Genomic DNA, 461373 nt, shown 5'->3' with positions numbered 1-461373 from the left:
GTGGTATAGGTTGTGTTTACCTGCAAAGCATTCGACTGCTGGCCATTACCAAGATCCCATCTTACCATAACCACGCTATCTGCCGAAGTAAAGCTTCCATTAAACTGCATGTTTGATTGTACGCAGATGCTGTTTGCTGCTGCGATGCTTGCAACAGGAACCTGGTGTACATCTACCTGTACAGGGATGGTAATGCTGTCGGTACAGCCTGCAGCGCTCGTTACATATAGCGTCACATTATAAGTGCCCGATGTAGTAAATACTACAGTTGGATGTTGTTGATTGCTAACGCTGCTGCCACCACCAAAGTTCCAGTTCCACGAAGTAATACCTGAGAAGGAACTGCTGGTATCAGAAAATGTAAGCGTGGTAGATCCGCAGCTGTTAGCGCTTGTGTAAGTAAATCCGGCATTAACTACATCCACTCTTATTTCTTCTGTTCCCGGTATAGTAACTGTACATCCGTTAGCAGAAGTAATAGTTACAAAAGGAAGGAATATTCCTGAACCATAGGTATGGCTAATGCTAGGGTTTGTAGTTGTAGCAGTGGTTCCATCACCAAAGTTCCATGTGAAGGTTTGTCCTGCACCAACTGTTGAATTGAACTGAATAGTTGTCTCACCACAGTAGTTACCACCTGCATATTGCAGAGCACCTGCAGGATAAGTGATGTTCACAGTAGCAGTATCAGTATACCTACAGCCACCTGGTGCAATGTTCGTCATCAGCACATTGTAAGTTCCAAATGCTGTATAAGCATGTACTACTGAGTCGCCTGTTGCTGTATTACCATCACCAAAGTTCCAGGTGGTTGTTCCACCTACACCTGTTGTATTTACAAATGTTACTGCAAAAGGCAGACACATACCCGCTGTATCAGATACAGTCATTTGTCCAGGTAAATGATCAGTGATAGCAATAGCTGCAGTTGTAGTATCAGAACAAGTAACACCTGTTGAATACTGGTGCATCGCGATCAATGTAGCTGTGAAGTTTCCAGCTGCACTGTATGCATAAGCTGGATTAGCCGCAGCAGATGAATTACCATCACCAAAGTTCCACTGGTACTGGTTTGCATTGGCAGATGTGTTGGTAAAGTAGATGCTGTCGCCTATACATGCAGCTGATGCAGCAGTGAACGAAGCAGCAGGCACCTGGTGAACATAAACATATTTGGTAAGTACTGAGTCACCACACTGATGTGCACCGGTAAGCTGAATAGCATATACACCAGGTTGGGTAAATGTGTGACGAATTGTATCAGTAGCTGATGTGGTCATTACTGTACCATCACCCAAGTTCCATGTATAAGACGCAGCACCTGTACTCTTTTTCACAATGGTAACAGTATGTGGTGCACAAGCTGCAGTATCACTAATGCTGAATTGCAGGCGTGTATCAGCAGCCAACAGTTGAACTGGTATTGCTATGGTATCTGCACCACACTCGTTAGATGCAATCAGCATTGGCAGCACCTGCGTAGTCGCAGTAGCAGTATATACGTGTGTAAATGAACCGCTGCCTGTAATGGTTGTATCGCTGCCATCGCCAAACACCACACTATAGTTGCTGTTGGTACCCACTACACTGGCGTTGAAGGTAACAGCCAATGGAGCACATCCGCTTACTGGTGTTGCAGTAAAAGATATCACTGGTTTACTTCTTACTACAATCTCTTGCGAAACGGTTATTGTATCGCAATGGTTGAATACAGTAAGTGTAGCTGTATATACAGTATCTGTAGTGGTAGCAGAAGGTTGATATACTACTGCTGCAGGCTGCGCTACAGAAGATGTTTGTCCGTTACCAAAGTTCCAAAGGTGCTGGTAGTTACCCGCATTAGGAGTTTGGTTGGTGAACTGTACAGTTACTGGTCCGCAAGCCATAGTATCTGATACAGTGAAAGCTGGCTGTGGTAAAGGAACTACATACAAAGTATGAATTGCAGTATCACTGGCACATCCGCTGTTGCTAAGTGTGATCAGAGAAATAATCACTGAATCTGCCGGGTGGCTTAATGTATAGCCAGGGAATGTAGAACCGCTTCCAATGAACTGGCCATTAGCATACCAGTTGTAGCTGCCATTAACTGTGCTGTTGATGGTAGGTTGTATAACTGTAGAGTCAATGTTGAATGGTGAACATCCAGTAGACTGCAAGACAGTGAATTCAGCAAAAGCAGGTCCGTTCATCACAATGGTCACTTCATTGCTTGTTACTTCGTTACAAGCACCAGAGATAACCAATCTTCTAAACATGGTTGTCTGCGACAATAAGCCTGGAGCAAAATCAACTGAATTGCTATTTGCAATATTGATCCATGTAGCTCCACCGTCAGTGCTTTGCTGCCACGTGTAGTTATAATGGTTGTTTCCACCCACTGGTACTGTACCAGTTATTGTGTCAGCAGTATCACCTAAACAATGAGCCTGGTTGCTTGCAATGATGTTGTTGCTGATGACAGCCTGAACTGTTATATGTGCTACATCAGACATTGCCTCGCATGGCCCTGATTGTATCCATCTCCTGATGAACATAGAAGTATCAGGAATGAAAGTATAAGTTGCCGAAGTTGCACCTGTTATAGTAGTCCAGTTAATGCTATCTACACTCATCTCCCAACGGATCACATTGTTACCATTGTTAGCAACAAGCTGTAGGCTTTGGATAGTCACCGGTGTTCCTGCGCAAACAGTGATGGATGTAGTATCAATTACATTGATAACAGGCTCGCCTATTGTTATCACTACTGTATCTCTACTGTCAGCACAGATGCCGTTGCTGATCGTCCAGGCGAAGCTGTAAATGCCAGGCACTAGAGCAGTGATGCTGGATGCCGGATCCTGGATCGATGAGAAGCTAACAGTGCTTGGTCCACTCACTTGTGACCATGTACCATTACCTGATGTTGGTGTGTTGGCTGCTAGTACTACTGTGTCTTGTAAACAAAGTACACGATCATCACCTGCCAGGGCTGGAGTTACCGCCTGGTAAACTGTAATGATGGCTGTATCACTTGCAAGCTCATTACATGCGCCGCTTTGCACAAGCGCACGGTACCATGTAGTGGTAGTAAGGTTAGTATAGTTATTGGTTGTTGTAGTGTTTGCAATAGCAGTCCATGTAGCTCCATTATCTGTGCTATACTCCCATCCATTGATGGTTCCGTTGTGGCCGCTAAGGGTTATAACACCACTATTTATACCAGCACATACAGTATCATTACCAGCAAGTGTTCCAGGTACAGTTAATGAACTTAGTTCTATCACTACTGTATCACGACTGTCAGCACAGATGCCGTTGCTCACTGCCCAAACGAAGCTGTAAGTGCCAGGCGTTAGGCCAGAGATGCTGGATGCAGGATTCTGGATAGATGAGAAGCTAACAGTTGATGGTCCGCTTAGTTGAGACCATGTGCCAGCACCACTTGTTGGTGTGTTGGCTGCAAGTACTACTCTGTCTTGTAAACATAACACTCTGTCATCACCCGCAAGTGCCGGTGTTACCGCCTGGTAAACAGTAATGATAGCTGTATCACTAGCCAGCTCATTACATGCACCGCTTTGTACCAGTGCACGGTACCATGTAGTGGTAGTAAGGTTGCTATAGTTGTTAGTAATGCTCGTGTTTGCAATAGCTGTCCATGTAGTACCATTGTCGTTAGAGTACTCCCATCCATTGATGGTTCCGTTGTGGCCGTTAAGGATGATAACACCACCGTTCATGCCAGCACATACTGTATCGTTACCAGCAAGAGTTCCAGGAACAGTTAATGAACTTAGTTCTATAACTACTGTATCACGGCTGTCAGCACAGATGCCGTTGGTCACTGTCCATACAAGTGAGTAGATACCAGGAACAAGGTTAGTTATGTTGGATGTTGGATGTTGGATCGATGAGAAGCTAACAGTACTTGGTCCGCTGATCTGGCTCCAGGTTCCGTTACCTGATGTTGGTGTGTTAGCAGCAAGTACTACTGTGTCTTGTAAACATAGTATACGATCATCACCAGCCAGTGCAGGTGTTACCGCCTGGTAAACAGTGATGATAGCTGTATCACTTGCCAGCTCAGCACATGCGCCGCTTTGTACCAGTGCACGGTACCAGGTGGTTGCTGTAAGGTTAGTATAGTTGTTAGTTGTGGTAGTGTTTGCGATAGCTGTCCATGTAGCACCATTATCAGTGCTATACTCCCATCCGTTGACGGTACCGTTGTGGCCGCTAAGGGTGATAACACCACCGTTCATACCAGCACATACTGTATCATTGCCAGCAAGTGTTCCAGGTACAGTAAGAGACGATAATTCTATCACTACTGTATCCCTGCTGTCAGCACAGATGCCGTTGGAGATGGTCCAGGCGAAGCTGTAAGCACCTGATTGCAGATTTGCGATTGCAGATTGCGGATTGGTGGCATCAGTAAAACTTACAGTTGATGGTCCGCTTAGTTGAGACCATGTTCCATTACCTGATGTTGGTGTATTAGCAGCAAGGTGTAAAGTATCCTGCAGACAAAGTACGCGATCATCACCTGCAAGAGCTGGTGTTACCGCCTGGTAAACAGTGATGATAGCTGTATCACTTGCCCGCTCATTACATGCGCCGCTTTGTACCAGTGCACGGTACCATGTAGTTGCTGTAAGGTTAGTGTAAGATTGAGTAGCAGTTGTATTGCTTACTGCTGTCCAGGTAGCACCATTGTCAGTCGAGTAATCCCAACCATTAATCGTTCCGTTGTGGCCGCTAAGGGTGATAACACCACCGTTCATACCAGCACATACTGTATCGTTACCAGCAAGAGTTCCAGGAACAGTTAGTGAACTTAGTTCTATCACTACCGTATCGCGACTGTCAGCACAGATACCGTTGGAGATGGTCCACGCGAAGCTGTAAGTGCCAGGGACAAGAACAGTGATGCTGGATGCCGGATCCTGGATCGATGAGAAGCTAACAGTTGATGGTCCGCTGATCTGGCTCCATGTTCCGTTACCACTTGTTGGTGTGTTGGCAGCAAGTACTACTGTGTCTTGTAAGCAAAGCACTCTGTCACCACCAGCCAGTGCCGGAGTTACCGCCTGGTAAACAGTGATGATAGCTGTATCACTTGCCCGCTCATTACATGCGCCGCTTTGTACCAGTGCACGGTACCATGTAGTTGCTGTAAGGTTAGTGTAAGATTGTGTAGCAGTTGTGTTGCTTACTGGTGTCCATGTAGCGCCATTATCTATGCTATACTCCCAGCCGTTGATGGTTCCGTTGTAGCCGCTAAGGGTGATAACACCACCATTCATGCCCGCACATACTGTATCGTTACCAGCAAGTGTACCAGGTACAGTTAGTGAACTTAGTTCTATTACTACTGTATCACGGCTGTCAGCACAGATGCCGTTGGAGATGGTCCAAGCAAAAGAGTAGATGCCAGGCGTTAGGCCAGAGATGCTGGATGCCGGATCCTGGATCGATGAGAAGCTAACAGTACTTGGTCCGCTTAGTTGTAACCATGCAACGTTACCTGAAGTCGGTGTATTGGCAGCAAGATGTACTGTGTCAGTCAAACATAGTACGCGATCGCTACCCGCCAGTGCCGGAGTTACCGCCTGGTAAACAGTGATGATAGCTGTATCGCTGGCAAGCTCATTACAGCTTCCACTTTGTACCAGTGCACGGTACCATGTAGTGGTAGTAAGGTTGCTGTAGTTATTAGTTGTTGTAGTGTTGCTGGTAGCAGTCCATGTAGCACCATTGTCAGTGCTATACTCCCATCCGTTGATCGTTCCGTTGTGACCGCTAAGGGTGATAACACCACCGTTCATGCCAGCACATACTGTATCGTTGCCAGCAAGGGTTCCTGGTACTGTTAATGAATTTAGTTCTATCACTACTGTATCACGGCTGTCAGCGCAGATGCCGTTGCTGATAGTCCATTCAAATGAATAAACCCCAGGTTGTAGATTGCTGATAGCTGATAGCTCACTGCTGACAGCTGCGAATACCACTGTTGATGGTCCACTCACTTGTGACCATGTTCCGTTACCGCTTGTTGGTGTGTTAGCAGCAAGTACTACTGTGTCTTGTAAACATAACACTCTGTCATCACCTGCAAGTGCAGGTGTTACCGCCTGGTAAACTGTGATGATGGCTGTATCACTAGCCAGCTCATTACAGCTTCCACTTTGTACCAATGCACGGTACCAGGTGGTAGTTGTTAGGTTGTTATAGTTGTTAGTTGTTGTAGTGTTAGATATAGCAGTCCATGTAGCTCCATTGTCTGTGCTATACTCCCATCCGTTGATGCTTCCGTTGTGGCCGCTAAGGGTGATAACACCACCGTTCATGCCAGCACATACTGTATCGTTGCCAGCAAGGGTTCCTGGTACTGTTAATGAACTTAGTTCTATCACTACTGTATCACGACTGTCAGCACAGATGCCGTTGCTCACTGTCCATACAAGTGAGTAGATGCCAGGAACAAGGTTAGTTATGTTGGATGTTGGATGTTGGATCGATGAGAAGCTAACAGTACTTGGTCCTGATAGTTGGCTCCAGGTTCCGTTACCTGATGTTGGTGTGTTAGCAGCAAGTACGACGGTGTCTTGTAAACAAAGTATTCTATCATCACCTGCAAGTGCAGGTGTTACCGCCTGGTAAACTGTGATGATGGCTGTATCACTAGCCATCTCATTACATGCGCCGCTTTGTACCAGTGCGCGGTACCAGGTAGTAGTTGTTAGGTTGTTATAGTTGTTAGTTGTTGTAGTGTTAGATATAGCAGTCCATGTAGCTCCATTGTCTGTGCTATACTCCCATCCGTTGATGCTTCCGTTGTGGCCGCTAAGGGTGATAACACCACCGTTCATGCCAGCACATACTGTATCGTTGCCAGCAAGGGTTCCTGGTACTGTTAATGAACTTAGTTCTATCACTACTGTATCACGACTGTCAGCACAGATGCCGTTGCTCACTGTCCATACAAGTGAGTAGATGCCAGGAACAAGGTTAGTTATGTTGGATGTTGGATGTTGGATCGATGAGAAGCTAACAGTACTTGGTCCTGATAGTTGGCTCCAGGTTCCGTTACCTGATGTTGGTGTGTTACCGTTTAGTACTACTGTATCCTGTAGACATAGTACACGATCGCTACCCGCAAGCGCCGGAGTTACCGCCTGGTAAACTGTGATGATAGCTGTATCACTTGCAAGTTCATTACATGCGCCGCTTTGTACCAGTGCGCGGTACCATGTTGTGGTAGTAAGGTTAGTGTAGTTATTAGTTGCTGTAGTGTTGTTTATAGCTGTCCATGTAGAACCATTATCAGTGCTATACTCCCATCCATTGATGGTTCCATTGTGGCCACTAAGGGTGATAGCTCCACCGTTCATGCCAGCACATACTGTATTGTTACCAGCAAGGGTACCAGGTACAGTTAATGAACTTAGTTCTATCACTACGGTATCTCTACTGTCAGCACAGATGCCGTTAGAGATGGTCCAGGCGAAGCTGTAGATTCCGGATTGCAGATTTGCGATTGTAGATTGCGGATTGGTGGCATCAGTAAATGCTACAGTGCTTGGTCCGCTGATCTGGCTCCAAGATCCGTTACCTGATGTTGGTGTGTTAGCAGCAAGATGAACTGTGTCTTGTAAACATAGTACACGATCACCACCAGCAAGTGCAGGTGTTACCGCCTGGTAAACAGTGATGATTGCTGTATCACTTGCTAGCTCATTACATGCGCCGCTTTGTACCAGTGCACGGTACCATGTGGTGGTAGTAAGGTTGCTATAGTTATTAGTTGTTGTAGTGTTTGCAATAGCTGTCCATGTAGCACCATTGTCAGTGCTATACTCCCATCCGTTGATCGTTCCGTTGTGACCGCTAAGGGTGATAACACCACCGTTCATGCCAGCACATACCGTATCGTTACCAGCAAGTGTTCCAGGGACAGTCAGTGAACTAAGTTCTATCACTACTGTATCACGGCTATCAGCACAGATGCCGTTGCTCACTGTCCATACAAGTGAGTAGATGCCAGGAACAAGGTTAGTTATGTTGGATGTTGGATGTTGGATGTTGGAGAATGCTAAAGTGCTTGGTCCGCTGATTTGTGACCATGTGCCGTTACCAGATGTTGGTGTGTTAGCAGCAAGGTGTACGGTGTCTTGTAAACAAAGTACGCGATCACTACCAGCAAGTGCTGGTGTTACCGCCTGGTAAACAGTGATGATAGCTGTATCACTTGCCAGCTCATTACATGCGCCGCTTTGTACCAGTGCGCGGTACCAGGTGGTTGCTGTAAGGTTAGTGTAAGATTGTGTAGCAGTTGTATTGCTTACTGCAGTCCATGTAGCACCATTGTCAGTGCTATACTCCCATCCATTGATGGTTCCGTTGTGGCCGCTAAGTGTGATCACACCGTTATTTATACAGCACATACTGTATCGTTATCAGCAAGTGTTCCAGGTACAGTTAATGAACTTAACTCTATCACTACTGTATCACGGCTGTCAGCACAGATGCCGTTGGAGATGGTCCACGCGAAGCTGTAAGTGCCAGGCACAAGATTATTGATGCTCGATGCCGGATCCTGGATTGATGAGAAGCTAACGGTTGATGGTCCACTTACTTGTGACCATGTACCAATACCTGATGTTGGAATGTTAGCAGCTAGTTGGTAAGTAGCAGGAAGACATACTATAGCATCAGGACCGGCGTTGGCTGGTGTAACAGCAGGAACAACAGTAATTATTGTTGTGTCAGAATACAATGCAGCGCAAACACCACTTTGTACTAGTGCTCTGTACCAGGTTGTGGTAGTAAGTCCTGAAAAGTTTGCTGTGGCAGTAGTGTTAGCAATATTGGTCCATGTAGCACCATTATCTGTGCTTGCTTCCCATCTTACTATACTTCCTACGTTTCCACTTAATGTAATTGTTCCACTGTTGGCAGTGGCACAAACGGTTGTATCAACATCTGTAGTTCCAGCTACAGTAAGAGAGTCTATGGTTATCAAAACAGTATCCTTGCTGTCTTCGCAGATGCCATTAGTGATCGTCCACTCGAAGCTGTATGTACCAGGAACAAGATTAGATATGTTAGATGTTGGATGTTGGATGTTAGAGAACACTACAGTTGAAGGTCCACTGATTTGTGACCATGTACCGCTTCCACTTGTTGGTGTGTTGGCAGCTAGTTGGTAAGTAGCAGGCAAACATACTGTAGCATCAGGACCGGCGTTGGCTGGTGTAACAGCAGGAACAACAGTAATTATTGTTGTGTCAGAATACAATGCAGCGCAAACACCACTTTGTACTAGTGCTCTGTACCAGGTTGTGGTGGTAAGGCCTGTAAAATTTTCTGTTGTAGTAGTGTTAGGAAAGTTCGTCCATGTAGCACCATTGTCAGTGCTCGCTTCCCATCTTACTATGCTTCCTACGTTTCCACTTAGTGTAATGATTCCGCTATTGGCAGTAGCACAAACAGTTGTATCAACACCTGTAGTACCAGCTACAGTAAGCGAGTCTATCGTTATTACAACTGTATCCCTGCTGTCTTCGCAGATGCCGTTAGCGATCGTCCACTCGAAAGAATAGACACCAGGCGTTAGGCCAGAGATGTTAGTTGTTGGTTGACCATTGTTAGCAAAAACCACTGTTGATGGTCCGCTTACTTGTGACCATGTACCAGCACCACTTGTTGGTGTATTGGCAGCTAATTGGTAAGTAGCAGGTAAACATATAGTAGCATCAGGACCGGCATTGGCAACAGTATTTTGCGGAACAACAGTTACTACAACATGATTAGAATACTCTGCAGCACAGGTAGCGTTTTGAACCAATGCACGATACCATGTAGTGGCGGTAATATTGTTGTATGGTTGTACAGCTGAAGTGTTGTTGATAACAGTCCATGTAGCACCATTATTTGTTGAACTTTCCCAATGAGTTATATCACCTGCATACCCGGTCAGCTCTACATTTCCTGTGTTAGCTCCATAACAAGCAGTAGCATCACCTTCAGCGATACCAGCTACAGTAGATTCGTTCAACTGGAAAATGACAGTATCTCTACTGTCCGGACAAACATCATTTGTAACCTGCCAAATGAACTGGTAAGTTCCAGCCTGCATACTTGACACAGCAGAATTGTGCTGGTAGTAATTTGCAAAATCAGCGGTTGTAGGTCCATCGTACTGGTACCATTGTGATGTACCGGAAGTGGTAGGCGTGGCATTTAGATGAACACTATCCTTTGCACATATTGATCTGTCTGCACCAGCAACTGCTGCACTTACCTGCGGGTAAACATTTACCAGGAACTCTGATGGCGGACCCGAACATTCATAAGCTGAAACAGCAGTAATACGATATCGCACAACTGCAGGAGCATTGGTAGTATTAATCAATACATCAGCAATGGTGGTAGCAGGCACAGGTGTATTCTGCTGAGAGAAACCTGATGCATTTCCACTGACCACCGAAGAAGACCATGTATAAGTTGATGTACCAATTGAATCAGCAACCGGCACATTCATAGCAGTGCCTGTACACAATGTAAGATCAGACACAGGAACAACTGGATTTGGCCTTACTCTTACAATAACTGTAAAAGGATTACCCACACAAGGACCATTGTAAGGAATGACAGTATACTGCACCACTGCATCTTCAAAAGAAGAATGATTGATGAGCACGTCATTAATACGATTTGTACCAGAATCAGAATTACCTGAAACATTACCTGATATCACTTGTGAGGTCCAGCTAAAAGTAGATCCTGAAGGTGTAGCAAATGGCATATAGTCAACAGGCGTATTAGAACACCTGGCTATAGAAGTATCTCGCCCTATTACAGTTGGTGTAATACGGACAATAAGAAAAGCTGAGTCATCTGCACTACAGTTTCCGTTGATGTTAGCATAAGCACGCATAGTAAGGCGTACCATTCCATTCAACCTGTCAGCTGCCGAGAATGTGTAAACGGGGTTGAGGATTGACGTGTTGTTGAAGGTTCCTGTACCCGTGGTTCTCCACACAATACTGTTGTATGGTCCAGCTACACTTCCCAACAAGTTTACTTGTGTAGCTTCCATACAAGTAATTGTAGTGTCGTTGTTTACCGGCTGAATAATCTCAGCATTGATAGCAACGCTTCTATACATCGTCATGGTAGCCCTACAAGTACCTGAAGGATTGGTAAATTCTACAGAGATAGTATAGATGTAGCCACTCTGGAAGTTGATGTTTGGAAACCTGCTATTCTTACCCGATCCTGCCTGGTAGCTGAACGGGCCTCCAGTAATTGTCCATGAATACCTATCTGAAGGATTATTAGAACTATAAACCGGCCTGTAGTTAGGGTTGTTGGCAGTTACAACTGTTGAGTTGTTACAATCCACCAGGTCTGGCGGGAAACTAACGTTACATCCGCAGTTAGGTGAAGCAGATTGAATATTGATGATCACCGTATCTGTGCTTGGAGGACAAACCCCGTTTGAGATTGTCCATACCAAAGTATAAGTACCATTCTTCAGGTTACCTAAAACAGATGTATCATTTTCTACAGTGAATGTGGCATTGCTTGGGCCGCTTACCATACTCCAGCTACCTGTACCAATAGCAGGCAAGTTGTTGTTTAGCTTAATGGTATCCTGCAAACAAGTTGTTCTATCAGGGCCTGCGTCTGCTATAGTTACTGGTTGAAAAGTATTGATAGCTACATGCGATGAATACAAAGAAGCACATGCTCCACTTCTAACCAATGCTCTATACCATGTAGTAGTGGTAAGATTGGTATAAGCCAAACTAGCGGTAGTGTTGGCAATGGCTGTCCATGTAGTTCCGTTGTTAGTGGACTGTTCCCACTGCACTACAGAACCTGTATGGTTATTCAATAATACATTTCCGCTGTTAGCACCAGCACATACATTGGCAGCACCCGATGTAGTGCCTGCTACTGTTGCAGCCGACATTGTTATTACTACAGTATCAGGAGTACCAGTACATGCACTATTTCCTATGCTCCAGGTAAAAGTATAAGTACCCGCTACCAAATTTGATACAGTAGAATTAGGCTGGTTAACATTAGCTATCACAGCTGTGTTCGGACCACTTATTTGTCTCCATGTACCTGTTCCTGCAGTAGGAGCATTTCCCGCCAGGTGAATAGTATCCTGCAAGCAAACCATTCTATCTGCGCCTGCATTGGCTGGCGTAAAATTATCAGGACACGTATAGATGCCCTGGCTGGCAAATACTACACGACCGCAAGCATCAGTAAGAGAAACAGAAATGATAGAATAACCTGAAGTAGGTAAGGATGTAAACACAACATTCTGCTGGTTGGCAGAAGGCGAAAAACTTCCCCCGTTAGAAGAAGTCCATTGAATGCTATATGCAGAAAGATCTACTGTTGATGGAACGGTGAAAGAAATATTATACGGCGTAGCAGGGTAAACAACTTGCGGTATATTATTTAGCTGAATATCAAAAGCCGCATTTTTATCAGCAGCACTAAAAAATGAGAAATTGAAAAATGCACGTTGCGCTGCTACTCTTTCTGCAATGGTACCGGTGTTGTTCAGGTTGTGACCTGCTTCATACATTACCCAGCCATTGTTGTTATTTCCAAAGCCTCTGCCAAATGCCAATGCTGCAGAAGGACCTGCAGACAAACCCGGAATATTTGTATGACTATTATTGAAAACACCCAATGTGGTAGTTGGTCTCCATGCGCCACCATTCTGTGGCAGGTAAACTTTTTCTGTACCGTTGTTCACCGCATTATCTAATGAGCGAACAAACTGCATTACCGGCTGGCCATGTGCACCATATTGAAAAGGTAATGTTCCATCCTGGTGCGAAGTAGCCGGCACCATACCAGTGGTAGTAAGAAAATTAAGTTGCGTTGTACCACCAGCATCAGTAATGTTTTCTAACTGGCTGGCTGCGTGGCAACCTGTCCAGATATTTCCTTTTGCTGTACTGTTCCATGTGCGAAGGTTGTTGTGCGTGTTCCAGCTTACATCAGCATGAGGCATTACAAAAATATCATCGCATGCTGTTAGCTGCGAAGGATCTTTCCAGCCAGTGGCACTAGAGCCACCATAAGCCGATGCAGGAATACCTGCATTATTGAAATAAGCAACAGCAAGTGATCCACTTGTTCTATCCAAAACCCATGTAGGTGCGTGGGTCAAGGTTTTATAAACAGGCAGCGACAGATCTGCCGAAGAAGTATTTCCTACCACACCTTGTGCTGCCCACGATGCCAGCACTGCATTTACTGCAGGTGTACGGTATTCAGCAGGTATAACAAAAGTACCTCCTGCGTATAGTGTACCATTATGAGAAAAGTCAACGCCATCCTTTCCTTTAGATGGATTGATAACCCATTTTACGGGTACATTATGATTCTTTAAAAGGTCGTATACAAGACCATACGGCTTTAGTCCATTACCTACCGTTTGAGGAACAACCCCCATATTCACCAGGTAAGATCCGGATCTTATCAATTCTATACCTGCATTGGCAGGCATAGCAAAGCTTACCAGTATCAACAGCCATATGAAAAGTAGAAATCTCCTCATGCGACTGCGATGTTTGTATTAGTTGTAGTGGTGGTAAAAGATGGCGAAAGCGTAGGAACATACTGCAAAGCAGTAGCTACAGTAAGATTATGCTGATATAAAGATGCGTTGGGTAATAGTTGGTGATCATGCTTTTGTTCTAGTAGTGTTTTGGTTCTCATAGGTATCAGCCTTTTCAGTTGGTTCTGCATAATTCTGGACTATAGGATGGCAGCTTATGCAGCCGTGAAAGTGTATAGCTATAAACGCACAATGACCATGAAATATTATCTGAGTACCCATGACGGACACAAAATAATTTTCAGTGATACTTAATAAGAGACTTAGCGCGTATTACCGGAGAAAACTTGCAGGTACTGATCTATATAAGCTTGCTTGTGTGGCAGCTTATATTGCATAATGAACCTAGGGTGAGGTACGGGGATTATTTTTTTGAAGAAAGAATGTTGCTTATTCAACGATGAAAAATACTTGAAGTTTTTGCCTTCGCCCAGGCAAAAAGCCACATCAGTATGCATGCCCCATGCCAGTTGTTTTTGCAAACACTCTACTGCAAATGGAGTAACGCTCTGCTGTAATTCTTTATTGTCGTAGTAGTTAATATTTTTTCCACCCTTTACAAACCCTAATGGGCTTATAGCAGATATATAAAAGGTCTTATTGAACTTTTCAAGCCCGCCAAAAGCTTCTATTACATCGTATATAAATACGGATGAAAGCTCCTGTCGCTTCGCCCAATTATTTTCTATTTTACAAACTTGTTGCAGCCTGATGGGATCAGTAAACGGCACACCAGTGATTCCGGCACCAAAGCGCCCCGGATTGATACCTATGATACAATACCGTGGTTGGTTGTCATTATAATATGTATTGTAAAACAGCGAGCAGACGCGTTTTGTCTCTTCATCATCAAATGGATGAAGCACACCAAAACCTTCGGGCAATGGACCGGGAAAATGCAGGTTAAACAGGAACGACAGTATCTGTTTACCTAAAGTCATTTTACTGAAGCAGGTTGTTGTTGCTAGTACAATCGGCACAAAGACCGGTAGCTATCACATCAATCACAGCAGGTTTAAAACCTTGCGGAAGTGTTATTTCAGGAGTTACCACATCGTCCATGCAGTAGGTCTTATTGCAGTTGTCGCACACAAAGTGTATATGGTTGTCGTGGTGATGGCCTTCACTGCACTCATCTTTGCACAGCGCATATAAAATAGAATTATCAGCAGTGGGAATGGTATGTATGATGCCTTTCTCTACAAAAGTTTGAAGGGTTCTGTATATGGTCACTCGGTCAAACTTCTCACCTGTTTGCCTTTCAATATCATTATGTGCCAATGCACCATCATTAGCCTGGAAGAGTTCAAGAATTTTCTTCCTGCTATCGGTAACGCTCAGTTGGTTACGCTTTAGGATATCTTTTATTGAAGAAGAATGCATGTTGTAAGGGTTGAAATTTACCTGGGTGAATTTCCGAAGATTCCATTTACAAACGATGACGGCCCTTGCTTTTCTTTTAATAGTTCTTCTATGGTAGTTGAAAGCTTTTGCATCTCATCAGCTTTGAGTGCGTCGAAAACACCGCCGCGCACATTGCCACTTTTATCTACCAGCGCAAAAAACTGTGTATGGATGAACTGATCTTCTAATTTTTCTACGCTGTTCTTTGGATCATCCAACAGGTAGCTTACACGAGCAGCATTATACAAACTGTCTTTGCGGCCGGTAACGAGGTTCCACTTCTTAGTATCAATCTTCATACTGTCGGCATAATAGCGTAAGCGCGGAATGCTATCAATTTCGGGCTGTACGGTATGAGCCAGTACCTGGAAAGCAGGTTCTTCTTTAAACTTATCGTAGATCTTGCTCATGCTGCTATGCATGCGTGGGCAAATACCTTTGCACGTTGTAAAAAAATATTCAACCACGGTCACCTTTCCCTGCAGGTCTTGCTCGGTGATGGTGCGCCCATCCTGGTTGATAAATGAAAAAGGTTTTACATAACTAACCGTAGGACTTTTGAACTTGTAATTATCGGTGCCGGCAAATACAAAATAGAAGAAAGCACCGGTGAGAATGATAAAGAAGATGCTATACCAGAGGATCTTTTTGGTCATGGGGGGTAAAACTTTCGGCAAAGTTACACCTGCTACTGTTAACACTTTTATATTACAAATGCTGCCATTGTAATTTTGCAACTTAGTTGCAGACCCATACCTTTGCCGTCCGCATGAATTTTAAGATCAATTGGGACGCAATAGGAATAGCTACATCACTGGCGTGTGCTATTCACTGTGCCTTATTACCATTGTTTCTCACAACACTGCCACTGTTTGGTATCAACCTGCTTCACAACCTGTACTTCGAAACGTTTATGGTGATGCTGGCATTTTGCATCGGCATCTATTCGCTTTACCACGGCTGGCGTAAGCACCACCACAGCCTGTGGCCAATGATCATCTTCTCCATTGGCTTCACCTTCCTGGTTCTCAAGCTTTTCTTCATCCACTACGAAAATTGGCTGCTGGCTCCTGCTATTATTGGTATAGTAGTAGGACATGTATCTAATTATCGCTCCTGCCGCCGTCATAACCATGCCCATGCCGAGGACTGCAACCACGAGGAATTGATAGGACATTGAGAATTTTAGATTTTAGATTGTTGATTTTATATTTAGGGATTTGGAGATTTTGGGATTTAATGGAAGCTAGATGATATCATAGTTCTCCTTTTAATTGTGCTTTTTCTTTTTGCCTTTTGACTTTTGACTTTTGCCTAACGCCTACCCCTCCTCCTCTACTTCTTTTTTCTCTCTGGATTAGCTGGCTATATTTGCACGACAAATTTTTTAAATGACTATTCACAAAGAGGGTTACAAATCAATTGGTATTGCAGCGCTGATTTTCGGCCTCATCAATATTGGGTCGTTCATCTTTATCAGCGGCAATTATCCTGTAACCGCTGCTATTATTTTTTCAGCTTCTGTTATTTTATTCCTGTTCATCGTTTCGTTTTTCCGCATTCCAAAGCGGCTGCTAACCGTACACGAAAAACAGATCATTTGCCCTGCAGATGGTAAAGTAGTAGTGATAGAAGAAGTAGTAGATGAAGAATATTTTAAAGACAAGAGATTGCAGGTGAGTGTATTTATGAGCCCTGCTAATGTGCACGTGAACCGCAACCCGCTAAGCGGCGAGGTTGTATACAGCCAATATCATAAAGGAAAATACCTGGTGGCCTGGCATCCAAAGTCGAGCACTGAGAACGAAAGATATAGCGTGGTAATAAAGAATGGCGGAACGGAAGTGCTGGTAAAACAAATAGCCGGCGCCTTGGCTAAACGTATTGTGAACTACCTGAAGGTGGGCCAACAGGTGGTACAGGGAGAAGAACTGGGCTTTATAAAGTTTGGTAGCCGCGTAGATCTTCTGTTGCCTGTAGGTACAGAAGTGAACGTCAAACTGAATGAAGTAGTAAAAGGCGGTGTTACCGTATTGGCAACCATAAAGGATTAACACATCCTTTAGCCAATCCTACAATTTCTGAAGCTGCAATTCGTTGATTACTGTACATTTAAAGCAGAAACCTTAAATAAGATCCATATGAAAAAGTTATTGATGATTGCTACTGTTGCCTTATTGTCAACTGGTGCTGCATTTGCCTGCGATGGCGACAAGAAAGCATGTTGCAAAAAAGAAGAAAAGAAAGAGTGTTGCAAGAAAGGTGACAAGAAAGAGTGTCACAAAAAAGAAGATAAAAAAGCCACTAAACCAGCAGCTTAATCTTCTTGCAAAAAACATTAAAGCTCCCACGCCGGGAGCTTTTTTATTTCTACAGTATCTGTTCCAGTTCTTTCAGATGGTGAATGATATATGTCGGCTTCAGGTCTGTTGGCTCTTGAATATGGTTGACAAAGACAGTATCCATACCTGCGTTGATGGCTCCCTGTATATCAGCATCCAGGTTGTCGCCCAACATCAGGCTTTCTTCGTAGCAGCACTTGGCGCGGTTGATAGCAAAATCAAAAATTGCTTTTTGTGGCTTCAGGCAGGAAGCGGATTCGGAAGTGATGACTTCGATGAAATATTTACCTATGCCCGAATTCTCCAGTTTTCGCCACTGCACTTTCTCAAAACCATTGGTTATAAGATGAAGTACATAACCCTTTTTTACCAGGTATTCCAGTATCTCGATCGTGTAGGGAAACAAACCTTTTTTGTTGGGCAAAATTTCCAGATATGCTTCGCTTAGTTTTTTAGAAAGTTTCTCATCGCCAATTTTATACTCCAGCAGTGTATGCCACATCCGCTTCCACTTCAGTTCTTCTTGTTTTATAAAACCATGGTGATACCTGTCCCACAGGCGTTTATTATGAAATGAATAGGTACGGTAAAATCCTTCAAAATCTTGTGTAACAGAATTGTATAGATCATACTCGCCAAATAGGTCGCGGAGCGTTTCTTTAGAATTAGTCTCAAAATCCCACAGCGTATGATCCAGATCGAAGAACAGGTGTTTGTAGGCCATGGCTGCAAGTTACTGGTAGCATGGCAAAAGCTTGACAAAGAAAGGTGAAAGCAGTGGCCGGTGTAGCGGCAAAAGGAGTTACTTCGCGTTTGGTGAGCGAAAACATTTACCAGTAACAATATATTATGAACATTGTAATAACCGGTGCCAGCAAGGGAATAGGAAAAGCAGTTGCAGAACGTTTTGCTAAAGAAGGTCATTCCATTATCATCTGTTCGCGAAGCAGGCAATCGCTGGATGCAGCTGTGGCAGATATAGCTAAAGTGAATACCGCTGCCACAGTTCATACTTATGAAGTAGACATGTCAATTCCTGCGCAAGTAAAAACTTTTGCTGCTCAGCTGATTGAAGCTGCACTTGTACCTGATGTACTGATAAATAATGCAGGCCAGTTTATTCCCGGCAGCATCTACAATGAAGAGGAAGGAACGCTGGAAAAGATGATAGAAGTAAACCTCTATAGTGCCTACCATTTTACCCGCGCTATGTTGCCAGCCATGATGGAGCGTAGGAGCGGACATATCTTCAACATCTGCTCAATTGCTTCGTTGCAGGCATATGCTAACGGAGGCTCGTACAGCATCAGCAAGTTTGCACTCCTGGGCTTTAGTAAAAATTTGAGGGAAGAAATGAAGCCGCATGGAATAAAAGTAACAGCCGTACTTCCAGGTGCTACCATGACGGACAGCTGGGCAGGTGCTGACATAGAACCTACACGCATAATGGAAGCCAACGATGTAGCTGAAATGATCTATGCAAGCAGTCAACTGTCGGCTATGGCTGTAGTAGAAGATATTGTGCTGCGTCCACAACTGGGCGATCTATAATAAGCAATAAAAGATGTTATCACTTTTGTAACTGTTTCACCTACTACCTTTGCACTGTATGAAAACGTGGAGAATATTTTTACTTACCATATTAATAGCAGCCGCTGCTAGTCTGCAGCCTGCAGCAGCACAGTGTTCTATATGTACCAAGACCAGTATGCAGCAAGGTGAAAAACCAGCTCGTGGTATGAACAGTGGTATCGTTTACCTGATGCTTACTCCTTTTGTTGTTATGGGATTTTTAGGCTACCGCTGGTATAAGAACCAGCAGGGGGAGTTTTAGGGAATGAGGCGTTAGGTGTTAGGTGTTAGGTGTTAGGCCTTAGATGTGAGAGGTAAGGTATGAGGCCTGAGGATGAACTTTATAGTTATTGGCAACATTGTAATTGTCATCCCGACGAAGGAGGGATACTCACATTTATATTTTTTGACTTTTAAATTTTGACTTAGCATGAGATGCCTCCTACCTCGGTATGACAGTAACTTTCTTTAGCTTTTGACTTTTGAATTTTTGAATTTTGACTTAGCACGGGATGCCTCCTACGTCGGCATGACAGCAAACAGGTTTTCGTTTTTGACTTTTGACTTTTTACTTTTTACTTTTTATTACCATCCACTCTTCCACAAACCGGTAAAGGTTGAATGCATTGCTGGCCGCAATGGCTTGCTGCAGTTCCTCTTTGCGTACGTTTTTCATGCGTTTTTGCTGAATGACCTGGTACGCCTTTTCTGCCAGTAGCCAGTGTTGTCTTGAAGAATCTTTTTGTAATTCATTGTGTGCAGTTACCTGTTGTACCAACTCATCCAGCCCCTGCTTTTGCGAAGCAATGGTTTTTACCACAGGTATATGCCACTGCTGCTTTTGTACGGCTGCATGTACCATCATTCGCAGGTTCTTTACAAACATATCAGCATCGGGGCGGTCGGCTTTATTTACCACGAAAATGTCTGCTATTTCCATCAACCCTGCTTTCATGGTTTGCACCTCATCACCTGCTTCGGGCACCACTACCACCACTGTAGTATCAGCCAGCGCAGCTATCTCTATTTCGCTCTGCCCCACCCCTACTGTTTCTATAATTATCATATCAAATGGAGCTGCTTTCATCACATCAGCTATCTCTATGATTTTCGGATGAAGCCCACCCAAACTTCCGCGTGTAGCCAGCGAACGGATGTAAACAGAAGGATTGTTGTACCATTCGCTCATTCTTATCCTGTCGCCAAGCAAGGCTCCAAAACTAAAAGGCGAAGAAGGATCAACACAGATAACACCAACACGTTTACCCTCTGCTACCAACTTACCAATCAGTGCATCGGTAAGGGTACTTTTACCTGCACCCGGCGGACCAGTTATACCTATAATAGAAGTAGCTGAAACAGGCAGCGACCGAAGAAAAGCATCATAGCCTTCTACTTCATTTTCAATAAGCGAAATGGCTCGAGCCAGGCTTTTAATATTTCCAGATGATATAGACGGCAGCAGCTTATCCCACATTAGCAATTGATGTTGAGCAGTTGTTGCAAACTTAGGCAAAGGAGGTTGGAAGTTTGAAGATTGAGGTTTGAGGTTGAAAGTTTAAAGTTTAAGGTTAAAAGTTGGAGAACCATTTTCAATCAAAATCTTGGAACCTCAACTACCCCCAACCAGGAACAAGAAACTAGGAACCTGCTTGGCAGCAAACATTCTAAAGCCTCATATCGTTACTTTTGCGCACCACCCGCGGTGCCTGCAATGCGGTGAAAAATCTTTGTAATGTATCATTTATTATACGGCATACTTTACCTGTTGTCGCTGCTACCGTGGCGGGTGCTGTATTCTATCAGCGATTTTGCCTTCTTCCTGCTTTTTCATGTATTTGGCTACAGGAAGCAGGTGGTGCACAGCAACCTGCTGCAGGCTTTTCCGGGTAAATCGCAGGCAGAAAGAGAAAATATAGCGCGTGAATTTTATAGTAGCCTTTGCGACAGTTTTGTAGAAACCCTGAAGATGCTTTCGATGTCGCGGACAGATTTTACAAAGCGGCTGACAGGGAACTTTGACCTACTTACTGAACTATATGCTACTGGCCAAAGTGTGCACCTGCACTGCGGTCACTTCTTCAACTGGGAGTATATGAGCTGGTCGATACCTGTGTATACGCCTTATAAAATGCTATCGGTGTATATGCCGGTTACCAACAAAGTGTTCGACCGACTGATGCTAAAGATCAGGAGCAGGTTTAATACCGTGATGCTGTCGGCCTTTACTTTCCGCTCTACTTTTCACCAATATAGTAGCGAACAATATGCGCTGGGTCTTGCTGCCGACCAGGCAGCTTTTCCTGCTACCGGCTATTGGCTGCCATTCTTTGGTAAGCTTGCACCTTTTGTTACAGGCCCTGAAAAAAGTGCGCGCCTAAATAATGCTGTGGTGGTGTTTACCAATTTTTACAGGCATGGCAAAAGAGGCTACTACCATGCTGAATTTTCGGTGATGACCACTACACCCCGCGACACAGCCCGCGGCGAAATCACCAAAAGTTTTGTTGCATTTGTAGAAGACACCATCCGTACAAGACCTGCAAACTACCTATGGACACACCGAAGGTGGAAGTGGGATTATAACGAAGCGTACAAGCGGAATTTGTTGAAATAGCCAACGCACAACTACGATTCCATACCGAGGGAAAAACGGTAGCTGTGCTTCAGGTAAGAGAAGAATGACAACAATTTTTTCTGTTTATAATGAAACACTAAGTTCCTGTTGTTTACAATAAACAGGAATAGAGGCATAGAAAATTTTTGAGATAAACTCTCCTCGAGCAAGACGGCAAATTTTACTGCGTATTGCCTGTGTCCTTCCGGAATATTTGGTGCTTCTGCAAAAGCCTTACAATGTTTGATGGCTTCCTTCTTATGGCGGATAACATTTTCTACCAATGAACGTTTGGTAAAATCAACAGAGATATTTTTTTCATGACCACGCTGCAATACCAGCACTTCCGGAACATACTGCAGCCCACCATTATAGGATGCTACCACACCAATCCACCAGTCGTACATTATACCTTCTTTAAAAGGCAATACAAGATCAAGAAACTCCCGCCTGATCATCAGCGCATGGCCACTAACTGTATTTCCCAGGAATATCTTCCGAGCGTCGGTGCCTTTGTATTTACGCAACCTCCTGTTTGGATGGATTTTTTTAGGAACTGCACCCCTAAACAAAATTGAATTGCAATAAATAGCAGGTTTCTCTGGCTTCCATGCTTTTAGCATCCGCTCTATCTTCTCCTTTATCCAAACATCGTCCTGGTCAGATACAGCTATCACATCACCTGTTGCAGCCTTGAAAGCGGTTTCAAAATTTTTGGTGAAACCAAGATTTGTTTCGTTCCTATGAAGCTTGGCAAAAGGATAATCTTGGATGGTTTCCTGAATTATCTCTACTGTATCATCTGTGGACATATCATCAAACACCAGCAGTTCGTGCAGCGGGTAAGTTTGATGTAGAATAGATGTCAGTTGCTCTTTTACGTACTTCGCCCCGTTGTGCGTACACATAATTACCGACACCTTAGTTCCTACCTGCTTCTCCTGGTTTGCCATGGACGCAAAATTATGGATTCACCTTCTACAACCGCTCATCACCTTTTTCAATAAAAGCCGTTTACCTATAGTACCGCACCACCCTGTTCAAAACACTTATATTCGCTGCAAAATAGCTTTTCAATAATGGGTTTGCGAACAATGCTCGGTTTAAAGAAGAAAAAATTCCTGCCAAAGAACAAGTCTCCGTACGAGTTCAAAGAACAGGAAATGGAGCAATTGAACCTGCTTGAATTTGGCTCATTTGGCAGTATTGAATTGTTTGGCAAACCTTTCAATTTCCATGAAGGGCGCTGCTACTACGACTCTTACAAAGAGATCATTTCTGATAAGATCTACCAGTTCAAAAGCAGCTCTTCTAAGCCGTACATCATAGACTGTGGCGCCAATATGGGCCTGAGTGTTTTGTTCTTTGCAAAACAATATCCCAATGCCACCATTATTGCATTTGAACCCGAAGCACCCATATTTGATGTGCTAAAAAAGAATGTTGAAACCTACCACCTTGGAAATGTACAGGTGCTGAAAAAAGCTGTTTGGAATGAGCAGACCACATTGAAATTTTATACCGATACCGGCATGGGTGGCAGTGTAGAAAATGTTTTCAGCCACCAGGAACCAAAGCTAATAGAAGCCGTGCGGTTAAAAGATTACCTGGATAAGAAAGTTGATTTTTTGAAACTGGACATAGAAGGTGCTGAGTATGCAGTACTGCAGGATTGTAAAGATGAACTGAAGAATGTAGAAAACCTGTTTGTTGAATATCATTCCTTCATCAAAAAAGAACAACACCTGGATGATATACTTGCCATGCTGAAAGAAGCAGGCTTCCGTTATCATTTAAGGCAGTCGTTTTCGCGGCAGCACCCGTTTGTAGATAAATTACTGGCCTGCGAAAACATGGATATGGCTATCAATATTTTCGCCTACCGCCACGATTAGCGTTTCTTAGTGTCTTAGCGCCTTAGCGGCCTACAAAAATTTACGCTTCTACATCACGCTCTCCTCTTGCCACCTTACGCAGTTCTACCAATTGGCTAAAAATATTCTTTCGCCAGAAGGTAAACAGCACGTGTTTATGTTGCCATAGAAACAAAAACAGTGGCCAGGAGAAATAACCTTTAGCTTTTGTCAGCCACAATTTGTGCAGCTTCTTCAAAAATTCTTTATGCTGCTCTTGTGGATTTTGCAGTAGCAATTCAAACCATTTTTTCTCATGCACAAAATCGGCATAGCGCCGCTGTAGATTGCGCGATGGCACCTTCTTGTTACCAATGGTTTTTGTAACCGTTTTAGGATGCTGCCTGTAAAGGCTCAGTACCTCGTGCAGGTAAACAATACCGCCAGCATTTGCTGCATGAACGGCTATCCACCAGTCGTGGTAGAATCCTTCAGGCAGCGGCAAAGCGGATTGCAAAAGATCACGTCTTACCATCATAGTATGCCCCGAGACAGCGTTAAACATAAAAAAGTTCCTGCTATCATTCGTACTCTTCAGGTCGCGTACATCCGAAAGTTTCTTACCAAGTTCCTTGCCCTGCTCATTTATTAACATACTATCGCTATACACCAACGAGTGGTTGCCAATCGTCTCCACCAGCCGCTGCATTTTATGTGGCAGAAAGATATCATCCTGGTCGGAGAATGCTACCAGCTCGCCTTTAGCCAAACGAACTGCAGATTCGAAATTCTTTACAAACCCGATGTTCCGCTGGTGGTATACCAGCTGCACATTGGCATGATGGCGGAAGGTTTCTAAAATGTTTTTAGTACCATCTGTTGAAGCATCATCCGAAATGATCAACTCCAGGTTGGGATATGTTTGCTGAAGAATAGAATCTATCTGCTCTCGTAAAAAACGTTCGCCATTGTATGTACATAAAACAACAGATACCAGGGGTGCATGCATGGTGTTTGGCCTTTTTATAGCTGCCTTATTACAGGCTTTGTATGGTGCTTGTTACTAACTTCGTCCATCGCAAAAAGTAAAGATAAAGGCGTTGGTTGCTTTCACCGGCATTGACCAATGTAAAAGGAAAATAAACTACGGTATGACCCCGCAACAAGCATCTACCTCCACTGCACCACTTGTTTCTATTGTGCTTACCACTTTCAATGGGCAGCAGTATTTACCTGCACAGTTAGATAGCTTGCTGGCTCAGACGTATCCAAACATCGAGATCATTGCAGTGGATGACAGGAGTACAGATGATACCGTTGCCATACTTCGTTCCTATGCGGCCAAACATGCCAACATGCAGGTGATTGTAAACGAAGAGAATCTTGGCTATAAAAGAAACTTTGACAAAGCATGCGGACTGGCAAGTGGTAAATGGATAGCGCTATGCGACCATGACGATGCATGGGACAAGGAGAAGATAGAGAAGCTGGTAAATATCATTGGCAACAGCCCGATGGCTTACTGCGACTCTTACATCTGCACTGCACAACTACAACAAACAGGCAAAAGAATATCTGATAATGTAAACAGCCAGCCATGGACCAACTGCCTGCAGCAGGCTGTGTTCTGCAGGATATATGGCAATACGATGTTGCTAACAAAAGAATTGTATAATGCAGCACACCCTTTCTTACTGGCCATACCACACGATTGGTGGCTTGCATTTGTTGCCACACTTCATGGAAGAATAGAATACCTGCACGAGCCATTGGTTTATTACAGGCAACATGCGCAGAATCTTATTGGTGCAGTTGGCGGGAAAAAAAGCGACAAAAGAAAAGAAAGCTTACAAAAAGAAGCAGAAGTAGAAAATATAAGAACAAGGATTAAGGCCTTCTACGAAATCTGTCCTGCACATTTAGAAGAAGAAAAAAAGATATTAAGTGAATTATCAAAAAGCTACCAGAGCTTTTCAATCACCAACAATTTCCACCGGATGAATTTATTCCTGCAATACAAGGATGAACTTTTAAAAGTCAAAAAACATTCAGCCCTGCATAGATATTTATTTAGTTTGAAAATGTTCTTTAAAATTAAATAGGCTACTGTTTAAGTATGAACTATAAATGATGTACTAAGAATTGTTTTGATCTACTTGTATAACCTGTTTTGCTTTTTAATTTTTATTTTTTGCTTTTGGCCTCTAACCTCCAACTTCTAACCTCCAACTTGGCAAAGGGACGCCTCCTTCGTCGGCATGACAGATTATAGAATGTCATCCCGAGGTACGAGGGAGCCCCGGCATACAATCTCATAAAGTTGATTTCTTCTATTTCCTCAGTATTACAGATCACTCTGTTTGAAATTCTAACCTCCAACTTCTTACCTCCAACTTGGCAATGGGATGCCTCCTTCGTCGGCATGACAGATCAAACCTTTTTTAATTTTGACTTTGACTTTTGACTTAGGTTAACTTCATCTCAACACTCCCTCATACACCTTCCAATATTCTTCCGCAGCATTGTCCCAGCTAAATTCATTTGACCTGTTGATCAATTGCTCGGACTTAGCATCTGAGTGAAAAGTTATTGCTTCATTTGCCATTGCACTTACATGATCTGCATCAAAATTTTGGAGGTATGTAGCAAGTTCACCACCAACTTCAGGAAGCGAGGTAGCTTGAGAAAGTAATACAGGTTTACCAAAGCGCATGGCTTCTATTACCGGCAAACCAAATCCTTCGGCCAGCGAAGGAAAAGCGAATAAAATGCAGTGCTGCAGCAGCCAATATTTTTCTTCCTCCGTAACCGGACCAATAAAATGAACACGATCGGCAACACCTATACGCTTAGCTTCATCAAATATCTTTTGCAAATATTCTTTGCTATGTACAACACCTGCAATCACAAGTTGTAGTTGGTTGTGCAACAATGCACCCGGCAAAACATGAAAATTCTTTTTATGTGCAATGGTTCCAATTGAAAAAATAAATGGAGCTTTTAATTCAATGGCAGGTTTGATTGGAATAATATTCTCCCGGATATTACAGCCGTTATAAATTACATGAACATTCTTTTTTTGCACCTGCAGGTGTTGCTGAATTTCCTTTTTTACAAATTGAGAAATAGCAACAATTGCATCTGCACGATCTGCTTTTTGCTGCAATAAATCCAGGTATTTTTTTCTTTTTTGTGCATCCTGTTTTTCGTACAGGAAATTAAGATCATGAATGGTAAGTAGAATTTTCCCTTTGCTCTTAAATGGAAAATAACTGGTGCTTTGGTTGGTGCAATGCCATAATTTAAAACCAGCTGCAAAACGCATCGACAGTTTATGCAAAGGCAACTGCCGGATGATGGGAGCTGTATTTTTAAAGCTATGCTGCACGTTTGGTGGCAGGTAGAAGCCAATCCTGTGCTGGTGATGCCGTTGCTGCTGCAGTAGTGCCGAACCCAGTTGTTGGCAATAGTGATAGATGCCCGTGTGCGGGTTCTTCATTCGCTCTGCATCAAATATTATATCTGGCTTCTCCATTGGCTATGCAAGAATGGTAAACATTCTAGCGTATGATCTTGTAGTTTTTAAATTGGAACAAACGCAGTCCGGTCAGCTTTTCCACCAGGTACAATAAGCGGTTCTTAAATGAAAACTTCTTTTGCTGTGGATCAAGTTGCAACTGCCAGTTTTGATTGTTTACACGCTGCTGCATCACCGCGGGATGGGTACCGTTAAAACGTGTTATCGAATCATATTCATTGAAGTTGAAGATATCGTTGGGCTGCAATGTACCCGCAACCTCTGGTGCACCCGGGTTCCACAGCCTGCCGGTTTCGCGCAGCTTCAGCATCATTTGTGCCGGGCTTTTTACCCAGCCATAGTGATAGATATAAGCATCCACCGGTTTTACCTTTAGCTTGGTTGTGCCTACTCTAAAGCCTTGCGCATCTTTATAAGCACTTATCTTTTTATCATTCCTGATGATGCGCACTTCATGATTGTACCACTTGCGGCTGTCGCCCACATAGTTGTACGTGCCGTAGAAGTGCAGGTACTTAAATAGCAGCCCCTGTACACGGTGGTCATCTTTATAACGCTTACATCCTTCAACAATGGCTGCATGATATTGCTCGTGTACCACCTCATCGGCTTGTATGTAAAATGCCCAATCAGAAGCAGGATCAATCAATTGAAAAGCTTTATTGGTTTCAATGGCCAGCACAGCGCCACCTTCACGTACATTCGGGTCCCACACCGAATGATGGATCTTGATCTTTGGATCAGCAATTGCTTCTACCAGTTGTACAGTTGTGTCTTTACTATCACCCACCAGCACTATCATCTCGTCTACCACCGGCAGTATAGAGCGAATAGCTTCCACCACCGGGTAATCATTTACCACCGCATTTTTGATAATTGTAAAGCCCGAAATCTTCATGAGTGCAAAGAACAGGAAAAATGTCGGATGTCTGATTTGGAGATGTCGGATATGTGAACTTCCGGGAAAACAATAGTAGCCTTATCATAGCCTGATCAACTACATCGATAACAACGGTGGCAGCAACCTTCCTAAACAAGATTTAGATTTACAGCAAAACCTACAACTTGAACGGCGGGAGGCAGAAGCTATTTTTCTTTCTATTTCTACTGATGCTCGTTGGCCTGATGGCATCACGTGCGCTACTTTCCATCGCTCCTGTTGCTATGGTACTGGTTCTTATTGTATTCATTCCAAGTGTAAAGGCCCTCTTTCGCCAGCCAATGGTAGCGTGGAGTTTTGTTCCGCTACTATTGTTCCTTACCGGCTGGTACCAGGCGCCCCTTCATTTAGAAACGTATGATTACCTGCTTACACTTTTGATGTATCCTATAGCTGCACTGGCAGGCTGTTGCTACATCAGTAAAAACGCAAAGATCTATCAATATGCCTGGCTGATAGTAGGTGGCCTTAGCTTATTGTATCCAGCATTTTGGTATATTAATCATGCTACCGAAGTGAATGCCGCTTATGGCCGTGGCCAATCATTACCCACCTTCATGAGCGGCGATCATATCCGCTACGGGTTGTTCTTGAATAGTATGCTGCTCATTGGCGCAACTATACCAACCAGGCGATACATTTTACGCAATGTGCTGCTGCTACTACTGGTAGCCATTATTGTCATCATGGCTGTACGCACTGCATGGATCAGCATGATCATCATTATCATGTTTGCAGCATTTGCTAAAACCATAGAAGCACGTCGTCTTTTTAAAGGGTTGCTTGCTGCGCTTATTCCCATAGCAATTGCAGCTTACCTGGTTGTACCCACTGTAAAGCAGAAGGTGAATTATGCACTGTACGATCACCAGCAGTACCAGCAACAGCAAGACATCAGCTATTCGGATGGTGTGCGTCGTAGCATCAACACTGCCGCCTGGAAATCCATCACAGAAGACAAGGCAGGTGGTGCTGGTTGGGCAGCAGTGCCTGCCAATATACAGCAGCGTTATACTAAAGTTTATGGCGCGCCACCACCCTTCAACTGGCCTTTTAACCAATGGCTGTTTTGGTGGATGGGTGGCGGACTTGTAGCAGTGATTTTATTTAGCTGTTGGCTCCTTTACCCTGTATGGTGGGGCTTCAAAAACAACAATGCAGCAGTCGCTTGCTGGACATTGGTAATAGCTGCAAGTTGCATGGTGGAAAGCACACTATCACTTCAGTATGGGGTGCTGGTTCATGTATGGCCACTGGCACTGCTGTGGAAGCATAAGCCTTCAATAAGCGAGACCAGCGAAGGAAAAAACTGCTGAACATATACCAGTTGCTGGTGTTTAAGAAATTCTCAATGGCACTATTTTTACACCCGCTTAAAGCTGAATAAACAGGCATGACGAACTTCATTCCCATATTTCCACTAGGTATTGTTGTATTTCCGGGTGAAGACCTGAACCTCCACATTTTTGAACCGCGCTATAAACAACTGGTAACAGAATGCTATGCTGAAAAGAAACCATTTGGCATTCCTACCGTTTTGAAAAGTGGACTTGCTGAAATAGGAACATTGGTAGAGATAACTGAAATAGCCGAAGTATATGAAGATGGAAAGCTGGACATTAAAACAAGAGGCCTAAAAGTTTTCCGCATTCTGGAAGTAGTGAAGAGCATACCAGACAAATTATATAGTGGCGCGATTGTAAACTATTTGGATAATGATGATAAACGCCACGTCATCAAAATGCGCAACCTTGTTAAGTCAATAAGAGAACTGCATGCCACACTTAAACTGGATAAGGATTTTAAAAAGCCTGACGACCAGTTGCTTTCGTACGACCTTGCACATCATGCAGCCTTATCGCTTGAAGAAGAGCATGAACTACTTGGCCTGATGCGCGAAGATCAACGGCTGGAATACCTGAAACGTCACATCAAAAAGATTCTTCCACTTGTGAATGAAATGGAGCAACTGAAAGAGCGGATAAAGCTTAATGGCCATTTCAAGGATTTGTCCAGCAACTTCAACCTGTAGCGTCTCATTGGCCTACATCCATAACAGGACTTTTAACAATTACACAAAATTTCTATTGATTAATTGCCATACTAAAACCCTCTATTTGCAGTTTATAAGCCAATGATTTTATGATGAGACACCTACTACTTCTTTGTTTGCTATTCCCGGTTTTTGCCTATGCGCAAACTTCTGACACCACCATAAACAAAGCAGAATTAGACAGCTTATACATCATAGAAATTGAGGAGATACACGAACCTGATAAAGTTTTACATGCAGAGCCTTTGTTCATTGACCTGATACGTGACCTTGGTGCACGCAAAGGAGAAAAGGAATGGAACGTAGGGCTTGGTTTAACTGACCAATTGAACTACGACAAGTATACTGCCTTGATTGAATACGAATGGGCCCCGGTAAATCGTCTTGGCCTGGAGGTGGAACTTCCGTTTACTTTTTACGCCAAACAACCTGTACCATCAAACCCTATAGACCTGCCGGGAGACAAATTGGATGGTATAAAAACCGCTATCCAATACACGTTTTATGTTTCTGCAAAAACCAATACTTCAATGGCATTGGGATACATAAACGAGGTGATGCTAAAGCCATTCAATAACATGAAATCAGGAAGAGTAGTAGAAGGAAACAGCTTCAATCCATTCTTCATCGCGGCCAAGCGCTGGGGCAACAATTTTCATACGCTGCTTTATACAGGGCCTGTTGTTGAAAGATTTTATGGCACCAAAGAAACACATTCACATTTCCAGGTGAATTCAAACTTTCACTACATGATAAGTGGTACGCGAAATTTTATTGGTGTAGAAGTAAACCAGGAAGTAGAACATGGAAAATGGAATACAGTGGTTCGTCCACAAATGCGCCTCGGCATTATGGATAATTTAATGGTGGGTATAGTAGCGGGTATACCTGTGAGCCGACAGAATGAAAGGCTGAGTTCTTTTGCAAGGCTTATATATGAACCAGGTCATCATACCACTCCTAAAAAATATAGGCACGCACGGCGAGTTCCCTTTCACTAATTTTTCATGAATAATATTTTGTGCCTGTGTAGCAAGTTTACCTGCTTATACAAAATGTAGCAGGTAACCTGCCAGTGCGCCACCAGCTACTATAAAAGCAGTATTTACTTTAGGAAAAGCAAATGCCATAACAAAGCCTGCTATAGCAATAACAATAGCTCTCCAATCCAGCAGGGCCGCACGGCTCATTTCAATCATGATGGACAGAATAATGGCTACCGAAGCTACATTCACTGTATCAAGAAATGCAGCCATAACTTTTGAGCGACGAAGTTTTGGAATGAGTGGATTAAGCAACGCCACAAACAAGAACGAAGGAAGGAAGATACCTATACTTGCTGCTACCGCACCGCCCATGCCACCAAGCTGCCAGCCAATAAAAGTAGCCGAAGAGAAAACTGGTCCCGGCGTAAATTGTCCTACCGCTATGGCATCTATTAATTGTTGCTTGCTGAGCAACCCGGTGGCCACCAATTCTGCATCCAGAAAAGCAAAAAGCACATAGCCGGTACCATATAAAATGGAACCAATTTTTAAGAAAGTAAGGAAGGTTTGAACAGGTGATAAAGAAAGATTGAACTGTTGCACCTGCAGTAAAACCAATGGAGCAATCAAGCGAGCACTATTAGCTCGCTGCTGCAGAAAAAATAATACAATACCTAAAACGCCTGCACCAAACAGCACTACGATCTCGTTCATTCCAGTTAGTACGGCTATAGCAGCCAGTACACCAATCACAGCAAGCTGTACAGATTTCAAAGCTTTTCTGCCGAGGTTGATCATACCTACTACAACCACAGCTATAATAGCCGGCTTTATGCCATAGATGAAAGGAGCAACTTGCGGCAAGTGCCCATACTGCTGATAAGCCCACGCAAACAGTGCAGTAATGATAACCGCTGGTGTAATGAAACAAGCGCCTGCAACTACCAGTCCTTTCCAGCCTGCACGCTCTTTACCAATGTGCATGGTCATCTCGGTAGAATTGGGACCGGGGATGAGGTTGGTAGCGCCAACAAGATCCAGGAAGTGCTGATGATCCATCCACTTGCGTTTGCGCACTACCTCTTCTTCGATCATAGCTATGTGCACGGCGGGACCACCGAAACCAATTACCCCCAGTTTCAGAAATAACTTTGCTACTTCTTTTAAATTCTTCTTTTGCTCCATTGCTTTTGTATACGATAATCAATAGACCAACGGCCGTTGGCTGGTGAATAGTAAATCGTCAATGGTCAATAGTGAATTGTACATAGTGAATAAGCCTTGGGTAAGAGTTGATAGCCATTTACTCCTTACTGGCGTGGAAATTTGTCAATTAAATTCAAACGTCCTATGCTCCCTACTGTTCCTATGTCACTATCTGTTCAAAAAGCGTAACTAGTACCCCCTCCGCAACATCTCTGCAAAGTCGTTTGGTAGCGGGCTGTCTTCAATGGCTTTCGCTGCTGTTTCTACATCATAATCAAATCGTACAAACTCTACCTGTATAGCGTCCTTATTGGCGATAGAAGAATCTGCATTAATTGTAAGCAATACATAACATCCCTGCGGGTTATTGTCCTTAGGCTTACCTACTGAGCCTATGTTGATGGCGTGTCGATAGTGCGCCTCACCAGCAGGCTCTGTCGGCAGAACACGATGATATGGCTTATGCGTATGACCAAAGCACATGATATCAGCATCTGCCTGTTCCATGATGCGCAGCAGGCTATTCTCATCCCTGTCCTCAAACAGGTACTCGTTTATCTTGCGCGGGCTGCCATGTACCAGCAGCAGGTTTAGCTTATCATTATTCAGTTGAAACTCCACACGAATATGTGCAGGCAGCGTCCGCAGGTAGCGACGCTCATCCGGCTTTACTATGCTATCTGTAAAAGCGATCGACTGCTGCCCCAGGTCCTTATCATGGTCCGTCTTATATGCACAACCACAGTCGCCATTCATCAGCCCAATCCCCTGGTCGTAGTTACCTGCAATGGTAGGTATGCGCCTTCTTCTTATCTCGTTAACCACCTCGTTGGGCCACACATTATATCCAACCAAATCACCCAGGCAATACACCGCATCCGGGTTATGTTCATCTATACTTTTCAGACATGCTTCCAGTGCCGGAAGGTTAGCATGTATATCGGAGAATAAAGCAATTTTCATATTAGTAGTTTTTGTTACCAGCTGTATCGTTCAATTAAGCATCGTTGCGTCGCACACTTGTGCTTTTGGAATGATGGCGACTTTCCCTGAACCACTAAGACACAAAGGACACAAAGAAACACGAAGTCTTAGTGCTACCTGGTGCTCTTAGTGCCTTAGTGGTTCATTCAATTCGAGCTAAGCGCGATGTGTTAGTATAGTACCTCCTCCTAAACCAGAAGGCAACATTTACCAATGCTATAAGCGCAGGCACCTCTACCAATGGGCCAATAACACCAGCAAAAGCCTGCCCGCTGTTGATGCCAAACACGCCGATTGCCACCGCTATCGCCAGCTCAAAATTATTACCCGCAGCAGTAAAAGCGATAGATGCATTAGTGGAATAATCAGCACCCATCTTTTTACCTATGATAAAACTAACAACGAACATCAGTGCGAAGTAAACAACAAGGGGTATAGCTATCCGCACTACATCCATCGGTATCTGTACGATCAGCTCACCCTTCAGGCTAAACATAACCACGATGGTGAACAACAGCGCAATGAGCGTGATAGGCGAGATGAACGGGATGAACTTCTTCTCATACCACTCGTTGCCTTTGGCCTTGCGCAGCAAGAGCCTGCTGAGGACGCCTGCCGCAAAAGGGATACCCAGGTAGATCGCTACACTCTCTGCAATTTCTCCAATAGTGATGTTCACCTCCGCACCAGTAATTCCAAATAGTGGCGGAAGCACTGTTACAAACAGGTAGGCATACACGCTGTACAGCAATACCTGGAAGACACTGTTGAGCGCCACCAACCCAGCCGCATATTCACGACTACCTTCCGCCAGTTCATTCCATACAATCACCATGGCTATACAACGCGCCAGCCCAATCAGTATCAGGCCTACCATATACTCAGGATAATCGTGAAGAAAAAGAATGGCGAGTATGAACATGAGTATTGGCCCAATGACCCAATTTAGAAACAACGACACGCCCAATACTTTTGTGTTCTTAAAAACCTCTCGCAGCTTATCGTATTTCACTTTGGCGAATGGCGGGTACATCATCAATATTAATCCAATAGCCAAAGGAATATTTGTAGCGCCTGAACTAAAGGATGTAATAAAGCCCGACGACGAAGGAATGAAGTGGCCAATGGCCACACCCAAAGCCATAGCTATAAATATCCAAAGGGTAAGATAGCGGTCTAAAAATCCTAGTTTCTTTCGCTGCGCTGCCGGAGCACAATCTGTTGCTGACATGAGTGAAGTTGATCAGTTGATAAGTTGATTAGTAAGACTCGTAGCAGCTAATAATTCTAGTTTAACTGTATGTAGGTCTTTCATCATGATGGTAGCACTGGCCGGGCATACATGGCTGAACTCTGATGACTGCTTCAGTACTGCCGGAACATGCGCTCTTTCCACATAACTGTAGCCTTTCTTTTCAAAATACTTCGCAGCTGTTTCTGTAAGCAGGTACATAATTGTAATGCCTGTATCTTTCGCTGAGGTTTCTAAATGTTCCACCAATGCGCCTGCCAATTGCTTGTTACGGTGATCGGGATGAACAACCATAGAGCGGAGCAAGCCGTATTGTGCGTATCGCTCCATACCTATAGCAGCAATGAGTTGCTCTTCTTCTTTTACAATGTAAAAATCATCAAGTACGGCAGGCAGGTCATGTGCGGGCAGTTTTTGCGATTGCAATAAAGCTATCAGTTCATCACGATCTTGCTTGTTTGCTGGTTGAATATTCATGACTATAGTTTTGAGTTAGTATCATTGAAGAAATAGATGGATGTGTCACAGGGAAAGCAGAGATCACTATCCAATACCTAGTATCGTACGCATCTGCCTTCTCTGTGGTAGAAAATTAATTACAACATCCCGGGGCGCAGCAAGCCTCCTTTACCACAGGCTTCTCTGCATACACAGTGATGCTTCTTATTCCTGTTCCCGATTGCCTGAAGGCAGCTATTTCCTCGGCGGATAGATAGTTACTCAAAATATCATCCGGGATGAAGATGGCTTTGTCTTTTTGGATAGTGATGTTGGTAAAACCATTGGCTTCGATCAGTTCCAGGTACACCTGCTTTTGTATAGCACCCGATACACAGCCTGCATACATTTCAGCGGCTTCACGAATTTGCTTTGGCAACTCTCCTTCTAGTACAATGTCTGAAATACTGAAATGACCGCCCGGCTTCAATACACGATAGATCTCTTTGAAAACACCATCTTTATTAGGTACCAGGTTCAGTACACAGTTACTTACGATCACATCAGCCACATTCGCAGTTACAGGCATATGCTCTATATCGCCCTGCCTGAACTCTACATTATGAACACCTCTAACTTCTGCATTTTGTCGGGCACGGTCAATCATAGCAGGCGTGAAGTCAATACCGATCACTTTGCCTGTCTCACCTGTTTCGTGGCGTGCAATGAAAGCATCGTTGCCTGCACCACTGCCAAGGTCAATCACTACATCACCCTTTTTGATTTTGGCAAATTGCGTAGGCAGGCCACAACCCAATCCCAGGTCAGCATCAGGATTATAACCTTCTAAAGCATTATAATCATCTGCCATAATGTTGTACACCTCGGTACTGCACCCACCGGCGCCGCAGCAGGATGCTGCATTTATCTCTTTATCCTGCAATGCTATCTCAGCATATTTCTGCCTTACCAGTTCTTTTGCTTGTTCTTGTGTTTGCATTTTATTAGATTTTTATTTTTTATATATTAGGGAACGCAGATTTTTAAGATGGTGATGATCAAATATGAATTTCTGAACCTTCCCAATCTCGCCTTTCATCAAGGTTCAAATCCTTATTAGGTAACGCAGGTTTTATAATGGTATGATTGAACTGGATGTTCATTAAGCAACTGCGCTCACCATAACAATCATAAAAATCAGCGTTCTACTAATCTATCAATCGTATTTTACCGATGAATTAGCTCAAAAAAAATCAGCAACATCCACTGCCACCCTTGTAGGCATCAAACAACTGGTTGAGCCATGATTGTGCAGCCTTCCATTCTTTCTCATCTATGCAGTAGCACACCTTCGCTCCTTCTATCTCTCCTTTGATCAATCCTGCTTCTTTCAGTTCTTTCAAATGCTGTGATACCGTGCTTTGCGACAGCGGCAGTTCATCAACGATATCTCCACACACACAAGTTTGCCTGCTGGCCAAAATGCGCAGTATGGCTACCCGAGCAGGATGACCTAATGCTTTGGCATACCTGGCTATCCGGTTTTCCCTTACACTAAACTCGTCTGATTTTGTTGCGCCCATATTGTATCGTAATATTACGATAGCTTTTCCACCTGCAACATTAAATTTTTGATGAATGACGATTTTCAGGCGCTGGAACAACTTTATCCGTTTTTTATTTCATTGTATGCATCTTTGCCACCATGACCACACTTTGCTTCGACTTTGGGAACACACGGCTAAAGTGCGCTGTATTCAATGATGAAAAATTTTCTGAGGTCATCGTATTGGCCGATGATACAGAAGAAACCATTGCGGGGGTTTTGGAAAAATATGAACCGAATAAAGCTATTCTCTCTTCGGTTATTGATCACAACCCGGCTATTGAAACACAACTGGCGGCAGCCACCAGTTTTCATAAACTATCGTACGAGAGCAAATTGCCGGTAACATCGCCGGTGGGCAAACCTCATACTATTGGCGCCGACAGGCTTGCAATGGTGGTAGCTGCAGTATCTCTTTTTCCCAACCAACACAACCTGGTAATCGGTTTAGGAAGTTGTATCACTTACAATTTTGTAAACAAGTACCACGAGTTTATTGGTGGAAGCATATCACCAGGAATGGAGATGCGTTTCAAGTCGCTGGAATATTATACAGCCAAACTACCACTGGTAGAAGCTGATTGGAACTTTCCTCTTTTAGGCTACGACACCAAGACAAACATCCAGAGCGGCGTACTGTTTGGGATGAAAAAAGAGATAGAAGGGATCATAGAAATGTACCACGAAAGGTACCTGAACTTTAACGTCCATTTAACCGGGGGTGATATAGGCTTTTTTGGCTCGCTGCTGAAAAACAAGATATTTGCAGACCCCAATTTAATCTACAAAGGCCTTTATGCTATTAGCGAGTATAATCAATAAACCAAAACTGAGCGTATTTCTTTCACTTCTTACAGTATCGCTTTACGGTTCAGCACAACAAAACTCACCCTTTTCAAGGTTTGGTTTAGGTGATGTACTTCCTGCAAGCAATATACTTAACAGGGGCATGGGCGGACTGACCGCAGCGCATGCTGATGCAGCAAGCATCAACTTTGCAAATCCTGCAAGCTATAGCCGGCTTAACAATGTAACGTTTGATCTTGGACTTAATATTGACAGCCGCACCCTTAAAAGTGCAGAACCTGTTTTAAAGTACAATAGCATCAACTTTACGCCTTCTTATGTTTTAATGGGTATTCCGCTTAGTACTGCAGAACAACGCAGGAAAAAGAACCATGTAGCTATGGTACTTGGTCTTCGGCCGGTTACTTCTATTAATTATTCTGTTGTAGAAGGAAGAAAAATACAGCCAAACAACACCGACAGCGTGATCTACCACTACGAAGGTAGCGGCGGATTGAACCAGGCAATCGTAGGTTTATCTAAAAAGTGGGGCAACTTTAGCATCGGTATCAATACCGGCTATACATTCGGAAGGAAACAAATTGCTACACGTACTATCATAGCTGATACTTCATTCTTACCAACCAATCGTTCCAATTCTTCTACCACTACATCTTTCGGCGGGTTATACCTTAATGGTGGCGCCATGTACGAAGGAAAACTCAGTGGCCGTACTTCGATAAGACTGGGTGTTGCAGGAAACCTGTCGCAGAACCTAAATGCTGAACAGGATATGACACGCAACACTTTCTTTTACAGTGGTGCAGGAAGTATGATACCTATTGACACTGTTTCTTCACAGGTTGGCACCAGCGGCCAGGTTACATTACCTTCTTCTATCAATGCAGGTATTGCTTTTACCCGCAAAACAGAACACAGGTCTGGTTATGCACTAGAAGACAGGATGATTGGTATAGAATACACCACCACCAATTGGGCAGATTACAGGTTCATGGGACAGAATGACAACCTGAACAATAGCTGGATGGTAAAAGTTGGAGGCCAATTGGTACCTCGTCCTTTCACTGAAAGCTTTTGGAATAACGTAGCTTATCGTGCTGGCTTCAATATCGGAAGAGATCATGTAGTGGCTATGGGTAAAAACTATTCTACCTATTCTATGACCGTAGGTGCAGGATTTCCCCTGAGAAGCTGGAGAACCTCGCAGTCTACACAGATCAATACTTCTTTGGAATTTGGAAAAAGAGGATCAAGGGAGAACAACATAACTGAAAACTTCCTTCGTTTTTCAGTTGGCTTCAACTTAAGCGATATTTGGTTTATCAAACGCAGGTATGACTAGTAGGTTCACTATATTCAAAAAAGCAGCAGCCACTATAATGGGCTGCTTTTTTATTTGGTCGTGCGAAAACGATATGCAGGAAGTAGCGCAACTTTCCAACAAGCGTATAGGCATAGAAGAGGGTAAAGACATCCAATCATTCTTGAGCCAGGAAGGAAAAGTAAAGGCAAGGCTGAGGGCACCAATTATGTTGCGCTACCAGGTAGATACACCTCGTGTAGAGTTCCCGAAAAACCTGATGGTGGAATTCTATGATGACAGCCTGCAGGTTGAGAGCAAACTTTTTTCACGCTATGGCGAATACAAAGAACACGAGAACAAAGTCTTCTTACGCGATAGCGTGATCGTTTATAACAGGGCAGGTGATACGCTGCGCACCAATGAGCTTTACTGGGACCAGAACAAAGCAGTTTTTTATACTGATAAAAACGTGATCATCCATAAGCCAGACCAAAAGATCTATGGTAAAGGAATGATTGCTGACCAAAGCTTTAAGTGGTTTACCATTCACAAACCCCACAACAGTTTTATTAATGTAGCCGACAGCAGTTTTCTTGCTCAATAGAAGCGCTTGTGAATTCCTCCTATTTTCCTTTCGGCTATTTGCAAATTCAATACTAATTTAGTTTTCATGAACGATGTTTATATCACCGTTTTCTGGATCATAATCACCTTACTGCTCATTGGCTTTTTTGCAGGCGTGGAAATAGCTTTTGTTACAGCCAACAGGCTTGGCATTGAGCTAAAGAAGAAACAAGGCAAGCTCAGCGGTATTATACTTTCAAAATTTGTGGCAGTGCCCGCCAAGTTTATTGGCACCTGCCTGATTGGTGTCAACTTCTTCCTGGTTATATATGGATTGCTGTTTAGCAGTATGCTTCATCCAATTTGGGAGTATTACGGCATCACCAATACTTACCTGAAGCTGGTAATAGATACTGTTTTTTCTACCCTCATCGTCCTCATCTTCGGCGAGTTTATACCCAAAGCCATATTCAGGGCTAAGAATGATTCATTACTGGCGTTTTTTGCACCCGCTACACGCTTCTTTTATGCCATCTTCTATCCTATCGCTTCCATATTGGTAAGTATAGCTGAATGGATACTGAAGTATCTTTTCAACGTTAGGGTGAACGATCGCAATGAAGCTTTTGGCAAAGGCGACCTGGAGCATTTTTTCCAACAAAACAGGGAGGCAGATGAAGACAACCAGGAACTGAATACTGAACTTTTTGAAAACGCATTGTCGCTGCCTACGGTAAAAATCAGGAGCTGCCTAGTACCGCGAACCGAAGTGGAAGGTTTCGACATTTCCACTCCGCTGGAAGAGGTTAAGCAGCACATGATCGATACTAAACTTAGTAAGCTGGTTGTTTACAAAGACAATATTGACAACATTGTTGGATATGTTCACCAGCTTGATATGTTCAGGAATGCGAAGGATATACAATCTATTTTACTACCTATTCCTGCGGTTCCCGAAAGCATGAGCGCCACTGATCTTATCAACAAATTTTCGAAAGAGCGCAAGAGCATTGCATGGGTAGTAGATGAATATGGTGGCACCGCCGGTATAGTAACCATGGAAGATGTACTGGAAGAGATCTTCGGAGAAATTCATGATGAATACGATGAAGAAGAATTTGTAGAAAAGCAAATTGCCGAAGATGAATACATTTTTAGCGGCAGGTTAGAGATTGACTACATCAACGAAAAATACGACCTGGAGCTAAGCGTAGAAGAGTCTGAAACGCTTTCCGGGTTTATCATTGCGCACCACGAAACCATTCCAAAACAAAAAGAAAGGATCATTATCGATCGTTTTGAATTTGAAGTATTGAGCGTAAGCGATACCAGGATTGAAATGGTGAAAATGAAGGTGCTGCGTTAATATTACGTTCATCCAATCCACCTTACAAAGAGGTACTGTATTTGCAACTGCTACAAATACGCTCACAACTACAATATGAAATTACACCGGTTCAGTATCCTTGCTCTTCCATTACTTACTCTTTGCTTTAGTAACTGCCAAAACTCCAGCCAGGTAAAAGCAGGCTCTACCGATTCATCGGCAGTGGCAACTACAGAAAATGCCACTTCGCAAGAGCAAAACCAGCCACAAGAAAATACACTAGATACTGCAAAGTATAATGCGCTAATGGCGCAAATCAGCAACAACGATACTACAGGTCTTTGGCCAGCTAAAACACCTTACCCGGTCGCCGGTGCTGTACTACCATTTAATCGTATAATAGCTTATTATGGCAACCTCTACTCTACCCGCATGGGCATATTAGGCGAGTTACCTAAACAACAGATGCTAAAAAAACTGCAGGGCGAAGTAGACAACTGGCAAAAAGCAGACTCTTCCATACCTGTTATACCGGCTCTTCATTATATAGCAGTAACTGCGCAAAGTGCACCGGGTAAAGATGGAAAATACAGGCTGCGTATGCCGTTTCACCAGGTAGACACCATTGTTAACTGGGCGAAAGAAATAGATGCCCTTGTTTTTGTAGATATACAAATTGGCTTAAGCAGCCTGCAAAATGAAGTACCGGAACTGGAGCAATACCTAAAAATGCCACAAGTGCATTTGGGAATAGATCCTGAATTTTCAATGAAAGGCGGCCAGACGCCGGGAAGAGTTATAGGCAGTTTCAATGCAGATGATATCAACTACGTAATCAACTATCTATCTGGAATAGTGCGTGACAACAACCTACCGCCTAAGATGTTGGTCATCCACCGTTTTACCCAAGGCATGGTAACCGGCTATGACAAGATAAAGCCTACACCAGAAGTGCAGGTGATAATGGACATGGACGGATGGGGTGATAAGATACTGAAGCGCTCAACCTGGCAACGCTACATCTACCGGGAGCCGGTGCAGTTTACAGGTTTCAAGATCTTCTATAAGAACGATACGAAGAACGGCTCTGGCCAGTTGTTCTCTCCACAGGAGTTGTTACAACTAACACCAAAGCCGCTCTACATACAGTATCAATAAATATTGAAAACAGCCTCACCTGGGGCTGTTTTGTTTTTAGCTCATCGCATTGAAGCCTTTTCTTACTCTGCGCTCTACCCTGCCAATATTCTCATTCATAGTATCATATGCATCTACGGCAGCATCTTCTATATAATCTGCTTCGTTTTTATCAGCTTCGGTAACAAAATATATAGCAACGGCTGCGGCAAGGCCTGCTATGCCTGCAAATATTAAAATGTTTCTCATGGTATATTATTTACCGCTACGGTTGCAATAGCTATACCATGACAGAAATGTTAAGCAGCAGAAAGTTGCTGACGCGATACAGCCACAGCATACATCCACGATAAAGCAATAGCAGTGATAAGGCCTAATGCTTCGTATGCCTTGTTCCATTCACCGCCAAGCTGGCAAACATTTACCTGCTCTTTGTATCGTAGCTCTACTGAAGATTGCTGTGGGTTGATCTTGTATGTTATCTTGTAATGATCTTCCAAGTAGATAGTGCCTTGCAATGGATTGATCACTGATTTTGAAACTGTACCTATTTCGCTTCCATACACGTTTAGCAGGGGAAACTTCCTGGCTGAAATACCTGCATCACCTAGCAGGTACACCCCCTGGTAGTTATTGAACTTCATCCTGATGCTCTGTTGCTGGGAATTGTATTTAAACATCAATTGGGTACCCTCAGAAGAATGCAACCTGTACTCTGGAATATGACCTGGAGATACTTCAAAATTCCAATTCATGATAGCAGCTTGTTTAGAAGTGAGAAGATTTTGTTTTCAAATTAGACCGTTCATTTCCAAACTAAAAATTATCTCCTGCCATTATATCAACACGATATCCACTCTTATGCTCCTCTTGATCAGTTGGTTAAATATCAAAAATCGCACCCACCTGTTGTTGAAGAACCTCCTATTGTTGGCTGTCTTCTTTCAAACAGGTTGTTGCTTCCTGTTACTTTTCCAGCTTTTTCTCCACTATTATTTTGCGTTTTTTCCAGCCTGCAATGGGTTCGGGTTCATAAAGGTGATTGCCTTTTTTATCGGCCAGTCCGGTGGACTTAAGCAGGGAGTTGCTGATCTCAGCGATCTTCTTTGCCTTAGCACCCTTGATAGAAGGTTTATAAAGTTTTTCATAAGCCTTTAAACCATTGTTGATGGTGCGCAATTCATCTTTATAAAACTTCAGCTTACGGTAAATGATCATTAGCCTGTTGTAAGCATGCTCATGTACCGGGTCTGCTTTTATTACCTGCTCGTATAATGTTATTGCCTGTTCATAATCGTCATCGGCCTCTGCTTGTTTAGCCTCAGCCAGCAACTTCGAAATAGGCCTCAATACTTCCATAGCGGTACGATTACCAGGTAAGCTTTTGAAAAACTATACCACCGACTGTACCGTTAGGTTTAACAATTAATCATTTGACCTGGTACAACAAAAAAGCCGGCTAAAGCCGGCTCTGTATTACTTAAATCAATCTGCTACTTCAATGTTTTCACTACGGCCTGGTTCACTTTCACCGGGTACTTTTTCTTTAATTCTGCCAGCCATCGCTCTTCCAGTACTTGCTGGTAATCGCTGATCACCATGCCACGTGCATCTTCAAAACTCCGCTGGTCAGCATCGCGATAGATCTTCACCAGCAAATTGAAGGATGTACTGCCATCTGACTGGTTGCTTAAAGGTGCAGTTATCAATCCTGCAGTAAAATTGGTACGGTCAGGAATTGGCAGCTGGCTCAGTTCGTAGCGACCGCTATCAGCAGTTACCTGTGTGCCATAAGCATCTGTAATTGTTCTCCAGTTGGCAAGATTGCCTTGTAGTTTTTGTGCTACTTCTTCGGCTATGGTGGCGCTGGTACAAGTAACTATAATAGCATCTGCACTTGGCGCCCATTTATATTTTGCCTTGTTCTGGCTGAAATAGGTTTTCAACCCGCTGGTATCTTCATTTGCCTTGCTCCACACCTGCTTGTCCATAATGCCAAACAGGAGATTCGCATCTTTGAATTCCTTTACCTGCCGGTCGAACTCCACGCTGTATTTTTCCAGGTTATCGCGGTAAAATTCATCAGCCGTTACACGCACGTAATCCTTCATCAGCGTTGGATAATCCTTTCCTGAAAACTCATTTGGTGTACTGTTTACGGCACGTACAAACTTCAGCCAATCACCCGCAAGAATGGCCTTAGGACCAAAAGAAAAAAGAACAGATTTTTCATTGATTGTTCTTACTGCTTTGCTGGTGGTTTTTTGCACATTACTATCAGTAAATGCAAAAAGATCAGCCTGGTTATAAGCAGCAGGCTTATACTTTAAAATAGAAAGTTGCTTATCCAGCATTTGCTTCCTCGCCTGTAGCAGCCTGCCATCTTTGCTCACCTTTTCCTGCAGTTGAGCCATAAAAATATCATCCTTGGTGTCGCTGGCAATCGGCTTAGCCTCCAGCAATTTCAAAATATGATAGCCGTACGTTGTGGCAAACGGCTGTGTAATATCGTTTGGATTGGTAAGCGCAAATGCCTGTTGCTCAAAAACAGGATTATACGTTCCTATGCCAAATTCAGGAAGCTGGCCAGCGCTGTAATTAGAGCTCATGTCATTGCTCACCTGCGCTACCAGGTCCTCAAACTTCTGTCCTTTGGCAATCAAATTGTAAACAGAATCAGCTTTACGTTTTGCTGCCGTCTTTTCAGCCTCTGAACCATTAGGAGGAAAAGCGATAAGTATCTGTGCTACACGACGTGTACCCAAAGGAGTACGCTCTGCTTTATTTTTAAAAATATGGTAGCCAAGACTAGTTCTTACCGGGGCAGAATATGTATTAGGCTTTATGTTGTAAGCAATATTCTCGAACTCGTAAGGCAATGTAAACACTGTGATGAAACCAAGGTCACCTTTCGATTGTATAGTTCCCGGATCGGAAGAATATTCTGCAGCCACTGCTTCAAATGATTTCCCCTGCTGCAGTGCCTTGTATGCTTCTTGTATCTTTTTATAGGCAGCGGCTGTATCGCCTTTTGCCGGCACTTCTACAAACACATGCGCCAGGTGAATATCCTTCTGGCTACGGATAAAAGCTTCTTTTACCAGCTCTTTCAGGTTAGCCTTTTCATTCAGAATATTCTCTGCAATCTGCCGGCGGAAATTCTGCAACTCGTACAACTGCGTCTGATCTTTATCAAGGCCTGCATCATACGCTGCCTGCACCTTCAACCTGAAGTTGATATACAGGTCAAGGTATTCCTTCAGCGCCTTCTGGCGGTCTGGAGTATTAACGGGATTCTTATCAAAAGCTCGGATGAATTCTGTTTTAGAAACGGAGTTCTTTCCGAAGGTAAATACTGGTTGAGCATTTACTGCGGCCACCGCCAGGCTACAAGCAAGGACAAGGGCTGATTTCTTCATCAATGGTTATTTTTTAGGAGCAGGGTTTTTTAATTTGGCTTGTAATACTTCATCAAATTGTTCAATAGAAAGCATTTTTCCAATGATGCGTTTCTCGCTGTCGAGCAAATATAGAGTTGGCGTTTTATACACATCGTACAATTGCCTGAAGTTGGCAACGCCACGTTTTGCCTCGTCTTCCTTCACACTCTTAGGCTGGTAAATATGCGCCCAATCGTTCAGCTTATGATCCTTTATGAATTTCTTCCAGCTATCATTCGCACCCTCGTCTACGTTCACACCTACTATTTTTACACCCAACGCTTTCCATTTTGCGCGATAAATTGAATCTACTCGTGGCACTGTTTCCTTACAATGACCGCAATGTGGATCCCAGAATGTAATGAAAGTATACGGCGCTTTTATGTTGTAAAGGCTCACATTTTTGCCGGCAGTATCCAGCATATTCAGTTCGGCTGCTACCTCGCCCAATTGGTTCGCCATCAGGCTGTAGGCACGATCAAAAATATACTTCCGCTGGCTTTGGCTCAGCCACGTGGTGTCGCCCTTGCTGAAATATTTATCGAACAGGAACAGGAAAACCTTCTCCTGCCCCATGTACTCAGGGTTGATGTATTTGTCAGTAAACTTGCCCAGCAGGTACTTGAACATCTCCCTGTTCTCGCGGCTCACCAGCAGCATGTAGTTTACTTCAGGAATGATGGAATCAGCCTCCGGGTGCACATAATACTTATAATATTCTTCCAGTTTAGGCTCGAAGAAAGGTGTACGAACGAGCGCTTCATTGCTGAAGTCAACGCCTTCCCACCAGTTTGCTTTTACAAAACGATAAGGATAAGAAGAGTCCGCTTTGCCATTGGCTGCCACAGGTATTGCCGGCACCTCAGGCCGCTTCATGGTATAGAAGAAGGACGCCAGCATAGAGTTAGGCTGCTGCTCCATAATGTTCTCGCGATAATCCTGCAGCTCTTTGTTTCCTCTTACGAGTGCTTCCCTAATAGTGGCAGAATCTGAAGCCGTAGTAGCCGCCGCCAGTTGCTGTTGCAGCTGGTTTAGCTTTGGCGCTTTCTGCGCCAGGAAACGGGTATAATCCTGGAAGAGCGTATTATCTTCTGAACCTGTGACAGTAGCATTTTGTAGCGCCGCAGTATCTGCTTTTATAGAAAAATTCTGCTTGTCGTCCATCAGCACTTCGAACAGCAGGTACTTATTAGGAGAAACGACAAAGTATATGCCTTTTGGAAACTTCTTATTGCCTTTAAAAACACCTTGCCCTTTATCATTTAGCCAGGCAGAGTCAGCCATGTTCTTGTACTTGCCAAAGTAAGAGCCGAGGTAAACGTAAGTATTCTTCAGCGGCGTAAGCGTAATGGGAATATTATAGCCGTTGCTGCCAGCTGTAGTAGCCGAAACTGGCTTGGATGTTTTTACAGGGGTCTTGGTTTGTGCCTCTGAATGTAGAGCAAGCAATAAACCAATAATAGGTATAACTAAACGCATAAGGTGGTATTACAATAGGGTAAAAATATTGGTAAATGCCTAAATGTGACTTTTCAAAATGTTAATAGCGCCTGCTGCTCTAAAGCAAGCTGCTGAAACACCTTCAAGCAACTGGTAACAACGTACAGGAATAGATATTATTGTTTTAGAACAGCACCTGCAAAAGCAGAAGCAGCACCTTTGGTTGGTGAACAAGGGAATCATGTACCCCTAATAGTTGCACCTAAACAAGTACATAGACAAAAGTCCAAGTCTACTATTAATCAACAAACTTCTTGCTCCAATTATACAATAAGCACAACGAAAGAAAGCAGGAATTGTATACACTAACGTAGACTAAAAAACTAGTGTCAGTGAAGCTGGTGGATAATGCCTGGAAACAAAGAAAAAAGAGCAGCGATATTCCAAAACATCCAACCACGGCAACTAAAAGTTTCTTTTGAAGAATAGATAATGATGTTTTTCCAAGCAGGTGAAACATTACAATAACTGCCAGCAGTACAGGAATAGAAAAAAGCACACTATACCCAAAAACGGGGACCAGGAGTATTAGGTTAGTATCCAAGTTTAAACTAAATATCTGTACTAGCAACGAAATCAGGATCAACAGGACAGGAGCAGCTGCAATAGTGGAAACCCAAACCTCAAAAGGATATTTGTTGTTTAGGATAGTCTTTTGGCTTGCTGACATCGACGGCTTGAGTAATATTAAGTCTCATACTTATTTCTTCATAAGATGTTCTTTACCGCACAACGGCCAACTTACACTTTATAACTCATTCACCTCTTGTTTAAGAGGAAGAATAATGGTAAAAGTGGCGCCTTGCTCTTCCACAGCATCGACTTTTATCAGCCCTTTGTGTATCTCGATGATCTTCTGCACGATTGATAAACCAATACCTGTTCCGCTGGAAGAAGTCTTTGGCTGCAGCCGCTGAAATATCTGGAAGATCTTCTCTGAATAAATAGGATTGAAGCCAACGCCATTATCGGTTACTACCAGCTTTACGTATTGTCCTTTATCGTCAGCCGGAGCATCAAAATCTAAGGAGCTTACGTATTGAGCCGTGATAGATATCTCAGGATTTCTTTCGGCAGAAGAATACAACAATGAATTAGAAAGCATGTTGTGAAACACCTGCCGCATTTGCTCTTCTGAAGAAATAATCACAGGAAGTTTATCCACTTGTAAAGCTGCATGCTTTTCATTTACCAAGTGCTCCAGGTCTTTCCATACAGCTTGCAAAACCTCGTTCAGATCAACCCGTTTCCATTCCAGCGATCCTGAAAGTGATGTATGCGTAAGAAGATCAATGATCAGGCTTTTCATTCTAATGGATGACTGTATGATCCGGTCAAGATACTCGCCTGCTTTTACATGATCACTTTGCAGGTAATGTTCTTTAATGATGTTTCCAAACACCTGTATCTTTCTAATTGGCTCCTGCAGGTCGTGGCTGGCAATGAACGCGTACTGCTTTAGTTCCTTATTGGTTCTTTCAAGTTCATTGTTCATGGTACGTAGCTGTTCTGTACGATCAGCTACTTTCTGCTCCAGTACCTGTTCCATCTGCTTGCGATCATCAATATTGGTACAAGTGCCAAACCACTTGATCACATTCTGTGAATTATCAAGCAGAGGCACACCCCTTATTAGAAACCAACAAAAGCTACCGTCTGTTTTTTTGAATCTTCCTTCCGTTGTAAAATTTTTTTTATCAGCTACAGCCTTTAGCCAGGTGGTTACTACATGTTCTTCATCAGCTGGATGCAATGCTTTAGACCATCCATCGTCCACGCTTTCTTGTGTGGTCAATCCCGTATAAGCAATCCACCTATCATTAAAGAAATCAGCTTTTCCATTTGCCTTGGCAGTCCAAACAAACGGAGGAATAAGATTGGCGACGAACTTGAATTCATTGATTGCATCTACCAGTTCCTTGTTCTTGGCCTGGAGCGAATATTCAACCAATATGTTCCTGAATTTTTCAACTATCGAAACTTCATCATCAGTCCATCGTACTGCAGTTTGTTTGATGGTTTCTTTCCAAACGGCAAATGAATTGCGCGGGTGGTAAACGGAAGAATTTGCTTCAAACTTAATTACCTCATCAGGGTTTCCACCCCACTTTACCTGCTGGATAGCTTCGGGCCTATATGCCAATATATAATTTCCTACTTCAGGATCTATAGGTAGTGCTAAAAGTCCACTGGCTAACGCTGCATATTTTTCTGCTTTGGCAAATGCCAATGACAGCGCAGGCATATGAAGCGTTTGCTTTACTTTTTTCTCCATCAGCCAATGCCTTAGCTGTTGCACCTCATCTTCTTCGGGCGTAAGTCCTGCACTCTCTATTTCACCATTCCAGCAAATAGAAACACCATCTGCACTTAATAAAGAGAGCAGCGTTTCTTTGTTGTACATAAACATCTTAAGCAGATCGTCAAAAAACTCCATCTGCCCTTTTATTACAAAAAGAGAAGCCTCTAGTGTAGATCTCCTGTCTAAAGATGTTTTATGAATGATAGAAGTGATCTTGGTAGAGATAACACTCGACAAAAGTTCGAATACCGACGTTTCTTCAAAAGAAAGATATTTCGGCTGCCGGTGATGACATGCAATAAGTCCCCACAGTTGTTCGCGATGAATGATACGTGTACTCATGGAAGCCACCACCCCCATATTACGCAGGTATTCCAGGTGAACAGGTGCTACGCTCCTGAGTTTGCAGGATGAGAGGTCAGTAAAAGTATTTGTAACAGGATTATTGTAAGGAGAAAGCGGAACAGGCACATAATCGCGGTTCGGTATCAGGCGATATGGATTAGAAAGATAAAGCTCCCTTGCCTGCTTAGGCACATCAGAAGCAGGAAACTTCAATCCAAAATATGAATCCATTCCTTGCTCCATTGCTTCGGCAACCACTGTTCCATTCCATCCTTCATCAAAAGAATAGATCATCACCTTATCAAATCCAGAAAGTTCTTTTATGACATTGGCAGCAACGATACAAACCTCATTTACTGTAGTTGCAGCTTCTATAGCAGATACTACTTGTTTTACCTGCTGAAAGATCTTTATGAAGGAAGCTTTGTCAACAAGCTTATCAGTAAATTCTACTTCAATAATCAGCAGGTCGTCTTTCTGGTGCAGATGTGCAAGGTATCCTTCCTCTTTTCCAGCTTTACTGAAATATAATGTGCTGGGCACTTTCGCATGCAGCGCTCCTGATGACACAGAAGAGTTTACCAGTTGTACACTATCATCATTCAATACATCAGCTAGTGAAAGTCCTACTACATCGTCTACAGCCATGCCAAGTAGTGCATCAATATTTTCACTCACCTGCACAATTTTGTGCGTGCCGCTTTCAGCCGCAATCAATGCCCCGTGCGACTGTATCAGGTTGGTGTTGTGCAGCGGTTGCTTCCCACAAAATATTGCATCGTAGTTAGTGTGGTTAGTTCCAGGCATATTCAGCTTTTAGTATCTGGTGGTTCATTTTAGTAAAAGTCTCTATAGCTGCTTTTTCGGCTAGTTCCTGTTCTTCATCAGTTTGTACAAGAAGATCAAGCGCCTGTTTAAATTGGTCCCACATCAGCTCATTTTGATCTTTATACCCATCAAAAAATTGTATAGCATGCTGGTGCTGTTGTAAAGCTGGATTCTGCTGCAACATCTTTACAATATACTGTCCGCCTAGAGTAGAACCTTCAAGCACATACAATGCTCCTGCTGCCTGCGCCGTAGAACTAATGATTGGTAGATCTTCTGCTAATATTGCTTCATGATATACTTGCAGAATTTGCAGATCGTGAAGTATAAATCTTGAACGCTGACGCGTCTTTATATCAGGCAATAACTCTGCAGAAATATATTGCTGAACTGCTTGTTCTATAGGTTGATAATAGCCATAAAAAAGAGAAAGTATTTTTCCATATTCACCCACTGTTGAAATAGCTTTTAGTTTCTTCAGCAATGTTCGCTCTGTATCTAAATGTGCTTGTTTAGAAGCTTCTTTCAGTAGACCTGCTACCCTATTATCATTTTTCATCTTTTGAAAGTTAAAGGTTGTTTGGAAAGAAGGCCTTGTTTTACCTAAATTTTTAACTCCAGCATTGAATAAACTGGTTTAGTGCAACTATAAAAAGTGCATAGATAATATGGCAATAGGTATGGCCAACAGTTGAAACATGCAAGGATTACTCCTATCAACCCTTTAAAGTTGGTGAAGGTAAAATCTAGTAATTAAGGAGCAATAATTGTTTTGGATGGAGATAACTAGTGCAGCAGGCAATATCCACTTCTTAAAATAAACGTGCCATAGAAAAAGAAATTAAAAATGGTAGCATCAGCTAATATTTGTTAATGTTTTGGCATATCATAGTAAGGATTATTTGAACGTACTAGTAAAATCAATTTGATTTTTCTGGGTGGCTTGCAAATGGTATTGGTAAAAATCTAAATGTAATAGTGGAGGTAATATTTTCGGTTCATACAGCCAGTGAATATTTACTTCCCCAATTGAAGTTTGGTATGAACAAAACAGAGATTTTAACCGTAACCGATTTTTATACTATCTCACTGCAGGAAGACTGGATCTATGTTGACTGGACTGGCTTTCAGTTAAAGAATTCAGTATATGCAGGATGCGAGAAGATGCTGGAGATATTAAAGCAAATGAAGTACTCAAAAATCCTGAACGATAATACGCATGTAAAAGGGCTATGGGAACATGCATGGGTGGCAAACGATTGGTTTCCGCGAATAGCTGAAGCTGGATTGAAGCATTTTGCCTGGGTACTATCACCCGAAGAATTGTCTGCATCACTTGCCGGGCAAACGGCAGCCATAACCCCTGCAGCCTCTTGCATTAAAATCTTCAAAGAAGTTGATGAAGCTAAATTGTGGCTTCGAAGCTTATAAAGATCATCACAGGTAGGCACTGCCATAAAAACAAAGCGGCCACCTGTTAGGGCAGCCGCAATATTTTCCAATTCAATAATTAAATAATTATTTACTCAGGTCCTCTTTCTTCTTCCTTGCATCATAAGCTTTCTTAGCACCATAACCCACTCCTGCCGCAATCAGCAGGGAGAGGCCGCCGTCGATGGGGGTGTCGATTGTGTCAACAGGAGGATTTGTTTGTGCATGTAAAATTACTGGTGCTGCAGTTAGCAGTAAAAATAGGATCACCAGGTTCAACATTCTTTTTGTGATATTCATGTTTATCGTTTTTAGGTTGAGAGTAAATTATTTTTTTAATAGTGATTGCGTGAACACCTGCCCTTCGCCAGTAACCTGTAGTTGGTACAGACCCTTTGGCACTTGCATGAGTTGCAATGTTTGAGCAGCTGCCCCTCCTCCGTGTAAGAACGTTTGATTGAGGACACGCTGACCAACACTATTGATCAGGCTTATTGTATAACTACCTTTTGGTAGTTGCACCTGGAGCGAAAGCTGGTCACCTGCTACAGGATTTGGAAAAATTGCTATAGTAGACGTGGTTTTTCCAACAACAACTTTTACCGTTTGACTGAGCGTCTTTTGGCCATTTCTGCTAATGCTTCTGATACGATAGTAGTTAGCACCATTTAACGGATTGGCATCTACCCAACCATAACTTCCAATACTTGTGGTATTACGCGCTGCAACACTTACTGCTTTGGTAAAGCTGCGGCCATCTGCTGATTTTTCAACTTCATACTGTGCCATATCAGTCTCACCAGCCACTGACCAGTCCACTTGTATGTTATTGTTCTGTTGGTAAGCTTTTACAGCAGTAATAGTCACCGGTAGTACAGCAGCAGTCTGGAATACCACCCTGAACCTGTCAGCAGCGGAAGAGGCCGCATTGGATGTAACCGTGAATGGCACTACTGTAGGACCATCAAGGCTAAGTGGAATGTTGATGCCCTGGAACTTATCCTCAAGGTATGCCTGCAAACCTGGTGCATTGAAACCTATGGCTTCAAATTGCAACTCATAAGCTTGCTGCTTCAATCTGGCAACCGACAAGAAGATTGTATCGTTGTTATCTATCAGTGGACGCTTTTCGATACTCAACATCTGGTTGCTCCTGCTGATGGCAATATCTTCATCCCAGTTAGCTATCTGTGGTGCGTCATTGGCATCTACTGCTTTGGTATAGGCATTGTCATACACGTTCACCACACCATCGGCAAGTATACGACCACTGGCATCGATGAAGTAAAGTGACGTTCGGAACATCTCCATACTACCTGTACGGAACACATCAATGTTGTTCTCGCTGCTTTTATCTGCTTCGGTGACGGTGAAAGTAGGTGAAACGGCACCACTGGTTGCTTTGACGAAAAATGCCTGGCCACTTTGTATCTGCCTGGTGGCAGCGCCTGCACTTACAACTCCCATTTTATCTACCGTCACATATCCTCCTCTTGTACCTTGGTTTGGATCCCATAAGGTATAGAAATCTTCAAAGGAAGGATTAGCCGCTGCTAATGATGCCCAATCAATAGGCGATGCATATGGATTCGATATAAGATTAAAGGCGCCATTACCCTCTAGACTACTGAAGACCTGTGTGCCGGTAAGCAGGCTTCCAGTAGCACGAAGCACTGTATTGGTGGCAGGAAGCGGATTGGCAGTAGAAAGCATATTGATGCTGCGGTCGCCCCTTACAAATAACAGGTAACCCTTTTTAGCATCTAACGTAGCTACATTAGTATTAGTTCCTGTCACCCATGTATCGGTTGCGGCATTGTAATAAAACAAGCTCGCATTGTTGGTAAGTGTTGGATCAAATCCATTAGCAGCGCCACCCGCACCGGTAATGTGAGTACCATACCCGGGAAGTAAATTGCTATTGCTGCTGGTACTTGCATTCGTTTGCCCTTCCTGCCAGTTTGCGTTAATGGAAGTAACAGTATTAACAGAAGGTGCAAGCATACGATAAGCACGATTGAGAGCAGTGGGATTCCCAAACTTACCAATGCCTGAGATATAGCGTTCAACAGTGACATTGGTAGCGTCAGCAAGTGTTCCAGTAACCTCACCTAAACGAGCAGTACCCGAAGCATTTGATTTGAATACTACAGGTCGGTTGTTGAAATCTGCAGTACCGGCAATTGTAAGTGATTTACCTGCACTAACCACCATAGAACCTGTACTAGCAATATTCAGTGAAGCTCCGGCAGCCACCACATGATCAACATCAACTAAAAGTTGATGACCATCCTGTATGAGAATACTGTTAGTGGCAGATGGTGCCGAAGTAGCATCTATAAAATCGGAACCCTGTTGGTTGAACTGCCATGTAGATAGCGATGATAGGTTACCATTTGCCTTAGTCCTGTATACTGTAGTAGCCGGGTCCTTGTGTGTAGTAACAGAAATAACATTAGAGTTACCGGATGTACTATTGGCACTGGCTGCACGTACACGGTAGTAATAGGTGGTGTTAGGGGTGAGGCCATTGATGACATTAGAGGTTGAAGCAAATAATAGGTTACTAAAACCAGGTATTGGACTTAAAGTTTGACCTGAAACAGAAATATCATCTAATCTCCATTGTGATGTAGTCGTAGAAGACTTTGTAAAGCGAATATATACCTCTGGATTTCCAGAATATGAGCTAAGATCAATGGTGTATTGATCATAACTACCAGCAGGAACATTGTTGTGATCAAAGGTTTCAATGGTTGAGAAGCCTGTAGTTGGACTTGATGTAGAAACCTCTACAGTCAAAGTTTTTGATGTAGTATTTACTGTTCTTCCAAGATAAAAACTTATTGAACTGGGATAAGCTATACTTGCAGTAGTTAATGATCCGTTGTTAGAATTGGCGATTGCTGCTGCTGAACCACTTTTTGTATCTGAAGCAGCTGTACTTCTTGACCAGCCGGTGGCTTGCCAACCTTGAGGAGGGAAGTTTATACCTTCAAAGCCTTCAGTCAAAATATTACCCATTGTTGGTTGTAGCAGGTCTAATTGATAACCTGTTGCACCTGTCACAGGATTCCAATTCGCGGTGAAAGAACTATGGCTTACCGAAGTGGCAGCAGCTATAACTGGTGCAGACAAATTAGAAGTTGTAAAACTTTCCTGATTGCCATAGCTGGTTCCACCGCTATTGGTTGCAAAAGCTTTGAAGTAATAAGTCGTGTTTGCTGCTAAACCACTTATTGATGAAGTAAAGCTTCCGCTGCTCAAATTAGATGAACTCACGGAAGTGCCTGATCCATTAGCGAAGCCATTGGTAGTACTATATTCTATTCCATACGCTGTAGTGGAAGAACATCCGGCAGAGGCTATGGTTCCTGCCAGTGTTACAGAAGTAGAAGTAATATTTGATGTGCCTCCTGTATTAACTGAAGGCGGGAGATTAATTCCACTTCCAGAAGCGGCTACATTGATGCTTGAAGAACCTCCTCCGCTAACAAGTATATCACCATCATACGATTGTATTACTGTTGGATTGAACTTCACGTAAATAGTAATATTGGCACCATTATATGCTGGTAGGGTCAGGGTTGATGTGTAAGTTCCACTTGAAGTAGTGGAGTAGGAAAATCCGGCAAGTCCACCGATAAGTACGTCACTACCGTCTAAACCTGAGCCAGATAATGTAAAGGAGTGAGGCCCTTCAATATTGTTTATACATACACTTCCAAAGGCTGCTAAAGTTCCAGCAGTTAAACTATGTGAGCCAATTAAAGTTGAAGTCGCTTGTACGGAAGAGTTTCCACTTGCAAATTCACCAACGGAATATTGAGATGCTGCTCTAATCCTATAGTAATAGCTTGTACCAGCTGAAAGGCCTGTGACAGATTTTGAGTTTGTTGATTGCCCTGGAACATACAGGTTATCGTAACCGGAGACCATAGTCGAAAATGTATTATCAGTTGCCACATCAAGTCTATATCCTGTCACTTCAGATACTGCTGACCAGTTCGCATTGAATGAGGATGAAGTTAAAGCAGTAGCAGTGGAAGCAGTTGGTGTGATCGGTAGAGGATCAAATAGAATATTATCTATGTCAATGGTCACTGTTCCATTATCAATAACAAATTTAAAATCTGTCAGGTCAACTGTGCTTGTAGTTGCTGGCTGATCATTAAATTCCTTTGTAGTACCTACCCAAACATCCCAAGTATCATTTGCAATAGACTCATTAGTTCCGTCTGGTGCTCTATAGTGTAAGGTTCCACCAGAATTGTTGATTGCCCAAGTTATTGTCTGAGATCCAGAAAATGTATTTAAGCCAGTTACACTTGTACCTATATTCCGCAGCGTAAATTGCCCGTCTGTAGAGGTGCAATTGATGCCAAGTCTGGAATGACTGTTTGCATTATTTTCTCTACTATTATTCGTTGAAAAACCAGAGCCTACTTGAAAACCTGCAAAATTGGTAGTAGCAGCTGAGTTCCCTGTAATTGCAACATCAAATTTGACTAACATTGCCGTCGGATTTGGAATGAAATCAGTCGTTCTAGACATGGCCCCTACATTGCCTCCACTTCTTGAAAATCTCAGTTTATTAGAAGTGATTGTAACAGTAGTACTTGCTCCCGAAGTTGTTAAACCATTAAATTGTCCGTTCGTAGGTGTGCTACTTACATAATGATTAATAGTAGAGGAGCTTTTGAAATCTTGTTCAAGCAACTGCCCCCACCCATCAATTTCCCACAAAATAAACAGGATACAAAGCACAGCCTTAAAAGGCGAAGTAAATTTCTGCTGCATACGTTTTATATTAGGTTTAGAATGAAACAGTAATGAACACCGGGAGTTATCAGTGGAGCCTAATTCTCGCAGCACAAGTCTATGGTAGCCACCAGTTGTGAAACACCAGGTTTAAAGAGGTATTGGATCATAGCCGTATTTTTCTAGCTTAACCTATATGCACACAATTCACCATCAATGGGGGTGTAGCAGAATTATTTAACTGTGCCATCCATGGGGGTGGATAAGGAGGAGGAAACAGCAGTAAACAAATTCTGAATTTGAATATATAAAGCTTTATATGAAAAGTAAAACTTCTACGAAAAAAAATTTTGAAAAGCCTGCTAACCTAATTTTCATCATTACTTTCTTGTGGGGCGTCTGGTGGTTCTCCATTGACCGCCTGTATGGGTTCAATCATTTTCCATGGCCATTGTGGGTAATGCTGGCTTGGGGGCTTGGTCTTGTTTTCCAATATTTTGATGCTTACAACAGTAGTGGCAGTTCGCTTACGCAAAAAGAATATGAAAAGCTGAAGCAGGAGCACGGGCAACTATAGGATTGGATAAGGAAACAGGTGGATTATAAGCTTGCAACAAGCTGTTGTTTTGCAGTTTGTTGCAACCGACTTATATTGCTGGAAGCTTCAAAATTTTTCCTATGACTTCAAAACGATTGTTTGACTGCCTCGCACACCAGTTATCTAAGTTTCCTAAAGACGATATGCTGGTTGCCAAAATAAATGGCACCTGGACACCCTACAGTACCCAACAGGTGCAGGATATTGTAAATCGTTTCAGTGCTGGTCTTTATAAACTAGGTGTTTCAGCCAATGATTTTTCTCCTGAAGGTTCCGATAAAATTGCCATCATTAGCAGCAACCGCCCTGAGTGGGTTTTTACTGACCTGGCTGTGCAGCAGGTAGGAGCAATACTTGTTCCTATTTACCCTACCACCAATCCACTTGAACTCGAATTCATACTTAAAGACGCTGCTGTTAAATACATTTTCGTAAGTAGTGAAGACCTGCTGGAAAAGGTGCGTAGTGTGCAAGATCGTGTACCTACGTTGCGCAATGTTTACACCTTTGATGAAATAGCTGGTGCAGATCATTGGACTAAAGTGCGTGATATGGCTGATGAGCAGGCACTGCGAAAAGTGGAGGAAATAAAGGCAACTATTTCGCCAGAACACCTGGCCACCATCATTTATACATCTGGTACTACCGGCACGCCAAAAGGTGTGATGCTGCGTCACCGGAATATATACAGCAATGTATATGCAGCAAAAGACAGCTTTAAGTTTCCTGATAGCCCGCATCTGAAGGTGCTGAGCTTTTTGCCGCTCAATCACATCTTCGAGAAGATGGTGACTTACATCTACCTGTACAGCGGTATAAGTATCTACTATGCAGAATCGCTTGAAACCATAGGTGACAACCTTAAAGAAGTAAAGCCTCATGGATTTACCACAGTGCCGCGATTACTGGAGAAAGTATTTGAGAAAATAATGGCTAAAGGCAATGAACTGACAGGGGTAAAGCGGAAGCTGTTTTATTGGGCAGTTGACCTTGCTGAAAAATACGATAACCTGAAGAGTGGCGGCGTGTTCTACAATGCACAACTTGCTATTGCTAATAAAATAATCTTCAGCAAATGGAGAGAAGCACTGGGTGGAAATATTGAATTTATAATAACCGGTGGCGCAGCCTGCCAGGAGAAGTTGCTGCGCATTTTCAATGCAGCTAAAATTCCTATTTACGAAGGGTATGGCCCAACGGAAAATAGCCCGGTAATTAGCGTAAATCGCCGCGACCCTTGGACAGATACAAAGTTTGGAACCGTAGGTCCTCCTATCAATGGAACACAGGTGAAGCTTGCCGAAGATGGAGAAATATTAGTAAGTGGTCCATCGGTGATGCAGGGTTATTATAAGCGTCCTGATCTTACCGAAGAGGTGTTGAAAGATGGATGGTTATTGACCGGTGATATAGGAGTGTGGGATGGAAAATTCCTGAAGATCACAGATCGCAAAAAGGAACTGTTTAAAACAAGTGGTGGTAAATATGTGGCGCCTCAGCCTATAGAGAACCGGCTAAAAGAAAGTCCTTACATAGAACAGGTGTTGGTGGTAGGGGCAGAAAAGAAATTTGTTGGTGCCTTGATCGTTCCATCGTACCCTATGCTGCGCGAATGGATGCGGGAAAACAACCTCACATTTACAAGTAATGAAGAGGCTATAAAACACCCGCAGGTTTTGCAACACTACCGCAGCCTTGTTGAGAACTTCAATAAATATTTCAACCAGGTAGAACAGATAAAAAAGTTTGAACTGCTGCCACGGGAATGGAGTATAGACAGTGGTGAAATGACTCCTAAAATGAGCCTTAAGCGAAAAGTGATAACGGAGAAATATAAAGATGCAGTAGAGCGGATCTATGTGTAGTGTTTAGTCACATTTAGGCGATAGGCTTTAGATACGAGGCTGTAGTGGGAAAGTACTTTACATGCCTTCGTTGATCAACTGGATGGTTGGTTATTATGTAAGGCACTTTAGGAAATTGCATTTTCTACAGTTAACAGATTTAAGCGCCTTTAATTAATCCTGCTTCATCGCCCGGTTTCCGTCATTCGTCAGGAAAGTTGAGTAAACTATTGTATGGCTGCAGGAGATTTGGGACATGTTAATCGTGTTGCAGATACTGTTGTTTTTATACCACCAGGTAACCACGCTGTTCGATCTGTTTCCTTTAAACAATGTTCGTGACTATTCGCTAAAAGAGCGACTAGAGGAATGCCTGGTGAATGGTTTGATAATGGCCATACCACCAGCCGGGTTGCTGCTAAATATTGAATGGATGATCAAAGCGGCATTGGTAATTTACCCACTTCTACTGTTGGGAGCATATTTAAGCTGGTGGCGTCCATATTTATTTGGACCGACACCGCAATGGAAGGAAATTTACGATCGCATCTATGAGACAACCATAAAAGTGTTACCACCTATTCGCAATCATCCAATTCCTAACCTGGAGCATAGTATATCACACATGCTTATGTTGTTGATTACTGTTGTTACTTATCTTCATTTTTTCAGCCGGTAATGTCAAACCCTCTTTATAAAAACCAGCACTTCATTATCCTTATTGCATCGGCAGGTATACTGCTGGTACTGGGGCAGGTGCTGTCATATATCAATACGGGCGACTTTGTATCCTTCGGCAATTGGAATAAGTTCTTCCAGGACGCATGGAGCGTTTTTCTGCAGGTAATTTCGTTCATTTACCTGGTGAATTTCAGCGTTCAGTACTTCAATAAGAAGTACGCTTTGCAGCCAAACAGTCTGCAGCGTTTCCTGCACGAATTATTGTTTATCTCGCTTGTTGGATTTTTGATACAGGAAGTTTTTCGCAATCTCTTCATCCGGTTTTCAGTTGTACCCGAAGATCCAAAAACCTTGACGCCAAAGCTTCGCCAACTGCAGATGATCAGCATGGTGTTCCTGTTGGTGATTTATGCCTTTTTTACTTCGCTGCGCATTTTCCGATACCTGCAGTTAAAGCAATTGGAGTTGATACGGTGGCAGCGGGAGTTTACACAAAACCAGTTGGAGGCTTTAAAGAACCAGTTGAACCCGCACTTTCTTTTCAATAGCCTGAGTGTGCTGACATCGCTTGTATATGTTGATGCAGATCTTGCAGAACGCTTTATTGAAAAGCTTTCTAAGACATACCGCTACCTGCTGGAGCAGAAGGATAAGGAGAAAGTGAGCCTGCAAAAAGAGCTGGAATTTTTGAATGCTTATTGCTTTTTGGTAGAGCAGCGGTTTGGTAAAAAACTACAGGTGCAAATGAACATTAATGGCGTTAATCAAGAACGCAGTTTGCCACCACACTCGCTGATGATAGCAATGGAATACATACTCGCCAATAATGCTATGTCAACTGCAAATCCGTTGAAAATTGAATACAAGTGCGAGAAAGATTCGGTGTTCATTCAATACAATCATCAACCAAAACAGCAGGTGGAAAGTAATAGCAGGCAGCAGATAAACGGCCTGCGTGAAAGGTATGCATATTTAAGCCCAAGCCGTGGTATGAAGGTGCATGAAGAGAGCGCAATTCACGTCATTGAATATCCTTTATTAGCAGCAGATGAACATTAGCTTACCATATCGTTCGGTCAGTACCATCAAGCCAACATTGATTGTGGTGATTGGTGTGAGCATCGTGTTCCCGTTGTTGTTCGCTTACATCAACGACGAGATGACAAGAGAGGTGCTGGTACGTGAACTGGTCCTAACGCCGCTGCGGCTGGTAGGTGTTGCAATAGTAGTTTTTGCTGTTGTTGAGTTGTTCAACCACCTGGTTAAAAAGACACGTGTTCAATGGTGGCGGTACCTGCTTGAATTTCCTGTTATCGCTGTAGTAGTATATCAATGGTTGATTTGGACACTGGTGCATGTAGAGGGGCCAATTCGCTGCGGTAATTGCCCGTTTGAAATCGCCAATATCAACCCATGGAACTTTCGCCAATACATCAGCCTATACATGGTCGGAACGTTGTTCACGTACATCTTTCAGTCAGGTGTGAACATTTACCAGCAGGCACAGCAAAAAGCGGCAGAGGCAGAGAAATATGAGAAAGACTGTGCAGTAGTTTGCCTGCAGGCGCTACGCAACCAGGTAAACCCGCATTTCCTTTTCAACAGCTTGAGCGTACTATCATCGCTGGTGCACGTAAGTCCTGAAACGTCAGAAAAATTCATTCACCAGTTGAGTAAAGCCTACCGTTATATCCTTGATCAGAAAGACCTGGAATGGGTGACGCTAAAGGCAGAACTTGATTTTTTAGATGCTTACTTCTTTTTGCTGCAGATACGTTTTGATAAAAAAGTGCGATTGGAAAAACAGGTAGACATTGATCAGCATATTTATACACTGCCGCCACTTACCCTGCAGTTGTTGGTGGAAAATGTGGTAAAGCACAACAAAATGTCGGTGCATGAACCATTGGTGATAAAGGTGTATAACGAAGGTGAACAACTGGTGGTGCAAAATAATATTAGCCGCCGCGACCAACACGAGAGCAGCACAGGTATCGGGCTTGCGAACATCAGGCAACGCTACGAGTATATCACAGACCAGAAAATTCAGATAGAAGATAATGAAACGGATTTTACCGTTCGCCTTCCTCTTATTCAACTTAAACCTTCAAGCATATGAAAGTAATCATCCTGGAAGATGAGCACCTGACAGCGCAAAGGCTGGAGAACATGCTCAAGAAATACGATGCCGGTATAGAAATCTTAGCTACCATTCCATCGGTGGCTGAAGCTATAGAATGGCTTAAAACTAATCCTGACCCGGATGTTATCTTCATGGATATTCACCTGGAAGATGGTCAGAGCTTTAGCATCTTCGAGCAGATAAACCTTGACGTGCCGGTAATATTTGCCACAGCTTACGATGAATACACCATACAAGCTTTCAAGGTGAATAGCGTCGATTACCTAATGAAGCCGATCAATTATGAAGAGCTGGTAGCCGCTATAGAAAAATACAAACGCATACACGAGCAAAAGCAAACACAGCCACTGCAGGCACTGCTAGAATCCATCAATAAAGACAAAGAACCTGAATACAAACAGCGCTTCCTGGTGTCTATTGGTTCACGTTTAAAAACGATTGAAGTGGATGATATCAACTACTTCTACAGCGCCGAAAAGATCACGTTTTTGGTGACCAAAGACAACCAGCGTTTCCCGATTGATTTCAGCCTCGACAAGCTGGCGCTCATGCTCGATCCGAAGCACTTCTTCCGCATCAACCGCCAGATGATGGTAAAACTCTACGCCATCGGCAACATCCACGTATTCAGCAAAGGACGCCTGAAGCTAGACCTGCAACCCGCATCCAAAGAAGAAGTATTTGTCAGCCTTGATAAGGTGACGGATTTTAAAGAGTGGCTGGGGAAATAGATTGTTGATTTCTGATTTTTGGGATGTATTATTTGGGGATGGCGGATGTGTGGAAGTTGAATTGATTTTAATGCTACAGGCAAAGCTTTTGCATAGCTATCGCTATTCATTACTAAAAATGCAAGGACAATGGATACCAACAATGATGACAACAACCTGACGGGCAACAGGCCTGACACACGCAGGTATGAAGTACAAGATAATTCAGGGCACCTGGAAGGTAGCCGCCAGCAAGGCAGCAGCAGTGAAGCTTCTGAAGCTGAGCGACTGAAGGACGAGAATGACCAGTCGGAGCTAAATAAGCTGGACGATAGAGGAACAGTTGGTGGCAACGAAGCGAGCTAACAAAAACTTCTTCTAAAAAAGAAAGCCACCCATTAAGGTGGCTTTACTTCTTTCTATTGCTTCTTACTTCCTGGCTGTAATATCAAGTCCAATGTTCACTTCTTTTCTAATGAACCAATCCTGTGGATTGTTAGGTCCTTTATAATTCATTCCCCACTCGGTACGATCTATTTGGAAATTTGCCTGTGCGGTTACAGTATTATCATTCACAGATACCTTTGCTGGAAACGTTACATTCTTTGTTTCATTTTTTAAAGTAAGGTTGCCACTTACAATGTGTGTAGCACCTTCCAGCTTGCTGGTAGTTTTGCTGCTATCGTAAGGCTCTACTTTAGTTATTTCAAAAGATGCTGTTGGATATTTTTCTACATCGAAGAAATCTGCACTCTTCAGGTGACCAACTAACTGGCCATTGGTTTCATCTTTCAAATCTTCATTTACAATAGAAGCTACATTGATAGTGAAAGTACCAGAAGAGATGGTGCCGTTAGATACGCCAATTGTTCCATTGCTCAGGGAGAATGTACCATTGTGCTGGCCATTAACTTTTGTACCTACCCAGGTTACTTTACTTGCTGCAGTGTCTATAGTATACACTGTGCCTTGTGGAGAACTTGCTTCCCGTTGCTCACTGGTTGCCGCTTTGTCAGCGTCTGGTGCCTGCGTACATGATACAGCTACCATAGCTACTAATGCCGCAGGGAAAAGTATTTTCTTCATGTGTATGATTGATTTTGGAGATGCAAAAGTAGGAAGAAAATTACATTCAAAGTTCAAACATCAATATTTGTTCTAATGTTAACAGCTGGATTATCAAAAAGTAATGTAGTAACAACTTTTAGCTGCTGTTGCTATTCAGCATATGTAATAAGGAGGAAAAAGATATGCTGCCTTAGAAAACCCTGTACTGCTGTCCTTCAGGTACTTTGAAAACTTTGCTGCGGGCAAAGGCCAGGTAAGCATCTAGCTCTTCTTTGTGAAACTGGCTCCATGTCTGGTAAGTACGCAGGTTTGCAGCGGGACCAAAAAGCCAGAAATTATAAGCTTCAAAAAGGCCTTCCTGCAGTAGCTGGCGTTGGTGCTCAAACAGCCTGAATGGATACTTATCGCCATGCTTTTCGTACCAGTCTAAGATGAAATGTGTACGTATAATGGTGAGCGTTTCAGGTGTGATGCCAAAAGATGTTTGCGACTGCTGCTGGGCCAGAACATCAGCTACAGCTTTGGTAAAATCATTTGCTTTTTTAGCATTATAAGAAGCAGCAGCATTGCTAGCCAGGTAAAACTTCTTGTATTGGTCGAGCAGCAGGTTCTTGGTTTCAGTGGCACGCGGCGTAAAGCTTTCCATGTTCAGGAACATTTCGCCATACAGCATACTCCACAAAATTTCTCCGCGCTGTGCATATTGCTTACTTACAAAATAGTAGTTGCTGCTATGGTTCGGGTCAATCTCAATTCCTTTTTCAAATAGCTTTAGTGCGCCTTCAGGATCTTTATCCATGATCATTTCGCCATACTCGCTGTACAAGATCCCTTCGTTTGGAAACATCTTTATTGCTCTCTTGTACAGCTTCTCCGCCTCTTTATTATCAGCTATTGATTTATATACCAGCCCCATCATATGAAAAGCAGGAACATCTACATTTGGCTTTTCCACCAGCGGCTTTCCTATTTCCAGCGCCTTTGCAAAATCGCGCTTCAGGTAATAAGAAAACAGAAGATCCTTTGTCATCTCCAAATTATTGGGATCCTGCTGCAGTGCGCGGTTCAGTACAAGTATTGAATTTTCGTAATCACCCTGCCGTAAAAAAGTCTTAGCTGTTTCGTGTAGTTCGGCAGGATTTTGTGCTTGAGCAACGGCCGTCGTGGTGACAGCCAACAATAACATTATTACGATCTTCTTCATACTTCTTTATTAAAATTGAAACAAGCAGCCCCTGTTCAGATTCATTTAGTAGATAAGGTGGGTCAAAAGACCATCCCTCAATTTTGGTTCGAACCAGGTACTCTTTGGCGGCATTACATTTCCACTGTCTGCTATATCAAATAATTGCTGGATGCTTACCGGGTACAGGCTGATGGCTAATGCCCATTCGCCGCTGTTCACCCTTTTCTCCAGCTCTCCTATTCCTCTTATACCACCCACAAAATCTATCCGCTTATCCGTACGCTGGTCCTTGATTCCTAACACCGGGTCCAATACCTTTTCTTGCAAAATGGTTATATCAAGTACACCAATTGGATCATCAGAATAACTTCCTTCTTTAGCTGTTAAAGTGTACCAGTTACCACCCATGTACAGTCCAAACTCATGTAGAGCTCCAGGTTTTACTGCTGCATCGGCCTTCTCTATGGCAAAATTCTTACCAATCTTTTCCAGCAATTCTTCTTCGGTTAATCCATTCAGGTCTTTAACCACCCTGTTATAGTCCATTATATGCAGCTGGTTAGCAGGGAAAAGCGTGGTTAAAAAATAATCCGCTTCAGGCTTGGCGTCGGCTCCCAATGCCTTGCGCACTTTGGCCGCAGAGGCTGCTCTATGATGCCCATCGGCTATATATGTATAAGGAACTTCTTCTTCAAAAAGTGAGGAGATATGGCTAATGGTGTCATCATTGTTTACCACCCATACCGTATGCTGAATGTCATCTTCTGCTACAAAATCATACACGGGCTCGTTATCCTTTTTCCATTGCTCTACCAGCACATTTACCGCTTCCACATCCCGGTAAGCAAGAAAAACATTGCCTGTTTGTGCACCGCTGGTTTTTATGTGATTGATCCTGTCCTGCTCTTTCTCAGGCCGTGTAAACTCATGCTTCTTGATGATATCATTCTCGTAATCATCTACTGAACTTCCGCACACAAGACCTGTTTGGCTGCGGCCATTCATGATCAACTGGTAAATGTAGTAGCAAGGCTTATCTTCCCTGAACAAGGTGCCATTGCTGATAAAGGCTTGTAGGTTCTCCTTTGCTTTTTCGTAAACTTCAGGTGTATGAATGTCAGCCAGGTCATCCAGGTCTATCTCGCTTTTGGTGATATGTAAAAAAGAATATGGATTACCTGCAGCTTCTGCTTTTGCTTCCTGGCTGTTAAGCACATCGTAAGGACGAGAAGCAACTTTTTCAGCCAATGCTACCTGTGGTCGTAACGCTTTGAAAGGAGAGATCTTTGCCATGTAGTTGTATTGTGGTGCGCAAGATAAGCGATTGCCAGAACAAGGATAGGTGCTAGTGGTAGTTGAATGGTAGAAGCAGGAAGCGTGGGTTCTTTATATTCGCATACATGAAAACAATTGACCTGCAACAACTGGCACCGGTAGAAAGGCAACAATGGCTACAGCATGCAATTGCTCCGCGTCCTATATGTTTTGCAAGCACAATAGACAGGGCAGGAAATGTGAACCTGAGCCCGTTCAGTTTCTTCAACCTGTTTTCTTCCAATCCTCCTGTTGTTATATTCAGTCCTGCACGCAGAGTACGTGACAATACAACCAAACATACGCTTGAAAATGTACTTGAGGTGCCTGAGGTAGTCATTAATATCTGCGACTATGATATGGTGCAGCAGGTAAGTCTTGCGAGTTGTGAGTTTCCAAAAGAAGTAAATGAATTTAATAAAGCTGGTTTTACAGCCATACCTGCTACTGTGTTAAAACCACCAATGGTGCAGGAAGCAAAGGTGAAGCTGGAATGCAAGGTGTTGGAAGTAAAAGCACTGGCAAGCGAAGGCGGAGCAGGTAATCTTGTAATTGCAGAGGTTCTAAGGATGCATGTAGATGAAAGCATATTGGGTGAAGATGGGAAGATAGACCAGCGCAAGTTTCACCTGGTGGCACGGCTTGGCGGCGACTGGTACTGCAAGGTGGATGAGACCAATCTTTTTAAAGTAGAAAAACCTAATGTAAAACTGGGAATTGGTATAGATGCTTTGCCGGCTAATATTCGCACCAGCCGCTATCTTACCGGCAATCATCTTGGTCAACTGGGAAATGTACATGATATGCCGACTGTAGATCCGGCCTATGAAGATGATAAGCTGAAGAACATTTTTCAATACTATTCTCTTACTCCTGACGATATGGAAAAGGAAGTGCACCTGTATGCTGCGCAGCTATTAGATGAAGGTAAAGTAACAGAAGCGTGGCAGGTACTGCTATCGACAGAAGTAGCGGTGTAGCTGATGTAGCTAAATGAATAAGTCAATAAAACTTAATGCTGCGTTTAGATTGAAATTTAATGTTACAGCCACAGCCAAACAGCTAAAAGAATGATGTCTTTTAAAGCGGATAATCAGAAGGTATTCAGATATATATTATCAAGCCTACGGGAACTATGTCTTATGGTTTTTTCGTATTGGTTGTTTAGGATTATTCTTTCTATTGGTGAATTTCCTATAATTTTTGCAGTCGGTGGTATCATTTATTTTATTATTAAATATGCTTGGGAGGATAAAATTAAACAGGTAGTTTTTGACCCGGATAAAAAAGAAGTTATTGTTTATTACACTCATTTTGGGGACAGAAAAGTAGATTCATTTTTGTTCGATGAAATAAAATTTAAAGCATACATTAAAGGAGCAAAATCATTCCGATTTTTAGCTGAGCCTGTTTCAGTATTTTTATTTAAGGGTGAAATAAAAAAGTTTGAATTAAATAAAACCAAAGATGGATTTCGTTTTGAAATTCTAAAAGAGTTAATTACAAAAGCTAGATCGCTGTCGGTGCCAGTAACAGAGGAATTTATATAAAGCTGCCTGGCCCTCCAAAGTCACCCATCTCGCACCTAACAACTACCACCTAACACCTCCCTCACATCCACGGCTCGTTCTTATCCTCCACCAGGTACAGAACTAGGTTAGCTAGTTGTTGTGCAGCTTCCAGTTTTATGAAAGGAAGATTTACGTCTCCTCCTGCAGTTTTAAATTGCACTGAAGCTAAACCATGCTTCCTCTGGTAGGGCGACTCCAAGAGTTTTACCTGCTGCACGTTGCGCCAGCAAAGCAGCGTATACCGCCTGCCCCACAGCCCGCTGTATAGTTGCAGTCCTTCATCATTTGCATACCATCTAAAGTTGCGATACCACTGGTAGTTTCTATAGCCAAAATAGAAGAACAACAGCCCCGCCCATAGCCCGTGCCAATCAAACACCAGGTAACCAATCAGCATTAACAGCAGGGTAACCGGTAATGCAATGAGCAACGTGCGGCGCTTCCAATAATCAGGCTCAATCATCAATCCTTCTCTTGGTACAAGCACCGGTGCCTGCTGGTATACATTAGCAAGACCAATGGCGGCATCTAAATTTGTTAAGGGGATCTTTACCTTTTGTTTTTCCTTCAAAGCAGATGTTCCAATTGTCTTTATATCGAGCATCCAAAAATTGATCTTGCAACGTAGCCAGTTGGTGTGCCAGCTGTACACCTGTATTTTATTGTGCGGTATGATGCGCTGCTGACGGTTCAGCAAGCCAAAGCTGATCTTCCATTTTTTGTGTTCGCTTTGCAGTGTAAAATTGAAGTACTTAATAACCGTTCTGAATGAAGAATAAGCAACAGAAACAAATGCAGCAAAAAGAAGTAGAACAGTCACTGCTACAGTCATATTGTTTTCCATTTCACCTCCTACTCTTTCCATCCACTGCCAGCCGTCTATTTCAAAAGCTTTCTTCAGGTCGTCGAGCAGGTTGAGACTAAGCGCAACAAGAATAAGAAAGGCTTCTAAATGATTGGCAGAAAGACTCAGCTTTAGCAGGTCTGCAGCTTCTAAACGATAAACAGGTGCTTGTACTACCTCCTGTTGTTCAACTGCTGTTGGTTCACCGGCAGCATGCGAAAGCAAAAGCTGTTTCAACTGTTCGGCTTTCTTCATTTGCAGCGCATCAATCTTTGCTTCCACTTTTTCTGAGCCTGCACTATCAAATGACACCCGGGCCACGCCAAATACCTGCTGCCATACATTCTGCTCCAGGTGCACAGCCTGCATGCTCTTCAGCGGAATGCTCATCGTCTTCTTTTTTATCCAGCCTGTCCTGATAACCAAATTATCGTTGTGCACATGAAAGTAGTAGAAGAAATAACGAATAAGAGCCACCCCCACAGTAAGCACACCCAAAGCACCAATCATAATTAGAAGTTTAGGCGCTTCACTTACCTTATTTGTCCTTACAAGTATTACGAGCAACGCAGGCCAGAATGTCTTCAGCATAACCAATGCTGCCCTAAGCATCATGATGATGATAGCGGCTGGCGACTGTCGTTGCGGAACAGCAAAATCGGGTTGATCAAAGGGTGTTGTCTCTTCCATGCATTTGGTTGGTGATCCAATCCTTTACTTGTACAGCAGTTTCGTTTGTGATTCCTTTTATAGTGAAATCGGCTTGTTCTGCACCTGCAGTATAAATAGAAACAGAAGCTAGCTTATACTTCCTTTCAATGGGCCCCGACTGCACACTTACGTGCTGCACACGATTAAGTGGTACAATACGGGTACGGCGAGTAAACCATCCGCTTCTATACAGTACATCCTGCTCCCTTATAGCATAGCCACTAAAAGAATAATTTAACCGGGTTGCGAGCCACCCAACAATGGTAATGATAACAAATAGTGCAGCAGCAGGAATAATGATCTCGTACTGCTGCAGATCATCAATAAAGAATATAGCTGCAGTAAGAGCCAGCAAAACAATGATGGTAGTAATGATATAAGTTATCCGCTGCACCTGCAGGTATTCTTTTTCCAGCGGCTGAAAATCTGCCGCTTCCACCTGCGGCAGTTCGTGCAGAGGTATCTGTACATTAGAAAAGTGCATGCGTAAAGATAGGAGCTATGGAGGATTAGCTGATAATGGATCCAAGACGCTTGATCCTTATTAGTTGATACCTGTTATTGGTTGTTGTTGAATGCTTAACAATCGTACTTCGTACCTAGTAATCTGTAGTCGAACATCACATTTCACACCTCATACCAGCATCAGGTATAATATTAGTCTTGTGTAAAACCAGGAAAACAGGAGCTTAACTAAAACAGGAGAAAGATGAAGATATTATTAGCAATACTACTGGTAGGTTTTCTAGGATGTAATTCAACAGCTCAAAATCAGCCACAACTTGAAGTAAAAAAGGAACTGGATAAATCGCTGAAAGAAATATCAGGATTGGTAGCTGTAGGCGATCATTTATGGGCAGTAAGTGATCAGCCAAAACAACCTGTAATGAAATTAGACAGATCAGGAAACATAGTACAGGAAGTGACTATAAAAGATGTAAAGTTTGAAGATGTGGAGGCAATCACTTCCGATAATGAATACCTATATGTAGCAGATGTAGGTGATAATGATGGGCAGCGTGATGTACGGAAAATTTATAGAATAGCCCTTACTTCTATTGGTGATAAAAAGAAAACAGAAGTAACTGCAGAACTCATTTCTTTTTCTTTCCAGGGACATACAGAGGTGGAAAAAAAGAAACACAATGAACATGATTGTGAAGCGGTCATTCATCATAATGGGGCGCTGTACCTGTTTACTAAACGACGCACAGACAAAGACACAGAAGTTTTTAAACTATCTAAAGAACCGGGGCAGCATGTGGCTATTTCACTAGGTGTATATTCTACTGACGGAATGATAACCGGAGCAAGTATCAATTCAGCTGGTAACGAGCTAGCCCTAACAGGCTACCACAGCGGACATACATTTCCTTTTATTCTGATACTGAAAAACTTTAGCGGAGACACTTTCTTTAGCGGCGAAAAAGAACGGATAGAACTTGCAGATAAGAAGATTGACTGGCAGGTAGAAAGCATTGCCTACACAAGGGATAATATGATCTACTTTGCCTGCGAAAAAACCAAAGATGTGGAGGCTACTTTATATGGCCTTAAGAGGGAAAATCTGCACACGATAAACAAGAAGAAGTAGCAGCCTGCAAGTATGTGAGCAGGCTACTACTTCTAAAGATGAATTGTTATCTATTTAAATTTTGGCAGTACGTGTTCACCAAAATCTTTGATGAACTCCTCCTGGTTTTTGCCTACGTTGTGCAGAATGATCTTTTCAAATCCCAGGTCAACATATTCTTGAATCCACTTGATGTGCTGCTGTGGATCGGATGATATTTTGACTAGCTCTTTCACCTTTTCGCGTGTTACCATTTCACCCAAAGCATCATATTGCTTTACCTGCCACAGGTCGTCCAGCACTTCGCTCGAAAGAACATTTGTACGCCACTGATCATACGCCTCTTCCAGTGCCCGCTCTTCATTCCTGGCATAGGATAGCTGCGCCTTCAGGTATAGCGGCTTTCCTTTTCCGCCACCTTCACGAAAAGCTTCTACTACTTTTTTCAATTGCTCCAGCGGATGATTGATTGTGATAAGTCCATCCGCCCACGAACCAAGCCACCTGGCTGTTACATCAGTTACAGCAGCACCTATAAGCAGCGGCGGCACTTTAGGTAATGAATAAAGCTTTGCCTGCTGTACAGTTACCAACCCATAATGAGTTACCATTTCGCCGGCAAATAATCGGCGCATGATATCTACGCATTCTTTTAGTCGCTCATTTCGCTGCGCTTTCATGATCCACTTATCACCGGTAATGTTTTCATTTAAAGCTTCACCACTTCCTACAGACATCCAGAACCGCTCAGGAAACATTTCGGATAAGGTAGCAGCAGCCTGTGCTACAATGGCTACATGATTACGCTGCCCCGGTGCACATACTACACCATGCGGCAAAGAAGTAGAGGCCATAGAAGCTCCTAACCAGGAAAATGAATAGCCACTATGTCCCTGCCTTTCGCTCCACGGATGAAAGTGATCGGATGAATTAATAGCACCGAAACCAGCCTGCTCAGCCATAACTGCTAAACGCAGAAGTTCAGAAGGTGCAAACTGTTCGTGCGAAGCATGATATCCTATAATTGCCATGTTTGTTGCTTTAAAGATTTATCTAGGAACACTTATGATTTTCTATTCCTTTACTAAAGCGTCCTCGTTATTTACATTTCGTTCTGCCTTACTTCTTTTCTTTCTCTATAAAACGGCACCAGTTTCCGCCACCATTTCAGTTTCTCTTCTTTATCCAGGTCGGGCAGCATTGTTCTGAAAAATTGAAGCGTTTGATCCATTTCCATATCGACTGCTGATATAGCCAACCGTGATTCTTTTATTAATATCATGCTAGCAAGGAATAGCAATGCCACGCCAACTATACCCAGCAGGAAAGGCAACCACGTGTAACTTGTTTGGGTAAGAATAACTACACCTATACTAATGCAGGTTGCAATAAAGAAGAACAGGGTAAGATAAAGAATGGTCATGGCCATTTGTAACAAGCGGGCCCTGCGGGTTGCCATTTTCAACTGCGCAAACAATGCTGCTAATTCACCTTCCGGCTTTATTTGTACTGTGCTTTCTTTTATCATATCCCGCATTTGATCACTTAATGTGCGGGTTCTTTCTATAGAACGACTAAGCCGCTGCGAGGTGGTAAGTATGAGCGAACCACTTGCCATGATAAGCACCACGGGTGAGATCATAGCAGACAGAACGGCGATAGTTTGAGATAAAGAATTCAATGTATAGTGATGATTTTGTTTACGATGTAAGTGCACTGCAGGTAATGATTTCTTGTCCAACTTTCTGATGCTAAGTGAAACAACAGGCCTGGCTGGTTCATTCATTAACAGGCATTCTTTAGGTTCATTGCACCAAAATCATACTAGCATGACAGCAGAATAATTGCTACCTCGATAGCAGACAAAACTGCTTTGTCATCCCGAGGTTCGAGGGATCTCCCCTTCAAAAAACTACAGACACCAAACAAGAAACCAGGGGATGCCTCCTTCGTCGGCATGACATAAAGTTTACCAGCAACAAGCTACTAGAAAACCGGAAGTAGTAAAAGTTGGACAGGCTTAAAAAGCAATAGTTGATTTGATGATTAAAAATTCACCTGCTGCAGCAGCGGTACAAGCCCTTGCAGTGTCTACTTGCAAAAAGATAGGACATGAAAAAGTTAATCATACTTGTAGACTACTTATACATGTGGATCCTGGAGTTAAGGAGAAAAAATGTACCTGAGCAAACCTCTATCACACATATACTATAGCGGTGATATGCTAAAAACTGAGGTGGAAATTTATTATGATATATAAGATGCTGGCTTAAAAAGCTGCACTGCGTTTTCAATTTCAAGTTATTCACATTCCGGGTGCAGAAGGAAAAACTTAACACAGAAGAACAAAAGAGCGCTTTACATTTGCCCTCCCCATAATAACCCCCGGGGAACTAAAACACATGGAAGCCAATACATTAGCTGCACCAGCAACTTCAGAAATGGTTACACCAAAGGAATTGATATGGAGACACATCAAAGATCCTAACCACCGTATCACTGAAGAAGAATTCAGCAAACTTGTTGTAGGTCTAAATCTGAAAGAAACCGAAAAGCACAAGCAAAACTAGTTTTGCCGATAAATAAGGGTGCAAAAGCATGAGCCAAAACCAAAGTAGTGGCTTAGCATTTTAAAGCTCATTATCCAATAGAAGGGCTAAAGAAAGTAGCATGTACAAAACATGCTACTTTTTTTTATCCAAGTACATCATAGGGATTGGGAATTCTTCCAGTACCACTATCATTATCATCATCGTCTTCACTTTCCCTTGCTGCTTTCGTCTCAAATTCTGTAGGAGGAATAAGTGTGGTATTATCAATTTCGTATAAACTCTTGTCTTCGCCAACACTACCTGTTAGTTCAAGCTGCGCGTTGCGCATTTCTTCATCGGTAGTTGAGTGATTGGGATCGAATAAATGACGCTTCGCCAGTTCACTTATAGTTAAAGGCTTCTTATCAGAAGTGATCTGATTGATTCCATTAGGATTTTGTTCCTGTTTCATCGCGAAAGTTTTCATGTGATAGATTATTCTACTAACGGTGTACCAACTTTTGCAGTTTGTAATGTGCCATCACATTCTACAGCTGCAGCAGCCTATCGGTAACAATAAATTAATATTAGGACCCTCATGTCAGTTGGGTGCGCGAACAAGATTTGTGGATACAGAATGAGATTGTTTACATTTGCATTTACCCATCTCTCCTATAAATTAAACAGACCCGCCCGGACCATATGTTTAATCAGAAAGATAAAGACCATGAAGAACTGCGTTTGGTACCTATTGGAAGATGATCCTGATGATGTACAATTAATAAGCGAAGCATTAAAAACTTCACAACTACCGGTAGAGCTTGTTCACTATACTTCGGATGATGAACTAATAAACGACTTGGCTATCAAAGATTTGCCTCATGTCGTTATTCTTGATATTAATCTTCCTACAACCAATGGACTGGAGGTTTTAGAAAAGCTGAAACAAAGGGACAGGCTTACAAGCTTATTGGTGGTCATGTTTACTTCGTCGGACCTGGAAAGATACCAGGAGCAGAGCAAAGAACTCGGAGCCGTAGCCTATTTTACCAAGCCGTACCAGTTCGACCACTATTTTACCGTAGTAAAAGATATATTCAATCTATGTTCGCTGCATCCAGCCTGATCAGCATCTGGTAACTACTAGATAATACAATGAATGTTGGAAATACCTATGGTATACCTGCATCCATTGCTGCAGTACATTTGCGTCTATGAAGCCTTTACTTATTTATTGCTACGATGCTTATTGTGGTTGGTGCTATGGATTTTCTGGAACAATTAAAGAATTGGTAGAAGAGTACGCAGACCAACTGGAAGCAGATGTACTATCGGGAGGCATGATACTGCCTGAAAAACCAGTACACATAAGCGCAACTGCAGGCTATATAAAAAATGCTTACACAACTGTGGAAGAATATTCAGGTGTGCAGTTTGGGCAAGATTACCTGTGGCATATCAATAATCCTGAAGAGAGTGACTGGTATCCTAATTCAGAAAAGCCGGCTATTGCCATGTGCATTTTCAAAGAGTATTATCCTGAACGCGCTGTTGAATTTGCACACGACCTGCAGTACAGTTTGCATTACGAAGGACGCGATCTTACAGACAATGAAGCATACCGGCACCTGCTGGAGAAATACAGCATTCAACCGGAAAGATTTTACGAAAAACTACAAAGCGACACGTACAAGGAGAAGGCTTATTATGAATTTGCTCTTTGCAAACAATTGCAGGTTACAGGATATCCAACCGTTTTTTTACAAACCGGCGAATTGAAATTTCATATGATAGCACGTGGCTATACAGATGCGCAAAGCCTGAAGGAGCGGGTGGATGCTGTTTTAGCTACATTATAAAATGCAAATGGCAGCTACGATAGCTGCCATTTATGAGTATAAGTAACCTTGATATTTACACCCTGTAGCAGATCGCGTTGATATTCATACCTGCACCTACCGATGCAAACATGATGATATCGCCTGGCTCCAGTGCATGATTTTCTTCCTTTCCTTTTACCACCAGGTCGTATAATGTGGGCACTGTTGCAACCGAACTATTACCCAACCAGTGGATACACATAGGCATAATTTCAGCAGGGCTGATATCTTTTATTCCGTATAGCTTATACAAGCCTTTGATAATGCCTTCATCCATTTTTTCATTCGCCTGGTGAATGAAGATCTTCTTTACATCTTTTATATCTACCCCACTAACTTCTAAACATTCTTTCATTGCTTCAGGCACATGCTTCATAGCGTACTCGTACACTTTGCGGCCTTTCATTTTTATGTACCTAACAGAAGGATCACATTCAGGATAATATGAATGGCCCATGTTGATGAAGTAGGCTTCATCAAACGAATGGGTGACAGCACAGCTGCCTAAGAAACCACTACCATTTTCTTCCACTTCTTTGTATTCCAAAACGGTAGCACCGGCGCCATCGCTGAATATCATGCTGTCACGATCGTATTCATCCAGGACACGGCTCAGCGTTTCACTTCCTATAATAAGTGCACGTTTAGCAATACCAGCTTTAAAAAATGCATCGGCTTGTATCATACCCTGCACCCATCCCGGGCACCCAAATAGCACATCGTAAGCCACACATTTTGGATTCCTGATCTTCAGGTTATTTTTTACCCGGCTTGCCAGCGACGGCACTGCATCTGTTTGTATGGTTTTGTTTACTACGTTTCCGAAGTTGTGAGCTACAATAAGTTGGTCTATTGTTTCAGGATCAATGCCACTATCTTCTATAGCATTCTGAGCGGCTATAGTGGCTATATCAGAACAATTAAGATCTTCAGAAATATATCTTCTTTCAGCTATGCCCGTTATCTGTCTTAGTTTTTCTGCCACCTCCAAACTGGGAGTTTCTATGGGGCTTTTATCTTCAGCATAAAACTTATGGACTGCAAAGCTATTGTTGGTTCTAACTACGGTAGGTATATAACATCCAGAGCCAGTGATCACTGATCTTTTCATTGGAAATAGGAGTTTGTATTTATGTTCACCACTTAAAAAGGGAGATTGAAGTTAACACCTGCAATTGTAATACCGATGATAATAATCATGCTGGTGGCATAACATTGGTGGGACACTACAAAAAATGAGAAACATGATAGATAATAATAATGAAGAAAACAGGGAGCAATCATCTTCTAATCCTGTAGAAGGAGAAAATAGCAGCCGTAACCGCCGTGCAGAAGAAAGCGAAGCTGATGCCGATGGCGTTTATCTTACCGCTGATTCAAAACTACAGTCGCCCGAAGAATATGAACTGGATAAAAACCGCGACAATACTGATGACCGTATAACAGCAAGTAGTACAGACGACCACGAAACCAATAGTGGCGGAGTGGCAGGAACAGACAGGGCAGGAACCGCAGAAAGAAAGGATTATGGCGAAACCAAACTTAACCAGGGAATAGAAGAACAAGGTGGGCAAAAGACCTATGACCTTGATTAGAAGAAGAATTTATATTGAAAAAGGAACTGCCCCGGCTGTTCCTTTTTTTATGCACCTAAAAAAAGAAAAGCTGGATTAGTTACACGATGAACACGGTTGAGATGCAAGAGCACACTTTTGTAGTTGGCTGATGTTCCACCTTAGAAGTAAGCACTTTACTTAGTTTGAGGCTGAACTTCTGCTAACTGTAGATAATTCTTTCGTCCTGCTGTTATGTAGTAGGTAAGGAAAAACAAAGGAAGCATAGCTACTATAGCCAGGTTTGAAAGCAAGAACGTATCCAGTACAAAATAAGCTAGAACAATAAGAAGTATTGCCGCTGGTAATAGCCAGTTGCCATATTTAAAACCACCTACTTTGAAGATCTTTGTTTCACCTTCTGTGATATGGAAGGTTTGGATTGGGCTGCTGCACCAGTCAATCTTTGTGACAAGAGAATGTTGACCAGGTGTTACATCATAATTCATTGTTTGCCCGTTAGCAATTGTACCAATTTTTTTACCATCCAGGTACACACCATAATTTCTGAAGTAGTTCAAATATTCGTTTGTCCTAATGATGGTTATCGTAGCCATTGGAAGTCAGTATTATGTTTTTTCCTTACGCTATAAAATTACAACGAAACAAACATGTACAAGTTGCCAGCTGCATCCACTGGTGCAGCTGGGAATAGTCTTTGCAAATACATTCGAAATCCTATGATATGAAACAAGCAATGATCGTGCTGTTACTTACAGCAACTACACTGGCAGCATCTGCCCAATCTCAAAGAACAAAGAAGCAGAAGGTAAAACAAGAGACCGTTGAAGTAGGCGCACAAGGAAATAATGCATCTGCTACAGGCGTGGTACGTAGTACCAACAAAGGTGCTAATGGTAAAAAGTTAGGCCACTATAAAAATGGCAAAGCAACTGGTACCCGCTGGGAAACCCGCACGAATGCAAATGGTAAAAAAATCCGTGTACGTGTAGATTAACCAATCAATGTGCAGATACGTAAACGATTACCACAAGCGTAACTGCACATTATTCTTATTCTTCCTTGGAGGCTTTGCATCGCCAAAAACAGTTTTGCCGCCATACATCCAGCTTTCGTTTCTTTCTTTTTCCAACAGCTGATCAAAATTATTATTAGGAGTAAAATCCTTTTCAGCGCGGGCTGCAATGGTGTGCAAAGCCTTTATCGCATCCTGCTTCTCTGAAAAATCCAACTTAGCTTTTTGAACAGCATTTTCCAGGTTGCTGATGGTTTCATCATACACCATAGTAGGAACAGGGAAAGGATGACCATCTTTACCACCATGTGCAAAAGAAAAACGTGCAGGATCTTTAAATCGCGAAGGCGTACCATGTATCACTTCGCTGACCAACGCAAGTGATTGTACCGTACGCGGACCAACGCCTTCCATTAGAAGCAATTCTTCAAAATTTGACACCTGGTTTTCCTGCGCCAGCCAAAGTGTTGTCCCCAGCCTCTTGAGGTCTACATTCTCTGCCCGAACATCGTGATGCCGAGGCATTATCAACTGCTGGATCTCCTGCATCATCAGTTCCGGCTTTTCCAATGTCAGTTGCAGCATCCCCTGCCGCGAATCTTTAGCTTCAGCAGCTGTAAGATTTAGAATTGCTCCCTGGTTGATGCCACAGACACCGGTATGCGGTTCTTCTACAAAAGATTGCAGATTGCTCGAATGCCAGTGATACCTCCTTGCTGTTTTATCTTCTGTACGCATGCCTTGCTGTACCACTGTCCAATCGCCATTGGCAGTAAGAATGAAGTTGTGCATGTACAACTGGAAACCATCCTGAACAGCTGTATTATCTACTTTAGCACTTAGCTTACTGCAGCGGACCAGCTCCATTCCATCAAGTCCCGTAGCTGAAGCGATCTTCATCAACTCAGCAGGCGTTTCTTTAGAATGTTTTCCCTTACCACCGGTTATGTAAATACCCAGCTCTTTCGACCGTGGATTGATGGCTCTTTTAAGCGCTCCCATTACTGATGTAGTAATGCCCGAGGAATGCCAGTCCATACCCAGCACAGCACCAAAGCTTTGAAACCAAAAAGGATCGCTTAGCCTGCGCAGAATTTCCTGCTGGCCATATTCCACTAATATAGATTCAGTAATAGCAAGACCCAGCTTCGCCATGCGGTCAGCCAACCACTTTGGTACTTGCCCATAATGTAAAGGGAGATCTGCTGAGCCGGAACGTTTCATTACCTGCAAAAGTACCGCAGCTAGAGGGTTGAAGCTGATATTGTTTTGTTAGAAGAAGAAACAGTTACTTCTTCTTAGGAACACAATCAGGTACTTGTTTTCCATTATTTTTCTTGGTGCCTTTTTGCTCGTAGTTCTTCCAGCAAGGATCTTTCTTGGTGGAAGATTTTTTGTTTGAGTTTGCCATAACACATGTTTTATCTACAGGGTACAAATTCTATGCATTTAGCTATTTAAAAGCTGTGTTTATACATGCCATTTTCGTGTTTATGCAGCCTCTAAACAAGTGTGTAACCGCTGTATAAAATGTTGGACGCAACCTGCATTCTTTCCCCATAAAAGCCGCTACTGGTAAGGGTTTCGGTAAATATTCGCCTTGATTATTAGAACCACTAGGTGTTGCAAATCCCGTTTGCAATGAGAAAAGATGACGTATGGTTTTTGAATACTTATACATAAATGAGGAATATGAAAACACTAATTATAGGCATATGCATGGCCATGGGAATATGGGCGCAGGGGCAGGTGGCTAATACACATCCTTTACCTAAAAAAGGCAAAGACAACTACCCGCAAAACAGCCGGCAGCATACATCACCAGTTAAGACTTCCAGCAGGCATTCACCTTCTGTAAGGGGCAATCCTAATTCGCCTTCTGTAGCGCCTACACCTAACGACAGGCCAACTGAGATAAACAGGAGCAACGCCAGCAATACCAATATCAACAGGCAGGGTGCTTCAAACGCACAGCCTAATAGTCCTTTTGTACAAGGTGTATATGCAGCGCCAAATGCTGCCCGCACTTTTGATACCATTGTGACGCAAGGTCCTGCTGCCCGTGCTACTGTAGGTACCGTAGTACCAGGTGGAAACGATACAACTTTTAATGTGAATACAATAACAACTACTGAAGGCGTAACAACTACATCAGGAGCTGTAGATAGATCGGGACAAGCGCAGTTTGGACAAACCAATTGGGGTGATGGTGTAAGAAACACGGTAGGTGAAAGCCAGTGGACAATACCACCACCTATCACTGCTTCTTTTAACAGGGAATTTCCGGCAAGTAACAATGCTGCATGGACACGCAACCAGGTAGATACCAATCAATATACGGTTAGGTATAAAGCAGGCACATCGTGGGTTACATCTACGTACGATGCATCAGGAACGCGCATCAATATGCGAACTGATATTCCATTGGTTCAGCCTCCGGCGCCGGTGTCTGTTTTTATTGCAAAACAGCCTGCTACTTTCCAGGTGGCAAGCATTAGCCGGGTGCAGGTGCAGGGACGGCCAGAAGTGTATGAGCTAAGATTGGCAAATGGTAAGACAACGTATGTAAATACAGACGGAATGGAAGTAAGGTTCTAACTACAGTAACTGGTGGTAGAATAACCTCCACCAGTTACTCTACATCTTTTAGTTCATTCCAACGGGAGGTATATTTTGGTGTCAGCAAGGCCTGCCGCATTTTCCATTCCCTATTGGTGCCAGAGGAGGCGAACTTCACCTTCTCGTTGCGCATGCTGAAGTTGATGTTATCTATCTTTTCCATCAAGGCTTTAGAAACCTTTGTTCCTTCAGAAGGCGTAAATATATTTTGCTGAACAGAATCATCCGGAACAAGGTTGCTAAAGATGACGCCTGCTTTTTCGTACACCACACCTGGCTGGTACAATTCCTCTAACAGTTGTAATGCAGGTTTAATAAGCTCATTGGTATTAGAGGTGGCAACAGGCAACACCATCACTTTATTGATTGGCTCGTTTGGCTTGTAAACATCTCCTTTATCCAGTGCTTTTTCAATGACAAAAACAGTCATTTTTTTGGCTGCACTATTTTGCCTGCGCAGTTTTTCTGCTGCACGACTTACATACATGGCAACGGCTTCTTTCATTGGCTCCACCTGTTGCAGTGGATGCCCAAAACGACGTGTACACGATACCATTTTTTTAGTAGCTAACTGTTCATCTAAACCAATAGCATGAACACCATTTAGTTCTTTTATCAGCCGCACGCCTACCACACCACCTAAGTGCGTTCGTGCCCAATCTTCCGGCACCTGTTTTAGATCGAAAGCTGTATTGTAGCCTAGCTTTTCAATTTTAGCAGCGTATTGTTTACCCACTCCCCATATCTCGTCTACAGGTGTTCTTTTAAGTGCTGCATCCACTTTTCCTGCAGTATCAAGCACCAGCATGCAATGACTTTTAGCCTTGTTGTCTTTAGCTAGTCGATTAGCAATTTTAGCCAGCGTTTTTGTAGGTGCCACACCTATGCTAACCGGAATACCTGTCCAATGCATGATGCGCTCCTTCATCTCTTTTACCACCTCGTTTAGCTTATTCAGTGGCACTTCACTAAGATCAACAAAAGCTTCGTCAACTGAATAAACCTCTACACAATGAGCAGGCAACATGCTTTGCATAGTTTCCATAACACGCTTGCTTAAGTCGCCGTATAAGTTGTAGTTGCTGCTAAAAGCGGTGATACCATTCTGCTGAAGTTGGGGCTTGCTAAGGAAGTATGGCTGCGCCATTTTTATACCCAATGTTTTAGCTTCATCACTTCTTGAAATAATGCATCCATCGTTGTTGCTAAGTACCACAACAGGTTTCCCGTTCAAATGAGGCTTGAATAACCTTTCGCACGAGCAATAAAAATTATTGCAATCAACTATCGCTTTCATTCCTGTTTTGCTTTGCCGACAGGCTGCATGAAGAGTTGAGCCTGTAAAACAGGTGCAAGGTAGTTTTTCCTTGATCTCGTTCTCCGTTACTGGCAGCTTTTTGCTAAAATTTTTAGCTCTTTCTCAATCTTGTTTAAGAGCTACAACAGCCACTGCATAGGATACTAGACAATCTTCATGTGAAGGAAGATGTTGGTGTATGGGTCACGTGGTAGTTGTAATGCTTTGTGCTGCTAAAGCAAACTTTGTTTTCTTTGCAGTTCATTTATCTATATGAAAGGAAAAATCATAGTAATTACTGCACCTTCTGGCGCTGGCAAAACAAGTATTACGCGCTACCTGCTGCAAAAATATGATCAACTGGCATTCTCCATTTCTGCAGCTACTCGCCTGCCACGTGGTAAAGAAAAAAATGGTGTTGATTACTATTTTATGACCGTGGAAGAGTTCCAGGAGCGGATACACAGGAATGAGTTTATGGAATGGGAAATGGTGTATGAAGGCAAGTACTATGGTACGTTGAAAACGGAGATGGAGAGACTATGGTCGCAGGGGAAGGCTGTAATACTTGACATAGATGTAAAAGGGGCTATTCACATTCAGAAGCAGTACCCGGAAAATACTATTTCGCTTTTTATAGAGCCGCCTTCTATAGATGAACTGCGCAATCGCCTGGAAGGTCGTGGAGTAGATGATGAGGAAACTATAAAAACACGCTTGAATAAGGCAAGCTATGAGCTGTCATTCAAGCATTCTTTCGACAGGGTGATCACAAACCACAACCTTGAAACAGCCTGTAAGGAAGCAGAAGAAATAATAATCGAATTTCTAAATAAGTAAGCACATGGTGAAGGTATACGGCATCCCCAATTGCAGTTCAGTAAAAAAAGCGCTTGATTGGTTGAAGCAGCATGATATAGAATTTGAATTTCATGATTACAAGAAGGTGGGTATAGATAAAAAGAAATTGAAAGAATGGAGTGACCGGTTTGGCTGGGAGAAAGTGCTGAACAAAAAAGGTACGACCTGGAGGAAGCTGTCACCTGAAGAGCAGGAAAAAGTGACAAGTGAAAAGGCTGCACTAACTGTAATGGCTGCCAATCCTTCTATGATAAAAAGACCAGTAGTAGAAAAAAACAATGACTTGCTAATTGGCTTTGATGAGAATGAGTATACGGTGATACTGGATCCTAAATCAACCAACCAGTTGTAAGAGATGTGTTGAAACAAATTGTTCAGCACCTGTAGTAACGGGTTATATTACATGTTCAAAGCAACAATATGTCTTTCCAAAACAAAACTGTTTTTATTACAGGCGCCAGCCGCGGAATAGGCAAGGCCATTGCGCTTCGCCTTGCTGCAGAAGGAGCCAATATAGTTGTAGCTGCTAAAAGTGTAGAAGAGAACCCAAAACTCGGCGGCACCATCTATTCGGCTGCGGAGGAGATAGAACGTGCAGGAGGCAAGGCTTTTCCTATTCAACTTGATATAAGAAATGAAGAGCAGGTAGAGCAGGCTGTACAAAAAGCAGCAGACACTTTTGGAGGTATCGATATCCTGGTGAACAATGCTTCAGCCATTTCGCTTACACCTGTAGAGCAAACCGAGCCTAAGCGTTTCGACCTGATGCACGACATCAATGTCCGCGGCACTTTCTTTATGAGCAAAGCATGTATTCCTTATTTGAAGAAAGGCACCAATGCCCATATTCTCAACCTCTCGCCTCCCGTGAATATGGATATGAAGTGGTTTAAAAGCCATGTTGCGTATACCATGAGCAAGTACAACATGACCATGATTGCGCTGGGGCTGGCTGGTGAATTGAAAAAATACAATATAGCTGCCAATACACTTTGGCCTCAAACCACCATTGCCACTGCTGCTGTACAAAATCTATTAGGCGGCGATGCATTAATAAAAATGAGCCGAAAGCCTGAAATCATTGCAGATGCTGCTTATTATATTTTGCAAAAACCTGCCACTGAGTGTACGGGAAATACATTTATAGATGAGCAAGTATTGGCGCAGGAAGGCATTACAGACCTGGAGCATTATGCGGTTGTTCCCGGTGCTACTTTGTATACCGACCTGTTCTTGTAACTACTTCCAATCAAGAAATTTTTCTTGCTGTACTTGCTGCAGCCGCGGATGCTTTTTGTTTAGCTTACCACCATTCATTACTACCTGGTATTTTTCAAGGTAAGCTTCAGCCATTTTTTTACTGTTGAAAACATCGGCTGTGTACTCATGACACAGCCTTCTGCTAAAGGCATCAGCACCTTCTACTGCCTGCGCCAACGCTGTACTGTTGTTAGAAAGAAATCCAACGTCATTGTGAACCAGTTCAGGCAAGGATCCATAAGGTGTACCAAATATAGGGCAGCCCATGTACAGGCTTTCGGTTATTGCCAGCCCAAACGGCTCATTCCACCGCACAGGAAATATTAAACCTTTAGAGCCTTGAAGTAGATTAGTTTTCTCTGCACCACCCACCATACCAGCAAAACTTACCCGCGGCGACAGGGTGAGGCGGAAGCCCATCCTAAAGTTGATGCGATGACCTCCCAGCACTTTCAGCCGCTCTTGTTTGGTTTTTGTAATCACATCTATTGCTCCTTTGACATTTTTTACCCGCCACGAAGCATCGCCTAAAAAATGAAAATAGCTCCTGGGGTTATCAAGCAGTGGCTTGGGGTATTCATTCCAGTCAAGGCCGTTGTGCACATAAGAGGCAGAGCCAAAACGAGCCGCATGATTGCGTGAAACAAAAACAGTATTTAGGTCAAGATCTGCCTGGTGGTTGATGTTGCCATGAAAAGTAACGATGTATGGCTTTGGCATTTCTCCATCGGGCAATACATTCAGATGAACCACATCAACATCAGGCGGCACCTGCTCAGCCAGCTTCCTTGTTTCATCAATAATAAGCACCTTAGCAAAATCACAATGCGAGCCCGCTTTCACCAGGAAGGTCACCTTGTGCCCCATCTGCACCAGCTCCTTTGCCAGGCTCCAGATCACTCTTTCAGTTCCGCCGTATTTTTTTACAGGAATAGTGCTTTGATCAACTATAAGTATATGCATGCATCACAGGTTGTGCGGCCACAAAAGTAGGCATCGCGAGTTGCAACAGGTAAAGAAGCTACATCTATGCTGCGAAATAGTTTGTAGGGCTTATATTGTATCCAAGTCAACCATTACTAATGCATAACATCTTTCTCTTCTTACTTCATTTTGCCTTACTGCAACAAGAGCCATCCAAAGGTTTAGAACAACTTGTTGGCACATGGAAAATGGAAACCTCCAAAGGCGCTCTCTATGAACAGTGGGTAAAGCTGAATGCACAAGAATTCTCTGGTAAGAGCTACAGGATTAGCGGGAGTGATACGATTATAATGGAGACAGTACAACTAATGAAGGAGAAAGAAGACCTTGTGTACAGGGTAAGTGTGCCGGATCAAAACGAGCAACCGGTAAGCTTCAGGCTTATTAGTCAAAGCAATAACAAGTGGATCTTTGAGAATAAAATGCATGACTTCCCGCAGCGGATCATCTACAAGTTTGTTGGAACAGACAGTATAGCAGCCCGTATAGAAGGATTGGTTGGAGGTACAGAAAAATCATCTGACTTCAACTACAAGCGGGTACAATAAAGGGGCTTTGCAGCCCCTTCTATTATTTTGTTTCTTCTTCTTTTTGTTCACCCAGGTCTTCCAGTTTCTCTGGCCGCATCTGCGGAAACAGCAACACATCTTGAATGCTTGGTTGGTTGGTGAGTACCATACACCACCTGTCGATACCGAAGCCGATACCACTAGTTGGCGGCATACCATATTCTAGAGCACGTAAGAAGTCATAGTCAATGAACATTGCTTCGTCATCACCGCGCTCCATTAGTTTCACCTGCTCTTCAAAACGTTCACGCTGCTCAATTGGGTCGTTCAACTCACTATAAGCGTTTGCTAATTCTTTACCATTTACCATCAGTTCAAAACGCTCTACCAGCCCAGGTTTGCTGCGGTGTTTCTTGGTAAGGGGACTCATCTCAACAGGGTAATCGATAATGAACGTTGGCTGAATGTATTTGCCTTCGCACTTCTCGCCAAAGATCTCATCAATGAGTTTGCCCTTGCCCATACTTGCTTCAACATGGATGTGCAGCTGGTGGCAAACATCGCGAAGCTGCGCCTCATCCATTTCGCTTACGTCAATACCTGTATTTTCTTTAATAGCATCGTATATGCTGATCCTGCGGTACGGTGCTTTGAAATCAATCTCCACATCGCCCACCATTGCTTTGGTAGTACCATTAACGGCAATGGCAACGCGCTCCATCAACTGCTCGGTTGTTTCCATCATCCACTCGTAGTCTTTGTACGCCGTGTAAAACTCCAGTACTGTAAACTCCGGGTTGTGTGTTCTATCCATGCCTTCGTTGCGGAAGTTGCGACTGAATTCATACACCCAGTCGAAGCCACCAACGATCAGGCGTTTCAGGTATAGCTCGTTGGCGATACGCATGTAAAAAGGAACATCCAGCGCATTGTGATGTGTAACAAAAGGCCTGGCAGCTGCACCACCCGGAATAGCCTGCAGAACAGGTGTATCTACTTCTAATGCTCCTTGTTCATTCAGAAACTCGCGAATTGAATTAACCAGCTTGCTGCGCTTTACAAATACCTCTTTTACGTGCGGGTTAATTACCAGATCAGCATACCGCTGGCGATAGCGAAATTCAGGATCGGTAACAGCGTCGAAAGTTTGTCCTTCTGCTTCTTTTACTACCGGGAGTGGTTTCAGTGATTTAGTAAGCAGCGTAAACTCGGTTACATGTACCGATATCTCTCCCATTTTGGTTGTGAAAACATAACCTTTTACGCCCACTATATCTCCCATGTCAACCAGTTTCTTCCAAACCTGGTCATACATTGTTTTGTCGTCGCCAGGGCAAATATCATCGCGGCGTATATACACCTGGATCTTTCCTACACCATCTTGTAAAACAGCAAATGAAGCCTTACCCATGTCACGCACACTCATAATACGTCCAGCCAGGCATACATCAGCAAAATCTGCTTTATTCTCTTCACCCTTATAATGCTCTTTTATAAAAACAGAGGTAGTATTTACAGGATATAATGGCGCCGGGTACGGATCAATCCCCAGCCTTTGCAGTTCAGCAAGTTTCTCTCTACGGATCAGCTCCTGCTCACTCAGGTGTTGTTGCATAATTTCTTTTTAAACAGTGCGCAAAATTAGCGGAAGGAGGTGAAAGTAAAGAGGGAAGATTGGGAAGAGAAGTATCAACGCAAGAAGAAAGATGGAGCAGGTAGTTGCTATAGTGTTCTTGCTGGTCTTATTAATTTTGTTCCTACGGGTCGTGAACTAGTACTAGCTTTATGAAGCAGTTGTAGATTGTAAGCTATACCAAAGATGTATCTTAGTCTCTGGTATTTGATGTCCGTCACTTCAATATTTATCCCAAGAGGGACTTTAGGAAATGGAAAGGTCGAAATGCCGAAAGCATAATCGTAGCCTGTCCATTCACCAATAAGATTAGTAGAAGGAAGAATGGGAGTAGCTAGTGAGAAAAATGGGTTCATTTTACCACCCCTGGTAATATCATGCTTGGCATCCTGAACATAAAAACCATTGCCGGCCCCTGCTGATATTGATAGATAGCTAAAGGGAGAAGAGTATGATTTTTTCGAGAGCTTCAGCAGGTAATTAGCAGCAACATAGTAGCTGCGCTGGTAGGTGATGTAGTTGATAAATGAAGGATGTATTCCCCACAAAACCAGGTTTTGAACACCTGCATCCACCATTAATTTCTGTTTGAAGAAAAACCTGTTTATATGAAGATCCAGGCCGCCGCTACCTAAATTTTCAGGTTCACCTTTGGAATTGGATAGTCCATAAATATTAACAGTTGCTCCTGCACCTATGTATTTTATTGGGTCACCAAGGCCGAGATATGCTCCTGCATGCCCATCCATCTTTGTTCCTAATCTTGTTTTTTCGTGAAAGGTAGCGCCTACAATCAAAGTTCCCAATGAACCTCCTCCCGAAGGATTGTTCATAGAGGTAGCGGGCCAAATAGAGGATGTTGGGTTTTGCTGACCTGCACTATCTTGAGCGAACAAATTGAATGAAATGGCAAAAGCTAGCAGGGGGAGCAGCAGTTTCATAAGTTAGTTAGGGGTAAACCAAGGTAAAATAAGGGTCGAAATAAAGATGCTACAACCATGGAAATAGCTGCATATCAATGAGTAAACAACTACTGCAACAAAAACTATAATAAACTCTCGCTATTGCATAAGAATATTTATATCTGAAAAATATTGATGGAGAAAGCGGATGAACTGCAGTATTGAGGCTAGCTCATCTCATAGGCACTGCATTGATATATTCTATGGAGGATACTATATAGTCCTTGTTGGTCTCACCAGTTTAGTACCTATTGGACGCTTGGTGGTGTTTTTGTCCACACTCTTTAACTGGAAGTTGTATAACAACCCCAGAATGAAGCGAGGCTGACCATACTTTATATCTGTTACTTCAAAATTAAATCCTAAAGGAAACTCAAAAGGAAAACTGGATGCGCCAATAGCGATGTCAAATCCAGTCCATTCGGCTATGAGATTTGTGGAATGAAAAATAGGAGTTGCTAAACTTAAAAATGGATTCAATTTACCCTGCTCTCCAGGTAAATAGTCTTTATCCTGCTGGTAATAGCCATTTCCTCCACCTACAGTAATGGCCACATAACTAAAAGGTTCATCATACGAATCAGAACTGATTTGATGTATATAGTTGGCACTGATATACAAACTTTTCTGGAAGGTGACATAGTTCCTGAAAGCTTCATCACCACCCCAGGTAACGAGGTTGGTTATCCCTGCATCAAGAAGTACTTTTTGCTTGAACAGGAAGGTGTTTATATGCAGATCAAGGCCACCATGGCCAATGTTTATTCTTCTGCCGGCAGTATGGGTAAACCCGTAGGTATTGATTGTTGCTCCAGCCCCTAAAAAGTTCACCGGATCACCTAAACCAAAATATGCTGCAGCATTTCCATCCAAAACATTACCTAACCTGTTTTTACTTTGAAAAGAGAAACCAGGAATAATTGTTCCCAGCATACCGCTACCGGAAGGATTTTCCAAAGTCATAGCAGGCCATACAGGCATTGGAACTTTTTCTTCCTTTTCTACTTTATCCTGGGCTGAAGCATGTAAGCAAAAAAACAACGACATCAAAAGGATCCACGTTTTCATAAGCATGACTTTAACTGTTTACAGAAAACGGATGTTGGATCTTATTAGCAGGAAGCAGTTGATATACTATTACTGCTGAATAACTTTCTTATACAAAGAAACATATTGTTCAGCTACTACCTTTACATTATATCGAAGCGCATTTTTATATCCTTTCTCAACCAGGCTTTCCCTGAAGCTATCATCGTTTATAACCTTCAGAACACCTTCACGTATTGAAGCTACATCATAAGGATCTACTAAACAAGCAGCATCATTTGCCACTTCTGGCATGGATGAAATATTGCTCGTTACTACTACCCTACCTACTGTATTTGCTTCAATAATAGGCATTCCAAAACCTTCAAGGGTAGATGCAAAGAGTAGCAGATCACATTCTACGTACTTCTCAAACATTTCATTATCCGAAAGATGAGAAGACACCGAAAAATCAATATTACATTCCTTTAGAACATCAAGATACTCCACACCTGGCTGTCCTACAATACTAAGTTTACAATTTATTCCTTCTAAGGCTCTTGCCATACGAATGCAGTTTTTATTGGCCACCGTACCTATTTGTAAGATAACAGGCTTCTCTTTATTAAACTGCTTCTTTACTCTTGTAAAATGATTACCAATACAAGTAGGCACCACCACCACTTTCGCTGGGTCGCACTTAGTATTTTCTATAATAGCCTGGCGTGTAGTTTCACTAACAGCGGTTACTATTCCTGATCTTTTTACCGGCCACTTTACCCAAAAAATTTCAAGGACTTTACGAACGAGTGGAGAAGGGTGATCTAAAAATCCAATATCGTGAATGGTTAGAATGGTTTTTCTTTTCTGCATCATCAATGCAAGAAAGTGAACATCACCTGTAATATGATTTACCTCCCCTTGCCTGAAAGCTGCTTCAAAGACATTATACAGTCGCTTGAAAAAGCCATTACTATAATACTTTGATTCAGCTACAATAGGCTTAATACCTGGCGGCAGATGCTGCCTTACGTTTTCAAAATAAGCCTCAATACTTACATACTTATAGGGGTTTCTGCGGTGGAAATAAACAACTTTCATCTCTGTAAAAAGTAGAAACGCTAGGACTACTTCTGGAATTCAGCAGTAACAAATTGGCCCCAGTAGCGCGACCAGTTATACTTACCTGCATCAAATTCCCGACGAGCTGGCTCTAACGATGGAGTCGAAGACTCTGCCTGTTGTAAATAGGATGATTTTTTAAACCATTGATCAAATGGAAAGGTAAAGCCCATCTTTGGACGCTTCCAAACTTCCTCAGGCAACTCTTGCTGGAATGCCTTTATAAGCAAATGCTTTTTTTGGTGTTCATTGAATTTAACTGAAGGTGCAATAGAATGTGCAGCCTTTATCACATCTACATCAAGGAAAGGCACCCTCAACTCAATGCTGTGCCACATACTGTATATGTCGCTGTCGCGCAGCAGCATGTTTTGCATATATACATTTTGTTCCAACATGCTTACCCTATTCCCTGCATCCAGGTTTTGATAAGTGCCTAATGTATCATTATAAATAACTTCTTTCACTTTACTAACTGGCAGATCAACCATTCGGCCAACATCTGACGGAACAAAGACTCCCCTGTTGAAAAGGTACTCTTCAAGAGGATCATTATTGCGCATATACTGGAGCTTCTTTGCAGGATAATTACCCATAAAGGCTCCAGCTACTTTAGCTGCCATCCTCATCTTCTTAAGCTTACTATACCGGCTATTGTTAAACGCCTGGTACCCGCCAAACAGTTCATCAGCACCCAAACCGCTAAGCACCACCTTTAAACCATAGTGGAGAGCATAGCGGGTAATAAAATAAGTATTAATGCCATCAATGGATGGTTGATCCATGGCTCGGAAAATGTCAGGCAAACTATCTTCAAAATCTTGTTGAGTAACTAAAAATGATTGATGAGATACACCGGTTTTTTGAATAACCAGGTCCTGGTAATACTTCTCTGAATATTTTTCGTCATCAAAGTAAATGGAAAGTGTCTTGATCTGCTCCTTGTTGTATTTGCGGCATGCAAAAGTGAGAATGCTGGAGTCTACACCTCCGCTAAGAAAAATTCCTACCGGAACATCGGCAACCAGGTGCCTTTCAACTGAATCAAGAACTGCAGACCTTGTTAATGATACGGCATCATCAAGATTGGTTATATCAGAAGTAAATGGAAAGGAAATAAAAGTTTCGATTGTATATGAACCGGCCTCCAGGTCATAAAGCATGTAACTGCCCTTCGGCAGATGAAAAACGCCCTCTAAAGTGCTGTATGGTTCTGGTATAAAGCCAAAAGTGAGAAACCTGATAGGCCAGTTTGGATCTTCTTTCCAATTTGGCACTGCCGCTTCCAGTCCACGCACTTCTGAACTGAAATACATATCGCCGTCGTGAGTGCCGTAATAAAGAGGCTTGATACCTGCATGATCTCGTGCAGCTAAAAGTTGCTTTTTATTATTATCAAGAAGCAAAAAAGCAAACATACCTTTCAACCTGGGCAGCATAGCTGGCCCCCATGCATGGTACCCTTTTAGAAGAACTTCTGTGTCTGAATGGGATTTAAAGGAATATCCCATCTGTATAAGCTCAGCGCGTAATTCCTTATAATTATATATTTCGCCATTGAAGCTTATCTGGAAACCTATAGTAGGGTCCTCCATAGGCTGATGACCTAAAGGCGAAAGATCTATAATAGATAAACGTCTGTGCCCTAATGCTACATGAAGATTGTTATCAAAATATATTCCATTATCATCCGGACCACCATGAGCCATTGCACCTGTCATTCGAAGCAGCCGCTCCTGCACATTTTCTTTTTTACTAATAAGTCCGGCTATTCTACACATACACGATTTGCTTAATTGGCTGAATTTAGAACAACAATATGATGAAATATCTTTTCCTCAAGTTGTCGATTAAAATAAAAAAATCCGCTTCCGCGGATCTTTAATTACATATATTGAAAAACTTTTCGCAGTGGTTTGAGAACCATTGTATACCAATGCGGACTACCGCCATTTATCCGCCAAGCCTTGTAATCTTCCAGGTGAGCTTTTAGCCTATTGGAGAAACTTCTGTTACTCACCCCACCAGCTCTCATGTGCACCAATACTCTTGGAAGATACTCCGCCTTCACTTTGTTCACATACAAAAATCTTAATATCAGCTCGTAATCTGCTGCACTTTTCAAGCCTGTATTAAACAACCCGTATTTTTCATAAACTTCCCTCTTCACAAAGAAAGTAGGGTGAGGTGGCATCCAGCCGAAGTTAAACTTTTCGTACCTATACTGACCGGAGCGCCATTTACGGACGATCTTTTTAGGTTTTGACATGTTGATGAAGTCAAGGTCAGCATAGACAGCATCACAATCCTGTTCTATTAGATGCTTTACAACATCAGTGATCACATTTTCATCGGGATAAAAGTCGTCAGAATTTAAAATCCCCACTACGTCTCCTGTAGCCATCTTGATGCCTTTATTCATTGCATCATACAGCCCATTATCATTTTCAGATACAAGTGTACCCGTGAAACTGCTGTTTTTAATGATGTCTAATGTTCCATCAGTTGAAACTCCATCAATAATAATGTGTTCAATATCAGGATATTTTTGCTTACTAACAGACCTGATGGTGTCTGCAATTGTTGCCGCGCTGTTATAACATACTGTAATGATCGATACTCTCATAACCTGTTTCTATGTAAACTTTTGATTTACGATTAAGGTCTTTGAGAATATTGGAGATTGAAGCTTTCATAAATATTGTTATTACTAATTCCAGAAAAACTACCCAGGATGAGTAGAAAAATCTTCTGGCAATTTTCATAGAGTAGATGCTTCTACTATAAGACAATTTACATGGAGTATAGGTTGCATTTACCTGATTATTCTGGACTTGACAGCAACAGCCGGAATGCCCTGGTAGATTGTGTAATCATTCAGGTTTTTTGTAGCCACCGACTGAACAGTAAGAATAGAATGACTTTTACAAGTTACCCCTGGACAAACGGTAGACCTGGCTCCTATCCAAACCCCATCCTCCAGGGTTATAGGCTTAACTATAAGATCGAAACCAACTGTAGTAAAATCATGATTACCACAAAGAATATATGCTCCTTGGGATATACAAACGTTTCTTCCTATAACAACTTGAGCAACATTATCTATCCAAACGTTTTCACCAATCCAGCAGTGATCACCAATGCTTAGCATCCATGGATACTTTATGTTCACTGAAGGTTTGATAACCACACCTTTGCCCACTGATGCACCGAATAGCCTTAACAAGGCCACCTTTAATGGAGAAAAAACAGCAAACTTGTTATTAAAGAACACAATGTTTATAATAAACCATATTGCTCTTTTGATGGTACCACCTGGCTTGTACCAGGAATTATCATAAAGAGAGAATTCAACGGTTGCCCTAATAGGTGTTTGTACAACTGTCTGCTGCATTATAAATCAGTTTAGTTCAAGTTCCTTCTTTTTTTTCAATTCTTTCGCCGCCGCCATGCGTGCTTCATAAATTTTTGCATCAACCAAAAATCTGAACCAGAAACCTTGTAAGACGTGGAAGATCAAGCCTGGTTTCCCATCTCTAAACCCGCCCTTCAATATAAATCTATAAAAGAAATATACAAAGACGCGAAGAAAAATAGGATAGCTATAATACTTCATCCTCTGGTACCTTCTACGCTCCATTAGGTTACCTTTTTTATTGGGTTTAATGCGTTTATCTGCATCAACCATTAATTGCATTACATCACGGGCTTCAAGTGTCGCCCATTTATTGTGTCTAAAGGTAAACGTGTCTATTGAGTCTGTAATTATGTCAACAATGTCTCCATTTAATTTTTCAGTCTCACCATTAATGAGAAAGTGTTGGTCATACAGTTTGTCTTCACATTGGCCAAACCCCTTCTTAAAAACCACTCCATGATAAACCGGGTAATTACCTCCGTGACGTATGTAGCCATTCATAAACAAACCGATTCTCGATGCCATGAAACCTACGATTCCTGGTCTTATACCTGCTCTGAACTTGCCTGCTAATTCCGATTTGAACTCTTTTGTTAGCCTGTGATCAGCATCAATGTTCATTATCCAATCATACTTCAGATCTACATTATCAATGGCCCAGTTGCGTTGCTTTGAGTAGTTTTCAAAAGGATGGTGATAGATGTTGGATGTATAGCGTTCAACAAGCATTAGTGTATCATCTGTAGAGCCAGAATCCACTACTATTATATCATCGGTAAAATCTTTTACACTCTCAAGGCAATCAACAATGTTCTTTTCCTCGTTAAAAGTTAATATAATAACTGATACGGGTGTATGATAGGGTAAGCTATTGTTCACTTCCTGATTGAATTCGTTCTTCATAAAATCGTAAATATTTAGAAAGCAAGGCTCCTTTAGAAAAATCTCTTTCTATTGCTTTGGGAGCCTCTTCTCCTATTCGCCTGCGTGATTCCACATCTCTATAGATCAACTGGATCTTCGTCCTAATATCAACTGGATCTTGATCGCACAACCAGCCAAAGTTTTTAGCTACAACATAATCAGACAAACCAATATTAGCTGTCAGAAGCACTGGCGTACCTACAGAAAGGGTTTCTATAACTACATTAGCAAAGTTCTCTTCATAGGAAGGCAAAACCATCAAATCATAGTTTGCCAGTAACTGAAACTTCTGCGAACCATAAAAAGGTCCTTTGAAGTAAACTTTATCTTTTGCTGCTTCCGGCACCACCTTTTTTACTTCTTCCACATAACCTGGTTCACCCTCACCGTATATATCAAGTGTATATTTAAAATCTAAGTGTTCCAGCGCAGCAAGTAAAAACTCAAGCCCCTTCTTTTGTTCAATTCGCGAAAAGAAGATCAACTTAAACTCATCAGACGTATTTATCAGTCTTATGGTTTCACCAGGTTTAGGTAATTCTATAAAATTTGGTATTACATGCGTCTTTGCTTTGGGGAACAGACGTAAAATATCCTGCTCTTCTTTTTTCGAACTTACCTGGAAAATCGCCCGCTTCAACAGCCATTTACCCACCAGTTGATGAAACAGGCGCTTTGGCAGCGAGGTTCTATTAAAAAATGAGTAATTGCTAAGCGTTCCTCGTGGTGATAGAATAAATGTTCTCCTTTTCAACTTGCAAACAAAAGCAGCTCCGACCGAAACAAAATTCCACCACGCATGGATATGTACCAACTGATAATTCTTCAATTCATTATAAAGATGCTTATATAGAGCTGGTGTAAAATGCGAATGATCTTTTGTAAGCCGGTGGAAGTATATGACGTTCACAGAATTAACGTCCACTTTCTTCCCATTACTAACATCAAGATTACTTTCACCGTTTGCATTTGTTGTAACTACATCTAATGCAACTCCTGCTTCAGACAAATGTTCACACAATGTAGAAACAGATATAGTCGGTCCACCGTAAACATAAGCGGGTTTATAAGAGGCGTTAATCTGGAGTAATTTCATTTACGGGAACAAGAATTTGCATTCGTTTTAAAACATAATGAAGAAGTAGTACAAGGATAAAACCCCAGAAGATATTCGGGATCATAAACTCAAAGTTGTTTCCTCGCCACAAAGTGTGAAAGATACCATTGAAGACGACTACGCATCCAAACTTGTAGCCTCCAAATAAAAGCTCACTTTGATTATTTAGCCACTGACAAATAGCTCCAAGTATCAAGAAAAAGAAGGCGACACCAAAAGTTCCCAAGCTTAAATAAGCATCTACCACAGGACGGGTTTTAGCGGAAACCGCAGATGTTTCGTCAACCACTTCTGCTTTTAGAACCCGCTCCATTGACACTTCTTCCATATTTGGTTTTCCAGGCCAAAATGCCCTTGGTATTATTGCTAATACTGACTGCTGAACAATTTCTAAACCATAGTATCCAATGTTTTCAGGAGTTTTCTTAACAAATTGAGTGAACATTCCAATTTCCGAAAGTCGATCTGTCAAGAATTCCCAATTAGTTTCAGCTACTTTATCCCCTTCTAATATTTGCTGTATAGCAAGATCCCTCGCCTCCGCAGCTGATAAATTACCCGACCAGTTGCTTTCTCGCATTACAGTAGCATATGTTGGAAGCACATAGAATAACAGCACAAATAAAGGAACAGCAATTATGTTTATTAACCGCTTATAATATGGATAAGCTATACAACCTAATATGATGAAACAATTAAGAATGTTTTCTTTATAACCTGAAAGAGTGGCAGCAATGAAGAATAGGAAAAACAATCCTCCCCCAATAGAAGAAGTTCTTGTATCGCGACTTACTATGCCATCAATCAAAAGTGCAGCGGACAGAATAAGAGCCATCATTGTGAGACCAATTGAAAACTGATTGATGGCAGGAACAAATTTAGTGGCAATGGATGCCACATATATTCCGATACATAACTTGATTATCAAATTAGAGGGATCTCTTTTAACATTGAAATCGTCCTTGATCTTATCTTCAATCTTGTTATCTACCAATAATAAAATACCAACTACTAAGGCTATATGAGCCAACAGCGACAATCGTTGACACTTAGCTATGAGGAAAGTTTCAGAGTTGGGCTTGAATCCTTTTACTAATTGTTCAAAGTTGTAATACCCGCAATGATCTAGAAAATAAAAGATCGAAGTAAGGCACATGAAAGCCGCAAAAATGAAATGCAATAAAAAAATAGGACGCATCACTCTTTCAATTGATGAAACGCTGCCACTAAACTTTTCTTTTTCATGAACCCAACAAATCCAAAAGACATAGATGGAACCTAACCACGCAATGTAGTAAGATAATATAGCGTCCATTGAAAGTAACTCAGCTATGAGCCACGGAGCAATGAGCTTGAGTATAACAAAAATTTTATTCATGGTCTATTACACACGCTTCAATGGCCTCAACCTGTTTCTCAAAAGACCAATTTCTGATTAGTTCCTTTCCACGAACTTTCATTTTCATAAGCTTGATTCTATCTGCACATAGCTTCTCCATATTATCCTGAAGATCTGAAACAGAAGTTGGATCAAAGACATAACCATTTCCACCTTCTTCCACCAAATCTACTGCGCATCCAATTGTGCGGGACGCTAAAATAGCATTGCCGGCGGCCATAGCTTCATTCACTGCTAAACCCCATGTTTCATGTAGGGATGGCAGGCAAAATATATCAGCAGCCTGGTATATAACTGGAAGGTAGCTCTGGTTCTGAAATTCCAGAAAGTGAACATTGTGCCGGTTATTGCTGGTCTTTTTCAGTTCTTCCTCTAGTTCTCCATTTCCAACCAAAAGTAAATGACAACCAGCCACATTAGCTTTAATAAAGGCCTCAAGTAATATTGAAACATTCTTTATCTGCTGAAATTTACCTGCAAAAAGTATCACTATGGCTTCTTCCTCAATACCCAATTTCGATCTTAAAATTTTGGCTTCCTCTTCCCTTGGTGCCCCAAATCGGTTATTATCTGTAGAATGTGGAGCAAATACTAACCTTTGCTCATCTAGACCACAATATTTGAAGTATCTCTTATTCTGGCTGCCGACATACAAAGCGGTAGTTATGGAGCTGTACACCCACGAAAGAAAGCGCTGACGAAGAAAGCGTTTGATAGTGCTACCTCCTTCAAGTAAATTAGAATCACCTCTAAACATCAGGTGGCATTTACACCTAAAGTGTCTCATGATCTTTAGGTGACTGTGGTATGCCCAACCATATACTAATATTGCATCCGGAGAATACGTTTCTATAGCATCAATAATCTTTGGGTTTTTAATACCAAAAAAGCTATGAGATCCTGGATCTTTAGATGAATTGGCAACGAATTCATACTTATACCCATCCAGAAGTGGGATATCCCAATCTACAGCGCGCTTAAAGTCTGGATCAAATTTGGCTTTGGCTCCCTCCCCCCATGTATAAAAGACCTTTATATCTATCAAACCACGCTCGGCAAGTAACTGAAACACCGGCGCATAATACTGGATCGGGTGCGTAACAATAATAGCAAGCTTCTTCTTCATTATCTTGCTCCTCCTTCTGCTACTTTCTCCAACGCTTCAACCAGGATCCTGGTAACATTTCTTGCAGAAAATTCATCAAAGGCTTGAAGGTCTACCTGAGCGGAATCAAATGTCTTTATCAGCTCCAGGTATTGGCTAAGCTTGCTTGCAAACTGACTTCCGATGGTTGCAAGGTCATTTTCACCGGCGAAAGTTAATGCCAATCCTGAATTAGTTGCCTCTATAACTTTAGAAGCTGTACTATCCTGGTGAAGGACAGCCAATATTGGCTTTCCACTTAGAACTGATTGATAAACCTTGGAAGGAGTGTAATGAGCCTCTGTGCTGCCTAAAATGAACGCCCCATCGGCAGCTTCAAGATGTGCCAGCACATCCAGGTAAGGAATACGCTTTGGATATTCAAAGACCAAATCACCAAAAAGGCCAAACTTTTCTGCTATCGGCTTGATATTATAACCATTAGGATCATTAGGACTTTTGCCTGTACCAATAAAGTGAAATCTTACATTAGAGAAATCAGCTTGATGCAGCTTTAGTTGTTCAAGCACCTGCTCTAATGGACCGAACGCTTTGGGCAACATGGCTCCAGCATAAACCAAATCAATCTTACTACTCGATTTCTCAAAAAGATAAGGCTTTATCTTCTTCTCTTTTATATAAGCATGATCAGACCTTTCGCCCCCATAAGGCATGGCGGCTGTAACGCTTTGCTGCTTAAGATGTGGGTTTCTATCCAGAACCGCAGAATAATATCCAGGTGCAACTCCAGTAATAAGTGAAGCATTCTTTACAGCTATCGGCTCAAGCCAATCCGCCATTTTCATACTCCACCAATGCTTACTATACTTTATTTCAGTACCAGGCCATGTATTCACCCAAGGGTCAATATAATCAATGCCATATGGAACTTTTGTTCGGGCATAAACAAGACGACCTAAGAGCGCTGCAAAATGTGAAGGAATGGGTATATAGAGAAATTCGATTTGCTCTTTCTTGATGATTGAGACTATACGTTTGTACATCTGGTAAAAACCTCTTATTCCAATGTCACCTACCAAACGAACAGGTTTTACAGGTAATGCACCAACTTTCTCAACACGAAGATTGGTTGGTAAAGTCTCTGCCAAATAAGGATCTTTTTCTTCCTCGTAAAAGTCTGGATCAACAGTAACAATAATAGGCTCCCATCCAAATTGAGGTAGATGCTGTGCAAAAAGCCTACTTCTATGCACGGCTGCAAGGTTAGATGGAGGGAAATGTGGAGCTACAATAATAATTTTCTTCAAAGCCAATTTGGGTTGATATTATGCGCCTAGCACAGATGGCAATATCTGGGTTTCATAAATCGTAGTTTCTAACTCCCAGTTTAATTCATTTTGCCCCAGTGAGTAAGCATTTTTACGATGCGTAGATAAGATGCTTTTATCATGGCAATAGGTTGCGAGTGCATCTATAATTCCAGCTTTATCACCCCTCTTGTAGATAAACCCTAAATTAGGATGCTGATGGAGAAATAGCTGTTGAGCTTTCGTATCACTGGCAAGAATAGCTAACCCGCCTTGGATATACGTGAAGATCTTGTTAGTCAGGCAAAGGTCCCTGTTCAATGGAAATCCAGTTTCCGCGGCCAGCCCAACGTGGAAGTTTGTTGAAAACGGAAGTACCTCATCAGGCGAGATAGGAGGATAATAATGTATTCTTTCCCGCACCTTTTCAACAGCTAACCTATTGAAATAAGTTTCATCTTCAGAGCTAAGCGCTCCTAGAAGATGCATCTCAATATTTTTATCATGAAGTTCATTTAATGCCCCAATAACTTCTTCGAGTCCACGACCAGGACCAATGGTTTGACTGAACCAGAACAACTTCAATGGTTCTTCAGGACTGATTTCAGCAGGTGTAAATTCTAACCGGGGGAAAACATTAAGTACAGTGTCAATCTTGTTCTTGCGATACTGCTGGTAGTTATCAGCAATAAGAGGACTAGCTGCAATCATGTAAGTAAGTTCTGGAAGCAGGGCCTCTTCTACAGATTTTTTCAATACTACATCTGGATGAGTAGAGTCATTTGAAACCTCATGAGTGTGCAAATCTTCTGCATCAAACCCACATTTTGCACGATTGACCTTGGCGGCGGCAACTGCAACTGGCAAGGCGCCTAAGTTGTGCGCTATATATAAATCAGCTTTTACTTTGCTAGCCTGCTGTTTCTGCCAATGATAATTGCGGTTCAGTGACACAAAATGAGCAGAGCCTACTGTCCCTCTTTTTACAACTACTGCTTTAAATGCAATTTTCTGAAGCAAACCAGAAGCAAGTCTTCTTATACCAGAAGTTTTGGTTTTACCAGTCCAATCCAGAACAGAATAACTGAACCTATTGGCCTTTATGATCTTCTCATCCTCCTTTTGCAAGTACTCCAGGTATTGTGTAAAAACAAGGTGTACATGATACCCTTGTTGCTGAAAGTATTCAGCTTCCTTCACTAGCCTTGGATTGGATGAAATATGACCCGGCGTGATCAGGCAGATCTTCTTCATTATGCAGGTACCGCCGTTTTATGTTTGACTTCAGCAATTAGTCGTTTTCTGAAATCAAGCCATGAATAGGATGCTGCTTTATCGTAAGCAGCTTTACCCATTTCCAATAGTTTGTGCTTGTTTGACACACACCACTTAAGAGACTGGATGATAGCTTCTTTATCATTGTGATTAATCAGCAGGCCTTCTTTTTCATGTTCTATTATGTCTGGTCCACCAGAATTATAAGTTGTGATTACCGGCACTCCTCTAGACATCGCTTCAGAAATCACCATACCAAAACCATCCGCTAATGTTGGAAGAATGAATACATGTGCCTGTTTGTATTTATCCATTAATTCCACCCTTGGTATGTTCGGAAAGAACTTGATACTTTCAGGAAGACCTGCTTTTACAGAATTGGGTAAGCTATTCGAGCCAATCATCCATAACTCAGCTTCTGTACCTGGAATGTTAGCTTCCTGCCATGCCTGGTAAAGAATATGAATTCCCTTTCGCAGGTTCTGGGTACCTGCATTCATAAAAATAAGTTTCTCCACAGGTTTAGAAAAGTCAACAGTTGTGTCAACCTGTGGAAATCCGTAAGGTACAGTAACTATCTTTTCGGCTGAAACACCTGCACTTACAAGAGATCTTTTTGTAAAAGATGAATTGCAAATCACATAATCTGCCAGTTGTAATTCCTGGTCTCTTCGCTCGTTTCGCCTGTTCGCATTATCATCAAAAAGTAGAGTGGTAGCCTCGGACGCCAGTTCAGGATAAAGCCTTATCTGCTCATTAACAATATCGGTGAACATCTGGTGATGTTGACTTGGCTGTTCGTAAAGCGAAGTAATAGCTAGCTGTTTGGCGCGTTCCAAAATAGCAAGACCAGCATGTTCATATACGTGAACCAGATCAATATCAGCAGGCAGATTACGTGCAACCCACCTATCAAAAGAAAGCTCGCTCCATTCCCAAACTTTATCTGTAAGCACTGGATTTAATTTTCTTGCTGACACAACACGCATTAACTCCCTCAATGGTTTTGAGCGGATAAATTCTATTGGTAGTTCTGCTATAGATCTTCTACCAAATTCCCTTTTCAACTGGGGGAAGACACCACCTAATGTCCTGGTAAGAGGATTTTGCGGATGGTCGAAGAATGTTGTATAAAAAGCACGGAGCATATCATGATCGTGATATGCAAGAACGCTTTCTTTTATATAAGCAGCTATATTAGGATTGGCAACAAGACATTTCATAATAACTGTATTAACTCTGATAGACGGATAGATAAGCGTCTGTGATAATTTTTGACGAAAATCTTTTTTCGGCATCTTCCCTTACAGAGCTTCGGGAAATATTTTTTACTTGTGATACGGCATGAACCATGTCATCAATAGAAGAACAACGATAACCATTAACTCCATCTAAAACCACCTCGGGAACAGATCCTCTGCTAAATCCAATAACAGGAGTACCGCATGCAAGGGCTTCAGCCATTACAATACCGAATGGTTCATTCCATAATATTGGCATAAGGAATGCGGATGCCTTACCAAGCATTCTGTTTTTCTGCTCATCATTAACAGGACCTATGTAAGTGATTTGCTTGTCATCGATGTGCGGCTGAACTTGTTCATTAAAATAATGCTGGGCCTCTGGTGGAATATTACCGGCAATTACTAACTTTTTTCCTGCCTTCTTTGCCACCTCAATGGCTATATGTGCGCCTTTGATTTGCTCAAGGCGACCAAGAAATACTAACGGAGCATCGTTGGCAACCTCGTAAATGGGAGTATAAAAATCTGTATCAACGAAATTATGTACACAATAGCTGGGCGCAAAAGGTCTTATCTGCTTTGCTATGTAATCGCTACATCCTGTAAATAATAAACTGTGTTTACGAGAAAGCTTTGTAGCAAGTTTTATTTGCGAAATTGTGGGCTCCCTCTGATAGCTCATCACTTTCCTTACTCTCGTGGGCAAAACCATAGAAAGATAAGCAAGCCTTCCAAAGCTATGCACCACATCATACTTTTCTTTAAAAACGTATCTGGTTATTAAAACCCCATTTTTCAGTACCGCACTTTTTGACTGGTCTGTACCTGTGTACTTCACCAACCTACATGGAACATTAGATTCTCGATGAGCAAATAATGTTACCTCATGACCCAGTGTTACTAACTCTTTACACAGTTGGTGTATGATGCGTTCTATACCTCCATATAATTTTGGTGGAACAGGGATTTCAGGATCGGCAGTTATAGCAATCTTCATCTAAGCTTCTTGTAACAGTTTTTGATATAAGGCTGTCATTTCTTTTCCGATTTCATTAGAAGAACGCACTTGGTAATTTTCCATAAAAGATGAAATCTCCTGGACACTACCTGCAGCATCTTTAAGTGTAGCAACCAATGATTCAACATTTGGCTGAAAGAGAAACCCACTTTTACCATGCTGTACCAATTCTTTAATACCTCCAAGATCGGTTCCTATAACAGGTAGTTGGTTTGCTAATGCCTCGTAAACCACAAATGGTCCAGTTTCTAGCCAAAGCGATGGAACAACCAGGTAAGTAAGGGACTGGTAAAATGCAGGTAGTTTCTCAGCGGGTAAACTTTCTACCCAAGTTGATCCTGGAAAACTCTTGACCTTATTTTTTAATTTATTATAATAATCTTCGTGCTCACCAAGCTGTGGTATAGCTGCCACATGCAGCTCAATGTTTTTATGATCCAGCTGTTCAATTGCCTCTACAAGCAGATCTAAACCTTTGATAGGCTCAATTCTACCTACAAATCCTAGCTTCAATGTATTTGTGGAACCCGCTCTTTTCAACCCTATGGGTAACTCAGCCCCTTGCCTGCAAACAACCAACTTTTCCTTCTTAAAGCCATTGTTTAAAAACATTCTTTCCTGCCATTTGGAAACAGGAACTACAGCATGTGCATATTTATTAAATACAGAAAATTCCTGTAACCTGATTTTGACACTACTTGAAGGATGAAGTATGTTATATGCAGCATGCTTTAAAAAATCTATTTTCCCTGCAGATTTCTTACCTGCAAGGCAGGTACCGCATTTAACCATATTTACATACCCATCACACATTCTCTTCCCTCTATACAGCAAGTCGCCCCGAAGGCAAATATGACTTGGAATATGTGTTGTAAAGACTACTTTATAACCAGCCTTCCGAGCCCATTGTATATGGAAAAGATTGATGTTAGATGTTAGAGTATGAAAATGAACAACTGAAGGATTAAACTGCTTTAAACGTTCAAGGAAAACTTCTTTATTGTCAGGTGGCACCCTGCCTTTAAAAACATTCTTATCTGTACCCTGGTATTCTTTGATGTAGGTAATATTGATACCATTGTAGCTTCCTGCTTCTTTTTCATTATCTATAGAAAGCACCTGTACCTCCCAACCTGCAGTTAATAAATAAGACGCAAGTAAATAAACATATTTCTCTGTTCCTCCCTTTGATTTGGGATAGAAATAATCAGTTACAAGAGTTACTTTCATCTATTCAATCTCCTCTTTAACCGAGCGAAATGTTCAGCTTTTTTATATCCTACTGTTTTAGATAAGATACGTAAGGGGCCGCTCGTATGGGGAACATACTTCGGCTGTATCTTTAGTAAGACATCAATAGCCTCAGAAAATTTTTTGTAATCGAGAAGAGAAAACTCTGTAATGCAGAAACGAATTGCATCGACTACCGCAGCTAATTTTTTCTTATCATCTTTCCAAATCTTACTCATATCAACTGCATTCAGAAAACTACAGTTTATAAACTGCAACCTGCTCCTCTGCGATAGCGATTGCGCCTGGTTTACGCGATATAATGCTACAACCTTTGAGACACCAAAAAACTTACCTCCTACCAGGTAAGCGTCCAAAAGGAATCTTGCATCTTCCACTACGGGCAACCATGTTTTGAATCCGCCTACTTTTTCTACTATTCGTTTAGAATACAAAAGTGCAGCAGGAGGACACCAAAAATTGGATTTGAAGATATCTATTTCAGGTTCTTTGGAAAGTTGGGGCTTACTTGTGGCTACAATTTTTAGATCACCTCCTACTTCTTCAAAACGATCGAAAAAACCATAAGCAACGTCCGCATTATTAGCTTCCAAAAGAGATACTTGTTCCTCTATTTTTCCCTTGCAAAGAAGATCATCGCTATCAAGAAACTGTATATATTTTCCCGTCGCTACCTCTATACCTGTATTTCTTGCATTACTTACCCCACCATTTGGAATCTGTATTACAGTATAGTCGCTATATCTCCTTAAAACGTCTGCGGTATTATCTGTAGAGCCATCATTTACTATAATGACCTCAATATCCTTTTGCGGATAGGTTTGTGCTTCTACGGAAGCAAGCGTCTTCTCTATAAACTCCGCGCAGTTATAAGCCGGTATGATAACTGAAACTTTTGGCATTATCCTCTGTTAAGAAGTTTATTAATTTGGTGAAAGGCATACAAGCCTCTAAACCCTTTCAGGTAATAAATAAACCAGTAGATAGGAGTTCGCAGAAACCCATTCTGGTTTTTAATGGCCTTCCAGTTCACAGGGTGGAAATTATTTCGAACTGTTGCTTTATCAACTCCTTTGCGTAGCGCCAAATGATTGTATGCTACCAGCTCCCGGTCAATCACAAGTTCAACCTCGTTATTCAGCATTCCGTTTTCTTGCAGTTGCTGTTTGCACTGTAAAAGAAATAAAGCTGTATTTACAGGATTAAAATGATCGTATTTTATTGTAATCCGTTCGGCACTAACATGCTGACGGATACTTGTTACTATTGGTCCAATAAATTTAACTCGTGCCCCTGTTCGGATGATGTCAAAGAAGAATTTGGTGACTTCCCAAACCTTCATCTTTTCATCCCATTGTTTTTCAATTTGGCTCCTTCTTATCAGAACGGTTGATATAGTAGGCTTATACTTGAAGAAAGCTGTTAGCGGGTGAAGAGAAGTATCATAACTGACTTCACTTATTATGTTGTCTCTTTGGTTTAAAAAGTTGCTCCACCCTCCAAAGACCATATCACAATTCACAGCCTCTTTTACAAGAAGTGTAATAACTCCCGGCAATAAAATATCATCTGCATCCAGGAAGATTACAAAATCACCTTTGCAGTTTTTTAAAGCTGTATTACGAGCAGCAGAGGCTCCAGCGTTTTGTTGCTTTACTAAAAGAATACCATCTGAAACAAATCCTGCGGCAATTGAGGAGCTATTGTCGCTGGAACCATCATCCACAAGAATGATTTCTACATATGGATAATCTTGTTTAATAACACTCTCTATAGCTTCGCTTAAGTAAGCGGCGCTATTGTAAAAAGGTATAATTACTGAAACAAGGGATTTATCAGGCATCAATTTCTGCTGTAGAAGGTTTAGCTGGCTTCGTTTGCTTTCTGTTCTTGATTCGTTTGAATACTTCAAGATATTTATGCCCGGTGAGAATGTCTGGCTCAAGATAATTTCCCTCTGCCCATTCATTCCACGACTTGATGAAAATGAGATTTTCTTTCTGTTTTGTTTTTTCGAGAAAATCAATGCTCTTTTCTACCTGGGTTGCCAGGAGTTCAGGAGATGAATGAGTCAGCACAACACCTCTTTTTCCACTACGTGGTGTGTTATCCCAATTAGGTACTACTACTGGGTAAGTGTCACCTGTCGACTGCACATAATCCATGTGTTCTACAAGTTCGCGATGATCTACTACCTTGAGCCCTGTATGCAGATCTTTTTTGAAGTACTTCAGTAGCCGGGCTTTCACTTTTTTAATAAAACTGTTATAGTACTTGAGGTATACCAACGACTTATTAAAAGCATGTGACACTTTACCATCAAATCCATTGGCAGCTACATCCCAATTATCATCCGTAAGGTTTGAAGCCATCAGGTATACTCCAGGCAATCCAGCAGCAATTGCGGCTGCTTTTATCTCCTTCGAAAATTGTTTAGGATCGGGTAAACCTGTAACGTCATATACCATAAACAGCGGCTTACCATCAACAGTAATGTACCTGGGATCTCTAAAAGCTTTAATAAGGTATTCAAAGTGAGCTGCAGTATCTTCTTTACCAGGATATTCCTGCTTCATCAAAATTTGATCAGCTGCACCAAACCATATACCAGACCACGTTTGATTAGCCCAGCATAAGCAGAAAGGGAAATCAGGTTCTCCTAAATCAAGTATCTCATCAAGAGGACGTTCTAGTAAACGCTTACCGTTTCCAAACCAGTAGTGATAATATACAAAACCATCAACACCATTTTCTTTAGCAAGCTCTGCTTGCGCTGCACGAGACTCTGCCAGTCTCAGATCGTAAAATCCAAGATCTGCCGGAACTCTTGGTTGAACGTGATTTTTGAAGAGTGGTTTAGCTTTCGCCACGTTTGTCCATTCAGTAAAACCTTTACCCCACCACTTATCATTCTCCGGTATCGGGTGATATTGGGGGAGGTAAAATGCGAGAGTTCTTATATTGTTTCCTGACATGCGTCTTCCTTTTTAGGTGCCATGCTATGCTGGCCATTCATGAGGTTAAGCAAAAACTTGCTTAACTTTTTTTCTCCGATAATGATGTCATATTGGCTTACTTCTTTCTGTGCTAGCACTCCTTTTTCTTTCGCGTTTGCTCGATCATTCATCACTTCAAGTAGAGTAGCAGCAGCACGATTAACATCTAAATATGGAACAACCCATCCATTATTTTCATTAACAAATTCAATCATTCCACCTGCTTTATCAAAGCACATAATGGGTAACCCTAATGCCGCTGCCTCAAGACAAACAAGTGGGAATGGATCCTCACGTGACGTCAGAAAAAACAAATCGCAAGAGCGGATATAATCATGTGGATTAGTACAGGTCTCTATTAATTCAAATACGTCCGTTAGCCCCATTCTTTCCAGGTCAAATTTTGCACGCTCATATTCAATGGTCCCTTTTTCTCCTCCTATCCACAAAAACTTGAAAGAAGTGTTTGCTTTGTGTTTAAGAACTAAGGCAACCTGCATCATGATATCTATTCCTTTTCTCCAATCTAAGGTGCCGGAGCCACACACGGTAAAGACGTCATGTTTTGGTGCAATAGCTGCATCAGCGGGAACTGGTATGTACTCGTAATGTACTGTTACTTTGGAGGCTGGTATTTTGTAATTCTTAACCAGGTTGTCTTTTACAGCATATGACGCAGCTAAAAAATGGTCGATGTAAGGGATAGCATCCCGAAACCTTTCCTGCCCAACAAAATGCTTAATGGCATATTCTAATTCATGGACATGACATACAGTTTTGGCTCCTTGCAACAGCTTCATCTCTTTCAGGAAACTGCATGTAACCGCAGTGTTTCCAAACGCTAGCTGGTATCGTTTCGTGAGTTTTTCAACTGCCTTCTGTTCACCAGATATTGTCTTCAGAAACTTGTTCCGGATTCTCTCTACAACTCCAGGAACTTCCAATTTGTAAGTAGCAGACAAGCCTTCAAACTCGGATCTTAAAGCTCCATCCCGCAGCAAAAAGCAGTCAAAGTCAAAGTAGCCATTCATCCTGAACTGCTTTAAGTGATGCAACAGGACGATAGGCGCACCCGTACGTGCAGCATCATGAGAAATCATTAGTAACCTCACTAATATATTTTTAAAGTCTAAGATCAGTTTTTAATGCCTCGTAGCGATTATAAATAGGAATTCTATGTATGTTTTTGTTCCTCATCAGCTTTCTCAAGATATTTCTTATTACCTTAAGTTGAAGTAGTTGCAATAGAACTACATTGCTCATTATAAAAAATAAGAATTTAAAAGTGCTGCCACCATTGGCCCAGTACAGGAACGTATGATCTCGAAGAAAATCAGAAACAACTAAATGTATATTTGCTTCTCGCGAATTAACCACATAACGAACTACCTCTTTGGGAGGTAAATGATAATATGGATGTACTTCTTGTATTTTTTTAAAAAGGTTTCTCCTATCGCTTTCATTTCTGATTTGCAGCACCAAGTCTGATACGCCTTTGTTCAGGTTAACAATATTCCAATGGCTACCTGTAGTCGGCGCTTGATAATGGACAATGCTATTGTTACTATAAACTATTTCTGCATTTTCATTTCCTGTTAAATAATCAAATAAAATTGCTAAATGCGGGGCAATGGTAGTAGAGAAATAATATCCAGCTTTTATGCTACTTTTTAGTTCACTTGCCTTATATATCGATGTAGATATTAGAAGTAAATTTGAAAAGCTACGCAAGCTGCTGACAAGTTGTGAGATGCCAACACAAGTTTCATATCTATTTGGAAAGGGTTCGGAACGGCTCAACTCAGAAAAGAAATTGATAAAAACTGCCTTATTATTAGCTTGTATGGTGTCAAGAATAATTTCTACAGCATTATCCAGCGGAATGTCATCATCACTTAATATCCATAGCCAGTCCGTTTCACAGTATTCAAAACAGCGTAAAAAGTTTCCGCTAAGTCCAACATTGACGCTGCTAGTAAAGATTTCGAGACTATCAAAACCTTTGACGTTCTCAGCAACTGGAGGGGCAGATGCATTATCAAAGATTTTGACACAGACATTATCTCCTATCTGACTTTGAAGTTTACTAAGTGCCCTTTTAACTTTATCAAGCCGATTATAAGTTGGTATTGCTATAGTAAGAGTAGGTTTCAATTAATTGTTTGATGATTTTTGTGACCTTCGCTGCAGTTAATCTTATTTTAAGTGTCCTTCAAAATAGAACTCGTCAGTATTAGCCCTTGATAATTTTTCATATTTTAGCTAATATAAAAGTTTCATTTACATTTCAAAAAGTTCAAGACTTTCAAAGTTAATTTTCCCCCATTGTGACATCCACAAAGGAATCATCTCTTGTCGTTCTCGATCCCTAAATGCAACTTCGAAGTACAAAGGCTTATGTATATGATCGAAATCACGAATCCCGCTAGAGTCATTACCTATCCCTAAAGAAAAATCAATATAATACTGCCCTTTAGCAAGCTGATGATTGTTCAACTGTAACAGCACCTCTTTTGTTTCACCTGATCGAATATTTAATATATCTTCGGAGAATACGCAGCCGACGCAAGTATCATCAGTTGAATAAACACCCATTGCAGCTCTGAAAGAATTCACTTCCTTATGACCTTTCATAGTAACTTTAACTTTGATAGGATCATATTTCGAGATACAGTTGCCTCTTTGCATGAATAATAGCTCTACGGCTATAAATTCAACATCCTTAGAATGATCATGTATACGGTGACTAGCATCTATGATAACTTTATTAATAGTATTAAAACCTTTGAAATTATCAAGATAAAATTCCACAACATGATCAATAGAGCCGTGTGAAACTATACTTCCATTTTTCAACAGGATGCCTGTATTACAAAGATTTTTTATTGAAGCCATATTATGACTCACAAACAAAACAGTGCGCCCTTCTCCTTTACTAACTTCATTCATCTTTCCAAGACATTTTTTTTGAAAATCCGCATCGCCAACTGCTAGTACTTCATCCACTATTAAAATTTCAGATTCAAGATGTGCTGCTACTGCAAATGCAAGGCGTACATACATACCAGAGGAATAGCGTTTTACCGGAGTATCAATATATCTCTCTACACCAGAAAAATCAACGATCTCGTCGAATTTCCGTTGTATCTCTTTTTTGCGCATTCCAAGAATAGCTCCATTCAGGTAGATATTTTCCCGACCGGTAAGTTCCGGATGAAAACCGGTACCGACTTCTAGTAAGCTAGCTATTCTACCTCGTCCTGAAATTTTTCCGGTGGTTGGACTTGTGACACGACTAAGCAATTTTAGCAATGTACTTTTACCTGCACCATTTCTTCCAATGATACCCACTGCATCACCTTGCTCAATTTCAAAATTGATGTCTTTCAAGCTCCATACAATATTGCTGGTGCCTTTTGTAGTTCTATCATTCGCCTCCCCAAGTTTTAGAAATGGGTCTTCTTTACCTCTCAGTTTTGCTACCCAGCGCTCAAGGTCTCTTGATAAAGTACCAGTACCAATTTCTCCAAGCTGGTAAGCCTTTGAAATGTTCTCAGCTTTGATTGCTATTTTACTCATTCTATTAAACTGTATCTACAAACGACTTTTCAACTTTATTAAATATAACAGTACCTGCAATTAAGAAAACAAGCGTAGCTAGTGTAGTATAGCCAAGAGATGCAGCACTAAAAGTTCCTTCACCCAAAAAACCATAACGAAAAGTTTCTATCACCGCAGTCATTGGGTTTGCCTCAATTATCCAGGCAAGATCAGGATGTTTCAACTTCACTTCAGACAGTGGATATATAACCGTGGTTGCATACATCAATAGTTGCACGCCAAAAGTTAAAAGAAATGCGAGATCTCTATATTTTGTGGTCATGGCAGAGATGATCATGCCTAAGCCCAAACCTTGTGCCGCCATTAATAATACAACTATTGGAAAAAGTGCAACAACCCATGTAACTTGAAATTCTACTCCCTGTATTTTGTAGTACAACATGATTACCAGGAACAGGAGGAATTGGACTCCAAACCTTACCAGGTTGCTTACAACTATACTTAAAGGCATTATTAACCTCGGAAAATAAACCTTGCCAAAGATGTTTGCATTGTCTTTAAACACCGTGGAGGTTTTTGTGAGGCAATCAGCAAAATAATTCCAGGCTGTAATGCCTGCAAGATAAAAAAGTGGCTTAGGTAAACCGTCTGTTGATATACCAGCAAGATTACCAAAAACCAGTGTGAACATCAATGTTGTAAGCAGAGGCTGAACAAAGAACCAAACAGGTCCTAAAATCGTCTGCTTGTAAAAGGACACGAAATCTCTTCTTACCAATAACCAAAGCAGATCTCTATAATCCCAAACATCCTTTAACTTAAGATCAAATAAGCTATTGGCGGAAGTTATTTCCCAATCGTGCTCAACTGCTTGTACGTTGTTTTTGATATTCATAATTAATTACTGCAGTAACCTTGCGTCAAAATGTGAAGGAACAAATAGGTAGTCATTACCATCAAAGCTGTCGTCAGACCACTTTTTCAACTTAACTTCTTCAAGTAAGGAATATTCAACAACCTGTTTACTATGATGATCTATTTTATAAATGGAATAACTTAAACTATGTACTAGAGCAACTAATTCATTTGCCCTGGCCTGGAGAACACTAGCACTTTCTTCAGAATTATAATCTAGTATTTCGCACAGTATAACCGGCTGGTCAGCTTGAATTCTTTGCACCATTCCTTTGATAACTTCAAGCTCTGCACCCTCAACATCTATTTTTAAAAATGATACCTTTTTTATGTCTGTCGTATCTAATTGATCAAAAGCAAAAACGGGTACATATTTTTTTTCTTTTGCTTTATACCAACCAGGTCTTAAATCGCTTACAATGGTAGCACACGAATCACTTTCATTATCACTATAAAAACCTACTATTCCATTATGAGAAGACAATCCTACCGGGAATATTGTAACGTGCTCGAACTGGTTGAGCTTCTTTAAATTATCCAGGTAATGCAAACAATTAGGATTTGGTTCAAAACCCCAATATCTATTAGGCAAAATACTTTTGAAGTGAAGTAGTGATTGACCAACATTAACACCTACATCGATAATATCAGTATCAGGATCCAGGTTTAATTTCTTTATGATCTGAAGAAACCAATCATCTTTCAGATACAAATTGCTAAATCCTATATCTTCAATAAGTGGGATTTTAAAATTATGCCCATTTATATTTATATTAAAGTTGACTGAAGCCTTCTGCATCAACTTATTATACTTATATGCCAGTGTCTTTAGTTGCATGGATGCAATAGAATTTAAAGGATTAATTTTTTGCAAAGGATTGGAAAAAAATCTAGAAGCTAAACAAGTGTCCGAAGCAATGACTATTCTTTCATTAGATTAGTTGTATCTCGTAAACAAAATCAAAAACCTACTGTATTTTTCATTTTCTGCCACATATTCCTTTTAGGTTCTGCACCATACGCATATCCATAGCCGTAAGTCCCTCGATTATAGCCATAATAAGAACTTGCACCAGAAGATTTTACGTCATTCACCAACACACACAAATTTTTGAAAACTTTATCCTGGTATATCTCATTAACCAACCTTATTGATTTTTTATGTGTTGTTCTTTGCCTTACTACATAGATAGCAACATCAACATGATCTGCAACGATTTTTGCATCACTTACCAACCCAATAGGAGCCGAGTCAATTATTACAAAATCAAATTTTTCCTCCAGGTATCCTAGCATTTCTCCAATCCTTTCATCTACTAATATCTCAGAAGGATTTGGTGGAATGGCACCAGCGGAAACTATGAATAAATTAGGTAAATCATTATACGGAATAGGTAATTCTTTAAGTGAAGCTTGACCAGCAATATAATGTGTTATCCCAGGCAAGGAACTTGGTATACCTAAAGACTCTGCAACTTTCGGCTTCCGTAGATCCATTTCTACTAAAACGGTTTTTTTACCCGCCACTGCTAAAGCAGCAGCCAAATTTAATGAGCAGAAAGTTTTTCCTTCACCAGCATTAGAAGAAGTAAATAAGATGATCTTTTTATCGTTTCCTCTAACAAGGAATGGAATATTTGTTCTAAGCATCCTGAACTGTTCGGCAAGTACTGTCCGATCATCATATCCTACAACAATTTTGCGTACAGAATTATCAGGATTATTCATTATCTCACCTATTATAGGTGCAGCCGTTACAGAAGAAATATCTTTTTGTGTGATTACTTTATCATTAAGTAGTTCTTTAAGATAAATCAGACCAATAGGTATTAATATTCCTATGATAATTGCCATTCTATAGGTTTTCGATTTATCTGGACTTATTGGAGCCCAGGACGCTACCGCAGGATCTAAAGGTGCAGAAGCTTCTGTAACAGAAGCCCTGGTGATGGCAGCTTCTTCTCTTTTTTGTAAGAGGAACTTAAACAAATTTTCTTTAACACTTGCTTGCCTGTTGATCTCTAGTAATTGCCTCTCCTGCCTTGGTACTGCTCTTAAGCGGGACCTGTACATGTCATATTCCGATCGAAGCCTGTTTCGTTGTTGACTTGTAGAGTTCTTAATATTATTTAGGTTCTCAAGGATTCCACCCCTTAGCTTTTCAATTTGTCCTTCTGCTGATCTTACTGCAGGGTTCGCAGCAGGCATAGTCTTTAGAAGTTCTTCTCGCTGTACTTGTAAGCCATTGTATTGTTGAACCATACTCAGTAGAGTAGGATCATTAATACCTAATGTAGGGGCAGTGCTAAAACTCCTGGAAGGATTTCCTACACTTTCCCTTACCATATCAATCACTTGCAATTTTACATCAGCATCCTGCAGCTGGTTAAATGTTTGAGACACCTCGCTGATGCCAGCTGAACTTTGCTTATCTACATCAGTGATTTCATTGGCCTGACGGTATTGTTGTAGCCCACTTTCTACCTTTCCCAATTCACCACTTAATAATGATAACCTTTCATCAATAAAATCTAATGTGTTATCAATTACCCTGTTCTTCTTTTCTAAATTTGATGCATTATACTCAGGTACTAGTTGGTTTAATATATCAACACCTTTTTGAGGATCTTCTGTAGCAATGGAAATTTGGAGAATATTTGCATCCCTGATTGGCTGATGAATATTTAATGAACCTGCATAATGAGCTGCAACATTGATAATAGGTTGCCAATTGATCCCATAAATGTTATTTTCCGTTAGATCATCAATGTTTGCATAAACCTTATAAGTAACATTACCTGCTTGTACGGGCCTGGATAAATCAACAGGTTTTCTCTTTTCTCCTTCAATTGTAAATAATTTTTGTCCCTGCCTTACAAACTGAATATCACTTCCGGCACTACTATCCTTTACTGAAAGTACTTCAGCCCTTATAGGTGATGACTTATACAGCTCAGTTTTTTTAACCTGGCCAATTCTGTAATACTGTAGGTTCAGGTCAAGCTTTTTTACCACCCGGCTCATTAAGGTCTTTGTCTTCAATAGCTCAATCTCCCCTGCGAGGCTCAGTTTCTTCTTTAGGGTTATAACGTCATCTAAAGTTCCTTCTACATCTCTACCACCTTTATTAGATACATCGGTGAATAGTACTGAAATGGATGAAGAAAACATTGGTACCTGGTACCGTATGTATATATAGGCAGTGCTGAATGATAAACCCAGTATGATAATAAATAGTGGATAATAACTCAGGTACTTCAAAACAACGTCTTTCACAGTAGAGCTTCCTCCACTTTTAGAGCCTGGATTACTGGCTGAACTCATATTAGTTTCTTATTAAATTTAAGACAAGGAGAGTCAATGTACTTAATATGGCGAGTACAGATGTTACTGTTGTGAACCTTCTCGCAGAAATTTGATCATCTACAGTAGGTTTTCTTTCATCGGCCTGCACATACACTATATCATTTTGCTGTAGACGATAATAAGGAGAAGAGAAAATAGAATTTGAAAGAAGGTTAACATAACCGAACTCTCGTCTACCATTCGTTTCTCTCACCACCGTAACAGGGAAACGTTTCCCATAAATGGTTAAATCTCCTGATCTGGCAATTGCTTCAAGGATATTGATCTTTCCATCAGGCACGTTAATAACACCTTGAGCATTTACCTCCCCGAGAACAGTAACTTTAAAATTTACGAAGTCTACTGTTACCACAGGCTCTGTTAAATAGGTTCTTAACCTAGATACCATAAGATCTCTCACCTGGCTCCTGGTTAAACCGGCAACACGCAAAAGTCCTAATTGCGGATAAACAATTCTTCCGTCCTGCTCTACTGTAATTCCTTTATTTCCTAAGGGAAGATTATAGGGAGTAGCAGAAGTAGGATTCAAGGCCGAAACGGTTATGGCCAACACGTCTCCAACTTGTATTGGCACTTCAAAACTTTGATGTATATAGGTATGACTACTATCAATACCATAGGAACTAAAATAGTTTTGATGCCTGGCCGGTGTACATGAAAACAAGGATATAGCTATGCACCAGATTATTACGTAAGGAAAGCATTTCTTGAACATTTATTTTCTTTTTATTTTATCCCGATTGACACAGCTTCGCCACCTTAGTCCCAAACAATCAACGCGATACATATAAAAAAGAGGAAACAGCAGAATGCATATTTCCTCTTAAGAAGTAAAATTATTTTTCACAGAAGTCTCTTGCCCACACATTACAATATATCGCATAAATCTAGGGTTGCCTCACAGGGTGAGTGGCAAATATAATGTTTTGCAGCACCCATTACACCAAGTAGACATATGTTCAACTTCCGTTAGCTGATCATAGCAATATTGGCTGGCGTCCACAAATAGTACAGGAGTAAGAGGTTTTTGAATAAATATTGGTTGCAAATGAGGATTCATAAAAAATATTCTATCGCTCTTGCATCTTCAAAATTACCCTTATCGTCAGAAATAAGAATTATAAAACATTGAAATTAAGGATGATATAATAAATCCTATTAATTTCGTGAGCCCATTCCCCCTAATCCCATTCTTCTCTGAATACCATCTAATCCTACTCTGGGAGAGCTTTAAACACTTAAAACAATTTGTATGAAACAGATGGTTGCCTTCGCATGGGCACTTCTTTTATTCACAACACTGGTGTCTGCCCAGGAACATGGGCTGCACTTTAAAGGTAGAGGAGATAATACTCCTAATGATTTTGTTACCACCAATACTGCAGAAGCATTCAAAGGCTATTCCAATAACTTCACGATGGAGTTATGGGTTTTTCCAAAGGCAGAAAGAACAATTACAACAACAACAGAAGCTTCCTCTGGAAGTGGTTATGAGTGGGGGCAACAATATGCCATTTTCCCTGCACAATATGAAGGTGATCATGCAGGGGCAGGTTTGTCTATTGGTACTAATGGAGTTACAGTATACGAGCATTGTGGAGGTGGTTATTTCCCCGCTGTACTTATTTACAATGCTCCAATATTAGGATGGCACCACATTGCTGTGGTATATGAGAACAGGGTTCCAAAGTTATATATAGATGGCGTCTACAAGCATACTGGAATTGCCGGATCTAAATCTAATGTGCACCCAAGTGCAACATTTAGTGACCCGCTATATTATAAAGGAGCTTATGTTGGTTACATAGATGAGGCTCGTATTTGGAGTTCCGCAAGAACAGAAGCAGAAATCTCAACTTATCGTAATACTAATGTCGCGGCTAGTGAACTAGGTTTGATCTCCTACTTTCAATTTAACCAAGGCAGCGCTTATGGTAACAATAACAGTGTGAATACGTTGATAAATGCAGTTGACCCAGCTTTCAATGGCACTTTACACAATTTTAAACTAGAAACCATATATTCTAATTGGACCTTAGGATATAACGCTCCAATTCCAGCCAATCATTCGGTAAAAAATCAAAGAACGAATAAGGAGTTTTATAATATACAAGATGCAATAGATCTTGCTGAACCTGGCGATAAACTACTAATAAGTGCAGGAACATTCGTTGAAAATTTGAATGTCTGGAAAACCATAGAGCTCCACGGCAACAATTACCTGATCCCAGCTTCGGGTTTAAGGAACGCAGAAACAATTATAGACGGTAGCAGTTCAGCCGAAAAAAGGTGTATAACCATCAATACTAACGATACAAAAGTTTCCGTTTTAGGAATAAAATTCATCAATGGCCACCCGCTTCATGATGGTAATGAAAAATGGGAAAGTGCAGAATTCATCTTCCAAAACAATGTAGTTGAGAATGCTTTGTCGATTTTCGGTAAATTTATCTGGAAGAAAATTTATATAGACAACAACAGCTTCACCAACATCACCGGACCTGCTATTCAAATAGCAGGAGGAAATGATATAACCATCACCAGGAACACCATAACAACAGCAAATGCTGGTATGCTTATCAACGGTAGTGCAAACAGAATTGAACAGGTTCTACTTTCACAGAATAAAGTATTCAAAACTAATGAAGATGGTATACAACTAGCTGGAATGATCAATAATGCTGCGGTAACGCTTAATGAAATTACTGAAGCAAATATTTCTCCTGGTGAATATGGTGGTATACATCTTTTTGAACTAGATGCACTCGGCAAAGTTGTTATAGAATTCAATAAGGTTGTGAACTCCCATGTTGGTATTAATCTAAAGAGTAATTCAGATATCTCTAACATGGACATCTGTGCGAGGTACAACGACCTCGGCCTTACCAACGATTTCCCAATCTGCAACGCCGGCGAAGGAACTTTATGCGCCACCTGTAATTGGTTTGGTACGACACCTAAACATTATTCTGGCACTAAAGAAGAAATGCCTTCTTATGCTAAAAAAGGTTATATAGTTGGCAAAGCCAATTTCACGCCATGGCTTATAGATGGCACAGATGGTAGTACGGAAACTGGTTTCCAGGCTAACCAGTCAGCTTGTGTTGGTGTGCCGTTTTCATTCACAGCTACAGGTACAGATATAAAATGTGCAGGCCAGGCTGATGGTACTATAACCATCGTTGCTTCTGGTGGTACTGCACCTTATCACTATACCATATCAGGCTTTGTTAGCGGACCAATTATAGGTAGTTTCTCAGGAACAGAAATAACTATTCCTGGCTTTGGACCGTGGTCAAATTACAAAGTAGAGCTGGTTGATGCTAATGACCTAATTGCTTTGCCACAACACGTCTGCATAAAGCAAACTGTAACTCCACTTGATGCTTCAACATCTTTATTAACACCTGCAGACTGTATTACAGGTGTAGGGGGATCATTCAAATTAACCATTACAGGGGGTACAGCTCCTTATAAAGTAAATGGTGTAGGTATAGACGGAAACGAAATGACTTTCAGTAATCTAACAGTGAAACAACACACGTATGTAGTTTCTGATAAGTTTGGCTGTACTGATATTGTTCATTTGCAGATCAACAAAAATTGCGAGGAACAATGCTTCGAAAGTCCAACTAAGGCTGCAATAGTAAATGCTAAATCCATTTGGTTCGAAGATCCAATAAACAGCAACTACATCATTGTAAGAGCAACTTTGGCAAACACCTTTGTTGACAATTCTTATGGAACGAACGCAATTGGTTGGCCAGGTAACAATCACACATTCAACCACCTTGTTCAATCAGATCAATTACAATTTGCACTATTTGATAAAGCAGGAGTTAGAAAACTTGAATTTAAAATGGACTACATATCTAAGTCTGGCAGCAAGTATATTTCTCTCGGTGCAACTGGTGGTGATGGAGCTATGATCTTCCCAACCCGATTGGCCAATGCTGATGATCTTAAAGACTTCAACAGCTCACTTGCTGTCAATTTGGGGCAGTCATTCGGCAGCCAGTACCTGGTGAATTCACCTGGATTGACTGATCCTAATCGTTCTGATTGGATCTATGACGTGTGGTACGAATTCAAGGTTAAAAAATCAGTATTTGGTACTGTTGGATTTGGTTATCCTATGATAACTGGCTTACACGCAAGTCCTAGTAAAACCGGACAGGATTCTGAAGTAATTGTTCCTTCTGATTGCCCTGGAGAATTAACAATTGGAGATAAGGTTTGGAATGATGCAGATGGAGATGGAATATTAAACAATGAAAATGGGATAGGCGGCCTGACAGTTAAGTTATATCGCGACAATAATGTTGTAGCTACAACAACTACTGCCGCTGATGGATCATATGCCTTCAACAATCGTCAACCTGGATTTTATGTTGTAGGGGTTACTCTTCCAGCTAATCACTTTGCTAGTACTACGCATTTTACCGATGTGAACAATGGAGTTGATAATGACAACAATGGATTACAATTCTCTCCTACCGAAGTGAGAACAGGAACAATCAACCTTACCCAGAATAACCACACGATCGACATTGGTCTGAAGGTAGAAATACCTGCATGTACCAATCCTGATATCGCAGCTGAGACCTTCCCTAACAGTGTCAACATAAACCTTGAAAAGGGAAAGAATTATACTTTAACTGGATCTTCCGGAGTATCGTCAAAAACCTGGACATTATCAGCCAATTCGTTTGGTATAGTTGCTAGTAATAACTCACATGGTGGATCTACCAATGCACTTATACTTGAAGTTTTGAAAACCGACAATAAGAGCACAGCATCTGCAACTGCTTTGTCACCAGCTAATAATATTTCAGGTACATGTTGCCCAGCTAAGACAATAATGAACTTCAAAATCTGGAAGAGAACAGCAACTTCTGGTGATGTAAAATCAAACTTGAAGCTGGAATTCTCTGGCAATGATGGTAGCAGCTGGACACAGGTAGCAAGTGTTTCACCGGCAGATGTAGTGAATGCAAGTGGTAAAGAATATAGTATAACCATTCCAACTGGTTTACAGACCAATAAGTTTAAGTACAGGTTTACCATGTCCATGCAAAAGGGTGGCACTACCACATTTGGTGTGAGTATAGATGACATAACCATTACCTCACCAAACAGTTGTGAAACTAGCCGTTCAACAAGTGAGGCATTTACAATTAGTGAAGATGCAATTACTACTGTAGCACAGGCAGCAGAAGAACAATCCAGTCAAGTAACTCAAGGTGACCAAAAGCTTGCAGTAAAAGTGCTGAATAATCCAACAAGAACAGCGTTTCAACTGCAGGTGCTTACAATTGCACCTGGAGCAGCTAGTTTAAGAGTTATAGATATGGCTGGTAGAAAGATCCAGGAACTGAATGTAGTTCCAAATAAAATCATCTCAATTGGGAATGCATATAAGAAAGGAACTTATTTTGTCGAGGTTGTTCAAGGTGAAGAACGTAAAGTTCTAAAGCTTATCAAGCTGTAACAGAATATCGAATGGCTTAGAATCATAAGACAAGTTTAGATTAACCGACTGCCTATGGCAGTCGGTTTTTTTATGTAAAAATATTAGGCATAGGAAATATCACCACGTGTGGAATGGGTCACTGAATTATATGGCTTCTTGATCCCAGAAGAAGCCTTTCTTTTACAAGTAACAACATTCCAAAAACACTTCAACACTTGATCATCCATTTCATCAATGCACTTAAAGATCTCAATCTGGTGGTACATCCATGACAAGAATAACCACACATGGATATTGCTTACACTCCATGAAGGGTTATTCAGTGCCTTAATATTTTTTGCCTGATCTTTTTTATTGAAATGGAATGCGAGGAGTATAAAACAGCTTTCTGTTCCTTCTCAGGTACCACTCTGATCCCACTCCTACCCAACTACAATCCGACTCTTTGAGTTAGTTAGATTCGCATTAACCATAAGGAATTAGCAACTGTTAATGCTGACAGCGAGGGAGTTGTTGTAGTTCTACCTTAATCAAATTCCTGCAAGACTTCTAAAAGCAAGCTGCTCTTAGAACCACAAGAAGCCACTATTCCTGCGTTTCCATGGGCGCTGTATGTAATTCATACAACTACAGTTAACGGAGGTCTACGGGCTTGATTGATTATTTAAAAAAACTTCGGGCACCTCATCCTTTTGCCTGCGACACCGCCACCACCTTGGTTCAATCTAAAAGAGAAAGAAACAGTTGAAAAATAATACCTGTCGTTCAAGTCTGATCCTCCTCTTGGTGTGCCTGCTGCAGGATAATCTGCATGCGGGTTTACTTCGTTTCCTCTAAAAGCAAGGTCTACTGCTTGTTGGCCGCGGTGGAAGAATAGGTACTCTTCATCAACGAATGTAGTGCTCACATCATCGAGGTAATCGGTGAAGGTTTTGCGGGCGCTTATTTCCAGTCCTACCCGTAGGTTGTCTGATACCTGCATGCGAATACCTGCACCATAAGGTATTGCCACCTGGTAAAGCTTGTATGGATCGCGGCCGGGGATTATCCCTTGCCCTTCGGTTCCTAAGGGCTGCAGGTATACTTTATTTCCCGCACGATCATAAGTATATGGGTTGAAGTGAAAAAAGGAAACACCTGTAAATAAGTATGGCTGAAGGTTATATCGCTGCGGGTTGAGCAAATAATATTGAGCCCCAAGTGTCAAATCCCAAAGTGATGTGGCGAAACTTAAATTTCGTGCAGGATCAATGCCTGTCTTTTTATCATCAGCACCAATTTTCCCATACATAAAGGTGCCGCGTAGGCTTACCTTCTCCAGCAGTTCGTACTCTATACCAAGACCTACCGCTAGCTTAGCATTCTGAAGGTCGTACTCGGGAAGTTTGCTTTTCTTGTAGAACAACTCACCTGAATAATTTGCAGTGCCAACGTGAAGGCTGTAGTGAGTTCTTTGACTGTAAGCAGATGAAAAAAATACGGATATGGATAAAAGCAGTAGCAAGTTTTTCATAAACTCAATCTTGCAAAACCGCTGCCACACAAGGCTTTTAAAGCCTTTTTGCCGGCTAATCCATGCCAGGGTTGAAAACTTCGTGGAAGTCTACAGGTTTATCAACATGCTATAAGCAAGTACATCCATTAAGAAATTATGAAGGGAACATAAGGCTTTACAGGCAACTCTTTAAACTTCTGTCACTTATGCTTTAAAACAAAATGAAGAACCTTCTCTACCGGAACATTGCCTCGGCCTTTTCTACATTCTCAGGCTTCCCAACATCAATAAAGCGGCTGTCGGAGTCATCAAAAGACTTGATGGTATTACTCCCCATCAGATCCATGTACAGATCAATAATTGAGAATTTTCCTGAACGATTTGTTAGTTTGAAGATGGAAGGCTCAATAATATGAACACCACTAAATGCTTTTGCTTGAACACCTGGCTTATTATGTAAACCGAGATTAGCTTCTGATCCCGCTAACTCCTCTCCTGTTTTTGTATTGTACCAACCGCACAGGTTATTGCCTTCGTCAAACAACAGGTAACGGCTGGTGGCCCTGGTGCTTGTAGCAAGTGTGGCTAGTGGTTTTTTCTCCAGGTGATAATTCATCATGGATGCGAGATTCAGATCCGTAAGGATATCTACATTGAGAACAACAAAAGGCTCATCTCCATCTAAGTATGTAGCAGCATTCAATATACCTCCACCTGTTTCAAGAACAGCATCACTTTCATCACTTACCGTCACCTTACTCCCCCATCCATTATTCGCATCAATTGCTTCTTTAACCATATCAGCAAAATGATGAACATTCACTACTACCTCGTTGATGCCGTATTGCTGCAGGTATTCTATGTTTCGCTGAAGCAGCGTTTTACCATTTACTATAGCCAGTGCTTTAGGATTATTGTCCGTCCATGGCTTTAGCCTGGTACCAAGACCGGCAGCCAATATCATCGCTTTACTAATACCTTTCGATTGGCGTGAAGTATGTTCTGTCACCAGTGTTCCAGTGTTCTCATTCATAGCTTAACTCTTAGTTCATTTATTACAAAATTCTGACCACCTGCAGCACCAGCTGTTATGGTTGGCTGGTAAAGATGAATTATGTATTGCACCAATTCTTAGCTTCCTGTACCACATGACATAGCTTCACTTTTACCCCGTATTTATTTTTTAAATGTCGAGCCATGGCATCGGCAGCATATACACTCCGGTGTTGCCCGCCGGTACATCCAAAGCTTATGGAAAGATTTTCAAAACCGCGTTGTATATAATCCTCAATGGTGATGTCAACCACAGAAAAAACATTGCTCAGAAATTCCGGCATCCTTGTTTTTTGCTCCAAGAAATCTATTACCGGCTTGTCACGACCAGTAAGTGTTTTATACTCATGGAACCGGCCTGGATTTAGTATACCCCGCATGTCGAACATATACCCACCTCCATTACCGCTATCATCTACCGGGCAGCCTTTCTTATACGAGAAACTGCAAATATTTACAACCAGTGGCGTCTCCTCAGTTGCACGAACTACTTCGAATCTTTCTATCACTGCTGGCTGTACTATCTCTTGCAGTATCTGCCAACAAGCCTCAATATTTATATCCACTTTTTTATTGAGTAGGAAAAACTGGAGATTACGAAGTGCTAAGGGGATGCTAGTTAAAAAATGAGCTTTCCTCTCAAATAATCCCCTGAACCCATAAGCACCTAGCACCTGCAACAGTCGTATCAATACATAACCATTATACTGGCTGATGAATTCTTCTCGATCGATTTCTTCACCTAATAATTTTTCTACTTCATCTATATAATCATCCAGCAGCTTATTCTTCCATTCCTCTGAAAGGTTCGCTTTTGCCTGCCAAAGCATAGAAGCCACATCATATTGTAAAGCTCCTTTCATTCCACCCTGGTAGTCTATAAAACAAACTTCATCATTCTTAACCATTATGTTCCTGCTCTGGAAATCACGGTACATAAAATAATTATACTTATTGTTGGTTAAGTACGATGCCAGCGCATCAAAATCATCTAACAGTGCCTGCTTATCGTATGGCAGTTTTAGCGTGTCAAGAAAATAATATTTGAAATACAGCAGGTCACTCATTATTGCCTGCTTGCCAAATTCTTTTGCTGTAAGACACCAGTCATAGTTAAAACCTTCATGCCCTTCAATTTGGATATGCGCCAGGGTTCTCAGGCTTTTTTCAAATAACTTGTATGTGTGTTCATTATGCCCTTCTCTTTCCAGAACATCCAGTAAAGAGTGGCTTCCAAGGTCTTGTTGTAAATAAATTGTTTTGTCATCATTCACTATCAAAACCTGCGGCATTGGCAATCCTGCCTTCCTGAAATGGTCAGTGAAGGAGAGGAAAGTTTCATTCTCCTTGATGTTCTGGTTATAGGTAGCTATATAACTTTCACCACTGTCACTAAATATTCTAAAATAAACCCGGTCGCTTCCTGACTGCGGCAGCTTTTCAATTTTTCCTGCAGGTTGTTTTTTGTATTGTTCAAAAAGCTGTGAAACGGCAGCAATGATTTTTTCCATCGTTGTTTTTATAGGCCGGTAAAAGTATAATTAATTGAAAGATTGCAGAGGCTGATGTTATTCATTGTTGATTTCAGGCAGTTGTTTTAGCCACCTATGGGCACAAAAAAAGGAGCAGGTACTTCAGTCCTACTCCTTCTATAAAAATCTTTCTATGTTTTAGTATCTGCCTTCTTTCTTGTCTTTAGAACGGCCGATAACGTAACCACCTACGCCACCTACAACACCACCAATTACAGCACCGGCAGCTTTATTTTTACTTACTACCGCACCTACTACTGCACCTGAACCGGCACCAATAGCAGTTCCTTTAGCTGCATGGCTCCATCCTTTCTTCTTTTGTGTTTGTGCTGGTGCACTTGCTACTGTACCACTAGAAGAACGTGATGCACTGGAAGAACGTGTAGTTGTACGTGGCGCTGGCCTGTCCCTGTAGATCACTCTTTCACGAACTACTTCGCGTGGAGGCGCAGCTTGTGCTTCTACATTTTGCAGGTTTTGCTGTTCGTTCAAACCATTATACATCCTGCTTTGCTCCAGGAATTCCTGTTGTTGTTTCCACTCTTTAAATTGGGCTAAACCTGCAGTATCTGCTTGTTGTGTAGCCGTTGATTGTTCAGCTGTTTTTGTGTTGCTGTTACATGCGGCAAATATTGCGGCAAAGGCAACAACGGAAAATATCTTTTTCATGATCTCGTGTTTTTCTTCGGTTACTAAATTTTAAGTTCCTAATTCAGCAGGATAATTTCTGTCTTAAGACGAAAACTATGCCAGAGTTAAACTTATCCTGCCAGCTCTATTATAGATTTACTAAAAGGCTAAAGGTTTAAAGCTTCTAATCTGCACAGGCATCTGCTTCCCTTACCACCTGCCGTTTCTTCGTTTTTCTGGCTGGCGCAGTGGCATGATTTATAAATGGATACGTAAAAAGTGCAAACCATGCCGGGTAAAACAAAAGCCACTACTTCCAATACTTTTCCAACCGATATAAAACCGATGCTTGCAACGCTGGTAGATGTACCAATAGAGGAAGAGGGATGGCTGTACGAGGTAAAATGGGATGGCTACAGGGCTCTTGGATATATGAACAATGGAACGGTCGAGATCAGGTCAAGAAACAACAAGACCTTTGATGAGAAGTTTTACCCTGTGTACGAGGCGCTGCAGCAGTGGAAGATAAATGCCATAGTAGACGGCGAAATAGTAGTGGTAAATGAAAAAGGTGTTCCTGACTTCAGCGACCTGCAAGGCTGGCGCAGCGAGGCAGATGGTCACCTGGCATTCTATCTTTTTGACCTGCTGTGGCTGGACGGAAAAGACCTGATGAATGAGCCACTGCACAAGCGAAAAGAATTGCTCAGGCAAGTGGTTCCTGCAGAAAACAGAACCATCAAATTCAGCGAAAACTTTGAAGCAACAGGTAAAGAATTCTTTGCACTTGCAGACAAGATGGGTTTGGAAGGAATAATGGCCAAAAAAGCTGATAGTAAATATGTGCCTGATCTGCGCTCCAAGGAATGGTTGAAAATAAAGACAGAGAAGCGACAGGAAGCGATCATTGGCGGCTACACAAAGAATGAAGGGACCAGCAAGAAATTTAGCGCACTGTTACTAGGCATTTTTGAAAATGGCCAGTTCCACCACATCACCCCGGTGGGCACCGGCTTTAGCAACAAGCTACAAGAAGCAATACTCCAAAAGCTGAAACCGCTTGAAACGCCTAAGTGCCCATTTGTTGTCATGCCTGAATTTAATAAACCTTCACGCTTCAGGCCCAACCCGCCTAAAGCCGACGTGACATGGGTAAAGCCTGAGGTAGTATGCGAGATCAGCTACCGCCAAAGAACCAAAGACGGAGCCATAAGGCATCCATCTTTCAAAGGCTTGCGTGAAGATAAAAGTGCAAGCGAAGTGGTGATGGAAGTACCTGCTCATACCAACGATGTTGTGCCAGAAGCATTGGTAGAAAAGAAGATGATCAAGTCGCCGGGGAAGAAGGAACGAAATACATTGCTTAATCCAAAGGAAGAAACACAAGTACGCAGCATAAACGGCCACGACATAAAGTTTGGCAACCTTAGCAAATTGTACTGGCCTAAAGAAGGCGTTACCAAACGCGACATGCTGAACTACTATTACCAGGTGGCTCCTATCATGTTGCCTTACATTAAAGACAAACCGCAAACACTTAACCGTTTTCCAAATGGCATAGAAGGAAAAACTTTTTATCAAAAGGATGTAAAAGGCAAAGCACCTGAATGGCTGGAAACGTTTCCTTACTTCAGCTTTATGGATAACAGGGATAAAGAATTTTCTGTTATAACTGATGAGGCAAGTCTACTATACATAGCAGCATTGGGTTGTATTGAAATAAACCCGTGGAGTAGCAAACGACAAACACCTGATAATCCTGATTGGTGCATCATAGATCTTGATCCCGACAAAAACACTTTTGAACAAGTGATAGAAGCAGCTTGTGTAACCAAAAAAATCCTGGATGCTATTGGTGTTGTCTCTTATCCTAAAACTTCAGGAAGTACAGGCATTCATATATACATACCGCTTGGAGCAAAATACGATTATGAACAGTCGAAGGAGTTTGGTAGAGTAATAGCTAAGCTGGTACATGCAGAAATTCCTTCGTTCACCAGCATAGAAAGGAAGACAAAAGACCGCGGTGGCAAAATGTACATCGACTTTTTGCAGAACAGGCCACAGGCTACTGTTGCTGGTCCTTATTCTTTGCGTCCCAAACCGGGTGCACCTGTAAGTATGCCACTGCATTGGGAGGAAGTAAAGAAGGGTTTGCAGATCCGCAACTTCACCATCTTTAACGCGGTGGACAGGATAAAAGATGTGGGAGATATTTTCAAAGGAGTATTAGGAAAAGGAATAGATATGCAAAAGGTGCTTAGCAAGGCGGAGAAGGTATTTAAGTGATGGATGTTTTTTAGGTAAGTAGCATCCATCAATTAAACGATAATTAGTAAACGTAAAAAAGGAGGAACAACCAATAAGCATCAAGCTTTTTGTGCTCCTCCTAATCCATTGTCAAATCCCTTTTGATCGCGGTTCTACTACTCTCCAGCATCGAACCTGTCCAGCTTCTTCCTGTTGCGGGGTGGTGTATCATCCATCTTTACAATCTTTGGTGTAAACGTACCAACAGTATCTACCAATTGCTTCTGTGCATTCATCACCTGGTGAATGTCTTTATAAGCAAAAGGCGCTTCATCCAGTCCGCCGCCGATGAGCTTTACTCCCTGCTTCGCTAGTTCTTCCTTTAGCATTTTAGCAGTGATATTGTTCATTGCTGATGTACGGCTCATCAACCTGCCTGCACCGTGCGATGCAGAATTGATGGAAGCTGTTTCACCTTTACCTTTTACTATAAATCCCGGCGCTGTCATACTACCCGGTATGATGCCCAGAACATCTTTACCTGCAGGTGTTGCACCTTTCCTATGGACGATCACCTCCTTGCCTTCATATAATTCCTTCCATGCAAAGTTGTGGTGGTTCTCTACCATCTTCATCGGCTCATGTCCCAGTTGCTTTGCAATCTTTTCATGTATCACGTGGTGACACGCACTGGCATAATCACCCGCAAGGTTCATTGCCATGAAGTATTCAATTCCTTCTTCTTCATCCAGTGTAAACCATGCAAGATTAGCAGCATCAGGCGGCAGCTTGCGCTTCTCTTTTGCAAGCTTTGTATAGTGATTGGCTACATTGGCCCCTATAGCTCTTGAACCGCTGTGCGACAGCAGTCCGAGGTATTTGCCAGCAGGCACACCCAGCACCGCATCTGCTTCGGGTATTTCAACAATCCCAAACTCAACAAAGTGGTTTCCTCCACCACTTGAGCCTAATTGCGAAGCAGCTTTATCCTTTAGTTGCCGCAAGATTCCAATCTCGTGGAATTCAGGCCTGTACAGTACATCATGATCGCTCCTTTTCTTGAACTCTCTTCCGCTTCCAAACAAGGTTGCTTCGTTCAGTTCACGAGTGAAGTAATCAGCCCGAAACTCCAGTTCCTTTGGATCGATATCAAAAATGCTCAGGCACATCCTGCAGCCAATATCAACACCAACTCCATACGGAATGACTGCATTTTGCGTTGCCAGCACACCTCCAATCGGTAGTCCATATCCGTGATGTGCATCGGGCATCAATGCACCCGCAACAGATATAGGAAGCCGCGCAGCACTATTCATTTGTGATAATGCACCTTCTTCAATGAACTCTGCACCGAAAATGTTGTAAGGCACTCCTTCTGAAGAAAGATCTACAGCTGATGCTGCCTTTGCTTCTTCTTTTGCTCTCATTTCTAACAGCTCATTCGCGATTTTACCAAGCACTTCATCTTCTTTGTAGGCTTCTGGGTCTTGAAAAATTTTCTCAAGTATTCCAAGCACATGATGCGTTCCGTTTCTTTTATAATGCTTCTCCATTACCTGCATAGCAATGCTGATGACAGGCGCTTCAGGATAACCAATATCCCGCAGTTGTTTTCCTCTTAGTTTTAGTTTTCCCATTTCTAAAGTTTTCGAACCACCAAGACACTAAGAGCACTAAGGAACACGAAGCTTGGTGCACCTTCGTGGGCTTGGTGTCTTTGTGGCTCATCCATAAATTAAGGCAAGATGTATGCCCGCTAATTCATCTCCATTGCTCTTGCAAAACCGATGATAGTAGGAGCCTTCTCTTCTTCCACTACCTGTACTTCTGCTTTGCAAACAGCCAGTTCATCTAGTAATTGCATCGCCCAGTCGTAATGCTTGCTGGTGTACAGTACTTCTACATAGCCATTACCTATTTCGATCATCCGCTTTGCAGTTAATTCAAGTATGGTAATGGTGAAGTAATTTTTTGCTTCATCGTAGTCGTACATATTCACCTGGTGTACATCAACGATATCTGCACCCAGCTTGTCTTTTAATAAAGCATAAGCTGCAGTAGCATCAATTTGAGTGATAACACCCAGGCTTGCTACTTCACCAAACTTGCTTACGAACAGCATTTTGCCATCAACATAGTTGTTGACAAATAAACCTGCAACAGCCTTTATTTTTCTTTTAGTTAATCTCCAGCCGGTCCTATCTACCTGCCCGATGATCCAGGCCACCAGTCTTACGATTACGTAAACCATTGCTATAAATAACCACATCATGATCTTACATTTTTGACTTTTAAATTTTGACTTTTGACTTCCTACTGCACCACCTTATTCGCACAGCTTGAGCTTGCAAAGGCATGTGGCTTGGCTTTGAATGCAAACCCCATCCCCATAATATAACCCATGGCTTCTTTCAAAGCATCGTTGCTCTTGAAGTTTGGGTTGGTATTGATGTCTACGTGTACTTCCATTGCAACATTGAATGCAGTAAACAGGTCGCAGAAGCTGTATGCAACTTCAATACTCCGTGCTACTTCTTCCAGCATCCGCTGCTTGATGGGCATGCCGCGCTTCACCTGTTCGTTGGTGATGTACATGAAGCCGCCTTTGTTCTTCCGCAGAAAAACAATTACAGTGGCAAACTCAATTACCCGGCCTTTCACCTGGCTATCGGTACCAATGAACACCCGCATAGCATTGCCTGCCTCATGTTCGCGCATGAGCACTTGCCGTACTTCATCTTCGATGGGAATGGTGATCCGCTGACCACTCAACTTCCTCCATTGCTGTTGTTTCATGATCTTCTGATTTTTAAGTGGAACGCAGATTTTTATGATTATTATGATTGGTTAAGATGTTATGGGCTATCAGCGGTCATCATGATCAACCATAATCATCTGCGTTCTAACATTGAGAACGCTGATCATCATGACTATGATGATAGACTATGATCAATACATTATTAATCTGCGTATACCATGACCATCATAAAAATCTGCGTTATATGTACAAGCTGCCGGGCCTGGGCTCGAACCAGGAACATCACAGTCAAAGTGTGATATGTTAGCCAATTACACTACCCGGCAGGGTATTGAAGAAGGAACGCTGATTATCATGATTGTTATGATGAATTATGATAACAGTGACTTTCATCTCGTAAATCATGACCATCATAATCATCTGCGTTCTAGAACTGAGAATGCTGATCATCATGATCATGCTGATGGGTATGACTAGAACATTATTTATCTGCGTAAATCATGACCATCATAAAAATCTGCGTTCTATCATCCAACAGTTGGCCCGGTGCGGATCGAACGCACAACCCGCCGGTTAAGAGCCGGCTACTCTGCCAATTGAGCTACGAGCCAATAATTATTTTGTTGTTGATAATGAGCAACAGCACCTGAATATGAAACTGAAGATGAATAGCGCACCAACTGTACAAGTGTGCGACGCAACAGGAGTTGAAGAGAGGATAAATGCTTGCTACATCATTACAACATACCACAGTAGCAAGCTTGAAGAAAGGTTGAGGCGGATCCTTACCTCAACCTGTTACTTGCCACTGAAGATCTGTCGTAGCTGGTCGATCAGCACACCGTTTCCACTCACACTAATGCTATTGATCTTTTCAGCGATCTTCTCTACGTATTCCATCTCCTTCAGCTTCCACAACATCTGGTTGTCTTCCATCAGCTTGGCTGTGTTTAGCAAGCTGCGGGTGCTGGCGGTTTCTTCGCGACGCATGATGGTGTTGGCTTGCGCCTTCTTTTCGGCGATCAACACCTGGTTCATGATGTCCTTCACTTCGCCCGGCAGTATGATATCCTTGATACCAAAGCCGGTGACCTGCACACCCAGTGCTGCGGCATTGGCTGCTACGTTCTGCAAGATGACTGGCGCAATTGCTTCCTTCTTTTCAAGCAACTCATCCAAAGTCATGGTGCCGATGTATTCGCGCAATGCCAACTGGAACACTACGTATAACTGGCGATCGTATTCCTTGTTTTCCAACAAAGCCTTTTCGATGTCAGTAACCACGTACTGAGCAAAGGCGTTCACACGCAGGCCGGCCTTGTCCCTGGTCAGGATCTCCTGTCCATTGATCTCGGCTTGCTGCTGGCGGGTATCCACCTTACCTACAGTAATGGGGATACTGTTTCTCCACCACAGGTAGATACCGCTCGGCAGTTGCTGCGCATACTTTCCGTCTACAAACAGCACCGCCTTTTCGTAGCTTTCTACAGTGTAGGCACGCACATGCGGGCTTACTACCTTGCTCAGCAAAGTCGCACGGTCAATGTCTTCGGTGATCTCGATCTTGCTGATGTCAGCATATACAAACCTGTAATCGATCACACCCTTCCAGAATGCGTAGCGACCTGCAGTCAACACTTGCTTCAGCAAACCATTCACGTATTGCAATACAATTTGCTGTTCGGTTACGTCTACTACGATCAGCTGTTCAGCCAATGCAGGGTCCTGCAGCAAAATGTTTAGCTCTACGGTTGGGATGAAAGGCAGTGCACGATCATAGATCTCTACACGCTCATCGCCCCAAAACCAGTACTTACCCTCGGTAAGCATCTTCTCGTACACGCCGTTTCTAAACACCAGTCCTACCTGGTAGGCGTTGATTCTAATCCACTTCATATCTGTCGTTTTTGTTCGTTTACTAATAAAGCTTGTACGGCTCACCACCGGTGGCATTCGCGGAGGCGGGGCTCAACCACTGCTGCCCGTAACAGTTGCACAGGCATTGTACTTGCTGCTGCAAGCCTTCATGCAAGTGCAAGTGATGCGTCAGCCGGTGATGTATACACCCGTCTACTGGCGTGCTACCGGTTGCTGGTGATCAGTAGTGATTAGCAGCCGGTGAGGCGTACCTGCTTTGCTGCCATTTTTAGGGAAGCGGCATACTTCCGTGTTTCAAGCATTAAGAGTGCTTTGCATTTGGCCACTATGCTACATGTACCGAAGTACATGGCAGGATTCGAACCTGCGTTTGTTGTGTTACTCTACCACTGAGTTATCCCGTTAGGGAAGAGGAGTCGAACCTCTGACAGACACAGTCATGGAGGGCACTGCACATTGTTGCAACAGCATACAACTGATGATCATCGCTGCACTGCGGGGCTATATCGAAACCCTCGCCTGGTTTGCAGTCAACTGCCTGTACCCTTCTTCCCGTTAAGGAAGCTTTTGTGTTGATGGGGTGCATCAACGATTATTTTTAGTGGAACGCAGATTATCATGATTGATATGATGGGTTATGATAATCTGTGTTAATCACAATACTCACAATCATCTGCGTTCTATGTTTTTAAAACAAAAAGCCCGGTCATTTCTGGTGACCGGGCTTTCCTCTTCATGCTGAAGCATTACTGCTCCCGCCAATGAATATCTCCCGGTCGTATATTATCAAACTCACTATTGCGTAGTTCCAGCGCATACCTATTCCTGCCAAAGCTTTGTCCGCCTTGTTTACGCATCATGCTGCACCAGTTGTTGCTTGTGATTGATTTGTTTGCTGTCATATGTTCTATTCCTTTTTCTCCTTGTTTATTTGCTTAGCTAATAGCAATAAAAAACCTCGCTTTTTGAGCGAGGTAAATTTTATTCAGTCAGTTTTGGTTGTACTTAACTCTTAAAATGCCTCGCTAAAAAGATATAATCCATAAGTGGACTAAATCCTTTTATTGTTTCGGTATGTAAATTCCAGCGTTGCATTTCTACGTAATTATTTTGATGATGCAAACATACATGCTTCTGCTCCTCATTAACAAAATTTTGACAAATTATATTTTTTAAACATTGTTGCTATTTCTGCTGAAACTCAATGATAGCGCGTGTTTCAACAGATTGGGATGATAACTTTATTTTCATAAACATCTGTATCCTAAACATCCTTCATGCAAAAATTTTCATCTAATGGAATGATTTTTAAACAACTAAAGAATTAGCCAAACGATATTTGTGATCTATCTGCTAACTTTAAAAAAACTACTGAATGCGTACTGTACAAAATATCCTGGATATAAAAGATAAAGAAGACAATGTGATAGAACCTTCAACCATGGTAATTGATGCATTGAGGAAATTGATAGATGTAAACCTGAGTTACCTGGTAGTAATGGAAAATGGAGAATTCAAAGGTCTTTTTAGCGAACGCGATTATACGCGCAAGCTTGTGTTGCAGGATCGCTCCAGCAGGAACACCGCAGTACAGGATGTAATGACAGTTGATCTGCCTGAAGTAACACCAGACAATACAGTAGAAGAATGCATGTACCAAATGAACATTCGCGGCGCACGTTATCTTGCAGTGTATAATGAAGCAGACTTCTTAGGCATCATCACCATCCATGATCTGCTAAGGCAGGTACTGGCAAATAAGCACCAGGTCTTTGATGATACACTTACCACATCGTTATTGAACAACGATGCCAGCAGCAAGATTTTATAAGTGGATCAGCTATAAGAAATCATCTGATTGCAAAAAATAAAGCGGAGCTAAACACTCCGCTTTATTACGTTATAGGCTTGTATTGTTTTTAAGCTCTTGTTATCACACCCACACTCCTTCCATTCGAATAAATATTTCCTCTCCTGTCTACCTGCAACTGAAGCCGATCATCGTAGATAATGTACGGGTATTGTACGCTATTCGTACCCGCTATTTTAGCTACTGTTTGGATTCGGTTGCCATGTAAAACCACCACATTATTTTGAGAGGTGATAAAATACTGCTGGCGCATATTTCCATTAAACTGCAGGCGATAAACAAGGCTTTGAGTTGCTTGTCGCTGCGGATATGTAACTACACCACCACGCTGTGGATATTGGCCTCGTTGGTTACCAGTTGTAGGATAGCCGCTACCTCCTCTTTGAGGATAATTACGTTCATTACCCATGGTTCCACCTCTACCTGTTGGATATCCTCTTCTATCTTCTGATGGATATCTACCTGTGTTTGTTGATGGTTGATTTCTTCTATCACCTGCAGGAGGATAATCTATCGCCACATCATTATGATCATTTTTACGCACCTGAGTTCCATTCCAGCCTTTTGCAATAGCATTCAGCCTTTCGTTCTTTCCCGGATGCGATGCACTTCCCTGTGGTGAACTGATGAGTGCCATAGCCAGTTGCGCCTGCTGCAAGCTTGCACCCATTCTACGCAATACCAATCCTGAAAATTCATCTGAAGCTAACTCTTTAGGATGCTGGCTGCCACGGCCATCAAGCGTGTGTCCCAGCAGGTGGTGCCCAATTTCGTGAGCAAGTACACTTATAGCAGCCCATCTATCATTTGCTGCATTGTTCAGGTTATTAATGAAGCGCGGGTTATACAGTATATAACGTTTGCCGTTGTAGAACATAGCAGCAGCATTATCAACCTGCGAGGTAGAAACAACTTCAAAATTCTGCTGCTGGTCCACCACATCCATGATGTCGCCAATGATGGTCCTTGCTTCGCTGACCGAAGAAAAGCCCATGGCTAGCGAAGAAGGTTTAGCCGCAAGTACTGCAGCCATATTTATATGCTTATGCTCATGAAAGCCACCATGCGTCTGAGCTTGTACGGTTGCCGAAAACAGTAGAAGTATAAAACTGAAAAAAGTAAAAATTCTATTCATCTTCAAAAGGGTTTTAAGATGGTTAAGACTTAACGATAGCCGTTGAGTTCAACCGGCGCAACCACTTTAACAGCTTCTTTATTTTGCTCTTTCTTCTCCTTACCAGCAAGTGCCATGTTCCAATGAGCTAAAATTTAATTCCTTCTTTTGCTAAATATATTAGCATTATTATGCTAATTTTATTGTCCAATACAAAGAAGCATGAATAAAGGATTAGTAACAACTGCACCAGGAGCAAGCTGGACTCAGAACGGGCTACATGAGTACTTACTGGCAGTACAGCCGGGAGCTGATATTCATCAAAAAGTACTGACAGAAAAGGAATTACTGTATCAACTTTTTCATCATAAACCTGCAGCAGACAAGCCACATATACCGCTGGCCAGCTTCCATGCACGCGAAGACATGGAAGCCACCATTATACGTTATATGCATCGTATTTGCAGTAACCAGCAGGGTTTCCAGGTGGCGCTTAACAATTACAGCGGCATTCCACCACATACCATCTACCTGCGCGTTCAAAACCACAGCCCTTTTCAGAAATTAGCCAATGAGCTAAAATCTGTAAGCAGCTACATCAGCTCGTGCGCCTGCCCGCCAATACAACTGCATGGAACGCCTCATTTAACCATTGCCAAAAAACTACCTGCAAGTCTTTTTGAAAAAGCATTGATGGAGTATGCACAGAAAACATTTCATGAAACATTTACCGTTAACGAATTGGTGCTGCTTCGTCGGCAGAACCAGTACGACCCTTACAAGCCGGTAAACATTTTCAAACTGCAACCGGCAACCAGCGAGTTGTACAATTAGTATCAGCAACCTATGAACAACGATTTATCTAACCTGCCTGGCTATCGCTTGTGCGACTACATATTGGCAATACAACCGCACGAGGAGCTGTGGAATACGATTATCCAGGTGAAGAAGGAATTTGCTGCAACGTACGAAGCGCCATCGGCAGAATGTGGTAAGCCACAGGTCACGTTGCTCCGTTTCTCGCAGTTGCAAATGATGGAAGATAGAATCATCAGCCGGTTGAAATCCATAGCTATGGCCCTGCCTGCATTTAAAATAGAACTAAAAGATTTTGGCAGCCAGCCATCGCACACCATCTATTTAAATGTGGAAAGCAAGATACCGTTGCAAATGGCTATCAAGCACCTAAAGACGGCGCAATCGCTGCTGAAAACAAAGGAGCAAAAGCCGCACTTCATGGAGGATTTTTACATAACCATTGCGCGGCAACTACTACCATGGCAATACGAAAAGGGATGGCTTGAGTACAGCCACAAACATTTCACCGGCAGGTTTATAGCCAACAACATGCTACTGCTACGCAAAGCTGAAGGCGAAAAAAATTTCCAAACAGTGGAAAGTTTCGAGTTCCTGAATATGCCCGTGGTAACTACGCAAGGGCAACTGTTTTAGAACCATGATTGAAAAGATGCGAGAAGGATTAGGAGGAATTAGGGAGCAAGCAGTTGATCGCTGATCATCATCGTTGTGTCACTCACTTTTACTGGTGATAATTCCTTCAACTGCCCGCCTAAGCACGAAGAATAAAGAGTATCGATGTAAATAATACTTAATGCCCCTTATTGTCCTTTGTGCCTTCGTGGCACAAAAAACACTTAGCGCCTTAGCGGCCCAAAAACATACGTGATGCAAGAACAAGTGAATGAATATAAAAAAGGTCGCGGCGCCCAGTTCAACACGCACAACAAGTTCCTGAAGAACCAGCGCGTACAGGAGCATGTAGAGGGTATAGATGATTGGACTGAAAAGAACGAAGCCACACAATATTTAGAAGACAATGCAAAGAGCATTGTCAATAAGGTAGAAAGTGCTGATGTTGGTATGTACTACAGTATGAACCCGTACCAGGGCTGCGAACATGGATGCATTTACTGCTATGCCCGCAACTCCTTTGAGTACTGGGGCTACAGTGCAGGTATTGACTTCGAGCGAAAGATCATTGTAAAGAAAAATGCGCCGGAGCTGCTGCGCAAGTTCCTGATGCACCCTAAGTGGGAATGTGTACCGATCAGCATCAGCGGGAATACAGATTGTTATCAGCCGGCCGAACAGAAGTTCAGGCTTACAAGGCAGTGCCTGGAAGTATGCAATGAGTTCAACCAGCCAGTAGGTATGATTACTAAGAACGCAGGCATGCTGCGCGACAAAGACCTGCTGCAGGAGATGGGAAAGAAAAACCTGGTATCGGTGCTGGTGTCAATTACCACCTTCAACGAAGACCTGCGAAGAGTAATGGAACCGCGAACTACCACAGGCAAACAAAGAATACGATTAATAGAAGAAATGAGCAAAGCAGGTGTACGTATGGGTGTAATGCTGGGACCAATGATACCCGGGCTGAACGAACACGAGATGCACGATATCATAAAAGCAGCAAGTGATGCAGGCGCCACGTTTTCTGCTTACACATTCATCCGGTTGAATGGCGCGATCAAGTTTTTGTTTCACGACTGGCTGCACAAGAACTTTCCTGACAGAGCAGACAAAGTATGGCATATGATACAAGACAGCCACGGCGGCAAAGTAAACGACAGTGACTGGGGCCGTCGAATGCGCGGCAGCGGGAATATAGCCGACATGGTAGCCATGCAATACCGTAAGTACACCAACAAGTATGGATTAAATCATGAACGACTGGAACTTGACTGTTCGCAGTTTAGAAGACCGGGGGAACAGGGGAGGTTGTTTTAAGGTGGAAATGCAGAAGAACATTCCTGCTGCTGAACTACCGCCGCCACATGCCCTACAGATGAAGTGATTGCGACGCAACGATGACGCTATAAAAACCGTAAGCTGGTATCTAAAAAATAAAATAACCAACAACCTGCAACAGTTGTTTTTTTGGCACAATTTTGCTAAAATATTTAGCATATAAAAGAACTCATTATATGGAACGGGAAGTATATAACAGCAGCTATAAAGGCACCAAAGAATTTACACAGCACGATGTGCATAGGGCCGACGCCACCGGATTTAGCACGCCTGCCGATGAATACATGGAACGGGGGATTGACCTGAATGAACAACTGATCCGCAATAAGCCCGCTACTTTTTTCTTTCGCATGAACGGCGATGCCATGACAGGCGCCGGCATCTTTAGCGGCGATGCACTGATCGTAGATCGCAGCATTACCAATGTAAATGGCAAAGTAGTAATAGCCGTGCTGAACGGCGAGATGCTGGTGCGCAGGCTGGAAAAGAGTTTCAACAAAATAAGGCTGGTGCCGGAGACAAATAAACTAGCGCCCATAGAGGTTGATCCTTTTGCAGAATTTAGCGTGTGGGGCGTAGTGACGTATGTGATACATGAGGTTTAAGTTCCTCCTCATGTTGTTACTACTCCTAATGAAGTATGGAAAATGGTTGCCTTACAGATGCATGTATAAAAGCAAACAGCTTTTGATAATCAAAAGCTGTTTGCTACTTATTCAATGAGGTTGTGTTAAACCGGGCAATGTTCGTGGTAATTTTCCAGCACGATCTCCTGGCGTTCTACATTAAAACCGCTGTAGGTTGTTAGCACATCGTCAAGAACAGCTTCTATTTCTTCTACTGTTTTAAGCGTAACCAGCTTGTTGCGATACTCTTTTATGTTAGGCAAGCCCTTTAAATAATTTGAATAATGGCGGCGCATTTCATTTATACCAACGATTGGGCCTTTCCATTCTACTGATTTGCGCAGGTGATTTTTACTAACTGCCACCCTCTCTTCTACCGTTGGTGGCGCCAGCAGTTCGCCTGTCTGCTCGTAATGATGTATCTCGCGGAAGATCCATGGATAACCAATGGCAGCACGGCCGATCATGATGCCGTCTACGCCATACCTGTTCTTGTATTCCACGGCTTTCTGAGGGCTGTCGATGTCGCCATTACCAAAGATGGGGATCTTGATGCGCGGGTTGTTCTTCACCTTACCAATCAGTGTCCAGTCGGCTACGCCTTTGTACATCTGGCAGCGGGTACGGCCGTGGATAGCAAGCGCTTTAATTCCTACATCCTGCAGGCGCTCAGCCACTTCTTCTATATTAAGGCTGCTATCGTCCCAGCCAAGACGGGTCTTTACCGTTACCGGCAGACTGGTAGAGCGTACCACCGCATCTGTTAGGCGAACCATCAGGTCGATATCTTTCAGTACACCTGCGCCGGCACCTTTACAGGCCACCTTTTTTACAGGACAACCAAAATTGATATCAAGCAGGTCGGGATTGGTAACATCAACAATTTTAGCAGCCATGGCCAGGCTGTCTTCATCGCCTCCAAAGATCTGGATGCCTATAGGCTTTTCGTAATCAAAAATGTCGAGCTTTCGACGACTTTTGATGGCGTCACGGATCAAGCCCTCGCTGCTGATGAATTCAGTATACATCAGGTCAGCGCCATTCTCTTTGCATACTGCACGAAAAGGCGGATCGCTCACATCTTCCATTGGCGCCAAAAGAAGCGGAAAAGCCGGTAATTGAATGTTTCCAATTGTAGTCATAAATAATTTGCTGCTACCACCGGGCGGTGCATGCTTGCGGTCTTTCGTCCTTATATTGCACCCCGGTAAAAGCGTCGGCAAAGCTACGCTGTTACAGTATTACCTAATATGAATACTTACTTAAAATATCAACCGCCTGGTGTACAGTTCTTTGCTTTCCTAGGCCTGGCGGGTGGTTTTATCGTTCTCAATAGCTTGTTGACGCACTTTTTCTTCAGTGATCTAACGGCGGTTCTGCTGGATAAAACTGCAACTATAAAACCTGAAATGGTGGTACAGTTTAAAGCTGCGCAGGCTATGAGTGCCATCATTTCGTTCCTGTTGCCAGCGCTGTTGCTTGGTTACTTCTCATCGCCAAAGGCCCTGCCTTATATAGGAGTTCAACCGCGAATAAATGTATTGCTGGTACTGGTAAGCCTGCTTTTCCTGGTGGCGGTACAGCCATTTGTAGGTTGGATAGGATCGCTGAACAGTAAGATAAACTTTGGCAGCCTGCAGCAGACCATGCAGGAAACAGAAGCTACTTATAATCGCGCTTTACAGGCATTTTTAAAAATGCGCGGAGTGGGCGATGTTTTGATCAACCTGGTGATAATGGCTTTGCTACCGGCTATTGCAGAAGAAGCGTTTTTCAGAGGCGCTTTTCAAAAAGTACTACTTCGGCTTACAAAAATGCCGGTTGTTGCCATTGTTTTTTCGGCGTCCATTTTTGCTTTACTGCATGGAACCATCTTCAAGTTCCTGCCAATTTTCACCTTAGGTCTTATGCTGGGCGTCATCTACCACGTAACACGCAACCTGTGGTATACCATCATTATTCATTTTATGAACAATGGATTGGCTGTGCTTACAGTATATTTTTCACCTAAGTATCCTATGCTGGAAAAACTGGCAAATGACGAGGTAACCGTGCAATGGTATACAGCACTGCTAAGCCTGGCTGTAGCCATAGGCTTCATCTTGTTTATGTACAACAAAAGCCTGGAAGTTTTGCCCGCCAGCACTACTGAAGAAGACATTGATTATATTGCCTGATGCATAAATGGAGCCTGTTATATAGTGCGCGCACTTTGCCTGAAGCAACCATAGTACAAGGTATGCTGGAGGAAAACAATGTGCCAGTGATGGTTATGAACAAGCAGGACAGCAGTTATCTTAACTTTGGCTACATAGAAGTTTATGTCCCGTTTCACCTGATGGATGTGGCAAAACAGCTGATGGATAAGGGGCTGGCAAATTAACTCTAGAACAACACCAACTGCTTCATGGCATTTAACCTACAAACTTTTAAGACCCGTGCACTTACTGCTATCGTTTTTGTGGTGGTAATGCTGTTGGGGCTTCTTTGGAACCATTGGTCTTTTTTGATCCTGTTTTTGATCATTCATGTGGGTTGCTGGATAGAATATCAAAAGCTCATAGCAAAAATCGACACCTCCTATAACGACATCTCCTCTTTTCATAAGTACAGTAGTATACTGGCAGGCGTTGCTCTTATGCTGTGGGTAACGAATGCTTCGTTTCATTTTGCTACAGTCACGCTGCACGAGATAGGATTTTGGCTATTGCTAGTACTAGCCTTTGTGCTTCCCATTATAGAAGTATTGTTTAGCCGAAATATCAATGCAAAACATATTGGCTATTCGTTTCTTGGATTGTTGTACATCTCGCTTAGCTGGTCACTGATGATGGACCTGCGGCAAGACAACATGCAGTTATCAGGTTCAACTATAGTGGAAGACAAAGGATGGATACTGCCCATGTTCCTGCTTGCTTCTATATGGATCAATGATACGATGGCCTACCTGGTTGGATCGTTCATTGGCAAAACATCTTTGTCGCCTATCTCTCCTAAAAAAACATGGGAAGGAACCATTGGCGGTGCCATACTTTGTATAGGCGTGGTATGGCTGGTAGCACATCAATGGTTGCCGGAGATGGAGTATCAACTGGTAACGGTGGCAGCCATTGCTGCAGTTATAGGTACTATAGGCGACCTGGTAGAAAGTAAAATGAAACGTATGGCCGGCGTAAAAGACAGCGGTCACATCATGCCCGGGCATGGCGGCTTCCTGGATAGATTTGACAGTCTGCTACTAGCAACACCTTTTGTGTGGCTGGCACTGAGGATGCTTTTTTAGGGATCAGCTATGAGCTATCAGTTATCAGCTGGCATCATCTCTCGCCTCACGTGTCCTGCCTAACGACTTACTAAAACCAATTATCGGCTATGAACCATGAACTAACAGCAATCAGTTATCATCAAGAACTCATAATTCATAACTTATAATTCAACACATCCTCCCCATCATCACCATCCGCGTTATCAGCGTTCCCTGCCTGAAAACTATAACTCATCACCACCATCCGCGGCATCAGCGTTCCCTTAGCTATCTACAGGAACGAGTACGAGATGTTTCCATCCTTCTCATCTTTTAATGCTATACCCAGTTGCAGCAATTGGTTGCGGATGCTATCTGATGTAGCATAATCCTTTTTTGCTTTGGCCTGCTTGCGAAGCTCTATCAGCACCTGGATCACACCATCAAGTTTTGACTGGTCGCCTTCCAGTTCGGAGCGAAGTCCGAAGATATCTTCTACGAAAACCTTTAGCTTATGCTGTAGCAGAGTAAGCGTTTCTTTAGAAAGAGAAGCTGCTTCTATATGTTTATCTTTTATAGAATTAATGACCGGCACTATTTCAAACATACTGGCAAGAACCTTGGCAGTGTTGAAGTCGTCGTTCATGAATTCATCCAACTCATCAAGGCGCTCCAGTACATTTTCTTCCAATTCCTGGTTGATCTTACTGAAATCAAACTCCACTTCGCCCAGCTTCATTTTTTGCAAAGCTTCATAAGCTTCCCACAACCGCTTCAATCCTTTTTCAGCAGCTTGCAAAGCCTCATTGCTAAAGTCGAGTGCGCTGCGGTAATGGGTTTGCAAAATGGAAAAACGTATGGTCATAGGGCTATAAGCCTGCTGCAGTATAGGGTGCGACCCGCTGAACATTTCGGTCAGCTTGATTACGTTGTTGTAGCTTTTTCCCATCTTCTTACCGTTGATGGTGATCATGTTGTTATGCAGCCAGTACTTTACGGGCGTTACATGATTGCATACGGTGCTTTGTGCTATTTCGCATTCGTGGTGCGGAAACTGCAGATCCATACCTCCGCCATGTATATCAAACTGCTCTCCCAGGTATTTTGAACTCATTGCAGAGCACTCAATATGCCAACCGGGAAAACCTTCACCCCATGGGCTCTTCCACCGCATAATGTGTTCAGGAGGGGCATTTTTCCAAAGCGCAAAATCTGAACGATTGCGCTTTTCATCCTGGTTATCCAGTTCCCGTACGCTGTCTATCTGCTCATCCAATATGCGGCCGCTAAGCATGCCATAAGGCAATCCCTTTTTAGAAAAATCTAAATGGTATTTATCTACATCAAAATATACACTGCCATTGGCTACATAAGCATATCCATCTTCAATGATCTTTTCGATCATCACAATTTGCTCTACAATATGGCCTGTAGCGGTAGGCTCTATAGTTGGTTCCAAATTGTTGAACTGGCGCATGGCCCAATGAAAAAGATTGGTATACTTCTGCACCAGTTCCATCGGTTCCAACTTCTCCAGCACAGCCTTTTTACTGATCTTATCTTCAGCCTCTCTGCCTTCCTCTTCAAAATGTCCTGCATCAGTTACATTGCGCACATAGCGTACTTTATAACCCAGGTATTGCAGGTACCTGTATATTACATCAAAAGTTATATAAGGACGAGCATGCCCAAGGTGACTTTCGCCACTTACGGTTGGACCGCACACATACATGCCCACATGACCGGGAATTATTGGTTCAAAAACTTCTTTCTGTCGGCTCAGCGAATTATAAACTTTCAGTTGGCTCATAAGTGGAAAATGGCTACAAATGTAAGTTGGAAATCAGAAGGCAGAATTCAAAAACTAAAAAGCCGAACGAAAAAGGTAAAATGGAGAATGTCAAAGCAAAATGTAAGGCCAATTATGTGAAGCTACTAAAACCACCTAATTCCTTTCCATCGAATGATTTTGAGTTCGGCATAGCCCAAATCAAATAAAGTGTTGGATGATTATGTCAGGTTTGGGCTACGCCCAAAAAATGTATTAAACATGTTCATTTTCTACAAACGGAGTTAGGCGCTGCCCAACTGTTGGTCTGCCTGGTTTAAAGATCCAGCATCCCGTATAAACCCTCCAGCATCGGTCTCTCTATCACCTAACATCTAACGCCTCTCGCTTCTCAATCATCCATCCAGCATCAGCATCCAGCATGACCTTCCCCTACTGCTTCAAACTTACGTCTGTCACCAGCATAAGATGATCGCTCAATCCTTCATCCATCATATCAAACTGGTGGATATTAAAGTTCTTGTCTGGAAGAATATAATCAATACGAAGAGTGGGCGCAAGTGCAAGGTAGGTGCGGCCAATACCAAGCGATGATGCAAGAAATACATCCTGCCAGTCGCCGCGGATATGAAAATAAGTATAACTATTAGGCACGTCATTGAAGTCGCCAGTAATGATGGAAGGGTGCGGTGAATTATCCAATGCATCTCGAACTATACGAGCCTGTTCGCCGCGTATAGTAAAGGCCGTTTTCATTTTTTGAAAAATGGTTTTCGACGCCGCCGGATCTTCATTTTTTGCCACCTTCTTCATGCCTTCATAATCTTCTCTTTTAAAACGAAATGATTGAAGGTGGGTAGTGAACACTCTTAGAATTTTACCCGCTTTTAAAACATCTGCATATATGAGGCTTTCGCCCTGTTCACCCGGGTATCTTACTTTTCCAGAATCAACAATAGGGTATTTAGAAAAGATAATACTACCTGCCTTATAACCTTGTGGTGAGGACCGCGTAAAATCCTTAGAAAAAAAATAATAGGGAAATTTAGCAGCTATGGGCGCAATATTATCCTGGATAGAAGAAGTATTGAACTCCTGCAGGCAAACGATATCTGCATTCTGATCAATGATAACAGAAGGTATAGTGGCCCGATCGATCTTCTTAATGTCGGCTTTGTTGCTCAGCCCCTCCAGGCTCCTGATGTTCCAGTTGATCACCCTGATGCGTGCACTATCTTTTTTGTCGCTAAAGGTTTCATGTTTATTTACGGCAAACAATACGCTCAACTGCTTATAGCCTATAAGAAGTGTAACTAGAGGTATCCAAAAATATTTAGGCCTAACTACTAACCAGAAAAAGATGAAGAATAGCAGGATAATGGCAAGGTAAGGCAGCATTAACCCGAAGAACCCCATGAACCACCATGTAGCAGGATTAAGATAAGGTACAAGACATCCAACAAGAAACAGCAAAGCAACCACGCTGTTGATAACGATAATAAGATTGCGGATGATCTTCCTTAATGCCCTTGCTGCCATGTTGTAAATATATTGATTTCGTTAGCAGTAGCTTTTTCACGCCTTCACCTTAACGTTTCCACTTAAGATCAGCGAAATGCGGGTAATGATCAGAAAGCGAAAGCCTTTGTTGTTTATAGTACATGATATCAATTTCCTTATTTACCAGTATATGATCTATACGCAATGTTTTAGGCATACTATCCATACTGCCACCCAAGCCCCATGATTTTGATAAGAAAGCATCACGCATATTACCCCGCGTTTTATGGTAAGCATAAGATGCAGGCACAGAATTCATATCGGCTGCAAATACCACAGGATAAGGGCTGGCTTCTATATATTTTCTTGTAGCCGCAGCTTGTTCTGCATGATCCTGCTGTATCACTTTCAGCTTTTGAAAATTGGAGGAATTATTTATAAAGCCGGTATCATTATGAAACGGCACAGGCGGATCATGTTTCTTTTTTGCAAATAAATGAAACGACCTAAAGTGAGTGGTGATCAATCGGACTGGTTTACCCTCAAATTGTATATCTGCATAAAGTATCTTCTGCGGGTACGAAGGATCGTTCAAAACCATGCTGCCGGTATCGATCAATGGGTATTTTGAAAAAATAGCATTGCCTTGCTGCAGTGTTCCATAGGGATGCACATTATCTATCTCTTTGGGCTTGTAATAATATTTATAACCAAGTTGGCGCAGGGTTATATTATTTGACAAAAAAGATGGTCCAACGTATTCAGTCATTTCCTGCAGTAGCAATACATCGGCATTTACCTGCTGAATATACCTGAACATTCTACGGCGTACAGAATTAGCAGAATCAGCATGGTTGGCAGGATTATCAAAATTGCGAACATTCCATGCAAGCACCCGTAATGTCGCTTCTCTTCCAGGTGCTTCTGTCGAAAATATATTGAACCCAATGGTTGAGGTAATATTACTAAAGCCAAGCAGCAACAGGATAAGAAGATACAGCGCCACTTTCTTTTTTACCAACAACCAAAGAATAATATACACCAAGACAGCCAGCGCCAGGTATGGAAAACCCAAAGCAAGAAAAGCCAGCGGCCAGAGTTGCACAGGAGAAATGTAGGGAGTAAGACAACTTACAAAATATACTATGGCGAGTAGCCCTGTAGTAGCTACAAGTAGTAAGTAAAAGAATTTCCGCATCAGCTATAGTTCCTCTTTTGCCGCTTTCTTCAAAAAATCTTTCTCTTCGTCTGTTAAAGAAAAATACCCTTTCTGGTGGATCTTATCAAGCAGCTCATCAACCCGCTGCTGGGTTATATGTGGTGTTCTCTCAAAAGGTTTCTGGTCTGCTTTGTAAAACAGTTGGTGCTTCATTGTTTTTGGCGAATGCTTTTTCTCGGGGTTGAAAAGATCGTTGAGCCAGTTCACGAAATCGCTCATCCATTGCCCCCAGTCATTGCCCTGCTTTAGCTGTTGAACAAAAACAAAACCCATTGCCCCGGCAGCCACGTAAGCAGCGGCAGCACCAATACCTGCACCAATGGTAGCAAGATGTATTGCCACAAAAATGGCAGTAAAAATCCAAAGCGGAATTCCGCCATTGATCATTGGAAATATCTTGTAGCGGGGAGAAAAAGTAGTGGTGCCAATAGCTATGGCCATCAATGCCGGACCTGCACCCAGCAGCGTTGACTTTACCTGCACACTTTCGCGTAGTGCAGGAATAAGATTAATAGTAAGAATGAAAACAACAGAACCAACCAGGCCTCCGTATAGAAACAGCGGGACTACTTTTTTAGATCCAGCCAAATCGTTCAAAATAAATCCAAAGCCCCACAGCCACAGCATATTGCTTATGAAATGCCATAGGCTAACGTGGCTAAACATGTAACTGATCAGCGTCCACGGACGAGATGCAAATACATCGGCGGCAGCCGGAACTGCTATCCATGAAACGATCTCCTTCAAGAAGTCGGCCTCAGCCCTATCGTTTAGCAGGTACAATACTTTGACAAAACCAACAGCCACAAAGATTATAGCATTGAAGATGAGCAGCATTGTCAATGCATTTCCATCTTCTCCCAGCAGCGTCTTTCTCCGGCTATCTTGCTCCAGTACACTCATTGCATCCTGTTTTAGTATCCTTCTAATTTAGTAAAATTTCCGCCTGTTCTTCTTGTTCCAGGTAAGCACCAATAAAAATCCTACCAATCCACCTCCTATATGCGCCCACCGTGCTATGTTATCGCCTTCCTGGTTCATAATGGCGAGCACCAGTTCGCGGCCAAAATAGAAAAGTCCGAACCATTTTACTTTTATTGGAAACAGGAAGTATAGGTATAGGTATGTGTTGGGAAACAAAAATAGAAAGGCAGCCATCACACCCGATACAGCGCCGCTAGCTCCTACTGTAGGCACACTAAGGCGCGCATAGGTATATTCATTTACATACGATACCGCAGACTGCAGGTAAAGCGGGTTCGAAGGATTGGAAACATAATTACTCAATACTTCTCTACTTCCAGAGAAACGGAAAAGATTGTAGTCGTTAAAAAACGCGCTGATCTTACCCGGGCTTGGGTTTTCTTTTATCCGCATGTACTGGTTTAGCAGCTCATTAAAGTCGAACCACAAGAAGGTAAGGTGCAACAAGCCTGCACCAATGCCACAGATAAAATAGAATGTAAGAAAACGTTTCGGTCCCCACAGGTTTTCCAGCACCGACCCAAACATCCAAAGCATGAACATATTCCAAAACAGGTGGAAGAAGTCCGCATGCATGAAAATATGCGTAACGATCTGCCATGGCTGAAACAGCGGCGATTTCACATGATGCAAAGCCAGCACATCCACCATATTGAAGAGGTCGCTACTGCCAATGCTATTTTTTGCCAGGAAAAAAAGTAAGTTGATGATAAGCAGGTTCTTGATAACGATAGGCAATATCTCGAACCGGCTGGGTCTGAATTCGGTCATAATTATTTCAGTAACAAATGTACGCCTCCAAAAGTTAGCGAAGTTTTAGTTGCACCACGTTCTCAATGTGCAGGGTATGCGGAAACATATCTACAGGCTGCACCTTCGTAACCACATATTTCTCATCGAGTAACGCAAGGTCGCGTGCCTGCGTAGCAGGGTTACAACTCACATAAACTATGGTTGGCGCTGCTATTTCCAGCAACTTCTTTACCAGCTTTTCGTGCATACCAGCCCGAGGCGGGTCAGTGATAACCACATCTGGTTTGCCGTGCGCTTCAAAGAAGGCTTCATCCACTATGTCAATAACATCACCTGCAAAAAAAGATGCATCTGTTAGCTCGTTCAAAGCAGCATTTTCTTTAGCATCGGCAATGGCATCTTCTATCACTTCTACACCTACTATTTTTTTAGCCTGCTTACTTACAAAAATTCCAATGCTGCCTGTACCGCAGTATAGGTCGTACACCACCTGGCTGCCATCTAGTTCAGCATATTCGCGGGTAACCTGGTACAGTTTCTCCCCTTGCCGTGTATTGGTTTGAAAAAATGATTTAGGTGATATTTTAAAAGAATAATCTTCCAGCTTTTCGATAATGAAACCTTTGCCGGTGTATACCTGTGGCTCCAGGTCGTACAGGCTATCGTTCTTTTTGGGGTTAATGGTATACAACAAAGTCGTGATCTCGGGGAACCCATTCTTGATCCATTCGAGCAGCGGGAATAAAGCCTCATCCTCGTAACCTACCACAAGGTTCACCATCAGTTCGCCTGTGGTAGCCAGGCGCACCTGCAGGTTGCGCAGAAATCCGTGGTGCTGGCGAATGTCGTAATGTGTAAGTCCATGTTCTTTGGCATATTCAGCAATACCATTGCGCAGCCTGTTGGTAGGTTCGCTTTGTAAGTGGCATTGAACAATAGGAACTACTTTATCAAAAAATCCACGTGCATGAAAACCAGCCACATTCTCATCACCTGATATGGAAGCATCATTTAGCTCACCAGGTAATAAGTAACGCTTATTAGCAAAAGTGTATTCCATCTTATTGCGATATTCACGTGTTTCATGCGCACCAATGATAGGTTGTATTTCAGGAAGCTGAATGCGTGCAATGCGCTGCAGGTTGTCTACTACCTGCTGCTGTTTGTATTCCAGTTGCTTTGCATACGGCAGCATTTGCCATTGGCAGCCACCACATACGCCAAAGTGTTGGCAAAACGGCTTCACCCGCAGGTCGCTGTATTTATGAAATTGAAGGGCAACACCTTCACCCCAATCCTTCTTATTCTTTTTTAGTAGTACATCCACCTCGTCACCGGGAATAGTGTTCTCAACAAAGATTACCTTACCATCTACCCGCGCCAACGACTGCCCTTCTGCAGCATATTTTTCCAGCACTACATTCTGCAGTACCACCTTTTTTCGTCTCATGCGGCAAAAGTAGGTAATGGGCAGGTTTTGAATTGTGAAAAGAGAAAGTGCGGTTTTCCTAAAAAAAGAAAGAGCGGCAGATGATAATTGCCGCTCTTAATGTTGATGATTCAATGTTATAAAGCCTTAATGGCTTTCGCAACACTTATGCATTGTAGGTCCTTCAGCATGTTCATGCCAGTTGAAGAAGGTTGCTGTCCTGCTATTTTCCCACCAGAACTTTGGACGTGGCTTGTTTGCATTTCCAATCTCATTCATGGTTTCAGCATCGTACAGTCTTCCATTCACCATCACTTGGCTGATGCTTTCAGTATTCAGCAGGTTTTCCAATGGGTTCTTGTCCATCACTATAAGATCTGCAAATTTGCCTGCTTCCAAAGATCCGATCCAATTGTCGAGACCAAGGCTTTCTGCGCTACTCAATGTTGCTGAACGCAGTGCCTGGTGGTTGCTCATTCCGCCTTGTCCTAGCATCCATGTTTCCCAATGTGCTCCCAGTCCTTGCAGCTGACCATGTGCTCCCATGTTTACTTTCACGCCTTCATCTGCCAAACGCTTTGCGCTCTGCGAAATCAGGATGTGGCCGTTCTGGTATTCTTCATCTGGAACCATGGTGCGGTGGCGGCTACGGGTGTCGATAACACTACGTGGTGTAAAACGCAGAAGTCTTTCTTTCTCCCAAACATTGGTTTTCTGGTACCAGTAATATTCGCCGTTCAACCCACCATAGTTCACAATGAGGGTTGGCGTATACCCTGTTTTGGAATTTTTCCAAAGGTTGATAACATCAGCATACAACGGCGCCACCGGGATATTGTGCTCAATGGTAGTATGACCATCCAGGATCATGCTCATGTTGTGAAAGAAGAATGAACCACCTTCAGGCACTACTTCCATCCCCAATTCACGCGCTGCTTTTATGATCATTTGGCGCTGATCGCGGCGAGGCTGGTTGTAGCTTTTCACACTAAATGCACCGTAAGCACGAGACCTGCGTAATGCACTTCGTGCGTCATCCAATGTATTGATAACTGCTTTAAAATCTCCTTCTGCACCATACAATATAGTACCTGTAGAGAATACTCTTGGTCCTACTACTTCACCTGCTTTTATCAGCTCACTTTGCGCAAAAACCATTTCGCTGTTTGCTGATGGATCGTGCATAGTGGTAACACCATAAGCAAGGTTGGCATAGTAAGGCCAGTGTTGTTTTGGTGTAAGTCCATAGCGGAAATGTGCACCATGCGCATGCGCATCTACCATACCCGGCATGATGGTCTTGCCGGCTGCGTCAATGATTTTTGCGCCAGCAGGAATAGTTACATTCTTTCCAATTGCTTTTATCAGGTTGCCTTCTACTACCACTGTTCCTCCTTCTATAACTTCATTGCCTTTCATGGTAATGATACGGGCATTGGTGAAGGCGATGGTGCCAGTTGGTTTATCGGTTTTTACTGAAAGACCAACAGTTACCCCTTTTTCAGGAATAACAAATGCGCTGTCCGGACGACCTGCAATGAATTCAAAACGATCTTCAAGATTGATGGTGTAGTACTGGTTTCCGAGGGTGTAATACAACTTCTTGCTATCGCCGCTCCAGTGCAGGTTGATGCCGGCATCTTTACTTACCAGCTTAACAGGAAAATCAGCTGTGCTGCTGCCGAGGTCGATGGTTCTACCTGTTTGCGGGAAAGCTGCAACGTATACCTGGTGCAGGTCAACAAAAGCTACCCACTGCTCATTTGGCGAAAGGATAAACCTGCTGCCATAGGTGCTCTTGATATGTGTACGTTCTTCATTACCGTTCAGGTTGTAACTGCCAAGGTTTTTAACAGGACCGCCAAACAACAAACCACCGGTGCGGTAGTAAATGCGGTCGCCTTTAGCATTGAACGTTGGATATTCTCCTTTGGAGTTCACAAATGTTGCTTTACCACCGTTTGCAGGAATCGTGTATACACCAGGTTGGGTAGTAAAAGAATGCCCCATATCTTCATTGCCATTCTCCCGGTTGAAAACAATAAGATTACCATCGGGCGAGAAAGACGGCGCACGATAAATGCCTTTGTCTGTTGTCAGGCGAATAGGATTGCCGCGGTTTGGATCAACTTTATAAATAGCACCCGTTTCATCATCATTCCATGAAACATACACCAGCCATTTTCCATCTGCAGAAAAAGAGGGTTCAAACTCAAAGTGGTTGCTTTTGGTGATACGTTGCGGTGTGCCATTTGGCAGTTGCTTTTTCCATAAATAACCAACAGCATTAAACACCAGCATCTTTCCATCAGGTGATGTGATAGCATGGCGAAGCACGTTAGGACTAAAAGTATCTGGATTTAGATCCTGCTTTGTGCGTACCGCATCATAAATTCGGTGAGTAGCATTTACAGTAAAAGGAATAACAGTGGCTTGCTTTGGCTGCTTTACATCCACGCGGTTGATCTTACCATTAGCCCAGATAATGATCGATTGATTATCGGGTGCCCATGCATAGCCGGGATAGCTGCCGAAGATGGTCCAAGCTTCCTGCTGGTCTTTTGATAAGCTGTCGTAGATCGGCCACTCTTCACCTGTCTGCACATCGCGCAGGTATAGCACCGACTTGGTGCGTACGCGTTTAACAAAAGCCAGCAGCTTACCATCTCTTGAAAGTCGTGGAGTAGCAGCGCCGCCTGGTCCGCCTGTTACTGTTTCTATTGTTCCTTTTTCTCTATCAAAGCGGCGTACAGCGAATATCTGGTTGTTAGGGTCTTTATTATATTGAAAATTGCCACCGGGATACATGTCTTCGCTATAGTAAACATAGCGGCCATCGGGTGAAACGATAGGTTCATTTACATCCTGCTGGTCGTTCTTTTTTTGCGTTAGCTGCAAACCACCACCACCACTGGTGTGATACATCCAGATTTCGCCGGCACCTAACGAGCGGGTGGAAGTAAAGTGCTTACGAGCTACAATGTATTGTCCATCGGGTGTCCATGCAGCATTGTTCAGCAGTCGGAAAGTTTCCTTTGTCACCTGCTTTGCATTGCTGCCATCGCGGTTCATGATCCAGATGTTATCACCGCCTCCGGCATCACTTGTAAATAATATCTTGCTTCCATCAGGACTGTACCTTGGCTGAACTTCAAAAGGAACACCGGTACGCAAAGGACGAGCTGTGCCTCCAGCTACAGGCATGGTATAAATATCACCCAGCAGATCGAAAACGATATCTTTTCCGTCAGGAGATACATCAAGGTTCATCCATGTTCCTTCATCAAGCGTGAAGGAAACTTCTTTAAAAGTACCGTCGGGGTTGGCAACATCCCACTTCTTCTTATCATCTTTTTTTTCTTGCGCTACAGCAAACAAAGCAATAATGCTCGCAGGCAGCAATAACAACCATTTCTTCATATGTTTTAGTTGAATGAGGGAAGATAAAGATTAGTTAGTTACTCGAAATAAAGGAGCAGGAAGAGCAAGTTTCGCTTATGTATAAATGTGTCTGCTCCAGTTTACAAATAAATAAGGCACTCTTTCAAGTGCCTCATTATTTCAAGATTTTTTTTCCAGTGCCATCCTAATGCAGAAAATAGCGAGGAGAAATGTCATTGGTGTAAAAATGATTGCCTCAATCTTATTTTCAGCGAAGATATTTCCAATGGTATTCAGAGTGAACAAGCCAACCATCAGCCAAAGCAAAATATTAATGATGCGCTCGTTCATTTGCTTGATAAGCCATCCTGCTTTGGTGGCCACAATTGAAATCATCACCAGGTTGATGAGGATGGAAGTTGTTTCAAACTGCACCATCTGTTGGTGGTTAGTTAGCCTTCCTCCCCACACAATGCCAAACGGTATAACACCTGTAATTACCAGGATGTGGAATAAAATGATAAGAGATAAGATGGTCACTGTACTGTAGACAGCAGTTCTGAAGCTTAGGAGTTGTTTCATAATGTGCAAAAGTAAATACATGTATAGATCGGCAGCACCAACTGCTTTTCCGTTCATACAATAGCTGCTATTAAAACTTAGCTAATGCTGCTGCAACTACTTCTTGTTGACATTTGCCCATCTATCCATTTTTCTTTCCAGTACGTCCAGTGGCATTACACCATCTTTGAGTAATTCATCATGATAAGCTGAAAGATTGAACTTCTGACCCAGTTGCTGTTGATACTTATTTCTTAAATCCCAAATCTTCAATGAACCTATTTTATAACTAATTGCCTGTGCAGGTATAGCCATATATCTTTCTATTTCTGCTGTTGCGCCCTGTTCACTGATGGCTTCATTGTCCATCATGTATTTGATGGCTTGCTCTCTTGTCCAGCCTTTGGTGTGTAAGCCTACGTCCACCACCAGTCTTATTGCCCGGTGTATTTCATCGCCCAGAGCACCCATGTACTGGTAAGGGTCGGTATATAAACCCAATTCTTTTCCTAAGCTTTCGGTGTAGAGCGCCCAGCCTTCGCCGTAGGCGCCATACCAGGCAAAGCGCCTGAACTTAGGCAGGCTCTCGTTTTCCTGCTGCAGCGATATCTGGTAGTGATGCCCGGGAATAGCTTCATGTAAAAAGAGGCTCTCCATGCCGCTGGTGGTGTTGTAAGTTTTAGCATCTACTATGGGCACATAGAAAATGCCGGGGCGGCTTCCATCAGGAGATCCCTGGTTATATTCAGCACTTGCACTGGCAGCTCTGAACGCCTCAGTCTGCCTGATCTCAAAAGGTGTTTTAGGTGTGCGTCCAAACATCTTCTGCAGGTTAGGATCAATGCGGGTTTGAATGGCACGAAAAGCACTCAGAACCTCTTCCGCATTATTATAAGGCATGAACTGTTTGTCGGTACGCATGTACTCAAAAAAAGCATTCAGATCTCCTTTGAAACCAACTGCATTCTTCACGCTATCCATCTGCTGCCTGATACGCTGCACTTCTGCAAGGCCGGTGTTATAAATTTCATCAGGGGTTTTGTTGGTGGTGGTCCAGTAGCGGATCAGGTAGTTGTAGTATTCCTTTCCTCCGGGCAAAGCAGAGATGCCACTAGTAGTTCTTGCTTTTGGCAAATATTCATTTTGCAGAAAATCAGCCAGCCTGGTATATGCTGGCACCAACTGCTGTGATATAAGCTGGCGATATGCGCTATCCAACCTATCCTTATCTGCACCGGTGATGCTTGCAGGCAACTTCCTGATAGGTCCATAGAATAAACTGGCGGTGTCGTTGATGGTTATCATCGACCGCATCTGCGGGATCATTTTTACCACTAGTGATTTCGGTAGTACAAATCCTTCTGCTATACCTTTCCTGAAATAGACGATGGCACTGTCGGCCCATGCTGGAAACTTACTTGCTCTTTGCAGCCAGTTGTCATAGTCTTGTATGGTTTTGAATGGCTGGTTGCCATCGCCGCTGCCTAGCTGGCCCATGGTGAGTGGCAGTCCCCAAAACTGCTGGAATGGGATGCGGTTATCAGGTTGCTGCAGGCCTTCCAGGCTCATCTCCATCTCGCGTTTGAAAATGTCGTAGCTCAGTTGGTCGTTGTTGTTAAGCTCCTCCCGGTTGAATTTGGTAACCTCCTGGAGGTAGCTGTTGTAAAAGTTGCGGAGCGTGTCGCGGAAGCTTTGGGTAAAATCAATGTTCAGTCGGTTGTTGTAGCGGTTGTCGCCATTTTGAGTGGCTTCCAAAGGAAATAGTTTCAGCCGTTCCTGGTAGTAACGTTCAAGGAGCGCTGGTAGTTCGTTTCCTGCCGATGATTGATTATTGGTGTTGCTGCACGCCATTGCAGTGGCAATGCATACGAGGATTAGCAAGTATTTCATTTAATAAAAATAGAGAATAGGAGGAAAAGTATTGGGTGATGCGAAGGAATGGTTTAGCAAGTCAATCTAATTTGAGATGCCCATTAACAGGCTTGGGCTATGCCCAAGGAACATTTGCACATTCTACCTGCTACAAACGGTGTTGGGCCATGCCCAACTTTTTCCGCAACACAATAATTGGTTTCATTTTGAAACTCTCCAAATGCGCATAGCGCATACCCGTTTGTAGAAAGAGCATATGAAGTGTTATTGTTGGGCGTAGCCCAACCCTTGATGAATTAAAATTTACAGGCTTGGGCTCCGCCCAAGAAACATTTGCACATTCTATCTGCTACAAACGGTGTTGGGCCATGCCCAACTTTTTCCGCAACACAATAATTGGTTTCATTTTGAAACTCTCCAAATGCGCATAGCGCATACCCATTTGTAGAATGGTTTTGGCGGGATTTAATATTGGCGTAGCCCAACCCTTTTTTCATACTCATCTTTACCTGAAAGGATTGGGCTACGCCCAATCATGGTTCCGTTTGCCTGCGTATATCTACAAACGGTGTTGGGCGCTGCCCAACAATTTCCTTCCAAAAGTCTACCAAACACTATACAAGATTTGGTGTTGATCAATCAAATGCGCATCGCGCATTCCTACTTGTAGAATGGTGTTGGCGGGATTAACTGTTGGGCGTAGCCCAACCCTTTTTTAGTTGTTTTTCCTGAAAGCATTGGGCGCTGCTCAACGTATACCGCAATCCACCACTATAAAAAGATCAACAAATATTTTATCTTATTGCTCTCAACCTTTTCTTATGCCAAATACTTATACGCAGCTTTATATTCAACTGGTCTTTGCTGTTCAAGGAAGGCAAAATCTAATTGCTAAACAACACAGGCAAACGATACACAAATATGTAACACAGGTTGTACAGGCGGATGGTAACAAGATGCTAGCAGTGTACTGCATGCCGGATCACCTGCACATGCTGGTAGGACTTAATCCTGAAGTTTCAATCTCTAACCTTGTTTTGGATGTAAAGCGGGCAACGACAAACTTCATCAATAGAGATCACATTATTGGCAACCATTTTCACTGGCAGAAAGGTTATGGAGCTTTTAGTTACTCTCGTTCTTCAATCAATTCTGTTGTTCAGTACATACTGAACCAGGAACAACATCATCAAAAAATTACATTTCATGAAGAATACATCCAGTTTCTAAAAAAGTATAACGTACAGTATGATGAAAAGTACTTGTTTGAGTTTTATGATGAGGCTTCAATCACCGATCTATAAAAGTATCCAACCACCCCGCCCCTTCACCAATAGCCGAAACTACCTTCAGCCGTACAAGTGTGCGACGCAACAAATGTTGAAGAGGGAACCTCTGCCGGCTACCAAAAAACAATCCGCATTGGCACGGTTTTGCTGGCTGGGCAAGGGTTTGATAATATTGGCGGCAGTAGTAAATCGTTTCCTACATTTGCCATTCAACTTTTTTAGATGGAATATAATACGCAGCGCAACCATTTGACGATGAAGGAATATGGTCGTCATATTCAGCGAATGGTAGAACACGTGCTGACAATAGAAGATAGGCAAAAGCGCCAGCAACAGGCGCAGGTTGTCATTGAACTGATGGGTACGCTTAATCCTCACCTGAAGAATGTGGAGGATTTCAGGCATATGTTATGGGATCACCTGTTTTTTGTAAGTGATTTTAAACTGGATGTGGATAGCCCATATCCTAAGCCTACCAAAGAAACTTATAAGGTAAAACCGGACCCGCTTCCTTATCCTAAGCGCAAGCCGCGTTACAGTCACCTGGGTAAGAACCTGGAACTGGTAATTGACAAAGCACTGAAAGAAGAGAATTCGGAAAAGCGCGCTGGCTTTGCTAACTCCATAGCTTACTACATGAAGCTGGCTTACAGCAATTGGCATAAAGAACTGGTTCATGATGATGGAATTCGTGCAGAACTGAACATCATCACCAATGGTCAGCTTGAGTTTGACAGCACTCCATTTGTGAAACATTACCGAACTGTAGAAGGCCGCGACAACCGTGGCGGTGGCTATGGCGATAACCGCTTTAAACGCAACAACAATGGCGGTGGCCAGTTTCAGCGCAACAACCGCGGCGGTGGTGGCGGAAATGCCGGAGGCGGCGGAAGAGACAACCGTGGCGGTGGTGGAAATGCAGGCGGTGGCGGTAATAGAGATAATCGCAACAACAAATTTGGCGGCAATAAAAAACGTTTTTAGTGGCGAAGTTTGAAGTAACCGGCGGAAGAAAATTATCAGGCACTATTGTGCCGCAAGGGGCAAAGAACGAAGCACTTCAAATAATTGCAGCAGTACTGCTTACCCCTGAACAAGTAACAATTACCAACATTCCCGACATCATAGATGTAAACCTGCTGATAGAGATATTGCAGGAGATGAATGTGAAGGTGGAAAGACCTACGCGTGATACTTGTATTTTCAAGGCTGACGAAGTAGATGTGGATTATCTTGGCTCTGATGCTTTTCATAAGAAGAGCGGCAAGCTGAGAGGATCTGTAATGTTTGCCGGTCCTATGTTGGCGCGCTATCGAAAAGCTTTCTTACCTAAACCAGGTGGCGATAAAATTGGTCGCCGCAGGTTGGATACACATATACTTGGCTTTGAAAAAATGGGTGCACAATTTGACCTGACGGACAAACATGGCGCCTATACACTTACTGCACCAAACGGCCTCACCGGAACTTATATGTTGCTGGATGAGCCTTCCGTAACAGGAACTGCCAACCTGGTGATGGCTGCTGTAATGGCCAAAGGAACTACTACCATATACAATGCAGCATGCGAACCTTACCTGCAGCAACTGTGCAGGATGATGGTAAGGATGGGCGCTAAGATCAGTGGCATTGGCAGCAATATGCTGATAATAGAAGGTGTAGAATACCTTACAGGCACCACGCATCGTATGCTGCCCGACATGATAGAAGTAGGCAGCTTTATAGGTCTTGCTGCGATGACACAAAGCGAGATCACCATAAAGGATGCAGGCGTAGAGCACCTGGGTGTTATTCCTGAAAAGTTTCAGCAACTGGGCATTAAGCTCGAAATACGTGGCGATGATATCTATATTCCTTCGCAGGAGAGTTATGAAATAGCCACCTTTCTAGACGGCTCTGTTCTTACCATTTACGATCATCCATGGCCTGGTTTCACTCCTGACCTGTTGAGTATCGTTTTGGTAGTTGCTACACAGGCAAAAGGTAGTGTGCTTATTCATCAGAAAATGTTTGAGAGCCGCTTGTTCTTTGTAGATAAACTGATGGAAATGGGTGCGCAAATCATTCTTTGCGATCCGCACCGTGCTACCGTGATAGGCTTAGGGCGTAAGCACCCGCTACGCGGCATTAGCATGACCAGTCCTGATATACGTGCAGGTGTTGCTCTTTTAATAGCAGCGCTGAGTGCCGATGGAAAAAGTATTATTCAGAACATTAACCAGATAGACCGCGGCTACCAGTACATAGATGAGCGACTGAATGCGCTGGGCGCGGAGATAAAGCGAGTATAAAATTTCATCTACCGTAGTCAATATTAGTACGGTAGATTTTTTACATTAAGCTTTACTACTCTCAGTTTCACCAGGCTCATCAACCTTTTCTTCCTGTGCTTCTTTCACCTTCTCCGGATCGTATTTATAAGCATGTGATCCCGCTTCTATTGGCTCTTCTATATGCAGTGCATATTGCCTGGTAAAACAGGCGCCAAAGTATAAGATGAATGAGGAGTAAAAAACAAACAGCAGCAGTAGCACAATAGATGCTGATGTACCGAAGATGGAAGACAATTCTCCAAACGGAAGCATACGTGGTATAACCGCTTTTCCTATTGTAAATAAGATACCTGTTACAAAACCACCCGTGATCACAACACGCCATGTTGGGTTAGCATCTGGTAGTAGCTTCAGCAGGATGCTGAACCAAATGGTTACAATCACCACCGAGATGATCTTATTCAATATCCTGTTTACCAGCGATCCTGCGCCAGGTGATACTTCGTTCAGGTAATCTCCCAGTAAGCTTTGTACGCCTTCGGCCATGGTATTAGTAATGAAAAGTATTCCTGCTAAAAGAATGATGACCATAGAAACGCCACGCTTTGCAAGATTGGCTTTCATTTTTCCTTTGGTATCCATCCTGATATTCCACAATTGATTAAGTGAATCTTTGATCACTTTAAAAAGTGTAGTAGCCACAAACATCAGGAAAACAAACCCGCCAATGGTGATCCACCAGTTTTGTGCTTTGGATTTAAAACCCAGGAAAGTCCGTTTGATCTGGCCACTGCTTTCTGTGCCCAACACACCGGCAATTCTTTCAAAAAACCGGTCCCCCAGGTGCTCCATATTGAAGATGAGGCCAAATACCTGTACCATTATAATAAGAATAGGAGGAAGCGCAAAAGTGGTAAAGAAAGCCGTAGCAGCTGCCATCCGCAAAGGGTCATTTTCTTTAAGAACACCAAGCGCTTCTTTTGATAATGAAATCCACGTCTTTACTTTCTGCTTTCTTTTTCCCATGTATATTTTGCTGCGGCCAAAACTAAGGCAGTATTCATTGAGATAAAAATCCTTCACATATTCAGCCTATTATACCTCATGCTGCAGAAGAAGTAGGTATAGTTTTTATGCTCCTGAAGAGCAGCCTTCAACGCACATCCCTGCTCCACATTTCATTCTGTTGCGCTTTTTTAAAAGCAGAATGTATAGGCTGATCTGAATCCTGGACAACCAAACATTTTCACTTAAAAAATTTTTGACAGCTATGGAAAAAAAAGACAAAAAACAGGTTACTCCACCAGACACTTCCTCTATCCCTTTCAATGAAAACACCAAAGACATCCAGCTGGAACATTTTCGTGAAGAAGGTGCTGGACAATTTATGACCTCTGACCAGGGTGTGCGGCTAAACGATGTTGATAATTCGCTAACCGCTGGCGATCGTGGGCCAACCCTGATGGAGGATTTCCTGTTTCGCGAAAGGATGACTCACCTGGACCATGAATCAATACCTGAAAGAGTGGTGCATGCTCGTGGCTCTGGTGCTCATGGCTATTTCCAGCCTTATGAGTCTATGGCAGAATTTACCAAAGCTAAATTCCTGCAAGATCCAAATGTGAGGACACCTGTGTTTGTTCGTTTTTCTACCGTGGTAGGCTCAAGAGGTTCGGCAGATACTGTACGTGACGTGAGGGGTTTTGCAACGAAATTCTATACAGAAGATGGAAATTTCGACTTGGTAGGAAACAACATGGCGCCTTTCTTCATACAGGATGGTATCAAGTTTCCCGATCTCGTGCATGCCATTAAACCCATGCCGGATAATGAAATACCGCAGGCTTCAGCGGCGCATGATACATTTTGGGATTTCGCCTCACTTATGCCTGAAACTGCGCATATGCTGATGTGGGTGCTTAGTGATCGTGCCCTGCCTCGCAGCTTTAGAATGATGGAAGGTTTTGGTGTACACACCTTCAAGTGGATCAATAAAGCCGGCAAAGCATTTTTTGTAAAGTACCACTGGCGGCCCCTGCTGGGCGTGCATTCGCTGGTATTCGACGAGGCGCTGAAACTGGCAGGTAAAGATCCTGACTGGTTACGCAGGGACCTATGGGAGGCCATAGAAATGGGCAATTATCCAGAGTACGAACTATGTGTGCAACTGGTAGATGAAAAGGATGAGCACAAATTTGATTTTGACTTGCTGGATGCTACCAAGATTATACCTGAAGAACTGGTGCCGCTGCGCAAAGTAGGTAAGATGGTACTGAACCGAAACCCGGATAACTTTTTCGCAGAAACGGAGCAGGTGGCATTTCACCCGGGCCACGTGGTGGCAGGCATTGATGTAACAAACGACCCGCTGCTACAGGCGCGCCTCTTCTCTTACCTGGATACGCAGATCAATAGGTTCAACAGCTCGAACTTTAATGAAGTGCCGATCAACAGGCCGGTATGCCCCGTTCATAATTTCAATGGTGCCGGCTTTATGAAGCAAACCATCAACAAAGGAAAGGTGAACTACTTCCCTAACTCCATCAACAACGGCCATCCCAAAATGGCATCTGAGGAAGAGAATGGTTATATACACCACCAGGAAAAAGTAGACGGACATAAGATACGCAAGCGCAGCAAAAGTTTTGAAGATCACTTTAGCCAGGCAAAACTGTTCTGGAACAGTATGAGCAAAGTAGAGCAAAAGCATATTGTGGAAGCCTTGCACTTTGAACTTGGAAAAGTGGAGCGGAAAGAGATAAGGCAGCGGATGGTGAATGATATTTTGAACAACATTAGCCACGAGCTGGCTACGCTGGTGGCAAAAGGAATAGGAGTAAGTGCACCAGATGGAGCTATCATGGGTTCGGTAAAAGATCTGACTGAATCAACTAAAGACAAAGTGGTAAATGCTGTTACACCAGGCACTACTATCCAGGATTCGCCGGCACTTAGCCAGGAACGAAATAAGAAACCAAATGGTATAAAGACGCGCCAGGTGGCTATACTGATAGATGAAGGATACGATTATGACCAGGTGATGGCTTTAAAAGATGTGCTGAAGCAGCAGGGAGCGCAGACGAAGATTGTTTCCATGTTTTTGGGTATGCTAAAAAGCGCCGATGGCAGGGAAATGGAAGTTGATAAAAGCCATATCACAACAGCCTCTGTTATGTACGATGCCATTTACATACCCGGCGGTGAAAAGAGCGTGAAGGCAATGAAGGAACAGGGAGATGTAAAACATTTTATCAATGAGGCCTTTAAGCATGCAAAGCCAATAGCAGCAGCGGCAGAAGCTATAGAGCTGTTGGAGATGAGTGAAATGAAGGGGGTTGATTTCTCTAAAGATGAATCTGTAAAAGAGTCAATGGGAGTGGTAACATTGAGTAAAGGTGACTGGAGCAGCCTCGCAACGGAATTTGTAGCCGCTATAGCGCAGCACCGCTTTTGGGAACGCGAAGCAGGCAAGGCAGAAGTTGCAGCCTAGTTTATGCTATAAGTTTAATGCAAAGAAGCGGCTTTATGGCCGCTTCTTTTTTATTCAAGGTTTTCAATATAATACTGTGCATCGGGAACTACTTAACTAGCGTCAAGAGACTCATCTATAACACATAGAGACATAGGAACATTAGGTAGCATAGAAAATCTCTGCAACCGGGTTGCCTACTTCAAGACTTGACTATGAATGATAAGCAATAAAGAGGCAAAGGAGTAGACATAGGTACTTGTTGTCAGGATTACAAGGTGATGTAGATAATTAGAATAATTACAAGCTACCCTACTCGTACTTCGTACTTCATATTTTGTAATTCGTATCTCCAACCTCTTATTTACACCGACCTGTCTTTGGTGTTATTCAGTAATCCTACACCTGTGAAAAAGAAGATGCCGCCAAGAATACCGAGTGTAGCAACCAGCCGAACATTGGTAGAACCCGATTTACTGGTAACAAAAGAATATGCAGCCGCAATTAAGCCTGCTATGCCCAGCACGGTTAGTATAATCCCAAACATCTTTTTCTCCATGTGAAATGTTTTGTTACCTGTTGCAAACCTTGCGCCGTGAAAAAGTCCAGATCCTATCTTCCACTTTACCCGGCCGCTCATGCACGTTTTTATTAAAAAACGCGTTGTATTTACACAACAATTATTTTGTGTACTCAATCAACCCATAACTGATGCCTTTTTCAATAGCTATTTCAAGCTACCGTACTCCCTTCGCAAAGAATATCTGGATCAAATTGTTCATGCTCCTGTTTGGTGCTGTATGGGCCAACTCGCTGGTAGGAAGCACAGACTATGCAAACTGGATACTTGAGAATATCCTTGTTTTTCTTTTCCTGGCTTTCGTATGCGGCACTTACCGAAAGTTCCAGTTCAGCGATCTTACTTACCTGCTTATTTGCATTTACCTGTGCCTGCATGTATATGGTTCAAAATATACTTATGCAGAAAATCCCTTTGGCTTTTACCTGCAGGATGTATTCAATATGTCGCGCAATCACTATGACCGGATTGTTCACTTTAGCTTTGGTTTTTTGCTGGCCTACCCAATGCGTGAGATGTTTTTGAAATGGCTGAAGTTTCCACGGTGGGTTGCATGGATGTTGCCGATTGAGATCACGCTTTCCATCAGTGGATTTTATGAACTGATAGAATGGGCTGTTGCTGATGTATTTTTCAAAGCACAGGGAGATGCATACCTGGGTACGCAAGGCGACATTTGGGATGCACAAAAAGATATAGCACTTGCTTTTGCAGGCGCCATACTTGCCACCACTATTGTATCGCTTATTAAGAAGGTGTTCAACATAAAAGAACAAGGCGAAACCATTGCCTAATAAGCTACTTATTTACAAGCGCCGCTAGTTCCATTTGCTCCAGCACCGTACGTTGATGGATGTTGTTCTCGCAACTCCATTTGATGAGCCTGATGCTACCTTCGGCAATCTCAATACCTGTGATGCTGCCATCTTCAAAACAGCAACAGCCTGTGTTGAAATAAGAAGGCTTATGATCGGCAAAGTCCGGCACCGTTTCACCTTCGCTTCTACGCAATGCAATCTCGCCGCGCAGTTTTGCAATCAGAGCTTCGTCATGGGTAAGAATTGCTTGTCCCAGGTGTTTATACAGTCGCTCAAGGTGCGTGAGCGACTCAAATACAGGCTGGTGCGTATGACCGGTAATGAGCAGGATGTTCTTTATATTGGCTACCCATTCGTACATCAGCTTATTATGCTCGCTCTTTAGTGCACCATCATATGCCGGTGTATTTGGATTTGTACCCAAGTATGCCTGCAATGGCGCCCACACATAATAGATAAATGCTTTGCTAAACCAGTTGCCATCACTCATGGAGTCACCCTGGTGCCCGTGGGTAAGAAAGATATTTAGTTGCTCATCATTAACAGTGGTTTGTAAAATCAATCCCTCATATACCTTTAGCTTTTTGCCGTACATCTGTTCAAGGTAAAGTGGTGCAAACGGATCATTATCCCATAACAGATCGTGGTTACCAAAAACTTTGGTGAAACGATCAGCATGTACAAACAATCCTTCTTTGGTGAACGAAGGAACATTGTGCTTTTTCACCGAAAGAAATAGGTTTTCCCATAGCTCTTCTACATCACCCAGTGCTACCAAATGATAACCCCGTTCATAATAATGATCAAGCGCTGCCAGGTAAGTAGGTTCTGCTTTTGCAAAATCATCCGCTCCGTTTTTAGCTCCTTTATGATGATCAGAAAAAATTATGAAAGCATCAGAAGCAGGATCAAAATCTATTACAGGTCCTCGCTTTCCAGGATGGTGAAGGAGTTGATGGTACAGTTCTTTTAGCGCTTCGTGCACCCTTTCCTTTACAGGACGTGAAGCATGTTGATGTGCCCATCGCATTACCGGTCTTCTCAACCACGCCTGCAGCCATTTCCGCATCTGATGTATTTGTACTAAAGGTAAAAGATGATGAAATAAAGCTGTCATGATCTTCAGAATGTGACTGACATTCCTAAATCTTACTTTTGCGGCCATGCGGATAGCGGTCAATGCTCGTTTTTTGGTGGCGGGCGAACTAGAAGGTTATGGCTATTTTACTAAGGAAGTTTTTTACCGGGTTGCTCAGCAGCACCCTGAGCATGAGTTCCTGTTTTTATTTGACCGCGAAATTCCCACAAACCTTGCACTTCCTGCTAATGTAACGCCGCTTGTCATCAAACCTGCCGCACGTCATGCATTTAGCTTTCGCTGGTGGTTCGATGTAAAGGTGCCGCTGGCACTACTAAAGCATAAAGCAGATGTTTTTGTTAGCCCCGACGGATTTTGCAGCCTTACTACATTCAAGCCGCAGGTACTGGTAGTGCACGATCTTGCTTTTCTACATTTCCCGCGGTTCATCCCTAAGCATCATCTTTTCTTTTATAAAACCCACACCGGGAAGTTTTTACGTAAAGCAAAAGTGGTGGCCACTGTTTCTGAATTTTCTAAAGCAGACATCATCAAGAGGTATAAAACACCTGCAGAAAAAATTATAAATGTAGGTAGTGCGGCAAAAGCTGTTTTTAAACCTGTGGATTGGGAGCAACGTGAAGAAGTAAAAGAGAAATACGCGCAAGGGTTTGAATACTTCTTATTTGTTGGTGGTATTCATCCACGCAAAAACCTGCTGAACCTGCTAAAGGCTTTCTCCAATTTCAAAAAATGGCAGCGAACCAACATGAAGCTTTTGGTTGCCGGTAAAAAAGGTTGGATGTACGACGATACCCTTGGAAAATTAAAGACCTACAAATACCGCGATGAAGTGATATTGCTGGATTACCTGCCGGAAGAAGCACTGGCACAGGTGGTAGCGTCGGCGTATGCTGTAGTGTACCCAAGCTTTTTTGAAGGTTTTGGTGTACCAATAGTAGAAGCCATGCAGTGCGAAGTGCCGGTGCTCACATCAAACAGCAGTAGTATGCCTGAGGTAGGTGGCGATGCTGCCTTGTATGCAGATGCTGATAATCCCCAAGCCATTGCCGACAACATGCAGCGCATTTTTAAAGATGAAAAATTGCGCAGCAGCCTTATTGAAAAGGGAAAGGAGCAAGCAAGAAAATTTACATGGGATGCCACTGCTGACCTGATGTGGAATGCCATTGAAAAAGCTGTTTCAAAATAACTCTCCTATTTTTGCGGCGGTACAAAAATTGCCCAGTCAACAACATTTAAATTTTTATTTATAACTACCATACAATGTCGAAAAGTACAATCACCATAGATGTTCATTTAGATAGAGAAAAAGTGCCTGAAGGAATTACCTGGAGCGCATCGGACAGTACAGCGGAACAAGCACAAAAAGCCAAAGCAATGATGCTGGCATTTTGGGACGGCGCAGACAAAACTGCTTTGCGCGTAGATCTTTGGACCAAAGAAATGATGGTGGATGAAATGGCAGATTTTTTCTACCAGACTTTTGTAACCATGGCTGATACTTTTAATCGTGCTACACAACAAGCTGAACTTACAGCTGATATCAAGAATTTTGCAAAAGAATTCTACACCAAATTCCGCGACTCGCAGCTGCAGTCAAATAAACTGAGCTAGCCTTGAATGCCTGCTCTAACCGAATAGGTAATTGATCAAACATAATAATACCCTCTAAACATCCCATATATATGAACCTGGAACAAAAGGTAATGGCTGAAATGAAAGACGCCATGAAAGCAAAAGATGAAGCAGCATTAAGAAGTTTGCGTGCAGTAAAAGCAGCAATCATTTTAGCTAAAACATCGGAAGGCGCTGGTGGCGAACTTAAAGAAGAGGATGAAACCAAGCTGCTTCAAAAACTAGTAAAGCAGCGCCGCGACAGCCTTGACATTTACAAACAACAGAACCGCGAAGACCTTGCACAGAAAGAGCAGGAAGAAATAGCTGTTATAGAAAAATTTTTACCAGCACAACTAACTGAAGAAGAACTGAAAGCTGAAGTGCAGGCAGTGATAGCTGAAACCGGTGCAAGTTCGCCAGCAGATATGGGCAAGGTGATGGGTGCTGCTACTAAGAAATTAGCTGGTCGTGCTGATGGCAAAGCCATTTCTGCTGCAGTAAAAGAATTGTTGAGTAAGTAATACTAATAAAGGTTCGGGCGCTGGTTCAGTTCCCGGATCTATCTATTTATGATAATTGACATCATCTTCCTGTTCCTGGTGGTATTTGCCATCTTCAAAGGTTTTAGCCGGGGGCTTATTGTAGCTGTGTTTTCTTTTTTTGCCTTGATGATAGGTTTGGCAGCAGCGCTAAAGCTATCCGCTACGGTAGCTGCATCTCTGCAGGCAGATGCAGGTATCACCGGCAAGTGGTTGCCTATTTTGTCCTTCTTCCTGGTTTTTATTGGTGTGATGTTTTTAGTAAGAATAGGTGCAAGGATGGTGAAGAAAGCAGTAAGCATTGTGATGTTGGGCTGGGCAGATACACTTGGTGGTATCATCCTGTACGGAATGATCTACCTGCTGATCTATAGTGTTATTCTTTTTTATGCAGCCAATATTGGTCTTATTTCAGAAGAAACACAACAAGCATCTTCTACTTTTTCCATCATAGCGCCTTTTGGGCCAGCGGTAGTAGATGGCATTGGCTTGGTGTTACCTTTCTTCCGGGATATGTTTGCGCAGCTATCGGAATTCTTTGAAAATGTAAACGCCAAAGGGAGTGGCAAGTAGTAAAACAGCTATTTTAGCACAAATTCAACTATTTTAGCGTGAAGCAGTTAACACAGCAAACCTTGTAAAGCTGTTGAGAAAAGATGGCATTGATATTATTTACTTTATTTGTAGAACTAAGAATTCTTTAGAACCAGACAGCAGATGCAGTACGAGATTAAACAACAGGATAAATTTAAATATATAGAAAAGGGGCAAGGTGAGCCTCTTGTATTGCTTCATGGCCTGTTTGGCGCCCTAAGTAATTTTAAAGACCTGATAGAACATTTTAGCCAAAACTACAAGGTGGTAGTACCTATGCTCCCACTGTTTGAATTGGATATTTTTCATACTACCGTGGGCGGACTTGAAAAGTTTGTCCACAAATTCATAGAAGCACGCGATTATAAAAACATTCACCTGCTTGGTAACTCACTTGGTGGACACGTAGCGCTGGTTCATATACTTAAGCATCCTGAAAGAATAAAAACTCTTACGCTCACAGGTAGTTCAGGTTTATTTGAAAACGGGATGGGCGATAGCTATCCTAAGCGTGGCGATAAAGAATATATCCGTAAAAAGACTGAGCTTACTTTTTACGACCCGGCAATGGCTACCGAAGAACTGGTAAATGAAGTTTTTGAAATAACCAACAACCGGTTAAAAGTCATCAAGATTATTTCATTAGCGAAAAGCGCTATACGTAACAACCTGGGCGAAGAGCTGAGCCAGGTAAAACAACCTACTTGCCTTATCTGGGGTAACAACGATACCATCACTCCGCCATTTGTTGCTAAAGAATTCAACAGGCTAATTCCAAACAGCGAACTTCATTTTATTGATAAATGTGGCCACGCTCCTATGATGGAAGTACCCGGTGAATTCAATGTTATACTAGATCAATTCCTGGCGAAACATGCAGAACCCGCGGCAACGTTGGCGTAGTAATTGTTGTCTCCATAAGAATATAAAAAAGAAGGGAATTACATGCTGATCAGCCAACTTATCACCAATCATTATCCTACAGTAGAGCCAGAAGATAAAGTTTCCCTTGCCCTTCAGTTGATGGATGACTTCGATATTATTCACCTTCCCATAGTAGAAGACAAGAAGTTCATAGGATTGGTTTGCAAAGATGACCTGCTGGATGTAGAGGAAGATGGTGTACTTCAATATTTACGGAACGATTTCATTATTCGCTCAGTTAAGTCTACTGAACATTTTCTCAGTGCCTTAAAGCTTGCTTCTACCAACCAGCTTTCGTTGGTACCAGTTGTAAATGATGAGATGGAATGGGTTGGCGCCATCACCTGCCAGGAATTATTAAAAACAGCCACACAGTTTACCGGGGCCGAGGAAATAGGGGCTATCATTGTGCTGGAAATGGAACGTAAGAGTTATTCCTTTGGAGAAATAAGCAGGTTAGTAGAAACCAATGATGCTCATATAACTCAATTTAACACCTACACCGAAACCGAAACCGGGCTTTTAGTCGTAACTATAAAAATCAATAAACAAGAGGTTTCTGATATTATAGCTACATTTCAGCGCTATGAGTACAGTATTCGCTACTTTATTGGTGAAGAACATTATGAGAACGAACTTAGGTACAACTACAATCACCTGATGTCGTACCTCAAGATTTGATTGTTTCTATCAATATTCCCAAAACTACACTAGTACCTTTTGTCAACTGCATTTAGCTATACTACATGCACGGCTATCAATAAGATTTTTCATGATTAAAAAACCAGCATAGTCTTCAAATGTTTTTTACCTGCAGGTGCTTTTTGCTGGTTTACTTATCCTTTATCTGCGTTGTACAAAATCTATATGCGCAGCAAGACTCAACATCAATAGAAAAAACTGCATCCATTCTTCCGGCTGCAGAAGCAGATAGCCTCGGCAGCCTGGTGATGGTTGGTAATATCACTATCCTGGGCTACAAGAAGACAAAAGAATATATCATACAGCGGGAAATTCCTTTCAAGCAAGGCGACTACATGCTAAAATCCACGCTAAAGGAAAAACTGGAGCTGGCAAGGCAGCAGCTTATGAACACCACCTTGTTTGTAGATGTAGAGGTTACCGCCAAGTATGCAGAAGAAGTAGCATTTGTACAAGTAGTGGTAAAAGAAAGATGGTACCTCTTCCCTCTTCCTTATTTCAAAATAGTAGGTAGAAACTTTAATGACTGGTGGGTAGAGCATAACCGCAGCCTGCAACGGGTGAACTACGGTATCAAATTCATGCAAAACAATGTAAGTGGCCGAAACGACCACCTGAACTTTGCATTGGTTGCCGGTTATACACAGCAGGTTTATATACGGTATGAAAACCCATTCATTGAGAAGTCATTGAAACACGGGATGTCAATAGGTGTAAGCTATAACCGCAACCGCGAAGTGAATTATGCTGATAGCATGAATAAACAATTGTTTGTACGCAACCCTGATGCTTTCCTTAATAGGAGCTTTCATATTGATGTTGGTTACTCTTACCGACCGGCTATTAAAACCCGCCACCACTTTAGGGTGCAATACAATGATGTAGAAATTGATGATACTATATTGGAAAAAAATCCAGCCTATCACCCAGAGGGTAGGAAAAGGATAAAGTACAGCGGCTTTTCATACAGCATCCAGCATTTTGATGTGGACTACATCCCCTACCCTACACGCGGCTTCATGGGCGATGCATATGCTTCCACCCGTTTCAGTAAAGATTTTTTAGGGCAAATAGGATTTAGAGGAACGTTTACTAAAGAGGTGTTTACAACTTCTTACCTACAGTTCCAGGCTGCAGGTTTGCTAAAAATGCCATTCAACCAGGCCTATTATAGTCTTGGAATGTTTGGCAGTGCAGATTTTTATATGCGTGGTTTAGAACCGTACGTTATACAAGGTGTATTTGGTGGAGTTGCCCGTGCCACCGCCATTAAAAAAGTTCTTGCTTTCAACATAAAGAACCCGATCAATACTAAGACACACGATAAAATTCCTTTCCGTTTTATGCTGAAAGCCTATGGTGATGTAGGTTATGCTCACTTGCCTAACCGCTATGTTGGCAATAGCATGCTCAACAATAAGATACTACGTACATGGGGCGCTGGTGTCGATATTCTCTCCATCTACGACATGGTTTTGAAAATAGAATACAGCTTCAACCAATTAGGAGAACGTGGCTTCTTCATACATACAGCTGCAGATTTCTAAGTAGCAGCTGTTAATATTTTTCCTTTTTTTTAAATATTCCCCTTCAATAGGATAACATTAGTAATTTCATCAGCCAAGCCTAATATTTCTGAATGAAAGTAGCGATATATAGCCGAGGAATAGAAGCCGAGCAGGAAGTTCAACTGCTTACCTTACTGGAAGAACTCAAAAGATATCATGTAAAGGTTTGCCTTCATAAATCTTTGGCCGGTCCTCGATCTGCAGTACACATGCTACCGACAGATTTCTCCATTTTTAGCAAACACGAAGACCTTGATGATAGTTTTGACTGTGTGATAAGCCTGGGTGGCGATGGCACTATGCTGGACACTGCAACGCTGGTAAGAAATAAAAACATCCCTATTCTTGGTATCAACTTCGGCCGACTTGGCTTCCTCGCAAGTTTGGGTAAAGAAGATGTAAGCGCTGCCGTAGAAGCGCTTATCAATGGCACATATGGCACTGAAAAAAGAACGCTCCTTCACCTTGATGCCAGCATACCCTTGTTTGGCGATACACCTTTTGGACTAAATGAATTCGCCATTCACAAAAGGGAGTTTTCACCAATGATAAAAATACACACCTACCTGAATGGTGAATTTTTGAATAGCTATTGGGCGGATGGATTGATCGTATCTACACCTACCGGTTCTACAGGATATAATATGAGTTGTAATGGCCCGATCGTTTTTCCTGATAGCGGAAGCTTTGTTATTACCCCGGTGGCACCGCACAATTTAAATGTTCGCTCCATCATAGTTCCTGATGATAATATTGTGAGTTTTGAAGTGGAGGGTAGAACGGATGACTTCATTTGTATGATGGATGCGCGCAGGGAGATTGTAGAGAAAGACGTTCAATTAGCAGTTAAAAAAGAAGATTTCACCGTGAAGCTGGTAGCGTTAAATGAAAACAGTTTCCTTGGTACGCTACGCGAAAAACTCACCTGGGGTCTTGATAAAAGGAATTAATTCTTCCAGCAATCATATTTTTCAGCGGATTACAATATATTTTCAATTTTTTTGCGTTACCTAACATAGTATTTTGCACACCTAATTATGAAAAAGATCGTTATTGTATTGCTGGCATGTGTTGTTTCCCTCAGCACCCGCGCCCAGATCATGAACAGTTATGTACAGGAAGGTGAATTTGGACTAGCTGTCGGTCTCGGTCATTATTTTGGAGATCTGAACACACGAGCCGCCCTTAATCGTCCTAAGTTTAGTGCAGGTGCATTTTTCCGCAAGCAGTTTAGCAACTACATTGGCGTGAAGGTAGCAGCAAACTATGCGCGTCTTGGTTATTCTGATGTATACAGTGGTAACGAAGTACAAAAGCGTCGCAATCTTAGCTTCAATACCAATATCTGGGAATTGTCGCTTAGTGGTGATTTCAATTTCTTCAAATTCTTCCCGGGTGTAGAAGGTTTCACCTATACCCCGTACGTATCATTAGGTGTTGGTGTATTCTCTTATGATCCTTTTGCATACCTCAACAATGAGAAACATTTTCTTCGTCCTATAGGTACTGAAGGACAGGGAAGCCCGGCTTATCCTGATCGCACACCATATGGATCTATGGGAGTATGTTTTCCACTTGCAGTTGGTTTTAAATACAGCGTGACAGAGAAGATAAACATGTTTGCAGAAGTAGGTTATCGTTTTACAAATACGGATTACATAGACGATGTAAGTACTACTTATGCGCCTGATGCATTTCAGCCACTACCAAACGGCCAGCCTTCTATAGGCATGCTGCTTGCTGACCGTAGCTACGAGACCGGTACACCAATAGGAATCAAAGGACGCCAGCGTGGTAACAGTGCCCAAAAAGATGCTTATGTATTGGCGCAGGTAGGTGTTTCTTTCAACATCTCTTCTTACCGTTGTCCAACTCCACGTAGCTGGTAACTAAAGAATTGATCTTTATTTTCACCCAAGAGCCGGGGCAGAAACTGCAGCTGGTGGAACAGGTCAAATCTTATTAATGATATGTTCCATCTTACTGGTTATGTTTGCTACCTTTGCCACCCCTGAAAAAAGGGAATAAAATGTCGGACCTTAAACAACAAATTGATCTTACACGATTGCCTAAGCATATAGCCATCATTATGGATGGTAATGGCAGGTGGGCAAAAGAAAAAGGTGAAGATCGGCTCTTTGGACACTTTCATGGCGTAGAAAGCGTACGCAACATAGTAGAAGGCTGCGCTGAATTGGGAGTAGAATATCTTACACTTTACGCCTTTAGCACAGAAAACTGGGATCGCCCTGAGAACGAGGTGAACGGACTAATGGCGCTACTGGTTGATACCATTCGCAAAGAAGTAGAAACTCTTAATAAGAACAACATTAAACTGCATGTAATAGGCGACATGAAAATGTTGCCGCAATATGCAGTAGAAGAACTGCAGGAAGCACTGGAAATGACCAGCAAAAACACCGGCCTGAACCTGGTAATGGCGCTAAGCTATAGCAGCAGGTGGGAGCTTCTGAATGCAGTAAAAAATATAGCGATTGAGGTAAAAAGCGGAACGCTTGATCCCGACACCATTTCTTACGACACACTTCAGCGGTTTCTAACCACCAGCAATTTTCCCGATCCTGAACTAATGATCAGGACAAGTGGCGAGTATCGTATCAGCAACTTTTTATTGTACCAACTGGCTTATGCCGAGTTGTATTTTACCAATACAAGATGGCCCGACTTCCGCAAGCATAACCTGTACGAAGCTATCCTCGACTTCCAGGCGAGAGAGCGAAGATTTGGAAAAACAAGTGAACAACTTGCATAAGAAAAAAGTGAGGAATACCAAGTGTTTGAGCCTAATTTACAGCGTTCTATTTAACAAACACTTTTGTTTATTCCCCTTAATTTGCCCACCAAATTTGATCATTCAAAAATATACCGCAAGCTGCTACAGCCCGGCCAACAAACCTACCAAATCACGATTTTGATGCAGAACGTTTACAAATTCATGTTGTTATTTTTAGCAACATCATTCCTCCAATACAATGCATCCGCACAAGTTACTCCCCCAATTGATACAAGTTACCAGGCAACATCCATCGATGTAGATCTTGAAAACCTTTTTTCGCAAAGAGTACCTCAGCGTTACAAGGTGGCTAACATCATTGTTACCGGAAACAAATTTTTTGATGCGGCACTACTTCTTTCTATTGCCAACATCAACATTGGTGATGAAGTGGTGATACCTGGAGGTGACCAGTTTTCTAGAGCCATCAACAACTTGTGGAAGCAGAACTACTTTAGCGATGTTGAGATCTACATCACCCGTTTGGAAGGTAAAAATATTTACCTGGAGATTGCGGTTACTGAAAGACCTCGTTTGTCTACCTTCTCTTTTAGAAACGTAAGAAAAACTGAGTCTGAAGAATTGAACAGCAAAGTGGGTTTGATCAAAGGCCGTATCATCACTGAAAACATTCGCAGGTCGGCAATTGAAGCTATTCAAAAATATTATTCTGATAAAGGCTTCAGGGCAGTTGCTGTGAGAATAGAAGAAACGCCAGATCCTAAAATCGAAAATACACTTGCACTTACTTTCCATGTTACCAAAGGAAATAAGGTAAAGATAAACGAGGTGAATTTTGTAGGTAACACTGTAGCCGACGCAAGGCTGGAAAAGCAACTGAAAGGAACTAAGGAGAAATCACGTTTCACACTTTACCCACCTGTAGACTCTGGTGGATATGCTGCTCCTAGCCGCCTTACCTTCAATGATTACCTGAAACAGACTGGTTTCTTATCATTCTCAAAAACCAAAGAACTACTGGATCCTTATGTACGTTTCAAATTTTTTACTTCTGCCAAGTACAATGAAACCAAATACGCAGAGGACAAAGAAAGGATCATTGAATACTACAACTCGTTGGGATATCGCGATGCTGTGATTGAAGCAGATACTCAATACTACAATTCAAAGGGTCATATGAACATTGACCTGAAGATCAACGAGGGTCATAAATACTATTTTGGAAATATCACCTGGCGTGGAAATACCAAGTACTCTGATAGCTTATTGACAGCTATTCTTGGTATTGAAAAAGGAGATGTTTACAACCTTGAAACGCTGAATAAAAAACTGGGTAAACAACTTTCTCCGGAAGGTGGTGATATCAGTGGTTTGTACATGGACGATGGTTACCTGTTCTTTAGAACCGAAGCAGTAGAAACAGGTGTTTACAACGATACCATAGACCATGAGATAAGGCTGGTGGAAGGTCCGCAGGCTACCATCAAGAATGTCAGGATCTCTGGTAATGATAAAACCAAAGAACACGTTATTCGCAGGGAACTACGTACCATTCCAGGTGAAAAATTCAGCAGGTCTGACTTGATCCGTTCTCAGCGTGAAATTGCCCAGCTAAACTTCTTCAACCAGGAAAAGATCGGCATCAACCCGGTTCCAAATCCTGATGACGGTACTGTAGATATCAACTATACCCTTGAAGAAAAATCGAGCGACCAGTTGGAATTGAGTGCCGGCTGGGGTGGTGGTATCGGACTTACAGGTACACTGGGTGTGTCTTTCAATAACTTCTCTATTAACAACATCTGGAAGAAATCAGCTTGGGATCCGTTACCGACCGGTGATGGCCAAAGGCTAAGTCTTCGTGTTCAGAGTAATGGTCGTGCATTCCGCTCTTACAACTTCTCTTTTACTGAACCTTGGTTAGGTGGTAAAAAAAGAAATTCATTTACTGTAAGTGTGTACGATACTAAGTTCAGAACAGGTGCTTACGATCCGTTCACAGGTAGGTTTAATTATACCCAGAACGACTCTTACATCCAAACTACAGGTATGGGTATAAGTCTTGGTAAGCAATTGAAATGGCCTGATGATTATTTCAGCTTGATCACTTCATTTAACTATACACGTTACAAACTAAAAGACTACCAGATATTCCAGGGCTTTAGCAATGGTGTGTCAAACAACTTCAACATGAAGTTTGCTTTACAGCGTTCATCTGCAGGTCCTAGTCCTATCTTCCCAAGCAGTGGTTCCAACTTTTTGCTTAGCACGCAGCTTACGCCACCATGGTCGCTGTTCGATCCTAAGCGCGTAAATACAGCCAATCCTTACCAGTTGGTAGAATATCATAAGTGGAGATTCAATGGTGAGTGGTTCACTCCTATTGGTAAGCCACACGGTGCAGAAAGAAATAAGCAGTTTGTACTTCGTACTGCTGTTAAGTATGGCTACATTGGTCGTTACAACAAAGACCTCCAGATATCTCCGTTCGAACGTTTCCAGGTTGGTGATGCAGGTTTGAGTAACAACTTCGCGTTGTTAGGTTACGACATCATTGCACACCGTGGTTACCCTGTTTACGAAACAAGTGATCCAAAGGTGAATCCTGACCAGCAGAGCGCTTCCCGCTTCTTTACCATCTTCAACAAGTACACGATGGAGATGCGTTACCCAATCAGCCTGAACCCTAGCAGCACCATCTTCGCCCTTGGCTTTTTTGAAGCCGCTAACGGATGGTACGACATGAAGGAGTACAACCCTTTCAAATTGCGTCGTTCTGTGGGTGTTGGTATGCGTTTCTTCCTTCCAATGTTTGGATTGCTTGGCTTCGACTACGGAATTGGACTTGACAGGTACAACCCACAAGGCAGCCTGAAAGATGCGGCAAGGTTTACCTTCATGCTAGGATTTGAACCTGAATAATCTTTATAAACTTCAAAAACGCTTGTATGAAAAAACTATTCTTCGTTGCAGTAAGCTTCCTATTGGCTACAGCTACTGTACAGGCACAGCGCTATGCCATCATCGATACCAGGTATATTTTGAGTAAAGTACCGGAATACAATGATGCAGATAAAAAGCTTGCACAGGTAAGCGACCAGTGGCAAAAAGAGATAGATGCAAAGCAAGGGCAGTTGAATACGATGTACCGCAATTTTGAAGCAGAACAATTCATGCTTACCGATGAATTGAAGAAGAAAAGAGAAGATCAACTGTTCAATTTAGAAAAAGAGATACGCGATCTGCAAAAGAAAAGGTTCGGTTTTGAAGGCGATCTTTTTAAAGAAAGACAACGCCTGGTAAAGCCGGTACAGGACAAAGTTTACAACGCTATTCAAAAGATGGCAGTGAACCGCGGATACGATTTTGTGCTTGACAAAAGTGAGGGAATTACGGTTATATTTGCCGACCCCAAACTGGAAAAGAGCGAAGATGTATTGAAAGAGTTGGGCTTGAAATAGTAGTTAATTAACCAAATTATAAATCCTTAAAAAGTGTATGACATCAATAGTAATAGATATTGCAGCACAATTCGACCACTATTGATCACTCTGTAACTACAGAACCTAAAAAGAAAAAAATGAAAAAAGTTCTATTTGTGATGTTGGCTTTTGCAGGTACTATGTTTGCCGCCAACAATGCTGGTGCGCAAACAGCCAAGATCGGTGTTTTTGATGTTGACATGATGGTACAGGTAATGCCTGGATACCGTGCTGTAGACAGTTTAGTTAGCTTGTATGAGCAAGACTCACTTCGTGGAGATTACGATTTCGCGGTAAGAGAATATAACCGTACTGATAGTACATACAAAGCTGACTCAGCTGCTGGTAAACCAGCAAGTGTACTTAACTACATCAAAGATCAACGTACACAATTTGCTACCACGCTTATCTACTGGCAGCAGATAGCACAACAACGCTCTGAAGGTAAGCGCCAGGAACTGGCTGCGCCTATGTACGAGAAAGTGCTTACAGCTTACGATAAAGTGCTTAAAGCAAACAATTACCTTGTTGTTCTAAAGCCAGGTGCTTACGAAATGGGTTCTAAAGTAGAAAACGTATTTGAGAAAGTAGCAAGGGAACTGAAAGTGAACCTGCCTGAGCAACTACGTAGTCCTGGAGCAGCTGATGAACCAGCTCCTGCTGCAAGTGGTGCTACAAGGCCAGCAACCGGTGGTGCTCGACCAGCCCAGAGAAAGCAATAATTTGTTATTGATATAATTACAGGAACCACGCCCATCAGCGTGGTTCTTTTATTTTTGTACAATGGCAGACAAAGGACCAATAGGCGTTTTCGACAGTGGCTATGGAGGATTGACAGTACTAAAAGAAATAGTTGCGCAACTTCCAGCGTACGACTATATATACCTGGGAGATAATGCGCGTGCTCCTTATGGAACCCGTTCTTTTGAAACGGTTTACCAGTACACGCTTCAATGCGTCGAGTGGTTCTTCAGGCAAGGCTGCCACCTGGTGATACTTGCTTGCAATACAGCTTCGGCTAAAGCACTGCGCAGCATTCAACAAAACGACCTGCAGCAACTTGCGCCGGGTAAACGGGTGCTGGGAGTTATTCGTCCCACTTCGGAGCGGATTGGCGAGTATACAAGATCTGGCTCTGTAGGTGTGCTAGGAACAAAAGGAACTGTTCAATCAGGCTCGTATGTGATAGAGATAGAAAAATTTCACCCGGCAGTGAAGGTATACCAGGAAGCCTGCCCTATGTGGGTGCCATTGGTAGAGAACAATGAATATGAAACGGAAGGAGCAGATTACTTTATTCAGAAGCACTTACAAAATCTTTTTGCTCAATCTGAAGAGATAGATACAGTGTTGCTTGCATGCACACACTACCCGCTGCTAAGGTCGAAGATTGAAGCTCACCTGCCACAAGGCAAACAATTGCTTTCGCAAGGAGAGATAGTAGCAGCGAGCCTGCAGGATTACCTGCAGCGACACCCCGAAATCGAGAGCAACTGCACCAAAGGCGGCAAAGCATCTTTTTATACAACCGATTCTACTGAAGATTTTGACAACCACGCCAGCAGGTTCTATGGCAAACAGGTGCGGTCGGAGCATGTAAACCTGTAGGAAAAACAGGAAATAACAATTGTAGAAGTGTTGGAATGGTAGCTGGGATAAAAGCAGCAGAAGGTAAAGGAGTAACAATCAAAATTATCCCGCAACCGTACTGCTGCACAACGATATGGGGATGAACGTACTGCGACGCAACGACTGTTAAATCTGTGTTTATGCTGCCGGGAACAAAAAAATATTCCTGCTGCAACTGCTCTTCATATGTTGTTTTACCCTACTTTTGCCGTCCTTTCACCATAGCAGTACTTATGGGACGTACCGCTGATGTATGAAAAACAAAATTTCGGGCTAGTAAAACTCTAAAAAAATGAAACGTACATTCCAACCACATACACGCCGTCGTAAATCAGTTCATGGTTTTCGTGAACGTATGGCATCTGCCAACGGCCGTAAAGTATTAGCTCGTCGCCGTGCAAAAGGTCGTAAAAAGCTGACCGTGTCTGACGAAAGAAGTTTGAAGTAATACCTTAGTGGTCAAAACATATTTAGCCTCGCCTATATTACAGGCGGGGCTTTTACTTTTGTAAAAATAACTGCCATTAAATCGCCACATTCATACGGTAAAAAGGAGAAACTGAAGAGCCGCAAACAGATCGGCCAGTTGTTTTCTGCAGGTAAAACCATTGTGGCTTTCCCGCTAAAAGCCATTTATGCATGGCAACAAGATGCGGAAGAAACGGTACAGGCTGGGGTTACCACGAGCAGCAGGCAGTTTAAAAAAGCTGTGGATCGTAACCGTGTAAAGCGAATTTTACGGGAAGCTTACCGGCTGAATAAGCCAGTTCTTATAGAATCTTTACAACAAAAGGAAAAAAAACTCATCATCTTCTTTATTTTTTTGGGTAAGGAACTTCCCGTGTTTGAAGAAGTAAATGATAAGATGAAGTATGTACTTGGCAAATTGGTAAAAGAAGTTGTAAAAATATCGGCCGATGAAACCACTGCTACAGGTACTTAGTTACCCATTTATATTGCTCATCCGGTTTTACCAGGTGGTAATTTCTCCATGGCTGGGTCCAAAGTGCAGGTATACACCTACTTGCAGCCATTATGCTATTGAAGCTTTACAAAAATATGGTGTATTCAAAGGTAGTTGGCTGACTATAAAACGTATTGGCCGCTGTCATCCATGGGGTGGTCATGGCCACGACCCGGTTCCATAAACACACCTCCTTCACCATTTTGAAGTCATACGGGGTAAAAACAACCGAGAATTTACCCTACGCCTGTCGCAGCAGCACAGGGTGGCTTTTAAGATCAACCAGGTGAAAATGAGGATAGAAATTTTCCAAATAGGCGGGCATTATCCAAACGAAAAGAACTGATAGTAGAACTAATGACATAAAAAAAGTGGCTGTCTTTTTTTAAGGCAGCCACTTTATTTGTAATGTCTCATATTCCTTAGTCCACTGTTTTCCTTCCACCAATTAATGACAATAGGAACAATACGATGAAAATAAAGAATAGAACTTTAGCAATACCTGCAGCACCTGCAGCGATTCCTCCAAATCCAAATATCGCAGCTATGATTGCAACGACAAGGAATATAACTGTCCAACGTAACATAAAAAATCTTTTTAGTTTTAAAATAAGTTTCTAAACATCTAAAAAATTCCGTGCCATTAATCCTTTTTGTGTACGGGAATAACTTCTACAATCCTTTCTGCATCTGCATTTGCTCATATTCAAAAAAAAATTGGTACAGTGTTTTCTTTAGTAGCAGCAGAAAAGGAAATCTATGAAAGCATCGGGGAAATTATTGAAGAATGCACTGGAGTACATGACGCAATGCGTATTGTTGCCAGGTGTGGAATTGAATATTGAGGAAGTAGTAACATTCTACAAAAGAAATCTTGGACAGATAGGAAAACGTTTTAAAACATTTTCTGCCAGAACAAAAGGTTACTAAATTAATAGCTACACTACCTATCCATCTGCGGTACGGGAAGGTATACATTGAAAGTAGCTCCTGCACCTTGATCACCAGTAGCGGTTATGTAACCATTATGATTAATTACTACTCTTTTACAGATTGCCAGGCCTATGCCCTTGCCCGGGTACATGGCATTGTGCGTGTGTAGCCTCTGGAAGATGATGAATAGTTTATGCGCATACTCCTTCATGAAGCCAACACCATTGTCGCTAACCGTTATTCGGTAATATGCATGCGACACCTCCTGTCCTACTTCCGCGGTTGTTTCTTCAGCTGATTTATCAATACAAGATATACTTACAACAGGCGCTATGCTTTGGCGGGTAAATTTCAAGCTATTGTCGAGCAGGTTGAAGAAAAGCAGGTAAACTTGGTTGTATTGCCCCTGTACAACTGGCAAAGGTCCAAGATTAATGATGGCTCCTTTTGCCCTGATCTTGTCAGCAAGATTCTTCATCACATCTTGCATACAGTCTTCCAGGTTAATTGGTTCATTTTCTCCATCAGTTTGTAAAATACTTGAGTAGTTTACCAGGTCTGCCATCAGCCCCTGCAGCCTGCCGGAAGCAATATTTATTTTCTGCAGCATTTGTTGCCCTTCCTCATCCAGACTATCAGAATGCTTTTTTAGCAGCCTGTCGCTGAAGGTCCTGATCTTGCGAAGCGGCTCTTGCAGGTCGTGCGAAGCCACAAAGGCCATTTGTTCTAATTCGGAGTTAGTGATATTCAAGTCCTTTATTTTTTCCTCCAGCTGGTCTTGGTAGCTATGTCTTTTCCTGAATTCTTTTAGCAAGAAGGCAAATGATAAAACCTGGAAGATGCAAGTAAGCCCAAGCACCATGTACAGGTAAGTAGGTGTGGCCTGTTCGTATTTTTGTTTTTGCGTGAATGCCTGCTCAAGTTGCCGCCTCTCGTATTGCTCCATTTTAGTAGCCCTTTTCCTAAAGTCTACCATGGCTTCACGTCCTTTGATGAAGTAGCGCTCAAAGTTGATGTTGGTGCCATTTTGCTCAGCTTTACGCCACACATCTTCTAGCGCAGTAAGTCGATTAGATACTGCGTCCTTCATCTTTACAAAATTGGCATATTGCTCTTTATCGTTTACAATACGTTGCCCTATAACTTCTACCAGGTTATTGATGCGGCTTTGAACTTCCAATTCAGGTTCCAGGATGGATGTATCCTTTCGTACCAGGTAATCCAATTGATTGTTCTCTACATTCACCAGCTCCAGTTTCAGGTTTTCTATTAAACCTATCATCTGGTTGGTGTCATCTATTTCGGCAGAATAATTGGTGAGTGTTTTAAACTGGACATAGAATAACGAGCTGATTACAACGATGATAATGATGGATAAAGCGTAGAGGAAATATATAAGCCTGAGGTCTCTTTTCAATTATATCCGGTTTTTACAAACTTCAAATTTTTTCTGTAAAGGTCGTGGGGAAACTTTTCTACAGTAGCTCGTAAACATCAAAGCTTTAAGCACGTTAGCATTATACATTTAGTTTAACACAATATGTAATGTGCTGAGAACTGTTCTTTTATTAATTATTTGTTGCCAATCGAAAGTTTGGTGCTGAACTTGAACAATATATAGTGAACATTTAAAACCCAGACTATCAATATGCTTAGTCAGATACAAACACAGAAACAGCAGTTGAAAATTCTGCCTCAGCAAATACAAATGCTGAATATCTTCCACCTGAATGTTCTGGAGCTCGATCAGAGAATTCAAGATGAATTAGACGAAAATCCTTTACTGGAGTCGGCCGAGGAGGAAGAAACCGTTGCCATAGACAAATTTGCTAAAGAAAGTGTGCAGGACTTTGAAAGTTGGGAAGAGCATGGTTATGATGATATTCCCGACTACAAAATGGAGTACGAAAATTACTTCAATAGCGAGTCGATGCCGAATGTGCCTATCAAATCATTTAGCGATTACAGGCAGCACCTGAAAGAGCAGATCCGCTACGAAGGCCTTTCGGACAAACAACTGCAGCTGGCTGATTATATTATCGACTGCCTGGATTGTCATGGCTTTCTACAGCAAGACCTGGAGGACATGGCTGATGATCTTTCATTTAAGCAAGGCGTTATAGTAGAACAAGAAGAACTGGAGGAAGTTGTCAGGTACATCCAGGAATTAGATCCTGTAGGAGTAGGTGCTAAAAATACACGTGAATGCCTGTTGATCCAGCTTCGCCACCTTGGTAAGAAAGGTCCGGATGTAAAGAAAGCTATTCAACTACTGGAGCATCATTATACCGATCTTTCGCACCGTAATATGGAAAAGATCATGTCTGCATTGCATGTAGACGAGGAAGAATTAAAGATCATCCTGCGCCTGTTGGCTTCGCTAAAATTGAAGCCTGTACTAGAAGAAGTAGATGGAGGCACAGTAAACAACAACATCATCCCCGATTTTATTTTGAATGTAAATGATGAAGGAGAGATTGTTGTAAACCTATATCGTTCCCGCTCCTCTTCTTTGTACATCAACCAATCGTTGATGGAGACAGTACACCATTCAGCCAACAGCAAAGACAAGTCGGCCACACAATACCTGAAGAGCAAATTGAGCAGCGCACAGTGGTTTGTAAATGCCATTAAGCAGCGCGAATCAACCATGATGCAGATCATGAAAGCAATCGTTGAACTGCAACATGACTACTTTATAACAGGTGAAGTAAGTTTGCTTAAACCAATGATTCTTAAGAATATTGCAGATAAAGTTGGCGTAGATATCTCTACCGTTTCAAGGGTAACTTCTAACAAATACGTGGATACTCCTTTTGGAATTATCCTGCTGAAAAACCTGTTTACTGAAGGTATCATAAACAAAGAAGGAGAAGTGATTAGTAACCGTGTGATACAATCAGCTATAGAAGGGGTAATAGAAACTGAAGACAAACTTAATCCGTACACCGACCAACAACTGGTAGCTATTTTAGCAAACAAAGGCATCAATGTAGCTCGACGCACTATTGCAAAATACCGTGAGCAGCTACAAATTCCAGTAGCCCAGTTACGTCGCATGTGGGCTTAATCATTTACTTAAAGATTAAATTCAAAATTATTTTATATTCTATACATGAGTAAAATTCTGGTAATTGACGATGACGTGGATATGTGCCTTTTATTAAAAAGGTTCCTTACCAAAAACAGCTACGAAGTGTCGTTGGCTCACAATGGGAAAAAAGCATTGGAAGAGCTGGATAATGCTGAACCAGATCTGGTACTATGCGACTTCAGGCTGGAGGATATAGACGGTAAAGAACTGCTGATAAAAATAAAGGAGCGTTACCCGCGTACACCAGTGATCATTGTGACTGGCTACAGCGACATTAAAGTAGCTGTAGACGTAATGAAACTAGGTGCTTATGATTATGTTACCAAGCCATTATTCCCCGACGAAATTTTATTAAGCATAAAAAAGGCACTGGAGAAAAAAGCAGATGAGCCATATTCTTCCGCTACACCAACTATAACTGAAGAAGACGATAGCAAGCCGATGTTCAGGCCTGCAAAAACAATCTCATCAGGTCAATATATTTTTAGTGACAGTGCTGAATTCAAAAGCATTTTAAAGCAGGTAGACTTAGTAGCACCAACCAACTACAGCATCATCATTTATGGTGAAAGTGGTAGTGGTAAGGAAGCTATAGCCCAGGAAGTGCACAAGCGTAGCCGCAGAAAGGATATGCCTTTTGTAGCTATAGATTGTGGTGCACTTTCTAAAGAACTGGCAGGTAGTGAACTCTTCGGTCATGAGAAAGGTTCATTCACCGGTGCATTAAACCAAAAGATCGGAAGCTTTGAAATAGCCAACGGTGGTACAATTTTCCTTGATGAAGTAGCCAATCTATCCTACGATGTACAGGTGGCGCTGCTGCGCGTGGTACAAGAGCGGAAGATGCGCCGCATTGGTGGCAATAAAGACATAGATCTTGATGTGCGCATCATCATAGCAAGTAACGAAAGATTAATGGATGCTGCCCGCAAAGGAAAGTTCCGTGAAGATCTTTATCATCGTTTCAATGAGTTTAGCATAGAGGTGCCACCGCTAAGAGAGCGGAAATATGATATCATGGTATTTGCCCGCCACTTCCTGAAGCTAACCAATGATGAACTTCATAAGAACATCAAAGGCTTTTCACCTGAAGTGGAGTCGGTTTTTAAAAGTTATGTGTGGCCAGGTAACCTGCGTGAGCTGAAGAACGTTGTAAAACGTGCTACGCTTCTATCAGATACCGATTACATCATGCCGACGGTGCTTCCTTTTGAAATAACCAATTTCACCAAGCTACAGTTCAACGAACCATCTGAAGAGGCATCAACCAATATGGCTACGCGCCAGTACGAGACTGTGGCCCCAGCGGCACCTGCAAGTGTACAAAGCACACCTGAGCCTGTGTATACACGACAGGTAGAAATAAATGAACATAGCCTGAAAGGAGCAAGTATAGATGCTGAATATGAACTGATAGTAGAAGCTCTCCGTAAAGCAAACTATAACAAAAGCAAGGCTGCCAAAATACTTAATGTGGATAGGAAGACGTTGTACAACAAAATGAAACAGTACAAACAATTCAATAGCGAGTTGTGAACGTAAAAAAATTTTTTAGATAAAAGGGTAATGAACTATTACCCTTTTTTGGTATACACTCCTTTGATAATAATTTTTTTCAGAAAATAAATATGGAAACGCAGACTTTAGTAGGGGTACCCACCCGCATTTTAATAGTTGATGACGACGAGGATGATTTTTTCATCACCTCTGATTACATCAGGAATATTCCTACAAAAAACTTTGTCGTAGACTGGTCTTACAACTACAACGATGCTTTGGGCAAGTTGACCTCTAACCAGTACGACATTTACTTTGTAGACTACAGGCTTGGAATAAAAACAGGTATGGACTTGTTGACCGATGCAATAGCTTCTGGATGTGAAGCTCCAATCATTCTTCTTACAGGTAAAGGCACACAGGAGATTGATATAAAAGCAATGGAGAGTGGCGCTTACGATTACCTGATCAAATCTGAACTGAACACAGAGAAGCTGGAACGTTGTATCCGCTATTCCCTGGAAAGAGCATCTTCAATTCATGCGCTTAAAGCAAATGAAAGGAAGTATCGCAGCATGTTCGAGAAATCAAAAGATGTGGTATTCATTGCCACTAAAGATTTCAAAATTGTAGACATCAACTATGCTGCAACTGAGCTATTGGAGTATGAGCTGGAGGAGTTCCTTGATAAGGAGATTGTAAGCTTATTCAACAATGAACGCGACAGGGAAATCTTTTATTCTAAACTCAATGAAACTGGTGAGCTGAATGATTTTGAAGTAGACATTAAAGCAAAGAATGATGAAGTGAAAAATTGTATCATTTCAGCATCGGTAGAAATGAATAATAATGGTGAGAAATACATCCAGGGGATTATTCATGACAACACCAGCCGCAAACGTGCTGAAAAAACAGCATTACAGGCCGAAAAACTGGCTGCAACCGGCAGATTGGTACGAACACTTGCCCATGAGGTTAGAAACCCGTTAAACAACATTAATCTGTCGCTGGAGCAATTGCAACCGCACCTGGCTGATGATGATTCAAAACTCTACCTGGAGATCATACAACGAAACAGTAAGCGTATTGGTGATCTTATAACTGAACTATTGAATTCATCGCGTTTATCGTCACAAGTAAGCCTGGAAAGAGTATCGCTGCAAAATGTAGTAGACAAGGCAATTGCGGCGGCTATTGACAGGATGACGTTGAAACGAATAGAGCTTCAAGTTTCTTACCCTGAGAAAGAAGCTTATGCAATGGTGGATGTAGAAAAAGTACAGCTGGCATTTTTGAATATCATCATCAATGCTATAGAAGCTATGGAGGAAGCGGAAGGTGTACTAAGAATTTCTATACACATCACCGATACTGAGTACTTGGTTGAATTCAAGGACAACGGGTGTGGCATTAGCGAAGAGAACCTGCAGCGCCTGTTCGAGCCATATTTTACTTCAAAGCGAAATGGTATGGGACTGGGGCTGGCTTCTACTTTAAACATTCTGCAATCACACAATGCACATATTGATGTAAAATCAGTAGTGGGTGCAGGTACAACATTTATTATTGGTTTTAAGAAGTTGGCCTGATAGCAATGCTTCTATAAACTGAGCAAATTGATTAAAACAAGAAGAGGCTACCAAAAGGAAGCCTCTTTTTTGTTAACCCTAAATCAACCCTATTTAAAACCCAAAACCTATATAAAAAGATAGTACGCTGTTCTTTGCATTATTGGTCAGATCACTTGCTCTTCCTTCTTTTCCTACTTCACGTAATCCGTAGTTGTAACGAGCACCAAGTGTAACATTTTCTATATCGAAACCGATACCACCTACTGCACCATAATCAATGCTATTGAAGTTATTCTTGTTCAACTCTGTCACACCATTCACGTTCCCGCTCTCATCTACATTTTTCACTTTAGCTGATACAAGAAACCCCGCATAAGGACCAACATGGATATTGAAATTCCTTGCAACATTGAATACAGCTAAAATGGGTGTTTCAACATAATTCAGGTTGTAACGATACTTACCACTTCCAAACAAAACATTGTTGTAATTGATCTGCGCTCCTTTCATGCTATAGTTAACCTCTGGCTGAATAGATACGCCACGCGCTATAGGAAGCTTTGCAAAAAGTCCTGCATTAACGCCAGGTTTTACATTATCATCACCAACCTCTTGCACGTATAAGTTCGATAAATTCAATCCGCCTCTTATACCAAGCTTTGGTGTTCTGCTAAATTCGTTTGATGTTCTCTGCTCTTGTGCGGTTACTGCTGTTGCAATACTTGCTGCAACTACTAATGCTGTTAATCTTCTCATCATCTTCATCTGTGTCATTTCCTCTTCTAAAAAAACAATTGTGCCGAAACTTCTTCTATTGATTATCAGCAGCTGCTTCATGTAGAATATACACTTCCTTGTGGAATTGCTACCTCACCCCGCAAGCTAAAACCCATAATTGACGCGGCTTCCAGCCGAAAAATTGTATTGTCTTTCCATTGGCTGTGCCCAATGTAAAAAGGTAAGAACAGATGCTTTAAGGCGCTGAAACATGTTTTGCCTGCGAGCAGCAAGATCACAAAATTCCACCTGGCGGATCTTCACTTTTATAAGCAGTTGAGTACACAATGCATTGCTTACTTCTTCCGAAGAAAGTTTGATCTCTTCTGTTATTTCTTCAGCATTGGTTAGCATGCGTGCAGTACCAAAAATTTGAAGTGTGTACGACTTACCTTTTTTGAAATAATTAAGACTAACCGGGAACTCCTGGTCAAATTCACTAATCAGCTGTTGCGGGCGAGCTACAAAAAAATAAATGTGTCCTTCGTCATCCACCTTCAGGGTTTTTATAACCGTGTTAGGTACACGAAGAATGCTGTTGGTAAGACAATGAAATAAAGCAACCTCTGTATCGAGTATTTTACTGGCGATAAATTGTAGATTTTTATTTGCTGACATAGGCTATTGTTTTTTATATTTTATCCACTTCTAAAAGTATACCGCTGAAGAAGTGATACTATAACCAATTAAAAGCAAATAATATGTACAAAAAAAGCCGCAGGATATCGCTATCTACGGCTTCGGCAGTTGGCTAAACCAATATCAGGAATTGATGTGCAGATGACCTACATCACCATCCTGGTGTCTTTCTCCTTTCAATAATGCTTTTGCTATCTGGAAAAACAGGACAAACTTACTCGTTGCACTATCCCAATAACTTGCTTCCTGTGTTTTTACCTTCATCAGGCAAAGGTTTGGATCATCTTTTCCTTTAGGAAACCATGCCTGCACAAACGACGACCATAGCTCATCTATCTTCTGTTGATCTTCTACAATGGTAGACGTTCCCTTTACATGCAGGTATGTATGCCTGCCAGGGTGCGCGTACATCAGGTAGATGGTGCTATCTTCTTCTACGTCCTCTACCTTTTCGGAATCTTTACTTGTAAAGAACCAAATATTTCCTTCCGCATCAACTTCCATTGAGTGCATGGGACGGCTATACAATTCACCATCATGTATGGTAGCCATCATAGCTACCTTAATTTCTTCCACGATGTTTTTAAGCTTCTCTATAGCCTCTTTATTATTTAAATGTTGATGTTCCATTGTAAGTGATATTTATTTTAAAAGTTGATTTATTTCTTCGCTCGTTCCTGTTCATGCTCTTTCACAATTTGCTCTCCCCGCTCAGGATGTAAGTTGATTTCTTTTGCTTCTCTTTTTATGATGAACACGGCAGTATCATTAGGTGTAATTCCACCTCCAAATTCTAAAGCATATATTTTAGTAAACTCTGCGCCAAAGTATAAGATGATGGAAGTGTAGTATACCCACGATAAAAGAATGATCATAGATGCAGCAGCACCATAAGTAACACCAAGCGTAGAGTTACCTAGGTAATAACCTATACCAGCTTTACCTATGATAAATAAGATGGCTGTGAAAGAAGCACCTATCATAGCATCTTTCCATTTTATTTTCCCATCTGGCAAAACTTTAAAAATGATGGCAAATAATAGGGTGATAACAACAAAGACAAGTGCAAAGTTTAAAATGAATAACAGCACTACTGTAGTATCAGGAAAGAGACGTGTGAGACGATCGTTCAGCAAAGCCATTAATGCACTAACCACCAACGAAACCAGCAGCAGGAATCCTATGCTGATGATAAGCGAAAAAGACAGCAGCCTGTTGATGAGGAGTTTTACTAAACCACGCTTAGGTTTAGCTTTCAGCGACCAGATGTAGTTGATGGAATCCTGTATCTCTGTAAAAACTCCCGTTGCACCTATAAACAAGATTACTGCTCCTATGATAGTTCCCAGCAGCGAACTATCTGTTTGTTGAACATTCTGAATGACCTGCTGTACATAGGTTGCTGCCTCTGGCCCCAGCAGTCCGCCAAGCTCGTCGTTTATTTTTCCTTGTACTGCTTCTTCTCCATAGAACCAGCCGGAGAGATTAATTATAATCAGCAGCAATGGACCAATAGCAAAAATGGTATAATAAGAAACTGATGCTGCAAGCTTCACGCAGTTGTCTTCTATAAATGCTCCACCGGCATCTTTCAAAACCTGGAAGTACTTTTTTATAAATGTCATGTTGTGATCTGTATTTCTTTCACTCACTATAGCAAGTTCATGCCATTGGTACTTCACCTGCTTCTCAATCATAATGAGGGACTTGGGGATTTTTTTTCTCGGCAAAAAATCCATTTCATAGCTGCGACTGTCAAGTGGCAAGGTTTTTAAATGTTTTACAGTAACAAAATCATTTAGTCATGAGAAGTATACTATACATAATCGCAGTTATCCTTGTTATAGGTTGGCTGCTTGGCGTATTCGTTTACAGCGCGCAAGGTTTGATACACGTGCTGATCGTATTGGCAGTTATTGCTTTATTGCTGGGTCTGATAAGAAGAGCATGATGTAAGAAAATTTAAACTTATCGGAGTAATCATCGGCTACAGGCAATAAAGCTTGTAGCCTTTTTAGTGCAACAAAACAGGTGAATGAAGAAAGCTAGCATTAGGATTAATAAGAAATATCTGATCGTAATTAGCATCTGCTTTATACTAGCAGGTGCTTTTATATTTTACCAGTCTGTTAAGTACCCGTTCATTAACAACAAAGTGAACGAGGTAGTGAAAAAAGAATCGAACGGTGTGTACGATGTAGCATATGAATCTATTACGGTTGATGAAATAAATGGCAATCTTATTCTTACTAATGTGAGGCTAATTGCAGACACGCTACGGCAACAACAACTGATTGCAGCAGGCGATACGACAGCATCAAAAATGCTACTGGATGTATTTGTACCACGGATAGAAGTGCTGGGTTTTAAAACAGCCCGCGCATTGCTGTCGCAAAAATTAGATTGTAACACCATTCGCATTACCGACCCAAAGGCTATGGTTTATCTTTTTCCAAACCAGGAAAAACAAAAGGCGAAAGAGCAACCTAAACCTGAACTGTACAAACAGATATTGGGCAATATGAAGATGATCTATGCAGACACTGTAGCCATTGTAAATGCCGAAGTAGAAGCTATAGATTTTGCTAATAAGAAAACCCAATTTCATACATACAACACCAACATCAACCTGCACCAGGTAAGAATTGATAGTGCCTATTACCACGACACAACACGTACATTGTTCAGCAAGTTTATTCGCGTATCAACCAGCAGAGTTTTGCTGGGAAGTAAAGGCAAGGAAGCAGAGATAAAAGATCTTGCTTTCGATACAGACAGTAAGAAGCTGCAATTATCTTCTTTTGAATACGATGCTTATAAAGTAAACAGCAACTTCAAAGCATTAGCACAGAATATAACTTTGGAAGACCTGGAATGGAAAGGCGCTGCTGAATATTCTGACCTTTTGATAGGAAACGTGGTGGTGCAAAAAGCGGAGCTGGAGCAAACCAATGGAGAAAATAAAAAAGAACAGCAGCCAGATAATAAAAGGATCCTCACCGGATGGATAAAAACATTTGGGCTAGGCCGCTTGCAGGTGAAATCGTTTAGCCTGAAAAATAAATACACTGACCCAGATAAGCGGGACATAACAGTGGCAAACAGCTCTTTCAATATTCAAAATATTCACATCGATTCTACTGCAGTGATGAATGAAACTTTATTTGAAAAAATAAAGAAGCTGGAGTTGACAAATAAAATGCTTGAGTTTATAAGCGAGGATAAAAAATATGTTTACAGGCTTACCGATCTGCACCTGAACACCAGCGAAAAAAAGTTCACGATAGGCCAGGTAAAGATCATTCCACAATTAAGTGAAGCAGCATTTGCAAAAGCATCAAAGATTCAAAAAGACAGGTTTGAACTAGTAAGTAAAAACATAATCTGCACAGGAATAAATATTGGAAAGCTTGCGAAGATTGAGCTATTCATGAAAGAGGTTACATCTTCGCATAACACACTTACCGTTTCCCGTGATCTCCACCAGCCTCCTGACAATTCTTCCAAAATAGGAAAGTTCCCACACCAGCTGCTGATGAAGATAAAAGTTCCCGTAAAGGTTGATAAAGTAGTGTGCAATGACGTGCATGTCTTCTACAGGGAAAATAGTGCTATAGGCGATAGCATAGGTGTGGTATCATTTACCAATGGAAAACTAACAATTGAAAATGTAAGAAATGGTGAAGGAGGTAGTGGCATAGCTACAGCTCGTTTCACTACATCGTTTTTGGAACAGATACCATTATCAGGCACCTTCACTTTTTACCTGGATAAATGGAAGAACGGCGACTTCCGTGTACAGGTAGCTACTGGTAAACCTTTCGATGGAACTGTACTTAACAAGATCAGTATTCCGCTTTCGTTAAACAGGATTGAAAAAGGACGCTTCAACTCCATTAGCTGCGATATAATGGGCAATAACAACCGCGCTACAGGTACAGTAACTATGACTTATGAGAACCTGAAAATCTCGTTGCTAAAGCGTAAAGAAGATGAGATAAACAGGAAGACCGTATTATCGCTACTGGCAAACCTGCTGGTAAAAAACAATAACAGGCGTGCGAATATGCGCGTTGCAAAAGTTGACGTGGACCGTGATCCTACCCAGGGATTTTTTAAATATACATGGACTGCTATATTCTCGGGAGGAAGAGAAATTTTAGGATTGAAGCCATAAAAAAAGCACCACTAGTGGTGCTTTACTTCATGACCTTCTTTATTAGTTTTCTTGTGTATTGATTCCACTTGTTTGAAAAACGTTGAAACCCGCTCATCGGCATAAGCCCCGTATGCATCTACCAATGTGCCTTTTAAACCGTCAGCTGTTTCTATTACATACATGATCGTATTATCATTAGGATCTGACTGACCTTCATACCTGAAGAAATTAACAACATTTACCTGTTCAGGCTCATACTTCTTCTCGGTTTTTAAAGAAGTTAATTTGCCGTCTTCCAGTACTTTGAAGTCATCTTCGTATCCATCCAATACCATACGGTTAAGGCAAAGCGCCAACGATTTCATATGTGGTATCTGGTCGTTGTTTTCCATATAGTTTGTTTTCTCTTCCATATAAGTTGGTTTAGTATTACTAATGAAAATTCCTTGCCAGAATAAAAAAAGCCGGCAGTTAAACTACCGGCTCTAATTAATAAACGCTCCGTTCACCTAACTAACCTTTTCGTGCATATCACGGTATTTCTTGATCATATCGTGCGATGTTTTCAATTCGCTTTTCTGCGAACTGATCATCTGCCTGATCTCGGTACTCATGTATGCATCCGATTCCAATGCAGCTTCGTATGCACGTTGTGCTACATCTTCACCATATTCACACGATCCCAGTATACTTTCTCTATCCTTACCGGAAATAGCTGCTTTCAGGTCCATCCATACACGGTAAATTTTACCAGATACAGTAGTGTCTGAAGCAGGATCTCCACCTAAACGACCAACTTCCTGGGTAAGTTCTGTAACATACCTGCGGCTCTGGTCAGCCATTTCATTGAAGATGGCTTTCATGTCAAGATCTGAATCCTTCGATTCGTTTGAAGCTCTTTGATAACCTTCAATACGATCGTTATTAATACGGATCAGGTCATTTAAGACAGCAACAAGTTCTTCTTGCCTTTCCATAATTTGAACATTAAATTGATTAATACAATATTGTTCTATTGTATATAAAAAGACCATTCCAATATTTGGCTTATAAAAGCGCGACAAATTGGATGTTTAATAAAAGCATGTGACCTTCTATTTTTAACCAAACAGCTGCTGCAGAAGAACAACATTCATTGGCATAAATTTTTTAACAACTGCTGCTAAAAGATTGACTATGAAAAAGATATTTGTACTAAGCCTGGTTTGTTTTTTAGCAGTTGCAAATGCGGATGCACAAAGTATGGGCACATCTTATAGAACAGCACTTGGTGTAAAGGTTTGGGATGGCGCAGGTGTATCGTTTAAGCATTTTGTAAACAACCGTGATGCATTTGAATTTATTGGTTATTTCTGGAACAGGGGTACCCGCATAACAGGCTTGTACGAGATACATGGAAACATCAATGGCGCACCTGGCCTGCGCTGGTATATTGGTCCTGGTGCACACGTTGGCTTTTATAACACTGGCAACAATCGCAACCATCCAAACAACACGCAAACTGTAGCAGGTGTAGACGGTGTGCTTGGTCTCGATTATAAAATCAATCGTGCACCTATCAACCTTTCCATCGACTGGCAACCATCTTTTGAGTTTGGCGAAAACAGGGGCTTTATTGGCAACTGGGGTGGTCTAGGAATCAGGTATACTTTCTAAAATTTTAAAAACATTTTTATAAAACACGACCGGCTCATCTAACTGATGAGCCGGCCTTTTTATTTCTATTTAGGCTACAAAAAAGAAAAGCCGCCTTTTTAAAGACGGCCTCCTATTGTAACTAAACATCTATTAGAACCAGCTTTCAATCCATGTTTTATCGGCTTTCACTTTTAAGCGCCTGTACCTGCGTTTCACTTCCCTTCTATGCCTGATAACAGAAACAATGATAAGAGGAATGAACAACAGCGTAAGTGGCGGTATGCCCATGAAGCTTATCCATTTGCCACCATAGTGCCTGCGCATCGGTCGGCGCAATCTTTCTGAAATTAGGTACATAGCAGGTACCAAAATCAACGTCATAAAGAATGCGAAGGTCAATCCAAAGATGATGGTCCATGCCAGCGGCTTCCAAAACGATGCACTATCTCCACCAAAGAAAATGTGCGGGTTCAGCTGGCTGAACATCGTAATGAAATTAATGTTGAATCCTATAGCCAACGGCACCAAAGCCAATATGGTAGCAAGCGCGGTAAGCAACACCGGGATGATACGTGTTTTACCTGCCTCTATCACGGCGTTTCTTGTTTTTAAACCACGGGCACGCAGCTCATCAGCAAACTCAATAACAAGGATACCATTCTTAACCACTATACCTGCAAGACCCACTATACCTATACCTGTCATTACAACTGATATCTCCATTCCTGTAAGCGCAAAGCCTAACAGCACACCGATGATGCTGAAGAAAATCTCGGTAAGAATGATGATAGGTTTACTGATAGAGTTGAACTGCAATACCAATATCAGCAATATCAGCATTAGCGAAACGATCAGTGCATTGAATAAGAACTGACCAGTTTCTGCCTGCTGCTTACCCTCACCTGTTTGGCTGATGGTAACATCAGGATAAACATTATTGAAATCATCAATCGCAGACTTCAATTCAGCATTAACATCCGTTGGTGTTTTACCGCCTGTTACGTTCGAATAGATCGTGATAACCCGCTTCACGTTCTTACGCTTGATGCTTCCGTAGGTGCTGGTATAGTCTACGTTCATCACGCTGCTTATAGGCACTTGTTTCACCTGTCCTGTAGCCATATCGCGGAAAGTTAGCCGCATGTTCAGCAGGTCGCTAAGGCTGTTCCTGCGCACTTCGTTGTTGCGGAGCTGTATCTTGTATTCATCTTCTCCACTTTTTATTTTAGATACCTCGCGACCAAATAAAGCCGTACGTATGGCAGAGCCAATTTGTGCTGTAGAAATACCTTCTGTTAACGCCCGTTCCCTATTGATGGTAAGCGTTACTTCAGGGTTTGTTAGGTCCACATCCAGCTTCAGCTCCTCCACTCCTTCTACCTGCTTATTATCTAGGTAGTTCTTCAGGTCTACTGCTGTCTTGGTAAGATGATCAAGATCTTCACTGCTCACTTCAATATTAATAGGCGATTCAGTAGGCGGACCACTCGCTTCCTTATCTACAGATATTTGTGCTCCCGGCATTCCTTTCATGGCAACACGCATTGCTTCAAGGTATGGAGCTGTTGCCTTACCATGACGCTTTTCGTATTCTACAAAAGATACTTGTATACGACCCAGTTCCGGGCGTGTACTTCTATCGCCGCTGCGCGGGTCAGATGCACCAATAGCCACATTTGAAATAACACTTTCTACAATCGGGTTCTCTTTACCGTTCTCCATATCCAGCACCTTGTACACACGCTGCTCAAGCACCTTAGTGATAGAGTCCGTATAATCAACACTGGTTCCTACCGGCAGCTTCAGGTATACATATACCTGGTTGGGATCGCCTGAAGGAAAGAAAACAACCGGTGGCTTGGTGATGGCAACCAGAAAAATGGAAACGAAAAAAAGCGCTACAGTTCCCAGCAACAACCACACAGGGCGGGTGCCGATAAGCGTCCAACGCAGCAGCACCTCGTAGCGCTCCATCAGCCGCGGCAATACATTATTTTGAAACTTATGAATAGCTGATTTGAATACATATGCGTTCAGGATCATCACCAGCGCGAAGAACAACAATAGGTTGCCAGTGAAAAATAATGCTTCATTTCCGCCTAATATAAATCCTAGTATATCGAAGAAGATTCCGGCAACAACCAATATTATAAACAACCTGTTCCTGAAGATGTACTTAGGAGAACGTTTTCCATCGAACTCTTCATGGCTCATAAAATCTACAGCAAATACCGGGTTCATGATGAAAGCCACAATAAGCGAAGCTGCCAGCGTGAATATGAGCATCGTTGGCAGGAACACCATGAACTTACCAATGATGCCCGGCCAGAAAAGCAGCGGGAAAAATGGAGCCAGTGTAGTAAGTGTACCAGCCAGTACAGGAATAAAGACTTCACCTGCAGCCATACGAGCTGCAACAGATGCCCCCAGTTTACCACGACCTTCCACAAATATGCGGTGCGTGTTTTCAATTACCACAATGGCATCGTCTACTATAATACCTAATCCAAAAAGCAGGGCAAATAGAACGATGAAATTGAGGGTAACATGCGAGCCGGTAATGATATCGGCCAAAGGCAGAAACAGGAATGCTACGAACATACTCAGCGGCACCGATAGCGCCACAAAAAATGCATTGGTAACACCCATGAAGAACATGAGAATAAGCAGTACCAGTACAAACCCGATTACTATCGAATTCACCAGGTCGTTGAAAGATGTACGTGTAGCAATACTCTGGTCACCTGTTATCACCACCTTCAGGTTCTTTGGAAGCTCTGTCGCCTTCATCTCCTCCACTATCCGTTGTACATCTGCAGAGGTTTCCAAAAGGTTTTCTCCTGCTCTCTTAATGATGTTGAGCGTAACAACAGATTTTCCATTTAGCCGCGCATAACTTTCATTCTCTTTTACCGTGTCTTTTATCTCTGCTATATCGCGCAAATATATAGGGGCGCCAGCAGTATTGCGTATGATGATCTGCTGTATGTCGTAAACGTTCTTGAACTGTCCCTTCACCTGTAGTGTCCGCTTCATATTACCTACCTCAAGAAGACCGCCCGACATGTCCATGTTCTCACGTGCAATAGCATTGGCTATATCATCGTAACTGATGTTGGAGCTTTGCATCTTCAGGTTGTCCACATTTACCTGGAACTCTCTTTCAGGAGCACCTACTATATCTACCCTTGTAATCTGCGGCAGCTCTTCCAGTTTATCCTTTATATCATCTGCATATTCTTTCAGCTTTACGCGGTCAAAGTCTCCGCTCACGTTCACAAACATGATCGGCATTTCGCTAAAGCTTACCTCCTGCACATTCGGCTCCTGTGTAAGATCAGTAGGAAGATCTTTCTTAGCCTTGTCTACTGCATCCTTTGTTTTTTGCAGCGCCACATCTGTTTTTACATCCGTACTATATTCTACTATGATAGCAGAAAAATCTTGCAGCGATGTACTGGTGATCTTATTGATCTTGGCTCCTGTTATACCTTTCAGCTGTTTCTCAATTGGCCTTGTTACCAGGTTCTCTATATCAGCCGGCGAGTTACCTACATTAATTGTTTGAATGTAGATGGTAGGGATAACTATATCGGGAAACTGCTCCTTTGGAAGTGTTACAAACTGGAACACACCCATTAGTGAGATAATGATGATGAGCAGGTAAACAGAGGTCTTATTGCGGATAGACCAGGTTGTTGGTCCAAACTCTTTGAACTTTTGTTTTATGTTTTCTAAAGCACTCATTGTGGGGTTTTTGTTGGTGCAGTACTATGGCTGTACACTACAGTAAGCAGTGATGTGAAACAGCTATGCAGTACTTGTATATTATTAAGATTTAACAGCAGCAACTGTAAGCGCTTGTCCGTCGTACAGGCTTTGATAACCTTCACTCACAATCACATCACCGGCTTTCAATCCATTCCTGATCTCCAGGTTATTGTTGTATAATTCGCCTACATCAACATAGCGCTTGCGTGCAATTAGCTTTTTTCCTTCGTTGGCCGCTACCATTATAAACTTGCCTTTCTCATCATTCTGCAGCGTGTTCACAGGTGCTACTATTGCATTCTCTACATTGTAATCCTGGATCTTTACATTGGCTATAAGGTTCGGCTTCAGGTCTTTATCTGCAGGTATACTTATCTCTGCAATAAAGCCACGTGTAGCTGCACTTATGCTTTGGCTGATAACAGTAATGTTGGCGTTGTAAGTTTTACCTATATCAGGTATGGTAACTACTACAGGCGTTCCTTTTGCAACTCTTGCTATATAGTTCTCAGGAATGTCCACCACTACTTTCAGGCGGCTGTTGTTCACTATCTTGATGCCTTGCATAGGCGAGCCCGTAAAGGTTTCACCTACATGAATATTTACTTCGTCGGCTACACCATCCACATTGCTTACTACATTGGTAGTGTTCAGTTGCTCTACAGCAGCTTTTACATTCTCTTCCTGTGTACGCAGGTTTGCCTGCAGTGCTTCCATATTGGTTTTTGCCTGCATCACCTGTACTTCAGTTCCTATGTTCTGATCCCACAGGTTCTTCTGGCGCTCGTACAAGCTACGTGCAAGTGCCAGTTGTGTTTTGGTAGCTTCCATGCCCTGGCGAGCTGCCACCACATTCTGCCTTACCACTGCATCATCAAGCTTTAGCAGTAGCTGACCTTTGCGCACCCTGTCTCCTTTCTTTACATACACCGCTCTTACCTGGCCGCCCATACCACGTGGTGTTATGTACGATATATTCTCTGCATCTACCTTTCCCTGCAGGTCGATATAGTGGGTAAATGATATAGGCTGAATAGTGTCCAGCATCACCAGCTTTGCCCTGTCTTCGGCAACTGTTGGATCAAGCTTGGCTATTTCAGTTTCCAGTGATTTTATTTCTGCCGCTAGCTCAGATTGCTCTTTTTTTAGCTTCTCCAGCTTGGTCTTTTTTTGTTCCAGGACCTTTTTCTCATTGGTGGTGCAAGCCATTACTAAAACAGCCAGCGTAGCTACCAACGAAATTTTCATGTACGACTGCATATGATTATGTTTCGGGGTTTGTATGATTGAAGCAGCAAATGGTCTTTGCTTGCTTTTAGTTTCTGAATTGATAGAGTACTCCTTTCGGCTTATTCTAATTTTCCTAAAGAAGATTGATAACCTATACGTGCTACAATAGCATTGTATAAAGCAGTGAAATAATTGGATTGAGCATTCTGCAGTTCTGTATCTGCCTGCAGTACCTCGAAGCTGGAGCTAAGACCTTGTTCAAATTTTTTCTTGGTGGTAGCGTAAACACTTTCAGCCAGCTTCATATTCCTGTCTTGCGCATCCAGGTTTAGCAGCGCATTGGTGAGGCTTTTCTGGGTTACTACCTGCTGCAGGTCTATTGCCTGCTTTACATTGCCAATTGTATTTTCCAGCTTCTGAAGATTAAGCCTTGACTGCTCTACTCGTTGCTTACGCTGAAAACCATCAAATATGGGAACGTTCACATTCAAGCCAACAAACGCACTGTTGATCCACGAGGTGCTGCTGTTGGTGAAGAATTTCTGACCTAGACCATTTACTGTATAGTTACCGCTAGCAGCCACCGTTGGTATATAACCCAGCTTATGCCGCTTCAGGTCTAGCTCCTGCAGTTCTTTTGTCTTCTCCAGCATTTGTATCTCTACCCTGTCATCGTACTTAAAGTTGTTGTCGAGCAGGTTTGCCTTTACAGTTTCAATGCTTAGTTCTTCTTTTAAAATAACAGAGTCAGATTGAGGAACACCAATTGCAAATTTCAGTGCCGCATGCGACAGCTCCACAGCATTAGCTAGTACACTTTGCGTGGTTTTAAGATTGGTTAGCTGCACCTGCACCCTGTCAACATCCAGCTTTTCCACAAAGCCATTCTGATACATGATGGTATTATCCCGGTGAAGCTTTTCCAGCCGGGTTACGCTTTCATTTATAAAATGTAATTGCTTCTGCGTGATCAGTATGGCGTAGTAGCGACGATAAGCGGAGTCTTTTATTTTCTCCTTTTGCTGCTCAAGCAAAGTTCCCTGGTATTCTATGGATGCCTTTCTTGCCTGTAGGCCTACAAATACATCCGGCTGAAACAGCAGCTGTGTAAGTGTAACACCTGCCTGCAGGTTCCATGGTTGCTGAAAACTTACACGCTGAAGCACCGGCGCAGGAACAGCAGTGCCGTTTGGCAACAGGCCTTCTTTTAATAAAACACTGTAAATGCCAGCCTGCGATGCATCGGGAAAAAGTATGGCCGGCAGTTTAAAATAATGACTGGCTGCAGCATTACCAGCTACTTGTGGAAGCGCTTGTCCTGTAATCTCCTTATTCCTCGCCTGCTGCAAACGCACGTCTATCTCGGCGTTCTTTATGTCAGCTAAGTTTTTAAACGCCAACTCCACTGCCTGCTTTATCGTGAGCTCGTGTGTTTGCTGTGCGTTTGCCTGCATACCTACCACACTTAGCAATGCGGCAAGAACAGGTAACATCATCCTTCTCATTGTATATCTTGCTTTAACCGTTGTTGTTTGTATTTCTGAATCATCTTATGTGCTTTGGCAGTAGCCACGCCATATAAAAAAAGTTCAATTGTTGTTTTTTCTACATCCAGTATGCTGTACTTGCTAACCGGGAAAATGATTGGATTAAAAGGAAGGAACATCGTCTCCAACCTGATTTTAGTAGCAACATCCACATCCACATCCTCGCGGTATAAACCATCCTGTATTCCCCACTCAATGTTATTCTTTACAACCTGGTAAAGGAAGTCGTGCCTGTGCCTGGTAAGTTTTGCGAAGGTTTTTGGATGGTATTTTTCAAGGTCATAGAATACCGCCGGGTTCATATTGGCAAGCAGCTCCTGCAGCATATCCATGGTAAGAAAAATCTCATGTATTGCATTCTTTGCCTGCAGCCTATCACGCTCACAGCGCGACCTGCTACTGTTCAGGTGTTGCTCCAGTGTGGCATCTACCAGTTCATCCTTATCGGCAAAAGACAGGTAGATTGTTTTTTTACTAATACCTAACTGGCTGGCAATCTCATCCATCGTTACGCTTCTAATTCCATATCTATGAAATAGTTCGTGCGCTTTTCCTAGTATTCTTTCCCTCATTTCCATTTCGCCGGCAAAACTATGGAAACTATAATGGTAGCCAAAGTTTCCAATATTAATTTTGATTATTTTTTGATGAACGGAATTTTTCGGCAGCAAAAGCCCAATGAATACTGGCAGTGGCTAATAATAAATGCCGGAAGAATGGTTGCCTTTTTTTGACTTATTTTGATCTATGGATCTAAAACCGTTACCACCGCCCCTTCAGTGGAGTTGGAAAAAATTGTTCAACTATTTCTTGCAAGGCATCATTCTGCTTGCCCCAATCATTATCACCAGTTGGGCAGTGCTATCGCTATTTACTTATGTCGATAATATTCTTCCAAACTTTATCAATAACCTGTTTCCGGGCACATGGCCGGTGGATGAGGAAGGCCTGCCTAATAAAGTACCAGGAGTTGGTTTTGTACTGGTGATAACAGTGGTGGTAGTGGTTGGATGGGTATCATCCAGCTTTGTAGTATCACGCATGGTATCGCTGCTCGATCATATCCTGGAGCGTACACCAGGAATACGTTTCATTTATAGTTCTGTAAAAGATTTCCTGGAGGCGTTTGCAGGTAATAAAAGAAAATTTGATAAGCCGGTGCTGGTATGTGTTGATTCTCCAAATGTGTGGCGAATGGGTTTTATGACGCAAAAGGATTGTCACAAGTTCGAGATGCCGGATCATGTGGCAGTTTATGTGCCGCACTCGTATGCTTTAAGCGGTATTGTTTATATTGTACCAAAAGAAAATGTAAAGGTGCTTGATCATACTTCGCCGGCCGATGCAATGAAGTTTGCTGTAAGTGGCGGCGTATCTGACGTGGCTGAATAAACTACTATCATGAAAAAAATCATCATCCTGCTGCTATTGGTTTGCATAGGTACACGCTGCTTCTGCTGGGGCTTTTACGGCCACCAAAGGATCAATTATTTTTCAGTGTTTCTGTTGCCGCCCGAAATGATGGTACTTTTCAAGCCTAACATCCAGTTCCTTAGCGATCATTCGGTGGACCCGGATAAGCGCCGTTATGCTATACCACAGGAAGCACCTCGCCATTACATAGATATTGATGTGTATGGCAAATATCCGTACACCGAACTTCCACGCAAGTACAACGATGCCGTAGCAAAATTTTCCGAAGACACAATACAAGCTTATGGCATTGTGCCATGGTGGGTGCAGACAATGCAGCAAAGGCTCACCAATGCTTTTAAAGAAAAGAACCAGGCAAAGATCTTAAAGCTGTCTGCAGAAATAGGACATTATATAGCCGATGCACATGTACCGCTGCATGCTACACATAACCACGATGGCCAGCATACAGGTCAAAAAGGTATTCATGGTTTTTGGGAAAGTCGTGTACCTGAATTGCTTGCAGAAAAACAATTTGATTTCCTGATAGGAAAAGCGACCTATATAATAGATGTAGAAAGTTTTATTTGGGCAAGGGTACTGGAAAGTGGTGCAGCAGCAGATACTGTGCTGCGCGCTGAAGCAGAGCTGAGCAAGCAATTTCCCGGCGATCGTAAATATGCTTTTGAAGAAAGAAATGGGAAGGTCATCAGGCAGTACTCGTCTGCGTTCACTATTGCATACGATAAAATGCTGAACGGAATGGTAGAACGTAGGATGCGTCAAAGCATTTATGCTATTGCCAGCTTCTGGTACACCGCATGGGTAAATGCAGGACAGCCTGACCTGAAAAACCTGCAGGTAAAAGCATTTACTGAAGAAGACCTGAAAGAATTTGAAGAACTGAATTCCGCCTGGAAAAACAATACGCAGAAAGGAAGAGAACATGATTGAGAATTTTAGATTTTAGATTGAAGATTTCAGATTGAGGCTATGTTCACCTGCTGAATATTTCTTCGACTTTCTGTTCTGACTTTTGAAGTTTGACTTTTGAATTTTGACTTTTCAATACCTTTCCGCTGTTATAAAACAACAGCTTAACCATGGTTCATAATTTCAATGCTGGCCCAAGCATTTTACCACAAGAAGTACTTCAGCAGGCAAGCGAGGCTATCCTTAATTTCAATAACAGTGGTCTTTCTATTTTAGAAATTGGCCACCGTACACCGCTTTTCCAGGATGTACTGGATGAAGCGCGGAGCCTGGTAAAGGAAATAATGGCTTTAAATGATACACACGAAGTCTTGTTTCTGCATGGCGGAGCGAGTACACAGTTTATGCAGGTGCCCTACAACTTGCTAAATGATGGTGCTACTGCAGCATATGTTGATACAGGAATCTGGGGAGTGAAAGCTGTGAAAGAAGCAAAGCTTTTTGGCAATGTTGAAGTGGTAGCTTCTTCAAAAGACCAGAACTACAATTACATACCTAAAGGTTTTGAAGTACCTAAGGATGCTGCTTACATCCACATCACTACCAACAATACTGTAGAAGGAACGCAGTACCAGCAGTTTCCTGGTTGGGATGTACCACTGGTAGCAGATATGAGCAGTGACATCTTTAGCCGTCAACTCAACTTCAACCAGTTTGACCTGATATATGCTGGTGCTCAAAAAAACATGGGACCTGCCGGCGTGAACCTGTTGGTGGTGAATACAGAGATACTTGGAAAAACTAACCAACAAATTCCAACTCTACTGGATTACAGAAACCACATCAAAGAAGGAAGCATGCTAAATACACCACCTGTATTTGCTATCCTGGTAAGTATGCTTACGCTACGCTGGATAAAAAAGATGGGGGGACTTGCAGCCATGGAAGCATTGAATGATCAAAAGGCGGAGCTGTTTTATAATACCCTGGATGCATTACCAATCTTCAATCCTGTTGTTGCTAAAGAAGATCGCAGCAAGATGAATGCAACATTTAATATCTATAATGCTGAAAAGGAAAAGCTGTTCCTTGATGTATGTAAAGCTGAAGGTTTATACGGTGTGAAGGGGCATCGCAGCGTAGGTGGCTTCAGGGTATCTATGTACAATGCACTTCCCGTTTCAAGTGTAGAAGTGCTTTGCGCGGTAATGCGCGATTTTGCTGAGAAGCACGGATAATTCGTGCTTCATTGTAAGCAAAATACAAGTCATACATAAGGAACGCATTCCTACTGGATCCAAATGCAAATTAAAAGTCGCATCACCTTATCTTTTGGAGTTACCTAAAGTTCTTTTGACTTTTGACTTTTTGATTTTTTTCAACCTTCGCAATTATTTGCATGTTCCACCACCCGGCTGTACATTCATTGTTTAACCACCTCCCCTTTTATGAACCAACAGCTGTTTACCCACCTGCATCACGAAGGGTATATTTCTGATGCTGAACTGCAACAGGTACTTGATCATAAACACAAACCCACATCAATTTATTGGGACGTAAAAACGCTGCTGTACCTGGGGGTGCTGATGCTAACTACAGGATTGGGTATAGTAATCTATAAGAACATTGATACCATTGGACACCTGGCCATTGTTATTTTTATTGCGCTTGCTACCATTAGTTGCTTTTTGTATTGCACCTTTAAAACTGCAGGCTATTCCAATAAAGAGGTACAACCGCCTAACCTGCTGTACGAGTACATCCTGCTGGCAGGTAGCTTATTATTGCTCATATTCATTGGTTACATCCAGTACCAGTACCAGGTGTTTGGTCACCGATGGGGCATGGCCACATTTGTACCCATGGTTATATTGTTCTTTTCAGCTTATTATTTTGATAGTCTTGCTGTGCTAAGCCTGGCTATTATCAACCTGGCTGCATGGTTAGGCATCAGTGTCACGCCGCTTCACCTGCTGCAGCAAAATGATTTCAGCAGCGAAAGGTTGATCTATACCGGCATCATGTTGGGCATACTGCTCATGGTTCTGTCTTTCTTTTCACTCAGAATGAATATCAAGCGACACTTCTCGTTTACTTATAAAAACCTGGGGACACATGTGTTGTTTGTTGCTACACTTTCTGCCATGTTTCATTTCAGCAACTACTGGATGTATTTACTTTTACTTGTAGCTATTTCAGCTTTCCACTTTTGGCAAGCCTTGCGTGAAAGCTCATTTTATTTTTGGGTACTGGCTACCATCTACTGCTACATAGGGTTGAGTTATACTTTTACTGAACTGGTAACCAGCATGGGATCAAGATCAACTTTGCCGTTCTACCTCATATTCTTCTACTTCATCTTATCTTCTATCGGTCTGGTTTTCTTCCTCATTCATTACAACAGAATCATCAAAAAAAATGACAGCTTATAACCGTACCGACCTGTACAATCTTACTGTACAGGAAGAAGCCAGGAAAGCATTTAAAAGGAATTGCATCAGCAAAAGCAGCTATGAGCAACTATTGCAGCAGCATCCTGTTGATCTTTATACGCCTAATCCATTTGTACGAATAGGCCTTGCTATTCTTACCACGCTTGTCATCCTTGCATCTATAGGGCTTTTCTTTCTCATGTTCCAAACCGGCGGGTCATACGGCGGTATACTCATTCTTGTTTCTGTTAGTTGCTATGCAGTATTGGAAGTATTGACACAGCAAAGAAAGCATTACAACTCTGGCGTAGATAACACATTGATGTTGGGTGCAGCGTTGTTATTATTAGGTGGAATAGCCGCTGAAACTCATAATGCTGACCGCTTATTATCGCTGTTGTCCTTCATCGTTTTCACCCTGCTTACCTTTCGCTTTGCAAATAGTGTAATGGCTTTATGTGCTGCCGGAAGTTTGGTAATGCTTGTATTCAATGTATACACCCAACTTGGAGAGTTTACCATTAGTACATTTCCTTATGTACTTATAATGACTGCCGCGGCTATATATGTAGTAGCAAAAAATTTGATGACACGACGCAGTCAACTCATTTACATTCACTGCTGGCAATTGCTGGAAGTGGCGAGCCTTGTAGCATTGTACTGCTTCGGCAACTACTTCATAGTAGATGCGATAACTGATGACACTTACCTGCTAACGGCAGACTCTCCATTAAGAATGAGCTGGTTCTTTTGGGCGTGGACGGTAGGTTTACCTGTAGCCTACCTGGTGCGGGGACTTAAGACCAAAAACCTGCTATTGTGCAGGCTAGGACTAATTGGAATAGCTGCTGCAGTATTAACCTACAGGTATTACTATTCAATTCTACCTGCAGAAATAGCACTTATCATTGCCGGAGCTCTTGTACTTGCTGTTAGTTTATGGCTCATGAAGTATCTTCAGCAACCAAAACATGGATTTGTTTTTGGAACAGATGAGCCTGCAGACAAAGCAGCTGATGTGGAAGCATACCTTGTAGGTGAAGGTTATGCAGAGCAACCTGTAGTTGAAGAAGCGCGAATTGGTGGAGGCTCATTTGGTGGCGCAGGCGCAGGCAGCAGCTATTGATTAACACTTAAATGAATGCTTATGGCTTTTGAGGCTATTGTAGAATACCAGGATGACATTCCTGTTGTAAAACTTAAAGACCAAACCACAGGCACTTATGCAGAAGTTTATGCTTTTGGTGCGTTGCTCAACAAGTTTTGCATTCACCATCAAGAGCAGGAGTTTAATGTAGTTGATGGTTTCAGAAATGTAGAACATGCACTTGCTACACTTACTCCTTTTTTCAAAGGCGCCAAACTTTCTCCCTTTGTTTGCAGGGTAAAAAATCACAAGTATCATTTTGGCGAAACAAGTCACCTGCTTTCTAAATACGCGTTAGGCAACCATGCTATTCATGGATTGATATACGATGCTACATTTTCTGTAATAGAAACAATTGGCACTGAAGAGCTGGCTTGTGTAAGGCTTCAGCATGTATACGACCGGCAGGATGAAGGCTTTCCATTTGCCTATCGCTGCGAAGTAGAATATGCGCTGCGAAAAGATAACCAGCTGACGGTAAAAACCACCGTTACCAATGTAGATGAACAGCTACTGCCAATTACAGATGGATGGCATCCTTACTTCACCCTGCATGATCCTGTTGATGAATGCCAGCTGGAGTTTCAAAGTAAAGAGATGCTGGAGTTTGATGATGAACTGATACCAACAGGAAAGCTGGTACCATACCAGGAATTTGGCTCTCTCCAAAAACTTGAAAAAGCCAGTTTCGACAATTGCTTTACAATGAATTTTGCTGAGTGCCAGCCTTTGTGTGTGTTTCGAAATCCGCAAAGGAAAATCCAGCTAGAGATATACCCTTCGCATGAATATCCATACCTGCAGATCTATACGCCTGACCATAGAAAAAGTATAGCGCTTGAGAACCTAAGTGCTGCCCCAGATGCATTCAATAATGGTCTTGGCTTGAAAGTTTTAGAACCTCATGAAAGTGCTACTTTCATCACCAAATTTGTCATCAAACAATTATGAGTACATATTCCACCGCAATTCTCGATTCCTTCAAAGCAAGATTTACTACCACACCACGTTTATTCTTTTCTCCGGGCAGGATAAACCTGATTGGCGAACACGTGGATTATAATGATGGCTACGTAATGCCTGCGGCCATTGACAAAGGCATCTGGTTTGCCCTGGCTGCAAATAATTCTGACCAGATAAATATGTACAGCCACGATCTGCAGGAAGAATATTCCGTTAGCCGGTTCGATATAAAACCACATAAAGGTTGGCAGAACTACTTGTTGGGCGTCATCAACCAGGTAGTAGAAAAGAAGCTTCCACTTTCAGGATTTGATTGTGTGTTTGGTGGCAACCTTATGGTAGGCGCAGGACTTTCCTCATCTGCCGCGGTTGAATGTGGTTTGATATATGGTCTTAACTCGATCTTCCATTTGACTTTATCTACATTGGATATGGCACTGCTTGCGCAGAAAGCTGAGCACACATATCCTGGTGTAAAATGTGGAATTATGGACCAGTACGCCAGCTTGTTTGGCAAGCTCGACAAAGTGATCTTATTAAATTGCCGCACACTGGAGCATGAGTACTATCCGTTGATCTTGCGCGATTATTCTTTGGTGCTCATCAACAGCAAAGTGCAACATTCATTGGCCTCCGGAGAATACAACATACGCAGGCAACAGTGCGAGGAAGGCATGAAGATCATCCGCTCACACTTTAGCGATGTCACGTCTTTCCAGGAAGTAACACCAGCACAGGTAGAGCAACTAAAAGATAAAATGGATGAAAAGGTTTATGACCGTTGCTTGTTTGTAACACAGGAAATAGAACGCACACAGCGTGCAGCACAACACCTGCAAAATAACGAACTGGAAGCTTTCGGTAAACTGATGTATGAGACACACCATGGCCTACAACATTTGTACGAGGTCACTTGTCCTGAAACAGATTTCCTGGTGGAAAGAGCAAAGCTGGAGGAGACTATTGTTGGTAGCAGGCAGATGGGTGGAGGTTTTGGTGGCTGTACCATCAATCTTATTCATAAAAATGATTGGGCTGGTGTGGTACAAAGAATAACTGCGGCATATAAAGCACATTTCAAGATAGAACCAGAAGTATACGAAGTAGCAACCAGCGATGGCACCTACGAAGCCGTAGAAGGATAAAACAAAGAGTTCTCACAAGTAGCCGTTTCAGCTATGAACTGGCTATTTGTGAGAACTTAAATTATCATCTACTCAACTCTCCAATTGACTTCAGCCTACGGCGTAATTACTAATGCCTAACCACTAAAGCCTTCCCCTTACCCCATCACTGCCACTACGCTTATCTCAACATTCACACCTTTAGGCAAACCTTTTACAGCAACCGTTTCACGGGCTGGATAATCTGTAGCGAAATAAGATCCGTAAACTTCATTCACTTGTGCAAACAAGCTCATATCGCTCAGGAAGATGGTGGTTTTAACGATATGCTGAAAATTGATTCCTGCTTCTGTAAGTATGGCATCAAGATTTCGCATTACCTGGTGTGTTTCAGTAGCTATATCTCCTTGCGCCAGTTCGCCTGTTGAAGGTATCAATGCTATTTGCCCGCTAACGAAAAGAAAACCATTTGCAACAACAGCCTGGTTGTATGGCCCTATAGGTGCAGGTGCATTGGCAGTAGTAATGATAGATTTATTCATAAAATGTTTTGCGATAAAATTCAAGTATTTCTAATCAAACAACAAACCTAATTTTGCCTGAAACCAACGCACATGGAGATAGTTGTAATAGCTGAAGGACTTAAGCAAAATGAATTTCACGACAAAGGAATAGCTGAAGGAGTAAAGGTGCAGTTTGTTACTTCACTGGAAAGTGCACATACATCTGCCGATGCATACTTCTACATCATGGCAGAAGAAACCATACAGGAGAATAAAGATGCGATTCAACAATTGAACGGCATAGTATTCATCAATGCTGTAACCACTACACTTGACCAGCTTCCATCCAACTGTGTTCGCATCAATGCATGGCCAGGATTTATACTTTCTAAATCGATAGAAATAGTTGCCGGTGATAATAATAAAGAAGCGGCTTCCAAAGTTCTTGATACCATGAAGTGGGAGCACAATTTTGTTCCTGATGTGCCGGGAATGATCACTCCGCGTACCATAGCCATGATAGTAAACGAAGCGTATTTTGCTTTAGGTGAAGACGTAAGTTCAAAAGAAGACATTGATACAGCTATGAAGCTGGGCACCGGTTATCCTTTCGGACCTTTTGAATGGAGTGAAAGGATCGGCTTAAAACTTATTCACCAGTTGCTTGAACATTTAGCAAGCCAGGATGCACGTTACCAACCAGCTCCTTCTCTCACAAAAGAAACTGATCAATAATTGCCTCTCATTTTAAACATAGATACAGCTACTGATGTAGCATCTGTTTGTATTTCCAAAGATGGTGAAACGCTGTCGCTGTTGGATAGCCACAACCAAAAAGAACATGCATCCTTCATTCATGTGGCTATTCAAAAAATAATGGCAGATGCAGGTTACTCAATGAACCATTTAGATGCTGTATCCGTAACTATAGGACCAGGAAGTTATACTGGGCTTCGCGTTGGACTGGCTACCGCAAAAGGAATTTGCTATGCATTGCAAAAGCCGTTGATAACCGAAAGCACTTTGAAAGTGATGGCTGTGGCAGGCACAAATCACATCCTTCAAAATGATTTGCAGGTAGAACATCTGTGCCCAATGATAGATGCAAGACGGATGGAAGTTTTCACAGCCGTGTACGATATGGAACTGAAGGAGATTTTACAACCACAAGCTTTGGTACTTGAACCGCACTTTTTTGAAGAATACATGAAGAAAAGCATGTTAATGTTCTTTGGAAATGGCTGTAGTAAATATTCTACAGAGGTTCACAATGCTAATGCTGTTTTCGAGGAAGTACAACACAATGCTTCACATCTTGCAACCCTTGCTGAACAAGCATTTAAGGAAAAAAAGTTCGCCGATTTAGCATATTCAGAACCTGCTTATTTGAAGGAGTTTTATACCCCTGCTAAGAGCAGCAAATATTAAAATTGGTGTAAAATTCTTTTTTCTAATATCTAAATACTGAACCGATACATTATTCGTTTTTATATTTACTGCTGATTGATTTATTAACACCCCCAATGATTGATTATGATTACATCAACCCAAAGCATCACTATCTCTAATAAAGAGAATAGTAATGCAATTAAGCTCGACTTTTTACATTTGAAAAAAGCGGCTTTAGTGCTACGCGCAATGAACCACAAGCTTCGTCAACAAATGATCAAGTTGCTTGATGAGAATGAAAGGATGACCGTTACTGAGATTTATGTGAAATTAAGATTGGAGCAATCTGTAGCATCTCAGCATTTAGCAATCCTGCGTCGTGCGGGTATTGTTATCACCCAACGCGACGGAAAATTCATTTACTATGCAGTCAACTACGCAAGAGTTGCAGAAGTGAACAAATTTGTGGAAGAACTTGTTGCCTAGTCTATAGCTCAAAAGTGAGCAGTAAGAGAAAGGATGTTCTAGCGAGCATCCTTTCTCATTTTATACCTGGTCTACATCTTACCATTACCGGCTTTCCAGAATTAGGAAATAGCCTTTGTACAGTCGGCTTATCTTTGCAAAAACGTTTTTACATGTTCATCAAACAATTATACACCAACTGCCTGAGCGAGGCTGCATATTATATAGAAAGTGAAGGAGAAGCAGCGGTAATAGATCCATTGCGTGATATAGATGCATATGTAGAACTTGCTAAAGAAAGAGGAGCTTCAATCAAGTATATTTTTGAAACGCACTTTCATGCAGACTTTGTAAGCGGACACCTGGATCTTGCTAAAGCTACCGGTGCACCTATTGTTTATGGACCTGACACAGACACACGTCTGCCTGTTACACTTGCAAAAGATGGACAGCAATTCAACATTGGTAAGCTTACTATAAAAGTTTTGCATACTCCAGGTCATACATTGGAAAGTACGTGCTACCTGCTACAGGATGAAACTGGAAAAGATCATGCAGTATTTACAGGCGATACTTTGTTTGTAGGCGATGTTGGTCGTCCGGACCTGGCGCAAAAGGCAAATGAAATAACAATGGAAGACCTTGCAGGCATGCTGTACGAAAGCCTGCAGAACAAAATCGTTCCCCTTGCTGATGATGTGATTGTTTATCCTGCACATGGACCCGGCAGTAGTTGTGGTAAGAACCTTGGACCCAACACTACCAGCACTATAGGCGAACAAAAGGCGACTAACTATGCATTGCAACAATCATCTAAAGAAGATTTTATTAAAGCCGTTACAGAAGGCCTTTCTGAACCTCCAAGTTATTTCCCAATCAACGCCCGGATAAACAGGGAAGGATACGATAGCCTTGATGAAGTGATGGAAAGAGGATTATCGGCATTGAATGTAGAGCAATTCAAGGAAAAGATGGAGCAAGATGCTATTATCCTGGATACAAGAAATTCTTCTGTATTTACCAGCGGCTTTGTACCTGGTTCTATCAGCATTGGACTAGATGGACGCTTCGCTGAATGGGCAGGCAGCATTTTACCTTTTGATAAAGACATTATACTTGTAACTGAACAGGGCAAAGAAAAAGAGTCGCTGATCAGGCTTGCGCGAGTTGGTTTTTCTAAAATACAAGGATACCTGGATGGCGGCTTCGAAGCATGGCAATCAGCAGGCGAAACAGCTGATCTTATAATAGATATAGAAGTTGATGAACTGGCTATGGATATTCCGTTTGATAACCACCTGGTGGTAGTGGATGTAAGGAAAGAAGTAGAATATGCAGACGGGCATGTAAAAGGTGCTATTAATATTCCTCTGAATGAACTAACAGATCCCGGCACCATGGCTGATTTTGAAGAGAAGCATAACCTGTACATCCATTGCGCCGGCGGGTACAGGAGCGTGATAGCTGCTTCTTTATTAAAAAGACAAGGCATACACAACCTTCGTAACATCCTGGGTGGTTATGCTAAGATCAGCCAACAGGAAGGTATAACTACAGAGAAAGACACTGCGGTTTTGAACTAATTGAAACTGGTTGAATAAAAAAAAGCTCATCAAACCGATGAGCATTTTTTTTATGAGTAAAGCATGAAATGTTACTTCAACACCTCAGCTAATTTTGCTTCCAGCTGCTGTCCATGCAAGCCACTTGCAATGATCTTTCCATTTGGATCGAGTAATACATTGAAAGGAATGCCATTGAACTTATAAGTACTAACAGCCTCACTATCCCAATATTTCAAATCGCTCATGTGGCTCCATGTGAGGTTATCTGCCTGTACAGCTTTTTGCCACGCTGCCTTATCCTTATCTAAAGACACGCCCAAAATTGTAAAGTTTTTGTCTTTAAACTTATTAAATGCTGCAACCACTGTTGGATTTTCTTGACGGCATGGCCCACACCAGCTCGCCCAAAAATCTACTAATACATATTTTCCTTTGAAGCTGCTAATGCTAAGCTGTGAACCATTGAGTGCAGGCATGGTAAGGTCTGGTGCCTGTTGGTTCATCAATGGATAACCTCCTGCTCCACCACGTGGTGCCGACTGAACAGCTACCAGGCTTTTTACTCTAGCTATCCCGGTATGCTCAGGGAATTTTTGCGAAGAAGCTTCTACCAAAGGACGCAGCTCATCTGGCGACATTGTTCTGCTTGCTATACCCATCGCATAAAATCTGGCCGCAGGACTTTCTGATTCTTCAATGAAAGTTTTCACTGTATTGTTCATATCCTTCAACTCTGTATCGCGCCTGGCGCGTAAAACATTTAGTATACTATCATTTCCAGGTTTCTGACTTAGCGTATCGATTTGCCTGAACGTACTAATGAGCGTAGAGTCCTTTACCCTGTAATCTTCAAAAAAATCGCGCAAACTTTTAGAGGCAGGAGAACCATCTACTTCGTATGCCAGGTAGTTGTTTACATCCAACTTCAGCCTGATGCTTTTGTTATCGTTTATAAGAATAACATCTGGTCCGTTCTCCAGCACAAGGCGGTAAATATTTTCTTCATCCGCCCGGCCACGAAGTGTGAAAGAGCCATTCTCCTTTAATGTAGTGGAGTCAAGCACTACCGGTTGAGCAGAAGAATATGGGATCTCCATGAGCAACACTTTTTTTCCGGGGGCATTTTCAATTACACCTGTAACTACAAAAGCTCCATGCTTCTTTTCAGCACATGCACCTAACAGCAGGATTAATATAACGGCAACTAAAAACCTGCTTTTAAAAATATTCTTCATTCTGTTGTTCTTATTTTGAAAGTCTTTCTTCTAATAATTGTGTGGTCATTTTGGGATCAGCTTTTCCTTTGCTCAGTTTTTTTACCTCCCCCATAAACAACCCGATCAAACCTTTTTTTCCTCTTTTATATTCAGCTACTTTATCTGGCATCTTTTCCATGACCTGTTGTACCCACGCCTCTATTTCCGATGTGTCAGACACCTGTATCAGGTTCAGGTTTATTGCGAGTTCTGCAGGATCGACCGATGGATTTTGCAGCATTTGAGGTAACAACCTTGATGCCGCGATTGAAAAACTAAGTTTACCTGCTTCTATCATTCCAATAACTGTCGCAAGTGCCGCAGGTCTCACCTTGCTCTGCTCGAAGGAAGCACCTTCTTCATTCAGCATTTGCCTAAGCGGCCCCGTCATCCAGTTCACGACAGCCTTCGCATTGTTCGTATGCAAAAGAACCTCTTCAAAATAACTGGCGGTAGCTTTATCATCTGTCAATTGGCTGGCATCATACTCGCTCAGTTCCATCTGCAGGTATTTTTGATAAAGTGCTTCGGGCAGTGCTGGTAGCGCATGCTTGATGCCATTAATAAATTCCTCTGTTAGCTTAAAAGGGGTAAGATCAGGCTCAGGAAAATAGCGGTAATCATTTGCCTCTTCCTTATCACGCAAGGCAAAAGTGGTGTCAGTATCTGCATCAAAACTCCTGGTTTGCTGCACGATCGTTTCTCCCTTTTCTGCCATATGCACCATTCGCTCTATCTCGTATTCTATAGCCTTCTTAACGTTGCGAATGGAATTAAGGTTTTTCACCTCCACTTTAGTTCCCAGTGTTTTTTCTCCCTTTAACCTGATAGAGACATTCGCATCACAACGCAGGCTTCCTTCTTCCATATTTCCATCGCATACACCCAGCCAGCGAACCAGCTTACGCACCTCCGTTACATATAGAAAAGCTTCCTCTGCAGAATGAATGCATGGCTCAGTTACAATTTCTATCAAAGGTACACCTGCACGATTCAGGTCTATACATGTATAATCATCATCCAGGTCGTGAATGCTTTTTCCGGCGTCTTCTTCCAGGTGAATGCGGTTTAGCTGGACATCTATTTTTCCTGCTGCAGTTTTTATACTTACATAGCCACCTTTACAAATCGGTGTAGTGTGTTGCGATACCTGGTAGCCTTTGGGAAGATCAGGGTAGAAATAGTTTTTACGGGCGAAATAATTGAACCGCTCAATCTCGCAATGGCAGGCTAATCCCATTTTGATGACGTATTCCACCGCTTTCTTATTAGTTCGTGGTAACGTACCAGGATGCGCCAAAGAAATGGCACTCACTTGAGTATTTGGCTCACTGCCAAAAGCAGTGCTGTCGCCACTAAATAACTTGCTGCGGGTTTGAAGTTGCGCATGCACTTCCAATCCTATTACCGCTTCGTATTTACCTGTATTTTCCATTAGTCCTGCCCTTGTAAAAGGCGTGTAAAGGTATTGAAACCAAAGCTGGATGAGCTCTTAAATTATACTAACTCTCGTAGCAGTTATACCAGGAAAATCAAAAGCGGGTAAACTTTTATAATGCCAGGATAGCTTTCAGATCTTTCTCATTTACCGTAAGCAAGCCAACTGGTGGCAGCCGTCGTGTCAGCTCTTTCCAGTTTTTGTCCTGGTTAAATAATTTCTTCAGCATAGGAAGCGCCTTGGTTACCTGCTTATTATTGGCCAGTGTTATAGCTGTCCAATACTGCATTTCTAAATTGCCGGGAAACATTTTCATGGCTGCATTGTATTCCTTCATTGCTAGTTGCATGTCATTCTTCTCCACCGCCAGGTCTCCATTATTCATATGCTCGTATGCTCGATGAACATTGTACAGCCTGCGTAACTCCGCCAGCGGCTTTGCATGATCATCTACACGTAGGTCAACAGTTCTATCGTTCCATGGCTGTGAGGAAGCTTTACCCGGCACTACCAAAATAGCTGCTGCCTGCATGCCTCGTATATCTCCGCCTGCCTTTTCTGCTGCTTCTAAAGTAAGCAGTACCCGCTCAGCCAGCGGTTTACCTTTAGAAGCTACATAAGCATTGCGCATACCTTCATTTACTTGGCTGCCAAGCATCATATTGCTCTGTACGCTAAAGTTTTCTCCTTGATATGCGATGCATACTGGATGCATTTAGCACCGGTATGTGTTGCCACGTTTCCCGCATTGTCTATAAAAGCTACCTGCCTTACCTCTCTGCCTTCGTCTGCACGTACCAGGGAATCTAAGGCTTGCTGTGCATTCAATCCCTGCTGCATTAGCTGCAGCCCTTTTATTCCATACGATTTATCTACAAAAGATTGCGTAGCCACCACACCTACACCTGCCTGCGCCCATGGCACTGCCGTTCCTACGCTAAACCAATGGCTTTGAACGCCAATAGCCATTTCACCTGTAGCCTCGTCGCGTGCTACTATAGAATAAGTATGCGCCATCGGGTTGGCCTTATCAAACATTCTTTGTCCCATAGCGGTACAAGTTATGGCCATACACCCTATCAATAATAACTGCTTCATCAGGTAGTGCTTTTTGCTAAAGATAAGTACCCGCACAAAAAAGCCGCAACTGTTGTTGCGGCTAAAAATTGTAAAGCATCTCCTGTTACAGGTCTGCTACTTTTAATCTCTTCGGGATCTTTACTTCCGCTGTTTGCTTGCTGCCACTGCGGTTAAAGCTCATTTTCAGTACATCACCCTCTTTTATATCTTTTATCTGGTCGCGCATTACGTCTACACCTGCTATGGCTTTACCGTTAACTTCAGTTATTACATCACCTTCTTTAAAACCTGCTTTTGCAGCCGGCGATTCAGGATCAACTTCTCTCACCTTTACACCTGTTCCTTCCTCTACGTCCTGGATTTGCATACCTATACGTGGCTTGCGGCTTCCAAATCCAAATGCCTCCGGAAAAGGAACATTAGGGATAGCCATGTTACCATCAAAATTGTAAGAAAGTGAACGTGTTTTATTTTCTCCTAATGTGGCTGTAGCCTTGGCTTCCTTTCCACCTCTTTTATAGGTGATGTCTACTTTATCATTCGGCTTATGTGTACCAATAGCAGCTATCAGGTCGTTTGAGGATTCAATTTTCTTGTCGCCTACTTTGGTAATCACATCATCCTTTTTCAGACCGGCTTTATCTGCACCGCTTTCAGGTGTTACTGAAGTTATTTTAGCTCCATCATCGGCTTTCTCTGTCACCACACCCAAAATAGCACGATTGCCACGGGTAGCTACGGTACCATTCATAATTTCTCTTGCTCTACCACCATTGATGTGTGGGTTACTAAAAGCACGTGCACCAGGCGCAAACGCACCAAGGTCTGTACCCTGCAACACGGTGATATCTGAATCTTTCCACTCCTCTAGTGGCTTACCATTAATGGTCACATTATCGCCATCTACTACAATGGTCATTTTCTCATTCTTGTCACCATCCTTCTGAATGATGATCTGCTCTTTCTTTTTCTTTTCAGTTCCGGATTTTGTTTGTGCAAAACCAGCAGTACCGGCAACTGCCAGTGCCAATGTACATGCAGCTATCTTCTTCCAAGTGATCATGATATTAGTTTTAGTCATTTACGAAGTATTTAGTAGATCAAATCTACGAAAGAAAATGAAATACGAAACTTTTCGGAAATGTTAATTTGTGGGGCTGGCGATTGTGCTACTATGGTGCATCGTTGTGTCACTCACTTCAGCAGAATCATCATTATTGAACAAAAAAAAGAGACAGCAGGTTTTGCTATCTCTTCCTAATTATTAAGTTTAAGCTCCAGCTTACATAAATAATGCTTTCACCTTCTCTATAACCTGTGGCAGGTTGCTGGCATCTTGTCCACCGGCAGTAGCCAATGTTTTTTGGCCGCCACCGCCACCTTTTATCAGTGGTGCTATATGTTGTTTGATAATGGCAGGTGCATCTACACCTTTAGCAGCAATCACTGCGTCATCCAGCAGCACCGCCACCTGAGCTTTACCTTCTATATTAGCTACCAGTACTATCACCGCTTGTTGCAGCTCTGTCTTCAGGTCCAGCGCAAGTTTGCGTAAACCGTCAGCACTGCCTACTTCCACTATAGTACCAATAAACTGGAAATCGCCCACCTGCTCTACCTGCTGCAGTAATGCAGGTTTCATAGCCGATAGTTGCTTCGCTTCCAGCTTTTCTATTTTCTTCTTCAGTTCAGAATTCTCTGCCTGCAGTTGCTCAGCCGCTTTCTTCAGGTCTTTAGGATTTTTGAATTGCTCCTTGATTTCCTGCAGCGTCTTCAGTTGTTCATTAATGTATTGTTCTGCCGCTTCGCCGCTTACTGCTTCTATTCTTCTTACACCAGCGGCCACCGCAGCTTCCGATCTTATTTTAAAGAAACCTACCTCGCCTGTATTACCTACGTGCGTACCTCCACATAGCTCGACGCTATAATCAGGATCCATTACCACCACCCGTACTACATCCCCATACTTCTCACCAAACAATGCCATTGCTCCCATTTCTATAGCCTCTTCTTTAGCCATCTCTTTTATCACCACCGGTACATTCTCACGTATCTTCTGGTTTACCAGCGCCTCAATTTTGGCTATTTCTTCATCGGTTACTTTGGCAAAGTGCGAAAAGTCGAACCGCAGGTACTCGTTGTTTACAAGGCTACCTTTTTGCGCCACATGCGTTCCCAGCACACTGCGCAGTGCAGCATGCATAAGGTGAGTGGCACTGTGGTTGGATTGTGTACCTGCACGCAGCGAACGGTTAACCCTTGCCAGTACCTCCCCTTCTATGGCAGCAGGTAGTTTATCGGTAAAATGTATAACCAAGTTGTTTTCCTTCTTTGTGTCCAGCACATCTACCTGCTGTTCACCAAAAATTAGTACACCTTTATCGCCTACCTGTCCTCCACTTTCTGCATAGAAAGGCGTTGCCTCCAGTACCAGCTGGTAACCTTCTTTTCCTTTGGCTTTTACCTTTCTATATTTTATCACCCGGCTCTTTATCTCCAGGCTGTCATATCCTACAAACTCAGTCATTGATTTTTCGTCCAGCACTACCCAATCTTCTGTATCAATGGCTGTGGCAGCACGGCTACGGTCTTTTTGCTTTTTCATTTCTGCTTCAAAACCCTGCTCGTTTACCTGCAGGTTGTTTTCAGAAGCGATCAACCTTGTAAGGTCAATTGGAAATCCGTATGTGTCAAAAAGTTCAAAAGCTGCTTTTCCATCTATTGTACCAGACGAAGTGCGTATCATCTCGTCAATCTTCTTCAGGCCTTTTTCCAAGGTCCTCAAGAAAGCCTCTTCCTCTTCACGCACCACCTTTACCACAAATTCTACCTGCGTATACAATTCCGGAAATACAAACTGGAATTGCTTTGCCAGCACCGGCATCAGTTGGTACAGCAAAGGCTGCTTATAGTCCAGGTATGAGTAATAGTACCGAACAGCACGACGAAGAATACGCCTGATAACATAACCGGCACCCGTGTTAGATGGCAGCTGCCCATCGGAAATAGTGAAAGCAATGGCACGTATATGATCGGCTATTACCCTAAATGCAACATCTTTTTTACTATCGGAGTTGGTGTATTGCTGCCCCGTCAGTTGCTCGGTTTCCCTAATTGTACCACTAAAAATATCAGTATCGTAGTTGCTCTGCTTCTGCTGAATTACACGCACAATACGCTCAAGGCCCATGCCGGTATCTACGTGGCGTGAAGGCAGTGGCTGCAGGCTGCCATCTTTCAACCTGTTGAACTGGATGAATACATTATTCCAAATCTCAATCACCTGCGGATGATCTGCATTCACCAGCGTTTTACCTTCTACTGCTTTTCGTTCTTCATCGCTACGGCAGTCTACGTGTATTTCAGTACATGGTCCGCAAGGGCCTGTATCGCCCATTTCCCAAAAGTTATCCTTCTTGTTTCCTAATAGTATCCGATCCTCGCTGATAACCTTCTTCCATTCATTATAAGCTTCTTCGTCTTTAGGCAATCCTTCAGCTTCGTTTCCTTCAAAAATGGTTACGTACAGCCTATCCTTGTCCAGCTTGTAAACTTCTGTCAACAGTTCCCAACTCCAGGCTATCGCTTCTGCTTTAAAATAGTCGCCAAAACTCCAGTTGCCCAACATTTCGAACATGGTGTGGTGGTAGGTGTCTACGCCCACTTCTTCAAGGTCGTTGTGCTTTCCACTAACACGCAGGCATTTTTGCGTATCTGCAATGCGTGGGTTTTCCGGAACCTTGTAGCCAAGAAAATAATCCTTGAACTGGTTCATTCCTGCATTGGTAAAAAGTAAAGTAGGATCGTTTTTAACAACTATAGGTGCAGATGGTACTATCTGGTGTTTCTTAGTAGCAAAAAAATCAAGAAAATGGTTTCTGATATCAGCGCTGGTCATCATATGAGCTAAAAGATTGGCGAAAAGTTTAGGTATGTACAAATTATATTTGCTGCCGCGCAAAGGTAGGGAATGAAAGGGTTTGCGCTGTTTGATATGTTGCTGAAGCAGCGCCACAGAATAAACACCAGCGGTTGAAGAAAATAAAATATTACTATAACACCCATACGCTTCGCTACGAAAAGCTTGAAGTGCCCCTGAGAGTAAAGCTTTTGCGGGTATTTGGTTTTATAGCTACTGCCCTTGTTTCTGCTGCAATCATCGTTTGGATCGGTTTTCGGTATATTGGTTCGCCTAATGAAAGGCTGCTGCGCCAGGAGCTGGAAGATTACGAGGTGAGTTACGAGCTAATGGACAAGCGCATTACTGAATTGCAGCAACAGATTTCAGAATTAGAGAAGCGGGATAACGAAGTATACCGCGCCATTTTTGAAGCTGACCCAATACCTGATAGTGCCCGCGCTAAAGAAATAGAAAAAGATAAAGAGATAAGGCTGGTAGAGCGGTTGTCAGAAAATCAACTGGTTACTGGTATGGCTTCACAGCTGAATAATCTTTCTGCAAGGGTATCGTTCCAACAAGAGAGTTTCAAGGACATCAACGTGATGATCCAAAACAAGGAGAAACTGCTGGCAGCCATTCCTGCTATTCAACCTATTAGCAACAAAGACCTTAATAGAATAGCTTCTGGTTTTGGAACGCGTATCGATCCTGTGTACAAGGTCACAAAATTCCACGCAGGATTAGATTTTACTGCCCCTCAAGGCACTCCTATCTATGCCACAGCTGATGGAAGAATAAAAGAAGTGAACCACAACGAAGGCGGCTATGGCAATCATGTAATTATTAATCACGGGTTTGGTTACGAAACATTATATGGCCACATGGTGCGCATAAAAGCAAGATCTGGCCAAACAGTAAAACGAGGCGAAATCATAGGCTGGGTAGGAAACACAGGTAAAAGCACCGGCCCTCACTGCCACTACGAAGTACATAAAAATGGTAAACCAATTGATCCTGTTTACTTTTTCTACAACGACCTTACACCCGAACAATTTGACCGCCTACTGAAACTGGCGAAATCGAGCAACCAGAGTTTTGATTAAAGAGGCAGGTAATGGTTTCTTGTTCCTTGTTTCTTGTTCCTTGTTCCTGGTTACCAATCTCTAGTCTCTAATCACTGGTTACTGAAACCTCACTCCCACTCACATATTCCTTTCACTTATCCACCGGCTGTTTTATAACATTTACCAAGCATTTGCATTCTGTATTTTTACAACATGCGACAACTGGACCTTTTTGCAGATGTGTTCTCGCCTGAACCCAAGGCGGATGCATTACCCTCTGAAGAAGCCAGGTCTACTCCTGCCCATAAACAACCACCAGTTGATGAAAATATTCTTGCTGTAGATGATATCACTGCTCCTCACCCTGCTGAAGCAGACGAGCTGGAAGAGGATACCATTCCCGTAGATGAACCAGGTTTTGCTGATGATGAAGTATTTTCTGAAGAAGAACTGGAAGACAATTCTGCAGTAGAAGCTACAGCTAAAAGTATAACAGCAGAAATTACAGGAGTAGAAGAACCAATAGAAGTGGAGGCTGTGAGTTCTATCGTTTACAGCGATGGAAAGATTGCAGTGAAGATAAAAGCAAAGACACCTGTTAATCCCGCTCCTGCTCCTGAGCCGGATAAAGCAGTAAAACTATTGCAGAAGCGTGGCCGCAAATCTTTCAAAGAAATAACTGCCGACGCCGACCTTATAGAAGTGCCCGATGATGAAGAGTTGTTTCAAAAACAATATTATACCATTAGCGAAGTAGCCAGGTGGTTTAAAGTAAACGTATCCCTGCTGCGCTTTTGGTGCAACGAGTTTGATGTACTAAAGCCGAGGAAGAACCGTAAAGGTGATCGCCTCTTTAGGCCAGAGGATGTAAAGAACCTGCAACTCATTTACCAGCTACTCAGGGTAAGGAAGTTTAGCATGGAAGGAGCAAAAGATTTCATTAAAGCAAATAAAAGTAAAGCTGATACACAGCTTCAATTAACCCAAACATTACTAAAGTTCAGGAGTTTCCTGCTAGAGATAAAAGCCAATTTATAATCATGAGACGAGTATTAGCAGCAGTTGCAATTGTTAGTTTATTATCAGCCTGTGCCACACAGCGCCAGGCTAAAAGCAATTATGAAGTAATTCCCGACGACGAGGGAAAAATATTGAGAGGCCCTATCAGCCGTGCTATTTTACAGAACGACACTACTTACAAATGGCTGGCTGAAAATATGAAATATGGTACTGCCGATGCAAGCGCAGTGGAGGCATTTCGTAACAATGCCAACAATTTCAGCATGGTAGTGTTCGGAGGTACCTGGTGCGAAGACACCCGCAACTTGCTGCCGGTGTTTTATCGACTGGTTGAGAAAAGCGGTTACCCGGATAATAAAATCACGTTGATAGGTGTAGACAGGGAAAAAACAGCACCGCAAGATTTGCACAAGAAATACAACGTCACCCTTGTTCCAACCTTCATCGTAATGCGCGACGGCAAAGAAATAGGCCGTGTAGTAGAGTATGGAAAAGAAGGGGCCATAGATAAAGAACTAGGACAAATAGTGGCTACTGGTACAGCCAAATAATCGATCTCTTACTTTTTGCGCCGTTGTTTTTGTTGGTTGAATTTGATATTCAAAAACAGGAACAGCGGCTTTTTATTTTGGTAGAAGTGTAGGTGAAACATCAACTCTGTAGCGCCTTAACTCATGAACCAAAAGAGCATTGCAGACACAAAAAAGGGCTGCCTTTTACAGCAGCCCCATCTCAAGCAGAATTATTTATTTATTGCACCAGCAGTTTCTCGTTGCTTGTTCCTTTGTCAGATGTAATGTTTACAGTATACATTCCTTTTGCAAAACCTTTCACAGGCAACTCAATCACTTCACCAGCTTTGACTACACCAGGCAATTTTAGAAGTACCAGCTTGCCCAATGCATCGGTAATGCGTACGCTCACTTCTTTCATATCTGATGTAGCACGCACACTACTTACTTCTACAGCAGGATTAGGATAAAGCACCCATAGCGCCTGCTTTGTTTCCATTACCACTCGCACCACTTTGGTATAAGTAAACTTACCGTCTTTATCCACCTGCTTCAGTCGGTAGTAATTAGCGCCGCTAAATGGCTTCATATCGTTGAAGAGGTATTGATTGGTAGTAGCAGGATTGTTTCCTGCAGCAATGGTACCAATGACGTGGAAGCTGTTTCCATCGTGGGTCCTCTCTACTTCATAATGACTGTTGTTCATCTCGCTGGCGGTTTGCCACATCACTGTTACTGTATTACCTGCAGCTTTTTGAGCACTGAAGGTTAACCAATTTACAGGCAATGGAGTTGCATAAAACGTGCATATACGAAGGCCCCATGAATTCAAAACACCACCGTCATCAGCAAATCCATCGGTAACAGAAAGCCTCCATGTACCATTTGGATTTTGGTTATTGAATGCAGAAAGCGGTTGCGTAGGTCTTCTTACCTGTCCATTGATTGGAGGACAATTGTATGGACCTGCAGGACCTGCATCATTAAAATGAAGATCAAAATTATCCTGGCTACCACATTGGCCTGCCATTAGTGCTACGGTTGTTCCCATAGGGCTGGTGATGGAGAAGCTAAGATCAGCCATGTAGGTATGTAAACCACGAACACCTACCACATCTACATCTGCAATTGTACCAGCAGAATTGATTTGTAATGTCGACTGAACGGTACCTGTAGTTATTGCACTTATTACTTTAGGCACATCAGCACTATACGCTGTATCGGTAGGACATTCAGTAAGCCCGGTCTTAAACAATGTAGTAGAAGAAAAAGGACCATTACCACAGGTATTGCTACCTGCTACTCTCCAGTAGTAAATAGTGTTTTGTGCCAGAGGAGCAGTAAGTGTATAAGATGCAGAATTAATGTTGTTGATGTTATGGATCAAACCAGATGTGAAGGTATTTTCTGTAGCTACCTGCAGGTTATATGTTGTTACACCTGGCACTGCACTCCATGTAAATGTTGGAGTAACTGCTATACCTGTAGAGTTATTAGGAGGTGTGTTAGACATAGAAGCTCCTGACGGCGGCCCTACAATAAACATGATAGTTCTTGTTTTTATAACTGAACCGGCAGTACCTGTAACCTGTACATGGTAAGTTCCATTGGCTAAAGTGCCTTGTAAAGAAACAGTAACGGGACTACCTGGTGCAACAGGGTTTGAACTAAATGCAACAGTTGTTCCTGCAGGATTACCTGATGCGCTTAATGTAACCGGCGTAGAAAATCCATTCACTGCATTTGTTAGTAAAGTAGAAGATAGATTACTACCCGCACAACTTTGAACCGGTGCAGGTTCATTGAATATAAATTCGCTGCTTGGATTTTGTGATATAGTAAAATTGGCATTAGAGATATCAAAGAAGATATTTCCAACAGCTCTTACTCTTACACGTGCAGTAGTTGTATTGATGTTGGGTATCACCACTTCATGTGAGCCATCATTTGGAGTAGAAGCAACCAAGGTGGTGGGATAGGTAAAGCCGCCATCCGTACTTAATTCAATTACTACATCTGAAGTATTAATAGGCGCAACATTTGTTCCTGCCACATCCCAACGAACATTATAAAAGCTGCCGCCCTGCACATTCATAGCTGCATTAGGTGCAGTAACTACAAAAGGACCTGCAGTACCATCAACCGTTACCATACTTTCATCGGAGCAAACACCACCACCACCAGAACGATTATCCCTTACGGTCAACCTGAAGTTGATGTTTCGTGCATAAGAAGGAAGTATCTCTCCAATGGTCGTAGCATTCGTTACTATGTCACCTATTTTAGGGAATGTGCGTGTAGGAGAAGTAACGGGTAAGAAAGAACGGAATAGAGGTGCATTACCTGTTGGATTATTCCAATCACCGGCAGGACCCACATCTATCTGCTCCCAGCAATAAGTCAATGCATCGCCATTAGGATCGCTGCCACTGCCTGTAAGCATAAATGGTGTTGACTTAGGAATGATATAATCAGCTCCTGCATTTGCTGTAGGAGGATTATTACCAGTAGTTATTTGCCCTGCACAGCTATTACCAGTACCATCAATGCTGAAAGCGGTCATTTCATTAAAACTGATCGCATGAAACATAGCATCGCTATTAAGCTGCAGGTTGTTTGTACCACAAATACCCGCATACGCTTGTATAGTACTACCACTGCCTGGCTCTACTGCTGTAGTTGAGTTTCGGTTGCCACCGCTACAGCTGCCGGTAGTAGCATTGAAAGTATGATTACCGCCAAACTGGTGTCCTATCTCATGAGCTACATAATCGATGTCGTAAGGATCACCCAGTGGAACAGCACTACCTGTAATTCCTCTTGCTTTTTGAGTATCGTTACATACACATCTCAATGAAGCCAGTCCACCACCACCGGTGCTAAACGTGTGACCGATATCGTAGTTAGCAGGTAAAATATTGGCAGTGATAACAGTCTGGCTTTCCTGTATCAGGATAGAAGCATTGGAGTTACCGGTGAAAGGATCTGTCAATGGATCAGTGTAAACAATCTGGTCGTTGTTGCCCACCAGCGTCAGGCGAATGGATAGTTCTTTTTCATAAACACCATTTACACGATTAGCCGTGATAACAATAGCAGAAAGAGCCTGTGCCACTGTAACAGAAGCACCGCCTACTGCACGTGCATATTCTCCTGTACATGCAATTGCCATCCTGTAGGTACGCAATGTTCCGCCAATGCAGCGGCCTTCTGTACGATGTACAGGAGGTGCATCACCGCTAAAACCAGTGATCTCTTCCGGTTCTATCAAACCTTGTCTTGGCGCTATATCTTTTTTGTAATAAGAAATATAGAAACTGTTGTTGTTGAAAGCATACGGATCAATGTAAACCGATCCACCTACTGGTGACAATATCATTCCGTGGAAACCGAGCGGTGTCCAATCCAGTTTGATAGTAGCATATGGATCGTCAATACCCTGTCCGCCGTATGTGCGTATGTTAGGATATTTGGCAGCAAGCGCGGGCTCCATGATAGAGGCTTCGGCAAGCGTAAAGCGTTGGCTGGTTCCATCAGGCATTGGAATGCTAATGATGTTACCATGTACAGCTGGTGTAAATTCTTGTGGCGCCCGTGCTAGAAAACTCTTTAAGGCTGTGGTATCCAGCTGAATGGTGCGGTACTGTTGCGGAATGATCTTCCGGTCTTGTGCCGCAACCGATATCCTGGACTCAGCCACATCGTTGAAGAAATTGTTTTGTGCAAAAAGCGTGGGGCCTAAGCATGTTGCCAGCAACAACAAGCTTACATGTTGTAGAAATTTTCTCATAGCAGTGTTTTTTAAAGCAATCTCAAACCGAACATTTAACCGAGGATGCAGTTAGCCTGGATATATTTGCAGCAGAAGGAGATTGGCAGACAAAATACATTATTATTCCACTTTCTCCTGTAGATGCACTTTAAATTTTAAGAATGAAAGAAGAAATAAGGCTGACGGAGTTTTCGCATGGTGCCGGGTGCGGTTGCAAAATTGCGCCGCAGGTTTTAGAAGATATCCTGAAAAGTGAATCCGCTATTCCGTCATTCAGCAATTTGTTGGTTGGAAACGAAAGCCGTGATGATGCCGCAGTGTATGATCTTGGAAATGGTACTGCAGTTATCAGCACCACCGACTTCTTCATGCCTATAGTAGATGATGCTTTTGATTTTGGAAGAATAGCATCGGCCAATGCCATCAGCGATGTGTATGCAATGGGTGGCACTCCCCTTATGGCTGTAGCACTGCTTGGGTGGCCGGTAAATGATCTGCCTCCATCGCTGGCTCAGCAAGTACTGGAAGGTGCAAGAGCTATCTGTGCACAGGCCGGCATCCCACTTGCCGGTGGACATAGCATTGATACCAAAGAACCTATGTTTGGGCTTGCTGTAACGGGTACAGTAAAGCTGGAACAGTTAAAGAAAAACAATACAGCACAGGAAGGTGACGTGCTTTTTCTTACCAAGGCTTTGGGAGTGGGCGTATTAAGTACGGCGCAAAAAAGAAAAGTTCTTCAACCGGAACACCAGCCACAGATGATTGAACAACTGGCTGCACTTAATAAAATAGGTGAAGCACTTGGGAAAATACCAGGAGTACACGCCATGACAGATGTTACTGGTTTTGGCCTTGCTGGTCACCTGGTAGAACTGGCGGGGGGAAGCAATCTAAGCGCTGATTTGTACTATGGCAAGATCAAACAATTGGAAGGTGTAGCAGGCTACATAAGCCACCGCGTGGTGCCTGACTCTACTTTTAGAAACTGGAACAGCTATAGCAGTAAGATAGGTTTTGGCAAAGGCGTTAATGTTATGGAAGCCTTCAGCCTGTTGCCTGACCCTCAAACTAATGGTGGTTTACTGGTGGCCGTTTCGCCAGGAAGCGCAGGTGAAGTAGCTGAGTTATTGAAAAGCAGTGGTCTTGAAGCATTTGCCGAACCTATAGGTGTATTAACTGCTGCAGGCGAAAAAGTAATAACTGTAAAAGCATAATCATGGCCTGGTTCATACTTATAATAGCAGGACTTTTTGAAGTAGGATTTACCACTTGCCTGGGTAAAGCAAAAGAAACTACTGGCCTCACATCCAATCTTTGGATGTGTGGCTTTTTGGTGAGCTTAACGCTCAGCATGGTGTTGTTGTACAAGGCTACCCGCGTTTTACCACTAGGTACATCTTATGCTGTTTGGACAGGTATTGGAGCTGTAGGAACCGTGTTGGTGGGCATCTTCTTTTTCAACGAGCCGACCAACTTTTGGCGGTTGTTCTTTATAACAACACTTATTGCATCTATTGTAGGACTGAAGTTTGTGGCTGGCAGTTAAAGCAGCTTATCTATTTGCGCAGCCAGCTGATGATCTTTTTCTGTTACCACTCCACCTGCATCATGTGTGCTTAGCCAAATCTCAACTTTGTTGTAAACGTTTGTCCATAGCGGGTGATGGTTAGCTTTCTCTGCCTCTATGGCCACACGTGTCATAAAAGCAAATGCTTCGCTGAAGTCTTTAAAGGTAAACTGCCGGTAAAGCTGGTTGTTATTTTCTGTCCACATGATGAAGTAAAAACTTTTTTCGGTGAGACCATATGTACAAGTCGTCAATGGTGATCAAATACAGGGTTGCCGTACCTTATACCTCACCACTTAAAAAACCAGGTGCTGCTTATTCTTGATTAATTCGTTATTCAGCTCGGCAACCATTTGCACGCTTGATAAAGATTTTAATGAATTGATAAGCTGTTGCAGATCTTCATAATTCACTTCATCGCCTTTTATCAACCACAGGTAATCCATGTGCTTAAACTCTGGCAGCAATGATTCACCATCGCAATGATTGTGATAGAGGTAGTAACTAAGGAATGTATTTTCTACGTGCTGGTAAACAGAAAAGAAATACTGCCTTTCCTTCCGGCGAAGTTGTTTATCAATATCTGTATTTAACCGAAACTGGAAACCAAGATGATTATTTAGCTGCCATGCAAAGAGGTAATTGCGGATAGGCGCCATAATACCAAGCAAATGTGTATCAGCAAAAAAGTCGTCCGTTAAAGCTTTATTATCTAGTTGCAGTTTCATGGCTGGTCAAAGTTAGAACTCCACGGCGAACTCTTTCTCTTCTTTACCTCTTTTTATTCTTAGGGTTGTTTTATCACCGTTCTTAAAACCGGCCAGCGCCTGCATATACGTTTGAATATCATCTATTTTATATGCTCCTAAATAAGTGAGTACGTCTCCCGCCTGCAGGCCCAGTTTTGAAGCCAGCTTCTTCGGGCTAACGCCATCTATCTTCAATCCGCCTTGTGCGTAGCTATAATCAGGAATAACACCAAGGCTTACTGAATATTTTATAGCAGCCACCTGTGGTTCTGCAGTCTTTTGAAAAGCCAATTGTCCTTTAGCCTGCGATGCTTCTACCAGTTTGTGAATGTAACGAACGACCTTAGCCTGGCCGTCGTAGTTCACTTTATCCGCATCGTCTGATGACCTGTGATAGTCGGTATGGGTGCCGGTAAAGAAAAACAAGACAGGGATATTTTTTCTATAAAATGCCGCGTGATCACTAGGACCGCTGCCGGTACTGTCGAATTTAATAGCTAGAGTATTATCAGCAATGCCAGCCAGTAGCTCACTCCATGCAGGAGAAGTACCCACGCCTCCGATAGATAGTTTCTTATCGCTGTCGTACCTGCCAACCATGTCCAGGTTTACCATGTAATTAATAGGCGTGTTGATGGTGCGGTTATCCAGCCAGTATTTACTTCCTATCAATCCCAGTTCTTCACCACTAAAAGCAATGAACAGGTAGTTATTGGCTTTAAGTTTTGACTGTGCCAGCAGCCTTGCGATCTCTATCATTGCAGCTGTGCCACTTGCATTGTCGTCGGCGCCATTGTGCACTATTCTTCCTGTATCCAAACCACCACCATCTTCGCCCCAGCCAAGGTGGTCGTAATGTGCACCAATGACAACTGTAGATGGTGCACTGTTATCAATATAACCTAGTACGTTGTGGCCTTTTCTGTCTCTCTGGTTGAAGGCAACCTGCATTTCTATATCAAGCATAGCCGACGGATCCTTCAGGTATTTCTTATATCCATCTGCAGTAATGTATACAATAGGAATGGTAGCAGCTGCCGCATTTTCTTTTCCATTGAAACGGATATTGTCTACCGCATTTCCGGAATTATACACGAACAATGCAGTGGCACCTTTGGCAGCAAACTTTGCTGCTTCAGTGCGTATAGCTTCATCAATATTGTAATGCGGATTGTTCTTATTTGCCTCCAGCCATGACTTCACATCTAAAAACCAGGGCACTCCTCTTTCGCGCAGTGCTATAGATGGCATACCAGATACAGCCGTGGTGGCAGAATAAGCGAGGGGTATATATTCTTTATTTAACTGCAGCAGGTTATCATTGATAGATAAACGTGTTGCTGCATCTACTTTCTTTCCCTCTTCTACTACAAAAGCTTGAACATAACCCTGCGTTCCTTTTGGCTGCAATCCAATGCTCTTAAACTGGTTGCTGATGTACTCCATTGCCAATCGCTCACCTTCTGATCCTGTAGACCTGCCTTCCAATTTATCGTCGGATAGAAACGCCACATGAGCACGTAACTGTAGTAGCAACAACTGCTGCGCACGTTGCTCTGCTTCAATAGCTGCCTTTCTTTGTTTCTTAGATTGAGCATCAGAAGAATTAATACACCCAATAAGGACCAGTAAAAACAGGAGTTTCTTCATACAGGGAAATTGTGGTGGAGGATGGAGCAAAAGTAATGCCGCTGCAACAGGAACAATGGAAGGCTTATTAAAATTTTTTACAATAAAAAAGCCAGCCCGAAGTGCCAGCGCATATAAGAGATGAAAAATAAGCCCTATGGGTTGTACCTGCTAAAGTTAATGTTAGCTAAAAAGGTTGTAAGCCAGCCAGCTGGTGAGGTAAGCCAACACAGTCATATAAAGCAACTGGATGATAGGCCATTTCCAGGTGCGTGTTTCTCTTTTTACCACAGCTAATGTACTCATACATTGCATGGCCAAAACATAAAATACCATCAGGCTAATACCTGTGGCGAGAGTATAAACCTTGCTGCCGTCGGTACGGGTGGCGGATTGCATCTTTTCGCGAAGCGGCGTGCTATCGTCACTTTCTTCTACAGAATAAATGGTAGCCATTGTACCCACAAAAACTTCCCTTGCAGCAAAAGAGCTAATAAGGGCGATACCAATCTTCCAATCAAAACCAAGCGGAGTGATGGCTGGCTCAATGCTTCTGCCTAATAAGCCGGCGTAACTATGTTCAAGCTTTTCGCTTTTGTAGGCACGCTCCACTTCTTCAGCACTGATGCCCGGCTGCTTCTCCAGTTGTTCATATTTCACCGCCAGCTCATGCATTTTTTCGCCAGGACCGTAGCTGCTCAAAAACCATAGCAGCAGGCTTATCACCATGATGATCTTTCCTGCATCGCGAACGAAGATCTTGGCCTTCTCTACCATGGTTACACCTACGTTCTTCCAACGAGGCTCACGGTAGGTAGGCAGCTCAAGAATAAAGAAGCTGCGCTCTTTAATGTTTACAAGCCATTTTAGTACGTATGCTACCAACAGCGCCATCACCGTTCCCAGCAGGTATAGCGCCATCATTACCAAACCTTGTAAGCTTAGGAAGCCCAGGTAAAATTTATTGGGAATAACAAGACTGATAAGAATAGTAAATACGGGTAAACGTGCACTGCAACTCATGAGCGGTGTTACCAGTATGGTAAGCAGCCGTTCCTTCCTGTTTTCAATGCTTCGTGCACTCATGATGGCGGGAACCGCGCAGGCAAAACCACTTATCATAGGCATCACGCTCTTGCCGTTCAAACCGGCTTTGCGCATGATCCTATCCGTAAGAAAACTGATACGCGCCATATAACCCGAATCCTCCAGTACAGTGATCAGTCCAAAGAGTATCATGATCTGCGGAATGAATACAAGAATGCCACTAAGCCCTGCGAGCACACCATTTATCAACAGGTCGCTGAACCATGACTCACTCATGCTTTCACCCAACCATCCGCTGGTGGTAGCAAAGAGCCATTCTATGGCATACATAGGATATTGCGCCAGCCAAAATATGCTTTGGAAAAGAAGGAATAAAACTGCAAATAGTATAACATAACCCCACACACGGTGCAGAAGCAGGTTATCAAGCTTTTCGGTAAAGATCTTTTTTTGAAGCGGGTCTTCCTCTACTACACTTTGCTGCATGATCTGCCTGATGCGACCATAACGCTGCATGATCTCTTCGGCTTGCAGGCGGGTTGGACTAAACTTGTGTTTAGCTTCTACGCTTTCTATCTTTTCCTGCAATTGATTTGGCAACGGGAACTGTTCGTGGTTGATGAGGTAGTGAACAGCCGCATAATCGCTCAGCCCCGGAACCAACTTTTGTACATCGGTGATGGCATGTTCTGCCAGTTTCTTAATTCCAATAAAATCGCGGGAAGGAGCTTTATATTGCTGACGCGCAGTTTGCACTAACGCTTTCTTCAGCTCTTTTATTCCTTTATTTTTTCGCGGGTTTATAGAAACAACAGGCACACCAAGTTCACGCTCTAACTCCTGCAGGTCTATCTGAATGCCTTTCTTATTTGCCAGGTCCACCATGGTGAGCGCTACCACTACCGGTATCTTCAGGTCGATCATCTGGCTGCAAAAAAGCAGGTTACGCTTCAGGTTGCTGGCGTCTGCTACCAGCACCACCATATCAGGAGCCTTTCCTCCGTCAGCATTCATCAAAACTTTGTACGATACCCATTCGTCTGCACGACGCGGATATAAGCTATAACTGCCGGGAAGATCTATGATTTGCGCGGTGAAGCCTGGTTCAAGAATGGCTGTTCCTGTTTTTTTATCAACAGTAACACCCGGAAAATTTCCAACCTTTTGATTAAGCCCGGTAAGGGAGTTAAAGAGGGATGATTTTCCGCTATTAGGGTTGCCTACTAGTGCTATGTTATACTCGGAATGCCGCATTTTGAACGAGGTGCAAAAGTAGTTGCACGCAGTTCACTTCAATTACGATATCGGGAGATTTAACAATAAGTGATTTCTGAAGTATAATGCTGAATGAAGGGACAAAACTGGTTCTTTGGGTTTAAAATAATTGCGGCCTTACTCGACACTGTAAATTGAAAAAGCTACTACTACTTTATTTTTTGGCTAACAACTAAAGCCTAACAACTAACACCTCCTAAGACCTCACCTCCTGCTCTACCACCAGGTCAATCTCTTTCTTGCTTATACGCTCCATGCGATTAAGCATGTAGATAGAAATAACCAGCCATACCAATCCAAGAGAGAAGCCTGCAACCACATCGCTGGCATAATGAACATTCAGGTAAATGCGACTGATACCGATCATGAAGATGGTTATTAAAAGTAAAACCACCAGTGTTATACGGAGCCATGGCGTTTTCACATTCTCCCAAATGATATAGATGATAAGACCATAAAACGCCATACTCATCATTGCATGCCCGCTGGGAAAACTTAAACCCTTAGCTTCCTTCATCAATGGTGCTAACGGACGTTGCCTACCAAAAAGATTTTTAAGGATACTCATTATCAGCAAGCTTCCTATTGAAATAACAGGAACTTTGATTGAATACCATTTATGCCTTCTGATAAATAGAAAATAAACAATAAGCAACAGGTTAGCAGGAATAAGAAAATCATGATTTCCAAATACAGTGAAGAACTGCATTACATCGGTAGTTGAGTCGCTAATTAGCGAATTGAAATAAGCAGATATACGATTATCAAAGCCATCTTTCTCCTTCCAGAATATCATACGGGCTATGAAAACAAAAGCAAATAATGAAACAAAAAAAGCAATAAGAATAACAATGATCTCAACCGACATCAATGTCACCTTTGCCCATGCCCTGCTTATACCGGAACGTACTGTATGTCTTACTTTCTTAATCAATTTTCTATTGATGTTTTTTTATATTCTCAAGCTAGCTGAACAGCAAAGAATCCAGATACTGTAGCTAATAAACTACACGTGCAAATGATAAAAACATGCCAGCCCGGCGACACATTTTCTGAAGCTATGTTTAAGAAAAAAAATGTTAATGATATTATTTTGGCACGGTTGTGGCTTTTCCGCTAACAAAATTGTAACAAAATGAAGAAGATAATATTTGCCCTTCCGCTTTGCGCACTCTTTACTTACTGCAGCAGTTCACGTAAAGCAACTCTACCACCAGCCGGCCCCGGCATCTCCAATGTAAATGTTATTACAGGTTCTGATACAGTAAGAGGCGCCGCCATTGCTGTAACACCAGACAATCGCGATTGGGCTTATCGTGCTACACGCGAAACAACTCTTGAAGGAACATGGCGTCTTCACGGTATGGCATCTGAAGATGGACAGTGGACCACTACCGACCAATGGTACAAAGACACTACCGCTACAACTACTGAAGCCACTTTCAATCCTGATGGAACTGAAGTATCAGTAAACAACGAAGCCGCTACACAAACTTTCCATTCTGGTAGCGCTACCATGCAGCAGAATAAGACTAAGACAAAGTCTACCGCAAAAAATAAATCTTCTAAAAACGCATTAAGAGCCACTTCATCATTACAGAAGTACGATTCATTAATGGCTAATACGGTTGTTTATACCGACTCTGCTCTTAATGCAGGTATTAAACCATTTGAATATTGGAAACGCATACCAACTGTAACACTTAATCCTACTTCACTGGTATTTACAGGCAGTACAGGTTGTAACAGCATGAGTGGAAGTTTCAACTTTTCAGGTAATGATATTAAGTTCAACAGGAATATCACAACCTCTAAAATGGCTTGTAATGAATACAACGAAAGCAACTTTTTAAGCATGCTTCGCAAAGCTGATAACTATGTTTTAAACAATGAAGGCATGCTGGAACTACGCCAGGGAAATAACGTGCTGATGGTTTTCAGCAAGCAGCAGATGTAAGAAAGACACCTATATATATCCGTACCCGGTCAGCTTAGTTTGACCGGGTTTTTTATTGGTAAAACTTCTTCATCCAGCTAACATCATCCTGTTTATAATGAAGGAAGAACTGAATCAAGTATTTGAACCAGCGCCACGATTGGATTTTTAGTATCTAGTTTTCCAACATCTTCTATTCTATATCCATACATCACCAGCCACAAAGTCATCATCCTTAATGTAAATATTACCTAATCATTCTTCCTCCTCCATACATCATCCTTTACAAGAACCTCTAAAAAATTGTTATTCCACTTACCAAAATAAAAAGCCGAACCCTTTGCAGGATCCGGCTTTTAGTGGAGTTTCTATTGAAACAATATTAGTCTCTGCTAGCCAATTTGCTAAGCAAACGAAGAATTTCTATGTACAACCAGATGATGGTTACCAGTAATCCAAATGCGCAATACCACTCCATATGTTTAGGAGCACCCATTGCTGCACCTTGTTCTATCATATCAAAATCAATGATAAGATTTAGTGCAGCTATCGCAATAACGAACAGGCTAAAGCCAATGCCCAGCGCACTTCCCTCATGCAGAAATGGAATGTCGATATTGAACATACGCAATACCAAAGCGATCAGGTAGAATATAGCAATACCAGCAGTAGCTGTAAAAATGATAGACTTGAAACGCTCAGTTGCTTTGATAACACCAAAATTGTACAACAGGAACATAGCGATGGCTGTACCAAAGGTTAGTCCTACCGCTTGCATGATAATGCCAGGATAACTTTCGATGAAAGCTTCATTGATCATGGCAGAAATAGCACCTATAAAAAGACCTTTTACTAAAGCGTACAATGGCGCCAGGTAAGCAGACCAGCTTCTTTTAAAAGCAATGATCAATGCCAAAGCAAGACCACCAAAAATACCAGCCATCATATAACCTTGAACATTCTGTCCCTGGTAGTATGCATGCCATGTGTATGCAGCAGACGACATCGTCATCAGGAACAGGAAGCCAAATTTGTTTATTGTGCCACGCACTGTCATCAATTCTTCCTGCGTGGTGCTGAGCGAATTTGTAAAAATCTTCTCCGAAAGAGTTGGGTTTCCTGATTTAAATAGGTTCATTTCTTTATTTGTTTTAGTTGATTTTCTGAAAGGTAATTTACAAATATATATAAGCCGTTTATGCGGCTGTTAAAAAATCTGGTTCAAAACCAGGCAAAAGCCTTTGCAAAACAATGGTTTCACCGGCCGTTATATAAACTTTAAAGAATTATCTGCAGGCAGTTGTGCTACCTTCGTATATAAAATAGGCCTTTAATTCAAGATATGAGTACTACAGAAGAACTACTCCAGGATGTAGTTATAAAATTTGCCGGCGACAGTGGAGATGGAATGCAGCTGACCGGTAGCCAATTCACCAATAGCACAGCTCTTTTAGGAATAGACCTGGCAACTTTCCCTGACTTCCCTGCAGAAATACGTGCTCCAATAGGAACGCTTCCGGGCGTTAGTGGTTTCCAGCTTCGTTTTAGCAGCGACCGCGTTTTCACTCCGGGCGATGAATGCGATGTATTGGTAGCTATGAATGCTGCTGCACTAAAAGTGAACCTGAAAAGCCTGAAGAAAGGCGGAAGGATAATAGCCAATACAGATGGCTTTGATGCTAAGAACCTGCGTCTTGCAAACTACCCGGATGGTGTTAATCCTTTAGAAGACAATAGCCTTACCAACTACGACCTAATCAAGATCGATGTAACCAAACTTACACGCGAAGCGCTGAAAGACTTCGAAATGGGTACAAAGGAAAAGGACCGTGCAAAGAATATGTTTGTACTCGGCTTCCTGTATTGGATGTATGGCCGCAATATGGACAACACCATCGATTTCCTGAGAGAGAAGTTTGGCAAAAAAGACACAATACTTCAAAGTAACATACGGGCGCTGCAAGCGGGCTTCAACTATGCTGACACTACTGAAACCTTTACCACCCGCTACCGTGTAGAAAAGGCAAGGATGCCAGCAGGTACTTACCGCAGCATTATGGGAAACCAGGCGCTGAGCTATGGTTTGATAGCCGCTGCTAAAAAAAGCGGGCTGCAAATGTTCCTTGGCACTTATCCTATTACGCCGGCTTCTGATATACTGCACGAACTAAGCAAGCATAAATCATTCGGTATAAAAACTTTCCAGGCTGAAGACGAGATAGCAGCTATAACCTCTGCTATTGGTGCCAGCTATGGTGGTTTATTGGGTGTTACCACTACATCCGGCCCTGGTATGGCGCTAAAAACTGAAGCAATGGGCCTGGCAGTAATGCTTGAAATCCCGCTGATCATCATCAACATTCAGCGTGGCGGACCATCTACAGGACTTCCTACCAAAACCGAACAGAGCGACCTGCTGCAGGCGTACTATGGCCGCAATGGAGAATGCCCGATGCCAGTGATTGCTGCTTCTACACCTAGTGATTGTTTTGAAGCCATCTATGAAGCTGTGCGTGTTTCTGTTCAGCACATGACGCCAATAATTTTCTTAAGCGATGGATATATTGCCAATGGGGCCGAACCGTGGAAGTTTCCTTCTGCTGATGAACTGCAAGAGATAGCGGTTTCATTTAAAACTGAATTGGGAGCATACGAGGAGAAGTTTATGCCTTACTGGCGCGATGAAAAACTTGTTCGTCCTTGGGCAGTACCAGGCACACCTGGTTTAGAGCACAGGGTGGGTGGTTTAGAAAAACAAAACATTACCGGCAACATTAGCTACGACCCGGACAACCACCAGCTGATGGTAAAGATCAGGGAAGAGAAAGTAGATAAGATTGCGAATTATATTCCAGAGCAGAAGCTTGATAGCGGTCCTGAAAAAGGTAAAGTGCTGGTGCTTGGCTGGGGAAGTACATTCGGTGCTATTAAAAGTGCTGTAGCTGAACTGCAGGAGCAGGGAGTGGAAGTATCGCATGCGCACCTGCGTTATCTTCGGCCTTTTCCACGCAACCTTGGCGAGATCATCAGGAACTTTGACCATGTATTGATACCAGAGATCAATAACGGTCAACTGATAAAGATCATCCGTGATAAATACCTGGTAGATGCTAAAGGCTACAATAAGATCATGGGTATACCGATTACAAAAGGTGAACTGGTAGAAGCCATTAAGAAAATAGCTAAAGACGAGTTGTAAAATACTTGCAAGACATAAAAGGTTGTTTACCTTCTGAACCTAAAGCAGCTGCTTTACAAGTACGGGATGTAAACAACCTTCTTTTTTTATTCTAATCTTCCAGCTTAAGTTCATCTGCCAACTTTTTGACATTGACGGCAGATGTATGTATCAGGTTAAACTGGTGCGCCAGTGACTTCAGCTCGTAAAATGCAACTCTAGTTGGCGTTTCTATCATTCCGTTATCCACCTCCGATTGCCTTTGACGGTGTAGCTGATTACTATGATCGTTTAGTTTTTGCAGCCATTTCCCTTCTTCATTCTCCACCACTTCACCGTTTAAGCGGTTTATAATATTTTCCATTAGCTGTTGTATCTCTTTTGCTGCAGCAACCACTATTTGCGTGGCATCATGCTGCTGGCTTGAGCGGATATAATATCCCAGTGTAGCTATATAGGATACCAGCATGTGTAACAGCATGACAAACCGCTGTAGCTCTTCGGTTTGCTTTTGCCTGTACTTTGGCTCATTTAGCATGCGGTTAAAAGTATCCGACACATTGGCCAGTGCAATGAAAGCATCTTTTCGTGCAAGGCGCTGCTGTGTAGTAGTTACCTCCCCTGATATTCCGCTAGTGATGGTAGCAAAATAATCCTTCACCTTTTCCATAGCCTTCACCATCAGCGGCTTTATTTTATCTTTTTCCCATGTAGGAAATAATAAAAAGCTTACTGCAAATGCAATCACCGAACCTATAGTTGTATCTATTACTCTATCCGATAAAAGTGTTCTGAAATTCTCTGGCTGCAGGAAGTAGAAAAAGATAAGGAGGTAGGGCGTCATCAGCAGTACACTAATAAAATAGTTGGTGCGCATAAAGCTGAAGTTGGCCGCCATCAGCAGCACCATTATCACCAATAGTGCAGGTGTTGTTTTTACCAATTGCAATATCAATAGCCCTAGCAGCACACCTAATACGGTACCTATCAGCCTGTCGCGGTTTCTTTTCTTGGTTAAACTATACGCAGGCTTTAAGATCACCAGGATGGTAAGAAGTATCCAATAACCATGACCAATGGAGAATGTTTCAGCCAGTATAAAACCCGCTACCAGTGCTACGGTTAAACGAATTGTATGTCGGAAAATATCTGAATCCAAAGTCAGGTTATCCAGCAGTGTTTGCCATTTGATTGGCTGGCGGTCTACAAACTTCTCCAGGTTCTTTATCCCTGGCAATTGCGCCAGCTCCTTCGGCTGTATACCGTTCTGCAGGTTATGCTGAATATTCTCCAGCTGCTTCACAATATCCTCTCCATTCTGGATAGTTCTACGCAGGCTAAGAAATAACTCCAGGTTGCCGGGTTGCATTTCTTTGGCTTCCAGCTTTTCCTCCTCTTCTTTTATCCACTGTACCAGCTCGAACAACTGCGTATTGAAACCCGTTACTTCTCCCCTTTTAATGGCTAATCCTATCTCCTCCAGCTGATCAGCCATTTGCTTTATGAGCTCGTACAGATGATCCAGGATGGGTGTATCATCAAACTGGCGGTGCATCTCTGAATAGCGTGAGTAAGAGGTAATGATCTTTTCAAACAGGTCGGATACGTTTACAAACGTCATCAGCAATAGCCGGCTGGTGGGTGTAGACTCTTTTATTATTTGCCGGGCTTTTAGCAGCAGTTCGCGCAAAACAGCTTGTTTTTCCTGCACCGCCCCCTGCTGTTGCAGCAGTTGACTAAAGATGGATTGGTAGTTTACATCTTTCTTATACAGCAGCGCCCGTGTTTGCAGGTAAGTTGCTACAGTTTGTACCCATTCGCCCAGCGTTTGCTGTGCCATCCGGTATGGCCGGAAAGAGTACAACAATAAACTAAAACAGGTATACCATGCGCCACCTGCGGTTATTAAGGCTGCCTGCTGCAACAACGGCATTTGCACCTGCACAGACTCATCCATATGCAGTAGTACCACAACAAGCGCAGATACTCCTACAGCTCCGGGCCTGGCACCATACACCCCCAGCATGGAAAAGAACAACGAGGAAAGCGTGAGTAATAAACCAACGAGTATTGGTGAAAAATTAGCCGCATTGGTAAGCAAACTCATGATGAAAATGGCACCGGTAGTAGCCACCATACCGTTACGCCGGTGATGCACCGGGCCCGGGCTATCGGTGATGCTCACACACAGAGCACCCAAACTCATTACTATTCCAACCTGCAGCAGATCAAATAGGTTCATCACAAAAGCTGGGATGAGTATACCTGCAGTCATCCGCAGCCCTTCAGAAAAATAGTGGCTGTTGACAAAATTCCTGTATTGCTTTACAAAATCCATTGATGCGGCAGATATATAAAAGATTGTTCCGTGGCTGTTCCTAAAAGCAAACTTACCAACTGCTGAGGAAGGTAAACTTCTAATTGAGAAAATAGAAGCACAGTATCACCTGCTCATAAATTACCAGCTTATCTTTCATCCTGGATTCATGCTTAAATTCAGAATGTTATTTTAGCCACACATAATCCATGAAGTACAGGCTTATTATCTTATTGGTTTTGCTGGTCCCAATGGGAGTGGTGGCAGCTATGACAGTGAATTATGCAGTAGACTGCCATCTTCATCCAAACATCTGCATGTATCATTTCAAAGCAGCGCCAACCAATTTTATCTATCAATCTTTTTACAGCATTAATGCTTCTACAGGCGATCATCCTGAGCCAACTTTTTTCAATCTAATTTTTACAGCCCTATTAGGAGCTATGACAGCTGTAGTGGTAGCTGCAAAGCTGAACAATTACATGGAGAATAAGAAGATGGCTAGATGATGACACGTCAATGAGTTAATTTCTCCTGTACTTATAACTTCTGAGAATATGACTAAAAAAGAAAAGGAGAAGATCGCTCCTCTCCTTTAAAAAATTTTATCTCCTGCTTTGCCTGCCCAACGTAATGGCGAGCTTCAGCGAAAAGGTCATATATGAGTCTTTGCTGTTCGGATTACCCCTGTTTTTTCCCGCTACAGGGTCACCTTCACGCATCAGGTCGTAAACAGCATTTGCCTGTGCTGCCTGCATCGGCGGTAAGTTCTGGCTAAACAGGTTGCGGTCAATATAGGTCCCGCTAACATCATCCAGGTAATCTGTAAAAAGAAAGCGGTGCAGCGCCTCTACCCTTACCGAAAACATCTCGTTGAGGTCATATTTTACACCAAGACCCACCGGCACACTTGCCTGCTTAAGATTGTAAATGTCCCTGTCCTTATACTGCGGGAAACCTTGTCCTTCGGTACGAAGTGGCCTGGCATCTACATACCTGCCATCAATATTTACCTGCGGGTTGAAACGGAAATAACCTAGACCTGCCACCACGTATGGAGAAACAGGAGGCTGATCAATGAACAATGTCAATGGGTGGAACTCTGCCAGCAACGATACTTCGTTGATGCTGGTTCTGAAGTTCAGGTTGCGGTTGTACCTACGCTGCACATTCTCATCCGATGTGCCTTTTAAAACGCTGTCAGCCCCTTCCAGCGATCCCCAGGTAGCCATCAACCTTACTGCTACCAGCTGGCGGTACATTATGCCAAAAAATATGTTCCCGGAAAGTTTAGTCTGGCTTAGGTTGATGTCGTTGATATACATGCCGCCTTTGCTTTTCGAACCACCGATGTCGGTTATGCTGTTCATACCGCCTACTCCACCACCTAATTCAAAAAGCAGGTCACGGTCGTAGTATCTATCATTGTAATAATAGTATTGGCTAAAAGAAGAAATGCTACTGAACACAAGAAGGGCCAGCAACAGAGGTTTCAAAATTCTCATAAGTCAGGTTAATGGCGGTCAAATTACTAAAACAACTTACACTGCAGCCGATTTTTTAGTAGCTGCCTTTTGCGTAGCCTGGTAAAACTTACATGCAGGCTTCAGCCCGCACTCATGACACTTTGGATTTCGCGCTACACATATATACCTGCCGTGCAGTATCAGCCAGTGGTGAGCTATGTAAATAAGGTCTTGAGGAAGATGTTTTACCAGTTGCTTTTCAGTAGCTAGTGGTGTGGTGGCATTGGTAGTTAAACCTATCCTGGCCGAAACCCTGAAGACGTGTGTATCTACGGCCATGTGCGGCTGGTTATCAACTACCGAAGTAATCACATGAGCCGTTTTTCTTCCTACACCGGGTAGTTCTACCAGCTCCTCCACGGTCAGTGGCACTTCACCATTGTGTTTGTCGACCAGGATGCGCGCCATACCCAGTAGGTGGCGGGTTTTATTGCCGGGAAAAGAAATGCTTTTGATGATATCAAACAGATCATCGTATTGTGCATCGGCTAGTTTGAAGGCATTAGGATATTTCCTGAAGAGGTCGGGTGTGGTCATGTTCACCCGCTTGTCGGTACATTGGGCAGATAAAATAACTGCTACCAGCAGTTGATAAGGATTTTCAAAATTCAGCTCCGTCTCTGCATCCGGCGAATGTTGTTGAAAGTATTCAATAACAAACCGGTATCTATCGCGCTTCATCATAGTAGAAAAAGCCGAAGATACCGGTTTTGAACATTTTTTAGCAAGTGCCTCAGCTATACAACTTCCGCAGAAGCGCGGGCATAATCGAGTATAGCCATCACTGATTGGGTACGGGGACTTTCAACAGCACTATCCAGTTTTTTCAGGTAGTTTGTCAAAACATCATATTTCTCCTTAAGGGCCCAATCTGTCTGCATCTGCTTCTCAATATCCGCCTTTTGATTTTGTGAGGTCTCCCTGTACAGGTACTGCAGCAGGTCCTCGGTGGTGAAATTTGGCATAAGTAATTAAGAAGTTTAGTTGATCCTTCAATCCTATTACCAAATAAACGAGGTTGTTTAATTATTATTGTTTTGTTACCTCAGAATTTTCCACTTCCGGCTTTACAACTATAAACACCTGCTCCTCAGGCCTCTTCAGGTAAAAATTCTCCCTGGCAAACTTCTCTAATGCTGCGGGATTGTTCTGCAGCTCTGCCAGTTCCTTTTCTGTAGAAATGATTTCGGCTTCGTAATAAGCCTTGCTTGTTTCCAGTTTCTCCAGTTCGTTCTTACGCTCCCATTGTGTAAATAGATCGTTCCGATCGAAAAAACTGATCCATACCACGAACACCAACACCGATAGCAGGTATTTATTTTTGATCATGGAGAAAACGAATGAAAGCTTTTGCATGGGCACAAAAAAATCGGTGATCATAAAAGTAGCAGCATTATGATCACCGATGATGTAAGGTGGAAAACTATCTTACTTGCTAAAGCGGATCCTGCCTTTTGGGTATATCGCAGACTCAGCCAGCATTTCTTCTATTCTTATTAGTTGGTTGTACTTAGCTACACGATCTGTACGGCTGGCACTACCTGTTTTAATCTGGCCGCAATTCAAAGCAACAGCCAGGTCAGCAATGGTAGTATCTTCTGTTTCGCCGCTGCGATGGCTCATAATGGTAGTATAGCCATTTTGCTGCGCCAGTTGTACCGCATTGATGGTTTCTGTAAGTGTTCCTATCTGGTTCACCTTTATCAGGATACTGTTTGCTACTCCTTCGTCTATACCGCGCTGAAGGATCTTTGTGTTTGTAACAAATAGATCGTCACCTACCAGCTGTACTTTTTTACCAAGCGCATCAGTAAGCAGCTTCCATCCTTTCCAGTCTTCTTCGGCCATACCATCTTCTATACTGATGATAGGGTATTTGTTAGCCCACTCTACCCAGTATTCCACCATCTGCTCTACGCTCAGCTTTTTGCCATCGCTCTTATGGAAATGGTAAACATTCTCGTCGCCTTTCCACATTTCGCTCGATGCTGCATCCAGTGCAATACCTATTTGTGAACCTGCTTTGTAACCTGCTGCTTCTATAGCTTCCAGCACGGTTTCAATAGCTTCTTCATTGCTCTGGATGTTTGGAGCAAAACCTCCTTCGTCACCTACGTTGGTGCTGTATCCTTTTTTCTTTAGTACAGTCTTCAGGTGGTGGAATATTTCAACGCCCCACTGTAGGCCTTCACTAAAAGTAGTAGCGCCTACAGGTACGATCATAAACTCCTGGTAATCTATTTTGTTATCAGCATGTGCACCACCATTCAGGATGTTCATTAGTGGCATTGGCAGCAAGGTGCTGTTTACACCACCCAGGTACCTAAACAGCGGAAGGCCACTTTCCTGTGCAGCAGCTTTGGCTACAGCCATACTTACTGCCAGGGTAGCATTAGCACCCAGTTTGCTTTTATTTTCTGTGCCATCCAGCTCCAGCAGTTGTGCATCTATTCCGGTCTGGTCGTTTACCGGCCAGCCAAGCAGTGGATCAGCAATTATTTCATTTACATTTTTTACAGCCTGCAGTACACCTTTACCCATGTATACGCCTTTATCATTGTCGCGTAGTTCTACCGCCTCGTGTATACCTGTGCTGGCGCCACTTGGAACAGCTGCACGTCCTATAGTACCATTATCTGTTATTACATCTACTTCTACAGTTGGATTACCGCGGCTGTCAAGTATCTGCCGGGCATGAATTTCTGAAATGTAGCTCATGGAAATGTTGGTTTTATTTTATTATCGACTGGGCGCAAAGCTAAACTAACCTGCTGGTGTAGCCAAAGTAAGATGTCATGTAATTGGCCGGGCAACATCAGCTTTTCCGGCACATGTAGATGATGATCATCAGCGTTTAAAACTCAAGATTTTTCTATAGTGGGTGGTTAACATTATGTATCAATACATCCTTATTGATTGAGATGATTTAAACCTGAAACAGTCTTAGCACCACTCCCGCTTGCTTTGCCCTCTTCACTTCCACCGCATGACGGTTTCATGACATCAATCATAAAACGCATTGAGCATCGTCATCCTGCTCCCTTACCACCGTTTCTACTTTTGATACCTGAATAATAAATCATGAGTGTCATATTCCTTTTATTAATAGCAAGTATAACCGTAGCAGGACTGTTCCTGCTGGCGTTTTTATGGAGCGTAAAAAAAGGTCAGTTTGATGATGAACAAAGCCCGCCGGTAAGAATGTTGTTTGACGATCCTCCTTCTCAACCCTAACCCCTCTGCAGGACGAACAACAACGGGCTTTCATCAAACTTTCAATCAAGTAAATCCAGGAAACACATAAAAAAAATGCAAGTAGAAAAATTTTATTATGACAATCGCATCGTAAAGATGTTTGCCTATGCTACCATATTATGGGGTGCCGTAGGTATGCTGGTAGGTTTACTGGCATCGGTGCAAATGTTTTTACCGGCGGCCAATTTCAATTTTGCCCCAACCACCTTTGGACGCGTAAGACCATTGCATACCAATGCAGTGATTTTTGCTTTTGTAGGTAATGGAATTTTCATGGGCGTGTACTATTCGCTGCAGCGCCTGTGTAAAGCGCGCATGTTTAGCGATGCACTTAGTAAAATACATTTCTGGGGATGGCAGCTGATCATAGTCGCTGCAGCCATCACCTTACTGGCAGGGTATTCTACCGGTAAAGAATATGCTGAATTAGAATGGCCGATTGATGTTGCTATCACACTTATCTGGGTATTGTTTGGTATCAATATGTTTGGCACCATCATCAAGCGCAGGGAAAGTCATTTATATGTAGCTATATGGTTTTATATAGCCACCTGGGTTACGGTAGCTATGCTGCACATTGTAAACTCTTTTGAGATTCCTGTTACATTCTTCAAAAGCTATAGCTGGTATGCAGGTGTACAGGATGCGCTGGTACAGTGGTGGTACGGGCACAATGCAGTAGCATTTTTCCTTACTACTCCTTACCTGGGCCTGATGTATTACTTCCTTCCTAAGGCAGCCAATCGCCCGGTATACAGCTACCGTCTTTCTATCATTCACTTCTGGGCGCTCATCTTTATTTATATATGGGCAGGTCCTCACCACCTGTTGTACACTGCACTACCTGATTGGGCACAAAGCCTTGGAGTGGTATTCAGTGTTATGCTGATTGCTCCATCATGGGGAGGTATGCTGAATGGTTTATTTACCCTACGTGGCGCATGGGATAAAGTGCGTGAGGATGCAGTATTGAAGTTCATGGTAGTAGCCGTTACCTGTTATGGTATGGCCACCTTTGAAGGCCCGATGCTGAGCCTGAAAAATGTGAACGGTATAGCTCATTACACTGACTGGATAGTAGCACACGTACACGTAGGTGCACTAGGCTGGAACGGCTTTCTCACCTTTGGTGTTCTTTACTGGATCATCCCTAAAATTTTCAAAACAAGCCTATACTCTAAGAAGCTGGCCAATGCGCACTTCTGGGTAGGTACTATTGGTATTGTACTGTATGCAGTGCCATTGTATTGGGCTGGTTTCACACAAAGTATGATGTGGAAGACCTTCACTGAAGAAGGTCAGCTGAAGTTCCAGTTCCTTGAAACTGTAACACACATTCTGCCTATGTATATGACACGTAGCGTAGGTGGATTGCTTTACCTGGTAGGTGTGTTTATAATGATATACAACATTTATAAAACCGTAGCTGCAGGCAAACTGGTAGCCAACGAAGCTGCAGAAGCGCCACCATTACCTAAAGTAATAGAAGTACATGGTAAGCAACACTGGCATCGCTGGATAGAAAGACGCCCTGTACAAATGTTGGTGTATAGTCTCATAGCAGTAGCGATAGGTGGTGTCCTGGAGATCGTTCCTACATTCCTTATCAAGAGCAATGTACCTACTATTTCATCTGTACAACCTTACACTCCGCTTGAGCTGCATGGCCGCGACCTGTATGTGCAGGAAGGATGTTATACCTGTCACTCGCAAATGATACGCCCTTTCCGCGACGAGGTAGCACGCTATGGCGAGTATAGCAAAGCAGGCGAGTTCATTTACGATCATCCTTTCCAGTGGGGAAGCAAGCGCACCGGTCCGGACCTTGCCCGTATAGGTGGCAAGTATCCTGATAGCTGGCACTACAACCACATGCTGGAGCCGCAGAGCATGTCGCCGGGTTCTATCATGCCTTCTTACCCATGGATGATGGATAAAAAAGTTGACACCAGTATCATACCTGCCAAAATACGTGCTATGCAAACGCTCGGTGTTCCTTACGAAGCAGGTTACGATAAAGTAGCTACTAAAGATTACATGGAGCAGGCCAACAAAATAAAAGAGAGCCTGAAGAAGGATAAGCTGGAAGCTAGCAGCACCAGCGAAATAGTAGCCTTGATAGCTTACCTGCAGCGCGTAGGCACCGATATAAAAGCAGAACCTAAACAAGTAGCAGATCTTAAGTAGATGTAGGTATGTGTTGAACCAGCTTCAGTACATATAGCAACATCGTTGTGTCACTCACTTGTACAGCAGAATAAACAGGAGCAGGTAACACGCTCTATAAATCATAAACAAGTTTGGAGTTTCATCACATGAAACTCAAAACTCAAAATCACAGATCGTGAAATTCATAAACTACCTAGAGAAAATAACAGGAGTAGATGTATTCGGCATGAGTTCATTTCTCATCTTCTTCACCTTTTTTATCATCATGGCGCTGTGGGCGCTACGTGCCGATAAAAAACTGATAGAAGTGCTAAGCAACATCCCGCTGGATGGCGATGACAAAAAATAAAAAACAGAAAACCTTTAGAACATGAAATTTCCTGGTAAAAGAATAGGGTTGAAAGGGGCTGCATTATTTGGATGCTCTTTATTTGCAACCGCAACTGCATTTGCTGCAGGCCCACCGCAGCCATCCGTACTAAGCAATTCATTAGCTGTTATATTACTCGTAGTTATAGTAGCATTATTACTAGCGATAGCATTATTAGCTAATGTGGTGATTGGTGCGGCACAAGTAAACGTAGATCGTCATAAAGAAAAATTACAGGCAACAGGCAATGCCACTAAAGTGCTATCGGTTTTAGCTATGCTTGTTATTTCTACAGCAGCTTTTGCACAGGATGCGGCAGAAGCTACATCAGCTGTTCAGCCTGCTACTTACGGAGGCTTGTATGCTACTACATTTTTCATCCTGATTTCTATTATAGCACTTGAGCTACTGGTGCTGGTAGTATTGGTAGCACAGCTAAGAACACTACTGGCAAAAGACAAACCTGAAGTGATAGCGGAAGCTGCAGAAGCAAAAATTCCAACATGGAAAGTATGGTGGGAAAAAGCCAACAGCTTTAAGCCGGCACACGAAGAAAAGAAGATCGTCTTGGGTCACGAGTACGATGGCATACGCGAGTTAGACAATGATCTTCCTAAGTGGTGGCTATACGGATTTTATGCCTGCATCATTTTCTCGTTTGTTTATATCTACCGTTTTCATGTATCAGGTACAGGTCCATCAAGCGAGCAGGAGTATGCAATTGCAATGGCTAAGGCTGAAGCCGCACAGGAAGAATATTTGAAAAAAGCAGCTAATAAAGTAGATGAGAATACGGTAACACTTATAACAGACGCAGGTGCACTAGCTGAAGGCAAAAAACTCTTTGGAGCATCATGTGCTGCTTGTCATGGACCAGAAGGTGGTGGTATAGTAGGACCAAACCTAACAGATGACTACTGGCTGCACAAAGGAAGTGTGAAGGATGTTTTTAAAGTGATAAAATACGGTGTACCCGAAAAAGGAATGAAGAGCTGGAAGGATGATTTTTCACCTGTACAGATTGCGAATATCTCCAGTTATATCAAGTCACTGCATGGCACCAAACCAGCTAATCCAAAAGAACCTCAAGGCGAATTGTATACCGAAGAAACACAACCAACTGCTGATAGTACTAAAGCACCCGATAATAAGTTAGCAGCTAACAGATAATGATAACAGCAAAGGAACATATAGAAAAGATCAGTGTGGAAAGTTTCAGGGACAGGATAGCAACTGTAGATGAAACAGGAAAAAGAAAATGGGTCTTTGCACAAAAACCTAAAGGAAAATTCTATAAGTGGCGCACCAGGTTAAGCTGGATCTATTTCACCTTATTTTTTGGTACACCCTTCTTACATATTGATGGACGGCCGCTTTTTCTTTTCAATATCACAGAAGCTAAGTTCATCTTGTTTACAAAAGTTTTCTGGCCGCAGGACTTCTTCATTTTTGGCTTGGGAATGATCGCATTTATCTTTTTCATCATTCTCTTCACCGCTGCATTTGGAAGATTATTCTGCGGCTGGGCTTGCCCTCAAACCAACTTCATGGAAATGATGTTCAGAAAGTTGGAATACCTGGTAGAGGGCGACAGGAACCGGCAAAAGATGCTGGACAGAGCACCCTGGACAGGTAAGAAGATCTTTAAAAAATCAGTAAAGCATATCCTGTTTTTTGCCCTGGCGTTCATCATCTCTAACTTTTTCCTATCCTATGTCATTGGCATCAAACAACTGGGTGAGATCATATCAGAACCGGTATCAGAGCATGTGGTAGGTTTTTCTGCCATCATTCTTTTTAGCATCGTGTTCTATGCAGTTTATGCTTATTTCCGCGAGTATGCCTGCACAGTAGTTTGTCCTTACGGCAGGCTGCAGGGCGTATTGCTCGACAAGAATTCAATGGTGGTGGCTTACGATTATAAACGTGGTGAGCCAAGAGGACTTGCTAAAAAATTTGAAGCAAATGATTTTGGCGATTGCATTGATTGCTTCCAGTGTGTGAATGTTTGTCCTACCGGAATTGATATACGCAATGGTGTACAAATGGAATGCGTCGGTTGTACAGCATGTATTGATGCCTGCGATAATGTAATGGAGAAGATAGGCAAGCCTAAGGGTTTGATCCGTTACGCAAGTGAAAATAGTATAGAGACGGGTCAGCCGCTTCACTATACATCGCGCATGAAAATGTATACACTGCTTTGCGGCATTGTGGTGCTTATTCTAGCAGCTATATTATTTACCCGAAAAGATGTAGATGCCACCGTAATGCGTACACCTGGCATGCTCTACCAGGAAAGAGGAACAGATAGCATTTCAAACCTTTACAACATAAAGCTGGCTAATAAAACTACCGAACCCATAAACCTGACGGTAAAGCTGGAAGATGCCACAGGCAAGATAGAAGTGATAGGAAAACCATTCATTGAAATAGCGCAAGAAGGACAAGGCAGCGGATCTTTCTTTGTTGTGCTGCCAAGGCAAACGGTAAAAGAAAGAAAGACCAAACTGAGCGTTGGATTATATAATGGCGAAGAAAAATTGGCAACAGTATCAACAAATTTCTTAGGCCCTGTGGCCGATTAAAGATTTAAAATTATAAACTATGAGTTGGGGTAATAGATTAGTGGCAGTATTTGTAGCCTTTGCCGCATTAATGGGCACGCTGGTATACCTATGTATGAAGCAAAACATAGAACTGGTTTCAAAAGATTATTATGCAGATGAGCTGCGCTACCAGGACAAGATCGATGGCATGAACAACGCCAATAAGATAACAGATGTTGTTATTACTGGCAGCGACAACCAGGTGATCATTACCATGCCTAAAGAGCAGCAAGGGCTGGTGCTTACCGGCGAAGCATGGTTCTACTGCGCCACCAATGCCTCCAGCGATAGGAAGCTTCCGTTGCAGGTAAATGAGCAAGGGCAGTTTGTAATAGAGAAGAGCAGGCTGGCCAGGGCCAATTATACGCTTAAACTTAGCTGGCAGGCAGGCGACGATCATTTTCACACTGAAAAGTTCATCGAGGTAAACTAATGTCAGTAACTGTTATTATATCTGCTTTTGCTTTAGGGTTGGTTAGCAGCTTTCACTGTGTAGGCATGTGTGGTGCTATTGCATTTTCGCTACCTACGCAGCATTTGAATGGTGCAAAAAAAGCAGCTGGCATTTTGCTGTACAATGCTGGCCGCATTACCACTTACAGCATCATTGGTGTGCTGTTTGGCTTATTGGGCCGCCAGATCCATATAGCAGGCTTCCAGCAATGGTTTTCGATTATAGCAGGTATCACCATTCTTATCATCGTTATTCAAGGTGCAGCAGGTAAACCACTCTTTCACTTACCAGGATATGGTAAAGTGCAGCTGTTTGTACAATCACTAGTTTCAATATTCCTTACCTCTCCTTCAGTGGCGAGTATGTATTTGTTGGGTATGGCAAATGGCCTGCTTCCTTGTGGGTTGGTTTATATGGCAGTAACCGGTGCCCTGGCTACCGGCAGTATAGGAGGTGCGGCAGGATTTATGGCAAGTTTTGGAGCGGGCACTTTCCCGGCGCTGTTCCTGCTATCTTATTTTGGCTACATCATCAACCTTAGCACCCGCAACACCATCAAAAGAATGGTTCCGTATGTAGTGGCTACCATGGCTGTGCTCCTCATTCTTCGTGGTCTAAACCTGAACATCCCTTACCTGAGTCCATTGCTAGCTTCTGAAACTAATAATATCAGCTGCCACTAGAGCATTAACATTTCTTTCACAACTTTTATTCATTTTGGCCTAGTGCTTGTTTATATATAAGTACAGAAGTTCTTAAAACAGTTTCAGGTTCCAGCCGACTGCATTAAGTGAATTTTAAAATTCGTTTTACAAGCTCTTAACAGCAGGAACTAGGTGGAAGTTGTAACTTTGATTTTTCAAATACAGGTCGAAGGACCTTCAAAATATTAAGACTGGAAACAGTCGACGATTCTCATAAGCAGTTAGTTTTGGTTGCGGCCCCGATTTCTATCGGGGCCTATTTTTTTGTATACAACCCAACTAAACCATGCTCCTGTTGCGCAGCCTAATGCGTCGAAAAGTATATCTACCTCATCAAAAGAACGGTTGGCCACAAGATACTTTTGAACAAATTCCATAGCTATACCAAAAGCCAATGCATAAAGTGCAATAGCAAGTATGTAGGCTTTCACTTCTGCCGCAGTTTTAGAAACTTTGATATAAGGATAAGAAAACAAAAAGGTCATGAGTGCAAACATTCCCAGATGAACAATCTTATCGAAGAAGGGAATTTTGATATTAGTGGAAGGCAGTTCGTTTCCAGGTATAACTAAAAGCACCGTGCAAATCAACCACCATGTAATACCGGGAATAAAATATAGAAATCGTTTCAACTGCCTCTCTTTATTTGAGGCTGCAAAATAAGTGATAGTAGGAAGAACCTAAGTTTAACTTTATACGAATTCATCATGCATTGCAAATGCTTTCAATTATTATGGAGAAAAACAAATAAAAAAGGGAGGCTAAAAATAGCCCCCCATCCATCTGTACAACCATACTGAACTAGCTATTTGGCATAACTACTGTGTCAATAACGTGAATTACTCCATTGCTCTGGTTAACGTCTTTTATTGTCACTTTGCTTTTATTACCTTTTGCATCTTTCAAAAAGATATTGTTGCCTTTTTGCATAAAAGTTATTTCATCTCCTTCTACAGTTTTAGCAGAAAAAGTACCGCCATTTTGTTTTATCATCTTTACCAGGTCAGCACTGCTAATTCTTCCTGGTACTACATGATAAGTAAGAATAGATGTAAGCGTGCTTTTGTTCTCTGGCTTCACAAGTGTTTCCACTGTTCCTTTAGGTAGTTTATCAAATGCAGCGTTGGTAGGCGCGAATACAGTGAACGGACCTGCACCTTGTAATGTTTCTACTAATCCTGCTGCTTTAACAGCTGCTACCAGCGTAGTATGATCTTTACTATTAACTGCATTCTGTACAATGTTTTTAGAAGGATACATAGCAGCACCACCTACCATTACAGTCTTCTCCTGTGCATTAATTGCTGTAGATATAAACGCAGCAAAACCTAGTGCAAAAATTACTTTTTTCATGTTCTTGTTTTTTGATTTTTAATTGTTGTGTGATTTGCTTCATCTACGCACCGCTTGTCATGTTGGATTTATCTTCCTTTAATTTTTTTATTGAATAATTAAAATGGCCTAAATAAAAAAACCCTCTTCAAATAAATGAAGAGGGTAATTAGTGGTTGGGTTAGTAAGTACTATTTAGCAATAGTCAATTCATCTACAATATGCTTTGCGCCACCTAATTTTTCTATACACCATAGAACATAGCGTATATCTACATTGATGGTACGATTAAGGTCTTCATCAAATTTTAGCTTGTGGCTAAGCGCTTCATAGTTACCATCGAAAGCAAGACCAATCAATTCTCCACGAGCATTTATAACCGGTGAACCAGAATTACCACCTGTAATGTCATTTGTAGTAATGAAGCCAACCACAACATCATTCTCACGTGGATCAGCATAACGACCAAAGTCTTTTGCTTTATATAATTCAACAAAACGCTGAGGCAGGTCGAACTCGTAATCACCAGGTACATATTTAGCCATTGCACCACTCATAGTAGTTACATAATCATAATGAACAGCATCGCGCGGAGCATAGCTTTTTACATTGCCATAGCTAACACGCATAGTGAAGTTTGCATCAGGATACATTTGCTTTGCACGCTTAGGATCCATTTGCATTATGCCTTTCAGATATAACCTACCTAATTCATTGTTCTGCGCAGTGAACGTTGCATAGCGAGGTGCTATGGTATTGTTGTAGTTTTTGATAAACGCTTCTACAATTTGAAAAGCAGGATCTGCCTGTAAAGTTTGCAATGTTGGATTTGCTTTAAAAGCATCCCACTTGCCGTTATCAACCAGCATGCTGTTGCCATAAACATTAGATGCAAAAGCACGGTAAGGACTTGCTTCAATGCTGCTGTACTTGCGGAAAAGATCTTCGTAAAAACCTTTTGGTTGTTGGTTCTTATCCACGTCGTTGTAGAACATCATAACTGCAGCTGCCAGTATATTTTCATCAGCTTTGAAGTTGGTATTCTCGTGGTAGTTCTGCCTTGCTCTTTCTGCAGCTGCAATTGCGGCTTGAATATCTGCAGGCTTAGCATCTTGCCTTTTTAGCTGCGCTTCCAGGTTTTGAAGGCTGGCAGCAGCTTGAACTATTTTAGCAGCTCCTACACCTTCTAAAATATATTGGCGGTGCAATGCATAAGGCTGCCATTCTTTATAAGCTTTGTTCACATCATTGAAGATGTTCTCATACTCTGCTTTGCCTCTTGCCCAATTAATAAATTCCTGCTCTGCTTTTTGCTTCTGACCGTAAACATCATACTTCTGAAGTTGCTTTGTTTCACCATCAAAAAACTTCCAGTAGTTAGCAACAGAAGCATACTCAGATGCAAGCTGAAGTTTGGTAGCAGGGCTTTTTACCATTTCCTGCATCATGTACTTCAGGCGCATATCCCGCAGCTTTACAAGTGTAGGATTGTTGATAGATGTAGCCAGTTCTATACCTGCAGAAGTTTCGTACCTGTTGGTACCACCAGGGTATCCAAAGATCATTGCATAATCGCCATCTTTTACTCCCTTAATAGAAACAGGAAGGTGATGCTTAGGCTTGTAAGGCACGTTGTTCACACTGTAGTTGGCTGGCTTACCATCAGCACTCATGTACACACGAAACACAGAGAAGTCGCCTGTATGACGTGGCCACTCCCAGTTGTCTGTATCGCCACCAAACTTACCAATGCTCTCCGGAGGCGTACCTACCAAACGAACATCTTTAAATACATCGTATTCGTATAAGAAGAATTGGTTGCCTTTGAACATGCTTGCTACTACAGCAGTTTTGAATTCATTATCGCCGGCAATCTCTCTTGCTATGTTAGCTTGTACGCGGCTCAAACGAGATGCACGCTCTGCACCTGCCAATGAACCAAGGCTATCATTCACCCTGCGAGTTACATCACTGATGCTGCTAAGAAAGCGAACAGTAAGACCTTTATTAGGTATTTCTTTTGTTTTGTCTGCAGCCCAGAAACCATCGCGCAGGTAGTTGTTCTCTACAGTACTTGCTGCTGCAATCTGGCCATAGCCACAGTGGTGGTTAGTAAACAACAAACCCTGGCTGCTTACTATCTCACCCGTACATCCGTTACCAAAAATTACAATAGCGTCTTTAAGCGATGATTTGTTGGCGCTATACAGTTGATCAGCTTTAAGCTTAAGACCTTTTCTAACCATGTCGCTGTACACTTGCTCGCCCAGCAACAAAGGAAGCCACATGCCTTCCGTAGCTCTTGAGGTGCATACGGTTAACAGCAATGCAATCGAAACGAAAAATTTCTTCATTTAAATTAAAATTTGCGCTAAGCTATGCAACAATGCTGCACCACAGCCTGATGTTCGTCTAGATTTTATTTTTAATAATGTAACTGCTGGAGTAGCTACAAATAAAACCAGTTAAATGATTTTTAGAAGAAGAAAAGTGGTGCAAAAACTAATGATCAACTTGAACTTCCATGCTGCAATTCCATTGAAGTACTTCTTGTTTGCAGCTGCATTAAATGTTGTGCAATAGCAACAGGGTCAACAGTTGAAAATGCTATTTTATCAACCAGGCTTTCCAGGTTTTCACGGTTGTGCAAACCTTTGTTGTATTGCTTATCGTAATACGACAGAAGCACGCGAAAACTTTCTATGAAATTATCTTCAAGAAGAAAACCTATAGCGGTTTTTGTTTCTAATCCGCCTAAACGTTTTTGTATACGAATAATAGCATTTACCAGTTGCTCTTTCTGACCACTACCATATCCTGATACAATATGCTTCAGCCGTTCTTCAAAAGGTATATCAAGAAAATAAATTGGTGATATCCGCAATTGCGTCCAGAAAGACATTGGAATATTTACTGAACCTATTCTTTGGCTTTCATCTTCCACCCATATACCATCTTCGCCTGCATGTTGTTCCAGTTTTTGCAACTCAACAGAAAGCAGGTTCTCAAACATTTCCTGGCTTGGCTGAGCAGGCATATTGATAGCACCAAAGGCACTACCCTTGTGGCAGGCCAGGCTTTCAAGATCTAGCACTGCTTTGCCTGCACGATCCATTTGCTGCAAAACATATGTTTTACCACTACCTGTATATCCACCTAACACATTTAGTCTATACGGCTTTTCATACTGCTGAATAACCCAATTCCTAAAGCGTTTATATCCGCCTTCAAGTAGATATATTTCAAAGCCATACAAGTTAAGCAGCCACGCCACAGCAGAACTTCGCATGCCGCCACGCCAGCAGTGTACTAACAGATTTTTAGTATCACCATATTGACTGCTGATAGCTTCAGCCTGCTCTACCATTGCAACCATGTTAGGACCAAAATAATTGAGGCCGATCTTGATGGCTTTTTCGCGGCTCTCCTGCTTGTAGCAGGTGCCAATTACTTTTCGCTCTTCATCAGTAAACAAAGGAAGTGAAACAGCACCTGGTATATGTGCATGTTTATATTCACCAGGTGATCGTACATCAAGCACCGGCAGTTCATTTCTCAGTTCTAATAATCTCTCTACATCTATCTTATGAATAGCCATACACCTTGCGTAAATATGTGGTTCAATGAAATCAAGTTACTGTATTTGTAAATGTAAGCCACTGCGGTTTCTCTTACTACTGATTGTGGTAGCTTAGCTGAAATAAGCGGCATGCGAAGAACCATAGTCATAGCACTTATTGCACTGGCAGTAAGTTGTAAAAATAAACCGGCTACAGAGCCTAAGGCTGATACAGCAACTGCAGCGACAAATATTTACCAGGAAGACAGCACGCTGATAGTGTCTGCAGGCATAAATGACTGGATGCAGCAAACACTTAAAGCAGCAGATCTACCGGCTAAAATGAAGCTGGAAGAATTTTGGAAAGATGACAGCCTGATGGTTTCTCCATTTACACCATCCAATGAATTTTATTCTGATTATGCTCCGGTACTCCGCTGGTCAGCAGACAGTAATTACATAATAGACATTGGTTCGTATGGTACTGTTGTAACCAAAAATGCACAAGGAAAAACACAGCTTGAAGCAGGCTCACCAGACTCGGAACTGGCACTAATAGAACCAAAAAAACAAGAACGTACAAGGCTCATGTTTGTAGGACCTTCCAGCGAAATAATTAATGCTAAATGGATTGACAGCAGGCAAGCATTAGTGATTGGAACCTTTGATAAAACAGGCAACGACAACCACGACACACTACTTTGGATGATAGATGTAAAAGACAAATTCTTCAGGTTGTACAATATAAAAAGCCACCGCTAGGGTGGCTTTATTGAAAGAATAATTTATTCTACTAATGTTGCTGCGTAGTATCCGCTGCATGTGCTCCTGAACGTACAGTATCAACTACCTGGTCTTCAGATTTAGTCCCATCTGCAGGTGGCTTCACAAAATGCTCTTCGGCTTCCTTGTGTGCATTCTTGAAAGAATTAGCGTAACCAGGATCCTGTTCGGCTATGGTAGATGAATTAGGGTTGCTACAGCTTGCAAAAACAATAACTGCCGCAGCCAATGTGATAATTCCTTTTTTCATATAAAATGTTAGTTTAAGAATTGGAACAATTAAGAGTTTACCAAGAGAAGGATTAACCATTCATACTTGCCAGGAACTCGTTGTTATCTTTTGTACCACGCATACGTTTCAGCAGCTCATTCATAGCTTCTTCTGTATTCATATCGTTGATGTACAAACGAAGAATATTCATACGCTGCAGTGTTTCCTTATCAAGTAAAAGATCGTCGCGGCGGGTAGATGAAGAAACAAGATCGATAGCAGGAAAAATACGGCGGTTAGCAAGCCTGCGATCCAACTGCAATTCCATGTTACCAGTTCCTTTGAATTCTTCAAAAATCACCTCATCCATTTTACTACCTGTTTCAATAAGTGCAGTTGCAAGAATGGTTAAAGATCCGCCATGTTCTATTTTACGTGCAGCTCCAAAAAATTGCTTTGGCTTCTGCATGGCATTTGCTTCCACACCACCACTTAATACTTTACCACTTGAAGGCGCTACTGTATTATGAGCTCTTGCCAAACGGGTGATACTATCCAGCAATATCACTACATCGTGACCGCACTCCACCAGGCGTTTTGCCTTTTGCAATGCAATACTGCTCACTTTTACGTGCTTCTCTGCAGGCTCGTCAAAAGTAGAAGCGATCACTTCTGCCTTTACACTACGCTCCATATCGGTTACCTCTTCCGGGCGTTCGTCTATCAGCACTACCATCAGGTAGCATTCAGGATGATTGGCAGCAATGGCATTGGCCACTTCTTTAAGTAAAACTGTTTTACCCACTTTTGGCTGGGCTACTATCAGTCCACGCTGGCCTTTACCTATTGGCGCAAAAAGATCAATTATTCTTGTGCTATAATTGTTAGATGTAGTAAAAAGGTTCAGCTTTTCGTAAGGGAAAAGTGGCGTCAGGTAATCGAAAGGTACACGGTCTCTTACTTCTTCAGGTCCTTTACCATTGATTGTTTCAACCTTTAGAAGAGCGAAATACTTCTCACCTTCTTTAGGAGGACGAACTGATCCGAAAACAGTGTCACCCGTTTTCAAGCCGAACAATTTTATCTGCGAAGGAGAAACATACACATCATCAGGAGAAGAAAGATAATTGTAATCTGAAGAGCGAAGGAAGCCATAGCCGTCAGGCATCATTTCCAATACACCTTCGCCTTGTATTACACCGTCAAATTCAATATTGAAAGAGGGTTCACGACGCTGGTGCTGGTGGCGCTGCTGTTGATGCTGTGGGCGCTCTTGCTGCACTTCTTCTGTTGCAGTATTTGTACCTACACCGGTAGTAGTATTTTCTTCAGATGCCTCCACTGCAGGCTCTTGTTCTGAAGATGCCTGGTTGCTCTCAGCTGCTATAGCATCTTCTATGCTCGCCTGAACCGGTTCCTTAGTTTTAGGCTTACGGCCACGTCTGCCGCCTTTATTATCTTTCTGGTCGTTGTTATTTTGATTGGTCTCTTCCTCTCCACTCATCACCTCTGCTTCTTCTGTGGTATTGGCTGTGTTAGCTTTTACCACTCTTTTGCGGCGGCCACCTTTTTCTGCAGATGGTTCTTTGGTTTCAGATGCGGACACAGCTTGCTGATCTAATATTTTATAGATCATCTCTTGTTTATCCAGTTTTTTAGCATTCGGTATTTTAAGTTGGTCAGCAATATCCAATAGTTCTGGAACAAGCATGTCGTTCAATTGCAAAATGTCGTACATAAACGTTGTTGATAATTAATCTCAAAAAAGAGGATACAATCGTAAAAAAGGAAATTATTTGAAATGAAAAGTGGATTGAAAAACTGAAAAGTAAAAGAGTGGTTGTTCCTGTTCAGCCTAATTCCGGTTGCAATTTTACGCTAGTATTTTACAAATTCAAAAATTTTCACCACTTTTCGGCCTCCACAGCCTGTTTGCATCTAAAAACGTGCTGTAACAGAGGCTATTTCTCACTTTCAGCGTTGTTAGCCTGGTTCAGTAATGGGTCGTTTGTACTGCTGATAAGCTGTGAAACACCGGAATTTCCCTGTTTTTCAGCTTTCTCTGCCTGCACAAATAACTTCTGAGTGGGGTATGCAATTTCTATTCCGAGTTGCCTGAACTGCTGTAAAACCCGCATGATCGTTGCCTGGTTCACATCAGCAAAAACACCATATTCCGCAGAATTGATAAAATAAACCGTTTCAAAATTGATGCTGAACTCGCCCAGGCCCTGCATGTGAGAACGATCAACCACTGTATCTCCACTGGCAAGTATGGCTTCGGAAATGATGCCGGGTATCTGTTGTAACAGCTCTATTGGCGTATCGTAGGCAACACCAACTTTAAAAATCCCCCTCCGCCTTTCCATTCTTTTAAAATTGTGAATGGTTGACTTTACAAGGTCGGCATTGGGCATTACCAGTTGTTCGCCCGACAGGCTGCGGACATGGGAAGTTTTAATACCTATGCGCTCTACTGTTCCCATTTTATCTCCCACCACTATAAAATCACCTATCTCAAAAGGCTTGTCAAAGAATATTACAAAGTAGCTGAAAAGGTCGCCGAGGATGTTTTGTGCTGCCAGCGCAATGGCAATACCACCGACTCCCAAACCTGCAACTACAGTAGTTACATCATAACCTACATTGTCTAAAAAGAACAGGATGCCTAACGCCCATACGATCACTTTCACTACCATCAAAATGCCACTCAACTGCCTCATGCGTGCAGGGCCCTCGTCACGCTTTTCCATATATGTTTTCAGGCTGAAGTGGAGCGTGTGATTGATGAGCCTTGCAGCAAATATGACAGTGATGATGGTAAGGGCAACATCAAGTATCCTGTCTAGCCGAGGCGGCAGCACCAGGTGCCTGATAATATTAAAGTTGACAACGAGGTATATGTAAGGAATGGCAAATTTTTCTACCAGCACTACCATTACGTCATCGTATTTACTGCTGGTTTTACCGGTGTAATTTTTTACCAATTGCAGCAGCCAGCGCTTCACCATTTGCAATACAAGAAATGCTATCACGATAGCAGCTAATGCTACCAGGTATTGCTGTACAGAATTACCAAAGAACTTTTGTTGCAAGTCTATTTGCATGAATATGATTTGAAGAAGTAGATGATTGAGTTGAAAAACATGTGGACCATTAATAAGTATGGCAGTAGCTATGAGCAAAAATAACAGCTTCACAAAAAATACGCCATCCATTTTATAGGCAGATCAGCCGGTAGAGTATCAAAAACTGCAAGTGGCGTAACTCCTTATCTTTGCCGCACTTTTAAAAAACGCAATATGTTTAACAACAGGGTGAAGGTAAAAGACCTGCTACAATCGGAGCAAACAGGCCATGAAGTAACGGTAATGGGATGGGTAAGAACATTTAGGAATAACCAGTTTGTGGCTTTGAACGATGGCAGTACCAATAACAACCTGCAAGTAGTAATAGAGCTGGGAATGCTGGATGAGGCCACATTAAAAAGAATTACAACCGGTGCTTCGCTGAAAGTAACCGGCCATGTGGTGGCATCGTTGGGTAAAGGACAAAAGGTAGAGATAAAAGCAAGTGCTGTAGAAATACTTGGTGATAGCGATGCTGAGAAATATCCTTTGCAACCGAAGAAGCACAGCCTGGAATTTTTGCGTGAGAAAGCACACCTGCGTTTCCGCACCAATACATTCGGATCTGTATTTCGTGTACGCCATGCACTGGCATTTGCTATTCATAAATTCTTCAACGAAAAAGGATTTATCTACCTGCATACGCCTATCATCACATCAAGCGATGCAGAAGGTGCTGGTGAGATGTTCAGGGTTACAACACTTCCACATGATAACCCTCCACGTAAAGAAGACGGAACTATTAATTACGAAGAAGACTTCTTTGGCAAAAGCACCAACCTTACGGTAAGTGGTCAATTAGAAGGCGAACTGGGTGCTATGGCTTTTAGTGAAATCTATACATTCGGACCAACTTTTAGAGCAGAGAACAGTAATACAACACGCCACCTTGCAGAGTTTTGGATGGTAGAACCTGAGATGGCTTTCTGCGACATAGAAGACAATATGAACCTGGCGGAAGAATTCATGCAATACCTGATACGCTACGCCATGGATAACAACCGCGATGATATAGAATTCCTAGACCAGCGTTTGGCTGAAGAAGAAAAACAAAAGCCACAGAACGAAAGGCAAGAATTTGGGCTGATAGAAAAGCTGGAGTTTGTATTGAACAACAAGTTCGAACGCATCACCTATACAGAGGCGATCAACATCTTATTGGAAAGTCCTGCTTATAAAAAGAAGAAGTTTAAGTACGAAGTAAAATGGGGTATAGACCTGCAAAGTGAGCATGAGCGTTACCTGGTAGAAAAGCATTTTAAAAAACCTGTTATTGTTACTGGTTACCCTAAGGATATAAAGTCCTTCTACATGCGCCTGAACGACGATGGCAAAACAGTTGCGGCCATGGATATACTTGCTCCTGGCATTGGTGAGATTGTTGGTGGATCGCAAAGGGAAGAACGCCTGGAAAAACTTGAAGAGCGCATGCGCGAAATGCATATTCCTGCAGATGAAATGAGCTGGTACCTGGATACCCGCCGATTTGGAACAGTACCACATGCAGGCTTTGGCCTCGGCTTCGAAAGAATGGTTCAGTTTGTAACTGGCATGGGCAACATCAGGGATGTAATACCTTTTGCAAGAACTCCAAAGAATTGTGAGTTCTAAAAATGTTACCAAACAATCATTTATAATAAGGTGGCTTTAGTGGCCGCCTTTTTTATTGGCTTTATGACGGAGAACATTAATTATGTGGATGAATGCCGAAGCTTGAAACTAAGAATTCAGATGATTAGTCATGATAATTAACAGCAATGCGAGGTGCTTTTTCCTTCTAAATAAGCAATTGCTCGTTACGCAATCGTTGCCGGCATCGATACCGAAGATTTAATGCATGATAAATAATTCAATTATCTAGTTTCAGTTCTCACAAACACTTGTCGTATGAAATCTATTCTACCCAAACTCATGGGTATACTGATCTGCATCAGCATATCTGCTCTGCCCGCATTTTCACAAACTGTTCTATTCAACACAGCCTTCAACACCAACTCGCTTCCTGCAGGTATTACTACCAATGGAGCACTTAGTCCAACCAAGGCACAAGATGGTATATGTAGCCAGGGAATGGTGCAGGTAAATGCCGGCCAGTTTATGCAGGTGGAACTTTCCAGCTGTAGCATGCTTATGGTGAACATGAAATCAACTTCTTCATCGGCACGCACTGTAACTATTCGCTATAAAAAAGATGGTGATACTGATTTTTCAGTGGCCACTACCACTCTATCAGTATCCACTGCACAATCATTCAATCTTACTACGCTTTACCCTGTGCTACAGAGTACAGTTCCCATAACTGTACGTATAGAACCGGTAAGTGGTAATATTCAAATCCATGACTTGGTAGCACATGCATCTACTACTCTTAGTACAGAAGCTAACATCACATCATTTAAATTACCTGGTCAAATAGGTAATGAAGTGATCAACGCTGCAGCTGGTACAGTAGCCATCAATGTACCACTGGGCACACCGCTTACTTCAGTAGTACCACAAAGCATTGGTGTCTCTTCCCAGGCTACCATCTCTCCTTCTGCTACCACTGCAAGAAATTTTACCAGCCCTGTTGCTTACACAGTAACTGCACAGGATGGTACTACTACTAAAACATGGACGGTAACTGTATCTGAAGTAGCATCGTCTGCTAAAGAGATAACAGCATTCAAACTTTCTCCTGATCAACTAGGTTCTGCCTCTATCAATTCTGCTTCCGGAACCATTAGTGTGCAAATGCCGCATACGGCTGCACTTACCAGTATAGCACCTTCTATTTTCACCTTGTCGGCTAATGCTACCGTTTCGCCATCTGCCACTGCAGCGCAAAATTTTTCTGCACCTGTAGTGTATACCGTTACCGCACAAGACAATTCTACAAAAACATGGACAGTGAATGTAACAAAGGTTAATCCTGATACAGTTTTCACTACCTATGAAGCAGAACATGCAGAATTTACTGGTGCTATCAACAGCAACCACACTGGCTTCACCGGAACAGGTTTCATCAACTTTTTAAGTACCGGCGATAACTATATCACCTTCTCTGTGTGCCAACGCCAGGCAAGTACACAAACAGCAAAATTTGTTTACGCGCTTGCTACGGATACAACCCGCAAAGGAAAATTGTTCTTAAACGACAACTATGTAGGCTTGTTGAATTTTGCTCCTACTACTGCTTTCAATGATTGGAAGGAAGAGGTTGTAACGCTTAGCCTGGTTGCCGGCATCAATAACATCAAGATCACCTGGGATAGTACCGATGGCCCTAATTTGGATAAGCTCCTGCTTTCTGGTGCAGCATGTAATAGTTATACATTAAACGTTACTGCTACCAATGGCGGATCGGTAACAGTGAGCCCTGAAAGAGCCAGCAAAAAATATTTTGAAACAGAAAATGTTACGCTACTGGCTAATAGTTCTCCGTCTTTACGTTTCACCCACTGGAGCGGCGATCTTACCGGCACTACCAACCCTATTATTATCACTGTTCCAAATGATAAAAACATAGTTGCAAATTTTGAAGTAGTACCTACATACAAGTTGAATGTAACAGTGAATGGCATAGGTCAAGTACAACTAAATCCTCCTGGTGGAGAATATGCTGAGAATACAGTTGTAACTGCTACAGCAGTTCCGGTATTGGGCTCTACATTCACTGGCTGGTCTGGCGATGCTACTGGCAACAGTACCTCCACTACCATTACTATGAATGCAGCAAAGAACCTTACTGCATCATTCACCTCTACCTATACTTTCGATTTCGACAAAGTGGTAGGTTTTGCTGCTACTTCAGGTGATAATTTCACTGGACCAACAAGTGGTGGCCAATGTGCAGCTGATACCGTTACTATTAATGGACCAGCAGAATTCAACAAGCTGTGCGAGGCATTGTACTACCGCCAGCAGGCTTATAGAAATAACACTACAGTAAACGGCATGAAGAAAGCACCGCTGGTGATCATGCTGAAGCAGGGAATTTATGATGGTACGCAAACCCTAAGCACCAATGGCGCTAAAGTTTTCGGTAACTCTATGCTTGATATTCCTGAGCAAGGTGATCTTACTTTCATGGGCGAATCGAATGTTACTTTCAAGATCGGTATCAACGTGAAGCGTTCATGGAACCTGATCATCCGCAACATTAGCTTCCAGGATTATTATGATGATGGTATCAATATAGGTGGCACTGCTACGCACCACGTGTGGGTTGACCATTGCACCTTTGGACATCCTACTACAAGACCTGTAAATACAGAACATCCTGACGGAGGTTGCGATGTAAAAGATGGTGCAAGCTTTGTTACCATTTCATGGTGTGTATTCCGCAACAGTTGGAAGACCAGCCTTGTTGGTCACTCTGATAATAACGGCGGTACCGACGCCGGCAGATTGAAGGTTACCTATATCAACAACCACTTCCTGAACACCAACTCGCGTAATCCACGTGTACGTTTTGGTGAAGTGCACGTACTGAACAACCTGGCTGAAAATGTAGGATTGTACGGTATCGTGGCAGCCAATAGCGCTAATGTTTTTGCAGAAAATAATTTCTTCCTCAACACACGCTGGGCAATGTATGCTGACAGAACAGTAACTGATTTCAAAGCTGTGTTTGGAAATAATTCTGATGGCGTATTCACTTCTAAAACGGGTAATTATCCAGCGTTTGGTTTAAAGCAGGTTGGAAATGCATACGATGATAGTGGACTTCCTGTTATCACTGCGCAAATCAATCCTGCTATGCTAAATCCTGGTGGGAGATCAGTAAAGTTTGACGAATTAAATGCTGCTGCAGTATTTAATCCATCTTCTTATTATACCTATACTCCACTAACAGCAGAAGAGGTTAGGGTGATTGTTCCTATGTATGCAGGTGCCGACAAAGTGAATTTCACAAAAACTTGTAATAGTACTTTACCAGCCAGTATTCTTGCTTTTGATGTGAAACTATCTGAGGGTGCAACCAAAGAAGCTAAAGCTTCATGGACCACAACCAATGAAATAAACACGCAACGTTTCGAAGTAGAAAGAAGTGCTAACGGAAGAGCATTTACTGCAATAGGTAATGCAGCTGCTGCAAATACAATCGGTGTAAACAACTATTCATTTGCTGATCGTGCACCATTGCAAGGCATTTCATATTACCGCCTGAAAGTGGTGGATAAAGATGGCAAGTTCAACTACAGCAAAACGATATCAATTAACAATAAGAGCAGCTTCTCTTTAGCTGTATATCCTAATCCTGCCGCTAACAACCTGGTGGTAACACATGCTAAAGCCACTTCTGGCGCTACACTGCGCATAGTAACAGCCGATGGCAGAACAGTTACATCTCTCCAGGTGCAGCAAGGTGCAACCATTACCAATGCCGATATAACCAGGCTGGCTCCAGGTAACTACCTGTTGATATTGGAAAATGGCGACAACAGGACCACAACGAAATTCATGAAGCAATAAGCAAGCAATCATGGTTCAATGGAAGCACCTCAATTTGGGTGCTTTCCTGTTTTATAAACTTTCTGTTTCCGCCCATCAATGTGGTGGTATGGCATGATGGTTTTGTATTGTAGCTTTGCCGCTTTAATAAAATTTTTAATGAACCTACATTTCGACCTGGAAAAACCTATAGCAATCGGCGCCGATCATGCAGGCTACGAATACAAAGAGGCCTTAAAAGCTTACCTGCAGGAAAAGAATCTACAGGTAACAGATTTTGGAACCCATTCTCCTGATTCTGTAGATTATCCTGATTTTGCACATCCTACAGCCAGCAGTGTAGAAAGTGAAGAAACAGGCTTCGGCATCCTGGTTTGCGGCAGTGCCAATGGTGTAGCCATTACAGCCAATAAACATGCAAAAATTCGTGCTGCTATCTGTTGGAAGATCGAAATAGCGCAGCTCGCACGCCAACACAACAACGCCAACATTCTTTGTATACCAGCTCGCTTTGTAAGCCTGGATGAAGCAAAACAGATGGTTGACCATTTTATAGAAACACGTTTTGAAGGTGGCAGACACCAGGGACGGGTTGACAAAATTTCTTGCTAAACAAAACGCACCAATGAAACTTCTTTTACCAGTTGTATCCTTACTTATTTCAGCGCAGGTTTTTTCACAAACTGCCACTCGTTACGAAACACATATCTCGCCTGCAGGCCTGCGGGAGAAACTTAATTATATAGCCGGCCCTGAAACACAAGGCAGGGAATCAGGTACGCACGGTCAGCGTTTGGCAGCAGCATACATTGAAAACAACTTCAAAAGTGCCGGCCTGCTTCCCGGAACACCTGGTGGTTACCAGATGGTGTTCCCGCTGCATGTAGATACACTGCTTGATGTTTCTTTCACCGTAAACAAACAAAAGCTGGCAAGGCAGGCTGATTATTCTTTCAATTTCAACTCGCTGCCTACCATGTATATGGATGCGCGTGAAATTGTTTTTGCCGGTTATGGCCTCAACGATAGTTCCAGGAACGACTACCAGGGATTGGATGTAAAGGACAAATGGGTAATGGTGCTGGAAGGAAGTCCTGCACGCAGTAGCCAGCTTACGCCGCGCCAGCAGGCTATGCAGTTCCAGTCTAAAGCTGTGAATGCACGCAACAATGGTGCACGTGGTTTATTTGTCGTTTCAAAAGCATTTCCGTTTGTTGCACCTGCGCAAACTGCAGGAGGACCATACCTGAAAAAACGCGCAGCCTCACTTCCGCTGCTATACATTTCTCCAGCGGTTGCAGGGTCTATTCTTCAGAGAAAAGTAGATTCTATACCAGACCTGCAGACGGTAATTCCCGGCACTTACAAAACCAATATGGAGCTTAACGTGGTGAAGTTCACGAAGCGTCTTCCTTCTACCAATGTTATTGGACTATTACCTGGTACAGACAAACCTGATGAATATGTAGTGGTGACAGCGCACTACGATCATGTTGGTATGGAAGGCGGAGTGATTCACCCGGGTGCTGACGACGATGGTTCGGGGACTGTTTCCATCATGCAAATAGCAGAAGCATTTGCCCAGGCCAAGGCTGAAGGCCGCGGGCCGCGCCGCAGCATGGTATTTATGGCAGTTTCAGGTGAAGAAATGGGTTTGTTAGGTTCTGAATTTTATGGCGACCACCCAATTTTTCCTTTGGATAAAACGACAGTAAACCTGAACATCGACATGATAGGCAGGATAACGCCCAACTACAAAGGCGACTCTGCGAATTATGTTTACCTGATAGGCGATGACAGGCTGAGCACTGAACTGGCACCACTATCTGACTCTGCTAATCGTTTTGTAGGGCTGCAACTTGATCGTGCTTTCAATGGAAACGATCCGCAGCGTTTCTATGAGCGCAGCGACCATTACAATTTTGCCAAACATGGCGTGCCGATCATTTTCTACTTCAACGGTGTTCATGCTGATTACCATCGCCCTACTGACACCATTGATAAGATAAACTTTGACCTGATGAGCAAGCGCGCAAGGCTGGTGTTTCATACTGCATGGCTTATGGCCAATAAGGATGAGATGCTAAAACGCGATCTGCCATTGAGGCCAGGCAGCAGGTAACACCTGTTCCATTGAAAAACAACAAGTTCTCATCTGCAGAAGAAGCTTTGGTGAAATATTTGCATTGACATTGTCAAGTGCAATTACCTATGGCTAATCTTCAACATTCAGTACTTACAGCTGCCGTAAAATGGCAACCATTGCCTGCTGCTAAAAAACGTTTGGCTTTACCTGTTATCTGTTTCCATTGCCTTCGGGTAAATGGCGTTCATCATAATTTTTGCACAGGCTGCGGGTACCCGGTACAGTGCTACCAGGAGCACCTGCAGCTTTTTAACAACCGCCGCAAGGAAAGAATGCGCATGCTGCGTGGTTGCTACAGCAAAGTATTGAGCGCAAGAAACGTGCTTTATGTTAGTGCCACCTTTTGCGCATTTTCAGCTCTGTTCTATGCTACTGAAGCTTCTCCAGGGATGATCCGCTGCATGGTGCTGCTGGTAATGTCGCTGCTGTTTGTTGGCTTAGGCACGTGGAGCTTATTCAAGCCTTTCACTTCGCTACTCATCAGCTTCCTGATCATGATCACTTTGATAGCCATTAATACGTGGGCAGAAGCTGCACGTTTATTCAGCAGCACTTCTGGCTGGTATACAATTGTCGCACAACTTGCATTGTTGTACTATATTACAAGAGGAGTAAAAGCTGCTTACAAAGCAGACGTACTGCAAGACTAAGAATGGAAGAAGAGCTGACCATACCACACACATGCGAAGAATGCCAGCATTCGGTGCAGGACGGTGACCACTATTGCTATAACTGTGGTGCTCACCTGAACGAGCAAGTGGTAACGGTAAACATCTTCAATAACTTTTCGCTGCGGCAGGTATTCCTGTTCTACTTCATTTACCTGTTTATCTGCCTGCTGGTAAAGCACACCCGCTGGTTTGATAGCTACGACAGGCTATTCTGGATAGAAATTGCGCTTGCCGCTGTTACGCTTCATTTTGCATGGAGAAACAGGAAATCCTTGTTTCCTATTCTCAGGTTCAACAACTTCAAGTGGCAGGTCTTCCTGGGCGTGATCATATTTGCAGCAGCAGCATCGTGTATAGTAAATGTGACGATGCGGCAGGTAAATGTTTCTTTTTTTGGAGCCGATGTGAACTATTTTAACGCGTACAAGCTGTACTTTTTCCCCGTGGCTACTATGATCTACAGCATAGCAGTTATACCAGCCATTTTTGAAGAAGTAGCTTTCCGCGGCATTATGTACAACTATTGCGAAAACTTTTTAGATGAAAGGCTGGTGGTGGCGGTCACTGCGTTTCTTTTTGCCATTATGCACCTAAGCCTTTTGTCGCTGGTGTGGCTGGTGCCATTCGGCTTCTTTATTGGTCATCTCAGGCGCAGGTACAATACGTTGTGGTATGGCATCTTTTTTCATTTTGCCTTCAACCTGACTGCAGTAGTAATTGACCTGTACAAAGGTGGGCAGCTGTAAAGACTTTACTGCATACAGCTTCGGGCATGAATAGCCTCTGCCAGTGCTTCTGCAACTTCCCAATCAGCAGGCGTATCAATATTTACATGATAAGGCGATGTCGACTCCAACATGGCTATGTTGTGTCCATACATATTGTGGCTGTGACGCAGGCTATCCGCTTTAAAAACATATACGCTGCCATCGCGTACAAAGGCATCTGGCAGTTGCTGCCGCGAAGGGATGATCTTTTCTTCGCCTGTGGCAATTTTCAGAAACCCATTTAAATTTGGCTCGAACACCCAGTGCGGGTTGTACTGGTGCGGCACCTTTTGCACCGAAACAAGGCTATCTGCCCCGGTAGCCACAAAATGCTCTATACAACGATCAACAAATCCCATTTCCCTGAAAGGGCAAGTGGGCTGCAGCAATACCACGTTGTCATACATTTCGCCAAGGCAGTCGAAAAACTGGATAGCATGTTTAATAACATGAAAGGTAGGTGTATTGTCCTGTGCAAGATTAGCCGGGCGAATAAATGGCACCTTTACACCTGTACCTTTTACCATAGCTGCAATCTTCTCGCTGTCGGTGCTGATGATGGTATTGTCGAGCAGGGAAGATGACAGTGCAGCCTCAATAGTATAATGAATGAGCGGCCTGCCATTCAGCAGCTTTATGTTCTTACCGGGTACTCCTTTAGACCCCGACCGCGCCGGAATAATGCACAGGTTCTTCATCGTGGTAATGTAATTTTTTTGAGTGGCGAAGTGGAACGGTTGCCAGCACTTCTGCCATTTTTGTTCCTGAGTTGCCATCGCCGTATACAAAAGATCTTTCCGGCCTGCCATCAATCATCCATTGTTGTACGGCAGCAACTATTTCATCTTTATCATGGTTTACATCCACCACATTCATTCCTCTTTCTCTACCTCCCTGGCGGGTACCAATATTTATTACTGGCACTCCTAGAAAAGAACATTCGCGGATGCCCATGCTCGAGTTGCCGATCAAACATTCAGCATTCATAACCAACCGCAGGAAATCTGCAGGAACCATATTGTTGAAAAAGTGAACATGTGGAATTGAGTAAGTGCTGCGAAAATCGCGGATGGTTTCTGATACAGCATCTGTTCCTGCATCAGCATTGGGAGCAAACCAAAAAGTTGGTCTTCCCAGTTCTTTCACTGCCTGCAGCGTCTCCTCTACCTGCATCCGGCTTTCTCCATATTCGGTAGTTACAGGGTGCTGCATTACTACCAGGTAGCCATTAGAATAGTCGGGCCTGCCACCTGCACCGCCATATTTTTTATAAGGATCAAAATCTAATTGAGGGTTCTCGTACACCTCAGCAGCCAGGTCTAAGGAAGGACAGCCGGTATCAAAAACAAAGGCCGGATCTTCACCCAGTTTCATCACGATCTTACGTGCCTTAGGGCTGCACACCAGGTGGATATCAGCAAACTTGGTATTTGCATGGCGTACCTTTTCATCTATACTACCTGTTATCTCTCCGCCTTGTATATGCACCAGCGGAATATTTTGATAAGCAGCAGCTATAGAAACAGAAATGGTTTCAAACCTGTCAGCAATCACCACCACCATATGTGGCTTCAGCTTGAAGAAGACGTTTGACAGTTCTACCACACCTATACCTACAGTTTTAGCCATTGAGGTAAGGTTTTCGCAATCCAGCATGGTATACACACGCTCTGTCACCTCCAGTCCTTCATCGTGCAGAATGTTTTCGATGTTGCCGTACTTGTTAAGCAAAGCAGGACCAGCCAGCACTACCTGCAGTTGCAGCTTAGGATGCTTCTGGATAGCTTTAAGAGCAGCTTTTATCCTGCTATAACTAGGACGGGCTGTGATGACCACGCATACTTTCCTTTTTTTACTCATAGCTAATGTCTTCGTGTTGTAAAAACGACCATTGTGTCTTTGCCTGTTTCAGTTGTCTTCCTATTATACTTTTATAATGAGCGGGTTCTATTCCTTTACCTGCCGGCTTTTTAGCTTCCAGGTCTTCAAATGAGACAATGTGTCCTTCTGGTAGCGGTTTATTTACCGACAGCGATTTTCCAAAAAGCTGCTTCAGGTCTTTTAGTCCCTCAGCCTGTGCGTTTTTTTCTATACCTGCGCTAAGCGAATCCCTTACCTGCTTTACTCCTTCCACCAGCCGTTTTATGTCATCTATTTCAATGGATGCTTTGGCATCAGGACCAAACATGCGTTTATCAAACACAGCATGAAATTCCAATATCTCGGCTCCCAGTGCTGTCGCAGCTATGCACGCATAGATGTCGCCGCTATGATCTGAGAAGCCGACAGGTATGTTATAACGATTTTTTAATGTGTTTATTATTTGCAGCCCCCACTGGTGCGGTTGAGTAGGATAAGCTGTAGTGCATTGAAGAACAGCTACACTAGCAGCAGATCGGAGCATATCAATAGCAGCATCAAGATCTTCGAGGGTACTCATGCCGCTGGATAAAATAACAGGCTTGCCTGTAGCAGCAATCTTCTGCAGCAGCAAGTGATTGGTTACTTCGCCACTGCCAATCTTATATGTAGAAACACCTGCTTCTTCCAGTACATCTACGGCTTTGCAGGAAAATGGTGAGGAAATGAACTTTAGGCCTACGGAATCACAATGAGATTTTACTTCCTTCCATTGCGCTACCGTTAGCTCCATACGGTTCCAATAGTCGAAGCGAGTTTTGTCAACATAGCTAAATGGAATGCGGAAGGTTTCGAATTCGCTGCTCTCCGCTTCGGCTATATGTGTCTGGAATTTAACTGCATCTACACCCGTTGCAGCCAATGCATCTATGTATGAATGCAAGATGCCAATGCTGCCATCGTGTGCCTGCGCTATTTCTGCAATGATCATGGTACGGTTAAACAACCATTAACGTCCAGAAATGGGAAATATTGCAGAAGCTCTGGTAGCAGAAAAGAAAGGACAAGCCTTCACCAATGTGGTATAGCTAGATCTTCTTTTTGGCAAGGATAGAGAAGTCACTTTCTTCAGCAACCATGGTATTGGAAAGTACACCTAAACCATCTATCTCCAGCTCTACCACGTCGCCTTCTTGAAGCCATTGCTCCTGGTAAGCTGGATCATTCAATTTACCTGTACCATTCAATTCAAGGAAACAACCGGTGCCTACTGTACCGCTGCCAATCACATCGCCAGGAAAGATATTTGCGCCATAAGAACAACGCTCAATGATCTCTGCAAATGTCCAGTCCATATCGCCAAGGTTGCCTTTGCTAATTTGCTGTCCATTTACGCGACACGTCATTTTCAGGTTCCAGCTTTTCCCTACATGACCTTCTTTGGCAGGTATTTCAAATTGCTCCAATTCGTCGAGCGTTACCAGCCATGGACCAATAACGGTAGCAAAATCTTTTCCTTTTGCAGGCCCGAGGTTTAGCAGCATTTCTTCCATTTGCAGGCGGCGTGCGCTCAGGTCGTTCATGATCATTAGGCCCCCGATATAGCTGTCTGCTTCTTCAGCAGGTACATTGCGGCCGTGCTTACAAATGACGATCGCCGCCTCCAGTTCAAAGTCTAGTTTTTCAAAATGGTCAGGCATGCACTGTACATCGCCGGGGCCTTGTATGCTATGGTGGTTGGTGAAGTAAAAGATTGGGTACTGGTCAAACTCCGGGATCATATCAACCTTTCTATTGCGGCGTGCGGCAGCAACGTGCTGGCGGAAAGCATATCCATCGCGGCAACTGGTAGGAAAAGGTATAGGCGCCAACAACTGAAGCTCTTCTACTGGTATACCGCGCTCCTTACCTATGCGTCCATCATGAATGGCTTTTTCTGCCCGTTGTGCCAGCTCCAGCATATCGTCCCAATAATGCAGGAAAACGCTCATGCTGTTGGGTAGATCCGGGTGCAGCACATCAAGATCGTAAATATATCCATCTACATAACAAGCCAGTTGTTCATTTCCGTCGCGGAGGTAAGTAACCAGTTTCATAGGCGCTTATAGTTTGGGCTCAAAAGTAAGTGATTATCAGGTGCTGGCATAGCAGCTAAGGTATACGCTCTACCATTTTTCATCATCAGGAATCTCCCTGTTGTCCTTGTACTTCTTCCTCGTTTCTATTTTTTGCAATTGCCTGTTGATGATCATTTGAGCAATGGTAGCTGCGGCAGCTTCACCTTTATTTTGCTGCAGGTAGTAGCGCAGTTGTTCTTCGGGTACATCCAGGCGGTAAAGAAGCAAAATGAGCCGCTGAAAATCGTGTACAACAAGGTGATTGATGAAAGCAGTAAGATTTGCAAGCAACTCTTCAAAAGAAACGGTTGGCTGCAATGCTACACCAAGCTTCTCCAGTTCCTGGCTTACCTGCTGTGCCTCGTTATTCATTTGGTTTCTTTTTAAACAACTGCCTAACCTTTTTCCAGTTAAAAACGATCGTCATCCAAAAAGCCATCCATGTGGCATAGAACAGCAGGTTAAAAAGTGTAAGCGGTTCATCCTTGTCAGGCCACACCCACTTATAAAGCCACCACGCCAGCATCCAGTATAACCATTGCAGCAGGAAGTTTACCAGTAGCTTGCGGCGGTCGCTTAGGCTGTTGTACTTATCTCTCCAGTTGCTCATGATGGATAATGTTTAGGTGTTAGTTATAGCTGGTACAATTGGTAAAGTAGGGTGTCAGAACTTTTCTACCACACCCAGGCCAAATAGAGCAAAATCGTATTTCACCGGGTCATTCTTATCCAGCTTCTTTAGGTAGTTGGTAAGTTCTAAAGCGGCCTGCCAATCGAGCTGGCGCCTGTTCAGCAGGTTGAAACGATAAGCTACACGGGCTACGTGTACATCTATTGGGCAGATCAATTGCGAAGGCTTTATCTTTTTCCAGATGCCAAAATCTACACCATGATTGTCGCTGCGCACCATCCAACGCAGGTACATGCTCAGCCTCTTGCAGGTGCTGTTTTTCTCCGGGCTGGCAATATGCTTTTGTGTACGTGCGGGTGCATCTTCCAACGAGAAGAAGTAGTTGAAGAAACCATTCATACCCTTCTCCACCGTCCGGTCCTCTTTTGTCATGTGTTGTGCAAAAGCATCTTCCAAAGATTTGTGCTGCCGGTAGTGGTGGTTCAGAAAATGAACAAAGTACAGCAAGTCAGTATCGTTGAAAGTGCGGTGCTTGAAACCAAGCAAGTTCTTCAGATCCGTTTGCTTATGATCTTTTACAAAATCATAAGGCGCATTGTCCATGCGCTGAAGCAGGTCCTTAGTTTTATTGATGATGATGGTGCGGTTGCCCCACGCAAAAATGGCAGCAAACAAACCGGCTATTTCTATGTCTTGTTTTCTATTAAACTGGTGTGGTATGCTTATAGGATCATCCTTGATGAAAGAAGGTTGGTTGTACTCTTTTACCTTGTTGTCGAAGAATGTTATTAGATCGCCTGGCACGGCTGCAAATGTAAGGATGATACCGCACGTGCAGCTGAGCATAACAAAAGAAGCGTGATAGTTTAAAAATGATACTGCTTATAACACTAATCAAAAAACAAAAGGCCCCGCAATAGCAGGACCCTTTGAAATCAACCGTCACCCAAACCAACAACTGTACTGTTGTTGAAGATCTTAGCGCCTTCTTACTTTTCCACTACCACTGATAGATGTTTCTATTTGGGCAGGATTGCCCCAGTAGTAAATGTCGCCAGAACCAGCAATATTCGCCACCAGCTTCTGAACACATAGCAGGTTGATGGTGCCCGAGCCACTGATGGTTGCTGAAGCATTTTGCGCTTGTATATTTTGTGCGTGGATGGTACCAGATCCATTCACCTTGTAGTGTGCATCGTTATAAATGCTGTTCTCAGTATACACATCACCTGAACCATTGATGTCCACATTGAGCGTAGTACCAATTAGGCCTTTCAACCATATCCTGCCACTTCCATTGATGCTTGCTCCTGAAACGGTAGGAATTGTAATAGCTACATCTATATTGCTGTTGCGAATGTTTATGTAGTCGTTACTAAACTTCAGGATCAGAGTACCATTTACAACACGCGTTTCATAGATTGGCACCAGGTTTTGATAGCCGCTTACTATCACTTCTTGTGTTGCTCCCTGGGTGATAGTTGCCTTACCACTACCCTCTACACGCACATTGGTAAAGGCAGGTAAAACCCTGGTTTCAGTTATGGTAGGACCACTTCCTCGTATTGATTCCTTACCACAGCTTTGCAGTACAATTGCTGCTGTGAGCAGCAGAATGATCGTTCTCATCTTATCGTTGTTTTTTTATGTTTTTAAAAGAGAAGAAAGCAAGTTCAATCTGCTCTTGCTTCTATATTGCAAAGCTGGTTCAATCAAATAGTTCATTTGATACGATACAGGACGAAAGGCTGATATCTTGGTGTGAATGAACCTTTTAAGCTGATAAACGCACCAGCAAAAACTGGGAAATATGCCCAAACCACATGAATGTGTGAGTGAAGAAAAACGATAAAGCTGCTAGAAAAACACAGGCATTTTTATACCTGTGATTGTGTGTGATTTCCTCTTTTGATACGCAGTAAAATGAGATTTTTTCTGCCAAAAACAAAAAGCTAAAACATAAAAAAGCCCCGGAGCAAATTGCAACGGGGCTTTCGAAAAATTTAAATAGGTATTAGCCAATTGCCTGGTTCAGATCTTCAATCAAATCATCCACATCTTCTATACCTACGCTAAGGCGAATAAGTGAATCCAATAGGCCGTTCTTGATCCTTTCTTCACGAGGTATGGAAGCATGCGTCATAGAAGCAGGATGATTGATCAACGACTCTACACCACCAAGACTCTCTGCCAATGCAAATACTTTGGTAGAAGAAAGCAGTTTGTTAGCTGCTTCCGTGCTGTCATCTTTCAATGTAAAGCTCATCATACCGCCGAAGCCACGCATTTGTTTGCTGGCTACTGCGTAACCTGGATGATCTTCAAAACCACACCAGTAAACCTTACCAACTTTAGGATGATTGCGCAGGAAGTGAGCGATCTTCTCACCGTTCTCGCAATGGCGCTGCATACGCACATGCAGTGTCTTTATACCACGCAGCATCAGGAAACAATCCTGTGGTCCAGGCACAGCACCACAGCTCTTCTGGATGAAGTATAGCTGGTCTTTTAAGTTGTCGTCGTTCATGATCAAACAACCATGAATAACATCGCTATGACCACCGAGGTATTTCGTAGCCGAATGCATCACGATATCAGCACCCAAGTCCAGCGGGTTTTGCAGGTAAGGCGTCGCGAATGTATTATCCACCACCAGCAGCAGCTTATGCTCTTTAGCAATAGCAGAAAGTGCTGCTATATCTGTGATATTCATCAGCGGGTTGGTAGGAGTCTCTGTCCAGATCAGCTTGGTGTTCTCGTTGATGAGTGGACGGATGTTCTCAGCATTGCCCATATCTACATAATGAAACTTGATGCCGAACTTCTCAAACACTTTAGTGAATAAGCGGTAAGTGCCGCCATACATATCACTTGCTGCAATCACTTCATCACCCGGTGCAAGAAGTTTAATAACTGCATCCGTTGCTGCCACACCACTGCTAAAGCTAAGGCCGTACTTTCCATTTTCTATTACGGCAAGTGCATCTTCAAGTGCTTTCCTTGTAGGATTTTGAGAACGTGCATATTCATATCCTTTGTGCTGGCCAGGCGCCGCCTGCACATAGGTAGATGTTTGATAGATAGGCGTCATAATAGCGCCTGTGGAAGGATCGGGTTCTACACCCGCATGTATAAATTTCGTTGCAAGCTTCATGTTTCTATAGTTGATTAAATGAATGTTTGCAAAGATGAAGGGAATTTTCCTAATACAGCTACAGCTTCTGTTAAGGCTTATTGCATGGAGCAACAACTATGGCAGTAATGCAGTGGCCGCAGAAAGATAACGCCAATCAAAATTACCCGCATCGTGGGCGGCATGTGCACGGATGGGTTCATGCAGTACACGTTTATCAAGCACTCCCTGCTGTACCAGTTTTTCGCGGCTTTGCATAATTATATCTACTACAGGTTGTTGTTGCATCCATTGTTGCTGTGGTGGCTCATAACCTACTTTATCCTTACGCCATACAATAGGCTGCGGCAAAACAGTATCCATCACCAACCGCAGCAAGTATTTGGTAAAGCCTTTGTTGATCTTCATTGAAGATGGAGCAGAGAATACAAACTGCACCAGCTCGTGGTTAAGGAAAGGCAGCCTCACTTCACGTGAATGCGCCATAGAATTACGATCAGCATACCGCAGCAGTTCCTCCAGCCCTTGCTGCATTGTATTGAAGTAAAGTATATCATTCAGCTTCTCAACTACCGGCTTTTGAACAGAACTTTTATCTCGATATTGTTCAATGAAATCCTGGTGCATAAACTCCAGGCTGGCTTGTTGTGCATTCGCTTTTTTCTCCAGTTGCCGCGCAGTTAAAGTGGGCATATATGCAGCCACGTAATTCTTCCACGACCATTCTGCACGCACTCCATTATTGGCTGCTGCTTTTTGTTCATGCTTCGCTTTTTTCCAGTCTTCCTTCCGTACCAGCTCCTGCCAATACCAATGATAATATTTGTTGTAACCAGCTAGTATTTCATCTGCACCCTGGCCATCCAGTATCACCGTTACATCATGTTGCTTTGCCAGTTCGTACACTTTGTACTGCGCGTAAATACTGGATGACTGAAAAGGTTCATCCTGGTGATGCACCAGCTTTTGAAAATCATCAGCAAAACCTAAAGCCGTTGGAGTAACAGTGTAATTATCCACCTTGAACTGCTGCACTACCTTGTTGATGTAAAGGCTTTCATCTTTTTCAAAACCTGGAAATACTGCAGAAAAAGTTTTTTGCCTGGTAGCATCACCAATGATATTATTGATGACAGCTACAATAGACGAACTATCGAGGCCGCCACTTAAACTTGATCCTATAGCAACATCACTTCGCAGCCGCCGCTGAATAGATGTTTCAAATAGTTGTGCAAACCGGTCGATATATTCTTCTTCTTTTAGTTCCAGTTGCGCCTCCTTATCTATATCCCAATATTGCCATTGATGTATGTGCAACTGCTGTTGCTTTACGTCAATCTCCATGCAATGCGCTGCGGGCAGTTTTTTTATATCATTAAAAAAAGTAGCAGAGGGATCAGAAGGATCGCTGGTAAAGCCGATGGTAAGATAGTTGAGCAACATGCTATTGTTGATGGCTTTTCCAATACCGGCTGCATGCAAAGCTTTTATTTCGCTGGCAAAAACTAGTTGTGTTTGATCGGTAAAAAGATAAAAAGGCTTTTCGCCAAAACGATCACGAGCACAGAAAAGTTTTTGTTCCAATTCGTCCCAAATGGCAAAGGCAAACATGCCATCAAAATGCTGCAGGCAGTTTTTACCGTAGCAAGCATATGCTGCGAGTATCACTTCTGTATCGCAAGAAGATTTGAAATGATAGCCTTGCTTTTCCAGCGCTTGTTTTACCTCCAGGTAATTATATATTTCTCCATTGTAGGTAATGGTATAGCGCTCCATGTAATGCATGGGTTGTGCACCTGCTTCAGAAAGATCTATGATGGAAAGACGCCTGTGACCAAAGCCTACCCTACCGTTGCTGCTTATCCAAAAACCTTCACCTTCAGGGCCACGATGAGCAATAGCATCTGTCATTTGCTGCAGCCTTTGCTTGTTCACAAGGCTGTTATCCAATGATACTATTCCGGCAATTCCACACATAATGAAAAGAAGAAAAGATAGCAGTTATTGATTTACCTGCACAAAAAAACCCGGCAATATTGCCGGGCGAACTTATTATTAAAACTAACTAGAAAGTTACCGGAACCGCAACCTTCAGGTCATCCCAAAGAATTACCATGCTGCTGTTTCCTGCATTTTCAAAGTACATCGTTAATGCTTCTACTACTTCAGTATTGCGCTGAACCGGTACGTCTACACGCAATGCATCCCTGTCTGCACGATACATAAAACCACCCCAGTTATAGTTGTCTTTGTTGAAGATAATGGTCCACTTATTTTCGGTAGGTATGCAGAACATACTATACCTGCCCTTGCTGATCTTTTTACCTGCAACGGTAGCATTCTTAAAAAATTCTATCTCTGTTGCCTCGTTAGCACCCATGCGCCACACCTCGTTATACTTCACTTCTTCACCAAAAATTGAACGTCCTTTTTTCTGCGGACGGCTGTACAAAATTCTTGCAGAAGGATCGCCTGCAACCTGTCCTCGCATTTTTAAAATAGGGTAATTAGCAGGATAATAACTAACATCTAACGGGCTTTTATCAAGCTCTGTAGGCTTTTGCTGAGCCATTGCATATTGTCCAAACATCACAACCGAAAGGAGTAACAGGAGTTTTTTCATATCCTTTGAATTTGCGGCAAATATAAGCTGCCGCTGTTTTACAACAGCTGAAACTCCTTTGCTGCATATGCTTTAAGATGAGGAAAGAAGGCTTTATAACATTTCTGTAACTGCACATAGTGCTTTTGAAACAGGTCGAAAACTACCGCCGCCGAATCCAGGTACCTGGCCCTGCGCACTACGCCACCAAAGCTTTGCTCGGTACCCCATGCGGTTCTGTAGTTGTACAACCAGTTCTGCGACTTCATATGAGGCAACATTACCTTGAACCGATCTGGCAATACGTGCTCATGATTTTCCAGCACAGCATAAGTAGATGCAGCATGCTCCTGCAACAGATCATCGGTGAATTCTAATTCATCATTTGCCAAGAAATGATCGTAAGCCACATCTACAAAAGCGCCTGCATACAAGCCTACAGCGGGTTTCAGAAACTGTTTGGCTTCTTTGGTTGCAGGGTGTTCATCGGTAAAATTATCAATGGCACGATGCAGTGTTATACCTTTTTGTACGCCAACGGGAAAATCATAACGCGCTTTACCTTTCACAAAATCACTGATCATATTACCCACCAACACTTCGTGATGATCGAATGACAAGTACGAGTGTGCGAGGTAATTCATGTGATGTTTGTTGTTTAGGTTTCACTACGGCAAATAATGCACCCCGGCTCCAGGCCCTATTGGCAAGCCTGTATAATACCAGATTATAAAGAAGATGATCCAGCCAATAAGGAAGATGATACTGTACGGAAGCATCAGCGAGATCATTGTACCTAATCCTGCTTTCTTATCATAACGCTGAATGAATGCCACGATCAAAGCGAAGTACGACATCATAGGCGACACGATATTGGTTACGCTATCGCCAATGCGGTAAGCAAGCTGTGTTAACTCTGGCGAAACTCCCGGGTTTAACAGCATGAACATTGGAATGAATACAGGCGCCATAATAGCCCATTTGGCTGAAGCGCTACCCATAAAAAGATTGATACAAGCTGTAAGCAATATGAACAGGATCATGAGCGGCACAGTACCTACGTTGGCTGCTTTCAAAGCATTCGCACCATTGATGGCTAACACCAATCCAAGGTTGGTCCAGTTGAAAAAGGCTACAAATTGCGCAGCAAAAAACACCAGCACAATATATGATCCCAACGTAGCCATCGACTTCGACATGCCTTTTACAACATCACGATCACTCTTGATTGTACCTGCACCTATACCATATGCAATACCTGCAAGCGCTGCTGTAAGAAAGATGATTGCAACTATTCCTGACATGAATGGCGAGTGAAGTATCTCACCTGTTTTAGCATCCCGTAAAAAACCATTTTCAGGCACCAGTCCCCAAAGAATAAGACCAGTAATAACCAGCAATGTTAGCATAGCATACAAAAGCCCTTTTCGTTCTTCATGGGTAAGCCTCCTGATCTCTTCAGGCTTTTCGTCACCTGTATATTTACCCAGGCGAGGAATGACAAACTTTTCAGTTATCAGTGTTCCTAATAAAGTAATCAGGAAGGTAGACGCAGCCATGAAATAATAATTACATGCAGGGTTCACCAGGTACTTAGGATCTATGATATGCGCTGCCTCCTGCGATAAACCAGCCAGCAACGGATCTACGGTACCCAAAAGAAGATTAGCTGAATATCCACCACTCACGCCTGCAAATGCAGCTGCAAGTCCTGCTATAGGATGGCGGCCATAAGCCAGGAAAATGATAGCAGCCAAGGGCACCAAAAGAACGTATCCTACTTCACTTGCTGTATTAGAAATAACACCTGCAAAAACCACCACAAAGGTTATCAGCTTTTCAGGAGCGCTTAGTACCAGCTTGCGCATCACTGTACCAATCAAACCTGAACCTTCGGCTATACCAATACCAAGCAAGGCTACGAGTACTGTACCCAATGGAGCAAAGCCTGTGAAGTTCTTCACAAGGTTGGTGAGCATATAATCCAGCCCTTCTTTCGACAGCAAGTTTTTGACCGCCACTGCCTCGCCTGTGCCAGGGTGATTTACAGACACACCGGCCATACTAACCATCCAGGAAATGATCATTATAAGCACTGCAAACAACAGGAATAAAGTAGCGGGGTCTGGCAAAGCATTACCAACCTTTTCTATAAAAACCAAAGAGCGGTCAGTGAATGACCTGCGTATGCGGGGGCTGCGTGGAAGTTCGCTCATACAAAAAATTAAAGGGCTGAAAGTAACGATTTCATTTTACCAAGAATGAAGACTGAATGTATAAGCTATTGCTCCTGATTTTATTTACCTAATCTCTTAGCTTTACCTATTGTAAATTTTCTCAGCAAGCATGAAGGAGTTCAACACTACATCGGCACAGGTAGACACAATAGAACAAAGGAAACATCCAAAACAATTGTACTTGTTGTTCTTTACGGAGATGTGGGAACGGTTTTCCTTCTACGGCATGAAGGCGCTACTGCTAGCTTATATGGTGTCGCAGCTAAAATTTGATGAGCCTAAAGGTTATTCCATTCTTGGTGCCTATGCAGCACTTGTATATACCACTCCTATGATCGGTGGCTATTTTGCCGACAAATTTCTTGGCTATAGACGAGCGGTTATGTTTGGTGGCGTGCTGATGGTAATCGGTCACCTGGTACTGGCTATACCACAAGGCTGGAGTTTCTTCTATGGCATGGCGTTCATCATTTGTGGCAATGGCTTTTTCAAGCCCAACATATCGAGCCTTGTGGGTACACTGTACGAGCACAACGACCCGCGGAAAGACAGTGCTTTCTCGTTGTTTTACATGGGTATAAATATTGGCGCTGCTATGGGTGGTTTTCTTTGCGGCTATGTAGGCCAAACGTATAACTGGCATTATGGATTTGGATTAGCAGGCTTGTTTATGATACTTGGGCTAGTGGTATTTGCTATAGGCAAAAAATCGTTGGGACAAAGAGGACTGCCGCCAAATGAAGAAGCACTGCGTACACCACGCTTTCTATTTTTTACCAATGAACACCTGATATACATAGGAACCTTTCTTGTTGTTCCGGCAGTGGTTGCACTGTTTCATGAGTACGAGGTAATGGACTACATCATGTTTGGACTTGGAGGCATCTGCCTTACGTATATATTGTTTGTTGCTTTCAACCTGCAGAAAGTGGAAAGGGAAAAGCTTTTTGCAGGGATCTTTATGATCATCTTCTCTACCTTGTTCTGGGCATTTTACGAACAAAATGCAGGATCGCTCAACCTGTTTGCAATGCGCAATGTAGACATGAATGTTGGAGGTATTCAACTGCCTGGACTAGCCATAAACAACTTTCTGCCACCGGGTTGGGTAGTGGTGCTCAGCTTCTTCTTTGCCTGGTTATGGCCTTACCTCAATAAGAGAAAAATAGAACCTTCCACTCCATTGAAATTTGCTTTTTCATTTATACTGATGGGAATTGGTTTTTACGTCTTTTACCTGGGTTGTAAAAACAATACGGATACAGGTCTTATCTCTCTCTTCAACTTTGTAATGGGCTATTTCTTTATCATCTGTGGAGAGATGTGTTTATCACCTATTGGTTTGTCAATGGTTACCAAACTTTCTCCCATACGCATGGTTTCTATGGTAATGGGAATATGGTTTTTTGCAAGTGCCATTGGTGAATTTCTTGCTGCCAAAATAGGTTCGCTGATGAGTGTGCCACGGGAAATAGCCGAAGCCAACAAACCGGAGTTATCGCTACCTTATTATGCAAGCATACTAAGCAATATAGGCTTAGCCTCCATTGGTGTGGGTGTGCTTATGATCGTACTGGTACCACTGGTGCGTAAGTGGATGCATGATGTGAGATAGGCTTGCGGATTAGTGATTTTGAGATATTGGTTATTGATATTTTTCTGTCCTAAACTTCATCATGAAAAAGAACTTATTTGATAATAATGCGAAGGATGAGATAGTGGAGCGTATACAGCAGCTTCAACCATCTTCAAAAGCCCGATGGGGTACAATGAATGCTGCAGAAATGATCCTGCACTTAAGGGAGTCTCTCAAGCTTATTATTCATGCTACACCTTCTAATAAAACATCCAATCTTAAACAGGTCATAACGCGCTATTTGTTTTTACATATTGCACCTCGTTTTCCTAAAGAAGCGGGCACGCCACGACAGCTTGATGTAAAGAAAAGTAAGATGCAGGTGAGTGACCTTGCAATAGAAAAACAACAACTTTTACAACTGCTGGATGTGTTTGTAATGCAGGAGAATATTTACGCCATACATCCCTACTTTGGAAAGCTTACCAGGAAAGACTGGGGCATCTTTACCTGGATGCACTTCGATCATCACCTGAGGCAGTTTGGAGTATAGGCTGTGATAAGTTGGAAATCAAAGTCAAAAATCAAAAGTCAAAATTCAAAAATCGGCATCTGATCATATTCCTGAGACACATCGTCGCATTTAAATGCTGGCTCTACTTCAACCTAAAAGGTATAACCAGTGTACCCTCGCAGGCAACGGGTTGACCACGATGCATAGCAGGTATCCACTTGTCGCTGTTCATTACCACCTTAATGGCTTCTTTTTCAAAACCATAAGTACCTGCCACCGTTAAATGGCGGGCTTCTGTAATTTTTCCTGTTTTATCTACAACCACCTTCACCGTTATTTCTGTCTCTACTTCTTCCCACCACGCTTTCTTGGGATACTTCAGGTTCTTTTTTACGTAGACCTTCCAGGCAGAATCACCGCCGGGATAAGAAGCAAAAACTTCTGGCTTGGTATAAATGGTATCATACGCCACCGTCTCCGTTTGCGCATTACTGTTGATATAAAAGGCCATACATATTATAACCAGGAAAAACTTCATAATGTTGAATGAGGAGTTTGAAGTTAATAACGCAAAACAATCACCGCCAATTGTAGAAACCATTTGTTTACCTGCAAATCATGTGAAGAAACAGCACGAGGAAAATGACAAAATTTTTAGCAAACGGCGTTATCTTTATCCTATGATCGAAAGAAGCATCTACCTGGAGAAGTACAACGACATTTACAACCGCCTCAACGACCAGCAAAAACTGGCTGTAGATACAATTGAAGGCCCTGTGATGGTGATAGCCGGACCTGGTACAGGAAAAACCCAGATACTTAGTGCGCGTATTGGTAAAATTTTGCTGGACACCGATGCCAGCCCAGACAATATTCTTTGCCTTACTTATACAGATGCCGGTGTGGTTGCTATGCGCAAAAGGCTGCTAAGCTTTATCGGTCCCGAAGCCTATAAAGTAAATGTGTACACTTTCCATGCTTTCTGCAACGACATTATCCAGGACAACCTTTCGCTGTTCGAGAAAACATCCATGGATCCTATTTCCGACCTGGAAAAGATCGAGCTGTTCAAGCACCTGATAGATACGTTTCCAAAGGACCACCCGCTAAAGCGCTACCGCGGCGATGTTTACTACGAGATCAACAACCTGCAGTCGCTATTTAGCACCATGAAGCGCGAAGGCTGGAGCCCTGCTTTTCTTAATGAAAAAATAGACGAATACATAAAGGGCCTGGATGACCGCGACGAGTTCATCTGTAAAAGAGCATCAGGTAAATGGAAAAAAGGTGACAAGCGAACCGACAAGATAGCTGAGGCTTGTGAGAAGGTAGAGAAACTGCGCGCTGCGGTAAATGAATTTGAACGTTTCCAAAACCTGATGCGTAGCCGCAACCGCTACGACTTTGATGATATGATCAATTGGGTGATCAAAGCATTTGAAGAAAACCCTGCCTTACTTGCTAACTACCAGGAAAAGTTTCTTTACATATTGGTGGATGAATACCAGGACACAAGTGGTACTCAAAATAAACTGGTGCAACTGCTCATAAATTATTGGGAGCGGCCAAACGTGTTTGTGGTAGGCGACGACGATCAAAGTATTTATCGCTTCCAGGGAGCCAACATAGAGAACATGCAGGCTTTTGCCGACAGTTATAAGCAGCACCTGCTGACAGTGGTACTTACCAATAACTACCGGTCTGTTCAGCCTATTCTTAATGTTTCGAAATCACTCATTGACCGAAACATTGAACGGCTGATTGGCAAAATGGACGGCCTTACCAAGGAACTATTGTGCTGCAACGACAAGTGGAAACAGATAAGCGATGCTGACTGCTGCCCGAAGATCAGGGAGTACGAATCGCAGCGGCAGGAAATGATTCACCTAACCATGCAGGTAGAAGAGCTGGTAAAGCAAGGTGTTCAGCCGTCGCAGATTGGTATCATTTACAAGGAAAACAAGTATGGCGAAGAGCTGACTCACTACTTCAAAATGCGCAACATTCCGGTATACAGCAAGCGCAAGCTCAACATACTGGAGATACCGATTGCCAAAAAAGTCATTTTACTTCTGAACTACCTTGCCGCCGAACACGATGCACCATACGGTGGCGACGAAATGCTGTTCGAGATACTGCACTTCGACTTCTTTCAAATAAAACCTATAGAAATTGCAAGGCTATCTGTAGAGGTAGCGGAGAAAAATTGGACTCCAAATAAAACTTCACTCAGAAGATTACTGGCTGAGAAAGCCAGCAGGCCACCTGCCGATCTTTTTGATAAAGGCTTTGACCCGGCAATGAGCAGGGCCAGCAGCATCATTGAAAAATTGGTAGCAGAAGTGCCGAACGTAACGCTGCAGGTACTGGTTGAAAAAGTGATCCGCAACACAGGCATCTTATCAGCTGTTTTAAAAAGCCCTGAGAAGCTTTGGCTGATGCAGGTGCTTACAGGCTTATTCGAATTTGTAAAAGAGGAAACACGCCGCAATCCATCCCTTACCTTACAAGGACTGGTAAACATATTTGACCTGATGCGCAGCGAAGGACTCAGCCTGCCGCTGGTGCAGGTAAGTGGCAGCGACAAGGGCATCAACCTGCTTACCGCGCATGGCAGTAAAGGCCTGGAGTACCAATATGTATTTTTAGCGGGTGCCAATTCCGGTAACTGGGAAAAGAAACGCAAGCCAGGTGGAGGATATGCTTTTCCTGATACAATGTTTACTTCGGTTTCTAAAGCAAAAGAAGAGGAAGAATTGCGCAGGCTCTTTTATGTCGCGCTAACCCGCGCCGAAAAGCACCTGTACATTTCGTACAGCAAGTTTAAGAACGACGGCCGCGAACTGGAGCCTTCCATGTTCATCGCCGAGATACAGGAAAAGAACCTGCTGCCGGTAGAGAAGATTTTCATTGATGAGGATGTACAGGCCGAATTTGCTGCACTTCATTTCCAGGAAGACCTGCAGCCTGAGATAGATAAAGCCGAAGAAGATTTTGTAAGCCGCATGCTCGACAAGTTTGTAATGAACGTGACCGCGCTAAACAACTACCTGAGTTGTCCGCTCAATTTCTACTATAACAATCTTGTGCGGGTGCCTTCCGGAAAATCGGAGGCTACCGAGTTTGGTTCTGCCATTCACCACGCACTGCAGCGCCTGTTCGAAAAAATGCAGCAGAACAGGGATAATAAATTTCCTGCTAAAGAAGATTTTATTGCCGACTTCTTGTGGTACATGCGCCGCCACAGGGAATGTTTCACCAAAGAACAGTTTGACAGACGGATGGAGTACGGCTACGAAGTGCTTTCCAACTACTACGACCAGTACATTGACAAATTCAACAAGATAGTGGTGGTAGAAAGAAACCTGAAGAACGTGGTGGTAAATGGCGTACCTCTAAAAGGGAAGTTGGATAAGCTGGAGTTTGATGGAAAGCATGTGAACGTGGTGGATTATAAAACGGGCGATATAGATAAGGCACTTCCAAAACTACAGCCGCCGAACGGTAAAGACCCGCAAGGTGGTAGCTACTGGCGCCAGGCTGTTTTTTACAAAATACTGGTGGACCATGTAGAGAACAAAGACTGGCGTGTGGTAAGTACAGAGTTTGACTTCATTGAGCCTGATAAGAAAAAGAATTACCGCCGCGAAAAGGTGGTTATCAGCCCGCAGGATATTGACATTGTAACCCAACAGATAACAGAGGTTTGGGAAAAGATACAAGCAAGAGAATTCTATACCGGCTGCGGTAAAGAAGAATGCCGCTGGTGCAATTTTGTAAAAACAAATGACCTTGCTGTAGCACTGCACGATCCGAATGAAGAGGAGGAAGTATGGGAAATAGGCGGTGAAGATGTATTAACAACCGAATTGTAATTGGCTGTGGCAGAGGAGGAAACTGCAATTTCTTCTTAAAAAGAATGGCTACTTTCTCTGCCAACCTTATTCGCTTTATGTTTGCAGGCAACACCACCGGTTAATGAACAGATCCATCTCTTTGTTTTCTTTTTTTGCAGGCATAGTCTGCTTTATGGTAATTATTGGAAGTATCGGATGTGCCAATATACTTCCGCCTGGTGGTGGTCCACGCGATACTATACCACCGGTGCTGGTAAATGCTGTTCCAAGAGACTCTGCTACCAATACCACACCCAACCGCGTTACACTTTACTTCAATGAATTTGTAGAGATACAAAATGCAATGGAGAATGTGGTGATATCGCCGCTGCCCAACAACCTGCCAAACATCGATTTCAGGCTGCGTACCGTTACCATACGACTGCGTGACACACTCGAAAGCAACACCACCTACTCTATCAACTTTGGCGATGCCATCAGGGACGTGAATGAAGGAAACGTGATGAAGAACTTTGTTTATGTCTTTTCCACTGGCAGCACCATCGATAGCAATTCACTTTCTGGTAAAGTAGTATTAGCCGAAACAGGAAAATTAGATACTACAATGATCGTTGTCCTGCATAGGAATTTGGATGATAGTGCTGTTGCCAAAGAAAAGCCGAGGTATATGGCCAGGCTCAATGGCCAAGGTAATTTTCTCTTCCAAAACTTACCTGCAGGCACATTCGCTTTGTACGCCATCACCAACGACTATGGCCGCCGGTACGATGATACTACCAAGCTTTTTGCATTTGCCGGCGAACCGATCAACACGGGTGAAACGAACAACCCGGTGATCTTATACGCATATAATTATCCGAAAGCAGCCACACCTCAAAGAGCTGCCAGCAATGCACGGCCTGGTCCTCCCAATGCTGCAGCACAGGATAAGAACCTACGCTATACCACCAGCCTGGAAGCAGGAGGCATTCATGATGTGCTAAAGCCTACGGTGGATATAAACTTCAACCGGCACGTTGTGCGATTTGATACGGCAAGTGCTATTCTTACTGATAAAGATTTTACTGCGCTTAATGGTTTTACAATTGTTGCAGATACCAACCGCACTACGTTTCATGTAAATTATCCATGGGCTACAGGACAAGAATATAGGCTGTTGTTAAGCCAGGGTGCGTTCTCAGATTCATCCGGAAATACGTTGGCAAAAAATGATACGATCAAGATCAGCACCAAGAAAAATGAGGATTATGGAAGTGTGAAGCTCCGTTTCACTAACCTGAACCTCGACCGCAATCCTGTATTGCAACTTGTACAATCAGACAAGGTAGTATTATCCAGCCCACTCACCGGTCGCGATTGGTCAAGAAAGCTTTTCCCGCCCGGCGACTACGAAATCCGCATTTTGTACGATACCAATAAAAATGGCCAGTGGGATCCTGGCAGTTTCTTCTGGACCAGGCGCCAACCCGAAATTGTTACCGACCTCAAGATCAAATTAACTATTCGCGGAAATTGGGACAACGAAAAAGAGATAACGCTATAGCTTGTACAGTTTGATGAACAGCTGGCTGGCTTCCGTTGCTAAACATTAAACCTGTAGTTAAACCACACTTCTTCTTTAGCCGGAAGAACAACGTTTAACAACCCGCTCCACTTCTATTATTTACTTTTGCCGCTTTATAGTACGCCATGCAGCTCCCGTCTTCCTTATTAGAAAATGCAGTGAATGAATTTGCCAAACTTCCGGGTATTGGAAAGAAGACTGCGCTCAGGCTTGTGCTGCATTTGTTAAAACAAGAGCCTGAAACGGTACAGCAGTTTGGCGACAGCATTAGCCGCATGCGGCAGGAGATAAAATTCTGCCAGCGCTGCGCCAACATCAGCGACGGCGATATCTGTTCTATCTGCGCCAACAGCATGCGCAACCAGCAGATCATTTGCGTGGTTGAAAACATTAGGGATGTGATAGCCATAGAAAGCACCCAACAATTCAATGGCACTTACCATGTACTAGGCGGTGTTATCTCACCGCTTGATGGTATTGGCCCCGACCAGCTGAACATTGATACGCTGGTTCAACGGATACAAACAGAGGAAGTGAAGGAGTTGGTGTTTGCACTTAACCCAAACATACAAGGCGATACTACCATCTACTATATTCAGAAAAAACTACAGCACACCACCTGCACCATTACAACTATAGCCCGTGGTATAGCCTTTGGTGGCGAGCTGGAATACGCCGATGAGATGACACTTGCCCGCAGCATTACCAACCGCTTGCCGGTTGGGCAATATGTAAAATAGCAGGTTGTGCCACTTCTTCACTCCTACTCAAAACTCATCTATATATTCTCCTACTACCACCAATCTTCCACTTCAGCTACTGTTTTTCCCTGTTCAGTTGATTGATTTAGGTTCTTGATGAACCGGAGCAGTAACTTGCTCCTATAATTCTTCTTCAATGAGAAAAAAAGGAAAAATAGCAGTAGTTGTAATTGTGACCTTATTAATTGCAGGTTCGGCTGTTGCATATTTCATGTGGAATAAACCACGCCGCAACATTGAGAACGAAAAAGGAATAGCAGTTACTGCCACACAACTGGTAAAAGATTTCCAGGAAAATGAAACAGCAGCCAACGAAAAATATTTAGACAAGGCTATAGAGGTAACAGGAACGGTAACAGAGGTAAGCCAAAACCAGGATGGCAACACCACCATCATGCTGGCGTCAGGTGATGATTTTGCGGGAGTTTACACCACATTGAAAGAACCTGCAACGAATGTTTCGATTGGAAATAATGTCACCATCAAAGGCAAGTGCAACGGGATGCTGAGCGATGTGCGGCTTAGCGAAGCAGTACTGGTAACCAAATAAACAGCAGCTTATGAAAAAGACCTGTTTTATATTATTTGCAGTAGCTGCCATTTGGGCTTGTAAGCATACAGTAGAAACCCCTGCTGATGGTTCTCAAACCGGCAATACAGGAGGAGGCAATACCGGCGGCACCCCAGGCAGCAATGTTGTTTGTTTTGAAACAGAAGTACTTCCCATCTTCAAGAGTAGCTGTGCCAAGAGCGGCTGCCACGATGTACAATCAAGAAGAGAAGGATACGTTCTTGATTCGTATGATAACATCATTAAAAAAGGAATAAAAGCCGGCGATGCCAACGATAGCAAGATCTACAAAGTATTGGTAGACGATGATGAAGATGACAGGATGCCGCAACGACCAAATCCTAGACTTACAACAGCACAGATCAACATCATAAAAAAATGGATCAACGAAGGAGCTAAGAATACCACCAACTGCGGCACTACATGCGATACAACCATCTTTAGTTATTCGCAAGGAGTAAAACCAATTTTAGAAACCAACTGCTATGGCTGTCACAACGGTGCTACTACAAGTGCAGGAATAAACCTTACTTTATATTCCGGTGTACGAACAGTAGCCATCAACAACAGGTTACTGGGAGCAATCACACATAGTGCAGGTTATACGCCAATGCCTATGGGCAGCAACAAGTTGAATGATTGCCAAATCACTAAGATCAGGAAGTGGATACAAGCAGGTGCACCAGAAAATTAAGTATCACATGAAAAAGATCATTCTATTATTCATCACGGCATTCTCAGTAGCGCTTATTACTGGTTGCTTTTACGATAAAGAAGAACTCGTTTACCCCACTACCGGCACTGGCAGTAATTGCGATACGGCCAATATGCGGTACAGTGTAGACATCACCAATATCCTTTCTGCCAGTTGCTATTCCTGCCATAGCGGAACTGCTGCCAGCGGCGGAGGCATCAGGCTGGATACATATAATGGTGTAAAAAACATGGTGAACAACGGCCAGCTGATGAGAGCGATCACGCACAGCGGAGGTGCATCACCAATGCCAAAAGGCGGAAGCAAACTACCTGCCTGTACCATTGCTAAAATAAAAGCCTGGATAGATAGAGGAGCGCCACAGAACTAATTCATTTTAAAAAAACAAACTATGAAATACATATTCATTTTGCTGGCAGCAATAGGATTGACTGCTACAACAGTAAACGCACAAAAAGTATACAGCACCAAAAACGGTAAGATTTCCTTCTACTCTAAAGCACCGCTTGAAGACATAGAAGCACAAAACAGCGAAGTGGAAAGCAAACTAGCTGCTGCTACAGGTCAGGTTGTTTTTACGCTTTTGATCAAAGGTTTCCAGTTCGAGAACCAGTTGATGGAAGATCACTTCAACGAGAACTACCTTGAAAGTTCGAAATATCCTAAGAGCAATTTTAAAGGCTATGTTACCAATATCAAAAGCATCGACTTGAATAAAGATGGCTCATACCCAGCAAAAGTAAAAGGTGAGCTTACTATTCATGGTGTTACCAAACCTTTGGAAACTGATGGCACCCTGGAAGTAAAAGGTGGTAAGGTAACAGCCAAAGCACGTTTTCCTGTGAAACTGAAAGACCATAATATAGGCGGCTCAATGGTAGGAAAGAAAATAGCAGAAACCATAGTTGTAGATGTAAATTGTCAGTACGATTAACCAGGTGGATCAAATCATTTGCTGAAATCTTCAGTAGACAGAACCCATTTCAACCATTGCTTTATGCTACAAAAAATCACCCTGCTGCTGGCCGCCTTCTTTTTCTCTGCCACTGTTTTCTCGCAGGAAGAAGACCTGTTTAAAATGCTGGATGAAGACTCAAAAAAACAGGAAGCTGACAGAACCGATTATACCACCGCCACATTCAAAACTTCAAGGCTTATCAATGGCCATACGATAGAAACAACAGGCAAACGAGTTCTTGATTTCAAGATCTCGCATCGCTTCGGCACGGTTAACAGCGGCATCGAGGACTTTTTTGGATTGGATAATGCAACTATGCGAATGGGTTTAGACTATGGGATCACCGATCACTTTACAGTTGGTCTTGGCAGAAGTACATTTCAAAAACAAGTGGATGGATTTCTGAAGTACAGGCTGCTGAGGCAGTCTACAGGTAAAAGAGTGATGCCGGTAACAGTTACAGCAGTTGCTTCAGCCATGATACGTACACAAAAAGATGTAGATCAAACCATCAAGCGAAACTTTAGCGACAGGCTGTATTATGCGTTTCAATTGCTGGTAGCACGCAAGTTCTCCGAAGGCACTTCTATTCAACTTGCGCCTACCATTGTACATCATAATATTGTACCTTTTGCTACCAACCCCAACGACATCTTTGCATTGGGAATTGGCGGCAGGCAAAAAATTTCCAAACGTGTAAGCATCAATGGCGAGTACTACCTGGTGAACCCGCAACACAAGCTGCCCAATACTACCAATTCTTTGTCACTGGGTGTAGATATAGAAACGGGTGGCCACGTTTTCCAGTTGCACTTTACCAATTCGCGAGGCATGACAGAGCGTACATTTATCACTGAAACCCAGGGCGAATGGGGCAACGGTGACATCTACTTCGGCTTCAATATTTCGCGTGTATTTGTTATCGGTAAAAAGAAAAAGCCCAAGGATATTTGATGCAATAAACCCAAAAACTTGAAGCAGGCATTACTTACCATATTGATCTTCCTCCTACCGCTTTCCTTCCTTGCAGCCCAGGGAGGAAAAGTATTTATCACCAATTCTGGTAAAATAGCTTTTCAATCGGATGCGCCTTACGAATTGATAAAAGCCTCCAGCAACAACTTAAGCGGAGCATTGGATGTAGCAAAAAAAGAATTCGCTTTCAAAGTTCGTGTTGAAACTTTTGAAGGTTTCAATAGCGCACTGCAGCGGGAGCACTTCAATGAGAATTACATGGAAAGCAACAAGTTTCCCGAAGCGCGCTTTGCAGGAAAAATCATAGAAGATGTAAACCTTTTACAGGATGGCCATTTTTCTGTGCGAGCAAAAGGTATACTTACTGTTCATGGGGTACCGCAAGAGCGGATCATAAAAAGCGATCTTACTATCAAGGACGGCAAGGCGCATATCAAGTCAGAGTTCACCGTTTTATTATCTGATCATAACATTCCTATTCCTAAAGTTGTAAAAGACAAACTGGCGTCGGAGATAAAAGTAGAAGTAAACTGCCAGCTGCAACCCCGCCAGTAAATGAAGCCATCCCTGAAGCATATAACAGTTGTTATACTTTTACTTGCTGCTCTCCATTCCATTGCACAACCTTTTTCTTTTAAGCCATTTGTAGTTACCGACGATGGTAATGCACCACGCATACATGCCTTACATTATTCTGCTAAAGGCTATATGCTGGTTGGCACATCGATGGGCCTGTTCCGGTTCGATGGTCAGAATTTCCATGCAATTCCTTTTGCAGATTCTATTGTTTCTACTGCAGTTACTGCTATCAGCGAAGACAAAGCAGGTACCGTATGGTTAGGCTTGCAAAACGGCATGATCGCTTACAGCAACATGAAACAAGTCTCTCTTTTAAAAGCAGAGGAAGGGCATCCGCAGGTAAGCATTACATCTATAGTAACCGATAGTTCCACGATATATTTTGCTACAGCAGGAGAAGGCATCTATTATTACCGCAACAAAAGGTTTTACAACATCAACACCGATGACGGCCTGAGTGACAATTATGTTTACCAATTGCTGCTTCATCCAGATGGCATCCTTGCTGCTACCGACAGAGGCATCAATACCATCCGGCTTAGCAACAACCAAAAAGTAATTAAGCCATTTACATCTGCCAATGGTTTACCCGATAATATTGTTCGCAGCTTATATACCACCAGCGGCGACTGCTGGCTTGGGATGCAGGATAAAGGCATTGGCAGGTTCAGGCCCAGGGAGCATGATTTCTTTTCTCCCGACTTGCTTCTGCCATGGAAGTACGGGCAAGTAAACAGCATACTTGCACAGCAGGAACAAATATGGGTTGCCACAGAAGACGAGGGTATTGCTGCTATTCATTTTGCAGATACATTTCTCACAAAGGTTGTTCATGTGCAGGCTTCTGCAGGCTTCGGTAAAGCCGGCAACCTACTGCAGGATATTGAAGGAAACATCTGGTTCACCAGCAACAGCCAACTGGTGCGAACCCCAGGTACGCAATTGCAGTTAATTGCACCTTTAACCGAACAGGAATTTACAGAAGCACATACCATCTACAGCGACAGCAAACAAAACATCTGGATAAACAACAATAGAGGCTTGAAGCGGTATAGCTTGGACTCTGCTACCGGCACTTGGAAATGGAAGAATTTTCCAATTGCAGCCATTTCTGCTACCACTGACATCACTGCTATTTATGAAGATATGTACGGCCACATCTGGATGGGCACGATGGGCAAAGGAGTTTTCATCATCGATCCGATGAGTGGCCAAAGCAGGAACTTAACAGAAGACCACCTGCTTGTTGATGGCAGTGTACTTTCCATCAATGGCAAAGGCAACCAGGTTTGGATTAGCAGCCTTGGTGGCGCCGTTCTTTGCCGGTTAACGGAAAAGAACCTGGATATAAAACAGCCCTACCAATTTGAAAACTACAACCGCCTTAGCGGCATTGGCAGCAACTATATCTACAGCATAATGGTAGATAGTAAAAACAGGGTGTGGTTTGCAACAGATGGTAAAGGTGTAACGGTAATGAACAATGGCAGGTACGAGAACTTTGGTGAGAAGCAAGGCATCAAACACCTGGTCGCTTACAGCCTTTGCGAAGATTTGTTAGGCAACATATGGTTCAGCACCCTTGGCGGCGGATTGTATGTATTTGATGGACATTCCTTCAAAAATATCTCTGTAGAACAAGGACTAAATGATGCCACCATCAATGCTCTTTCTCTTGATAAAAAAGGCAATCTTGTAGCCATCAGTCGCAAAGGAATAAACCTGGTAGATGTGAACACGCATGCCGTTTCTTATATTGATGACAACCAGGGACTGCAGGAGTTGAATACTGACCTCAACTGCATCAGCAGTTACAATGGCAATGTGTATTTCATCAGCAAGCAAGGCATCATCTCTTATACCGCCAGCTACCAAACATTACAGCCGCGTGTTTCACTGGCACGTGTCACACTTTTTGAAAAAGACATAGATATAGCCACTGAAAATGTTTTTGCGCACGATGAGAATAACATCAGCTTTTACTTCTCCGGCATCTCCTTTTCTCATCCTGACAAAGTGCGTTACCAGTTAAAGCTCGAAGGCTATTCCACCGACTGGATCAATACCAAAGAGAACTACATCAACTTTCCGCGACTGCCCGCCGGCACCTATACCTTTAAAGTAAGAGCATCGCTTAACCAGCAGTTCCACGAGCAGAACGAAGCCAGCTATACATTCACAATAAAGAAACCGCTCTGGCTACAGCCGTGGTTCATTATCCTGGTGCTCCTGCTCATTAGCGGCGGCCTTTACTGGTTTATTAAAAACCGGGAGCAACGCCTGAAGCGCTGGGAGCGGCTTGAAAAAGAAAAGATCCAGTCGCAGTTCGAAACGCTCAAAAGCCAGGTAAACCCGCACTTCCTGTTCAATAGTTTCAATACGCTTATTTCTGTTATTGAAGAAAATCCTGGCAGTGCCGTTACTTACGTGGAGCACCTGAGCGACCTGTACCGGAAGATCGTTACCTATCGTGATAAGGATACCATTTCACTGGAAGAAGAACTACAGCTGATCAAAGATTACTTCTTTATTCAACAAAAACGTTTTGGAAACAACCTGCAGCTGCAGGTAAATATTCCACCACAGCTACAGAAAGTATATGCAATTGCGCCCCTCACCCTTCAGTTGTTATGCGAAAATGCGGTGAAGCATAATGCCATCACACCTGCCTCGCCGCTTGTCATCACCATTTCAGTAGTGGAAGAAAAGCTGCTGGTGCATAACAACATCAACCCAAAATACAACCAGGAAAAAGGTGCAGGCATGGGATTGCAAAACATTCAGAAGCGGTACGCACTGCTAAGCCGCAAGGAGATAAAAATTGAACACACCGATCAACATTTTCTTGTCCATATACCTTTACTTTTAGCCTGACATGAAAAACATCCTGCTTTTAGAAGACGAAGAAGCCGCTGTGCGAAGGATCAGCAAAATGGTGCTGGAACTTCTTCCCGACGCCAAGATCCTGGCTGCACTAGCTAGCATCGCTGAAGGCATACAATGGCTGAGTTCAAATCCTTCACCCGATCTGATTTTATCCGACATCCATTTGGCAGACGGCCAAAGCTTCGAGATCTTCAGGCGGGTCACGGTTACCACTCCCATCATTTTCATCACTGCTTACGATCAATATGCGCTGGAGGCATTCAAGGTAAACAGCATCGATTATATACTGAAGCCGGTAAAAAAAGAAGAACTACAGCGGGCTTTGCAGAAGTTCAACAACCTCTCCGTCCAGTCGCCTTCAGTCAACATCGAGAAGCTGTTACTAAGCCTGCAAAAACCTGCACCCACTTACAAAGAGCGCTTTGCTGTTCGTTATGGCGAACACATCAAAACCATAGAAACCACTGATATCGCCTACTTCTACACCGAGAACAAAGTGACTTTCCTTGTTACCAAAGACAACAAACGTTACGTGGTCGATCATCACCTCGACCAGCTGGAGACGCTACTCAACCCGAAGAACTTCTTCCGCATCAACCGTCAGTTCATCATCTGTTTCAATGCCATCACCGAAATGTTCTCGTACAGCAAATCTCGGGTCCTCATCAAGCTCAACCCGCCTTGCAAGCACGAAACCATCGTAAGTGCCGAACGCTCTGCGCATTTCAAAACCTGGATCGACGGCTAATTGTAAAATTTGCTGTAACCGAATTCTGGCCTACATTTGCTCCACTTCAGCAGGCGGATTTGTTTATTGTTCAACCTGCTGATTTTATCCGGCCCGCATTGAACTAATAAACGACACCACGCTGTGCACCTTCCCCAGTTTGTTTTCGTCTATTGTTCAATGATTTTTTTTTATGAAGTCGGCTTTAGTAACTGCTTTCAACAGCCGTTGCGTCGCACACTTGTACAGCTGTATAGTATTCAGCCAACAAGCCGGCCGCGAAATCAACCACCGTCCGCAGTGTCACGCAGTGCCGCCGTGCCGCTGTGGTTCAAAAAATACTTAGCGCCACTTCGTGCCTTCGCGCCTTAGTGGCTGAAAAAACATAACATGGACATACGTAAACTTCTCGAACAACGCATCCTAATCATCGATGGCGCCATGGGCACCATGATACAGCGCCACAAGCTGACTGAGGCAGACTACCGCGGCGACCGGTTCAAAGACTGGCACACCGATGTGAAAGGAAACAACGACCTACTCAGCATCACCCAGCCTGATATCATTACCGGTATTCACAAACAGTACCTCGACGCCGGCGCCGATATCATCGAGACCAACACCTTCAGCAGCACCACCATTGCGCAGGCCGACTACGACTTGCAGTCACTCGCCTACGAGCTCAATGTGGCCTCTGCCCGATGTGCCCGCGCCGCCGCTGATGAATACACAGCCAACGATCCGGGTAAACCGCGCTTTGTTGCCGGCGCCATCGGCCCGCTCAATAAAACACTCAGCTTGTCACCCGACGTTAATAATCCCGGCTACCGCGCCGTCACTTTCGACGAAGTGGTAGAAGCGTACACCGAACAGATAAAAGGACTGACAGACGGCGGTGTGGATATCATCCTGATCGAAACCATCTTCGACACCCTCAATGCCAAAGCGGCCATTTTCGCCTGTAAACAATATTTCCGTAAGGTTGGCAAAGAATGGCCGATCATGATCAGCGGCACCATCACCGACGCCTCCGGCAGAACACTGAGCGGACAAACATTGGAAGCATTCTATAACAGCGTCCGCCATGCCCGCCCGTTGAGCATTGGTCTCAACTGTGCCCTCGGTGCCTCGGAAATGCGTCCGCACATCGAAGAGCTGAGCCAGATAGCAGAGTGTTTTACTTCAGCCTATCCCAACGCCGGCCTGCCCAACGCCTTCGGCGAATACGACGAGCAGCCACATGAAACTGCACACATCATCGAAGAGTGGGCGAAGGAAGGATATGTCAACATCGTCGGCGGCTGCTGCGGCACCACACCGGATCATATAAAGCATATTGCGGAAGAAGTGGCAAAGTTTCAGCCAAGGCAATTGCCGGTGGTTGAGGCGAGTGTTTAATATGATGAGATATTGAACCACTAAGGCACCAAGAACACAAAGAAGCACTAAGAATGTATCAATCATTATCAGTAAGGGAAGAAAGTTTAGGTAAGCAAATAGTAGATGTTGCTTACACTATTCATAAATTTCTTGGGCCTGGCTTGCTTGAAAGTGTGTACGAAAAGTGTTTTTGCCATGAGTTATCTAATCGTGACATTCCATACTTAAGACAAAAAGAGGTGGCTATAATCTACAATAGCCTAAAAATAGACGATGGCTTGCGGTTAGATATTCTTGTAGATGATTTGGTTATCATTGAACTTAAAGCCCAGGAAAACTTCCACCCTGTCTGGGAGGCACAAATGATTAGCTATCTTAAGCTTTCACAGAAAAGGTTAGGCTTCCTAATAAATTTCCATGTTCCACTTATCAAAGAGGGCATCAAACGAATAGTACTATAAACTTTGTGACCCTTAGTGCCCTTAGTGCCTTTGTGGTTCAAAAAAAATAAAAATGGTTATCAAACCCTACTTACGCTTAGCCGGCCTCGAGCCACTCACCATCCGTCCGGAGACGAACTTCGTTAACGTAGGTGAGCGCACCAATGTGACCGGTTCAAAGAAATTTGCCCGCCTCATCCGCGAGGGCAACTACGAAGAAGCCCTCTCCGTAGCACGCCAGCAGGTAGAAAGCGGCGCACAGATCCTCGACGTCAACATGGACGACGCCCTTCTCGACGGCGTCAGCGCCATGACCACCTTCCTCAACCTGCTGCAGGCCGAGCCCGATATCGCCAAAATCCCCATCATGATCGACAGCTCCAAGTTCGAGATCATCGAAGCCGGCCTGAAGTGTGTGCAGGGCAAGTGCATCGTCAACTCCATCAGCATGAAGGAAGGCGAGGAGAAGTTCATCGAGCAGGCATTTATCTGCCAGGCTTACGGCGCCTCTGTCATTGTCATGGCTTTCGATGAAGTAGGTCAGGCCGATACCAAAGACCGCAAGGTGGAGATCTGCGAACGCGCATATAAGATATTAACCGAACAGGTAGGCTTCGAGCCGCAGGATATCATCTTCGACCCGAACATTTTTGCGGTAGCAACAGGTATTGAAGAGCATAATAACTATGCAGTAGATTTCATAGAAGCAACACGTGTCATAAAACAAAGAATGCCGCTGGCGAAAGTGAGCGGCGGTGTCAGCAACGTATCCTTCTCCTTCCGCGGCAATGATCACGTACGCGAAGCCATTCACGCTGTATTTCTTTATCATGCCATACAGGCAGGCATGGACATGGGTATTGTAAATGCTGGTCAGCTGCAGGTGTACAGCGAGATAGAACCCAAACTGCGCGACCTGTGCGAAGATGTGATCCTCAACCGCAACAACGACAACAACCAGGCAACAGAAGCACTGATCAATTTTGCCGAAACAGTAAAAGCAAAAGGAAAAGTAACCGTAAGAGATGAAGCATGGCGCAATGAGCCGGTAGAGAAACGACTGGCGCATTCACTGGTAAATGGAATAACCGATTACGTAGAACTGGATACAGAAGAAGCTCGTCAGAAATATCCCAAACCACTTGATGTAATTGAAGGTCCGCTGATGGACGGGATGAATATTGTGGGTGACCTGTTTGGCAGTGGTAAAATGTTCCTGCCGCAGGTAGTAAAGAGTGCAAGGGTTATGAAAAAAGCTGTAGCGGTGCTGACGCCTTTTATTGAGCAGGAAAAAGAAGACCGCAAGCAGGCGCACCTTGCTGCCGGCACTACCAATGAAGAGCTGGCAGGTGCCGCTAAAATTCTTCTCGCAACCGTAAAAGGTGATGTACACGACATCGGGAAAAATATAGTGGGTGTGGTACTGGGATGTAACGGCTACGACATTATCGACCTTGGTGTAATGGTATCTGCAGATAAAATTCTGGAAACGGCGCAGAAAGAAAATGTAGATGTGATCGGCCTGAGTGGTCTCATTACTCCATCACTAGATGAGATGGTGCACATAGCACACGAAATGAAGCGCCGCAATATGACGCAGCCATTGCTGATAGGCGGTGCCACCACCAGCCGGATGCATACCGCCGTAAAAATTGCGCCTGAATATGAAAATGGCGTGGTGCACGTACTCGATGCCAGCCGCAGCGTAACCGTTACAGGCAGCCTGCTCAGCAAAGAGCAGAAGGATGATTTTCTTTCTGGCATCTACAAAGAATACGACAAGCTGCGTGAAGACTTTGGCAATAAACGATCAGCTAAATCATTACTGTCATTTGAGGAAGCGCAGGCCAATAAAATGAAGATTGACTGGAATGCTTTTGAACCGGCAGCGCCTTCTTTTACAGGTGTGCGTGTGTTCAACGATTATAACCTGGCTGAAATTGCACCTTACATAGACTGGCATCCGTTCTTCATTGCATGGGAAATGCATGGCAAGTACCCGCAGATACTGAGCGATGAAGTAATTGGTAAAGAAGCGACCAAACTGCACAACGACGCAAAAGCGTTGCTGCAAAAGATTATTGATGAGAAGTGGCTGACGGCAAAAGGAGTGGTTGGTTTCTGGCAGGCCAATGCGACTGCAGCTGATACAGTTACGGTGGCTGAAACAAAAGAACAAGGAGATACACAACAAGTAGCACTTCAGTTCCTGCGCCAGCAAAGCAAGAAAGCGGCAGGACAACCGAACTTGTCACTGGCTGATTTCATCGCTCCGGTTGAGACTAACAAGCAAGATCATATTGGTGCTTTCGCTGTATCCATTCATGGCATTGAAGAACACATCAAACGCTTTGAATCGCAGCACGATGATTACAACAAGATCATGCTACAGGCGCTGGCCGACCGGCTGGCAGAAGCCTTTGCTGAACTTCTGCATGCTAAAACAAGAAAAGAACTATGGGCCTACGTACCAGGCGAGGACCTAACCAACGAACAACTGGTGAAAGAAGAATACCAGGGTATTCGTCCTGCACCAGGCTATCCTGCCTGCCCTGATCATACAGAAAAGCACAAGCTGTTTGCATTGTTGAATGCTACAGAAAATGCAGGAATCGAATTGACAGAAAGCCTGGCAATGTATCCTGCAGCAAGTGTATGCGGTTGGTATTTTGCCCATCCGCAAAGCAAATATTTTGGCTTAGGCAAGATCAATAAAGACCAGGTAGAGGACTATGCAAAGCGGAAGAACATGCCGGTGGAAGAGGTAGAACGCTGGTTGCGTCCGGTGCTGGATTATGCATAGGATGTTTTAGCAGCAAAGTCGCGAAGGCACGAAGAGGCGCTAAGGAAGAAAGGCGTAAAGGAACACTAAGAGATTGATTTTTGTTAGCGTTTTCTTTACGCCTTTGCTTTTTGCAGCTTTCTGTCGCAGGAGCAATATTTGTATATTTGAGATAAAAGGGGCAGCTATGCGAATGGCAACATCAGACCGGATTTTTAGCGTGGACGAGTACATCAGGCATGAACTATCTGCCGCCACACGTCATGAATTCCTTAACGGTCAACTTTTTGAAATGCCGGGAGAAAAAGATATCAATAATGAGATTGCCCTTGCAATTGCTTTTCTTTTTATGCAAGTCCTAAAGTCCCGCGGCTACCAGGTTTACGCACACGATGTAAAAGTCAAGATCCACGGTGAAAACAAGTATTATTATCCTGATGTGTTTGTAACCAAAGAAGAAAAGACTGAAGACAATATATACATCAAGAAAGAGCCTGTGCTGATAGTAGAAGTAGTATCAGAAAGTACTCAGGTAAACGATTATGTAGATAAATATATCGACTATACAAAGATCCCTTCGCTTAAGTATTACCTAATAGTAGAACCTGAGACCATGTTGCTCACCATGTACAAACGCAGCGAAGGTGGTGAGTGGACAACTTTCAAATTCACCAAAGCGGAAGAAGATGTGAAGCTGGATGACCTTGATGTATCGTTTAAACTTCAGCAGGTATATCCTTAATGATCTACTTCCCCGTACAAAAAAATAGAACACTACTTCAGTCCAAGCGCATGTATCACTTGTTTACTTAATGGTGAAACACCTGCACCAAAATAATGCGTCAGTATACCTTGCTCATTCACCAGGTACTTGGTAAAGTTCCAACCTGGCTCCTTGTCGTTCCAGCCATTCTTCTCTTTCTGTGTCAGCCACTGAAACACTTCATGCTGTCCTTCTCCTTTACGAACCCGGCTCTTCTTCACCAGCGGAAACTGGATGCCGTAGGTGCCGATGCAGAAGGTGGCTATCTGTTCATCTGTTCCCTTTTCTTGTTCTTTAAAATCATTGGACGGAAAGCCAATGATCTCCAGCTTGCCCCTGTACAATTCCTGCAGCTTCTTTAGCTCACTTAGCTGTGGAGTATAGCCGCACTGCGAGGCTGTATTTACCACCATTACTTTCTTGCCCCTGTATTGAGAAAAGTTAATGGGTGTGCCATTGTTAGCTAAAGCTTTTAATTCGTGAAAAGAAGCGTCTGGCGCCACATCTTCTATATTGATCCCGCTGCTGGTATTCATACCAAACACTTTACCTGCTTTTAGCAGTACGGGGTAGATCGTCCTGAATATTCGTCTTTTGATGCGGATGGTTTTTTGTTGTGTCATACAATAGCTTTTTCAATTGTGGCAGCAGTAGGTATACAATAGTCGTGATCTCTGTGCAGTTATAGTTCTAACACTTCAACATGCTTTAAGGTTAAAGAATTGAACCCTTGGCTCAACCCGGGGGTTGCCGATGAACGGACTGCGTCCCCGCAATAAGCGGGGCAGGCGCAACGATGTTCAACCGGAGTTACAACTGCCGGAGCCATCCTTTTTTACACCACCGTTGGCTCCTTCACCTTGCTTGATTGCTTTTCAAGGAAGCCCCAGAATGGTTTTGGCCTCTTGGTGATTTTGTAGTTGCCGGTGATGTAGGTGCGGATGTGTTGCATCGCCTCATCGTAATCGTCTGTCAGCAGCACCAGCTTCAGGTCGTCTTCACTTATTGTTTGCTCTTTGGCCAGGAAGTGCATGTAGTCCATCAGCGGCTGGTAATATTCTTTGCCGTACAGCACTATTGGGAACTGCGTGATGGTTTTGGTTTGCACCAGTGTCAGCGTTTCAAAAAATTCGTCCATGGTACCAAAGCCACCTGGCATGATGATGAACGAGTACGAATATTTGACGAGCAGTGTTTTGCGCACAAAAAAATGTTTGAACGTAAACCACTTGTGCATGTAAGGGTTGTGCGCCTGCTCAAACGGCAGGTAGATATTGCAGCCAACGGAGTAGCCGCCGTTCTCGAAAGCGCCGCGGTTGGCCGCTTCCATGATACCTGGTCCGCCGCCAGTGAGCGTGGTGAAACCTATTTCGGCAATGCGTTTGCCGAATTCACGAGCAGCCTCGTAATAACGATGTCCTTCCTTGAAACGTGCGGAGCCGAAGACGGTAATGCATGGACCTATGTAGTGCAACGTACGAATGCCGCGTATCATTTGCCAAAATACATGCACCGCAAACTTAAACTCCTTCCACCGGCTCTTCGGCCCTTCCAAATATTCCTCAAGGCGGTTGTTGATAATTCTTTTGTCTTTGCTCATGCTATAAAGTTCTCCATTTACAATCAGTTGTGTGTGCAAGCGATTAATTTGCACCACTATCAAGAGTATAAAAACTATTCCTATGCGCATCATCACTTACAATGTCAACGGTATCCGCAGCGCGGTGAAGAAGGGATTTTACGAGTGGCTGGCAACTGACCCCGCCGATATTGTATGCCTGCAGGAGGTGAAGGCGCAGCGTTCTGATATTGATATTGCTTCCATTGAAACGATGGGCTACCACACCCAGTGGTTTTGTGCGCAGAAAAAAGGCTACAGCGGCGTGGGCATACTTAGCAAGATAAAACCTGACAACGTGGTGGAGGGATGCCAGATAGAACAGAGTGACCTGGAGGGACGTGTTATAAGAGCCGACTTCGGCGACATCACCATCATCAATGCATATTTCCCTTCAGGTACAATGGGCGATGTGCGACAGGCTTACAAGTATGTATGGCTGGATGAATTTCTTGATTGGTTGCTGGAGCTGCGTAAGACGCGTTCCCAGCTGATCGTGTGCGGCGACTACAACATTGCTCATAGAGAAATTGACCTGCACAGCCCAAAGACCAACAAGAAGACCACGGGTTTTCTGCCTGAAGAGCGTGCATGGTTTGATAAGTTCCTAGCAAATGGATTTGTAGATGGCTTGCGCGAAATAACTCAGGAGCCTGCACAATATACGTGGTGGAACCAGCTACGACCCAGCATCCGCGAAGAGAACAAAGGCTGGCGCATTGACTACATCAATGTGACAGAAAACCTCCGCCACCGCATCAAAGACGCAAAGGTGCTCCCGCACATTAAGCACAGCGATCACGGGCCAATGTACCTGGAACTGGAATAGGATTCATTACTTAAAGAACCATTTCAGGAACTTCAACTTTCCTTTATAAGGCGGGTATTTTACTGAAGGATCGATCCAGGTAGCTGTTTCTAATACACTCTTAGGCCGGGTAAAAGTGTCGAAGCTAAACTTGCCATGATATGAACCTACACCACTATTGCCTACACCTCCAAAGGGTAGTTCGGCGTTGGCAAGATGCACCAGCGTGTTATTGATACAGCCTCCACCAAAGGATACTTCATCCAGGAATTTTACCTGGTTCTCTTTCTTGTTACCAAAATAGTAGAGTGACAATGGGTTTGGATTTTGCTTGATTATCTGAAGCGCTTCATCATGGTGCTGAAATGATAGTACCGGTAATAAAGGGCCGAAAATTTCTTCCTTCATGATTGGTTGATCAAGGGAAACATTTTCAATCAATGTTGGCGATATGTACAAGTCTTCCTTATCAGTTTTACCACCTTCAATGATTTTTCCTTGCTGTAGAAAATCTGTCAGCGTAATCCATCTTCTTTCGTTTACAATGCGTCCATAATCACTTGACTGCTGCGGATTGCTGCCATAGAAATTATGTATTGCCTGCTGCATATGCTTTACCAATTCAGCCTTGCGATCTTTGTGTACAAGCACATAATCAGGAGCCACACATGTTTGCCCCGCATTGGTGAATTTGCCCCAGGTGATCCGTTTGGCTGCCACAGCCAGGTCAGCATCGGCATCTACAATGCAGGGAGATTTACCACCCAACTCTAGTGTTACCGGCACTAGTTGTGGAGCCGCCAGTTTATTGATCTCTTTTCCTACAGCTATACTACCGGTGAAAAAAACATTATCAAACCGGTAGTTATTCATAAGGCCAGGCACTACCTGTGCTCCATCACCTTCTATTACTTTTATAAAGTTTGGATCAAAGGTTTCTTGAATGATTTTGGAAATGATGGCGGAAGTATGCGGCGTAAGTTCAGATGGTTTTAGTACAGCACAATTGCCGCCGGCTATGGCACCAACCAGCGGCGCCATCATCAACTGGAAAGGATAATTCCATGGTGCAATGATGAGAACCACACCCAGTGAAGCAGGAATGATCTTACTGCTGCTGGGGAAGAGTACTACAGGTGTTTTAACCGTTGTGGGCTGCATCCATTGCCGCAAGTGTTTTAATGCATGAGATATTTCAGCATACATAAAACCTATCTCTGTGGTATATGCCTCCTCTTTTGACTTTCTTAAATCTTGAAACAATGCGGCTGATATAGCTTCCTCATTTTCTTTTATTGCCACCTTTAGGCGCTCCAGCTGCAGCTTCCTGAACTGATAGGTGCGGGTGGTACCAGAAGCGTAAAAATCTCTCATCCCTTTCCAGCCACTTTCCGTCAGCATAGCTTCCATATTGTGCATTTAATTACAAAGTAATCAATATAAGGTTCTGCAGCTGCATTGCCAGCATTAGTACTTTTACAACATGATTGAGTACAACGATGAACATTATATGCGGCAGGCACTGCGCGAAGCACAGGAAGCATACCTGGAAGGTGAAATTCCTATAGGTGCTGTTGTTGTTATTAATAATAAAATTATTGCCCGCGATCATAACCGGGTGGAGCGTTTAAATGATCCTACTGCACATGCGGAAGTACTGGCTATAACGGGAGCATGTAATTCGCTAGGTGCAAAATATTTACCGGATGCCACTATCTATGTTACCATTGAACCTTGCCATATGTGTGCGGGTGCCTTGTACTGGAGCAAAGTGAAGCGAATAGTATTTGGAGCATTTGATGAAAAGCAAGGCTACCATAATTTCTGTGCAGAGAAAAATCCTTTTCACCCAAAAGCTGAGGTGGTGAAAGGTATACTTGCTGATGAATGTGGCAAGCTGATGAAAGATTTTTTCAAAGAAAGAAGATAAGACCGTAGCCCCGGCAGGAAATATGCAGAACTCCAATTCTAACAGATTCTAAAGTTCTATAGAAACATGAGTTCTTTTTAAAGATGCATCTTCTTGCGATTTCAGAAACATTTCATTCTGTTCTGCTCTGTTCAACAGATAGCATTTAAATTTGCTGCTCATTACATTTATCTTCAAACAATTAAAATCAATACACATGGCATTTACACTTCCAAATCTCCCTTATGCACACGAAGCATTGGAACCACATATTGATGCGCAAACCATGCAGATACACCATGGTAAACATCACCAGGCATATGTAGACAACCTGAATAAAGCAATAGCAGGCACTGAACACGAGGGTAAATCATTGGAAGAGCTTGTAGCTTCTGCAGGAAGCATCAGCCCGGCAGTACGCAACAATGGCGGCGGTCACTGGAACCACAGTTTCTTCTGGGAGATCCTTTCACCAAATGGTGGTACTCCATCTGGTGAGTTGTCAGATGCTATCAATAGCACCTTTGGCTCATTAGAAGAACTAAAAGCTAAAGTAAATGCAGCTGGTGCTACACGCTTTGGCAGCGGCTGGGCATGGATCATCGTAAAAGATGGCAAGCTGGAAGTTACTTCAACTCCTAACCAGGACAATCCACTGATGGATGTAGCAGAAGTAAAAGGCACTCCTATTTTGGGTATGGATGTTTGGGAGCATGCTTATTATTTGAAATATCAGAACAAGCGCCCTGACTACCTGACCGCTATCTGGAATGTGATTAACTGGGATAAAGTAGCAGAACATTTTAAGGCTGCACAATAAGTGCAATAACTGTTTTAATTTTCAGCCCCGGCGATGTTGCCGGGGTTTTTCTTTTTAAATATCTAAACATGAAAAGAGTCTTCTTATCTGCACTATGCACACTTACAATTATTGCATCGTGTAATACTCCTACCAAAAAGAAAGTATTGGTAATGGGCAAAGGCACATTAACAGCAAGAGAAAATTCCGTTACACTTAAACAAGGATCAGGATACGCTGAAGCAACAGTTCAACTTACTGATGATAAAGAAAGCCAGTTGAGCGTAGATGTAGATGGTAGTAAAAAAGATGTAGCTGTTCCGGCAGGTGAAGGTTTTTACATGTTGAACCTAAGAACGGATACAATTGTAGGAGCTAAGCAAAACATAGGCACTGACCTAAGCTCCGGAAAAGTTATGACACAGGAAGAGCTGAAACTGAAGATTGATAGTCTTGTACAACTTACTACCGGTGCTAATGTGAAGCAAGGTGGCACCAACTTCATTATCGCACCTAACCAGGTTGTAAAAATTTCTGGCAACGTTAATGCACGTGTTTATGGTCCTTTTACCAAAATACCGGGCGCTATAGATGCAGATCCTGATGGAAAAGAAGTGGAACTGTATAAATTTTATACAAACCAGGAAATGCGCGACTTGATTGAAAAACTTAGGAAGCAGACATACTAGTCTCTCTACTTTTGATATAAAAAAGCTATCGATATCGATAGCTTTTTTTGTTGGCACAAAGTGCCGGTATTATTTTTTAAAGAATATTAGCCATTGCTTTCACGCTTAGCTTCTTCTACCATTTTCTCGTTGGCGTAAATGGCAAATTCCACTCTCCTGTTCTTAGCCCTGTTTGCTTCAGAGTCATTAGGATACTTTGGCTGTGTTAAACCATACCATGCAGTTTTAAGCCTTGATGAAGCTATGTTCTGGCTTCTTAAGTAATCAGCTACAGATTTTGCTCTTCTTTCGCTCAAGGTCATGTTGTGGCTGGCAGAACCAGTATTATCTGTATGACCTTCTATCAGTACATAAGTATCAGGATACTTATTAAGCACCTCTGCCAGCTGACGAATATTTCCCTGTGCAGTGGCATTAAGAGAAGATTGATTGACACCGAACAGCACACCTGATTCAAATGTTACGTTTATACCTTCTTCCACCCTTTTTACTTCAGCTCCGGGTATCTTAGCCATTTCTTCAGCCTGCTTGTCCATTTTTCTACCAATTACACCACCGGTAACGCCACCAACAGTAGCACCAATGATAGCTCCCAGTGCAGTGTTGCCTGCCGCTTTTCCTACACCTGCGCCTACTGCACCACCAGCACCTGCACCTATAAGTACACCTTTCTGTTGCTTATTCATGGTTTTACAACCTACACCCATAGTGCCGGCAATACATAGAACAAGTAATGAGTTTTTAATAGTCCTTATCATCATAAATATTCATTTTGTTCCGGGTGAGAAGCACAAAGTGGTTCTTTATTCCGGATAGTGAAAACTAAATCTTAAAGAGCTTGTTATCCCGGTGTTACAACCCGAAGTTCACGCCTAAATTCAGCCCGAGGTTCCTGTTTTTATGCTGAACATTTGTGTTGTTGTTGTCAACAATATCTCTTAAGCCATGGTAGTATGTTACATCAGCTACCAACCATGTACTTTGAACCAGCCTATAGTGAATTCCACCCGCACCCTGCAAGCCAATATCAAAGCTGTTCCATACATCTTTAGAACGTGCTGAAGAAATAGGTGAAACAACGCCTGACTGGTTGCGAACGGAGTAAGTAGTTTTACCACCCATTAAAAATCCAAGTGATGGGCCTGCTGATAATTTTGGTCTTAATCGATGTCCTGGTTTACCAAAAAAGTAGATGGCTTTAATTGGAACGCGTAAATAATCCAGGCTGATCTCGTGAATGCCTACTGAGTTATTTGGCAGAGCATTATCTGTTCTTCCGCCTTCAAACGAATATTTGACATCGGTGCCAATTCCAAAATTTGGATGTGCACTAAAAACCATTGAGAGCCCCACATTTCCATGGGTTTTAAATTTCTTGTTTTGCACATTGTCGATCCAGGTGCTACCTACACCGGCGTTCGGACCCAATGAAAATCTTGACCTGGACTGTGCATTTGCTGTTACCGCACATACCCCTAATACAGCAGCTAATAAGTACTTCTTCATGTATAAAATCTGTTTGAGCAGAGGACGGCAATTTCCTTGCCACCAGCAGATTCTTTACCTTCAGGCAAGGGTTGCTATCCTACCCCAAAAGCCCTCAAAGCCCCGTCGGCTATAACTATTCTTTGTACAAATGAAATTTTCTTTAAATTCCTCCGTTATTTGTGAAATTGTTTCTACAGAAGCCGGCAAAAAAACTTGCTGACAATGTAAAAGACAGTGGCAATATTTTTTAACCGCTTTGCGCATGGATAAGAAGAAAGTATTAATTATTGATGATGAGGTAGATTTCTGTTTACTGATGCAATTCTATTTATCCAAGAAAAATTGCGAGGTAAGTATTTCTCATACTCTTCAAGATGGGCTGGGCCTTTTAAAAAACAACGAACCTGATATTGTCATTCTAGATAATAATTTACCTGACGGTCTTGGATGGCCTGCAGCTAAAAATATATTGGACGCTGTTCCCGATGTTCATCTTTTTTTGATAAGCGCTAACAAGCCAATGCACAAACCGGATATCACAGATTCGCAGTGCCAGGTGGTTGAAAAGCCCATTTCCATATCCCAAATAGATAACTTTCTTAAATAATAGACGCACAAAGATCTTCAGCTTATAGTTGCTGGTCTTTGTGCGCATTCTTCTATCCATTTTACTCCTTAATCGAACAATTAGTCTTTCCGATTACTGATTTGTATTCCTGCTTCTAGCTTTGTTATCCACTTTATGTTGTGGCGCAATGGTATAGTTTTTACTACTAATACAGCATAAACTAAAGATTATGGAAGACACACAGGGACTTAATAATCAGAATGTTGATAATCCTCCTAAAATAAAAGAAGGCGGAGCTACAAGCTCTGACACTAAAACAGCGAATGATTCCGGGGAATCGGCTGTACAGGAAGGAGATGAGATAGTAACAAACCAGGATGAGCAAACACAGGTGGTAAATGAAGAATCCCCTGAAGAATTCCTGGATAATGTAAATGTAGAAACTACTCCTAAAGATCAAGGAAGGCTGTCAAGTCATTTCTCTCTGAACGAAGAAGAAGATGATGATGAGGATGACGACGACGATGATGACGGAGTAGCAATAGGTAACGACCCGGATGAAACGAGTAAGAAGTTACCAGTTATGTAGTGTAAAGCATATAAATGACCTGCAGGTAATGAGCCCGCAGGTCTTTTCTTTTTAAAAAGGTTTTCCATGGGTAGATCGGATAAGCTGCCTTGACAATGGCGGCAACATATTCATCATCCTGAGGAAAATGCCTGTAGTAGCAGGATCTCCAAAAAAGCGTTGAACCAATCTTCCCCAGTATAGCCTGCTGGCAAATTGCTGTTTCCAAAGGCGGCTGTATTCTCTTTCCATCTCCTTCCGGCCAATACGCTTTTGCATAAAATCGTTTACTACTTGAAAGCATATCTTGCTTCCGTGGATGGCCATACTCATACCGTTTCCACAAAGAGGAGTTATTAATCCTGCTGCATCACCAACCAGCAAAACATGGTTTTGTACATTTACTTTGGGCTGAAAGCTTATTTGCGAAATGGCCAGTGGCTCATCATACAAAAATTCAGCGGTAGAAAAAATGCGCTTTAGCTGCGGGTTCTTTGCCAGCAGTGTTTGCTCCATTTTGTCAATTGATCCGCCAGCAGCTTTCAGTTCTTTAGCTGTGGTAAGGTAGCATAAGCAGCACTTTTCATCCTCAATTTTCGAGATGCCACAATAGCCATTTTTGAAATTATGCAGCGCTATCTGGTTGGCCTGTTGCGGATACCTTACGTGGTATTTTACACCAATATAATTTTCACCACTAGTTTTCTTTTCAGTGAAAGAGCGTTTCCATTTTACATCCAGGTTGCTTCTTTTGCCAAAACTACCTACTACAACAGCTGCAGTACATGGATGAAGCTGGCTTTCTATAACAAACTGCTCCCCTTCCAGCCTTACATCATTTACTTTTTCATGAACAAAAGCGACTCCTTTATGTACCGCAATCTGATATAGAGCATAATCGAGGCTGTAGCGGCTGATACCAAAACCACCCAGCGGCAATCTAAAATTATAACCCTTACCCGCCACATCGCTTACATACAGTTGATTGATATAAGGAACACCAAAAGCAGCCGGATTGAAACCGAGCCGCTGGAGAAATGCATGGCTTTCCATGCTGATGTATTCGCCACAAACTTTATGAAACGGGTACTGCTCTTTTTCAAAAACTATAGTAGTATAACCTTGTGTAGCACATTGGATAGCCATACAAAGGCCGGCCAAACCACCACCCACAATAGCTACCTGGTATGACTGATTATGCTGCATGTTTATACCACAAAAGATACCTGAAGGCCCAACGCCATTTTAAATGAACTGGTAACGTTTGGGCATTTTTGCACAACCGCAGTAGCTCATTCTTTTTAAAGCCCCGAAGCACACTCAAGGGTGCGTCGTGTTTTACAAGGTAAGATGACGAGAATAGTGCAGTTAAACCCTTGATACTATAATAAGCCAATGGATGCCGCTGCAGGTCGTTCACAAAAAAACCAAGGCGACTGTTCTTGCTCATCCATGCAAACTGCTCCTGCAACTCACCTTCATTGAAGTGGTGACAGAACAAGCTTGAAAAAATGATGTCTGGCTTTTCTTGAAAATTCACTGATCTGTAATCTGAAACAAACAACTCCGCAGAAGCAGGAAGTCGTCCACTGGTACGGGCATAAGCAATACATTCTTCTTTCAAGTCAATCCCGATCAAGTTTACATTCACTCCTTTTTTAAGTGCATAATTTTGAATAGCTATAAGGTTGTCACCGCCGCCACACCCAATCTCGCAAACAGAAACCTGTTTTTTACCTGCTGCCAACTTTTTAAACCCGCTGATCGTAATGCTATGCCCGCCTAAATAAGTGTTGATGAAATTGAGCTCTTTCATGTTTTGCTTGATGTCAGCAAAGGGAATATTATCTGCGTCTAAAAGCTCTTTTAGTGGCGACCTGCTGCTAAAACTCATGCTCTGCCTGCTATAAAAGTTTCCATTGTTAGGCCCGGGCCAAAGGCTAAACCAAACATGTTCATTTCACCTGTGGGATTACTTTCCAAAATTTCTTTGAGCACAAAAAGTATGGTGGGTGAAGACATGTTACCGTATTCCGACAGCACCTTCCTTGAGTAATACAGGTCCTCATTCTTCAGGTTTAGCTGGTCTTGTATCACGTCCAATATCTTTTTTCCGCCAGGGTGTATACACCAGTGCGTGATATCGTCGTTGCAGAGGTTGTTCTTCTTCAGGGCATTTTGTACAAGCAGGGCTATATCTTCCTGTATAAGTTGCGGGATAAATGCACTTAGAGTCATCAGGAAGCCGTGCCTGCCCAACTCCCATGTCATATCACATTTACCCTTGTAAGCCACTTCAGAAAAGAAGTGCTTCAGCTGCAAAGGGTTTTCCTTTTCGATACAATTTGAAATAAGCACAGCTGCACATCCATCTGCAAACAGCAGGCTGCTGGCGGCATTGTCGAGCGTATAATTCTGCTGAAAATGAATGGTGCACAATTCAGTGCACACAATTAAAACATTTGCATTGGGTGTTGTGTCACAAATCATCTTAGCCATCTTCAGCGCGTGAATGGCAGCATAACAGCCCATAAAATTCACGGATGTACGAAATATGTTTGGCGATAGCTGCATTGCTTCTGTAAGCTGAAGATCTAACCCGGGCGCACTCATACCCGTACAACTTACCGAAATAAGGTGCGTTAACTCCTGAGGCTCCACGTAACCATCAATGCATTTATTAGCCGCTTCAATAGAAAGTGGCAGCGCATGCTTAGCATACAGTTGCATGCGCTCCTCCAGCGATGGAGGCTCCTGGTGACTTGCAGAAACAAATGCGCCTTCGCCATCTGTATCTCCAAAATCTTCCAAAACTGAATGACGTTGAGCGATATCGCTGTGCCTGTATAGATACGCCAGCTTCCGCGACTCCACAGCATCCAGCTGAAACGCCTTTTGCATGAACTGCATAATATTCCCCTGGTGGTGACAATGTGCAGGAACAGCTGTTTGTATTGAAATGATATTAGCCACGATGCTGTAAAAAGATAATTGTGATAAATGCAAGGCTGGTACATGTGCTGGCCAGCCAGTTCATATTCATTGTTTTTTTAAAAGAGGCGTTTTCGGGTTGCTTCCACACCTGCATCATCCACCATAGAAAGTAAATAATGACCGGCAGAAAAAAGAGGTTCATCACCAGGAACATGTTCATCATTTCGTGCTGCCTGAAGTACAGGAACAAAATGAAAAATGCTACCAGGTACATTGCTCCGCAAAAAATGAATGTTCCTGGTTTGCCTAGTTTCATACTGATTGTTATCACTCCATCTTTTGCATCTGCTTCATGCTGGTATACCTGTGTTATGGGGTAAAAACCTCCTATTAAAAAGGAAGCTGCTACCAATCCTTGCCAGGGAATACTTGCAGTAACTTCCGGCTGTACTCCATGCCACACAAGCCAAAACACAAGTGCACCCTGGTTGGCAATAACTGTTAAATATCCTATTACAGGATATTGCTTCAGACGCACTCCCCTGTAACTATACAACCTAGAGCAGGTGATATAAAAAATTACACCAATTGCAAAGTATAAGGAGACAAAGCATGATAGCAGCACCGCCAGCACATCCATACTAATGGTAACAACAAACAACTGCCGCGTTGGTTGCAATGGATTTGCTAATCCTCCAATACTCGTCTCATCTTTATCCATGTAGCTGTTGTACCCATTGCTGGACGGGTATAGCAGCAAGTGAAGAATGATGAATACAAGGATGGCTTTCCAGATATTGATGCTACCAGCAAAACTTAAAGCAAACCAGTAAACTGGCATCAGGAAATAAGAAAATGGAATACGCAGTAGTTGTATGGTGGAACGGGATAACAAATAGTATTGGGTTAATTATCAGGAGCGTTATTAATAAAAATAACCATAACATCTTATAAACTGTTATGATTATTTTTTCTACTGGTTACTAAACCAGAGATAGATATGGTTACATGATCTCGCCAGCGCTATGACCGCCACCTGCTCCTAGTCCACCACTACCGGTATCCAGTCTATCGGATGCTTCGTTTGAACGGGTAGTAGAGCTGCGGTTTCTATCAGCATAACGCAGTGCGGATGTCCTTCTTTCTTCGCCAGCAGCATGACGAGCTGCATTAGCCTGTGCCGCATCTGATTTTCCTTCATCAGAATCATCCTGGTTTGCGTTGTTGCCTTCGCTACTACTTTGCTGTTGCTGATCCATTTCTGTTTGACCCAGGTCTTCATTTACACCTTGGTTCTCTTCATTTATATCTGCCATAGCATTTTGTTTTTATAGTTTATAATGATATATAAGGTAAAAAAACATGCCACCAATTAGGCAAATGTGCGTATCGAAAGAAATGGTCTGTTAATCTGCGGGAAGAAAGATATTAAATGTAGCTCCTATACCAGGCTCACCGACTGCCGAAATGAAACCATTGTGATTTTGCATGGTTTTTCTGCAAATGGCCAGCCCTATTCCCGTACCAGAATATTCGTGCTTTCCGTGCAGCCGCTGGAAAACTTCAAATATCTTTTCTGCATATTCTTGCTCGAAGCCAATGCCGTTATCTTTTACTGAAATACAGAAGAAAGAATTATTGTTTTGATAATGAGCTAGTGGAACCGCGGAAGCAGGCACTTCTTTATAAGAAATTGCAATCTGTGGTTGTTCACCTGCCTTGCGGTACTTAATAGAGTTGAGCAGCAGGTTTTCAAGCATTTGTTTAAACTGTACGCGGATAATTTTGGCCTGTGGAAGAGCTTCTGATGTGATGATGGTTCCTGTTTCTTCAATAAGCTCTTTCAGGTTTGCCTGTACATCTTTCAGTACAAGGTTAAGATCGTGGAGCTCAAAATCTTTGGGAGAAGTATTGGTTCTCGAAAGCGTAAGCAGATCGTGTATCAGGTTTTGCATGCGCCTGCTTGCGCCCTCCATCCGCATCAGGTAGTCTTTGCCGCTGTCAGACAAGTTGTTCATCTCCTTTTCCATGAGCCTTTCGCTAAAAGTGCGGATCTTTCGCAGGGGCTCTTGCAGGTCGTGGCTGGCTACATAGCTAAACGACACAAGTTCGTTATTCGACTTTTCCAGCTCCTGGTTCTTCTCTTCCAGCGATTTATTAAGCATATCCAGCTTTTCAGCTACCTGCTTCAGTTCTGTGATATCATGCGTGATAGAAAGAACAGCGAATGTTTCATGATTATCGTCCTGCAGTGGTAGCAGGTAACTTTGGTAGTGGCTGTTGGTGGCTGCTGAGTATTGGTTGTGATAACGGAAGGACTTCCCCTTTAGCGCCTCAAGCAGGTCGTTGTACCTATGATCATCTTTTAAATAAGGGAACACTTCCAGCACATGCTTCCCCAGTACATCCTCTTTCATTTTCTTGAAACGCTGTTCACTGGTTTTGTTCCAGGCTACAATATGCATTTGCTTATCGTATGCCGCTATAGCGTCCACACTGGTATCAATAAGCGTTTCAGTAAATGATGATCTTTCCTGCAGCTCACGGTTTAGCTGCTCCATAGTATGAGCAGCTTTTTTTATCTCTGTAAGATCATGCGTTATAACAAGTACACCGTACAGCATGTTATCTTGCTTCAACGGTGTGATATAACTTTCAAAATAGCCTTCTATATTATTGTACTTACGATCTTTCAGGTGGGTACTTTCGCCTTTCAACGCCATCTCTAAAGAAGCTTCTATCTCTGTTCCTTTTACGTAGGGAAATACCTCAGTAACTTTTTTACCTAACACCTGTTTCCGCGGAAGATTATACTTTAGCTCACATTGCTTGTTCCACCAAATAAACTGAAGCTCTGTATCGTAAGCAGCTATCATGTCTATGTTGTTCTCACTGATACACTCCGATAGCAGCGTTCTTTCTTTTAGTTGCTGAAGTACATTTTGTTCGTCGGTAATATCCCGCACAGTACCAATTAGTATATCATCACCTTTACTATTGGTAATCTTATGGTGCCTGCTGTTGATATACCTTGTTTTACCATTTGGCAGCAGTATCCTGTAATTACTGGTGAGGATAGTTCCTGTAGCTCTCCTGGCATTTATTTGATCCTGGATAAACTGGCGATCGCCAGGATGTACCACTCCTAAAAAGAACTCAAGTGAAGGTTCAATCTCGCCGGGATTTACTCCAAGTATCCGGTATAGATTGTCCGAATACTTCATTTGGTTGGTGTGGAAATTCCACTCATAACTACCTGTGTTAGCAATAACCTCAGCGTGCTCACTTATTTCAGCTTTTATCTTCAGCTCTTCATTGGCTGCCTGCAGTTCTAGCTCCAATATGCGCTGCCGTGTTACATCCTGGAAGCTTCCCCTTTTCACTGGGTGACCATCTTCATCAATCAGGTTTGTGCACCAGGCGTGCAAGCATTTCTTTTCTTTAGCAGGAGTATAGATACTAAAATCAAATTCAACAGTTTCCTGGAAGGTGCCATCTTGTAAATACTGATGAACCCGCTGCTTATCTACCGGGTCTACCATTTCCAGCGCATCCGCCAGCGAGATCTTATTATTTTCTGTTACAGCAAGACCATGCACCATGAACATGGCATCAGTCCATAGTAACTCATGCGAAAGAAGGTCGAGTTCAAAACTACCAACCAGCGTTACAGTTTGCGAAGTTTGAAGGAGGTGTAACTTTTTTGCTAATGGCTTTTGACTGGCTTGCTTTTGAAGCATACGGAACTATTATGATACAAAATTCAAATTTGTGAATTATATAAATATCACTCACCGCATCCTTTACAACAAATAAACTTAGGGAGTTAAGCTGGCACATTCAGTCCAAAAGCGTCCCAGCTTGCCTATCGTATTGTGCCATTCAGTAGCAGTTTGTGGCTTGGTAATAAAACAATTTGCCCCAAGCTCGTAAGCAAGTTTGATATCGCCAGCAGCTTTAGAAGTGGTAAAAATGACAACCGGGATAGACCTAAGATCCTCATCTGCTTTCAACTCCTTTAATGTCTCAAATCCGTTTTTCCGTGGCATGTTGATATCCATTATGATCAGGTGCGGTTTCAGCTTTGCTTTGTTATTTGAAGTTGTGCTTCGAAGAGTTTCCAGCAATGCCTGGCCGTTATCCACCTCATTCACATCGGCTTTTACCTGGTTCTCCAGGAGAGATTCTTTTACTAGTTGCACATCTTCTACATCATCGTCGGCAACAAGTATCCGCAGGTATTTAAAGGTTGTTGTCATGATAGCAAGGGTTCTTAGGTTATTTGCAAGATATTAGAAAAAGTGCATTAGTGAAAGCAAAGGCAAAGGGTATTTCAAATGTTTTTTAGCAACGGTAGTAAAAAGCATCATTTAAAATGGATTACCTGGAAAAGGTGGATAAAAAAAGATGCTCCTCTCGAGAAGGAGCATCAACGGCAAATACTTTTAACCCCCATTAAAAATTTGCCGAACGAGTTTTGGTTGCTGAACGACTTGTTGTGAAAACAAAGGTAGGGTGACCTGTAGCAACTAATGGTAGCACTCTTACGCAATCTGCTGCGTGATTTTCCGCAATTTTTTGTCGCTTATTACGCACAACATCGCGAAATATCCCGCTGGTTTAGTTCGATAACTCCACTTAATATTGCAGACTAACTGCCCAACCTTATGCCCGCTATGCCCCACCTTATTCCTTTTGAACAAGCTATTGCCATGACTCAAACGTACAGGCAGCAAAAGGATAATATTTTACAAGAGCAATACAGGAAAGAAGCTTTACTTCCGCTATGCGAAACATTTGATAAGAAATCAGTGGAAGCCCTATTGTCGCAAGCAGGCTGTGAGAGCCTGCGTATCTATTATGGCATGCAGCAGGATCTGTCAGTACATGCCATTTTAGTAGGTGTAGATGCTGATGGTAACGACATGCTTCCGGCAGCTGTTTTACAAGGTGGCGATGCTGAAAATAATGGTGAACTGCTGGAAGATGCACAAAGATGCCCGATCAATTGTCCATCACCTTCACCTTTAAATAGGTAAGCCTAATCGCAAATGCTACAGCTCTTACACCATGCAAGCTGGATGTCGTCTTTTTTGCCGGCTATAGCGGCTGTTTTTCATTTTAAAAAAACGCATCCTTCGTTTTATCCATTCCTTGTTGTATTGTGGCTTGGTATATTCAACGAATTGCTGACCCTGGTTTTTGTAAAATTTACTGGCAACAATGGATTGAACGGAAATGTATATGTGCTACTGGAAGGACTGCTGATATTGTGGCTGTTTAAAAACTGGGGTAGGCTGCAGGGTAAGATCATAAATTTTCAAACCTTATTACTTGTCTTTATCGGCACATGGGTAACCGACAACTTCCTACTCAGCAACATTTATACATCCAATAGCATTTACAGGTTTGCTTATTCTTTTATCATTGTATTTCTTTCTCTACACCAAATGAATTTTGTTATTGTGCGCGAAAGAAGCACCATTTTAAAAAATGCTTCCTTCTTAATCTGCCTTTCTTTTGTCATCTTCTTCACCTACAAAGCAATCATAGAAGTCTTCTTTGTCTCTGATGCTGGTCTTAGTAAAACCTTTTATGGGCGGCTCTTTCACATTCTGCAATTTGTGAACTTACTATGTAATATTCTTTATACTATTGCGGTTCTATGGATCCAAAAGAGGCTAAAATTTATCTTACCCTATTGATTGCTGCAGTCATTGTTGGCGTCATAATCAGCTTCTTCATCATCTCCCTGATCAGGCACCAAAGGCGCAACCTGCAGTTGCATAAAGAAAAGATACAAGCAGAAATTATTACTCTTGAGCGCGAACGGAAACGTATGGCTTCAGACCTACACGATGAACTGGGGCCGGTGCTTTCTGCAGTTAAAATGCAGATAAACAGCGTGGATGTTTCTGACGAAGATGAAGAACTAATAGAAAAAGCTAGTAAACATCTTGATAATTCTCTTCAGCGAATAAGGGAGATCTCTAACAACCTGATGCCCGTAGCACTGGTGCGAAAAGGTTTTGTAACTGCATTGAATGAATACGTTGATAATATAAACCGGACTGGTAAACTTTCTATCCAGTACAACAGTTCAACTGGTGATCTCTTGATAGATAAAGACAAAGAGATTCACCTGTACAGGATAGCGCAGGAGATCATTCATAATGCTATCAAGCATTCTGGTGGATCAACCATGAAAATACAAATAGCGAAGAAGCAGGACATGGTGATCCTGGAGATATCTGATAATGGAAAAGGTTTTGACCAGGTAAGTGTTTCTAAAGGAAGTGTGGGCCATGGACTGGGCAACATATTGAGCAGAGTAGAGATTTTGCAAGGTGATGTGTATGTAGATACAGCAGCAGGAAAAGGCGTAAAATACAATATTGAAATTCCGGCATAATGGAGGCAGAGAAAATAAGATTGCTGATAGCAGACGACCACGAGGTTTATAGAGATGGCTTGAAACTCCTTTTGCGCAAAGCAAAAGAAATAGAAGTGGTGGGTGAAGCGGAAGACGGAATAGAACTGATTTCCATGGCGGGAAAGCTGCAACCGGATGTGATACTTACAGATATCAAGATGCCTCGTATGGACGGGGTAACGGCTACTAAAAACCTGCTGGACAACGGCAATAAAGCTGCAGTAGTAGCCTTATCTATGTTTGATGAAGACAGCCTGATAGTAGATATGATAGAGGCTGGCGCTAAAGGTTACCTGCTTAAAAATGCCGATAAAAAAGAGATCATTGAAGCAATAAAAACGGTTCACACAGGCGAACCCTATTATTGTAAAGATGCTAACCTTCGCCTGAGTAAGTTGGTGCTTAAATTAAAAAGTAAACAAGAGCCACCACCAGTGGTGGAATTTACTGAAAAGGAAATGGAAGTTATTGCGCTCATTTGCCAGGAAAAAAACAATAAAGAAATAGGTGACATCCTGTTTGTGAGCCATCGCACAGTGGAGCGCTACAAGCTAACACTGATGGAAAAAATGAATGTAAAATCATTAGGAGGGATAATCATTTACGCGATAAAAAATGGCTTGTACCACATTGATTCTTAATATAGGCGTCTCTCTTTTATAATCTTCCAAGGCATCATTATTGCACGTTGCTTTAGCGTTAAATAATTGAGCATGAAAGCAATATGGAATAATGAAGTGATTGCAGAAAGCGACAACACCGTTGTGGTAGAGAATAATCACTACTTCCCTAAATCATCTATCAATACAGATCTTGTAAGAGCTTCTATTACTAAAACTACCTGCCCCTGGAAAGGCGAAGCATCTTATTACGATATCATCGTAGGTACTGAAGAAAATAAAGATGCTGCATGGTACTACCCACACCCTAAACCTGCAGCTGAGAATATAAAAGATCGTGTTGCTTTTTGGAAAGGAGTGCAGGTTGTTCCTTAGCCAATTATATACCCTCATGCAATTGCAAACAACCTTTTGCTTAAACAAATGTTGTAAGTGATGTACCACATCAAACAGCTTTTCAAAAATCAAAAGTATCAATGACGCTCGTTGAAAGATACCAGGATGTAAGGCAGCGAACGGAAGCTATTTGCAAACCTCTGCAAACAGAGGATTACGTAGTACAACCTGTTGTTGATGTCAGTCCTCCTAAATGGCATATAGGCCATACCACGTGGTTTTTTGAATCTTTTATTTTACAGCCTTATGCTCCTAATTACAAAGTTTTTGACCCGGCTTACAATTATGTATTCAATAGCTATTACGAAACGGTAGGTGCAAGAGTGATACGTACGGACAGGGGTAATCTAAGCCGACCAACTGTAGCTGATATTTTTTCGTATAGAAAATATGTAGATGCCGCTATGATGGCTTTTCTCTCCCATAACTACACATCCAACCTGCAGGAACTGGTAGAACTTGGGCTGAACCATGAAGAGCAACACCAGGAACTATTGCATACAGATATCAAATACATTCTTGGCCACAATCCATTGTTTCCAGCTTATAAAACAGGTGATGAAAACCCGGTTCTTGCTGGTTCACAAGATGAATGGATAACAATGAACGAAGGAATATATGACATAGGCTATGAAGGTGAAAGTTTCTGTTTTGATAATGAGCTGGGCAGGCATAAAGTATACCTGCAACCATATTCGATAGCCACTTCTTTGGTATCTAATGGTGCTTATATAGAATTTATATCAGCAGGAGGATATACTGATTTTCGACATTGGCATTCGGAAGGTTGGGAGTGGGTGAAATCAAACAATATTAGCAGCCCCATGTATTGGCACCAAATAGATGGTACTTGGCATCATTATACAATGCAGGGACTTCAACCTGTAAAGGAAGATGAGATACTAAACCATATCAGCTTTTACGAAGCATCGGCATATGCCGCGTGGAAAGGCATGCGCCTGCCAACAGAATTTGAATGGGAAGCTGCATCAGGTAAATTAGATTGGGGACAGAGATGGGAATGGACAGAGAGCGCTTATTTGCCTTACCCGGGATTTAGTAAAGCACCCGGAGCTATTGGAGAATACAATGGCAAGTTTATGGTAAACCAAAAGGTACTACGAGGCGCTTCACAGGTTACTTCTCCGGGACATAGCCGGCATACCTATAGAAACTTTTTTCACCCACACCTGCGGTGGCAACACACCGGTATCCGGCTGGCTAAATAATGAGCATGGACCAATTTCTTCAAGAAGTTATTAAAGGGCTTTCGTCTTCACCAAAGCAGCTTGATTCAAAATATTTTTATGATGCTACAGGTGATCAGATTTTCCAGCAGATAATGCATAGCGAAGAGTATTACCTGACGCGCTGCGAAATGGAAATATTCCAAGAGCAATCAATCAAAATCGCATCTGCACTTACAGCCATTTCACCAACATTTGATATTGTAGAACTAGGTGCAGGAGATGCTACTAAGTCTGTGCACCTGCTGAAACAGCTATCAAACATGGGCATTAGCTACAGTTACATGCCTATTGATATTTCCAACAATGTAATTCAACAACTGGAGAAACAACTACCGCTACAGGTGCCAGGCATCAACATCCAGGGTTTGAACGGCGAGTACTTCAGCATGCTCGAGAAGGTGAAAACTTTATCCAACAACATAAAGGTCATCCTGTTTTTAGGTTCCAACATAGGCAACATTCCAATTGAAGAAAGCCAACACTTCTTAACCGAACTTCGGTCGCATCTCAATCCACGTGATCTTGTATTTATTGGCTTTGATCTGCAGAAAGATCCACAGGTTATCCTGGATGCTTATAATGATAAGGCCGGGCTTACACGCGATTTCAACTTCAACTTACTGCGCAGGATTAACAGCGAACTTAGTGGCAATTTCCAGCTTCAACATTTCAAACATTTCCCAACCTATGATCCCGGTACCGGTGCATGTAAAAGCTACCTTGTAAGCATGCAGGATCAGCAGGTAGAGATAGCTGATCATACTTTTCATTTTAAACAATACGAGGCTGTATTTATGGAAGTATCGCAGAAATATCTGCCACAACAGGTTGACGATCTTGCCAGCCAAAGTGGCTTTAAGTCGCTGCAAAAGTTCTACGATAACAAACATTGGTTTGTGGATGTACTATGGCAGGTCTCAAACCAGTAAAGGCAAACTTCTGAGGCATTTCTTTTGATGAACCTATGATGTACCATCAATAGATACTTATGCTGCGCGATATGGAAAGCTTTCCATCATGGAAACAAAAGGAAGTGGTTGACCAGGTGAGGCAGATTGCACATCCGCTGCAGACAGCACAAGACCTGGATCCGCTACTGAAAAGAATAGGTGATGCACGTATTGTAATGCTTGGCGAAGCATCGCATGGTACACATGAGTATTATACGTGGCGCGCACAGATCACCAGGCGACTTATCCAAGAAAAGAACTTCAACTTTATAGCCGTCGAAGGAGATTGGCCAGACTGTTATTCTATTAACAGGTACATCAAGCAATACACTACACATCAATCTGCTAAAGAAGTATTGAACAACTTCAACCGCTGGCCTACGTGGATGTGGGCGAATTGGGAAATAGCGGCTCTTACAGATTGGCTGTACAAACACAATGAACCTTTACCCAAAGAGAAGAAAGTAGGTTTTTATGGGCTGGATGTTTACAGTCTTTGGGATTCAATGCAAGCCATTAAAGAATACTTGCAAAAAGTAGATCCGGCTGCATTGCAGGTTGCCGAAGAAGCTTTTAGCTGTTTTGATCCTTATAAAAAAGATGATGGTCAGTCGTATGCTTATGCCAGCAGGCTGGTTCCGGAGCTGTGCGAGTCGGAAGTGGTGGCACTGCTGAAAGAGATACAGCGAAAAATGCCACTTCACGATTCTGATCATGAGATGGCTTTTAGTACTGAGCAGAATGCTTTGGTAGCCGTGAACGCAGAAAAATATTACCGGGCAATGATGCAAGGCGGCGCCAGCAGTTGGAATGTTCGAGACAGTCATATGTTTGAAACACTACAGCGCCTGCTTGATTTTCATGGACCAGACAGCAAGGTGATAGTGTGGGAACATAACACTCATATTGGCGACAGTCGCTATACAGATATGGCTGATGATGGCATGTACAATATTGGTGAGTTGGTGCGTGATCATTATAATAAAGAGGACGTGGTACTCGTGGGGTTCGGCTCTTATTTTGGAACTGTGATAGCTGCCAACAAATGGGGATCTACCATGCGCAAGATGAAGGTTCCTAAAGGCAGGCATGGAAGCTGGGAAGACCTGCTGCAACAGGCAGGTGAAGAAAATAAGTTGCTGTTACTCGATGAACTAACGCACCATGCAATGTATGAAGAGAGGATCGCGCACCGTGCTATAGGTGTGGTTTACAATCCTGAATATGAAATGTATGGCAACTATGTACCGAGCATCATCCCGCTTCGATACGATGCTTTTCTTTACCTGCACCAGACTACTGCACTGCATCCACTACACATAGAAGCAAAGGGCGGCGAGATGCCGGACACGTATCCTTTTGGTATGTAAATGCTAATGCCTCAAAAGCTGGTTACTGATAGAAGAGAATACACTTTGGCTTCCAGGAACAAGCCTGTCTTCCAGTGCAAAAGTTGAAGTCTCAATTTTCAATTCAGTCGCTTTGTTGGCAGCTAAACTTTCCAATGCTTCTCTAGGAACGCGTATTCTATAACTAAATTCCTTGCCAGCTCTTAATGAAGATGCAACCCCTGCATAAGGTAAAGCCACTACTTGCTTCGTTTCTAGTCGAATAAAAGCTGAATGTAATTGGCTAACATTTCCAGGCACTGCAGGTTTGAATTGGAGAATGAAATAATAGTTGGTATCTGCTCCACTACTAACAGCTTCGCCTCTTACTGTTGCATTTACAATATTAGAGACAGTATGTATTATATGATTGGAAGTGACCATTGTTCCTGGGCCGGAAGGTGTCAGTTTCCTGGCAGTCTTATTTAGCAGGCTACCGAACTTATAGTTGATTTGTAAGCTTGTATAATGGATAAGGTCGCTTCTACCTCTATGTTTTATACCATCCAAATGATCCGAGAATGCTACCGTAAGCCTGCGCTCCAGGCCTAGTTCAATTTTTTCATTCAGCGAAAAACCAAATCCCAAACCTGCATTGATCCCATAATAAAACTGGATCTTCTTTCTTTCGTGGTACGGCATGTTCTTATAATATGCCACTCTATCAAACCTGCCGTCCATCAATTGCTTCAATTGCTGGCGTACATCTTTTCTAGATGCATTGAAATTAATACCAGCGTAATTGTATGGTTGTTCATTAGCTGTTGCTGCATCAATAGATACGTCGGCGGAAAGTAAAGAATAACCTAGCATTCCATAAGTGTTCAGCTTATAAGCAGTTCTTGGTACGTGCCAGTTAAATATAGATGCAACTGCACTAGCAGATAGTCGGTGAATAGCTGCACGATAATTCGCTACAAATAGCCTGTTGTTTGGGTACAGATAATGCCAGGGATCATTAACTGAATTATCATTTATCCCTTCAGCCGTTCTTGGTGTCACATCCAATCCTTTATTGATTGAGCCTGTATAATCAGCACGAATAGCAAAAACGTTGTTGATGTTTCTTTGTAAAGAAAATCCACCACCCACACCGGTACGTGCTTTCACATCTCCAGATATTGATGATAATCCTCCATGCAACGAAGCTTGCCATTTGCTTTGCAACTGCGATGTACCAGCTGATGGGAGTAATAAAAAGAAGAATAGGACAATCATTGCAACAACTGCGTGTAAAATTTTTGCTAGCATTTCTATATCATATTTAATTCCCCAAACAATGGGAACATGTAACACGCTCAAAGAAGGATGCCATAGAACTTGCATGACATTTTTTAAGAATATGAAAGTAAAAGATTTTGCTGGAATAAATGTTCGTGCATATAGAATTAGAACCTGCCGCAACTCCATCGTACCGTTTTATCATACGTGAAAATGAACTCCTCACGCTGCCTTATAAGCCGCAACCACAGCAAAGTCAAATGGCATATTTGGTTACTCATAATATGGCAGCTGCATGTTCTTTTTACGAGGAATAATTTTTTAAGAACCATACACCAATTAAAATATCAGATAAATGGGCTTCATAATCGAACTTTTATTGAACGCATTGGTATTGCTTATTCTTTCAAACGTGATGAAAACGGTTCATGTACGCAGCTATAGCACTGCGCTCGGTGTAATAGTAGTAGTTGCTTTGTTAAACGCTACTGTTGGCGCACTGCTTCGTTTGCCACTGAACCTGGTGACATTGTTTTTACTCAGTTTTATTGTTCGTGTGATTGTAACTGCTGTTATGATAAAACTTGCCGACGTATTCTTCAAAGGATTTAAAGTAGATGGCTTCAAACCTGCACTCATCATTGCCATAGTGTTGGCACTGGTAGGCGCAGCGTTCTCTTTTATATGGTAGTGTTTAAATAAATGTTCAATCATGCAAGTAGATTTTATACCAAATGATAAAGGCGCTTTCGCTATTGACGAAAATGGAGAACGCATTGCAGAAATGATTGTTGGCATTTCCGGTGGTGAGATGTCCATATATCATACTGGTGTGGTGGAACGCATGCAGGGAAAAGGCATCGGTAAACAACTGGTTACTGCCATGGCGGATCATGCAAGACAGCATAACCTGAAGGTGATGATCTATTGTCCTTTCGTGAAGTCAATCTTTAAATTAAAGGCTGAAGAATATGCTGATATATGGGACCAGGATAAAGGAACGGCTATGCAGGGCATGAAGTAATTTATGCTGGACGTTTTGCCCATATCCGGTAAAGAAAATTCAGGAGAAGGTTGTAGTTGAATTTTATCCTTTTTGAATAGTTTTATCAGGGGGTATATCTACAACTGGATTGGCGGCGATGTTTCGTCCACCAATAAATGTATTTTTGAGGTTAAGCCCAAAGCTTCATAAGAATGAGGTGACGAAAAGGATTTACTCCTTTTAATTCCACCATCTTGATGAAGACCTTGATGCCTTAAATCAATTAGCATGCATGGAAAAGATATAAAAACCGCAGGCAAGAAAATAAGCGAAGCAAAAAAGGCTTTGATAATGATCCATGGCCGTGGCGGATCTGCACAAGATATCTTATCACTTGCAGGTTATTTCAACGTGGCAAACTTCGCCATACTAGCTCCTCAGGCTCGAAACAGTGCATGGTACCCGCTGCCTTTTCTTGCCCCTCCGGCAAAGAATGAACCCGGCCTATCATCTGCATTGCAATTATTTAAGGATATAGTGGAGGACATAAAATCACAGGGAATAAGCGAAGAAAACATTTACTTCTTAGGTTTTTCACAAGGTGCCTGTCTCTCATTAGAATTTGCTGCACGCAATGCTACACGCTATGGCGGAATAGTAGCTTTAACCGGCGGACTGATAGGCGATAAATTGTACACCCAGAACTATAGCGGCGATCTTGCTGGCACGCCTGTTTTCATTGCTTCCAGCGATCCGGATCCGTTTGTACCAATAGAGCGTGTGTATGCTACCACCACTATCCTAAAATCAATGAATGCCGTAGTAACCGAAAAGATCTACCCGGGCATGGGACATACCATTAACCAGGATGAAATAGAACAGGCGAATAAGCTCATCTTTAGCCAATAAATCAGATTAATTTAAGGTTGGAAATCATCATCCTGGGCAAGTAACGAGGACATTAAATAAGATTTAGTTTTAACCGAAATGCAGCACCAACAGGCATCCTCCAAAAACGTTAGCACAATTTGCTAAAATAATTAGTGTGCATAACTTAATTACTATACCTTTACCCAATATCTAATTTTACTGAAAAAATAACCCAAATGAGCAACGTAGAAAAGCTGAAAGCCCTTAAGCTTACCATTGATAAAATAGATAAAGATTTTGGAAAGGGCAGTGTGATGATGATGAATGAAAGGGCTAACAACGAGATCGAAGTGGTATCAACCGGTTCGATTGGATTGGACGTAGCACTGGGTATTGGCGGATTACCAAAAGGAAGAATAATAGAAATATATGGCCCAGAAAGTAGTGGTAAAACAACCATTGCAACACATGTGATTGCTGAAGCACAAAAGAAAGGCGGCATGTGCGCTATCATAGATGCGGAGCATGCTTTTGATAGCAACTATGCGCAAAAGCTTGGAGTGGATGTAGACAATCTTTTGATCTCTCAACCTGATTATGGCGAACAAGCTCTTGAAATCGCTGATCGCTTGATCCTGTCAGGTGCACTGGATGTGGTTGTGATTGACTCTGTAGCAGCACTGGTACCAAAAGGTGAATTAGAAGGTGAAATGGGCGACAGCAAAATGGGGCTGCAAGCTCGATTGATGAGCCAGGCACTTCGTAAACTAACTGCTACCATCAACAAAACAAATACCATCTGTATTTTCATCAACCAGCTTCGCGAAAAGATTGGTGTTATGTTCGGAAATCCTGAAACAACTACCGGTGGTAATGCATTGAAGTTCTATGCTTCAGTTCGTTTAGATATTCGCCGCCAGGCACAGATAAAAGACGGTGATGAAGCTATAGGAAACCGCGTAAAAGTGAAGGTGGTTAAAAACAAAGTTGCTCCTCCATTCCGCGCTGCTGAGTTCGATATCATCTTTGGTGAAGGTATCAGCAAGTTGGGTGAGATCATTGATATGGGCGTAGAATTGGGCATCATTCAAAAGAGTGGTAGCTGGTTTAGCTACGATGGAAATAAATTAGGTCAGGGGCGTGATGCAGTGAAAGGATTGATAAATGATAATCCTGAATTGATGGCTGAATTAGAACGCAGGATAAGAGCTAAAATAGCAGAAGCTGCAGTTGTAGCATAATGCTTTTCATAAAAAGATAAAAGAACCCAACAGCGATGTTGGGTTCTTTTTTTTAGATAAATGTTGGACGTCTGCACTATCTCATCTATTAAGCATTTGTGTAATTCCACATCCAGCTGTTGTTCCTTTTTTCTGCTCTGCCAAGTCCGGGAAAATCAAAATGGAATGCATTCACCAGCATATCTTCTTTATGCGCCAGGTCAAGCAGCTTTATGCGTGTTGCTTTTGCTTTAGCGTGATCAAGATCATAATTGGTTTGCCAGTCGAGCCGCTCAATATGCAATGGATGAAGAAAAGCATCTGATATGTACAGCAAGTGATCCTTTTGCGAATGCATGATAATGGCTATTTGTCTTGGAGTATGGCCGTCTGCTTTCACCGCAGTTAATCCGGGTAAAATCTCTGTGAAATCTCCTTTTATAAGATTTAAGTTGCCATCCTTAAGCGGGCTGATGTTTTTCTCAATTATGTACTTGAAAACAGGCGATTGATTATCTGCTTTCGAAGAATGCCAATAACTCCATTCATCTTCATGCATATGAAACCGTGCATTCGGAAAAAGTAATTGATTCGCTTCCGAATATATCCCACCAATATGATCTGGATGAAAATGAGTGATGATAACATCATTGATGTCAGCAGCATTAAATTTTTGACTTGCCATCAATTTGTGCAAGCGACCTTTAAATTTGATAGCATTTCCATTTACTACCAGAGGGTTTTCTAAATAACCCATTCCTGTATCTATCAAAATCTTCTTATTGCCATACTGCAAAAGCATAGCAATAAAAGGCGAAGGGATTTTATCGGGCGTTATCTTGTATTTCTCCAGAGCCGGTTTCAGTTCCTGCGCATCAGCGTTAGAAAAATAACGACTTGCAGTATAGGTATGGACATGGTCACGGAAAATGGTGCACTTGATTTTACCCACCATTATCTCTACAACCTCTTCATTATTATTATCAAAAGTGGCGGCAAAATCATTCAAACCTATCGAATTTAGTATGGGTGCTCCGCAAGCAATTATGGAGCTATTCTTAATGAAGCTGCGTCTGTGCATTGGAAGAGCTTTTAATGCTAACAATCTAAAAAATTAGCAGTAAAATTCATAGCCAGCACAGGCTCATCATTAGAATAGAATATTTGAATTAGAACTTATTAATCAATGATGATGAGGATAAGTTCCAGCATTTATTTTACCACGATTATCCATATGTTAATGCGCTTCCAACCAATTCTCTCCCACTCCTATTTCTGCACTGGCAGGTACTTCGTTAGGTAATGGCAGCGCCGATTGCATACAATCTATGATCAGTGGTCGTAGCATGTCTACTTCATCTCTGTGTGCATCAAACACCAATTCATCGTGCACCTGCAGGATCATCTTGCTTTTTAGATTACGTTGCTTAAACTCCTTATGAATTTTTATCATTGCCAGCTTGATCATATCGGCAGCCGTACCTTGAATAGGCATATTGATGGCATTACGCTCCGCAAAACCACGCACCGTAAAGTTGCCGCTATTGATGTCTTTCAGCCAGCGCTTACGACCCAACATGGTTTCTACATAACCATGTTCTTGCGCAAACTTTACCTGGTTGTCCATGTACTGCTGTATGTTGGGGAACTGCTTCTTGTAATTCTCAATGATCTCTTTCGCTTCGTTACGACTGATCTTTAAATTTTCAGACAAACCAAAAGCGCCCTGCCCGTAGATGATGCCAAAATTTACACTCTTGGCTTTGTAACGCATTTCCTTTGTGACATCTTCTTCGGCTATACCATACACTTTGGCCGCTGTAGCAGTATGAATATCTTTTCCTTGTTTGAACGCATCTACCATGTTTGGATCTCCACTGATGGCAGCAACAATGCGCAGCTCAATCTGCGAATAATCAGCGCTGATCAGTACATGCTCTTCATTTCGTGGTACAAAGGCTTTTCTTATCTCACGTCCACGCTCTGTACGTACCGGTATATTTTGCAGGTTTGGGTTGTTGCTGCTCAACCTTCCGGTTACAGCCACAGCCTGGTTGTAGCAGGTATGTATCCTTCCCGTTTTTCTATGCACCATGGTTGGCAGAGCATCTATGTAGGTGCTCTTTAGTTTCGTCAGTTCACGAAACCCAAGTATATCTTCTACTATCTTATGTTCAGCCGCCAGCTTCATCAGCACATCTTCGCCGGTAGCGTATTGACCAGTTTTCGTCTTCTTTGCTTTTGGATCGAGTTTTAGTTTTTCAAATAGCACCTCTCCCAGCTGCTTTGGCGAGGCAAGGTTGAAACGCACTTCTGCTACACGGTACACATTCTCTTCGCAGCACGATGCTTCATGCTCCAGTTGTTTTGAATATTCAGCAAGGAATTCTTTGTCTATGCGAACGCCCTCCATTTCCATATCCAGCAGTACTTCCATCAGCGGTGTTTCCACCTCTTCAAATACCTTTTCTACTTTTCGCTTGGATATCAGCGGAGCAAATGAATTCTTTAACTGGAACGTGATGTCAGCATCTTCTACTGCATAATCCTTTACTTTCTCCACCTCTACATCGCGCATGGTGAGTTGCTTCTTTCCTTTGCCGATCAGGTCTTCTATTGGAATAGGTTCGTAGCGCAGGTATTGAGCACTCAGGTAATCCATATTGCGGCGACCTTCGGGATCGATCAGGTAGTGCGCCAGCATAGTGTCAAAAAACTTTCCGCTTAAGGTTACGCCATACCACTTGATCACCGTCAGGTCGTACTTTAGGTTGTGGCCCACCCACTTTTTTGAAGCATCCTTCCACAGGGGTTGCAAAAGCTCCAGCACCTGCAGAATACCATCATGATCCTTTGGCATTGGCAGGTAGTAACCTTCTCCTTTCTTATACGAAAAACTTAACCCCACCAGCTCCACATCGTGCGCATAAGTGCCGGTAGTTTCAGTGTCGAAACTTACCTCTTCCACAGGCAGCAGTTCGTTCACCAGTTCTTTTATTTTCTCCTCACCCTCTACCAGTATGTAATTATGTGGTGTGGTAGAAAGATTTTGATCTGCTACCAGCCCCACCTGCTCCTCAGGCTCTTTTTGAATGGTGGCCACTTGCACTCCTGTGGTAACACCTTCTTCTACCGTTACGAAAAGGTCCATCTGTCCACCACCAGGCAGGGTAGCTACTTTTTCAAACATGTTGAACTCTTCGCCTAGTATTCGTTTTCCCAGCGCCTTGAACTCCAGTTCCGTGAACAGCTCACGCAGCTCTGCCGTATTCCATTCTTTCAATCGATAGTCCTCTTCATGAAATTCTACGGGAACATTGGTAATGATGGTTGCCAGCTTCTTGCTCATGATAGCTGCATCTTTACCATTCCTTATTTTCTCACCTAGTGCTCCTTTGATTTTATCAGCATTCTCCAGCACATTTTCCAGTGTACCATATTCCTGCAAAAGTTTGCAAGCTGTCTTTTCACCCACACCTGGTATACCCGGAATATTATCTACCGCATCGCCCATGAGTCCAAGCATGTCTATCACCTGGTCTACCCGCTCAATGCACCATTTTTCGGTAATGCGTTTTGCATCCAGTATTTCTTCTTTATTGCCCATGTACGGTGGCTTGTAAATGAAGACCCTTTCGCGGTTTAGCAGCTGGCCATAATCTTTATCAGGCGTTACCATGTAGACATCGTATCCTTTATCCGCAGCCTGCCATGCAATGGTTCCAATCACATCGTCTGCTTCATAACCATCCAGTTCCACCACCGGGATATTGAAAGCCTTGATGATTTTTTTGATATCAGGAATAGAGGCTGAAAGATCTTCCGGTGCTTGCTGGCGATTGGCCTTGTAGTCAGTAAAATCAGTATGTCTTTCGGTTACTGCATCGGTATCAAAACACACAGCCAGGTGTGTAGGCTTTTCTTTGTTTATCAGGTCGTATAAAGTGGAAGTGAAACCAAATTGAGCGTTTGTATTTCGCCCCCTGCTTGTGATGCGAGGGCTTCTGATGAGTGCATAATAAGCCCGGTAAATTAGGGCCATAGCATCGAGCAGGAAAAGCTTTTTAGACATGGCCGCAAGATAAGTAATAGCAGCTGTCACGGCTGATATACAGGGTCTCAAAAAGGTACTACTCGAGTTTTGGAACGCTTTTTGCAAAAATTCCGTTAAAAATTAGCCCTATGTTTAAAACGATACTTGCTCTCACACTTTTAGTGTGCTTACAAGCTAGTGCCCAAAAGCCAGCCTTCATTCCGCCAGGTGTAACTGTTGCTCCTGGCATTCTTAAAAAAGCAAACAACCGCACAGATTCAATGGTCATGATTCTCACGTACCATTCTCCTGAAGATGCGGCTGCAGCAAGAAAAGAATTAGCTAATAGAAAAGTGCGCTTTGTAGGACCTGAATTCCAGCACCTGCCTATCCAGGGTATTAAAACAGCCATGAACGACCTGGATTGGCTGGTAAAGATCAAAGGTGCCTATGGCATCTGGGACAACCCAAAGCTAAAGGGTGACCTGCACCAGGCTATTGTAGTTTCCAGGGTAAAAAATGTACGGGAAGATGCTGCCTTTACAGCACTTAACAACGGACTACCTGTTACAGGTCGTGGCGTTGGTGTACTTATAAACGATTCTGGCTTTGATGGTGATAGCACCGATATCCAAGAAGGTGATGGCCCTCGCGGCCCCAGGAGGATTGTACAGAATGTAAAAGGACTGGCAGTGGCATGGGATGAAGACCATGCATCGGACAATGGTGTAAAACGCGATTCAGACGAGGGTGGTGGTCATGGTTCGCATTGTATGGGAATAGTAGGTGGCGATGGCCGCTATTCTAACGGAAGAATAACCGGTGTAGCGCCAGGTTCTTACCTGATAGGCTATGGTTCTGGTGCAGGATTGAACATCCTGGATGTAGCCGGTGGTTTTGAATATGTTTTAAAACATGGAAGAGATTATAACATCCGCGTGATGTCTAATTCTTACGGCAGCACCGCTGATACCACTTTCATGTCGTACCAGCCTTCTAATTCTACTAATATTGCTACGAAGATGCTGGCTGACCGCGGGGTGCAGGTAGTTTTTTCTGCAGGTAATTCTGGCCCTTCCCGTGGTACAATCACCGGTAACTATAAAGTTGCTCCATGGATCGTTTGTGTGGGTAATGGTCAAAAAGATGGAACCCTTGCGTCTTCATCTTCACGTGGTCGTTTTAGGAACAGCCCATCAGATGATGAAGCACAACAAGCAACCATAACTGTTGATGGCAAAAACTACTTGTGGGAGAATCGCCCAACTGTAACTGCACCTGGTACTGATATATTTTCTGTAAGAGCTACTACGGGCACTACACAAGTCATCGGCCTTTCTACACCTGATGAACTGGAACAATTATCTCCCGAAGAAGTTCCATTCTACTCAATACTTTCCGGAACATCAATGGCGTGTCCGCATGTGGCAGGCATAGTAGCGTTGATGATGGAAGCCAATCCAAAGCTTGAATGGAGAGCCATCAAAGCCATATTGCAACGAACTGCTGTACCAATGGCCAATAAAAAATGGGAAGCAGGCACAGGTTATGTAAATGCACACGCTGCAGTAGCCGCCGCTTATTTTGGCTTGCTTGCTACTGGCACAGATTACAACAGCAAATATGGTTTGCCGGCAGATGGCAGCTTCGGCTTCGATACTGATCCATGGAAAACCGGAACACTTCATCCTGAAGTTGCTTCAAGAATGAGCACTACTTTCCCAAGCATTGCAGCCGTACAAAGTGAGTGTGGTGCAGGTGTACCAGTGATTAAAGACTCTATAGGCGCAGCAGATCTAAATCCAAATCCTCCGGCTCCGCAGTATGATATTGATGTTGTCCATTTTGCAAATGAAACCGCTACTTCATTTGATATAACAATGAAGGTAGCAGGAGGCTTAGCAGCAGTTCCTCCGGGTGTTACTGGTGTAGAGCAGCGCTACTTTGATGTTCATTTCACTTTAGATAAAATAGTAGGAGAAATGGAGGCGCCAACACCTAACATCGCTTATATCGTATCCTCATTTGATGAGGTGGGTGTAAAGCGCTTTAAGCTTACGGTAAGAAGTAATGACGGCACTACCAGGCCAACTACCAATGCTTTCCACTACGAAGACATAACCGGCAATTGGAATACAGTTACAAATACGATTACCTGGACAGTTCCTAAAGATAAGCTGAATGTATCGAGCCCTCCGGCTTCTACCAGCACCGCAGGCACCAGGTTAAGCAGGCCGGCAAAAGCAGGTGACAGGCTTAAGAGTTGGAACGCGTATACCTATGAAAGAGTGGGAACACTTACACCTGACGGACCAGGCGTATATAGCGACAAGGCTACCGGCCAATGTTTCAAAGTTCTCGCACAATAATCAATGCCATCACCGAAAAAATTTAATTAATATGAAACTTTTTATAGCGAGCCTTCTTCTGTTAGCATCTACGGTTTGTACTGCACAAACCTCTACCTCAGATGTATGGCTAAATGAATTTCACTACGATCACCTGACCACGAGGGGCAACAGCGATACTGCCGAATTTATTGAATTAGCCATGAAATCCACCATTGCCAGCAACCCGGTAGAGCTGGCAAAATACAAGGTGATCTTATACACTGGCGGAGCTTTGGATGAAACAGCTTTATTGCTCGGCCGCGGGTTACCATACAATGTTTCTTCCAGCTGGTATAGCGAAGCAGAAACCGTGCATGCACTTACGGAATTTCAACAATGCCCTGTTGCTAATTCTACCATCACTTTGCTATTCAAGAAGCTACCCATTTTGCAAGATGTACCCGCAGCAATAGCTATCATCTATAATAACACTAATGTGGTACAGCTTCTATCGTATGAAAAGGCTTTTAAAATAGAATCAGCAGCACGCGGTGGCGGACCAGCAGCAGGAATGATGACTGATCTTATCACAACACAATTGGGTTTACCTGCAATGGAAACAGCAAGAACCAGCCCTAATCATTCCATCAGTTTGCTTGGAACCGGCATGTCGTACAGCGACTTCTTTTGGACTGATGATCCGCTGGTGATGGCTACACCTTGCGAAAGAAACAGCAACACACTTACTACGCAAGACTTCTCAGGAACCTTGCCGGTACGCTGGTTATCCTTTGGTGCACGAGGACAGAAACAAACCATTTTTACTGAATGGAAAGTAGCTACTGAAACTGGTGTATCTAAATATGTAGTGGAGTTAGCAGATGTGAATAGCAGCTTCTCTACCACTGTAGAAGTACCTTTTAGCAGCAGTGCAAATGGCAATTATAAGGCAGCTATTCCTAACCTGAAAAATGGCAGCTACAGGGTAAGAGTTAAGTCGATGATGATGGATGGCAAAGTAGAATTTTCAGAAACAAGGCTCGTACGCCTTTCGGATAATGCTGGCCAGTTTGTATCGGTATTTCCAAACCCGGTGAAAGGTGGCGCTGCAACTGTTACCATCATACCTACAGAGAAAACTTCTTATACCATAGAAATAGTAGACATGAATGGTAAAAGAGTTAGCTCATTAAAAACTGCCGTATTCAATGCAAATACTTTAAACCGTATTGAAGTACCAGTAAATGTTGCCCCGGGAGTTTACCAGCTCAAAGTGGTGAGCCAGCACGAACAACAAACAATTAAGATAGTGGTGATGTAGATCGCCCTTGTGATTAACAAAAAGAGGTCCTTCTACTGGGACCTCTTTCTATTTGTACAATACCTGTTCTTCCGTGTAGTGGGTGCGCCTGCCGCTTACTTCTTCCACCAATATTGGAAAGCCGGTAGGACTTTCAGTTTTCTTCTTGTGATGAATATCAAGATAATCTTTTACCTCACCGGTTATCAATCCCGGGTGCGACTTCATGATCTTTTTAGTAGCTGTTGTCAGCACCTTCCGAATGATCTTAGGCAGCTCTTTTAGCTTATCGTCAGGTATGGCATTGGCTGTAGAAAAAGGAGAAATTTTTGCCTGCCAAAGTATCTCATCAGAATAGCCATTGCCTATGCCGCGGATGATGTTTTGATCCAGCAAAATACTCTTCACAGTACACTTCTTTTGAAACACTGCTTTTAAATATTCAAAGTTCAGCTCCTTAGCCAGTGCATCTACACCATCTTTATCTACCGGGTTCAGTTTGATGTTTGCATTCTTCATCCTGTCTGTCAGCGCTAGTCCTGTTCCATCTGAGAAATACAGTTCAACGATCGTGAACTTGTTTTCATTCTGCCCTTGAAAAGGAAAGATATCACCAGTGAGCATCAGGTGCATACCGAGCAGCGTGTTACCAGAAAACTTCCACCGCAGTTCTTTACCTGATCGAAACACATTTTCCAATGTTTTGCCTTCTAAAGCTGACGCTAGTTCTTCGGGCTCGTCCTTCAGCCGCTTTGTTACAAGCACGTTTACTTTCTTCAGTTTCTTACCTGCAAACCGCGCTTTCAGGTTATGCGCAAAAACTTCTATGTCGGGTAGTTCAGGCATGACAGGCTATTTCAAAGAATAAGTTACTGGAATAAAAAATACGGTAGTCTTTAAGACTACCGTATTGTGAGAATTAAAATAAACTACTTCAAATTATACTTGTACTTGTACCGCTCGTACAACTGCTTGTGCTTATCCGTCAGGTTCAATTCACGACCCTGGATGAAAGCATGGCTAACATTGCTGCTGCGCATATCAAGAATATCACCATCTGCTATAACCAGGTTAGCATCTTTACCTGTTTCTATAGAACCAGTTCGATCTGCTATACCCAACACTTTTGCTGCGTTCAATGTTATAGCACTTAGCGCCTGCTCTTTGGTAAGCCCGTAAGCCACTGCAGTACCTGCATTGTACGAAAGGTTGCGGCCGCGTGTTTGCCCATCTTCATCATTAATGGCAAATAAAACACCCGCCTTCTGCAATACCGCTGGTGTTTTGAAAGGCTGGTCTACATCATCATCTGGTGAAGTAGGCAGGCTGTGCATCTGGTTCAGAATAACAGCTACATTGTTCTGCTTCAGCAGTTCAGGTATCTGGTAGCTTTCGCTGCCGCCCACAATCACCAGGTCAAAATCATTTTCCTTGGCAATATCTATGGCAACCAGCATTTCCTTTACCGTGTTGCAATGCACGTACAACTTCTGCGATTTGTCGAATAATCCTTTAACTGCCTGCAGCTTCAGGTTGTTGCTAGCATAGTTGCTTCCTTTGTACGATGCTCTTGCTTCGCTAAAGAAAGCCTTCATCTTATCTACCTGCTCCAGCGCACGCTTCACAGGGTCTACCTGTGCTTGTGGCGAAATCGCCTGCGCGAAACGTGCAGGACGATTGATCATATTCGGCATGTGAAAGTGAATACCGTTGTCCATTTTGTAAGCTGCATCTTCCCAGTTCCATGCATCCAGGTTTACCACTGAAGAGGAGCCGCTGATAAGGCCACCATCAGGAACGATGTTCGCAAAAAGGATCCCGCTGCTTCTCAGCGTGCCTATCACTTTTGAATCAGAATTGTATGCTACAAGGGAACGCACATTAGGGTTAAGCTCCCCCAGTTCACGCTGGTCGCTGGTAGCACGTACACTGTTCACTTCCACCAATCCAAGATTGGAATTGGAAAGTATAAGACCAGGGTAAACATGTTTACCCGCAGCGTTGATGACTTTGCCATCAGAACCGGCAGTTACCGAACTACCTACTGCTTCTATCTTGTTGTCTTTTATTTTTATGGTACCATTCTGTATCACCTGCCCGTTACCCGCATGAATGGTAGCATTGGTGATATAAATGACGCCTTTGTTTTCTTTGGCAGGATAAACATTTTCCTGGCTTCTTCCTACAATGGATGATAAGAAGAGAGCACTATAAATAATCAGTCTTTTCATTGTTTAAGCTTTAGTTGTTGTACAGTGCAGCCTCCTCTGCATCTACTACCAATAATCCGTGGCTGTGTGCGTGATCGCTACAAGTATGCATGTATTCCATACTTGCTACAGCAGGTGGTTGTGTGTTACCCGCACCAGGTTTCTTTTCGCCAATAAACTTCTTGATGAGCCTGTTGCGCTCCGCTGCCACTTGCTTGCGCAGCTCTGCATCTTTTGCACGATCAAAATAAACAGCACCATCTACAATGGTAGTTTCTGCCTTGGCATAAATGCTCAGTGGATGATCGCTCCATACTACTACGTCTGCATCTTTACCGGCCTTCAAACTTCCTACACGATCAGCAACGTGCATCATTATAGCAGGGTTAAGCGTTACCATTTTCAGGGCATCTTCTTCGCTCATGCCACCATACTTCACGCTCTTGGCAGCCTCCTGGTTCAGGCGACGCGCCATTTCAGCATCATCACTGTTGATGGCTACATTCACACCTACCCTGTTCATCAGGGTTGCATTATAAGGAATAGCATCTACCACCTCCATTTTGTACTGCCACCAGTCGCTGAAAGTAGAAGCATGCGCACCATGTGCTTTCATTTTATCAGCTACTTTATAACCTTCCAAAATGTGGGTGAAAGTGTTGAAGGGGAAACCATATTTCTCACCAATCTTCATGGCCGAGTTAATCTCGCTCTGCACGTAAGAGTGACAGGTGATGAAACGCTTTTTATTCAATATCTCTACCAGCGCGTCCAACTCAAGATCACGTCTTACATTTTTAGCATCTTTTCCTTTCAGCGCTCTTTCGTAATCTCTAGCACGTGCAAATGCATCGTCCAGCACCTGCTCTACACCCATACGGGTATCAGGAAAACGATTGTTGCTGTTAGAAGAAGTACGCTTAACGTTTTCACCCAAAGCGAACTTGATGAAAGGATCTGCATTAGCGAACTTCAACCCTTCGTCGTTGGCACCCCAACGCAGCTTTATCAGCTGTGTTTGTCCACCAATGGTATTGGCAGAACCGTGAAGAATATGAGAAGTAGTAACACCACCGCTCAACTGGCGATAGATATTGATGTCTTCAGGATTAAGGTTATCTCCTACACGCACTTCAGAAGTTACACTTTGCGCACCTTCGTTTATAGAAGCTGCAGCAATATGTGAGTGTTCATCAATGATACCAGGTGTAACGTGTTTACCTGTACCATCTATCACTCGTGCACCAGGCTCAGCCAAACCTTTACCTACACGCGCTATTTTACCATTGCGGATCAGTACATCTGCACCCTGTAGCACTCCATCTTTTTCATTTGTCCATACAGTAGCGTTGCGAATAAGAATGGTCTCCTGCTTTGGCAGTTCTTTCAAACCGAAACCAGTAAAAGGATAAACAACATCACCCATAGTTTGAGCCATGCGCCTGTCTTTAGCGCTGTCACCTTTTACAGTTTGCTCAGAGGCTAAAGCAGCGGTCCACCAAACAGGATTACCTGCTGTATCCACACCTGTTCCTTGCCATTGGTCACCGGTTCTAAAACCACTTAACCTAATGTTGGTACGCACATTTTTTTCAGGAGCAAAATTGAAACGCACCGCATTGCCATCGAAGCTGAACTTGCCGGCGATGGTATCCTTAGCTATCAGGCTGGCAGTAGAACTTCCACGCACATCTACTTTGTATTGTTGTGGTGCACCTGTAGCAGAGTTAACAGTGAAGTTGTAAGTACCAACAATATTCTTCCAGTTGTCTTCCTTCACGCTGTACTTGGCGCCTTGCACCCAGTTGCTCAGGATGTTGGTCCTTTCGGCAAACACAGGTCCGGAAGTGATGATGAAGTTGGCAATTTTACCGGCATCCAAACTTCCCACTGTATTGTATACACCAAGCATAGTAGCCGGGGCTTTGGTAAGTGCATCTAACGCTTTTGTCTCCGACAGCCCGTAGTTGATGGCTTTACGAAGATTTACAAGAAACGTCTTTTGATCACGCAGGTCAGCAGCTGTGATGGCAAAAGGAATATTTGCCTTTTCAAAAGCTGCAGGATTAGATGGAGCCATCTCCCAATGCTTCATATCTGTAAGACTTACAAAACGAGCATCGTTTGGATCTTCAAGATCCTGTGGTTGAGGGAAATCGAGCGAAAGAATGAAAGGAGCTTTGGTGGCTGCCATTTCATTGATACGCTGGTATTCATTTCCCCCAGCTTTGATGATGTACTGAACACCAAACTCATCGCCTATTCTATCTGCACGAGCCGCCTGCCATTTATCGTTTGCATCAAATATCTGTGGCAGTGCCTGCTGGTCGTTCCACGCCTGCAGCGAAATGTTCAATCCTTCTTTTGCAGGTTTGTTTTTATACCACTGCGCATCCAGGTACGACTGGCGCAGCAGCGCTATAGTACCCATTAGGCTGCTTGGATAGCTCTGGGTGCTTGACCCTTTGCTGAAAGAATAATGCGCAGACGCACGGTCTTTTAGAATTACCAGGTTCTCAGCATTTGACTGAAGCGTAGCCAACACACCGGTACCACGCGCTATACCATCCTTCTGATGCGTAAGCACTGTACCAAAACCCACATCACGTAGTTGCTTGGCCTTTGCTTCGTCTACCGAGAAAAGTTTTACGGCATCCACATCCGTTTTAATTGCCTGGTTCCAGCTGTACGCCCCTTTTTGATTGGATGTAAGTTGCGCAGGTGCATTATAGTTAAAGGCTCCTGCAGGACGCTGTGGTGCGGGTACACCATAGTCGCTAAAAATGTCAATAAAAGAAGGATAGATGAATTTGTCTTTGCAATCTACCACTACGGCATCTGCAGGTATTGAAACGCCGGTTCCAACAGAAACGATCTTACCATCTCGGATCACCAGTGTAGCATTTCGCAAAGTTGTCTGAGGATCTTTTACAATGGTGGCATTGGTAAAGGCGTAAGCACCTTCTCGTCGGTCGGCCACGCCATTTACAGGATAAGTTTCCTGGGCAATGGCGGCAGTAGAAAGCCATAGTCCTGCCAATCCCCACAGGAGTTTTTTCATGATCATAGTTATAGTTTAATGGAAATTTAAATGCGCTTAAAGCTACAATTTATGATGTTTTAACAATGAAATGGTTTGTGAAGAAACCAATCTGGAAAAAAGCTATATGTTCATCTTTGATAATCTTCTGCAACAGGTGCAGCTTGCGCCGTAGCTATTCGTATTTTGGTAAAAAATAGCCTATGAAAAAGCTTAGCCTCCTGTTATTGATATGTTTTCTGCAGTTCAGCAGCCATGCTCAATCAAAAGATGAACAGGCAATCAGGAATATTTTAGCGGAACAAACCACTGCCTGGAATGCGGGCGATATAGAAGGTTTTATGAAAGGCTACTGGAAAAACGATAGCCTGTTATTCATTGGAAAAAGCGGCCCGAAGTATGGCTTTGATGCCACGCTCCAGAACTACCGCAAAAGTTATCCTGATGCTGCTACTATGGGTAAACTAACCTTTGATATACTTCAGGTAAAAAGGCTATCTGCCATTTATTTTTCTGTTGTAGGCAAATGGCACCTGCAGCGAACAATAGGTGATGCCCAGGGACATTTTACGCTGCTGGTAAAAAAGATAGGTAAAGAATGGCGCATCGTGCAGGATCATAGCAGCTGAGCTGCATGATGATAAATTCATTCACCTGCATTTCCTTTCCACGTTTTGGCTTTTGAATTTTTACTTTTTGGTTTTTCCGCCATATTTGTCGCTGTACCTGTAGCTAATGGCAAAAAGAAAACGAAAGAAAAAGAAGCAGCGGAAGTTATGGTGGCTGGTAATACCGGTACTACTGCTGGTGGTGGCTGCCATTGGTTATGTATGGTATAGAAGCCAGCGTATAGAAACAGCCAAGTTTATTCGCTATCCTGCCTTTGGTATCGACATTCCTGAAAACTACGAGATACACGGCATAGACGTAAGCAAGTACCAGAGCTATATAGACTGGAAGAGCGTAAAGCAAATGGAGGTAAAGGATGTGAAGATCGGCTTTGCCTTTATGAAAGCAACAGAAGGATTGGGCAATGTAGATAAGCAGTTTCGCCGCAACTGGAAAAAAGCCGGTGAAGCAAAAATGACACGTGGCGCCTACCATTTCTTTATAGCCAGCAAGAGCGGAAAGGCGCAGGCGCGAAACTTTATCAGCACAGTAAAACTGCAGCCGGGTGACCTGCCACCAGTTCTGGATATAGAACATCTTTATGGGGTAAAGCCAGAAAAGATGAAACAAGAAATTAGAGAATGGCTGCGCATTGTGGAAGATCATTATGGCGTCAGGCCTATTATCTATACTTATGTGAGCTTTTACTCCAGCTACCTAGCTGGTGAATTTGACAGCTACCCGCTATGGGTGGCGCATTACCTCGAAAAGAACAAACCGCGCATAAAGCAGCCGTGGATAATATGGCAGCATAGCGAGAAAGGGCGGGTAAATGGAATAGCACACGCTGTAGATTTCAATGTTTTTAATGGCGATAGCAGCGACTTTAAAGACCTGCTGATAAAGTGATTGAATAACTTGTTACCAAAACAACATTCACCTGACCGTGCTGATAACAATCATCCTCTACACCTGCAGCTGTACATTCAGCTTGCTAAAAAACATTCTACCTTTACCAGCTAAATAAGTTGCATGGACCCGGAGGTGAGGGAATTCTTTAAACGCATTGGCTATAGCATTGGCATCAGCTTTCTTTGGCTGGCTATTATATGTATAGCAGCCATAAAAGGTGACAATGCTTTCATTGAACAGCGAGTAACATTGGGCAATATCTTTTTCTACTCGTGGTGTGTAATCAGCGTTTTCCTGCTCATTTATTTTCTTCGTAAACTATGGCGTAAGCAGCAAGAGTTTTAGCTGGCTTTGCTTAAGTCATTTACACTGCCAAAGTCTTACAAACCAACCAGGTGCTGCATTTGCCTACTTGTGCAGGTTTATTTTTTACAGCAGTTTGCAACTGCGGGCTTAATTTCGCGCCATGCCTTATTTCAATTGGAACGACACGATGAACCTGCTCAGCAAAGCCACACCCCGCCGTGCATGGAACGCGGCTAAAGTTTGGGCTAGCTATCGTTTAAGCAGGCTCACCGGCCGCCCAATCCAGTGGGGCTACCCAATTTCTATTTCCTTCGAACCTACTACTTCGTGTAACCTTCGTTGCCCCGAGTGCCCCAGTGGCTTGAGAGCATTTACCCGTCCAACAGGTATGCTGCAGAAAGATTTCTTCCGCCGCACCATCGATGATATTTACAAAGAGCTTACATACCTCATCTTTTACTTCCAGGGCGAGCCTTACCTGAACCCAGACTTTTTAGAGATGGTAAAGTATGCTTCGGACAAAGGCATTTACACTGCCACCAGCACCAATGCCCACTACCTGACCGATGCCAATGCAAAGAAAACAGTGGAGAGTGGTTTGGACAGGTTGATCATCTCCATTGACGGCACCACCAATGATGTGTACCGCCAGTACCGCGTAGGTGGCAACCTGGATAAAGTACTGGAGGGAGCAAAGAATATTGTAAAGTGGAAGAAGGAACTAAAAAGCAGGACGCCATTTGTGTTCTTCCAGTTTTTGGTAGTAAAACACAATGAGCACCAGATAGAAGAGATAAAGCAGATAGCCAAAGAAATTGGCGTGGACCAGGTACGTTTCAAAACCGCCCAGGTATACGATTATGAGAACGATCCAAATAATCTGATTCCTACTATTGAAAAATACAGCCGCTACCGCCGTGGCAAAGACGGTAAGATGAAGAGCAAGAGCGGCATGGGCAACCACTGCTGGAAATTGTGGCAAGGAAACGTGATCTCATGGGATGGACTGGTAGTTCCTTGTTGTTTTGATAAAGACGCGATGCACCGCCTTGGCAACCTGAAAATGGAATCATTCAAGGATGTGTGGCAAAATGATAACTACCGGCAGTTTCGCAAAGAGATCATGACCAGCAGGAAGAATATTGACATCTGCGCCAACTGCAGCGAAGGGCTGAAGGTGTGGGAGGATTAGTGACTCTGGAATCAAAATCTCTCCAACATTTCGGGTTCCAATCTACCAACTAACAACTTCCAACTAACAACTAACGACCTGCCTCACTTATCACAATCCCCTATTTTTGTAAAAACGCCGGAATGGGATTAGAACAGGAAATTCAGCAGGCCATTTTTAGAAACGACCACCATAAAGCAATGGTGAACGTGATCTATACCAGCAACTGGCTACTGGAAAAGTTGAAAGAACTACTTGAAAAAGAAGATATAACCCACCAGCAATACAATATCCTGCGCATTTTGCGTGGCAGCACCAGCCCTTTATCAACCCTGCAGATACGTGAACGAATGCTTGATAAGATGAGTGACACCAGCCGTATTGTAGAGAGACTGTTAAAGAAAGGATTAGCAGACAAGAAAGTCTGTCCCACTGATAAACGTTTAGTAGATGTAACTATCACACCCGAGGGCCTGCAACTGCTGGATCGGCTGGATAGCCAGAATGCATTGATAGATGAACTTACATCGAACCTTGATGCTAATGAAGCGGATCAATTGAACCGCTTGCTCGATAAGCTTCGCGACCGCCCTTAACCACTGCTTTTACCGTACACCTTTAGACTTATTATTTACAATGAGGAAAATCATTATTGCTTTTTTATTGGCTTTTGGATCATTAGCACAGGCTCAAAGTCCGCATCACGAGTTCAGGGGTGCGTGGATAGCTACGGTAGAGAATATTGACTGGCCCAGTAAACGCGGCTTACCAACAGAAACACAAAAAGCAGAATTTATTCGCATGCTTGATATGCACCACCGAAATGGATTGAATGCGGTAGTAGTACAGGTGCGACCTGTTACAGATGCTTTTTACCCATCGCCGCACGAGCCGTGGAGTGAGTACCTTACCGGCAAGCAGGGCCAGGCACCATCACCTTATTACGACCCGCTACAGTTTATGATAGAAGAATGTCATAAGCGTGGAATGGAGTTTCATGCGTGGTTCAATCCATACCGGGCTGTGTTCAATGTCAATCGTAGTTCAGTAGCCGCTAACCATGTTACGCGGCAGCATCCTAGCTGGTTTGTTACCTATGGCAATACCAAATATTTTGACCCCGGTGTACCGCAGGCAAGGGAGCATGTAAACAAGATCATCCGCGATGTAGTGGACCGTTATGATGTAGATGCCATTCACTTCGATGATTATTTCTACCCGTACAAGATACCAGGTAAAGAATTTCCTGATGAAGCAAGCTTTGCCCGTTACGGCAATGGCATGAACCGCGATGAGTGGCGCAGGAGCAATGTGGATACCATCATCAAGCAATTGGGCAGAACGATCAAGTCAATTAATCCCAGGGTGAAGTTTGGCATCAGCCCATTTGGCGTTTGGAGAAACAGCAACAAAGATGCTCGTGGAAGTGCATCAAGGGCTGGTGTAACCAATTATGACGACCTGCATGCTGATATACTGTTGTGGTTGCAAAGGGGATGGATAGACTATGTGGCACCGCAGCTATACTGGGAGATTGGTCATAAGCTGGTAGATTATAAAATGCTGCTGGATTGGTGGGCGGCTAATAACTTCAATCGTCACCTGTATATTGGCCATGGGTTGTATAGAGCAACTGAAGCCAAGTCTGGCCCGTGGAAAGACCGGAACGAATTACCGAATCAGATCAAGTATTTGCGCAATAATCAAAATGTGCACGGCAGCATATTCTATAGCAGCAAAATCTTCAATTCCAATCCAAATGGCTGGAATGACAGCCTTCGCAACAACTACTACCGTTACCCTGCCCTGCAGCCGGTAATGAAGTGGATAGATAGTGTACCGCCACTGAAACCACTTGTAAACAATATTAGTAAAAGCGAGGTTCGGCTGCTATATCGTGGTGCAGAACCTATAAAAAGCTTTGCAGTATTTGCAGTACCACGTGGCAGGAATATACGGATGGAAAATGCTACCCTCATTCAATTGATCATTGCCGACAGGACAACAGATATTGACCTGAACATGATGCCCGCACAAAATACCGACAGGCTTTTTGTAGCTGCCGTTGATCGAAACAACAATATTAGTGAGTGGGTGCAGGTGAGGTAGAGCTTGATGGTGGATACTCGATACTGGATGCTGGATAGTGGATAATAGATCGATGATATTTCTGCGAGTGATTACCAGAAAATGTACGTACACCACATTTGCTTTTAAATCATACGCTCTAAAAACGGAATCAGCACATATGGTTTTAATATGTAGTATTCAGCACTTACCGAGCGATCTTCGATCTAGTATCAAGAATTTATAATCCTTACCTTTTATAGTAGTTATCCATCAATCAATATCAGAATCAAGTATCAAATTTCCAGCATCCTCACCTCATATCCGACTGATCTTCGATCCAGCATTAAGCATCCAGTATCCTTATCTTAAAGTACCTATTCATCTATCAATATCAGAATCAAGTATCCACTATCCACCATACCTTTGCCCCTCTTAAATTCTAATCTATGCCAGGCTTTGAATTATGGGGCGCTGAAGAGCGCAAAGAAGTAAACGATGTTTTAGAAACAGGTATATTAATGCGTTACGGCTTTGATGCTCAACGCCAGGGAAATTGGAAAGCCAAAGAACTGGAAGCTGAGATCTGCAACACCTTTGGCGCTAAACATGCGCAGTTGGTTAGCAGCGGTACAGCAGCCCTTACTACCGCTATGGCTGCCTTGGGCATTGGTGCCGGCGATGAGGTCATCATGCCTGCATTCACTTTCGTAGCTAGTTTTGAAGCTGTTCTTTCTGTTGGCGCCATTCCTGTGCTGGTAGATGTAGATGAAACACTTACCCTAAATCCTGCAGCTGTAAAAGCAGCTATAAGCCCAAACACCAAATGCATTATGCCGGTGCACATGTGTGGCAGCATGGCCGATATGGATGCATTACAAGCCATCTGTAAAGAACATGGTTTACTGCTGCTGGAGGATGCCTGCCAGAGCATTGGCGCCAGCTACAAAGGCAAGAAATTAGGAACCATAGGCGATGCCGGTACTTTTAGTTTCGATTTTGTAAAAACAATTACTTGCGGTGAAGGTGGCGTTGTAATGACCAACAACGAAGACACCTATATAAAATGTGACGGCTACCAGGATCACGGGCACGACCATTTAGGTGTTGATCGCGGTGCTGACCTTCATCCGTTTGTTGGCTACAACTTCAGGATAAGTGAGTTGCATGCTGCTGTTGGCCTGGCGCAGATCCGCAAGCTGGACCAGTTCCTGGAAATCCAAAAGAAGAACCACGCCCACCTGAAGTCGATACTGGAGCAAGTGCCTGAAATCACTTTCCGTGTAGTGCCAGATCCTGCAGGAGACAGCTGCACTTTCATCAGCTGGTTTTTACCCTCAGCTGAAATCACCCAGGCTGTGGTGGAAGAACTAAAAGCACAGGGCATCTTAGGCGGTAACTTTTACTGGTACAACAACAACTGGCACTACATCCGCAAGTGGGACCACCTGCGCAATCCTGACTTCCTGAACAAACAACCTGAAGCCATTGTAGCTCAACTTAAAAAATATACTGTTGATGCATTTCCTGCCAGCGATGCCGTTATGGGCCGCTGCATTTCTACTGCTATAAGCCTGTTGTGGACAGAAGAGCAGGTACAGGAAAAAGGAGAAAAAATAGTAACTGCAGTAAAAAAGGTGCTTGCTTCCTAAGCAGCCTTTTTCCAAATGTTCTTGATATAATTATCAAAGGTGTTGGTTGTTACCAGCACCTTTTTTTATTCCTTCCCTTCCAGTTTATTTGCTTCCGCCAGGCTGCCAAGCCTAAAGCGTAAGCGCAATCATGTAGCCTTTTCCAGTAGGAACTCCTTTTTGCAGAAAAAACTTAAGCCGGTGGTATAATATGCTGCAGGTAAAACAGTAAATGGATGCAGGTCCAGCCTCTTTATCCTATTAGAAGAGGTGTCCTTTTTACTTGATTTTAATGCAGTAAAACGATTGTCAGGTATACTTGGTAGTGCTGTACGAGGGTATTGCGCTGCCACTTCTTTAGATACTAATAAAATAATGAAGAAACAAATGAAGCGGCTGCGCATGTGCTGGTATTTTGTCATTAATTTTACTGCAAGAAGGGCGGCCACAATGTTTAGGCCAAAAAAGTCAGTTTTGGGAAAATTAAAACATCTTAATACCGACTTTCGCGTTTCGCTGAAGAATAATACAGAATGTCTTTAAGTCAATCATTACAACAAAAGCTACTACAGAAGCTATCTCCACAGCAAATTCAGTTGATGAAATTGCTGCAGGTACCTACTGCAAACCTGGAAGAAAGAATAAAAGAAGAATTAGAAGAAAACCCTGCGCTTGAGCAAGGAGAAGAAGGGCATGACGACTATGACACTGACTTGAAAGATGAATTTGCCAATGAAGGTGATGAGGATTATGAAGCAGAAGCAGCTGCTGATGAATATGACAATATAGACATCAGTGAGTATGTAACAGAAGGTGATGATGAAGTTGGTGATTATAAACTTCGCGATGATAATTATCCTGAGGCTGATGAAGGAAAAGTGATCCCGATCCGGGTAGAAACTTCGTTTCACGACCTGCTGATAACCCAGCTTGGAATGATGGAGCTGGATGAGCGAACGCATAAAATGGCTGAACAAATTGTAGGTAGCATAGATGACGATGGTTACCTGCGCCGCGAAATTTCGTCCATAGCAGATGATCTTGCTTTTCGCCAAAATATTTCCGTAACCGAGGCTGAGATAGAAACAATGATCAAACAGATACAGCAGTTTGATCCGCCGGGTATTTGTGCCCGCGACCTGAAAGAATGCCTGCTACTTCAACTGAACCGCCAGCTGCGTGAAGGAAAAGAAGTGGGAGTGGCTGTACAGGTGCTGGAGAAATATTTTGACGAGTTTACAAAGAAGCACTACGAGAAAATACAACGCGGCCTTGGGTTAAACGACCAGCAGCTGAAAGATGTCATCAACCAGATCATCAAGTTGAATCCCAAGCCGGGTGGAAACATTGGCGGCATGAATAAGGCGGAAAGCTATGTTGTTCCTGACTTTTTTATTTACAACAACAACGGGGTGCTGGAGCTAACGCTGAACAGTAAAAATGCTCCTGACCTGCGCATCAGCGAAGGCTACCGCGACATGCTGAAGGATTACGAGAAGGGTACTAAGAAAGATAAAAGGCAGAAGGAAGCGGTTCTGTTCATCAAGCAAAAGATTGACTCTGCCAAGTGGTTCATCGATATGATAAAGCAGCGCCAGCAGACGCTCATCGGCACCATGTCAAGCATAATGAACTACCAGAGGGAGTTTTTCCTTACGGGAGATGAGACTACGCTGAAGCCGATGATCCTGAAAGACATTGCTGAAATGACAGGTCTTGACATCAGCACCGTGAGCCGTGTGGCAAACAGCAAATTTGTACAAACCGAGTTTGGAACCTATAGACTAAAATTTTTCTTCAGCGAATCACTTAGTACAGATAGCGGCGAGGAAGTAAGTACACGCGAAGTGAAAAAGATCTTAAGCGATATGATAGAAGCTGAAGATAAGCGCAAGCCACTGAGCGATGAACAACTTACCGACATGCTGCAGGAGAAAGGCTATAACATTGCACGCCGTACCGTAGCCAAATACCGCGAACAATTGAACCTGCCGGTAGCAAGGCTGCGGAAGCAGTTGTAAGGTTTAAGGTTTAAGGTTCTGATGGGCTTCAACTTCAACAGTTGCCTTCTAACATATAAAATGTTTCTCTTCCTTTAAGAAGATCATCCTTTCAAAGCTGTTCTCCTCGCCTGCATCAATAAAATTGACTTCTTTTGCAGCGAACATTTCAATTGCAAACACCAGAAACTTTACTTCTTGCAAACGACTTCTATACAAGATGAGATTACTTACCCTCTGCCGCAGCCTGCCTGGCTGAAGGCCCTGGCGAAAGTGCTTTCTTACCTGTTTCACCCGCTTTTCATTCCTACTTACCTGGCGGCATATATCATTTTCCAGCATCCATATGCGTTTGCTGTTTTCGATGAAAAACAAAAGATCCTGCGGTTGGTGTCTGTGTTCATAATCACTGCATTCTTCCCTGGCATTACAGTGTTTTTGTTGTGGCGGTTAAAGTTTGCCGATTCCATTTTCCTGCGAACACAAAAAGAAAGGATCATCCCGTATGTGTCCTCCATCATTTATTTCTTTTGGGCTTTCTATGTCACTAAAAACCTGGCAGGCACACCACCTGCTATGGTGTTTTTGTTCCTGGGTATATTTTTAAGTACCAGCGCGGCTCTAATGGCCAACAACTACTTTAAGATCAGCATGCATGCACTGGGTGTAGGTGGCGCTGCAGCCTTTATGATCTTGCTTTCCATTGCAACACGCCAACCTATAGGTATGGCCATCACAGTTACCACTTTAGTAGCTGGACTAGTATGTAGTGCAAGATTGATTGTATCCGATCATCACCCCGCCGAAGTGTATTGGGGTATCATCATTGGTGGGCTTAGCCAGTTAGTTGCCTATTGGTTCATCACATAAAAAAAGACCACATCGCTGTGGTCTTTTTCAATTAAGTATCTAAAGATTATTTATGCGTAAGAGTGGCGCCAGTTTGAATAACCGGCAGTTGGTTTCCTTCGGCCTGTAGCGGCAGGTTTTGCTGCATTGCCAGTGCTTCAGGCTCAAGATCGAAACGAGCATTTAATACAGAAGAAGTGCGTGCATACAACTGATCAGCCGAGTGAATGTAGAAGCAGCTACCGCCTTTTATTTCGTTGATGATGCGGGTGTGAATACCATAAGGAACAGCAGGGCAGCCAAGGCTGTTACCGATCAACCCCCTATCTATCATAGTATTTTCATTTACAAAACGACTACCGTGGAATACGATATCACGCATACGCACCTTGTCGTTGATTCCTCTTTCCATACCATCAAAACGCATGCTGTAACCGGCTTTGCCATTGTAGGTTTCTGCCGTTACCATGAAACCAAGGCTACTTTGATTACTGTTCGCAATGTTTGAAAAACGTGTAGCGAATTCATGGCCGCTGTTCTTACCATGCGAAACATAGGTGTTATATAGCAAGCGGGCATTCACTACATCTATCACGTACAAGCGTTTGTTGTTGCTGCTCTGACTGTAATCGCATATGGTCAACAGGTTTGGCTTTTTTAGTTTGTCCTGGTTGTCCAAGTATTGCAAGCCTTTATAAGCAGAAAAGAAAACCTCCCGCTCAAGGCCATACATGCCCAAACCAATGATATTATACAATGAGTCTGCAGCACGCCTGATTACCGGGGCATCAGATGGAGAAGAAAGTAGCGATGGGAATTTTTTAGGATCAGGATTGTTGTTAGCATTTGCGGGAACAATGAAACCTACTGACGCAGCAAGTAATATCCCGTAAACCATTCTTTTCATTTGTATCATTCTCTACTGAGGGATTTTCCAGGTGAATAAATTCATATAGGTAACATCCAAAGTAGAAAGATTATTGTGGCCAGCCAAGTTAAAATTCCCCGAGATGAGAAAAAATTTACACTTCTAGCTGGTTCTCTGCGGTTTGTCTACGCCTAACAAATTCGCTCATGTATATTTTAACCAACAAGATAAACATGGATATGAGGATAGGTCCAAAGATCAACCCTATGAAACCAAATAAGTTGATACCGATAATGACGCCAAATACAGTGATCAGCGGATGCACATCTCCCATCCGCTTTTGAAGCATAAAACGAAAGACATTATCTACTGTACCTATGATGCCAAAACCATAAAATAGCAGGAAGATCGCTTGCCAATGCTGGTCGCCCATGTACAGTATGATGCATAAAGGCACATAAGCCAGGGCAGCTCCTACAAAAGGAAGCATAGAAGCTATACACGTAAAAAGAAACCAAAACCAAACATCATCCACACCAAGAATAAGGTAAGCTATCAAGCCTACTATACCTTGGAGTATAGCAACCAGCGGAATACCCAGTGCATTAGAAATCACAAGGCTTTTCATTTCAGTACCTACCACATGTACATTCTCATCTTTTAAAGGCATAAACTCATACACCCATTTCTCCAGCGTTTGTTTACTTACCAACATGAAGTAGAGAATAAAATACATCACCGCTATCGAGGTAATAGAACTGAATGTAGCACTAACCACCCCGCGTAAAGAATTGGCAACTGCACCGCTTACGTTTCCAGGGTTCAGGCTTCCCATGATCGAAATGTCAAAGCGGGCTTCTAATCGTTTTACAAATGCATTTACTGCATCCACTATCTGGTTACTGTTGTGAATGGCATTGCCTATTCTTTCTGATAAGATATTGATGGTTACAATAATTGGCACCAACACGATAACGAACGACAAGAGCAACAATAACGAAGCTGCCAACGACTTCTTCCACCGTTTCTTCTCCACCAGGTAAGTCATCCATTTGCGTAGCAGCATATAAAAAGTAATGGCACCTAAAAAGCCCGGTAAAAACGAACGCATTTGCAAAAACAGGAAAATGAAGAGAAAGATCAGGAATAGTAAAAAGAACACCTGGCGTATCTTGTCATTGTCTATTTGAGTGTGGGCCATAGTTTTGGTTTCTGAAGTTTGTTGTATCTAATGCCATTGTAAAAATAACTGCACCAGCTAAAAGCAGCAGCTCATATTCAATTAACCCTCTAAATAGGTAATTGTTTAGATCTTAACCAGCTTCCACTTTCCGCGCCTAAAAATGAAATAGGTAACAACCGTAATAGCTGATTCGGCAATAATTATAGCAAGGAACACACCCAAAGGACCAAGCTGAAGCGTCTTTGCCAGTATATATGCCAGTGGTATCTGGAAGGCCCAGAAGCCACACAGGTTGATCCATGTAGGGGTACGTGTATCACCGGCACCGTTAAAAGCATTCATCAGCACCATACCAACACCATAAGCTATGTAGCCAAGACTTACAACACGCAAAGCCTGTGTGGCTATACGTACTACACCTGCATCTGTATTTATCAACGAAACAATTGGCGCTGCCCAAAACAAGAAGATGATGGTAACCACGCTCATGAATATCACATTGTACTGTGCAGTTTTCCATACACTAGCCTCTGCTCTTTCAGGTTGATTGGCTCCAAGGTTTTGACCGGTAAGGGTGGCAGCAGCATTGCTAAGTCCCCATGCAGGCAAAAGAAAGAACATAATGATGCGCAAAGCAATGGTATAACCTGCAATGGCTGTACTTCCAAAGCTGGCTACTATGCGCGCCAGGAATATCCAACTTGCCGAAGCAACGAGAAATTGTAAAGTAGCAGTAGAAGATATATTCAGCAGTGACTTTTGAATACTCCAGTCTGGCAACAGGTAGCTTATTTTCATTTTAAGTATCCTGTTTCCCTTGAACAGGTGAAACAGCTGGTAAAGCACGCCAGTGCCGCGACCAATGGTGGTTGCAATGGCTGCTCCTGTTAGTCCAAAACCTTCAAAGTTGCCGATGCCATAAATCATTATTGGGCAGAGAATGATATTGAAGATATTGGCTATCCACAAACTGCGCATGGCAATACTGGCGTCGCCTGCACCCCTGAAGATGCCATTGATAAGAAATAGCATGATGATGACCACGCACCCGCCAAACATGATGCGTGCATAAGGCACACCAATAGCAAGTACAGAAGCAGGTGCACCCACCAGCTGCAATATTTCCGCTGCATATACTACTCCTACAATAGATATGACCAATGTGAAAGCTAATGCAAGCACAATTGCCTGCATACCAGCTTTTGATGCTCCTTCCGGATTTTTTTCTCCTACCCTGCGCGCTACCATAGCTGTTGCAGCCATGCTTAATCCTATAGCTACTGAATATATAAGTGTGAGAACAGATTCCGTAAGCCCTACTGTTGCCGCGGCATCGGCACCCAGCCTACCTACAAAAAATATATCAACTACTGCAAACACACTCTCCATCACCATTTCCAATATCATCGGGATGGCAAGCATAAACACAGCACGGCGAATGCTGCCTTGGGTAAAGTCTTCGTTGCTCCCCTTTAACGACAGTTTGATAAAATGATATATAGAGGAGAGACTTCTCCTTTTTGAAACACTATGACCGTCCATTAGATAAAGTTCTTAGATGATTAAACAGGTAAGAATAGCCTCTAAGGCTACTATTAGAAGAAGATGAGGAGCGCCAGCTACAAACGAGCTGACATAATTAGAACTTCATAATTGTAAATTTCTGGAGGAGCAAAACTAAGAAGTACAACAGGAAAGATGTGATCATTTACAATTATATTTAACCGTTCATCCTTCAGCTAAGTTTTAGCTGGTATGAATAGGTTGGTATTTTGCCCGCATAAACATGAAAACGCCGTAGCAAAACAAACCTGCAGCCACTAAAAACAGTAAGATATTGCCATAGCTGGACTGCAGCCACTGGAAAGCTTTACCAGTATTTCCGGCTTCATTTGCATTAGCAGATGTGGCGGCTTTTAAAAACAACCAGCCTACTATCAGCCATACTATTCCACGAGCAGTATAGCCTAGCTGGCCAGACCTGATCAATATGGTTCGTTCGTTATTGTTGGAGTGCATGCCGGCTTTTACATACTTCTTGTATTTGCCAGATGCAGCACGGTATACCTGGTAAATGCCAACGCCCATCATGCTGATGGCAACAGCTGCAGCCAACCATACACCCATTGGTTTATCCAATAATTCCCGGGCTAGTTGCTGGCGGCTATTCCCACTACTTTGGGTGTTGTTAAGGATCAATTTTCCTGCTATCACAGAAATAGATAAATAAACCGCTCCGCTGAAAAAATAAACTGCTCTTTGCCCCAGTCCTTTCCAGTCCTTGCCTTTGTCTTCAGTGTCTTTGAAAGCCATTACCAAACGCCATACTGCATAGCAGATAAGGCCGACTGTGATAATGGAAAGTAGAATTTTACCGAGTGGTTGCTCGTGTACCATTTTAAAAATGCCTCCTTTATCAGCATCGCCGGAAGATGCATTGCCCATTTGTAATGCCGACATAATAGTGAGAATGGCAGTAAGGCAATAAACCACTCCTTTAGCTACTAACCCTGTACGGGCCAGCGTCTTTATCCAATGATCATTTCTTTTTAGCAGTTGCATGTTGATGATTCCTAGATATTAAAAATCATTCCCGCATAAAAAAAAGCACCTGCAAATGCAGGCGCCTTCCTTTCTTCCATTATCAAAACTATACTTAAACTAATACTTCATCACCTTTAGCTACTGTTGGTTCGTTATTCTGTTATGGTAATCATCAGTCTTCTTACGTTTCAACTACTTTATTTTCCAGTTGCGGCTGCGGCCCCTGCCTTGCCAGTAAGTCTAGAGAGATCATTACCTCTATTTCTTTTTATACTGTTTCTACCTCTGGTTCCTGTTTTTCGTTTTTTGCAGTTGCTTCAGAGCAGCAACTCAGCAACTCTTTGAAGTCGCTTTCAAACACCTTACACTTATCAGCCAATAACTCCCTGGTTTCTTTACCACTTGCAGGGGCTAATAAAATGCCTGCAGCAGCTCCCGCTAGTGCACCTGCTGTAAATGCAAGGAGGGTTTTGCTTAAGCTGTTCATAACATTGTTTTTAGTAGATCAACACTACAAAATTAATACGGTGAGAAGCGCATAATAATGAGGATGGTCAATGAGATAGATGATTGTGGTCAAGATGATTTTAAAATGATAATGGGCTCCTTCTCCTATGGTAGCTATTGCAGCTGAAGAAGAGGCACAGCAGAAACAAATCAAAAAACAGAGTGAGGTGGAATATCTTCTTTATTCCAGCTGTAAAAACTAATTGATAACATTAAAGTATTTCCAGCCCCGCACCTTTCATATTAGTAAAAGGTATGATTATTGTCGTGATTCAGCAGGAACCTTGGTTAAGAAAGTACTGCAGTTATCGTTTGTATAAGTTTCGATGATGTGAGCGTGGATCTAATTGCCAGGTAAAAGAGGAAAGGAGCCTAAGGTTGATTTGATCGTGTATCTAATATTTTATAACCATAAATGCTTCTCATGAATCTATCCCTGCCATCGCTGAAGGAAGGATTGGCTATCTCTTCCATCTCTTTCACTCCCGAAGTTGTTATCACGCTTTCATTCCACCCGGTCATTACACCCAAATCTCACTTAGAACAACAGCTAAAGTCGGCACTAAAAAAAGCAGAAGCGCAAATTCTTTCTAAGTACAGTATGCAGCAGGCATTGCCTGTATTTATTCGTTTGCAAAACGTGGTGAACAACCTGAACTTCTATACGCATAAGAAAAGCATCGCCATTTTTGTATCGCCTGTATGCGAGAAAGTTATTTATCTCGATTTTGAAGTTTCAGACAAAGTGATCATTGATAAGAAATTCAAATTGCTTGACATTGCTAAAAACAAGATGAGCAAGAAAGACTTTTTATTGCTTGTTCTTAAAAATGATTGTGCTGCTCTATACGTAGGAAATGATCAATCGCTGCAACTGATAAAACAAGATAAGCTTGCTAATAAAAGAGAAGTTCTGCCACAGCGACTACACTACCCGCTTTCTTATTTACCGCTCAATGCTGCTGATCAGCAGTTGCTACAGCTTGACCTGGAACTTTCTCAAATCATGGAATCGCACCCTTACCCGGTTTTTGTAATGGGTGAAGAAAAGACAGTGGAGTATTTCAAATTCGCAACAGCCAATAAACATTGCATAGCTGCATTCAATTTTTTACCTGCTCCTGGTTGTGCAAAAGAAAACCTTGCAGAAGCAATGCAGCCGCACCTACGCGATTGGAGCAAACTGCAGCTGCAGTTGCTGATGCGTAAAATAGAAAAAGCAAGATGCAATAAAACGCTATCGTGGGGAAGCCAGAACATCTGGAAAGCAGGCAAGAAGAAAGGTTCTTTACTGGTGGCTGAAATGGGTTATACATATCCAAACAGGAAGAATACTTTATCAGACAACCTGTATCACCTGCCACTATCGTACAACCACGAGTTTTATATTACAGATGCAGCAGATGAAGTTGCAGAAAAAGTATTAGAAACAGGCGGCAATATTCAGCTGGTAGCGAATGATAGTTTGCGGCAATACGCACACCTGGTTATGTTAGCAGGTAATAAATGATCTTATACAAAACACCAACAATGAAAGGCAGTCACACAAGTGGCTGCCTTTTTTGATGACAATTATCAACTAAGCTTTTGACATTTCTCATTATCTGCAAGTAGCGCTTGTATCTACTTTTACTGCCATCGAATATTGCGCATTTTGAATTAAGCCTTTCACACAATTAGCCGCTGCTATGTTGCTGCTATATCTAAATCTTACAGCGAGTGAAGAAAATATTACTAATAGAAGACAATGATGATATACGAAAAAATACTGCTGAGATCCTTGAGTTAGCAGGCTACGCTGTATCAACGGCTGTTAATGGTAAGGAAGGAATTTCGGTGGCTCTAAAAGAAATTCCTGATGTGGTAGTTTGCGATATCATGATGCCCGCACTTGATGGATATGGTGTACTTCACTTGTTGCGAAAAAATCCTCAGGTAAAGCATATCCCCTTCATTTTTCTTACAGCACGCTCCGAGCGAAATGATTATAGAAAGGCTATGGAACTTGGTGCTGATGATTATATCTCTAAACCTTTTACCGGCACCGAACTACTGAACGCAATAGAAACACGTCTAAAAAAAGCTGAAGAGAATCACCTGCACGTCAACCTGGAAAATTATCATCCTGCTATGTACGAAGACATGGGTGAGGGTGATATGCTGAAGAATTTTACCAGCCACAGGGAGATACAGAAGTGTAAGAAAAAGCAGCAGGTTTACCTGGAAGGCAACAGGCCTGCAAAACTTTTTTACATCAAAAAAGGTAAAGTAAAAACCTTCAAGACAAATGAAGAAGGTAAAGAACTGGTAATAGGCTTGTATAAAGAAGGCGACTTTTTAGGCTACCGTGCTTTACTGGAGAATAGCAAGTATAAGGAAACTGCCGAGGCTATGGAAGACACGGAGCTAGCAATCATTCCACGCCACGAATTTGAAGTACTGATCTCCGGCGACCACGCCTTCTCTACATGTTTTATAAAAATGATGGCCACCTATATTTCGGAAACAGAGGATCACCTGGCTGGCTTAGCATATAATTCGCTGCGCAAAAAAGTAGCTGAAGCACTCATCATGCTGCAGAAGAAATACAAGAATGGAAACGAAAACTACCGGATAAATCTTACCCGCGACAATCTTGCCAGCATAGCAGGCACGGCTACAGAATCTCTCATTCGCACTTTGGGTGATTTCAAAAGTGAGCACCTGATAGAAATAGAAGGAGGAGCCATCACCATCATCAACGAAAAGAAGTTGGAGAACCTGCACAACTAACCCCAGTTAGCTTAAAGCACTTCATAAAGAAAGTATGGCCTTTTGACCATACTTTTTTTGTGCTTGTTGCTTGCCTAGTGCGCTACGCGCAGGTTGAAGTTGTATCTGTAGGTAAGGTCGTTGGTTGCAGTTGGCTGTTCGGGCAATACAGCAAAAGGAACAGATGTATGATAGATCATTTCCTTGATGTGGCTATGAATAAAGATCCGCTCCAATAATGTATGCTGGTGGGCTACCATAGCTACCATATCGATATCATTGTCCGCCACAAAATTGTTTACTGCAGTAGCTATATCCAGGTCGTTTAAGAATTCGTAAGAAGCATGCAATTCTTTAAGATGCCAACGGATGGGTAAAAGCCGCGGATCATTGTAATTTTTGCTTGATTTCGGTGTCACTTTTACGACAAACATATAAGCATCGAAATCTTTTCCTAAGGCTTGTAATGGCGGCAGGGCATGCACATCAGAATGTTTTTCCAGGTCGTTTACCAAAGCAATTTTACTCAAAGGATAATAGGCTGCATTTTCCGGTACTATGATAAGTGGCATAGCCATATGCCTTGCCAGGGAAACAGCAGTGCTGCCAAATATCTTGCGCAGCGATTTGTCTTTTGCCTTCATACCTACTATGATCCACGCTGCATCTACTTCCTGCGCAATGGAAATGATCATAGAGCTGGCACTTCCCAGAACACTTCGCGCTGTTATTTTCACTTCGCTTCCAGCAAATCTTATCACCTGATTTTGCAATAGTTGACGGCTATCATTCAGCATTTCCTGGTCGCTGGTTATGCGTATCATATCGGCACTTGCGGCCAATGGAGTGCATACATGTAGCAACAGCACTTCTGCTCCAATGTCTTTGGCTAACGCTACGCCGTATGCTGTAGCATTATTAGCGGCGTGCGAAAAATCGGTGGCAATTACAATCGTTTTCATACCTGCAGTATTAGTCATCTAAAACTACTATTGCCAGTACCGCAAAATGATGATGAGAATTGGAAATGATACTGATGGTTGTCAGCAGGAAAACTTACAGCAAACCAAACTGCTTTAAATGATGCACAGCGTGCTTATGAAGCAAGTGCACTTGTTGCATGTAGTTCAACTCACCAAATACGGGATTAAGAATTTGCAGCCCTGCATCTTTCTCGTATACAGAAAAGAATTGTTGCAGTTCAATTTCCAGTTTTTCTATAGCTAGCGAAAAAGATTCATACCTACAAGGAACAGGCTCCTCAGCCATTATTGGGTTGCGGGTACCTTCCTTGAAAGGTATGTCACTTACAATGAAAGCACGCATCTTCTGCAACCTGTCTGCATCGGTAGTATGTAGTGGCATTGCCTGGTTGCCATTAGCTATTGCAAAAGCATCAGCCATATGCTCTACCATTTGCTGAGCATCCATCTTACCCCAATTAGGCTTTTGTGCAGGATCGAGGTTTTGAAGCAGCGGAACCAATTGATCTTTGAGAAAGGCAGCTTTTTCCTGGATCATAAAGAAAGTTTTTGGAATAAAAAAACCCCTGCATTTGCAAGGGTTAAGTATTTATTGACGGCTATCAATTTCAGCGCACAAGGCTTCAAATATCTCTTCCACCGATCCTTCTCCTGGTATATGCACCACTTTATCAAATTGCTTGTAGTGATCTGCTACGGCCGATGTTTTTTTATGGTATTCCACTATCCTGGCGCGTATCACTTCTTCATTGTTATCATCGCTACGTCCGCTGGTGATACCACGATTTAGAAGCCGCTTTACCAGTTCTTCCTCCGATACATCCAAAGCCAACACTACTCCAATAGCAGTCTGTTTTAGTTTTAGAAGTTTATCGAGTGCTTCAGACTGTGCCTGCGTACGCGGAAACCCGTCGAACAGGAAACCTGACACGCCAGGATTTTGTTCCAAAGCTGTACTGATCATACCAATCACCACCTCGTCGGGTACCAACTGGCCTTTATCCATAAAATTTTTTGCCTCAAGACCAAGCGGTGTTTGAGAAGATATCTCAGAACGTAAAAGATCGCCTGTAGAAAGATGCTTAAAACCATACTTAGCTATAAGCTTCTCGCTTTGTGTACCTTTTCCACTACCGGGAGGACCAAATAAAATAATATTGAACATTAAATGGGAAACCTTAAATGAGCAGCAAATATAAGGGTAGAGCGTTATAAAACGTTTAACAGTCGCTTTACCGCGTGAAAAGCCGTTTTAGCATACCATGTAAATCCATGATGAATGATGCCACGTACCTTTAGCAACGCAAACCTTTTGGTATGAAATTCTCTTTAATAATCTTAGCAATCACCCTTGCAAGCGGCTGTTACAGCCAGACACCATCACCAGGTAAAAAAGTAATTATGACTGAACACAAGAAAAACCCGGTATACAACCGAAACGATTCCAGTAAAGTGGTAATATCAGATGCTGAATGGAAGCAGATCTTATCACCGGAAGAATATTATATAGCGCGCCAAAAAGGCACTGAACGTCCATGGACCAGTAAGTTTGAAAACTTCACAGAAGTTGGAACTTACTATTGCGCCGCCTGTGGCAATTCACTTTTTAAGAGTGATACAAAGTTTGAAAGCGGCTGCGGATGGCCTAGCTTCTACGAACCCATCAGCAAATCGGCCATAATCTATACACCAGATAATTCGCATGGTATGGTAAGAACAGAAGTACAATGTGGTCGTTGTAAAGCGCATCTAGGTCATGTGTTCGAAGATGGCCCACCACCCACAGGACTTCGCTACTGCATCAATGGAGTGATCTTAGATTTTGAAAAAGCAAAAAAAGCAGAGACCGAATACAACAAGAAGCCTTCCACTGAAGGCGGGTCGTAAACTTGAAATATGAATTATACAAAAGCTTCCAAAACTGGAGGCTTTTTGTTGTTTTAGAGCCTGTATATATTGGTTCTCCCTAAAATTTTGCTTCTTGGACGTCGTATTCATTACCGTTTTTCGAAAATCCAAACTGGAAACTCTTTTATATCTTGCCTGCTTCACAAATTAAAATCATCAGGCTACAATGAGATTAAGCCAACTTTCTGAAACACTGATCGGATCAGAGATCGTGAAGCTTGGAAATGCAATTAGCGAACGCATTCGCAATGGTGAAAAAATCTACAACTTCACTATCGGCGATTTTGATCCTACCATTTTTCCTATTCCCCAGGGATTTGAACAAGAGATCATAAAGGCATACGAGAAACATTATACGAATTATCCTCCAGCTGATGGTATACCTGAGTTAAGACAGGCTGTGTCTTCATACCTGAAAGAAGCCCAGTCGCTTGACTATTCTACCAATGAAATACTTATTGCAGCAGGCGGCAGGCCATTGATCTATACCATTTTTAAAACTATTGTAGACAAAGGCGACAAAGTGATCTATGCTGTTCCTTCATGGAATAACAATCACTACGTGCACATGAACGAAGGCCAGCATTGTAAAATAGAAGCAAAGGCGGAAAATCTTTTCATGCCTACAGCCGAAGACCTGGCACCGCATATTCCCGGAGCTACATTGCTTTGCCTGTGCACACCTCAAAATCCTACCGGCACTACACATAGCAAAGAAGAATTAGAAAAGATCTGCGACCTGGTACTGGAAGAGAACAGCAAACGCGGCGAGAATGAAAAGAAACTCTACGTAATGTTCGACGAGATGTACTGGACGCTTACTTATGGTGATACAGTGCACCATTCGCCGGTATCGCTTCGCCCGGCTATGAAAGATTATACGATCTATGTTGGTGGCATCTCAAAATCCTTTGCAGCTACCGGGGTAAGAGTGGGTTGGTCTATGGGACCGGCCTATGTCATCGGTAAAATGAAATCTATTCTGAGCCATATAGGCGCATGGGCCCCTATGGCAGAACAAAAAGCTACAGCTGCTTATTTATCAAGGAAAGATGAGCTGCAAGCATACTTCACGCATTTCAAAGCAGAACTGGAAGAACGTCTTAGAAGGATCTATGATGGCTTCATAAAACTAAAAGCAGAAGGATTTGCTGTAGATGCAGTGGTTCCGCAGGCAGCCATTTACCTTACTATAAAATTTGACCTTGCAGGAAAAACTACCGCAGATGGTACTACCCTACAAGATCAATCTGCTGTTACGGCTTATCTTTTAAGTGAGGCTAAACTGGCAGTAGTGCCTTTCTATGCTTTTGGAGCCGATGCTCATTCTCCATGGTACAGGCTGAGTGTGGGTACTTGTAAAAAAGAAGAGATAGATGAGATGTTGGAGAAACTTAAGCAAGCACTTGCAAAACTTCAATAACGAGTTATAGAGATTTCAATAAAAACTAAAGACCTGTCATTTGCAGGTCTTTAGTTTTTATTGAAAATAAATTGAAAAGGTTTTAGGCTGTGCTCCCGGATAAATCGTTCTAGTTTGTGTGGTTTATTTATGATCTTATACCTGTTTATATCTATCAACTCTGTCACGATACAAAAGTTCCGAAGTGTTTCTGTATGAAACAGAATCTGATGGAGCTGTGCTACTTCCTGCTCAAGCTGCGAAGGATCGAGAGCGGCCTTCTTAGAGAGCACCAGGAGATCTCTGTTTGCAGATTTCATAATAACAAGTTTCTTAAAAACGGATAAATAACGTGCCAGATATTTGGATGACCCGTTTATCCTACTGATTTTTTAAAAACATTGGGGCAGCCACATCCACGGGTACCTTTTGATTTTCCAAATACACCACAACCACTTATGGTTAGTGTAGCTACTAAAAACAATAAGACGGATATTTGGTTCAGCTTCTTCATACGATCTGAAAGGTAAATTTTAAAAACACACAAATAAGGTCCCAAAGTGGTTGGTGGAAAAATTAACATTACTGTTCTCGTCGCACCACTTGACTGGGGTTTAGGACACAGCACCCGTTGTATTCCGCTGGTGAAATATTTTCAACAGCAGGGCTGCCATGTTATATTAGCAGCAGAAGGTGCACAGGCAAGCTTGTTAGCAAAGGAATTCCCTGGCGTGGAGATACTGCCATTAGAAGGTTACAGGATCAGGTACTCAAATTCGAAACGCTGGTTTTCTGTAAAAATTATTACACAGTTACCTAAAATTCTGCGTTCTATAAATAAAGAAAATGTATGGTTGCAACAACTGTTGAAACGAAGGAAGATAGACCTTGTAGTTTCAGATAACAGGTATGGTCTCTATAGTTCATCATGTACATCTGTCATCATCACTCACCAACTCCAGGTAAAAGCGCCATATAGTTGGGCAGAAGAATGGATACAGAAAGTCCTGTATCGTTACATCAATAACTTTTCACAATGCTGGGTCCCTGATGGTGAAAAAGAAAATCTTGCAGGAACACTTTCCCATCCAGCTAGTCTTCCGAAAATCCCTGTGCATTTTATTGGTCCACTGTCGCGGATGATCGATAAGTCACCATTGCAATATATATACGACTTATTGGTCTTGCTTTCAGGACCAGAACCACAACGCACACTCCTGGAAGAATTGGTTATACGCCAGCTACCATCGGGTCAAAAGATTTTACTTGTAAGAGGCTTACCACACTCTAAAGATGAATTGAAGTTGGAAACTGCAGAGGTTGTCAATCATCTTGCTTCAGAAAAATTGAACAATGCTATTTCGCAGTCGCGGGTAGTATTGTGTAGGAGTGGCTATAGCAGCGTCATGGATCTTTGTAAACTTCAAAAAAAAGCCATTCTTATTCCTACGCCCGGGCAAACAGAACAGGAATACCTGGCTACATACCTGCGCGGCAAGGGCTGGTGTCTTACATACAATCAGGATGCTTTTAATCTCCACGAAGCACTGGAAGAGGCAAAGAAGAAAAATTTTGCTTTCCCGGAAATGAATATGGACGCTTATCAACCCGTAATTGATGATTTACTTTCAGAACTTGCTGCAGCTGCAGAAGATGAACAATTACCTTTGCCGGCAAAGCAGGATGAGTGAGTAAGACGAGAAATGCACATTTAGCAGCGCTGGCAGCCAACATTATTTTTGCCGCAAGTTTTTCTTTTATAAAGATCATTACACCACAGTACATTGCGCCATTTGGACTCAATGTGGCACGGGTGGGCGTAACGGTCATTTTGTTTTGGATACTATTTGCGCTTAAACCATCCAATGCAGCTATCAACCGAAAAGACTGGGGAAGGTTTATTATTTGCGCACTGGCAGGTGTAGCTATCAACCAGGTTCTCTTTGTAAAAGGCATTTCACTCACTTCTTCTATTCATGCTTCACTCTTGATGCTGGCCTCTCCTATTTTTATAACCCTTATAGCAGCATGGCTACTAAAAGAACGGCTTGGTAAAAAGACAGTTGCTGGAATGTTGTTGGGAATATCCGGTGCTGCCTTTCTTATTCTTATGCGGCAGGAAATGAAAACCGCCACCGATCCTGTGTTAGGCGATTTGCTCATCATGATGAATGCTATCTCTTATGCTTTTTATATGGTGCTGGTTCGCCCATTGATGGCAGCGTATTCACCAATACATGTGCTGCGCTGGGTTTTCACTATTGGTATGTTCTTCATTTTGCCCATCGGGTGGAACCAATTTGTAGCAGTAGACTGGGCAGCCATTCCGCCTATCGGCTGGTTTTCATTAGCGTTTGTCATCATTGGTGCTACTTTCCTTGCCTACCTGTTTAGCATATATGCATTGCAGCATTTAGGCGCCGCCGTCACAGGAAACTACATTTACACCCAACCATTTTTCGCCGCAGTTATTGCTATGGTTTTTCTAGGAGAAGATTTTACCATACAAAAAGGGATAGCAGGCATGCTCATCTTTACTGGCGTGTTCCTGGTAAATTATAAGCGAAATGCAAACCGGTCAGTTGCCGGACTTAGGGTAGTCGAAAAACCATAGATCTTTATCTCCGTTCCGAAACTCTGTCCAATGCTTAATATCAGCTTTGATGGCAAATATGCCGCATGTGGGCAGGTTGTCTATGCGGGTGTTGGTTTGCTCGTTGGCAAATTCTGTTATCCCAGGGTTATGAGAGAATATGGCAACTGTTTTCAGCTCATCATCCAGCTCTTCTATTACTGAATAGAAAATCTCTGGCGCAGCATGATAGAGCGAAGGAATGGTTATGATATGCTTTGACTTAACATCATAGGCTTTTGCAAAATATTCTGCAGTGGAAAGAGCCCTTACAGCAGGGCTGCTAACAAAGGCATCGATTTTTATATCCTGCTTCAATAGCCTTTTAGCCATCTCCGGTGCGTTCTTATGCCCGCGGTCGTTTAGTGGCCTGTCAAAATCTTCGTTGTAAAAATCCCAGCTACTTTTAGCATGGCGTATGAGCAACAGTTTCTTCATATATGTTAGTTTCAGAAGTTTTTTCAGGGAGTATGGTTGAAACTAACGGTCTAACAAAAAGAGGGGTGAAATTAATGCATCACCCCGCTTTGAAGAAATTTTGATTAATAGCCTCTCTGGTTCTTTCCTTCCATATAGTTGATGAAAGCTTTATTCACTACTCGGTTTCCACCCGGGGTAGGATAATTACCTGTAAAATACCAGTCGCCGGTATTGGTAGGACAGCTGTCATGCAGGTCTTCAATGGTTTGGTAAATGACTTCAACAGGAAAATCAATATCCGCAGGGGTAATCAGTTGAGCGATCTTATTAGAGATCTCTTCGGTAGTAAATGGTTTGTATACCTGCCTCACTATATTCTCTGTATGCAGTTCATCCGCCTGGTTAAGCGACATACACTTTTCATAAAGCTCGTCAAGCAGTGTTTCCATTCCCCTCTCTTTTATAAGAGCGATAGCTGCTCTAAAGGCAATGAAATCACCCAACTTGCTCATGTCAATACCATAGCAATCGGGGTAGCGTATCTGTGGCGCCGAAGAAACAATGATGATCTTCTTAGGGTACAGCCTTGATAGCATTCTTACAATACTTTCCTTTAGCGTTGTTCCCCTTACAATTGAATCATCTATTACCACCAGGGTATCTTCACCTTTCCGCACCGTACCATAAGTAATATCGTACACGTGCTGTACCATCTCGTTTCTGCTGGTGTCTTCGGTAATGAAGGTGCGAAGCTTCACATCCTTTATCGCAATCTTTTCCTGCCTAATCTTCCTGTTCACCATTTCGCTCAGCTTCTCATCCGTGATGTCGCTTCCCCAGCTCAATATTCGCTGCACCTTTATCTGGTTCAGGTAAGCTTCCATCCCTTTGCAAAGGCCTATGTAGGCGACTTCTGCGGTGTTGGGTATATAAGAAAAAATGGTGTTCTTCAGGTCGTAATTAATATTCTCCAGCACTGGCTTACTCAGGTGATAACCAAGTGCAATCCTTTCACGGTAGATCTTTTCATCGCTGCCACGGCTAAAATAGATCCGCTCAAAACTGCACGCTTTCCGCTCCACCTTATCCAGTATCTGTTCTATTGAATAACTGCCGTCGGCTTTTACCATCAATGCATTTCCCGGCATCAGTTCATGCACCTCGTTCTCACCTACATTGAAAGTGGTACGAATAGCAGCTCTTTCGCTGGCAGCTACTATCACTTCATCATTTATATAATAATAGCCCGGGCGAATACCATGTGCATCACGAAGAACAAAGCTGTCGCCGCTGCCTATTAAGCCACCAATGGTATATCCTCCATCAAATTTAGATGCTGCCTGCCTCAGAACATTTGCCAGGTCCAGGTCTTGCTGGTCTGCCTCATCTTCTTTTACTAAGAAATGATGAATAACCTCCATCATAGCAGCCAGGTCACTCTGCTTTTGAAAAACGCCTGGTTCCATCCCGATGAATGAAAACAGCTCGTCAGTATTCACCAGGTTGAAATTGCCCGCAAGCGCCAAGTTTTGCGCAGGTATAGTATTACGTTTTATGAAAGGATGGCAAAACTCTACATCGTTCCTGCCTTGTGTGCCATAGCGAAGGTGTCCTAAAAGCAATTCGCCCAGGAACGGCAGGTGCCCTTTCATTAAACCAGGATGTTTCTTTATCTCCGGCTGGTATTTCTCTAGCTCGCTCACTTCTTTACCAATGGTAGAAAAAAGATCGGCAATAGCCTGGGGCGCACTGCTGCGCAACCGGTGAATGAACGGGTAACCAGGCTCTACGTTCAGTTTTACTGCAGCCATACCGGCGCCATCCTGGCCACGGTTGTGCTGCTTTTCCATCAGCAGGTACAGCTTATTCAGGCCATACAATACTGACCCATATTGTTGCAGGTAATAAGAGAAAGGCTTTCTTAAACGAATGAATGCAAGGCCGCACTCATGTTTTATTTCATCGCTCATGTAGGAGGTATAAAAAAGGAGGTGCGAAGGTAAGAAAGAGAAATTTGCGGAAACGCATTTTGTGATTTTCCTGCGTTACCAGCTTAATGCAAGGTAACACCAGGCGTGTGTTAGTTTAAGCATTTTCCACTCCTGGCGCCAGGCGCTCTGCTAGCCACAAGAATTCTTTTATAAAAGTGTCAATTGCCTTTTGAAAAGAAGCATCTAGTAAAACGCCGTCAGTAGAAAACTTTTTATCAACCTGCGGCGTCACCAGCATGTACGGGCTTGGAATGCCAAAAAGAGCACAGATGAATAGTTGCAACTGCATGGCAGCGCGTATGCCACCTAATCCACCCGGTGAAGCTGTTACTATACCAAAAGGTTTATGGTTCTGTTTTGGAAAATGGTCAAACAGGTTTTTCATAGCAGCAGTATAGCTGCCATTGTATTCAGGAGAAACGATGATGAATGCATCGGCGGCAAACATACGCTCGGCCAGCGGACGGTATAAATCAGGCGTAGCAGAGACGGAAGTATAGACTTCTTCCTGCATTGGCATCAGGCTGTACTGCCGAACATCTATGATGTTCACGTTATGTGCTGTAGTCTGGCGAAGGTGGTTCTGCAAGTAAAGAGCTAACCTATATGTCATACTCTCCTGTCGTGGACTTCCTGATACGATTGCTATGTTCATCTTTTTTATTTCTACGTCAAAGTTCTATTTATAAAATGAATGGCACTTAGGATAATGCACTTCATCTATATGTGCGGATAGAACAAAAATAAATCCGACTTGTTCAACTGCTTGAAAATTGTACACCAGCTACAGTTTCCGTCACCACTTCTGATTGAATTGGAAAGATTGTAAAACTGCATGTGGGTGAAGATCTACCTCCACCCACATTTACAGTTGTCGTTGTTGCCAAAGAAGGAGAAGTTTGGGTTCATGTGGAGTATCCCAATGATTAACCACCTTAACTAATCCTATTCAACCCGGCAAAACGAGCATGATTGCTTGCATACAATATTTTAAAAAGACAGTTGCAGGATTAACCTGTTACTGCTTTACCATTTCTACATTCAGTTGCAGCTTCACGTCGTCGGCTACCACCAGGCCGCCAGCTTCAGTTACTGCACTCCATTTCAACCCATATTCTTTACGGTTGATCTTACCGTTTACTTCAAAACCCATTCTTTCCATACCCCATGGATCAGTTACTTTACCATTGTACTCTACATTTAGCACTACAGGTTTAGTGATATCCCGCACTGTCAGGTCACCAGTCATTTTGAATTCATTGTCTCCAGATCTTTCAATCTTAGTAGACGTGAAGGTTAATTTTGGAAACTGCTCAGCATTGAAGAAGTCATCACTTTTCAAGTGCGCATCACGCTGTTCGTTTTTAGTGTCAATGCTGGTTACATCTGCTTCAAAATAAACCTTAGCATTTTCCAGGTTTTCTTCATCCACTTCTAATGATGCATCAAATTTTTTGAAAATACCTGTTGCGGTTGCAATCATAAGGTGCTTTACCTTAAAGCTGATGTCTGAATGGTCTGCGTCAATTTTGTAAGTTGCCATGTGTTGTAGATTATTATTGAAATGAATATTTAAATGAGTTGCATTGGAACATCTATCAGGAGGATCTCGGCATTTGTAGCTGCTTCAATGTTTAGTTTATCTGTATCCCAGATGCCTAAAGCATCCCTTTTATAGAGTGACTGCCCATTGATGGTTACATTGCCTTCAATGACAAAAGCGTAGACACCATTACCTTCTTTCTTTATGGTATAATCTGCCTGGTGTCCGCTGGTAAAATTGCCCAGGCTAAACCATGCATCCTGGTTTATCCACGCTGCACTTTCATCGTCGGGCGCCACTACAGTTTGAAGTTTATTCTCCCTGTTCGCAGGATCAAAAGTTTTCTGATCGTATCGCGGTTGGATATTTCGTTTTTTTGGAATGACCCAAATTTGTAGAAAGTTGGTCTCCTTGTCTTTGAAGTGATTGTACTCAGAATGTTTGATGCCGCTACCAGCGCTCATAATCTGCACATCATTCTGGTTGATGACTGCATTAGTGCCGGTGCTATCCTGGTGCTGTAGAGCACCATATATAGGTATAGAAACAATCTCCATATTATCATGCGGATGGGTTCCAAAGCCTGTTCCGCCTTCTATGATGTCATCATTCAGCACGCGTAGCACACCAAAATTCATCTTCTCCGGCTCGTAGTACTGCCCGAAGCTGAATGAGTGATGACTGTCTAGCCACCCAAAATTCACATGACCTCTACGGTCGGCTGCATGATAGATCGTTTTCATAATCTTGTTTATTTAAATGTATATACATCCATTAGTTCAAAAAAAATTATTATGTTTTTCTAAAATTGTCCAGCAACTGGTTTAATTGGTTCGCATCCGCTTCAGGTATATCAACAGAATTTTCAAGTATGGCATCAATTCGTTGAGTAGCCAAAGCCAAAATATTTATGCCAGCATCCGTAAGTGTTATTACCGTTTCGCGCTTATCTACTGCAGAAGTAGAACGCTTTACCAACTTCTTGATTTCTAGCCTGTCAATGATCCTGGGAACATTGGAATTAGGTTCGATCATTCTTCCCCCGATATCACGAATACACATTTTCTCCGGGTGCTTACCCTTCAAAATCCGCAGCACGTTGTACTGCTCATGCGTTAGGGCAAAGGCTTTCAATTCTTTGCTTAACAGGTTTTTTAACCACCAAGCTGTATAAAGAATATTCAAACCCGCCTTCTGCTTTTGAGAAGAGAAATTAGTTGATTTTATGGCTTCTTCCAGTTTCACAACACAAATATATGTACATACATGCAATTATCAATGTTAATAATTATGAAGTTTTTTTTTAAAAAAAACCCGCACCATCTAATAGTGCGGGTCCATTACCTGTATCAATATTTTATTTTGTAACTACGGCGTGATCTACCCATTCTTTCACTGCTTCGCATGCAGCAAATTCACGATCGATGGCTATATAATAATTTGGTATGTGGCTACGAAACCACTTTTCCAGCACATCCTGGCGCTTTTCATCCAGTGCACGTGCAGCTATTTTGCTATAATCATCTTTCAGATTTTCGCGGTGTGGCTCCGAACGGCTCTGAAGGTGGATTATTCTTACACCTTTACGATTTCTTTCATCAGAAAACGGCAATGGCTGCGAATACTCGTTCACTTTCATATTCTTCAAGGCAAGCACCATGTCTTTGTCAAGCTGATCGATAGTTACATAAGTAGAACCATCTCTTGCCTGCTTTCTACCACCGCTGTACTTACTGCCTTCATCTTCGCTGTACTTGTTCACTGCTTCACCAAACGAAAGTGTTCCGGCAATCAATTTAGATCTTACAGTATCCAATTTAATAACGGCTTCCTGTATCTCTTCGTTGGTTACTGGAGGTATTCTAAGTATATGCCGAACAATTGCATCGTCACCGGCACGACTTACCATCTGCAAGATGTGCAAACCGAACTTTGTTTTAATAACTGGCGATACCTGTCCTTCCTTAAGTTTGAACGCAGCAGCTAAGAAGGTAGGATCCCAATATTGTTTGTCGTTACGGTTCAGGCTGTACTGGCCACCATTTTCTTTACTGCCTGGATCTTCAGAATAAAGTTTAGCAAGCTGCTCAAATTTCTTTTGTCCTGTTTCAACCTGGCGCTTCCATTCGTTCAACTCGCGGCTAACATAGCTTTCTATATCACGATTGGCCTTAGGATAAAGAACGATCTCGCTTACTTCCAACTCACTTTCGTAAAATGGCAGGCTATCTTTAGGAATAGATTCAAAATAAGCTCTTACTTCAGTAGGAGTAATCTTTACATTTTCAACGATCTTCTGGCGCATCTGGTCCGCCAGCTTACGCTCCCTGAAAGGTTCACGGAAATCTTCTTTCAATTGGTAAACTGTTTTACCGGCAATTTCTTCCAGAACCTCTTTAGAACCATATTGCATAACAAATCCACGAACCTGGTTGTCAAGCGCTGCTTCCAGCTCATCGGCACCTACAGTAAGTGAGTCTTTTTCAGCCTGCAGTACCAGCGCCTTTTGAATCAGCTGCGCTTCTACAAGCATGCATTCAGGATTGGGAGGCAAAGGCTGACCGCTGCGGTTCATATCCGCCACAGCATTGTACACATCAGATCGAAGAATAATCTTATCACCAACCTGGGCAACAATTTTATCAGCGACTACTTTTTTAGGTTGAGCAAAACCTGCGAGAGACAGAAGAACGCTGCAGGAAGCCAGTAAGAGTTTCATTTTCATATACATCAAATGCTGCCAAAAATAAGTTTTTGTAAATGGGCAGGTTGTTAAAGATAGGAGAAAGATACAGGTGAAGAACGTGTTCTAAATAAAGCCATTGTAGCGGCTATTCATTGAAAAAAGAGCTGCCTTTTGGGGCAGCTCTTTCTGTTTATGTTTAGGAAGATTACAAAGTACGTTTTACTTCTTCTTCTTCAAATGCTTCCACGATATCGCCTGGACGCAGGTCGTTGTAGTTCTTAATGGTCAAACCACACTCCATGTTGTTGGCTACCTCTTTTACATCGTCTTTGAAACGCTTCAGTGAACCCAGTTCAGCTGCAGCACCTTCACCTTTAGGATACTCAACAATACCATCACGTATCACACGAACCTTAGAGTTACGGAAGATCTTACCATCCAATACTAAACATCCGGCTACGGTTGCTTTGTCGAACTTGTAAACCTCTTTCACTTCTACGTTTGCAATGATCTTCTCCTGGATCTTCGGTTCAAGCATACCTTCCATCGCGCTCTTGATCTCATCAATAGCGGTGTAGATGATAGAGTAAAGCTTGATCTCAACGCCTTCGTTCTCTGCCACACGTGCTGCCTGGCTACTAGGACGAACGTTAAACCCGATAAGGATGGCATCAGATGCAGTTGCCAACAGTACATCACTTTCACTTATCTGTCCAACACCTTTGTGTACAACGCGAACAGCTATTTCTTCAGTAGAAAGCTTCTGCAATGAGTCACTTAATGCTTCTACCGAACCATCCACGTCACCTTTAATGATCAGGTTCAATTCCTTGAAGTTACCAAGCGCCAAACGACGACCGATCTCATCAAGGGTAATATGCTTCCTTGCACGCAGACCTTGCTCACGCAGTATCTGTGCACGTTTGGTTGCTATCTCTTTTGCTTCTGATTCATCCTGGTACACACGGAACTTCTCACCTGCTTGCGGAGCACCATTTAAACCAAGGATAAGTACTGGTGTAGATGGAGGTGCTTCTTGCAAGCGCTGGTTACGTTCGTTAAACATAGCCTTAACTTTACCATAGAATTGACCACTTACAACAATGTCTCCCTGGCGTAAAGTACCGTTTTGTACCAGTACAGTAGCTACATATCCGCGTCCTTTATCAAGGGTTGCTTCCACAATAGTACCGTTACCTTCCCTATTAGGATTAGCTTTCAGGTCAAGTAGTTCGGCTTCCAATAGGATCTTTTCCAAAAGCAGGTCTACGTTTAGACCGCTTTTAGCACTAAGCTCCTGGTTCTGGAATTTACCACCCCAATCTTCTACAAGGATGTTCATACCTGCCAGTTGCTCATAGATCTTCTGCGGGTTAGCGCCGTCTTTATCTATTTTGTTAACCGCAAATATCATCGGAACGTTTGCTGCCTGCGAGTGGCTGATGGCCTCTTTGGTTTGAGGCATTACAGCATCGTCAGCTGCAACTACGATGATGGAAATATCTGTAACCTTAGCACCACGGGCACGCATCGCTGTAAACGCTTCGTGACCAGGAGTATCAAGGAATGTTATCTTTTTACCTGATGTAGTAGCTACTTCGTATGCACCAATGTGCTGGGTAATACCACCTGCCTCACCGGCTACTACGTTTGCTTTACGTATATAGTCAAGCAATGATGTTTTACCGTGATCCACGTGACCCATAATAGTAACAATAGGGGCACGAGGTACCAGGTTAGATTCATCATCCACATCATCCTCTTCTTCCATTTCGGCCTGCGCCTCCATGTCTATAAATTCTACATCGTATCCAAATTCACTTGCTACCAATTCTATCACCTCAGCATCTAGACGCTGGTTGATAGAAACCATGATACCAAGGCTCATACACTTACCAATAACTTCCGCAAAACTTACGTCCATCAAGTTAGCTAATTCGCTCACACTGATGAATTCAGTTACCTGTAGCTTGTTATCATCACCAGCCTCCATTCCAGACTGATCATTCAGCCTGTCACTTTTAGCTTTACGGTATTTTGCTTTCAGGCTCTTTCCGCGACCACTTCCGCCAGCAAGCTTAGCTTGTGTTTCGCGTATTTTATCCTGGATTTCTTTTTGATCGATCTCTTTGTCTTCTCTGCGTTTATCAGTAGAGCGAGGTCCAAAACGATTACCACCTTGTGCAGGACCACCAGGACGGAAACCACCTCCCTGGCCTGGACCTCCGGGGCGATTACCACCTTGTCCGCCAGGACCACCGGGACGGAAACCTCCACCTTGTCCTGGTCCTTGTCCAGGTCTGTTGCCCTGGCCACCAGGACCACCTGGTCCGCCACCAGCGCGGTTGAAAACACCTTGCTGGTTTGGATCCCTTACAGGCGCTTCGCCACCTTTGCGGTCAACAGGAATGCGCTTACGCTTCCGCTTTTCCTGTGCTGAAGATGGACGTGTATCATTCTTAACCGGAAGCTCGATTTTTCCTAAGATCTTAGGACCTTCAAGCTTATCGGCTTTAATGTTTGTAATCACTGGACCAGTTTCAACAGAAGCTGCTGGTGCAACAGGCTGTGGCTGAGGCACAACAGGCGCTAAAGGCGCAGGTTGAGCTGGTGCTTCAGGCTTAGCTACTGGCTGTGGCGCAGGAGCTGGAGCTGGAGCTATATTTTCTGGTTTTGGAGCTTCAGTTTTCTTAGCACCCTTCTTAGGCCTTGTAGAAGAGTCTATAGCCGAGAGGTCAATCTTGGTAACCACTTTTGGTCCTTCCAATTCCGGCGCTTCAATTTTATGAGGTGCCTCCTCTTGTGGCGGTGTTACCGGCTCTTCTATTGGCGGTTGTGGTGCAGGCGCTGGAGCTGGAGTTGGCACCGGTTCTTCTACCGGTGGCGGAGTAGGCTTCTCTTCTTTGGGAGCCCCAACTTTTGCTTCTACAGGTGCTGGTTTTTCTACTTCTGGCTCAACTACCGGAGCTGGCGCAGGAGTAGGTGCTGGAGCTGGCGCTGGCGCCGGCTCAGGTGTAGGTGTGGCAGCAGGAGCAGCTGCTGCAGCTTGCTTTTTATAAAACCCTATATCCTCTTCGTCACGCTTCTTTCTACCTTCCTGGTTCATACCCTTTGGTATTTCTACCTGGTCGGCTTTGTTTTTAGCTACTTTATCACTTTGGAACTCACGCTGAAGAGATAAATACATATCCTCCGACAGCTTGGCTGTTGGTTTAAGGTCATCGCGACTGAAACCCTTGCCCACCAGGAAATCCATAAGGGTATCCTGGCCAATGTTGAATTCCTTGGCAGCGGCTAATAATCTCGGTAATTTAAGTTCTGACATTCAAAATTTTTATGTGTGCTCTGGCCACGTCTTCGGGGGCCCAAAAGTAATCCTATTTACCTCACCTCCACCTCACTTTCGTGCGCTTAAAGGTTAAGTACAGCTAATTTTAATCCTTTACAAGCCCCTGTTAATTTTATAAGGGCTTCTTGTTACAAATTTGATCAATCACCTGCATCCACCATTTTTCTCATACAAGACAACTTTGCAACAGCCGTACTTTATTCGGTTATTTATAATATGTAACCCAAACGAGCCTGGTAAGCTGTAAAAAGTTGAACGTCCGGCTTTGTGAGCGTAATTCCTACAGAAGCTGAGCAGCTTTTGTGAATGCCATCATCGGTAATGAAACAGATGGTGGTATTGATCATTTATAAGAGCTAAATAAGACTACGGTAGTTGAGCAACTACCGTAGTCATCTATGTTATTCCTTTTCAAATTCGTCGCTAAGTACCTTCCTTACTTCATTGATAGTCTCTTTTTCAAGATCGGTACGACGTTCTAATTCTTCTGCAGTAAGATCAAGAACACTGCGGGCAGTGTCGCAACCTATACGCTTCAGTTCATCTATCACCCATGGTTCAATCTCATCGCTGAATTCTTCCAGGTCAATATCAAATTCTTCTACTTCACCTTCATTATCACGGTAAACATCTATTTCAAAGCCGGTAAGTTCACAAGCCAACTTGATGTTAACACCGCGGCGGCCAATTGCCAGGCTCACCTGGTCAGGCTTCAGGTAAACACTTGCATGTTTAGTATCCTGGTCTATATCCATGCTGGTGATGCGGGCCGGAGTAAGCGATCTTTGGATCAGCAGGTTGATATTGTTGGTCCAGTTGATCACGTCAATGTTCTCGTTCTTCAACTCACGAACAATACCATGAATACGGCTACCTTTCATACCAACACAAGCTCCCACCGGATCAATCCTGTCATCAAAACTTTCTACCGCTACCTTTGCTCTTTCACCCGGGTCACGAACTATTTTTCGAACAACAATCAGGCCATCGAAAATCTCCGGAACCTCTATTTCAAGCAGCTTTGAAAGGAATTTTGAACTTGTACGGCTAAGGATAATAACCGGGTTGTTATTCTTAAGATCAACACGTTCTACTACAGCACGGATAGATTCCCCTTTCTTGAAAAAGTCACTAGGAATTTGTTCGCTCTTAGGCAGTATCAGTTCGTTTCCTTCCTCATCCAGTAACAAAACCTCTTTCTTCCAAACCTGGTAAACTTCAGCATTGATGATCTCTCCTATCCTGTCGCTATATTTTTTTACAAGCACATTCTTCTTGAGATCACTAATCCTGCTGGCAAGTGTTTGTTTGGCAGCCAAAATAGCACGACGGCCAAAATCCATGATATTCACCTCTTCGTAAAGTTCTTCACCTACTTCAAAGTCGGGTTCTATTTTCACTGCATCGCTGTAGGCTATTTCAGAAAGCGGGTCAAGTACTTCGCCATCTTCTACGATCATACGGCGACGAATAATCTCCAGGTCACCCTTTTCAGCGTTAACGATCACGTCAAAGTTTTCATCGCTGGTGTATTTTTTACGTAAGAGCGTTTTGAAAACATCCTCCACCACTTTCATCATCGTAGGGCGGTCTACGTTCTCAGCATCCTTAAATTCCTGGAATGCCTCAATCAGGTTTATACTTGCCATAGTATTTTGTTTAAAATTCTTGGTAACAATTGCTGGTTCTTCTTTTAGAAGGATGCTAGCAGCGGCTACCTGTTTTTAAAACTGGATTTGAATGATAGTTGATTTTATGTTGTCGAATGGTATAGGCTCCTGGTGGGTTTCAGCCTTCTTGCCTTTACCAGTTGTATATTCTATAGATATCTCTGTTTCCGTTACATCCAGCAACTTTCCTGTCTTTTGTGTGCCATCCAATAAAGTTACCTCTACAGTTCTTCCAATATTCTTCTTGTACTGGCGATGAAGTTTTAATGGTTCATCTATTCCAGGGCTAGAAACTTCTAAGGAGAAGTTGCCGTCGGGAAACATGCCACTTTCATCCAATATCCTGTAAAGCGCCCTGTTGTACCGAATACATTTATCAATGCTGATGCCTTCATCTGCATCCAGGTAGATCTTGATGTTATTGGTCGGTTTTACTTTAACCGAAACTAAAAAATCAGAAGGGTGCGCTGCAAGAAGCTCCTGCAAGTGTCCTTCCACTGTTTGTATGATAGTTTCTTTTTCCATTATAAATGAGAGAAGGGAACGGTGACCGTTCCCTTCAATTGTATCTTTTTCCGCTGCAAATGTAGGTGAAACTTTATATACTTTCCAAAAAGTTGTTGCAGCTATAGAAGCAAAAAGAAGAAATTTGCAGTTAAGTTTTTGTAAAAGAAAAAAATCTGCCGCATTCAACCAAGGCAAAAACTACGAGCATATTACCTTTGGCCACTTATGACTTTCATTTTCTGGGCAATAGCACTCTACCTTCTTTACCGTTTTATCTTCGGCTTTGTGATACCTGTTATCACTGCTTCACGCCAGGTACGCTCCAGGATGCAGCAAATGCAGGAGCAGATGAACCAGCAGTTTCAGCAACAGCAGCAACAGGATCAACAAGAGCAACCATATACCCGCTCTACGCCTCGTTCTACTGGTAAGGGTTCTTCGGCCGGAGGAGATTACATAGATTTTGAAGAAGTAAAATAGTATATCTACTGGTGGATTGCTCGACTATCGCTTCTTTTTAAATATTCATCTATAGTTGAGAAGTTGTGTCCCTGTAACTCCTGTATAAGTTTCTTCAGCCTTTCCTGCAGTGGTTTACCAGCATGCCGTTTTGTATATCCTGGAATTTTGTAATCGGACAGATCTACAAATTCCCATGGATGAAAATAAAGACAGACATAGCCGTCTTTTTTCAGCGTTTGTTTTACCCAAGAGATAAAAAGTGACAGCGGAAAATTTTTGAATGATAGCCAGAACAAAGGTATCCGAAGTACGGGTGTAACTGAAGCAGGCAAACGAGTCATCCCCTCTTCATTGTAAATTGTGCGGGGCAGGTGCCGGTTGTTGTAACGTCCCGGCACCCACGTTGGGTTGATGGATGAGTCGTACTGATAACCGGCTTGTTTCACGTCGGCCATGTCCACCGGGCGCATACGCGGCATGCGCAAACCTGAAACCTTCCTACCTGTTATTTCTTCCAGTTTCTGCTTTGAGAGCAGCAGGTCCTCCACCTTAAAATCTGAGTGATAGTAGGTATGGGAAGCGATCTCGTGGCGCGGGTGAAGCTGCTTCATATAGCCAGCATGCTCGGCTGCAAAATTCGCTGTAGTAAAAAGTGTGGCAGGCACAGCGGCTTTATCAATAATATCCATCACAACCTCGAAACCTTCCATACCTGTACGCATCTGTTGCTCCATGCTCACCTGCTGCCCGTACTCCAGCGGCATGTCAAACTCCTCCACATCGAAACTCAGCAGCACCGTTCCTTTAGCTTCTTTCATACAGGTTTGTCTCCTTTATTATGTACAATGGTCTGCCCTTTGACTGCATGAACAGCTTGCCGAGGTAGATGCCGATAATGCCGAGGATCGTTAGTTGAAGGCCGCCAAAAAAAGCAATAGTTACAATAACAGAAGCCCAGCCGCTGATGGTGCGGCCGAAATAGTAACTATACAACGCGTAAGGCAGGTACAGCAGCGACAGCAATGAAATAGCAAATCCTAAATAAGCGGCAGCATACAAAGGACGGATACTAAAGGAAGTGATCCCCTGCAGCGCAAAGCGCATCATCTTCTTTAGCGTGTATTTTGATTTGCCGCTGAAGCGCTCCTCCTGCTGGTAAGGTATGGATATCTGCTTAAATCCAACCCACTTTACCAGCCCGCGAAAAAAGAGGTCGTACTCATTTAACCGTTTTAGTTCGTTCAGTACGTTGCGACCAATGAGCCTGAAGTCCGGTGTTCCCTGCTCTACATCTATTTCCGAAAGCCAGTTTAGAATTTGGTAAAAAGTGCTCGACGATCTTTTCTTGAATGCAGACAGATCAGCACCTTCCTGTCGCACGGTATACACCACATCGAAGCCAGCCTCCCAGTGCTGCAGCATGGTTGGAATAAGTGAAGGCGGATGTTGCATGTCTGCATCCATAGAGATCACACAATCACCATCAGCCATATCCAGTCCAGCCTTTAAAGCATTCTGGTGACCAAAGTTCCTGCTGAACGAAATGTATTTCACACGTGGATCTTGCTGCGCTTTCTGCTTCACCACCTGTAGTGAATTATCCCTGCTGCCGTCATCCACCAGTATCACCTCGTAAGAATAAGCCGGTAATGCTGCAAAAACATTCTCAATAGAAGTCAGCAAGGCATCTATATTCCCTTCTTCATTATATAATGGAACAACCAGTACTACATGTTTCATGGCTCAGCTTTAGGGTTCGGTGATAGGAAGTTTTTGAAAGAAACATCTGCTATGAGCCACAACCATATTACCAGGCACGGCAATGCCTTTAGTGCATAAGCCCTGATAATATTGTCTCTTATAAAACGTGGAACAAGATCAGTGGGTGATAGAATGGTAAAGAGGAAGAGAAAGATCAACAAGCCATTAGCCCATTTTGGATATTCTTTATAATGCAGCACATACCATAATGCAGCACCTGAAACAGCTATAACGTATGTAGTAGATTCTGCAGATGAACTGAAGATAACTACCGATAGCAGTACAATGCCCAGGTACGACAGCCGGAAATTTTCAATAGCATACTTTTTAAAACGTAGAAGCGGGGCCAGTATCAGTACAGCAGCCGGCACCATGACAAACAAGTTACTAAAGTCACCATTGCGGCTCATCCGCCTGATCATTCCCATCACCGAAATATCCTGGTGACCACCATAGGCGTATCCGGCAGCATTCAGCTTATCCTTTTCTACTAGCCGCTCAAACCACTCCTTGTAACTATTGATGATATAAGATGGAGAAGAGATCAGCATCGGCAGGCAAAACAGCGCCACCATCCAGAAGGCGAATGACAAAACAAACCTGATCTTATGCCGCGAAAACACGAAGAACAGCAAAGCAGCTATCCCATAGATCTTCACCAGGAAACCTGCAGCTATGAACAGCGTTGCCCAAAATTCATTTTCCTCTTCTATCAGCACGTAGGCTAAAATGATCCATGCGGCCACCATCGGGTTGAACTGCACATTGTGAATGGCCGTCATCATTTCTATGGCAGTAATGCCAACAATGATCAACTGGTGCTTTGGAGGTATGTTTATTCTTCTAATGGCATAGTACAATACAGCCGCATTTGCCAAACACCAAAGGATGCAGCCCACCCAATCAGGCAGCACGGCAAACGGAGCTATAACAATACTAAACAGCGGACCGTAATGGTTCACGTCGGCATATTCAGCGTATGGCACATACAGGTGCTGCTCATCCAGCACATGCCAAAAAACATACTTGAAAATAATGTAGTTGTTGATGGAACCCTTAGCCACTTCTGCTATAGCTGCCGCCAGCGCAAGGGCAAACCATACAATCGCCACCACCGGCACCTTCCATTTGTAAACCGAGATTTCTTTGAATAATATTTTCATGCAGTGGCTTCAGCGGCTAAAGGTTGCAAACTTCTTAAAATACCAGCAATATAATTCCATACACATATAAAAGTTATTTTTGCCGCCCAAATCAAAGATCATGAATAAAGGACCTGTTTCTCAATTTATAGAACATAACTACCGGCACTTCAATGCTGCTGCATTGGTAGACGCTGCTAAAGGATATGAAACCCACCTGCTGGAAGGTGGTAAAATGATGATCACACTGGCAGGTGCTATGAGTACTGCTGAGCTGGGTATCTCTCTGGCAGAAATGATCCGCCAGGACAAAGTGCAGATCATCAGCTGTACCGGAGCCAACCTTGAAGAGGACATCATGAACCTGGTGGCTCATACCCACTACAAGCGTGTTCCTAATTATCGCGAGCTTACGCCTCAACAAGAGTGGGAACTGCTGGAGAACGGTTACAACCGCGTTACTGATACCTGCATTCCAGAAGAAGAAGCTTTCCGTCGCATCCAGCGCCATATCCACAAGATTTGGAAAGATGCAGAGGACAAAGGCGAACGTTACTTCCCGCACGAGTATATGTACAAGCTGCTGCTGAGCGGCGTAATGAAAGAGAACTACGAGATTCCTGAAGAGCATAGCTGGATGATAGCTGCTGCAGAAAAGAACCTGCCGATCGTAGTACCAGGATGGGAAGATAGCACCATGGGTAACATCTTCGCTTCGTATGTGTACAAGGGAGAGCTGAAAGCAACTACCATGAAGAGCGGCATCGAGTACATGGTTTGGCTGAGCGACTGGTACAAAGACAATAGCGCAGGTAAAGGCATTGGCTTCTTTCAAATAGGTGGTGGTATCGCCGGCGACTTCCCAATTTGCGTTGTGCCGATGCTTTACCAGGATTTGGAAATGCACGAGATACCGTTCTGGAGCTATTTCTGCCAGATCAGCGACAGCACCACATCTTATGGTTCTTACTCAGGCGCCGTTCCTAACGAAAAGATCACCTGGGGTAAACTTGATATCAACACACCAAAGTTCATTATAGAAAGTGATGCGACAATTGTAGCACCGTTGGTTTTCGCATACATACTAGGACTGTAACGAGAGATGGTGTAGCCAGCGGTAGTACTACTATTTAGCAGCCGTTGCGTCGCACACTTCTACTGTATAAAAACACTGAACCCTCAAGCGGAGGGTTCTTTATTTTGCTACTACTCTTGCAATTAAAATTCAGCTGTCCCTACTTCCATATTTCACCAAAATCTATGTTAGCCGAACAGCTATGTTCGAAAATAAACTCAAATTCAAAGGCTTGCCCCTGCTGCATTAGCTGGTACTTCTTATCTACCAGCTGGTACACCTCTACCTCTTCTGTATCTGGGGAGACAATAAGAAAATATGGAATTCCCTGCTCTTCGTATATCGGGTATTTGTTGTGTCGGTCTTTTAATGCGGTAGAGGGGGAAAGTATTTCTGCTACCAATGCCGGTGGAAAGTCGAGAAACTTCTTCTTCATTTCACCACATACAACCAGCATATCTGGTTGAATAACGGTATCATCAGATACTTTATAATCTAATGGCTGCGCTACTTTGCAAGATTTGCATTTCTTAAGCTGAAGTCTAAATTCAGTAGAAAGATTAACTGCAATTACCTGGTGCTTCGGTACGGGAGCCGGGCTCATGGCATAGGGAATACCATCGATCAACTCCCACTGACCTTCCCACTGTACATAGTCATCGTACGTGTAGTGAGGTAGTATTTTCTGTGCTTCTCCCATACTTTAAATATACTCAATCATCATTCCATCAAGAAGTCGCAATTCATCTAGATCCTTTCTAATCCCATTAATCGCGGTTCTTAATTCTGCCCCGCCATCTTTTCTGCATTCTCCGCCAGCTGCAGCTGCTCAATAAATTCATCAATTTCCCCGTTGATCACTGCATCCAGGTTATATACAGTCAGGCCGATACGGTGATCTGTTACACGACCCTGCGGCCAGTTGTACGTCCTGATCTTGGCGCTGCGGTCACCGGTGCTTACCAACGTCTTTCTATGCCGACTTATTTCATCTTCCTGCTTACGCACCTGCTCTTCGTACAGGCGGGTACGCAGCATATTCATTGCTTTCTCACGGTTGCCCAGCTGGCTACGCTCCGTTTGGCACACCACTACCGTACCGGTAGGAATGTGCGTCAGCAATACTTTGGTTTCCACCTTGTTTACGTTCTGTCCACCCGCACCACCGCTTCGCGCAGTTTCCATTTTCACATCCGCCTCGTTCAGCTGAAAGTCGATCTCTTCCGCCTCCGGCATTACGGCTACCGTAGCTGCCGATGTGTGTACCCGTCCCTGCGTCTCTGTATTCGGAACCCTTTGCACACGGTGTACACCACTTTCAAACTTCAGCGTACCATACACATCCTCGCCCTGCACCTCCAGTATCACCTCTTTGTATCCACCCACGGTGCCTTCGCTCTCGCTCACAACGGCAGTTTTCCAACCCTTCTTACTGCAATAGCGCAGGTACATGTTCAGCAGGTCACCCACAAACAGGCTGGCTTCATCGCCGCCCGTACCGGCACGCAATTCTATGATGGCATTTTTATCATCCTGCGGATCTTTCGGTATCAGCAGCTTCGTCAGCTCCTTTTCCAGACGCTCCTTCTTCTCCTCCAGCTCCGGCAGGTCCATCTTTGCCAGTTCACGCATATCCTCGTCGTTGCTGTTCAGCGCCTCCTTGGCAAACTCATGATCCGCCAGCACACGCTTATATTCTTCAAACGGCTGCACGATCTTCTCCAGGCTGCGATACTCCTTGCTGAACTTCTGAAACTCTTTCTGGTTTCCAATGATCTCGGGGTTCGTCAGCGCCACCCCCACCTGTTCAAAACGGGCTTTGATAGCCTCCAGCTTATCTAACATCTTTCTGTTGTTATATTTTTTGTGTAGCCGGCATATGCGCTACTACCAGCTTTCGTTGCGTCGCACACTTGTACGGAAGGTTTTCATGCATCCTATCATTGCCGCAAAGGCACCACGACACAAAGCATCGCAAAGAAAAGCCGCAGCATCGGGAATAGTAATCTAATTATTTCCTTTCTTCCCTTAGCGCCTCTTCGTAGCTTAGCGACTTCGCGGCCAAACCCTATCCACGCAAAGTGCGCAAAGTTAAGCCTTTCACCCCCACCTTTCACTGCGGCATATCCTACTTTTGCACCACCATGAGCTACAGGAAATTCCGCGCCGACAAACTCTTTACAGGATCAGCACTATTAGACGATCAGCAGGTACTGGTAACCAGCGAAACGGGCCTGGTAGAAGATATCATCCCGCTAGAACAAGCAGGCGACGATGTGCAGTATTTCCCCGGTTGGCTGACCCCGGGCTTTGTCAACTGCCACTGCCACCTGGAGCTAAGCCACCTGCGAGGAGCTATTCCGGAGAAAACGGGCCTGGTTGATTTTGTCTGCTCCGTCATCAGCCAACGGGCAGTGGACACCGAAACTATATTTGCCGCCATTGCCACCGCTGAAGCTGAAATGGTAGCAAACGGCATTGTGGCGGTGGGCGACATCTGCAACAACCAGGACACGCTGCCGCAAAAGCTGCTCAACAACCTGCACTACTACAATTTTATTGAAGCAAGCGGATGGGCACCGGGCATTGCTGAAATCCGCTTTTTGCGCAGCCAGGCCAACTACCTCGCTTTCTCTCCCTATCATCCTACTACTGTTGTTCCGCATGCGCCTTATTCTGTCTCGCCCGAGTTATGGACGCTGCTACAGCCATGCTTCGCAGGCAATGTTGTAAGCATACACAACCAGGAAACCGCTTTCGAAGACGAGCTGTACAAGTACAACAGTGGCGATTTCCTTCGGCTGTACAAAAAGCTCTGCATCGATCACTCGTTCTTCCGGCCACACGGCAAATCCAGCCTGCAGTCGTATTTCCACCAGTTAGAAGGCGCAGCCAATGCGCTGCTGGTGCACAATACGTTTACTACCGAAGACGACATTGTATTTGCAAAACAACGCTCTGCAGAACTTGATCTAAACGTTTTCTTCTGCCTCTGCATTAATGCAAACAAATACATTGAAGATGCTTTACCACCGGTGGAGCTACTGCGCCGGCACAACAGCAATATCGTTCTTGGCACCGACAGCCTTGCCAGCAACTGGAGCCTGAGCGTGTGGGATGAGATTAAAACTATCCGGGAAAATTTTCCAGCTATTCCTTTAGAAGAGCTGCTGCAATGGGCAACGCTAAATGGAGCTAAGGCGCTGCAAATGGAAGAAAAGCTGGGAAGTTTTGAACAGGGTAAACAGCCAGGGGTGGTGCTGTTGGAAAACCTGGAGAAGGTGAAGAGGCTGATCTAAAAAGTAAACTCAAGCTGTAGTAAGGCAGATGTGAAGAGACCTGTACTTTCAAAACCTGTGATAAAAGAACCATTGTCCAGGTCGTAACGGACCAGCTTCTTGTCAGCAGGATCAACAATGAAATATTCTTTTACACTTGCCTGCTCGTACAGCTGTTTCTTCAGTACCGTGTCGCGTTTCCTATCTTCAGAAAGAACTTCTACAATTAGGTCTGGAGCACCATAAATTCCTTTTTCATGTACAACGCTTAGTCTGTCGGTAGAAATAAAAAGAATGTCAGGTTGTACAGCTGAGACAAGATTTTCAAAATACACATCGACCGGAGCAACGTAGGTTTTTCCAAGATTATGGAGTTCAACATGATTACCTATTCTTCTTCCAATAAGAGATACTAGTTCCTGGTGAAATGTAAGAGGAGTAGGTGACATATACAATGTATTACTGATCACTTCACACAATGTTCCCTCAGGTAACATCCTGAATACATCTAAAGCTGTTTTTGGCACTTTCTCTACAAATTCCATCACATGGGTTTGTTCTTAAAGTTACAAATTTCATGCGCTATCCTGCACCTGCTCGGTACAAATAAAAAAGGAGAAAAAGAAGCTGCCTCCTTTTCCTCCCGGTTAACGATTTATACAACTTTCTATCAGTGTTACCAGTGGCAACCTTGACCTCTAATCAATAATCAATTGCTTTGCGTCCTGATACTTCCCTTTCGCTTAGACGAAGAAAAGTAGAGGACATTAGATCTTAGTCCATTTTGCAGTCAAACCTGCCATGAGTTACAACTACACTATCAGAGGGGTTTTGTATGTTACCCGCTTTAAAATTAAACGAACCAGCAATTATTTTACTGGTTGCGTCATAGTACTGGATCTTTAACACGCCATGAAATTTTTCTCCAGTAGCATATTCTAATCCTAATTTATTTTCTGAGAAATTGAAATGATTATTTAGTACGCCTGAGCTTCCCGGGGGGCCAATAAGGCGGGTGAGGGAATCCATTCTATAAACACCAATCCCACTAAAATTTTTAATATAAAAAACTATTGATTGGCTTATAGGCGTTTTCTGAAGGTAGAACTGGAAGAAAAATTCAGTATTCGTATTCCAGAAGGAGACGTAAATAGGCTTTAATCTTGGTATACCCCCATTGTCCCTTGTATCTGGCAACCAGGGTTGCCCGTTCACCAGGCAGCCCATCGTATTGGCGCCAGTTTGCGTTGCAGGAGGTAGTTGGCACAACGGGTCGGTGCATTCCTTTTTACAACTGATGTTTATGAATAAAAATATTGGCAGTAGAAAGAGTGTGTTTTTCATGAATTGCTTATTAGCTTTTTGCAGTTTGGTAAGTGTAAGTTACCCTTTGCATTTCACATACAACTGCGTATCAGCCCGCAATCTTAATTGTAAAACCCGCCAATTTTCTGTCGCTTTTTTACGCAGCCAGTAGCTGCAAATTTTTTGTAGCACCAATAAAAAAGGAGGAAAAGAAGCTGCCTCCTTTCCTCCTTTACAAAAAATAATCAACTGTATTACTTCTTCACATTGCCATCTGCATCCAGCTCTACAATTTCATAACCCAGTCTTTGCAGACCCGGCATGATCTTGCTCTTGTCGCCCACCAGCACAATGTTCATTTTATTTACGTCCAGGTATTTTTTTGCCGTAGCATCAATATCCTTTTTACTGATTGTTTTTACAATCTGGTTCTGCTGTCTTACATAATCAGCAGGCAGGTTGTACTCAAGCAGCCGGTTGATGAACGATGCTTTTTGAACACCCGTTTCATACTGACGTGCTTCCGCCTGGCCAATAGAGCTGCGCATAAAATCCAGCTCCTCCTGGCGAATACCAGTTGCTGTATATTCTTTTATTTCTCTTATCACCTCGCTCAAAGCGCTGTCAGTTGCATCTGCACGTATACCACTGCTAAAGGTGAAAGTGCCTGCATATTTATCAGCTGCAAACCCACTGCGGGCACCATACGTCCAGCCCTTGTCTTCACGCAGGTTTAAGTTTAGCCTGCTGCTAAAGGCCTGGCCCAGATTATAGTTGGTAAGATAAGCACGGTAGTAGTCACCCGTAGCATCGTAACGCAAGGCGGTAGGATAACCCACACGGAATTCAGTTTGTGCCGACCTTGGAATGTCAACAATATATATCCTTGTTTTTTCAACAGCTGGCGCTGGTGGAATGGTTGGAATATTGAACGACTTCTTTGGTAGCTTGTTCAGGAACGAAAGCTTTGGAAGCACCTCCGACTCTTTGATGTCACCCACCACCACTACTCGTCCATCTTCTGATGTGATGAAGTTGTCGTAGAAGTGCTGGATATTGTTCAACCTCATATTCGTAACAGACTCTACTGTTCCATTGGTTGGCAGCGCAAGTACATGGTTGGAACCATAGTTCACCTTCGCATACACCTCGTTGGCAACAGATGTAGCCTGGCGTTTGCTGTTCACGATGCCTTCTAGTGTTTGCTTTTTTACCCTTGCAAAATCCTCTTCAGTGAAGTTTGGACGCAGCATTCTTTCTTCCAGTAAAGCAAGTGTTTTATCCAAATTCTTCTTAAGTGACTGAACGGAAAAAACAATAGCATCAGTTCCGCTAAATACGCGGATAGAACTTCCCAGTTTTTGCAACTCGAGGCTGAAGTCTTCACTGCTGTAGTTCTTCGTGTCTTCATTCATCATGCTGGCGAACAAGCTGCTTAATCCTGCTTCACTTACATCTTTTGCCTCCAGTAGCTTACCACCTTTCAGTGAGATCTGTAGCGTTACCACCGGCACCTCAGTGTTCTCTGTACCGATCACCTTCATGCCGTTTTGCAATTCCTTTTTCCAAACTGCAGGCAGGTTTACCACAGGGTTAGGACCATTACCCGGCATTTTCTTGCGGTCGAAATTATCTTTCGCCTTTACATACGTCAGCCCTTTGTAACCGTGATCTATGGGTTTGTAATTGGTAGTATCTATGGTATAGTTATCAGGTGCTGCTACCAGCTCTTCTGTTCCCTGGGTGAGCACGCTTACCACCAGCCTGTTCTTTCCCTTGATGTATTGATTGTATACACGCATTACATCTGCTTTGGTAAGCGACCTGATGCTTTGCAATTCGTCTTTGATCTTGTTGGGATTTCCTGTGAAAGTTTCGTAAGCCGCCAGGCGAGACACTTTATTAGAAACACTTTCTAAACGTGTGATGGTTGATGCTTCGTTGGAGCTTTTAAACTTCTCGATGTCATCATCAGTTACACCACGTTTTTCAAAATCAGCCAACGCTTCATTTACCAGTTTTTCCATTTCGGCCAGCGACTTGCCAGGAAAAGGACTTACTGAAAAAACAAATTCGCCTGCCAGCTCGCTGGAGCGGTTGCCGGCAGATGCAGCTCTTGCTTTCTGGTTCTTCACCATGTTTTGAAACAGGATAGAATTTCTTCCCTGTCCCAGTACTTCGGCCAGGCAATCCAATGCAGTTTCATCTTTATGAAAAGATGGAACAGTAGGATAAACGATCTGCAACTGCGGTGTACGTGCATAATTATCTACCATGCTTACGTAGCGGTTCTTTTCAAGCTTTACCGGGTCCAGCTTCATCGACTTTACTTCTGGTCCACGAGGAATTGAACCGAAATACTTTTGCGCAAGGCGAACTACTTCTTTGGCATCTACATCCCCACCAACTGTAAGCGTAGCATTATTTGGCCCGTACCAGCGAAGGAAAAAGTTCTTCAGGTCGTTTACATCACTGCGGTTCAGATCTTCCAGGTAGCCAATGGTCATCCATGAATATGGGTGGCCGTATGGGTAAAGGTTTTTAGAAGTGAATTCACCTACCAGCCCATAAGGACGGTTATCGTAGTTCTGTCCACGCTCATTCTTTACTGTAGAGCGCTGGTTCTCAAATTTTCTCTGGTCTACCGCGTCTAGTAGAAAACCCATACGATCGGCTTCCAGCCAAAGCATTTTTTCCAGCTGGTTGCTTGGAACGGTTTGATAGTAGTTGGTACGATCGCGGTTGGTACTTCCGTTAAGCGTACCACCTGATTCAGTTACTATTTTAAAATGTTGGTCGTCTCCCACGTTATCCGATCCCTGGAACATCATGTGTTCGAAGAAGTGTGCAAAGCCGCTTTTCCCTATCTCTTCACGCGCAGAACCTACGTGGTAAGTAACATCTACGTGAACAACAGGGTCAGAGCGGTCTTCATGTACAATCACCGTAAGGCCATTTGGCAAAACATACTTCTCGTAAGGGATCACAAACTCATCGCCCTTAGGCGTTACTTTTTCTACCAGCTTAGCCTGGCCCACAGAAGCACTGGATTTTGCTTGTGGAGCTTTTGCTTTGGCTGCGGCAGACTTTCCCTGCGACATAGCAGGAAGGGTACTGGATGCCACCAGGCAGGTAATCAATATTCTTTTCATGTGCATAGTTTAATAGTGCTATCGGGCAATTTAAGGTAAAATAGCTTCCGCTTTCTTGCTGATCGGTTAAAAGAAAAAGTAAAGGTTGAACATCTTGTTTTCTAGCTATGGAAGTAAGAAATGTATTCTTTACAGCCGTTCATTGCCTTGAATTCTCGCTGATGCATAACAGGCTTTACAATTTGTTACGCATGGTATATTTATGCCTTGAAATTTTAAATTATGAGAACGAACCACGAAATAGACTATCGCATACACGGAGAGGAAATGCAGTATGTAGAAGTAGAACTAGACCCACAGGAAACCGCCATTGCAGAAGCAGGCAGCTTTATGATGATGGATGATGGCATCCAGATGCAAACAATCTTCGGCGACGGCAGCCAGCAGCACACCGGCTTACTGGGAAAATTATTAGGTGCCGGCAAACGCTTGCTAACAGGTGAAAGCTTGTTCATGACTGCGTTCACCAATGCTGGTCATGGCAAAAAGCAGGTAAGCTTTGCTTCTCCTTACCCGGGTAAGATCATACCACTAGACCTGTTTGAACTGGGCGGAAGAGTGATCTGCCAGAAAGATGCTTTTCTGTGTGCGGCAAAAGGAGTAAGTGTAGGTATCGCCTTCCAGAGAAGATTAGGTACCGGCATTTTTGGTGGTGAAGGATTTATCATGCAGAAACTGGAAGGAGATGGGATGGCCTTTGTACACGCTGGCGGACACGTGTTTGAAAAAACACTTCAAGCCGGCGAATTGCTGAAGATAGACACCGGTTGTTTGGTGGCACTTACGCAAACGGTGGATTTCGATATTCAGTTTGTTGGCGGTATCCGCAACAGCATTTTTGGCGGTGAGGGATTGTTCTTTGCCACCCTTCGCGGACCAGGAAGAGTTTGGATACAGACATTACCTGTTAGCAGGCTGGCCAGCCGTATACTGCAGTATGGTACGGTAAAAAGAAAAGAAGAAGGAAGCATACTGGGCGGACTGGGCAATATGCTGGATGGGGATGGGTATTAATTTGACAATTTGAAAATGTGGCAATTTGAAAATGCCATTCAAACGTAAAAAGCCTCTCCTTGACTGGGAGAGGCTTTTGTATTATCAGATGGTTATTTACAACGCACTGGTGAACTGCCGCAGGAAGCGGACGTCGTTCTGCGAATACAATCGAAGGTCATTCACCTTGTACTTCAGCTGGCAAATTCTTTCTACACCCATTCCAAATGCATAGCCTGTGTATTTGTTGCTATCGATGCCGAAGTTTTCCAGCAGTTTTGGATGCACCATACCGCAGCCCAGTATCTCTACCCAGCCGGTGTGTTTGCAAAGGCTACATCCCTCGCCGGCACATACGCTGCAGCTTATATCCATTTCGGCACTAGGTTCGGTAAAAGGAAAATAACTCGGACGGAACCGCACCTTTACATCTTTTCCAAACATCTCCTGTACAAAGAAGTACAGTGCCTGCTTCAGGTCGGCGAAGCTTACATTATCGTCAACATACAGCCCCTCTACCTGATGGAAGAAACAGTGTGCTCTTGCACTGATGGTTTCGTTGCGATACACGCGGCCGGGACAGATGATGCGGATCGGTGGCTTTTGTTTTTCCATCACCCTTGCCTGCACACTACTGGTATGTGTACGCAGCAGGTAGTCTGGGCTTTGGTTTACGTAAAATGTATCCTGCATATCGCGTGCAGGGTGGTTTTCAGGAAGATTGAGCGCGGTAAAGTTGTGCCAGTCATCTTCTATCTCCGGTCCTTCTGCTACGGCAAAACCAATACGCTTAAAAATGGAAACGATCTGGTTGCGAACGATAGACAATGGGTGGCGCGTACCTACAGGAATAGTTGAGCCCGGCAGCGACCAATCTATGGAAGAACCAGTAGCTTGTGCACCTGCTGCAATTGAATCTTTAAGCGTGGCAAATTTTTCCTCGGCAAATATTTTAAAAGCATTCAGCACCTGGCCAAATTCCTTCCTTTGATCGCCCGGCACATTTTTCATCTCGCCCATTACGGCCTTTACTATCCCTTTTGTGCCTAAATATTTAATGCGGAAAGTTTCCAGCTCTTCTGCATTGGCTGCAGTAGTGGCGGCAATTTCCTGTTTGTATTGTTCTATTTGTTGCAACAGTTCTTCCATCCGGCGAAGATAAGACCGAGGAAGGATTTTGAAATTTCGGATTTATGATTTCGGATTTAAGATTTAGAACTGCAAAAATTCGATTTCAACGATATTGCCCGCATCAGCTGAACACCAAATAGTTCGATCAACATCGGACATCGCACATCCGACATCATCACCTCCGACATCATCCTGCCCGCATGGATCCAGCATCTAGAATCCAGCATCTCCATCTAACCCCTACGGCCTAACCACTAACGCCTAAACCAAAAAGCATCCAGCATCAACCTCCAACATCTAACATCCCACACCCAACATCAAACCTCCAGCATCACTACTATCCCTTACATTTAGCCTGTGACCAAACCAACAGTTAAAAAAGGAGCGATATTGGGCGCCGCATTTCTGATGGCTACTTCTGCCATTGGTCCGGGCTTTCTTACCCAGACAACTGTATTTACCCAACAGCTGGCGGCCAGCTTTGGGTTTGTCATTCTTACTACCATACTGCTGGATATCGTTGCACAGCTGAACATTTGGCGGGTGATAGCGGTAACGGAGCTTCGTGCCCAGGAGCTGTCCAACAAGCTTCTGCCTGGCCTGGGATATTTTCTTGCTGCACTTATTGTATTGGGTGGCATTGCCTTCAACATAGGCAACATTGCCGGCGCAGGCTTAGGACTACAGGTGACAACTGGTTTAGATCCTGCAATTGGCGCAGGTACCAGTTGCCTGGTGGCATTATTCATTTTTAGCTTAAAAGATGCAGGTGCTGTCCTGGATGCTTTTACCAAGCTGCTGGGCATCCTGATGATCATACTCACCTTGTACATTGCCTTTAGCTCTAATCCACCATTGCTGGAAGCTGCACAGCAAACTATTATTCCTGCTACCATTGATGCCACAGCCATTGTAACCATTGTAGGCGGAACTGTTGGCGGCTATATTTCGTTCGCTGGTGCACACCGCCTGCTCGATGCAGGTATAAGTGGCAGGGAAAACCTGCCGCAAGTAAATCAAAGCGCGGTAACAGGAATAGTGGTTACAGGTGTGATGCGCTGCATTTTGTTTTTGGCAGCACTGGGTGTAATAGCCGGCGGTGCTTCGTTAGATGCTGCCAATCCACCGGCTTCGGTATTTAAAATAGCTGCCGGCAACATTGGCTACCGCTTCTTTGGCATTGTCATGTGGTGCGCTTCCATAACATCTGTAGTCGGGGCAGCCTATACTTCTGTTACTTTCATCAAAACATTTCACCCGCTTATTGAGAAGCATCAAAGGTTGGTAACGGCATTACTGATCATTTTTTCTACCGTTGTTTTTGTGTTCATAGGTAAACCTGTACAGGTACTCGTACTGGCTGGTGCACTCAATGGACTTATTTTACCCATTGCACTAGCTGTCATACTTATCGCTTCAAGAAAGTCGCGCTTAACAGGCAATTACCATCATCCTGTATGGATGCAGGTAAGCGGCTGGCTGGTAGTGGGGATAATGAGTTGGTTGAGTATGCTTTTACTGAGGAGTTGGATCTTGTAGAAAGAAAATAAGGAAACAGCACCTCCCCTAATGACAATGACATAATTAATTATTAGCTGCTTACAGTTCTTAGTTAATGATGGAAGCTAAAATTTTAATTAAATTGTTGTTAGCCTAATCAGCTCAGGCAAGAAAGGGAAACGTAAGAAGGAGACATAATTAACAGAACATAATCCTTAGACAATAGCCGGCTAATGAACTCTTCCATGTTAACAAAAGTCCTTGCTGAACTGGAAAACTATCTCCAGGATCAAAACATAAAAAATCCTAAAATAAAAATAGGATCAAGTACCATTACTATTGATACTATACCTGTGAACTTCAATTTGGTAGCTGATTATTTGGCGTTAATGCTATGTATTTATCTAACCTATACGACGGATAAAGACGTAGAGCTTCTTATTATTCTTTGGCTTTTAATTTTAATTAAGACCTGGCGAGATTTCAGATTTGTAAGTTATGTCACTATAGATTTAAAAGAAAAAAAGATCAGACTAGTTTCAAAAAATCCCATTCAAGAGATATTTACAGGAATAAGTCATTATTCTTTTCAAGAAGTAGATCACTTCTTCGATGATAAAATAAATTTATTCAACAGAGCTGTACCTAGATATACTATAAACATGAGAATGAAAGATGGAGCTGCTGTAAAAGTTACAGATTTTTCGAAGGAAAAGCATGCTCACTCAATAACTGCATTTTTAAACTCAATCCTGGAAAATTCAACTCAATGATTATAGAGTCTTTGTCCTGCGCCTCCAATTGCTAAGTATTCCTATCTCAAATCTTTGTAATGCACCGGAACAAATCCATCCATCTTACAATGAAGCCTGGTTGAATGCCGTGGCTTTGTTTAAGGGTAAGAAAGTTATAGAGGCAATCGAAGCTAACCGCAGTTTAATTTGATCCGCCGGGGTCACTTTAGTAGACCACTGCCTAAACTAGATTTATTTAGTGTGAGATACTGTTTATAGACATTATTTCAATATGTTTAGCATGATATTTTATTTCAACTTTCTTACCCTCAGTCTCAAGATTAATTGGTCCATCACAAGGAACGATTGCGCTGCCTTTACCAATGATTTTGTAATGCAATTCCACTAAAGCGAGTTTATATGAAGAGCCCGGGTAGCATTTGTCCTGCACATTTTCATTTCTTAGATTAACGCTTTTAACCAATAGATCATTTCTCATCTTTTCAAGCATAAAAAGAGCAAGTCCATTTTGTGTAGGTGCATTTAAAAACTTGCTCAACTCCAAACTCCCACTTGAAATTGGTATAAAAACATCCGGCACGTAGATGGAATTGATAGAATGAGTAAACTCCAAGGTATCTAAAATCTTCCCATAGGAAGCCGATAAAAATAATACACCTCTTTGAACGATGATTTTCTCCCGTTTTTGTACAGTACATTGCAAGAAACCTAAACCGCTGATAAAATAGATCAAAAAGTACTTTTTCATTCTAGCTTCTGTTTTTTATTGGTCTCTTGTCCGGCTGGGGTGTCTTATAACCACCACATGAAGTTTAATCACATGGATAGGGGATTACTACCATTCTTCTAACTGTTTCAATATCTGAAGTGAGGCTATGATAATATTGTTCTTCTTTTAGCTGAAAATTATTACTATATATATACTTCTTTCTTTGCTGAAGTTTCTTCGACGAATCATATAACTCAACAATGATTTTATTTAGTTTGCTATCAACAGTGAATTTAGCAAAGTGAAACTCACCACTGTAATGATTATGTGTAAGTGATTGAACATCTGTTCTATTTGCTCTAAGTTTCAGAATAGAAGTATCAGGTCTTTCGGCCTCTAGATAGAGTTTATAATCGTCAAAACAGAAATATTTATCTACTTGCTTCACTCCTGATTGTAAAGTGTCATCTTCAATAACTTTATTTCCGTACTTAACAGGCGTCCCGATACAGGGGAGGCTTCCACAATTGAATCCTACATGAACATGAACACCTTTTTGCCATAGGAAATACGCCACCTCTTTGAAATATTCAGAATAATCAGCCTTCAGTTGATCTTTATTGAAATAGACTTCAAAAAAAGAGTCCAAATTTTTATACTGATTAATAACTTCAAGTTTCGACCTATTGATCTTGGCAAAAGGAATATCATCACTATAAGGAATATTGAAAGTATCATTATTAAGTAGCTTTTGCTTTATCTTTTGAATTGAAATATGCCGGCTAGTGCCTCTAGCTTCAAAAGCCTTAATTAATAGGTTACTCCAAATAAAAGATTTTTCATTTTTAGAATTATTGAAAATGATTGCATAATCTTTTGTATTGGATGTATTATCAAATAAGGCTCCTAATTTCTTGTCATCAGTTTGAGCTGATGAAACAAGAAAGAAAAAAATTGAAGCAGATAATACTAAAAATATTTTCATTTTATCTCAATTTCATAAATTCATCTTTGCCTGCTGGGGTTTCCTTTCCTGGCTCTGCGGGTAGCCAAGGGACGCCGGCATTCTGCTACATTTATAATCCTCCCAATGTTCCACCAACAAGATAACAAACGATTGGAACAATGGAGCCTGGTTGAATACCGTGTGGCTTTGTTGAAGGGTAAAAAAGCTATAGAGGCAAGTGAGGCTAGCCGCAGTTTATTTTCATCCGCTGGAGTCCCTTTTAGAAGACCACGGCTAGACCAAGGTAAAAAAGATATAGAAGCAATCGAAGCTAGCCGCAGTTTAATTTCATCCGCCGGGGTCCCTTTCAGGAGACCCCGGCTAGACCAAACCATTTGACGAAGTAGGAAGGACAATAACCGAATGTGAAATATGATTATTTACAATACCTCGTTAATCTCCCTCTAGCTATAGGATTACCTAAGTTAGATGACTTTTTTAAAAAGGAACAACCTGTATGATTTTCATTATATGCTATATATATATATCTCCAATGTACAAGAATAGCTCATCAAGTTTGTAGTCAAAAGCCGCGCAAAAACGAAAGTCAGCAAGTGCTTCTTTGAATTGATCGTTGTAATAATATGCTAATCCCCGAGAAAACCTGATTTCTACCATTGGCACTTCGAAAATCAACCCTGGCCCTAATTCTCTATTAAAGTCTATAAATATGGAGTCTCTTCCCTTTAATTTAATTGCGGAATTAAGATCATTGATAGCTTTAGGATATTGATCTAAATGATATCACCCAATCCCTCTTTCATACCAGGCAATTATATTTTTGTTATCTAAATCAATAGCCTTGGAAAGGTTTAATAAAGCATCCATATGCTTATCTAGCTGCAAAAGAATTTTTCCTTTCAGTATAAAATTCTCTGGCTCAAGTGTATCGGAAACCAACACACGTTCAATCAGTTCCAAAGATCTATAGTATTCACCTTTATCAAAATAGAACTGAGCCCTAACCTTAAGATTGTCCCGGTTTGATGTACATAAAGAAAAAGTAAAAATTACAAGAATAACAACAACCCTCATTATCATAATTATTCTGAATTAGAATTGTTGGATGATGTGTAACATTAAGGTAACCTTTATTTTTTCTCCAATTTATTTAGCTCTCTAACAAATTTTTCCAAAACAAAAAATGCCGAAGCTTTCACTTCGGCACTTTCAAAAATATCAAATGATGTTATACCAGATCAATATCGAAATTCACCAGCTGAACAAATTCCTCCAGCCTTGCATCTATATCATCTTTAGTGATCTCAGTTAGCCTTTGTGTACCAAATTTTTCTACACAGAAACTAGCCATAGCACTACCCATGATGATGGCAGTTTTCATATTATCAAATGAGATGTCTTTGGTCTTGGCAAGATGACCAATGAAGCCACCTGCAAAAGTATCGCCGGCACCAGTCGGATCAAATACATCTTCAAGCGGTAAAGCCGGGGCAAAGAACACATGGTTTTCGTGGAACAGCAGCGCACCATGCTCACCTTTCTTAATGATCAGGTATTTTGGTCCCATGTCCATAATCTTCTTTGCTGCTTTTACCAGGCTATACTCATGGCTCAATTCACGTGCTTCGCTATCATTTACCATCAATACATCCACCATTGTCAACACATCTTTCAGGTCGTCAAGGGCTATTTCCATCCAGAAGTTCATGGTGTCCATAACTATAAGTTTTGGACGTGTGCGCATTTGTTGTATCACACTACGCTGAACTGCAGGCACCAGGTTTCCCAGCATCAGGAATTCGCAATCCTGGTAGCTTTCAGGTACTTCAGGCTGAAAATTTTCCAGTACATTCAGTTGCGTATCCAGCGTATCGCGGGTATTCATATCCATGTGGTAGCGGCCACTCCAGAAGAAAGTCTTCTCATCTTTCTTTATCTGCACACCTTCCAGCTGTACACCACGCGCCGTTAGGGCATCCAGTTCTTCCTGCGGAAAATCGCCACCCACTACAGAGATTTGCTTGATTGGTTTGCAGAAATTGCTGGCACTCCAGGCAATATAAGTTCCGGCGCCACCAATTATTTTATCAGACTTACCAAAGGGAGTTTCTATAGCATCAAAAGCCATTGACCCGACCACAACTAAAGACATATTATAAGGTTTGTTATCGGGGGGCGAAACTAAAGTAAAAATACACCAGCACCAAAATGAATAGCCGCCAGTGCTGCCGCGCAGAAGATATTAACCTTATCAATTGTTACAGGATTTTACGTAGCGGAATACTCTTTTTTAGCACCTGCAGAAGTAATTTGCCCCACTCCTATACTACAATTTGAATACTAACAACTGTTAGCTTACTTTCGCAGCATGGCCAGGATGAAAGTTGAACAGCATGTTTCACGTAAAGAATTGATCATTGAAAAAGCTGCTTCACTATTTAAAGAAAAAGGTTTTAAAGCCACCAGCATGCGCGACCTGGCCGAAGCGCTGGGTATAGAGGCCGCCAGCTTGTACAACCATATTTCTTCTAAAAACGAATTGCTCCATTCCATTTGCCTACAGGTAGCACAACGCTTTTTTTCTAAAATGGAAGCAGTGATGGCGAGTGCTGAAGATCCATCAGGAAAGCTTGAGACCATTCTTCGTTTTCATATACAGGAAATGGTGCAGCGATATGATGAGGTATATGTGAGTGACCGTGAATGGCGGCATTTATCTGAACCGCAACTAACAGACTACAAGGCTATGCGCCGCAATTACCGGCAGCAGTTTACCATGCTTATAGAAGCAGGTATTGCTGCAGGAAGAATAAAACCCATTGATGCGCCTACCGCAGTACTCATACTACTACACGCCATTAGTGGCATCGAGTCGTGGCACCGGTCAAAACGCAAGATCGATCCCCAGGCGCTGGAAGAAAACATGATCACTATACTTATCAGTGGTCTTAAAAATTAGCAAGAGCAACCTATGTCAATCCATTTTCACACATTAACCGTAAAAGAGGTAAGGCACGAAACGCCTGATTGTGTATCTATAAGCTTTGATGTTCCTGAAGAACTAAAGGAGCAATTCATCTATAAGCAAGGTCAATCTTTAACCATCAGAACCACCATCGACGGAGAAGAAGTCCGCCGCTCCTATTCCGTTTGCAGCAGCCCTTTAGATGATGAATTGCGCATAGCTGTAAAGAAGATTGACCAAGGTGTATTTTCTACTTATGCCAATACACAACTGCGCAAGGGCGATACGCTGGAAGCCATGCCGCCGGTCGGACAATTTTATACAGAGCTTGATGCCTCGCAAAAGAAAAGCTACCTGGCATTTGCTGCAGGAAGTGGTATCACGCCTATTATGTCCATCATCAAAACGACTTTGCTCACAGAGCCCAACAGCAATTTTACCCTGGTGTATGGCAATAGAAACCGCCATTCCGTAATTTTTAAAGAAGAGTTGGAAGCGCTGAAAAACCGCTTTATCAACCGCTTTCGCATCATACATATCTTAAGCCGCGAGAAGATGGATGCACCCATCAACTTCGGGCGGATCAACAGCGAGAAGTGCACGCACCTGTTCGACAAAGCGATTGACATTGCCACCATTGATGAGATCTTCTTGTGTGGACCCGAAGAGATGATCTTCAGTGTACGCGACTGCCTGGAAGCAAAAGGCGTAGATAAAAAGAAGATCCATTTTGAGCTGTTTACAACAAGTAGTAGCAAGAAAAAAGTAGTAACTAACAAGAACGAAACAAGTTCTGAGGTGAAGAGCAAGATCACTATCAAGCTCGATGGTTCCTCATTTGATTTTGATCTTGGCTTCGAGGGCGAGAGCATCCTGGATGCCGCGCTCAAGCAAGGTGCAGATCTTCCCTTTGCCTGCAAAGGGGGCGTGTGCAGCACCTGCCGCGCCAAACTGGTAGAAGGCGAAATAGATATGGATGTAAACTATGCGCTCGAGCAGGAAGAGATAGAGCATGGCTTCATCCTCACCTGCCAGTCGCACCCGCGTACCGAGAAGGTGGTGGTTGACTTTGATGTGAAATAACGGCTCATCCCCTTCCCTTCTCCATGCGATAGTGAAGGGCGGTGCTATAGTACATAAACAAACCAAGGATCTACCATATCAGCTATGAGATCTTTCACAAGTAGTTTTTTTCTTTTTTAATGGTCAGCAGTAGTACTTTTTTAAACTTTCGCTGCGTCGCACACTTGTACGGCATCAAGCATAGCAGCATGCATGCTGCAGCTATTATTTCCGCCTTTGTGCATATAACCAATCCAGCAATCCCGGCTCAGCAAATGCAGGATCCCAGCTATTGTGGTTAGCATTGGGATAATAGGTTGCTCTTACATCAGCCCTAGCTTTTTTCAGCGCAGCTTCCATTTGCTGCGTATACTCCGGCAGCACCACATCATCTTTCATCCCGTGAAACAACCACCATTTTGTTCTACGTATCTCTCTTGCCGTACCCGGATGTGCACCTCCACATATAGCAAATGCTGCAGCAAATGTTTTTGGTTTACGACGTACCAGTTCATAAGTGCCCATTCCACCCATTGATAGTCCGCCAACATACACGCGTCTTTCATCTATTTTGAAGCGTGTCATGATGTTATCGACCAGTTGCATCAACATAGTCATAGGCACTGAGGGCGGACCGTCCGGTACAAAATAGAAGGTCCGCTTGCCGGTGCTTTTTTCATGTGCTATCATCTGCACATTAGCCCAATAGCTCTTGTTGTCGCACTGCGGAAATACTACGATGGCGGGATGCTCTCTCCTGGCGCTGTCGTTGGCAAAAAACTTCCACCCATGCGTTAATTGCTTCTCATTATCGTTGCCACTTTCGCCACGACCATGTAAGAAGAATACTACAGGATATGTTTTAGATGAATCGAAGTTGATTGGGAACATGATGCGATAAGGCATCGTATCTCCGTTCTGTATAAACCACTGCTTTTGGTACAATGACTTATCCTGCGCTAATACGGGCAAAGTGATAAACAACATCACGATCACTAACAGCTTCTGCATATTGCTCTTGTTCTTCATTTATATATACTTATTGAGATTGATCATCGATGAGCAGGAGAACATTGGTACATGATCCTAATGTTTTAGATGCTCTTCATTTACTTATTGTTTCTCCAAATGAAAACCATCTATACCTACAAGATAACCATCACTATATCCTGCTGACCTTGCGTCTTTACCTATTATCTCTATCACCACCTGGTTGGTTCCTTTTTGCAGGGGTACAGTACCAAATGATATAGGACCAGAGGGTACTACATCGGTACTAAAACCATCAAACAAATGACCGGCTAATTTGCCATTTACCGAAGTTCTGAAAATGCCGTAATCTCTTGCCTGGGTGAAGAATCCAATAAGCTCGTAAGTACCTGCTTCAGGTGCGGTGATAGGAATGGTTAGTTTATCACCAGGTTTTGCTTCCACCCACCATAGATGTGAATCATTACCCCATGTTCCTTTGAAGCCTTTCGTCTCCTGCACACGTAGCTGGCCGCCGGTTACCCTTGCTTGCGTTAACAAACTTTCTCCTTCTATAGATGGTGTCATGGTTTGAGAATGAGGCATCAGGTTTTTAGGCAAAGCCGGGAAAGAAGGACCAGGATGATCCTGGTACCAATAAGCAACCGAAGTATATTCTACTCCAGGCATGTCATTCGTACCGCCATGCTCCATATCAAACCTGAAACTCTTCTTGAAAGGAATGGGATCTTCTATATGCCAACGATAAGTATTGATCCTTCCTGAATCATCTTTTACCGTAGCACCATGGTAAGGCGCACTGTACTCGCCTGTATTGTAGTACCAGCCTGATGAAAAATAATCTTCTGTACCCGTTCCAATTATAGAAGGGTTCTTCTCGCCATCAATGAAGATGATCTCGTCACCTTCTAAGTAACCAAGATGGTTTCCCTGGCGCGGTTGCATAGAAATCAGCGTGCCCACATAATGTCCTCTGCCGGTGGTTTGAAGAATGGTAAGTGGTTTACCAGCTACTGTTCTTTCCTGCTTGTATTGCGCATGAAAATACAGGGCATCTTTAGGCAGCTTGTTATAAGTCCTGATGTCGATGTTATAGTAGAAACTTGAAACAGGTGTGGTACCACGATTCTCAACCGTTATATAAGCACTTCTATGAAATGGCATAGGCCAGTAAGAATTGTAACCACCACTGGTCATGTTAAGCGGCGTAGACTGAAAGTCTTTCCATTCACCAAAGCCCATTCCAAAGAAATCTGATACTGGCACCTCTACCGAAGGCTCCTTTTCACCATCCCAGTAACAGCGGATAATAAGCGAACGATGTACATCTACCAGGTTCCATGGCGCAATGGTTAGCCACCATCTTCTTAAAACACCTGCTCCTTTATGATTAGCCAGTACCAAGGTTTGTCCTGGTTCTATGCGTTTAAAATCTGCATTACCACCAGTACTGTCGTAACTGGAGTAGTGTGCCAAGGCACCTTCTTTAGCCATGAAAAGATCACCTAACGGTCCTTCTGTTTGGCTGAAGGCAGGTGAAGTGATAAGACAGGTAAAAAACAGTATTTTAATGGCATTATAAACTATTTTCATAAACGTGCTTTAGATCTTTTGGAAAATCAATAAGGTGTGGCGCAGCCGGTATGCACCAGCCGCAGCCACTCTTACCTGGGGGTTATACTAATTTCTCAATGTGAAGTCAGCACGCTTCACATCACGTGAATTGCCACCAACCATCACGGTAAATTCACCGGGTTCAGATACCCATTTAAATTCGCTGTTGTAAAACTTCAGATCCTCAACAGAAAGATTGAAAACAACCTCTCTTGATTCGCCTGGACGTATCATGATCTTTTGAAAAGCTTTTAATTTTTTTACCGGCTGTGTTACAGAAGCCACCTTATCATGAATGTATAGTTGAACCACTTCCTCTCCTGCAAAGCGACCACTATTGGTAACAGGAACAGTTACACGCAACTGTTCATTTGCCTGCATAGTAGTTTTGTCCAAACGAACATCTCCATAAGTGAAAGTGGTATAGCTTAATCCAAAACCAAACGGAAGGAAAGGATCGTTGCTTACATCTAAATAATTTGAACGGAATTTTTGAGTAGGGCCAGGACCTTGCGGACGACCTGTATTCTTGTGGTTGTAGTACACAGGTATCTGTCCTACATTGTAAGGAAAACTCATCGTCAATTTTCCTGAAGGATTGTAGTTGCCAAACAATACATCGGCTATGGCATTACCAGCTTCATGTCCCTGGAACCATACATGTAAGAAAGATGTTGCCAGCTGCATTTCACGGGTTATGGTTAGTGGCCTTCCGCTCATCATCACAACCACCAGTGGTTTACCTGTTTTAGCCAGTGCTTCCAACAAAGCTGTTTGGTTGCCAGGTAGATTGATGTCACTACGGCTTGCTGCCTCACCACTCATCTCAGAAGCTTCACCCACTACAGCAACTATCACATCAGCACGGTTGGCAGTAGCTACTGCATCACTCAGTAGTCTGGCAGGTGACAAAGAATCTATGCTCGCTCTTTCTCCAAATACATTGGCTTTTTTAGCCAGTGCTGTATCATCTGTTATGTTGGCTCCTTTAGAATAAATGATGTTCACACCTGCGCCTGCTACGTTCTTCATTCCGGTTAAAACAGGAATAGAAAGATCTTTGTCGCCACTTACAGCCCATGTACCAAGCATATTGTTCTTATCATTTGCCAGGGGACCAATCAGGGCTATAGTGCCGGTTTTCTTCAACGGAAGCGTTTGGTTTGTATTCTTCAATAACACGCTTGAACGAACTGCAAACTCTCTTGCTGCGGCTCTTTTATCAGCACTTAAAACTTCCCTTGTTGCGCGTTGCGCATTGGTATACTTGTACGGGTCCTGGAACAAGCCCAACTTGTATTTCGCTTCTAGTATCCTTCTGCAAGCAAGGGTGATCTCTGCTTCAGTGATTGCTTTTTCGTCCAATGATTTTTTCAGCGTTTTCAAAAAACCTTCGCCCACCATATCCATATCTGTTCCTGCACGCAGCGCCTGTGCCGATACCTGTTGCAGGTCACCAGAACCATGATCTATCATTTCGTTGATGGCTGTATAGTCAGTAACAACGAAGCCTTTGAAACCCCACTGGTTCCTCAATAGTTCAGTCAACAACCAACGATTGCCGGTAGCAGGTATTCCATCTATTTCATTGAAAGAAGTCATAGCACTTCCAACACCTGCATCTACTGCTGCTTTGTAAGGAGGAAAATAATATTCATACATCTGCAGGCGGCTCATGTCGGTGGTGTTATAATCACGTCCACCTTCGGCGGCGCCATATAAAGCAAAGTGCTTTACACAAGCCATGAGTGTGGTATCAGCAGCCATGTTGGTTCCCTGGTAGCCGCGTACCATTGCTGCAGATACAGCCGCACCTAAATAAGGATCTTCACCGGCACCTTCTGCTACACGACCCCAGCGTGGATCGCGGGCTATATCTACCATTGGCGAAAACACCCAGTTCAATCCATCGGCTGTGGCTTCATTGGCCGCTACACGAGCACTGCGCTCAATCATTGGTATATCCCAACTGCACGATAAACCAAGCGGTATAGGAAAAGTAGTCTTGTATCCATGAATGACATCAGAACCAAACAACAATGGAATCTTGAGCCGGCTTTGCGTAACAGCAAGTTCCTGCGCCTTTCTTATCTTGTCAACACCAATTACACCAAACAAACCACCTACATTTCCTGCTTTTATCTTTTGCTCTACATCGGGGTTCACCACAGATCCTGTCAATATACCACCACCTGGTGTTAGCAGGTTAAGCTGACCTATCTTCTCTTCTATTGTCATTTTGCTCAACAGGTCGCCAACAAAGCGATCCATCTCCACATCACCTGAGCTATACGTTTGTGCTTGTTTAGTCTGAGAACATCCAAATACTATTACGGCTACAATCAACCAGCTTAGTCGTTTCATTTTATTCATTTTATTTCTTTAATAGAGGTTCTATTTGCTTTTGCCAAATGGCATATCCTTTTGCATTCATGTGCAAATTATCGCCAATAAAAAGTTTAGGATCAGGCTTTCCATTCACCAGCATATCATTGTAAACATTGATGTAATGAGTGTTTGCCTGCTTTGCAAGAAACAGCCTTATCAATTGGTTGCTTAACTCCATCCGCTGCATCAGGTTGGCCCTGCTAGGGCTAGGTTTTATAGAAATAAAAGCAACGGGAACAGCAGGATAAGTTTGTTTTATCATATTGAACAATTGTGTGAAACGCTGCAGCACATGATGCGGCTGAACAGTATCAACAGTTAGATCATTCTCGCCGCAGTAAATAACAACCTGCTTTGGATTGTATGGCTTTACCACGTCATCAAAATAAGTGATGAGATGCGGCAGCGAGCTACCACCAAAACCACGGTTGATAATTGTGTGGCCGGGGAAATAATCCTTTACATCTCTCCACATGGTAAAGGAAGAACTGCCAATGAAAAGGATAGCATTTGAAGGCGGTGCCTGTATGCTGTCCTGCTTTTTAAAGTTTTGTATCTCGTTCCAAAATGGTCGCTGCTGAGCTAGTAGCTGGTAGCTACTCGTTAGCATAAACAACAGTAGGAAAAATGTTATTTTCTTCATCTATAACGCTGGTTTATATAGTACGTGCTTTACTTCAAAATTGTGTCCTGGCCTGTCCATGTACTCATTGGAATAAGGCGACCAACTGGTTACTTTCATTGTTCCTTTCATGAAGTTCATATCCAGTATCCGCAGGAAACCATTGCCACCATTGATGGAGCCTTTTACGCCTTCCTGGTAGTTGGCCAGCATCTGGTACACAGGCAGCCCTGCATCGTTGATGCTGACCAGTGTTCCTACTCCTGTATTCAAAACATGACCCGAGAAAACAAAGCGAATGTTTGCATGCTTCTTCACCAGTTTATTCCACATCTGCTCTCCATCATTCACCTTATGATCACCGGTGTCTTTACCTACTCCATAACCATGCGCACGCCAGTAGTCGCCGGGCCCTTGCCTGGTGCTATCGCTGTACATATAGCTATGTGTGTTGATGATTGCAAGCCTGTCGGGATACCTGCTTACTACATCATTTGCCCATGAGAGCACCGTATCTCTTGGACCAAATTCAAGCGTAAGCACCAACCATTTTACGCGTCCTGTTTGCAGCAGGTAATAGGCGTTGTCTGTTGTGGTTGCATCAAATGAACCGGCAAAGCCTGGCAGTTTTAAAAAGCTCTGGTAAGGAAAGTAACGGTTGTAAAGTTCAGTATTGCGTGTGTCTGCAAACTTACCCGGTGTACTTCCCATATCATGATTACCAAGTGCCAGCACATAAGGCAGTTTATGATCTATTCGTGCAAAGGCATTTTTAACTACCTGCCATTCTTTATCATTATTGTTTTGAGTAAGGTCGCCTTGTTGTAAAACAAAATCAATATTGTTTGCATTACGCGCTACCCAATTAAGCTGCGTGTCAAGTATGTGCGGGAACTTCTCAGCATAGGTTTGCGTATCGGGTAATAACACGATGCGGGCAGTATGCATCTTGCTGTTGCATGCTACTGCCAATATACTTAAGCATATAAAAGCTACCCTTCTCATTCTGTCATTATTTGTTTTGCTATAGCCGATCAACCTGTTCCTAATCCACTTTCACTGGCTTAGTTCGAACACCCACTCCATTCTCATTAAACGCTTCTATGGAGAAATAATAAGATTGATTTTCTGTAAGCGTTTTCATGTCCAGCTTATTATCATCATACACCAACCACGAACTATACAGTTTACCAGGAGCTATTCCCCATAGCACATTATAGCCTTGTGCACCTGGTACTTTATCCCATGTTATCATTGCATCACGTCTATCAAGTTTTCTATTTACCTGGAAGTTCTTTACAGCAACTGGTGCTTTACCTTGTCCCACGCCAAACACACGAAGACCTGATATGGAAAGATGTGGCGTAGGAACCTTAATGTTGTTGTAACGGATATAACGAACCAGCTTTGGCTCGCCCAGTTCCACGTAATCATTAGGAACATCTTTATAGCTATTGCGCCTGTCCACCAGCACAGTCCAGTTGTTACCATCTACAGAACCTTCAATTGTATATCGATGGTAAAGGTTAGGATAGCGGCCATACATGTTGGACTTATGATCATGATAATTCACTTGCAATGCATGCACCGTTGCAGGCTTTTCAAGATCGATCTCCAGCCACTGCTTATCATCATTGGCTTCAGCTACCCAAAATGTTTTAGTGCTTTCATCTGTCACACTAGTTGCAGCATATTGCCCTAGTTGCGACGATGCACGAACAGGCTTTTTATACGACAATAACATCCAGCCCCTGAAGTCGCCATGCTTGCCAGCTACTGCCGGCGCATAATGAGGGTAGTCGCCAAAGTAGGTATTGGTATACATCAATCCTTCAGCATCAAAGCCCGAAGGAAACATGCACAACCTGCGCTCCCAGTTCACATTCACTGACACAGAATTAGAGGCAAAATGCCAGTACTTACTTCCCGGCCCTACCACTGTACTTCCATGACCTGCTCCATTCATGTAACCACCAGGTTTATACGACACAGGATTGTTAGGCGCATATTTAAAAGGACCTAATGGCGAATCACCTATATACACACCATCACCATAAACATTGAACTCAGTGCCTGGTGCAGCATATTCTAAATAGTACTTTCCGTTGTGCTTCGTCATCCACGGCCCTTCCATATAACCACCTAAAACAGTATCACCATGATTTTCTCCAAAGCGTTCCCAACCATGCTTATTCATATCAAGATTGAAGAGCTGGTAAGTAGTATCAGAAGGCTTGAAGTTTCTGTTCTTATCTAATGTTTTCGCTCTTATCGGGTACACGTTTGATGAACCCCAATACACATATCCCTTTCCATCATCATCAATGAACAAGGCAGGGTCCTGCAGGTTGTTCAGTATGGCAGGTGTTGCTTTCCAATCACCTTTCTTAGGATTGTCTGTATACAAAATACTCATAGAGCCTGACGGATCACCAGCTACATAAAGCACGCTGTCTTTGTAGTTGAAAGCCGCCGGCGCATTCGATCCCTGGAAGTACCATTTCTCTGGTTCAATAAAATGCCAGTTCAGCAGATCAGTAGAATGCCAATAACCTAACGAGCGTGTCACGAACATGTAATACTCGCCCCTGAATTTCACCACTGCAGGGTCAGCACCTGACCTATACGATATGCCGTTGTGGGCATTGTAGATCATATACGTATAGTCAACATTCAGCGGGTTGCAGTACGTACTCATCTGCGTTTGCTGCGCAGTAGCAAGCAACGTACTTATCATCAAACATGTAACGAGAGCGATCTTCATTTTTATGTTTCCAGCTTTTGTATTTCTCTTTAACATCGTTGCGTCGCACACTTGTACTTGTAATACTTGGTTTAAACTTTTCTCTTGAACCACCAAGACACCAAGTAAACAAAGGCTCACGAAGACTTAGTGGAACTTCGTGCGCTTTGTGCCTTCGTGGTTCCAACTGCTACTTATAATGCGGACTTTGAAAGCCCAATTTTTTCAACCCTTGTTGTATCTCGGGGCAGCTCATAAACAGGTTCCACAACAAGCCTGTTCTATGGTTCTCCATCATTACTACTATTGGTCCCTGGTCTATGGCTAAGTATCTTTTAGGATACCAATTTGCTGTTTCGCTAAAAGCATCATAGAAGCCATAAAGGCCATACACTTTATCGCGAAGTGTATTGTACCAATGGCTCATGGCACGCATGCTTTCAGTAGGTGTATAAGGCATAGATGAAAGCGCAGCAGTTGGTGATATCACACCAAGGTCCCTGTTCATTCCCGGCGCATGACCAGAATAACCTTTTACAGAATAGCTTGCGGTAAGCCCCCAACTATTCGGTCCATAGCCTTTAAACTTCTTTGGATTTTCTACACACCAATTGTAGTTGATGAGTGTGTGGTTTTTGTTTTCCTGCCAATAGTCTGCATACCTGTCTTTCAATCCTCGTGGATCAAGCCCCAGGTAAGAATAATGAGCCCAAAACAATGGACCGCCATATTCTTTAGAGCCATTGTGTTCCAGCTCCAGGGTATAGCCATATTTGCTTGTACCATTCTTTATTTTACCACTTCTTGCCCATCCATCGTGGTATACTTCGGCAGGCACACCATGTGTAGGCGACGAGGCCGCCAGTACATACATGATCAGGCATTCGTTGTAGCCTGTAACTGCAAAGTTCATGTCCCAGCCATAGTTAGGACTCCAGTGCCAGTACAATACATTTTTACCGTTGCGGTACCAGTCAAACTCTACATCTTTCCAAAGCTTATCTATGCGTTGTGCCAGTTCTTTTTCCTGCGCAGTGCCATCTTTAAAATATTGGCGCACCGTAAGCAATCCTTGTATCATGAATGAAGATTCAACCAGGTCACCTCCATCATCTTTCTTGCTAAATGGTTTTACTTTACCTGTTTCACCATTCCACCAATGTGGCCATACGCCGTGAAATTTATCGGCTGTCTCCAAAAAGCTAACGATCTTTTTCAGCCTGTCAAATCCTTGCTGGCGCGTAATGTAACCTCTTTCTATACCTACCAGTATTGCCATCACACCAAAGCCACCACCGCCGCTGGTCACCACGTTCTTATCGTTCTGCGGGTATTGATCATCTACATGAAAACGTTCTCTGGCCAGTCCGCTGGTTGGCTCTGCTCCATCCCAGAAGTATTGGAAGGTTGACTTTTGAACCTCGTTATAAACCATTTCATATTCAGCAGGAATTTTATTTACCTGTGTTGTTATCTTTCTTGATGCATTGCATGCAAGCACCAGCAAAAAAACAACAGCACTTCCTACTACAGGATATAAAGCTTTCTTCATCTTCTATCTGATATGTTTATCTGTTACAGGTAAGGAGCAGAAAAACCTAATGTCCGCATTCCTGCTTTTACCTCGGAGCAGCAAATCACTTACTCATAATTTAATTGCAATTACTACTTATACCATTGTAGCCGATAAAATATTTTGGACTAAAAAAATGCCTGCTGACATTTTTTCTAAAAACTTCAACAGGCATAGTGTTTAGTAATTGGTCTTATTACACCTGAAAAAATAACGGTTTAGTTAGAAGTTATTTTAGCAGCATTTATATAAAACCATTTATTAGCAGATACATTATTAGGTCCTGCAGTAACCGTGATTGTCAATTTGCCATCTGCAGTTGGCCTAATGTTATTTATTGTGGCAATAGCTGTTGAGTTTGATGACGGATTTAATGTACCCGAACCTTGGTTCATACCAGCCACAGTATATTTTGTTTCTCTATTATCAGTAGCATCTCTTGAACCAAAAAAGCTAAAGTTGTAAGTTAAAGAAGGGAGTAAACCCCTAAGTTCAAAAACACCTTGTGGCGTTGTTAAACCCCCAAAAACACCCGCCGCATTACCGAAAAAATTACGGGCCGAAACATTACTTGGCATATTCATAGGTGTAGTGGTGTTAGTCGCTCCGTTTGTATTAATGTTATTAAAGCGTTCAATAACGGTTATAGAAATACCAACGAATGCATTTAAACTATCTTTTAAATTTATTCTACTACCAACAGTAAAGCCTGACATTTGATTCCATGATGGTGAAGGGGTAGCATTTCCAAAATCAATAAGTACTGGTTTTGTTAATTGAACCGGATCTGCTTCAAAACTAGACATTGATGTAATTTCAAATGGCTTGAGAACCGCGAAATGTGCTGCATTTTGAGCAACTTTTACTTCGAAATCTGAAAGTCCACCAGTGTAAGTATTTCCTACAACCGATACGCCAAAAATTTTCTCATACCATGTACAAGCGGCTACGTATTTTCCTAAAGTATTTAAATGATAGCCATCTGCCACAGTAAAACTTTCGCCTAATTGGCTAGTCCTTGCATTTTGAATAGCAGTTCCAGTTGGTACAATCATGTCAATGGGAGAAATCGTATTTACATTCTGCGCAACGTTAACTATGGCATTGTACATGGTTAACTGGTTGTTATTATAGTTTGCAAAACCCGTATTGGTTGTTACTGGCGCATATGCCCAGGTAGAATGATATACGTACTTTGCACCCGGGTTTTTCGACTTGCTTTTTACATAATTGTATAAGTCTGGCAATGCAGCCTGGACTGTAGGTAATAATCCGGATTCAGGACTAGCTTGCTGAAAGCTGATATAATCCCATGGCTCATCTAAAAGTGCTACATCAATAGAAAATGGCTTGTAAGTTTTCTTAGTACCCGTTTCATCTATTTTCCTGTATTCATAGGCATATAATTGTCCAAGTGCATTTTTTTTATGTAAATCCAAAGACGCGCCAGCTATAAACAAATTGCCTACTATTACTTTCTTTCCGGAGGCTTTTGCTAGATCATAAAAATTGCTTTCAAGAGCATTTTCAGAAAAACTATTACCAATGGCTAAAACTTTAATAACGCCATTATTTATTCTGTCTGCAAACTCCCTATTGTCTGCATTTGGCAACTTATTGGGATTGCCATCCTTTTTACATGCACTTAAACCAATAATACTAATGGCAAGTACAGTGGTAAATGATTTTAAACATTTAATCAGGTTCATATATCTAGTTTAATAGAATGATTAATATTAATAGCCTGGATTTTGTGTCAGCACACCGCGGCTCAGGTCAATCTGCACCTGTGGTATTGGTAGCAGTACGTCACGGTTTTGGTTGAAGTTTGTTTTGCCTGCAGCGTGTAGTACCTGCTGTGCAATACCCCAACGAACAATATCCCAGAAACGATCATGCTCCATAGCCAACTCTACTCTTCTCTCGTGCCTTATTGCATCGCGAAGCTGGCCCTGGTTGGTGGTAGTAACTGGCGGCAGGATGGCATTGTTACCTGCACGTGCACGAGCCCTTACCATTTCCAGTTTAGCCAGCGCTTCTGTTGTATTAGCCGTTCCGCCCACTTCGTTGGCCGCTTCAGCATACATCAGCAGCACGTCAGCGTAGCGTAGCAGGCGTATATTGAACCAATAGCCAGCCTGGCTATTGACAGAGCTTCTTATCTGTGGGTTAGTATACACCTTATGGTTGTAACGCGGGTTCGGCAACCCTTGCGGTGTAGTTTCTCCATAGATGGTGATACCCGGTGTAGTTGCTGTACTGGTAAAAAGGATCGTACGTCCACGGCGAGGATCACCTGGTTCGTAAACAGATGCCAGTTGCTCGCTTGGCGTATTCCAACCCCATCCAAGGTTCCACTGTCCAGCGCCTCTTACACCCTGTATAGAAGCGTACTGAACACCAAACGCCGTTTGCTGTGTAGCATTAGCCGTTGCCTGCACCTCAAATACTGACTCCTGGCTGTTTTCGCCCTGCTCCCTGAAGAGGATGTCGTACGAAGGATGTAGACTATAAACACCAGAATTAATTACCATACCCGCAGTAGTCATTGCCTGCGCCCATTTCTGTTGTGTCAGGTAAACTTTAGCAAGGAGGCCGTTGGCCGCTCCTTTGGTTGCACGACCAACAAACTGCGCATCCCAGCTAAGCGGCAGGTTAGCTGCTGCAAACTGGAGGTCATTCTCAATGAAGTTGTAAATAACAGCCGGCGGGCTTTGAGGTACGTTCGACTGAGATGCTGCGTCAGTAAATACACTATCTACTAAAGGTACACGGCCGAAGAAACGAACCAGGTTGAAGTAAGCATAAGCACGCAGGAAGCGGGCCTCAGCTTCTGATTGAGCCTTCACCGCTGGTGTTGCTTCGATGGCCGCATTGTGCCTTACCTGGTCGATGGCGATGTTACACCTGTTTACCATAGTATAGTAGCCGGTCCACAGGCCATTGGTATAGCCGTTGTCTGGTAGCACCGGGAAGTTGTCCATGCTGATAACGTTAGCGCCTCCGTCAGCTGGTGTACTTCCCTTGTCAGCATCGTCGCTGCGTATACTGGTAGCCGCAATGAAGAATTGACTATGCACATTGTAGGCGCGCAACTCAGAGTATGCGCCGAAGAGATAGGTATCGTAAGGTCCCGATCCGCTTGGGTATGGGTAAGTCTCCAGGGTATATTGCCCCTGCGGTTCCCTATCCAGGAAGTTCTTCTTACATCCCGACAGTAGGCCTGCAACGGTAACCAGCACCGCTATGGCCAGCATTTTCCGCGAGTTGATGAATGTGTATTTCATTATTTAATCGTTTCGTAGTTTAAAAAGTAACATTTACACCAAATGAATAAACGGCTGGTACAGGGTACGTACCGTTGTCGGCTCCACTTGCAACAGGATTACCAAGTGAGGCCTCTGGAGTATAGCCAGTAGCTTTGGTAAATGTTGCAATGTTCTGTCCACTGAGGAACATCCGAAGCTGGCTCATACCCAGGCGACGCAGCGAAGTTGGCGTGAAGGTATAGCCAACCTGCAGGGTCCTTATCCTGAAGTAATCACCCGGCTCAAGGAAGTAAGAACTGAACAGGAAGTTGTTACCGCGGGTGTTGTCCATTATCGGCTCAACGTTCGATGTTCCAGGGACTGTCCATGCGTTCAGACGGTTCACTTCATAGTTTAGAGTCGCAAATGTTTCTGTACGGCGCTGGGCGTAGATCTTGTTGCCGGCAACACCTTGTCCTTCTACCAGGAAGTCGAAGCCTTTGTAGCCCAGGCCGAAGCTTGCACCAAAGTTGTACAGCGGGAATGGAGTTCCCAGGTAAGTACGATCGTTCTGGTCTATTATGCCATCACCATTCGTATCCTGGTAAGCTATGTCTCCCGGAAGTGAGTTCACAAAACTTGGTCGCTTATTAAGGTCAGCTACAGATTGGTAAATACCGACTTGCTGGTAGCCAAAGAAGTGCCCGATCGACTGGCCGGTAACGGTACGGTTGGCACCGGCGTTACCTAGTATCTGGAAGTTGATATTGTTACCGATCGATTCCACGTTGTTCTTGTTGTAGCTGATGTTACCACCAAGCCTATACGTCCAGTCGCGTCCTATGCGGTCATTCCAGCCGAGGCTTAGTTCCACGCCACGGTTAGAGATCGTTCCCAGGTTGGTGCGGTAGTTATAATTACCTGCAGCTCCAGGAAGCGTTACTGTCGTTAATATGTCTACAGTTGTACGATCGTAGAATGTAAGTTCACCATTCAGCCTGTTTGCCAGTGCCCTGAAGTCCAGTCCCAGATCAACACCGCGAACTTTTTCCCACCGCAGGTTTGGATCGGGAACATATGCAGGAGCAACAGAGCCATATACGTTGTCACCAAACACACCTACGTTAGCTGTTGTTAATCCCGGGCGGAAAAGGTTGGCCGGGAAGCCGAGGGCAGCTCCTACGGTACCCCATGCGCCACGCAGTTTCAGGAAGTTGATCGCCTTGAAGTTGTAGAACGATTCTTCGCTAATCACCCAACCCACACCAATACTTCCGAAGTTGCCCCAGCGACTTGTTGGTGCGAACTTTGAACTTCCATCACGCCTGAAAGAGGCATTCACGAGGTACTTGTTGCCAAAGGAGTAATTCACCCGCGCCAGGTACGACATAAATGACTCGGCATTTCCACCACCAGCATTAGTAGTCGGGTTGTTCGGGCTAATAATGTTCAGGTACCAGAAGTTAGGATCATTTGGCACGTTTAAGCCAGTATCGCGACGGGTACCACTAAGGCTCGAGCTACCGTTGAAAAGCGTTGTGAAGCCAACCAACGCGGTGATCTTGTGGCCACCTGTAAAGCTGCGATCAAACGTTAGCGTGTGATCTTGCTGGAATTTCCTGAACTCAGATTGTCCTTGTGTAACGGAGGTGCGTACGTTCCTGTCGTAGAATGTATCGGTAGGTGCTGTACCTTCTCCAAGGTTGATAACCTGGAAAGGCAGTGGGTTATAGCCCCTGTTGATGTTGAAGCTCAAGTCAGTAAGGAAGGCAGAGCGCCAGGTAAAGTTTTTGAGGAATTTTATTTCGCCAAACAAACTACCTACTGCACGAACGCCGTGTATCACATCAGTTCCGTCAAACCTGTCGAGGCGGGCAACCGGGTTGCCTACCTGCGCACGCTGAAATGACGGCATCGTGTAATACAAACCATCAGGAGAGCGAACAGGCACAATGGGTGCTGCCCAAAGAGCGTTGGTGATATTAGCTTCTGCATTGTTTCTCTTCCAGTAGGTACCATTCAGGTCACCTCCTACACGAATGTTTTGATTTACACGTATCTCCTGGTTGAGACGAGCCACGAAACGCTGGTATTTGTCATTACGCAAAACACCTTCCTGCACATTGTAGCCAAGGCTGACAAGTGTTGATCCTTTTTCACCACTGGTTGAGATAGTCATCGTGTTATTGTTGATGATCGCGTCGCGGAAGATCAGGTCCTGCCAGTTGGTATTCGCAGTATAGTTTCTGAAGTCGAATGGCTGCGCGTTGATATTCGCCAGCTGCGCGGAATATAATCTCTTAAAACCTTCTGCATCAGTTAGCGCAATTTTATCCTGCACTACCTGCACACCTACAGTGCTTTGGAAACTAACACGTGTTGTACCACGCGCTGCACGTTTTGTGGTAATGATGATCACACCATTTCCTCCCTGCAGACCGAAGATGGCCAATGAAGATGGGTCTCTCAGAACCTCCATGCTTTCAATGTCGCCCGGGTTTATGTAGTCGATATTTGTCTGGAACACACCATCCACTACGTACAGCGGATCCGTGTTGTTCGTACTATTTACACCCCTTATACGTACCGTGGGCTGTGCACCTGCACGACCACTGTTAACAATGGTAAGACCAGCCACCTTACCCTGCAGCGATGCTACCGGGTTTACGTTTGGTTGCTTGGCTATTTCATTACCACTAATAGAGGTAATAGAACCTGTAAGATCTCTTTTGCGTTGTGTACCATAACCTACTACCACTACCTGCTCCAATTGCGTGGTGCTACCGGCCAACTGTATGTTGATAGTGCGCCTGTTGTTTACCTCAATCTCCTGCGTACTGAAACCAACGGCGGAAACAACCAGTATAGCATTGTCTGGTACTACCAGAGAATAATTTCCCTGCGCGTCAGTGCTTGTGCCGCGGGTACTGCCTTTTACGGTAATTGATACACCAGCAACCGCCTCACCGCTGCCGCCGGTTACTTTTCCTGTTACAGGAATATCGGGCAGGTTAGCAGATGTACCTGCTTCTTCACGTATCACAACAAGGTTGTTTTCCATGAAGCGGTACGATAAGCCGGTGCCGGAGAAAATTACATCCAGCGCCTGCTTAATGTCGGCATCCTGCAGGCTAAGGTTTACCTTTTGCTTTATGCCTTGCAACGACTCGTTATACAGGAATCTGTAGGTCGTTTGTTTTTCTATATGTGCCAATACTTTTGAGATCTCAGCATTCTTAAAGCTGATGCTTAAACGGTCTTGAGAAAAACCTTTTGCTGAAACCTGTGAAGAGAATGCAAGCAAGAAAATGAAGAGTATTCTTATGGCTAACGAAGGCAAATTTTGTCTTCTGTTAGTAAGCGTTAGTTTTCTACTCATTGTTTTTTTAATTGATAATTGGTGCTCAAAATTTTTAGTCGTTATTATCCGCAGCAGAGGCTTCACTACTTCGGATGCAGGTTATTTAGGTGAACCAATAAGTATTTCATTGTCTTCTATTTTATAAGTGAATGGGGCTACTATTTGCAATGCCTGTAAAGCCTGTTCTATGGTTTCGTCCTGGAAAGAACCATTAAATGACATCTTCTTCAATCGCTCATCCTGGAAAGTAATCTCCACGTTGTACCAGCGTTCCATTTTAGAAGCCAGTGTTTCAAAATTGTCACCCCTGAACTCAAGCTTGTTGAAGATCCAGGCTGTTTCCACTATTTCAGAAGGGTGATTCATTTCCAATGATTGAACATATTGTTCCAGGGCGGGTTTGGCTTTGGCTGCTACCGGCTCTTCATCTAAAACAATTTTTTCCTTTGGCTTCAGTACCACTTCCTTTTGCCCGGTTCTTGTCACTTTTAAGCTGCCGGTTATCAGCGTTGTTTCTATGGTTTTATCACTTGGGAAAAACTTTACATTGAAAGCGGTTCCCAGCACAGTTAGTTTTAGATCGCGCACATGTACAATGAAAGGCTTCTTACTCTTCACTACCTCAAAATATCCTTCGCCTTCTATGGCTACTTCGCGGGAGCTTTGGTTGAACTTTGGCAGTATCCTGAGCGTTGAACCTCCGTTTAGCCATACTACTGAACCATCTGGCAACACGTTCCTAGACCTGCTACCATTCTCGGTTTTCAACATTTGTACAGCAGCAGTTTGGTTTTTTTGGAGTTTAGGTTGCTGAAAGAACCAGGTGCCGCATACCGTTAGGATGAATACAGCTGCAACAGCCAGGTTTATTTTTCTTGTAAAGGCTTTTCGCCTTGCAGATTTTTCAATTACATCTTCTATCACTGCCTGCTGGAAGATCTTTCCTAACTTCTGTTCAGTTTGCTGGGCAGTGGTATCTGTAAGGCCTTTTGCACCCCACATTCGCTGCATCAGCTCGTATTGTTGTTGTAGCTGATCGTCGTTCCTCATGGCTTCGTGCAGCGCCTGCCTTTCCATATCGGTAGCCTCTCCACTAAGGCAGCGGGCTATAAGCAGGTAAATATCGTTTTGTTCGTTGTCCATCCAGGTGTTACCACCACAGGACAGTAAAAACAAAGACATCTACTAAGAAGAAGAAAAAATTTTACTGGAGCTTTTTAGATGGTGTCGTTTTAGGTTTTGCTACCTGCAAGGCTTCGGAAATTCGTTTTACTGCAATGGCCATTTGAGCATCAATAGTATTTACAGAAATATTCAGCACCTCTGCTACATCTTTATATTTCAGTCCGTCTTCCCTCACCAGCTTAAAGATCATTTTGCATCGCGGTGGAAGATTATCTATGGCCTGCATCATCCGCATCTGCATTTCCTGCGTGATCATGAGGTCGTAAGGGTTCATGCCCTGGTGGTCCAGGTCAATATCAAGGTCGTCGAATGGTTGAATAGAGAGAGTCTTTGCTTTGTCGGCTACCGCGTTGAGCGAAGTATTTTTAGTAGCCACATATAAATATACCTGCAGGTTCTGAACACCTGGTAGCTGCTGGCGCTTTCGCCACAGCTTGATAAACACATCTTCCACTACCTCTTCTGCCTGCTCCTGGCTGCGCGTTATAGATTTAGAAAACGCTATCAACCGGGCATAGAAACTGTTGTAGAGCTGCGAGAATGCCTGCTCGTTACCAATAGAGATTAAATGTTTTATAGCGTGGTAGCAATCGTCCATAGCTAACTACTTTAGGCGCAATTCAGGAGGCAAGGTAGAGCTTTCTGCGGTATCAAAGAATAAGATAAAAAAACTAACAATTGTTAGCTTTTGCTCTAAAACCACTAATTTAGCAGCTCTAAACACACTTGCTCATGTCCGTTCAGGAGTTAGAAAATCTTTTTCAACAAAAGGTAGATGCAGAGGTAAAGATCGAGCCTAAGGACTGGATGCCGGAGAAGTATCGTAAGAATCTCATCAGGCAGATAAGCCAGCATGCCCATAGCGAGATCGTAGGGATGCTGCCTGAAGGAAATTGGATAACACGTGCTCCTTCACTCAGGCGTAAAGCTACTTTGCTTGCTAAGGTCCAGGATGAAGCCGGTCACGGGTTGTACCTGTACAGTGCTGCCGAAACTCTTGGCATCAGCCGCGACGAAATGCTGGAGCAATTGCTGAACGGAACAGCTAAATATTCATCTATTTTCAACTACCCTACTACCAGTTGGGCCGACATAGGTGCTATAGGCTGGTTGGTAGACGGTGCGGCCATTATGAACCAGGTGCCGCTTTGCCGTACCTCGTTTGGGCCATACTCTCGTGCCATGATACGTGTGTGTAAAGAAGAAAGTTTTCACCAGCGCCAGGGTTTCGAAATTCTTTTGACCCTTAGTAAAGGAACAGATGCGCAACGGAAAATGTGCCAGGATGCTATAGACAGGTGGTGGTGGCCAAGCATCATGATGTTTGGACCAAAAGATGACGAAAGCCCGAACACGCAGCAGAGCATGCGTTGGAAGATCAAGCGTTTTACCAACGATGAACTGCGCCAGAAGTTTGTGGATGTATGCGCAGAGCAGGTGAAATTTTTAAACTGCACGTTACCAGACCCGGAACTGCGGTGGAATGAAGAAAGAGGTCATTATGATTTTGGACCTATCAACTGGGATGAATTCTGGCAGGTGGTAAACGGTAATGGTCCATGCAACAAACAGCGTCTTGATGCACGCAAAAAGGCACACGAAGATGGTGCATGGGTACGCGAAGCTGCATTGGCACATGCAAATAAAAAAAGATCTAAAGCTGCTATGGCAGCTGCTTAAATATTCATCGTAGCGAAGGAGAGCCGGCCCGGCCTCTAATGATTGCTTGCACCTTCTATTGCTGGCTCTCCGTTCGCTACTATTTCCAACAAGCATATGAATAATGATTGGCCTCTATGGGAGGTTTTTATCCGCAGCAAACAAGGGCTCGACCATAAACATGTAGGCAGCCTTCATGCTACCGATGCACAAATGGCTATTGAAAATGCCCGTGACGTGTACACCCGCCGCATGGAAGGTGTCAGCATCTGGGTGGTGGAAAGCAAACACATCCACGCCAGTAACCCTTCAGAGTCAGGCAGCCTTTACGACCCGGCAAATGATAAAGCCTACCGTCATCCAACCTTTTACGAGCTACCTGATGAGCTGAAGCATATGTAGGTGGTAAGTTGATTGGTTGATCAGTTGATCAGTGACTAGTGATCAGTTGCGCCTAATAATTCCATTCATTATCTTTTGAACATGGAAAAAGTTCATGGCAGCTTCACTCAGTTAAAGGTCTGGAAAAAGGCCAGGGCATTTAAAAATGAGATGTACAACCTGGCAAATAAATTTCCAAAAGAAGAAAAGTATAGGCTAGGGGATCAACTAATTCGTGCTTCCCGTTCTGTTGGAGCAAACATTGCTGAAGGACATGGACGGTTCACATACAAGGATCAAATTCATTTTTGCATACAGGCGAGAGGCTCAGCCAGCGAGTGCCTCAATCATTTGATTGATGCTTACGATCTTCATTTAATTTCTGAGCAGGAGCTGAAGACACATAAGGAACATGTTGACGAAATTGAAAGACTGATAAACGGGTATATAAATTTTTTACGGAAAAATATTGCATAATGGATTCTCTAGATTATCAGGAAAATGTAAGTACGCAAAATGAACAGATCACTGACCACCAATCACTGGTCACTGCTAACCTGATCCCCTACCTCCTCCACCTCGCTGATAACAGCCTTATAATTGGCCATAGAAACAGCGAGTGGACAGGGCATGGACCGGTACTTGAACAGGATATTGCCATCAGCAATATTGCGCTCGACCTGATTGGTCAGTCGCGTCACCTGTACCAGTATGCTGCAGAACTTATAAACCAGCACGGTCACCAGCTTAAGTCGGAGATGCCTGAAGGGCGACCAATTACAGAAGATGATCTTGCATTTCTTCGTGATGCGTGGGATTTTAAGAACTGTCTGCTGGTGGAACAGCCTAACGGCGATTGGGGCCAAACAATCCTTCACCAGTTCTTCTTTAGCGCATACCAGTCTTTGTTGTTTACCCAATTGCAGCACAGCAAAAACCAGCAACTGGCAGCCATTGCAGAAAAATCATTGAAAGAAACTACCTACCACCTGCGCTGGAGCAGCGACTGGGTGATACGACTTGGTGATGGCACAGAAGAAAGCCACAACCGGATGCTTCATGCGCTCAACGAGACCTGGATGTTCACAGGAGAATTATTTGAAATGGCACCATTTGAAACAGCCCTGGCCGCAGAAGGAATAGGCGTAGACATTGCTGCTTTTAAGGAAGAATGGCAAAAAAAGGTTTCAGAAGTTTTCGATGAAGCCACTCTACCTGTTCCTACTGCAGCTGCTCTGCAGAGCGGCGGCAAAAAAGGTGTGCACTCGGAGCATCTTGGTTTTATACTGGCTGAAATGCAATTCCTGCAAAGAGCATATCCTAATGCTAGCTGGTAATATTAACTGCAGATAATGAACAGACGAACCAATAATTCACCAGGTAGTGCTAATGCTGAAGTTGTAAAGCAGCTTTGGGAAATACTTGAAGAAGTACCTGATCCTGAAGTACCTGTACTTTCTGTTGTGGATCTGGGTGTGGTTAGAAATGTTTCCGTTGTTCAGCTAAATGACGAGGAGCATGTGGTGATAGATATTACCCCTACCTACAGCGGCTGCCCCGCCATGGACATGATTGCCATGAACATTCGAATGACCTTGTTACAGCACGGCTTTGTAAACGTAAAGCTGAATACTATTCTTTCTCCAGCATGGACAACAGATTGGATGAGTGAGAATGGGAAACAGAAACTAAAGGCTTTTGGTATTGCACCACCTGCAGGAAAAGCCTTGGACCAGGCTTTTCTTGAAACATTACAGGTAGAATGCCCGCTTTGCCACTCCACCGATACAAAGCTGGTGAGCCAGTTTGGAAGCACAAGTTGCAAAGCCCTTTTTCAATGCAATGATTGCAAAGAGCCGTTTGATCACTTCAAGTGTCACTAAAAAAGAGGCCATCTCTATAGAGACAGCCCCCTAAACAAACCCCCACCTGTTTAATATTTCTGCTCACAGCATGCTTTACATGTTTGTGAAATTCTTGTGTCTTCTCCTACACTTGTTCATTCTCTTGCTGAGCTTATACAAGATGTCCACCCACCTTAGGTGCTCTATAAAAAGCATCAAAGATGTACGATCTGGTAGCGCATCACCAATAATCAATTTGTAGTAGTACTGGAAATTTTAATTGAGCGTCTGGTCGCTGCCAATCATATTTGCTTTACAATTTTTTTGGCTTGCCGGCAGTTTTAGTAGAGACCAAATGAACCAGTGAAAAAGAACTACCTGTCTACAACAGATCAACCTATGAAAAGCATCCTGTTACACCTTTGCTTGTTGCTCCTATGCTTTCCATGCCTTGTAACCGGGCAAACAAATAAACTATACAACCTAAAGCAGCAACTGGCTTCCGCAACCACCGACGAGCAACGATTACAGTTTCTATTTGCAATTGGCGAACAGCGCTACTCTCTCAGCACTGATACATTGTGCAGTTATGCCAGCGAAGCAAAGGCGATAAGTAACAAACTTAAAAATCCTATACATGCTGCCTGGTCAGATTACTACAGTGCCAACTGCTTTGTAAAAAGAGGTAAGCTGGACACAGCCCTGGCAGTATGCAACCAGCATATTCCTCGCCTGGAGAAAATGAAGGATGGCATTGCTCCTCTTTGCAAGTTGATAGCATTGAGAGCGCAGGTACATATAAAAAGCAACAGGTATAAGGAAGGGCTGGAAGATTGCTACCAACTGTTGGCCATTGCAGAAAAAAACAACGACACACTCAACCAGGTGATAGCCAAAACAGGCATCGGCTGGGTTTATATGGAAATGGCCCAACCAGCGCAGGGACTAAGATGGTTTTTCAAAGCGATGCACACGTCTAATAATCCCGCTATCCACCAGAAGAGCGCGAACATTTACTCCAACATTGCTGCCGTGTACATAGACCTGGGAAAGCTTGACTCTGCAGCCTTATTTATAGATAAAGCCATTGATCTTGCACGGCGAGACGAGAACCTGTTCTTCCTGAGCAATAGCTTGAATATTTACGCCAACATCCTGATAGCAAAAAAACAAGCTCACCTGGCGGAAGCACCTTTACAGGAAGCCATTGCCTTACGCGAAAAGGTGGGCGATCCTTATTACATTGTTTCTGACCTGAGCCAGCTTGCTATTTTTTATGCAAACCACAACCAACCTGCGAAAGGTATAGAAACGAGCAAAAAAGGTATTGATATAGCAAGTAAGTATAACCTTTTGGCTAAACTGCCTTACCTGCACCATGCGCTTGCACAGAACTATAAAGCAGCCGGAGATCATGTTAGGTATGCAGAAACGCTGGAGCGGATCATTACATTGAAAGACTCCGTTTACCAGGTGAATTCTGAAACAGAACTGGCGGCCTTGCGACTGAAATACGACCAGCAAAAGCAGGAGAATATCATCATTCAGCAAAAACTTGACATCAATCAAAAGAACATGGTGCTGTATGGAACGCTCATCATTGTGTTTTTTGCGGTTATCATATCTGCCATACTCCTGAACAACTACAAGAAAAAGCAGAAGCTGGTACTAGAGAATGTGAAAGAGCAGGAAAAACAGAAGGCGGAAGAAGCAGTAAGGATAGCTGAAGAAAAAGAACGCAGGAGAATATCTGCAGACCTGCATGATAATCTTGGGGCGTATGCTTCGGCCATAGCCGCTAATGTAGATGAACTGCTGCTGCCGCACGGGCAGGTAGATGTTTCGGTGATTGACAGCATCAAAAACAACGCTGATGAGATCATGCAAAGTTTGCGGGAGACTATCTGGGTGCTGAACAAAAACAATATCAGGATCACAAGTGTCAGCGATCGGTTCAAAAGCTTTGTGGGTCGTCTTCGGGATGCGTACCCTGAGTTTCATGTTCAATTTGTTGAAGAAATAGATAATGATGTACCGCTATCGCCGGAGTATGCTTTAAATATGCTGCGCATCATGCAGGAAGCTTTTCACAACGCCATCAAACACAGCAACGGCGACCAGATAACGATCTGTATCACCAGCAACGAAAAGATATCTGTAGCAATTACCGACAATGGCGTTGGTTTTTCCACCCTGGCTACCAACCATGGCAACGGCATGACAAATATGCAGAAGCGTGCAAGTGCTAACGGCTGGCAGCTGATCATAAAAAGTAAGCAGCCCAAAGGAACTGCTGTAGAACTTGTATCCTGATTAATTAAAATTAATTATTGCCTGTGCCCGCATATGGCCAAACTTTGCGCTCCTACTATGCCTACACTTATCGCCTTTGCAGAAGACAATGCTATCAACCGGAAAACCTTTATCAGCAAGGTGAGCCAATACCCTGAGCTGTCGTTGGTTATCACCGCACTAGATGGAGCTGACTTTTTGGAGCAACTAAAAGGCTTGCCACATCACCTGCATCCGCAGGTAGTATTCATGGACCTGGAAATGCCGCAGATGGAAGGCATACAAACCATCAGAATTGCTAAAGCACTTTATCCTGCCATTCATTTTATAGTTCTTACAGTTTTTGACGATGAGGATAAGATATTCGAAGCCATACGTGCCGGTGCATCAGGCTACCTGCTAAAGCACGAGAAAGCCGAAGCCATAAAAAATGCGGTGGAGAATGTATTGGTAGATGGAGGTGTACCTATGAGCCCGGCCATTGCACGCAAAGCCATGGAAATGCTGAGCAAAGCACAGCCTTTCCATCAAACAGCTACTACCACTGCATCAGAAGTTGACATCATTCTTTCTGCCAGAGAAAAAGAAATACTACAGCACACCATCCAGGGACTGGATGCCAAACGCATAGCCAGCCTGTTGGGCCTGAGCGTGAACACAGTGAGGAAACATACCGCCAATATTTATGCGCGGCTACATGTAAATTCTAAAGCGCAGGTAATGCACCTGGCGCACGAGCTAAAGTGGTTTCATTAAAAAGATCTCTCCCGTAACTACGGCAGAGATCTTAAAGTACACCAGGAAATTATTCTTTCGAGCCTTCCAGTCCATTACTGTTTCCTTCACTATCGTCAGGAATACGGGTGGCTGCAGTTTCAGCATCGCCTCCCATTTCCGTCATATAACCAGTATGTTCTTTAGGCTGTTTGGCTTCGCCGGGTACGCCTCCATCATTAATATCCACAGGACCCGCGCCGGCATTTTTTCCATCTTCTGGCAAGCCAATTTCTTCTAAGGAAGCCGATGTGGAATTTTCATGATTGACTGATGATCTGCCTTCATTTTCGCCAGTGCTTATAGCCTCACGGTTCTGATCTGTATTTTCTGTGCTCATAATAATGTGATTTTTGAAGTAACCAGCCCAAATTATTATGCCAGTACAGCAGCAGTATTTTCAGTAATTATTAAGATTACTCTTTTGTTAATGGGTCTGAAAAGCCGTTGCAATAGCCTACCTTTGCCACCCGCTGATAAATTAGGTGTTTTTCATATCCGTCTACTTCCAGCATTAATTATACATATGGACATCAGGAATATCGCAATCATTGCACACGTTGACCACGGTAAGACTACATTGGTTGACAGAATTTTGCACCAAACCAATGTGTTTCGTGCAAACCAGGAAACAGGTGAATTGATAATGGATAGTAACGATCTTGAGAAAGAGCGTGGTATCACCATTTTCAGTAAAAATGCCTCTGTAGTTTACAAAGGAGTTAAGATCAACGTGATTGATACCCCGGGCCACGCCGACTTTGGTGGTGAGGTAGAAAGGGTATTGAAAATGGCTGATGGTGTTTGCCTATTGGTGGATGCTTTCGAAGGTCCTATGCCTCAAACTCGTTTCGTTCTTCAGAAAGCTTTGCAGCTTAACCTGAAGCCGATCGTGATCATCAACAAAGTAGATAAGCCAAACTGCCGCCCTGATGAAGTGCATGATGCAGTTTTCGAACTTTTCTTCAACCTTGATGCAACAGAAGAGCAGCTTGATTTCCCTACCTTCTACGGTTCTGGTAAAAACGGCTGGTTCAACAGCAAAAACGAGCAGTGTGAAGATATCACTCCACTACTGGATGGTATATTGGAACACGTGCCTGCTCCTAAAGTTCCTGAAGGAAATCTTCAGCTACAGATCACTTCTCTTGACTACTCTACTTTCCTTGGCCGTATAGCTGTAGGTAAAGTAAATCGTGGCGAAATAAAAGAAGGTCAACCTTTCAGCCTTGTACGTGCAGATGGTTCTATCCTGAAATCGCGTGTGAAAGAATTGTACATATTCGAATCACTGGGTAAGCGTAAGGTGCAGGAAGTAAAGGCCGGTGATATTTGCGCGGTAGTAGGATTAGAAGATTTCACCATTGGTGATACCATTGCAGATTTCGAAAATCCTGAAGCGCTTCCTATCATCAGCGTGGATGAGCCTACTATGAGCATGATGTTCAGCATCAACAACTCACCTTTTTTTGGTAAAGAAGGAAAATTTGTAACCTCACGTCACCTGCGTGACCGCCTGATGAAGGAAACTGAAAAGAACCTGGCGCTTCGCGTAGAAGATACTGACAGTGCTGATAGCTTCCTTGTTTATGGCCGTGGTATCCTTCACTTAGGTGTATTGGTAGAAACCATGCGTCGTGAAGGTTATGAGCTAACTGTAGGTAACCCACAGGTGCTTGTAAAAACCATCGATGGCAAAAAACACGAACCATACGAAATACTGGTGGTAGATGTACCGCAGGAGTTCAGTGGAAAGGTGATTGACCTGGTAACACAACGTAAAGGTGAAATGCTGGTAATGGAGAGCAAAGGTGAAATGCAACACCTGGAGTTCGAAATTCCTTCACGTGGTTTGATCGGTCTTCGTTCAAACATGCTGACAGCTACTGCAGGTGAAGCTGTAATGGCACACCGTTTTGCTGAGTACAAGCCTTGGAAAGGAAATATTCCTGGAAGAAACAACGGCGTATTGATTTCTAAGAATACAGAAAAAACAACCGGTTACTCAATTGATAAACTACAGGATCGCGGAGTATTCTTTGTAGATCCAGGTGAAGAAGTTTACACAGGCCAAATAATTGCCGAGCACATTAAGCCAGGTGACCTGGTAGTAAATGCTACAGAAGGTAAAAAACTGACCAACCACCGTGCCAGCGGAAGTGATGACGCTACACGTATCGCTCCTAAAACTTTGATGACACTGGAAGAATGTATGGAATATATCCAGCAGGATGAGTGTATAGAGGTAACACCGAAAAGCATCCGTATGCGTAAGGTATTGCTGAACGAAGAAGACAGGAAGCGTGTTTCAAAAAGCATGAGTGCTGAAAGTTTAGCGTAAGCGACAACTTTATGAACCTATAGTAACAGGCGCAACGAGAGTTGCGCCTGTTTTGTTTTAACTGATCTTCTACTTTAAGTGAGCTTTCCAGCCATTACCTAGATCGTCGTTAGTTGTTTCTCTACTGATGCCGGCTAAGCCCCAACTACCTCCTGTTTTATATACCAGTTTATTTGAACATATTAGATGCTGCAGTTGTTGATGCTAAGTATTAACTTTAAGAACGACCTCAACTGAAAGAGAAACCACTGGCAGTTGAAACTCGTTTTGTTGCTACCTATCCGGACACTGTCAAGTATTCATCATCAAAACGACTGTTATGAAAAAAAGCTTTACGCTCTGTATCTGCCTCTTTCTCTGTATTTCCTCCTTTAGCCAATTCCGCTACTTCTATGGCGTGCTATCGGGAGCCAATGAAGTTCCACCAAATTCTTCTACAGCCAGTGGTGTGGTGCTGGCAATATATAATACAAACAACAGGATGCTGGAAGTGTATGGAAACTACAATGGCCTTACCAGTACTATCTCCGGCTCTCACATCCATCTTGGTGCAGCAGGCACTAACGGTGGCGTTATCGTAGGTTTAGCTAACACAGGTGGTACGTCAGGAACATTAAGCGGATCAGGTGTGCTGACCGCTTCTGACGAAACACAGCTGCTGGCTGGTAACACTTATGCCAATGTGCACAGCACAACGTTTCCTGGCGGTGAAATACGTTCGCAGCTGGTAGAGGCAACCAACTTCATGTCGTTCTTTTTCAATGCGAGGCTACAAGGCGCACAAGAAGTACCACCTAATTCTTCTACAGCTACTGGCGGCGTTTCTGCCCTAATTGACTTGAACACCGACAAGATCTACATTACCGGCAGCTACTCAAATCTCTCTTCTACCATCAGCGGCTCACACCTGCATATTGGTTCCGTTGGTATAAATGGTCCCGTAGCTGTTACCCTGGTAAACAGCGGCGGCACATCAGGAACATTACATGCTGCAGGCACCATAAGTCCTGATGCAATGGATTCGCTGGTTAGAAGCCGAACCTATATCAACGTCCACTCTACTAATTTTCCGGGTGGCGAGATCAGGGGCCAACTGGTTCAATTTTCACAGCAGCGATTTTTAGGCGGCAGGCTGTCTGGAGCTAACGAAGTACCGCCAAATAGTTCAGTAGCTACGGGAACTGTGATCGCCCGGTACAATGACGGAACAGGCGAGGTAGAGCTGACGGGCGATTATCAAAATCTTTCTTCGCCTATCTCTGGTTCTCACATTCACCTCGGTTCCGCAGGCATCAATGGACCTGTGATAGTAACCCTCACCAATACAGGAGGTACAACAGGAACACTTTCAGGAAGTGGTCCTCTTACCCAAAACCAACGCGATTCGTTGCTTAGCGGCAGAATGTATGTAAATGTTCACTCTACCAGTTTTCCTGGCGGAGAGATACGGGCTCAATTGATACCGGGCACCAGTGGCGAAACCAATTACTTCAGGAATGGCCTGTCGTCTTCACAGGAAGTACCCGCTAATCCATCTGCAGCTACGGGTACGGTGACAGCAATAGTGGACAGGATTACTGGGCAAGTGTATGTTACAGGCACCTATTCCGGCCTTACCTCCAACATCACCGGCTCGCACATACACCGTGGTGTTACAGGCGCAAATGGACCAGTAATTCTAACCCTGATTAATACAGGTGGCACATCAGGTACTATATCAGGAAGTGGTGTGTTCACACAGGCGCTTGTAGATTCGATGATCAATGGCTTCACTTATGCCAATGTTCACTCTACCACCTACACTGGTGGAGAAATCAGAGCGCAGCTGGGAAACCTTGTTCTACCGGTAAAACTGCAATCGTTTAGTGGCTACAAAGACCGCAACAAGGTTGTACTGGTATGGAACGTGTTATCGGAGCAGCAGGTAAAGCATTACGAGATAGAACAACAAAATACCCGCGATGGCAGCTGGATGTTTAAATCGACAATAACTGCAAGGGGAGCTGGTAGCGCTGCTACCTATAAAGCTGACGATGTGCCTGCAGAATTTGGTCAGCCGTATTTACACTACCGGCTGAAGATGGTAGACAAAGACGGTCGTATTGAATATTCACCAGTTGCCAGGATCAATTTCACGAGCACGGAAGCTTCACTTGTATTGCTATCCAATCCTGTAAAGAACACCTTACACTATACTTTAGGTGGATTGCGAACAGCAGATAAAACCGAGGTAAGTATTATAGATCAGCATGGAAGGCGGATACATAGTGAGAGAGTTGCAGCAAGCGGAGTGCATCAGGTAGATATAAGCCGACTGGGAGCAGGAGTGTATATACTGGTGGCTAAAACAGACGACCATGTACTGCAACAGCGATTTGTAAAACAATAAAATTCCCCATTAATCCATAGAGGCAGGTACCACTGGTGCCTGCTTTTTTATTTTACAGCAGGCGGTTGAATGAGAATTGTTTCATTTAGCAACGCCGCATGAATAGCTTTAGCAAATTCTACTGCATGCTCACCATCACCATGTATGCAGATAGTGTCTGCAGCTACCTCTACGGCCACTTCATTTACTGATTGCACCTTTCGCTGTTGAACCACCTGCAGCACCTGTTTGATAGATGTTGCAGTATCCTGTATAAGAGCATTTGCAGCAGATCGTGGGGTAAGTGTTCCATCATCCTGGTAAGTACGATCGGCAAAGACTTCACTTGCTGTCTTTAATCCTTTCTTCTTCGCTTCCTTTATTAACTGGCTTCCGCTCAACCCGTAAAGCACCAGATCTTTGTCATGATTGAATACAGCATCTGCAACTGCAGCGGCAATTGGAGCATCGCGTGCTGCCATGTTGTATAATGCTCCATGTGGTTTTACATGTTGCAGAACAATATCTTCTTCTTTGCAAACCTGCCCGATTAAGCGCAGCTGCTCGCTTACCAGGTCGTACACCTGCTCCGGTGAAAGCGGCAGTTCTCTGCGGCCAAAGTTCTCTTTATCTGCAAAACCTGGATGAGCGCCAACAGCAACATTGTGTTGCTTAGCAAGCCGCACCGTCTGCACCATCGTATCATAATCACCCGCATGAAAAGTGCAGGCAATATTGGCTGATGAGATGTATGGCATCAAAGCAGGATCATGTGGGTAGCCCTCACCCAAATCACAGTTCAGATCAATTTCCGGCTGTTGCTGTTTATTTAATAAGTTTTCCATCACCATCTTATTTATCAAATAGCTTTTTCAACAAAGTGTGCTGCTGCATGTAAGCTTCTTCTGCTTCTTTTATTGTTACTAATTCAAATGTCACCTTTTCATTTACCTGCTTTTGCGCCAGCGATGGAAAATCGGCTGTTATAACATGCGCCACTACAGGATAGCCGCCTGTTGTCTGATGATCCGCCATCAGCACTACCAACTGTCCAGACGGCAGCAGTTGTATGGCTCCTCTTGTTACAGCTGATGAAACTAATTCCTCCCGGATAGATGTTTCCAAAGTCTCTCCTACCATACGGTAGCCCATCCTATCGCTTTGGCTGGAGATGGTGAAAGGAGAAGTGGTAAATTGTTTTTTTGAAATATCTAAAAGCCAATGGTATTGTGCTCCACAAACAACACGAATAGCACCTGGATTATATAAACAGTTTACCTGCCGAAGATCAAGATTGAGTAAACCTGCACCGGGAGTTGTGGTGGGTTGAATGTCTAGCTCATCTCCTTTACGTAAAGGATTTCCCTGGTAACCTCCTGCCCTTACTTTCAGGTTGGTGCTATAGCTGCCCAACCAATCCTCAGCTTTCCATCCTCCACGTACCGCCAGGTAACAACGTGCTCCACTCACTGGTCTTTTAAATGACAAACTAGTACCTGCTGCAATTGGAAAAGCAGCATGTACAGGAACGTGCTCATCACCTGCAACAGCAGAAAAATCAGCCCCAGAAATAGCTATTACAGCATCTTCAGAAAAATGAAAAGATGCCGCAGGGAAATGCATTTCTATAACCGCAGCCTGTGCAGGATTGCCTACTAGTTGATTAGCAATGGCCGCAGCCACAGGATCCACTACACCACCAGGATTGATACCGAAATGTTGGTAGCCATACCTGCCCATATCCTGCATGGTATCCATCAAACCATGTTTTACCACTGTTACACTCATGGCTGCTGAAACGCTTTATATTCTTCTATTGAAATAGCTTGAAACTGCACCTTATCACCCGGCTGAAAACAACATGGCTGCTGCCCGTTTTTATTAAACAAGACAAGAGGCGTTTGACCTATGATATTCCATCCGCCCGGCGATGGCAGCGGGTAGATGCCTGTTTGCATTCCTGCTATTCCTACACTTCCTGCAGGCACAGCAGTACGCGGCGTAGCCAGACGTGGAGCTGCAATTTGTTCATGCACTTTTCCCATATAAGCAAAACCAGGAAGGAAGCCAATCATATACACGGTATATATGCGCGATGTATGAAGATGGATAACTTCTTCTATTGAAGCCTTGGCAAATGCTGCAACCAGCTCCAGGTCGGGCGCAAGAGAAGGATGATAACAAACAGGTATTGGCAGTACTTGCTTTACAACATCTGCTTTTACATCAACTTGCTCTACCGCCTGCTGCAGCCAATGATGAACAAAAGAAAAAGCACTACTACCATTAAATGATTTCACTGCTGACAGATCGTAAACAACAGTAAGCGATGCATAAGCTAGAATAACATCAAGCACCCACCATGGCTTCTGTTCCAGCAGGAAATGAAACAAATGCATCACCTTATGATTCAATACTTCATCCACTGTGTTGCCAAAGCTTATGCTGATTGCGCTGTCGCCTGTTGGTGAAATTGTGTATCGACTTTCAATCATCGGCTACTTATCTATAAAATTTCTTTAGTAAAAGTGCAGATGAATATAGACAAAGCCACTGAATGATTTCTGTCTCAAATGAAGACAAGTAATTTATCAAAAAAAAATCCCGCAACTCAAGAGCTGCGGGACTTTATAATATGGAGCATTGAATTAAACCAGTTCTTTCACTACGTTCCAGATCACTTTAGGTTTACCCAATGTATAATAGTGCAGAACAGGAACACCGAACTTCTTCAGTTCTTTACTCTGGTGAGTAAGCCATTCTGTTCCTACTTTTTCACAGTCCGCATCATTCTTACATCTCATTATTTCGTTCGATAGTTCAGTAGGAATATCAACATGAAAAATTCGCGGTAAAACAGATAGTTGTTTCTTGGTTGTTATTGGCTTCAAACCTGGAATGATGGGAACATCAATTCCAATATCTCGACAGGCTTTAACAAAGCTGTAGAACTTTTCGTTGTCAAAAAACATCTGCGTCATTATATAACATCCACCGGCATCCACCTTCTCTTTCAAACGCTGCAGATCTATTTCAGGATTAGGTGCTTCAAAATGTTTTTCAGGATAACCTGCCACACCAATGCAAAAGTTAGTCTTGCCACCATTCAGAATGTCTTCATCCAGGTAGATACCATTGTTCAGGTTAACCACCTGCTTTAGCAGATCTATAGCGTATGCGTGTCCGCCTGGTTCCGGTTCAAATGAACTTTCATTTTTAGGAGCATCACCTCGCAATACCAATACATTGTCTACATCCAGGAAGTTCAGGTCAATCAATGCATCCTCTGTTTCGCGTTTTGTAAAACCTCCACAGATAAAATGCGGCACCGCATCTATCTTGTAGTGGTTCATGATAGACGCACAAATACCTACTGTACCAGGCCGCTTACGCACCTCTACTTTTTCAAAAGTTCCGTCTGGCTTTTTCTTGAACATACTTTCGCTTCGATGATAGGTCACATTGATCCATGATGGCTTGAATTCCATCAATGGGTCCAGGTGCTCGTATATCGAATTGATGCTCTTGCCTTTCAGCGGGGGCAAAACTTCAAAGGTTATCAGGGTATCCTTGGCATTGGCCAGGTGTTCGGTAACTTTCATCTAGATTCTAAATTGGTGCAAACATATATCAGCAACGTGAAACAAGAGCAGATATTGCCGGAAACGGTTGCACAGGAGAATGCCGGATGCTGGATGCTGGATACTTGATGACGGATGGTGGATGCTGGATCTTGGATATGCGATACTGGATGCTGGATACTGGATGGATGGAGGCGAGATGCGGTAGATGGTTTTAATCCAGAAGTATAGAAATTGATGCTTCTGAACTCTATAATAAACCAGCACTTTTCCTGAACAACCACATTACCGGAAACTAATTTGTTAACCCTCACCCCTAAAAGGTTCATTCTCCTATTTTTGCTAACAAACATTTAATTTGAGCCTAACGATCCATACTGACAATCTTGTAAAGACTTACCGTAGTCGTACGGTGGTTAATCACGTTTCGGTAGATGTAAAGCAAGGGGAGATAGTAGGGTTGCTGGGACCCAATGGTGCCGGTAAAACAACTACCTTTTACATGGTAGTAGGTTTAATAAAACCTGACGAAGGAAAGGTGTACCTTGATGATAAGGACATTACCAAATTACCTATGTACAAACGTGCCCAGATGGGTATCGGATACCTGCCACAGGAAGCCAGTGTTTTTAGAAAACTTACCGTAGAGGATAACATAAAAGCAGTGCTGGAAATGACTAAGCTGAGCCGGAAGGAACAAAAGCTAAAACTGGAAAGCCTGCTGGATGAATTTAACCTGCACCATGTACGGAAAAACAATGGTGATAGCCTGAGTGGTGGTGAGAGACGTAGAACAGAAATTGCCCGTGCACTGGCCGTTGATCCAAAATTCATTTTGCTTGATGAGCCATTTGCCGGCGTAGACCCAATAGCCGTAGAAGATATTCAAAGCGTGGTAGCCAAATTAAAATACCGCAACATTGGAATTCTTATCACGGATCACAATGTAAACGAGACCTTATCTATTTGTGATCGTGCTTATTTATTGATCGATGGAAAGATCTTTAAACATGGTACGGCAGAGCAATTATCCGACGATCCTGAAGTGAGACGTTTGTACTTAGGAACAAACTTTGAACTGAAACGTAAAGACTGGATCATAGATATGGAGCGGAACAATGCACTGACACGTGCCGCCAATGCTGCTGCACCTATTGAAGACACCGAAGATTCGTCATCTACTAACTTATAAAAATGGTTGTTACATTGTAACAACGTATCGTACTGCAAATACAATTCATGAAACTGCTTAGCCCTGCTATATCGCGTTTGGCCCGTTTGCGAATGGGAAAAATAGATAACTGGATACAGAACCCTGTGCTGGCGCAACGTGAGGTTTTACAAGAACTCATCACTGCTGCACAGTACACGGAGTTTGGCCGCAAACACGGCTTCGATTCTCTGTTCACCATCAAAACATTTAAAGAAGCAGTACCCATTCATGAGTATGAAGACCTGAAGCCATACATAGAAAGAATAATGAATGGCGAAGAAAACATCTTGTGGAATACACCTATAACATGGTTTGCAAAAAGCAGCGGCACCACCAGCGACAAAAGCAAGTTTATTCCTATAAGTGAAGAAAGCCTGGAGGAAACACATTTCCAAGGCGCTAAAGATGTTCTTACGCTTTACTATGCTTTCAACCCTGACAGCGATCTGCTTACAGGAAAAGGATTGGTGATAGGTGGCAGTCACCAGGTAAGTAAGCTAAACGAAGAAAGCCAGTATGGCGACCTGAGCGCAGTGCTTATGCAGAACACACCTTTCTGGGGTCACTGGCTGCGCACTCCCGATCTTTCCATTGCACTTATGGATGAATGGGAATCAAAAATTGAACGACTGGCCGATTCTACCATACTTGAGAATGTTACCAGCATTAGCGGTGTACCTACATGGACACTTGTACTAATAAAAAGAATACTTGAAAAAACAGGTAAGCAAACTTTGAAAGAAGTATGGCCTAACCTGGAACTATACATTCATGGTGGCGTTTCGTTTACGCCTTATAAAGAACAGTTTGCAAAATTGATTGGTGCTCCCATTCATTACGTGGACCTGTACAATGCAAGCGAAGGCTTTTTTGCTGCGCAAAATGATCCTACACAAGAAGGCATGTTGCTGTTTTTACAGCATGGCATCTTTTACGAGTTCATGCCTGTAGAAGAATATGGTAAAGCACACCCTGAAACCATTGGATTGGCAGCGGTAGAAACAGGCAAGAACTACGCAATGGTCATAAGTACCAATGGTGGGCTGTGGCGTTACCTGCTGGGCGATACCATTGCTTTCACCAGTACTTATCCATTTAAAATAAAAGTGACCGGAAGGCTCAAGCATTTTATCAATGCTTTTGGCGAAGAGGTGATAGTGGATAATTCGGATCGCGCTATAGCTGTGGCTTGCGAAAAGACAGGCGCTATAGTAAATGATTATACAGCAGCTCCCATCTACTTCAGCGAAGAAGGTAATGGCAGCCACGAATGGCTGGTAGAGTTTGAAAATCCTCCATCTGATATAGGGCTATTTACTTATGAATTGGACAATGCTTTGAAGAGCGTGAACAGTGACTATGAAGCAAAACGTCATAAAGACATTGCACTGCGCATGCCTGAAGTACATGCTGTAGCCAAAGGTGTTTTTGAACAGTGGCTAAAGACCAAAGGCAAGCTTGGCGGCCAGCACAAGATCCCTCGCCTAAGCAACGACAGGAAGTACCTGGAAGAGATCATGCAATACATGTAATGCAGCGGCAATGGTTCTTCAAAGGCTATTACACTTACTTTTGCCAGCAATCAATAAAGATCATCCTTAACACAAATAACGAAGTATGAAACTACTTGAAGGAAAAGTTGCCATAGTAACAGGTGCCAGTCGTGGTATAGGTGAAGCCATAGCTGTAAGACTGGCTGAACAAGGTGCACACATCGCGTTCAGCTATGTAAGCAGCGATGAAAAAGCAAAGGCTTTGGAAGACAAACTGAAAGGTTTTGGCGTAAATGCGAAAGCATATAAAAGCAATGCAGGCATATATGAAGATTGCGAGCAAATGGTAAACGATGTGCTGAAAGAGTTCAATACGATAGATGTATGTGTGAACAATGCCGGCATAAGCAAAGACAATCTGCTACTGCGTATGACACAGGAACAGTGGGATGATGTGATGATGATCAACCTGAAGAGTGTGTTCAACATGACCAAGCAGGTGATAAAGCCTATGATGAAAGCCCGCAAAGGAAGTATCATAAATATGAGTTCAATAATAGGTATGCGCGGTAATGCAGGCCAAAGTAGTTATGCGGCATCTAAAGCAGGTATTATTGGATTTACAAAATCGATGGCGCACGAACTTGGTAGCCGCAACATCAGGTGCAATGCAATAGCGCCAGGTTTTGTAGAAACGGACATGACCCACTACCTGCAGGAAGGTGATGCTGCAAAAGCTTTCTTACAAAAAATTCCTCTGGGACGTTTTGCCACTGCAGCCGAGATAGCAGATAGCACCCTTTATCTTGCAAGCGACATGAGCAGTTATGTAACAGGGCAGGTAATAAGCGTGTGCGGAGGCTTGAATATATAGAAGTGCTTAAAACATTAAGAAGGCTTTAAAGTACAGCTGTAAGAGCCTAGTTATCAATAGTAGAAGGCCGGTATTATTACCGGCTTTTTTATTTCATTTTAAGCTTACCGCTGCAGTAGTTGTTTAACCATTGGTTAAAGGTTATATTCGCCACTTTATGAAAATGCTCCGGCTCATATCCTTGTTACTCTGTTTGCTCATGACGATCCAGGTGCTTCCTGTAAAGCAAATAGGAATAACACTAAGCCAGGAGCAGTGGACAGAAGAGGTTCCTCATACTACCAACGATGGAAGTAAAAGCGACCTGAAACCGGTGCTTTCTCCATTTTTGCCTGCAGTTACCAATGCTAATATTTCTGTGATAACAGAACAGATGGCAATGGTTCACCTGCATGTATCTTCCACTATTCCATCCAACCATTCTATTGATGTGGTTTCTCCTCCTCCAGACCTGTAGATATTTCTCCGACTTGCATTGCCATAGATTCAATCCTTCACCATTATCAACAAGCACGGGTAGATAATCAGCCCGGCTTATCATTTTTTTGAAATAAACCTAACATGAAAAATTTTTTCCGGAACGTTGGAGCTGATTTTCCAGCTTCTATTGTTGTGTTCCTTGTAGCGCTACCACTTTGTTTGGGAATTGCATTAGGATCAGGTGCTCCTTTATTCTCAGGTATCATTGCTGGTATCGTAGGCGGTATCGTCATAGGCTCTTTAAGTGGCTCGCAGCTGAGTGTTAGTGGACCCGCTGCAGGACTTACTGTTATTGTAGCTGCAGCTATCCTGAACCTGAAGGTATTTGACGCTTTTCTATTGGCCGTTGTACTGGCAGGCGCTTTCCAAATCCTCTTTGGATTTTTAAGAGCTGGTATATTGGGTGATTATGTACCAAACACAGTTATCAAAGGAATGATGGCCGCAATCGGTCTTATTCTCATCTTAAAACAAATTCCACACCTTGTAGGGTACGATGCTGATTTTATCGGCGATGAAAAGTTTCTTCAACTGGATAAACAGAATACGTTCAGTGAACTGGCAAACATGTTCAATTACATTGCGCCACCTGCTGTTGTAATTGGTGTTGTTTCCCTGCTCATCCTTATGTTGTGGGAAACAAAAGCTTTCAAGAAACAGAAGTTCTTGTTGCTGATACCTGGACCACTGGTAGTGGTGGTAGCAGGTGTTTTGCTCAACCAGGCATTTCAACTTTACTCTACTGATTTCAACCTGGAGCAAAAGCACCTGGTAAGCCTGATGGTGGCAGAAGACCTGCCGCAATTCATCTCTTTCTTCACTTTACCTGGCTTCCAGCACATTACTAATCCTGATGTCTGGATATCTGCCGGTACCATTGCAATCATTGCAAGTTTGGAAACTTTGCTAAGTATAGAAGCGGTCGACAAACTTGATCCACTGCGTAGAAGAACACCTACCAACCGTGAGCTAAAAGCACAAGGCGTAGGTAATTTTGTATCAGGAATGATTGGTGGTTTACCACTTACATCGGTTGTTGTACGTAGCTCTGCTAACGTGGTTTCTGGTGCACGAACCAAACTATCAACCATTCTTCATGGTGTGTTTATGCTGGTAGCGGTAATGTTTATACCGCGCATCTTAAACCTGATACCACTTTCAGCCCTGGCTGCCATTCTAATTTTCACTGGTTATAAACTGGCTAAAGTTTCTTTGTTCAAAGACTATTATAAAAAAGGTTGGGACCAGTTTGTTCCTTTTGTAGTTACCATCATTGCCATACTACTTACCGACCTGCTGGTTGGTATCATCATAGGTTTGGGTGTAGGATTGTTCTTTATGATCAGGAGCAATTTCAGGTCATCAGTTTTTGTGGTAAATGACCATAACCGTTACCTGGTAAGACTTCGTAAAGACGTTTCTTTCCTAAACAAGCCAATCATCAAACGCAAGCTTGATGCTGTGCCTGAAGGTAGTTCTGTAGTGGTTGATGCTACTCGTGCTGACTTTATTGATAAAGACATTATTGAAGAGATCAACAATTTCATCATTAATGCAAAAGCAAAAGATATACACGTAGAAGTGAAGAAAACACCGCATAATCCAATGCATCAGTTATTTACTTCAGCTGATGGTAATAAAGATTAAATCCTCATCATCATTTAATGAAAAAGCCTTTGGGAGATCCAAAGGCTTTTTCATGTATTAAACTTTCTCCTTAAACTTTTGTATGAAGTTCCTGCTATGGTTACTTAAGATTAACCTGCCACTGATGGCAGCCCGTTCTACCAGCAACTCATCCCAATTTTCTGTACCCTTCCAAAATATCTTTTTCAGCTCCTTCATAGCATCAGGATTGCTTTGCGCCAGGTTATTAGACAAACGATTAATAGAATCTTCCATGCCTTCTTTCTCCGGGTGAAGCTCAGCATATAAACCTTTGCGTCTTGCCCAGTCAGCTGATCGCCACATGCTGGCATCAATGGTCAATTGGGTAAAAGCAGAAAGACCAATTTTTCTTTCTACAGCAGGACCAACTACAAAAGGACCTATACCTACTGCCAGCTCGCTGAGCTTCACATCTGCACCTTCTACTGCTATAGCATAATCGGCGGCTGCAGCCAAACCTACTCCACCGCCAATACATTTTCCATGAACGCGTGCAATGACGAACTGCGGCGCCCGGCGCATTGCATTGATGACTTTTGCAAAGCCAGTGAAGAATGCTAAGCCTTCTTTTTCGTTTGTGATAGCGGCAAGCTCATCAAATGATGCACCGGCACAAAATGTTTTGTCGCCAGCTGAACGAAGAACAATCACTTTAGTAGCAGGATCATGCGATTCGCTGTGAATGGTTTGCGCCAGTTTCTCCAGCATCATGCCTGGCAGTGAATTGCTCTGCGGGTGAAAAAATTCTATGGTAGAAATGCCATGTTCTCTCTCTGTCTTTACATAGCCTTCCTTTAATTCTGTAATCATATTGACAAGTTTTGGTGTGAATTAATGTATGAAAAGCATAAGTGAATCTACTTCTTTAAAAGTGGATCTACTAGTTGCAGTTTATTACCTCGTATTACTTAACTGGCACAACGAATTAATCCTGGTTTCTTTTCTTCACCATGGTTAGTATGGTAGAAACAGCAACCGTTTCATTCGTCTCGTCATATACCTCTACATACCATTTCACAATCCCTTTAGCTATCTCTTCAGGCTCCCGCTTTTCCTGGTCTATCTTTTCTTTCACCGTTAGCTTTACTCCTATGGTGCTACCTGCATAAACAGGTTTAGTAAATCTTAGTTCATCAATACCGTAGTTCAACAGTACAGGACCTTTTTTCGCATCTACAAAAAGACCCGCAGCTGCACTCATGATAAAGTATCCATGTGCTACCGGCTTTTCAAACAGCGTACCTACCAGCGAGGTATGATCTGTATGCGCATAAAAATGATCCCAGCTGAGGTTGGCAAAATTTACAATATCTGCCTCTGTTACTGTGCGTCGTGCTGTTACTAAAGTGTCACCTATCTGCAGGTCTTCAAAGTGCTTGCGGAAAGGATGTACATCATCTTCTGTTTGCTTTGCATTGGACTGGTATACGTTTGTAATAGCTGTAATGGTAGAAGGAGAACCTTGCACCGCCACACGTTGCATATAATGTTTTACACCACGTACGCCACCCATTTCTTCGCCGTTACCAGCCCGGCCAGGGCCACCATGCACCAGCAAAGGCAGCGGGCTTCCATGGCCTGTACTTTCCTTTGCACATTCATTGTTTAGCACCAGTATACGACCATGATGCGTAGCAGCTCCCAGTACATACTCTTTTGCAATACGGTTATCTGCAGTCACGATAGAACTAACCAATGAACCTTTACCCATTTTAGCCAGTTTAATAGCTTCATCTGTTCCATTATAAGGCATGAGCGTACTTACCGGCCCGAACGCTTCGATGGTATGTACTTCTTCTCCATCAAAAGGATTTTCATCGAGCAGTAGCAGCGGCGACAGGAAAGCGCCCTTTTCTTTATCGGCATCTATTACATCTACATCATCCAGGCTTCCATAAACCAGCTGCGATGTACGCAGCAGCTCTCTCACATGTTTCTTTACCTCTTCTACCTGCTCTTTACCTGCAAGTGCACCCATGCGCACCTTCTCGTTAGTAGGGTTTCCTACAGTTGTTTGACTAAGTGCTTTACCCAGTGCTATATGTACATCTTCCAGCTTATTAGCCGGAACAAAAATGCGGCGTATAGCAGTACATTTTTGTCCTGCTTTCACTGTCATTTCTTTTCTTACTTCTTTAATAAAAATGTCCCACTCAGGCATGCCTGGTGTTACATCTTCACCCAGCACTATACAGTTCAGGCTGTCTGCTTCCATATTGAACGGCACACATTCTTCCAGTATACGCTTCTGCGATTTCAGCATTAAACCAGTAGAGGCTGAACCAGTAAAGGTGATCACATCCTGCATGTTTACATGCTCCAGTAAATTACCTGCGCTACCGCAAATGAGTTGCAATGCACCTTCAGGCAGAATGCCTGATGCAGCAATTTCTTTTACTACTGCCTCGGTTAAATACGATGTAAGAGAAGCTGGCTTTACAATAGCAGGCACGCCAGCCAATAGGTTCACAGCTATCTTCTCCAGCATACCCCACACAGGAAAATTAAACGCATTGATATGAACAGCTATCCCTTCTTTAGGAACGAGAATATGCTGGCCCATAAAGCTGCCGCCTTTGCTCAGGTTATGGCCTTCTCCGTCTATGGCAAATGGTTCATTTGGGAACTTTCTGCGCAGCGATGCATTGGCAAATAAGTTACCTATTCCACCTTCTATATCTATCCAACTATCTAATCGTGTAGCGCCTGTTTTGTAGCTGATGGTGTAGAATTGTTCCTTCTTTTCGGTGAGATGCAAGGCCAGTGCACGCAGCATTCTGCCTCGCTCATGAAACGTCATCTTGCGCAATGCAGGACCGCCTGTTCTACGACCATAATCCAGCATGGCTGCAAAGTCTAATCCTTTGGTAGTGGCTGCGGCTATTGGGTCACCATTTACGGCATCATATAATACCTGGCCGTCACCATCTCCTGTTATCCAATTTCCTGAAACGTAGTTCTCTAATTTTCGCATGTGCAATCGTTTGTAAGTCAGCAAATCTATTAAGTAAGGTGCAGATAACTGCACAGTATGTAAAAAACAAAAGCTCCCTGCAATGCAGTGGAGCTTTCGAAAATAGTTGAGGAGTAATTAGCTTTTAAAGTCAAAAGTTGTAAAAAAGGCAGTTGCCTATAAAGGCAACTGCTCATCAAAAACGACAACATGAAAAACGACCCTAAAAACTGAATAAACCTTCTTTATTATGATTTCTTAGATGATGCCTGCGACTGCCTGCTGGAGGCTGACATCACCTTCTTAATTTGTTCAGATGTTTGTTTAGCATAAGAATTTTCAGGATCAACCCTTAGAATTCCTTCAAGCTCTTGCAGTGCTGCTGCATAATCTTTAAACACATTAGCCTGTACGTATACCAGGTATGCGTACTGCTGCAATAGCATACTCTTGTTCTTTTGTGGATCTTTCTCAAGGAATGTGATCAACTGGCGTACTGCTGGTACTGCACTACCCGCTGTTGTATCCTTATCGCGAGCTACTGCTGATCTTGCTAAACCGATAAAACCATAAACTTGCTCAGGGTACTTAGTAGCATATGTGTTGAACATGCTATCTGCAAGGTCATAATTCTCTACCTGGAGTGCTGCATCACCAAGGTTATAAATATCAAGGTTAGATGGGCTAGGATTTAAGGCATAGCTCTTCTGCAACCACTGTAACCTGTTAGCAAAATCACCTTTCTTTTTGTATAGCGATGCAATGGTATCCATATACATGTATTGGTTACTCTTCACTGTATCGTTTTGAATAGCCACCTTCAGGTAATTGATAGCTGCATCTTCTCTTCCTGGCATTTTCTTCAGCACATTCGCCGCCAAAAGGTAATCATCCGGTTGAACTTTATCCTTTGGTGCATTTGCTAAATATTGCTCTATGCTTGCACGGGCATTAGCTGTATCACCCAGCCTGTCGTAGTTGTAGGCAAACAATACCGGCAAACGAGGTAGGTCTTTACAATTACCGTTGGCCATAGCCTTACCCTTATCTAATGATTCCTGGTATTTACCTGCGCGGAAAAGATAGTCAGCGTAGAAGAAGTCTACGTTACAATCTTTATCACTGTTAGCCATATAGTTTTCCAGGTATTCTTTTGCTTTGTTTACATCACGCTGAGCGTAGTAGTTGTACAGCTCCAGGTATGCAGGTGCATATTTAGGATCTGACTCTGTTGCTCCAATAAAATATCCTTCAAATTTCTCCCTGTTGCCTTGTGTAAGGAAGATCTTTCCCAGCCGGTACTTAGCAGCTGCGTGGTTAGGATCAACTCTTAATGCACTTGTAAATGCACCATATGCATCACCACCTCTGTCGTTACCCATCTTCAGGTAGTTGATACCCATGTTCATGTATGTCTCTGCATTGTTTGGATCAATAGCTGCTGCTCTTTCCAACACTGCTATACCATATGCAGGATCACCTACAGTAGATGGACCATCTGCATTTGCCCTACCTACTGCATTCAAAATAGCAGGGTCTTCTTTCTTTCTCCTGGTACTGCTGGCGATTGCTTCTTCAAACAGTTGCTTTGCTTTAGCATTATCACCTTCCAGCAATGCTATATGTCCAAGACCTACAGTAAGTATAGGAGCTTGAATACCGCTTTGTACTGCATTTTGGTATACTGTTTTAGCAGCTTGCAGATCATCTTCTTTCAGGTGTGTTTGTCCAAGCCAATAAATAGCGTCAGCATTTTTTGCTTTATTTGCCAGCACCTGGTTCAATGTATTTTTTGCGCTGGTATATTTTCCGTAATAAATATGCGATTGAGCTTCCTCTACACTCTGCGCCTGCAGTTGTGTAAATCCGAAACCCATCATCAGTCCAATTGCTAATAATTTTTTCATTGTGTCTGTTTTTTAGGTTAACGTTCTTATGTTGTTTCAGTCTACGATTTGTTATTGTAGCAGTAAAACATCGCTCTGCAAATGATGCAGGTAGTTGTTTACAGCTTTTGCTTCGCTGGCTCCTTTTACTCTTGAAAAAGCCACAGGGCATCTTACATATGACTTCAGCCATTGATATGCCTGCAGAGCACCGAGCGGAGCAAAATCATCTTGTTCTGTATCCTTGTTTTCATTGAAGGATACCAGGTGCACATCTACAGGGTTTCTCCTGCTTATGGCACTTACCTGCTCAAGTAGATTACCTTGCACATCGTGCTGCACCGGCACTACCACAGAGGTGGTACGTGTAGCTTTGGTCTTCACTTTCAGCACCGGAACACCCGCAGCTGAAGCTATTCTTTCAAGAAAACCATTGCTTGTAGAAGGCCACCAGAACTTATTCTCAGGTATTACTACCAGGTCGGCTTTATCTTCTCTTGCTTTATTGGCAATGGCTTCAGCGGTAGTATAATATTTACTATAGCTAGTACTGAAAGTGGTGTTGGAATTTTTCAATCCCGTTTCATACTTTCTTACTTCCGGCTGCTGCCATTTAAAAAGTTTAGCTTTGATGTCAAAGAAAGGGTCGTGCATTTCGGCAAGAATAATCTGCGATGCAGTGGCATCTGCCCATTCCAGGGCTCGCTGTACAGCCACTTTATGTAGCAGTGACCAGTGAACCGGAATAAGGATCTTTTTGAACCCGCCTTGCATGCTTCCCTTGTTTATACAAACTTAATGGTGCGGAATTAGCAGCGCATTAGTTGAACATTAGAATGTGATTAGAATAAATAAGAGGCACTGCTTCAACCTTACCTGGACGTCAACTTTGTGATCATCATGGAAGAAAGAAAAATCTTGATAGTAGAAGATGAAGAAAAAATAGCTGATACTCTGAAGGTTGGCCTGGTAGAAAATGGCTATGCTGTAGAGGTAGCCTATAATGGAAATGTTGGCCTGAAGATGTTTAATAATGGTAATTATAACCTGGTAATCCTGGATATAAACTTACCCGGCCTGAACGGCTACGAGCTATGTAAGATGATCCGTGATAAACAACCGGGCATGCCTATTATCATGCTTACTGCGCTTGGCTCTTTGGATGATAAAATAGAAGGCTATGATGCAGGTGCAGATGATTACCTGGTAAAGCCTTTCCAGTTCAAGGAACTATTGATGAAGATTAGGGTGCTGCTGAAACATACGATGCAGCAAAACCTGCCTGTAGGCAATGTATTACGCGCTGCTGACCTGATGATGAATGTAGATACCAAAGAAGTTAAGCGCGGCGATACAGCCATCAATCTTACAGCAAAAGAATTCCAGCTGCTGGAATACCTGATGCGCAATAAAAATAAAGTGGTAGCACGATCAGATATTGCTATCAATGTGTGGGATATAGATTTTGATACCAATACCAACGTGATCGATGTGTATATTAGTTACGTGAGGAATAAAGTGGATAAGAAGTTTGAAGAGAAACTTATTCATACTTATGTAGGTATGGGTTATATACTGAAGGATAAATAACAAGAATGCCTGTCAAACTCCGCATAACGCTGCTGTTTACCGTACTTGCCGGGTTGATACTGGGTATTGTTTGTGTCTTTGTCTATTACTATTTCGAAAATTCACGCACTGCTTCTATAAAAACGCGCCTTACCAATCGTGCCATTACTGTAGGAAGATTATTAAGTCAACGTGAGATCTTTTCTAATGAACTTATCAGGAGGATAGACTCATCTACTTCTTTTGTTTTAAAGAACAATGTGATACTCGCCTACAATAGCAACAACCAAAAAATATATAGCTATAGCAGTTTAACGGGTGATAGTTTAGATGTAAGCCAGCAGCTGATAGATAATGCCAGGAAGCGTGGTAAGATAACCTTTACAGCAGGAAATAAAGAAGCAGTGGCTTACAGGTATGTGGCCAACGGAATGGAGCTGGTAACCATAGCTGCAGGAGAAGATGCCGAAGGAAAAGAAGACCTGCATAGCTTGTTTAATATTTTGATGGTAAGTTTCCTTGCCGGCCTTTCGCTTGCTGGTTTGGGTGGTTATTATTTTTCCAAAAGGTTGCTAAAGCCTATCAATAAAATAGCTACAGATGTAAAAGACATCTCTGCAATGAGCTTATCGCGACGATTGGTAACTGGTACAGCCAACGATGAATGGCATCATCTTTCTACCACCCTGAATGATCTGCTGAACAGGCTGCAGGAAAGCTTTGATATACAAAAGCGATTCATATCGAATGCATCACATGAATTGTCTACACCGCTTACTTCAATATCGAGCCAGATAGAAGTGTCACTGCAGCGTGAACGCAACGCAGGTGAATACAAAGAAGTGCTGCAGTCCATTTACCAGGATGTGATGCATATGAGCAACCTGACGCAGACGCTGCTGCAGTTTGCACAAGCATCGGGAACACCCGGCGGTTTAGAGATTGCATTGGTACGTATAGATGAAGTACTGCTTCGGCTTCCATCGGAGGTGGTAAAGGCAAATAAGGGCTATAGTGTGCTATTGAACTTTGATGAACTTCCTGACGAGGAAGAGGGGCTGCTGGTTTTTGGTAATGAACACTTGTTGTTTACTGCTATAAAAAACATAGTGATGAATGCCTGTAAATATTCTAATAACCACCAGGCGGTAGTGTGGTTGCATAGCACAGAGGCAGGGCTAAAGGTAGTGGTGGAAGATAAAGGCATTGGCATACCAGAAGAAGACCTGCCAATGATCTTCCAGCCTTTTTACAGGGTAAATGATAACAAACAGCGCGAAGGTTTTGGCCTGGGCCTTTCGTTAGCTTCGCGTATCATCAACCTGCACAAAGGACGTGTAGAGGTACAATCTGAACTTGGTAAAGGAACCACCTTTACCATTCATCTTCCGGGGGCAAAACAATTTATAAGTGAAGGCAAAAGCTGATAAGCTGCTGCTTTATATATTTCTTCAGTCATTGAAAAAGAATAATTATGCGAGGGATCATGTTGTTGATTTTACTGGTTACGTTCACAGGTTGCGACCTTCGACAGCGAGAGTTGGCTATGGAAAAGAGAGAGGCCGAAATAGCAGAGCGTGAGCAACAGTTGGCGCTAAGAGAAAAATCGATAGAGGTACGTGAACTGCAAATGCTGGAGAAGGAGCGGAAGTTTGATTCTACATCAAGAGATAGTGCCATCACCTTCAATCCTGCACTTCCTGGTCAATGGGCTGCAAAAATGGTATGCAGTGAAACAACCTGTACCGGCAGTGCAGTCGGCGATACAAGAAATGAGACATGGACATTTAACTATGAGAACAACAAACTAATAGTACAAGCACTTTCTGGTGACAAGCTGGTGCGTGTGTATACCGGCACTTATACCAACAATGTAATAGAACTGGTAGAAAATGTAGAGCCTACTGCTACAGCGCCTGCTACCAAAATGGTGGTGCGTATAACAGTGATCAACAACAACAGCATGGAAGGTATACGTGAGATCGTACGGCCCGATTGTAGAATTGTTTATTCACTGCAGCTATCAAAACAATAATCACCGTTAACTTACAAGAATGGTATTTCTTTCTGAACTGAATTTCGAACTGCCTTTGCGTAACCCGGTGATCATTTTTTCACTTGTGTTATTCATTATACTCTTTGCACCTATTCTTTTCAACAGGATCAAGGTGCCCCACATCATCGGGCTTATCCTGGCAGGCATTATCATTGGGCCCTATGGCTTCAACCTGCTGTTGCGAGATAGCAGCATTGTATTATTTGGGACCGTGGGTTTGTTGTACATCATGTTTACCGCAGGTCTTGAAATAGACCTGGAAGAATTTAAAAAGAACCGGGTAAAGAGCCTTGTGTTTGGCTTATACACTTTTATTGTCCCGATGATACTCGGGATCATAGCTGTCTACTACCTGCTGCCATTCAATCTTCCATCTACCATTCTGGTGGCTAGTATGTTTGCTTCGCATACGCTGCTTGCCTATCCTATTGTTAGCCGTTACGGTATTTCTCGTAACCGGTCTGTAACACTTACCATAGGTGGAACCATTATTACAGATATACTTGCTCTACTTGTTCTAGCTGCCATAGTGGGCACAACCAAAGGCGATATAACATCTGCCTTTTGGATACGGCTGGCAGTTGCTTCTGTGATTTTTGCGGCCATTGTTCTTTTTGTTTTTCCCATCATTGCGCGTTGGTTCTTCAAGAAATTTGATGACAACATATCGCAGTACATATTCGTACTGGCGCTTGTTTTTCTTGGTTCCTTCCTGGCAGAGGCCGCAGGTTTGGAAGCTATCATTGGCGCCTTCCTTTCGGGTCTTGCGTTGAACAAATTCATCCCGCACTCATCACCATTAATGAACCGGATAGACTTTGTAGGGCATGCTTTGTTCATTCCATTTTTTCTTATTGGCGTTGGTATGCTGGTAGATTTCAGTGTATTGTTTAAAGGGCTTGGTGCCTTGCGTGTAGCAGCTGTGATGATAGTGGTGGCTGTTATCAGCAAGTACATAGCAGCATGGTTCACGCAAAAAACATTTAAGCTGGGAAGCGAAGAACGCCAACTGATATTTGGACTAAGCAATGCAAGAGTAGGCGCAACATTGGCGGTAGTATTGGTTGGTTATAATGTGATACTTGGTGAAACCCCAACGGGTGATCCCATTCGTTTATTGAATGAAGATGTATTGAATGGTACCATCTTAATGATCCTTGTTACCTGCACCATTAGTTCCTTTTCAGTAGAAAAAGCATCAAGGAAAATAGCCTTGTTAGAAACCGCTACAGAAAGCGAGGAAGAAAAAAACCTAACAGACCGCATCTTGATATCACTTGCGTATCCTGAGAATGTTGTCAACCTTGTTGACCTAGGGTTTTTGCTTCAACCACATAAGAGTAAGTCGCCACTGTATGCACTGCATGTAGTAGATGAACAGGAGAAGGCTGAGAACAGCAGCAGCGTAGGTAAGAAAATGTTAGAAACAGTAACACGTCATGCGGCAGCTACAGATAATTCAATTATCCCGCTTACCCGTTACGACATGAACATTACCAACGGGATCATTTACACCATAAAAGAACATTCTATCACTGATGTGGTTATTGGACTTCATCATATGGCTCATGAAGGACATCATTTTCTTGGACCACTGGCAGAAAAGCTGTTAGAAAGAACCAACGAAACGATTTATATATACCAGTCTACGCAGCCGGTTAATACGCTTAAACGAGTTATTGTAGCTGTTCCACCCAATGCAGTTTTTGAACAAGGATTTCACCATTGGTTTACCCGTATAAGAACAATAGCAAGGGAAACTGGCTTGCCGCTTCATATTTATGGAAGTACCAACGTGCTTGACGTAATGAAACAGCTAAATGAAGAAGATGGCGCTCCACTTAATATCACTTTCATACGCTTTGATGACTGGCAGGAGTTCCTGATTTTTAGCCGCGAGGTAAGACAAGACGATTTGTTCATTATTGTTTCTTCCAGGAAAGGCTACTTATCGTATATCCCTGAATTAGATAAACTACCAAAGTACCTGAGCAAGTATTTCCTGAATAATAGCTTTATCATTCTTTACCCGTCACAGTTCCAGGATTATTCTAATGCAGATTTAAAGCCATTAGAAAATAATGCAGAACTTCTGGACAAGGCAGGTAAGTATGTAAAGAAGATCTTTACCGGTTCTTAAAATAATGCTTGAAGCTACTTCTGAAGAGGTTCATCCTTCTTTTCTTCAGATTGATTAACGTCTTTTAGGTATTGCTTTTTAAGATGATCGTAGAAAGAACGCTTATCTACTAATAGGGCAACCATGTTTGCTATCATAGCAGCAAGCATCAGGTAAAAAATGATGCTATGCCTGTCGGTCATTTCGAGCACAAGAATAGCGGCAGTAAATGGCGTACGTGTAACACCGGTAAGAAAGCCCACCATTCCTGCCAGCATAAGCATATTGGCATTGGTGGCGCTCATGTGGAAGTAATCTGCAATGAAGGCGCCCATAGTAGCACCGGCGGTCAACGATGGAGCGAATACACCTCCGGCCCCTCCTGACACAAAAGTGATAACAGGCCCCAGCATCCTTAACAGCGGCACATACCACTCCATCTGTTTGTTGTTGGAAAATAACAATGGGTTCATTATCTCATTGCCTGAGCCAAGTATAGAAGGATGAATAAAAAAAGCTATCACTGCTATGGATAAGCCACAGCCCAACACCCACAAGTATTGATGCGATAACTTCTTCAGGTGGTTTTGTCGCCATGCTAACAACTGCAACATTACTTTGGCAAAATAAGCCCCTGCAAGACCAGCAGATATGGATACCAGCAACACACCTGCAAAGATGTATGGCGATAGATCATTTACCTTTGGAAAGCCTAGATATAAGTAAGGCCCGAGAATAGCCTGGGCAGTAAGACCCGCAATTATAACTGCAGAAAATAGTGCTGTTCTAAAGTAGCTGATATGCGTTTTTGTAAGCTCTTCTACGGCGAAAACAATTCCTCCTAATGGTGTGTTAAATGCCGCAGCCAGGCCGGCCGCAGCACCTGTCATTATCATATTGCGCTTGGTGATCTTTGGCCAGTTGGCAGGTATCCACCGGTTCACCAGGTAAAAGACGGATCCGGCTATTTGTATGGTTGGTCCTTCTCTACCTATAGCGCCGCCACCAAACACCAACAATACGCTCGATATAATTTTTACAACAATGATCTTGAAGCCAAGCAGCTTACTGATCTTATTATTCTGCGGTGGATTTGCAAGCTCTATGGAAGCCATTACTTGTGGAATACCACTTCCCCTGCTATAAGGTGCAAAAACATTTACCAGTAAAGCTGCAAGAAGAAAACAAACCGGCGCAAGCAGTAAGATCATCCATTTGCGATGTTCTATGATACTTATTGAAAGATCTTCAGCAAAGGAAAATAACGCTGCATAGCCAACAGCTACTCCGCCAGCCAGTAAAGAGGCTATCCAAAATGGCAAAGCTTGCAACAAGCCAATACGGATACGTTCGTTCCCTATTTTATTTACCTGTCTTATTATCCAAAGCCAACTGTTAGAAATATACCTCATGCAATGCTGTTTGTACAAGTGCAGAAAGAAGGGCCGAAGGGTGAGAATGAAAAGTGAAATTAGGAAAACAAGTTGGCTACGGCCTTACTTGCTATAGTTACTTAAGAAAGTACGTCTTAAAATAGAAGAATTATAAGCGCCGGTTAATGCAGGTGGCGTCTTACAAAAGGAGAACGAATGGCATTATAAAAAAAATGGCTCCTCCGTAGAAACGGAGCAGCCTCTAACGATTGCTTGCCATATGAAAAAGTTAAAAAAAGTTTGTTTTGTGAGATCGAGCCTCTATATTTACAACCTCTTTACGAATAAAGAATGCCTCTAACGATTATTGCCATCTGAATTCTAACGATTGCTTTCCCTATGTTCCTTATTTAGTTAGCAACCTTTTCTCTGTATTCTGATCTTCTTTTACAAATATACTTAGCCTTCAAACCGGCTATTTTCCAATGTTTCCTGTTTTTCACGATGCCTAAATACATTACCAACTGCTGAAAGTGCTGCTGGTAAAGGCTTTCAAAGGATTACAGGCCTTACGCCCAAGCTTCTATGTTAAGAAATTATTACCTGGTAGCAATACCATAATCAATAAATATTTCCTGCTCTAAAACCTTTTGATATTGATGTAGAAGTGCTATTAACAGCGATGCTGCAAGTTGTTGTCCCTGCAGCATCGCGTTGATCTTTTTTACAAGGTTAATTGGTAGGCTCATGCCATAGCGTAGTTGGTTATAATGCGCTTGATACGAGTGTTGCGCTTACCATCTTTCTCCAGCTTATAAATATGCTTGTAGTCTAGCGCATTGGTTTCGGTTGGAGAGCCGTTGATAAGATTAATGTTCCTGTCATTAGCAAATTGAAGAATACCTTTTACGTTGTTCGGGTGAAGCTTTCCTATCTCATCCATCATACAATGCAGCCTGAAGTCTTTGAAACGTTTTGAAGCACCTTCTTTGAATACATTTAGCAGCATGATGTTGATCATAGCTTTCACCAATACATCCGTTCCTTCACTACCAACATTGCTAAGCTTTTCTACCCAGCCGGTATCGTTCTGGTTTTCTTCTATTCTAAACTTCAGTTCAAACGTATCGCTCAGGGCTATGTAATCTTTTTTGTATTCACCAACTGCTTTGCCTAGCTGTTTTAGCAGGTCAACTGCTTTTTTATTTTTTGAATCCTGGTCTACAGATGAGAAGAGATTGAGACCACCAATATCATAAGCATGCTCATCATTGTACTTCTTTATCTGCAGTAATAGCTGCACAACTTTGTTCGCACTTTCATCTAATCGTAGTTCTATCTTTTGAATAGCTCCAACGAAGTTCTTGTTGTCGAAATCGCGGTTCACTTCGTTGATCACTTTTTGTATCTCGCCGCCTTTGCTCATCAGGGTTCCTGTTTCTTTACCTACAGAATGTATGATGGTAGCAAAGCGTTCGTTCACACGCTTTTCAAACTCTTCAATCTTACTGTTGTTGATGAAGTCATTCAACTGGTCAGCAAACTGCAGGTATTCTTCCTGGTAGCTAAGGCCAGTCTTAAAGTTGAAGATGTTGTTCATGGAGAAGTAGCCAAGGAACTTATTGGCTGTATCTCTTAATTCATCTAGTCGCTTAATTGAATTGTAGTAACAGCGGTTGATCTCATCTATCAAACTCTTGCATCGCTTGTCTGTGCGGAAGCTTTCCTTCTCTTCTTTGTAAGCTGCATCAATGCTGTTGTAAGCATCCGTAACACTGAAGTTAGTAAATGCTTTACTGTCTTCCTCAGCCTGCTGCACCTGTAGTGCAAGGTCATGTATCAGGACATCTGTTGCAGCTATATCAGCCTGAAGTTGCGCCTTGTTCGTCTTATGTTTTTGCTCTTCCGTTTCGTACTGTTGTTCCAATAAAGCTTTGCGACTTTTCAGGTCATCAATCTTATCGATCAGCTCACGTTTATCTTTTTTGTATTCAGCTACTACATCCCTGTTCTTCTCTATATAATCCAGCTCATGCTTTATTACCTGTAGTTGTTTTTCTACCTCGTTGATACGCTTTGTATCGCCACCTTTTCCTTCCAGTTCTTGCTGTCTGCGCTCCAGCAGTTCTTTCTTTTGTACGCTGAATTGTTGCTTGTAAGAGTTCACTGCCTCACCTATAGAAACAAACAGTTCTTTCTCTTCTTTTTCCAGTGCACTTATTTTTCTATCCAGCTCTCGCTCCTTTGCTTTTACCTGCTTGTGAACTTCTTCTTTCACTTCTTCCAACTGCTGCTGCGCTTGTAGCAATGCCTCGTGCGCTGCAGCTGTTAAACTGTCTATATCAGCCAATGCTTGTTTCTTTTCTTCGGCAGCCTTTAGTTCCAGGTCTTTCTTATTTAGTTGTGCATATTGCAGCTGCTGCGTGTCCTGCTCAAGGCGATATTGTTGTTCAGTTATAGCTTCTTTACATTCACGGATTTGTGGCTGGTACTTTTTACGCAGTTTCTCTACCTGGTCGGCCTGTTGTGTAGTTAGCGCATCCAGTTGATGTTGTGTTTGCTGTAGCTTTTCCTGCAAACGCTGTTTATCCTTTTCATATTCAGCCAGCGTCTTCACCTGCACTTTTACATCAGCAAGATCAAGTTGGATACCATACAATGAATGCGCTTCGCCATTCAGTTGCGGCTGCAAATCATTATTGAACAAGATGTCTTCATCTACCACTTTACCTATGGTGTTTTCCCAGCCTTGCTTGTTCTTGTTGAGCCATCCATACAATGCGCCTTCACTGTTAGCAAGCTTTGCATCTATTGCAGTAAGCTCCTGTTGCATACGCTCTACCTGCTCCTGCAGCTTTTCGCTCAGGCGTATGTTGTTTTGCTTAGTGGTAGCTTCATCCAGTTCCCATTGCTTTTGCAATGTCTCAAGACGGCTCTTGTTATGTGCGGTTAATTGTTCTGCTTGTTGAATAGCCAGCTTCAGATCCGAAAGCTGCTGCGTTGCTTCTACCAGCTCTGCTTCAAAGAAGCGCTGGTGCCTGATAGCTTCCCGCTTCACACGTTCGTTTTGTAAATGTTGTTGCTGCTGGTTCACAGCTTCATTGGCCTGCTGTACTGCCTGTTGATTGCTCTGCCTTATATCTTCTATCAAACCTTGCATTGCTTTACGTGCGGCTTTCTCATCTTCCATTGTCTTGGCCTTAGCACGTAAAATTTCGTTCTCTTTTGTTTGCACAAATGTGCGTACATCATTATCAAGCGAAGCAAGCAGTGCATCATACTTCTGCGATACTTCACCAAATTTCGCAGTCAGTAATTCCAGTTCTTTTGATAGGCTTTTTTGGATGGTCTCGTGTTCCTTTTTCTTACCAACACGCTCCAGCAGTTCATCTATTTTCAGCTTAGTATAATGCTCTGATTTTTCTTTCGCCTTTTTCAGGTCGCTTTCTAAAACGCTTATTTCACCCTTAATTTTTTCTGCTTTGTTTCTATAGCGTGTCTCAGCATTTTCTATCTTTTGCTGAATGGCTTCTTTATCAGAATGCGCACGCTCTTTTTTCTCCTGCAGCTTTGGGATCAGCTTTTGAACATTGGCAATGGCCCATGTTAGCTGCATACTCAGCGTGTTCTTGTCCTTCTCCAGGTGACGAATAGCAAGATGATATTTTACCACGTTCTCCGCCAGCTTTTGTACTGCAGGTTGTTTGTATTGGTAAATATCTGCCAGCTGCTCTTCAAAGTTCTTCAGGTGGTGGTTGTAGTTCTGCAGGTCTATGCTGATGTCTTCTTCGTTGAGCGACATAATGATCGTCTGCTTGATGAACTCTGCTTCCAGCTTGCTGTTTAGAAATACATTCTGTATGGTGCGTGGAATATTCTGGTACTGCTTGCTCTGCAGCAAAGCATATTTGGTGAACTCTTTTTTTCCTGTTTCAGTATTGCCATACAAGATGTCGCGGTACTCTTCGTAGCGGTCAATCTTTCTTGTAGAAAAGATACCGTTCTCATCCAATACCTTCCGGTTATCCTCCCACTTCTGGTATGCTTGCCCATCCTGTGTAAGGAAGTATTTTTTGTCGTAGCCGCCATCCATAAAGCGAAAGCAAACTTTGCCCTGGCTCTTAAATGCAATGATGCAGTAAGGGCCATTCTCACGCATTACTTCGTAAATAAGAAACGAATTAGAGTATGGGAAATAATATTCAGCAAAGCTCTTTTTCTCTTTGCTGATGCCGAGCTTAAGTGTGTCTGCATTATAAAAAAACAAGATGGCGCGAAGCAAGGTACTCTTACCAACTCCTTGTGTACCTATCAGGTGAACATTACCATTTACCATTACTTCGGCATAGGCAATGGTGGCGCTATTTATAAAGATCAGTTTATTAAGAAACCTCATGTTGTACTTCTTCTGTAATGTGGATGCTAACGATTAGTTGTTCTATGTATTTGAAAGCGCTGAGGACCTTGTATTGCTGGGTGATCTCGTTCTCGAGTTCTGCAAAACCAAATTTCTCCAGTTCATCTATCAGGCGTTGCACTCTTTCGCGGTGGTTGCCATCGCCGAGCGGCTTCTTTAGTTGCTCCAGTTTATCTTTCAGGTTCGCATCAATTTTTACCTGTACCAATATATCACTTGGGGTAAAACGGTAACCGGGACCAAAGCCGCTATTGTAGGCTTTGAAGAAGTCCAGCACATCTATCCAGCGGTAGGCCTGCTCTATCTTACGCTCCAGGTCGGCACGTGCTTCCTTGCGGCTGAAGTAAAAGAATTCATCTCCCCGCTCCAGTACAAAACCAATGGCTAAAAAGTAGTTGGCTAACTCCTCGAAATTCTCTTCAATTATATTGAAAAGCTTCCGCTGCGTATCCTCTACGCTATTGGAACAGATGAACTGTCCCTTGCTTAAAAGTTCAAATATGTCTGCTGTTTGTGCAGGAATTTTCATTGTAGGTAATCTTCAGGGTTTGTGTAGGTAGGTGTACTAGCTGTACATCTACTACATTGGAATGAGTTGAAGAGCGGTCTGCCGTACAAGTGAGTGACACAACGATGCTGAATAATGATCCACTGCTGGTCAACAAACATGTAATAACGAACTAGCTGCGGCCAGCCTACTCCAGTATCCGCAGCTTTGCATAGTTCAGCATGATCTTTTTTTCGCCATTCAGGTCAAATTTCACCGTGGCTATAGGATTGTGCGCTGCACCTTCCATTTTTACCACTTCGCCAAAACCAAATTTTTGGTGCTCTACCTTTTGACCTGCCTGCAGATTGGTAGTATCGCTTGGTACAAAATCAGCGCTTGGCTTATGCTCTACCACCTTGGCAACTGTTGGCTGCGCAGGTAAATATTGAGGACGTTCTTGTTTCTTAGAAGGCGGCGGACCATATTGTTTTTCTGCTCGTGCAGCCGGGCTGCTGCCATAACCACCACGCATTTTATCAAAAGCCGATGCTGCACCAAAGCCGCTGTTGAAGCCTTGATTGCGGGCACCACCGCCAGCAAAACTGCGGTCAAGATGCTCTTCAGGCATTTCTTCTATAAAACGGCTTGGATCGTTCTGCACCAGTTGACCAAAGCGATAACGCGAATTGCTATAGGTAAGCCACAGGTGCTTCTTTGCACGAGTGATGGCTACGTAAAACAAACGACGCTCTTCCTCCAGCTCTTCACGTGTATTGATGGCCATGGAATTAGGGAAAAGCGTCTCCTCTAAACCGCCAACAAAAACGTTGCTGAACTCAAGGCCCTTAGCCGCGTGTATAGTCATCAGCTTTACCACATCGCTGTCTTCTTTATCATCGTCAGCATCGGTAAGCAATGTGATCTGCTGCAGGTAACGTCCAAGGCTACCAGCGTTTGCAGATACAGTCTCATTCACCACCACGCCCTCTTCGTCTATCTGCGCCAGGTCAATAGAAGTATCCACCCACTCTTTGATTGAGTTGAGCAACTCCTGAATGTTCTCGTAACGAGCAAGTCCTTCAGTCGTTTTATCGTTGAACAGTTCCTTTACCAGGTTGGTATGCTTACCTACCTGTACCGCTACCTCGTAAGCATTTTTATCCTTCAGCAGGCTTTGGAAATACTTAATCATGGTAACGAAGTTGGTCAATGCTTCAAGTGTTCCGGATTTGAAACCAAACTGGCCAGCACGCTCCAGCACTTCGAACATGCTAATGTTGTTTTCATTAGCAGCAATCACCGCTTTTTCTACGGTTGTCTTACCAATTCCACGAACAGGATAATTGATAATACGCTTCAGAGCTTCCTCGTCTTTTTGATTGCTGATGACCCGCAGGTAAGCCAGCATATCCTTGATCTCCTTCCGCTGGTAGAAGCTTACGCCACCATAGATGCGGTACGGGATGCCCATGCGACGCAGGCTTTCTTCATAAGCACGGCTCTGGGCGTTGGTGCGGTAAAGGATAGCAAAATCTTTATTGTAAAAGTGGTTGCGCAGCTTTTGCTCCTGTATAGAATCTGCTACGTACTTGCCTTCATCGTTGTCGGTCATGGTACGTACCAGCTTGATCTTTTCGCCAACGGCGTTTTGTGTCCACAAATCTTTTGGTATCTGCCCCACGTTGTTCTTGATCACCTGGTTGGCTACCTTCAAAATGTTTTGTGTACAGCGATAGTTCTGCTCCAGCTTGATCACCGCCACATCATCATAATCTTTCTGAAACTGTAAGATGTTTTCGATAGTGGCGCCACGGAAGCTATAGATACTTTGTGCGTCATCACCTACTACAGCAATATTTTCATGAACTGCTGCCAGCAGCTTGATTACCTGGTACTGCGCCGGGTTCGTATCCTGGTACTCATCTATCATGATGTACTTGAACTTGTGCTGGTACTTATGCAGCACTTCAGGGAAATCGCGCAAAAGTTCATAGAACTTGAACAGCAGGTCATCAAAATCCATCGCGCCGTTTTTAAAACAACGCGCTGCATAGTTCATGTATATCTGCCCGATCATTGGCCGGTTAGCCCGCTGATCTTCCTGCTGCAGGTAATAATCGTTCTGGTAATCTGCCGCACCAACCAGTGCATTCTTTGCAGCAGAAATGCGGTTGTGCACCACACTTGGTTTGTAGTGCTTATCGTCCAGGTTCAGTTCGTTCACTACCGTCTTTATCACGCTCCTGCTATCATCTGTATCGTAGATGGTGAAGTGATTAGGGTAGCCAATGCGGTGTGCTTCGCCGCGAAGGATGCGGGCAAACACGCTGTGAAATGTTCCTATATATAAGTTCCTCGCCTCGTTATTGCCCAGTATCTTTTGCACCCTTTCCTTCATTTCTGCCGCTGCTTTATTGGTAAAAGTCAGCGCAAGAATATTAAAGGCATCCACCTTGTGGGCACTCATCAGGTGCGCAATGCGGGTGGTCAAAACCTTTGTTTTTCCACTTCCCGCACCAGCTACAATCATCACAGGTCCGTCTTTGTGCAGTACAGCCTGCCGCTGGTTTTCGTTCAAATCATCCAGGTATCTTGCCATCGGGCGAAGGTACGGCGGCAGAGGCTGATTCGGGAAGATGAGGCTGTGGTTTTACCCACATTTAAGGAGCGTTTGGCATTACATGACAATCTTCGCTTTGTAGTCACAGCCAGCTATCTGCATCCATCTAAAGTTGGAGCTTGCGCTTTGGGTAAAAAAGATAAAGCAGCCTTACTACCAGGAGTAAGACTGCTTGTCGTCATCATGAGAAATATTATAAAGAAAATTATAGTCTAAAGCCAACGGAAGCACTCACATAAAACATTTTCTTCCCTAGCTCGCTTTCGCTTGGACGGTTTGGCACCGTTACCAGGTTTTGTGGTGAAACATAGGAGCCGGTAAGTGTGGCATTGAACTTTCCTGCTACAAAAACTACAGGTAGCGAAAGTTCATATGCGAGTACATTGAACTGCTGTACATTTTCCGAAACCAGTGTTTGTCCGCCAATGGGAAGCCCTGCCACCGTTTGCCGCTTCCGGTAAGTTTGCGTAAAATTCTGGGTACCACTGTACAGGTACGCAGAAGGGTTTACAGCAATGGCCATTTTTGTTTTTGGTATCACGTAAATGAATAAATGATCCAATCCCAAAGTAGCCCCAATATCGGTGCGGTCGCTGAATTTAAGATCTCCACCTGCCGTTACATTTACAATCTTATTGTTGTACGTCAGGTTTACCCCTGTTTGTCCACGCAGCGCAGCCTGTACCAGTTCTACATCTTTGTTGTAAAAGAAATGGTTGTAAAACACGTTTCCTGAAAAATTTCTGGTCTCAGGAAATTTATAACCTACTTCAGCTATGGTACCAGCATACGAATGTGGCTGCTGTTGATTTCCTACAAATATGAAGCTACTGTTTCCGTAGATCCCGAGCTTTGTTTCAAAACCAATGCTGGGAAAAAGGCCACTGCTGCTAAGGCTATCTACCCGACCAAAAAAGTGCAGCCGCGACTGGTAGTTGATGCTACCCACCAAGGTATTATTTCTTTTTATGCTTGTATCATTTTGCGCCTGCAGGCTATTACATAAAGCCAGCAGCACAATTGACATTAGGATTATTCGTCTATTGGTTCTCATATTCATGGATTTCAAAAGAAGCAAAGGGTATAGAGAGAAAGGAATTATTGGTTCCTTTTCTTCACCTTCACTTTAGTCTCTTTTCTTACTTCACCACTACCTTTTACTGCAGAGTTCTCATTTGCATTGGCCTGTGCATTGGCGTTTGCATTAGCACTTGCTTCTGCAGAACCTGTTGTTCTTGCTCTCTCACGAACTTCGGTACCTGTTTCGCGTGCATCTTCACGTACTACGGTAACTTTTTCTTTGATCTTACCATTCTCGTCTTTGATCTTCCTTTTGATTTGAGTTTCACCATCCACTTCTACAGTGGTAGAAGATTGACCGCTTGTTTGTGTTCCGCTGTTGTTAGATGATGACTGAACCTGCCCTTGCTGGCTTGCTGCAGCATTAGCATTGATAGTAGCAGCATCAGAAGCTGTAGCTCTTACATCGTTTGCAGTATTTACTGCTTTGTCTGTAGTTGATTGAACAGCACCATTTACTGCACTACCTACAGGTCTTGCGTCCACATCGGCTGCTACCTGTGCTTGCACTGCGCTGTTAGCTGCTGCATTTGCCTGGTTGGCCTGTACCGCTTTTGATGCCTGTGCATTAGCATTTACTGCTGCATTTGCTGAAGTAGCTGTAGCTTTTTTTACCGCACCTTGCGTGGTAGCAGCTGCTCTTGTAGCTGCATTGGTTGTAGCTGCAGCAGCTTTAGAAGCAGCCTGGTTTACAGCAGCTCCACTTGCTTTAGCCTGTACATTAGTATTATTTGCAACACCTACTCTTACCTGGGCCACTACTGCATTGCTCACCAGAATGGCAGCAATTGCCACAAGGCCTAATTTCACTTTTTTCATATCCGTTTGTGTTTTTGATTTTGAAATAATTCACCGACCTATTTTCGAAAAATGTGCCAGAAGAAGAAGCATTGATGAAGAAGATTCGACAGCCGTTGATCAACAAGTTGACATTCATTGCACTAAACATGCAATTCAACCCAAGATTTTTTTAGCGGAATTTAATTTTGCCCGGTGGAAAGGCTTATGAAAGAGGCGAAATAGAAGGTTCAGGTAAAGAAACCATTAAAACAAACTACTTAGGAAGGACCAGCGCATACTCTACTTCTTCATCTGCATAATAAGTATCTGTTACTTCAAATTCATTTTCGTACATACCCACCATTTGGCAGAAGATGGTGATCTTTTCATCGAAACTTACCTGGCGCGGGTAGCGATAGTTCATTATAAAGCTGTACAGGTGATGGCCGGAAGCAATAAATCCTTGCTTAATCTCTTCCAGGTTGATAAAGATCTCATCCTCTGTTTCGGTGATCAGCTGGTCTTCTGATATTTTATCCGCCACAGGCAGGGCAGCACGTTTGTCCAGCTTTAGTTTTGCCGCCACCTTGTTTACCGACTGG

The 461373-nt window shown here is 43.0% G+C and carries 405 protein-coding genes, 2 tRNA genes and 1 pseudogene (2 of these 408 only partly in view); 187 read left to right on the top strand and 221 right to left on the bottom strand.

Going from position 1 to position 461373, the window contains the following annotated elements:
* From J4N22_RS02460 to J4N22_RS02440, 5 genes are all read right to left on the bottom strand, one after another.
* On the bottom strand, positions 1–8411 hold the 5' portion of the coding sequence (locus J4N22_RS02460) for a PKD domain-containing protein (RefSeq protein ID WP_207492126.1). Its footprint begins 1081 nt before the window's first position; only the first 8411 of its 9492 coding nucleotides appear in the window; it begins with the start codon at positions 8409–8411; its stop codon lies beyond the left edge, outside the window.
* A gap of 8 nt (positions 8412–8419) precedes the next feature.
* Positions 8420–13585 carry a PKD domain-containing protein gene (locus J4N22_RS02455; protein WP_207492125.1) on the bottom strand — a complete coding sequence of 1722 codons (5166 nt, stop codon included), beginning with the start codon at positions 13583–13585 and terminating at the stop codon, positions 8420–8422.
* Positions 13586–13908: 323 nt separating this feature from the next.
* Positions 13909–14586, bottom strand: coding sequence for a uracil-DNA glycosylase family protein (locus J4N22_RS02450; protein WP_207492124.1), 678 nt, complete (start codon positions 14584–14586; stop codon positions 13909–13911).
* 1 nt (position 14587) lies between these two features.
* Entirely contained in the window at positions 14588–15028 is a 441-nt protein-coding gene (locus J4N22_RS02445) for a Fur family transcriptional regulator (protein WP_207492123.1), read from the bottom strand.
* Between the two features lie 17 nt (positions 15029–15045).
* The gene (locus J4N22_RS02440) at positions 15046–15705 is read right to left on the bottom strand and encodes an SCO family protein (RefSeq protein WP_207492122.1); all 660 of its coding nucleotides are present in this window, start codon (positions 15703–15705) and stop codon (positions 15046–15048) included.
* Between the two features lie 113 nt (positions 15706–15818).
* Between J4N22_RS02440 and J4N22_RS02435 the strand changes: the two genes are divergently transcribed.
* The 3 genes from J4N22_RS02435 (at position 15819) to J4N22_RS02425 (ending at position 17370) form a co-directional block, all read left to right on the top strand.
* On the top strand, positions 15819–16229 hold the full coding sequence (locus J4N22_RS02435; protein ID WP_207492121.1) for a MerC domain-containing protein: 411 nt from the start codon (positions 15819–15821) through the stop codon (positions 16227–16229).
* 211 nt (positions 16230–16440) lie between these two features.
* On the top strand, positions 16441–17103 hold the full coding sequence (locus tag J4N22_RS02430) for a phosphatidylserine decarboxylase family protein (RefSeq protein ID WP_207492120.1): 663 nt from the start codon (positions 16441–16443) through the stop codon (positions 17101–17103).
* Between the two features lie 87 nt (positions 17104–17190).
* Entirely contained in the window at positions 17191–17370 is a 180-nt protein-coding gene (locus J4N22_RS02425) for a hypothetical protein (protein WP_207492119.1), read from the top strand.
* 49 nt (positions 17371–17419) lie between these two features.
* Here the strand turns inward: J4N22_RS02425 and J4N22_RS02420 are convergent, their stop codons facing one another.
* Positions 17420–18115: a YjjG family noncanonical pyrimidine nucleotidase gene (locus tag J4N22_RS02420; protein ID WP_207492118.1), complete on the bottom strand. Its 696-nt coding sequence runs from the start codon at positions 18113–18115 to the stop codon at positions 17420–17422.
* A gap of 125 nt (positions 18116–18240) precedes the next feature.
* Between J4N22_RS02420 and J4N22_RS02415 the strand changes: the two genes are divergently transcribed.
* Positions 18241–18942, top strand: a complete 702-nt coding sequence (locus J4N22_RS02415; RefSeq protein ID WP_207492117.1) for an SDR family NAD(P)-dependent oxidoreductase — start codon at positions 18241–18243, stop codon at positions 18940–18942.
* A 58-nt stretch (positions 18943–19000) separates the two neighbouring features.
* Positions 19001–19225: a hypothetical protein gene (locus J4N22_RS02410; RefSeq protein WP_207492116.1), complete on the top strand. Its 225-nt coding sequence runs from the start codon at positions 19001–19003 to the stop codon at positions 19223–19225.
* 306 nt (positions 19226–19531) lie between these two features.
* Here the strand turns inward: J4N22_RS02410 and meaB are convergent, their stop codons facing one another.
* Positions 19532–20440 carry a methylmalonyl Co-A mutase-associated GTPase MeaB gene (meaB, locus tag J4N22_RS02405; protein WP_207492115.1) on the bottom strand — a complete coding sequence of 303 codons (909 nt, stop codon included), beginning with the start codon at positions 20438–20440 and terminating at the stop codon, positions 19532–19534.
* 258 nt (positions 20441–20698) lie between these two features.
* Between meaB and J4N22_RS02400 the strand changes: the two genes are divergently transcribed.
* Entirely contained in the window at positions 20699–21580 is an 882-nt protein-coding gene (locus J4N22_RS02400; RefSeq protein WP_207492114.1) for a lysophospholipid acyltransferase family protein, read from the top strand.
* Between the two features lie 11 nt (positions 21581–21591).
* On the opposite strand, the gene J4N22_RS02395 is transcribed toward J4N22_RS02400, so the two are convergent.
* On the bottom strand, positions 21592–22533 hold the full coding sequence (locus J4N22_RS02395; RefSeq protein WP_207492113.1) for a glycosyltransferase: 942 nt from the start codon (positions 22531–22533) through the stop codon (positions 21592–21594).
* Between the two features lie 126 nt (positions 22534–22659).
* On the opposite strand from J4N22_RS02395, the gene J4N22_RS02390 reads away from it, so the two are divergent.
* Positions 22660–23475 (top strand): FkbM family methyltransferase, encoded by an 816-nt coding sequence (locus tag J4N22_RS02390; protein WP_207492112.1) that lies wholly within the window; start codon positions 22660–22662, stop codon positions 23473–23475.
* A gap of 40 nt (positions 23476–23515) precedes the next feature.
* Here J4N22_RS02390 and J4N22_RS02385 read toward each other — a convergent pair whose 3' ends face one another.
* Positions 23516–24442, bottom strand: coding sequence for a glycosyltransferase family 2 protein (locus tag J4N22_RS02385; RefSeq protein WP_207492111.1), 927 nt, complete (start codon positions 24440–24442; stop codon positions 23516–23518).
* 142 nt (positions 24443–24584) lie between these two features.
* Between J4N22_RS02385 and J4N22_RS02380 the strand changes: the two genes are divergently transcribed.
* The gene (locus J4N22_RS02380) at positions 24585–25535 is read left to right on the top strand and encodes a glycosyltransferase family 2 protein (RefSeq protein WP_207492110.1); all 951 of its coding nucleotides are present in this window, start codon (positions 24585–24587) and stop codon (positions 25533–25535) included.
* Between the two features lie 374 nt (positions 25536–25909).
* Here J4N22_RS02380 and J4N22_RS02375 read toward each other — a convergent pair whose 3' ends face one another.
* Together J4N22_RS02375 and J4N22_RS02370 are read right to left on the bottom strand one after the other, a co-directional pair.
* Positions 25910–26968 (bottom strand): glycosyltransferase family 4 protein, encoded by a 1059-nt coding sequence (locus tag J4N22_RS02375; protein ID WP_207492109.1) that lies wholly within the window; start codon positions 26966–26968, stop codon positions 25910–25912.
* A gap of 25 nt (positions 26969–26993) precedes the next feature.
* Positions 26994–27869, bottom strand: coding sequence for a glycosyltransferase family protein (locus J4N22_RS02370; protein ID WP_207492108.1), 876 nt, complete (start codon positions 27867–27869; stop codon positions 26994–26996).
* A gap of 167 nt (positions 27870–28036) precedes the next feature.
* Between J4N22_RS02370 and J4N22_RS02365 the strand changes: the two genes are divergently transcribed.
* The 3 genes from J4N22_RS02365 to J4N22_RS02355 all read left to right on the top strand — a co-directional run bounded on the left by J4N22_RS02365 (position 28037) and on the right by J4N22_RS02355 (position 30965).
* On the top strand, positions 28037–29227 hold the full coding sequence (locus J4N22_RS02365) for an O-antigen ligase family protein (RefSeq protein ID WP_207492107.1): 1191 nt from the start codon (positions 28037–28039) through the stop codon (positions 29225–29227).
* A 77-nt stretch (positions 29228–29304) separates the two neighbouring features.
* Complete coding sequence (locus J4N22_RS02360; RefSeq protein WP_207492106.1) at positions 29305–29943, top strand: LON peptidase substrate-binding domain-containing protein; 639 nt, start codon at positions 29305–29307, stop codon at positions 29941–29943.
* Positions 29944–30053: 110 nt separating this feature from the next.
* On the top strand, positions 30054–30965 hold the full coding sequence (locus tag J4N22_RS02355; RefSeq protein WP_207492105.1) for an HAEPLYID family protein: 912 nt from the start codon (positions 30054–30056) through the stop codon (positions 30963–30965).
* 45 nt (positions 30966–31010) lie between these two features.
* On the opposite strand, the gene chrA is transcribed toward J4N22_RS02355, so the two are convergent.
* The 6 genes from chrA to J4N22_RS02325 form a co-directional block, all read right to left on the bottom strand.
* Positions 31011–32135: a chromate efflux transporter gene (gene chrA, locus J4N22_RS02350; protein WP_207492104.1), complete on the bottom strand. Its 1125-nt coding sequence runs from the start codon at positions 32133–32135 to the stop codon at positions 31011–31013.
* Between the two features lie 210 nt (positions 32136–32345).
* Positions 32346–33119, bottom strand: a complete 774-nt coding sequence (locus J4N22_RS02345) for a metallophosphoesterase family protein (RefSeq protein ID WP_207492103.1) — start codon at positions 33117–33119, stop codon at positions 32346–32348.
* A 163-nt stretch (positions 33120–33282) separates the two neighbouring features.
* A complete protein-coding gene (arsB, locus tag J4N22_RS02340) occupies positions 33283–34371 on the bottom strand; it encodes an ACR3 family arsenite efflux transporter (protein WP_207492102.1) in 1089 nt (362 codons plus the stop codon).
* Between the two features lie 12 nt (positions 34372–34383).
* Positions 34384–34869, bottom strand: a complete 486-nt coding sequence (gene arsN2 / locus J4N22_RS02335; protein ID WP_207492101.1) for an arsenic resistance N-acetyltransferase ArsN2 — start codon at positions 34867–34869, stop codon at positions 34384–34386.
* Positions 34870–34984: 115 nt separating this feature from the next.
* Complete coding sequence (locus J4N22_RS02330; protein WP_207492100.1) at positions 34985–35830, bottom strand: arsenite methyltransferase; 846 nt, start codon at positions 35828–35830, stop codon at positions 34985–34987.
* Positions 35831–36083: 253 nt separating this feature from the next.
* Positions 36084–36413 (bottom strand): ArsR/SmtB family transcription factor, encoded by a 330-nt coding sequence (locus J4N22_RS02325; protein WP_207492099.1) that lies wholly within the window; start codon positions 36411–36413, stop codon positions 36084–36086.
* Positions 36414–36535: 122 nt separating this feature from the next.
* Here J4N22_RS02325 and J4N22_RS02320 point away from each other — a divergent pair, with 122 nt between their 5' ends.
* The 5 genes from J4N22_RS02320 (at position 36536) to J4N22_RS02300 (ending at position 41595) form a co-directional block, all read left to right on the top strand.
* Positions 36536–37258 (top strand): type III pantothenate kinase, encoded by a 723-nt coding sequence (locus J4N22_RS02320; protein WP_207492098.1) that lies wholly within the window; start codon positions 36536–36538, stop codon positions 37256–37258.
* A complete protein-coding gene (gene bamG / locus J4N22_RS02315; RefSeq protein WP_207492097.1) occupies positions 37233–38585 on the top strand; it encodes a BamG family beta-barrel-assembly machinery protein in 1353 nt (450 codons plus the stop codon). Before J4N22_RS02320 ends, bamG begins: the two co-directional genes overlap by 26 nt.
* Entirely contained in the window at positions 38578–39150 is a 573-nt protein-coding gene (lptC, locus tag J4N22_RS02310; protein ID WP_207492096.1) for an LPS export ABC transporter periplasmic protein LptC, read from the top strand. Before bamG ends, lptC begins: the two co-directional genes overlap by 8 nt.
* A gap of 66 nt (positions 39151–39216) precedes the next feature.
* Positions 39217–40476: a hemolysin family protein gene (locus J4N22_RS02305; protein WP_207492095.1), complete on the top strand. Its 1260-nt coding sequence runs from the start codon at positions 39217–39219 to the stop codon at positions 40474–40476.
* A 75-nt stretch (positions 40477–40551) separates the two neighbouring features.
* Entirely contained in the window at positions 40552–41595 is a 1044-nt protein-coding gene (locus J4N22_RS02300) for a hypothetical protein (protein WP_207492094.1), read from the top strand.
* A gap of 36 nt (positions 41596–41631) precedes the next feature.
* On the opposite strand, the gene J4N22_RS02295 is transcribed toward J4N22_RS02300, so the two are convergent.
* From J4N22_RS02295 to J4N22_RS02265, 7 genes are all read right to left on the bottom strand, one after another.
* On the bottom strand, positions 41632–41823 hold the full coding sequence (locus J4N22_RS02295) for a hypothetical protein (RefSeq protein ID WP_207492093.1): 192 nt from the start codon (positions 41821–41823) through the stop codon (positions 41632–41634).
* A gap of 50 nt (positions 41824–41873) precedes the next feature.
* On the bottom strand, positions 41874–42329 hold the full coding sequence (locus tag J4N22_RS02290; RefSeq protein WP_207492092.1) for a hypothetical protein: 456 nt from the start codon (positions 42327–42329) through the stop codon (positions 41874–41876).
* A gap of 211 nt (positions 42330–42540) precedes the next feature.
* Positions 42541–42933, bottom strand: a complete 393-nt coding sequence (locus J4N22_RS02285) for a hypothetical protein (protein WP_207492091.1) — start codon at positions 42931–42933, stop codon at positions 42541–42543.
* 134 nt (positions 42934–43067) lie between these two features.
* Entirely contained in the window at positions 43068–44993 is a 1926-nt protein-coding gene (locus J4N22_RS02280) for a peptidylprolyl isomerase (RefSeq protein ID WP_207492090.1), read from the bottom strand.
* A 6-nt stretch (positions 44994–44999) separates the two neighbouring features.
* Positions 45000–46493 carry a TlpA family protein disulfide reductase gene (locus tag J4N22_RS02275; RefSeq protein WP_207492089.1) on the bottom strand — a complete coding sequence of 498 codons (1494 nt, stop codon included), beginning with the start codon at positions 46491–46493 and terminating at the stop codon, positions 45000–45002.
* Between the two features lie 769 nt (positions 46494–47262).
* Positions 47263–49968 carry an ATP-binding protein gene (locus J4N22_RS02270; RefSeq protein ID WP_207492088.1) on the bottom strand — a complete coding sequence of 902 codons (2706 nt, stop codon included), beginning with the start codon at positions 49966–49968 and terminating at the stop codon, positions 47263–47265.
* The gene (locus tag J4N22_RS02265) at positions 49955–50548 is read right to left on the bottom strand and encodes a biliverdin-producing heme oxygenase (protein WP_207492087.1); all 594 of its coding nucleotides are present in this window, start codon (positions 50546–50548) and stop codon (positions 49955–49957) included. The genes J4N22_RS02270 and J4N22_RS02265 overlap by 14 nt, the downstream gene beginning before the upstream one ends.
* 482 nt (positions 50549–51030) lie before the next feature.
* Between J4N22_RS02265 and J4N22_RS02260 the strand changes: the two genes are divergently transcribed.
* Positions 51031–51420 carry a hypothetical protein gene (locus J4N22_RS02260; protein ID WP_207492086.1) on the top strand — a complete coding sequence of 130 codons (390 nt, stop codon included), beginning with the start codon at positions 51031–51033 and terminating at the stop codon, positions 51418–51420.
* An 87-nt stretch (positions 51421–51507) separates the two neighbouring features.
* On the opposite strand, the gene J4N22_RS02255 is transcribed toward J4N22_RS02260, so the two are convergent.
* Positions 51508–51720 (bottom strand): PID-CTERM protein-sorting domain-containing protein, encoded by a 213-nt coding sequence (locus J4N22_RS02255; RefSeq protein ID WP_207492085.1) that lies wholly within the window; start codon positions 51718–51720, stop codon positions 51508–51510.
* Between the two features lie 27 nt (positions 51721–51747).
* Complete coding sequence (locus tag J4N22_RS02250) at positions 51748–56220, bottom strand: fibronectin type III domain-containing protein (RefSeq protein WP_207492084.1); 4473 nt, start codon at positions 56218–56220, stop codon at positions 51748–51750.
* 280 nt (positions 56221–56500) lie between these two features.
* Between J4N22_RS02250 and J4N22_RS02245 the strand changes: the two genes are divergently transcribed.
* The 7 genes from J4N22_RS02245 (at position 56501) to J4N22_RS02215 (ending at position 62523) form a co-directional block, all read left to right on the top strand.
* A complete protein-coding gene (locus tag J4N22_RS02245; protein ID WP_207492083.1) occupies positions 56501–56758 on the top strand; it encodes a 2TM domain-containing protein in 258 nt (85 codons plus the stop codon).
* A gap of 101 nt (positions 56759–56859) precedes the next feature.
* The gene (locus tag J4N22_RS02240) at positions 56860–58644 is read left to right on the top strand and encodes an AMP-dependent synthetase/ligase (RefSeq protein ID WP_207492082.1); all 1785 of its coding nucleotides are present in this window, start codon (positions 56860–56862) and stop codon (positions 58642–58644) included.
* Positions 58645–58879: 235 nt separating this feature from the next.
* A complete protein-coding gene (locus tag J4N22_RS02235; RefSeq protein ID WP_207492081.1) occupies positions 58880–59302 on the top strand; it encodes a hypothetical protein in 423 nt (140 codons plus the stop codon).
* Entirely contained in the window at positions 59302–60363 is a 1062-nt protein-coding gene (locus J4N22_RS02230; RefSeq protein WP_207492080.1) for a sensor histidine kinase, read from the top strand. The genes J4N22_RS02235 and J4N22_RS02230 overlap by 1 nt, the downstream gene beginning before the upstream one ends.
* Positions 60353–61423, top strand: coding sequence for a sensor histidine kinase (locus J4N22_RS02225; RefSeq protein WP_207492079.1), 1071 nt, complete (start codon positions 60353–60355; stop codon positions 61421–61423). Before J4N22_RS02230 ends, J4N22_RS02225 begins: the two co-directional genes overlap by 11 nt.
* On the top strand, positions 61420–62178 hold the full coding sequence (locus J4N22_RS02220) for a LytR/AlgR family response regulator transcription factor (RefSeq protein WP_207492078.1): 759 nt from the start codon (positions 61420–61422) through the stop codon (positions 62176–62178). Before J4N22_RS02225 ends, J4N22_RS02220 begins: the two co-directional genes overlap by 4 nt.
* Positions 62179–62307: 129 nt before the next feature.
* The gene (locus tag J4N22_RS02215; RefSeq protein WP_207492077.1) at positions 62308–62523 is read left to right on the top strand and encodes a hypothetical protein; all 216 of its coding nucleotides are present in this window, start codon (positions 62308–62310) and stop codon (positions 62521–62523) included.
* Positions 62524–62586: 63 nt separating this feature from the next.
* Here J4N22_RS02215 and J4N22_RS02210 read toward each other — a convergent pair whose 3' ends face one another.
* The 3 genes from J4N22_RS02210 to J4N22_RS02200 form a co-directional block, all read right to left on the bottom strand.
* Positions 62587–63243, bottom strand: a complete 657-nt coding sequence (locus tag J4N22_RS02210) for a YceI family protein (RefSeq protein ID WP_207492076.1) — start codon at positions 63241–63243, stop codon at positions 62587–62589.
* A 172-nt stretch (positions 63244–63415) separates the two neighbouring features.
* On the bottom strand, positions 63416–64429 hold the full coding sequence (locus tag J4N22_RS02205) for a tetratricopeptide repeat protein (protein WP_207492075.1): 1014 nt from the start codon (positions 64427–64429) through the stop codon (positions 63416–63418).
* A gap of 45 nt (positions 64430–64474) precedes the next feature.
* Entirely contained in the window at positions 64475–65704 is a 1230-nt protein-coding gene (locus J4N22_RS02200) for a DUF1015 domain-containing protein (RefSeq protein WP_207492074.1), read from the bottom strand.
* 107 nt (positions 65705–65811) lie between these two features.
* Between J4N22_RS02200 and J4N22_RS02195 the strand changes: the two genes are divergently transcribed.
* Both J4N22_RS02195 and J4N22_RS02190 read left to right on the top strand, forming a co-directional pair.
* Entirely contained in the window at positions 65812–66705 is an 894-nt protein-coding gene (locus J4N22_RS02195; protein WP_207492073.1) for a flavin reductase family protein, read from the top strand.
* Between the two features lie 90 nt (positions 66706–66795).
* The gene (locus J4N22_RS02190; RefSeq protein WP_207492072.1) at positions 66796–67275 is read left to right on the top strand and encodes a hypothetical protein; all 480 of its coding nucleotides are present in this window, start codon (positions 66796–66798) and stop codon (positions 67273–67275) included.
* 61 nt (positions 67276–67336) lie between these two features.
* Here J4N22_RS02190 and J4N22_RS02185 read toward each other — a convergent pair whose 3' ends face one another.
* Positions 67337–68830, bottom strand: coding sequence for a PH domain-containing protein (locus tag J4N22_RS02185; RefSeq protein WP_207492071.1), 1494 nt, complete (start codon positions 68828–68830; stop codon positions 67337–67339).
* Positions 68808–69335 (bottom strand): PH domain-containing protein, encoded by a 528-nt coding sequence (locus tag J4N22_RS02180; RefSeq protein WP_207492070.1) that lies wholly within the window; start codon positions 69333–69335, stop codon positions 68808–68810. The genes J4N22_RS02185 and J4N22_RS02180 overlap by 23 nt, the downstream gene beginning before the upstream one ends.
* Positions 69336–69560: 225 nt before the next feature.
* On the opposite strand from J4N22_RS02180, the gene J4N22_RS02175 reads away from it, so the two are divergent.
* Entirely contained in the window at positions 69561–70445 is an 885-nt protein-coding gene (locus J4N22_RS02175; protein ID WP_207492069.1) for an SdiA-regulated/phytase-like domain-containing protein, read from the top strand.
* Between the two features lie 50 nt (positions 70446–70495).
* Here J4N22_RS02175 and J4N22_RS02170 read toward each other — a convergent pair whose 3' ends face one another.
* Entirely contained in the window at positions 70496–71455 is a 960-nt protein-coding gene (locus J4N22_RS02170; protein WP_207492068.1) for a TIGR03885 family FMN-dependent LLM class oxidoreductase, read from the bottom strand.
* Positions 71456–71526: 71 nt separating this feature from the next.
* Positions 71527–72210, bottom strand: coding sequence for a DUF2721 domain-containing protein (locus tag J4N22_RS02165; protein WP_207492067.1), 684 nt, complete (start codon positions 72208–72210; stop codon positions 71527–71529).
* Positions 72211–72826: 616 nt separating this feature from the next.
* On the opposite strand from J4N22_RS02165, the gene J4N22_RS02160 reads away from it, so the two are divergent.
* The gene (locus tag J4N22_RS02160; protein WP_207492066.1) at positions 72827–72994 is read left to right on the top strand and encodes a hypothetical protein; all 168 of its coding nucleotides are present in this window, start codon (positions 72827–72829) and stop codon (positions 72992–72994) included.
* Between the two features lie 124 nt (positions 72995–73118).
* Here the strand turns inward: J4N22_RS02160 and J4N22_RS02155 are convergent, their stop codons facing one another.
* Entirely contained in the window at positions 73119–73427 is a 309-nt protein-coding gene (locus J4N22_RS02155; protein WP_207492065.1) for a hypothetical protein, read from the bottom strand.
* Between the two features lie 255 nt (positions 73428–73682).
* Here J4N22_RS02155 and J4N22_RS02150 point away from each other — a divergent pair, with 255 nt between their 5' ends.
* Together J4N22_RS02150 and J4N22_RS02145 are read left to right on the top strand one after the other, a co-directional pair.
* A complete protein-coding gene (locus J4N22_RS02150) occupies positions 73683–74081 on the top strand; it encodes a response regulator (protein ID WP_207492064.1) in 399 nt (132 codons plus the stop codon).
* Between the two features lie 88 nt (positions 74082–74169).
* Positions 74170–74814: a DsbA family protein gene (locus tag J4N22_RS02145; protein WP_207492063.1), complete on the top strand. Its 645-nt coding sequence runs from the start codon at positions 74170–74172 to the stop codon at positions 74812–74814.
* Between the two features lie 55 nt (positions 74815–74869).
* Here J4N22_RS02145 and J4N22_RS02140 read toward each other — a convergent pair whose 3' ends face one another.
* Positions 74870–75946, bottom strand: coding sequence for a 3-oxoacyl-ACP synthase III family protein (locus J4N22_RS02140; protein WP_207492062.1), 1077 nt, complete (start codon positions 75944–75946; stop codon positions 74870–74872).
* Between the two features lie 133 nt (positions 75947–76079).
* Here J4N22_RS02140 and J4N22_RS02135 point away from each other — a divergent pair, with 133 nt between their 5' ends.
* Positions 76080–76430: a hypothetical protein gene (locus J4N22_RS02135; RefSeq protein ID WP_207492061.1), complete on the top strand. Its 351-nt coding sequence runs from the start codon at positions 76080–76082 to the stop codon at positions 76428–76430.
* A gap of 155 nt (positions 76431–76585) precedes the next feature.
* On the opposite strand, the gene J4N22_RS02130 is transcribed toward J4N22_RS02135, so the two are convergent.
* On the bottom strand, positions 76586–77005 hold the full coding sequence (locus tag J4N22_RS02130; RefSeq protein WP_207492060.1) for a hypothetical protein: 420 nt from the start codon (positions 77003–77005) through the stop codon (positions 76586–76588).
* Positions 77006–77133: 128 nt separating this feature from the next.
* Between J4N22_RS02130 and J4N22_RS02125 the strand changes: the two genes are divergently transcribed.
* Positions 77134–77406 (top strand): hypothetical protein, encoded by a 273-nt coding sequence (locus tag J4N22_RS02125; protein ID WP_207492059.1) that lies wholly within the window; start codon positions 77134–77136, stop codon positions 77404–77406.
* 27 nt (positions 77407–77433) lie between these two features.
* Here J4N22_RS02125 and J4N22_RS02120 read toward each other — a convergent pair whose 3' ends face one another.
* Positions 77434–78648 (bottom strand): DUF763 domain-containing protein, encoded by a 1215-nt coding sequence (locus J4N22_RS02120; protein WP_207492058.1) that lies wholly within the window; start codon positions 78646–78648, stop codon positions 77434–77436.
* A gap of 64 nt (positions 78649–78712) precedes the next feature.
* The gene (locus tag J4N22_RS20050; protein WP_255551654.1) at positions 78713–78835 is read right to left on the bottom strand and encodes a hypothetical protein; all 123 of its coding nucleotides are present in this window, start codon (positions 78833–78835) and stop codon (positions 78713–78715) included.
* Positions 78836–79116: 281 nt separating this feature from the next.
* Here J4N22_RS20050 and J4N22_RS02115 point away from each other — a divergent pair, with 281 nt between their 5' ends.
* Complete coding sequence (locus J4N22_RS02115) at positions 79117–80022, top strand: hypothetical protein (protein ID WP_207492057.1); 906 nt, start codon at positions 79117–79119, stop codon at positions 80020–80022.
* Between the two features lie 34 nt (positions 80023–80056).
* Here J4N22_RS02115 and J4N22_RS02110 read toward each other — a convergent pair whose 3' ends face one another.
* On the bottom strand, positions 80057–81340 hold the full coding sequence (locus tag J4N22_RS02110; protein ID WP_207492056.1) for a Y-family DNA polymerase: 1284 nt from the start codon (positions 81338–81340) through the stop codon (positions 80057–80059).
* 273 nt (positions 81341–81613) lie between these two features.
* Here J4N22_RS02110 and gmk point away from each other — a divergent pair, with 273 nt between their 5' ends.
* From gmk to J4N22_RS02095, 3 genes are all read left to right on the top strand, one after another.
* Positions 81614–82180, top strand: coding sequence for a guanylate kinase (gene gmk / locus J4N22_RS02105; protein WP_207492055.1), 567 nt, complete (start codon positions 81614–81616; stop codon positions 82178–82180).
* Positions 82181–82184: 4 nt separating this feature from the next.
* Positions 82185–82553 (top strand): ArsC family reductase, encoded by a 369-nt coding sequence (locus tag J4N22_RS02100; protein WP_207492054.1) that lies wholly within the window; start codon positions 82185–82187, stop codon positions 82551–82553.
* 68 nt (positions 82554–82621) lie between these two features.
* On the top strand, positions 82622–83440 hold the full coding sequence (locus J4N22_RS02095; RefSeq protein WP_207492053.1) for an SDR family oxidoreductase: 819 nt from the start codon (positions 82622–82624) through the stop codon (positions 83438–83440).
* On the opposite strand, the gene J4N22_RS02090 is transcribed toward J4N22_RS02095, so the two are convergent.
* The gene (locus J4N22_RS02090) at positions 83441–84424 is read right to left on the bottom strand and encodes a glycosyltransferase (RefSeq protein ID WP_207492052.1); all 984 of its coding nucleotides are present in this window, start codon (positions 84422–84424) and stop codon (positions 83441–83443) included.
* A 119-nt stretch (positions 84425–84543) separates the two neighbouring features.
* Between J4N22_RS02090 and J4N22_RS02085 the strand changes: the two genes are divergently transcribed.
* Complete coding sequence (locus tag J4N22_RS02085; protein ID WP_207492051.1) at positions 84544–84993, top strand: DUF6265 family protein; 450 nt, start codon at positions 84544–84546, stop codon at positions 84991–84993.
* Positions 84994–85015: 22 nt separating this feature from the next.
* Here J4N22_RS02085 and lysS read toward each other — a convergent pair whose 3' ends face one another.
* The 26 genes from lysS to J4N22_RS01955 all read right to left on the bottom strand — a co-directional run bounded on the left by lysS (position 85016) and on the right by J4N22_RS01955 (position 115167).
* A complete protein-coding gene (gene lysS / locus J4N22_RS02080) occupies positions 85016–86569 on the bottom strand; it encodes a lysine--tRNA ligase (protein WP_207492050.1) in 1554 nt (517 codons plus the stop codon).
* Between the two features lie 107 nt (positions 86570–86676).
* Entirely contained in the window at positions 86677–87528 is an 852-nt protein-coding gene (locus tag J4N22_RS02075) for a hypothetical protein (RefSeq protein ID WP_207492049.1), read from the bottom strand.
* Positions 87529–87762: 234 nt separating this feature from the next.
* Positions 87763–88617, bottom strand: a complete 855-nt coding sequence (locus J4N22_RS02070; protein ID WP_207492048.1) for a hypothetical protein — start codon at positions 88615–88617, stop codon at positions 87763–87765.
* A gap of 69 nt (positions 88618–88686) precedes the next feature.
* Entirely contained in the window at positions 88687–89676 is a 990-nt protein-coding gene (locus J4N22_RS02065) for a glycosyltransferase family 4 protein (RefSeq protein WP_207492047.1), read from the bottom strand.
* Between the two features lie 26 nt (positions 89677–89702).
* The gene (gene asnB, locus J4N22_RS02060; protein ID WP_207492046.1) at positions 89703–91478 is read right to left on the bottom strand and encodes an asparagine synthase (glutamine-hydrolyzing); all 1776 of its coding nucleotides are present in this window, start codon (positions 91476–91478) and stop codon (positions 89703–89705) included.
* A 104-nt stretch (positions 91479–91582) separates the two neighbouring features.
* Positions 91583–92323, bottom strand: a complete 741-nt coding sequence (locus J4N22_RS02055) for a glycosyltransferase family 2 protein (protein ID WP_207492045.1) — start codon at positions 92321–92323, stop codon at positions 91583–91585.
* A gap of 189 nt (positions 92324–92512) precedes the next feature.
* Positions 92513–93091 carry a WcaF family extracellular polysaccharide biosynthesis acetyltransferase gene (locus J4N22_RS02050; RefSeq protein ID WP_207492044.1) on the bottom strand — a complete coding sequence of 193 codons (579 nt, stop codon included), beginning with the start codon at positions 93089–93091 and terminating at the stop codon, positions 92513–92515.
* 6 nt (positions 93092–93097) lie between these two features.
* Positions 93098–94018, bottom strand: a complete 921-nt coding sequence (locus J4N22_RS02045) for a glycosyltransferase family 2 protein (protein ID WP_207492043.1) — start codon at positions 94016–94018, stop codon at positions 93098–93100.
* On the bottom strand, positions 93984–95135 hold the full coding sequence (locus J4N22_RS02040; protein WP_207492042.1) for an XrtY-associated glycosyltransferase XYAG1: 1152 nt from the start codon (positions 95133–95135) through the stop codon (positions 93984–93986). The genes J4N22_RS02045 and J4N22_RS02040 overlap by 35 nt, the downstream gene beginning before the upstream one ends.
* A complete protein-coding gene (locus J4N22_RS02035; RefSeq protein ID WP_207492041.1) occupies positions 95116–96534 on the bottom strand; it encodes an exosortase Y-associated Wzy-like protein in 1419 nt (472 codons plus the stop codon). Before J4N22_RS02035 ends, J4N22_RS02040 begins: the two co-directional genes overlap by 20 nt.
* The gene (locus tag J4N22_RS02030; RefSeq protein ID WP_207492040.1) at positions 96527–97681 is read right to left on the bottom strand and encodes a glycosyltransferase family 4 protein; all 1155 of its coding nucleotides are present in this window, start codon (positions 97679–97681) and stop codon (positions 96527–96529) included. The genes J4N22_RS02035 and J4N22_RS02030 overlap by 8 nt, the downstream gene beginning before the upstream one ends.
* A complete protein-coding gene (locus J4N22_RS02025) occupies positions 97681–98967 on the bottom strand; it encodes a glycosyltransferase family protein (RefSeq protein WP_207492039.1) in 1287 nt (428 codons plus the stop codon). The genes J4N22_RS02030 and J4N22_RS02025 overlap by 1 nt, the downstream gene beginning before the upstream one ends.
* 18 nt (positions 98968–98985) lie before the next feature.
* Positions 98986–100167, bottom strand: a complete 1182-nt coding sequence (locus tag J4N22_RS02020; RefSeq protein ID WP_207492038.1) for a glycosyltransferase family protein — start codon at positions 100165–100167, stop codon at positions 98986–98988.
* A gap of 53 nt (positions 100168–100220) precedes the next feature.
* Positions 100221–101465 (bottom strand): glycosyltransferase family 4 protein, encoded by a 1245-nt coding sequence (locus tag J4N22_RS02015; protein WP_207492037.1) that lies wholly within the window; start codon positions 101463–101465, stop codon positions 100221–100223.
* A gap of 10 nt (positions 101466–101475) precedes the next feature.
* Positions 101476–102483 (bottom strand): glycosyltransferase, encoded by a 1008-nt coding sequence (locus J4N22_RS02010; protein WP_207492036.1) that lies wholly within the window; start codon positions 102481–102483, stop codon positions 101476–101478.
* On the bottom strand, positions 102484–103734 hold the full coding sequence (locus J4N22_RS02005; protein ID WP_207492035.1) for a glycosyltransferase: 1251 nt from the start codon (positions 103732–103734) through the stop codon (positions 102484–102486).
* A complete protein-coding gene (locus J4N22_RS02000) occupies positions 103731–104657 on the bottom strand; it encodes a glycosyltransferase (RefSeq protein ID WP_207492034.1) in 927 nt (308 codons plus the stop codon). Before J4N22_RS02000 ends, J4N22_RS02005 begins: the two co-directional genes overlap by 4 nt.
* Positions 104657–105598 (bottom strand): glycosyltransferase family A protein, encoded by a 942-nt coding sequence (locus tag J4N22_RS01995; protein ID WP_207492033.1) that lies wholly within the window; start codon positions 105596–105598, stop codon positions 104657–104659. The genes J4N22_RS02000 and J4N22_RS01995 overlap by 1 nt, the downstream gene beginning before the upstream one ends.
* Positions 105591–106730 (bottom strand): glycosyltransferase WbsX family protein, encoded by a 1140-nt coding sequence (locus tag J4N22_RS01990; protein WP_207492032.1) that lies wholly within the window; start codon positions 106728–106730, stop codon positions 105591–105593. The genes J4N22_RS01995 and J4N22_RS01990 overlap by 8 nt, the downstream gene beginning before the upstream one ends.
* A complete protein-coding gene (locus J4N22_RS20045; RefSeq protein ID WP_207492031.1) occupies positions 106712–107863 on the bottom strand; it encodes a glycosyltransferase in 1152 nt (383 codons plus the stop codon). Before J4N22_RS20045 ends, J4N22_RS01990 begins: the two co-directional genes overlap by 19 nt.
* Positions 107864–107873: 10 nt before the next feature.
* Positions 107874–108905 carry a glycosyltransferase family 2 protein gene (locus J4N22_RS01980; RefSeq protein WP_207492030.1) on the bottom strand — a complete coding sequence of 344 codons (1032 nt, stop codon included), beginning with the start codon at positions 108903–108905 and terminating at the stop codon, positions 107874–107876.
* A 126-nt stretch (positions 108906–109031) separates the two neighbouring features.
* On the bottom strand, positions 109032–110330 hold the full coding sequence (locus tag J4N22_RS01975; protein ID WP_207492029.1) for an ABC transporter ATP-binding protein: 1299 nt from the start codon (positions 110328–110330) through the stop codon (positions 109032–109034).
* Positions 110331–110334: 4 nt separating this feature from the next.
* Complete coding sequence (locus J4N22_RS01970; RefSeq protein WP_207492028.1) at positions 110335–111207, bottom strand: ABC transporter permease; 873 nt, start codon at positions 111205–111207, stop codon at positions 110335–110337.
* 6 nt (positions 111208–111213) lie between these two features.
* Positions 111214–112065 carry an FkbM family methyltransferase gene (locus tag J4N22_RS01965; RefSeq protein WP_207492027.1) on the bottom strand — a complete coding sequence of 284 codons (852 nt, stop codon included), beginning with the start codon at positions 112063–112065 and terminating at the stop codon, positions 111214–111216.
* A 122-nt stretch (positions 112066–112187) separates the two neighbouring features.
* Positions 112188–114242 carry a polysaccharide biosynthesis tyrosine autokinase gene (locus tag J4N22_RS20190; protein WP_207492026.1) on the bottom strand — a complete coding sequence of 685 codons (2055 nt, stop codon included), beginning with the start codon at positions 114240–114242 and terminating at the stop codon, positions 112188–112190.
* Positions 114243–114552: 310 nt separating this feature from the next.
* The gene (locus J4N22_RS01955) at positions 114553–115167 is read right to left on the bottom strand and encodes a polysaccharide biosynthesis/export family protein (RefSeq protein ID WP_207492025.1); all 615 of its coding nucleotides are present in this window, start codon (positions 115165–115167) and stop codon (positions 114553–114555) included.
* A 678-nt stretch (positions 115168–115845) separates the two neighbouring features.
* On the opposite strand from J4N22_RS01955, the gene J4N22_RS01950 reads away from it, so the two are divergent.
* A complete protein-coding gene (locus J4N22_RS01950) occupies positions 115846–120084 on the top strand; it encodes an SdrD B-like domain-containing protein (RefSeq protein ID WP_207492024.1) in 4239 nt (1412 codons plus the stop codon).
* Positions 120085–120730: 646 nt separating this feature from the next.
* Here J4N22_RS01950 and J4N22_RS01945 read toward each other — a convergent pair.
* The 4 genes from J4N22_RS01945 to J4N22_RS01930 all read right to left on the bottom strand — a co-directional run bounded on the left by J4N22_RS01945 (position 120731) and on the right by J4N22_RS01930 (position 124815).
* Positions 120731–121579, bottom strand: a complete 849-nt coding sequence (locus J4N22_RS01945) for a DUF6089 family protein (RefSeq protein WP_207492023.1) — start codon at positions 121577–121579, stop codon at positions 120731–120733.
* Between the two features lie 217 nt (positions 121580–121796).
* On the bottom strand, positions 121797–122594 hold the full coding sequence (locus tag J4N22_RS01940) for a nucleotidyltransferase family protein (protein WP_207492022.1): 798 nt from the start codon (positions 122592–122594) through the stop codon (positions 121797–121799).
* A 79-nt stretch (positions 122595–122673) separates the two neighbouring features.
* On the bottom strand, positions 122674–124125 hold the full coding sequence (locus tag J4N22_RS01935) for a RapZ C-terminal domain-containing protein (RefSeq protein WP_207492021.1): 1452 nt from the start codon (positions 124123–124125) through the stop codon (positions 122674–122676).
* A gap of 159 nt (positions 124126–124284) precedes the next feature.
* Entirely contained in the window at positions 124285–124815 is a 531-nt protein-coding gene (locus J4N22_RS01930) for a glycine zipper family protein (RefSeq protein WP_207492020.1), read from the bottom strand.
* Positions 124816–125064: 249 nt separating this feature from the next.
* On the opposite strand from J4N22_RS01930, the gene ligD reads away from it, so the two are divergent.
* Positions 125065–127065, top strand: a complete 2001-nt coding sequence (gene ligD / locus J4N22_RS01925; protein ID WP_242692020.1) for a DNA ligase D — start codon at positions 125065–125067, stop codon at positions 127063–127065.
* A 137-nt stretch (positions 127066–127202) separates the two neighbouring features.
* Here ligD and J4N22_RS01920 read toward each other — a convergent pair whose 3' ends face one another.
* The 6 genes from J4N22_RS01920 to J4N22_RS01895 all read right to left on the bottom strand — a co-directional run bounded on the left by J4N22_RS01920 (position 127203) and on the right by J4N22_RS01895 (position 131680).
* A complete protein-coding gene (locus J4N22_RS01920) occupies positions 127203–128663 on the bottom strand; it encodes an RtcB family protein (RefSeq protein ID WP_207492019.1) in 1461 nt (486 codons plus the stop codon).
* Positions 128664–128782: 119 nt separating this feature from the next.
* Entirely contained in the window at positions 128783–129298 is a 516-nt protein-coding gene (locus J4N22_RS01915; RefSeq protein ID WP_207492018.1) for a hypothetical protein, read from the bottom strand.
* A gap of 41 nt (positions 129299–129339) precedes the next feature.
* Positions 129340–129822 carry a ribonuclease H-like YkuK family protein gene (locus J4N22_RS01910; RefSeq protein WP_207492017.1) on the bottom strand — a complete coding sequence of 161 codons (483 nt, stop codon included), beginning with the start codon at positions 129820–129822 and terminating at the stop codon, positions 129340–129342.
* 215 nt (positions 129823–130037) lie between these two features.
* Positions 130038–130110: transfer RNA gene (locus tag J4N22_RS01905), tRNA-Gln, on the bottom strand.
* Positions 130111–130322: 212 nt separating this feature from the next.
* Positions 130323–130395 (bottom strand) — tRNA-Lys (locus J4N22_RS01900).
* A 187-nt stretch (positions 130396–130582) separates the two neighbouring features.
* Positions 130583–131680 carry a slipin family protein gene (locus tag J4N22_RS01895; protein ID WP_207492016.1) on the bottom strand — a complete coding sequence of 366 codons (1098 nt, stop codon included), beginning with the start codon at positions 131678–131680 and terminating at the stop codon, positions 130583–130585.
* Positions 131681–133037: 1357 nt separating this feature from the next.
* Between J4N22_RS01895 and J4N22_RS01890 the strand changes: the two genes are divergently transcribed.
* Positions 133038–133493, top strand: coding sequence for a CBS domain-containing protein (locus J4N22_RS01890; protein WP_207492015.1), 456 nt, complete (start codon positions 133038–133040; stop codon positions 133491–133493).
* Between the two features lie 88 nt (positions 133494–133581).
* Here the strand turns inward: J4N22_RS01890 and J4N22_RS01885 are convergent, their stop codons facing one another.
* Positions 133582–134667 carry a M48 family metalloprotease gene (locus J4N22_RS01885; protein WP_207492014.1) on the bottom strand — a complete coding sequence of 362 codons (1086 nt, stop codon included), beginning with the start codon at positions 134665–134667 and terminating at the stop codon, positions 133582–133584.
* A gap of 201 nt (positions 134668–134868) precedes the next feature.
* Here J4N22_RS01885 and J4N22_RS01880 point away from each other — a divergent pair, with 201 nt between their 5' ends.
* The 4 genes from J4N22_RS01880 (at position 134869) to J4N22_RS01865 (ending at position 138023) form a co-directional block, all read left to right on the top strand.
* Positions 134869–135480, top strand: a complete 612-nt coding sequence (locus J4N22_RS01880) for a 2'-5' RNA ligase family protein (protein ID WP_207492013.1) — start codon at positions 134869–134871, stop codon at positions 135478–135480.
* A gap of 12 nt (positions 135481–135492) precedes the next feature.
* Complete coding sequence (locus J4N22_RS01875; RefSeq protein WP_207492012.1) at positions 135493–136098, top strand: 2'-5' RNA ligase family protein; 606 nt, start codon at positions 135493–135495, stop codon at positions 136096–136098.
* A gap of 234 nt (positions 136099–136332) precedes the next feature.
* Entirely contained in the window at positions 136333–137397 is a 1065-nt protein-coding gene (locus J4N22_RS01870; RefSeq protein WP_207492011.1) for a PA0069 family radical SAM protein, read from the top strand.
* Positions 137398–137594: 197 nt separating this feature from the next.
* On the top strand, positions 137595–138023 hold the full coding sequence (locus J4N22_RS01865) for a LexA family protein (RefSeq protein WP_207492010.1): 429 nt from the start codon (positions 137595–137597) through the stop codon (positions 138021–138023).
* Positions 138024–138148: 125 nt separating this feature from the next.
* Here J4N22_RS01865 and dusB read toward each other — a convergent pair whose 3' ends face one another.
* Entirely contained in the window at positions 138149–139186 is a 1038-nt protein-coding gene (gene dusB / locus J4N22_RS01860) for a tRNA dihydrouridine synthase DusB (protein WP_207492009.1), read from the bottom strand.
* 108 nt (positions 139187–139294) lie between these two features.
* Here dusB and J4N22_RS01855 point away from each other — a divergent pair, with 108 nt between their 5' ends.
* From J4N22_RS01855 to J4N22_RS01845, 3 genes are read left to right on the top strand one after another with little or no spacing between them, the layout of a single operon-like run.
* On the top strand, positions 139295–140221 hold the full coding sequence (locus tag J4N22_RS01855; protein WP_207492008.1) for a CPBP family intramembrane glutamic endopeptidase: 927 nt from the start codon (positions 139295–139297) through the stop codon (positions 140219–140221).
* Positions 140221–140427, top strand: coding sequence for a putative signal transducing protein (locus J4N22_RS01850; RefSeq protein WP_207492007.1), 207 nt, complete (start codon positions 140221–140223; stop codon positions 140425–140427). Before J4N22_RS01855 ends, J4N22_RS01850 begins: the two co-directional genes overlap by 1 nt.
* A gap of 24 nt (positions 140428–140451) precedes the next feature.
* Entirely contained in the window at positions 140452–141327 is an 876-nt protein-coding gene (locus tag J4N22_RS01845; protein ID WP_207492006.1) for a phosphatidate cytidylyltransferase, read from the top strand.
* A gap of 253 nt (positions 141328–141580) precedes the next feature.
* On the opposite strand, the gene cysS is transcribed toward J4N22_RS01845, so the two are convergent.
* The 9 genes from cysS to J4N22_RS01800 all read right to left on the bottom strand — a co-directional run bounded on the left by cysS (position 141581) and on the right by J4N22_RS01800 (position 154794).
* Positions 141581–143098 (bottom strand): cysteine--tRNA ligase, encoded by a 1518-nt coding sequence (gene cysS, locus J4N22_RS01840; RefSeq protein WP_207492005.1) that lies wholly within the window; start codon positions 143096–143098, stop codon positions 141581–141583.
* 411 nt (positions 143099–143509) lie between these two features.
* Entirely contained in the window at positions 143510–144616 is a 1107-nt protein-coding gene (locus tag J4N22_RS01835; RefSeq protein WP_207492004.1) for an endonuclease/exonuclease/phosphatase family protein, read from the bottom strand.
* Positions 144617–144665: 49 nt separating this feature from the next.
* Positions 144666–145775, bottom strand: coding sequence for an endonuclease/exonuclease/phosphatase family protein (locus tag J4N22_RS01830; RefSeq protein ID WP_207492003.1), 1110 nt, complete (start codon positions 145773–145775; stop codon positions 144666–144668).
* A 3-nt stretch (positions 145776–145778) separates the two neighbouring features.
* Positions 145779–146699, bottom strand: a complete 921-nt coding sequence (locus tag J4N22_RS01825) for a rhomboid family intramembrane serine protease (RefSeq protein ID WP_207492002.1) — start codon at positions 146697–146699, stop codon at positions 145779–145781.
* A gap of 27 nt (positions 146700–146726) precedes the next feature.
* Positions 146727–147551, bottom strand: coding sequence for a rhomboid family intramembrane serine protease (locus tag J4N22_RS01820; protein ID WP_207492001.1), 825 nt, complete (start codon positions 147549–147551; stop codon positions 146727–146729).
* A 34-nt stretch (positions 147552–147585) separates the two neighbouring features.
* Positions 147586–148983: a 23S rRNA (uracil(1939)-C(5))-methyltransferase RlmD gene (gene rlmD / locus J4N22_RS01815; RefSeq protein WP_207492000.1), complete on the bottom strand. Its 1398-nt coding sequence runs from the start codon at positions 148981–148983 to the stop codon at positions 147586–147588.
* Positions 148984–149109: 126 nt separating this feature from the next.
* Positions 149110–152382, bottom strand: a complete 3273-nt coding sequence (locus J4N22_RS01810; protein ID WP_207491999.1) for an amidohydrolase family protein — start codon at positions 152380–152382, stop codon at positions 149110–149112.
* A gap of 141 nt (positions 152383–152523) precedes the next feature.
* Positions 152524–152925, bottom strand: coding sequence for a hypothetical protein (locus J4N22_RS01805; protein ID WP_207491998.1), 402 nt, complete (start codon positions 152923–152925; stop codon positions 152524–152526).
* A 96-nt stretch (positions 152926–153021) separates the two neighbouring features.
* Entirely contained in the window at positions 153022–154794 is a 1773-nt protein-coding gene (locus J4N22_RS01800; RefSeq protein WP_207491997.1) for a DUF885 domain-containing protein, read from the bottom strand.
* Positions 154795–155597: 803 nt separating this feature from the next.
* Between J4N22_RS01800 and tnpA the strand changes: the two genes are divergently transcribed.
* From tnpA to murA, 3 genes are all read left to right on the top strand, one after another.
* Positions 155598–156080: an IS200/IS605 family transposase gene (gene tnpA / locus J4N22_RS01795; RefSeq protein ID WP_207491996.1), complete on the top strand. Its 483-nt coding sequence runs from the start codon at positions 155598–155600 to the stop codon at positions 156078–156080.
* A gap of 207 nt (positions 156081–156287) precedes the next feature.
* On the top strand, positions 156288–157049 hold the full coding sequence (locus J4N22_RS01790; RefSeq protein ID WP_207491995.1) for a DUF4290 domain-containing protein: 762 nt from the start codon (positions 156288–156290) through the stop codon (positions 157047–157049).
* Complete coding sequence (gene murA, locus J4N22_RS01785) at positions 157049–158356, top strand: UDP-N-acetylglucosamine 1-carboxyvinyltransferase (RefSeq protein WP_207491994.1); 1308 nt, start codon at positions 157049–157051, stop codon at positions 158354–158356. The genes J4N22_RS01790 and murA overlap by 1 nt, the downstream gene beginning before the upstream one ends.
* A 45-nt stretch (positions 158357–158401) precedes the next feature.
* Here the strand turns inward: murA and J4N22_RS01780 are convergent, their stop codons facing one another.
* A complete protein-coding gene (locus tag J4N22_RS01780) occupies positions 158402–159364 on the bottom strand; it encodes a YihY/virulence factor BrkB family protein (RefSeq protein WP_207491993.1) in 963 nt (320 codons plus the stop codon).
* 244 nt (positions 159365–159608) lie between these two features.
* Here J4N22_RS01780 and J4N22_RS01775 point away from each other — a divergent pair, with 244 nt between their 5' ends.
* Entirely contained in the window at positions 159609–161828 is a 2220-nt protein-coding gene (locus tag J4N22_RS01775) for a catalase (protein ID WP_207491992.1), read from the top strand.
* A gap of 343 nt (positions 161829–162171) precedes the next feature.
* On the opposite strand, the gene J4N22_RS01770 is transcribed toward J4N22_RS01775, so the two are convergent.
* Positions 162172–162366: a hypothetical protein gene (locus J4N22_RS01770; RefSeq protein ID WP_207491991.1), complete on the bottom strand. Its 195-nt coding sequence runs from the start codon at positions 162364–162366 to the stop codon at positions 162172–162174.
* Positions 162367–162518: 152 nt separating this feature from the next.
* Here J4N22_RS01770 and J4N22_RS01765 point away from each other — a divergent pair, with 152 nt between their 5' ends.
* Positions 162519–163181 (top strand): DUF2238 domain-containing protein, encoded by a 663-nt coding sequence (locus J4N22_RS01765; protein WP_207491990.1) that lies wholly within the window; start codon positions 162519–162521, stop codon positions 163179–163181.
* Positions 163182–163185: 4 nt separating this feature from the next.
* Here J4N22_RS01765 and J4N22_RS01760 read toward each other — a convergent pair whose 3' ends face one another.
* Positions 163186–164274: a metallophosphoesterase gene (locus J4N22_RS01760; protein ID WP_207491989.1), complete on the bottom strand. Its 1089-nt coding sequence runs from the start codon at positions 164272–164274 to the stop codon at positions 163186–163188.
* A 94-nt stretch (positions 164275–164368) separates the two neighbouring features.
* On the opposite strand from J4N22_RS01760, the gene J4N22_RS01755 reads away from it, so the two are divergent.
* The 17 genes from J4N22_RS01755 (at position 164369) to yidD (ending at position 179265) form a co-directional block, all read left to right on the top strand.
* Positions 164369–165496, top strand: coding sequence for a glycosyltransferase family 4 protein (locus J4N22_RS01755; protein ID WP_207491988.1), 1128 nt, complete (start codon positions 164369–164371; stop codon positions 165494–165496).
* A 74-nt stretch (positions 165497–165570) separates the two neighbouring features.
* Positions 165571–165921, top strand: a complete 351-nt coding sequence (gldC, locus tag J4N22_RS01750) for a gliding motility protein GldC (RefSeq protein WP_207491987.1) — start codon at positions 165571–165573, stop codon at positions 165919–165921.
* Between the two features lie 71 nt (positions 165922–165992).
* Complete coding sequence (locus J4N22_RS01745; protein WP_207491986.1) at positions 165993–166445, top strand: GatB/YqeY domain-containing protein; 453 nt, start codon at positions 165993–165995, stop codon at positions 166443–166445.
* Positions 166446–166493: 48 nt separating this feature from the next.
* A complete protein-coding gene (locus tag J4N22_RS01740) occupies positions 166494–167036 on the top strand; it encodes a CvpA family protein (RefSeq protein WP_207491985.1) in 543 nt (180 codons plus the stop codon).
* A gap of 144 nt (positions 167037–167180) precedes the next feature.
* Positions 167181–167960, top strand: a complete 780-nt coding sequence (locus tag J4N22_RS01735; protein ID WP_207491984.1) for an alpha/beta fold hydrolase — start codon at positions 167181–167183, stop codon at positions 167958–167960.
* A gap of 42 nt (positions 167961–168002) precedes the next feature.
* Positions 168003–168662, top strand: a complete 660-nt coding sequence (locus J4N22_RS01730; RefSeq protein ID WP_207491983.1) for a CBS domain-containing protein — start codon at positions 168003–168005, stop codon at positions 168660–168662.
* Between the two features lie 143 nt (positions 168663–168805).
* The gene (locus tag J4N22_RS01725) at positions 168806–170230 is read left to right on the top strand and encodes a POTRA domain-containing protein (RefSeq protein ID WP_207491982.1); all 1425 of its coding nucleotides are present in this window, start codon (positions 168806–168808) and stop codon (positions 170228–170230) included.
* Between the two features lie 92 nt (positions 170231–170322).
* Entirely contained in the window at positions 170323–171201 is an 879-nt protein-coding gene (locus tag J4N22_RS01720; RefSeq protein WP_207491981.1) for an NAD kinase, read from the top strand.
* 87 nt (positions 171202–171288) lie between these two features.
* Positions 171289–172140, top strand: a complete 852-nt coding sequence (porG, locus tag J4N22_RS01715; protein WP_207491980.1) for a type IX secretion system protein PorG — start codon at positions 171289–171291, stop codon at positions 172138–172140.
* A gap of 140 nt (positions 172141–172280) precedes the next feature.
* Positions 172281–173024 carry an undecaprenyl pyrophosphate synthase gene (locus J4N22_RS01710; protein ID WP_207491979.1) on the top strand — a complete coding sequence of 248 codons (744 nt, stop codon included), beginning with the start codon at positions 172281–172283 and terminating at the stop codon, positions 173022–173024.
* Positions 173025–173186: 162 nt separating this feature from the next.
* Positions 173187–175928, top strand: a complete 2742-nt coding sequence (locus J4N22_RS01705) for a BamA/OMP85 family outer membrane protein (protein ID WP_207491978.1) — start codon at positions 173187–173189, stop codon at positions 175926–175928.
* 26 nt (positions 175929–175954) lie between these two features.
* Positions 175955–176467, top strand: a complete 513-nt coding sequence (locus J4N22_RS01700) for an OmpH/Skp family outer membrane protein (RefSeq protein WP_207491977.1) — start codon at positions 175955–175957, stop codon at positions 176465–176467.
* 119 nt (positions 176468–176586) lie between these two features.
* Positions 176587–177210 (top strand): OmpH family outer membrane protein, encoded by a 624-nt coding sequence (locus J4N22_RS01695; RefSeq protein WP_207491976.1) that lies wholly within the window; start codon positions 176587–176589, stop codon positions 177208–177210.
* 61 nt (positions 177211–177271) lie between these two features.
* Entirely contained in the window at positions 177272–178096 is an 825-nt protein-coding gene (gene murI, locus J4N22_RS01690) for a glutamate racemase (protein WP_207491975.1), read from the top strand.
* A gap of 313 nt (positions 178097–178409) precedes the next feature.
* Positions 178410–178565, top strand: a complete 156-nt coding sequence (gene rpmH, locus J4N22_RS01685; RefSeq protein ID WP_207491974.1) for a 50S ribosomal protein L34 — start codon at positions 178410–178412, stop codon at positions 178563–178565.
* A 66-nt stretch (positions 178566–178631) separates the two neighbouring features.
* Positions 178632–179060, top strand: coding sequence for a ribonuclease P protein component (rnpA, locus tag J4N22_RS01680; protein ID WP_342450930.1), 429 nt, complete (start codon positions 178632–178634; stop codon positions 179058–179060).
* Entirely contained in the window at positions 179035–179265 is a 231-nt protein-coding gene (gene yidD, locus J4N22_RS01675) for a membrane protein insertion efficiency factor YidD (protein WP_207491973.1), read from the top strand. Before rnpA ends, yidD begins: the two co-directional genes overlap by 26 nt.
* 238 nt (positions 179266–179503) lie before the next feature.
* Here yidD and J4N22_RS01670 read toward each other — a convergent pair whose 3' ends face one another.
* Entirely contained in the window at positions 179504–179668 is a 165-nt protein-coding gene (locus J4N22_RS01670) for a DUF1328 family protein (protein ID WP_207491972.1), read from the bottom strand.
* 172 nt (positions 179669–179840) lie between these two features.
* Between J4N22_RS01670 and J4N22_RS01665 the strand changes: the two genes are divergently transcribed.
* A complete protein-coding gene (locus J4N22_RS01665; RefSeq protein WP_207491971.1) occupies positions 179841–180011 on the top strand; it encodes a hypothetical protein in 171 nt (56 codons plus the stop codon).
* Positions 180012–180024: 13 nt separating this feature from the next.
* Here the strand turns inward: J4N22_RS01665 and J4N22_RS01660 are convergent, their stop codons facing one another.
* The gene (locus J4N22_RS01660; protein WP_207491970.1) at positions 180025–181431 is read right to left on the bottom strand and encodes a sensor histidine kinase; all 1407 of its coding nucleotides are present in this window, start codon (positions 181429–181431) and stop codon (positions 180025–180027) included.
* 231 nt (positions 181432–181662) lie between these two features.
* Here J4N22_RS01660 and rpoN (J4N22_RS01655) point away from each other — a divergent pair, with 231 nt between their 5' ends.
* From rpoN (J4N22_RS01655) to J4N22_RS01645, 3 genes are all read left to right on the top strand, one after another.
* A complete protein-coding gene (gene rpoN, locus J4N22_RS01655) occupies positions 181663–183084 on the top strand; it encodes an RNA polymerase factor sigma-54 (protein WP_207491969.1) in 1422 nt (473 codons plus the stop codon).
* 45 nt (positions 183085–183129) lie between these two features.
* The gene (locus J4N22_RS01650) at positions 183130–184644 is read left to right on the top strand and encodes a sigma-54-dependent transcriptional regulator (protein ID WP_207491968.1); all 1515 of its coding nucleotides are present in this window, start codon (positions 183130–183132) and stop codon (positions 184642–184644) included.
* Positions 184645–184736: 92 nt separating this feature from the next.
* Positions 184737–186194, top strand: coding sequence for a hybrid sensor histidine kinase/response regulator (locus tag J4N22_RS01645; protein ID WP_207491967.1), 1458 nt, complete (start codon positions 184737–184739; stop codon positions 186192–186194).
* Positions 186195–186287: 93 nt separating this feature from the next.
* On the opposite strand, the gene J4N22_RS01640 is transcribed toward J4N22_RS01645, so the two are convergent.
* The 4 genes from J4N22_RS01640 to J4N22_RS01625 form a co-directional block, all read right to left on the bottom strand.
* Positions 186288–187013, bottom strand: coding sequence for a porin family protein (locus J4N22_RS01640; protein WP_207491966.1), 726 nt, complete (start codon positions 187011–187013; stop codon positions 186288–186290).
* Positions 187014–187058: 45 nt separating this feature from the next.
* Positions 187059–187571 carry a hypothetical protein gene (locus J4N22_RS01635; RefSeq protein ID WP_207491965.1) on the bottom strand — a complete coding sequence of 171 codons (513 nt, stop codon included), beginning with the start codon at positions 187569–187571 and terminating at the stop codon, positions 187059–187061.
* Between the two features lie 144 nt (positions 187572–187715).
* Positions 187716–188222, bottom strand: a complete 507-nt coding sequence (locus J4N22_RS01630; protein WP_207491964.1) for a pyridoxamine 5'-phosphate oxidase family protein — start codon at positions 188220–188222, stop codon at positions 187716–187718.
* A 29-nt stretch (positions 188223–188251) separates the two neighbouring features.
* The gene (locus J4N22_RS01625) at positions 188252–189289 is read right to left on the bottom strand and encodes a YihY/virulence factor BrkB family protein (RefSeq protein WP_242692018.1); all 1038 of its coding nucleotides are present in this window, start codon (positions 189287–189289) and stop codon (positions 188252–188254) included.
* Between the two features lie 107 nt (positions 189290–189396).
* Between J4N22_RS01625 and J4N22_RS01620 the strand changes: the two genes are divergently transcribed.
* Positions 189397–189543 carry a lmo0937 family membrane protein gene (locus J4N22_RS01620; RefSeq protein WP_207491963.1) on the top strand — a complete coding sequence of 49 codons (147 nt, stop codon included), beginning with the start codon at positions 189397–189399 and terminating at the stop codon, positions 189541–189543.
* A gap of 84 nt (positions 189544–189627) precedes the next feature.
* A complete protein-coding gene (locus tag J4N22_RS01615) occupies positions 189628–191769 on the top strand; it encodes a hypothetical protein (protein ID WP_207491962.1) in 2142 nt (713 codons plus the stop codon).
* Positions 191770–191780: 11 nt separating this feature from the next.
* Here J4N22_RS01615 and J4N22_RS01610 read toward each other — a convergent pair whose 3' ends face one another.
* Complete coding sequence (locus J4N22_RS01610; protein ID WP_207491961.1) at positions 191781–192164, bottom strand: hypothetical protein; 384 nt, start codon at positions 192162–192164, stop codon at positions 191781–191783.
* Positions 192165–192260: 96 nt separating this feature from the next.
* Positions 192261–192728 (bottom strand): ferritin-like domain-containing protein, encoded by a 468-nt coding sequence (locus tag J4N22_RS01605; RefSeq protein ID WP_207491960.1) that lies wholly within the window; start codon positions 192726–192728, stop codon positions 192261–192263.
* A 199-nt stretch (positions 192729–192927) separates the two neighbouring features.
* On the opposite strand from J4N22_RS01605, the gene J4N22_RS01600 reads away from it, so the two are divergent.
* Positions 192928–193407: a hypothetical protein gene (locus J4N22_RS01600; protein WP_207491959.1), complete on the top strand. Its 480-nt coding sequence runs from the start codon at positions 192928–192930 to the stop codon at positions 193405–193407.
* A 132-nt stretch (positions 193408–193539) separates the two neighbouring features.
* Here the strand turns inward: J4N22_RS01600 and J4N22_RS01595 are convergent, their stop codons facing one another.
* The 4 genes from J4N22_RS01595 to J4N22_RS01580 form a co-directional block, all read right to left on the bottom strand.
* Positions 193540–197136 (bottom strand): efflux RND transporter permease subunit, encoded by a 3597-nt coding sequence (locus J4N22_RS01595; protein WP_207491958.1) that lies wholly within the window; start codon positions 197134–197136, stop codon positions 193540–193542.
* An 84-nt stretch (positions 197137–197220) separates the two neighbouring features.
* Entirely contained in the window at positions 197221–198420 is a 1200-nt protein-coding gene (locus J4N22_RS01590) for an efflux RND transporter periplasmic adaptor subunit (protein WP_207491957.1), read from the bottom strand.
* Between the two features lie 89 nt (positions 198421–198509).
* On the bottom strand, positions 198510–199895 hold the full coding sequence (locus tag J4N22_RS01585; RefSeq protein ID WP_207491956.1) for a TolC family protein: 1386 nt from the start codon (positions 199893–199895) through the stop codon (positions 198510–198512).
* The gene (locus J4N22_RS01580) at positions 199892–200509 is read right to left on the bottom strand and encodes a TetR/AcrR family transcriptional regulator (RefSeq protein WP_207491955.1); all 618 of its coding nucleotides are present in this window, start codon (positions 200507–200509) and stop codon (positions 199892–199894) included. Before J4N22_RS01580 ends, J4N22_RS01585 begins: the two co-directional genes overlap by 4 nt.
* Before the next feature lie 175 nt (positions 200510–200684).
* Between J4N22_RS01580 and J4N22_RS01575 the strand changes: the two genes are divergently transcribed.
* The 7 genes from J4N22_RS01575 (at position 200685) to galK (ending at position 207970) form a co-directional block, all read left to right on the top strand.
* Positions 200685–201329 carry a DUF502 domain-containing protein gene (locus J4N22_RS01575; protein ID WP_207491954.1) on the top strand — a complete coding sequence of 215 codons (645 nt, stop codon included), beginning with the start codon at positions 200685–200687 and terminating at the stop codon, positions 201327–201329.
* A 9-nt stretch (positions 201330–201338) separates the two neighbouring features.
* Positions 201339–202304 carry a zinc dependent phospholipase C family protein gene (locus J4N22_RS01570; protein WP_207491953.1) on the top strand — a complete coding sequence of 322 codons (966 nt, stop codon included), beginning with the start codon at positions 201339–201341 and terminating at the stop codon, positions 202302–202304.
* Positions 202305–202453: 149 nt separating this feature from the next.
* Entirely contained in the window at positions 202454–203521 is a 1068-nt protein-coding gene (serC, locus tag J4N22_RS01565) for a 3-phosphoserine/phosphohydroxythreonine transaminase (RefSeq protein ID WP_207491952.1), read from the top strand.
* A gap of 210 nt (positions 203522–203731) precedes the next feature.
* Positions 203732–204715, top strand: coding sequence for a DUF2157 domain-containing protein (locus J4N22_RS01560; RefSeq protein ID WP_207491951.1), 984 nt, complete (start codon positions 203732–203734; stop codon positions 204713–204715).
* Positions 204702–205841, top strand: coding sequence for a hypothetical protein (locus J4N22_RS01555; protein WP_207491950.1), 1140 nt, complete (start codon positions 204702–204704; stop codon positions 205839–205841). The genes J4N22_RS01560 and J4N22_RS01555 overlap by 14 nt, the downstream gene beginning before the upstream one ends.
* A gap of 21 nt (positions 205842–205862) precedes the next feature.
* Positions 205863–206813, top strand: a complete 951-nt coding sequence (locus tag J4N22_RS01550) for an aldose 1-epimerase (RefSeq protein WP_207491949.1) — start codon at positions 205863–205865, stop codon at positions 206811–206813.
* Entirely contained in the window at positions 206810–207970 is a 1161-nt protein-coding gene (gene galK, locus J4N22_RS01545; RefSeq protein ID WP_207491948.1) for a galactokinase, read from the top strand. Before J4N22_RS01550 ends, galK begins: the two co-directional genes overlap by 4 nt.
* A gap of 137 nt (positions 207971–208107) precedes the next feature.
* Here galK and J4N22_RS01540 read toward each other — a convergent pair whose 3' ends face one another.
* On the bottom strand, positions 208108–208491 hold the full coding sequence (locus J4N22_RS01540; RefSeq protein ID WP_207491947.1) for a RidA family protein: 384 nt from the start codon (positions 208489–208491) through the stop codon (positions 208108–208110).
* A gap of 72 nt (positions 208492–208563) precedes the next feature.
* Between J4N22_RS01540 and J4N22_RS01535 the strand changes: the two genes are divergently transcribed.
* From J4N22_RS01535 to J4N22_RS01520, 4 genes are all read left to right on the top strand, one after another.
* A complete protein-coding gene (locus J4N22_RS01535) occupies positions 208564–209187 on the top strand; it encodes a 3-hydroxyacyl-CoA dehydrogenase family protein (protein WP_207491946.1) in 624 nt (207 codons plus the stop codon).
* On the top strand, positions 209188–209880 hold the full coding sequence (tsaB, locus tag J4N22_RS01530) for a tRNA (adenosine(37)-N6)-threonylcarbamoyltransferase complex dimerization subunit type 1 TsaB (protein ID WP_207491945.1): 693 nt from the start codon (positions 209188–209190) through the stop codon (positions 209878–209880).
* 105 nt (positions 209881–209985) lie between these two features.
* Positions 209986–210327, top strand: coding sequence for an ArsR/SmtB family transcription factor (locus J4N22_RS01525; RefSeq protein ID WP_207491944.1), 342 nt, complete (start codon positions 209986–209988; stop codon positions 210325–210327).
* Positions 210328–210479: 152 nt separating this feature from the next.
* On the top strand, positions 210480–211889 hold the full coding sequence (locus J4N22_RS01520; protein WP_207491943.1) for an MBL fold metallo-hydrolase: 1410 nt from the start codon (positions 210480–210482) through the stop codon (positions 211887–211889).
* 71 nt (positions 211890–211960) lie between these two features.
* Here J4N22_RS01520 and J4N22_RS01515 read toward each other — a convergent pair whose 3' ends face one another.
* The 5 genes and pseudogenes from J4N22_RS01515 to alaS all read right to left on the bottom strand — a co-directional run bounded on the left by J4N22_RS01515 (position 211961) and on the right by alaS (position 219546).
* Positions 211961–213106, bottom strand: coding sequence for a TlpA disulfide reductase family protein (locus J4N22_RS01515; protein ID WP_207491942.1), 1146 nt, complete (start codon positions 213104–213106; stop codon positions 211961–211963).
* Between the two features lie 10 nt (positions 213107–213116).
* The gene (gene gatB / locus J4N22_RS01510; protein WP_207491941.1) at positions 213117–214562 is read right to left on the bottom strand and encodes an Asp-tRNA(Asn)/Glu-tRNA(Gln) amidotransferase subunit GatB; all 1446 of its coding nucleotides are present in this window, start codon (positions 214560–214562) and stop codon (positions 213117–213119) included.
* Positions 214563–214677: 115 nt separating this feature from the next.
* Positions 214678–215534: pseudogene (locus tag J4N22_RS01505) on the bottom strand (DUF1028 domain-containing protein).
* A 214-nt stretch (positions 215535–215748) separates the two neighbouring features.
* Positions 215749–216726 carry a PDZ domain-containing protein gene (locus J4N22_RS01495; RefSeq protein ID WP_207491938.1) on the bottom strand — a complete coding sequence of 326 codons (978 nt, stop codon included), beginning with the start codon at positions 216724–216726 and terminating at the stop codon, positions 215749–215751.
* Positions 216727–216927: 201 nt separating this feature from the next.
* Positions 216928–219546 carry an alanine--tRNA ligase gene (gene alaS / locus J4N22_RS01490; protein ID WP_207491937.1) on the bottom strand — a complete coding sequence of 873 codons (2619 nt, stop codon included), beginning with the start codon at positions 219544–219546 and terminating at the stop codon, positions 216928–216930.
* Positions 219547–219677: 131 nt separating this feature from the next.
* Between alaS and J4N22_RS01485 the strand changes: the two genes are divergently transcribed.
* From J4N22_RS01485 to J4N22_RS01475, 3 genes are all read left to right on the top strand, one after another.
* Positions 219678–220649: a M23 family metallopeptidase gene (locus tag J4N22_RS01485; RefSeq protein ID WP_207491936.1), complete on the top strand. Its 972-nt coding sequence runs from the start codon at positions 219678–219680 to the stop codon at positions 220647–220649.
* Between the two features lie 174 nt (positions 220650–220823).
* Positions 220824–221648 (top strand): MerR family transcriptional regulator, encoded by an 825-nt coding sequence (locus J4N22_RS01480; protein WP_207491935.1) that lies wholly within the window; start codon positions 220824–220826, stop codon positions 221646–221648.
* A gap of 2 nt (positions 221649–221650) precedes the next feature.
* Positions 221651–222181, top strand: a complete 531-nt coding sequence (locus J4N22_RS01475) for a thioredoxin family protein (protein ID WP_207491934.1) — start codon at positions 221651–221653, stop codon at positions 222179–222181.
* 199 nt (positions 222182–222380) lie between these two features.
* Here J4N22_RS01475 and J4N22_RS01470 read toward each other — a convergent pair whose 3' ends face one another.
* Entirely contained in the window at positions 222381–225932 is a 3552-nt protein-coding gene (locus J4N22_RS01470) for a reprolysin-like metallopeptidase (protein ID WP_207491933.1), read from the bottom strand.
* Between the two features lie 143 nt (positions 225933–226075).
* Between J4N22_RS01470 and selD the strand changes: the two genes are divergently transcribed.
* Entirely contained in the window at positions 226076–227131 is a 1056-nt protein-coding gene (gene selD, locus J4N22_RS01465; protein ID WP_207491932.1) for a selenide, water dikinase SelD, read from the top strand.
* Positions 227132–227133: 2 nt separating this feature from the next.
* Positions 227134–227463: a DMT family transporter gene (locus tag J4N22_RS01460; RefSeq protein ID WP_207491931.1), complete on the top strand. Its 330-nt coding sequence runs from the start codon at positions 227134–227136 to the stop codon at positions 227461–227463.
* On the opposite strand, the gene J4N22_RS01455 is transcribed toward J4N22_RS01460, so the two are convergent.
* The 5 genes from J4N22_RS01455 to J4N22_RS01435 all read right to left on the bottom strand — a co-directional run bounded on the left by J4N22_RS01455 (position 227460) and on the right by J4N22_RS01435 (position 233118).
* A complete protein-coding gene (locus J4N22_RS01455) occupies positions 227460–227690 on the bottom strand; it encodes a 4a-hydroxytetrahydrobiopterin dehydratase (RefSeq protein ID WP_207491930.1) in 231 nt (76 codons plus the stop codon). The genes J4N22_RS01460 and J4N22_RS01455 overlap by 4 nt on opposite strands.
* Before the next feature lie 90 nt (positions 227691–227780).
* On the bottom strand, positions 227781–228212 hold the full coding sequence (locus J4N22_RS01450) for an IPExxxVDY family protein (RefSeq protein ID WP_207491929.1): 432 nt from the start codon (positions 228210–228212) through the stop codon (positions 227781–227783).
* 12 nt (positions 228213–228224) lie between these two features.
* Entirely contained in the window at positions 228225–229883 is a 1659-nt protein-coding gene (locus J4N22_RS01445; protein WP_207491928.1) for a M20/M25/M40 family metallo-hydrolase, read from the bottom strand.
* Between the two features lie 162 nt (positions 229884–230045).
* A complete protein-coding gene (gene feoB, locus J4N22_RS01440) occupies positions 230046–232163 on the bottom strand; it encodes a ferrous iron transport protein B (protein ID WP_207491927.1) in 2118 nt (705 codons plus the stop codon).
* 217 nt (positions 232164–232380) lie between these two features.
* Entirely contained in the window at positions 232381–233118 is a 738-nt protein-coding gene (locus J4N22_RS01435; RefSeq protein ID WP_207491926.1) for a phosphatase PAP2 family protein, read from the bottom strand.
* A gap of 201 nt (positions 233119–233319) precedes the next feature.
* On the opposite strand from J4N22_RS01435, the gene J4N22_RS01430 reads away from it, so the two are divergent.
* On the top strand, positions 233320–234141 hold the full coding sequence (locus J4N22_RS01430; protein ID WP_207491925.1) for an META domain-containing protein: 822 nt from the start codon (positions 233320–233322) through the stop codon (positions 234139–234141).
* Between the two features lie 361 nt (positions 234142–234502).
* Here J4N22_RS01430 and J4N22_RS01425 read toward each other — a convergent pair whose 3' ends face one another.
* Positions 234503–235258: a Bax inhibitor-1/YccA family protein gene (locus tag J4N22_RS01425; protein WP_207491924.1), complete on the bottom strand. Its 756-nt coding sequence runs from the start codon at positions 235256–235258 to the stop codon at positions 234503–234505.
* Between the two features lie 204 nt (positions 235259–235462).
* Between J4N22_RS01425 and J4N22_RS01420 the strand changes: the two genes are divergently transcribed.
* On the top strand, positions 235463–237319 hold the full coding sequence (locus J4N22_RS01420; RefSeq protein WP_207491923.1) for a 2-oxoacid:acceptor oxidoreductase subunit alpha: 1857 nt from the start codon (positions 235463–235465) through the stop codon (positions 237317–237319).
* Between the two features lie 91 nt (positions 237320–237410).
* On the opposite strand, the gene J4N22_RS01415 is transcribed toward J4N22_RS01420, so the two are convergent.
* Complete coding sequence (locus J4N22_RS01415; RefSeq protein ID WP_207491922.1) at positions 237411–239636, bottom strand: FUSC family protein; 2226 nt, start codon at positions 239634–239636, stop codon at positions 237411–237413.
* 188 nt (positions 239637–239824) lie between these two features.
* Here J4N22_RS01415 and J4N22_RS01410 point away from each other — a divergent pair, with 188 nt between their 5' ends.
* On the top strand, positions 239825–240124 hold the full coding sequence (locus J4N22_RS01410; RefSeq protein WP_207491921.1) for a hypothetical protein: 300 nt from the start codon (positions 239825–239827) through the stop codon (positions 240122–240124).
* A gap of 96 nt (positions 240125–240220) precedes the next feature.
* On the opposite strand, the gene J4N22_RS01405 is transcribed toward J4N22_RS01410, so the two are convergent.
* From J4N22_RS01405 to eno, 5 genes are all read right to left on the bottom strand, one after another.
* Positions 240221–241120 (bottom strand): DUF6089 family protein, encoded by a 900-nt coding sequence (locus tag J4N22_RS01405; protein WP_207491920.1) that lies wholly within the window; start codon positions 241118–241120, stop codon positions 240221–240223.
* Positions 241121–241156: 36 nt separating this feature from the next.
* Positions 241157–241822, bottom strand: coding sequence for an endonuclease III (gene nth, locus J4N22_RS01400; protein ID WP_242692016.1), 666 nt, complete (start codon positions 241820–241822; stop codon positions 241157–241159).
* Between the two features lie 56 nt (positions 241823–241878).
* A complete protein-coding gene (locus J4N22_RS01395) occupies positions 241879–242106 on the bottom strand; it encodes a hypothetical protein (protein ID WP_207491918.1) in 228 nt (75 codons plus the stop codon).
* A 64-nt stretch (positions 242107–242170) separates the two neighbouring features.
* Positions 242171–242497: an FtsB family cell division protein gene (locus tag J4N22_RS01390; protein ID WP_207491917.1), complete on the bottom strand. Its 327-nt coding sequence runs from the start codon at positions 242495–242497 to the stop codon at positions 242171–242173.
* Between the two features lie 72 nt (positions 242498–242569).
* The gene (eno, locus tag J4N22_RS01385; protein WP_207491916.1) at positions 242570–243859 is read right to left on the bottom strand and encodes a phosphopyruvate hydratase; all 1290 of its coding nucleotides are present in this window, start codon (positions 243857–243859) and stop codon (positions 242570–242572) included.
* 363 nt (positions 243860–244222) lie between these two features.
* Between eno and ccoS the strand changes: the two genes are divergently transcribed.
* The 7 genes from ccoS to J4N22_RS01350 all read left to right on the top strand — a co-directional run bounded on the left by ccoS (position 244223) and on the right by J4N22_RS01350 (position 250681).
* Positions 244223–244375 (top strand): cbb3-type cytochrome oxidase assembly protein CcoS, encoded by a 153-nt coding sequence (ccoS, locus tag J4N22_RS01380; protein WP_207491915.1) that lies wholly within the window; start codon positions 244223–244225, stop codon positions 244373–244375.
* Positions 244376–244450: 75 nt separating this feature from the next.
* Positions 244451–246583 (top strand): cytochrome-c oxidase, cbb3-type subunit I, encoded by a 2133-nt coding sequence (gene ccoN / locus J4N22_RS01375; RefSeq protein ID WP_207491914.1) that lies wholly within the window; start codon positions 244451–244453, stop codon positions 246581–246583.
* Between the two features lie 157 nt (positions 246584–246740).
* Positions 246741–246914: a CcoQ/FixQ family Cbb3-type cytochrome c oxidase assembly chaperone gene (locus tag J4N22_RS01370; RefSeq protein WP_207491913.1), complete on the top strand. Its 174-nt coding sequence runs from the start codon at positions 246741–246743 to the stop codon at positions 246912–246914.
* Positions 246915–246935: 21 nt separating this feature from the next.
* Positions 246936–248105, top strand: coding sequence for a cbb3-type cytochrome c oxidase N-terminal domain-containing protein (locus J4N22_RS01365; RefSeq protein ID WP_207491912.1), 1170 nt, complete (start codon positions 246936–246938; stop codon positions 248103–248105).
* Complete coding sequence (ccoG, locus tag J4N22_RS01360; RefSeq protein ID WP_207491911.1) at positions 248105–249523, top strand: cytochrome c oxidase accessory protein CcoG; 1419 nt, start codon at positions 248105–248107, stop codon at positions 249521–249523. The genes J4N22_RS01365 and ccoG overlap by 1 nt, the downstream gene beginning before the upstream one ends.
* 19 nt (positions 249524–249542) lie before the next feature.
* On the top strand, positions 249543–249977 hold the full coding sequence (locus tag J4N22_RS01355; protein WP_207491910.1) for a FixH family protein: 435 nt from the start codon (positions 249543–249545) through the stop codon (positions 249975–249977).
* A complete protein-coding gene (locus tag J4N22_RS01350) occupies positions 249977–250681 on the top strand; it encodes a sulfite exporter TauE/SafE family protein (RefSeq protein WP_207491909.1) in 705 nt (234 codons plus the stop codon). Before J4N22_RS01355 ends, J4N22_RS01350 begins: the two co-directional genes overlap by 1 nt.
* Positions 250682–250923: 242 nt before the next feature.
* Here the strand turns inward: J4N22_RS01350 and J4N22_RS01345 are convergent, their stop codons facing one another.
* From J4N22_RS01345 to mnmH, 4 genes are all read right to left on the bottom strand, one after another.
* Positions 250924–251334 carry a VanZ family protein gene (locus J4N22_RS01345; RefSeq protein ID WP_207491908.1) on the bottom strand — a complete coding sequence of 137 codons (411 nt, stop codon included), beginning with the start codon at positions 251332–251334 and terminating at the stop codon, positions 250924–250926.
* Between the two features lie 169 nt (positions 251335–251503).
* On the bottom strand, positions 251504–252055 hold the full coding sequence (locus J4N22_RS01340) for a fasciclin domain-containing protein (RefSeq protein WP_207491907.1): 552 nt from the start codon (positions 252053–252055) through the stop codon (positions 251504–251506).
* A 170-nt stretch (positions 252056–252225) separates the two neighbouring features.
* Positions 252226–254388: a S46 family peptidase gene (locus J4N22_RS01335; protein ID WP_207491906.1), complete on the bottom strand. Its 2163-nt coding sequence runs from the start codon at positions 254386–254388 to the stop codon at positions 252226–252228.
* Between the two features lie 155 nt (positions 254389–254543).
* Complete coding sequence (gene mnmH, locus J4N22_RS01330) at positions 254544–255632, bottom strand: tRNA 2-selenouridine(34) synthase MnmH (protein WP_207491905.1); 1089 nt, start codon at positions 255630–255632, stop codon at positions 254544–254546.
* A 111-nt stretch (positions 255633–255743) separates the two neighbouring features.
* On the opposite strand from mnmH, the gene J4N22_RS01325 reads away from it, so the two are divergent.
* Complete coding sequence (locus tag J4N22_RS01325) at positions 255744–256355, top strand: hypothetical protein (protein WP_207491904.1); 612 nt, start codon at positions 255744–255746, stop codon at positions 256353–256355.
* Positions 256356–256386: 31 nt separating this feature from the next.
* Here J4N22_RS01325 and J4N22_RS01320 read toward each other — a convergent pair whose 3' ends face one another.
* The 3 genes from J4N22_RS01320 to J4N22_RS01310 all read right to left on the bottom strand — a co-directional run bounded on the left by J4N22_RS01320 (position 256387) and on the right by J4N22_RS01310 (position 259694).
* Complete coding sequence (locus J4N22_RS01320) at positions 256387–256626, bottom strand: hypothetical protein (protein ID WP_207491903.1); 240 nt, start codon at positions 256624–256626, stop codon at positions 256387–256389.
* A 52-nt stretch (positions 256627–256678) separates the two neighbouring features.
* Entirely contained in the window at positions 256679–258325 is a 1647-nt protein-coding gene (rho, locus tag J4N22_RS01315; protein WP_207491902.1) for a transcription termination factor Rho, read from the bottom strand.
* A 223-nt stretch (positions 258326–258548) separates the two neighbouring features.
* Positions 258549–259694: a mechanosensitive ion channel family protein gene (locus J4N22_RS01310; protein WP_207491901.1), complete on the bottom strand. Its 1146-nt coding sequence runs from the start codon at positions 259692–259694 to the stop codon at positions 258549–258551.
* 195 nt (positions 259695–259889) lie between these two features.
* Between J4N22_RS01310 and asnS the strand changes: the two genes are divergently transcribed.
* From asnS to J4N22_RS01280, 6 genes are all read left to right on the top strand, one after another.
* Positions 259890–261326: an asparagine--tRNA ligase gene (gene asnS, locus J4N22_RS01305; protein WP_207491900.1), complete on the top strand. Its 1437-nt coding sequence runs from the start codon at positions 259890–259892 to the stop codon at positions 261324–261326.
* A 276-nt stretch (positions 261327–261602) separates the two neighbouring features.
* Positions 261603–265172, top strand: a complete 3570-nt coding sequence (locus tag J4N22_RS01300) for a pectate lyase family protein (protein WP_207491899.1) — start codon at positions 261603–261605, stop codon at positions 265170–265172.
* A gap of 138 nt (positions 265173–265310) precedes the next feature.
* Entirely contained in the window at positions 265311–265763 is a 453-nt protein-coding gene (gene rpiB, locus J4N22_RS01295) for a ribose 5-phosphate isomerase B (protein ID WP_207491898.1), read from the top strand.
* A gap of 13 nt (positions 265764–265776) precedes the next feature.
* Positions 265777–267273, top strand: coding sequence for a M28 family peptidase (locus J4N22_RS01290; RefSeq protein ID WP_207491897.1), 1497 nt, complete (start codon positions 265777–265779; stop codon positions 267271–267273).
* A gap of 89 nt (positions 267274–267362) precedes the next feature.
* Positions 267363–267947, top strand: coding sequence for a hypothetical protein (locus J4N22_RS01285; RefSeq protein WP_207491896.1), 585 nt, complete (start codon positions 267363–267365; stop codon positions 267945–267947).
* Positions 267948–267949: 2 nt separating this feature from the next.
* Positions 267950–268714, top strand: coding sequence for a CPBP family intramembrane glutamic endopeptidase (locus J4N22_RS01280; RefSeq protein WP_207491895.1), 765 nt, complete (start codon positions 267950–267952; stop codon positions 268712–268714).
* A gap of 5 nt (positions 268715–268719) precedes the next feature.
* On the opposite strand, the gene J4N22_RS01275 is transcribed toward J4N22_RS01280, so the two are convergent.
* The 13 genes from J4N22_RS01275 to J4N22_RS01215 form a co-directional block, all read right to left on the bottom strand.
* Positions 268720–269433, bottom strand: coding sequence for an acylneuraminate cytidylyltransferase family protein (locus J4N22_RS01275; RefSeq protein WP_207491894.1), 714 nt, complete (start codon positions 269431–269433; stop codon positions 268720–268722).
* Positions 269393–270595, bottom strand: a complete 1203-nt coding sequence (gene neuC, locus J4N22_RS01270) for a UDP-N-acetylglucosamine 2-epimerase (RefSeq protein ID WP_207491893.1) — start codon at positions 270593–270595, stop codon at positions 269393–269395. Before neuC ends, J4N22_RS01275 begins: the two co-directional genes overlap by 41 nt.
* Positions 270588–271586, bottom strand: coding sequence for an N-acetylneuraminate synthase family protein (locus J4N22_RS01265; protein WP_207491892.1), 999 nt, complete (start codon positions 271584–271586; stop codon positions 270588–270590). The genes neuC and J4N22_RS01265 overlap by 8 nt, the downstream gene beginning before the upstream one ends.
* A gap of 97 nt (positions 271587–271683) precedes the next feature.
* Positions 271684–272691 carry a fumarylacetoacetate hydrolase family protein gene (locus tag J4N22_RS01260; protein ID WP_207491890.1) on the bottom strand — a complete coding sequence of 336 codons (1008 nt, stop codon included), beginning with the start codon at positions 272689–272691 and terminating at the stop codon, positions 271684–271686.
* 69 nt (positions 272692–272760) lie between these two features.
* Complete coding sequence (locus J4N22_RS01255; protein WP_207491888.1) at positions 272761–273084, bottom strand: hypothetical protein; 324 nt, start codon at positions 273082–273084, stop codon at positions 272761–272763.
* Complete coding sequence (locus J4N22_RS01250; protein ID WP_207491886.1) at positions 273077–273322, bottom strand: hypothetical protein; 246 nt, start codon at positions 273320–273322, stop codon at positions 273077–273079. The genes J4N22_RS01255 and J4N22_RS01250 overlap by 8 nt, the downstream gene beginning before the upstream one ends.
* Positions 273323–273376: 54 nt before the next feature.
* The gene (locus J4N22_RS01245; protein ID WP_342450917.1) at positions 273377–274147 is read right to left on the bottom strand and encodes a TIGR02757 family protein; all 771 of its coding nucleotides are present in this window, start codon (positions 274145–274147) and stop codon (positions 273377–273379) included.
* A gap of 174 nt (positions 274148–274321) precedes the next feature.
* Entirely contained in the window at positions 274322–274972 is a 651-nt protein-coding gene (locus tag J4N22_RS01240; protein WP_207491882.1) for a head GIN domain-containing protein, read from the bottom strand.
* Between the two features lie 385 nt (positions 274973–275357).
* The gene (locus J4N22_RS01235; protein ID WP_207491880.1) at positions 275358–276497 is read right to left on the bottom strand and encodes a cystathionine gamma-synthase; all 1140 of its coding nucleotides are present in this window, start codon (positions 276495–276497) and stop codon (positions 275358–275360) included.
* Between the two features lie 96 nt (positions 276498–276593).
* The gene (asnB, locus tag J4N22_RS01230; RefSeq protein WP_207491878.1) at positions 276594–278453 is read right to left on the bottom strand and encodes an asparagine synthase (glutamine-hydrolyzing); all 1860 of its coding nucleotides are present in this window, start codon (positions 278451–278453) and stop codon (positions 276594–276596) included.
* A gap of 88 nt (positions 278454–278541) precedes the next feature.
* Positions 278542–279099, bottom strand: coding sequence for a DUF2911 domain-containing protein (locus J4N22_RS01225; RefSeq protein WP_207491876.1), 558 nt, complete (start codon positions 279097–279099; stop codon positions 278542–278544).
* A 38-nt stretch (positions 279100–279137) separates the two neighbouring features.
* Positions 279138–279722 carry an acyl carrier protein phosphodiesterase gene (locus J4N22_RS01220; protein ID WP_207491874.1) on the bottom strand — a complete coding sequence of 195 codons (585 nt, stop codon included), beginning with the start codon at positions 279720–279722 and terminating at the stop codon, positions 279138–279140.
* A gap of 24 nt (positions 279723–279746) precedes the next feature.
* Positions 279747–281294 (bottom strand): AbgT family transporter, encoded by a 1548-nt coding sequence (locus J4N22_RS01215; RefSeq protein ID WP_207491872.1) that lies wholly within the window; start codon positions 281292–281294, stop codon positions 279747–279749.
* 130 nt (positions 281295–281424) lie between these two features.
* On the opposite strand from J4N22_RS01215, the gene J4N22_RS01210 reads away from it, so the two are divergent.
* A complete protein-coding gene (locus J4N22_RS01210) occupies positions 281425–282930 on the top strand; it encodes a peptide MFS transporter (protein WP_207491870.1) in 1506 nt (501 codons plus the stop codon).
* Between the two features lie 61 nt (positions 282931–282991).
* Positions 282992–283444: a DUF1569 domain-containing protein gene (locus J4N22_RS01205; RefSeq protein ID WP_207491868.1), complete on the top strand. Its 453-nt coding sequence runs from the start codon at positions 282992–282994 to the stop codon at positions 283442–283444.
* A gap of 103 nt (positions 283445–283547) precedes the next feature.
* On the opposite strand, the gene J4N22_RS01200 is transcribed toward J4N22_RS01205, so the two are convergent.
* Complete coding sequence (locus J4N22_RS01200; RefSeq protein ID WP_207491866.1) at positions 283548–283943, bottom strand: energy transducer TonB; 396 nt, start codon at positions 283941–283943, stop codon at positions 283548–283550.
* A 1-nt stretch (position 283944) separates the two neighbouring features.
* Between J4N22_RS01200 and J4N22_RS01195 the strand changes: the two genes are divergently transcribed.
* The 15 genes from J4N22_RS01195 (at position 283945) to J4N22_RS01125 (ending at position 302342) form a co-directional block, all read left to right on the top strand.
* Positions 283945–287280, top strand: a complete 3336-nt coding sequence (locus J4N22_RS01195; RefSeq protein WP_242692015.1) for an ATP-dependent DNA helicase — start codon at positions 283945–283947, stop codon at positions 287278–287280.
* A 103-nt stretch (positions 287281–287383) separates the two neighbouring features.
* A complete protein-coding gene (locus tag J4N22_RS01190) occupies positions 287384–288805 on the top strand; it encodes an Ig-like domain-containing domain (protein ID WP_207491864.1) in 1422 nt (473 codons plus the stop codon).
* 146 nt (positions 288806–288951) lie between these two features.
* Entirely contained in the window at positions 288952–289566 is a 615-nt protein-coding gene (gene recR, locus J4N22_RS01185; RefSeq protein ID WP_207491862.1) for a recombination mediator RecR, read from the top strand.
* A 157-nt stretch (positions 289567–289723) separates the two neighbouring features.
* Positions 289724–290137: an OB-fold protein gene (locus tag J4N22_RS01180; RefSeq protein WP_207491860.1), complete on the top strand. Its 414-nt coding sequence runs from the start codon at positions 289724–289726 to the stop codon at positions 290135–290137.
* 10 nt (positions 290138–290147) lie between these two features.
* On the top strand, positions 290148–290852 hold the full coding sequence (locus tag J4N22_RS01175; protein ID WP_207491858.1) for a c-type cytochrome domain-containing protein: 705 nt from the start codon (positions 290148–290150) through the stop codon (positions 290850–290852).
* A gap of 7 nt (positions 290853–290859) precedes the next feature.
* On the top strand, positions 290860–291243 hold the full coding sequence (locus J4N22_RS01170) for a c-type cytochrome domain-containing protein (protein WP_207491856.1): 384 nt from the start codon (positions 290860–290862) through the stop codon (positions 291241–291243).
* Positions 291244–291264: 21 nt separating this feature from the next.
* The gene (locus J4N22_RS01165; protein WP_207491854.1) at positions 291265–291807 is read left to right on the top strand and encodes a YceI family protein; all 543 of its coding nucleotides are present in this window, start codon (positions 291265–291267) and stop codon (positions 291805–291807) included.
* A 63-nt stretch (positions 291808–291870) separates the two neighbouring features.
* Positions 291871–292785 carry a DUF5777 family beta-barrel protein gene (locus J4N22_RS01160; protein ID WP_207491851.1) on the top strand — a complete coding sequence of 305 codons (915 nt, stop codon included), beginning with the start codon at positions 291871–291873 and terminating at the stop codon, positions 292783–292785.
* A gap of 18 nt (positions 292786–292803) precedes the next feature.
* Positions 292804–293361 (top strand): YceI family protein, encoded by a 558-nt coding sequence (locus J4N22_RS01155; RefSeq protein ID WP_207491849.1) that lies wholly within the window; start codon positions 292804–292806, stop codon positions 293359–293361.
* Positions 293362–296259 carry a sensor histidine kinase gene (locus tag J4N22_RS01150; protein WP_207491847.1) on the top strand — a complete coding sequence of 966 codons (2898 nt, stop codon included), beginning with the start codon at positions 293362–293364 and terminating at the stop codon, positions 296257–296259.
* 1 nt (position 296260) lies between these two features.
* Complete coding sequence (locus J4N22_RS01145) at positions 296261–297019, top strand: LytR/AlgR family response regulator transcription factor (RefSeq protein ID WP_207491845.1); 759 nt, start codon at positions 296261–296263, stop codon at positions 297017–297019.
* Positions 297020–297388: 369 nt separating this feature from the next.
* Positions 297389–298396, top strand: a complete 1008-nt coding sequence (locus tag J4N22_RS01140; protein ID WP_207491842.1) for a homocysteine S-methyltransferase family protein — start codon at positions 297389–297391, stop codon at positions 298394–298396.
* Positions 298397–298449: 53 nt separating this feature from the next.
* Entirely contained in the window at positions 298450–298839 is a 390-nt protein-coding gene (locus J4N22_RS01135; RefSeq protein WP_207491841.1) for a GxxExxY protein, read from the top strand.
* A 52-nt stretch (positions 298840–298891) separates the two neighbouring features.
* On the top strand, positions 298892–301621 hold the full coding sequence (gene metH, locus J4N22_RS01130) for a methionine synthase (RefSeq protein WP_207491838.1): 2730 nt from the start codon (positions 298892–298894) through the stop codon (positions 301619–301621).
* Positions 301622–301793: 172 nt separating this feature from the next.
* Positions 301794–302342, top strand: coding sequence for a Uma2 family endonuclease (locus J4N22_RS01125; protein ID WP_207491829.1), 549 nt, complete (start codon positions 301794–301796; stop codon positions 302340–302342).
* A gap of 32 nt (positions 302343–302374) precedes the next feature.
* On the opposite strand, the gene J4N22_RS01120 is transcribed toward J4N22_RS01125, so the two are convergent.
* Both J4N22_RS01120 and J4N22_RS01115 read right to left on the bottom strand, forming a co-directional pair.
* On the bottom strand, positions 302375–302986 hold the full coding sequence (locus J4N22_RS01120; RefSeq protein ID WP_242692014.1) for a glutathione peroxidase: 612 nt from the start codon (positions 302984–302986) through the stop codon (positions 302375–302377).
* 212 nt (positions 302987–303198) lie between these two features.
* Positions 303199–304002, bottom strand: coding sequence for an LOG family protein (locus tag J4N22_RS01115; RefSeq protein ID WP_242692013.1), 804 nt, complete (start codon positions 304000–304002; stop codon positions 303199–303201).
* 43 nt (positions 304003–304045) lie between these two features.
* On the opposite strand from J4N22_RS01115, the gene J4N22_RS01110 reads away from it, so the two are divergent.
* Positions 304046–304810: an exodeoxyribonuclease III gene (locus J4N22_RS01110; protein ID WP_207491827.1), complete on the top strand. Its 765-nt coding sequence runs from the start codon at positions 304046–304048 to the stop codon at positions 304808–304810.
* A 6-nt stretch (positions 304811–304816) separates the two neighbouring features.
* On the opposite strand, the gene J4N22_RS01105 is transcribed toward J4N22_RS01110, so the two are convergent.
* Positions 304817–306199, bottom strand: coding sequence for an aldehyde dehydrogenase family protein (locus tag J4N22_RS01105; protein ID WP_242692012.1), 1383 nt, complete (start codon positions 306197–306199; stop codon positions 304817–304819).
* Positions 306200–306272: 73 nt separating this feature from the next.
* Between J4N22_RS01105 and J4N22_RS01100 the strand changes: the two genes are divergently transcribed.
* From J4N22_RS01100 to J4N22_RS01090, 3 genes are all read left to right on the top strand, one after another.
* Positions 306273–306719 (top strand): nucleoside deaminase, encoded by a 447-nt coding sequence (locus tag J4N22_RS01100; protein ID WP_207491826.1) that lies wholly within the window; start codon positions 306273–306275, stop codon positions 306717–306719.
* A 196-nt stretch (positions 306720–306915) separates the two neighbouring features.
* The gene (locus J4N22_RS01095; RefSeq protein WP_207491824.1) at positions 306916–307518 is read left to right on the top strand and encodes a superoxide dismutase; all 603 of its coding nucleotides are present in this window, start codon (positions 306916–306918) and stop codon (positions 307516–307518) included.
* A 68-nt stretch (positions 307519–307586) separates the two neighbouring features.
* Positions 307587–308186 (top strand): hypothetical protein, encoded by a 600-nt coding sequence (locus J4N22_RS01090; protein WP_207491822.1) that lies wholly within the window; start codon positions 307587–307589, stop codon positions 308184–308186.
* 86 nt (positions 308187–308272) lie between these two features.
* Here J4N22_RS01090 and J4N22_RS01085 read toward each other — a convergent pair whose 3' ends face one another.
* On the bottom strand, positions 308273–308947 hold the full coding sequence (locus J4N22_RS01085; protein ID WP_207491820.1) for a YiaD family glycine zipper/OmpA-like lipoprotein: 675 nt from the start codon (positions 308945–308947) through the stop codon (positions 308273–308275).
* A 91-nt stretch (positions 308948–309038) separates the two neighbouring features.
* Positions 309039–309692 (bottom strand): porin family protein, encoded by a 654-nt coding sequence (locus J4N22_RS01080; RefSeq protein ID WP_207491818.1) that lies wholly within the window; start codon positions 309690–309692, stop codon positions 309039–309041.
* A 244-nt stretch (positions 309693–309936) separates the two neighbouring features.
* On the opposite strand from J4N22_RS01080, the gene J4N22_RS01075 reads away from it, so the two are divergent.
* Together J4N22_RS01075 and J4N22_RS01070 are read left to right on the top strand one after the other, a co-directional pair.
* Positions 309937–310281 carry a response regulator gene (locus J4N22_RS01075; protein ID WP_207491816.1) on the top strand — a complete coding sequence of 115 codons (345 nt, stop codon included), beginning with the start codon at positions 309937–309939 and terminating at the stop codon, positions 310279–310281.
* 190 nt (positions 310282–310471) lie between these two features.
* On the top strand, positions 310472–310831 hold the full coding sequence (locus tag J4N22_RS01070; protein WP_207491814.1) for a hypothetical protein: 360 nt from the start codon (positions 310472–310474) through the stop codon (positions 310829–310831).
* Positions 310832–310882: 51 nt separating this feature from the next.
* Here the strand turns inward: J4N22_RS01070 and J4N22_RS01065 are convergent, their stop codons facing one another.
* From J4N22_RS01065 to J4N22_RS01035, 7 genes are all read right to left on the bottom strand, one after another.
* Positions 310883–312016, bottom strand: a complete 1134-nt coding sequence (locus J4N22_RS01065) for an NAD(P)/FAD-dependent oxidoreductase (RefSeq protein ID WP_207491812.1) — start codon at positions 312014–312016, stop codon at positions 310883–310885.
* Positions 312006–312704: a methyltransferase domain-containing protein gene (locus J4N22_RS01060; RefSeq protein WP_207491810.1), complete on the bottom strand. Its 699-nt coding sequence runs from the start codon at positions 312702–312704 to the stop codon at positions 312006–312008. Before J4N22_RS01060 ends, J4N22_RS01065 begins: the two co-directional genes overlap by 11 nt.
* Entirely contained in the window at positions 312701–313783 is a 1083-nt protein-coding gene (locus tag J4N22_RS01055; RefSeq protein ID WP_207491808.1) for a 3-oxoacyl-[acyl-carrier-protein] synthase III C-terminal domain-containing protein, read from the bottom strand. The genes J4N22_RS01060 and J4N22_RS01055 overlap by 4 nt, the downstream gene beginning before the upstream one ends.
* On the bottom strand, positions 313776–314639 hold the full coding sequence (locus J4N22_RS01050; protein WP_242692011.1) for a UbiA family prenyltransferase: 864 nt from the start codon (positions 314637–314639) through the stop codon (positions 313776–313778). The genes J4N22_RS01055 and J4N22_RS01050 overlap by 8 nt, the downstream gene beginning before the upstream one ends.
* 109 nt (positions 314640–314748) lie before the next feature.
* Positions 314749–315060, bottom strand: a complete 312-nt coding sequence (locus J4N22_RS01045; RefSeq protein WP_207491806.1) for a hypothetical protein — start codon at positions 315058–315060, stop codon at positions 314749–314751.
* 90 nt (positions 315061–315150) lie between these two features.
* Positions 315151–317484 carry a PAS domain-containing sensor histidine kinase gene (locus tag J4N22_RS01040; protein WP_207491804.1) on the bottom strand — a complete coding sequence of 778 codons (2334 nt, stop codon included), beginning with the start codon at positions 317482–317484 and terminating at the stop codon, positions 315151–315153.
* A gap of 78 nt (positions 317485–317562) precedes the next feature.
* Positions 317563–318003 carry a response regulator gene (locus tag J4N22_RS01035; RefSeq protein WP_207491802.1) on the bottom strand — a complete coding sequence of 147 codons (441 nt, stop codon included), beginning with the start codon at positions 318001–318003 and terminating at the stop codon, positions 317563–317565.
* Positions 318004–318420: 417 nt separating this feature from the next.
* Between J4N22_RS01035 and J4N22_RS01030 the strand changes: the two genes are divergently transcribed.
* The 8 genes from J4N22_RS01030 to J4N22_RS00995 all read left to right on the top strand — a co-directional run bounded on the left by J4N22_RS01030 (position 318421) and on the right by J4N22_RS00995 (position 324763).
* On the top strand, positions 318421–318783 hold the full coding sequence (locus J4N22_RS01030) for a hypothetical protein (protein WP_207491800.1): 363 nt from the start codon (positions 318421–318423) through the stop codon (positions 318781–318783).
* Between the two features lie 12 nt (positions 318784–318795).
* Entirely contained in the window at positions 318796–319449 is a 654-nt protein-coding gene (locus tag J4N22_RS01025; protein WP_207491798.1) for a hypothetical protein, read from the top strand.
* Positions 319410–320156, top strand: a complete 747-nt coding sequence (locus J4N22_RS01020) for a sensor histidine kinase (RefSeq protein WP_207491796.1) — start codon at positions 319410–319412, stop codon at positions 320154–320156. Before J4N22_RS01025 ends, J4N22_RS01020 begins: the two co-directional genes overlap by 40 nt.
* On the top strand, positions 320156–320818 hold the full coding sequence (locus J4N22_RS01015; RefSeq protein ID WP_207491793.1) for a response regulator transcription factor: 663 nt from the start codon (positions 320156–320158) through the stop codon (positions 320816–320818). The genes J4N22_RS01020 and J4N22_RS01015 overlap by 1 nt, the downstream gene beginning before the upstream one ends.
* Before the next feature lie 72 nt (positions 320819–320890).
* Positions 320891–321172 carry a DUF427 domain-containing protein gene (locus J4N22_RS01010; RefSeq protein ID WP_207491791.1) on the top strand — a complete coding sequence of 94 codons (282 nt, stop codon included), beginning with the start codon at positions 320891–320893 and terminating at the stop codon, positions 321170–321172.
* Between the two features lie 101 nt (positions 321173–321273).
* Positions 321274–322422, top strand: a complete 1149-nt coding sequence (gene egtB / locus J4N22_RS01005; protein ID WP_207491789.1) for an ergothioneine biosynthesis protein EgtB — start codon at positions 321274–321276, stop codon at positions 322420–322422.
* A 5-nt stretch (positions 322423–322427) separates the two neighbouring features.
* Positions 322428–323372 (top strand): L-histidine N(alpha)-methyltransferase, encoded by a 945-nt coding sequence (locus J4N22_RS01000; RefSeq protein ID WP_207491787.1) that lies wholly within the window; start codon positions 322428–322430, stop codon positions 323370–323372.
* 59 nt (positions 323373–323431) lie between these two features.
* Entirely contained in the window at positions 323432–324763 is a 1332-nt protein-coding gene (locus J4N22_RS00995; protein ID WP_207491785.1) for an erythromycin esterase family protein, read from the top strand.
* 3 nt (positions 324764–324766) lie between these two features.
* On the opposite strand, the gene J4N22_RS00990 is transcribed toward J4N22_RS00995, so the two are convergent.
* Positions 324767–326107: a hypothetical protein gene (locus J4N22_RS00990; protein ID WP_207491783.1), complete on the bottom strand. Its 1341-nt coding sequence runs from the start codon at positions 326105–326107 to the stop codon at positions 324767–324769.
* Between the two features lie 250 nt (positions 326108–326357).
* Here J4N22_RS00990 and J4N22_RS00985 point away from each other — a divergent pair, with 250 nt between their 5' ends.
* The 4 genes from J4N22_RS00985 to recA all read left to right on the top strand — a co-directional run bounded on the left by J4N22_RS00985 (position 326358) and on the right by recA (position 329098).
* Positions 326358–326693, top strand: a complete 336-nt coding sequence (locus J4N22_RS00985; protein WP_207491781.1) for a phage holin family protein — start codon at positions 326358–326360, stop codon at positions 326691–326693.
* A gap of 21 nt (positions 326694–326714) precedes the next feature.
* Positions 326715–327026 (top strand): GNAT family N-acetyltransferase, encoded by a 312-nt coding sequence (locus J4N22_RS00980; protein ID WP_207491779.1) that lies wholly within the window; start codon positions 326715–326717, stop codon positions 327024–327026.
* Between the two features lie 249 nt (positions 327027–327275).
* On the top strand, positions 327276–327896 hold the full coding sequence (locus tag J4N22_RS00975; RefSeq protein ID WP_207491777.1) for an alpha/beta hydrolase: 621 nt from the start codon (positions 327276–327278) through the stop codon (positions 327894–327896).
* 197 nt (positions 327897–328093) lie between these two features.
* Positions 328094–329098, top strand: coding sequence for a recombinase RecA (recA, locus tag J4N22_RS00970; protein WP_207491775.1), 1005 nt, complete (start codon positions 328094–328096; stop codon positions 329096–329098).
* A gap of 88 nt (positions 329099–329186) precedes the next feature.
* Here the strand turns inward: recA and J4N22_RS00965 are convergent, their stop codons facing one another.
* Together J4N22_RS00965 and polA are read right to left on the bottom strand one after the other, a co-directional pair.
* Positions 329187–330158 (bottom strand): MBL fold metallo-hydrolase, encoded by a 972-nt coding sequence (locus J4N22_RS00965; protein WP_207491773.1) that lies wholly within the window; start codon positions 330156–330158, stop codon positions 329187–329189.
* A gap of 156 nt (positions 330159–330314) precedes the next feature.
* A complete protein-coding gene (polA, locus tag J4N22_RS00960; RefSeq protein WP_207491772.1) occupies positions 330315–333149 on the bottom strand; it encodes a DNA polymerase I in 2835 nt (944 codons plus the stop codon).
* A 110-nt stretch (positions 333150–333259) separates the two neighbouring features.
* Here polA and J4N22_RS00955 point away from each other — a divergent pair, with 110 nt between their 5' ends.
* Together J4N22_RS00955 and J4N22_RS00950 are read left to right on the top strand one after the other, a co-directional pair.
* The gene (locus J4N22_RS00955; protein WP_207491770.1) at positions 333260–335479 is read left to right on the top strand and encodes a S8 family serine peptidase; all 2220 of its coding nucleotides are present in this window, start codon (positions 333260–333262) and stop codon (positions 335477–335479) included.
* Between the two features lie 31 nt (positions 335480–335510).
* Positions 335511–336761: a T9SS type A sorting domain-containing protein gene (locus J4N22_RS00950; RefSeq protein WP_207491769.1), complete on the top strand. Its 1251-nt coding sequence runs from the start codon at positions 335511–335513 to the stop codon at positions 336759–336761.
* 48 nt (positions 336762–336809) lie between these two features.
* On the opposite strand, the gene J4N22_RS00945 is transcribed toward J4N22_RS00950, so the two are convergent.
* The 3 genes from J4N22_RS00945 to J4N22_RS00935 form a co-directional block, all read right to left on the bottom strand.
* On the bottom strand, positions 336810–337586 hold the full coding sequence (locus tag J4N22_RS00945) for a DNA-formamidopyrimidine glycosylase family protein (RefSeq protein WP_207491768.1): 777 nt from the start codon (positions 337584–337586) through the stop codon (positions 336810–336812).
* Between the two features lie 83 nt (positions 337587–337669).
* The gene (locus J4N22_RS00940; RefSeq protein ID WP_207491767.1) at positions 337670–338971 is read right to left on the bottom strand and encodes an amidohydrolase family protein; all 1302 of its coding nucleotides are present in this window, start codon (positions 338969–338971) and stop codon (positions 337670–337672) included.
* Positions 338972–338981: 10 nt separating this feature from the next.
* Positions 338982–342011 (bottom strand): amidohydrolase family protein, encoded by a 3030-nt coding sequence (locus tag J4N22_RS00935; RefSeq protein WP_207491765.1) that lies wholly within the window; start codon positions 342009–342011, stop codon positions 338982–338984.
* A gap of 182 nt (positions 342012–342193) precedes the next feature.
* Between J4N22_RS00935 and J4N22_RS00930 the strand changes: the two genes are divergently transcribed.
* The 7 genes from J4N22_RS00930 to J4N22_RS00900 all read left to right on the top strand — a co-directional run bounded on the left by J4N22_RS00930 (position 342194) and on the right by J4N22_RS00900 (position 348707).
* Entirely contained in the window at positions 342194–342619 is a 426-nt protein-coding gene (locus tag J4N22_RS00930) for a YybH family protein (protein ID WP_207491764.1), read from the top strand.
* Positions 342620–342725: 106 nt separating this feature from the next.
* Complete coding sequence (locus J4N22_RS00925) at positions 342726–343508, top strand: glycoside hydrolase family 25 protein (protein ID WP_207491763.1); 783 nt, start codon at positions 342726–342728, stop codon at positions 343506–343508.
* 123 nt (positions 343509–343631) lie between these two features.
* Positions 343632–343856 carry a hypothetical protein gene (locus tag J4N22_RS00920; protein WP_207491762.1) on the top strand — a complete coding sequence of 75 codons (225 nt, stop codon included), beginning with the start codon at positions 343632–343634 and terminating at the stop codon, positions 343854–343856.
* A 121-nt stretch (positions 343857–343977) separates the two neighbouring features.
* On the top strand, positions 343978–345009 hold the full coding sequence (locus tag J4N22_RS00915) for a radical SAM/SPASM domain-containing protein (protein WP_207491761.1): 1032 nt from the start codon (positions 343978–343980) through the stop codon (positions 345007–345009).
* Between the two features lie 122 nt (positions 345010–345131).
* Positions 345132–345584 carry a MarR family winged helix-turn-helix transcriptional regulator gene (locus J4N22_RS00910; RefSeq protein WP_207491754.1) on the top strand — a complete coding sequence of 151 codons (453 nt, stop codon included), beginning with the start codon at positions 345132–345134 and terminating at the stop codon, positions 345582–345584.
* A 40-nt stretch (positions 345585–345624) separates the two neighbouring features.
* Positions 345625–347097, top strand: a complete 1473-nt coding sequence (locus J4N22_RS00905) for a glycoside hydrolase family 10-like protein (protein ID WP_207491753.1) — start codon at positions 345625–345627, stop codon at positions 347095–347097.
* 407 nt (positions 347098–347504) lie between these two features.
* Entirely contained in the window at positions 347505–348707 is a 1203-nt protein-coding gene (locus tag J4N22_RS00900) for a DegT/DnrJ/EryC1/StrS family aminotransferase (protein ID WP_207491752.1), read from the top strand.
* Positions 348708–348835: 128 nt separating this feature from the next.
* Here the strand turns inward: J4N22_RS00900 and J4N22_RS00895 are convergent, their stop codons facing one another.
* On the bottom strand, positions 348836–349108 hold the full coding sequence (locus J4N22_RS00895) for a hypothetical protein (RefSeq protein WP_207491751.1): 273 nt from the start codon (positions 349106–349108) through the stop codon (positions 348836–348838).
* A 111-nt stretch (positions 349109–349219) separates the two neighbouring features.
* Between J4N22_RS00895 and rpoN (J4N22_RS00890) the strand changes: the two genes are divergently transcribed.
* Entirely contained in the window at positions 349220–350707 is a 1488-nt protein-coding gene (rpoN, locus tag J4N22_RS00890) for an RNA polymerase factor sigma-54 (RefSeq protein WP_207491749.1), read from the top strand.
* A 177-nt stretch (positions 350708–350884) separates the two neighbouring features.
* Positions 350885–351556 carry a hypothetical protein gene (locus tag J4N22_RS00885; RefSeq protein ID WP_207491747.1) on the top strand — a complete coding sequence of 224 codons (672 nt, stop codon included), beginning with the start codon at positions 350885–350887 and terminating at the stop codon, positions 351554–351556.
* Positions 351557–351602: 46 nt separating this feature from the next.
* Here the strand turns inward: J4N22_RS00885 and J4N22_RS00880 are convergent, their stop codons facing one another.
* The 5 genes from J4N22_RS00880 to J4N22_RS00860 form a co-directional block, all read right to left on the bottom strand.
* The gene (locus J4N22_RS00880; RefSeq protein WP_207491745.1) at positions 351603–352433 is read right to left on the bottom strand and encodes a murein L,D-transpeptidase catalytic domain family protein; all 831 of its coding nucleotides are present in this window, start codon (positions 352431–352433) and stop codon (positions 351603–351605) included.
* Between the two features lie 124 nt (positions 352434–352557).
* Positions 352558–353604, bottom strand: a complete 1047-nt coding sequence (locus J4N22_RS00875) for an AI-2E family transporter (RefSeq protein WP_207491743.1) — start codon at positions 353602–353604, stop codon at positions 352558–352560.
* A 105-nt stretch (positions 353605–353709) separates the two neighbouring features.
* Positions 353710–355128, bottom strand: coding sequence for an MATE family efflux transporter (locus J4N22_RS00870; protein WP_207491741.1), 1419 nt, complete (start codon positions 355126–355128; stop codon positions 353710–353712).
* A 204-nt stretch (positions 355129–355332) separates the two neighbouring features.
* Positions 355333–356148 (bottom strand): DUF1206 domain-containing protein, encoded by an 816-nt coding sequence (locus J4N22_RS00865; protein ID WP_207491739.1) that lies wholly within the window; start codon positions 356146–356148, stop codon positions 355333–355335.
* A 250-nt stretch (positions 356149–356398) separates the two neighbouring features.
* Complete coding sequence (locus J4N22_RS00860) at positions 356399–356617, bottom strand: YtxH domain-containing protein (protein ID WP_207491736.1); 219 nt, start codon at positions 356615–356617, stop codon at positions 356399–356401.
* Positions 356618–357061: 444 nt separating this feature from the next.
* Here J4N22_RS00860 and J4N22_RS00855 point away from each other — a divergent pair, with 444 nt between their 5' ends.
* Positions 357062–358147 carry a baeRF3 domain-containing protein gene (locus tag J4N22_RS00855; protein WP_207491734.1) on the top strand — a complete coding sequence of 362 codons (1086 nt, stop codon included), beginning with the start codon at positions 357062–357064 and terminating at the stop codon, positions 358145–358147.
* Positions 358148–358356: 209 nt separating this feature from the next.
* Entirely contained in the window at positions 358357–359409 is a 1053-nt protein-coding gene (locus J4N22_RS20185) for a response regulator (RefSeq protein ID WP_207491732.1), read from the top strand.
* Positions 359410–359483: 74 nt separating this feature from the next.
* Here the strand turns inward: J4N22_RS20185 and J4N22_RS00845 are convergent, their stop codons facing one another.
* The 3 genes from J4N22_RS00845 to J4N22_RS00835 all read right to left on the bottom strand — a co-directional run bounded on the left by J4N22_RS00845 (position 359484) and on the right by J4N22_RS00835 (position 361536).
* Positions 359484–360350, bottom strand: coding sequence for a universal stress protein (locus tag J4N22_RS00845; RefSeq protein ID WP_207491730.1), 867 nt, complete (start codon positions 360348–360350; stop codon positions 359484–359486).
* A 94-nt stretch (positions 360351–360444) separates the two neighbouring features.
* Positions 360445–360909, bottom strand: coding sequence for a hypothetical protein (locus tag J4N22_RS00840; RefSeq protein ID WP_207491728.1), 465 nt, complete (start codon positions 360907–360909; stop codon positions 360445–360447).
* Positions 360910–360960: 51 nt separating this feature from the next.
* The gene (locus tag J4N22_RS00835; RefSeq protein ID WP_207491726.1) at positions 360961–361536 is read right to left on the bottom strand and encodes an adenylate kinase; all 576 of its coding nucleotides are present in this window, start codon (positions 361534–361536) and stop codon (positions 360961–360963) included.
* 152 nt (positions 361537–361688) lie between these two features.
* Here J4N22_RS00835 and msrB point away from each other — a divergent pair, with 152 nt between their 5' ends.
* From msrB to J4N22_RS00815, 4 genes are all read left to right on the top strand, one after another.
* Entirely contained in the window at positions 361689–362258 is a 570-nt protein-coding gene (gene msrB / locus J4N22_RS00830) for a peptide-methionine (R)-S-oxide reductase MsrB (RefSeq protein ID WP_207491723.1), read from the top strand.
* Positions 362259–362445: 187 nt separating this feature from the next.
* Positions 362446–363702, top strand: coding sequence for a pyridoxal phosphate-dependent aminotransferase (locus tag J4N22_RS00825; RefSeq protein ID WP_207491721.1), 1257 nt, complete (start codon positions 362446–362448; stop codon positions 363700–363702).
* 539 nt (positions 363703–364241) lie between these two features.
* The gene (locus J4N22_RS20180; RefSeq protein ID WP_207491719.1) at positions 364242–365372 is read left to right on the top strand and encodes a glycosyltransferase; all 1131 of its coding nucleotides are present in this window, start codon (positions 364242–364244) and stop codon (positions 365370–365372) included.
* A complete protein-coding gene (locus tag J4N22_RS00815) occupies positions 365369–366295 on the top strand; it encodes an EamA family transporter (protein ID WP_207491717.1) in 927 nt (308 codons plus the stop codon). The genes J4N22_RS20180 and J4N22_RS00815 overlap by 4 nt, the downstream gene beginning before the upstream one ends.
* Here the strand turns inward: J4N22_RS00815 and J4N22_RS00810 are convergent.
* The 10 genes from J4N22_RS00810 to J4N22_RS00765 form a co-directional block, all read right to left on the bottom strand.
* Entirely contained in the window at positions 366260–366751 is a 492-nt protein-coding gene (locus J4N22_RS00810) for a SixA phosphatase family protein (protein WP_207491715.1), read from the bottom strand. The genes J4N22_RS00815 and J4N22_RS00810 overlap by 36 nt on opposite strands.
* A gap of 104 nt (positions 366752–366855) precedes the next feature.
* A complete protein-coding gene (locus J4N22_RS00805; protein WP_207491713.1) occupies positions 366856–368703 on the bottom strand; it encodes an amidophosphoribosyltransferase in 1848 nt (615 codons plus the stop codon).
* A 115-nt stretch (positions 368704–368818) separates the two neighbouring features.
* Positions 368819–369379, bottom strand: coding sequence for an NADPH-dependent FMN reductase (locus tag J4N22_RS00800; protein WP_207491711.1), 561 nt, complete (start codon positions 369377–369379; stop codon positions 368819–368821).
* Between the two features lie 363 nt (positions 369380–369742).
* Positions 369743–370267, bottom strand: a complete 525-nt coding sequence (locus tag J4N22_RS00795; protein WP_207491709.1) for a YceI family protein — start codon at positions 370265–370267, stop codon at positions 369743–369745.
* Between the two features lie 29 nt (positions 370268–370296).
* Positions 370297–371010 (bottom strand): pirin family protein, encoded by a 714-nt coding sequence (locus tag J4N22_RS00790; protein ID WP_207491707.1) that lies wholly within the window; start codon positions 371008–371010, stop codon positions 370297–370299.
* Positions 371011–371059: 49 nt separating this feature from the next.
* On the bottom strand, positions 371060–371512 hold the full coding sequence (locus J4N22_RS00785; protein ID WP_207491705.1) for a MarR family transcriptional regulator: 453 nt from the start codon (positions 371510–371512) through the stop codon (positions 371060–371062).
* Positions 371513–371624: 112 nt separating this feature from the next.
* The gene (locus J4N22_RS00780; RefSeq protein ID WP_207491703.1) at positions 371625–372992 is read right to left on the bottom strand and encodes a peptidylprolyl isomerase; all 1368 of its coding nucleotides are present in this window, start codon (positions 372990–372992) and stop codon (positions 371625–371627) included.
* Positions 372993–373158: 166 nt separating this feature from the next.
* Positions 373159–376278, bottom strand: a complete 3120-nt coding sequence (infB, locus tag J4N22_RS00775; protein WP_207491701.1) for a translation initiation factor IF-2 — start codon at positions 376276–376278, stop codon at positions 373159–373161.
* Between the two features lie 425 nt (positions 376279–376703).
* Positions 376704–377951, bottom strand: a complete 1248-nt coding sequence (gene nusA / locus J4N22_RS00770) for a transcription termination factor NusA (RefSeq protein WP_207491700.1) — start codon at positions 377949–377951, stop codon at positions 376704–376706.
* Positions 377952–378026: 75 nt separating this feature from the next.
* Entirely contained in the window at positions 378027–378497 is a 471-nt protein-coding gene (locus J4N22_RS00765; RefSeq protein WP_207491699.1) for a ribosome maturation factor RimP, read from the bottom strand.
* A gap of 207 nt (positions 378498–378704) precedes the next feature.
* On the opposite strand from J4N22_RS00765, the gene J4N22_RS00760 reads away from it, so the two are divergent.
* Complete coding sequence (locus J4N22_RS00760; RefSeq protein WP_207491698.1) at positions 378705–378959, top strand: DUF4834 family protein; 255 nt, start codon at positions 378705–378707, stop codon at positions 378957–378959.
* Between the two features lie 5 nt (positions 378960–378964).
* On the opposite strand, the gene J4N22_RS00755 is transcribed toward J4N22_RS00760, so the two are convergent.
* Genes J4N22_RS00755 through J4N22_RS00745 form a run of 3 tightly spaced genes read right to left on the bottom strand, consistent with a single transcriptional unit; the run spans position 378965 to position 381865 of the window.
* On the bottom strand, positions 378965–379759 hold the full coding sequence (locus tag J4N22_RS00755) for a polysaccharide deacetylase family protein (protein ID WP_207491697.1): 795 nt from the start codon (positions 379757–379759) through the stop codon (positions 378965–378967).
* Positions 379746–380681, bottom strand: a complete 936-nt coding sequence (locus J4N22_RS00750; RefSeq protein ID WP_207491696.1) for a glycosyltransferase family 2 protein — start codon at positions 380679–380681, stop codon at positions 379746–379748. Before J4N22_RS00750 ends, J4N22_RS00755 begins: the two co-directional genes overlap by 14 nt.
* On the bottom strand, positions 380678–381865 hold the full coding sequence (locus tag J4N22_RS00745; RefSeq protein ID WP_207491695.1) for a glycosyltransferase family 87 protein: 1188 nt from the start codon (positions 381863–381865) through the stop codon (positions 380678–380680). The genes J4N22_RS00750 and J4N22_RS00745 overlap by 4 nt, the downstream gene beginning before the upstream one ends.
* Positions 381866–381965: 100 nt before the next feature.
* On the opposite strand from J4N22_RS00745, the gene J4N22_RS00740 reads away from it, so the two are divergent.
* Positions 381966–382940: a deoxyhypusine synthase family protein gene (locus tag J4N22_RS00740; protein WP_207491694.1), complete on the top strand. Its 975-nt coding sequence runs from the start codon at positions 381966–381968 to the stop codon at positions 382938–382940.
* A gap of 139 nt (positions 382941–383079) precedes the next feature.
* Here the strand turns inward: J4N22_RS00740 and J4N22_RS00735 are convergent, their stop codons facing one another.
* Positions 383080–383619: a Uma2 family endonuclease gene (locus J4N22_RS00735; RefSeq protein ID WP_207491692.1), complete on the bottom strand. Its 540-nt coding sequence runs from the start codon at positions 383617–383619 to the stop codon at positions 383080–383082.
* Between the two features lie 80 nt (positions 383620–383699).
* Positions 383700–384764 (bottom strand): peptide chain release factor 1, encoded by a 1065-nt coding sequence (gene prfA, locus J4N22_RS00730; protein WP_207491690.1) that lies wholly within the window; start codon positions 384762–384764, stop codon positions 383700–383702.
* Between the two features lie 299 nt (positions 384765–385063).
* On the opposite strand from prfA, the gene J4N22_RS00725 reads away from it, so the two are divergent.
* Positions 385064–386218, top strand: coding sequence for an amidohydrolase family protein (locus tag J4N22_RS00725; protein ID WP_207491688.1), 1155 nt, complete (start codon positions 385064–385066; stop codon positions 386216–386218).
* On the opposite strand, the gene J4N22_RS00720 is transcribed toward J4N22_RS00725, so the two are convergent.
* The 3 genes from J4N22_RS00720 to J4N22_RS00710 form a co-directional block, all read right to left on the bottom strand.
* Positions 386215–386742: a Uma2 family endonuclease gene (locus J4N22_RS00720; protein WP_207491682.1), complete on the bottom strand. Its 528-nt coding sequence runs from the start codon at positions 386740–386742 to the stop codon at positions 386215–386217. The two genes, J4N22_RS00725 and J4N22_RS00720, sit on opposite strands and share 4 nt — an antisense overlap.
* 229 nt (positions 386743–386971) lie before the next feature.
* Positions 386972–387541, bottom strand: coding sequence for a Riean_0653 family protein (locus tag J4N22_RS00715; RefSeq protein WP_207491681.1), 570 nt, complete (start codon positions 387539–387541; stop codon positions 386972–386974).
* 215 nt (positions 387542–387756) lie between these two features.
* Positions 387757–390654: a M16 family metallopeptidase gene (locus J4N22_RS00710; protein WP_207491680.1), complete on the bottom strand. Its 2898-nt coding sequence runs from the start codon at positions 390652–390654 to the stop codon at positions 387757–387759.
* Between the two features lie 222 nt (positions 390655–390876).
* Between J4N22_RS00710 and J4N22_RS00705 the strand changes: the two genes are divergently transcribed.
* Complete coding sequence (locus J4N22_RS00705) at positions 390877–391668, top strand: TIGR00266 family protein (protein WP_207491679.1); 792 nt, start codon at positions 390877–390879, stop codon at positions 391666–391668.
* A 96-nt stretch (positions 391669–391764) separates the two neighbouring features.
* Here J4N22_RS00705 and pheS read toward each other — a convergent pair whose 3' ends face one another.
* Complete coding sequence (gene pheS, locus J4N22_RS00700) at positions 391765–392796, bottom strand: phenylalanine--tRNA ligase subunit alpha (RefSeq protein ID WP_207491678.1); 1032 nt, start codon at positions 392794–392796, stop codon at positions 391765–391767.
* Between the two features lie 339 nt (positions 392797–393135).
* Between pheS and J4N22_RS00695 the strand changes: the two genes are divergently transcribed.
* Together J4N22_RS00695 and J4N22_RS00690 are read left to right on the top strand one after the other, a co-directional pair.
* On the top strand, positions 393136–394317 hold the full coding sequence (locus tag J4N22_RS00695; RefSeq protein ID WP_342450916.1) for an NRAMP family divalent metal transporter: 1182 nt from the start codon (positions 393136–393138) through the stop codon (positions 394315–394317).
* A gap of 194 nt (positions 394318–394511) precedes the next feature.
* Entirely contained in the window at positions 394512–395051 is a 540-nt protein-coding gene (locus tag J4N22_RS00690; RefSeq protein ID WP_207491677.1) for a hypothetical protein, read from the top strand.
* 217 nt (positions 395052–395268) lie between these two features.
* Here the strand turns inward: J4N22_RS00690 and J4N22_RS00685 are convergent, their stop codons facing one another.
* The 4 genes from J4N22_RS00685 to J4N22_RS00670 form a co-directional block, all read right to left on the bottom strand.
* Positions 395269–395781, bottom strand: coding sequence for a hypothetical protein (locus J4N22_RS00685; RefSeq protein WP_207491675.1), 513 nt, complete (start codon positions 395779–395781; stop codon positions 395269–395271).
* A gap of 64 nt (positions 395782–395845) precedes the next feature.
* Positions 395846–396727: a hypothetical protein gene (locus tag J4N22_RS00680; protein WP_207491673.1), complete on the bottom strand. Its 882-nt coding sequence runs from the start codon at positions 396725–396727 to the stop codon at positions 395846–395848.
* 765 nt (positions 396728–397492) lie between these two features.
* Positions 397493–397783 (bottom strand): tetratricopeptide repeat protein, encoded by a 291-nt coding sequence (locus J4N22_RS00675; RefSeq protein WP_207491671.1) that lies wholly within the window; start codon positions 397781–397783, stop codon positions 397493–397495.
* Between the two features lie 154 nt (positions 397784–397937).
* Positions 397938–398861, bottom strand: a complete 924-nt coding sequence (locus J4N22_RS00670; RefSeq protein WP_207491667.1) for a PfkB family carbohydrate kinase — start codon at positions 398859–398861, stop codon at positions 397938–397940.
* Positions 398862–399086: 225 nt separating this feature from the next.
* Between J4N22_RS00670 and J4N22_RS00665 the strand changes: the two genes are divergently transcribed.
* Both J4N22_RS00665 and paaE read left to right on the top strand, forming a co-directional pair.
* Entirely contained in the window at positions 399087–399668 is a 582-nt protein-coding gene (locus J4N22_RS00665; RefSeq protein ID WP_242692009.1) for a TetR/AcrR family transcriptional regulator, read from the top strand.
* A gap of 12 nt (positions 399669–399680) precedes the next feature.
* Positions 399681–400757, top strand: coding sequence for a 1,2-phenylacetyl-CoA epoxidase subunit PaaE (gene paaE, locus J4N22_RS00660; protein ID WP_207491661.1), 1077 nt, complete (start codon positions 399681–399683; stop codon positions 400755–400757).
* 204 nt (positions 400758–400961) lie between these two features.
* Here paaE and J4N22_RS00655 read toward each other — a convergent pair whose 3' ends face one another.
* The 12 genes from J4N22_RS00655 to J4N22_RS00600 form a co-directional block, all read right to left on the bottom strand.
* Entirely contained in the window at positions 400962–401747 is a 786-nt protein-coding gene (locus J4N22_RS00655; protein WP_207491658.1) for a carboxylesterase family protein, read from the bottom strand.
* Between the two features lie 102 nt (positions 401748–401849).
* Positions 401850–403319, bottom strand: a complete 1470-nt coding sequence (locus tag J4N22_RS00650) for a DUF2961 domain-containing protein (RefSeq protein ID WP_207491656.1) — start codon at positions 403317–403319, stop codon at positions 401850–401852.
* A gap of 87 nt (positions 403320–403406) precedes the next feature.
* Positions 403407–405704: a beta-glucosidase BglX gene (gene bglX, locus J4N22_RS00645; RefSeq protein ID WP_207491652.1), complete on the bottom strand. Its 2298-nt coding sequence runs from the start codon at positions 405702–405704 to the stop codon at positions 403407–403409.
* Positions 405705–405714: 10 nt separating this feature from the next.
* Positions 405715–406371, bottom strand: a complete 657-nt coding sequence (locus J4N22_RS00640) for a GDSL-type esterase/lipase family protein (protein ID WP_207491649.1) — start codon at positions 406369–406371, stop codon at positions 405715–405717.
* Complete coding sequence (locus J4N22_RS00635; RefSeq protein ID WP_207491646.1) at positions 406372–407355, bottom strand: metallophosphoesterase; 984 nt, start codon at positions 407353–407355, stop codon at positions 406372–406374.
* A gap of 40 nt (positions 407356–407395) precedes the next feature.
* Positions 407396–409114: a family 43 glycosylhydrolase gene (locus J4N22_RS00630; protein ID WP_207491643.1), complete on the bottom strand. Its 1719-nt coding sequence runs from the start codon at positions 409112–409114 to the stop codon at positions 407396–407398.
* Positions 409115–409283: 169 nt separating this feature from the next.
* Entirely contained in the window at positions 409284–410645 is a 1362-nt protein-coding gene (locus J4N22_RS00625; protein WP_207491640.1) for a glucoamylase family protein, read from the bottom strand.
* A 239-nt stretch (positions 410646–410884) separates the two neighbouring features.
* Positions 410885–412375, bottom strand: a complete 1491-nt coding sequence (locus J4N22_RS00620; protein ID WP_207491638.1) for a DUF4886 domain-containing protein — start codon at positions 412373–412375, stop codon at positions 410885–410887.
* A gap of 27 nt (positions 412376–412402) precedes the next feature.
* Positions 412403–413953, bottom strand: a complete 1551-nt coding sequence (locus J4N22_RS00615; protein WP_207491636.1) for a RagB/SusD family nutrient uptake outer membrane protein — start codon at positions 413951–413953, stop codon at positions 412403–412405.
* A 19-nt stretch (positions 413954–413972) separates the two neighbouring features.
* Entirely contained in the window at positions 413973–417293 is a 3321-nt protein-coding gene (locus tag J4N22_RS00610) for a TonB-dependent receptor (protein WP_242692008.1), read from the bottom strand.
* An 81-nt stretch (positions 417294–417374) separates the two neighbouring features.
* The gene (locus tag J4N22_RS00605; RefSeq protein WP_207491634.1) at positions 417375–418457 is read right to left on the bottom strand and encodes a FecR family protein; all 1083 of its coding nucleotides are present in this window, start codon (positions 418455–418457) and stop codon (positions 417375–417377) included.
* A 22-nt stretch (positions 418458–418479) separates the two neighbouring features.
* Positions 418480–419058 carry an RNA polymerase sigma-70 factor gene (locus J4N22_RS00600; RefSeq protein ID WP_207491632.1) on the bottom strand — a complete coding sequence of 193 codons (579 nt, stop codon included), beginning with the start codon at positions 419056–419058 and terminating at the stop codon, positions 418480–418482.
* Between the two features lie 134 nt (positions 419059–419192).
* Here J4N22_RS00600 and paaA point away from each other — a divergent pair, with 134 nt between their 5' ends.
* From paaA to J4N22_RS00565, 7 genes are all read left to right on the top strand, one after another.
* Positions 419193–420140: a 1,2-phenylacetyl-CoA epoxidase subunit PaaA gene (gene paaA / locus J4N22_RS00595; RefSeq protein ID WP_207491631.1), complete on the top strand. Its 948-nt coding sequence runs from the start codon at positions 419193–419195 to the stop codon at positions 420138–420140.
* Between the two features lie 96 nt (positions 420141–420236).
* Entirely contained in the window at positions 420237–420521 is a 285-nt protein-coding gene (gene paaB, locus J4N22_RS00590) for a 1,2-phenylacetyl-CoA epoxidase subunit PaaB (protein WP_207491629.1), read from the top strand.
* Positions 420522–420602: 81 nt separating this feature from the next.
* A complete protein-coding gene (locus J4N22_RS00585; RefSeq protein WP_207491627.1) occupies positions 420603–420977 on the top strand; it encodes a four helix bundle protein in 375 nt (124 codons plus the stop codon).
* Positions 420977–421837 (top strand): 1,2-phenylacetyl-CoA epoxidase subunit PaaC, encoded by an 861-nt coding sequence (paaC, locus tag J4N22_RS00580; RefSeq protein WP_207491625.1) that lies wholly within the window; start codon positions 420977–420979, stop codon positions 421835–421837. The genes J4N22_RS00585 and paaC overlap by 1 nt, the downstream gene beginning before the upstream one ends.
* 15 nt (positions 421838–421852) lie before the next feature.
* The gene (gene paaD, locus J4N22_RS00575; protein ID WP_207491624.1) at positions 421853–422383 is read left to right on the top strand and encodes a 1,2-phenylacetyl-CoA epoxidase subunit PaaD; all 531 of its coding nucleotides are present in this window, start codon (positions 421853–421855) and stop codon (positions 422381–422383) included.
* 360 nt (positions 422384–422743) lie between these two features.
* Entirely contained in the window at positions 422744–424657 is a 1914-nt protein-coding gene (locus tag J4N22_RS00570; RefSeq protein ID WP_207491622.1) for a tetratricopeptide repeat-containing sensor histidine kinase, read from the top strand.
* Positions 424658–424714: 57 nt separating this feature from the next.
* Positions 424715–425392, top strand: a complete 678-nt coding sequence (locus J4N22_RS00565; RefSeq protein WP_207491619.1) for a response regulator transcription factor — start codon at positions 424715–424717, stop codon at positions 425390–425392.
* A 49-nt stretch (positions 425393–425441) separates the two neighbouring features.
* Here the strand turns inward: J4N22_RS00565 and J4N22_RS00560 are convergent, their stop codons facing one another.
* Positions 425442–425750 (bottom strand): hypothetical protein, encoded by a 309-nt coding sequence (locus J4N22_RS00560; protein ID WP_207491615.1) that lies wholly within the window; start codon positions 425748–425750, stop codon positions 425442–425444.
* A 186-nt stretch (positions 425751–425936) separates the two neighbouring features.
* Here J4N22_RS00560 and typA point away from each other — a divergent pair, with 186 nt between their 5' ends.
* Positions 425937–427751: a translational GTPase TypA gene (typA, locus tag J4N22_RS00555; protein WP_207491612.1), complete on the top strand. Its 1815-nt coding sequence runs from the start codon at positions 425937–425939 to the stop codon at positions 427749–427751.
* Between the two features lie 319 nt (positions 427752–428070).
* A complete protein-coding gene (locus J4N22_RS00550; RefSeq protein ID WP_207491609.1) occupies positions 428071–430140 on the top strand; it encodes a CHRD domain-containing protein in 2070 nt (689 codons plus the stop codon).
* Between the two features lie 47 nt (positions 430141–430187).
* Here J4N22_RS00550 and J4N22_RS00545 read toward each other — a convergent pair whose 3' ends face one another.
* From J4N22_RS00545 to J4N22_RS00530, 4 genes are all read right to left on the bottom strand, one after another.
* Complete coding sequence (locus J4N22_RS00545; protein WP_207491607.1) at positions 430188–430964, bottom strand: 5-oxoprolinase subunit PxpA; 777 nt, start codon at positions 430962–430964, stop codon at positions 430188–430190.
* Between the two features lie 7 nt (positions 430965–430971).
* Complete coding sequence (locus tag J4N22_RS00540; RefSeq protein WP_207491604.1) at positions 430972–431907, bottom strand: 5-oxoprolinase subunit C family protein; 936 nt, start codon at positions 431905–431907, stop codon at positions 430972–430974.
* Complete coding sequence (gene pxpB, locus J4N22_RS00535; protein WP_207491602.1) at positions 431904–432614, bottom strand: 5-oxoprolinase subunit PxpB; 711 nt, start codon at positions 432612–432614, stop codon at positions 431904–431906. Before pxpB ends, J4N22_RS00540 begins: the two co-directional genes overlap by 4 nt.
* 153 nt (positions 432615–432767) lie before the next feature.
* Positions 432768–433721 carry a methylenetetrahydrofolate reductase gene (locus J4N22_RS00530; protein WP_207491593.1) on the bottom strand — a complete coding sequence of 318 codons (954 nt, stop codon included), beginning with the start codon at positions 433719–433721 and terminating at the stop codon, positions 432768–432770.
* 337 nt (positions 433722–434058) lie between these two features.
* Between J4N22_RS00530 and lptB the strand changes: the two genes are divergently transcribed.
* The 5 genes from lptB to J4N22_RS00505 all read left to right on the top strand — a co-directional run bounded on the left by lptB (position 434059) and on the right by J4N22_RS00505 (position 439407).
* On the top strand, positions 434059–434892 hold the full coding sequence (gene lptB / locus J4N22_RS00525; protein WP_207491590.1) for an LPS export ABC transporter ATP-binding protein: 834 nt from the start codon (positions 434059–434061) through the stop codon (positions 434890–434892).
* A gap of 47 nt (positions 434893–434939) precedes the next feature.
* On the top strand, positions 434940–436445 hold the full coding sequence (locus J4N22_RS00520; RefSeq protein ID WP_207491588.1) for a GH3 auxin-responsive promoter family protein: 1506 nt from the start codon (positions 434940–434942) through the stop codon (positions 436443–436445).
* An 85-nt stretch (positions 436446–436530) separates the two neighbouring features.
* Entirely contained in the window at positions 436531–437280 is a 750-nt protein-coding gene (gene fabG, locus J4N22_RS00515; RefSeq protein WP_207491586.1) for a 3-oxoacyl-[acyl-carrier-protein] reductase, read from the top strand.
* 199 nt (positions 437281–437479) lie between these two features.
* A complete protein-coding gene (locus tag J4N22_RS00510; protein WP_207491584.1) occupies positions 437480–437737 on the top strand; it encodes a hypothetical protein in 258 nt (85 codons plus the stop codon).
* A gap of 104 nt (positions 437738–437841) precedes the next feature.
* A complete protein-coding gene (locus J4N22_RS00505; RefSeq protein WP_207491581.1) occupies positions 437842–439407 on the top strand; it encodes a SulP family inorganic anion transporter in 1566 nt (521 codons plus the stop codon).
* A gap of 57 nt (positions 439408–439464) precedes the next feature.
* Here J4N22_RS00505 and J4N22_RS00500 read toward each other — a convergent pair whose 3' ends face one another.
* The 4 genes from J4N22_RS00500 to J4N22_RS00485 form a co-directional block, all read right to left on the bottom strand.
* Positions 439465–440238, bottom strand: coding sequence for an enoyl-CoA hydratase/isomerase family protein (locus J4N22_RS00500; RefSeq protein ID WP_207491578.1), 774 nt, complete (start codon positions 440236–440238; stop codon positions 439465–439467).
* Positions 440239–440353: 115 nt separating this feature from the next.
* Positions 440354–442402, bottom strand: coding sequence for a phenylacetic acid degradation bifunctional protein PaaZ (gene paaZ / locus J4N22_RS00495; protein ID WP_207491576.1), 2049 nt, complete (start codon positions 442400–442402; stop codon positions 440354–440356).
* A 227-nt stretch (positions 442403–442629) separates the two neighbouring features.
* Complete coding sequence (locus J4N22_RS00490) at positions 442630–444288, bottom strand: tetratricopeptide repeat protein (protein ID WP_207491573.1); 1659 nt, start codon at positions 444286–444288, stop codon at positions 442630–442632.
* A gap of 51 nt (positions 444289–444339) precedes the next feature.
* A complete protein-coding gene (locus J4N22_RS00485; protein WP_207491571.1) occupies positions 444340–445041 on the bottom strand; it encodes a universal stress protein in 702 nt (233 codons plus the stop codon).
* A gap of 126 nt (positions 445042–445167) precedes the next feature.
* On the opposite strand from J4N22_RS00485, the gene J4N22_RS00480 reads away from it, so the two are divergent.
* The 4 genes from J4N22_RS00480 to J4N22_RS00465 are packed head-to-tail and all read left to right on the top strand — an operon-like array spanning position 445168 to position 450032.
* On the top strand, positions 445168–445857 hold the full coding sequence (locus tag J4N22_RS00480; RefSeq protein ID WP_207491568.1) for a response regulator: 690 nt from the start codon (positions 445168–445170) through the stop codon (positions 445855–445857).
* Between the two features lie 5 nt (positions 445858–445862).
* Positions 445863–447263, top strand: a complete 1401-nt coding sequence (locus J4N22_RS00475) for a sensor histidine kinase (RefSeq protein ID WP_207491565.1) — start codon at positions 445863–445865, stop codon at positions 447261–447263.
* 47 nt (positions 447264–447310) lie between these two features.
* Positions 447311–447871 carry a hypothetical protein gene (locus J4N22_RS00470; RefSeq protein WP_207491562.1) on the top strand — a complete coding sequence of 187 codons (561 nt, stop codon included), beginning with the start codon at positions 447311–447313 and terminating at the stop codon, positions 447869–447871.
* Positions 447872–447890: 19 nt separating this feature from the next.
* Positions 447891–450032: a cation:proton antiporter gene (locus tag J4N22_RS00465; protein ID WP_207491560.1), complete on the top strand. Its 2142-nt coding sequence runs from the start codon at positions 447891–447893 to the stop codon at positions 450030–450032.
* 14 nt (positions 450033–450046) lie between these two features.
* Here J4N22_RS00465 and J4N22_RS00460 read toward each other — a convergent pair whose 3' ends face one another.
* From J4N22_RS00460 to J4N22_RS00425, 8 genes are all read right to left on the bottom strand, one after another.
* A complete protein-coding gene (locus tag J4N22_RS00460; RefSeq protein WP_207491559.1) occupies positions 450047–451423 on the bottom strand; it encodes a chloride channel protein in 1377 nt (458 codons plus the stop codon).
* Positions 451424–451983: 560 nt separating this feature from the next.
* A complete protein-coding gene (locus tag J4N22_RS00455; protein WP_207491557.1) occupies positions 451984–452133 on the bottom strand; it encodes a hypothetical protein in 150 nt (49 codons plus the stop codon).
* Complete coding sequence (locus J4N22_RS00450; RefSeq protein WP_207491555.1) at positions 452130–455780, bottom strand: ATP-binding protein; 3651 nt, start codon at positions 455778–455780, stop codon at positions 452130–452132. Before J4N22_RS00450 ends, J4N22_RS00455 begins: the two co-directional genes overlap by 4 nt.
* Positions 455767–456330, bottom strand: coding sequence for a condensin complex protein MksE (locus J4N22_RS00445; RefSeq protein WP_207491554.1), 564 nt, complete (start codon positions 456328–456330; stop codon positions 455767–455769). Before J4N22_RS00445 ends, J4N22_RS00450 begins: the two co-directional genes overlap by 14 nt.
* 166 nt (positions 456331–456496) lie before the next feature.
* Positions 456497–458890 carry an ATP-dependent helicase gene (locus J4N22_RS00440; RefSeq protein WP_207491552.1) on the bottom strand — a complete coding sequence of 798 codons (2394 nt, stop codon included), beginning with the start codon at positions 458888–458890 and terminating at the stop codon, positions 456497–456499.
* A gap of 226 nt (positions 458891–459116) precedes the next feature.
* Positions 459117–459965: a hypothetical protein gene (locus J4N22_RS00435; RefSeq protein WP_207491550.1), complete on the bottom strand. Its 849-nt coding sequence runs from the start codon at positions 459963–459965 to the stop codon at positions 459117–459119.
* A 44-nt stretch (positions 459966–460009) separates the two neighbouring features.
* Positions 460010–460810 (bottom strand): hypothetical protein, encoded by an 801-nt coding sequence (locus tag J4N22_RS00430; protein ID WP_207491548.1) that lies wholly within the window; start codon positions 460808–460810, stop codon positions 460010–460012.
* 235 nt (positions 460811–461045) lie between these two features.
* Positions 461046–461373, bottom strand: the 3' portion of a protein-coding gene (locus J4N22_RS00425) for a hypothetical protein (protein WP_207491547.1). 860 nt of this gene lie beyond the right edge of the window; the window shows 328 of its 1188 coding nt (coding positions 861–1188); the start codon falls outside the window, past its right edge; its stop codon occupies positions 461046–461048.

The sequence above is a fragment of the Aridibaculum aurantiacum genome, assembly GCF_017355875.1.
Lineage (GTDB): Bacteria > Bacteroidota > Bacteroidia > Chitinophagales > Chitinophagaceae > Segetibacter > Segetibacter aurantiacus.
The sequence above is the reverse complement of the archived record's forward strand: the minus strand, read 5'-3'. Positions and strand labels throughout refer to the sequence as shown.

Coding starts and splice junctions, on each gene's coding strand:
- J4N22_RS02455 (WP_207492125.1), bottom strand. CDS start 13,585: ATGAGGAGATTTCTACTTTTCATATGGCTGTTGATACTGGTAAGCTTT.
- J4N22_RS02450 (WP_207492124.1), bottom strand. CDS start 14,586: ATGACTTTAGGTAAACAGATACTGTCGTTCCTGTTTAACCTGCATTTT.
- J4N22_RS02445 (WP_207492123.1), bottom strand. CDS start 15,028: ATGCATTCTTCTTCAATAAAAGATATCCTAAAGCGTAACCAACTGAGC.
- J4N22_RS02440 (WP_207492122.1), bottom strand. CDS start 15,705: ATGACCAAAAAGATCCTCTGGTATAGCATCTTCTTTATCATTCTCACC.
- J4N22_RS02435 (WP_207492121.1), top strand. CDS start 15,819: ATGAATTTTAAGATCAATTGGGACGCAATAGGAATAGCTACATCACTG.
- J4N22_RS02430 (WP_207492120.1), top strand. CDS start 16,441: ATGACTATTCACAAAGAGGGTTACAAATCAATTGGTATTGCAGCGCTG.
- J4N22_RS02425 (WP_207492119.1), top strand. CDS start 17,191: ATGAAAAAGTTATTGATGATTGCTACTGTTGCCTTATTGTCAACTGGT.
- J4N22_RS02420 (WP_207492118.1), bottom strand. CDS start 18,115: ATGGCCTACAAACACCTGTTCTTCGATCTGGATCATACGCTGTGGGAT.
- J4N22_RS02415 (WP_207492117.1), top strand. CDS start 18,241: ATGAACATTGTAATAACCGGTGCCAGCAAGGGAATAGGAAAAGCAGTT.
- J4N22_RS02410 (WP_207492116.1), top strand. CDS start 19,001: ATGAAAACGTGGAGAATATTTTTACTTACCATATTAATAGCAGCCGCT.
- meaB (WP_207492115.1), bottom strand. CDS start 20,440: ATGTGGGATAAGCTGCTGCCGTCTATATCATCTGGAAATATTAAAAGC.
- J4N22_RS02400 (WP_207492114.1), top strand. CDS start 20,699: ATGTATCATTTATTATACGGCATACTTTACCTGTTGTCGCTGCTACCG.
- J4N22_RS02395 (WP_207492113.1), bottom strand. CDS start 22,533: ATGGCAAACCAGGAGAAGCAGGTAGGAACTAAGGTGTCGGTAATTATG.
- J4N22_RS02390 (WP_207492112.1), top strand. CDS start 22,660: ATGGGTTTGCGAACAATGCTCGGTTTAAAGAAGAAAAAATTCCTGCCA.
- J4N22_RS02385 (WP_207492111.1), bottom strand. CDS start 24,442: ATGCATGCACCCCTGGTATCTGTTGTTTTATGTACATACAATGGCGAA.
- J4N22_RS02380 (WP_207492110.1), top strand. CDS start 24,585: ATGACCCCGCAACAAGCATCTACCTCCACTGCACCACTTGTTTCTATT.
- J4N22_RS02375 (WP_207492109.1), bottom strand. CDS start 26,968: ATGGAGAAGCCAGATATAATATTTGATGCAGAGCGAATGAAGAACCCG.
- J4N22_RS02370 (WP_207492108.1), bottom strand. CDS start 27,869: ATGAAGATTTCGGGCTTTACAATTATCAAAAATGCGGTGGTAAATGAT.
- J4N22_RS02360 (WP_207492106.1), top strand. CDS start 29,305: ATGACGAACTTCATTCCCATATTTCCACTAGGTATTGTTGTATTTCCG.
- J4N22_RS02355 (WP_207492105.1), top strand. CDS start 30,054: ATGATGAGACACCTACTACTTCTTTGTTTGCTATTCCCGGTTTTTGCC.
- chrA (WP_207492104.1), bottom strand. CDS start 32,135: ATGGAGCAAAAGAAGAATTTAAAAGAAGTAGCAAAGTTATTTCTGAAA.
- J4N22_RS02345 (WP_207492103.1), bottom strand. CDS start 33,119: ATGAAAATTGCTTTATTCTCCGATATACATGCTAACCTTCCGGCACTG.
- arsB (WP_207492102.1), bottom strand. CDS start 34,371: ATGTCAGCAACAGATTGTGCTCCGGCAGCGCAGCGAAAGAAACTAGGA.
- arsN2 (WP_207492101.1), bottom strand. CDS start 34,869: ATGAATATTCAACCAGCAAACAAGCAAGATCGTGATGAACTGATAGCT.
- J4N22_RS02330 (WP_207492100.1), bottom strand. CDS start 35,830: ATGCAAACACAAGAACAAGCAAAAGAACTGGTAAGGCAGAAATATGCT.
- J4N22_RS02325 (WP_207492099.1), bottom strand. CDS start 36,413: ATGGGCGCAACAAAATCAGACGAGTTTAGTGTAAGGGAAAACCGGATA.
- J4N22_RS02320 (WP_207492098.1), top strand. CDS start 36,536: ATGACCACACTTTGCTTCGACTTTGGGAACACACGGCTAAAGTGCGCT.
- bamG (WP_207492097.1), top strand. CDS start 37,233: ATGCTATTAGCGAGTATAATCAATAAACCAAAACTGAGCGTATTTCTT.
- lptC (WP_207492096.1), top strand. CDS start 38,578: ATGACTAGTAGGTTCACTATATTCAAAAAAGCAGCAGCCACTATAATG.
- J4N22_RS02305 (WP_207492095.1), top strand. CDS start 39,217: ATGAACGATGTTTATATCACCGTTTTCTGGATCATAATCACCTTACTG.
- J4N22_RS02300 (WP_207492094.1), top strand. CDS start 40,552: ATGAAATTACACCGGTTCAGTATCCTTGCTCTTCCATTACTTACTCTT.
- J4N22_RS02295 (WP_207492093.1), bottom strand. CDS start 41,823: ATGAGAAACATTTTAATATTTGCAGGCATAGCAGGCCTTGCCGCAGCC.
- J4N22_RS02290 (WP_207492092.1), bottom strand. CDS start 42,329: ATGAATTGGAATTTTGAAGTATCTCCAGGTCATATTCCAGAGTACAGG.
- J4N22_RS02285 (WP_207492091.1), bottom strand. CDS start 42,933: ATGGAAGTATTGAGGCCTATTTCGAAGTTGCTGGCTGAGGCTAAACAA.
- J4N22_RS02280 (WP_207492090.1), bottom strand. CDS start 44,993: ATGAAGAAATCAGCCCTTGTCCTTGCTTGTAGCCTGGCGGTGGCCGCA.
- J4N22_RS02275 (WP_207492089.1), bottom strand. CDS start 46,493: ATGCGTTTAGTTATACCTATTATTGGTTTATTGCTTGCTCTACATTCA.
- J4N22_RS02270 (WP_207492088.1), bottom strand. CDS start 49,968: ATGCCTGGAACTAACCACACTAACTACGATGCAATATTTTGTGGGAAG.
- J4N22_RS02265 (WP_207492087.1), bottom strand. CDS start 50,548: ATGAAAAATGATAATAGGGTAGCAGGTCTACTGAAAGAAGCTTCTAAA.
- J4N22_RS02260 (WP_207492086.1), top strand. CDS start 51,031: ATGAACAAAACAGAGATTTTAACCGTAACCGATTTTTATACTATCTCA.
- J4N22_RS02255 (WP_207492085.1), bottom strand. CDS start 51,720: ATGAATATCACAAAAAGAATGTTGAACCTGGTGATCCTATTTTTACTG.
- J4N22_RS02250 (WP_207492084.1), bottom strand. CDS start 56,220: ATGCAGCAGAAATTTACTTCGCCTTTTAAGGCTGTGCTTTGTATCCTG.
- J4N22_RS02245 (WP_207492083.1), top strand. CDS start 56,501: ATGAAAAGTAAAACTTCTACGAAAAAAAATTTTGAAAAGCCTGCTAAC.
- J4N22_RS02240 (WP_207492082.1), top strand. CDS start 56,860: ATGACTTCAAAACGATTGTTTGACTGCCTCGCACACCAGTTATCTAAG.
- J4N22_RS02235 (WP_207492081.1), top strand. CDS start 58,880: ATGTTAATCGTGTTGCAGATACTGTTGTTTTTATACCACCAGGTAACC.
- J4N22_RS02230 (WP_207492080.1), top strand. CDS start 59,302: ATGTCAAACCCTCTTTATAAAAACCAGCACTTCATTATCCTTATTGCA.
- J4N22_RS02225 (WP_207492079.1), top strand. CDS start 60,353: ATGAACATTAGCTTACCATATCGTTCGGTCAGTACCATCAAGCCAACA.
- J4N22_RS02220 (WP_207492078.1), top strand. CDS start 61,420: ATGAAAGTAATCATCCTGGAAGATGAGCACCTGACAGCGCAAAGGCTG.
- J4N22_RS02215 (WP_207492077.1), top strand. CDS start 62,308: ATGGATACCAACAATGATGACAACAACCTGACGGGCAACAGGCCTGAC.
- J4N22_RS02210 (WP_207492076.1), bottom strand. CDS start 63,243: ATGAAGAAAATACTTTTCCCTGCGGCATTAGTAGCTATGGTAGCTGTA.
- J4N22_RS02205 (WP_207492075.1), bottom strand. CDS start 64,429: ATGAAGAAGATCGTAATAATGTTATTGTTGGCTGTCACCACGACGGCC.
- J4N22_RS02200 (WP_207492074.1), bottom strand. CDS start 65,704: ATGGCAAAGATCTCTCCTTTCAAAGCGTTACGACCACAGGTAGCATTG.
- J4N22_RS02195 (WP_207492073.1), top strand. CDS start 65,812: ATGAAAACAATTGACCTGCAACAACTGGCACCGGTAGAAAGGCAACAA.
- J4N22_RS02190 (WP_207492072.1), top strand. CDS start 66,796: ATGATGTCTTTTAAAGCGGATAATCAGAAGGTATTCAGATATATATTA.
- J4N22_RS02185 (WP_207492071.1), bottom strand. CDS start 68,830: ATGGAAGAGACAACACCCTTTGATCAACCCGATTTTGCTGTTCCGCAA.
- J4N22_RS02180 (WP_207492070.1), bottom strand. CDS start 69,335: ATGCACTTTTCTAATGTACAGATACCTCTGCACGAACTGCCGCAGGTG.
- J4N22_RS02175 (WP_207492069.1), top strand. CDS start 69,561: ATGAAGATATTATTAGCAATACTACTGGTAGGTTTTCTAGGATGTAAT.
- J4N22_RS02170 (WP_207492068.1), bottom strand. CDS start 71,455: ATGGCAATTATAGGATATCATGCTTCGCACGAACAGTTTGCACCTTCT.
- J4N22_RS02165 (WP_207492067.1), bottom strand. CDS start 72,210: ATGAATGAACCAGCCAGGCCTGTTGTTTCACTTAGCATCAGAAAGTTG.
- J4N22_RS02160 (WP_207492066.1), top strand. CDS start 72,827: ATGGAAGCCAATACATTAGCTGCACCAGCAACTTCAGAAATGGTTACA.
- J4N22_RS02155 (WP_207492065.1), bottom strand. CDS start 73,427: ATGAAACAGGAACAAAATCCTAATGGAATCAATCAGATCACTTCTGAT.
- J4N22_RS02150 (WP_207492064.1), top strand. CDS start 73,683: ATGAAGAACTGCGTTTGGTACCTATTGGAAGATGATCCTGATGATGTA.
- J4N22_RS02145 (WP_207492063.1), top strand. CDS start 74,170: ATGAAGCCTTTACTTATTTATTGCTACGATGCTTATTGTGGTTGGTGC.
- J4N22_RS02140 (WP_207492062.1), bottom strand. CDS start 75,946: ATGAAAAGATCAGTGATCACTGGCTCTGGATGTTATATACCTACCGTA.
- J4N22_RS02135 (WP_207492061.1), top strand. CDS start 76,080: ATGATAGATAATAATAATGAAGAAAACAGGGAGCAATCATCTTCTAAT.
- J4N22_RS02130 (WP_207492060.1), bottom strand. CDS start 77,005: ATGGCTACGATAACCATCATTAGGACAAACGAATATTTGAACTACTTC.
- J4N22_RS02125 (WP_207492059.1), top strand. CDS start 77,134: ATGAAACAAGCAATGATCGTGCTGTTACTTACAGCAACTACACTGGCA.
- J4N22_RS02120 (WP_207492058.1), bottom strand. CDS start 78,648: ATGAAACGTTCCGGCTCAGCAGATCTCCCTTTACATTATGGGCAAGTA.
- J4N22_RS20050 (WP_255551654.1), bottom strand. CDS start 78,835: ATGGCAAACTCAAACAAAAAATCTTCCACCAAGAAAGATCCTTGCTGG.
- J4N22_RS02115 (WP_207492057.1), top strand. CDS start 79,117: ATGAAAACACTAATTATAGGCATATGCATGGCCATGGGAATATGGGCG.
- J4N22_RS02110 (WP_207492056.1), bottom strand. CDS start 81,340: ATGAAAGCGATAGTTGATTGCAATAATTTTTATTGCTCGTGCGAAAGG.
- gmk (WP_207492055.1), top strand. CDS start 81,614: ATGAAAGGAAAAATCATAGTAATTACTGCACCTTCTGGCGCTGGCAAA.
- J4N22_RS02100 (WP_207492054.1), top strand. CDS start 82,185: ATGGTGAAGGTATACGGCATCCCCAATTGCAGTTCAGTAAAAAAAGCG.
- J4N22_RS02095 (WP_207492053.1), top strand. CDS start 82,622: ATGTCTTTCCAAAACAAAACTGTTTTTATTACAGGCGCCAGCCGCGGA.
- J4N22_RS02090 (WP_207492052.1), bottom strand. CDS start 84,424: ATGCATATACTTATAGTTGATCAAAGCACTATTCCTGTAAAAAAATAC.
- J4N22_RS02085 (WP_207492051.1), top strand. CDS start 84,544: ATGCATAACATCTTTCTCTTCTTACTTCATTTTGCCTTACTGCAACAA.
- lysS (WP_207492050.1), bottom strand. CDS start 86,569: ATGCAACAACACCTGAGTGAGCAGGAGCTGATCCGTAGAGAGAAACTT.
- J4N22_RS02075 (WP_207492049.1), bottom strand. CDS start 87,528: ATGAAACTGCTGCTCCCCCTGCTAGCTTTTGCCATTTCATTCAATTTG.
- J4N22_RS02070 (WP_207492048.1), bottom strand. CDS start 88,617: ATGAAAACGTGGATCCTTTTGATGTCGTTGTTTTTTTGCTTACATGCT.
- J4N22_RS02065 (WP_207492047.1), bottom strand. CDS start 89,676: ATGAAAGTTGTTTATTTCCACCGCAGAAACCCCTATAAGTATGTAAGT.
- asnB (WP_207492046.1), bottom strand. CDS start 91,478: ATGTGTAGAATAGCCGGACTTATTAGTAAAAAAGAAAATGTGCAGGAG.
- J4N22_RS02055 (WP_207492045.1), bottom strand. CDS start 92,323: ATGAGAGTATCGATCATTACAGTATGTTATAACAGCGCGGCAACAATT.
- J4N22_RS02050 (WP_207492044.1), bottom strand. CDS start 93,091: ATGCAGCAGACAGTTGTACAAACACCTATTAGGGCAACCGTTGAATTC.
- J4N22_RS02045 (WP_207492043.1), bottom strand. CDS start 94,018: ATGAAGAACGAATTCAATCAGGAAGTGAACAATAGCTTACCCTATCAT.
- J4N22_RS02040 (WP_207492042.1), bottom strand. CDS start 95,135: ATGAAATTACTCCAGATTAACGCCTCTTATAAACCCGCTTATGTTTAC.
- J4N22_RS02035 (WP_207492041.1), bottom strand. CDS start 96,534: ATGAATAAAATTTTTGTTATACTCAAGCTCATTGCTCCGTGGCTCATA.
- J4N22_RS02030 (WP_207492040.1), bottom strand. CDS start 97,681: ATGAAGAAGAAGCTTGCTATTATTGTTACGCACCCGATCCAGTATTAT.
- J4N22_RS02015 (WP_207492037.1), bottom strand. CDS start 101,465: ATGAAATGTCTTGTTGCCAATCCTAATATAGCTGCTTATATAAAAGAA.
- J4N22_RS02010 (WP_207492036.1), bottom strand. CDS start 102,483: ATGAAGATTGCTATAACTGCCGATCCTGAAATCCCTGTTCCACCAAAA.
- J4N22_RS02005 (WP_207492035.1), bottom strand. CDS start 103,734: ATGAAAGTAACTCTTGTAACTGATTATTTCTATCCCAAATCAAAGGGA.
- J4N22_RS02000 (WP_207492034.1), bottom strand. CDS start 104,657: ATGCCAAAAGTTTCAGTTATCATACCGGCTTATAACTGCGCGGAGTTT.
- J4N22_RS01995 (WP_207492033.1), bottom strand. CDS start 105,598: ATGCCTGATAAATCCCTTGTTTCAGTAATTATACCTTTTTACAATAGC.
- J4N22_RS01990 (WP_207492032.1), bottom strand. CDS start 106,730: ATGTCAGGAAACAATATAAGAACTCTCGCATTTTACCTCCCCCAATAT.
- J4N22_RS01975 (WP_207492029.1), bottom strand. CDS start 110,330: ATGAGTAAAATAGCAATCAAAGCTGAGAACATTTCAAAGGCTTACCAG.
- J4N22_RS01970 (WP_207492028.1), bottom strand. CDS start 111,207: ATGAATATCAAAAACAACGTACAAGCAGTTGAGCACGATTGGGAAATA.
- J4N22_RS01965 (WP_207492027.1), bottom strand. CDS start 112,065: ATGCAACTAAAGACACTGGCATATAAGTATAATAAGTTGATGCAGAAG.
- J4N22_RS01950 (WP_207492024.1), top strand. CDS start 115,846: ATGAAACAGATGGTTGCCTTCGCATGGGCACTTCTTTTATTCACAACA.
- J4N22_RS01945 (WP_207492023.1), bottom strand. CDS start 121,579: ATGAAAAACTTGCTACTGCTTTTATCCATATCCGTATTTTTTTCATCT.
- J4N22_RS01940 (WP_207492022.1), bottom strand. CDS start 122,594: ATGAATGAGAACACTGGAACACTGGTGACAGAACATACTTCACGCCAA.
- J4N22_RS01935 (WP_207492021.1), bottom strand. CDS start 124,125: ATGGAAAAAATCATTGCTGCCGTTTCACAGCTTTTTGAACAATACAAA.
- J4N22_RS01930 (WP_207492020.1), bottom strand. CDS start 124,815: ATGAAAAAGATATTTTCCGTTGTTGCCTTTGCCGCAATATTTGCCGCA.
- ligD (WP_242692020.1), top strand. CDS start 125,065: ATGCCGGGTAAAACAAAAGCCACTACTTCCAATACTTTTCCAACCGAT.
- J4N22_RS01920 (WP_207492019.1), bottom strand. CDS start 128,663: ATGGGAAAACTAAAACTAAGAGGAAAACAACTGCGGGATATTGGTTAT.
- J4N22_RS01915 (WP_207492018.1), bottom strand. CDS start 129,298: ATGATGTGGTTATTTATAGCAATGGTTTACGTAATCGTAAGACTGGTG.
- J4N22_RS01910 (WP_207492017.1), bottom strand. CDS start 129,822: ATGAAACAACAGCAATGGAGGAAGTTGAGTGGTCAGCGGATCACCATT.
- J4N22_RS01895 (WP_207492016.1), bottom strand. CDS start 131,680: ATGAAGTGGATTAGAATCAACGCCTACCAGGTAGGACTGGTGTTTAGA.
- J4N22_RS01890 (WP_207492015.1), top strand. CDS start 133,038: ATGCGTACTGTACAAAATATCCTGGATATAAAAGATAAAGAAGACAAT.
- J4N22_RS01885 (WP_207492014.1), bottom strand. CDS start 134,667: ATGAATAGAATTTTTACTTTTTTCAGTTTTATACTTCTACTGTTTTCG.
- J4N22_RS01880 (WP_207492013.1), top strand. CDS start 134,869: ATGAATAAAGGATTAGTAACAACTGCACCAGGAGCAAGCTGGACTCAG.
- J4N22_RS01875 (WP_207492012.1), top strand. CDS start 135,493: ATGAACAACGATTTATCTAACCTGCCTGGCTATCGCTTGTGCGACTAC.
- J4N22_RS01870 (WP_207492011.1), top strand. CDS start 136,333: ATGCAAGAACAAGTGAATGAATATAAAAAAGGTCGCGGCGCCCAGTTC.
- J4N22_RS01865 (WP_207492010.1), top strand. CDS start 137,595: ATGGAACGGGAAGTATATAACAGCAGCTATAAAGGCACCAAAGAATTT.
- dusB (WP_207492009.1), bottom strand. CDS start 139,186: ATGACTACAATTGGAAACATTCAATTACCGGCTTTTCCGCTTCTTTTG.
- J4N22_RS01855 (WP_207492008.1), top strand. CDS start 139,295: ATGAATACTTACTTAAAATATCAACCGCCTGGTGTACAGTTCTTTGCT.
- J4N22_RS01850 (WP_207492007.1), top strand. CDS start 140,221: ATGCATAAATGGAGCCTGTTATATAGTGCGCGCACTTTGCCTGAAGCA.
- J4N22_RS01845 (WP_207492006.1), top strand. CDS start 140,452: ATGGCATTTAACCTACAAACTTTTAAGACCCGTGCACTTACTGCTATC.
- cysS (WP_207492005.1), bottom strand. CDS start 143,098: ATGAGCCAACTGAAAGTTTATAATTCGCTGAGCCGACAGAAAGAAGTT.
- J4N22_RS01835 (WP_207492004.1), bottom strand. CDS start 144,616: ATGGCAGCAAGGGCATTAAGGAAGATCATCCGCAATCTTATTATCGTT.
- J4N22_RS01830 (WP_207492003.1), bottom strand. CDS start 145,775: ATGCGGAAATTCTTTTACTTACTACTTGTAGCTACTACAGGGCTACTC.
- J4N22_RS01825 (WP_207492002.1), bottom strand. CDS start 146,699: ATGAGTGTACTGGAGCAAGATAGCCGGAGAAAGACGCTGCTGGGAGAA.
- J4N22_RS01820 (WP_207492001.1), bottom strand. CDS start 147,551: ATGACCGAATTCAGACCCAGCCGGTTCGAGATATTGCCTATCGTTATC.
- rlmD (WP_207492000.1), bottom strand. CDS start 148,983: ATGAGACGAAAAAAGGTGGTACTGCAGAATGTAGTGCTGGAAAAATAT.
- J4N22_RS01810 (WP_207491999.1), bottom strand. CDS start 152,382: ATGAAGAAATGGTTGTTATTGCTGCCTGCGAGCATTATTGCTTTGTTT.
- J4N22_RS01805 (WP_207491998.1), bottom strand. CDS start 152,925: ATGAAACAACTCCTAAGCTTCAGAACTGCTGTCTACAGTACAGTGACC.
- J4N22_RS01800 (WP_207491997.1), bottom strand. CDS start 154,794: ATGAAATACTTGCTAATCCTCGTATGCATTGCCACTGCAATGGCGTGC.
- tnpA (WP_207491996.1), top strand. CDS start 155,598: ATGCCAAATACTTATACGCAGCTTTATATTCAACTGGTCTTTGCTGTT.
- J4N22_RS01790 (WP_207491995.1), top strand. CDS start 156,288: ATGGAATATAATACGCAGCGCAACCATTTGACGATGAAGGAATATGGT.
- J4N22_RS01780 (WP_207491993.1), bottom strand. CDS start 159,364: ATGGGAAAAAGAAAGCAGAAAGTAAAGACGTGGATTTCATTATCAAAA.
- J4N22_RS01775 (WP_207491992.1), top strand. CDS start 159,609: ATGGAAAAAAAAGACAAAAAACAGGTTACTCCACCAGACACTTCCTCT.
- J4N22_RS01770 (WP_207491991.1), bottom strand. CDS start 162,366: ATGGAGAAAAAGATGTTTGGGATTATACTAACCGTGCTGGGCATAGCA.
- J4N22_RS01765 (WP_207491990.1), top strand. CDS start 162,519: ATGCCTTTTTCAATAGCTATTTCAAGCTACCGTACTCCCTTCGCAAAG.
- J4N22_RS01760 (WP_207491989.1), bottom strand. CDS start 164,274: ATGCGGAAATGGCTGCAGGCGTGGTTGAGAAGACCGGTAATGCGATGG.
- J4N22_RS01755 (WP_207491988.1), top strand. CDS start 164,369: ATGCGGATAGCGGTCAATGCTCGTTTTTTGGTGGCGGGCGAACTAGAA.
- gldC (WP_207491987.1), top strand. CDS start 165,571: ATGTCGAAAAGTACAATCACCATAGATGTTCATTTAGATAGAGAAAAA.
- J4N22_RS01745 (WP_207491986.1), top strand. CDS start 165,993: ATGAACCTGGAACAAAAGGTAATGGCTGAAATGAAAGACGCCATGAAA.
- J4N22_RS01740 (WP_207491985.1), top strand. CDS start 166,494: ATGATAATTGACATCATCTTCCTGTTCCTGGTGGTATTTGCCATCTTC.
- J4N22_RS01735 (WP_207491984.1), top strand. CDS start 167,181: ATGCAGTACGAGATTAAACAACAGGATAAATTTAAATATATAGAAAAG.
- J4N22_RS01730 (WP_207491983.1), top strand. CDS start 168,003: ATGCTGATCAGCCAACTTATCACCAATCATTATCCTACAGTAGAGCCA.
- J4N22_RS01720 (WP_207491981.1), top strand. CDS start 170,323: ATGAAAGTAGCGATATATAGCCGAGGAATAGAAGCCGAGCAGGAAGTT.
- porG (WP_207491980.1), top strand. CDS start 171,289: ATGAAAAAGATCGTTATTGTATTGCTGGCATGTGTTGTTTCCCTCAGC.
- J4N22_RS01710 (WP_207491979.1), top strand. CDS start 172,281: ATGTCGGACCTTAAACAACAAATTGATCTTACACGATTGCCTAAGCAT.
- J4N22_RS01705 (WP_207491978.1), top strand. CDS start 173,187: ATGCAGAACGTTTACAAATTCATGTTGTTATTTTTAGCAACATCATTC.
- J4N22_RS01700 (WP_207491977.1), top strand. CDS start 175,955: ATGAAAAAACTATTCTTCGTTGCAGTAAGCTTCCTATTGGCTACAGCT.
- J4N22_RS01695 (WP_207491976.1), top strand. CDS start 176,587: ATGAAAAAAGTTCTATTTGTGATGTTGGCTTTTGCAGGTACTATGTTT.
- murI (WP_207491975.1), top strand. CDS start 177,272: ATGGCAGACAAAGGACCAATAGGCGTTTTCGACAGTGGCTATGGAGGA.
- rpmH (WP_207491974.1), top strand. CDS start 178,410: ATGAAACGTACATTCCAACCACATACACGCCGTCGTAAATCAGTTCAT.
- yidD (WP_207491973.1), top strand. CDS start 179,035: ATGAAACCACTGCTACAGGTACTTAGTTACCCATTTATATTGCTCATC.
- J4N22_RS01670 (WP_207491972.1), bottom strand. CDS start 179,668: ATGTTACGTTGGACAGTTATATTCCTTGTCGTTGCAATCATAGCTGCG.
- J4N22_RS01665 (WP_207491971.1), top strand. CDS start 179,841: ATGAAAGCATCGGGGAAATTATTGAAGAATGCACTGGAGTACATGACG.
- rpoN (WP_207491969.1), top strand. CDS start 181,663: ATGCTTAGTCAGATACAAACACAGAAACAGCAGTTGAAAATTCTGCCT.
- J4N22_RS01650 (WP_207491968.1), top strand. CDS start 183,130: ATGAGTAAAATTCTGGTAATTGACGATGACGTGGATATGTGCCTTTTA.
- J4N22_RS01645 (WP_207491967.1), top strand. CDS start 184,737: ATGGAAACGCAGACTTTAGTAGGGGTACCCACCCGCATTTTAATAGTT.
- J4N22_RS01640 (WP_207491966.1), bottom strand. CDS start 187,013: ATGAAGCAGCTGCTGATAATCAATAGAAGAAGTTTCGGCACAATTGTT.
- J4N22_RS01635 (WP_207491965.1), bottom strand. CDS start 187,571: ATGTCAGCAAATAAAAATCTACAATTTATCGCCAGTAAAATACTCGAT.
- J4N22_RS01630 (WP_207491964.1), bottom strand. CDS start 188,222: ATGGAACATCAACATTTAAATAATAAAGAGGCTATAGAGAAGCTTAAA.
- J4N22_RS01625 (WP_242692018.1), bottom strand. CDS start 189,289: ATGATTGAGAAGCAGGTGAAGTACCAATGGCATGAACTTGCTATAGTG.
- J4N22_RS01620 (WP_207491963.1), top strand. CDS start 189,397: ATGAGAAGTATACTATACATAATCGCAGTTATCCTTGTTATAGGTTGG.
- J4N22_RS01615 (WP_207491962.1), top strand. CDS start 189,628: ATGAAGAAAGCTAGCATTAGGATTAATAAGAAATATCTGATCGTAATT.
- J4N22_RS01610 (WP_207491961.1), bottom strand. CDS start 192,164: ATGGAAGAGAAAACAAACTATATGGAAAACAACGACCAGATACCACAT.
- J4N22_RS01605 (WP_207491960.1), bottom strand. CDS start 192,728: ATGGAAAGGCAAGAAGAACTTGTTGCTGTCTTAAATGACCTGATCCGT.
- J4N22_RS01600 (WP_207491959.1), top strand. CDS start 192,928: ATGAAAAAGATATTTGTACTAAGCCTGGTTTGTTTTTTAGCAGTTGCA.
- J4N22_RS01595 (WP_207491958.1), bottom strand. CDS start 197,136: ATGAGTGCTTTAGAAAACATAAAACAAAAGTTCAAAGAGTTTGGACCA.
- J4N22_RS01590 (WP_207491957.1), bottom strand. CDS start 198,420: ATGCAGTCGTACATGAAAATTTCGTTGGTAGCTACGCTGGCTGTTTTA.
- J4N22_RS01585 (WP_207491956.1), bottom strand. CDS start 199,895: ATGAGAAGGATGATGTTACCTGTTCTTGCCGCATTGCTAAGTGTGGTA.
- J4N22_RS01580 (WP_207491955.1), bottom strand. CDS start 200,509: ATGAGGGAAAGAATACTAGGAAAAGCGCACGAACTATTTCATAGATAT.
- J4N22_RS01575 (WP_207491954.1), top strand. CDS start 200,685: ATGGATCTAAAACCGTTACCACCGCCCCTTCAGTGGAGTTGGAAAAAA.
- J4N22_RS01570 (WP_207491953.1), top strand. CDS start 201,339: ATGAAAAAAATCATCATCCTGCTGCTATTGGTTTGCATAGGTACACGC.
- serC (WP_207491952.1), top strand. CDS start 202,454: ATGGTTCATAATTTCAATGCTGGCCCAAGCATTTTACCACAAGAAGTA.
- J4N22_RS01560 (WP_207491951.1), top strand. CDS start 203,732: ATGAACCAACAGCTGTTTACCCACCTGCATCACGAAGGGTATATTTCT.
- J4N22_RS01555 (WP_207491950.1), top strand. CDS start 204,702: ATGACAGCTTATAACCGTACCGACCTGTACAATCTTACTGTACAGGAA.
- J4N22_RS01550 (WP_207491949.1), top strand. CDS start 205,863: ATGGCTTTTGAGGCTATTGTAGAATACCAGGATGACATTCCTGTTGTA.
- galK (WP_207491948.1), top strand. CDS start 206,810: ATGAGTACATATTCCACCGCAATTCTCGATTCCTTCAAAGCAAGATTT.
- J4N22_RS01540 (WP_207491947.1), bottom strand. CDS start 208,491: ATGAATAAATCTATCATTACTACTGCCAATGCACCTGCACCTATAGGG.
- J4N22_RS01535 (WP_207491946.1), top strand. CDS start 208,564: ATGGAGATAGTTGTAATAGCTGAAGGACTTAAGCAAAATGAATTTCAC.
- J4N22_RS01525 (WP_207491944.1), top strand. CDS start 209,986: ATGATTACATCAACCCAAAGCATCACTATCTCTAATAAAGAGAATAGT.
- J4N22_RS01520 (WP_207491943.1), top strand. CDS start 210,480: ATGTTCATCAAACAATTATACACCAACTGCCTGAGCGAGGCTGCATAT.
- J4N22_RS01515 (WP_207491942.1), bottom strand. CDS start 213,106: ATGAAGAATATTTTTAAAAGCAGGTTTTTAGTTGCCGTTATATTAATC.
- gatB (WP_207491941.1), bottom strand. CDS start 214,562: ATGGAAAATACAGGTAAATACGAAGCGGTAATAGGATTGGAAGTGCAT.
- J4N22_RS01495 (WP_207491938.1), bottom strand. CDS start 216,726: ATGACTAAAACTAATATCATGATCACTTGGAAGAAGATAGCTGCATGT.
- alaS (WP_207491937.1), bottom strand. CDS start 219,546: ATGATGACCAGCGCTGATATCAGAAACCATTTTCTTGATTTTTTTGCT.
- J4N22_RS01480 (WP_207491935.1), top strand. CDS start 220,824: ATGCGACAACTGGACCTTTTTGCAGATGTGTTCTCGCCTGAACCCAAG.
- J4N22_RS01475 (WP_207491934.1), top strand. CDS start 221,651: ATGAGACGAGTATTAGCAGCAGTTGCAATTGTTAGTTTATTATCAGCC.
- J4N22_RS01470 (WP_207491933.1), bottom strand. CDS start 225,932: ATGAGAAAATTTCTACAACATGTAAGCTTGTTGTTGCTGGCAACATGC.
- selD (WP_207491932.1), top strand. CDS start 226,076: ATGAAAGAAGAAATAAGGCTGACGGAGTTTTCGCATGGTGCCGGGTGC.
- J4N22_RS01460 (WP_207491931.1), top strand. CDS start 227,134: ATGGCCTGGTTCATACTTATAATAGCAGGACTTTTTGAAGTAGGATTT.
- J4N22_RS01455 (WP_207491930.1), bottom strand. CDS start 227,690: ATGTGGACAGAAAATAACAACCAGCTTTACCGGCAGTTTACCTTTAAA.
- J4N22_RS01450 (WP_207491929.1), bottom strand. CDS start 228,212: ATGAAACTGCAACTAGATAATAAAGCTTTAACGGACGACTTTTTTGCT.
- J4N22_RS01445 (WP_207491928.1), bottom strand. CDS start 229,883: ATGAAGAAACTCCTGTTTTTACTGGTCCTTATTGGGTGTATTAATTCT.
- feoB (WP_207491927.1), bottom strand. CDS start 232,163: ATGCGGCATTCCGAGTATAACATAGCACTAGTAGGCAACCCTAATAGC.
- J4N22_RS01430 (WP_207491925.1), top strand. CDS start 233,320: ATGAAGAAGATAATATTTGCCCTTCCGCTTTGCGCACTCTTTACTTAC.
- J4N22_RS01425 (WP_207491924.1), bottom strand. CDS start 235,258: ATGAACCTATTTAAATCAGGAAACCCAACTCTTTCGGAGAAGATTTTT.
- J4N22_RS01420 (WP_207491923.1), top strand. CDS start 235,463: ATGAGTACTACAGAAGAACTACTCCAGGATGTAGTTATAAAATTTGCC.
- J4N22_RS01415 (WP_207491922.1), bottom strand. CDS start 239,636: ATGGATTTTGTAAAGCAATACAGGAATTTTGTCAACAGCCACTATTTT.
- J4N22_RS01410 (WP_207491921.1), top strand. CDS start 239,825: ATGAAGTACAGGCTTATTATCTTATTGGTTTTGCTGGTCCCAATGGGA.
- J4N22_RS01405 (WP_207491920.1), bottom strand. CDS start 241,120: ATGAGAATTTTGAAACCTCTGTTGCTGGCCCTTCTTGTGTTCAGTAGC.
- nth (WP_242692016.1), bottom strand. CDS start 241,822: ATGAAGCGCGATAGATACCGGTTTGTTATTGAATACTTTCAACAACAT.
- J4N22_RS01395 (WP_207491918.1), bottom strand. CDS start 242,106: ATGCCAAATTTCACCACCGAGGACCTGCTGCAGTACCTGTACAGGGAG.
- J4N22_RS01390 (WP_207491917.1), bottom strand. CDS start 242,497: ATGCAAAAGCTTTCATTCGTTTTCTCCATGATCAAAAATAAATACCTG.
- eno (WP_207491916.1), bottom strand. CDS start 243,859: ATGAGCTACATTTCAGAAATTCATGCCCGGCAGATACTTGACAGCCGC.
- ccoS (WP_207491915.1), top strand. CDS start 244,223: ATGAGTGTCATATTCCTTTTATTAATAGCAAGTATAACCGTAGCAGGA.
- ccoN (WP_207491914.1), top strand. CDS start 244,451: ATGCAAGTAGAAAAATTTTATTATGACAATCGCATCGTAAAGATGTTT.
- J4N22_RS01365 (WP_207491912.1), top strand. CDS start 246,936: ATGAAATTTCCTGGTAAAAGAATAGGGTTGAAAGGGGCTGCATTATTT.
- ccoG (WP_207491911.1), top strand. CDS start 248,105: ATGATAACAGCAAAGGAACATATAGAAAAGATCAGTGTGGAAAGTTTC.
- J4N22_RS01355 (WP_207491910.1), top strand. CDS start 249,543: ATGAGTTGGGGTAATAGATTAGTGGCAGTATTTGTAGCCTTTGCCGCA.
- J4N22_RS01350 (WP_207491909.1), top strand. CDS start 249,977: ATGTCAGTAACTGTTATTATATCTGCTTTTGCTTTAGGGTTGGTTAGC.
- J4N22_RS01340 (WP_207491907.1), bottom strand. CDS start 252,055: ATGAAAAAAGTAATTTTTGCACTAGGTTTTGCTGCGTTTATATCTACA.
- J4N22_RS01335 (WP_207491906.1), bottom strand. CDS start 254,388: ATGAAGAAATTTTTCGTTTCGATTGCATTGCTGTTAACCGTATGCACC.
- mnmH (WP_207491905.1), bottom strand. CDS start 255,632: ATGGCTATTCATAAGATAGATGTAGAGAGATTATTAGAACTGAGAAAT.
- J4N22_RS01325 (WP_207491904.1), top strand. CDS start 255,744: ATGCGAAGAACCATAGTCATAGCACTTATTGCACTGGCAGTAAGTTGT.
- J4N22_RS01320 (WP_207491903.1), bottom strand. CDS start 256,626: ATGAAAAAAGGAATTATCACATTGGCTGCGGCAGTTATTGTTTTTGCA.
- rho (WP_207491902.1), bottom strand. CDS start 258,325: ATGTACGACATTTTGCAATTGAACGACATGCTTGTTCCAGAACTATTG.
- J4N22_RS01310 (WP_207491901.1), bottom strand. CDS start 259,694: ATGCAAATAGACTTGCAACAAAAGTTCTTTGGTAATTCTGTACAGCAA.
- asnS (WP_207491900.1), top strand. CDS start 259,890: ATGTTTAACAACAGGGTGAAGGTAAAAGACCTGCTACAATCGGAGCAA.
- J4N22_RS01300 (WP_207491899.1), top strand. CDS start 261,603: ATGAAATCTATTCTACCCAAACTCATGGGTATACTGATCTGCATCAGC.
- rpiB (WP_207491898.1), top strand. CDS start 265,311: ATGAACCTACATTTCGACCTGGAAAAACCTATAGCAATCGGCGCCGAT.
- J4N22_RS01290 (WP_207491897.1), top strand. CDS start 265,777: ATGAAACTTCTTTTACCAGTTGTATCCTTACTTATTTCAGCGCAGGTT.
- J4N22_RS01285 (WP_207491896.1), top strand. CDS start 267,363: ATGGCTAATCTTCAACATTCAGTACTTACAGCTGCCGTAAAATGGCAA.
- J4N22_RS01280 (WP_207491895.1), top strand. CDS start 267,950: ATGGAAGAAGAGCTGACCATACCACACACATGCGAAGAATGCCAGCAT.
- J4N22_RS01275 (WP_207491894.1), bottom strand. CDS start 269,433: ATGAAGAACCTGTGCATTATTCCGGCGCGGTCGGGGTCTAAAGGAGTA.
- neuC (WP_207491893.1), bottom strand. CDS start 270,595: ATGAGTAAAAAAAGGAAAGTATGCGTGGTCATCACAGCCCGTCCTAGT.
- J4N22_RS01265 (WP_207491892.1), bottom strand. CDS start 271,586: ATGATCATTGCAGAAATAGCGCAGGCACACGATGGCAGCATTGGCATC.
- J4N22_RS01260 (WP_207491890.1), bottom strand. CDS start 272,691: ATGAAACTGGTTACTTACCTCCGCGACGGAAATGAACAACTGGCTTGT.
- J4N22_RS01255 (WP_207491888.1), bottom strand. CDS start 273,084: ATGAATAACGAGGCACAGCAGGTAAGCCAGGAACTGGAGAAGCTTGGT.
- J4N22_RS01250 (WP_207491886.1), bottom strand. CDS start 273,322: ATGAGCAACTGGAGAGATAAGTACAACAGCCTAAGCGACCGCCGCAAG.
- J4N22_RS01240 (WP_207491882.1), bottom strand. CDS start 274,972: ATGAGAACGATCATTCTGCTGCTCACAGCAGCAATTGTACTGCAAAGC.
- J4N22_RS01235 (WP_207491880.1), bottom strand. CDS start 276,497: ATGAAGCTTGCAACGAAATTTATACATGCGGGTGTAGAACCCGATCCT.
- asnB (WP_207491878.1), bottom strand. CDS start 278,453: ATGTGTGGAATTGCCGGAATAGTATCATTGGATAACAGCCTTGTGAAC.
- J4N22_RS01225 (WP_207491876.1), bottom strand. CDS start 279,099: ATGAAAAAACTCCTGTTACTCCTTTCGGTTGTGATGTTTGGACAATAT.
- J4N22_RS01220 (WP_207491874.1), bottom strand. CDS start 279,722: ATGAATTACCTCGCACACTCGTACTTGTCATTCGATCATCACGAAGTG.
- J4N22_RS01215 (WP_207491872.1), bottom strand. CDS start 281,294: ATGAGCGAACTTCCACGCAGCCCCCGCATACGCAGGTCATTCACTGAC.
- J4N22_RS01210 (WP_207491870.1), top strand. CDS start 281,425: ATGAAGGAGTTCAACACTACATCGGCACAGGTAGACACAATAGAACAA.
- J4N22_RS01205 (WP_207491868.1), top strand. CDS start 282,992: ATGAAAAAGAACTTATTTGATAATAATGCGAAGGATGAGATAGTGGAG.
- J4N22_RS01200 (WP_207491866.1), bottom strand. CDS start 283,943: ATGAAGTTTTTCCTGGTTATAATATGTATGGCCTTTTATATCAACAGT.
- J4N22_RS01195 (WP_242692015.1), top strand. CDS start 283,945: ATGTTGAATGAGGAGTTTGAAGTTAATAACGCAAAACAATCACCGCCA.
- J4N22_RS01190 (WP_207491864.1), top strand. CDS start 287,384: ATGAACAGATCCATCTCTTTGTTTTCTTTTTTTGCAGGCATAGTCTGC.
- recR (WP_207491862.1), top strand. CDS start 288,952: ATGCAGCTCCCGTCTTCCTTATTAGAAAATGCAGTGAATGAATTTGCC.
- J4N22_RS01180 (WP_207491860.1), top strand. CDS start 289,724: ATGAGAAAAAAAGGAAAAATAGCAGTAGTTGTAATTGTGACCTTATTA.
- J4N22_RS01175 (WP_207491858.1), top strand. CDS start 290,148: ATGAAAAAGACCTGTTTTATATTATTTGCAGTAGCTGCCATTTGGGCT.
- J4N22_RS01170 (WP_207491856.1), top strand. CDS start 290,860: ATGAAAAAGATCATTCTATTATTCATCACGGCATTCTCAGTAGCGCTT.
- J4N22_RS01165 (WP_207491854.1), top strand. CDS start 291,265: ATGAAATACATATTCATTTTGCTGGCAGCAATAGGATTGACTGCTACA.
- J4N22_RS01160 (WP_207491851.1), top strand. CDS start 291,871: ATGCTACAAAAAATCACCCTGCTGCTGGCCGCCTTCTTTTTCTCTGCC.
- J4N22_RS01150 (WP_207491847.1), top strand. CDS start 293,362: ATGAAGCCATCCCTGAAGCATATAACAGTTGTTATACTTTTACTTGCT.
- J4N22_RS01145 (WP_207491845.1), top strand. CDS start 296,261: ATGAAAAACATCCTGCTTTTAGAAGACGAAGAAGCCGCTGTGCGAAGG.
- J4N22_RS01140 (WP_207491842.1), top strand. CDS start 297,389: ATGGACATACGTAAACTTCTCGAACAACGCATCCTAATCATCGATGGC.
- J4N22_RS01135 (WP_207491841.1), top strand. CDS start 298,450: ATGTATCAATCATTATCAGTAAGGGAAGAAAGTTTAGGTAAGCAAATA.
- metH (WP_207491838.1), top strand. CDS start 298,892: ATGGTTATCAAACCCTACTTACGCTTAGCCGGCCTCGAGCCACTCACC.
- J4N22_RS01125 (WP_207491829.1), top strand. CDS start 301,794: ATGGCAACATCAGACCGGATTTTTAGCGTGGACGAGTACATCAGGCAT.
- J4N22_RS01120 (WP_242692014.1), bottom strand. CDS start 302,986: ATGACACAACAAAAAACCATCCGCATCAAAAGACGAATATTCAGGACG.
- J4N22_RS01110 (WP_207491827.1), top strand. CDS start 304,046: ATGCGCATCATCACTTACAATGTCAACGGTATCCGCAGCGCGGTGAAG.
- J4N22_RS01105 (WP_242692012.1), bottom strand. CDS start 306,199: ATGGAAGCTATGCTGACGGAAAGTGGCTGGAAAGGGATGAGAGATTTT.
- J4N22_RS01100 (WP_207491826.1), top strand. CDS start 306,273: ATGATTGAGTACAACGATGAACATTATATGCGGCAGGCACTGCGCGAA.
- J4N22_RS01095 (WP_207491824.1), top strand. CDS start 306,916: ATGGCATTTACACTTCCAAATCTCCCTTATGCACACGAAGCATTGGAA.
- J4N22_RS01090 (WP_207491822.1), top strand. CDS start 307,587: ATGAAAAGAGTCTTCTTATCTGCACTATGCACACTTACAATTATTGCA.
- J4N22_RS01085 (WP_207491820.1), bottom strand. CDS start 308,947: ATGATGATAAGGACTATTAAAAACTCATTACTTGTTCTATGTATTGCC.
- J4N22_RS01080 (WP_207491818.1), bottom strand. CDS start 309,692: ATGAAGAAGTACTTATTAGCTGCTGTATTAGGGGTATGTGCGGTAACA.
- J4N22_RS01075 (WP_207491816.1), top strand. CDS start 309,937: ATGGATAAGAAGAAAGTATTAATTATTGATGATGAGGTAGATTTCTGT.
- J4N22_RS01070 (WP_207491814.1), top strand. CDS start 310,472: ATGGAAGACACACAGGGACTTAATAATCAGAATGTTGATAATCCTCCT.
- J4N22_RS01065 (WP_207491812.1), bottom strand. CDS start 312,016: ATGCAGCATAATCAGTCATACCAGGTAGCTATTGTGGGTGGTGGTTTG.
- J4N22_RS01060 (WP_207491810.1), bottom strand. CDS start 312,704: ATGAGTTTTAGCAGCAGGTCGCCACTAAAAGAGCTTTTAGACGCAGAT.
- J4N22_RS01045 (WP_207491806.1), bottom strand. CDS start 315,060: ATGGCAGATATAAATGAAGAGAACCAAGGTGTAAATGAAGACCTGGGT.
- J4N22_RS01040 (WP_207491804.1), bottom strand. CDS start 317,484: ATGCTTCAAAAGCAAGCCAGTCAAAAGCCATTAGCAAAAAAGTTACAC.
- J4N22_RS01035 (WP_207491802.1), bottom strand. CDS start 318,003: ATGACAACAACCTTTAAATACCTGCGGATACTTGTTGCCGACGATGAT.
- J4N22_RS01030 (WP_207491800.1), top strand. CDS start 318,421: ATGCCCCACCTTATTCCTTTTGAACAAGCTATTGCCATGACTCAAACG.
- J4N22_RS01025 (WP_207491798.1), top strand. CDS start 318,796: ATGCTACAGCTCTTACACCATGCAAGCTGGATGTCGTCTTTTTTGCCG.
- J4N22_RS01020 (WP_207491796.1), top strand. CDS start 319,410: ATGGATCCAAAAGAGGCTAAAATTTATCTTACCCTATTGATTGCTGCA.
- J4N22_RS01015 (WP_207491793.1), top strand. CDS start 320,156: ATGGAGGCAGAGAAAATAAGATTGCTGATAGCAGACGACCACGAGGTT.
- J4N22_RS01010 (WP_207491791.1), top strand. CDS start 320,891: ATGAAAGCAATATGGAATAATGAAGTGATTGCAGAAAGCGACAACACC.
- egtB (WP_207491789.1), top strand. CDS start 321,274: ATGACGCTCGTTGAAAGATACCAGGATGTAAGGCAGCGAACGGAAGCT.
- J4N22_RS01000 (WP_207491787.1), top strand. CDS start 322,428: ATGGACCAATTTCTTCAAGAAGTTATTAAAGGGCTTTCGTCTTCACCA.
- J4N22_RS00995 (WP_207491785.1), top strand. CDS start 323,432: ATGCTGCGCGATATGGAAAGCTTTCCATCATGGAAACAAAAGGAAGTG.
- J4N22_RS00990 (WP_207491783.1), bottom strand. CDS start 326,107: ATGCAAGTTCTATGGCATCCTTCTTTGAGCGTGTTACATGTTCCCATT.
- J4N22_RS00985 (WP_207491781.1), top strand. CDS start 326,358: ATGGGCTTCATAATCGAACTTTTATTGAACGCATTGGTATTGCTTATT.
- J4N22_RS00980 (WP_207491779.1), top strand. CDS start 326,715: ATGCAAGTAGATTTTATACCAAATGATAAAGGCGCTTTCGCTATTGAC.
- J4N22_RS00975 (WP_207491777.1), top strand. CDS start 327,276: ATGCATGGAAAAGATATAAAAACCGCAGGCAAGAAAATAAGCGAAGCA.
- recA (WP_207491775.1), top strand. CDS start 328,094: ATGAGCAACGTAGAAAAGCTGAAAGCCCTTAAGCTTACCATTGATAAA.
- J4N22_RS00965 (WP_207491773.1), bottom strand. CDS start 330,158: ATGCACAGACGCAGCTTCATTAAGAATAGCTCCATAATTGCTTGCGGA.
- polA (WP_207491772.1), bottom strand. CDS start 333,149: ATGTCTAAAAAGCTTTTCCTGCTCGATGCTATGGCCCTAATTTACCGG.
- J4N22_RS00955 (WP_207491770.1), top strand. CDS start 333,260: ATGTTTAAAACGATACTTGCTCTCACACTTTTAGTGTGCTTACAAGCT.
- J4N22_RS00950 (WP_207491769.1), top strand. CDS start 335,511: ATGAAACTTTTTATAGCGAGCCTTCTTCTGTTAGCATCTACGGTTTGT.
- J4N22_RS00945 (WP_207491768.1), bottom strand. CDS start 337,586: ATGCCTGAACTACCCGACATAGAAGTTTTTGCGCATAACCTGAAAGCG.
- J4N22_RS00940 (WP_207491767.1), bottom strand. CDS start 338,971: ATGAAAAGACTGATTATTTATAGTGCTCTCTTCTTATCATCCATTGTA.
- J4N22_RS00935 (WP_207491765.1), bottom strand. CDS start 342,011: ATGAAAAAACTCCTGTGGGGATTGGCAGGACTATGGCTTTCTACTGCC.
- J4N22_RS00930 (WP_207491764.1), top strand. CDS start 342,194: ATGAAAAAGCTTAGCCTCCTGTTATTGATATGTTTTCTGCAGTTCAGC.
- J4N22_RS00925 (WP_207491763.1), top strand. CDS start 342,726: ATGGCAAAAAGAAAACGAAAGAAAAAGAAGCAGCGGAAGTTATGGTGG.
- J4N22_RS00920 (WP_207491762.1), top strand. CDS start 343,632: ATGGACCCGGAGGTGAGGGAATTCTTTAAACGCATTGGCTATAGCATT.
- J4N22_RS00915 (WP_207491761.1), top strand. CDS start 343,978: ATGCCTTATTTCAATTGGAACGACACGATGAACCTGCTCAGCAAAGCC.
- J4N22_RS00910 (WP_207491754.1), top strand. CDS start 345,132: ATGGGATTAGAACAGGAAATTCAGCAGGCCATTTTTAGAAACGACCAC.
- J4N22_RS00905 (WP_207491753.1), top strand. CDS start 345,625: ATGAGGAAAATCATTATTGCTTTTTTATTGGCTTTTGGATCATTAGCA.
- J4N22_RS00900 (WP_207491752.1), top strand. CDS start 347,505: ATGCCAGGCTTTGAATTATGGGGCGCTGAAGAGCGCAAAGAAGTAAAC.
- J4N22_RS00895 (WP_207491751.1), bottom strand. CDS start 349,108: ATGACAAAATACCAGCACATGCGCAGCCGCTTCATTTGTTTCTTCATT.
- rpoN (WP_207491749.1), top strand. CDS start 349,220: ATGTCTTTAAGTCAATCATTACAACAAAAGCTACTACAGAAGCTATCT.
- J4N22_RS00880 (WP_207491745.1), bottom strand. CDS start 352,433: ATGGTTTACGGGATATTACTTGCTGCGTCAGTAGGTTTCATTGTTCCC.
- J4N22_RS00875 (WP_207491743.1), bottom strand. CDS start 353,604: ATGGCCCACACTCAAATAGACAATGACAAGATACGCCAGGTGTTCTTT.
- J4N22_RS00870 (WP_207491741.1), bottom strand. CDS start 355,128: ATGGACGGTCATAGTGTTTCAAAAAGGAGAAGTCTCTCCTCTATATAT.
- J4N22_RS00865 (WP_207491739.1), bottom strand. CDS start 356,148: ATGCAACTGCTAAAAAGAAATGATCATTGGATAAAGACGCTGGCCCGT.
- J4N22_RS00860 (WP_207491736.1), bottom strand. CDS start 356,617: ATGAACAGCTTAAGCAAAACCCTCCTTGCATTTACAGCAGGTGCACTA.
- J4N22_RS00855 (WP_207491734.1), top strand. CDS start 357,062: ATGAATCTATCCCTGCCATCGCTGAAGGAAGGATTGGCTATCTCTTCC.
- J4N22_RS00845 (WP_207491730.1), bottom strand. CDS start 360,350: ATGAAAACGATTGTAATTGCCACCGATTTTTCGCACGCCGCTAATAAT.
- J4N22_RS00840 (WP_207491728.1), bottom strand. CDS start 360,909: ATGATCCAGGAAAAAGCTGCCTTTCTCAAAGATCAATTGGTTCCGCTG.
- J4N22_RS00835 (WP_207491726.1), bottom strand. CDS start 361,536: ATGTTCAATATTATTTTATTTGGTCCTCCCGGTAGTGGAAAAGGTACA.
- msrB (WP_207491723.1), top strand. CDS start 361,689: ATGAAATTCTCTTTAATAATCTTAGCAATCACCCTTGCAAGCGGCTGT.
- J4N22_RS00825 (WP_207491721.1), top strand. CDS start 362,446: ATGAGATTAAGCCAACTTTCTGAAACACTGATCGGATCAGAGATCGTG.
- J4N22_RS00810 (WP_207491715.1), bottom strand. CDS start 366,751: ATGAAGAAACTGTTGCTCATACGCCATGCTAAAAGTAGCTGGGATTTT.
- J4N22_RS00805 (WP_207491713.1), bottom strand. CDS start 368,703: ATGAGCGATGAAATAAAACATGAGTGCGGCCTTGCATTCATTCGTTTA.
- J4N22_RS00800 (WP_207491711.1), bottom strand. CDS start 369,379: ATGAACATAGCAATCGTATCAGGAAGTCCACGACAGGAGAGTATGACA.
- J4N22_RS00795 (WP_207491709.1), bottom strand. CDS start 370,267: ATGGCAACTTACAAAATTGACGCAGACCATTCAGACATCAGCTTTAAG.
- J4N22_RS00790 (WP_207491707.1), bottom strand. CDS start 371,010: ATGAAAACGATCTATCATGCAGCCGACCGTAGAGGTCATGTGAATTTT.
- J4N22_RS00780 (WP_207491703.1), bottom strand. CDS start 372,992: ATGAAAATGAAACTCTTACTGGCTTCCTGCAGCGTTCTTCTGTCTCTC.
- infB (WP_207491701.1), bottom strand. CDS start 376,278: ATGTCAGAACTTAAATTACCGAGATTATTAGCCGCTGCCAAGGAATTC.
- nusA (WP_207491700.1), bottom strand. CDS start 377,951: ATGGCAAGTATAAACCTGATTGAGGCATTCCAGGAATTTAAGGATGCT.
- J4N22_RS00765 (WP_207491699.1), bottom strand. CDS start 378,497: ATGGAAAAAGAAACTATCATACAAACAGTGGAAGGACACTTGCAGGAG.
- J4N22_RS00760 (WP_207491698.1), top strand. CDS start 378,705: ATGACTTTCATTTTCTGGGCAATAGCACTCTACCTTCTTTACCGTTTT.
- J4N22_RS00755 (WP_207491697.1), bottom strand. CDS start 379,759: ATGAAAGAAGCTAAAGGAACGGTGCTGCTGAGTTTCGATGTGGAGGAG.
- J4N22_RS00750 (WP_207491696.1), bottom strand. CDS start 380,681: ATGAAACATGTAGTACTGGTTGTTCCATTATATAATGAAGAAGGGAAT.
- J4N22_RS00745 (WP_207491695.1), bottom strand. CDS start 381,865: ATGAAAATATTATTCAAAGAAATCTCGGTTTACAAATGGAAGGTGCCG.
- J4N22_RS00740 (WP_207491694.1), top strand. CDS start 381,966: ATGAATAAAGGACCTGTTTCTCAATTTATAGAACATAACTACCGGCAC.
- J4N22_RS00735 (WP_207491692.1), bottom strand. CDS start 383,619: ATGGGAGAAGCACAGAAAATACTACCTCACTACACGTACGATGACTAT.
- prfA (WP_207491690.1), bottom strand. CDS start 384,764: ATGTTAGATAAGCTGGAGGCTATCAAAGCCCGTTTTGAACAGGTGGGG.
- J4N22_RS00725 (WP_207491688.1), top strand. CDS start 385,064: ATGAGCTACAGGAAATTCCGCGCCGACAAACTCTTTACAGGATCAGCA.
- J4N22_RS00720 (WP_207491682.1), bottom strand. CDS start 386,742: ATGGAATTTGTAGAGAAAGTGCCAAAAACAGCTTTAGATGTATTCAGG.
- J4N22_RS00715 (WP_207491681.1), bottom strand. CDS start 387,541: ATGAAAAACACACTCTTTCTACTGCCAATATTTTTATTCATAAACATC.
- J4N22_RS00710 (WP_207491680.1), bottom strand. CDS start 390,654: ATGAAAAGAATATTGATTACCTGCCTGGTGGCATCCAGTACCCTTCCT.
- J4N22_RS00705 (WP_207491679.1), top strand. CDS start 390,877: ATGAGAACGAACCACGAAATAGACTATCGCATACACGGAGAGGAAATG.
- pheS (WP_207491678.1), bottom strand. CDS start 392,796: ATGGAAGAACTGTTGCAACAAATAGAACAATACAAACAGGAAATTGCC.
- J4N22_RS00690 (WP_207491677.1), top strand. CDS start 394,512: ATGAACTCTTCCATGTTAACAAAAGTCCTTGCTGAACTGGAAAACTAT.
- J4N22_RS00685 (WP_207491675.1), bottom strand. CDS start 395,781: ATGAAAAAGTACTTTTTGATCTATTTTATCAGCGGTTTAGGTTTCTTG.
- J4N22_RS00680 (WP_207491673.1), bottom strand. CDS start 396,727: ATGAAAATATTTTTAGTATTATCTGCTTCAATTTTTTTCTTTCTTGTT.
- J4N22_RS00675 (WP_207491671.1), bottom strand. CDS start 397,783: ATGAGGGTTGTTGTTATTCTTGTAATTTTTACTTTTTCTTTATGTACA.
- J4N22_RS00670 (WP_207491667.1), bottom strand. CDS start 398,861: ATGTCTTTAGTTGTGGTCGGGTCAATGGCTTTTGATGCTATAGAAACT.
- J4N22_RS00665 (WP_242692009.1), top strand. CDS start 399,087: ATGAAAGTTGAACAGCATGTTTCACGTAAAGAATTGATCATTGAAAAA.
- paaE (WP_207491661.1), top strand. CDS start 399,681: ATGTCAATCCATTTTCACACATTAACCGTAAAAGAGGTAAGGCACGAA.
- J4N22_RS00655 (WP_207491658.1), bottom strand. CDS start 401,747: ATGCAGAAGCTGTTAGTGATCGTGATGTTGTTTATCACTTTGCCCGTA.
- J4N22_RS00650 (WP_207491656.1), bottom strand. CDS start 403,319: ATGAAAATAGTTTATAATGCCATTAAAATACTGTTTTTTACCTGTCTT.
- bglX (WP_207491652.1), bottom strand. CDS start 405,704: ATGAAACGACTAAGCTGGTTGATTGTAGCCGTAATAGTATTTGGATGT.
- J4N22_RS00640 (WP_207491649.1), bottom strand. CDS start 406,371: ATGAAGAAAATAACATTTTTCCTACTGTTGTTTATGCTAACGAGTAGC.
- J4N22_RS00635 (WP_207491646.1), bottom strand. CDS start 407,355: ATGAGAAGGGTAGCTTTTATATGCTTAAGTATATTGGCAGTAGCATGC.
- J4N22_RS00630 (WP_207491643.1), bottom strand. CDS start 409,114: ATGAAGATCGCTCTCGTTACATGTTTGATGATAAGTACGTTGCTTGCT.
- J4N22_RS00625 (WP_207491640.1), bottom strand. CDS start 410,645: ATGAAGAAAGCTTTATATCCTGTAGTAGGAAGTGCTGTTGTTTTTTTG.
- J4N22_RS00620 (WP_207491638.1), bottom strand. CDS start 412,375: ATGAACCTGATTAAATGTTTAAAATCATTTACCACTGTACTTGCCATT.
- J4N22_RS00615 (WP_207491636.1), bottom strand. CDS start 413,953: ATGAAATACACATTCATCAACTCGCGGAAAATGCTGGCCATAGCGGTG.
- J4N22_RS00610 (WP_242692008.1), bottom strand. CDS start 417,293: ATGAGTAGAAAACTAACGCTTACTAACAGAAGACAAAATTTGCCTTCG.
- J4N22_RS00605 (WP_207491634.1), bottom strand. CDS start 418,457: ATGTCTTTGTTTTTACTGTCCTGTGGTGGTAACACCTGGATGGACAAC.
- J4N22_RS00600 (WP_207491632.1), bottom strand. CDS start 419,058: ATGGACGATTGCTACCACGCTATAAAACATTTAATCTCTATTGGTAAC.
- paaA (WP_207491631.1), top strand. CDS start 419,193: ATGTCCGTTCAGGAGTTAGAAAATCTTTTTCAACAAAAGGTAGATGCA.
- paaB (WP_207491629.1), top strand. CDS start 420,237: ATGAATAATGATTGGCCTCTATGGGAGGTTTTTATCCGCAGCAAACAA.
- J4N22_RS00585 (WP_207491627.1), top strand. CDS start 420,603: ATGGAAAAAGTTCATGGCAGCTTCACTCAGTTAAAGGTCTGGAAAAAG.
- paaC (WP_207491625.1), top strand. CDS start 420,977: ATGGATTCTCTAGATTATCAGGAAAATGTAAGTACGCAAAATGAACAG.
- paaD (WP_207491624.1), top strand. CDS start 421,853: ATGAACAGACGAACCAATAATTCACCAGGTAGTGCTAATGCTGAAGTT.
- J4N22_RS00570 (WP_207491622.1), top strand. CDS start 422,744: ATGAAAAGCATCCTGTTACACCTTTGCTTGTTGCTCCTATGCTTTCCA.
- J4N22_RS00565 (WP_207491619.1), top strand. CDS start 424,715: ATGCCTACACTTATCGCCTTTGCAGAAGACAATGCTATCAACCGGAAA.
- J4N22_RS00560 (WP_207491615.1), bottom strand. CDS start 425,750: ATGAGCACAGAAAATACAGATCAGAACCGTGAGGCTATAAGCACTGGC.
- typA (WP_207491612.1), top strand. CDS start 425,937: ATGGACATCAGGAATATCGCAATCATTGCACACGTTGACCACGGTAAG.
- J4N22_RS00550 (WP_207491609.1), top strand. CDS start 428,071: ATGAAAAAAAGCTTTACGCTCTGTATCTGCCTCTTTCTCTGTATTTCC.
- J4N22_RS00545 (WP_207491607.1), bottom strand. CDS start 430,964: ATGGAAAACTTATTAAATAAACAGCAACAGCCGGAAATTGATCTGAAC.
- J4N22_RS00540 (WP_207491604.1), bottom strand. CDS start 431,907: ATGAGTGTAACAGTGGTAAAACATGGTTTGATGGATACCATGCAGGAT.
- pxpB (WP_207491602.1), bottom strand. CDS start 432,614: ATGATTGAAAGTCGATACACAATTTCACCAACAGGCGACAGCGCAATC.
- J4N22_RS00530 (WP_207491593.1), bottom strand. CDS start 433,721: ATGAAAGTTACCGAACACCTGGCCAATGCCAAGGATACCCTGATAACC.
- J4N22_RS00520 (WP_207491588.1), top strand. CDS start 434,940: ATGAAACTGCTTAGCCCTGCTATATCGCGTTTGGCCCGTTTGCGAATG.
- fabG (WP_207491586.1), top strand. CDS start 436,531: ATGAAACTACTTGAAGGAAAAGTTGCCATAGTAACAGGTGCCAGTCGT.
- J4N22_RS00510 (WP_207491584.1), top strand. CDS start 437,480: ATGACGATCCAGGTGCTTCCTGTAAAGCAAATAGGAATAACACTAAGC.
- J4N22_RS00505 (WP_207491581.1), top strand. CDS start 437,842: ATGAAAAATTTTTTCCGGAACGTTGGAGCTGATTTTCCAGCTTCTATT.
- J4N22_RS00500 (WP_207491578.1), bottom strand. CDS start 440,238: ATGATTACAGAATTAAAGGAAGGCTATGTAAAGACAGAGAGAGAACAT.
- paaZ (WP_207491576.1), bottom strand. CDS start 442,402: ATGCGAAAATTAGAGAACTACGTTTCAGGAAATTGGATAACAGGAGAT.
- J4N22_RS00490 (WP_207491573.1), bottom strand. CDS start 444,288: ATGAAAAAATTATTAGCAATTGGACTGATGATGGGTTTCGGATTTACA.
- J4N22_RS00485 (WP_207491571.1), bottom strand. CDS start 445,041: ATGCAAGGCGGGTTCAAAAAGATCCTTATTCCGGTTCACTGGTCACTG.
- J4N22_RS00480 (WP_207491568.1), top strand. CDS start 445,168: ATGGAAGAAAGAAAAATCTTGATAGTAGAAGATGAAGAAAAAATAGCT.
- J4N22_RS00475 (WP_207491565.1), top strand. CDS start 445,863: ATGCCTGTCAAACTCCGCATAACGCTGCTGTTTACCGTACTTGCCGGG.
- J4N22_RS00470 (WP_207491562.1), top strand. CDS start 447,311: ATGCGAGGGATCATGTTGTTGATTTTACTGGTTACGTTCACAGGTTGC.
- J4N22_RS00465 (WP_207491560.1), top strand. CDS start 447,891: ATGGTATTTCTTTCTGAACTGAATTTCGAACTGCCTTTGCGTAACCCG.
- J4N22_RS00460 (WP_207491559.1), bottom strand. CDS start 451,423: ATGAGGTATATTTCTAACAGTTGGCTTTGGATAATAAGACAGGTAAAT.
- J4N22_RS00455 (WP_207491557.1), bottom strand. CDS start 452,133: ATGAGCCTACCAATTAACCTTGTAAAAAAGATCAACGCGATGCTGCAG.
- J4N22_RS00450 (WP_207491555.1), bottom strand. CDS start 455,780: ATGAGGTTTCTTAATAAACTGATCTTTATAAATAGCGCCACCATTGCC.
- J4N22_RS00445 (WP_207491554.1), bottom strand. CDS start 456,330: ATGAAAATTCCTGCACAAACAGCAGACATATTTGAACTTTTAAGCAAG.
- J4N22_RS00440 (WP_207491552.1), bottom strand. CDS start 458,890: ATGGCAAGATACCTGGATGATTTGAACGAAAACCAGCGGCAGGCTGTA.
- J4N22_RS00435 (WP_207491550.1), bottom strand. CDS start 459,965: ATGAGAACCAATAGACGAATAATCCTAATGTCAATTGTGCTGCTGGCT.
- J4N22_RS00430 (WP_207491548.1), bottom strand. CDS start 460,810: ATGAAAAAAGTGAAATTAGGCCTTGTGGCAATTGCTGCCATTCTGGTG.